The sequence below is a fragment of the Kribbella sp. CA-245084 genome, assembly GCF_050942355.1.
Classification (GTDB): domain Bacteria; phylum Actinomycetota; class Actinomycetes; order Propionibacteriales; family Kribbellaceae; genus Kribbella.
On the sequence record NZ_CP192053.1, the window covers coordinates 5,482,197 to 5,937,541 of the forward strand.

A 455,345-nucleotide genomic window follows, 5' to 3' on the forward strand; every position below is an offset into this window, starting at 1 on the left:
TGCCCGAAAGGGCAGTTTGGTTATGAGTGGTTATGAATCCAGGCCGGTGAGTGCGCGGAGCGCGAGCCGGTACGAGTCCAGGCCGAAGCCGGCGATGGTCCCGGTCGCCACACCGGCGACGACGCTGGTGTGCCGGAACTCCTCGCGGGCGGCGGGGTTGGTGAGGTGGATCTCGATCAGCGGAGCCGTCCGCTGCGCGATCGCGTCGCGCAGGGCGTACGAGTAGTGCGTGAACGCGGCCGGGTTGAGGACGACGGGAGTCCGGTCGTCGGCCGCCTCGTGCAGCCAGCCGACCAGCTCGGCCTCGTCGTCGGTCTGCCGCACCTCGACCTCGAAGCCGAGCTCGGCGCCGGTCTTCTCGCACACCCCGACCAGCTCGGCGAACGTCGTCGTACCGTACTTCTCCGGCTCGCGGGACCCCAGGCGTCCGAGGTTCGGTCCGTTCAGCACCAGCACTCGCCTGCTCGCATCCGTCACAGCAGTCACCCTATCGGCAGGCCGTCGTAGGCCGTTTCCGCTTCGGTCACCGCGTCCAGGTAGCGGTCGGCGGCGCGCTGGCCGGCGGTGATGACCTCCCAGTTGCGGCGGGACAGGACTCGCTGGACGGCGACCGCCTGGGCCGCCAGGAGGTCGCCCGTGAGATCGCCTCCGAGGGCTTCGGCGAGAGCGCGCTCGTCGTCGTCCATGAACTGGTGGAGCCGCGTCGCGAGAGCGGGCGTGGTGAAGACGAGCTTGTAGTAGGCGAGGACCTGCGGGTGGTCGTTCAGCCCGGTGACCGGATCGCGGGCAGTGAGCCCGGCGAGGAAGTGCTCGCGGAGCGCCTGGACCGGTGGGACCTCCGCGGCCGCGACGACCCGGGCGGACTCGTGCCGGTGGTCGGCGATCCGGTGCAGGACGAGGTCCTGCTTGGTCGGGAAGTACTTGAACAGGGTCGGCTTGGAGACGTTCGCCGCTTCGGCGATGTCGGTCACCGACACCTCGTCGAAGCCACGCTTCAGGAACAGCGCGATGGCCGCCTCGGACAGGGCGTCGTACGTCTGCTGCTTCTTGCGCTCGCGAAGTCCGGTCACGGTCAACATGTTAACCTAGGCAAAAGATTGACCGAGTTAATCTTTTGCCTGGAGGGGTGGATGCGGGATCTGGCTTCGGAGCGCGAGTACGCCGAGCGGTGCTGGGAGGCCTTGCGGCGGATGGTGGCCGGCGCGCGGGAGAACGTGGCGGTCGGCGAGCACACCTGGGGCGACCGGTACACGGCCGAGCGGCTGGGGTTCTACCTCAAGACGCTCGCGCGGGACATGGGCGAGGAGGGCGACAACCCGCCGTTCTTCGGCGTGATCGCCTACGAGACTGGCGGCTCGGTCGCCGGCGAGCACCGCGGCCACGGCGGGCCCGGCTCGGTCGCCGGCGAGCACCGGGGGCAGGCGTACTACCTCGGGCGGCGGCATGTCTCGGACGCGATCGGCCGGCCGCCGATGGTGATCGACTGGCGTGCGCCGGTGTCGGCCGCGTTCTACCAGGCGTCCGCGGTCGAGCCGCGTGGGATCGAGACCCGCCGCCGGTTCGGCTGGTCCGGTCAGACGCTGACGAGCTTCGAGGACGAGCGCCTGTTGACCGGCCCGCCGTCCGGCGGAAGTGACTTGGTACGCCGTGAGATCGAGCGCGCCCGGGTCGGCCCGATGCGGGACATCGTCGCGACGATCCAGCCGGAGCAGGACACGCTGGTACGGACCGACCTCGACGTCTCGGTCTGCGTACAAGGCGCACCCGGGACCGGCAAGACAGCGGTCGGCCTGCATAGAGCGGCGTACCTCCTCTACGCGCATCGGTCCCGGCTCACGCGGAACGGCGTACTCGTGCTCGGTCCGAACCGGGCGTTCCTGCACTACATCTCCGCCGTACTCCCGACGCTGGGCGAGGTCGACGTCGAGCAGACCACGATCGAGCAACTGCTGGACCGCGAGGTCCGCGCGACGGACACGCACGCTGCCGCGACGGCAAAGCACGACGTGCGGATGGCCGAGGTACTGCGGAAGGCGGTGTACGCGCGGATCGGTCGCCCGTCGCAGGCGGTCGTGGTGAGCGACGAGTCGTACAAGTGGCGCGTCAACCAGCACGAGTTCGCGGAGATGGTGGTGGAGGCCGAGGCGGATGCGACGACGTACCTGACCGGTCGTGAGCGGGTGATCGCGCGGATCGTCGCGGCATTGCAACGACAGGCGGAGGCTCGCGGGCGGAACTGCAACGGCGTCTGGCTGCGCCGGATGGCTCGGGCCGTGACGCCGGACGTCGAGGCGGTGTGGCCACAGCTGAAGGCGGACGAGGTGCTCGCCGAGGTGCTGAGCGATCCCTCAAGTGCTGCGGACGGGATCCTGAACGCGGCCGAGCTCGACGCCATCAGGTGGCCGAGGCCGCGGAAGGCGAAGAGCGCGAGGTGGACGGCGGCGGACGCAGTACTGCTCGACGAGGTGAGTGCGTTGCTCGAGCGCGTGCCGACGTACGGCCATGTGATTGTGGATGAGGCGCAGGACCTCTCCCCCATGCAGTGCCGGGCGATCGCGCGGCGCAGCGAGCACAGTTCGCTGACCGTGCTCGGCGACCTGGCTCAAGGTACGACGGCCTGGGCCGCGACCGACTGGCCGACGCAGCTCGGCCATCTCGGAAAGCCGACGGCGGAGATTGTTGCCCTGAGCACCGGTTATCGCGTGCCCGCCGCCGTCGTCGAGCTGGCGAACCGTCTACTGGCGTCCCTCGACGTCGACGTCCCGCCAACCACATCCTTCCGCTCCGACGGCGAGCTGACCATCACCCGCGTCGACGACCTTCCGGCGGCGTGTGTTCAGAGCGTGCAGCAGGCGCTCACCCGGGAAGGCTCAGTCGGCGTGATCGCCGCCGACCACGAACTACCGGCACTGGCCGATGCATTGAAGACGGCCGGCATCGAGATCGTCGCAGCGGACGGCGACGGCCGAGTGGCGGTCGTACCGGCGAGCTTGGCCAAGGGCCTCGAGTACGACCACGTGATCGCCGTCGAGCCCGCCGACATCGTCACCGACGAGCCCCGCGGCCTGAACCGGCTCTACGTGATCCTTACGAGAGCTGTCTCCCGCCTCGACGTGCTCCACAACCTGCCGCTGCCATCGGAGCTGAGCTATGCACTCCACGGGGCGCCGGGGCCGCCCATGCGTTGGGCGTACGGCGTACCAGGGGCCAGTTCGCCGCGGCGGATCGGCTTGTCGGTGAAGGCTGACGCGTAGATGGCTGCGGCGAGTTCGAGCGTGTTGCGTGCCTCGGCGAGGGTGACCGGGGTTGGCGTGCCCGCCGCCTTGGCGTCCAGGATCGCGGCCAGCTGGGCAGTGTGGCCGCTCGGTACGTCGGGGAGGTCGGCGGACCAGGCGTCTGCGATCTCCTCGTGGCCAGGCGCCGGCGTAACGGTCCAGTCGGGGTTCTTGTAGCCGTATAAGTGTTCCAGCTCGACGGTCGCGTTGGCGCAATCGAAGCGGAGCTGCGACGTCTGACGCGCGGAAACGAGCGAGTTGACGACCGAGGCGACGGCGCCGTTCTCGAAAGTCACCAGCGCCAGCGAGACATCCTCGGTCTGCGTCGGGCGAGCCTGCCGGGCCGCGAGCGCGGTCACCTTCTCCCACGGGCCGAGGATCGACAGCAGCAGGTCGTACTGATGGATGCCGTGCCCCATGGTCGGCCCGCCGCCCTCGACGTCGAACGTGCCGCGCCACGGCACATCGAAGTACGCGTCGTCGCGGTACCAGACGGTGTTGCACAGGGCAACCAACGGTCGGCCGAGTACGCCGTCCTCAAGGAGCTGCCGCAGCCGGACGGCACCGGATCCGAACCGATGCTGGAAGACGCATGCGACCTGCGCCGAGGACTTGTCCTCCGCCGCCACCAGCTTGTCGAACTCGTCCAGCGAGAGGGTCGGCGGCTTCTCCATGTACACGTCGATGTCCGCTGCCAGGCATTCCACGGCGAGCGGGACGTGCGAGTTCGGCGGAGTACAAAGATGGACGAGGTCGACACGGTCCGCCGCGAGCAGGTCGGTCAGGCTTGGGTACGTCGCCGGGATGTTCCATTTGTCGGCGAATTCCTTGGCCCGACCCAGGTCGACGTCGACCGCCGCGACCAGCTCGGCCCGCTCCGCGAGCGCGGTGACCGCCCGGGCGTGCGAGGCGGCGATCCCGCCTGTACCGACGATCGCGATCCGCTGCTTACTCATATGGAAAGCCCTTTCCGAGGGGCTTCCATCCTCCCACAACGCGCCGGGGTCGACACAGGATCCGGTGGGTCGGCACAGGCAATAACCTGTGCCGACCCCCGACAACTTGTGTAAGGGTCGGGCTAGCTGATCTCGCCGTACGCCGCGATCAGCAGGCTGGGGTCGGGCGCCTCGAGGATGGTGGGTCTGGCCAGCGCGTCGAGGATGACGAAGCGGAGGCGGTCGGCCCGGGTCTTCTTGTCGAGCTTCATCGCGTCCTGCAGGTGCGGCCAGGCGTCGGCGCGGTACGTGACCGGGAGGCCGAGAGATTCCAGTACGGCGCGGTGCCGGTCGGCGGTCGCATCGTCGAGGCGGCCGGCGGCGCGGGCCAGCTCGGCGACGAACACCATGCCGATGCTGATCGCGGCACCGTGACGCCACTTGTACCGCTCGACGCGCTCGATCGCGTGGCCGAGCGTGTGCCCGTAGTTCAGCGCCTCGCGACCGATCTGGCCGCCGACGGTCGTGGTCCGCTCGCGCAGATCCGCGCCGACCGTGTCGGCCTTCACCTGGATCGAGCGGGCGATCAGCTCCTCGGTCGCGCCGTACGACGGACTCGTCGCGGCGGCCGGGTCCTTCTCGACGAGGTCGAGGATCACGGGGTCGGCGATGAACCCGCACTTCACGACCTCGGCGAGACCGCTGACGTAGTCGTTCTGCGGCAGGCTCTCGAGGGCGGCCAGGTCGCACAGCACGCCGGCCGGCTCCCAGAAGGCACCGACCAGGTTCTTGCCTTCGGCGGTGTTGATGCCGGTCTTGCCGCCGACGGCAGCATCGACCATGCCGAGCAGAGTGGTCGGGATGTGCACGACCTTCACGCCGCGCAGCCAGGTCGCGGCGACGAAGCCGGCGAGGTCGGTCGTCGTACCGCCGCCGACGCTGACGATCGCGTCCGAGCGGGTGAAGCCGGCCTGGCCGAGCACGGACCAGCAGTACGCCAGCACCTCGGCGGTCTTGGCCTCCTCCGCGTCCGGGATCTCGATCGCGTGCGCGGTGAACCCGGAGGCGGTGAGGTCGTCGCGGATCGCGTCGCCGGTCTCGCAGAGCGCCCGCGGGTGCACGACAGCAACCCGCTGCACGCCCTCCCCCAGCAGCCCCGGCAACTCGGCCAGCAGATTGTTGCCGATGACAACGTCGTACGGCGCCGCCGCGGCGACGCGAATCCGCGTCGGGGCGTCGGTCATGCGAGGTGCTCCAGGATTTCGTCGGCGATCTCGTCGGGGGTCTTGTTGTCCGTGGTCACGGTCAGCTTGGCGACCTCGGCGTACAAGGGCCGACGGGCTTCCATCAGGTTGCGGAGTTGGGTGCGGACGTTGCCGAGCAGCAGCGGCCGGGCAACGCTCAGGCCGACGCGCTTGGATGCCTCACCGAGGCTGACGTCGAGGAAGACGACCGTGTGGCCGGCCAGGTCGGCGCGGGTCGCCGGGTCCAGGATCGCGCCGCCGCCGAGCGACAGCACCTCGCCGTCGCCCTTCAGCGCCTCGACGATCGCGGCCCGCTCCAGCTTGCGGAAGTGCGGTTCGCCCTCGTCGACGAAGATCTCGGAGATCGGCTTGCCCGCGCCGGCCTCGATATCGGTGTCGGTGTCGCGGTGCGTGGCCTTCAACCGCTCGGCCAGCAGCGCCGCGATCGTGGACTTACCCGATCCCGGCGGCCCGACCAGGACGACGACCGGGCTCACTCCCACTCCCGCGGGGTGATCGTGGTCGGCAGGTTCGCCAGGTACGACTGGTGGTTCCGCGCGGTCTCCGCGACCGAGTCGCCGCCGAACTTCTCCAGCGAGACCTCGGCCAGCACCAGCGCGACCATCGCTTCGGCGACGATGCCGGCAGCCGGTACGGCGCAGACATCCGACCGCTGGTGGTGCGCGGACGCAGCCTCGCCGGTCGACGTGTCGATCGTCCGCAATGCCCGCGGCACGGTCGCGATCGGCTTCATCGCGGCGCGGACCCGGAGCGTCTCGCCGGTGCTCATCCCGCCTTCGGTGCCACCCGAGCGCCCACTCGTCCGCCGGATCGCACCATCGGAGGCGACGATCTCGTCGTGCGCCTTCGAACCCGGCGTCCGCGCGAGCTCGAACCCGTCACCGAGCTCGACGCCCTTGATCGCCTGGATGCCCATCAGCGCACCGGCCAGCTTGGAATCGAGCCGCCGGTCCCAGTGCACGTAGCTGCCGAGGCCCGGCGGAAGTCCGTCGACGACGACCTCGACCACGCCGCCGAGCGTGTCTCCGGCCTTCTGCGCGGCGTCGATCTCCGCGACCATCTGCTTGCTCGCGTCCGGGTCGAGGCAGCGCACCGGATCAGCGTCCAGCTTCGCGACATCGCCGTACGCCGGGATCACGCCGTACGGCGCCTTGACCGTGCCGAGCTCGACGACGTGGCTGACGATCGTCACGCCGTACGACTGCCGGAGGAACCGGGCCGCGACCTCGCCCAGGGCGACCCGGGCGGCGGTCTCGCGGGCGCTGGCACGCTCGAGCACTGGGCGGGCCTCGTCGAACCCGTACTTCTGCATGCCGGCCAGGTCGGCGTGACCGGGCCGCGGGCGGGTCAGCGGCGCGTTCCGCGCGAGGCCGGCGAGCGTCTCCGCGTCGACCGGATCCGCGCTCATCACCTGCTCCCACTTCGGCCACTCGGTGTTGCCGACCTGGATGGCGCACGGGCTCCCGAGGGTTAGCCCGTGCCGGAAACCACCGAGGAACGTCACCTCGTCCCGCTCGAACTTCATCCGGGCACCCCGGCCGTAGCCGAGCCGCCGACGGGCCAGGGCATCGGCCACATCATCAGTGGTGACCTCAACCCCCGCGGGAAGACCTTCAAGTACGGCGACGAGCGCTTGTCCGTGCGACTCGCCGGCGGTAAGCCAGCGCAGCATGCCCGGATTCTTTCACGCCTGACTCGATCCCCGGACGGCGGTCTCAGAGTCAGCACCAGGTCAGCGGCAGGTTTGGGTGTCTTGGGTCAGGCCGTCGCGGACGGAGAGGACTACGTCGAGGGTTTTGATGATCGGGGACTCGTTGCAGGTGGTGGAGGCGTTGGCTGCTTGACCGCCGGCGATCGCGGCGCCGGTGAGGGCGGTGGTGGCGAGCGCCGCCACGGCCAGGCGCCCGGCGGTACGACGGAATGCGGGGGTCATCGCCTGCTCCCTTGAACGGTCGATTCCTTATACCAACGACCGTAGAAGTTGGAAGCGCCGGGTGAACTGGGCCTGGAACCCGTCTTGGGGTAGCGCTGACACCACCCCGGATAGGGTCCTGGCATGAGTCGGCAGGCTGAGGAGACGTGGCGGGCGCGGGTGCGTGGGTGCTTGCTGGGCGGCGCGATCGGGGACGCGCTGGGCGGACCGGTGGAGTTCGAGGACGGGCGGTCGATCGTCGCGAAGCACCCGGACGGCGTACGGACGTTCCTTCCGGGAGGCGACGGCTGGCCTGCCGGAACGATCACCGACGACACCCAGATGACGCTGTTCACGGTCGAGGGGCTGATCCGGGCCGGCGTACGGACGGATCGCGGGATCGGGTTCACGGTCGGGGTCGTGCACCACGCGTACGACCGGTGGCTGGACACGCAGAACCTGCCCGGACCGATCGGCGAGCAGGACGGGTGGCTGGCCAGCGAGCAGTGGCTGTATGCGCGTCGCGCGCCCGGCAACACCTGCCTCAACGCGCTGACCGAGGCCCGCAAGGGCGAGCCCCAGATCCCGCAGTACGGCGGCGAGGCGGTGAACGACTCGAAGGGATGCGGCGGGGTGATGCGGGTCGCGCCGTTCGGGCTGCTGCCGGAGTACTTCCCGACAGACTGGATCTTCGACTCGGCCGCGACGGCCGCCGGGTACACGCACGGTCACCCGACCGGCAAGCTCGCGTCCGGCGCGCTCGCCGCGATCATCCACGAGCTCTGCAACGGTGCCAACCTGGACGACGCGCTCTCCCGCGCAACCGAGCTCCTCAAACAGCACGACGGCCACGAGGAGACGAGTACTGCGCTCACATTCGCGCGACACCTGGCTGCGACAGCTCCCGCGGGACCCGTCACGGTCGAGCGACTCGGCGGCGGGTGGATCGCCGAGGAGGCGCTCGCCATCGCGGTCTTCGCAGCACTCGCCTACCCGGAGCCTGACCAGTTCCTCGACGCGCTCACGCTCGCCGTCACCCACTCCGGCGACAGCGATTCCACCGGCGCGATCTGCGGCAACATCCTGGGCGCCCTCCACGGCGAGACGGCTCTCCCCGCAGAGCTCGTCTTCACCGTCGAGGGCCGCCCGGTCATCCTCCAACTCGCCGACGACTTCGCCCTGGAGTTCGCCCAGGGCAAGCGTCTGCACGGCGACTACGGTCCACACACCACCTGGACCACGCGCTACCCGGGCTGGTGACTAGGCAGGCTCGATCGAGAGCTTGTGGTGGAACACGTTGCGCGGGTCCCACTTCGACTTGATCTGCTGCAGCCGCGGGTAGTTGCCCAGGTAGTACAGGTCGTGCCACGGCACACCGGATTTGTTGTACGCCGGATCGGCCAGGTCGGTGTCCGGGTAGTTGATGTACGAGCCGGCGTTGGTCGCGTTCGGCACCGGTGCGCCGCCCGTCTCGCGGTAGATGTCGCCGTACACCTTGCGCGCCCAGGCGAGGTGCATCGCGTCGTCGGCGGCGGACTCCCAGGACGCAGTGAGCACCATCTTGCAGACCACGTCCCGCTGCGCGGCCGCGGTGGCGTTCGAAGGGACCGTGTTCACCTTGCCGCCGTACGGGACGAGCAGAATCGACGACTCCGGCCCGTTGTAGTCCTGGTCGGTGAGCCCGTTGTACATCGCGACGATCTGCGCGTCGGTGTAACCCTTCTTCAGGTACGCCGCCTTGTACTTGCCGCGGCTCGGCGTCGCCGTCTCGCCGATCGAGCGCTCCATCGTCAGGTGCAGGAACGGGCCGACACCCATGTCGATCGTCTGCGGCTTGGCCTGCACGCCGGTCGTGATCGCGGCGTTGAACGCGTTCATGAGCTGTTCCGAATTCGGCGCGGCGGCGTCGAGCTGGGTCGAGAGCAGGAACTGTCCGGCCTTCTTCTGGGTGATCACGAACGGCGCGTAGAGCGTCGCGTACGGCGAGTCCGGCGTGTTGTGCTGCTCGAAGAACGTGAACCAGTTCCGCATCGTGCGGACGAAGTCGGCCTGGGTGGTCTTCGACCAGTCGTACACCAGCACCGTCGAGCGGAGCGCGGCCGGTGCCTTGGGCAACGATTGCTCCGGCGTCCGGCCGGTCGAGCCGCTGCTGCGGAGCAGGTACCGGACCACGACGCCGAAGTTCCCGCCGCCGCCACCGGTGTGCGCCCACCACAGGTCGCGGTGCTCGTTCTCACGGGTCGCGACCACGGTGCGGGCCCGGCCGCGGGCGTCGACGACCACGACCTCCATGCCGTACAGGTGGTCGACGACCGAGCCGTACTTGCGCGAGAGCGGACCGTACCCGCCACCGGCGAAGTGGCCGCCGACACCGACGCCGAGACAGCCGCCGGCCGGCACGGTCAGGCCCCAGCCGAAGAACAGCTCCTTGTAGAGGTTCTCGAGGATCGCGCCGGAGCCGACCGAGAAGGCCCGGTACTGCGGATCCCAGGCGATGTCGTTGTTCGTCGACATGTCCAGCACGACCTCGATGTCGCTGCTGTCCACGAAATCCTCGAAGCAGTGCCCACCACCGCGGACCGCGATCCGCTTGCCGCTGCGGACCGCCTCCTGTACGGCGTCGACCGCGTCCTGCGGCGACCGGATCACCCGGATGTAGTCGGGTGTGCCGACGAAGCGCCGGTTCTGCCCGCGGGTGACGAGATCCAGATAGCGAGCGTCACCCGGACCGATCTTGGCACCGATAGGCGCCGACGGGGCGGCAGACGCAGTACCTGGAACGGCGAGAGCCGCACCCGCGACTGCAGTCCCGGCCAGAAGACCACGACGACTGACTGGCATTGAGATTCCCTCCCGAGTTCGAATGCTTCGACCCTAGGAAGGCGGGCAGTGCCCGCACATCAACCATCTGGTGGAGTGCGGGGATCCCCTATCCGGCGTACAACCGCTCTAGCGGCGCACCGAGCAGTACGCCGGCCAACGCGCCGACCAGCATGAACGGCCCGAACGGGACCATCTGCTTGCGCGTCATCACCCGCGCGGCGATCAGCACGATGCCGACGAGCGCGCCGAGGAAGAACCCGCCGTACAAACCGGATGCGAACTGCCCCCAGCCCAGCCAGCCGAGCGCCAGTCCGAGCAGCCCGGACAGGCGTACGTCGCCGAACCCGACGCCGCGCGGGAACGCGAACCACAGCACGTAGAACACCGCGAACCCGATCGCCCCGGCGATCACTGCCCGGCGCAACGATCCCCAGTCCCCCGTCGCGACCGCGGCCGCCAGCAAGCCGGCCGCGACGACGACGTACGTCGGCCAGATGATCACCGAGGGCAGGAACCGCGTCCGCGCGTCGATGTACCCGAGCACCGCCCCGGCCACCGCGAGCGCCAGCCACGCGGGCAGCACGGCATCCAGCCCGAGCATCCAGCCCAGCAGTCCCCCGGCCACCGCCGCGAGCCCGCCACACCAGTAGGCCGCTCGCCGGCCGGCCACCGATGCATACAGGACCTTGGTCTCGCCCTCTTCCAGCACCGGCTCGGGGATGTTGCGCATCAGCCAGGGGCCGAGGACAGCCGCAGCCGAACCGCAGAGGACCACACCGATCCCCGCGGCGAGCACTGCGTTGTCAGCCGGCACGATCCAGGAGCCTAGACGATCCTGTGACCCGACTTCGCGAGCCCTGTGGACAAGAGTGTGGGAGTGTGATCGAAAGGTCATCTCGGGAAGGACTGACGATGAACGCCGTGGACAAGGGCCGGGTCAAAGACGCGCTGCTACGGCAGGTCGAGGCCGAACTGCAGGCGGCCCGGGGCGACGTGGCCCGGAAGGATTCGGCCGCGATGCTCGACCAGGACTCGTCGTTCTCGGTCGACGACCAGTCGCAAGCCTCCGAGGCCGGCGATCTCGGTCGGCTGCTCGAGGGCCGGGAGCAGCGGCAGGCGGGCATCCGCGCCCAGATCGAGAAGCTCGACTTCGGGCCGCGGAGCGAGGTCGGGCTGGGCGCGATCATCGGATTCGACGGCGATCGGTACGTCGTGGGCGTGGTCGCGGCCGCATTCGACTGCGACGGCGCGACGTACGAAGGGATCGCGGCCGACGCCCCGATCTACGCGGCTCTCGAGGGCCTGCACGCCGGCGACACGTTCAGCTTCGCCGGCCACGACCACCGGCTCGACTTCGTCAGCTGAGGCGGGACCGGCGCACCAGCACGCGGGCAATCACAGCCGCACCGACGCCGATCAGGAGTAGGCCGCCGAAGAGCACGCCGACCGTGCTCCAGAAGCCGTCATTCGTCGTGACGACCTCGACCCGCTGGTACTCCGCGTCCGTCGCGGCCGGCGCGAACGTGAAGTCGTCGGTGATCCGGCCCGGCTCGCTGTACGTCGCCGTGTATGCCGTCAAGAAGGTGGCCGGCGTCGTCAGCGCATCGTCCTCGACCCGGCCGGCGAACAGCAGTTCAGGCTTCACCGACGCATCCGGCAGCTTCGTCGCGTCGACCCGGTGCTCGGCCGCGACGTACACCGTGACCGTCTGGGAGGTCGTCGCGCCTTTGCTCAGGCGCATCGGGTAGACGATCCGCTCTGATGCGAATGTGAGTCGCAGCGGCGGCGTTGCCCCGCTCAGGCTCTCACCGTCCCGCTTCGGCGCGAGCTTCACGGCCACGATCTCCCACTTCTCCGTCAGGTACGGCGTGAGGTTCGCGGCCAGCGTCGCCGGTACGACGTATCCGTTTGTGCGCAGCCAGTCCGTGACCGCAGTACCGGTCGAGCCGGTGAGCCGCGCGACCGCGAACGGGCCGAGGACCATTTGCTGGCGGACGTTGACCCCGGAACCGGGCGCCGCCTCGCCGGCCAGGTCGCGGTTGCCCATGATCCCGAGGTCGCGGAACGGCCAGTACGTCTTCTTGTAGACGATCTTCGGCCGCGTCAGCTGGTCGAGCCGGTAGAACAGCTGGTCGTCGCCGAGCTCGACCTTCGCAGCGGCCGGGACCGGCATGATCCAGGCAGCCTTCTTCGAGATGCCGTTGATCGCCATCGAGAGCGTGATCTTCTCGGTGCCGCCGTCGTGCTGGACCAAGGCGTTCTCGCCGTACGCGCGGGCTCGCGACTGCGCGTCCGGCAGGTAGCCACCACATGCGCACGCCCAGGCAGGCGTCACCCCGGCCGCAATGAACCCGACTGCCAGCACACCCGCCACAACCCGCCAAAGCTTCACTGGCGGAACACTAGCTAGGCAAGGGTGTACGGGGTGTGGAAGAAGTTGGACGGGTCGTATTTCTTCTTCGCCGCCTGCAGCTTGGCCGTGCTGCCGCCGTAGTACGAACTGACTGCTCGGCCGGCCTCGAGATAGTTGACGTAGGCACCGGCTGAGGCCACACGGACAGCGCGATGGCCGTTGGCGATGAAGGTTTTCGCGGTCGTGCCCTGCGCGGACGAGTACCACTGGATCACGCCCAGCGCGCTGCGCCACGGCCACGATGCGCCGCCGGCCGGCTGCTTCGAGGCCTGTCCACCGAGCGGGTCGAGGATCGCCGACGCCGGCGTCTTGGCCCGCGCCCCCGCCTTCACCGCACCGAGCAGCGCGGTGATCGTCGCCGCATCCATCGCACCCTTCAGTACGTCGGAACCCGCCAGGAAGCCCTGCCGCGGACTCGTCGTCCCGCCCCCGAGATACTTCACCGCCTCCATATGCGACTTGACGCTGATGGTCCGCGCCGAGGCCTTCGCGCCGACGAACGACTCCAGCTGCGCGGCCGCCGCGTTCGCGTTGCCGGTGGTGGAGACGCCGAGCACATGGATCGACAGCGTTCCGTTGCTCTGGGCATCGATATGCAGATTGCCCCAGGCCGTAGTCGGCGCGGCCTGGGCGAACTTCTGCCAGCCGCGAACGACGGCCGCCGCCTGCGACTCGGGCCAGGTCAGCCGGAAGAACCCGAGATTGGTCGCCGGGATCGTGGAGAACCGGAACGACGTGACCACGCCGAGGTTGCCGCCACCGCTGCCGCGCAGTGCCCAGAACAGGTCCGGCTCGACGGTCGCGCTGACGTTGTGCGACTTCCCGTCCGCAGTGAAGACGCCCATCGACACAACCCGGTCACACGTCAGCCCGTACGTACGCGTGTGGATCCCCATCCCGCCGCCGAGCGTGAGGCCGGCGACGCCGACGGTCGGACAGGTGCCGGTCGGCAGCGAGCGCCCGTACCGGTCGAGGAACGCGTGGACGTCGTACAGCCGGGCTCCGGCGCCGACGGTGAGGATGCCGTTCGAGTAGCTCATGGTTTTCAGAGCGCCGACGTCGACTTGCATGCCGTTGGCGATCGTGGATGCACCGACGTACGAGTGGCCGCCGCTCTTCGGCACGAGCACGAGCTTGTTGTCGCGGGCGAAGTTGATCGCCTTCTGTACGTCGGCGGGGTTCGCGGCCTTCACGACGGCGGTCGGGCGGACGCTGTCCCAGCGCGGGTTGAACAGCTGGTGCGCGGCGGCGTAGCCGGACGTCGAGGGCAGGTAGACCTTGCCGGCCAGCGAGCGGGAGAAGGTGTTCCAGTTCGGCGCGGTCGAAGTCAGCGTCGGGGCCGACGTACTCGGGTTGCTGCTCGGCGTCGTGGTCGTCGGCACAGCCGTGCTGCTGGGAGCCGTCGTGGTCGGAGCAGAGGTGCTTGGTGCGGACGCCGTGGGTGTGTCGGACGGGCTCGTCGTACCGCCCGCGTTGTCCTTGGAGTCCCCGCATCCGGTCAGTCCGACGACGGCTGCGGCGCTGCCGGCCTTCAGTACGGTACGGCGGTCAAGCAGGCTCACGATCCCCCAACTCCTCACGCGCGGCCGACCTCATGGCCGCCAGAGGAGCCGGCGACCTACCCGTCATCATCTCCACCTGGAGGGTCGCCTGATGCACGAGTAGATCAAGTCCGTTCAACAGCTCTGTACCGATCCGGTGCGCCGCGATCGCGAGCTTGGTCGGCCAGGGGTGGTACGCCACGTCGAACACCACCGGCGCCACCGACGCGAAGTGCTCGGCCCACGGATCGACCGCGCCACCAGGCAGGGTCGACACGCACAAGTCGAAGCCGCCGATCTGCTCCACCTGCGAGAAGTCCGCCACCGACGTCCGGAGTCCGAGCTCCGCGGCCAGATCCAGCAGCCGCTCGGCCTTCGAAATCTCCCGGACGACGACGGTCACCTCGTTGACCTTCATGCCGCGCAGCGCCGCCAAGGTGGATGCGGCCGTCGCACCGCCACCGACCACGACGGCGGTCTCGGCTGCGGTGATGCCCTGCTCGGCGAACGCGTTGATCAGCCCAGGTACGTCGGTGTTGTGGGCGGACCGCGATCCGTCAGTCTCGAACAGCATCGTGTTCGCGGCGCCGATCAGCTCCGCGACCGGATCGACCGTGTCGACGAGTTCGAGTGCGATGCGCTTCAACGGCATCGTCAGCGACAGCCCACGGACGTCGTCACCGAGCGATGCCACGAACGCGGGCAGTTCGTCCTCGAGCACCTCGAACGCGTCGTACCGCCAGTCCAGTCCGAGCTCGGCGTACGCGGCCCGATGCATCGCCGGTGACAGCGAATGCGCGATCGGCGAACCGAGCACAGCGCATCGGGTCAACTCAGCACTTCCCCGTGTGCGCCTGGCACCAGGTCTGGAGCTTCTTCACGTTGACCTGGTGTTCCGCATACGTGTTGGCGAACGCGGTCTCGCCGGTGTCCAGGTTGACCAGCGTGAAGTACTTCCAGTCGCCCGGCGTCGGGTTCAGCGCGGCGCTGAGCTCCAGCCGGGTCGGCGAGTTGATCGGCGACGGCGGCAGACCCTTGTGGTTGTAGGTGTTGTACGGCGAGGGGTTCTTGCGCTGCTCGGGCGTCGTGTAGACGCCGCCGTCCTTACCGACCACGTAGTGGACCGTCGAGTCCATGCCCAGGTACATCCCGGCCGCCAGCCGGTTGTAGATCACCCGCGCGACCTTGCCGTAGTCGGCCTGTTTGTTGGTCTCCGCGCCGATGATGCTGGCCACGATCACCGCCTGGTACGGATCCAGCTTCTTGTGCTGCGCGGTCTGCACCAGGTTCAGCTCTTTGGCGATCGACGCGTACTTCGCGGTCATCAGCTTGAGCATCACGGTCGCGTTCGCGTTCTTCGGCACGTCATACGTCGCCGGGTAGAGGAAGCCCTCGGGATTGCCCTTCGCGTACGCCGGCAGGCCGAGCGATGCCGGGTGGTTGATCGCGGTCGCGGCCGAGCCGGCCGGCAGCTTGAGCTTGTTCTGCAGGATGACCGCGACGTCGCCCTTGGTCTCCCCGGACGGGACGCTGACCCGCATCACCTTGATCGACTCGGCCGTGTTCAGCATCAGCGCCAGAGCGGCCTTGGCCGACATGTGCTTGTGCAGCGTGTAGGTCGCAGCCTGGATCTGCAGCGACCGTGTGTCGTCACGGGCCGCGCGCTCGAACGCGCGGGCACTCTTGACGACCTCCTTCTTCTCCAACGTGTCGGCGATCGAAGAGGTCGACTGACCCTTGGAGATCTCGACCTGCACGGTCCCGGTGCCCTGGCCGGTGTAGTCCGGCGCGGAGAACACGCCCTCCAGCGCGTCCTTGCCCTTGCCGAAGCCGACCACGGCGCCGGCCACGATCGCACCGACGACGATCAGCGAGACCAGACCGGCGAAGCAGCCGAACGCCCGGCGGCTGCGGGCCCGGCGCCGGTTCGCGCGACGCTCGACGCGGGTCTCTGCCCGCAGACCGAGGCCGCTACCGAGATCGTCGGCCTGCTCCTCGCCCTCGTTCAGCTCTTGATCCACCGATGGTCCGTTCACAGGGGCCTCCCGGGCGGGTTGCCGGTCTCGCGCTCGAGGTCGAGCGCATGTTGCAGAATCACGACCGCCGCGGCCTGATCGACCACGGCGCGCCGCTTGGAGCCCTTCTTTCCCCGCTCCCGCAGCATCCGTTCGGCGGTGACGGTGGTGAACCGCTCGTCCACCAGCCGCATCGTCGTCCCCTCACGCATCTTGTCCAGCACCTGCGCCGCCGTCTCCCGGATCTTCACCGCGGCCGGTCCCTCGCCCCCGGACAGGGAGCGCGGCAGCCCGACCACGATCTCGAACGCCTCCAGTTCGGCGGCGAGTGCGGCGATCCTATCCAGATCCCCGGGCCCACGCCGGACGGTTTCCACAGGCGTGGCCAGGATTCCGTGCGGATCGCTGCTCGCGACGCCGATCCGGGCATCCCCGATATCGAGCGCGATCCGCACGCCGGTTCTCATCTACGTGGTCTCATCTGTGGTAGTCCTCGATCAGCCTGTGACGAGGTGGCCGACGGTGTGCTCGACCGCCGCCAGCGCCTCGTCGGCACCGGCCGGATCCGTGCCGCCACCCTGCGCGACATCGTCCTTGCCGCCGCCGCGACCGCCGAGCTTCTCGGCCGCGACCCGGACCAGGTCACCGGCCTTGAGCCGCCACTCGCGGGCCATGTCGTTGAGCGCGATCACGATGCCGGGCTTGCCGTCGTTCACGCTCAGTACGGCGATCACGGCCGGCTTCTCGTTCGACATCCGGCCGCGAATGTCCAGCGCCAGCTTGCGCAGGTCGCCGCCGTTCACGCCGTCGGGCGCACGGTGTCCGACGTACTGGACGCCGAACACGTCCTTCGGGTCCTTGGCCAGCTCGGCCGCGGCCTCGAGGACCTGGGCGGCGCGGACGCGCTCGAGCTCCTTCTCCGCGGCGCGCAGCCGCTCGGCCAGGTCGGCGACCTTCGCGGGAAGCTCCTCCGGCCGGGTCTTCAGGTTCTCGCTGAGCAGGCGGACCAGCGCGCGCTCGCGGCCGAGGTAGTGCAGCGCCTCCAGGCCGACGAACGCCTCGATCCGCCGTACGCCGGCGCCCACCGACGACTCGCCTGTGACGGTCACCGCGCCGACCTGCGACGAGTGCTTCACGTGCGTGCCACCGCAGAGCTCACGCGACCAGGGCCCGCCGATCTCGACCACTCGGACCTGCTCGTCGTACGTCTCACCGAACAGCGCCAGCGCGCCCCACTCCCGCGCCTCCGGCAGCGTCATGTACTGCGCCGACACCGGGAGGTCCTGCCGTACGGCGAGGTTCGCGACCTCTTCGATCTCCGAACGGGTCGCCGGGTCCAGCGCCGACGACCAGGCGAAGTCGAGCCGCAGGTAACCGGGCTTGTTGTACGAACCGCTCTGCAACGCGTTCGGGCCGAGCACCTGGCGCAGCGCGGCGTGCACGACGTGCGTGCCGGAGTGCGCCTGGCAGGCCGAGACCCGCCACTCGTGGTCGACAGCCGCGTGCACGTTCTCGCCGGGACGCAGTACGCCCTCGAGGACCTCGACGCGGTGCACGATCAGGCCCTTGACCGGGCGCTGGACGTCGAGAACCTTCAGCTTCAGGCCGTCCCCGAGGATCAGGCCCTCGTCGGCGATCTGGCCGCCGGACTCCGCGTAGAACGGGGTCTTCTCCAGCACGACCTCGACCGTCTCGCCCTGCTCGGCGAACGGCGCGACCGCGCCCTCACGGAGCAGACCGCGCACCTGCGAGTCGCTGGAGAGCTCCTGGTACCCGGTGAACTCGGTGGCACCCTTCTCCCGCAGCTCGCGGTAGCCGGAGGTGTCGGCGTGACCGGCCTTCTTCGCGCGGGCGTCCGCCTTGGCGCGCTCGCGCTGCTCCTTCATCAAGGAGCGGAAGCCCTCGGTGTCGACGTTCAGGCCCTGCTCGGCGGCCATCTCGACGGTCAGGTCGATCGGGAAGCCGTACGTGTCGTGCAGCTGGAACGCCTTCGCGCCCTCGAGCTGGTGTGCCCCGCTCGCCTTGGTGTCCTTCACCGCGACGTCGAAGATCGTCGTACCGGCCGTGAGAGTACGGCGGAACGCCTCCTCCTCGGCATACGCGACCTGGCTGATCCGGCCGAAGTCGGCCTCCAGCTCCGGGTACGACTTCTTCATCTGCTCGAGGCTCGTCGGCAGCAGCTCGACCAGGCTCGGGTCCTCGTAGCCCAGCAGCCGCATCGAACGGATCGCCCGGCGGAGCAGGCGACGCAGTACGTAACCGCCCTGCTCGTTGCCCGGGGTGACGCCGTCGCCGATCAGCATCAGCGCGCTGCGGACGTGGTCGGCGACCACGCGGAACCGGACGTCGTCGACGTGCTCCACGCCGTACTTGCGGCCGCTGAGCTCGGACGCCTTCTCGATCACCGGGAAGATCTCGTCGATCTCGTACATGTTGTCGACGCCCTGCAGCAGGTACGCGACCCGCTCCAGGCCGAGACCGGTGTCGATGTTCTTCTTCGGCAGCTCGCCGAGGATCTCGTAGCCGTCCTTGCCGCCGCCCTCGCCGCGGATGTTCTGCATGAAGACCAGGTTCCAGAACTCCAGGTAGCGGTCGCCCGCCTCCCAGTCCCGGTCCGCGCCGAACTCCGGGCCGCGGTCGATCAGGATCTCCGAGCACGGGCCGCACGGACCCGGGATGCCCATCGACCAGAAGTTGTCCTTCATCCCGAGCCGGACGATCCGGTCGTCGGGCAGGCCGGCGATCCGCTTCCAGAGGTCGATCGCCTCGTCGTCGTCGTAGTACACCGATGCGTACAGAACCGACTCGTCGAAGCCGTAGCCGCCTTCGTTCTGGGGCTTGGTGACCAGCTCCCAGGCGTACTCGATGGCCTTCTCCTTGAAGTAGTCGCCGAAGGAGAAGTTGCCGTTCATCTGGAAGAACGTGCCGTGCCGCGTGGTCTTGCCGACTTCCTCGATGTCGAGGGTCCGGACACACTTCTGCACGCTGGTGGCCCGGTCGTACGGCGGGGTCTGCTGGCCGACGAAGTACGGGACGAACTGCGCCATGCCGGCGACGTTGAACAACAGGTTCGGGTCCGGCGACGGGAGCGGGGCACTCGGCACCACGGTGTGGCCCCGGTCCTCGAAGTACTGCAGGAACCGTCGCCTGATCTCACTGGTTTCCATGGGTGTTACCGGTAGTCCTCACGATCGTTTGTGGTCTCGATGCCCAGCGCGTCACGCAGCTCGGTCTCCCGCTCGGCCATGCCCTCGCGGACCTGGTCGCCGAAGTGCCGGACCGCGGCGGACAGCTTCGCCGCGGACTCCTGGACACTGTCCGGAGCGAGGAGCTGTGCACGTTTCTTCAGCCGGGTGACGGCGTACACGCCGACGGCGATCCCGACGATCAGCCAGATGATCCGCTTCACCGTTTCCGCGCCTTCCGCTCGGCCTTCATCTCTTCCTTCACCCGGCGGCTCACGTCCTTGCGCTGCTGGTCGCCGAGCGCGCGGCGGACGCCGTACGTGAAGGCGGCTGCCTTCACCAGCGGGCCGCCGGCGGTGGCCGAGAACAGCGACATCAGCGCGGCCGCGTTGGTGGTCACCGTGGTGGCGTTGTCGGTGATCGTGTCCACCTTCGCCAGTTGGGCGTTCGTGGTCGCCACGGTCGTGGTCACCTCACCGAGCAGCGGGATGCTGGAATCGGAGACGCCCTTGACCATGATCCGGGTCTCGTCGAACACCTTGCCCAGCTTCAGGATCGGATAAGCCAGCAGGCCTACCAGGATGAGCAGCGCGCAGGCGGCTATCAGCCCCGCGACTTCACCGACGCTCATGGAAACGATCCACCTTCCCGTAGCGAGCCCGTTGTGCCCTTATGGAGGCACGACCCTATCGCGCGGCCATACCGCACTCCGCTCCAGGACACCATCCCTCACATCACAGTCGCCAACCAAACCGGCTCACGGGGTCGGTGGCGTCTCCGTGGGGGTCGTCTCGGCCGGGGTCGGCGTGGCCGGGGGCGAGGGGGTCGCTGCGGGCGTTTGGCTCGGTGTCGTTGGGCTTGCGGTCGGCGTCGGGGTGGTCGGGGTCGTTGGCGTCGTCGGGCTTGTTGGCGTTGACGGCGTCGTTGCGGTTGGGCTGGTTGGGATCGGGCTGGTTGGCTTGGTCGGTGGTGACGTCGGCTGGGTGGTGGTCGGCGTTGTGGTCGTCGGTTCCTGGGTGGCGGATCGCGTCGGTTCCGGTCCTACCCAAGGCGGTGCTGGCTCGCTCGGAGTAGCAGACGGGCTCAACGGCACCAACGGCTTGCCGACAGGGAGCTTCGGTCTCGTAGTGGACCTCGACGTACCTTGCGATCGCTCGACGCTCGGGGTGGAGACGCTCGGGGCGGACGACGGCGCTGCCTGGGTCGTCGCCGTCTCGTGCGACCGGAACGGGATCAGGAACAGGGCGCCTGCCACCAGAGCCAGCGCTGCTGCTCCGACACCCAACTTCAGGAGCGGAGTACGTCGACGGATGTGCCGCGGACTGGACTGCCTCACAAAACGCAAAACCTTTCGCCCCCAGGCCGAAAAGCAGCCTACCGATTCGAACGCTTCAATCGAAGCTCACCGTGAGTGCCTGAACGGCCCCGTCGGGTGCCCATCGCAGCTCCATCGAACCGGTCCCACCGCCCGACCAGCGGAAACGCGCCAATTCGTCGCCGTCGTCGATCAGCGTCATGGTCTCCGACGGCGGGTTTTCCCGGTACGCCGCAGCAATCGCCGTCCGACCTTCGAACGGTCCAACCGGCACCCGTACGAAACTCATGACCCCGTCCTCCGCAAAACGCAGGCCAAACCCGTCCCAGCCACCGGTCAGGCGCCTCCAGCGGCTCAGAGGCCTGGACACGTACGGCACTCCTGCGACCACCTGCAGTCGACCACCGGAGCCAGCCAGCCACCACCTCAAATCCCTCTTCTTTTCGTCTTCCTTTGTTTTTCTCTTGTCTTTGTGTGAGGACGATTCAGAAGTCCGGGTTTGGCTTGCACCGCCAAGTCGTGCTCGGGCTCGAAGCCGGCCCCGACACCAACCAGATCCGGTGTCGGATTCGTCGAGTCGTGGGTTCTGGCGATCTTTTGCAGCCGCTGTCCACGACTCGGCGTACCGGCCCGGGGCCCTTCTCCACGACTCGGCGAACCAGCCAACCGGGTGGCCGCCGGCGGACGACCAAAGGCTCGCACTTGGTCCTCGATCGCGATGGGTCGATGTCTGCTTCGACACGCCAAGCGGGCGCTGTCAAACTCGCGGTCGATCACCGAGGTCGGCCGCCCCTCAGTATCCTTCTTCTTCTCTCAGCTTTTCCGGTCCCGCAGGATCTTGCGGATGGCGGCCACTCGATCGGCGTACGCCGCTTCGCCGCCGCGGCGGGTGGGGGTGTAGTAGTCGGTGCCGTCGATCACGTCCGGGGCGTACTGCTGCGGTACGACGCCGCGCGGATCGTTGTGGGAGTACTCGTACGACGAGCCGTGGCCGATCTTCTTCGCGCCGGCGTAGTGCGCGTCCCGCAGGTGCGGCGGGACCGGCCCGACCTTGCCCGCCTTCACGTCGGCGATCGCCGCGTCGACGGCCACGATCACCGCGTTGGACTTCGGCGCGAGCGCGAGTGCGACGACTGCCTGCGCGAGGTTGATCCGCGCCTCCGGCATACCGATCAGCTGCACCGCCTCGGCCGCGGCGACTGCGACGCCGAGCGCGGTCGGGTCGCCCATGCCGATGTCCTCGCTCGCGGAGATCACCAAGCGTCGGGCGATGAAGCGGGGGTCCTCCCCCGCCTCGATCATCCGGGCCAGGTAGTGCATCGAGGCGTCGACGTCCGAACCGCGGATCGACTTGATCAACGCCGACGCGACGTCGTAGTGCTGGTCGCCGGCCCGGTCGTACCGCACCGCGGCTCGGTCAACCGCGGTCTCCAGCGTCACCAGATCGATGAGCGCCCGGGCCGGCACCTCAGCGCGGTCGTCGGGGCGGGCGCTGCTGATCTGGGCCGACGTACCGCCGGCCGTCTCGCCCTCGTCGGCTGATTCGGACGGGTGGTCGGTGGCTTGCTCGTACTTGACGGCCTGCTCGTGCTTGGCGCGGGCTCCGCCGGCTGCGGCTTCCAAGTACGTGAGTGCGCGGCGGGCGTCTCCGCCGGCCATCCTGAGCAGGTGGTCCCGGGCGTCCTGCGCCAGCTCGAAGTCGCCGTTCAGGCCCCGCTCGTCGGAAAGCGCCCGATCCAGGAGCAGCGAGATGTCGTCGTCGGTCAGGGACTCCAGCGTGAGCAGGAGACTGCGCGACAGCAGCGGGGAGATTACGGAGAAGAACGGGTTCTCGGTCGTCGCGGCAACCAGCGTGACCCAGCGGTTCTCAACGCCGGGCAGCAGCGCGTCCTGCTGTGCCTTCGTGAAGCGGTGCACCTCGTCGATGAACAAGACAGTCTCGACCGTCCCGGTCCCGCGGGACAGGTCGCGGCGGGCGCCGTCGATCACCTGCCGCACGTCCTTCACCCCGGCCGTGACCGCGGACAGCTCCACGAACTTCCGGTCGGTCTGGTGTGACACCACTGCCGCGATCGTGGTCTTGCCCGTCCCCGGTGGGCCCCACAGCAACAGCGACATCGGCTGGTCACCCTCCACCAGCCGTCGCAGCGGCGAGCCGGGCGCGAGCAGATGCTGCTGCCCCACCAACTCGTCCAGACTCCGCGGCCGCATCCGCACCGCCAACGGAGCCGCCGTGTGATCCGCATCCGCCAAACTGCCGCCCCCACGGGCCGGCGCGGGAACACCCGGGAGATCGAACAAACCTTCACTCACGCCCTGAGCCTATCCACCCCCGCCGACACCCCAGTCACACCAGCCCTCCGAGTGGCTCGGGTCAGCGGGATTGGCCGGGGCGAGGGGTCTGGTTCCGGAGGGCTCGGGTGTCGCGGCGGGTAGCCGGAGCAGGGGTGTCGAGGCCGTCGGCGAGGCCCGTGCGGACGGAGCGGAGCTGCGCCTGCGCGGGATCGAGTCGGGTGGCGACGGCGTTGCTGTGGTCCATCCAGGCATCGCTGGTGCCCTTCGCGTACACCGCCAACGCGGGCACCTTCATCGCCAGCTCCGCCCACATCGGAGCGCCCGTGAGACCGACGGCCATGGTGTAGGCGAAGAACGCCGAGGTCATCCGCGCCTGCCGGAGAAGAACCTCGCGACGGCTGGTCGGCGCCTCCTGACGCCGGGCGAGGTTCATCCGGTCGTCCATCAACTGCTGCCCCTGCCGGACCAGGTCGTCGGCAGCCTCCCGAAGCGGTCCGCTCACCCGGACGTGCGCTCCTTCGGCGACCACGTCCCGCAGGACGCTCGCCCGGGCGAACCGGGTCAGCGACCGGGCCAGCCATTCGTCGTCGCGGGACGGGACGTCCGCGCGTCCGCCGTACGCGTCGTCGAACTGTTTCCGGAGATCCGCGATGCTGCTGACCGGAAGCGTCCGGCCCTCGATCGCGGCCTGGTTGACCGCCTGCGCGGAGGCCTCCTCGAGGCTCACCCCCCATTCGTTGTCCGGGTCGACAGACATCTCGACCGCCTTCGCGAGGATCTGCTCAGCGTCCGTTCCGTGCGGATCCAGGCGTACGTCGTCCACGTCCAGCCTGCGCCACCAGTGCGCGAGCCGATCCGCCGTACGCCGTGGCTTGTCCGTCGCAGCTGCCGGGAAAGACCGCTCGTACCGGTCGAGGGCCAGCAGGGCCTCGGCGGCGAACAGGTCCACCACCTGTTGCGCGGCGGCGAGCTCATCGCGGCTCGGCTCGCGGAGCTCGGCCCGCGGAGTCATTGCCGACCGTCCAGCTCCGCCTGCACTCGCTCGACGGCTTCTGCCCGGCGCCGGAGACTGTCGAACCGCTCGGCCTTCTCCGGGTCGGCCGGCTGGTAGTCGACGTCCTCCGCCGCCTCGACCGGGACGTACCACCAGCGGCCCGCGTACCAGGTCGGACCGACCTCCGTCCCGGCGAGCATCGGCGTCGCCTCCCCGGAGTCGAGCAACTCACGCATGCGCTCTTGCGAAAGGTTGTCGTCCGTCATCCGACGACTGTAGGACGGCGAGGGGCGAACACGAGCTGGTAAGTGCCGCTCCGCCGGAGCAGCACGATGGTCGGGACCTGCAGCGCGACGATGGTGAGCACCGTGATCACCGGGTCGGTCGCCGGCACGACGGAGATCGGCAGCGTGTACGAGAGGATGACGCGGACGACCGCGTCGACGATCGACGCGATCCCCCAGAACACGGTGATCCACTTCCAGGCGTGCCGGAACCGCGCGTTCGTCTCCCAGAGCTCGTCCATCAGCGCGGCCCGCCGGGCGAACATCGCGCGGGTGACGATGTAGGTCAGCGGCTTCGGGTGCCGCAGCGACCACAAGGTGATACCGGCGAACGGCAGGCTGATCCACGCGTTGCGGACGAGCAGGAGGCGTGCGTCGCCACCGATCACTGCGACGACCGTGCTTGCCACCATGCTCACCACGACCGCCATCCCGACCAGGTCCGTACGGCGCTCACGGACCAGCGAGACGGCGGAGCTGATCAGACCGGGGATGACGCCGGCGAGCAGCGCGATCAGGTCGCTCACACCGAGCGCCTTCACGCCGTAGTACAGGGCGAGCGGGACGGCGATGTCGACGACGAGGAGCCAACGACCTTTGCGCGTACGGGGCATGACCCGAGAATCAGGCACGCGACCGTCGGCCGGCATCGAGCCGACGGCTGTGCGTGCCTAGACCAAAGTCTTAGTCCTTCTTGTCCGACTTCTCGTCGGCCGAATCGTCGGCGGCCTCGCGCAGTTCCTCGGGCAGGTCCTCGTCGTCGTCCGAATCGTCGTCCGCGTCGCGGAGTTCCTCCGGGAGGTCGTCCTCGTCGAACTCCTCGGCGAGGATCTCCTCGGGCTCGGCGGCCGACTCGGGCTTGATCGCGTTGCGGAGCCGGCCGAGGATGCGGTCCGCCTCGGTGCCGAACGGGTTGTCGTTGACCAGGTACGTCCAGGTCGCGGTCGGCCGCGGGATCCCGCTGGCCTCCTCGTCGAGCCCGTCGGACGTGATCTCCGCCGTACCGAACGTGTCGGCCGCGTCCTTCCAGGCGTCCTCGATCAGCGTGTCGAACGACGCGATCGCCGACTTGTTGAACTCGTCGATCGGCTTCAGGTGCACGATGCCGCCGGCCAGCGAGCGCAGGTGGATGCCTTCGCGCAGGTCGGCCAGGTACGCCAAGTGGTCGGTCCACCGCCGGTCCAGATGACCGAGCGCGATCCGGCGCGCGGCGGCCTTCACCACGTCCTCGCCGACCTCGTCGACCAGCTCGTCGTACCGCTCCTTGGCCCGCTCGGCGAGCTCGGTCGCGGCCAGGTCGTCGGTCAGCACCTTCTCGCGGGTCTCGAGCAGGATCGCCCGCTGCTGACCGGTCAGCCGGTTGTACTGCCAGGTGGTCCGGTGCAGCTCGGCGTTCGCACCGTCGGCTACGCGCTGCGCGTGCTCGAGTACGCCGATCGACTTGCGGTCGGTCAGCCGCCCGGTGTCGTCCGGGTGCGGGCGCAGGCCCGACGAGACGGAGTACCGCGTGACGAGCTCGTCCGCGAGCGACGCGAAGAACAGCGTCCCGCCCGGGTCGCCCTGACGCCCGGCGCGACCACGCAGCTGGTCGTCGAGCCGTCGTGACGCGTGCAGACCGGTGCCGATGACGTACAGGCCACCGAGCTCGATGGCCTTCTCCTTGTCATGCGTCTCGTCGCGTCCACCCAGCCGGATGTCGGTACCGCGGCCGGCCATCTGCGTCGACACCGTCACGGTCCCCGGCACACCCGCCTCGGCGATGATCGCCGCCTCTTCGGCGTCGTTCTTCGCGTTCAGTACGACGTGCTCGATCTCGGCCGCTTCGAGCTTGTCGCTGAGCTGCTCGGACTCCTCGACGCTGTGCGTGCCGATCAGGATCGGCCGGCCGGACTCGTGGACGACGCCGATGTGCTTGACCAGCGCCTCGTTCTTCTGCTCGACCGTCAGGTACAACCGGTCGGGGTCGTCCTTGCGGACGTTCGGCGTGTTCGGCGGTACGACGGCGACATCGACCTCGTAGAACTCCTGCAGCGACTCCCCGACGACGACCGCCGTACCGGTCATGCCGCACAGCGTCTTGTACCGCTTGACCAGCGCCTGGACGGTGATGCTGTCCAGCACCTCACCGGAGTCGCTGACGGGGACGGCCTCCTTGGCCTCGACCGCAGCCTGCAGACCGTCGGGCCAGCGCTGCAGCTTCGCGACGCGGCCGCGGTTGTTGTTGATCAGGCTGACCCTGCCGTCGCGAACCAGGTAGTCGACGTCGCGGCGCAGCAGCACCTCGGCGTGCAGTGCGACATTGATCTGGGTCAGCCGGTCCAGGTTCTCGTCCGCGTACAGGTTGAACTCCGCCGCGGGCTCCGCTTCCTCGGTCACCTCATCGGTCGCCTCATCGGTCTCCGAGTCAGCGGTCGCTGCGTCGTCGGTCGCCGACTCATCAGTCACCGAGTCGTCGGCCGCTGGCTCATCGGTCGCCGGCTCATCGACCGCCGCGACCTCAGCCGCCTCCGCCTCCGCCTCTGCCGCCGCCTCTGCCGCCGCTGCCTCGGCTGCCGCGCCGAGGGCATTCTCGACCTTGTCGGTGCCGCGGTCGGTCAGCGCGACGGTCCGGCCGTCGCCGTCGATCTCGTAGTCCACGCCCGCGCGCAGCGTCCGGACCAGCTGGACCACGTCGTCGTCCAGCGCCTCGGACCGGGTCGCACCGGCGAGCACCATCGGCACGCGGGCCTCGTCGATCAGCACCGAGTCGGCCTCGTCGACGAGCGCCACGTCCGCGTCGACCGTGACCCGGTCGTCGACCTTCGTGACGAGCCGATCCCGCAGTACGTCGAACCCGATCTCGTTGACCGGTACGTAGCAGACCTCCGCCTGGTACGCCTCGCGGCGCTCCTCCGGCGTGGACACCTGGCCGACGTGCGACACGGTCACACCGAGCAGCTCGTACACCGGGCCCATCCACTCGGCGTCGCGCTTGGCCAGGTAGTCGTTCACGGCCAGCACGTGCACCTTGCGGCCGCCGATCGCGTACCCGGCGGCGGCGATCGCACCGGCCAGCGTCTTGCCCTCACCGGTCGCCATCTCGACGACGCGGCCCTGCAGCATCGCCAGCGCGCCGACGACCTGGCCGTCGAACGCGCGCTCGCCGAGCGCCCGCTGGCCCGCCTCCCGGGCCAGCGCGAGGAACTCGATCTGCTCGTCCTCGTGCAGGCCACCGGTGGTCCGCAGCTCCGTGGCCGCCTCGGTGAGCTCTTCGTCGGTCAGGGACTGGACCGACTCCTCCGCCTCGCCGACCAGCTGGGTGAGCCGTTCGTACGGGCCGAGATCGATCGAGCCGGGGCGCTGCAGCAGCCGGCGGAAGCGAGAAGCGATTTTCAGGGCCATGATGCAGGCAACGTACAGCGTGAGCCGGTCGTTCCGCTCGTTAGGGCACGGCGGCTCGTCCCGCGCCGTCGCGAGCAGGTGCTCGGCGGAGTGCCTCGGTGCGCTGGAGACGAGGTGGCGATGCGGAGCATCGTGGGCTCGGCTCCAGCGCAGCGAGGTGCCCGCCGAGTGCCGCGCAGCAGGCGCGGGACGAGCCGCCGTGCCCTAAGTCAGGGTGTCCACTCGTAGGGTGTCGTGGTTGTTACGGCATGGAGACCCAGCTTCTGCAGGATGGGGCGGGAGTCCTCGGTGGCGTCGACGCGGAGGAACTCGTAGCCGCGGTCCTTCGCCAGCCGGGCGCGGTGGACGAGCAGCGCGCTGTAGAGCCCCTGGCGCCGCCACTCCGGGAGCGTTCCGCCGCCCCAGAGGCTGGCGAATCCGGTGCCGGGGTGGAACCGGATCCACGCGGCCGACACGGCCGGGCCCTGCTTCAGCACGTCCTCGACCAGGAAGACAGACAGCCGGTCCGGGAACATCCGCGCCTCGCCCTGCAACTGCTCCACGATGCGCGCCAGCCCGTTGCCCCAGAGCGTGTCGGTCAGTACGGCGATCCGCTGGAAGTCATCTGGTCCGTCGGCCTCCCGCAACCGCACCTTCGACGGCAGCGCCGACGGCCTCTCGAGGATCCGATCCACCTCGCCGAGGATCAGCGTCTCCGGGTCCTCCTTGGTGAAGCCCGCTTTGACCAGCCGCTCCCCCAGATCGGCCGGCTCGTCGTACGCGTAGGTCTTCCACTCGAACGGCAGCCCGCGCTCCCGGAAGAAGGCCAGCTCCTGCTCGATCACGGCGTCCGGGTCGTCGCCCAGCCCGCGCGGCGTCTCGACGAAACCGGCTCCCTCGGGACCCTCGACGTACGAGCGATGCACCAGGCCCTCATGCTCCTGCTTCCACCCGGGGATCGTGTCGGCGTCCGGTAAGCGGATCCGGCGGTGGAACACGTCGAGCAGTTCGTCTGGCGTCATACCCCGCAGTCAACCAACCGGTCGTATGGCGCGTCCAACGAGTAAGTCCTGAAGGGGGGACATCATGAAACTTCACCACATCACCCCCAAGGCGATCCTCACCGCAGTCGCAGTGCTGACAGTCCCCACCGTGGCATTCGCCGCGCCGGCCGTCAGCGGATCGTCCACCGCCCCCCACAAGACCTCCGTCACGACCGCCTCCGCGTCTTGCCCACGCGGTTGGGGTTCGCTGCCCGAGGTCCACACGAACCAGGTGCGGCCGCCGTTGCCGAACGCAGCGACGTCCGTCACCAACGTCCGCACCGGACGCCACGCCTGCTATGACCGGCTCGTCATCGACCTGGCCAACGGGGCGACGGGGTACGACGTGCGGTACGTCAGCAGCGTCCGGCAAGACGGTTCCGGCTTCCTCGTCCCGCTCCGCGGTGGCGCGAGGCTGCAGCTCGTCGTCCACGCGCCGGCGTACGACATCAACACCGGAAAGCCGACGTACCTGCCGAAGAACGGCAAGGAGCTGACGAACGTGGCCGGGTACAGCACGTTCCGGCAGGTTGCGTTCGCGGGCAGCTTCGAGGGGCAGAGCACGCTCGGGCTGGGGGTCCGCGCCCGGCTCCCGTTCCGCGTGTTCACGCTGACGGGGCCGGGCACGGGCGCCCGGTTGGTGGTGGACGTCGCCCACCACTGGTAGTTGCAATGAAACTAGTTACAGCACCCTGTTGAGCAGGTCGTAGAACGTGTTCGCGAGGACGAGCTCGTAGGGGTCGGTGAGCAGCGGTGCGAGTTCCGCCATATCGGACGGCGTCCAGTTCCAGGCGCCGATACCGCCCGAGATGAACAGCGGGCTCGCACCGTCCCAGCCGGCGATGCGCTGGTCGAGCGCGGCCTTGTACTCGGCCGCGTTCCCCGGCGCGCCCCAGTTCCCGGTGATCGGCAGACCGCCTTGGCGGACGGCAAGCGTGTCGCCGTCCCAGGTCTGCATGATCCCCTTCAGCGGCGTGTAATCGGCGTACCCCTTGGCGATCGCCTCGGGGAGCAGCACCCACTTGTCGTCCTGCCTGCCGCTGTACGCGTACACCACGTCCAGGCCGGTGCGACGCATGAAGTCGCCGCTCATCTTCAGGTACTGCGTGATCTCGTTCGCCTTCCACGACACCGGGTAGGTGTAGCCGCCGCCGGACGGGCCGCAGACGAGGAGATCGTTGGCGGTGGCAGTGCGCTGGTAGTGGCTGTAGATGTTCGGACCGGCCTCGGCGAGCAACGGGCTGATGGTCCAGTTGGTCGGGACTTCGCCACGCTTCGGGTCGTCCCAGATGTCGCGCAGCCGGCGCTGGCAGTACTGGATGTTGTCGCCTTCGCCGAACGTCAGCGTCAGATAGACCTTGTTCTTCGGCGTGCTGATCCGCCGTACCGGCCTGGGCTTGGGAGAGATCGGCGCGGCCGTGCCGGCGTGGACCGTGCCGTTCATGTAGAAGTCGGCAGCGACCACTGGCGAACCACCCTGGCTCGCGAGGTCGACGCCGTCCCACTCGCCGGAGACGTCGTTCGCGAACCAGCCCATGTACGGCGCGAGCGTCGGCCACTTGGCGTAGTGCTCGATGAGTAGGTCGCCCGTCTCGCCGCCCGGCGGTAGCCAGCTCACCAGGGCCTTGGTGGCTACCACGTAGTCGCGGAAGTACGGGAACGGCTCGACGCGGGTCGGTGCCGTGTCGGTCGCGGTGACGAGGTACTGGTTCCACATCGTCACCGTGACGACCAGGGACGTCGTACCTGCCGGCGGCTCGAAGCCGTAGATGAAGTAGCCGCCGCCGTCGCTGAACCGGTTGGCCTCGCCGCCGATGCTCGAGTTGGCGCCGTCGAAGAGGTACTGCGCCTCCTCCGGGGTGTCCGGCTTGAAATGCGCGATCTCAGTGCCGTTCGCCTTCACCCAGACCTCGGAGACCGACGGACCCCAGCCGTCATTGGTGAACGAGTCCTGGAACAGGACGAACACCTTCTCCTTGCCGAGCTTCGCGGAGACGTCGAGATCGAAGTTGCCGCGGTTCGACGAGTCGCGGATCTGCCTTGTTTCACGGGCGATCTCGAGCCACTGCACGTCCTCGACATTCACCACGCGGGTCGGCGGCAGACCAGCGAGCAGTTGCTTGGTGACGCGCGGGAACAGGTTGTCGAGCTGCCACCGGTACGTCTTCACGCGGTCGTCGTCGAACATCCCGCGCAGGTCCTTCACGATCTTCAGGCCGTACGCCTTCGCCTGATCGGCATCCGCGACGACGGCGTTCTCCAGACCGGCCAGCGTCGTGGCGACGTTGAGCGAGTCGGGTACGGCGGGGTCGTAGACGATCGAGCCGCGCACACGATTGCGGTACTTCGCGACCAGGTCCAGCGGGTTCTTGTACAGCTTGGTCGGTAGGTGCAGGTCGGTCAGCCATTTGGCATCCGGCACGCTCTGCGTCCCGGTGTCGTAGATGAAGTACAACTCCGGCTCGGTACGGTTGACGATGCCTTGCAACGTTGTCAGCAGGGTCTGGTCTCCCCCGCTGAGTTTGCTGACGTCGCCGTAATCCAGGTGTTTCGGGCGGTTGAACACCGGCAGCAGCCGGGCGGGGCTGCCGGACGTCGATGAAACCGCAGCCTGCGCTGTAGATGTGAGCCCCGGAACGAACCCGAGACCCCCCACCGTCACCGCACCGCTGCCCGCCAGGAACGCTCGTCTCGAAACCATCGTGACCACTCCCTGAGGTTGACATCGATGTCAAATCAGGCCGGACAGTAGCAACGCTGGAACGGTGTGTACATAGCTCGTTACAACGTTGGCCAAAGAATCTGGAATCGTTTCCGAGGCGAGGGTGATTCGGAGAGAACTGGGAGCTCGATCCCACGCGTGCTACGCAGCCACTCCTCGTCGCTCCGCTCCTCGTCCGCGGCCGCTCCGCGCGCTCCCGCCCGCCCCCGGCTCATCGCCGTGCATCCCTTCCGGCTACCGCCGGACCTTGCGGCTACCGCCGCGGGCGACGGCGTACTCGCGCGGACGCACTTCCCCGGTGTGAGCTGCCCGGGTTCCCGTGCATCTCTGGCAGGGCCGGCCCTCTCCCCGGCGCGGCCGGGCCTTCGGCGGTGCGGTCGGGCCTTCGGCGGTGCGGTCGCTGCGGCGGTGCGGTCGCTGCGGCGCACAGATCTTGCGCCGGCTGGGCGGTGCGCCGAGACACGCTGGTCCGGCGTCCGCGTGCGGACGAACCGTCGGGCCACAGCCCGCCCAGTGGGCCGGGAACGCGGCCAGCAAGGTCGTGCGGCCCGAATCGCGACGGCGCCGGTGACTGTCGGCTGCCTCCAGGTCAACGCGAGAACGTCCGCGACAGTTGTGGTCGCGCTTGCAGATGACCTGCTTGTCTCGTTCCGCTCTGGATCTTGGTTGTTGGGGGGTGTGACGGTTTCCGTGAGGAGGTCATGGTGATGGGGCTGAGTTGTCTTCTGGACGTTCCGTATGCGACGCATGGTGGGGTTGAGCTTTGTTTAGATGTGCTGGGGACGTGGCCCTCGGAGCCGGTGCCTGTTGTGGTGCGGGTTGATGGGTGTCCGGGGTGGGGGCCTGGGGATCGAGGGGCGGCGATGTTGCCGTTTGTGGGGCCGGCTATGGCTCGGGCTGGGTTTCTGGCTGTTGGGATTTCGGTGCGGCACAGTGGGCAGGCGGTGTTTCCGGCGCAGTTGGAGGACGTTCAGGCTGCGGTGAGCTGGCTACGGCGCAACCCGCTCGGGCTACCGGTCGATGTCGAGCACATTGGCGTGTGGGGGCAGTCAGCCGGTGGGCACCTGGCGGCTATGGCGGGGCTCAGCAGCTCGGCGGATGCCGGCGTACAGGCGGTTGTGACGATCAGTGGACCGAGCGATCTCACGCGCGGCGGTGGTGAGATGCGCATCGACAAGCCGTCCCCGGTGACCGCGTTGGTCGGCGGCGATACGAGTCAGTTGTGGGCGGCCAGCCCGGTTGCGCACGTGCGGACCGGCGCCCCGCCGTACCTGATCATTCATGGGACTTCAGACGAGACGGTCCCCTACGAGCAAGCCGAGCTGCTTCATCGCACACTGCTTGCCGCAGACGCAGACAGTCGTCTGATCCCGATCCGCGGCGGCCACCACAACCTCCTCGACGATCCGGACGCGCCGTACGACGGACAAATCTGGTACGACGTCGCAACTGAGTCCGCGCAGTTCTTCCGCCGTCACCTGGCTGTCGGATCGGCCTCGAGCCGTTCGTAGGCGCCCACAACGGCGACTGGGGCGGCTACTGGGGCAAGCAGGCCCCGACCTGCTCGAGCACCGCGCAGCCGTGTACCGCGAGCCATCGCGGATGGTCTTCGGAGCAACCATGTACCGGACCCACTCGGCGATCGTGGCCGCGAGCCCGCCGGCATCCGAGTCGTACGACGAATGGGTGACCCGCATGATGAACCTGCCGGCGACCATCGTGTCGAGCACGCTCCAAGGACCACTCAACTGGCCGGACGCAACCATCGCCACCGGTGACGCCGCCAAGATCATCGCCCGCCTCAAGCAGGACTCCGACGTACCCCTCCGCTCCCACGGCAGCCTGTCCCTCAACCGCTCCCTGCTCAAGGCAGGCCTGGTAGACCGCATCCAGGTCACCCTCTTCCCCGTCATCTGCGGCCAACCCGGAGCCGACCCCATCTTCCAAGGCGCCGCCGACTTCGACCTAGAACTCCTCGAAACCCAAACCTTCGACAACCACACCCAGCAACTCACCTACCGCCCGACGCTGCATGCATAACGGCGGTTGCGTCGTCTGGCCGCTAACCACGCAATCAACCCGCCGTAGCGAGAAGGCTTTTCGCGACGCCGACTGCGAGTTCAGCAGCGCGAGGGTGGAACCTCTTCCAGAAGACTGCGTAGACCTGCTCAACTGCATCCGCAATCGGCTCGTCCAAGGGGATCCGTCCGCATTTGTCCTGCAACCATTCACACAAAACCGGTACCAGCCGCGCGTCCTCCACGCCTGAAGCCTGGTCGGAGTAGGCCGCGATCAAGCCGATAATGACCGCCCAGGTCGCCGTCGGCTCGGGACGACCAGCGCTCATCTCGGTCATTCGGCGATACGCGGCGATAAGGTAACCCTCCGCCTGATCCGCCGGGATGAAGAAGGACGCGAGCACGATCGCGCCGACCTCCCGCCGGGTCGAACCGACGACTCGAGCGAGTTCCCGGACGTGATCGCACTGACCGAAAAGATCCGCGCGGAGACTGTCAGGCCAATCTCTCATCGTCGGTGAACGTCCATGATCCACAGCGGTTCGAGCGCCGGCCTCGTCCTTGATACGCATCTCGACCAGGTCGAGTGCGACCTTCGCCTCGATGCCTTCCCAATATGCGTTCTGCACCTCAGCCAGCAACCTGGGCGACGCCGGGTCGGTCCACACCTGTCTGGCCAGCCCCGATCGCTTCGCTGTAATGCTGCTCCCCCCGGTGTGGGCGAGGACAGACAGGCGATTCCGCCACTCCTCTACAACAGGGGCCTGTGGACCGCGACCCATCACCTCATGGGCACCGATGGCGAACTGGAGCAACGCCCGACTGGTCGATGCAGGTGACTGGCTCCGCCAGGACAGCGCTGCCTGCAATTGATCGCTGTTCCACAGCTCACTCTGCGCACCAAGCCCGAGGGATGCCCAACTCCTGGCAATGCCGGTCCACAGTGTCTTACGGGTTGCCGACCTGTCCGAGATGGGGAGCCAGAACCACAGAAAGTGCCGGAGATGGCTCTCAATCCGAGCACACGCCAGCCACACACCCGGGTCCATGCTGTCGCCGTCGCACGCCCGCCGGATGGCATCCACCATTGCTTGCCAGTTCGGCGTATCGCCCTGCGCGAACCAACTCGACTGCTGCCGCGACTCGTAGTCGCCCACATCGTCCAGCCAGGAGGCGATTTCTTCGAGCGGCGAGTCCGCTGCGGGAGTTCGAAGTCCGGCCGCCATATCAGCGATCGAATCGAGGATCTGCGCGACCTCCTCGTGCTCCTTGTAATACAGCGGGCGAACGCCGTACGACGCGGTCAAGGCGCGTTGCTCCCACCAGTCACGCGTCGTACCGACTTGTTGGAGTGTCGCGTAGTGCATCGGTCGGGCGATCGGCAATTTGCGTCGCACGGTCGCCGCCGCATCGCGCAGCGCGACATCGTTCCACGACACACCGACAGACAGGACGACGTAGTCCTCGAAGAGCCTTGACAAGATTGCGCGGTACGGCGAATCCGCGCTGAGCGCCGCGTCATAGGTCGACCTGGAGAGGACAACCGGCTCGCCGACGACCCCGTCGAACGGGATCGCCCCGTGGAGTCGGAGGACGTTGACCTGGTTCTTGGGCGGCTGGAACAGCTGTCCAAGCGGCCACGCCGAGAGTTCGGTCCGCTCGATCACCCGTACGCCGAATTCGGACGGCAGATTCGCCCGCAGCACATCGATGAGGTCGTCTGTGTAGTTCAGCGACACGATCAGACTGACGCCGCCAGAGACGAGCCGCGTAATCGCCTTCGCGAGCGGGGTCGCCGCCGCTGTGTCACCCGGAATGAAGGGGACGGCCTTCCGAATCCCGTCGGTATAGCCGGTCGGACCCAGGGTGATCCGAAGCGCCTCTGCCGATTCCATCGGCCACTGGTTGGACACCTCGTTCAGCTCTGTCCTGTTGACGTGCACGTCGCCGGCTTTCGCGACGTCGCCGAGCAGATCTGTCCAGCCGGGTCGATGGTTGAGCGATTGGTCAACCCCCGCCCCTACCAGAAGCACCAGTCGAGCTGCCTGCGAATCCGTCTCCGCGGCCGTAGCGACCTCGCTCAGTGAGCGTCGACCATGCGGTGTTACCTGCCAGGCCGGTACTCCCGGCATCAGTGCGCCCCAGCATTCGGGGCGAGCCGCTCTCCGCCGCGGAAGGCGTCAGACAATGCAACCGCTGCCGCTTCTATCGCCGCCGTCACGTCGCCCTCCGGTTTCCACCCATACCTCCGCAGCGTCGACGGGTCCATTGCGTAGGACCTGTCTTCGACGATCCGGTCGGCGACATAGACGAGTTTCGGCGGAAGCCCGAGAACTGATGCGACCAGATCGATCACCTGAAGAACGGAGAGCTGAGCACCCGAGGTGGCCTGATAGACACCGGCTGGGAGGTCACCTCGTGCGGCGAGCATCAACGCTGCACAGAGATCCTCGACCGCCATCCACTCGCGGAGCTGCTCGCCCGTCCCGAAGACTGGAACGGGCTCCGCGTTCAAGAGGCTCGCCACGGCCACCGGGATGAGCTTCTGCGCCCGCTGGCGACCTCCGACCAGGTTGCACGAACGCAGGATCACAAGATCGAGATCGTAGGTGTCCCGGTAACACGTGAGGATCGTCTCTGCACAGGTCTTGGACGCTGCGTACGGCTGTGTGGGGCGTGCCGGCTCGGTCTCCCTCAGGGGTGCAAACGATTCACCGAGGACCTCGTCGGACGACATGTAAACGAGCCTGGATTGCGGGTTCTGTCTCAGCCATTCGGCCGCATCGATAGCGATGGCGATGTTGGTCTCAAAGGCGCGCCTCGGATCGACAAGAGCCTCATCGACGTTGGTTTCGCCGGCGAGAATGATGGCGACATCGATGTCGTCAGAGCCGTCAGGGAGACTCGCAAGGCTGTCCGTCTGTGAGGTCTCGAGCCGCGCCTGGGAGGCGTCGAGATGGGATGTGTCGATGGGGCGCTTGTCCGTCAGGATCAGTGGTGAGGTGGTGTTCGCCACGAGCATCGGAATCAGACTGGACCCGACGAAGCCGGCGGCGCCGTGGACAAGGATGGCCGACAAACTGGCTGCCTCTTTCTCTGAACGCAGACGAAGAACCTCATCATCGCTTCGACAGCGACCGAGGACAAGGGTCGCAGCGCGAGCTAGCCCACTGCGCGGGCCTCGTCGCAGATCAGGTGCGGCGGCGGAATCTGGAGCGGAATTTGTTGTCGTATTCGAGTTGGATGTAGCCCGAGGAATGGACGCCGACGGCGAAGATCGCGACGAGTACGAAGACGATGCCGGCGGGCAGGGAGATGTGCCAGAAGGCGGCTGCGATGCCGACGAAGGCGGAGCCTTGGGCGATTGCCTTTGCGACGGCGACGAGGCGGGATCTGGTTACGCGGTGGCGGAACGCCTCTTGCCGGTTCAGGACGAGGAGTGCGGCCAGTAGCGGGATCGAGACGGCGAAGGCGATGACGCAGATCTTCGCTGAGAGGTTGAGCGGGGACGAGGTCAGGAACGGCTGCACCACGACGAGTCCGGCCGCGGCCAGTCCGCCGTAGATGAGGTTGGACTGGCGGATCCACTCCTCTTGGGCGGCCGGGTCGGCTGCGGCCTCTTCGACTTCCTGCTGGATGCGTTCGGCTTCCGCCTCGGCGTCCGCGCGATGGTTCTCCGCCTCGTCCATCGGCCATCCTCCCGTGGGTCGCTGCCGTCGTCGGAATTGGGTGGTCAGGCGGACGACAGCGAGCCATAGTAAGCGCTCGACGACGACGGAGGTCCGCGTGAGGTACTACTACGCCGAGCACCAGGCGGCGTACCAGCGGCTGGTGCAGCGGGGTCTGACGCAGTGGAGCGACCTCTTCGGGGAGACCGACGAGTACGACGTCTTCCCGAACCGGCCGTTCCTCGAGCACGCGCTGACCCAGCTCGACCTTCCGCCCGAGCCCGACGTACTGGAGTACGGCTGCGGGACCGGACCGGCGGCGTGCTTCCTTGCGGCGCGAGGTTTCCGCGTCGACGCAATCGACCTCATCCCCGAGGCGATCACGCTGGCCCGGGGATTCGCCCGGCAGCGCGGCGTGGACGTCAACTTCAGTGTGCAGGACGTGTGCGCAATGGGGGCCGGCAGCAAGCAGTACGACGTGGTACTCGACAGCTACTGCCTCCAGTCCATCGTCACGGACACCGACCGCGCCAACCTGCTCGCCGCCGTACGCGATCGCCTCAAGAGCACCGGGTACTACGTCCTCTCCACCGCGATGTACGACCCGGACCGCGTCTACGAAGGCGACTTCCGGTACGACGCCAGCAGCGGCATCTGCTACGAGGCTGCTGACCCGGCGGACGACGCGATCCAGGTCGACGGCACCTGGTACCTCCCACACCGCCGCCACCTACAGCCCGCCGCCCTACGCGCCGAGCTGGAAACCGCCGGCCTCCACGTCCTCTCCCAAGCTGGCGGCGACGTCATCTGCGTCAGGTATCACGCAGCCTGAGCAGCAGAGTGCCGACGAGCATCGCCCCGAGCGACCACAGGGCGAGCACCCACAGGCTGGCGCTCATCGGCGCGATCTGCTCGAGCAGTCGGCGCAGGTGTGGGTTGGCAACCAGTTGGGTCAGGATCGGCGGTAGGTACAGCAGTCCGAGTACGGCGCCGACCGCGACGGCGGAGTCCCGCAGTACGGCAGCCAGACCGAGGCTCAGGATCGCAATCAGCACCAGGTACACAACCGCCCGCGGTCCGACGACCAGCAAGGAGACGCTCGCGACCACGGCTGAGAGGACCAGTGCCTTGGCAGCCATCAGCGTCGCGCGGTTTGGCATGGCCGTCAGCGTGATGCGGATGAGTCCGTTGCTGTACTCGCCAGTGACGGTCAGCACGGCCACGACCGCAACCGGCGCCTGACCGACGTACACACCGCTGAGACCCAGATGGTTCGCCGCCACAGTGGTGATCGCAGCTAACACCAGCAGCCACGCAGTACCCGGTGTGGTGCGTAGCTTCGTCCACTCCGCGCGTACAGCCCTCATACGTCCCTCCTGCGCAGCAGAACAGCAGCCACGGTCAGAGTGAGCAGGGTGTAGCCGCACAGCACGCCAAGACCTGCCCATGGCGGCAGCGGGTAGTAGCCAGTGGCTGGGGTGTAGACGCTGTCGACCTGTGGATAGCGAACGAGGGTCTGCTGCACAGCAAACGCAGCGGCCGGAGTCACCCGCGTCACCCACTGCGCGATGGACGGCGGCACGAACGGCGTCAGCGCGATGAGGTACGGCAACACGGTCGCCGCGACGACAGTGGTGACCGCAGTGGCGCTCCGGCGCAGGATGACGCCGACGCCGAGAGCAAGGACCGCAGTGACTGCCAGTACGGCGGCAGTACCGACCGCGACGCGCAATAGGACACCCGGTGATGCTGGGAACAGGTAGACACCCATACTGCGAATCAGCCGCAGCCAAAGGGGTAGTGCCAGGACCGTGGCGACCAGACTGGTGGCGAACGTGACACCAGCGAGCACAGCGGCCTTGGCCAAGAGCACCCGGCTGCGGCGCGGGCCGGCGCTGAGCGTCGTGCGAAGCAGCCCATAGCGGTACTCCGTGGTGATGCTCAGCGTGGCGATGACGACGATCACGATCAGCGCCGGGAAGGTCCCGAAGAGCACGTCGCTCGCGGCGATCCCGAACGGTACGTCGCTGCGCGTCGCCGGCGCGAGGTCACCGGCTCCTGTCACCCTGAAACCCTTCGATGACGGGACGAACGCGCCCGACAACTCCGCGGCGCCGACCTGACTGCCCACCCAGCTCGCCGCAGGCCAGGAACCGTTCAGCTGCGGGCTGCCGAACTCCGCTGTCGCCACATCACCCGCTGTGCCAAGTCCGCTGACCTGAGGTGGACAGGCCACAAACAGCCCGGCCTGAACGGTCGCGCTCAGCCCAGGCAGTCGCACCGTGTCGACAAGGGTCCAATGAGCGCCATCCGTTGAGGCCTCGCCGGTCAGTGTGTCGCCAGAGCGCGTGAGCCGCAGCCAGCGCGCCGTAGCCGGCGGACCCGCTCGGTCGTACAGGTAGTCGTGCTGCATCCGTACGCCGTGCCCGCCGGTGACCATGATCGCTGCGTAGCGTGCACCTGGCTCCGGACCGGCGGTAACGATCAGCCCTGCCTTCGCCCACACGCCTGCACGCAGGGAGGTCAGTTTGCCGACCTCGACGGTGATCCGGCCGTCACCAGTCAGCGCCCGGTGGACGAAGTAGTACGCGTCGCTGACCGGCGTACCGTCCGGACCGATCGGGATCGGTGACGTCTGGTCGGGCGGACCGCCACCCAGCCCGGTCACGGGGAAGAGCAGGATCAGCAGAGCCGCCACCGCGGTACCGCGCACCCAACCAGGGACGGAGCGGAACTTCGCCCACTCTGCGCGCAGGTATCTGGTCACGAGACTGCCCGGTACTCGACCGCGTCCCCGGTGAGCGCGAGGTATGCCTCCTCGAGCGTTGCCCGGTGAGGGGTGAGCTCTGAGAACGGCAGTCCGGCCGCAGTGAGTACTGCGACGATCTGCTCGGCAAGAAGGCCTTCTACGGCGAGCACTCCGGTCTCCGTGTGCAACACCTGACCACCCGCAGTCGACAGTGCTGCCGCGGTCGGTTGAGGCATGCTCGTCCGAAGCAGTACGCGATCTCCTGACAGTGCCGCGATCAGCTCGGCGACACTGCTGTCAGCGAGCACCCGGCCGCGGCCAACGACGACCACGTCGTCGGCCATGTCCTGCAGCTCGCTCATCAGGTGGCTGGAGACCAGTACGGCGCGCCCCTGCCCGGCCAGTGCACGCAGGAAGCCGCGCAGCCACACGATGCCTTCCGGGTCCATCCCGTTGAACGGCTCGTCGAGCATGATCGCCGGCGGATCACCTAGCAGTGCAGCCGCGATCCCGAGCCGTTGCCGCATGCCCAGCGAGTAGCCGCCGGCCGGGCGACGGCTTGCCCCAGCCAGGCCCACCAGCTCAATCACCTCGTCTATGCGGCCGGCACTGATGCCCTGCGACTGCGCGAGCCAAAGCAGGTGGTTGCGGCCGGTCCGGGCCGGGTGCAGAGCCGATGCGTCGAGCAACGTCCCCAGCGCTCGCAGTGGACTGCGCAACGACGGGTAGGGCCGTCCTCCGACCAGAGCGTGGCCCGCGTCGGCGGTGTGCAGCCCCAGGACGATCCGCATCGTGGTGGACTTGCCGGCACCATTCGGCCCGATGAAACCGGTCACCCGCCCGGGGCGGGCCATGAACGTCATCCCGTCCAGCGCAGGGGTCGCGCCGTACCGCTTCCGCAGCTCGACGACCTCAATCGTGGCATCAGTCATGGCATGGTTTTGTACGCCGACGCAGGTGACATCCCGGTGCGCCCGGCTGTCACCTGGTTGTCACTGCCGGCCTGGCATCGTGGCCGCCGTACCCGAGAGGAGTTGTGACCATGAGGGTGCTGGTGGTTGAGGATCACCGGACGCTGAACGCGCTGATCGCCGACGGCCTACGCCGTGAGGCCATGGCGGTGGACACTGCGCTCGACGGTCATGGTGCGCTGGAGCGGGTGGACCTGACCCGGTACGACGTGGTGGTGCTGGATCGGGACGTGCCGGGTGTCCACGGCGATGAGGTGTGTCGCCGGATCGTGGCTGGTGGAGCAGGCACGCGCGTGCTGATGCTCACCGCAGCCGGGACAGTGCGTGACCGGGTCGAGGGGCTCGGGCTGGGTGCTGACGACTATTTGCCCAAGCCGTTCGACTTCGCCGAGTTGGTCGCGCGCGTCCGGGCTCTGGGTCGCCGGTCCACTCAGGCGCTTCCCCCGATACTGGACAACGGCGACCTGACGCTGGATCCCGGTCGCCGGGTCGCACTGCGCTCGGGGCGGCGGCTGGACCTCAGTCCGAAGGAGTTCGCTGTGCTCGAACACCTGCTGGCCGCGGGCGGGCGGGTCGTCTCCGCGGAGGAGCTGCTCGAGCAGGTGTGGGATGAGGCAACCGATCCGTTCACGACGACGGTGAAGACCACGATCGGGCGGTTGCGCGCCAAACTCGGCGTACCGCCCGCCATCCACACGGTCCGCGAAGGCGGCTACCGGATCGGTCCGCAGTGAGCCGCCCGCCGGAGCTCCCCAGGCTGCGTACTCGGCTGACGCTGCTGAACGCCGGACTCGCCTTCGCCTGCAGCATCGTGATCCTGGCGGTGGTCGACCTCGGGCTATTCAGTGGCAGCAACACCAGCAGCAACACCGACAGCAACCTGGCCGAGGTACTGCGCTACTCCGCCACGGCACTCGTCGTACTGGCCGCTGCCTCGATCGCCCTCGGCTGGTTGATCGCGGGCCGCGCACTGCGCCCGCTGCACGCGATCAGCCGCTCCGCCCGGACCATGTCCGCCGAGGACCTGAACAGCCGGCTGCGCGTGCCCGCCGGCTATCAGGAGTTCACCGAGCTGGCCGACACCCTCGACGACATGCGACAGCGATTGCACGATTCGTTCACCGCACAACGCCAGTTCATCGCGAACGCCTCCCACGAACTGCGTACGCCGCTCACCGTCCAACGAACGCTGCTCCAACTCACCCTCACCGACCCGAACGCCACCACCGAGACGCTCCGCGAGGCCTGCCAAGAACTACTGGACATAGGCCGTCAACAGGAACAACTGATCAACGCACTCCTCACGCTGGCCAACGGCTCGCAACACATCGATTGCCGGGAACCCTTCGACCTCGCCGCTCTCACCAAAACCGTTGCCTCAGGCCACCAATCGGAAGCCGCACAACACGGCATCGAGCTACGCACCGACCTGACGACCGCCGTGATCACCGGCGACGCGTCCTTGACCGCCGCCCTGCTGACAAACCTGATCACCAACGCCATCCGCCACAACCTCCCCGCCGGCACAGTCGACATCACCACGACACCCTCCGGCCGCCTAAGCATCACCAACACCGGCCCCCCGATTCCCCCCACCGAACTCCCCCGCCTCACCCAGCCCTTCCAACGCCTGAACCCCAACCGCACAACCCAAACCGAAGGCCACGGCCTAGGGCTGGCCATCGTCACAGCCATCGCCCAAGCCCACCGAGCTCCCCTGACCATTACCTCCAACCCCACCGGCGGCCTCCACATCACCGTCGACTTCTCCAGCGAGGTCGAAGCGCGTTCGCAGGCCCGCGCTCTACAGTGATTGGAACGGCGAGAGAGGGGCTGGTCGTGAGTACGCGGGAATGGGTGCCGGTTGAGCAGCGGTGGTTCGGGCTGGATCGGCGGACGTTCAAGGCCGGGTTCTCGGCGCTCGCGATCGCGCTGCTGCTGATCTACGGGTGGCAGGGATTGAACGCGGCGATTCCGTGGCACAACGAGATTCGGGCCGGGCAGGTGCTCGACCTGGGCGACGGTGCGACTGCGGTGCCGCCGGTCGGGTGGCAACTGGAGCAGGGGACGCTCGTCGGCGGCGCGGGGGCGAGCGCGACCAGCCTGCAGGTGCTGCTCGTACAGGGCGGCGCGACGATCGAGTTGATCGGTACGGCGTACGACGGCAGCGCGGCCGCATTCCTCGACCAAGTGCACCGATCGCAAGGCAGTCCGCCGGGCGTCACGGCAGCGCGCGGCTCGATCACCACCGACTCGGGGCTGGTCGGCGTGGTCGAGAGTGGGAGCGGGCCGAGCGGTGACGGGGTCGACGTGGCGTTCAAGATGGGTACGGGCGATGCCGTCGACACCGCCCCGGCGCTTCTCGTCAGGGTCCGTACGGCGTCCGGGCAGTTCGAGCACTATGAGGACCAGGTCGGCGCGCTGTTGCGCAGCGTCACCCCCGGAGCGGCGCGATGACCGCCGTACCGCAGGAGAAGGCCGCGCAGCTCGACGCGATCGAGGAGTCCGGCTGGGGCCAGCCGTACCGGTTCCTGCAGCCGCACAACGTCGCGTTCTGGGTCTATGTGGTCGGTGTCGGCGCCGGTGCGATCACCATGCTGCGAGTCTTCGGTCCCGGAGCCCAGTTCTACACGCCTGCGCTTGCGGGAGGCGTCGTACTGTTCGGCCTCTACCTCATCCCCTGGCTGCTCCTCCTGCGCCACCACAACCGCTTCACAGCTCAGCCCGCGTCGCTGCTGGCAACCGGATTCGTCTGGGGCGGCGTCGCCGCAACTTTCTGGATCGCGCTTCCGGCGAACGCTGCGCTGCTGGCGATCTGGGCAAAGATCGGCGGTACGTCGTTCGCGCAGGCCTGGGGCGCCGGCCTGACCGCCCCGATCAACGAGGAATTCGGCAAGGCAATCGGCCTCATCCTGCTCATCGGCCTGGCGCCGCGACTCGTCCGCAGCGCGTACGACGGCTTCATCATCGGCGCGTTCATCGGCCTGGGCTTCCAGGTCTTCGAGGACATCCTGTACGTGTACAACGGCGCCACCCAGCAGTACGGCGTCGACCAGCTCGGCTCGTCGCTCCGCGTCTTCATCGTCCGCGGCGCCGCCGGCATCGTCTCGCACGCCCTGTTCAGCGCGATCTTCTGCGCCGGCCTGATGTGGGTGCTGGGCCGCACCCGCGGCGAACGCAACGTCGTACGCGGCGTCCTGACGATGCTGATGGCGATGTTCTTCCACTTCGCCTGGGACGACGTGGGCGGCCTCAGCAACGGCGGCGCGTTGGCCGGCATCCTCCCGTTCCTGATCGCAGCTGTGGAACTGACCGCCCTCTTCTACGTACTCCGCCACGCCGCGAAACACGAACGCACCTGGATCCGAGAACTCCTCACCCCCGAACTGGCCACCGGCGCCGTCGACCCACCCCTCCTGGACGCCGTCAGCGGCCTGCACAAGGATCGCAAGAAGTACCGCAAACACCTCCACAGCCGCCGCAAGGCCAACCACCGCCTAGAAGCCGCCAGCGACCTGGCCCAAGAAATCGCCCGAGCCAACGGCGCCGAGTCACCGGGCGTGGTCCACACCCGCGCTGAGCTACTACGCCTCTACAACAAGCCCTGACAGCTTCACCAGGCTCGACGCAGGACCTCGCTGGCTTCAGCGAGAGACAGGCCGGCACGTCGGGCGGTGCGGGCGAAAGTGACCGCGGCTGCTTGGGTTTCTTTGTCGTCAACCTGGCTGCGAGAGGCGAGGACGAAGGTGCCGTTGCGGCCGCGGGTTTCGACCAGGTGGTCGGCTTCGAGTTCCTTGTAGGCGCGAGCGACCGTGTTCACTGCCAGTCCGAGGTCCAGCGACAGTTGGCGGACCGTTGGCAGTCGGGTGCCGCGGGCAAGCTCGCCCGCGCGGATCAGCGCCTCGATCTGTGCCCGCACCTGCTCGTACGGCGGTGCGATGCCGACCGGGTCGACAGTGATGTCCATCCGGTCAGCATGCCGCACGCATCAGGCGAAGTCCTCGGCGGTATAAGCCTTCTGCTCGACCAGCACGAGCCAGTTGCCCGAGTTGTCCCGCAGTACCGCCTCCACGCCGTACGGCCGATCCGCCGGCTCCTGGATGTACTCGACGCCGCGCCCGGTCAACTCAGCAAACGTCTTCCGGCAGTCGTCCGTCGCCAGCCCGACCCCATGCATCGAGCCCTTGGCCATGATCCGTTGGATCCACCCCGCGGACTCCTCGTCGAGAGGCGGCCCGGGCAGCATCAGCGCCAGCTCGAGCTCGGGATGGTCGGCCTGATGCACAGTGCACCAGCGGAAGTCCTCGCTGAGCGTGATGTCCTCACCGAGCTTGAAGCCGAGCTTCTCGGTGTAGAACGCCTTCGCCTCGTCGATGTCGTTGACGTAGACCGTCACCAGGCTCACGTTCGTGATCACAGTTCCTCCTCAAAGGTCGTGAGTACGACGCTAAGCCCCGGACTCCCCCGCCGGCTTCTCCGGAATTGCGGAGTTCAGTCCGAGCATGAACACGAAGCACCCAGGGATCCGCGCCCCGGTCTGCGTCCGCTGGTACGCCGTCGGCGTCATCCCCACCAGCTCCGTGAACCGCTGCGAGAACGAGCCCAGGCTGCTGTACCCGACGAGCCCGCACACCTCGGTCACCGTCAGGTTCGTCGCCCGCAGCAGATCGGTCGCCCGCTCGATCCGCCGCCCGGTCACGTACTGCATCGGCGTCTCGCCGTACTCCGCCGCGAAACAGCGCAGGAAGTGGTACTTCGATACGCCCGCCGCGGTCGCCAGCGCCGCGAGATCGAGCGGCTCGGCATAGTTGCGATCGGCAACATCCCGCGCCCGCCGCAGATGCGGCAGCAGCTCGACCGGTACGACTGTCACCTCAATGAGCCTAGGTACTTTCGGCCGGTACCGAAAGACTGGCGGCCCACAGGTAAACGCAAAACACTGACAGGTATGAGAGTCGGACAAGGTGGTAACGGACCGGGACCGCTCACACCGGACGGCAGCGCGGTCGAACTCTACGAAATCACGCAGGTGCACGGCGAGGACGAGCTGATCGACGCCGCGATCGACCCGGGCAGCAGCATTCTCGAGCTCGGCTGCGGGACCGGGCGGATCACCCGGCCGCTGCTCGCGCTCGGGCACCAGGTGCTCGCCGTCGACGAGTCGGCGGACATGGTCGCCAGAGTCACCGGAACCGAGACGATCTGCTCGACGATCGGCGATCTGAGGCTGGACAGGCAGTTCGATCTCGTGCTGATGATGTCGTTCCTGATCAACGTCGCCGACGACGCGGAGCGCCTGCGCCTGCTACAAACCTGCGCCCACCACGTCCGCCCCGGCGGCTCCGTGATCCTGCAGCAACAGACTCCGGGCATGCTGCGCGGGCCGGCCGTGATGGTCAACGAGCAACGCAGGATGGAGATCTCCGACGTCGAGGAACTCCCCGGCAACCGTCAGGCGGCGACCCTGACCTACACCATCGACGGTAAGACCTGGGCGCAGCGAATCCTCACCCAGAACCTCTCCGAGGACGACCTCGCGGCCCAGCTCGCCGAAGTCGGCCTGCAGCGCACCGGCTACCTCACCCCGGACAAGACCTGGGTGCGCGCACAACCCGTCTGACGCGCGGCAACCTCGCACGGCCCTGCGGACCCTGCAAGGTATGACCATGACTTCGAGCCGGCCGGAGAAGCCTCCGACCGCGCGCGACGGGGACCTGTGGGACGCCTTGCGCCGCCAGGAACCCGAGGCGCTCGGCGAGCTCTTCAGCCGGTATGCCGCCGCCGTGCACGCGTACGCCGTGCGCCACACGGGCTCCTATGCGTACGCCGATGACGCCGTGCAGGCGGCCTTCGTGACCGCCTGGAAGCACTTCGGACGTTCGGAGCTGGCGGCTTGGCGGCCGGTCCGGCCGCCAAGCCTGATGGTCAGCCCAGGCCGCTGCCGTTCTTGGCGAGGGTGTCGAACTGGGTGCGGGTCAGGTGGCTCGTGTCGCCCTTCAGCTTGGACGGGCGGGTGCAGATGACGCCGGCCGGGATCGAGCCGGTCAGGTACTGCAAGGCGCTCTTGAAGGAGTCGCAGCGACGCTGGTCCTCGGCGCCGGCTGGATAGCCGATGGCTGCGTTGACACGGCCCATGTCGAGGTTGTCGGCGTACGGATTGATGTTGCGGGCAACGGTCCAGTACCAGCGGGCGATCGGAGCGCTCCACTGCAGCGACAGCGCGAGGTCCGGGTTGCCGAGCAGGTCGATGCCGAGGTACTGACCGGCCGGCCCGTAGTTGAAGTCGCCGGTCAGCTGGATGTACCCGCGGCCGCCGTACACCCGGGTGTCGCCGATCTCGCGAATGTTGTACTCCAGCCGCGACTCGTGCACCAGCGTGGCCAGGAACGCGGCCTTGCGGTACGGCGTGTTGATGTTCGCGTCCCGCATCGCCTGATTGAGCGACGGGAGACCGGTCTGCACGATCGACGGGTTCGCGATCCGGCTGCCGAACATCGCCTGTACGTCGGCCAGCGTGATGTCACCCGTCTCAGGCGGCGGCCCGTCACCACACACCGGTACGCCAGGCAGCTGGTCCTCGGGGATCGCGACGTACACGACGGTCACATAGCCGCCGAGCGCGGGCACATGCGCCCACCACGAGCTGGTCCCGTCGGAGTTGCTGACGAGGTCGCCCTGCTTCTGGCAGTCGACGTCGATCGACGTCGGTCCGCTGAGCGTGCCGACGACGGCGGACGAGAGGTAGGCATCGGCGCGGACGTTGACGCCACTGCCGTAGGTCTGGAAGACGGTCGCGTACGCCGGGGAGGCGGCGACCAGTGCGCCTGCGGTGATCCCGAGGCAGGTGAGAACAGCGGTCAGAAGACGACGCATGAGCACTCCTGGGGCGAGGAGGGGGCGGAAGCCGTGAAAACCTGACAAGCATTCTCGCGACGTCGTCAGTTTCCTCCAAAGTGCGGGAGTGCTCAACCCCTGCTGGTCGATGGGCTCCGCGGGGGCTGACGTCGCGGGGTTGTCGGTGTTGTCCGTAGCGCGCATGGTGGTTCGAGGGGAGCGATCGTCGCAGGGGGTTTGTAGCCGATGAGTCACGCAAGCGCGCGGGCGGGTGGAGAGCCGGCGACGGGCGGTCAGTCCACCGATCCGCAGGTGCTGATGCGGAGCCGGCAGTACCGCGGCCTGCTGGTCGTGTCGGCACTGATCGGCGTGGTCGTGTCGATCGCCTCGTGGGGCTTCCTGGAGGCCACCCACTGGCTGCAACAGGCGCTGTACTTCCACCTTCCGAAGGCTCTCGGCTTCGACTCGGCTCCGTGGTGGTGGCCACTGCCCGTACTCGCCGTGGCCGGACTGGTGATCGCCTTCGCCATCGTGAGACTGCCCGGTCATGGTGGCCACGAACCGTCCGAGGGACTGAAGACCGGCGCACCGACCACTCCTGTCGAGCTGCCCGGCGTCATACTGGCCGCCATCGCCACCGTCGGTCTGGGACTGGTCCTCGGACCGGAGGCGCCCTTGATCGCCCTGGGAGGTGGAGTTGCGTTGCTCCTGGTGGACCGGGCGCGGCAGCCGGTCCCCGACCAGGCCAAGCTCGTCCTCGCTGCGGCGGGCGGGTTCGCCGCGCTGGCGACGATCTTCGGCTCGCCGGTCATCGGCGCGGTGATCATCATCGAGGCTGCGGGCATCGGTGGACCGATGCTGCCGCTCATCCTGCTGCCGGGTCTGCTCGCCTCCGGCATCGGCTCTCTGGTCTTCGTCGGGATCGGCAATCTGACCGGCCTGAGTACCAACGCGTACGCACTTCCGCCACTGGCGCTCCCGGCCTACCCGACCCCGCAACTGCTCGACTTCCTCTGGACTGTCCCGCTGGCCCTGGTGGCAGCAGGTGGCGTCTTCGCGGTCATGACGCTGGGGCGGAGTACGCGCTCGCTGGTCGCACGGCGCCCGTTCTTGCTGATTCCCCTCGCCGCACTGGTGGTCGGTCTGGTGGCCATCGCCTTCGCCCAGATCAGCGGGCAAACAGCCGACGCCGTGCTGTTCTCGGGTCAAGATGAGATGTCCGCAACCGTGCAGGGGGCCGAGACCGTCTCGCTGGGCACGATCGCGCTGCTCTTGGTGGCCAAAGCCTTGGCGTGGGGTGTGTCGCTCGGCGCTGCTCGTGGCGGTCCGACTTTCCCCGCCATCTTCCTCGGGCTGGCCGGCGGCCTGCTGGCATCGCATCTCCCCGGGTTCGCGGAGACCCCGGCCGTCGGAGTCTTGATCGGAGCCTCCGTCGTCGCAGTACTGCGACTACCGCTCTCCGCGATCGTGCTCGCTCTACTGATCACCCAGGCCGGCGCCGGGGTCGCGCCGCTCGTCATCGTGTCAGTGGTCGTGGCTTACATCGGCACGCTGGTTCTCTCCGCACGCGGCACGGTGAGCCGCGGGCCGTGAAGCCGCTCGCCGCAGTCACCGGCTGCCGCACTCGGTGACCGCGGTGCGGCAGCTCAGCCGCGGCCTACTCCGCCTTCTTCTCCTCGGGCTTGGCGTCGACGCCGGCCTCCTTGCGCTGCTCCGGCGTGATCGGCGCCGGCGCGGCGGTCAGCGGGTCGAACCCGCCGCCGGACTTCGGGAACGCGATCACGTCGCGGATCGACTCGGTACCGGCCAGCAGCGCGGTGATCCGGTCCCAGCCGAACGCGATCCCGCCGTGCGGCGGCGCGCCGAACTTGAACGCATCCAGGAGGAACCCGAACTTCTCCGAGGCCTCCTCGTCGCTCAGCCCCATCACCTTGAACACGCGCTTCTGCACGTCCTCGCGGTGGATACGGATCGAGCCACCACCGATCTCGTTGCCGTTGCACACGATGTCGTACGCATACGCCAGCGCCGATCCCGGATCGGTGTCGAACGTGTCCATCGAGTCCGGCTTCGGCGACGTAAAGGCATGGTGTACGGCGGTCCACGCGCCGGACCCGACCGCGACATCACCGGCGGCCGTCGCGTCGTCGGCCGGCTCGAACAGCGGCGCGTCGACGACCCACACGAACGACCAGGTCGACTCGTCGATCAGCCCGCCACGACGGCCGATCTCCAGCCGGGCCGCACCGAGCAGCGCCCGCGACGACTTGACCGGGCCCGCAGCGAAGAAGATGCAGTCGCCCGGCTTCGCGCCGACGTGATCGGCGATGCCCGCGCGCTCTTCCTCGGAGAGGTTCTTCGCGACCGGCCCGGCCAGTTCGCCGTCCTGGCCCACGAGGACGTACGCCAGCCCGCGAGCGCCGCGCTGCTTGGCCCACTCCTGCCACGCGTCCAGCTGCTTGCGCGGCTGGTCGGCACCACCGGGCATCACGACGGCGCCGACGTACGGCGCCTGGAAGACCCGGAACGGCGTGTTCTTGAAGTACTCCGTGCACTCGACCAGCTCGAGGCCCATCCGCAGATCCGGCTTGTCGGAGCCGAAGCGCGCCATCGCCTCGCCGTACGTCATCCGCGGGATCGGGGTCTGCACGTCGTACCCGACGAGCTTCCAGAGCGCGGTCAGGACCTCCTCGGACAGCGCGATGATGTCGTCCTGGTCGACGAAGCTCATCTCGATGTCGAGCTGGGTGAACTCCGGCTGCCGGTCGGCGCGGAAGTCCTCGTCGCGGTAGCAGCGCGCGATCTGGAAGTACCGCTCCATACCGGCCACCATCAGCAACTGCTTGAACAGCTGAGGCGACTGCGGCAACGCGTACCAGCTGCCGGGCTGCAGCCGGGCCGGCACCAGGAAGTCGCGTGCGCCTTCCGGCGTCGACTTGGTCAGCGTCGGCGTCTCGATCTCGACGAAGTCGTGGTCGGCCAGCACGGTCCGAGCAGCCTGGTTCACCTTGCTACGCAGGCGGATCGCCGCGCCGGGGCCCTGACGACGCAGGTCGAGGTACCGGTACTTGAGGCGGATCTCCTCGTTCACCGGGGTCGCGTGGTGCTCCTCGACCGGGAACGGCAGCGGAGCGGCCTCGTTGAGCACCTCGACCTCGGTGGCGATGATCTCGATCTCGCCGGTCGGCAGGTTCGGGTTCGCGTTGCCCTCCGGGCGCGGCGAGACCTCGCCGACGATCTTCAGGCAGTACTCCGAACGCAGGCCGTGGGCGGCGTCCTCGTCCCGGATGACGACCTGGACGGTGCCGGACGAGTCGCGCAGGTCGATGAACGCCACGCCGCCGTGATCGCGCCGCCGCGCCACCCAGCCCGCCAGGATCACGGTCTCGCCGGCGTCGGATGCGCGCAGCGAACCTGCGGAACGGTTACGGATCACGAGTTCTCCTCTTGCGTTTCGATACTTGGACGTAAGTCTTCGACCGGCGGGGCCCAGGTGGCCGCATCCGCGGGCACCTGCTCGCCGCTGCGGATGTCCTTCACCTCGGGCCCGTTCTCGGTGCTGAACCAGACGAACGGGATCCCCCGCCGATCCGCGAACCGGATCTGCTTGCCGAACTTCGCCGCCGCCGGCGCGACCTCGACCGGAATCCCGCGGCTCCGCAGCTGGATCGCAGTACGCATCGCGTCCGCTCGGTCGTCTTCAGAGTTCAAGGCAATCACCACGGCGGTCGGCGTACTCCGATTCGCCTTCAGCAATCCCTTGCTGATCAGCCGGTGCACCAGCCGCGACACCCCGATCGAGATACCAACGCCTGGGTACGTCGTCTTGCCGTCCGACGCGAGCGAGTCGTACCGTCCGCCGGAGCAGATCGACCCGTACCCCTCGTCACCGATCAACTGCGTCTCGTAGACCGTGCCGGTGTAGTAGTCCAGCCCGCGCGCGATCTTCAGATCCGCGACCAGCAGACCGGGCGCGTGCTCGTTCGCAGCCGTCATGATCTGCGACAGCCGCTCGAGCCCTTCGTCGAGGATCTCGTGCTGTACGCCGAGCGCCCGCACCTGATCCGCGAACGACGCATCGGTGCTTGAGATCTCGGCGAGGCGCAGTACCTGCTTGGCAGTCTCCGCGGACAGGCCGGCCGCGGTCAGCAGGTCGGTCACCTTGTCCGGGCCGATCTTGTCCAGCTTGTCGACGATCCGGAGTGCGCCGGTGATGTCCTCGATGCCGAGGCCGCGGTAGAAACCCTCGGGAATCTGACGAGTGTTCACCTGGATCCGGAACGCCGGGATCGGCAGCTTGCGGAACGCGTCCGCGATCACCAGCGGCAGCTCGACCTCGTAGTGGAACGGCAGCTCACCGCTGTCGATGATGTCGATATCCGCCTGCGTGAACTCGCGGTACCGGCCCTCCTGCGGACGCTCGCCGCGCCACACCTTCTGGATCTGGTAGCGCCGGAACGGGAACGTCAGCTTGCCGCTGTTCTCCAGCACGTAGCGCGCGAACGGCACAGTCAGGTCGAAGTGCAGGCCGAGCGCCGCGTCCTCGTCGGCACCGGCGGCAAGCCGTCGGACGCCGTAGATCTCCTTGTCGGCGTCCTCGCCCTGGTTGGACAGGCGCTCGACCGGCTCGACCGCACGGGTCTCGATCGAGGCGAAACCGTGCAGTTCGAACGTCTCCCGGATCGTGTCGAGAAACTGCAGCTCGACGATCCGATCAGTTGGCAAAAATTCGGGGAACCCGCTAAGTGGGCTGATTTTACTCATTTGGCCTTGCTCATAAGTTCTGTATCTCCAGGTCCTGCAAGTAGGGGTTGGTCGCCTTCTCCCGGCCGATCGTTGTCTGGCCACCATGACCCGGCAGGACGACGATCTCGTCGTGCATCGGCAGGATCTTGGTGGCCAACGTATGCAGCATCGCCGGATGATCGCCGCCAGGCAGATCCGTCCGGCCGATCGACCCGGCGAACAACACGTCACCGGAGAACAGCACCGCGGGCACGTCTTCCGGCCCGTCGTACGGCGTCGTGAACGTGACCGACCCGCGGGTGTGGCCCGGGGTGTGGTCGACGGTGAACTTGAGGCCCGCCAATTCCAGGGACAGCCCGTCCTTCAGCTCGGCGACGTCGTCCGGCTCGGCGAACTCGTGATTGCCGCCGAGCAGCATCCGGGCCGCCTCCGGGCTGATTCCGGCCATCGGGTCGGCGAGCAGGTGCCGGTCGTCGGGGTGGATCCAGGCGGTCGCGTCGTACGTCCCGCAGACCGGGAGTACCGAGAACATGTGGTCGATGTGACCGTGCGTAAGCAGCACGGCGACCGGCTTGAGCTTGTTCTCCCGAACGACCTGCTCGACGCCGTCGGTCGCGTCCATGCCCGGGTCGACAACGATGCATTCCGCGCCCTGGCCGGTGGCGACGACGTAGCAATTCGTACCCCACGCACCCGCGGGGAACCCGGCGATGAGCACGACGCACCTTCCTGAAACGGTTTCCGGACTCACCAAGGTTACCCGGGCGGATCGCCGTACTTCGCACCGGATTGTGACGCAACACCGTTGCGCGTGAGCTGGGAGTTTGTGATTGTTCAGGGATAAGCGTCGAGAAGGCAGCTCGACGCGCCCAGGCGGGGCCCTGTCCGCGCGGTTGGACCGGGGACTGACCAGAATGGGCACGAGCGCAGTGCATACCGCCGGAAGGGGCGAGTTGTGGCCGGAGAGAACTGGGGCCGGGTAGCCGAGGACGGAACGGTCTTCGTACGGACGAAGGACGGTGAACGGGCAGTCGGCCAGTGGCCGGACGCCAACCCTGAGGAAGCGCTCGCCTTCTACACCCGCCGGTACGACGCGCTCGCGTTCGAGGTCGAACTGCTGGAGCAGCGGGTCCAGGCGGGCACAGTGTCACCGGACGACGCCCGGGCCGCGGTGAAGAAGGTCACCGGCTCGATCGAGGAGGCCCAGGCGGTCGGCGACCTCGACGGCCTGCGCGCCCGGCTCGACGCGCTCACCCCGCTCGTCGCGCAGCAGCGTGAACGCCGCAAGGCCGAACGCGCCGCGAAGGTCGAGGAAGCGCGGTCCGCCAAGACCAAGATCGCCACCGAGGCCGAGACGATCGCCGCCGGCACCGACTGGCGCCACGGCGTCACCCGCCTGCGCGAACTGCTGGACGAGTGGAAGGCCCTCCCCCGCCTCGACAAGTCGTCGGACGACGAGTTGTGGCACCGCTTCTCTTCCGCGCGTACGACGTACACGCGGCATCGCAAGCAGCACTTCGCCGAGCTGTCCTCCAAGCGTGAAGAGGCCGCGGTCGTCAAGGAGCGGCTGGCTGCCGAAGCGGAGTCGCTCGCGTCGTCGACCGACTGGGGTCCGACGTCCGGCCGGTTCCGCGACCTGATGCGGCAGTGGAAGGCGGCCGGCCCCGCGCCGCGCGAGGTCGACGACAAGCTGTGGGCGCGCTTCCGGGCCGCGCAGGACCTGTTCTTCGGCGCGCGGGACGCCGTACAGGCCGAAGAGAACGCCGAGCAGGTCGAGAACCTCGCGGCCAAGGAAGCACTGCTCGTCGAGATCGAGACGATCGTGCCCGTCTCGGACGCGCGTACTGCCCGCGACCAGCTCCGCGACTACCTGGATCGCTGGGACCAGATCGGCAAGATCCCCCGCGACTCCATGCGCACGATCGACGGCCGCCTGCGAGCAGTCGAGCAGGCCGTGAAGTCGGCCGAGGACGAAGTCTGGAACCGCAGCAACCCCGAGGCCCGCGCCCGCGCCGAGGCAACCGTCAAGCAACTCCAATCCTTGATCGCCGACCTCGAAAAGCAAGCCGCCAAGTTCGAGTCCCAAGGCAACACCCGCAAAGCCACCGAGGCCCGAGAAGCCATCGCCGCCCGCCGAGAATGGCTAACCCAAGCCCAAAACGCCCTAACCGACTTCAGCTAGTTCGTCTCCCCCACCCGGCGCACCGACACTGCATCTCTGGCGACAAGCTGAGGGCCAGTGCGCCCGTTCAAGCGGGCCCAGGCGCGGCCTGTGGACAACTTTGAGCATGGGGGCGATTAATCCGGCATTCTGCTGGGATGTTTGAGTACGACCAGCCGTATTACTTTGCTGGCCTGCCGTTCACGGCTCGGCAGGTGCCGCGCAAGCTTGCGTGGTTGTTGGCGCGAGGCGAGATTCGTCAGTTTCTCAAAGGCGTCTATGTCGACGTCCGGATGTCCGACTCACCCGCGCTACGAGCTGACGCGCTGCGCCTGGTCGTGCCGGCGGATGCCGTGGTGTGCGGGCGGGCGGCCGCCTGGCTCCACGGCATCGGAACAACCGCGCTCGGATCCGAGGACCTGGTGCAAGCCCAGTGGACTCGCGACGTTCCCGACGCGGACGTGGTCGAGCTCGACGGCTTGAGGGTCACCAGCCCCGCATCCACTGCGCTCGCACTCGCGATGGCACTGCCGCGGCCGTTCGCGCTCTCCGCCGTCGACGCGATCCTCCGCTCTGGCAAGGCAGATCTGTGGGCGCTCCGCGCTGCGTCGGCCGCCTACGAAGGCCGCCGCGGGTACGGCCAGAGCCAGGACATCCTCCGCCACGCAGACCGGCGTGCCGAGTCCCCCGCGGAATCCTGGCTCCGTCTCCGACTGCTCGACGCCGGCTTTGGCCGGCCCGACCTACAGATCGGCGTCGACGGGCCGAACCGCGTCTACCGGCTCGACGTCGGCTACCCGGATCGTCCGATCGACGGCCGCAAGCTCGGCCTGGAGTACGACAGCGACCAGTGGCACTCGTCGATCAGACAGCAGTCACGCGACGAGACCCGGCGTACCGAGCTGGATGCGTTGGGGTGGCACATCATCTCGGTGCGACGCACCGACTTGTGGGGTTCGTATCCGGCGCTGGAGCTCGCAGTCGGATCATTCCTGTGTCAGCAGCCTCGCCTACCGCGCCGCTGGTGAGACACTCCAGCCAGTTACCTGGGCCCAGCGTTCGGCAGACATCATGAGGACCTCGGTGGCGGGCGCTTTGATCTGCCCGTAGTCGAAGAGGTCCGGGACTGACTGAGCGAGCCGCTGCTTGAACGCGCCCCAGGCCCGGCGGGCGGTGTCGTCGGCGCGCAGATAGTCGCGGAAGAGCAAGGCGTAGCGCGTGTTAGGCCCATCGATCAGACGAAAGTGGACGTTCGTCGAACGCTCGCCGACTGGCGGCGCGAAGACAAGTTTCTCGCAGCGATGGCCGTTCGAGATCTCAACACGGTTCCACTCCTCCGGCCGGCAGCGGAAGCCGGCTCTCTCCATGAGGTCAACCAGCTCAGGCGAGAGCTCGGCGACCCGGATCTGCGCATCGATGCAGTCCTTCGCGGCCAGGCCGGGCACCGAAGTCGAGCCGACGTGGTCAACGAACACGGCCCTATCCCCCACCGCCGCACGCAGCCGGCCGGCGAGGTGCGTGAACTCTGCAGGCCAATCGGGGTTGTAGTCGACAACAGCAACAGCCGAACGCAGCTCATCGGGGAAAGGCATCCCACGATCATCGCAAGCGCCCGGTTCGCCGTACCGAGGGGCTGGTACGGCGGACCGGGCGGACGGGGGACGTCAGTCGCTGTAGGTCATCTTGCGCCTCACTACTAGCAGGAGTCCGAGCACAAGTACGCCGGACGCCGCGACGACCGGGACGAGGTACTCGGAGTGGGAACGTGGCGCCTTGACTGCTGCCGTTGTGTCGTAGCCTCCTGCCATGCCGGACTCGTTGTAGGTGCTGCCGGGAAGCTTGTCGGAGTAGCGCTGGGAGACGAGCTTCTGGTACGCCGTGACCCCGATCGGCTTGGTGCCGATCGACTTCACTGCGGACGGGTTGAGCGGCCGGATCTGGCCGGCGGACAGCGCGTACCAGGCGCCGATCTGGGGCTCCGTGAAGAGCAGAGCGCCGCCGGCGGCAGTCGCCATGCGGGCCTCTGTGTTGCCGGAGGCCACATTCACCGGCTGCCAGACGCCGCTCGAATCCGGAGCGGTGAAGACGGTCAACGCCTGACCGCCCTTACTGGCAGCGGTTGCGGCGTACCAGAAGGTGGCGACCGGCGCGGACGCGTCGCGAACGAAGGCCGGATTGAGTGCATAGACGGCGTGGCTGTCCGAGCCGATGCTCGCCGCAGCCTTCCCAGCAGGCCCCGGGATCTTCGCAAGCAGGTTGACAGCGGAAGACGAGTGAGCAGCGTTAGTTGCCTTGGACAACTCGCTCGGGGCGACCGGCTGAGGTGCGGCGGCACCCGCAGGGGCGGCGAAGGCGAGCCCGAAACCGAGACCGGCAGCGAGGACGGCGGCACAGCGAAGCAGGCGACGCATGTCAGGCTCCGATCCGGTACAGGGAGTGCGTCCAGGTGAACTGCGAGTTGGACCGGTACCAGCTGTACGTCGAGTAGTTGTAGCGCGGGTCGTCCGGCCACGGGTTGTAGTACTCGAGCGTCGAGTCGGAGGCGTCGTACCCGATGATGTCCATCATGTGACCGCCGCCCGAGGTCCAGCCGATCCGCGTCATCACCGGCCGGCCGGCGGCGATCTCGGTGACGAGCGAGTTGAAGCTGAGGGTGCCGGAGATGTAGCTGCCGGCGCTGATCCCGATCGTGCGGAACGCCTGCTGGTCGTTGGCCAGGCTCGCCTGGTTGTTAGGACAGGTGGCATTCGCATTGTTGCCGAAGGCCATGTTGCAGAACTGGTTCTGCGAGTACGAGCGGCCATAGAACGCGGCGATGCTGTTGCCGCTCGCGGCCCAGCACCAGTTCGACTTCTGCTGTGCCTGGCCGGTCACATTCAGGTAGTAGCTGCCGGGCGCGGCCGAGGCGGGCGGCGCGAGCGGGGCCAGCGTGGCGAGCCCGAGGATCGTAGCCAAGAGCAACGACCAGGAGCGGCTGGGGCGGAGCCTGCGCATGAGTCCTCCTTCGAAGGGAGAGGGGCGGAGACCATCCTTGGGACGCCGGTACGGCGCGGCAAGAACCCGGAGCCCGCCGTACGACGGGTTGTGAACGGCAACGAGCCGTGAACAGCGGGTGATGAGCCGGTGTCAGACGGTGCTGTGAATGTTTACACTGCCCCAAAGGAGCGTGGGCCCATGGTCAAATCGGTCGAAGCGTCGATCCCGGCGGTGTCCCCGGAGGCGTCGTTCGCGGACGCCCTGCGGCACGCGATCTCCCGCCGTGGGCTCGCCCTCAACCGGATCCGGACCCACCTGGCCGACCGCGGGCTGCATGTCGGCGTCGCGACGCTCAGCACCTGGCAGAGCGGCCGGCGGATCCCGCGCGAGGACTCGCTGGCCGTCATCACCGCGCTCGAGGAGCTCCTGCAGGTGCCGACCGGATGGTTGACCGTCCGGATCCCGCCGGCCCGCGAGCCGGGCACCTCGCCCCAGCCGTACGCCGTTGTCGACTACGCCGAGGCACTCAGCCTGTTGCTCGACCGACTCCGCCGGGACGCCCACGGGCGGCTGCGCAACGTGACGGTGCTCGAGGAGGTGCAGATCGGCGCCGATCGGAGTGCTCTTCGGCGGCGCGTGATCCAGAGCGTGGTCGCCGTACAGCCGGTCGATCGGCTGATCATCGCGCACCAGGGCGAGACGGGCTGCGACGCGGAGCAGTTCACGCTCCGCGCAGTGAGCGGCTGCCGGACCGGCCGGATTGCCCGCTCCCCCGAGTGCGGCGCGCTCCTCGGGGAGTTGCTGCTCGACCGGGTGCTTGCCGTCGGAGAGACCGCCGTCGTCCACTACGACGTCGAGGACCGGAGCGGGCTGCCGACGACGGACTTCCAGCGCTTCAGCGAGTGGGGCGGGGTGCACTGCGTGCTGGAGGTCCAGTTCGACCGGGCAGCGCTGCCGGTCCGCGTCTACGAGCTGCGCCGCCGCCACACCTCGGGCCCGAACCTGGTCCACCGCGAGCTGATGCTCACCCCCGACGGCCGCGTCCACGTGATCGAGCCGTCCGCGGAACCCGGCACCGTCGGTATCGCCTGGGAGTGGGATTAGGAGCAAGCCTGTTCTGCAGCTCGACAGGAGGTGTGTGTCCCGCAGGTGCGTCCGTAGGCGTGATGGCGGGTTGGATGGCCGGTCAGTGGACGTATACGTCCTGTCGAGATGCAGAAATCCCTAGCTGCGGAAGCCCGCGTGCACGTGGTCGTGGTGGGTTTGGTCGGAGAAGTACGCCGTACCTGAGAGCTGGTACGGGCCGCCGACGTTGTATGAGCCAGCGGACTCGGCGGCGTGCATGTACGACGTGATGAGCGAGCGCGAGGTACTCGGTGACACCACCGCGTGGCCGTTGATCTGCCAGGTGTCGAACGCGCGGCCGCGGGGGTGGTCGCTGGGGCGATTGGTGCCGAAGACATCGAGCGGGTGGCCGGAGCGGATCACGCTGACGCCGATCCGGTAGGTCTTCGCGAGCTCGAGCATCGCGTTCAGCACGCTGTCATGGACCTGGCCCGACTTGATGTCCGCGGCAGAGGCCGGGGGCAACGAGATCTGCTTGTTCGCCAGCACCTGTCGCGCCGCGGACGACAGACTCGCGGCCGGGGCACCAGGCTGGGCCGGGTGAGTCGCCGTCACCCGCCAGGTGCCTTGCGACGACTTGCTCAGCCGTACGTCGACCGTCGTACCGCCGCTGATCACCCGGTTCTCCCGGATCGAGTACACCAGCGTCGGCACCAGCACGCTGGCCGAGGAGCTCAGGATCCCGCCGTACTGCGCGTCGATCACGTCGATCGCGGCCGGCGTATCGGTCGGCTGCAGCAGCTTCATCACCGCCGCCACCGCCAGCCGCTTCACCTGAGGCTGGATCTCCCCCGGCCCGGGCACCCAAGCCTGCACGGAAGGCAGCACGACTGTAGGCGCAGGTGTCGTCGGCGCGCTGGACGGCGTCGGACTAGCACTCGGAGTCGAGCTCGGAGTAGGGCTCGACGGCGGACTCTGAGCCGACGAATCACTGCACCCCGCCAGCAACCCAACACCCGCAACCAAGAACGCCCGCCGCCCGAGACCACTCATAGACGCAGTGTCCCCGGCCCCACAAACCGAGCTACTGCGTCACCCGATACACATCGAAGACGCCCTCGACTGAGCGAACCGCCTTCAGGACGTGGCCGAGGTGGGTCGGGTCGCCCATTTCGAAGGTGAAGCGGGACTTGGCGATGCGGTCGCGAGTCGTCGTCAGCGCTGCGGACAGGATGTTCACGTGGTAGTCCGACAGCACGCGGGTGATGTCTGACAGCAACCTCGCCCGGTCCAGCGCCTCGACCTGGATGGCGACCAGGAAGACGGACTGGGCGGTCGGGGCCCACTCGACCTCGACGATCCGCTCAGGCTGGGTCTTCAGGTTTTCCACGTTGGCGCAGTCGGCCCGGTGCACCGAGACGCCCGCCCCGCGCGTGACCCAGCCGATGATCTCGTCGCCCGGCACCGGCGTACAGCACCGGGCCAGCTTCGACAGCACGTCGGTCGCGCCCTTGACGATGACGCCGGCATCGCCGCGAGCAGTGCGCTTGCGGCGCTCACGCGTGGCCGGCAGGTGGACGCCCTCGGCCAGGTCCTCGGCCGCGCCCTCCTCACCACCGTACGTCTCGATCAGACGCCGTACGACGGCCTGCGCGCTGACGTGCTGCTCGCCGACGGCGGCGTACAGGCCGGTGACGTCCGGATACCGCAGGGAGTTGGCGACGGCGGTCAGGGTCTCGTGCGACAGCAGGCGCTGCAGCGGCAGGCCCTCCTTGCGGAGCTGCTTCGCGATCGCGTCCTTGCCGTGCTCGATCGCCTCGTCGCGGCGCTCCTTGGAGAACCAGTGCTTGATCTTGTTCCGCGCGCGGGGGCTCTTGACGAACGTCAGCCAGTCGCGCGACGGACCCGCACCCTGCGCCTTCGACGTGAAGACCTCGACCACGTCACCGTTCTCGAGCGTGCTCTCCAGCGGCACGAGTCGGCCGTTGACGCGAGCGCCGATACAGCGGTGCCCGACCTCGGTGTGGATCGCGTACGCGAAGTCGACCGGCGACGACCCGGTCGGCAGCGACATCACATCGCCGCGCGGGGTGAAGACGTAGACCTCGGAGTTGTTGATCTCGAACCGCAGCGAGTCGAGGAACTCCGACGGGTCGGAGGTCTCCCGCTGCCAGTCGACGAGCTGCCGCACCCAGGGCATGTCGTTCGGACCGCCGACGTCGGTGGTCGGCGTGGCCGGCGCGACCGAGCCCGGGTCCTCCTTGTACTTCCAGTGCGCGGCAATGCCGTACTCCGCGCGGCGGTGCATCGAGAACGACCGGATCTGCAGCTCCACCGGCTTGCCCTGCGGGCCGATCACGGTGGTGTGCAGCGACTGGTACATGTTGAACTTCGGCATCGCGATGTAGTCCTTGAACCGGCCGGGGACCGGGTTCCACCGCGCGTGCAGTATGCCGAGAGCCGCGTAACAGTCGCGGACCGACTCGACCAGGACCCGGATGCCGACCAGGTCGTAGATGTCACCGAACTCGCGGCCGCGGACGATCATCTTCTGGTAGATCGAGTAGTAGTGCTTCGGCCTGCCGGTGACGGTCGCCTTCACCTTGGCGGCACGCAGGTCCTCGTGGACCTGGTCGATCACGGACGCCAGATACTCATCGCGGGACGGCGCGCGCTCCGCGACCAGCCGCACGATCTCGTCGTACACCTTCGGGTGCAGGGTCGAGAACGCGAGGTCCTCGAGCTCCCACTTGATCGTGTTCATACCGAGCCGGTGGGCCAGCGGGGCGTAGATCTCCAGCGTCTCGCGGGCGATCCGCTCCTGCTTCTCCTGCCGCAGGAACCCGAGCGTGCGCATGTTGTGCAGCCGGTCGGCGAGCTTGATCACCAGGACGCGGATGTCCTTCGACATCGCGACGACCATCTTGCGGATCGTCTCGGCCTGCGCGGACTCGCCGTACTTGACCTTGTCCAGCTTGGTCACGCCGTCGACGAGCATCGCGATCTCTTCGCCGAAGTCGCGGGTCAGGTCCTCGACCGTGTACGGCGTGTCCTCGACGGTGTCGTGCAGTACGGCGGCGCACAGCGTCGGCGCGGTCATACCGAGCTCGGCGAGGATCGTGGCGACCGCGAGCGGATGCGTGATGTAGGCGTCGCCGCTCTTGCGCAACTGGCCGGTGTGGTACTTCTCCGCGGTCCGGTACGCGCGCTCGATCAGCCCGAGGTCAGCCTTGGGGTGCGTCGCGCGGACGACCCGGAACAGCGGCTCGAGCATCGGCGCCCGGTTCGGGTGCCGGGTGCCGCCGAGGCGGGCGAGCCGGGCACGGACCCGGGCCGGCGCGATCCGCGGCGGCTGAGCAGCTTGGGCAGGCGGTTGGGACGCAGGCGTCGGCGAGACCGGGCGCACCGGTGACGGCGCGCGCGGTGGCTCCTGCGGTACGGCGTTCGGCACCGCAGATGTCATCGCCGGGTCTTCGCCCACGTTTGTGTCCCTCCGCCGACAGACCCCCAGTCTAGAGGCCGTTGACCAACGAGGCAGACCCGCCTGTGGACAACACGCCGGGTTATCCCCCGACTGCGGAGAGTTTGCCCGAAATCAGACCGTCAGCAAGGAGCTCAACTGCTCGCCTTCGAGGCGCTTGCGGCCCGGAAGGAACGAGAGCTCGAGCAGGACCGCAGTACCGGCGACCTCGGCCTCGCAGCGGCGGATCAGCCGCAGACAGGCCTCGACGGTGCCGCCGGTGGCGAGGACGTCGTCGATGACCAGGACCCGGTCACCCGGAGTGAACGCGTCCTGGTGCACCTCGATGGTCGCCTCGCCGTACTCCAGCGCGTACGACTCCTCGTACGTCGCCGCCGGCAGCTTGCCCTTCTTACGCACCGGCACGAACCCGGCGCCGAGGGCGAGCGCGACCGGGGCGGCCAGGATGAACCCGCGCGCCTCGATCCCGACCACCTTGTCGACCACCGGGTTCCCGTCATCGTCCGTCCCGGCCGCCGCCAGCGCCTCCACGACCTGCGCGAAGCCGGTGTGGTCGGCCAGCAGCGGGGTGATGTCCTTGAACACCACCCCCGGCTGCGGGTAGTCCGGAATATCGCGAATGCCGTCGGCGAGAACCTGCTCGAGCGACCGCATCACTTACCGCGCTTCGACCGCGGCTTGCGCGTCGGCTGCGGACGCCCGGCCGCCGTCGCCTTCATCGGCCGGGTCGACGGCGTCGGCGCCGTACCGGTGGCCCGATCCGCCTTCCGCGGCGTGTCTTGTACGGCCCTGTCCTGTCCAGCACTGCGCGCGGCGGCGCCGGCACCCGCCGTGGCAACCGCGACCGGAGCCGCCGTAGCCGCAGCGGCAGCGGCCGTCTGGGCCTTCTTCGCCGTGACGCGCTTGTTCAGCGCCTTCATGCCCGGCTCGCGCTCCTTGAAGACTGCGAGCAGCGACGGGGCGATGAAGATCGACGAGTACGCACCGACGGCGATACCGACGAACAGCGCGAGCGACAGGTCCTTCAGCGGGCCGGTGCCGAGCACGACCGTGCCGACGACCAGGATCGCGCCGACCGGGAGCAGTGCGGTGATCGTGGTGTTGATCGACCGGACCACCGTCTGGTTGACCGCGAGGTTGGTCGCGTCGGAGTACGTCATCCGGTTCGAACCGGTGATGCCCCGGGTGTTCTCGCGGATCTTGTCGAACACCACGACGGTGTCGTACAGCGAGTATCCGAGGATCGTCAGTACGCCGATCACCGTCGCTGGTGTCACGTCGAATCCGACCAGTGCGTACACACCGACGGTGATCGTGACGTCGTGGATCAGGGCGATGATTGCGGCCATGGAGGCCTTGGCTTCTCGGAAGTACAGCCAGATCACCGCGAACACCGCGACCAGGAAGACGATCAGCGCCAGGATCGCCTTGTCGGCGATCTGCTTACCCCAGGACGCGCCGATCTGCTGCGAGGTCACCTGGTCGGCGGGAATGCCGGCTTCCTTGGCGATCGCGGCCCGGACGTTGCCGACGTCGGCCTGCGCCAGCGGCTTGGTCTGGACGCGGACCTTGTTGTTGTTGATCGTGGTGACAACCGGGTCGCCGAGTCCCTTGGCGTTGGTCGCCTTCACCGCGGCGGTGAAGTCGTCCACTGTGCTGTCGGTGACCTTGACGGCCGCGTCGTACTCGACGCCGCCGCGGAACTCGATGCCGAGCGCCAGGCCGCGGGCGAACAGGCCGGCCAGCGAGATGATGACCAGGATCGCCGAGAGGCTGAACCAGAACCTGCGGTGGCCGATGAAGTCGTAGGAGACGTCACCGCGGTGCAGCTTGGCACCGATCTGTCCGAGCTTCGACATCAGACCTGCCCTCCCAGCGGCTTGCGCGTCGACGGCGTCTTCCGCGGCCGGGCTGTCGTTTTGGTCTGTCCGGGTAGTCGTTCGACGCCGAGATGCTCCGGATCCAGGCCGGACAGCTTGTGCCCGTGGCCGAAGAAGTCGGTCCGGGCCAGCAGCGTGACCATCGGCTTGGTGAACATGAAGACCACGAACAGGTCGATCAGCGTGGTCAGGCCGAGTGTGAACGCGAACCCGCGGACGCTGCCGATCGCCAGCACGTACAGCACGATCGCGGCGAGCAGCGAGATCGAGTCGGCCGCGATGATCGTGTGCTTGGCACGGGCCCAGCCGGTCTCCACCGAGGAGCGCAGGCTGCGTCCTTCACGCACTTCGTCCCGGAGTCGTTCGAAGTAGATGATGAACGAGTCCGCGGTGATACCGACCGCGACGATCAGACCCGCGATACCTGCCAGCGTCAGGGTGAAGCCGATCGCCTTGCCCAGCAGGATCACCAGCGTCCCGGTCAGTACGCCGGCGACCGCCAGCGACGCCACCACGACGATGCCGAGGCCGCGGTAGTACAGGAAGCAGAAGAGCACGACGAGGGCGAGGCCGATGAGGCCGGCCCAGATGCCCGCGGAGAGCTGGTCGCCACCGAGCTGCGGCGACACGGTCTCGACCGAGGAGATGTCGAACTTGACCGGCAGCGAGCCGTACTTCAGCACGTTCGCCAGGTCGCGGGCCTCAGCCTCGGTGAAGGTACCGGTGATCTGCGCCTGGCCGCCCGGGATCGGGTTGTCCACGCTCGGCGTCGAGATGGTCTTGCCGTCCAGCACGATCGCGAACAGGTTCTGGCCCTGGCCCCGCTGGGAGATGTTCTGGGTGGCCTTCAGGAACTTGTCGCCGCCGGCCGAGGTGAACTTCAGGTTGACCTGCCACTGCAGACCGTTCTGCGGGATGCCGGCGCTGGCGTCCGACAGGTCGGTGCCGGCCAGGATCGCCGGACCGAGCAGATACCTGTTCTGGTTCTGGTCGCAGGAGAAGAGCGCCTTCTTCGGGTCGTCGAGCTGCTTGTCGCTGCACTTGAAGGTGGCGAACGCCGCCTGCGTGGCCGCGTCCGGCGTGTAGTTCAGCGGGTCGCCCGCTGCGGTGGCCGGCGTCGACGGGGTCGCGGCCGGGGTGCTCGGCTTCGGCGTCGTACTGGCCTTCGGGGTCGGCGTCGGCGTCGCGTCGGCCAGCGCGCTGGTCCAGGCGCGGCCCTTCGGCGTACTGCTGGTGGTCGGCTTGACCGTGGTGCTCGGCTTCACGGTCGTGCTCGCCTTGGGCGTCGTACTCGGCTTGGGCGTCGTACTCGGCTTCGGCGTGGCGCCCGGAGTCGGCGTCGCCGTCGGGGTCGGCGCGACGGGGGCCTGCGAGCCCAGCACGATCCGGAAGTACAGCAGGGCGGTCTGGCCGACCTGCGACACCAGCGATTCCTTCGTGGCGCCCGGGACGGCCACGTTGATGTGGTTCGACCCGGAGGTGGTGATGTCGGCCTCGGCCACACCGGCGCCGTTGACGCGCTGGCCGATGATGTTCTTCGCCTCGTTCAACTGGTCGGCAGTCACCTTGCCCTTACCGTCGAACGTGCTGGCGGTCAGCGTGATGGTGGTGCCACCGCGCAGGTCCAGTCCGAGCTTGGGCTTCCAGGTCTGGGTCAGCGCCATGATGCCGAACAGCAGGACCACGACCACCACCAAGGCGATCAGGTTCCGCCCGGGGCGGGATGTCGACGAACTCGTTGCCACGTCAGATTCAACCTTCGTACTTCTGGGCGCGCCGCACCGTCAGGTGGACGCCGAACGCCGCGCCGCAGGCTGGTGGGACGGAATTCAGTTCTCGGTGTGCGTCGGCGGCAGCTTCGGGGCGTCCTGCACCTTGCCGTCGGCCTTGTCACGGCCCGTGTCCGGAACGTCGACCTTCGACTCGTCGGTCGAGACCGTGTCGGTGGAGTCGGTGGCCTCGTCCGCGGCGTCGGTGGCCTCGGCGGCGTCCTCGTCCGGGACGACCCGGCCGATTGCGCCCTTGACGACCTGAACCAGAACGCCCTCGGAGATCTCCAGCGTCACGTACTCGTCGTCGGTCTCCTCGACGATGCCGACCAGGCCGCTGGTGGTGATCACCTTGCTACCCGGGGCGAGCGCGGCGACGGTGTCAGCCTGGCGCTGGCGCTGCTTCTTCTGCGTGCGGCTCATGAACCAGATCATTCCGACGATCAGGATCAGCGGCAGCAGCAGCGTGATGCCGCCACCCCCGGAGGAGGCCATCGGTACGGCGAGGAGTTGCATCGGGTCTCAGAATCCTTTGTCGATCGGAAATACGGGCGTCCGGCACGCTCTGCTCGAAAGCGCGCAGGTCGCAGCGGAATAACCTGGAGGTCAGGCCACCGGGGAGTCTAACCCTGAGCGGCAAGAAGTACCTCATGACACCGGGTCACGTTTGCGTTACTCGGTACTGCAGTAACTACGCTCCGGCGCCCGCGGACGTTCCCCGACGTCCGCTGTTCAGTTGGGGTCGGTCTCCTTAGTCCTCATCGGTGTCGAAGAGCGTGTCGGCGAACGTCGCGCCCTTCGGGACCTTCAGCCCGATATGCCGCCAGGCCGCGGGCGTAGCGACCCGACCGCGCGGCGTACGGGCCAGATAGCCCGACCGGACCAGGAATGGTTCGGCCACTTCCTCCACGGTCTCACGTTCTTCGCCGACCGCAACCGCCAGCGTGGAAAGACCGACCGGTCCGCCCCCGAAACGGCGGCACAAGGCGTCCAGAACGGACCTGTCGAGCCGGTCGAGGCCCATTTTGTCCACCTCGTACAGCTCCAGGGCCGACTTGGCGAGCGCGAGCGTGATGATGCCGTCCGCCCGCACCTCTGCGAAGTCGCGGACGCGGCGGAGCAGCCGGTTCGCGATACGCGGCGTACCGCGAGAGCGCGAGGCAATCTCCGCCGCGCCCTCCGGAGTGATGTCGACCTCGAGCAGGGCGGCCGAGCGGTTGACGATCTTCTCCAGCTCGGCGGACTCGTAGAACTCCAGGTGACCGGTGAACCCGAACCGGTCACGCAGCGGCCCCGGCAGCAGACCGGCCCGCGTGGTCGCCCCGACCAGCGTGAACGGCGGGATCTCGAGCGGGATCGCGGTCGCACCGGGCCCCTTGCCGACGATCACGTCGACGCGGAAATCCTCCATCGCCATGTACAGCAGCTCTTCGGCCGGCCGCGACATCCGGTGGATCTCGTCGAGGAACAGTACTTCGCCCTCGCTCAACCCGGAGAGGATCGCGGCGAGGTCGCCGGCGTGCTGGATCGCCGGACCGCTGGTGATCCGTAGCGGCGTGGACAGCTCGCTGGCGATGATCATCGCCAGCGTGGTCTTCCCGAGGCCGGGCGGGCCCGACAGCAGCACGTGGTCGGGCGCCCGATTGCGCCCACGGGCAGCGTGCAGCACCAGCTCGAGCTGCTCGCTGACCCGGCGCTGACCGCCGAACTCGGCCAGCGTGCGCGGCCGGAGCGCGGACTCGATCTTGCGTTCCTCGAGGTCCACTGCGTCGGCTGACACCAGCGGCCGGACGTTGTCTTCCATCGCCTAGGTCCTCTAGGCCTTCGAGAGCACGCGCAACGCGGCGCGCAGCAGGTCGGGAACGGCTGGGCTGGGGCTGTCGGCAGCGAGTGGCGACACTGCGGTGACCGCGTCCTCGGCGTCGCGAGCCGAGTAGCCAAGACCGACCAGACCGGCCGCCACCTGCTCGCGCCACGCCTCCTGCGTCTGGAGAGGCCGGCCGGTCACCGTCTTCGACGGCGCACCGATCTTGTCCTTCAGCTCCAGCACGATCCGCTGGGCGCCCTTCTTCCCGATGCCCGGCACCTTCACCAGTACGACGAGGTCCTCGGTCGCGACGGCCTGTCGCAGCTGGTCGGGGCTGAGCACCGCGAGCGCCGCCTGCGCCAGCCTCGGGCCGACCCCGGACGCGGTCTGGAGCAGCTCGAACAGGTTCTTCGCGTCGTCGTCGGCGAACCCGTACAACGTCAGTGAGTCCTCGCGAACCACCATCGATGTGGAGATCCGGGCCTCTTGTCCCGGCCGCAAGCCAGCCAGGGTGCCCGGGTCGCAGTACACCTGCAGGCCCACTCCCCCGACCTCGACCACGGCGCTGTCCACGCCGATGGCCGCCACCGGTCCACGCACAAAGGCGATCATCGCCCACCTCCCGTTTCCGTGCTCACCGCTTGCCCTGCTGGGCCGCCACCGCGGCCCGCAATCTTGCCATCTGCAGACGGGACTGCGCCTGCGCCTGCGCCTCGAGGTTGGACCGGCTGGACGCCGCCTCCTGCAGCTTGCTGGCCACGCCACCACGCCAGACCTGACAGATCGCCAACGCCAGCGCATCCGCAGCGTCGGCGGGCGTCGGACGCTCGCTCAGCTTGAGGATCCGGGTGACCATCGTGGTCACCTGCTCCTTGTCCGCCCGGCCCGATCCGGTGACCGCGGCCTTCACCTCACTCGGCGTGTGCAGCGCGACCGGCAGCCCGCGACGAGCCGCGACGACCATCGCGACTCCGGAGGCCTGCGCCGTCCCCATCACGGTCCGAACGTTGTGCTGCGCAAACACCCGCTCGACCGCGACCGCGTCCGGCTGGTACTTGGCGATCCACTCATCCAGCTCCGCCTCGATCTGGACGAGTCGCTTGGACACGTCGAGGTCGGTCGGCGTCCGGATCACTCCGACGGCGACCAGTGCAGGCGGCTTCCCCGGCGTACCCTCGACGACGCCGAGGCCGCACCGGGTCAGTCCCGGGTCGACGCCGAGCACCCGCATGGACCACCTCCGAACGTTTGTTCGATAACCCTAGACGGCGGTCTCGCGACTGACGAAATCGACGCGCCGAACTCAGAAGTAGTCGAGCATGTACGGCGTCGGTCCGCTGAAGACCGCATCCAGGCCCGCGTCCGTTGTGGGCGCTCCCCCGGCGACCAGTCCGGCTCCGCGAAGGGCCGCGAGCGGCGTACCGGCGTACAGCGCAGCTAGTCCACGTGGGCCGCATCGGAGAGCGTCGTTCGGGCTGTCCGTGGGCGTGAGGCTGCCGGATCCGTCGGCGACTGACAGGTGCCAGTCGCCTGTGTTCGCGGGCAGGTCGGGGTCGTCGATCCGCAGGTCAGCCTCGAGTACGACGCCTTCCGGGAAGCCTCGCGTCGCGATGGCGGCCGGAGCGTCGGTGAGCCGGAGCATCCAGCGGTTGATCCGCGTATCGCCGTCCGCCTCGTGCTCGGCGAGCAGATGGATCGGGTCGAACGGCGGGCAGTACGCCTTTACCGACTTCGCGATCGACGCGCCCGAGCCGACGGTCGCCCACAGGGCGCGAGCGGTCTCCTCGGAGCCGGCCATGAGCTCGTCGACAGCCAGGTCGCCGTCGGACCAGTTGTAGACCACGAAGCCGTCGTCGGCGACGTACGCGAAGTTGTTCTCGTCCTCCAGCCAGGACTCGATCTCAGTACGCGGCCAGATCAGCGGACCGCTCGAACGCCTCGCCGCGTGGTTCTTCCCGGCGAGCTGGAGGAATAGGTCCGCATCAGCACGACCCGCCTTCCGCACCGCCGTACCCTTGCCGCCCAGCGTCCGCAGATCAGCGGCCTGGAACGAGAACTTGTACCTATTACCCGCGAACTCGTAGCCCAGGTGCCGGTAGAGAACAGTCGTCGCGGGATACAGCGCCGTCAGCGGGTACCCCCTGTCGACGCACCGCTGCAGCACCGCACGCATCATCAGGCTGCCCACACCACGACCGCGGTACTCCGGTGCGACGACTACGCCGGCCACTCCGCCCATCGGGACCCGGCGCCCGCCCCACCACTGCTCGAACGGCCAGATCCGCGCCGCAGCAACAAGCTGGTCCCCGTCGACGACGCCGAGGAACCGCCCGTGCATGAAGGTGAGCGCATTCTTCTTCCACTCGTCCCGGTCCCCACCAGGCCCGAACGACCGAATCCGCACCTCCCACACCGCATCGAGCTGTTCCTCGACAACGTCCACCACCCGCAACTCGGTCACGCGCCGACCCTACGTCCCACGAGCCGACCGACGCGGCCCATTTCCTACCTGTTGCCGACGTTCTCGCTCGCCACCCGGTCGGCCGACGTCTTCTTGTCGGTGACCCACAGATGGATGACTCCCTCGACAACCACCGTGCCGTCGTCCCGAGTCGCCTTCACCCGCACCGGCACATCGGACCCCGAGGTCCAGCTGTCCGGATCGGTCTCAGCCGAACAGACCAGATCGGACGTCGCCTTGGCGAGGTACGAAACCTCCATCCCCTTGGGCAACCACCGCTTCCCCACCGGCACCGTAGCCTCCGCCAACGCCCCCATCGCCGCCTCCAACCCGTTGCACACAGCAATCGCATGCACGGTCCCAATGTGGTTCAGAACCGCCCGCCGCTTAGGCAACCGCAACGAGGCAAAGTCACACCCAACCTGCAAGAACCGAGGCCGCACCGACCGGAAGTACGGCGCCTTCCAGGTAAACCCCCAAGAAAACACCCGCTCCCCACCCGGCACCCCACGCAACCGCTCCCACAACCCCAACACCTGACTCGCCATACCCGCATGTTACCCGTGAGTCACATATCCCGTGAAGAGGTTGTGACACCGTCCAAACGACACCGCTTCGCGGCGGCCGTCTTTTACCCGCCTCCGGCGGTGCGCGTACCGCCGCGCGCGACAGCGGCCCGGCGTACAACCGCCCGCGACGGCAACCCTGCACGACCGAGCACCTGCACGCCCCGCAGTCCCAGCGGGCTACTCGCCTACTACTCGATCATTCACGTCCCCTGCTCGGAGTTTCACCGCGTGCTCGCACCCGGCGGAGCACTGATGCTCGCCTTTCAGATCGGCGACGAGCACAACCATCGAACCGAGTTCCTGGGCACGCCAATCTCCGTCGATTCGTACCGACAACAACCAGACGAAGTCGCGGCTCTGCTGCACGACGCAGGCTTCGAGCCATGGGCGACAGCAACACGTGAACGTGAGGGCGCCAAGACGACAACGCACGGCTACCTCTTGGCCCGCAAACCCCAGCCCATCAGACCAGGTACCACCGACGTCCGGTGAGTTTGTCCTCGACCGCTCGGGCCGGTCAGTTCAACAGCGCAGCTTTGAACGTCTCACGCTGGTCTGACAGCCAGGTCTGTAGGCGGTCCCAGCGGGCCCAGCCGCCGCGTTCGTCCAGGGCCTGGAGGTAGGCGGGATCGCCGTCGGCGACGCGGCCGGCGACGAAGGTTCGGCAGACCTCCGTGGCCTGTTCGATGACGCTTGGCAATTCGGCGCGGTCCAACGGTGAGAGGCCGTAGCTGTCGGCAAGGATCCGCAGCCGCGCGGGCGCAACCAGCCCGGTGGGGTAATAGCCGGCCGCGGACGTGGGATCGACCATGGGCACCCAGTAGCGGGCGGTCATGGCGACGTCCCAGAGCGGACGACCCGGAGCCGCCAGGTCGAAATCGATCAGCGCAGCTGCACGTCCGTCACGGAAGACGACGTTCTCCATACACACGTCGTTGTGGCACAGCATCGTTCCACCCTCAGGGTCGGCAAAGTCCCGAGGCCATCTGGCCTGGGCGTCGACCGCGACGCCCGAGCTGGCGTCATGCAGTCGCCGCAGCAAGCTCCCGACCGATTCCAGCGCGGTCGTCGTCATCGCCCAGTCCGGGTACGGCAACAGAGGCACATCGCCGGGCACGAAGCTCAACTGCTCGCGCCCATCCGCAGTAAGGCCGACGGGTGTCGGCGCCCCATCGAAGCCCTGCCCCTTCAGCGCAAGCAGATAGGCATGCAAGGCACGCGCGTTGCTTGGAGCGGGCCGTTCCACCAGCTCCCCGCGCCGCAAGACCGCCCCCACATTCGCCATCCCGCCAACCAACACCCCGTCCTCACCCGTCATGCCAATCACGCTACCGCCCGGTCGACCCCACACCCGGCCGCTCTCCACATCCGGCGCGACCAAAGGACACCACTTCGTGGCGGCTGCTCGGGTCGCCGCGTCGCTGCGGTTGCTTGGTTGCCGCGTCGCTGCGGTTGCTTGGGTTGCCGCGTCGCGGCGGTTGCTCGGTTGCCCGCGTCGCCGCGGATGTTCAGCTGCCCGCGTCGCCGCGGTCGCCTGGCTGGCCGTCTCCGACGGCGCGTGTCTCAGACGCCGCAGCGTGTGCTTCGTCGCGCCGTGGGCGCCTCGGCGTACCAACCGCCCGCGACCACCCTCCAGACGCCGGTCACTACCGACCGCCGCCGTTCGCTGAGAGATCTAGATCCTCCCGCGGTAGAGCCGATTCTCGTCAACGACGAGACGACCTCCGTGGAAGTCGCGGCTAGGGAACCGGGAACTCGTGTGGCGGGCCTTCGCCGGTGGCGCCGTCGACTGCCTCGCGCAGCAGATCAGCGTGGCCGGTGTGGCGGGCGTACTCCTCGATGAGGTCGCTGATGAGCCGCCGCAGACTCATGCCGCCTTCGGGGGCGTAGTCGAGACCCGACTCGGCGAGGAGGCCGGCGAGCGTGTCGCGAGAGCGGTGTACCGCCCGCACCCACAGGTCGCGGAGTGCGTCGGGATCGTCGTCCTTGGCCGACTCCCAAGCCCAGGTCTCCCACCTGGACTCGTGGTCGATGCCGCGGAACTCGGGCAGCAGTTCCACGCCAGCCAGGTCGCTCTGGAACTTCATCTCCTCACACAGCGCCAGGTGCTTAAGAAGTCCGCCGAGCGTGATTGCAGACCGGCCCAGGCGCAACTGCAGGCCATTCGAGTCCACGTCCCAGCACTTCCAGGCCAACGTACGACGATTGCGCTCCAGAGTGAGGAGGGCGGTCTGGAGTTCATCACCCTGCATGAAGATGCCGAGATCCCATTCCGGAGGACGTCCGGGCGTGAACCCAGGCGCGCTCGTCAACACCGAGGTCCGAGCGGTATTCGTATCCATGCTGTCAGCGTAAAACCGCATCCGGACGATCTACTTCCGGAATTCCAACCAACCGCTCCATTGCCAACAGGTGGTGGTGTGCTCCGCCGAGTAGGAGTTGGCTCGTCGACAGTCGCGCACCGCCTGCCAGCAAGACAGCCGCGAAGGCGGTCACCGTCTCAGGCGAAGGACGTGCGCTCGCGCGAGCGCGTGGCTGGGAGACGAAAGTCGCGCGCCGCCTTCCGGAGTTCGCCGATGACGCGCGAGCCGCCGGAGATCGTCACTAGTCCAGCCGCCGGGAACCGGTCTCGCCGGGCGAGCGGTGGTGTCCTCCGCCGGGGACGAGTCGGATCGCCGAGAGTCGTACGCCGCCGCAGGCGGCCAACAAGACAGCCGCCGCGAAGCGGTGACCTTTCTGGGCGGGCGGTTGGTGTACTCCGCCGGGGACCAGCCGGATCGCCAAAGTCACACGCCGCCGGAGCCGGCCAATAGGCAGCGGCCGCGAAGCGGTGTCCCTTCCGGGCGAGCGGTTGGTGCGCTCCACCACGGACCAGTCCGATCGCCGAGAGCCGCACGCCGCCGGAGGCGGCCAACAAAACAGCCGCCGCGAAGCGGTGTCGTTTCTGGGGTGAGGGTGGTGTGCTCGGCCGGGACGAGTTGGATCGTCGGCGGAGCGCGCCGCCGGAAGCGGCCAAAATGACAGTCGCCGCGGAGCGGTGTCCTTTCGACCGGTGGTTGTGGGATTTAGACGATTCAATTTGGGGTGGCTAGACTGCGTGGGACGGTGGCCGCGGGTGGATGGGGGATGATGGGGACGCCCAGCATCAAGGAGGTTGCGCGGAGGGCTGGGGTTTCGGTGGGGACTGTCAGCAACTTCTTGAATCGGCCGGGGATTGTGGCTCCGGATACTCGGCAGCGGGTGCAGGAGAGCATCGACGCGCTGGGGTTCGTGCGGAACGAGGCGGCGCGGCATCTGCGGGCCGGGAAGAGTCGCACGGTGGGGCTTGTGGTGCTTGATGTTGCCAACCCGTTCTTCACCGATCTGGCCGAAGGCGCCGAGGCGTTGGCGTACGAGCACGACACCCTGGTCATGCTCTGCAACAGCAAAACCGACCCGGTGCGCGAGGGGCATCACCTCGATCAGCTCGAGCAGCAGCGGGTGATGGGAATCCTCATCACCCCCTTCGACAGCAGCGATCCGCAGCTGACGGCGCTCGTTGAACGCGGTACGCCGGTGGTCCTCGTCGACCGCGCCGCCGACCGCGGGCTGTGCTCCGTGTCGGTCGACGATCACCTCGGCGGACGTCTCGCCGGGAACCATCTGATCGAGGCCGGACATCGCCGGATCGCCTTTATCGGTGGGCCGTTCACGATGCAACAGGTGTCCGACCGGAAGGCCGGCATCACCGCGATCGTTGCCGAGTCCAACGATGTCGACCTGCAGTACTACGAGGTCGACGTGATGGGCGTGGTCGAGGGGCGCGCGATCGGCGAACGCATCGCCGCGATGCCCGTCCGCTCCCGCCCCACCGCGGCCTTCCTCGCGAACGACCTGCTCGCACTGGGATTCCTGCAGGCGATGGCCGCTGCCGGACTGCGGGTGCCGCGCGACATGGCGATCGTCGGGTACGACGACATCGATTTCGCGCGCGCCGCCGCCGTACCGCTGTCGTCGGTGCGCCAGCCGGCCGAACTGCTCGGCCGATCCGCGATGGAACTGCTGCAGGAGGAGGTCGCGGCGTCGGATCGGCATCGTCACCGCCAGGTCATCTTCCAGCCGGACCTGATCGTCCGCGAGTCGAGCGACTTCAAACGCCGTCGCTGATGTCCGCCAGAAAGTACGAGAATCCGCTCGCGTCACCAGCCGATCTTGAAGGGTTCAAGCTCGAGGGCGACGGCGCGATGTCCTTCCCGCTCGGGCGACTTCGGCTGGAGAGCACGCAGGACGACGCGAACATCGTGCTCTGGTGTCCGGAGGAGTTTCCGCCGGACATCACCGTGGAGTGGGACTTCTGGCCGATCCGCGAGCCCGGCCTGTGCATCCTGTTCTTCCACGCGAAGGGCCGGCACGGCGAGGACCTGTTCGACCTCCAGCCGCGCACCGGTCCGTACGACCAGTACCACCACGGCGACCTCGACACGTACCACGTCTCGTACTTCCGCCGCCGTTGGCCGGCCGAGCGCGCCTTCCACACCTGCAATCTGCGCAAAAGCTACGGCTTCCACCTGGTCGCGCAGGGCGCAGACCCGATCCCGGGCGTGCCGGACGCCGACGGCCCGTACCGCCTGAAGCTCGCCGTACACCAGGGCCTGATCACGTTCGCGATCAACGATCTGGTGAGTTTCAGCTGGCACGACGAGGATCCGTTGCGAGGCGGAAAGCTCGGCTTCCGGCAGATGGCGCCGATGATCGGCGAGTACGCCAACCTGCGAATCTCGCACTCCTGACCAGTCCCTGACCAGGTCCCGCCCAGTCCCTGACCAGTCTCCGACAAACGCTTTCCGAAGCGTTGACGTTGAGACGATTCAACTATATGGTCACATCACTTTTCGCCCGAAGCAGCCCGAAGCATCTAGGCAGGCACCATGGCTGGCTGGTCCATCAAGCTGTACAACGCAACAGACGAGGTCGTCTGGGCGATCAAACTGAACGCCCTGTGGATCCTCTTCACCCTGCTCGGCGGTATCGCGCTGGGTATCGGCCCGGCCACGCTCGCGGCATATTCCCTGGCTAGACGCAGGTCTTCCGGTGAATCGTTTCACGCCTTGCCTGCCTTCCGTACCGCGTTCCGCCAGGAGTTCCGCCGCGGCACGCTCGTCGTACTCCCACTCGTCGCGCTCGCCGTCGTACTGATCGGCAACTACCTGTACTTCGCCGCGCTCGGCACCGCACTCCCCCGGCTGGCGAGTCTCGCGGCGCTGGTCGCGCTCGGGCTGATCGCCGCCTACGCGCTGCCGATGGCCGTGCACTACGACCTCGGCATCCGCACGTTGTTGCCCAAGGCATCGTTGGTCGCGCTCGCGCGGCCGGCGTCGTCGCTGGTCCTGCTGTTCGTCGCGCTCTCCATCGCCTACCTGTCGGCCAAGTTCCCGGTGCTCGGGATCGTGCTGGCCGGTGGCGCCTGGATCCAGCTCGACACCTGGCTCTGCCTGCGCTTCTTCGCCGAGAACGAAGCGCGCCTGCATCTGAAAGGGAACCGATGAACATCTTCTCCAAACGGCGCATCGCCGTAGCCGCCGTCACGGTGACGGCACTGCTCGCCAACGCGGCCTGTTCCGGCGGTGGCGACGACAGCGGAGGCCAGGCCTCGAGCAACGAACTGACGGTGATGGCGCCGCTGTTCGGTACGGCGCCGGACGCGAGCGGCGAGCTCCAGCAGGCGGTCGAGAAACTGATCGGCAAGAAGCTCAAGATCACCTGGGTGCCGAACGCGGAGTACGGCGACAAGTCGAACGTCACGCTCGCGTCGGACAAGATCCCGGACGTGATGGTGGCGAACGAGAAGAGCCCGTCGTTCGTGAAGGCCGCCGAGGCCGGCGCGTTCTGGGACCTGACCGGCAAGCTCGACAAGTACCCGAACCTCAAGCCGGCCGACGAGCAGACCGCGAAGAACACGCAGACCAACGGCAAGACGTACGGCATCTACCGGGTCCGGCCGCTGCTCCGGTCCGGGATCGTGATCCGCAAGGACTGGCTCGCGAAGCTCGGTCTCAAGGAGCCGCAGACCGTCGAGGACCTCTACAACGTCGCGAAGGCGTTCACCGAGCGCGACCCGGACGGCGACGGCAAGAAGGACACGTACGGCCTGATCATCCCGAAGTGGCCCGGTAACTACGCGAGCGCCAGCCCGTACGACGTGGTCGAGACCTGGTTCGGCGCCCCGAACGGATGGGGTGAGCGCGACGGGAAGCTTGTCCCCGGCTTCGACACCCCGGAGTTCCTCGCCGCCAACGAATGGCTGCGCAAGTGGGTCAAGGAAGGCCTGATCAACCCGGACTTCGCCACCCTGGACAGCGCGAACTGGAACGACCCGTTCGTGCAGGGCAAGGGCGGCATGATCATCGACGTCAACGTGCGGGCGACTCAGCTGCTCGACCTGTTCAAGGAGAAGAATCCGAAGGACTTCGACAAGGTCACGCTGGTCGGCAACCTGAAGGGCCCGGACGGCGAGAAGCACTCGTACCCGTTCACGGGCTACAACATGGTGATCGCGATCTCCAAGCAGCACATCCGCACCGAGGATCAGCTCGACGAGGTGCTGAAGACGCTGGACAAGCTCGAGTCCAAGGAGGGCTCGATCCTGCTGACCAACGGCATCGAGGGCCGCAACTTCAAGGCCGACGGGCAGTACGCCGTACCGATCAACCAGGACGACCCGAAGGTCAAGGCGATCCAGAACGACGTCGACAAGGGCTTCATCCAGCTCGGCACGCGCGCGTCGGTCGGACTCGGCGCCTACGCACTCCGGCCAGACGACGAGGCCAGCCGGAAGATGCGGGAGAAGTTCGACGTACTGATGAACGAGGACCTGAAGACCGCCGTCTTCAACCCGGCGCTCAGCATCATCGCGCCGACCTCGGTCGCGAAGGGCCAGACGCTCGACACGATCATCCCGGACGCCCGGATCAAGTACCTGTCCGGCGCGATCACCGAGGACCAGCTGAAGGCGCAGATCCAGCGCTGGTACGACGGCGGCGGCACGCAGATCGCCAAGGAGGTCAACGACCTCGCCAAGGCCGGCGGCTGATACCGGGGGGATGGAAATGGCTACTGATCTGGTGCCGGAGGTGGTGCAGCCTGCCGCGGGATCCTCGCGGCAGGCGCCCGCCCCGAAGCGCAAGCGTCGTACCCGGGCCCAGCCGTTGTGGCGGGACCTGCTCCGCTACCGCTGGCTGTACCTGTTGCTGCTGCCCGGCCTGGCGTACTTCGTCGTGTTCAAGTACCTGCCGATGTACGGCCTGACGATCGCGTTCAAGGACTACGTGCCCTTCCTCGGGTACTCCGGTAGCGAGTGGGTCGGGCTGAAGCACTTCCACGAGCTGTTCACCGGGCCGGACTTCGGCCGGTTGATGTTCAACACTCTGCTGCTCGCATTGTTGACAATCCTCTTCGTCTTCCCGGCGCCGATCATCGTCGCACTGCTGCTGAACGAGCTGCGGGTCAACGTGCTGAAGCGGTCGGTGCAGTCGCTTGTCTACATTCCACACTTCCTATCGTGGACAATCGTCGCTTCGCTGACCTACCTGCTCTTCTCGGTGGACTTCGGCGTGATCGCGAACTGGATCCACAGCATCCTGGGCGGGCAGAAGACCGACTATGTGGCGCAGGCCGAGTGGTTCCGGCCCCTGATCGTGCTGCAGCTGCTGTGGAAGCAGACCGGCTGGGGCACGATCATCTACCTGGCCGCGCTGGCGGGTGTGGACTCGCAGTTGTACGAGGCGGCGAGGGTGGACGGCGCCGGCCGGTGGCGGCAGTTCTGGCACATCACACTGCCGGCGATCCGGCCGACGATCGTGGTGATGGCGATCCTGACGTCCGGGCATTTGATGGACTCCGGGTTCGAGCAGATCTGGCTGATGACCACCTCGCTGAACCGTGATGTCGCGGACGTGTTCGACACGTTCGTGTACTACATCGGCATCACCCAGGGCGCATTCAGCTACGCGACGGCGGTCGGCCTGTTCAAGGGCGTGGTCGGCGTGATCCTGATCTTCGGCTCGAACTTCCTGGCCAAGCGCCTCGGCCAGCGCGGATTGTTCTGAGCGAATTGTTCTGGGAAGGGCAAGCGATGAAACAAAGAGTCCGGTACTACGACTCGGTCGGCAGCCGCGTCTTCGATGTGCTGAATGTGCTTTTCCTGAGCGGTTTGGCGATCGTCACGGTGCTCCCGCTGCTGTACGTTCTCGCCGGATCGTTCGCAACCGAGTCGGAGATCAGTTCACGGCCGTTCTTCCTGTGGCCGAAGCGATTCGTGACCGACACGTACCAGTACATCTTCTCGACCGACACGTTCGTACGGGCGTTGCTGACCACGATCGGCGTGACCGCGGTCGGCACCGTCGTACAACTCCTGCTCACGCTGACGATGGCGTACCCGTTGGCGAAGCGGTTCCTGCCCGGGCGCGCGCTCGTGCTGAACCTGGTGATCTTCACGCTGGTGTTCAGCGGCGGCATGATCCCGACGTACCTCGTGGTGCGCGATCTCGGGCTGCTCGACAGTTACTGGGCGCTGATCCTGCCGCTGGCGATCAACCCGTTCTACCTGATCGTCGTGAAGAGCTTCTTCCAGGAACTGCCGGAGGCGCTCGAGGAGGCGGCCCGGATCGACGGGTGCAACGAGCTGAACGTGTTCCTGCGCATCGTGCTGCCGTTGTCGAAACCGATCATCGCGACGTTCTCGCTGTTCTACGCGGTCGGGATCTGGAACGACTACATGTCGCCGTTGCTCTACATCGACGACAACAAGAAATGGACGCTGCAGATGATCGTCCGCCAACTCACCGCGGCCAACGCGGACTCGGCGAACGTGCTGCAGCAATTGGAGACAGTGACGTTTCCGGAACAGGGTCTGAAGTTCGCGGTCGTGGTGGTCGCGACGCTGCCGATCCTCTTCTTCTACCCCTTCCTGCAGAAGCATTTCGCCAAGGGCGTCCTGATCGGATCGGTGAAAGAATGACCACGCTCCAATGGCTCGAAACCCCTTGCAAACAAGGCACTTCCTGGGGAGTCCCGTGGCCCCGCGGTACGGTTGCCGAGGGCACCGAGTTCGCGCTGGCCGACGGTACTCCGGTGCAGAGCTGGACGACCGCGACCTGGCCGGACGGTTCGGTCAAGTGGTCCGCTCACGCGATCGGTCCGGCCGAGCGGCCGGAGGCGTCGTACGAGCTGGTCGCCGGTGAGTCCGCAGAGCCGAGCCGGCCGAGTCAGCCGGTGCAGGTCGAGCGGGTCGACGGCGAGGTCCGCGTGTCGACGGGCGAGGTCATGTGGGTGCTGAAGCCGCCCGGGTTGATTGCCTCGATCAACTACAGCGGGCAGGAGATCGTGCGGGACGTCCGCCTGATCAGCCTGCGCCAGGACGCCCCGGATGATGATCTGAACCATTGTCGACAACAGACGACGGCGATTGTTGACAATCTCATTGTCGAGCAGGACGGTCCCGTGCGGGCGGTCGTCAGGCTGGACGGCAAGCACGGCGATTGGCTGCCGTTCTCGTTGCGGCTGTATTTCTACGCGGGCGCCAAAGACGTACGGATCGTGCACAGCTTCATCTGGGACGGTGACTCGGACCGTGACTTCCTGGCCGGCCTCGGGCTCGCCGCGGACGTGGTGATGCGCGACGAGCCGCACAACCGGCACATCCGATTGGCTGGTCCGTCAGGCTTCCTGACCGAGGCGGTCCGCGGTCTGACCGGTCTGCGTCGTGATCCAGGTGAAGAGGTCAGGCAAGCGGAAGTAGGCGGTCGCGCCATCCAAGAGATCCCTAACCCGGAGGTGGCCGACCGCCTGCACCTCATCCCGCAGTGGAACGACTACACCCTCGACCAGACCAGCGCCGACGGCTTCACCCTGCGCAAACGCACTGGCCCGGGACAGGGCTGGGTCACCATCCCGTCCGGGACCAGATCGCCCGGCTACGGGTACGTCGGCGGCGTCAGCGGCGGACTGGGATTCGGACTACGCGACTTCTGGAAGCTGCACCCGACGCGGCTCGACATCCGGAACGCCGCCACCGACCTCGCCACGGCCACGGTGTGGATGTGGTCGCCCAGCGCACCAGCGATGGACGTGCGGTACTGGCACGACGGCATGGACCAAGACACGTACGCCGAACAGCTCGAAGGCCTCGAGGTCACCTACGAGGACTACGAACCCGGCTTCGGCAACGCTCAGGGCATCGCCCGCACCCATGAGCTCAATCTGCGCGTCCACGAGACCACACCATCGGCAGACGAGCTAGCGGAACACGTCGCGCTCCTCAACTCCCCCGGCCTACTGACCGTCTCACCGGCACGGATGCTGGAGGCAGGCGTCTTCGGCACCTGGAGTCTGCCCACCGCCGACCACCAGGACATCGAAGCCCGGCTCAACTTCCTCTTCCAGTACTACGTCGGTCAGCGCGAGCAGCGCCGCTGGTACGGGTTCTGGGACTACGGCGATGTCATGCACACGTACGACCGCGACCGGCACACATGGCGGTACGACGTGGGCGGGTACGCGTGGGACAACTCGGAGCTGTCGCCGGATCTCTGGCTCTGGTACCAGTACCTGCGCACCGGGCGAGCGGACGTGTTCCGGTTCGCGGAGGCGATGACCCGGCACACCGGCGAGGTCGACGTACATCATCTGGGCCGCTGGAAGGGGCTCGGGTCGCGGCACAACGTGCAGCACTGGGGCTGCAGCTGCAAGCAGGTGCGGATCTCCAGCGCGATCTACCGGCGCTTCTACTACTACCTGACCGCCGACGAGCGGACCGGTGACCTACTGGACGAGCTGGCCACCATCGACGACGCGTTCCTCAGAGTCGATCCGCAGCGCAAGGTGCGGCCGGATGTCTACTCCCCCGACCCACATGCGCTCTCGATCGAGCTGGGCGTGGACTGGGGCGCGCTCGCTGCAGCGTGGCTGACGCGGTGGGAGAGGCACGGCGATGAGCGAGCCCGGGCGCGGCTGGTCGGGACAATGACTGATATCGCGGCGCTGCACTACGGGTTCCTGACCGGCAACGCACGGCTCGACCTGTCGACCGGGCGTTTCGACACCAGCCGGCGAGGAATCGCGGTCTCACACCTGTCCTCGCTGTTCGGGCTTCCCGAGATCTGTTCGGAGCTGATCGACCTGGACCTCGACGTACCCGGGTTCGAGAAGGCGTGGCTCGACTATTGCCGGCTGTACCTGCTGACGCCCGAGGAGCAGACCGCGGAGGTCGGACAGCCCCTGCAGGGCATCTCACTCGTGCAGGCTCACAGCAGGCTGGCGGCGTACGCCGCAGCGCGCACCGGCGACACTGAGCTGGCCCGGCTGGCGTGGCGGAAGTTCTTCGTGGACGAGGGCGATCAGCTCAACCGCAACGCCATGCAGCGTGAGGCGGAGTGGAAGACGACCGCGATCCACGGGGCGCTGATGCCGGTCGACGAGGCGGCGTTCATCAGCACGAACGGCGCCGCGCAGTACGCGCTCGCGGCCATGCAAAACCTCGCGCTGATCGCAGAACACCGCCCCTGACGCCGGGCCGTCATTCAGACCAGGCTCCGGTGCGATCGAAGGACTCGTGGGCAGCTACCGCCGAACTGCCGTCGGCCAGGTTGCCCACATAGTCGCCCCCGTCCGTGCGGTATCCGACCTGATCGACTGACTCCCTTCGGCACCATCCAGAAGAGCCGCTTCTCCCGCATGGATCTGGCGGTCCTCGGGCGTGCATCCTTGCCCACGGCCGAGACCCGCGACCTCATCCGCTCCACCTTGCAACACATGGCCGAGTACGCAGGCTTCGACCGAGCAGACCTGGCGACTTGGTGACGTGTTGCTGCCTTCCCGGGTGACTGGCGTGGGCTCGCGCCGGAAACGCCCGCGGGCGACCACAGCCAGCACGCCGCCGAAGGCGGCCAACAGAACAGCCGCCGCGAAGCGGTGTCCTTTGCAGGCGAACTAGCAACTTTTCTGGTCTGGTGTGCATCTGTCTGGTGTCTGTGTCGTCGTTGGGGGGAGAGCGGGATGCTGGGGAATCGGTCGGCTGTGGGGGCCATCGCGCTGATGGCGTTCGTCGCGGGATGCGGTGGGCCCAAGGCTGCGAGTGATGACTCGCTGGAGAGCACACCGACGCCTGCGCCGGCAGCCGCTCCAACAATCACACCGTCAGCAGTGCTGGAAAAGCCGACCATCCCCGTTCCCTCGACGCCGCCGGCGAGCAGTATTGCCGGCCTCTCGGCGGCCACGATCCTCACCAAGACGCAGGCCGCCGCGAAGGCTGCGACCAGCGTCCGGATGAAGGGTGCCGTGTCCGACGGCAAGGAGCGGATGGTCCTCGACGTGCGGGTCACCAAGAACGGTGGCCAGGGGTCGATCACCACGAGCGACGGCGGCATGTCGGTGATGGTGATCGGCAAGACGGCGTACCTGAAGATGAGCAACAAGTTCTGGCAGTCGCAGACCAAGTCCAAGGCCGAGGCGGCCGCCATCGTCGGGCTGATCGACGGCCGGTGGATCCGGACGACGATGAGCGACAAGGACCTCGGCAACTTCGCGCTGTTCGCCAGCAAGGCCGAGTTCTTCGACACGCTGTTCGAGCCCAGCGGCTCGCTCAAGAAGACCGCATCCAAGACCGTCGACGGCGTCCCGTCGGTCGGCCTCGGGGACGGTGACGGCACGCTCTGGGTCGACACCGCCACCGCGCGCCCGGTCCGGCTCGAGTCCGGCGCCGACGCGCTGAGCTTCAGCGAGTACAACAAGGTCACAACGCCGAAGGCCCCTCCGGCGAATCAGGTGATCGACGGAAAGGCCCTCGGAATGTGAACTCTGCCGACGACGGTCAGCCGACCTCGGCCATGATCTCGTCCGACACGTCGAAGTTCGCGTAGACGTTCTGTACGTCGTCGCTGTCCTCGAGGGCGTCGATCAGGCGGAAGATCTTGCCGGCGCCGTCGGCGTCGAGCTCGACCGTCATCGACGGGACGAACTGGACGTCGGCGGAGTCGTAGTCGATCCCCGCGTCCTGCAGCGCCGTCCGGGCCGCGACCAGGTCGGTGGCCTCGGTGACGACCTCCCAGGACTCGCCGAGGTCGTTGACCTCGTCGGCGCCGGCATCGAGCACGGCCTCCATCACGTCGTCCTCGGACAGCGACTTCCCGTCCTGCTCCTTGGCGACGACGATGACGCCCTTGCGGTTGAACAGGTACGCGACCGAGTTCGGGTCGGCGAGCGAGCCGCCGTTGCGCGTCATCGCCGTCCGGACGTCCGCGGCGGCCCGGTTCCGGTTGTCGGTCAGACACTCGACCAGCATCGCCACGCCGTTCGGGCCGTAGCCCTCGTACATGATCGTCTGGTACTCCGCGCCGCCCGCTTCCGCACCGGATCCGCGCTTGACGGCGCGGTCGATGTTGTCGTTCGGGACCGAGGTCTTCTTCGCCTTCTGGATGGCGTCGTACAGGGTCGGGTTCCCGCCGGGGTCACCGCCGCCCATCCGGGCGGCCACCTCGATGTTCTTGATCAGCTTCGCGAAGAGCTTGCCGCGCCTCGCGTCGATGACGGCCTTCTTGTGCTTCGTGGTGGCCCACTTGGAGTGGCCTGACATGGCGAAACCAACCCTTCTACCTACAACAACGACTCAGTGGGCCCGGACCAGCTCGGCGAAGTAGCCGTGCAGCCGCGCGTCCCCGGTCATCTCCGGATGGAACGACGTGGCGAGCAGCCGGCCGTGGCGGACCGCGACGATCCTACCTGTGGCAGGGCCCGACCTCACCGTCGAGAGTACCTCTACGTCCGGTCCGACCCGCTCCACCCACGGTGCCCGGATGAACACGGCGTGGTACGGCGCGTCAAAAGCGGCAAACTCGAGATCAGCCTCGAACGAGTCGACCTGCCGGCCGAACGCGTTCCGGCGTACCGTCACATCGAGCCCGCCGAGCGTCTCCTGGTCGGCAGTCCCGCCGGTGATCTGGTCGGCCAGCATGATCATCCCGGCGCAGGTGCCGAACACCGGCATCCCATCCGCGATCCGCTTCTGCAACGGCTCGAACAGCTCGAACGTCCGCGCCAGCTTGTACATAGTGGTCGACTCGCCGCCGGGCAGCACCAGCGCGTCGACCTGCTCCAACTCGGACGGACGCCGTACCGGCCGCGCCTCGACACCGACCTCGGTCAGCATCGCCAGGTGCTCGCGGACATTGCCCTGCAGGGCGAACACGCCGATCACCGTCATAGCGTCACCCTCCGTTGCCAGTTGAGAGTGACCTCGATCCGGCCCTCGTCGAAGACCGCGGGCAGGTCGTTGCGGTGCAGCAGCTCGAGTACGTCCTCCAGCAGCGGCTCGCCGGGCGCCACGTTGGCGGTGTCGGGGTGCCAGAGCTTCAGCTCCAGCATGCCGAAGTCGACCGCGTGCCAGACGTCGGTGTCGGTGAAGAACACCAGGCCCTGCGGGCCGTCCGCGGCCTCCAGCACCTCCCGGGCTTCGTGGTGGTCCGACGTGTACCGGACCACCACCACGCCCAGCGCTCCGAGCTCCGCGAGTACGCCGTCCAGCCTGTCCGGGTCGGTGCTCTCCGGCCAGGTCGCGGCGTCGGCGTTGAGGTCCATCACCGCCTCACCGATCAGCAGCGGGACCAAGTCGGCCGGATCCATCGACGGTGCGTCCTCGCGGACCGCCTCCGTCAGGGCAGCCGTGATGGCGGCGTGGTCGGCGTACCCGGACCGCACCAGGACGCGGGCGAGGCCACGCAGCTCCCGGGCGGTCCGTTCGTCCACCGACTGCAAGTTGCTTGTCACTGCTCAAGGGTAGTTCAGGCGCTACTTCACGCCTCCGGCAGTGACCGAGACCTGCAGCTGACGCTGGAAGATGATGTAGACGACCAGCACCGGCGCCACTGTGATGACCACGGCCGCGAACAGTGCACCGAAGTCCACCGCGTAACCGGCCTGCGACGCGAATGACGCCATGCCCTGCGAGAGCACGTAGTTCTTCGAGTCGGTATTCAGCGCCACGGGGAGCAGGAACTGGTTCCACAACCCGAGGAAGTTGAAGATGGCGACCGACGCCATCCCCGGCCTCGCCATCGGCAGCATCACCGAGAAGAACGTCCGCCACTCGCCGGCGCCGTCGATCTGGGCCGCCTCGTACACCTCTCCCGGCAGCGCCTTGAAGAAGCTGTGCAGGAAGAAGACGGTGAACGGCAGCGCGAACGCGACGTAGGTGATGATCAGCCCTGGCAGGGTGTTGAGCAGGCCGAAGTTCTTCAGCGTGAAGAACAGCGGCACGATCGCCAGGAAGACCGGGAACGTGAGTCCGGCCAGCATCGAGTAGTAGATCAGCCGGTTACCGGGGAACGTGAACCTGGCCAGTACGTACGCACACATGGCGCCGAGGATCATCACCAGCACCAGTGCGCAGCCAACGACGATCACGGTGTTCGCGAAGTAGCGACCGATGCCGGCCGTCGTCCAGGCGTTGGAGTAGTTCTCGAACCGCAGCTTGTGCGGCAGCGTCAGCGGGTTGCCCAGCACCTCCTGCGTCGACTTGAACGAGGACAGCAGCGTCCACAGCAGCGGGAGGATCACCAGCAGCGACCACAGGATGAGCGCGATGTGGGCGGTCACGGCGACGCCCTTGCCCTCACGGGTCCCGTGGCCGGGTGCGCGGGAATCGGCGACCAGGTCGGCCCGGTCGGCGGTTGTGGTTGTCATCGGCGTACCTTCCGCTCACGTCCGCCGGTCAGGGCGTTCACAACGAAGACCAGGAGCGCGAACAGCATCGTCACCGCGGCCAGGACCACGCCCATCGCGGTCGAGTACCCGAACTGCCCCTTGGTGAAGGCAGTGGTGAACAGTTGCTGGGGCATGACCAGGGTCGAGTTCTGCGGACCGCCGCCGGGGTTCAGCGCCTGCATGTAGACGAAGGCGTCGAGGGCGGCGATACCGAGGTAGATGTAGGCCGTCTGCACGTTGTCCCGGATCAGCGGCACCGTGATGGACAGCGCCGTACGGAACCGGCCGGCGCCGTCGATGCGGGCCGCCTCGAACACCTCGGGGTCGATCCCCCGGATGGCGGCGATGAACAGCACCATGTAGAAGCCGACGAAGCCCCAGATCATCACGAACATCGAAGCCGGCATCGCGGTCCGCGCATCACCGAGCCAGGCGTAGTTCTCGAACTGGTGCAGCCCGATCTTCGACAGTACGGCGTCCAGGATGCCCGAGCCCGGCGTGAACACCTGGGCCCAGATCAGGCCGATCACGATCGCGGGGATCACGTACGGGAAGAACGAGACGATCCGGTAGTAGCCGGAGTTGCGCAGTCCGCGCACGGTCCCGGTGCCCGAGCCGCCGATCGTCACCAGCGTGGCCAACGTCAGCGCCAGCACGATCGTCACGATCGGCACGACGATCGCGAGCTCGATGTTGTTGCGGACGGCCTTCAGGAAGATGTCGTCGTGGAACAGCTTGACGTAGTTGTCGAAGCCGATGAAGTTCTGCCCGGCGCTGAAACCGGACCAGTCGGTCAGCGAGTAGTACAGCGCCTGCACGAACGGCGAGACCACGAAGACCACGAACACCGCCAGCGGCAGGCCGAGGAACACGACCATGAAGCTGACGCGGTCGAAAGTCAGCGGCCGGCGGCGCCGGGTGGCGGACCGCTTGGGTCCGCCTCCCGGCACAGCCTCTTGCGTCGTGGTCACTTGGTGACCGGGATCTTCTTGACGGAGCTGTCGTTGCGCACCTTGTCGGTGATCTGCTGCAGGCCCTTGGTCAGGCCTGCCGCGTCCAGCTGGCCGGACAGGAACGAGTTCCAGACCACCAGCTGGTCGGTGTTCATGCCGTACAGGCCGAACACCTGGTAGTCGAAGACGTTCGTGCCGGCGGCGTCCAGCATCGCGGTCTGCGACTGCAGCGCGGTCGAACCGAAACCGTCGGCGGGCACCAGGCCCTTGACGATCGTCGGCGCGAGCCGGGTCTTGGCGAAGTTGGTCGCCGCGTCCTTGGACAGCATGGCCCGCAGCAGCTCCTTGCCGCCGGCAACGTTCTTGCCCTTGGACGGGACGATGAACGGCTCACCGGCCGCGGAGCGCAGCGACTCGTACGGGAGCTTCGGGCTCTCGGTCAGGGTCGGCTCCGGGACGCCCTTCATGTCGAAGCCCGACTTGGTGGCCTTCTTCATCTCGTTCTCGATCCACGAGCCCGAGGGGTAGAGGACGGCCTGCTGGTCGTTGCTCCACTTCGCCTGCGCCGCGGTGAACTGGGTACCGGCGCCGCCGGGCACGAAGTACCCGTTCTTGACCATGGTCTCCATGGCCTTGAAGATGCCCTGGAACTGCGGCATCGACCAGCAGTTCTCCTTCAGGTTCTCCAGCGCCAGCCGGACCTCGTCGCCACCCTCCTTGATGGCGCCGTCGACGGCCATCGTGTGGTAGTAGGTGGCGGCTTCCTTGCCCCAGACGAACAGGTACTTGCCCTTGGCCTTGGCCTTGGCGCCGAGGTCGAGCAGCCCGTCGTACGTCTTCGGCGGCTCCCAGCCGTTCGCCTTGAACAGGCTGTCGGAGTACCAGATGCCGTAGAGCGTCAGCACGTAGTTCATCGCGACGAACTTGCCGTCGAAGGTACCGGGGTTCTTGGCGCCCGGGTACAGGGTGTCGGCGATCTTCGTGCCCTCGTAGTTGTTGGCCTCGAAGACGTCGTCGAGCGTCGACAGCTGGTCCAGGATCGTGTTGAAGCCGATCTGGTTCGCGCCGGAGTTGTCGATCAGGTCCGGCGGGTTGCCGCCGACGAAGCGCGGCTGCAGCTGCTGGGCGATCTGGGTGGACGGGGAGACCTTGAACGTCGAGCCCGCCTGCTTCTTCTGCGCGATGTCGGCCGCGAACTGCACGTAGTCGTAGCCGTACCCGCCGTTGAAGATCACCGCGTCGACGCTGGACTTGTCCGCCATACCGAACGGGTTGTCCGTGCTCTTGGCCCCGCCCTGCTGGGAGCTGTTGTTGTCGCTGCCACTGCCCGCGCAACTGGCGAGCACGCCACTGAGGGGAAGCACCGCGGCCGCCGCCAGGCTCCCCCGCAGGAGACTCCGTCGTCCGATCTTGCTGGTCTCGCTCATTTGGTCCTGCCTCTTCTCGCTAGATTCCCGACGGTGCTGATCACACCTGCCCCTTGTGGTGAACATCCCCCCGGCCCGTAGCCGGCCAGCGCTCGTCGCTGCTCGCTGCCCACGGTCCAGCCGCACGATAATGGCGGCAGGGCGCACTCCGACGCACTACCGCCCGAAGTGATTACGCATTGTCTTTGCCAAAGTCGTTCGGCGTCAAGCCTCCCGACGGCGAGTCCCAGACCCGGCAAACGACGGCCGGCCACCCCAGAACCCCTTGTGCAGCACACGTCCCCACGCTTGCCGTCCTTCACCGGGACCGCGACCGACGCGCCGGATCCGATCCCATTTCGTGACCTCGGAACTTGTCCTTACATTGTGTGCCGCGGGCAACTGAACCACCCGGTTATCCGGTTCACCGGCGAGGTTTCGCGCGCTTGGTGGGGATGGCCGTGAGGGGATCTTCCGGCCACGGATGGCGGGGGTAGCGGGCGCGCAAGTCGGCTCGGACCTGGGGATATCCCTGTTTCCAGAACGATGCGAGATCGCTCGTGATCGCGACCGGGCGCCGTGCGGGCGACAGCAGATGCAGGACGACCGGGACCCGACCGTCCGCGACGGCCGGGGTGGCAGTCCAGCCGAACACCTCCTGCAGCTTTACCGCGAGGACCGGCGGCTCCGCCCCGTCGTACGTGAGTCGCACCTCGGAGCCCGACGGGACCTGGAGCCGCTCCGGCGCGAGTTCGCCGAACCGGGTTGCCGCTGGCCATGGCAGCAGTCGCCGGAGCGCCGAGGCCACGTCGATGTGGGCAAGATCGCGCGAACCGCGCACCGAGGCGAGCTCGGAACCGAGCCACTCGTCGAGGTCGGCAAGCAGCGCCGCGTCGTCGACCGCAGGCCACGGAGCGCCGAGGTGAGCGTGGCAGAACGCGAGCCGCTCCCGCAGGGCGAGTGCGGGCTCCGACCAGCGCAGTACGGACAGACCGCTGCGCCGGATGCCGTCGCGCACGGCCGCTTGGACGAGCAGTGGGTCGGGCTTCGTCAGCGGTACGTCGTTGAGCACGATCGCACCGAATGCCTCGACGCGTCGCGTCACGATCCGGCCGTCGTCCCAGTGGATCTGGTCGGTCGTCGAGACGAGGTCGCCGGCGATGTCCCGCGCGGTCTGCTCGTCGATCGGCGCCGCGGAGCGAATCCTGGCGTCGGCGCGACCGGGTGCCCGGTCGGCAACCGCGATCGCCAGCCAGGGAGTGGTCCGCAACGGCGATTGCGGATCCAGCGCAGCACCCGTACCACCGGACATCTGGTACGTCGCGGAGTCGGCCCTCCGGAGTCTCGCAATCCGATCCGGATAGGCCAGTCCCACCACGATCCCGACAGCAAGATCATCGCGTACTGCTGGCGTCGCCTGACCAGGCTCGTCCCGGCCGAGGCGCTTCGTTTCTTCTCGCCAGCGGGCCGTGGCGCCGCGGTCCTGGCCGCGGCGGAGGGCTCGCCAGCGGGCCGGCAGATCATCGCCGAAGTCGCGGCCGGAGTCGTCGGAGAGCATCGCGACGACCTCGCGGGCCCGGTCGGCGCCGACCCGCGGCGTACCATCGAGCAGCGCGCGAGCCAGCCGGGGATGCGCCCCGATCGCCTCCATCCGCCGTCCCCGCGCGGTGATCCGGCCGCCGTCGTCAACGGCATCGAGGCGGCGCAGCAATTCGGTCGCGGCGGTCATCGCCGGCGCGGGCGGTGCATCGAGCAAGGTCAGACCATCGCCGGCCGGCGCACCCCAGACCGCGAGGTCGAGGGCGAACGAGGCCAGATCGGCGATCGCGATCTCCGGCGCCGGATGGTCGTCGAGATGCGTGTGGTCGGTGGCAGACCAGCACCGATAGACCCGGCCGGGCGCCTCCCGCCCGGCGCGACCCGCTCGCTGGTCGGCCGACGATTTCGAAACCCGGCAGGTGACCAACGCACCGAGGCCACGGGACTGATCGGTCCGCGGCTCGCGGGCAAGACCCGAGTCGACCACGACCCTGACGCCGGGCACCGTCAGCGAACTCTCCGCGACCGACGTCGTGACCACGATCCGTCGAGTGTCCGCCGCCGCCAACGCACGATCCTGTTCAGCTCTCGACTGGCGACCGAACAACGGCAGGACATTCAACCCGGCCAACCGGCGGGTCACCCCGTTGATCTCGGCCTCCCCCGGGACGAACACGAGGATGTCGCCGTCGTTCTCGGTCAGCGCACGCCGTACGACGTCCGCGACGTGATCCAGCAACCGCGGGTCGACCCGCCCACCGGGAAGCAGCGGTACGGCGACCGGCGGCGGGACCCACTCGACCGCCACGTCGTACAGCGCAGCGGACGCGGTGACGACCGGCGCCTGGCCCAATGCACGACTCAGCCGGATCGTGTCCGGCGTGGCCGAGGTCGCGACGATCGCCAGGTCCTCCCGGAGATTCGCCCGGATGTCGACGCAGAACGCGAGCAGCAGATCGCCATCGAGGTGCCGCTCGTGGCACTCGTCGATCACGATCGCAGCAACCCCAGGCAGCTCCGGGTTCTGCTGCAGACGCCGTACCAGGAGCCCTGTCGTCACGACCTCGACCCGGAGCCCCTTGCCGCCGCTGCGTTCACCACGCATCGCGTAGCCGACCCGCTGCCCGAGCGGTTCGCCGACCAGCATCGCCAGCCGGGTCGCAGCCGCGCGGGTCGCCATCCTGCGCGGCTCGGCGACGATGATCGTGCCCTCGAGCGCATCAGCCAGCGCAAGCGGCAACAGCGAGGTCTTCCCCGATCCCGGCGGCGCGACCAGCACCGCCGTACCGCGCGAACGCACTGCATCCACCACAGCGGGCAGAACCGCCCGCACCGGCAGATCCGCTCCGGGCACGGACGGTTCAGGCAACAACACACCCCGACGCTAACCGACCGGGGTGATCACTCTTACCAGCCGCGCTCGGCGAGGCGGTGCGGCTGGGGGATCTCGTCGACGTTGATGCCGACCATGGCCTCGCCGAGGCCGCGGGAGACCTTGGCGATGACGTCGGGGTCGTCGTGGAACGTGGTGGCCTTGACGATCGCCTCGGCGCGCTGGGCCGGGTTGCCGGACTTGAAGATGCCGGAGCCGACGAACACGCCCTCGGCGCCGAGCTGCATCATCATCGCGGCGTCGGCCGGGGTGGCGATACCGCCGGCGGTGAACAGCACGACGGGGAGCTTGCCGAGCGCGGCGACCTCCTTGACCAGCTCGTACGGCGCCTGCAGCTCCTTTGCCGCGACGTACAGCTCGTCCTCGGGGAGGTTCTGCAGCTTGCGGATCTCCTGGCGGATCTGGCGCATGTGCGTGGTCGCGTTGGACACGTCACCGGTGCCGGCCTCGCCCTTGGAGCGGATCATCGCCGCGCCCTCGGTGATCCGGCGCAGCGCCTCGCCCAGGTTGGTCGCGCCACATACGAAGGGAACGGTGAAGTTCCACTTGTCGATGTGGTTCGCGTAGTCGGCCGGGGTCAGCACCTCGGACTCGTCGATGTAGTCCACGCCGAGGCTCTGCAGCACCTGCGCCTCGACGAAGTGACCGATCCGGGCCTTGGCCATCACCGGGATCGAGACCGCGCCGATGATCGAGTCGATCATGTCCGGGTCGCTCATCCGGGACACGCCGCCCTGCGCACGGATGTCGGCCGGGACCCGCTCGAGCGCCATCACCGCGACCGCACCGGCGTCCTCGGCGATCTTGGCCTGCTCGGCGGTGACGACGTCCATGATCACGCCGCCCTTGAGCATCTCTGCCATACCGCGCTTCACCTTGGCGGTACCGGTCTGGTTCTCCTGGGTCACAGCTTCCTCCTGGTCGTGGGGCTCCACTCCAGATTAGGAGGCGTCGGGCGTCTATCCTCAGTCCACCTTGGATCAAGTGGACTGAGTCAGCGCATCGCCGAGCCGAGCAACGACCAGCCTCAGCGTCGCCGGCGGAGCCGTGAACGGGATCCGGATGTGGCGCCGGTCGGTGCCGTCCGGCGTGAACAGGTCGCCTGAGCCGAGCAGGAGGTTCTGTTCGCGTGCTGCGTCCAGCACTCTGCGAGCTCTGGTCTCGGTCAGCTCCAGCCACAGCGTCATACCGCCGGTCGGCGTGGGCCAGGCCACACCGTCCAGCGCCTTCAGTCCAGTTTCCAGTGCGGCCAGGTTGGCGCGGAGACGGGTACGGCGGCGGCCGATCACCTTGTCGAGCTTCGGGACGATCGCCCGGGCCAGGAGGTCGTCGAGCGCACTCGGCGAGGCCACGCTGAGCTGTGCGGCCGTGTTGATGCGCCGTCGCAACTGCTTCCCGGTCCGGACCCACCCGACCCGCAGTCCACCCCACACCGTCTTCGAGAGCGACCCCACACTCACAGTCCGGGGATAGCGGCTCAGTGGCTCGGCCTGCTGCCCAGTGGCCAGCCACAGCGGCCGCATGGTCTCGTCACTGATCAGCGCAGCGCCGTACCGGCGTGCTATCTCCACGACAGCCTGGCGACGGTCGGCCGGGAGGCTCAGCCCGGTCGGGTTGTGGTTGTCGGCCTGCAGGTAGATGACCTTCGGACGGTGGCGCCGGCAGAGGTGGGCGAGCTGATCGGTGTCCCAGACGCCAGCAGGCCAGCCAGCTACATCCAGGCGGTGCTTCCGGAGCAGATCGAAGGCAGCCGGGTACGTCGGGCTCTCGGTGATCGCCACGCCCGGCCCCAGGTCCAGTCCGGCCAATGCGGCGTTCAGTCCGGCCGCTGCGCCCACCGTGAGCGTGAGCTGCTCCGGCTCTGTCGGCACACCCTCGATGGTCAGCCGCTCCGCCAGCGCTGCTCTGAGCTCAATCGATCCACCTGGCGGCGGCCCATCGCCACCCATCGCCTGCGGTAAGCCGTCCTCGACGATCTGGGCGGCCGCCTCGGCTACGTCATGGGGCGCGGCGGTGGTCGCGAACCGCAGATCCAGTACGGGCTGGTCCCCCGCCGTCACCGTCGACGCCGGCGCCACCGGGTCCAGCAACCGGTCCAGCGGCCGCACCACGGTCCCGGACCCACGCTTGGTCTCCAGTACGCCGTCCCGCCGCAGGTTCTCCAATGCGCGTACGACGGTCACGCGGCTCACCCCGAGCCGCTCCGCGAGCACCCGCTCCGAGGGCAGTCGCGAGCCGATGGACAGGTCGCCGCGCTCGATCCGCCGCAGTACCAGGCCCTCGACCTGCTCAGTCTTCGTCCCGTCGGCCGTTTCCAGATCCCCCGTCCGCCACATAAGTCCACTATCCCATCACTGGCCTCATCGCTCTTTGAGCACCCATCAACCATTCCCAGCCGCTCGAGATGGTCGGTGGGTGCTCAAAGTCCGCGAATGTCGGCGCGGGGTGTGAGGATTCGGGTATGGACGAACGGTGGGCGATCGCGCCTGAGGACGGTGGCGGGGCGACGCTTGTCGCGCTGCATCCGGACGGGCAGCCCGCCGGCGAGATCCGGCACGAGCCCGACCTGGTGGCGGCCGTTGCGTCGCGGCCGCAGGTCACTCGCTGGGTGTGGCGATCGTCGGCCGAGATCTATCGACGCCTGCTCGCCGCCGGGGTCCGGGTCGAGCGGTGCTACGACGTCGAGAACTCCGAAGGCCTACTGCTCGGCCACGAGGGCCGCCTCGGCGAGCCACGATCCGCGGCCGCGGCCTGGGCGCGGCTGAGCGGCGCGCCTGTCCCACCGGATCCGCCGATGCGCGCGGTCGTGCCGGGTGAGCAGTCGTCGCTGTTCGAGATCCCTGCCGAGCCGCTCGCGTTCCAGGCCTTGCTCAGGGTGTACGCCGACCAGCTCCGGCGGCACGACCTCGCGGAGCACCCGGACCGGATGCGGTTGCTCACGGCATCGGAATCGTCCGCGATGCTGATCGCCGCCGAGATGGATCGCGCCGGTCTCCCGTGGAGTGCACAGGCACACCGCGACGTCCTGAGCGAGCTGCTCGGCGAACGCTTCGGCGGGACGGGCGAGCCACGCCGGCTGACCGAGCTCACGGACGACATCTCGGCCGCGTTCGGCCATCGGGTCCGGCCCGAACTGCCGGCCGACGTACTGAAGGCGTTCAAGCAGGCCGGGCACCAACTGAAGTCGACCCGGCGGTGGGAGCTGGAGACGATCGACCATCCGGCCGTGGCGCCACTGGTCGAGTACAAGAAGCTGTACAGGATCTACACCGCCAACGGCTGGTCCTGGTTGAACGACTGGGTCCACGACGGTCGCTTCCGTCCCGGTTTCGTCCCCGGCGGCACGGTCTCCGGTCGCTGGATCACCAACGGGGGCGGCGGTCTGCAGATCCCGAAGGTCATCCGCCGCGCGGTTGTCGCCGACCCCGGCTGGCGTCTCGTCGTCGCCGACGCTTCCCAACTCGAACCGCGCGTCCTCGCCGCCATCTCCCGCGACCGCGCGCTGATGGAGGTCTCCAGCGATTCTGGTGACCTCTACAAAGCCGTGTCGGATCAGGCGTTCTCGGGCGATCGGGGCCAAGCGAAGCTCGCCGTGCTCGGAGCGATCTACGGCCAGACCTCCGGGGACGGCCTGAAGAACCTCGCCATGCTCCGCAAGCGATTCCCCCAAGCCGTGGCGTACGTCGACGACGCGGCCCGCGCCGGCGAAGAGGGCCGCCTGGTCCGCACGTACCTGGGCCGCACCTGCCCGCCCACCGGCCACCCGCTCGACGACGCCCTTCTCGAAGGCCCGCCCGCGGACGTCCCCGCGACCGACCCACGCCACGCCAGGGCGCGCGGTCGCTTCACCCGAAACTTCGTCGTACAAGGCAGTGCGGCCGACTGGGCCCTCCTGCTGCTCGCCGCGCTCCGCCAAGCCCTGACGCCGTTGAAGGCCGAGCTTGTGTTCTTCCAGCACGACGAGGTCATCGTCCACTGCCCTGCCGACGAGGCCGAGCAGGTCGCCGACGCGATCCAGCAGGCCAGCAATCTGGCCGGCACCCTCACCTTCGGCCCCACCCCCACCAAGTTCGCGTTCACCACGGCGACCGTGGAAATCTACGCGGACGCCAAATGAATCAAACGATCTATTGCCCCGCCCGGTCGATAACTTCTCCGCATTCCAACCGATGGGAGAGCGTCATGGCGAAGTTCGGTAAGAAGGTCCCCGAGGGCACGACCAGCGGCCGCAAGGCCGAGAAGGCGACCAAGGCCGGCCATCTCGGCGACGACAACAAGGTGTACGTCAACCGCAAGCCGGTCGCCGACTACTCGAACCGCACCCGCAAGCAGCCCAACGAGAACGGCGTCTGATCACAGCGTCGCAGGTAATCCGTAAAGTTTGTGGTTCGTGGTTTCGAAGGCGGTAATTTCGGCTATCCGGCGGTCCTCGATGCGGAAGATGTCGAGTGCGAACAGCTGAGAGGACGTCATCCGCGGGGGTAAGAGATAGGCCGCGAGGGTGGGTTGGCGGTTGATCGTGGTCGGCAGGAAACGCCACTGACCGCGATACTCCGGCGTGAGGTTCGGAATCAGTGAGCGCACCGCATCCTCGCGGCCTTCGAACCAGAACGGGTACGGCGGCATCGTGATCCGGATGTCTTCGTGCATGAGAGCAGCGAGCGCGTCGGGGTCGGCAGCCTCCCACGCGTCCATGTACTTCCGCAGCAGTTCTCGCTCGTCCGCCGACGCAGCAGGAGCCGACCACTCCGATCGGTGCGGCGGCAGCTGATCGCGCAGAACCGGCCGAGCCCGTTGCAGCGCCGAGTTGACCGCGGCAACCGACAACTCCACTGCCTCCGCCGTCTCACGAGCCGGCCAGCCCAGCACGTCACGGAAGATCAGTACGGCGCGTTGCCGCGCAGGCAGCTGCTGGATCGCGATCAGGAACGCCAACTCGATCGTCTCCCGCCGGATCGCGACGGCCTCCGGCTCCTCCGCACGATCCAGCAGTACGTCGGGAAACGGCTGCAACCACGGCACGTCCTCCCGCGCCGGAAGGGCTGTCGACGGAAACGAGGCCGGCTCGAGCTGGTACGGGAGAACGCGGCGCGGACGCCGTACGTCGATGCACGCGTTGGTCGCGATCCGGTACAGCCACGCCCGCACCGAGGACCGGCCCTCGAAATCATCGAGCCCGCGCCACGCCCGCAGGAACGTCTCCTGCACCAGGTCCTCGGCCTCGTCGTACGACCCGAGCATCCGGTAGCAGTGCACGCGCAGCTCGTGCTGATATCGCTCGACGTCCTCCTCGAAGCTGCTCATTTCCCGTCCTCGAGCTCGATCGTGGTCGGCATCGGCGCGTGACCGGCCAGCCGGAACCAGGTCACCAGCCGCCGCTGCCGCAGGTCCCGCGTCGACACTACGACGTCGTTGTGGAACCGGCGGGCCAACTGCACCCGGCGCATCGCGAGGGTCAGCTCCCCCGCCCACGGCTCGATATCGGTGCCGGTGGCATGGATCGCGCGGGTCAAGGCGGACTCGGCCTGCTCGCGCACCTCCAGTACGTCGAGCGACGCCGCGCGAGCCCGATGCGCCGCGTCGAGCAACAGCAACGCGGACGCGGGATCGAGGATGTCGCTGCCGGCCAACTCCGCGACCAGCGCGGACCGCCGCGCCAACTCGGTCTCCAGCGACGCCCGCGCGAGATCCACCCGGTGGTGCAGCCGGTCGAGCCGCCCGGCCGTCCAGCTCGCGTAAGCGCCGAACAGGAGCAGCAGCGCGCCGACCGCGAGCAGCACCCAGGAGATCTCCACGCGCATATTCGATCATCGATTACGGAGCGCTGACGGTCCGGCCGGATCCGGTAGTCGCCGCCGTTGCCGCCATTAGCGTCGGAGTCATGGCTGATATCGGCGTGATCGGCGGTTCCGGGTTCTACTCGTTCCTGACCGACGCGGAAACCATCGAGCTCGACACCCCGTACGGCGCGCCCAGTGAGCCGCCCGTGGTCGGGGACCTCGACGGCCGTCAGGTCGCGTTCATCCCCCGGCACGGCGCCGACCACCGGTTCCCGCCGCATCGCGTGAACTACCGCGCGAACCTCTGGGCCTTGCGCGAACTCGGCGTCCGGCAGGTCCTCGGCCCGTGCGCAGTCGGCTCGCTGAAACCCGAGCTCACCCCCGGCACGTTCGTCGTCCCGGACCAGTACGTCGACCGCACCTGGGGTCGGGACCACACCGTGTACGACGAAGCGCCGGTCGTGCACACCGCCGCCGCCGACCCGTACTGCCCGGTCGGCCGCGCCACGGTGATTGCCGCCGGCAACGTCGTACCCGATGGCACGATGGTGGTGATCAACGGCCCGCGGTTCTCGACCCGGGCCGAGTCGCAATGGCACGCGGCACAGGGCTGGTCGGTCGTCGGCATGACCGGCGCGCCGGAGGCCGCGATCGCGCGAGAGCTGGCCCTCTGCTACACGTCGATCGCCGTCGTCACCGACCATGACGCGGGCGTCGAGACCGGTGGCGGTGTCACGCAGGCCGAGGTCTTCGAGGCGTTCAAGCACAGCATCGAGCGGCTGCAAGACCTGCTCAAGGACGTGATCAGCCAGCTCCCGAAGCCCGACGCGGACTGCAGCTGCCGGCACGCCCTCGACGGTACGGCGGCGGCCCGATGAGAGTCCTGCTCACCGGCGGCGCCGGCTTCATCGGGCAGCATGTCCACCACCAACTCGTTGCCGAGGGCCACGAGGTAACGATCCTGGACTCGTTCCGCCCGGACGTCCACGCCCAGAAACCCACGCCCCGCCCAGGCCTGATCGTCGGCGACATCCGCGACGCCGACTGCGTCGCCCAGGCCCTCGAAGGCATCGACACGGTCATCCACCTCGCCGCCAAGGTCGGCCTCGGCGTCCACCTCGACGACATCGACGACTACGTCTCCACCAACAGCCTGGGTACGGCGATCCTCCTCAAGGCCCTCGCCCACGCCAAGGTCCGCCACCTCGTCTACGCCAGCTCGATGGTCGTGTACGGCGAAGGCCGCTACGACTGCGACGAGCACGGTCAGGTCGCGCCGGGACCACGCCGTACCGAGGACCTCGACGCCGGCCGCTTCGAGCCACCGTGCCCGTACTGCGGCGCTCAGCTCCACCCCGGTCTCGTCACCGAGGACGCCGTGCTCGATCCCCGAAATGCCTACGCGACGACCAAGCTCAGCGGAGAGCACCTCGCCGCCACCTGGGCCCGTGAGACGGACGGCCGCGTTACCGCGCTCCGCTTCCACAACGTCTACGGCCCTGGCATGCCCCGCAACACGCCGTACGCCGGAGTCGCCGCGATCTTCCGCTCTGTCCTCGAGCGCGGTGAAGCACCGCGGGTCTTCGAGGACGGCCGGCAGCGCCGTGACTTCGTGCAGGTCCGCGACATCGCGACCGCCGTCACCATGTCGGCCGCCGCACTCCCCCACCAGCCGGCGTTCACGGCGTACAACGTCGGCAGCGGGACCGTCCGCACGATCGGCGATCTGGCGACGGAGCTCGCCCACCTCTACGACGGTCCGAGCCCGGTCGTCACCGGCCAGTACCGGCTGGGCGACGTCCGCCACATCACCGCATCATCGGACCGGCTGAAGCACGACCTTGGATGGAAGCCCGCCTACGACCTGGCCGAGGGTCTCAGGGATCTAGTTGTGAGCGGCAACCGGCGGTAGGTCGATCTGGAACGCGCACCCGCCGTCGACGTTGGTGACGCCAATCTTGCCGTCATGCGATTCGACGACACCACGGGCGATCGCGAGACCGAGCCCGCCACCACTCGCATGAGTGGCGTCGCCGGCGGGCTCGGGCGTCCGCTGCTCGTCGCCACGCCAGCCGATGTCGAAGACTCGTTCCAGGTCGTCGGTCGGGATCCCGCCACACGCATCGGTCACGGCCAGGCGCACGCGGCCATCCGTCTCCCGGTCCACCGACACGGTGACCGTGCCACCGGGCGCGGTGTGCCGGATCGCGTTGCCGACCAGGTTCGTCACCGCGCGCGTCAGCTCGTCCGGATCACCTTGGACTGCGAGGCGATCGTCATCCCGAGGGGTCGACAACGCCAGCCGAACGCCCTCCGCCCTCGCGTGCTCGTTGTTCTCCCCCGCGACATCCTCGGCCAGCTCCCGCAGACTGACCGCGGACCGCCGCCGCGGCAACGGAGCCGCCGACAACCGCGACAGCTCGAACAGGTCGTCCACGAGCCCGGTCATCCGATCGACGGTCGACCGCATCTGCCGCAGCGCACCCGGAACGTCGTCGATCACGCCGTCCTCGAGCCCCTCCGACACAGCCCGCAACCCGGCCAGCGGGGTCCGCAGGTCGTGCGACATGAACGCCACCAGCTCCCGCCGGCTCGCCTCCAACGCCCGCTCCCGCTCATGCGACGCGGCCAGCTTCTTCCGCGTCATCTCCAGCTCCTTCGTCAGGTCAGCCAGCTCGGCAGGTACGGCGCCGGCCAGATCCTCAGCCGGCTCGTACGACGTACCGAGCTGCCGCAACCGCCGCCCGACATCCCGCGACCCCGTGCTGATCCAGTGCCCAAGCAGGACCGTCATCGCCAGCCCGAGCAGCGCCGCGAACGCCAACGTCCAGAGCACAACCCACGAGTCGTGCTCGGAGATGAACATCGCCCGCACGCTCTGCAGTACTGCGGCCAGCGCCGCCGCCATCGGCGCGAGACCCGCGACGATCATCGTCACCCGCAACGACCGCCGGCGGAACTGCCACAGAATCGCCGCACCGACGGCCGCGACCACCAGCGTCCACAACGTGGTGAGCGCGAGGATCGTGAACATGTCCTTGTTCATGCTGCGTCGCCCGCAAACAGGTACCCGGTCCGCGGCACGGTCAGCACGAGCTTCGGATCCGACGGATCGGCCTCGATCTTCTCGCGCAACCGCCGTACGTGCACGGTGACGGTCGACGAATCGCCGAAGTCCCAGCCCCACACCCGCCGCAGCAGCTCAGCCTTGGTGTACGCCTTGCCCGCGTGCGAGACGAGATACGCGAGCAGGTCGAACTCGCGGTGGGTCAGCGACAGCTCCTCGTCGTTCAGGTACGCACGTCGTGCCGCGGTGTCGACCATGACCGGCCCGGCGCTCAGCTTGGTCGGCGTCAGGTCGAGCCCGGCCAGCCGCTCCTCGCGCCGAACCATCGCCTGCACGCGCAGCGTCAGCTCGCGCGGGCTGAACGGCTTGACCACATAGTCGTCCGCGCCGACCTCGAGCCCGACCAGCCGGTCCTCCTCCTCGCCACGCGCGGACAGCATGATCACCGCGGCGCCGTCGTCGGCCGCGCGCATCCGGCGGAGTACCTCGAGGCCGGACAATCCGGGCAGCATCACGTCCAGTACGACGACGGACGGTTTCCACTGCTGCCAGACCTCGACCGCCGACACGCCGTCCGCGACCACACGGGCGTCGTACCCCGCCTTGGTCAGGTAAGCGGAGACGACGTTGGACACGGTCGGGTCGTCGTCGACCACGAGAACACGAGTAGCCACGCTCAGAGCGTAGATCGTCCGGTCGGCGCGACGCCGCATCAGTGCCGGAACGCAGTACGACGTAAGCGATCCGTAGCCGCGTTCTGCCGCCACGGGCGCGCGTTGGTCCTTACCGTCGAAGAATGTCCGTCGATCTCGTCCTGCCGTGCCTGAACGAGGCGGCCGCCCTGCCCTGGATCCTCGAACGGCTCCCGGGCGACGTCCGCGCCATCGTCGTCGACAACGGCTCCACCGACGGCTCTCCCGAGGTCGCCGCCCGGCTAGGCGCCACCGTCGTGCACTGCGAGATCAAGGGGTACGGCGCCGCATGCCACGCCGGCCTGGAAGCGGCCGAGGCCGACGTCGTCGCGGTGATGGACGCGGACGCGTCGCTCGATCCACAACAGCTGAGCCGGGTGACTGCGCCCGTCCTTGCCGATCGCGCCGACCTCGTCGTCGGTCGCCGGCGCCCGGTGACACGGGGCACCTGGGCGTGGCATCTCCGCCTGGCCAACTTCGAGCTGTCCCGCCGCATCAGGCGCCGTACGGGCGCCGCTCTGCACGATCTCGGTCCGATGCGGGCGGGTCGTCGTACGGCGCTGCTCGAGCTCGGGCTGACGGATCGACGGTCCGGGTACCCGCTGGAAACGGTCGTGCGTGCGGCCGATGCGGGCTGGCGGATCGCCGAGGTGGACGTGGATTACCTGCCGCGCTCGGGCCGCTCGAAGGTGACGGGGACTCCGTTGGGTGCGGCCCGCGCCGTACTCGACATGTCGAAGGTCCTCGCGCGGTGAAGGGGACGCTGATCGTCATCGCGAAGGAGCCGGTGCCGGGGCGGGTGAAGACACGGCTGCAGAGCGAGTTCACCGCGCAGGAAGCCGCAGCGTTGGCTCGGGCGTCGCTGGTGGACACGCTGGGCGCAGTACTGGCGGCTCGTGCGTCGCGGCGGGTTCTCGCGCTGGAGGGCGAGCCGGGGCCGTGGCTGCCGGCCGGGTTCACGGTTGTCGGGCAGCGTGGCGACGGGCTGGACGAGCGGCTCGCGGCGGCCTTCGAGGATGCGTACGACGGCTCGCCGATGCTGCTCGTCGGGATGGATACGCCGCAGCTGCGGCCTGAGCTGCTCGACTTCCAATGGCCCGGGTACGACGCTGTGCTCGGGCTGACCGAGGACGGCGGGTATTGGTGCCTCGGGCTACGAACGCCGGACCCCCGCGCGCTGGTCGGCGTACCGATGTCGACCGATCACACCGGACGCGATCAACTGCAACGGCTGCAGGATCTCGGCCTGCGGGTGCGGTTGCTGCCGACCTTGCGCGACATGGACACCCCACGCGACGCGGCGTACCTCGCGGCCGAGTTCCCGTCGCTGCGGGTGTCGCGGCTGTATCGACGGCTGCAACACGCGGCGCATCCGGGATTGCTCTTCGAGCAAGCCCTCGGCGGTACTGCGCGTGTTGTTGCTACTGGCATCGACGGACGGACCGTGCCGGCGCTGTCCGAGCTCGATCGCTGGACGGCGCCCGCCGATGAGGTCGACCGGCTCGCGCTGAGCCGCTGCGAAGGTCCCGTGCTCGACATCGGCTGCGGCCCCGGACGGATCGTCACCGCGCTCGCCGAACGCGGGATCCCCGCGTTGGGTGTCGATGTCTCGCCGCGCGCGGTGTCGCTCACGACGTCGCGCGGGGCGGCCGCGCTTCATCGTCCGGTGCAGGACCGGCTGCCGGGCGAGGGCCGTTGGGGCAGCGTGCTGCTGATGGACGGGAACATCGGGATCGGCGGCGACCCCGTCGACCTGCTCCGCCGCTGCGCCGAACTCGTCCGCCCCGACGGCCTCGTCCTGGTCGAGGTCGACCCGAACGACGACCTCGACGACACCGCCCCGATCGTCCTCCGCAGCTCCACCGGCCGCCGCTCCACCCCGTTGCCCTGGGCAAGAGTCGGCACCCGCGCAGTACTCCGCTACGCCCGCCACGCCAACCTCCACCCGACCGAGGACTGGCGCGCCGGCCACCGAGCCTTCCTGGCCCTCCGCCGAACCCCGGTCCCCCAGCACACTCGGACAGCCTGATGCGCCTGGCAGTGGGAGTTGTTGCGGTTGGGGTTGCTGTCGGCGTGGTGGCGGCGGCGCGAGCCGGGTGGTGGCCGAATGTGGCGCTGGCGGTGGGGACCGTACTGGTGGCCGCTCTTGTCTGGCGGTTCGGGCGGGGGTTGGGTGTTGCCGCCGTCGTCATCGTGGCCGGGTTGTGTCAGGTTCCGGGGCTGATGCAGGCGCCGATCACGAGTACGGATGCCTATCGGTACGTGTGGGACGGGCGGGTGCAGTTGTCGGGGCATTCGCCGTACTCGCGGGTGCCGTTGGACGACTCGCTGGCGCAACTGCGGGATCCGATCCTGTTCCCGGGGCTGTCACCGACCGAGAAAACAGGGGTGACATCAGAGACCCCTCAGGATCCCGTCGACGACCCACGCACGCGGATCAATCGGCCGTTGGTGCCGACGATCTATCCGCCGGTCGCACAGGCCTATTTCACCGTGGTCGCGCTGTTCACACCATGGTCCGCCGGCACGCTCGGGCTGCAGATAGCGGCCGCATTACTCGCGATTGCACTCACCTGGCTACTCGCCGTGCAAAACCCACGCTGGGCGGCCTTGTGGGGTTGGTCACCGATCGTCGCTCTGGAGGCGAGCAACGCCGCACATGTCGACGTACTCGCCGCCCTGCTGATCACCGCCGCCGTCATCATCACTGCCAAACGCCCGAAGCTGGCCGCGGTCTTCCTCGGCGCGGCCGGTAGCGTCAAGCTCCTTCCCCTACTCCTACTGCCGGCCTTCCGCACCCGGCGACCGCTCGTTGCCCTCGGCACCTTCATCGCGTCGTACGTCCCGCACCTCCTTGCCGTCGGCACCTTGGTGCTCGGCTTCCTGCCCGGTTACCTCAACCAGGAAGGGTTCGACGACGGCAGCTCCAGATCGGCGATTCTTGCGCTCCTGCTACCTCCTGAGGCCCGCCAGCTCGTCGCCGCGCTCCTCGCGCTCGCCCTCGCCGTACTCGCCTTCTACCGCACCAAACGCGACCCGCTGGCCCTCACCTGCTGCTGGCTGTACGGCGCCGCGCTGCTGATCGCCACACCGACGTACCCGTGGTACGGCCTCCCGTTGATCGCGCTCGCCGCCCTCGCCCACCGCCCCGAATGGATCGCCGTACCGATCGCGTCGTACCTCGCCTACGCGAGCTTCGGGCACGACACCAGGCAGGGCCTGATCTACCTCGCGGCCGCTGTCATCGTTGTCAGCGCGATCACGATCCGTCGCCGCTTCGTTGCGGAATCAGGTTTGACTGCGGCCCGGTCGCCTGCCAACACTGGCGAGCGTGACGAAACGCATCGCCCTCGCGACCTCGGCCGAGCACGCTGAGTTGCACCCGAACGACCTCCCGCTCGTCGAAGCCCTCCGCATCGCGGGCCTCGACCCGGTGGCCGAGGTCTGGACCGACCCGTCCGTCGACTGGTCGGCGTACGACGGGGTCCTGCTCCGCTCCGTCTGGGACTACCACCTGCGGTACGACGAGTTCACCGAATGGCTCGCGCTGCTCGACAAGGCCGGCGTACCGCTGCTCAACGACTCCGGTCTGGTCCGCTGGAACGGCGACAAGCGGTACCTACTCGAGCTCCGCGAGCGTGGCGTCGCGATCGTGCCGTCCCAGATCGCAGCCGGCGCATGCCTGCGCGAGGTCGTAAGCGGGCTCGACGGGCAGGAGATCGTGGTCAAGCCGACCGTCGGCGCGACCGCCCTGCACACCGTCCGCGGTGTCGCGGGCTCCGCCGAGTTCGACCAGGTGCTGACCGAGCTGCCTGAGCTCGTGTACCTCGTGCAGCCGTTCCAGCCTGAGATCGTCGCCGACGGCGAGTGGTCGCTGATCTTCATCGACGGCGAGTTCACCCACGCGGTGATCAAGCGCGCCGCCGCGGGCGACTTCCGGGTCCAGGACGACTTCGGCGGCACCGTGACGCCGACCGAGCCGACTCCCGCCGTACTCGACGGCGCCCTGGCCGCTCTGCAGGCGGCCGGACGCACACCGGCGTACGCCCGGGTCGACGGCGTGGTCGTCAACGGCCGCTTCCTCCTGATGGAACTCGAGCTGATCGAGCCGGAGCTGTTCTTCCCGCAGCACCCGGACACGGCGCACAAGCTCGCCGCAGCAGTCGCCGCGCGCGTCTAGGACGCAGCCGACTCCGGATGGCCCCGGCGGCGCCCGTACAGCAGGGTCTCGCCCGCGGCCGTTCCGGTGAACTTCGTCCGCCGCGCCCACTCACGGCACTCCTCCAGCACCGGGCACGACTTCAGGCACAGCTCACGAGCCTTGCGCTGCTCCCAGCGGGACGCGTCCTCGTCGTACGACGGCGCCTGCCCGATACATGCGGCCCGGCTCATCCAGCGGTCGGCGGGATCCACGATCACGGTCAGCGTCGGCCTCATGACACCGACCGTAGAGCGCCCGCGACCACCGCCAGGCTATGTCTCGAAATATGATCGGGTTACTGGACTTTTAAGGTCTGAGGTATGCCGACACTCGATGACATCCGCCAGGCCGCCCGGGAGCTCGAGGGACGGATCCACCGCACGCCGATGCTGACCTCCGGGGCGCTGAACGAGCGCTTCGGCGCCGACCTCGTACTCAAAGCCGAGCTGTTCCAGAAGACCGGCAGCTTCAAGGTCCGCGGCCTGCTGACCAAGCTGCTCCGGCTCAGCGCCGCAGAGCGCGAGCGCGGCGTGATCACGGTCTCGGCCGGGAACGCCGCCGGTGCGCTCGCCTGGGCCGCGCGCGACGCCGGCGTACCGGCGACAGTCGTGATGGCGAAGACCGCCGTACAGGCGAAGATCGACGCGGCCCGCGGGTACGGCGCGACGGTCGAGCTCGTCGAGGGTGACCTGATGGCGCAGTACGAGCGGATCAAGGACGAGCGGCAGCTGACCGGCGTACATCCGTTCGACGACGAGGACGTGATCACCGGACACGGGAGCCTCGGGCTGGAACTGCTGGCGGACCGGCCCGACCTCGCCACCGTCCTGGTGCCGGTGGGTGGCGGCGGGCTGATCTCGGGCGTCGCGACGGCGCTCAAGCTGGTGAAGCCGGAGATCCGCGTGATCGGGATCGAGCCTCAGCAGGCTGATGTGGTGAGCCGCAGCCTCGAGGCCGGCGAGCCGCAGAAGCTCGCCACGGCCCGGTCGATCGCCGACGGCCTGGCCGCGCCCGTCTGCGGCACCCGCAACTTCCCGCTCATCCAGCAGTACGTCGACCAGGTCGTCCGCGTGAGCGAGGACGCGCTTCTCGAGGCGACCCGTCTGGTGATGTCTCGCACCAAGCTCGCCCTCGAGCCGGCGGCGGCCGCGCCGTTCGCGGCGTTGCTGGAAGGCAGCATCCAGCTCGACGAGGTGACCGCCGCAGTGATCAGCGGCGGCAACCTCGACGTCTCGAAACTGATGCTCTAGGCCGGGTCCAGCGCGGCGGCGAGCCTGGTCTGAGAACGCGACCGTACGCCGTCACTCGGATCGTCGACCAGGTCGCCCCGGCGTACCGGATCCTTCTCCGGCAGCAGGATGTCGCGGGCGACCACCAGCATCAGCCACAACGTTCCGGCCATCCGCAGGATCACGGAGAACCAGTAGATCCGGTCCGGGACCTGCGGATCCCCGGGCGCCAGGAACTGGGCGAGATGCATCCACACCAGCATCCAGTAGAAGCACTCACAGGCCTGCCAGATCAACCAGTCCCGCAGGCGCGGACGGGCCAGCGCCACCAGCGGGAGCAGCCACAGGACGTACTGCGGTGAGTAGACCTTGTTGATCAGCAGGAACGCCGCGACGACCAGGAACGCCAACTGCGCGAACCGTGGCGGTCTCGGCGCCATCAATCCGAGGATCGCGATCGACAGGCACAGGCCGGCGAAGATCACGATGTTCAGCTGGTTGACGTCCGCGACCTCGTGGTTGGCGAGCTTGAGGACGTACCAGATCGAGCCGTAGTCGCTCTCGCGCTGATCGTTGAACTGCCAGAACGACAGCCATTCGTTCTTGGCGAGCAGGTAGATCGGCGCGTTGACCAGACCCCAGGCGACGCCGGCCGCGATCGCCGCCTGGAACCACGGCCACAGCTTGCGGCCGCGGAGGCAGACGATCAGCAACGGCCCGAGCAGCAGGAACGGATAGAACTTCGCCGCTGTCCCGAGCCCGAGCAAGATGCCGAACCAGACCGGTTTTCCGCGCGACCAGGCGAGCATCGCGCCCGCTGTGAGCGCGACCGCGAACAAGTCCCAGTTGATCGTCGACGTCAACGCGAGCACGGGCGCCGCAGCGACGTACAGGGCGTCCAGTGGCTGCCCTCGCGCCGCGCCGGGACGGGTTTCGACCCCGCGGGCCGTCGCGACCGTGCAACCGACCATGACCAGCGCACAGAGGAACAGCATCACCAGGTTGACCACGAAGAACACGCCGGCCGTGTCGCGCTTCTGCTCGGCGGTAATGTCCTTCTTCGGGTCGCCGGTGAACAGCCAGGTGATCCGGGCCGCGACCTCCATGAACCCGCCGGTCAGCACCGGGTACTCGAGCACCGGGTAGTTGCCGGTATCGAGGAACGGCCGGTTGCCCTCGGCGAAACCGCGCTCCTGGTACAGGAAGCCGATGTCGGAGTAGCACAGCGCCTTGAACGGGCGCCAGCTCTGCCGGTCCCAGCCGGCCTCCATACACGGCGCCTTCTGCAGTACGCCGAGCCCGAAGGTGATCGTGCACACCGCGAGCGCGATCCGCAGCGGCGTCCACCACGAGGAACCGAGCCGGGCGAACCGCCCGGACGGCCCACCGAGCCCAACGGTCAGGCCGGCGACGGCCGGATCATGCTCCGACGGCGCCTGCGCGAGCTCGCGTTGTGGTCCGGTCACGGTGGGCATCATCTCCTATCGGCTCACCTTGCGACCACCAGAGGTTACCCACCCGTCTCCAGCGGGGCGCGCAGGGTCCCCGCGCGCCGTCGGCTGCGGGTGCTACTCGGTCATGAAGTCGCGCAGAACCTTCGCGCCTTCGTCGGCCGGCGGCAGCCAGATGGTGCCCTCGACGGCGTCCGCGATCACGCGGTCGGTGACGAAGACCGTGCCGTTGTACGCCCGCATCCGGCGCCGTACGTCCTGGCGGTCGACCCGGCCGTAGACCACGACGGCGTGCTTGATCCGGGCCGCCGTGAGCAGTGGCAGGTCGGCGATCAGGTCCTCGCTGCCCAGAACCGACTGCCAGTCCTCCATCAGGACATGCGTCACGCTGTCCAGGTCCGGCAAGGTCAACGGACGCCGGAGGATCTCAGCACCGTCGAGGTCCTGGAACCACGCCTTCGCCGCCTTGGAGCCGATCGGCCCCAGAACCAGCCGGGGTACGACGTCCTCCTGGACAGGCGGTGCACCGACCAGCTCGGCGTACAGGTCTCGCAGATGACCGGCCTGGGCCTCCCAGGACATCTCGGCCCGCAACCCCGGATCCGCGGCGCGTTCGCGGTACAGCTCGGGGTCCTTCAGGACGGTCCTGACGGCGACGGCCAGCGCGTCCGGGTTCTCGGCCTCGAAGACCTCGCCGATACCGGTCTTGCCGACGAACTCCTCGAGCGTCGGCATGTCGCTGGTCACCACGGGCAGGCCGGCGAAGGTGTACTCGAAGACCTTGTTCGGCAGGGCCATCTCGTGGCTCGGGTAGCGCAGGATCGGGATCAGCCCGACGTCCGCGGTCCGGAGGAAGTGGCTGACGTCGTTCGGCGCGACCGGGTCGAGGTAGTGCACCCGGTCCTCGATCTGCAGGGACTTGCCGAGCGCCCGCAGCTCGTCGACGGGTCGCGTCCGCGCGTGCGGCACGCACACGACCGCCAGGTGTACGCCGGGCAGCAGCGGCAAAGCCTCCATCGCGGTCTCGACCCCACGGGCCCGGGTGACCCCGCCGCTGTAGACCAGCAGCGGCACGTCGGCCGGGAGCCCGATCGTGGCGCGGATGTCGGTGATCCCGCTGTCGCGCTCGCACAGCTCCGGGCTGTTGATCACCACGGTCGGCTCGCGGTCCAGCTTGTGCCGTGTGTGCAGCGTCCGGGCGATCGCCGGGCTGACCGTGACCACGCGGTCGACGGTCCGGATGTACTCGGCCTCGTGCTGCGCCCAGGCCGCGATCATCCGCGGCGTGCGGCCGCCGTACTGCGACAGGCCGGGGACGTACTCGTGGGCGTCGTACACGACCTTCAGGCTGCGGCCGCGGAGGGCCGCCCGGCCCGCGGCGCGCGACCCGACCGCGATGACGTGCATGTCATGGGCGTGCAGAGCGTCCGGGCGCAGCTGGTCGATCAGGTCGGCGAAGATCGCCTCGTAGTCGTCGGCCTCGGGAATGGTCGAGCGCCACCTGACCAGCGCACTCCGGCGAGGCAGCCAGGTGTCCCACCACTGCCAGAGGTTCGTCGCCATCCCGGCCTCGGTCTCGCCGAACCAGGAGCGGACCGACACGGCTGCCTGGGACAGGCGCAGCCGCCGGTGCCTGAGCGATCGACTCGCCGCGCCGCCGAACCGGGCGGCCAGACCGACCTGTCCCGCCTCGCGACGCACGGTGGCTCGTCCGCGCTCCGCCTTCAGGTCCGCGAGCCGCGCGGCGACCCGGGCCTCCTCGGTGCCCTCGGGCCGGATGTCGAACAACCGGCGGCCGCGGCGGAGCCGGCGCCGGCGGTTGCGCTCGTCCCGCAGGATGAAGTGGCCGGGCACCCGGATCATCACCACCCCGGACTGGATGGTGTCGATAGCCAGCCGGCCGGACGCGGATACTCCGAGCAACGTGACCTGGTAGCCGGCCTTGCCCAGGGCGACGGCCTCTTTGAGGACCCGGGTGTCGTTGGTGATGTCGTTCGCGACGATCATCACAATGCGAGGGACGTGCACACACTCTCCTGAGCGTTCGTGAGCGCAGGCGGGCAGGGTGCGGGAGCTCACAGCGGTGATTGCACGGTTCAACGACAGGAAGGCCCGGTCGTTAGCCCGTATTCACTCCTTCTTTGACGCCGATTGCCCCAATGAAGTTGCGACGGCAGCAAATTAACGGTACAGACCTCAGTCTCGCCACTGTCAAGCGTTCAATTCACTCCGTCGGCTCGAGCTGGGCCAGCCACGTTGTGAGAATGCTCTCCAGTTGAGCCCGCTGAGTGGCCGTCAGCGGTTCGAGCAGGCGCTTCTCGTTCGCCATGTGTGCGGCGAAGGCCTTGTCGATCAGCCGGCGCCCGGCCGGGGTCAGGCGGACCACGCGACCGCGCCCGTCGTCGTCGCTGCGCCGGCGCCGGACCAGGCCGGCTGCCTCGAGCCGATCGACGCGCTTGGTCACCGCGCCGGTCGTCACCATCGTGTGCAGCGCGATCTCCCCCGGCGCCCGCTCGTACGGCGAACCCGCGCGCCGCAGCGCCGCGAGTACGTCGAACTCCCCCTCCGACAGCCCGTACTTCGCGTACAGCTGCGTCAGCTCACCGGTGAGCTGATTCGCGATCCGGTGCAGCCGGCCGATCACACCCTGCGGACTGGTGTCGACATCCGGCCGCTCCGCCTGCCACTCCGCCTGGATCCTGGCCACGTGATCGGTCACACGTCCACTATATCTTCCTGGGAAGCTATAGTGTTTTCCATGGAAGATACCTTCCGCTGGACCCTGGTCACGGCGATCGCCCCCATCGCGTGGGGCACGAACTACTTCGTCACGCACGAGTACCTGCCGACCGGACATCCCTTGTACGGCGCGGTGTTCCGCGCCCTGCCCGCCGGAATCCTCCTGCTCTGCGTCGCCAGGCGTCTCCCCCGCGGCGTCTGGTGGTGGCGATCGCTGCTGCTCGGGGTCTGCAACATGGGCGCGTTCTTCGCGCTGATCTACCTCGCGTCCCAACTGCTTCCGGTCAGCCTCGCCTCGACGATCATGTCCGCCTCGCCGCTCACGATGACGCTCTTCGCCTGGGCGCTACTCGCCGAACGGCCGACCGTTCCGGTCCTCACCGGCGCCGCGGCCGGAATCGCCGGCGTCTGCCTCCTGCTCGGCACCGGAACCACCGCCGTGAACCTGCGCGGTGTCGCAGCTTCGGTCGCGGCCCTCACCATGTCGTCCTTCGGCTACATCCTGGCCAAGAAGTGGGGCCGCGCCGACGGCCCGATCGCGACCACCTCCTGGCAACTGATCGCCGGCGGCCTGGTCCTGATCCCGTTCGCAGTCCTCTTCGAGGGCCCACCACCCCACCTCGACCTGCCCGCCATCGCCGGCTTCGCGTACGTCGGCCTGGTGGCGACCGCCCTCGCATTCACGGCCTGGTTCGCAGGCCTGCGACATCTCAGCGCGGCAACCGTCGGCCTGATCGGCCTCCTCAACCCAGTGACCGGCGTACTGCTCGGCGTCCTGGTGTCAGGCGACGTACTCACGCTTCGCCAACTGCTCGGTCTGGCCCTCGTCCTCTTCGGCATCACACTGAGCCGTCCACGTGTCCGAGTCGTCGGCGCGCGTCGTCCGCCTGGGTTAGTGTCGAAGCGCTTCGATCTAGGGTAGAACTGTTCCACCTACCTGAAGGGGAGCAGCATGGTCACGATCGCGGACGTTGCCCGGCATGCCGGGGTGGCGGCCAGCACGGTGTCCTATGTGCTCAGCGGGAAGCGGACGATCTCGACCGACACCCGGGAGCGGGTGCAGCGCAGCGTCCACGCGCTCGGCTACCGGCCGAACGCGAGCGCCCGCGCGCTGGCCAGTCAGCGATCCAACGTGCTAGCGCTGGTGATCCCGCTGCGGACCGGCATGCATGTCCCGGTGATGATGCAGTTCGCGACAGCGGTCGTGACCACGGCCCGCCGGTTCGATCACGACGTACTGCTGCTGACCGCCGACGAGGGACCGGACGGGCTGGAGCGGGTCGCGCAGAGCTCGCTGGTGGACGCGCTCGTCGTGATGGACGTCGAGCTGCACGACGAGCGGGTGCCGGTGCTGCGCGAGCTGCCGATGCCGTCGGTGTTGATCGGATACCCCGACGACGCCGACGGCCTGACCTGCATCGACCTGGACTTCGTTGCCGCCGGCGCGCATTGTGTCGACCACCTGGCCGACCTCGGCCACACATCGCTCGCCCTCCTGGGTACGCCGTCCGCCGTCTACGAACGCCAGACCGGATTCGCCCAGCGGACGCTGACCGGATTCGTCGAGGCGGCCGAACGCCGTGGCGTGCTCGGGGTCGAAACGCCGTGTGAGCACACCTTCGACGCGATCCTGCACACGGTCGAGCAACTCCTCAGCGACCACCCTGACATCACCGGACTGGTCGTCCAGAACGAGCCGATCATCGGCCCGCTGCTCGATGTCCTGCGCCGCCTCGGCCGCCGCGTCCCGGAGGACATGTCGCTGGTCGCGATCTGCGCGGACGACGTCGCCGAGCGGCAGGTCCCGCAGCTGTCGGCGGTCAGCATTCCGGCGGAACGGATCGGCGACCAGGCGGTCGAGTCGCTGATCACGAAGCTAGAGGGCGGCGATGTGCCCGGCCTGACCCTGGTCCCGCCGACGCTGACCGCCCGCGGCAGCACCTGCCCTCACGTCGACCTCACCACGGCATAACCGCCGGCCGGAACCGGCAGCTCGCCGACTACCAGCCGGCCTGCATCCGGTACGGAGAACTCTGCGTCTCCGTGGTTGAACACAAAGGTCCAGGTGGTGTCACCGGACCGTCGTCGTACGATCTCGACCGGCGACGCCGACAGCTCGAACACCTGTGCCGCGGCGGCATCGTCCAGCTCGGTCGACACGTACCACGCCGTACCCGCTCCGACCTGCCGGCGGGTGATCGCCGGCTTCCCGTCCAGCACTCCCCCGGCGTACCGATCGACGACCTCGGCCGACACCGCGTGGACATGCTCGCTCCACAAGCGTCCACGGCCACCGGAAGACAGGACGACCTCGCTGTCGTCCGGCAGCGGATGGAACTCCTCGACGCGCACGCCGAGCAGCTCAGTGAACGCACCGGGAGACCGAATCCTCAGGTCAGGATCGACAATCCCGCTGAAGTACCCGACAACCAACTGCCCGCCGCTCTCCACATAAGCGGTGAGCGCGGCCGCGGCCTCATCCGAGATCAGATACAGCGATGGCACGACCACGAGCCGGTACGACGACAGATCGGCGGCCGGCGCCGCGAAGTCGACCGTGATGCCCGCGTGCCAGAACCGCCGGTGAGCCGACCGGACCGCCGCCAGGTAGTCCAGCGACGACGACGGCAGGTGGGTGCCTTGCATCGCCCACCAGCATTCGACGTCCCAAAGGATTGCGACGTCGGCCTCAACGTTGCTCTCGGCAACCTCAGCCAGTTGCGGCAGTTCCGATCCGAGCTTGGCGATCTCCCTGAACATCCGGCTGTCCGGGCCTGCGTGCGGCACCATCGCCGAGTGGAACATCTCCGCACCACCCCGCGACGCCCGCCACTGGAAGAACAGCGCGCCCTGCGAACCGCGCGCGATATGCGACAGGCTGTGGCGCGCCATCCGCCCCGGCTCCTTCGTGTGCAGCCGGTGGCCTTCGTTGAGCGTGCCGGCCGACTGCTCCATCAGCAGCCACGGCTTCCCGCCGGCCCACCCGCGCGCCAGGTCCGCCCCGAAGGCCGTCTGCTCCTCGGCACCGACGTCTGACCGATCCGGGTAGTGGTCGATGGCAACCACATCGACCTCGGCGGCCCACTGCGCATGGTTCACCGGGACCCAGCCGCCGAACACGAAGTTCGTTGTGACCGGCAACGCCGACAGCTTCCGCAGCTCGGTCTTCTGCTCCAGATACGCCGCCAGCAATTCGTCCGACCAGAAGCGCCGGAAGTCCAGGTACTGCGTGGGATTGACGAGGTACTGCGTCTTCCGCGGCGGCTCGATGTCCGCCCACTCGGCGTACCCCTGGCTCCAGAACGCCGTCGTCCACGCCTCATTCAACCGCTCGAGCGTGCCGTACCGCGTCTGCAACCACTCGCGGAACCGCTCAGCCGCCAACGAGCAATAGCAGGTGGTCCCGTACTCGTTGTGCACATGCCACATCGCCAGCGCCGGATGATCGTGGTACCGCTCGGCCAACGCCCGAGCGATCCCGCGCGCGGCCTCCCGGTACGCCGGCGCGCACGCGCAGTACGTATCCCGACTGCCATGCGTGAGCCGTACGCCGTCCGCCGTCACCGGCAGCGCCTCGGGGTGCAGCCGACTGAACCACGGCGGCGGTGATGCCGTAGGAGTAGCCAGATCGACTCGGACGCCGCCTGCATGTAGCAGGTCCAGCACGCGGTCGAGCCAGCCGAACTCGTACTGCCCCGGCGCAGGCTCGAGCGACGACCACGAGAACACCCCGACGGTCACCAGGTTCACCCCGGCCCGCTGCATCAGCCCGACGTCTTCCTTCCAGACATCCGGATCCCACTGCTCGGGGTTGTAGTCACCGCCGTACCAAAGAGTCACAGGCTCAGCCTTTCACGGCGCCGATGATGACGCCCTTGGTGAAGTGGCGTTGGATGAACGGGTAGACGAGGAGGACCGGGACGATCGCGATCACGACGATTGCCATCTTGATGGCCAGGCCGGGGGCCGGCTGCAGGCCGAGGCCGGTTCCGGTCGCTATGCCGCCGGCGCCGGTCGGCAAGGGCTGCTGCTGCACGATGTAGGTCCGTAGCACCATCTGCAACGGCCACTTGTTGTTGTCGTTGATGTAGAGCAGCGCGTTGAAGAACGCGTTCCAGTAGCCGACGGCGTAGAACAGGCCGACAACCGCGACCACGGCCTTCGACAGCGGAAGCACGATCCGGCGGAGGATCGCGAACTCGCCCGCGCCGTCGATCCGCGCGCTGTCGATCAGCTCGCCCGGAATGCCCATGAAGAACGAGCGCATGACGATCAGGTTGAACGCCGAGATCGCGGTCGGCAGGATCAGCGACGCGTAATGGTCGATCAGCCCGAGCGAGTTCACCAGCAGATAGCTCGGAATGATGCCCGGCCCGAACAGGAACGTCAGTAGTACGACGAACAGCAGCGGCCGATGGAACACCGACCCCGGCCGCGACAGCCCGTACGCCGCGAGCACGGTGATGCCGAGGCTGAACGCCGTCCCGACGGCGGTGATCATCACGCTGATGAACAACGCGCGAGTGACCACGCCGCCCGACAACAGTTGCACGTACGCCGCCACGGTCAGCTCGCGTGGTACGACGACCAGCCCGCCGGCGCGGGTCACCGCTTCCGTGCTGGACAGACTTGTCACCACCACGACGTACAGCGGGAACGCCACCGCCAGAGCGATCAGCGTCAGTACGACCGGCTTGCTCAGCCGACCGATCGCGGTCGGTTCCTCTTCCCAGACAGCCCTTGCGGTCATGAGCGCGAATACACCCCCTGCTCGCCCACCAGGTGAGCGAATCGGTTGGCCACCAGGACCAGGACGAGGCCGATCACACCTTTGAAGAGACCGGCTGCGGCGCCGTACCCGAAGTCGCCGACGAGCAGGCCCTGGTAGTACACGTACGTGTCGAGCACCTCGGCGGCGCCTCCGCCGACGGCGCTGCGTTGCAGGATGAACTGCTCGAAGCCGACCGTCAGCGCGTCGCCGAGGCGCAGGATCAGGAGCAGGACGATCACCGGACGCAGGCCGGGCAACGTGATGTGCCAGAGTCTGCGCCAGCGGTTGGCTCCGTCGGCCGCTGCGGCTTCGTAGAGGGCGGGGTTGATGGTGGAGAGGGCGGCGAGGAAGACGATCATTCCCCAGCCGGCGTCCTTCCAGACCGACTGCGCGGTGACGAGCAGGATGAAGGTGTCCGGCTTGGTCATCAGGTCGACCGCCGAGTGTCCGTGATCCCGCAGAGTCTGCGCGAGCAGGCCGGCGCCGCCGATCATCTGCTGGAACAACGACACGACCAGCACCCAGGAGAAGAAGTGCGGCAGGTACACCACGCCCTGGATGACGTTGCGCAGCTTGGCCGACAGGACGCTGTTCAGGAGCAGGGCCAGTCCGATCGGGATCGGGAAGAAGAACACCAACTGGACCGCGGTGATGGACAGGGTGTTCGCCACCGCCCGCCAGAACGCCGGCTCGGAGAACATCCGGCTGAAGTTGGCGAACCCGATGAACTCACTCCCCCGGATCCCGGCGTACGGCGAGTAGTCCTGGAAAGCGATCACGTTGCCGAGCGTCGGAAAGTAGTGGAACACCCCGAGCAACACGATCACCGGCATGACCATCACCAACAACGGCCAATCCCGCCGCAACCGATGCCGGAACCGCATCCCACCCGCCCGCGCCCCCGCGCGTTCCTCGCTCCTCCTCTTTTCCGCCCGCCGTGCCGCCGCAGGCGGCGCGGCGGGCGTGCTTTCCCTGCCCCTACCGACCGTTGTCACTGAGGACCTTGGCGTAGAAGTCGCGGCCTTCGTTGCCGCCGTTGGTCTGCCACTGTTTGACGGCCGTCTTCAGCTCACTGACCGGCTTCCGGCCGCGGAAGATGTCCTGCAGCGCGTCGTCGAAAGGCTGGTTCAGCGCAGCCATCTTGGCCGGCTGCTCGACCCGGATCCCGTCGAACAGATTCGTCTCCCGGACCTTCGCCGCCGCGTTCTGCCACGCGCTCATCGCCGGCACATACCCCGGGTACTCGCTCTCGGTGATCGCGGTCGGACGCCCTCCCAGGAACACGTACGTCTGCGAAACCTCCTTCTGCCCCAGCGCGGTCAGCTTCGGCGCCCCGGACGACTGCTTCACGTAGTGCTTGCCCTCGACCCCGTACGTGTAGAGCTGGTACTCCTCGGTCCCGAACGGCGCCGACGTGTAGTTGAGGACCCCGAGCAGCTCCTTGATCCGCGCCTCGCCGAGCCCCTTCTTCACGAACGTGAAGATGCCGGCCGGATCACCGGTCCAGACGATCGGAGTACCGCCGTCATGCGCGAACGGCATCACGGCCTGCGGGTTGAACTTCGGGTTGATCGGCAGCTGCCGCTGCAGCGACTCGTGCCAACCGCCGAGCCCGTTCTGCCGGATGAGCACCTTGCCGCCCTCGAACAGCGCGTTCTGGTCCGCAGCCGCGTTGGCGACGACCTCCGGGTGCACATAGCCCGACTGGAACAGCTTCCGGACGAACGCGACCCCTGCCTCGAACTCGGGCGTCTCGATCTTGTTCACCAGCTTCCCGCTGGAATCCTTCCGCCAGCTCCCCGGCGCACCGAACGCGCGGATCACCTCGTCGGACACCCCGCCGAACGCCCACCGGCCCGCCTTCGCGTCCGTCAGCTGCTTGCCCAACGCGAGCAGGTCGTCAGCATTCTTCGGCGGCTGCGCACCGAACTGGTCGAAGATGTCCTTGCGGTAGAACAGCGCCCACGGGAACCCCTCCGACGGGAACGGCACAGCCTTCAGCTGCGAGTTCCACACGCCGTACGCCCAGGCCCGCGTCGGCAGGTTCGCCAGCATCGGGTACGCCGACACCTTGTCGCCGGCCAGATGCGGCGTCAGGTCCTCGAACAGCTTGTCCGCGGCCTGACCGAACCTGGTCAGGCTGGAGATGTTCCAGCCGGGGATGCACAGCAGCTCCGGAACGTTGCCCGCAGCAAGGATCGGACCGAGCTTGTCGCCGTAGTCGTTGCCGTTCAGGATGTTGAACCGGACGGGGGCGCCGATCCGTTCGTTGTTCGCGTCGTAGTACGTGTTGTTGCCGAGCCCGGGCGGCAACGGGCTCCACAGCGGCGTCATCGCCGACACTTCCTTGCCGCTGGCGACGGCCTTGTCCGGCATCGCCCGCTTGAGCTCGCTCGGATAGTGCGTGAAGCCCGGCGACGCGCCGTTCTCGCCGGGCAGGTCCGGCTTGACCGACTCGTACGGCGTGAACTTCGGCAGCAGCCCGGCCAGCTTGTCCTCGGTCTCGGCCCGGCCGGCCGTGGTCGATCCGGAGCTCCCGTTCGAGCAGCCGGTCAGCGAGACCCCGCCGGCGGCAGCGGCCGCACCCGCGCCGAGCAGGGAGATGAACGTCCGGCGGCTGGCTCCGCCACGCACTGGTCCGGTCACGGTTGATCCCCTAGAATTAGTTGGGCTAGTAGCCAAACAAATTAACCCAGAGACGACCGCGCGACAAGGTGTAAGACTGACGCAGGACTCGATCGAGGGACGGACGTTGAGCACACAGACCGCGGACCACACTCATATCCGCGCGACCAACCTGGCCGCGGTGCTGGGCTACCTGCGCCGCGAGGCCCCCTGCTCGCGGGCCGCGATCGCCACCGGGACCGGTCTCAACAAGGCGACCGTGACCAGCATCGTCGGGGATCTGCTCGAGCGCCGCCTGGTCCGCGAGACCCAGCAGACCCAGAACCACGTCGGCCGTCCGGCGACGCTGCTCGTGCTCGACGGATCGGCGTACGCGACGATCGGGCTCGAGGTGAGCGCCCGCGGCCTGACCGCGCTCGGCTGCGACACGGCCGGCGAGCAGGTACTGCGTTGGCATCGCGCCGGGCCGGGCGTGGACGCCGGGCCTGCGAAGACGATCGCGTCGCTCGCCAACCTGGCCCGCCGGGCAGTGACCGCCGTGCAGTCGTCCGGCCGACAGGTGCTCGGGATCACCGTGGGCGTTCCGGGCCTCGTGAATCGCGACGGCGCCGTAGTACTGGCCGCCGGCCTGGGCTGGCGGGATGTGCCGATGCGGGCCGAGCTCGTAGCGGCGATCGGACGACCGGACATCCCGGTGATGGTCGACAACGACGCATCGCTGGGCGTGCTGGCCGAGCATCTCTACGGCCCGCACGCCGGGACCGCGAACCTGATCCGGCTCACCGGGGACACCGGCGTCGGGGCAGGCATCATCGCCGACGGCAAGCCGCTCGAAGGTCACCTCGGGTACGTCGGGGAGATCGGCCACCTGCGCCTGGTCCCGGACGGGCCGCGCTGCGGATGCGGTCGACGCGGCTGTCTCGAGGCGCTGGCGAGCCTGCCGTCGATCCTGGCCCGGACGGAGGTGACCGACAGCGATCCGCAGCTCCAGCTCGAGGAACTGATCCGCCGTGCCGACGCCCAGGAGACCGCGGTGACCCAGGTCCTCGCTGAAGCCGGCGCCTACCTGGGTCAGGGCATCGCGGCGCTCGTCAACATCCTCAACCCCGAGGTCGTCCTGCTCGGCGGCGCCTACGCCCTGCTCGCCGACCACCTCACTCCCGCTCTCGACAAGGCCCTCCGTGAGGCGACCATCGCCCCCGACGCCGGCGGCTGCACGGTCCTCGCGTCGACGCTCCCCGACACCGCCACTCCCCTGGGCGCGACCGCCCAGGCCCTCACTCCCCTCACCCGAGGCCACCTGCCCGCCCGGTAGCGGTAAGCGCCTACCTGGGTGCCGGATGAGGTCTTGACCGTCGGCGCTCGGGATGCAACCCTCTGTTCACGCCCGATCTGTCGAAGCGCTTCGATCAATCGTCGTCGATGACCGTTCGAAGCGCTTCGACACACAGCCCGTGGAGTCGATCGCCGATGAGTACTCCAGCTCCCCTCCTCCGTCCAGCTCCGGCCCCGTTCCGCGATCCGGCCCGGCCGACCGGCGAGCGGGTCGACGATCTCCTCGCCCGGCTCACCCCGGACGAGAAGGTCGCGCTGCTGCACCAGTACCAGCCGCCCGTCCCGCGGCTCGGCCTGGACTCGTTCCGCACCGGCACCGAGGCGCTGCACGGCGTCGCCTGGCTCGGCCCGGCCACCGTCTTCCCGCAGGCGATCGGCCTCGCCACGAGCTGGAGCCCGGACCTGGTCCGAGCCGTCGGCGCCGCGGTGGGCGACGAGGTCCGCGTCTTCCACCAGAAGGACCCTGCCGGCGTCGGCCTCAACGTCTGGGCGCCCGTGGTCAACCCGCTCCGCGACCCGCGCTGGGGCCGGAACGAGGAGGGGTACGCCGAGGATCCCTGGCTGACCGGCGTCGTCGCGACCGCGTACGGACACGGGCTGGCCGGCGACGATCCGTCGTACCTCAGGACCGCCCCGACCCTGAAGCATTTCCTTGCCTACAACAACGAAACCGATCGCTGCACGACCTCGAGCAACCTGCCGCCGCGGGTCCTGCACGAGTACGAACTGCCGGCGTTCCGCGCGCCGATCGAGGCCGGCGCAGCGGTCGCGGTGATGCCGTCGTACAACCTGGTGAACGGACGGCCCGCCCACCTGAGCCCGCTGATCAACGACGTACTCCGCACCTGGACCACCGACGACGTGCTGGTCGTCAGCGACGCGTACGCGCCCGCCAACCTGTTCGGTCTGCAGCATTTCGCGTCCGACGGCCCGACCGCGTACGCCGCCGCGGTCAAGGCCGGCGTGGACAGCTTCACGCAGGACGACACCGACTCCGCCCCGACGATCGACCGACTCCACGAGGCGCTCGACCGCGGTCTGCTCACGTGGGCGGACATCGACACCGCAGTACGGCGGGTGCTCGCGATCCGGCTCCGGCTCGGTGAGTTCGACCCGCCCGAACTCGATCCGTACCGCGGTCTCGAGCCCGATCTGGTCAACTGTCCCGCCCACCGCGAGCTGGCCCAGGACGCCGCACGCCAGGCGATCGTGCTGCTCAAGCACGAGTGCCAGGTCCTGCCCCTCGCCGAGTCCATCAAGCGGATCGCCGTCATCGGACCGCTCGCCGGCGCCGTCAGGGAGGACTGGTACGCCGGAACGCTGCCGTACCAGATCACCGCGCTGGACGGCATCGTCGAGCGACTCGGCCGCGTCGAGTCCGGCGCCGGGGTCGAGTACTGCGAAGGCGTCGACCGGATCACGCTCCGGATCGCCGACTCCTCGTCGTATCTGACGGTCGGGCCAGACGCCGTAGTGCGAGCCGACCGGGAGCCGGGCGAGTTCGACCTGTTCGACTGGGGCGGGGACGCGTTCGCGCTGCGGTCGGTACGGAACGGGCAGCACCTGAGTGTGAGCGACGACGGGCAGCTCGTCGCCGATCAGCCCGGTCCGAACGGCTGGGAGGTCAAGCAGACGTTCAGGTTCGTGCAACTGGCCGGCACCGTGCTGATCCAGCACCTGCACAGCGACCGGTACCTCCACGTCGACGCGGAAGGTGCGATCAGCGTGGCCGACCAGGCGACGCCGTTCGCGCTCGACGTCGTCGTCGACGGTGCCGCGCAGGCGGCCGCCATCGCCGCCCGCGCCGACGTCGCGATCGTTGTCGCTGGCAACCACCCGTTGGTGAACGGCCGTGAGACCGAGGATCGCGACAGCCTCGACCTCCCGGCGGCCCAGGATCGGCTGATCCGCCATGTCCACGCCGCGAACGCGCGCACGGTGCTCGTGCTCAGTAGCAGCTATCCGTTCGCGATCGGCTGGGCACAGCAGCACCTGCCGGCGATCCTCTGGTCCGCACACGGCGGGCAGGAGTACGGTCGCGCGCTGGCCGACGTACTGTTCGGCGACCACGACCCGGCCGGACGACTGACCCAGACCTGGTACGACTCCGCGGCGGACCTCCCCGACCTGCTCGACTACGACATCATCACCACCGACGCGACCTACCTCTATTACCGCGGCACACCGCTCTACCCCTTCGGCCACGGCCTGAGCTACACGACCTTCAGGTACGCCGATCTGCAGCTGAGTGCGCCGTCGATCGGATCCGACGGCGAGGTCCGAGTCACGTTCACAGTCACCAATACCGGAGATCGGCCGGGCACCGAGGTGGCACAGCTGTACACCCGCCAGCAGCGTTCACGAGTCAAGCAACCGCTGCGACAGCTCCGTGGGTTCCGCAGGTTGTCGCTAGCACCGGGAGAAAGTGCCGAAGTCGAGCTGACCGTCGCCGCGACCGACCTCGGATTCTGGGACGTGACGCGAGACCGTCATTGCATCGAGTCCGCGCGCCACAGCGTCATGGTCGGCCGGTCCAGCACCGACCTTCGACTGACCACGGCCCTCGACGTCCGAGGCGAACGCATCCCGCCGCGAACGCTCGGACTCGCCGCGGCCAGCTTCGACGAGTACTGCGGAATCACCCTGTCCGACGAGACGACCGTCTCGCTGGAACCCCAAGCCTGGTTGGCGTTTCACGACGTCCAGCTGAACTCCGAAACAGCCGTCGCCATCACAGCCGCCAACCGCGGAACCGAACCCGCGACGATCGAGCTGCGCCTGGACGACCCGTTGCACGGTGAGCTCATCGGCACAGTCCACCTCCCAAGCCAGCTCATGCCGATCACCACACAGCTCGTCCCGGCGACCGGCGTACGCACGCTCTACGCGGTCTTCTCCGCGGCGGACGTCGTACTCGAGAGCTTGACGGTGTAGCGCTCACACACACCCTCGACCACGTGCGACTCGACCTCACCGTCGCGCAAGGTCAGCTCGATCACGGCTGCCACTCCCCCGTCAGCGTCGGGCAGCTCGACCACGGTCGTCTGCCCCTCGCTCGGTGCGAACCAGCGCAGCTCGACCCCGTCGGCCCAGTCGTACTCCGGCCGATCGTCGACCGCCCCGATCGGAATCACGGCGCCCTCACGCACGAACAACGGCACGCTGTCGAAGGCATGGGTCTGCTGCACCCAGCCCGGACCCGACAGCACCTCGCCGGTCAGCAACGACGTCCATCGTCCACGCGGCAGGTAGAACGAGACCTCTCCGTCGAAGTTCATCACCGGCGCGACCAGCAGATCGGAACCGAGCATGTACTGGCGATCCAGGTACGCGACTGCCGGGTCGTCAGGGAACTCCAACACCATCGGCCGCATCATCGGCACCCCGTCCTGATGTGCCTCGGCCGCGGCCGTCATCAGGTACGGCATCAACGAGAGCTTCAGCTTCGTGAACTTCCGCAGTACGGCGACCGCCTCGTCGTCGAACGCCCACGGCACCCGGTACGACGACGAGCCGTGCAACCGCGAATGCGACGAGAGCAGCCCGAACGCCACCCAGCGCTTGAAGATGGCGGGATCAGGCAGGCCCTCGAATCCGCCGATGTCATGACTCCAGTACCCGAACCCCGACGCGGCCAGCGAGAGCCCGCCGCGCAACGACTCCGCCATCGCCTCGAACGTCGACTCGCAGTCGCCGCCCCAGTGCACCGGGAACTGCTGCCCGCCGGCCGTCGCAGAGCGGGCGAACAGCACCGCATCGCCCTCGCCCCGGTTCTCCTCGAGCAGTCCGAACACGGCCGCGTTGTAGAGCTGCGCGTAGTAGTTGTGCATCCGCTCCGGATCGGATCCGTCGTGCCAAACGACGTCGGTCGGGATGCGCTCGCCGAAGTCGGTCTTGAAGCAGTCGACGCCCAGATCGATCAGGGCCTGCAGCTTCGAGCGGTACCACGCCGTCGCGTCCGGGTTGGTGAAGTCGACGATCGCCATCCCGGCCTGCCACATGTCCCACTGCCAGACCGAGCCGTCCGGTCGCTTGAGCAGATAACCGAGCCGACTGCCCTCCTCGAACAGCACCGACCGCTGCGCGATGTACGGGTTGATCCACAGGCTGACGCGCAGACCGCGATCCTTCAGCCGGCGGACCATGCCGGCCGGATCCGGGAACGCGATCGGGTCCCACAGGAAGTCGCACCAGTGGAACTGCCGCATCCAGAAGCAGTCGAAATGGAACACGCTCAGCGGAAGGTCCCGCTCAGCCATGCCGTCGACGAACCCGCTCGTCGTCTCCTCGGTGTAGTCCGTGGTGAACGACGTCGACAGCCACAACCCCATCGACCACGCCGGCACGCGAGCGGGCCGCCCGGTCAGGGCGGTGTAGCGGCGCAGGACGTCCTTCGGGGTCGGACCCGCGAAAACGTAGTACCCGAGCTCCTGGCCTTCGACGCTGAACTGGTTGCGGGACGTGACCTCCGAGCCGACCTCGAACGACACACGGGCCGGGCTGTCGACGAGTACGCCGTACCCCTTGCTGCTCAGGTAGAACGGCACGTTCTTGTACGCCTGCTCGCTCGACGTACCGCCGTCGGCGTTCCAGCTGTCGACGAGCTGACCGTTCTTCACGAACGCGCCGAAGCGCTCGCCCAGGCCGTAGATCGTCTCGCCGACGCCGAGCGCCAGCTGTTCGTGGACATAATGCTTGCCGTCGGCATCGGTAATCAGGCCGACGCTGCGCGCAGCCGAGTTCGTCAGCGGCTTGCCGTCCTGCTCGAAGCGCACATCCCACGGACCCTCGAGCGCGATCACCACGCTCAGCTCCCCGGACGTCAACCGCGCCTCGGCGGCACCGACGTCCACCTTCACCGGATGGTCCTCATCGGCGTTCAAGCGGTACGTCGGTCGCGCGGGCAGGCCACCGAGATGGTGCCCGATCCGCACGCCGATCACCCCTCGCGACGGCGAGGAGAACGTCACCGTGAACATCGGCTGGTTGAGCGTGTCACCGCGCCGCTCGATCCGCTTGGCCGGCGCGAACACGGTCAGCTCGCGCTCCCCCACCTGCACGCTCTCGACCTCGGCCGGCCGCAACCGCGTCAATCCTTCGCGGAGCTGCCAGTACCCGTCGCTGAACTTCATCGTGGCCAGCCTCTCCCGAAAGGGTTGTCGAAGCGCTTCGACAACGCTAGGCGGGTCGACTTCATCGCGTCAAGTTTGTCCACCTCTCAGCGGATTCTCAGCGGGCCTCAGTGACACTGAGTGGATGCGAGTGCTGATGGTCGAGGACGAGTTGCGGTTGGCCGACACGGTCCACCGCGGTCTGACCGACTCCGGGTTCGTCGTGGAGATGGTGCACGACGGCGAGAACGCGGTGTGGGCCGCGACCGAACACAGCTACGACGTGATCGTGCTGGACATCATGCTGCCGAAGCTCAACGGGTACCGCGTGCTCGAGATGCTGCGGGCGCGCGGGATCTGGACGCCGGTGCTGATGCTGACCGCCAAGGACGGCGAGTACGACCAGACCGACGCGTTCGACCTCGGTGCGGACGACTATCTGACCAAGCCGTTCAGCTTCCTGGTCCTGATCGCGCGGCTGCGGGCGTTGATCCGGCGCGGCGGACCGGAGCGGCCCGTCGTGCTGACCGCCGGCGACCTCTCGCTGGATGTGGCCCGGCGGCGGGTGGAGCGGGACGGGCGGGAGATCACGCTCACGCCCCGCGAGTACGGCCTGCTCGAGTTCCTGATGCGGCATCGCGGCGACACCGTCAGCAAGGCCGAGATCCTGGCATCGGTCTGGGACCCGGCCTTCGACGGCGACCCGAACGTGGTCGAGGTCTACGTGCGGTACCTGCGGAAGAAGATCGACACCCCGTTCGCCCGGCACGCGATCGAGACCATCCGAGGCATGGGATACCGACTCAATCCTGAGGGCGGATAGCACCACCTGCGAAACTGGCGGGGTGAGCACGGTCGTGCGGCGTCGGGTCGACGGGTGGTACCGGACCGCGGGTGGTTTGCGACAGGCGAGCGTTCGGAGTCGCTCGACGGCTGCGGCCGTGATCGTGGTCGCCGTCGCGATGATGCTCGGCGCTGCCGCCTTGCTCCTGCTTCTGCAGCGAGCCCTGATCACCGAGGTCTCCGACGCGGCTGAGGGCCGGGTCGGAGACGTAGCCGGCCAGGTCAGCTCAGAGGGTACGGCGGGCCTCGCGCGCGACCTGGTCGAGACGACCCGCGCGACCCAGCTCGTCCAGGTCCTGGACCCGGCCGGACGCGTCATCGCCGCCTCGTCGAGCCGGGTCGGCAACACGCCGTTGAGCGATCTCCGTCCGCCGGCCGGGGCGCTGATGCGGGCCGAGGTCGGCGAGATGCCGCTGATCGACGACGATCACAACTACCTGGTCGTTGCGCAAGGAGCGTCGTACGACGGGCAGACGTACACAGTCGTGGTCGCGTCATCGGTGGAGACGCAGCGACAGACGGTCACCACGGTTGCGAAGTACCTGATCATCGGGTTCCCGGCGCTGCTGATCGTGGTCGGCGTGGCCGGGTGGCTGATGGTCGGGCAGGCGCTGCGCCCGGTGGAGCGGATCCGGTCCAGGGTGCAGGGCATCGGCACGCGGGACCTGACCGAGCGGGTCCCGGTGCCGGAGACGCGGGACGAGATCGCGCGGCTCGCGGTGACGATGAACGAGATGCTCGACCGGCTCGAGACCGGTCAGGCGACGCAGCGAGCGTTCGTGGCGGACGCGAGTCATGAACTGCGGTCGCCGTTGGCCACGCTGACCGCGGCACTGGAGGTCATCGAGGCAGACACCACCGGGCAGGCGTGGCACGAGCTGCGTGCGGTGATGGGGACCGAGACCGACCGGATGCGGCAGCTCGTCGAGGACCTGCTGCTGCTCGCCAAGGCCGACGACACCGGGATCCGGATGCGGCAGACGGACGTGGACCTCGACGATCTGGTCGCGGCCGAGATCCAGCGGTTGCGAAGCTCGATGCCCGAGCTGAAGGTGACCGGTGACGTCAGTCCGGTCCGGGTGGTCGGCGACCCGGCCCGGTTGGGTCAGGTACTGCGGAACCTCGTCGACAACGCTGCCCGCGCCGCGCATACCAGCGTCCACCTGAGCACGGCCGAGAAGGACGGGTCGGCGATCATCACGGTCGAGGACGACGGCGACGGGATCCCCGAGGCGGATCGCCAGCGGGTGTTCGAACGGTTCGTCCGGCTCGACACCAGCCGCTCCCGTGCGAGCGGCGGCTCCGGGCTAGGTCTGTCCATCGCCCGCGAGATCACCCGCGCCCACAACGGCACGATCACGCTGACCTCGTCGAGCGCCGGAGGTACGACGGCCATCGTCACGCTACCGAACATCGAGTGAGGGGTGGTGCGGGCCGCCCGGCAGGACGAAGCTGGGGGTGGAAGGAGGTGGGTGTGGTGAAAGCGGCAGCAGGCGACCAGGTTGTGGTCGAGACCAGCCATCTGATGGCACACCGGCGCGAGGGGAAGATCGTCGAGGTACACGATCCGGACGGGGCACCGCCGTACCTCGTGCACTGGAGCGACACCGACACCGAGTCGCTGTTCTTCCCGGGGCCGGATGCGCACATAGTCCATAGGACGTAGAACAATCCGGTTGCCGGCCGGGCGGGCCGTCCAGCAGGATCGCCGGCATGACCCAGTCAGCTGCCCGCCCAGTCGTCCTCGTCACCGGCGTCGGCCGTACCGTCGGCATCGGCGCCGGTATCGCCCGTCAGCTGGCCGCCTCGGGCTGGGATATCGCGTTCAGCTACTGGACGGCGTACGACGACCGCATGCAGTGGGGTGTGCAGTCCGGGGCGACGGACGAGATCGTCAAGGAGCTGAGCGATCTCGGCGCCGCCGTGGCGCCGATCGAGGCGGACCTCGTCGATCCGGCCGCCCCCGAGCGGATCTTCGCGGCCGCCGAGGAGCAGCTCGGCCAGGTCGCTGCGCTGGTGATGTGCCACTGCGAGTCCGTCGACTCAAGCATCCTCGACACGACCATCGAGAGCTTCGACCGGCACTTCGCGGTCAACGCCCGTGCGACCTGGCTGCTGATCCGCGAGTTCGCCCAGCGCTTCACCGGAGCCCACGGCACCGGCCGCATCGTGGCACTGACCAGCGACCACACCGTCCACAATCTCCCGTACGGCGCCAGCAAGGGAGCGCTCGACCGCATCACGCTCGCGGCGGCGCAGGAACTGTCCGAGCTCGGCGTGACCGCGAACGTCGTCAACCCCGGCCCGATCGACACCGGCTGGATGACCGACGAGGTCCGCGACGCCTGCCTCCAGCAAACCCCGCTCGGCCGACTGGGCATGCCGCAGGACACCGCTCACCTGGTCGACTTCCTCTGCTCCCCGCAAGGTCAATGGATCAACGGCCAACTACTGAAGAGCAACGGCGGGTCCGCTTAGTCCCAGGTCAGGGGGAGGCAGGCGACGCGGGTGCCTGTGGTGCCGTGGATGACGATGGAGCGGTCCCCGGGTTTCGGAGCGAAGGGGACGACGGTTGACGCCGTACCTGCGCCGCTCGGGCTGACCGTGAAGTCGAGCCAGATCTCGCGCTCGCGGTCCATTCGGACTGGCTTGCGGCCCGCGATCACGTCGATGTTGTAGTGCGGTCCGGCGGCAGCGCCATCGCCTGCCACACAAGGGCCGGTGTGCAGGTGCGCGCCGAAGGTGCCGCGGGCATGCCCGGCGCCGGTGACATGAAGCCGAACGGTGGTCCGTGCGCCGTGCGACACCATCACGACGACAGCGCGGGCACCACGGAACGGTCCGTCCGGCTCGAGCTGCCGCAGCGGTCCGTTGCTTGACGCAACCTTCGACTCCGGAGCGACCGGGATCGCGATCTCGCCACGCGGTACGCCGGGTGGCCGGTTCTGCGCCGCAGCCACCGGCCCGGCGATCACGCCGAGCACTCCCAGCAGCCCGACCGCGGCGAGGACGCCGCGCACTCTTCCCGTCATGTCTCCCTCTCCCGGAACGACTGCTCCGGGCGGGGAGCGAACATGTCGTGAGGCTATCAAGCGCTCGCGGTCCGGATCGTCGCGGCTGCGGCCCGTAGGTTCGCGAGCGTCGTCCGCACGGCCCGCCGAGCCGTGCGTTCGGGTCGATGCAGGGCGTCGATGTGCCGCCGTACGTGCACGCCCCGCATCGGCACGAGCACGACCCCCGGATGTGACCGGGCCGTCCACCGCGGGATCAGCGCCAAACCGGCGCCTGCGGCAACCAACTCCGCGACCACGGTGAACTCGTTGACGCGATGGACCAACTCGAGCCGCTGGTTCGCCGCCGCCCCGATCGCCTCGATCGTCGCCATCAACGGAAACCCGTCGTGCACCGTGATCCACGGCTCGCCTGCCACGTCCCGCGGCGCCAGCGAGGGCTTCGACGCCAACCGATGGCCAACAGGTACAGCGACATCCAACGGCTCGTGCAGCAACGGGGTGGCCGCAACCGTCCGCGGCCAGGCGGCGGCATGATCCATCCGATGCGCAAGCACCACGTCGTACTCGCGGGTCAACGGAGGGAACTCGTCCTGCGCGACATCCTCGTCGTGCAAGCTGACCCGCGGCCCGTCCCCCACCAGCAACAGCGACGGGAAGAACGCAGCGGCCGCGCTGTGGAACGCGGACACCGACACGACCGCATCCGGCTGCTCAGCGAAGTCGTCCACGACCTGCCGGGCTCGCGCCAGCGCCGACTCCACGTCGGCCGCCGCCGCTGCCAACGCACGCCCGGCCGGGGTGAGCACCACTCTCCGGCCGTCGCGCTCGGTCAACGGGACCCGGATTGATCGCTGCAACAGCCTGAGCTGCTGCGAGATCGCGGACGGGGTCACCAGCATCGCCTCGGCCGCAGCAGTCACGCTCCCCAGCTCGCCGACTTCCCGAAGCACTCGCAACTGTCGTTCGTCCATATCAATACTGTAGGCGTGCTACAAGATTGCTTAAGAAGGTGGTACTTGGCTTCAACGTCGTCAGCGGTCACCGTTGGAGTCGTGCCCGCCTCCCGCCGTACCGATCTCCTGCTCCTGCTGGTCGCCGTCGTCTGGGGTTCGAGCTACCTCGCCGCCAAGACCGCAACCGCGTCCACGCCGGTGCTGACCGTGCTCTTCGTCCGGTATGCCATCTCCGCCGTCGCATTGCTGCTCTTCGTACGACGCATCAGCCGCAACGAGCTCAGGATCGGCGGAGTCCTCGGCCTCACGCAGGCTGCGGTACTGATCCTCGAGACGTACGGCGTGACACACACCAGCGCCGCCAACGCCGGGCTGATCATCAGCCTGACGCTGGTCCTGACCCCGACGCTTGATCGTCGCCGGCTCCCGCCACGGTTCTACCTCGCGGCGGCCATCTGCGTTGGAGCCGTCGGCCTGCTGATGTCCAGCCACGGACTGCACGTCCCCGGCGTGGGCGACCTCCTCATGCTCGCGGCCGCTGTCGTCCGAGCCTGCCATGTCGCACTGGTCGGTCGCCTTGCCACCGACCTCAGGCCGTTGCAACTGACGACAGTCCAGACCCTCGTCGGCACCGCACTCTTCGCGGTGCCCGCCGTACGTCACCTGCCCGCGATCCCTGCCATGGGCTGGCTCCAGATGGCCTATCTCGCCTTGTTCTGCAGCGTTTTCGCGTTCCTCGTGCAGACCTGGGCGGTCCAGCGCACGTCAGCCAGTCGAGCCAGCCTTCTGCTCGGCACCGAGCCGATCTGGGCGGTAGCCATCGGAATCGGACTCGGCTCCGAGCAGCTGACGATCACGGCCGCGCTCGGCGCCGTACTCCTCCTGGCCGGCACCACCTGGGGCCAGGCAATCGAACGCAATGCACGGCTAGGAGCGGGTCCACTTCTGGTCGTCGGATCCGTTGCAGGGGGCAACGATGACCGCAGCGCCGTTGCCGGTTCCGTTGGCCGTGAGGCAGCCAGCAGCTGAGCTGACCGTCTGGTCGGCGTTCAGTTGCCAGGCCTGGTCCGCGGCGCCGGTGCAGTTCTCGATGGTGGCTGCGGAGGAGCCGGCGGTGAGGCACTTGTCGGCGTACACAGTCAGCTGACCGCTGGCAGTCTGGTTCCAGGACTGGTTGCCACCGTTGTTGCAGTCCCACAGGTCGAGCGCCGTACCCGGGCTGGTCGAGAAGCCCGGTACGTCGACGCACCGGCCACTCGCGACACCCCGAAGGGGCTCACCCGGCGGGGCGGGCGGCAGGGTGTTCGTCGGCTCCTTCTTCAGCAGACCCCAACCCCACCACAGCTGGTCCCGGCCGCTCTGGCTGTTGACCTGGAGATCGCTCGGACCGACCTGCGTGGTCATCGAGTACGAGTCGCCGGTGCGCAGGCCGGGCCAGTAGACGATGCCCATCTTCTGCTCGTGGGCGACCTGCGTCAGCGCGCCGAGGTACGCCGTGTAGACGTTGCCCTCGTGGTTGCCGTAGTTCAGGCCGATCGTCATCGGCGAGCCGGCCTCGTCGATGATCGTGCGCCAGCCGTACGAACCGATCCGCGGCCGGAGGTTCGCCAGCCAGGCGGCCTCGGTGGTGTCCGACGCCCAGAAGCCGTAGAAGTGCAACGACAGCAGCGTGCCCTTCAGCTCAGGCGCGGCGCCGACCCCCGTCACGTTGTCGTTGTAGCCGGTGCCCGAGATGACGATCCGTCCGCGCGGTACGTCGCTGTGCCGGGCGATCCACGCCGACGTCAGCGAGACCCACTCGGTCAGCGAATACCCGAACGGCTCGTTCATCGGCTCGAAGTACACGTGCGGGTTGCGGCTGTACGCCTTCACGACGGTGTCCCACATCGCGGCGTACTTCGTGGGGTCGTCGACCCGACCGTCCTTGGCGTTGTCGGCCTCCCAGTAGCTCAGGATGACCTTGTAGCCGTTCGCGACCGACGCGTCGATCGCGGCGCGGTACGAGTTCCACCACGGGGTGCCCACGCTCGAGGGATTGATCGGCAGGCGGATCGTATTCGCTTTGAGCTCCTTGCGGAACTCGCCGACGATCCCGGTCGCCTTGCGGTACGTCGTGCGGTAGTCGTCTGCCGTACTCAGGCCGGACGGGACTACCTCGTCGTGGGCGTAGTTGTCGCGCGGATCGGCCCAGTTCACGCCGCGGAAATCGTCGGTCCGCGGCGGACCGGCCTGAGCCGGCAGAGCCAGCCCAGAAGCCAGCCCGGAGGCCAGCGTGACAAGGGACAACAGGACGGTGGCGATACTGCGAGCGGTTGACCTCACCCGGTGATGTTTACGTGAACATAGCCATCCGTCAAGGGGTCAGCACGAGTTCCAGGCGCAGCCATTTCGCCAGGTCGCGGATCTCACGGTGCACGGCCGCGGTCAGCGTCTTCGAGAACGGCTCGTCCTCGTGGATCGCGTCGACCCGGAAGATCCCGGCCTTGCGGTCGGACATCGCGTCGACCTTCCCGACCAGGCGGTCGTTATGCAGGATCGGCAGCGCGAAGTATCCCCATCTGCGTTTCGCGACCGGTTTGTACATCTCCAGCTGGTAGTCGAAGTCGAAGATCTCGCCGAGCCGCTTCCGGTCGTACACCAGCCGGTCCAGCGGCGAGATGATTGCCGTCCGCCCGGTGAACGGCTGACCGAGCAGCGCTAGCCACTCTGCATCGATCCGCCACTCGCCGCGGACGCCGTCGACCACGGCCCGCTCCCCCGCCTCGCCGGCGTCGAGCGGCTCGCCCGGGCAGGCGGGTCCCTTGGCTCGCAGGATCCCCATCGAACGCAGCCGCTGCTCGTCGCGGATCCGGGCCGCCTTCTCCAGCGGAACCACCGGGTCGTCGGGGTAGATCCGGGACGCCAGGTCCCACAGCCGGTCGCGTCCGTCACGGCCAGCGATCGCCACCTCACCACGCTGGATCATGAACTCGAGCAGCTGCGACACGTTGCGGTTGTTGGTCCAGCCGCTCGACTTCCACGGCCGCACGCAGGTGTCCGGCAGCTCGCGCATCACCAGCGGACCGTCCTGGCGGAGCCGCTCGAGGATGTCGAGCCGGCAGCCCTCGTTCGACTTCACCCAGTCGCCGCGGTACTGCTGCCAGTCGAGCGGCTCGCCGTCCGACGGCCACGCCTCCATCTGGGCCCGGAACAACGCCAGCGTCTCCGGCATCCGCACGAACCCGCGCAACTCGAGCAACTGCTGCGTCGCCAGCGCATCCGCGAGCTCGGCAGCGTCGTACGACGAACCGAGCCGGCTCCACGCGACCAGGTCCGCGTTCGGCGCGACGTATGCCGTTTGGTCGAGCTGGATCACGTTCAGCCCGCGCACGATGTCGAAGAGATCGTCCGGCCGCTCACCCGTCAGCAGCTGTGCCCGCACCGCCAGCCGCCTGGCATCTCGTTTCGACAACTGATGAAGAACGGTCACGAAGAGAGACTAAGCGACGGATCGGACAGTATTGTGGGACGAAGGCCGAGCTAGGTGGGGACCTTCGGCTCGGGGGCAGGGGGATAGATCGTGGCGCTACGTGGTTGGACAGTTATGTCCGGTGTAGTTCTGCTGGCAGTCGCCGGTTGTACGAGCGCCGAGGGCTCGAGTGGGTCGAGCCCGGTGACCGAAACCCCCTCGATCGTTCTTCCCCGGACCACGGGTCCGGTCAAGCCCACGTCCGATTGCGCGCATTCCACCGAGCAACTCCCGCCGGAGGCCCAGGCGGACGGCGTCGCGCTCGCCGCGACCACCGATCCGACCCGCACGTCGTTACTGCTCAAGAACATCGGCGGGATGACGGCCATCATCATGCCGGACGCGGGCTTCACCAGCCGACTGATCGCCGCGCCGGCCGGGAACCCGACCGACCTGGCATCCCGGGCCGCACTGATCGCCGTCAACAACAGCGGCGGTCTCGCCGGGGTCCTGGACATCCCCGTGTTCATGCCCAAGAACCAGGTCATCGTCGTGCCGCCGCAGTGGGGGGTCTGCGTGCTCAGCGACAGCCTCAAGGAGTTCGCCTCGGCGCGGTACCTGCAGGACAAGTCGACCACCGCGCAGTACTTCCTGTCGAAGGCACTCGCGGACCAGGTGCTCGGCAAGAACAGCATCGCCAGGACGCAGCCGACACTGATCAGGTGCGCGAAGAGCACCGCGGACATCGTCAAGGGCAAGCCGACGCTGTCGGACATCGAGCAGTACGTCGAGATCCTTGCGCCCGGTTCACCGTGCCGGAACAGCTACCAGGCCCTGTTGCACAGCGACCGGGATGCGGCCGATCAGATGGCGACCGCAGTGCTCAGCGAACTCCAGGCAACCCCCAGGCTGAAGCCCAACAGCGACCTCCTCATCACCACCGCCCGAAGCTGACCGCAGCTGGACCCAGGGTCGGGTCCGGGTCCGATCAGGGAGAACTCCACTGCCGCTTGCCCCGCCGCGGCCGGAGACTGGAGTCCTACCGTTCGACCCTCGGAGGTCTTCAGCCATGATCGGCTTCATCATCGCCGGACTCGTCATCGGAGCGTTGGCCCGGCTCTTCACGCCCGGCAAGCAGAAGCTCGGCCTGCTCGCCACGTTGCTGCTCGGCCTGGCCGGCTCGGTGATCGGCGGCACGATCGCCGCGATCCTCGGCACCGGCAGCATCTTCGAGCTGAACGTGTTCGGCTTCATCATCGCGGTGATCTCGTCGGTGCTGCTGGTCGGCACGGCCGAGTCGCTGTCCGCCCGCCGCAAGAACTCATCCATCACCCGCTAAGCAGCACCGAGCTAGCCGACCTGACTGAGCTAGCCCGACCTGACCGAGCTAGCCGACCGAACCGAGCTAGCCGACCTGAGCGAGCGAGCCGTCCTAGCCGCCCTCGTTGATTGCCATCGCCGGGCGCGGCTCGCGGCCCGGCGGTTGGGGCGGCCGGGGCAGCAACGGGCGCCGCTTCTCCAGCGTGCGGACGACCGGCTTGTCGGCCCGGACCGTGATCTCCTCGCCGGCGTGCCGGAGGGTGATCTCGGCGTCCGGGCCGTTGTGCACGGTGTACTTCACCGCCACCGGATCGATCTCCACCTTCAACCGGACCCCGCGCCAGCGGATCGAGAAGCTCAGCCCGCCCAGCCCGATCGGCAGCGCCGGATCGAACGACAGGTAGCCGTCGCGGTCCCGCAACCCGCCGAAGCCGCAGACCAGCGCACTCCAGGCACCGCCGAGCGACGCCATGTGCAGACCGTCGCCGGTGTTGTGGTGGAGGTTGCGCATGTCGATCAGCGCGGCCTCGTACGCATAGTCGTACGCGAGGTCCAGATGCCCGACCTCGGCCGCCATCACCGCCTGCACGCACGCGGACAATGACGAGTCCCGCACCGTCAGCCGCTCGTAGTAGTCGAAGTTCCGCGCCTTCTCCTCGTCGGTGAACGCGTCACCGCACCAGAAGGTCGCCAGGATCAGGTCGGCCTGCTTGACCACCTGCGTGCGATACAGCTGGAAGTACGGCGCGTGCAGCAGCAGCGGATACTTGTCCTTGTAGGCGTCGAAGTCCCACACGGCATACCCGGTGAAGCCCTCGGACTGCGGGTGTACGCCGAGATCCTTGTCGTACGGCACATACACGGCAGCGGCCGCGTCACGCCACGCAGCCTCCTCCTCGGCGTCGATGCCGAGCTCGCGGGCCTTCGCCGGCAGCTTGACCGAGACCTCCGCCGCGAACCGCAGATTGCGCGCCGCCATCAGGTTCGTGAAAACGTTGTCGTCGGCAACGGCGCTGTACTCGTCCGGGCCGGTCACGCCGGGCAGGTGCCAACGCCCGTCGCGGTCGTGGTGTCCGAGCGACATCCACAGCCGAGCCGTCTCCGCAAGCAACTCCAGCCCGACCTCTTCGAGGAAGCCGTCGTCGGCGGTGGCGGTGTGGTAGCGCATGACCGCTTCGGCGATGTCAGCGTTGAGGTGGAACGCCGCCGTACCAGCGGGCCAGTAGCCGGAGCACTCCTGGCCGCGGATCGTCCGCCACGGGAACGCAGCGCCCTTGAAGCCCAGCACCTCCGCCCGCTCCTTGGCTAGCTCGAGGATCGAATGTCGCCAGCGCAACGCGTCGGCGGCCGCGTCGGGCATGGTGTAGGTCAGCACCGGCAGCACGAAGCCCTCGGTGTCCCAGAACGTGTGCCCGTCGTATCCCGCGCCGGTCAGCCCCTTGGACGGGATCGCGCGACGCTCGGCGCGCGCACCGGCCTGCAGCACGTGGAAGAGCGCGAACCGCACCGCCTGCTGCAACTCCGGATGCCCTTGCACCTCGACGTCGGCGCCGTCCCAGAAGTCGTCGAGGAAGTCGACCTGCTGCTTGGTCAAACCATCCCAGCCGGAGAACTGCGCACTCGCGATGGCTGCTGCGACCTGGTCCCGGATCGCTGTCTCCGAACGCAGACTGGACCAGCCGTACGCCAGGTACTTCACGACGCGCAGGCTCTCGCCCGGCTGCAGATGCGCGATCACCGTGGTCCGCGCCCAGTCCTCCCGCACATCCTGGTCCATCGCGTACCGGACGGTGGTATCCACCTCGTGCGACATCGCAGCCGCCATCAACTGCTGGCTGCGCGTGGTCCGGTGGATCAGTACGACGCCGTGCTCGCCGCCGTCGTGGCTGACCGGCTTCAGCGGATTGTCGAGCACTGCGGCGACACGGGGGTCGTCGGACAGCTTCGGCTGCGCCTCGTTGGCGACCAACTCGGACTGGATCACGAACCGGGCCGGCTGGTCGATTGGCTCGACGACGTACTCGATCGCGGCGACCGCGCGCTGCGTCAGCGACACCAGCCGGCGGCTGCGGACCTTGATCCGCTTGCCGCCCGGTGAGGTCCAGTCGACGTCGCGTTCGAGGATGCCGGTGCGGAAGTCGAGCGAGCGTTCGTGCTTGGTCAGGTACCCGTAGCGGATGTCGAACGGCGAGTCGTCGACCATCAGCCGGATCAGCTTGCCGTTGGTCACGTCGACGAGCGTCTGCCCGGACTCCGGGTAGCCGTAGCCGGCTTCGGCATACGGCAGGGGGCGCTGCTCGTAGAAGGAGTTCAGGTACGTGCCCGGGATCGCGTACGGCTCGCCTTCGTCGAGGTTGCCGCGCAGGCCGATATGGCCGTTCGACTGGGCGAACAGCGACTCCGACTGTGCCAGCTTGTCCAGCGCGAGCCGGGTCTCCCGCAGGCGCCAGGGCTCGATGGGGTGATGGCCTCGGTCGATCATTCGCCCGCCACCTCTCCTGACACGTCGGCTGCCAGCAGGTCTGCCAGGTCGCGGACCACGACGTCGGCGCCGTGCGCCTTGAGGTCGGCGGCCTGACCGACGCGGTCCACTCCGACCACGTAGCCGAAGTGGCCCGAGCGGCCAGCCGCCACTCCGGCCAGCGCGTCCTCGAACACGGCCGCCTCGGACGGGTCGACGCCGAAGCCCTTGGCCGCGGCGAGGAACGTGTCCGGCGCCGGCTTGCCCTTCAGGCCTTCGGTCCGGATCGTCACGCCGTCGACGATCTGCTCGACATACTTGGCGAGTCCGGTGACGTCCAGCACCTCGCGGGTGTTCGCGCTCGACGACACCACCGCGCGGCGGAGTCCCGCCTGCTCGGCGGCCTCGAGGTACCGCCGGGAGCCTTCGAACACGTGCACGCCCTCGGTCCGGATCCGGCGCTGGACGGCCTCGTTCTTCCGGTTGCCGAGTCCGTTCACCGTCATGGCGTCCGGCGGATCGTCGGTGGCGCCGTCGGGCAGCGTGATCCCGCGCGCGGTCAGGAAGTCCCGCACCCCGTTCGCGCGCGGCTTGCCGTCGACATACGCGTCGTACTCCGCCCGCGCGTCGAACGGCTGGAACGGTATCCCGTGCTGCGCCGAATAATCACGGAGGAACAGGTCGAACATCTCTTTCCACGCGGCGGCGTGGACGGCAGCGGTGTCGGTCAGCACACCATCCAGGTCGAACAGACAGGCCCGGATCCCCGCAGGTAGTCCCAGCATGGTCACCACACTAGGGGGTCAACCGGTCCGGCAAGCCAAAGGCTGGGAAACGGGAGTAGCCGAAGGTGGTGATCTCGACGATCTTGTGGTCGCTCACCCACAGCACGTCGAGCTTGAACGCCCGCCACACCGTGTCCCCCGGACGCATCAGGTACGACGCTGCCGCGGGCAACCGGTTTGCCGAGGTCGGCACCAACTTCCACTCGCCGTCGCGCTTCGGCCCCATGCCCCGCTCGAACAACGGCAGGCACGCGGCCAGGCCGTCGAACGTCAACTGGTCAGGCGGCATCGAGATCCGCAGGTCCTCGGCCGCGATCGCAATCGCCGCCGCTGCGTCACACCGCTGGTGTGCGTCGATGAAGCGATCCAGCACCTCGCGCTCCTCGGCCGTCGGGCGTGGCGCACTCCAGTCGGACCGTCGGGCCGGCAGGCGCTGCTGCATCGTCACGCGGGCGCGCTGAAGCGCACTGTTGGCCGCCGCCACGCTGGTCTCCAACAGGCCGGCAGTCTCCGACGCGGACCAACCGAGAACGTCACGCGCGATCAGTGCGGCACGCTGACGAGCAGGCAACGCCTGGAGCGCGATCAGGAAGGTCAGCTCGATCGTCTCCCGGTCCACCGCGACCGCGTCGGGCTGGTCGGCCGGCGGAGCGATCTCGTCGAGCAAGCGGTCCGGATACGGCTGGAGCCAGACCATGTCGCCGGGCGACGTACTGCGCCGGGTCTGTCGTCGGGTGACGTCCAGGCACACGTTGGTCGCGATCTTGTACAGCCACGCGCGGAAGTACGTGCGCCCGTCGTACTGATCCCGGCTGCGCCACGCCCGCAGCAGCGTCTCCTGCACGGCATCCTCGGCATCGTCGTACGACGCGAGCATGCGATAGCAGTGCACGTGGAGCTCGCGCCGGTGCCGCCCCGCGAGGTCGGCGAACGCGGCCTCGTCGCCCGCGAACGCCGCCTCTTCCAGCGTGGTCATGAGGTGTGTCCGACCTCCTGGACGGTCCAGTTGTTGCCGTCCGGGTCGTCGAAGGACAGGAAGCTGCCGTAGTCGGAGCGCTCGGGGTGCACACCGTCCTGTTTGCCCTGGGCGCCGAAGTGGAACGGCTCGCTGATCTCCACGCCACGCTCGACCAGCTCGGCCCGGGCCGCCTCGATGTCCTTCACCACCAGGTGGGTGCCCTGATAGCTGCCCGGCTTCGCCGAGGTCACCCCGGTCCCGATCGTGATCGAGCACGCCGACCCCGGCGGGGTCAGCTGCACGACCCGGAACGAGTCGCCGGCCCGGTGGTCGACGTCCTCGGCGAAGCCGAGCTGGTCGGTATAGAACTTCTTGGCCCGGTCAACGTCCGACACCGGGACGATCACGAGCTCGAGTTTCCAGTCCATCTGCGGCCTCCCGCGGTCACGGTCGGTCCAGTCTGACCGACATCAATGACCGTGTAACGACGGCCGCCGCGGAAACTCATCGGTCCATCGATCAGCTGACGGCAGATGCCTCGAAGATCTGCGCGAACCAGTCGAGCTGGGCCAGCTGCTGGTACGTCTGGCCGCCCTCGTGGTTGTTGTACTGGTAGACCTCGATGTCCTTCTGCTCGCTCCCGGTGGCGCCGTAGTGGTTGTACGCCGCGAACACCGTCGACGGCGGGCAGGTCGCGTCCATCAGCGCGACCGAGAACAGCGTGGGCGCCGTGGCCAGCCGGCCGAGGTTGACGCCGTCGAAGTAGCTCAGCGTCCGCAGTGCTGCGTCGACGTCCTGCCGGAACCCCTTCAGGTACCGGGTGATCTCGCCGTACGGGTCCTTGTCGGTGATCTGCAGCGCCCGCTCGAAGTGACACAGGAACGGTACGTCGGGTGCGCAGCCGAGCAGCTCGATCCCGGCGATCGGTGCGAGACCGGCCGCGGCGATCGAGATGCCACCGCCCTGGCTGCCGCCGGTGACGATCAGCTTGGCCGGGTCGACCAGCGGCGACGTCTTCACGGCGTCGAGCGCACGGACCGCGTCGATGAACACACGACGGTAGTAGTAGGTCTCGGGGTCGGTGATGCCCGCGGTCATGAAGCCCGGCGTGTGGTTGAGACCGGCGTACGGCGTGTCGTCCGGCGTCGCGTCGAAGCCGCCGGCGCCGTAGCTCTGGCCGCGGGTGTCCATCACGAAGTGGGCATAGCCCGCCTGCGCCCACAGCGTGGTCGCGTGCGGGAAGCCCCGTCCGCCGGAGTACCCGTGGTACTGCACGACGGTCGGCAGCGGGCCGGTGGCGCCTGCCGGTACGTGCAGCCAGCCCTTGACCGGCGTACCGCCGAAGCCGGCGTACGTGACGTCGTAGGTGTCGATCAGCGCGAGCTTGTTGTCGATCAGCGTGAACGAGGCGGACAGGTCGTCGGTGCGCGCCTTCTCGATGGAACGGCGCCAGAAATCAACCAGGTCGGCGGGTGCGGCCACGTCGGGCCGGTACTCGCGGAGCTTGTCGAGGGAAAGGTCGAACATGGCCATGAGCGAAAACCTACGCCCACCGGAGCCTTCTCGGTAAACGATCTCCGATAGCGGACAGGGTCATGAAGTATTGACGGAGTATTCCACTTGTGGTGTCCTCTCGGGTATTCCACTTGTGTCATACCGGTCGGAGGCGGTCATGAAGCTCGAGCACATCCTTCTCGGCGTGTTGCTGATGCGCCCCAGCACCGGGTACGACCTGAAGCGCTACATGGACGCCCGCGGGACGTTCCTGCGGCCCAACACCCAGATGAGCCAGGTGTACCGCTGCCTGTCGTCGATGGAGGAGCGCGGCTGGGTCTGGCACACGGTCGAGCCCCGGCCGGGCGCCCAGGACGCCAAGACCTACCGGGTCACCGACGAAGGGATCACGGTGTTCATGGACTGGCTCACCGCACCGTACTCCCCGACCACGATCTATACCCGGGATCCCGGGTTCTACGGGCGGCTCGCGTTCTGCGGGTTCCTCCAGCCCGACCAGGTGATCGAGCTGCTCGATCGGGAGATCCTCGCCCGGCAGCTGCAGATCAAGCGTTACCGCGACCGGGACCGCACCGTTCCCGAAGAGTCGGAGCTGCCGTTCGACGCGGAGCTCCAGGCCTACGTCGAGGAGCGGTCGCACGAGCTCGGTTCGCAGCTCATGGACCAGCACGTCGCCTGGTGCATCGACCTCCGCGAAGAGCTGCAGAGCCGCAACTCCCAGCGCCGCATCCGCGCGGTCGACTGACCGCAGGACTCACGTGTAGTTGCCCTTTCAGGAGCACAGCTATGCCCACTTCCAGACCGAACGTCCTCTGGATCAGCACGCACGACATCAATCCGCATCTCGGCTGCTACACCGGGATCTGGCCGGGCGCCGAGCAGGCTTGTACGCCGCGGCTCGACCAGTTGGCCGCCGACGGTCTCCGGTTCGACCGCGCGTTCTCGGCGGCTCCGGTCTGCGGTCCCTCGCGCAGCGCGATCATCACCGGCTGCTTCCCGCCCGCGATCGGCACCATGCACATGCGGACCCGCGCCACTCCCCCGCCGTCGGTCCACCTGCTGCCCGAGTACTTCCGCGCCGCGGGCTATTGGACCGGCAACACGGCCTTCACCGATTTCCAGGTCGACATCCCCGAGCCCATGTACGACGAGCTCGGCGATCACGCGCACTGGCGGCTGCGGGACGACCCGGACCAGCCGTTCTTCATGGCCTTCCACAGCCTGATCACGCACGAGTCGCAGATCCATCTTGACGACGACGAGTTCGCCCGAAAGACGCCTGATGCGCAGCGGGTCGAGAAGGCCGACGTACCGCCGTACCACCCGGACACCGAGGTGTACCGGACGTCGTGGCGGCGGTATCTCGAACTGATCAGCCAGATGGATCACTGGGCCGGCGGGATTCTCGACCAGCTCGAGGAGGACGGGCTCGCGGACAACACGATCGTGGTGTTCTGGAGCGACCACGGGCTGGGGATGCCGCGCGGCAAGCGGTGGGCGACAGAGCTCGGGTTCCGCGAGCCGCTGATCATCCGGTGGCCGGGGAAGATCGCCGCGGGGTCGACGTACGCCGAACCGGTCGCGCTGATGGATCTCGCGCCGACGATGCTCTCCCTGTGCGGCCTCGAGGTTCCCGGCCACATGCACGGCGAGGTCCTGTTCGAACGGCGCAGCGAGTACGTCGTCAGCGCCCGGGACCGGATGGGCGAAGCCGAAGACACGTCCCGCTCGATCCGCGACCGACGGTTCCGCTACACCCGGCACCTGCATCCGGATCGCTCGCCGATGGGACACACGGAGTACCCGGACAATCTGTGGACCTGGAAAGAATTGCGCCGGCTCTTCGCCCAGGAAGCCCAGCAGCAGCTGGCATTCGGCGAACCGCCGTCGATCCTCACCGACCTGCAACGCTCGATCGTTGCCGCCAGCAAGCGTGCACCCGAGGAGCTGTACGACGTCGAGGCCGATCCGCACGAGGAGTACAACCTCGCCGGGCTGCCGGAGTACGCCGATGTACAGCAACGCCTCTCCGACGCGCTGGACGACTGGCTGGCGAAGACCGGCGACCTCGGGCAACGACCTGAACAGGACCTGCTCGCCGAGTGGCGTCCCGACGGGGAACGCCCGCGCACCGCCGAGCCGGACATCCGGAACCGTGACGGCCTGGTGGCGATCACGTGTCCGACGGACGGCTCCCTCATCGGCTGGACGACTGACCCTCCGACGGCGGAGCGCCGTCGCTGGCAGCTCTACACCGCCCCGTTCACCCCATCCGCACCCATCTGGGTCAAGACCTGGCGGCTCGGCTTCCAGCCCAGCGCAGACATCCCGGTCGCACCACCCGCACGCTAAGGAGCCGATCATGCTCATCCGCCGCTGCAGCGCCCTGCTGGCCGCTGCCGCCCTCGTCGTCGGTGTCGGCGCCTGCTCGGGCGCGGGCGCCAGCTCATCCGCATCCAAGACGCTGACCATGGCAGCAGTCCTCGACAACAACTCCTTCGACCCCACACAGCTGAACATCGGCAACCAGATGCAGTACTGGTCGCCGGTCTTCGACACCCTGCTGACCCGCGACAAGGACAACAAGCTGCAGCCGTGGCTCGCGACGTCGTGGAAGTACGACGCCACGCGCACGACGCTGAACCTCAAGCTCAAGAGCGGCGTGAAGTTCAGCGACGGTACGCCGTTCGACGCGACCGTGGTGAAGGACAACCTGACCAATCTGGCCGCGGGAACCGGTCAGAACTCGTACATGAGCCGGTCGATCGCGACGTACCAGATCGTCAGCCCGACCGAGCTGAACCTGAAGCTGAAGTCGCCCGATCCCGGGCTGATCGACTACCTGGCGAGCGTCGGCGGCGTGATGGCCAGCCCGAAATCGCTGAAGGCCAAGGACGTCGCGACCACGCCGGTCGGCAGCGGACCGTACGAGCTGGACAAGACCGGGACCGTTGCCGGTAGCACCTACACGTACACGCGGAACCCGGGATACTGGAACACCGCCGCCTTCCCGTACGACAAGATCGTGATCAAGCCGATGACGGACCTGACCGCCCGGTTGAACGCGATCAAGTCCGGCCAGGTGAACGGGGCGCTCACCGACACCAACTCGCTCGCCGACGCCCAGCGCAGCGGACTCACCGCCAACACCACACCGGTGAACTGGAACGGCCTGTTGCTGATGGACCGCGACGGCAAGCTCGTCCCGGCGCTGAAGGATCTCCGCGTCCGTAAGGCGATCAACTACGCCTTCGACCGTGAGGCGATCCTGAAGAACGTCTCGCACGGGCAGGGCGCGCTGACTACGCAGATCTTCAACGCTGCGGGTGACGGGTACGACAAGGCGCTCGACAGCACATACAACTACGACCCGGCGAAGGCCAAGCAGCTGCTCGCCGAAGCGGGCTACGGCAGCGGGTTCTCGATCACGATGCCGGAGTCGCCTGGATTCGCACAGTACAACGCGATCATCGAGCAGCAGTTGGGTGCCATCGGCATCAAGGTCAAGTGGGTGAAGGTTCCGGCCAACGCGGTCATCACGGAGATCCTGTCCGGCAAGTATCCGGTCGCGTTCATGACCCTGGGCAGCCAGTCGGCGTGGCAGGACATCCAGAAGGCCGTCACCCGCAAGTCGCCGTGGAACCCGCTCAAGGCCGGCGACCCGCAGCTCGACAAGCTGCTGGCCACCGCCCAGAACGCGCCGGAAGCTCAGCTGCCGGCCGCGATGAAGGCAGTCAGCAAGTGGCTGGTCGACAACGCCTGGTTCGACCCGTGGTACCGCGAGAACAGCGTCTACCTGAGCGATGCGAAGACCGCCGTCGCCATGCAGGCCTACAACGTGGCGCCCGCCATCAGCTCGTTCGCCCCGAAGGAGTGACGGCATGTTTCGATTCATCGGACGCCGGCTGGTCGCATGCGTCGTACTGGTCGTGGTGATCGCCGGCATCACCTTCCTGCTCGCGTTCTCCGGCACGAGCAACGTCGCCCGCAACCTGCTCGGCGAGAACGCGACTCCGGACCAGCTGGCCGCCAAGAACGCTGAGCTCGGTCTGGACAAGCCTCTGCTCGCACAGCTCGGGACGTGGGCTTCGCACGCGCTGCACGGCGACCTGGGAATCTCCTGGTTCACCAACGAACCTGTAGCGCAGGCGATCGCCAACAGACTGCCAGTGACGTTGTCGATGGTCGTGCTGGCGGTGACGCTCACCGCTCTGATCAGTGTTGGGCTTGGTGTGGCCGCCGCCGTGCGTGGCGGCTGGCTGGACCGGGTTATCCAGGTGCTGAGCGTGGCCGGGTTCGCATTGCCGAACTTCTGGGTCGCACTGGTCCTCGTGGTGTTCTTCTCGGTCAGCCTCGGAGTGCTACCCGCGACCGGCTACGTGCGGCTCTCGGAGTCACCTGGCAGTTGGGCAGCAGCCCTCGTACTGCCGGTGGCGTCCCTGGTGATCGGGAGCACCGCGTCAGCCGCCCAACAGGTTCGTGGTGCAGTGATCGACGTACTGCATCAGGACTTCGTCCGCACCTTGCGAGCCCGTGGCATCAGTCCGCGGTCCGTACTGTTCCGGCACGCCCTGCGGAACGCCGCGAGTCCTGCGCTGACCGTGCTGTCACTGCAGTTCATCGCTCTGCTCGGTGGTGCGGTGGTGATCGAGAAGGTGTTCGCCATCCCAGGTCTCGGCACGCTGACGATCAACGCGGCGCTGCAGGGCGACGTACCGGTCCTGATGGGCGTGGTGGTCACGTTGGTCGTCCTGGTCGTCATCGTCAACCTGGTCATCGACGTCATCAGCGGCTGGGTCAACCCGAAGGTGCGTGTGCAATGACGGTCCGCAAGGTACTCCGCAACCCGCTGGCGATTGCTGCGCTGGTGGTCCTGCTGGTGATCGTGCTGGCAAGCATCTTCGCGCCACTGATCGCACCGCACAGTCCGACCGCGCTCCGGCTCGACAAGATCAACGCCGGTCCGGGTAGCGGCTACCTGCTCGGTGGTGACGGTGCCGGCCGCGACATCTTCAGTCGGCTGCTGCATGCCGGTCGCAACACCCTGACCGGCGCAGTGATCGCTCTAGCAGTTGCCCTGATGCTCGGAGTGATCTCCGGACTGCTCAGCGGGTACTACGGCGGCCTGCTCGACGGTGTGCTCGGCTGGGGCGCCAACCTGTTGATGGCGCTGCCGACGATGATCGTGCTGCTCGCACTGTTCCAGGCGCTCGGCTCGTCGATCTACCTGGCCATGGTCGCGTTCGGCGTGATGCTCTCCCCCGGATTCCATCGCCTCGTGCGCGGTCAGGTCATGGCGGTCAAGCACGAGTTGTACGTCGATGCCGCGCGCGTGTCCGGATTGAGCGATCCCCGGATCATCGGGCGTCACGTGCTGCTGGTCGTACGGGCTCCAATCGTCATCCAGGCGTCGGTCGTGGCCGGTATCGCCATCGTCGTACAGTCCGGGCTGGAGTTCCTCGGCCTGGGCGATCCGGGTACGCCGACGTGGGGCGGCATGCTGCAGGACGCGTTCACCAACATCTATACGTCACCGGTGGCCATCTGGTGGCCCGGTATGACGATCGCGCTGACCGTCGCGTCGCTGGTCCTGCTGGGCAATGCGATCCGCGACGTCATCCAGCGCACGGACCGGCCGCGCAAACCTCCGAAGGCGCCGAAGCTCGTGCCTGCGACCCCGGACACGAGCGAGCTGCCGCTGCTGCGCATCACGAATCTGTCGGTCGGCTACCCGACCAACGACGGCTATCGCGAGGTCGTACACGGCGTCGATCTCGACGTTCGGCACGGAGAGGTGATGGGGCTGGTCGGCGAGTCCGGGTCCGGCAAGACCCAGACCGCCTTCTCTGTACTCGGTCTGCTCTCACCCGGCGGCACGCTGCTCGGTCACAGCAGCATCGTCTTCGACGGCACCGAGCTGGCCCGGCTGTCCGAGTCGCAGCGACGAGCACCGCGGGGTAAGCGGATCGGCTACATCCCGCAGGAGCCGATGTCGAACCTCGACCCGTGCTTCCGAGTCGGCGAACAGCTTGTGGAACCGCTGCGCGTCGTATCCGGTCTGTCCAAGCAGGCCGCCGTGGCCGAGGCCCTGAGCCTGCTGGAGCGCGTCGGCATCCCGGATCCACGCCGTACCTTCGCCGCCTACCCGCATGAGATCTCCGGCGGTATGGCGCAGCGCGTGCTGATCGCCGGTGCGGTGTCCGGCAAACCTGACCTGCTGATCGCGGACGAGCCGACGACGGCGCTGGACGTGACGGTGCAGGCCGACGTACTCGATCTGCTGCGCGGTCTGCAGACGGAGTTCGGGATGGCGATGTTGCTGGTCACGCACAACTTCGGCGTGGTCGCTGACATCTGCGACCGGGTGGCCGTGATGCAGGACGGGCGGATCGTCGAGGTCAACGACGTACGGCCGTTGTTCGCGAGTCCACAGCACCCCTACACACAGACGCTGCTCGGCTCGACGCTCGAGGACAGCACCCCACGCACCCGACTCGAGGTGAACCATGCTTGAGGCCAAGAACGTCGTCGTCGAGTACGCCGGGCGCCGGCGCGCCAAGGCCTTCCGGGCACTGCACGACATCTCGTTCGACATCAAGCCGCACGAGACGCTCGGACTGGTCGGTGAGTCCGGTTCCGGCAAGACCACGATCGGACGGGCGGTCCTCGGCCTGGTGCCGGTCAGTTCCGGGTCGATCCGGTTCGACGGGCAGGAGCTGGTCGGGATGTCCCGCCGGGAGCGCCGCCGGCTGAGTGACGACATCCAGGTCGTGTTCCAGGACCCGTACAGCTCGCTCAACCCGTCCATGACCGTCGAGGACATCCTGGTCGAACCGCTGGTCGCACGTGGCTCGGTCGATCGCCGTACTGCGACCGAGCGGGTCCGCACGCTGCTCGACCAGGTCGGTCTGCCGCAGGACGCCGTACGCCGGTTGCCGCGCGAGTTCTCCGGCGGCCAGCGGCAACGCATCGCCATCGCCCGCGCTCTGGCGCTGAGGCCCAAGCTCATCGTCTGTGACGAACCCGTGTCCGCGCTGGACCTGTCCACCCAGGCGCGCGTGCTCGACCTGTTCATCTCTATCCAGGAGGAGACCGGAGTGGCCTACCTCTTCATCTCGCACGACCTCGCTGTCGTCCGGCACATCAGCCACCGTGTCGCGGTCCTGTACCGCGGTGACATCGTCGAGTACGGCGACGCCGGCGCCGTGACCGAGCAGCCCGAACACGCGTACACGAAACGCCTCCTGATGGCCGCACCGATCCCCGACCCGGACCGGCAAGCCGTGCGTCGGCAGGAACGGCGTGAGCTGCTGGCCAGTGAGGCGGTCGGATGAAGCGCGCCGTCATGGTCATGTACGACTCGCTCAACCGGCGGATGCTCCCGCCGTACGGCGCGGAGAACGTGCATGCACCGAACTTCAGCCGGCTGGCTGACCACACCGCTCTGTACGAGAACTGCTACGCCGGGAGCATGCCTTGCATGCCTGCACGCCGTGAGCTGCACACCGGGCGGTACAACTTCCTGCACCGGTCGTGGGGCCCGCTGGAACCGTTCGACGACTCGATGCCCGAGCTGTTGCGGCAGAGCGGAGTACACACGCATCTCGCGACCGATCACCAGCACTACTGGGAGGACGGCGGCGCGACGTACCACAACAGGTACTCGACGTACGAGTTCTTCCGCGGTCAGGAGGGTGATCGGTGGAAGGGGCAGGTCCGCGAGCCCGACGTACCGGAGACGTTGAACGGTGCGAACTTCCTGAGCCGGCAGGACTGGGTGAACCGGCAGTACATGCAGGACGAGTCGCAGCACAGCCAGACGTTGACGTTCGACGCCGGTGTCGAGTTCATCGAGACGAACCTTGCCGAGGACCAGTGGTTCGTGCAGATCGAGACGTTCGACCCGCACGAGCCGTTCTTCAGCTACGAGCAGTACCGGCGGTTGCTGGGGGTCGACACCGCGGCGCCGGTGTTCGACTGGCCGTCGTACCGGCGGGTGATCGAGACGCCGGAGGAGGTGGAGCGAGCACGCGGCGAGTACCTGTCGTTGCTGGCGATGTGTGACCGGTCGCTGGGCCGGGTGCTCGATCTCTTCGACCAGCACGGGTTGTGGGACGACACGATGCTGATCGTCTGCACCGACCACGGCTTCCTGCTCGGTGAACGCGGCTGGTGGGGCAAGAGCGTCCAGCCCTGGTTCGACGAGACGATCCACACCCCGCTGTTCGTCTGGGATCCTCGGGACCGTGCTGCCAGCGTACGGCGGGACGCCTTGGTGCAGACGATCGACATCGCGCCCACACTCCTGGACTACTTCACCGTCGACACTCCGCCCGACATGCAGGGCCTGCCACTGTCCGGTGGTCTTGAGCGAGAGGGTGCGCTGTTCGGCGCGCACGGCGGGCATGTCAACGTGACGGACGGCCGGTACGTCTACATGCGCGCCTGCGCCGATCCGTCGAACACACCGCTCCACGAGTACACCCTGATGCCCACCCACATGCGTGGGCGCTTCACTCCCGCGGAACTCCACAACGCCGAACTGGTCGACGGCTTCGCGTTCACCAAGGGCGTCCCAGTATTGCGAGTCCTGGGCCAACCGATGGGGAACCCCTGGTGGCATGGCTCGCTCCTGTTCGATCTGCAGACCGACCCGCAACAGCAGAACCCGCTCCGCGACGACGACCTGGAGTTGAGGTTGTGCAACCTGATGCTCGACCTCATGCATGCCAACGACGCCCCACCTGCGCAGTACGAACGTCTGGGACTACCGGCAGAGGGACCGGCGCTGACTGAGCATCTGCTGATCGGGCACCAGTGGGAGCAGGTGCAACAAGCGCTCCAGCCATCCGCACAGCGAGCCGATCTGAAGGAGGACTCACCGCTGCGAACGCTCACGGTGACCGAGCTCGTGGACAACCACCCCGACGTCCTCCCCGACCACATCCTCGCCGGGCTCGACGGGATGCGCCGCCTCAACCCGTCCGCTCCCCTGCTCGAGGTCTTCGCGGCACATCCGGGCGTGACCGGCCAGATGATGCTGGACATCGACGCGGCACTCTCCACCCGAAAGGTGCATTGATGGCACGCCCGAACATCGTCTTCGTCATGTCCGACGACCACGCCGCGCACGCGATCTCGGCGTACGGGAGCAAGGTCAACAGCACGCCGCACCTGGACCGGCTGGCCCAGGACGGGGTGCGGATGGACGCGACGTACTGCACGAACTCGATCTGCTCGCCGTCGCGGGCCTCGATCCTGACCGGCACCTACAGCCATGTGAACGGGGTGGCATCGATCTTCACCGAGATCGACTACCGGGTGCCGACGTTCACCGAGGTGATGAAGGACGCCGGCTACCAGACCGCGCTGTTCGGCAAGTGGCACCTCGGTGAGCGACCGGACTCCGCGCCGCGGCACTTCGACGCATGGCGCGTCTTCCCCGGACAGGGTGAGTACGTCGATCCGCTGATGCTGGGTCCGGACGGCGCCGAGACAGTGCCCGGGTACGCGACCGACATCGTCACCGACCAGAGCATCGACTGGATCCGGCAGCGGGATCCGGAGCGCCCGTTCCTGCTGCTGGTGCACCACAAGGCACCGCACCGGCCGTGGGTGCCGGACGAGAAGCACAAGCACCTCTACCCGGTCGGATCGATCCCGGAGCCGAGCACTCTGTTCGACGACCACAGCACCCGCAGCCAGGCCGTTCGCGGCGTACGCATGTCCGTTGCCGACGACCTGGGCGCGGACGAGCTCGGTGAGGACCTGCCGGACGAGCTGCGCGGTCCGGAGAACCGGGAGGCGCGGATGCGGTGGAAGTACCAGCGCTATCTGCGTGACTACCTGCAGTGCGTGCAGTCGATCGACGACAACGTTGGCCAGCTGCTCGACGTACTGGACGAGGAGGGGCTCAGCGAGAACACGGTTGTCGTCTACACGTCCGACCAGGGGTTCTTCCTCGGGGATCACGGGTGGTTCGACAAGCGGCTGATGTTCGACGAGTCGCTGCAGATGCCGATGATGATCCGCTGGCCGGCGGTGATCAAGGCCGGTGGCACCTGCGACGCGATGGTGACCAACGTGGACTTCGCGGCAACGTTCCTCGACATGGCCGGGCTGGAGATGCCCACCTCCCAGGGCCGGAGCTTCCTGCCGGTACTGCGCGGTGAGGAGGTCCCGGACTGGCCGGACGCGATCTACTACCGGTACTGGGAGCACGACGACCCGATCCACCATGCCCCGGCGCACTACGGCGTACGGACGAAGGAGTACAAGCTCATCCATTACTACGGCGCCGGTCTTGGCGTGCCGGGGTCGTCGGAGCGGCTGTTCGAGTCGGAGTGGGAGCTGTACGACCTGCAGAAAGACCCGGAGGAGTTGGTGAACGTCGCCGACGACCCGGCGTACGCCTCGGTCCGGGCGGAGCTGGCGAAGCAGCTTGCCGAGCTGCAGGCGCACTACGCGGACATGCCGTACGGCGGGCCGGACACACCGCGTCCAGAGTGGTCGTGGGCGGACGAGAAGTCGTTGCGCCAGGTCGCGGAGTACACCAAACGCCTCGGCCAGGAGGTCTGAAGGCCAGCCAGTGGCGGATGCGAGCTAGCCGGCTGCTGGTGTTCGGTAAGCGTCATGACACTTCAAGGCATGACAGTTCTGGTCGTCGGCCGGGGCGGCGGCATCGCCCGCGCGGTCACCCTGGCCGCACGGGACGCCGGCGCACAGGTCGTCGCCGCAGGCCGCAGCCAGCACAAGCTGAAGGCGGCGTACGACGGTGAGCCGGGCATCAACACCGAGTACGTCGACCTGACCGACGAGGCCTCGATCGCCGCGCTCGGCGAGCGGCTCGGGACCGTCGACCACATCGTCTCGACCGCGTCGGCCCGGGCCCGCGGGAAGATCGCGGACCTCGACCGGGACGCGGTCCGGGCGTCGTTCGACACGAAGGTGATCGGCCCGCTGATGCTCGCCAAGCACCTCGCGCCGCGGATCAACGAAGGCGGCTCGCTGACGATCTTCTCCGGTGTCGCGGCCGCGAAGATCGCCGTCGGCACGCTCGCGGTCGCGATCACCAACGGCGCGGCCGACGTACTCGCCCGCTCGCTCGCGCTGGAGCTGGCGCCGATCCGGGTGAACGCGATCTCCCCCGGCGTCATCGACACCGGAGCGTGGGACGGGCTCGGCGCGGGCAAGGACGACTACTTCCGCGACATCAGCGAGCGCAACCCGGCCCGGCGGATCGGTACGGCGGACGACGTCGCGCAGACCGTCCTGTTCGCGATGACCAGCACCTTCGTGACCGGTACGACGCTGCGCGTGGACGGCGGCGAACCGCTGACCTGACTAGGGCGCGGCGAGGCCGAAGCCCGGCTCCTCCGACAGGACGACGTACCCGTCTTCGAGCGTGTAGGCGCCGGGTCCCGGGACCCCTTCGACGATCGGGACGTTGCCGAGGCCGGCTGCGAGGTGAGCGGCGTACAGGGTCTTGAGCGGGACTCCCCAGGCGTGCGGTGAGGCTTCGGAGGCGAGTTGCGGCATCGTGCGACGCCAGGCGGTGAGGCCGTGGCCGATGACGTCCATGAGGGCTACGTCGATGAGGCCTTCGCGGGCCAGACGGAGGACGTGGTCCACGTCCGGGCCGTATTCGCCGTCGGCCACCTTGGGCCGGTTGGTCATGGTCTGTAGGCGTTCGCGGAGCGCCTGCAGGTCGGGTCGGCGTTCCTGGAACGGCTCCTCGATCCAGTACAGGTCGCAGTCCGCGACGCCGTCGAGGTACTCGAACAGGCCGTTGAGGTTGAACCCGTCGTTGCCGTCGACAAGAATCCCGGCGTCCGGGTACAGCTCGCGGGTCAGCCGGGTCACCTCGATGTCGCGCGCGAGGCCGGCCCGCGAATCCATCCAGCGGTGGCCGCGGCCGATCTTCAGCTTGAAGTCACGGAACCCGAACGCGTGGTCCTGCGCGAGGTTCGTCCGGATCGCCTCCAGCCCGTGGTCGAGGTCGTCGAAGTAGATGCCGCCGCTGTAGCAGCGCACCCGGGTCGAGCCGCGACCGCCGAGCATCGCATAGACAGGTACGTCGAGGACCCGGGCCGCGAGGTCGTGCAGCGGGTAGTCGAGGAACTCCGCCGCCGGATCGATCACGCCACGATCCGGGTCGATCAACTCGGCCAGGTTGCGACCGATCAGCGCGCGCGGGTCCGCGTCGTACAACGGCAGACCCCAGCCGACGGCGCCGCGATCGGTCTCCACGACGTACACCGTCTGCTTGCCCCCGCTCCCATGACTACCGAGAAACGAGTTCCGCCCGATCGTGCGCAGGTAGTCGTAGTGATGGTCGGCGGTCGTAACGGACCGGATGACATGGCTCGCGAGGGTCATCACTCAACGATAGAGGAGGTCTATTCAGAAGCTCTGAAGAGAAAGTGCAAGAGAGAAACGGAAAGACGAAGAGATAGAAGGGCAGTTGGGTGCACGGCTGGGTCCGGCGGTCCAGTGTCAGTCGGCAGGTGCTGTCCGGCCGACCAGGCTGTTGCCGGTGGAGCGTCTGAGGGGTTACCCCCGAGGTGGTCGGTTGCCCGCCTGCACGCCAGGGGTCAAGGGTCCATCCCTCGGGTTTGGCCCCTCAGATCTGCAACTCGACAGGAGGTGTGACGGTGTCGGGCTCGATCTCAGGCGTACGCGAGCAGCCGGGGCCGGCCGTCGGAGGCACACGTCCTGTCCAGATGCAGACCAACCAGCGCGATCACACAGACCTCGCAGATGCCCGACCGCCGCTGGTTCGCCGAGTCGTGGAGAAGAGCCCTAAGCCGGTACGCCGAGTCGTGGACAGTGGCTGCAAAATATCGCCAGAACCCACAACTCGACGAACCCGACACCGGATCCGGCTGGTGTCGGGGCAGGCTTGGTCTTCAAGCTCTTGCCAGAGAGCCACCGCGTTTGCGTGTAAGACGGGGCGGCACCCGCATCGAGCAGTGGTTGGATCGACCCGGGTCGATCCGCGGGCGGCCGGCTCATACCTGCCTCAGCACGAGTACGACTCCAAATCCCTCTTCGAGGGCTATTCAGAAGTCACCAGCCGAGTCGGCATAGCTCGAGGTGTGCGGTGGTTTTGATGACGGCGGTATTACTGCGTTTGAACGGAACGGTCGCGGATCTCTTCTTTTCTCTCTTCTTCTTTTTTCCTCACAGAGTTCAGCGATAGACGGCGAGGAACTTGCGGAAGGTTTCTGGGTTGCTGAGGACGTCGGTGTTGTCGGCGAGCTGGTCGATTGAGCCGATCAGCCCGCAGCGCGCTACCGCGTCGTCGGTCACGGTGGCCAGGCACGCGTGCACGAAGCGGCCGGCGTCGATCACCTGTGCGGGCCGGGTGAAGTACGGACGTGGTGCCGGGTCGATCTGCTCGGTGATGCCGAGCGCGTTGTGGCGGCGTGCGACCAGCTCGTACGCCGTGACGAGCGCCTGCTCGCGATCAGCGAAGCGCACGGCTGCTGTTGCGTCGGCGAGCGCTTGGGCCAGACCGTCGGCGTGCTCGAGGCGTGCGAACGCCGTACCCAGCCATTTCGTGTACGGCGCATAAGCCCGCGACTGCAGCAGCGCCAGGCGCATCACGTCACGCACCAGGCGAGCCGTGACGACCCGCGACCCGAGCTCGTCTCCCACCTCGTACGTGCGCTGGACGAACGCCTCCTCCTGCGCGATCCGCGACCACTGGCAGGCGAGCAGCCAACGCCAGATCTGGTCCGGGTACCAGGCGAGCGCATCACGTACTGCGGCCAACCGTCCGTCGTCGGCGTACACCTGACCAGCCACGACGCCTAGCAACTGCTGCTGCGGCGTGACCAACCAGTCGGCGATCCCGATGCCCTGCGATGCATCGAATCCGAGCTGTCCACGCAGCCAGTCGGCCAGCGTCGCGACCGTGACGTGGTGCACCGGCTCCTGAGTGTCCCAGCCGAAGCGGACCGCATGCCCGTCGTACTCGTTCGGCAGTCCGTCGTCGATGGCCTTCCGCACCCGCTCGACCTCACCCGCGTCCACGAGCACCACAACCCGCGGACCCCACCCGTGATCCGTCGAGCGCTCGGTGTCGTACCCGAGCACATCCGATCCCCAGCCCAGCAGCCCGGCCGCGTATCCGACCTCCCCGACCAGAGGTGCGATCACGTCCGCGTGAAACCCGACCCCGATGTCCGCCGCACTCCGGAAGCTCATGCCGCCTCCCCTCGACGCAGCACGGCCCACAAACCCCAGCCCGCATGAGCCATCACTGCAGACCAGTCCGATTGCGAGGCCTTCTCCAGCGCACCCAGCACGGTCTCGATCGGCACGTGATGCGGTGCGTCCTCACCGAGCGCGTTGGACCACACGACCACACCATCCGGGCTCAGCGTGCGCACAACCTCATCAGCAAACAGAGGTACGTCGGCCAGCACGACCGCCTGCGCTGATGAGTCGCCGGCTGGCAACTGCGACGCATCACCCAGCACGCGCCACGGAGCAGGTGAACGGCTCAGCATCGCCCAGGTCAGATCGAGGCTGACCACCTTCGGCCAGACGTCCTGGATGAGTGCTGAGAGCAGTCCGGTCCCGCAGCCGACCTCCAAGCACAGCCCGCCGGGCCACGGCCCGCCACGCTCCAGTGCGTCGGTCAGCGGGACGGAGCGGTAGCCGCCGCGGTCACCGTCCCAGACCGGAGCCAGCTCGGTGTAGCGGCGTACGACGTCCTCGGCCTGCTTGTGCGACCACGTTGTCGGGTCTTCGGCGAGCTCGCGTGAGGCTTGTTGACTGGCCGCTGCTTCCGGACGAACAGGCTTCCCGGGGTCCGGTGGTACGACCCGTGTCAGCTCCGTGATCTCACCCACTACGTCACCTTTCCAGTCTGAGGGCCCGTCTACAGTTACCCCGGTGAAGGCTTCGCATGTGGTGTGGGACTGGAACGGGACGCTACTCAATGACAATCACGCCGTACTAGCTGCGGTCAACGAGGTTTGTGCCGGCTTCGGTCGGCCGGAGCTCAGTTGGGGTGAGTGGCAGGCGGCGTACGCGCGGCCGATGCAGGTCTCGTACGAGCAGATCCTGCAGCGCACCCTCGACGAGGAGGAGTGGGCGCGGGTCGACAAGCTCTACCACGAGCGGTACGACGCGCTCCTGCACACGTGCGAGCTCGCCGGCGGCACCCTCGACGTACTGCGGCAGTGCACCGAGAGCGGGCGGACACAGTCGTTGCTGTCGATGTGGTTCCACGGGCGGTTGACTCCGACAGTCGAGCAGTACGGCCTCACGTCGTACTTCACCCGCATCGACGGGCTGGCCGGTGACGTCGGCGGTGGCTCGAAGGCCGACAGCCTCATCCGCCATCTCGAAGCGCAGCAGCTCGACCCGGCAACCGTCGTACTGATCGGCGATGTCGTGGACGACGGCCAGGCCGCCCAGGCAGCCGGCACCCAGTGCATCCTCGTCTCGACCGGCGCGATGACGCGCTCGGCGCTGGAGGCGACCGGCGCCCCGGTCACCGAGTCAATCACCGAGGCAATCCGTCACCTGGGCTGAATGAGCTGGTTTCTTCAGTGAAGAACGACCGGCTCCGTGGTGGTCAGTTCGATGATTGTGTACGAGCTTGGAGGCAGGTCGAGGGTGAGGTCGTCGGTCAGCTTGACCTCGTCGGTGCTGGGTGCGACGCGGTCCGGGTCGGGCCGGGTGTTTTGGGCTAGTGGGTCTTCGGTGTGTAGCTGGTGGAGGCGTACGACGTTGCTTGCGAGGCGGTGGCCCAGGTCGATGGAGAGGTGGGCGGGCTGGTTGCGGTCTCGGTTGATGATCGAGAGCCAGACGGTGGTGTCGCCGGGGTTGGTGGAGGCGCTGATGTCGAGGGACGGTAGCTTCGTCGGGGTGCGTTCCAGCGTCTCGCCGGGGACCGTGGGGCAGGTGGTGTCGCCGGCGAGGGAGAGCTTGCCGCTGTAGCGGCGTTGCATCCACAGTGGCCAATAGACGGTTTCGCGCACGACCTCGTCGTCGGTGACCACCAGCGCGCCGACAACGTTGATCGTCTGGGCGAAGTTCGCCAGAGTCACGCTGTCGGCCTGCCGCTGCATGACGTTCAGGAACGACGCGACGGCCAGCGCGTCGACGGTCCGGTAGCGGGTCTCGCCCGGACGCCACTTCGGACTCATCTCGAAGCGGGTCGCGTCGGCGCAGTTCCACTCGGTGAACGCGAGCTCCGGCTTCGGCGTACCCGGCTTCTCCCGGGCCACCAGCTCGACCAAGCCCTGGATCGCGACGATCGCGCCCTCGGTCCGATGAGGACCGCTGAGCACCCGCGCATAGTCGCCGCCGTCAGCGGTCGGATCGAACGGCCAGTAGGTGTGCAGCGTCAGGTAGTCGATGTGCTCCCAGGCCTCGCGAAGCAGAGCAAGGTTCCAGTCGACGGCCTGGGTCGGCTCGAAGCAGCCGATGGCAAGCACCTTGAGGTCCGGATCGAGCCGCCTGATCGCCTTGGCCCATTCGCGGCACCGTACGGCGTTCTCCTGCGGGCTGACCTGGCCGATCTCCCACGAGCCCCACTCCTCGTTCCCGATCTGCCAGTAGCGGACATCGAACGGCTCGTCGTACCCGTGGGATCGGCGCAGGTTCGCCCAGAGCGAGTCGCCGGTGCCGTTGCAGTACTCGATCCACGCGAGCGCCTCGCGCAACGAGCCCGTCCCGGTCGTCAGGTTGATCTGCGGTTCGGCCCCGATCCGCCGGCAGTACGCGACGAACTCCGCCGTACCGAAGCCGTTGCCGACGTCGTACCCGAAGTGCCAGTCGACGGTCCGTTCACGGTCCGGCCCGACCCCGCGTTCCCACTCGTACGACGTGCCCGTACAGCCGCCGGGCCATCGCACGACCGGCGCACCAAGCTCGGCGATCGCGTCGACCACGCTCCCGCGCAGACCGTCCTCGCCCGCGTCCGGGTGGTCCGGGTTGTGCAGCGCCTCGTCGGCCACCCAGCGGCGACGGGACAGGAACTGTCCGTAGATCTCCGGCCGGATCGTCCCGTTGACGGTCCCCCGCAGCTTGAACGTCGCTCGTGTACTCACTGACCAGAATCCCTTCGCCGACTTTTCTCTGACTTGAAGTTAAATAGCCAGGTACATGTGTGTCAATGGACCAGCGCCAGAACCGTGCTAGAACCGACGGCATGAAGGAGCTCCCGCGTTCTGCCCAGCTGAGCGACATCCGGCAGCAGAACTACTCGACGATCATGCGTGAGCTCATGCGCTCCGGCCCGACCGCCCGCACCGACCTGGCCTCGGCAATCGGGATGTCGACTGGCTCGGTCACCCGGCTGACCGCCGCACTCGTCCGGGCCGGGCTGGTCAAGGAAGCGGCCGAACCGACACAGCGCGGGACGGGCCGCCCGAAGGTACCGGTCGCGATCGACGAGTCGACGTACGGCGTTGTCGGCGTGCATTTCGGGCTGCACCGGGTCAACACCTGCCTCATCGATCTGCGCGGACAACTCGTTGCCGAGGTCCACGCGACCGAGCGCACCACCAGCTTCGACCGGCTGGTCCGCAGCGCGGCGCGTGCGGTGCGGAAGCTGATCGACGGGAGCGAGCTGACCGTCCTCGGCGTCGGCGCGAGCACCGGCGGCTGGGTGGACAGCTCGACCGGCCGGGTGCTGAGTCAGCCCATCCTCGACTGGAAGAACGCGCCGCTGGCCGCAGCGCTGAACAAGGCGATGGGCCTGCCGGTGCTGATCGACTCGCAGGTGCGGGCGCTCGCGCTGGCCGAGCATTGGTTCGGCGCTGCCACGGGGGTGGACAACTTCATCCACCTGTTCGTCGGCAACGTCATCGGCGCCGGGTTCGTCCTCAACGGCGTGCCGTACCGGGGGGCGCACGCGGCCGCGGGCGGGCTCGACCATCTGCCGATCGCCGACCGATCCGGCGAGGTTTGCACGTGTGGCAGCCGGCGCTGTTTCGCCATGATCGCGGGAGATCTCGAGGTTGCTCGCCGGGCGCGGGCGGCCGGCCTGATCGACGCCGATCAGGAGGTGTACGACGTCTTCGAGCTCGCTGTCAACGGCAACAGCAAGGCGCGTCGCCTGTTGCGGGAGCGTGCCGTCGTCGTCGGCGCCGCCGCGGCCACCTTGATCGAACTCCTCGATCCCGAGCTGGTGATTCTCGGCGGCGGGATCACCGCCCCGGTCGACGACGTCGCGACCATCCGCGACGCCGCCCAGGCGAAGCTCGCCGGCGACCTGGGTGTCGACGCCACCGCACGAATCCGCCCGAGCGCGTTCGGTCCCTATGCCCTGGGTATCGCCGCCGGAGCCATCATGCTCGACTCCGTCTACCGCTCCCCCGAGACGCTCGTCCCGGCCCTCACCGCGCACGCCGTTTAATACGTGAGCTCGATCAGGTTGGACGAGTGCGGCGGAAGCTCGGCCTCAACCTTCGGCCCCTTCCTGAGTGTCGTCGTGGTCGGCTGGACCGGCTGGGCCTGGTCGTTGTTGTACGCCGTGATGTCGTCGTCGGTCACCGTCGTCTGCCGCGCCGACCGCACCGCGGGACCGCCCGCCGGATCGACCGTGATCGGGACCGACCGGTCCAGACTCCGGTTCACGACGAGCAATTGAACACCGCTCGCCGTCCGGGTGGCGGCCGCCACGACGGCTGTGTAGTCCTGACCTGGCACCGTCGGGTTATCGATCGTCGTCACCTTCCGCGGCGCAGCTCCGATCATTGGCGCCGCCAACGTCATGGACATCGATCGTCCGGTGATCCCGAAGCCCGGTGGCGATCCGAGAATGTTGCCCCAGTCCCGCTTCCCCGGATCGGCGGCCGGTCCGCCGTTGAGGTTGGAGTTGATCGCGAGCCGTACGCCGTTCGTGAGCTGGCCGATCAGCATCGTCGTCTCGTAGACGTTGTGCATCTGCATCGCGGCGAAGTTGTTCGGCGTACTGACGCCGGTCGGGCCGTTCTGGCTGATCGTGCCGTACTCCGTGACCGCGAGCGTCGGACGCCGTCGCGGATCCGGGAAGTTCTTGGCGATGTGCTGACGCAACTCGGCCAGCTCCTGGGTCGGGGTGTCGCTGGCATTCATCAGCTGCTGGTAGAGCTCGGTCGAGTCGTAGGCGCCGTCCGCGTCACCGCCGGCCTGATCGGTGTAGGAGTGGATGCCGATGCAGTCGTACGGACGGTTGCCCATGGCATCGACGAACTCCGGCTTGCCCCAGCCCGAACAGACCGTGATCTTCGGATCGACCGCCTTCATCGCCTGCACGAAATCCAGTAACCCGTCCTGCCGACCAGTCGTGTACTCGATGCTGAGAGCCGCGCCCTTCGCCGGGATCGCGCCATGCGTGCCGTCTCCGAAGCTGACCGTCCCGTCGGTCGTTCCGACCTGGTAGACCTGATTGGTCGCGCCCGCAGTCGCCAGTGAGTTCACTCGCGTCCACTGCACGCCGTTCACCGTCAGCACCGGCTCCGCGAGCGGGGCGGACTCGGGTGTCGCATCGGACGGCAGCGCGATCGGGTTGTATCGCGTGCGGTACGTCTGGTCCGCAGCGCCCGTACTCGTCTTCCGGTTCACCAGATCGCAGCCGCTGAACAGGCCGTCGTCGTTCTGGTACGTCGCCGATGCCGCCGTCTGACGGCTCCAGCTGCCCTCGATGAACTGCTTCACCCGCAACTGAGGATCCTCGTCGCGCCAATACCGCTGCCCGTCGAGGAACGGTTCGTTGCCGTACTCCCACCTCGTGATGCTGTACGGCGCCGGGTGCCCGTTCGCGGCCCGTACTTCGGCCCAGTCGGTCCCGCCGTTCGGATTGGTCGCCGCTCCGTCGCTGGGTGAGTTCATGTACTCGACGTAGTCCGCAGCGTCCGATGCGGTCTGGTTGATCGACGGGACCATCACCATCGTCTTCGCGCCGATCTGCGCGGCCAGGGCCTCTTCCTCGTCCGGGCCGAACCCGTTCCGCGGTCCCGGCAGGTTGCCAAACCGCACGGCCGCGAACCCGCCGGACGTCTGGCATCCGCGCTGCGCAACCGGTCCGATCGCCTTCTTGAAGTCGAAGAAGTTCGCGACCGTGCCGCCCGGGTAGCGGATCAGCTTGAGCTTCGCGGCCGCGGCGGCGTCCGCGAACCCGGCCGCCGGACCGCGCGTCGCCGGGTCCCAGGCGCCGAGCTCGTCGTCGATCCACCGTGCGTTGGCACCGAAGATCTCCGGCTCGATCGTCGGCGCGGGTATCCCGTCGGCCATGATCAACGGCCCACGATCCACCCGGATCTCAACCCGCCCACCCGGCCGCGCATCAGCCGGCGCCTGCGTCAGCCCAGCCGCGACTAGTACGACGGCTGCCACCGCTACCCGTTTCCTCATCCTCATTGTCCTTTCAGGCCGGCTGGTTCGGCATCGAGGCACGGGCCGCGAGGACGTCGCCGTACGGGATCACGCCGACCGAATCGGCCCAGGTTTGCCAGCGTGTCGACAGGTCCTGCACGCGGTCGGGCTGAGCCGCTGCGAGGTCGTTGCTCTCGCTGCGGTCTGTTGCGAGGTCGTAGAGCTCCCACGGCCCGTCGTACTCGCGGACCAGCTTCCAGCGGCCCGACCGGACGGCCGCGTTGCCGATGTGCTCCCAGAACAGGTCGTGCTCGGTCGCGGGCCCGCCCCGGAGCAGGTCGAGCATGCTCACTCCCGGCAGGACAGGCATCGCCTCGCCGGCACGTTCTGCCAACGCGCGTACACCGGTTGCCTCGAGCAACGTTGGCGCGATGTCGGTGAGCTGGTTCGGAGCATCGATCACGGTGTCGCTCAGCTCGCCCGCAGGCCAGGACACGATCAGCGGGGTGGCGATTCCGCCTTCGTGCACCCAGCGCTTGTAGAGGCGGAACGGTGTGTTGGACAGGTTCGCCCACGCCTGCCCGTAGCTCGTATATGTGTCGGCAGTGCCCGGACGGATGTCGGGCGAGTTGCCCACTCGCATCGGCGTTCCGTCGGGAGCGCTCGGCGGAATGATCAGGTGATGCTTGCGGAACTGGTCCGCGCCCTCGGGGTCGCTGCGGAGCTCCTCGGCGCAGCCGCCGTTGTCGGACAGGAACACGACGATCGTGTTGTCGCGCTGCCCGGTGTCGTCGAGTGCGGTGAGGATCGTGCCGACCGCGCGGTCCATCGCGCGGACCTGAGCGGCGTACGCCTCCATCCGCTCGAGCTGCCACTTCTGCTCGGGCTCGTCCGACCACGCCGGTACGTCGGGGTCGCGGCGGTCGAGCGTCGCGTCCTCGGCGCAGATGCCGGCCTCGAGCTGACGCTGCCGGCGTTGTGTGCGCAGTACGTCCCAGCCCGCGTCGAACATCCCGCGCATCTCGGCCAGATCGGATTCCTTCGCATGCAGCGGCCAGTGCGGCGCGGTGAACGCGACGTACCCGAAGAACGGACGATCCTCGTGGGTCGTGTCGCGGATCGCCTGCGCCGCATGCGAGCCGATCTCGTCGGTGTAGTAGAAGTCCGGCCCGAGGTCGGACAGCGGTACGTGCGTCTCGCCGTCGTGCAGCGTGGTGGTCTGGAAGTAGCTGCCGGCGCCGCTGATCGTGCCCCAGAACCGCTCGAACCCGCGCCGGGTCGGCCAGCTGTCAGCCGGACGCTCCCGCTCGTTCGACAGGTGCCACTTGCCGGTCATGTGGGTCTGGTAGCCGGCGGCGCGGAAGGTTTCGGCCAGCGTCGAGGACCGGCTGGTGAGGCTGCCCGGGTAGCCACCGGGTCCGTCGTTGTTCACCAGTTCGGCGACGTCGGTCTGGTGCGGGTGCAGGCCGGTCAGCAGCGATGCCCTGGACGGGCTGCAGCGCGCCGTGTTGTAGAAGTTCGTCAGCCGCGCGCCATGCGCGGCGAGACCGTCGATGTTCGGGGTCCCGATCTCGCCGCCGTAGCAGCCGATATCGGAGTACCCCATGTCGTCGACCAGGATGATCAGCACGTTCGGTCGCATAGAAACCTCGCAGTCCAGTCGGTTTGTTTCGTCAGGCCCAGTGCGGCAGCGTCGCGAGCATCCCGCCGTCCACCGGAAGGGACACGCCCGTCACGGCTCGCGACTCGGAGCCGAGCAGGAACGCAACAACCTGCGCCACGTCCTCTGCGGTCACGTAGCGCAGCAGCGGATGGCCGGCCAGGCGCTCCTCGGTCTGACGGTGCTCGTTCCGCCGCACCGGGACGAAGCCAGGCAGTACGGCGTTGCACCGCACCCCGCGCGGACCCCACTCCACGGCAGCGGCCCGCACCAAGGCGTCCAGCGCCGCCTTCCCCATCGCGTACGCCGCCATACCGGGCACGGCTCGTTGCGCGTGCACGCTGGAGATGTGCACGAGTGATGCTTCAGAAGGTGCGGCCGCGACGACCGCCGTACTCCACGCCCACGCGGCTGTCACCTGTACGTCGAACACGGTGGTGAGCGCGGCCGGATCGAGGCTCTCCAACGAGCCGCGTTGTTCGGCGAGAGTCGCCGTCACCAGCCCGCCAACCTGTCCGTACTGCGATGCCGCGGCCAGCGCGTGCTCGACGGTCGCCTGGTCGCGGACATCGCCCACGACCCACTCGATGCCCTCGAGGCCGGCCGGGCGATCCACGAGGTCGACCCCGACCACCGCCCAACCGTGCTTCACCAGCGTCGTCACGACCGCCGAGCCGATACCACCAGCAGCCCCGGTGACCAGCGCGACCGGGCTCATCCCTTCAGACCCGAGGTCGCGACGCCGTCGACGATCTTGCGCTGGAACGTGACGAACAGGACGAGCGGCGGAACCAGCGCAAGGGTGCTCATGGCAAGCATCGGGCCCCACGACGAGTCGCCGGTCGAGTCGAGGAACTGACGCAGGCCGAGCGGCACGGTGAACAGCTGGACGTCGTTCAGGTAGATGAGCTGCTTGAAGAAGTCGTTGTACGTCCAGATGAACGTGAAGATGATCGTGGTCACCAGCGCCGGCCGCAGCAACGGGAAGACGATGTGCCGGTAGATCTTCCACGGCGAGCATCCGTCCAGCCGGGCCGCCTCGTCCAGCTCACGCGGAAGCGACCGGATGAACTGCACCATCAACAGCACGAAGAACGCGTCGACAGCGAAGAAGTGCGGCACGAACAACGGGTAGAACGTGTTCACCCAGCCGAGCTTGTTGAACAAGATGTACTGCGGCACCAGCGTGACGTGCGTCGGCAACATCAACGTCACGAGCATCGTCGCGTAGGCGATCCGGCGGCCGAAGAAGTTCAGTCGTGCGAACGCGAAGGCCGCGAGGCTGCACGAGATGACATTGCCGATGATCGCGAGTATCGAGATGAACAACGAGTTCTCGATGAAGATGCTGAACGCGGTCGAGATGCCCTTCCAGCCCTCGGCGTAGTTCGACGGCTCGAAGTGCCGCGGGATCAGTCCGGGCTGGGAGAAGATCTCGTCGGTCGGTTTGAAGGAGCTCGCCACCATCCACACCAGCGGATAGAGCATGACGAGCGTGACGACGATCAGCGCCAGGTGCGCGAACAGCCGCTTAATTCTCATAGTGCACCCAGAACTTCGCGAAGAAGAAGTTGACGGCCACGACGGCGCCTGCCAGCAGCACCAGCATCCACGCCATAGCCGCGGCGTAACCCATGTCGAAGTTCACGAATCCTTCTTGGTAGAGGTAGAGGGAGTAGAACAGCGTCGAGTCGGCCGGTCCGCCGGAGCCGTCGCTGATGATGAACGCCGGTGCGAACGCCTGGAACGACCGGATCAACTGCAGCGTGAGGTTGAAGAACAGGATCGGGCTCAGCAGCGGCATCGTGATGCTCCAGAACTGACGCGACTTGCTGGCTCCGTCGACCTGCGCCGCCTCGTAGAACTCCCGCGGTATCTGCCGGAGCCCGGCCAGGAAGATCACCATCGGCGCCCCGAACTGCCAGACCTCGAGCGCGATCAGCGTGCCGAGCGCGGTATGCGGCTCGGAGATCCACGACGGACCGTGGATGCCGACGAGCGCCAGGATCTGGTTGACCAGGCCGTCACCGTTGAACACCTTCCGCCACAGCACGGCGATCGCCACGCTGCCGCCGAACAGCGACGGCAGGTAGATCGCCGACCGGTAGAAATCGAGCCCCCGCAATCCACGGTTGAGTACGACGGCCACGGCAAGCGCGAAGCACAGGCTCAGCGGCGTACCGACGAACACGTAGATCGCGGTCACCTTCAGGGACTGCAGAAACAGCGGATCGTCGCCGAACATCCGCCCGAAGTTGCCCCACCCGATCCATTTCGGCGCGGTCAGCAGGTCGTACTTCGTGAACGCGAGGTACAGCGACATCAACATCGGCCCGGCGGTGAAGGCCAGGAACCCGATCAGCCAAGGCGCCAGGAACAACAGCGCCCAGCCGTTCTGGTACCGGGTCCGCCGCCCGCCCCGTAACGCCGGAAACGCAACAGCCACAACTCACTCCTCTCCGACTCGTATCAACTCGGCCCCATCCGGCGTACGCGGTGCGCAACCGATGCCGGGACCCGCAGGTCGTAACGTGCCGTCGACCACCGCCTCGGGAGGGTCCAGGAAGGTGAGGCGATCCGTCTCGCCCCAGGCGTATTCGAGCCACGTGCCGGCACCGCCCAGCGCAGCAAGCTGAGCTGCGTGCGCCGTACCGATCGGCCCGCTCGGGTTGTGGAACGTCAACTGCGTGTCTCCGATCGCCTCGGCGAACCGCGCGACAGCAGCCGGTCCGCCCGCGTGCTTCGGATCAACCAGCCAGTACGTCAACGCTCCGTCGGCACAGGCCGCCGCGGCGGCAGCCGGCTGCCAGATGTGCTCCCCCGCAGCCAGCGCCAACCCGCTCGCGGCAACCGCGTCGAGGGCCGCGCGATCGTCGACCCGCACCAGGTCCTCGACCCAGTAGAGATCCAGAGCAGCCAGGTCCCGCGCGACGACCGCAACTGACTGGGCGGGCACAAGGTGGTGGCAGTCGACCATCAGTCGTACGCCGTCGGGCAGCGCCTCGCGTACCTTCACCACCAGTTCCAGCCCGGCGTCGACCAGCTGCGTGCCCGACATGCCCCGGGCGTGATTGTCGAGGAACGGCGCGACCTTCACCGCCGAGAACCCGTTGCCTACGGCACACACCGCCTCGGCGACGATCGCCTGCGCGCCGTCCCCGCCGTACCGCCGATTGAGGTTCGCGTACAACCGCACCGGCTGCGGTTCGCTGAGACCGAGCGACTCCGCGACCGACCGGCCCTCGAGCCGCGCGACCAGATCCGCGAGCGCCGCTTCGTACCCGCCGAGCACCGTCGACCACAGGAACGTATCGGGCAACGGCAGCTCGGCCCGCACCTGATCCAGTGGAAGGCCGACGATCGACGACCCGATCGATCGCGCCGCCACGATCAGCTCGGCCACAGGTCCGCCGTCGGACAGCTCGCCGACACCTCGGATGCCGTCGGCAACCAGTTCGACCATCACCCAGGTACTCCGCGACGACGCACGGTGCGACCACACCCTGGCGGACTCGAGACACACGATGCCCGTCACCCGTACCTCAGCTCGAGCAGACCGGGGACGAACTCCGCCGGCGCCGCATAGATCCGATCGAGGATCACGCTCGCCGCGGAGACCGCCACACCGTCCGCGCCGAAGGCACTCAGCCGCACCACCGAGTCCACGTCCACCGGGCGCTTGTCCCGCAGGTACGCGCGCGCCCCGCGCTGGACCGACCGCAGGTACTCCGGGGCGTCGACCACGCCGCCGCTGACGACCACGACTTCCGGGTCGAGCATGTCGATCAAGGTCCCCGCGGCGACACCCACCAACTCCGCCCGCGCGACCAGCAGGCCGTCGGCCCGCAGGTCACCGTCCCGCGCCGCCTGGATGAGCTGCTCCAGCGTCCCGCGGGTTCCGATCAGCCCGTCCCGGCGAGCCTGCGCCAGTACGGCGAGGTCGCTGGCCGCCGCGTGCAGGCAATCCCGTCGGCCGCACGAACACGCCTCCGCCGCCGTGACCCCGACCGACAGATGATCGACCGTCCCGGCCGCGGCCCGGTACCCCGAGAAGACGCGCCCGCCCAGCACGAACCCGGCGCCGACGACGTTCCCGACGAACAGCCCGATCAGATCGTCCATCCCCTGGGCGCCGCCGAACCACCGCTCGGCCATCGCCAGCGAGCGGAAGCTCGAGTCGACCTCGGTCGGCAGGCCGAGACCGCCGCCGAGTGCGTCCCGCAGCGGTACGTCCCGCCACCGCAGTACCCGATGGTCACGGACCACGCCGGCTTGACGATCGACCCAGCCACCCGTGCTCGCGCCGACACCGAGGATCTTCCCTGGGTTCCGCGAGATCAGCTCCTGGATCCCCTGGACGGCCTGTTCGACGAGGGGCTCGAACGCACGCCGGCCCCGATGCGGCAGCCGCATCTCGGCCAGCAGCGTCCCGCGCAGATCGAGCAGGCAAACCGTCGTACGGCGCAAACCGAAGTGCACTCCGACGACGCGATGCGTACGGTCGTCCACCACCATCGGCATCCGCGGCCGGCCGAGAGCTCCGTGGCCCGTCTCCGCCGGCAGCTCACGCAGCAGCCCGGCCTCACACAGCAGGCTGGTCAGCTTCGTCATCGTGCCGGTGGTCATGCCGGTCAGCCCCGACAGCTCCGACCGCGCGACAGGACCGTGCCGCATCACCGCTCGGAGGATCGCCGAGTAGTTCTGCTGCCGGACGTCGAACGGCTGCGCGGACCGCATCCGCCCCCGGTCCGGCCGGATCTGCCAGGCCGTACCCTCGGTCACTTCAGCGCGGCCTTGGCGTCGGAGAAGAACTTGGTCACCGCCTGCGCCACCGAGCTCTTGCCGAAACCGACGACCTGGTTCACGTTCGGCAGCGAGGTCTGCAGCAGCTTGCTCGCACCGGGCGGGTACATCTGCAGCGCGGCCGGGCCCTTGGACGCGACCAGCGCGTAGTTGTCCAGCACCAGCTTGTTCAGCCCGGTCGCGGTCTTGGCGACCTCGGTCCGGATCGTCTCCGGGATCGGCACGCCGCGGGCCAGACCCATCGCGTTCGCAGCCCCCGTGTCGCTGGTCAGGAACTTCAGCATCGCGACCGCATCCTCGATGTTCTTCGACTTCGGCGAGATCGCGAACCAGCCGGCCGGGATGATGTTCGTCCCCGGTTGCGATCCGGGCCCGCCGGACGGGAACGTGCCGAGGCTCAGCGTCTCCTTGGTCAGACTCTGCATCGACGGCAGGCCCCGCGACGTCGCCGTACCGGTGTATGCCGCCTTGCCGATCGTCACCGGGTCGTTCTGGAACCCGGTCGCCGCGGCCGTCACGGCCATCGGTACGGCGGAACCGTTGCCGCGCAGGTCCTGCCAGAGCTGGAGCCAGGCGGCCATGTCGTCCTCGCCGAACCCGAGCGAGCCGCCGTCACCGAACAGCGCCTTGCCACGGCCGCGCATGAACGATTCGAGCGCGATCGGGTTGCCGCCGAGGTCCGCCGTACCGGCGAGCTTGTGGCCGCTCTTGTTCCAGACGTCGGCCATCGCGGTCTTGTACTGGTCGATGGTCCAGTCCGGACCGGGCGCGGTCAGGCCGAGGCCCTTCAGCTTCGTCGTGTTGACGATGATGGCCGGCTGGGTCGCGGCGCCGAGCAGCGCGAAGTAGTACTTGCCGTCCGCCTTGGTCGTCGTGGCCACGTAGTCCGGCATCTTGTCGAGGCCGAGGTCGTCCTTGTACTGGTCCAGCGGCGCGACCGCACCGCGCTTGATGTACTCCATCAGATACGGCAGGTGGATCTGGAACACGTCCGGAGGGTTGCCCCCGGCAACACGCGTGGCGAGCTTGTCGTAGTATCCGGAGAAACCGGAGTACTGCGGGTTGACCTTCGTGGCGCCCTCGCTCTTCTGGTACAGGTCCACGGCCTCGATCAGCTTCTTGTTCTGGTCGCCCTCGCCCCAGAACATGAAGTCCAGCGCGCCCTTCGAACCACCGCCGCCCGACGAGGAGCTGCTGCCGCCGAGGCCGCGGCCGCAGGACGAGAGCGCCGCGGTTCCTGCTGCCGCGGCTCCGAACTGCAGGAGCCGCCGCCGGGAGAACTGAGTATTCATGATCAGCCTTTCGATGCCTGTGTGGCGGAAATTCCCTTGCGGACCAGGGCTGCGGCCTGTGGCAGTACGTCGGAGACCTCGTTGGCGAGCAGCTCCGCCAGCTGTGCGACCGTCGCGGTTTCGGCGGCCGCGAGGTTGTGCTGCTCCCAGGGGTCGGCGGCCAGGTCGTACAGCTCGGCCTCGTCATGAGACCGGAAGATGTAGCGGTGGTCGGCAGTCCGGACGGACAGGTTCACGCTGTCTCGCGGGTACTGCCAGTCCTTCGCGTGGAACGGATCACCGCTCCCGCCGGGACGGCCGTCGTGCAGCATCGTCTCGGCTGTCACGTACTCACGGATCGGCGCCGCGGCGTCATTGCCGACCATCGCCGCGAACGACCGGCCGTCGTGCTCCTCATCCCAGGGCACACCGGCCAACTCGCTCAACGTCGGAACGATATCGTGCAGCGAGACGAAGTTCGCGTTCCGGCTCTGCCGGCCGTCGGGATGCCGGACGATCAGCGGGACCCGGAGGTCCTCCTCGTAGTGGAGGAAGTGGCCCTTCTCCATCAGCCGGTGTGCGCCCATCAGGTCGCCATGGTCGGAGGTGAACACGACCACCGTCCGGTCCCACTCGCCGGCGTCCTCGAGGTACTGGCGGATCCGGCCGAACTGCGTGTCGACGAGCGCGCACAGGCCTAGGTAATGGCTGGTGACTTCGATCCACTCCTGCTCGCTGAGGTTCTCGAAGTCGCGCGCGAAATGCGATTCGCGGACCTCGCGCGGCTTCGTCGCGGTACCAGTCGACCAGCTCTCCGGCAGGCGTACACGGTCCCGGTCGATGAGCCGGTCGTACGGGCTGGGGACGAGCATCGGGAAGTGCGGCGCGTTCATCGAGCAGACGGCCAGCCACGGCTTGTCCGACGGCCGCTGGTCGAGGCCGTCGAGGAACGTGTCGCACTGCCAGGTCTCCAGGAACGAGTCCAGCGGAACGCTCGACGTCGCGTACGGCTCCTTGCTCAGTGCAACAAGGTCGTTCGTCGTCAGGTTCTCGATGTGGTCCGGGTCGAACGTGTACCCACGCTCGCCCGCCCACGTGCGGTAGTCCTCGATGTAGCGCCCGCGATCCTGCCCCCGCGGTACGGCGGGAATCGCGCTGCTGTCGGCCCAGCCCATCTGCGCCGGCGTCGTGCCGGGCACGTGCCATTTGCCGTTGTAGTGCGTGTGATAGCCGGCCGTGGCGAACGCCTGCGCGACACCTGCGGAGCGCAGCCGTGGCTCGATCGGTCGCCAGTTCCCGAGTACGCCGTGGTGCCGCGGCATCAGGCCGGTCCAGAGACTCGTGCGCGCCGGGCAGCACAACGGGAACGGCGTGTAGCAGGCGTCGAAGACGGTCGACTCCCCCGCCAGCGCGTCGAGGTTCGGCGTCTGCGCAGCGGGGTTTCCGGTACAGCCCAGGGTGTTCCAGCTCTGCTCGTCAGCCATGACGACCAGCACGTTCAGACGGTTGCTCACACGCCCCACCTTGTCGGGTTCGGCTTTACTTCCAGCTGAAGTTAATTCGGCGAGGATCCGGTGTCAACCGGTTGAGCGGAATTAACTTCAGCCAGAAGGAAACCGGCTACTCACCGATCTTCTTGGAGCGCAGGATGATCTTGGTGTCGGCAGGTGCGTGGGTGCCGCCGGCGGGTTGCTGGGAGACGACGACCCAGTTGCGGCAAACCATCCCCTGGCCACCTACTACCAATACCCCGATCGCCTGCGGACCTAACTCTCCGTGTGCAGCCAGCAGCGGGTCCAGTGGCCGTCGGCGAACGTGGTTGTGGGCGGCGGCCGCTCGGAGCAGACCGGCATCGCGTGTGGGCAGCGGGCCGCGAACGGGCACCCCGCGAGCTCCTGCTCGCGGTCGACGGGCTCGTTCGACGTGTCGACGATGGGCAACGTACTGCGCTCGCCGACGCGGTCCGGATCCGGCGACGACTCCAGCAGGAGCTGCGTGTACGGGTGCCGCGGCCGCTGGGTCACCTCCTCGGCCGGCCCGCCCTCGACCATGCGAGCCGCGTAGATCACGTTGATCTCGTCCGCGAAGTACCGTGCGCTCGCGATGTCGTGCGTGATGTACAGCATCGCGAGCCCGTCCTGCGCGCACAGGTCCGCGAACAACCGCAGTACGTCGAGCCGGATCGACACGTCGAGCATCGACACCGGCTCGTCGCCGATGAGTACGACGGGATCCGCGGCCAGCGCACGGGCGATCGCGACTCGTTGCCGTTGGCCACCGGACAGCTCGTGCGGGTACTTGTCGATGTACTGCTCCCCCGGTGTCAGGTTCACCCGTTCGAGCAGCTCGATGATCCGGTCGGTCAGGTCGCCACTCGCCCCGAAGTTCCGGAGCGGCCGGCTGAGGATGTACCGCACGCGATGCAGTTGGTTCAGCGACGCGAACGGGTCTTGCATGATCAGCTGGACCTGGCCGAAGTGCGCCTGCCGATCGGCCCGCCGACGCAGGCTGACCTCCTTGCCGGCCAGGCGGATCGTCCCGGAGGACGGCTCGTCGCCGAGCGTCAGGATCCGGGCCAGCGTGCTCTTGCCCGAACCGCTCTCGCCGACCAGCGCGAGCACTTTGCCGGACTCCAGCTTCAGCGACGCCGAGTCGACCGCTGTGAACCATTGCCCACGGCGACGACCGTGCAGCGCCATTCGCTTCGTGACGTCAACGGCTTCCAGCATGTCGCACCTCCAGCCGATCATCCAGAAGCAGGCAGGCTGCCTGGGTACGGTCGCGTTCGATCAGCAACGGCAGCGTCTCCCGGCAGTCGTCGACGCGTTGCGGACATCGGGGTTCGAACGCGCAGCCGGTCGGCAGGCGCCTGAGATCGGGCGGCGTGCCACCGATCCCGCGCAGCTCTCGGCGCGGCCCGTGCAGTGAGGGGAACGAGTCCCGCAATCCCTGCGTGTACGGGTGTTGCGGGTCGCGGTAGATGTCGTTGGCCGATGCGATCTCGACCGCGCGTCCGGCGTACATCACCATGATCCGGTCGGCCAGCTCGACCAGCAGCGACAGGTCGTGCGTGACGAAGAGGACCGAGAAGCCGAAGGTCACCTGCAGTTCCTTGAGGTTGTCGAGGATCTGACGCTGCATCACCACATCGACTGCGGTGGTCGGTTCGTCCATCACGACGAGGTCCGGCTGGCAGGCGAGCGACAACGCGATCGCGGCGCGCTGCCGCATCCCGCCGGACAGCTCGTGCGGGTAGCTGCGCACGCGGTCGCGCGGAATCCCGACCAGTTCGAGCAGTCCGGCGGCCCGGTCCCAGGCCTCGGCACGTTTCACCGATCGGTGAGCCCGGATCGCGTCGGCGAACTGCGTGCCGACCCGCATGACCGGGTTCAGCGAGCTCATCGCGCTCTGGAAGACCACGGCCACCCGTTCCCAGCGCAGTTCACGCAACTGCTTCGGCGTACAGCCGACCAGTTCCACCGGCGTACCGTCGGCCGGCCGATAAGTGACGGTGCCACCGGCGATCTGCGCGGGCGGGCGTTGCAGCCGGGTGATCGCGGTCATCAGCGTGGTCTTCCCGCTGCCGCTCTCCCCCAGCACGCCGAAGATCTCGCCGCGTCCGACGTCGAACGACACCTTGTCGACCGCCCGCACCGTCCCGTACTCCACCACCAGGTCGCGTACCTCGAGCAACGTCATGCCGCCACCTCCGTACGGCGAACCTTCCGCCGCCCTGACCGCCCTGACCGCGTCGCCCTGGATCCGGCGCGGAGCGTACGACGGCGCGGATCGGACAACTCGTCGATGCCGAAGTTGACCAGACCGGCCGCCGTACCGACCAAGGCGATGCCCAGGCCCGGCGGGAGGAACCACCACCACGCCCCGCTCTGCAGCGCGCCTTGCGACTGCGCCCAGTACAGCATCGTGCCCCAGCTGACCGTGTTGGTGTTGCCGGCACCGATGAAGTCCAGTCCCGCCTCCGCCGCGATCGAACCGACGATCGCGAACAAGAAAGTCGACGCGATCACCGGCGCGAGATGCGGGACTACTTCCATGAACAGCACTCGCGACTGCTTGTCCCCGCTGTACCGCGCGGCGGCGACGAAATCGCGATTGCGCAGCGACAACGTCTGAGCTCGTTTGACCCGGGCACCGCCGGCCCAACTGGTCAGACCGATGATCAATGCGACCGCCGCCCAACCGCCTCGGCCGCGGGTGTAGCTGGCGATCAGGAGCAGCAACGGAAGCCCCGGGATGACCAGGAAGATGTTCACGAATCCGGTCAGCGCGGCACCGGTTCGACCAGTGTGATAGCCGCTGACCAGCCCGAACAGTACGGCGAGGAACGTCGAGATCGTCCCGCCGACCAGTCCGACGAAGACCGAGACGCGGGTCCCGGTGATGAACTGCGCGAAGACGTCGACGCCGGACGACGTCGTACCCAGCCAGTGATCACCGGACGGACCTGCGAGTGCAGGGCCGGCGTGCAGCTTGGTCGGTGACTGGCCGAGGACCGAGCTGACGAGCACTGGTCCGACCAGTGCGATCAGTAGCATCACGGCCAGGATCACCAGTCCGACGGTCACCTTCCGGTCACCGCCCATCAGTCGCTTCACGCCGCCTCCCGGGTGCGCGGGTCGATCAGCACGTAGAGCGAATCGACCACGAAGTTCGCCGCCAGCACGGTCAGCGAGATGATCAGGAACAGGCCCTGCATCAGCGGGTAGTCGACGTTGACGATCGCCTGGTTGAGCAGGCTGCCGAGGCCGGGATAGTTGAACACCATCTCGGTCAGCAGCGATCCGCCGACCACCATGCCGATCGATACCGCGAACCCGCTGATGCTGGGCAGTACGGCGTTGCGCGCGGCGTACGAGAAGACCACCCGGTGACCGGCCAGGCCCTTCGCCTGCGCGAGCAGCACGTAGTCCTCGTTCACCACCGAGGCCATCATGTTGCGCATGTGGATCATCCACCCGCTCACCGAGGTGAGCACGATGGTTGCGGCAGGCAACATCGCGTGCCGGACCGCGCTGTTCAGGAAGTCCGGCGTGAACCCCGGCACGACCCCGATGTCGGCGCCGCCGGACAGCGGGAACCAGCCGAGCGTGAATGCGAACACGTACACGAGGATCAGCGCGACCCAGAAGTACGGCAGCGAGTGCAGGAAGATCGACGCCAGGCTGCCGACCGAGTCGACCGCGCGGCCCGGCCGCCAGCCGGCCACGATGCCGAGGCTGGTGCCGAGCACGAACGCGATCACGGTCGCGCTGCCGACCAGCAGCAGCGTCCACAGGAACCCGGACTTCACCACCGACGAGACGGTCGCCGGGTAGAACGAGATCGACCGGCCGAAGTCCAGGTGGAGGATCCCGTTCAGATAGCTCACGTACTCGTGCCACCAGGATTGCCCGCGCGCGCCGCCGAACAGCCGGTGCACCAACTCCTCCTGCTGCTCCGACACCGGGCCCAGCTCGGACATCTTGAACAGGATCGCCGACGCCGGATCGCCCGGCATCAGCCGCGGCAGCACGAAGTTGATCGTCACAGCGGACCAGGCGGCCAACAGGTAGAACCCGATCCGCTGGACGAACGGCGTACCGAGAAGTCGCGTCATGCCGGCTTCAGGGACAGGAACAGCTTGGCCGCGAACACCCCGCTGATTGCACCCGGATCCGGCGTCGTGTAGGGATCATCGGCAGTGGGCCAGCCGGTCCAGTGCTCGGTGTTGTACATGTACGGCGTGCCTTTCACCGCGACCGGGATGACCGGGAGCTGGTTCAGCATGATCTGCTGCAACGGCTTCGAGCCTGCCAGTTGCGCATCCGGCGCGGCCTGCGCGAGCGCTCCCAGCGCGGACTCGGTGGCCGGATCGTCCCAGCCGACGACGTTGGTCTTCGACTTGGCCGACAGCATCTTGTTGTAGAAGGTGTACGGGTTCGTGCCGAACGTGAACGCGTCACCGTAGATCGCGTCGAAGTCGCGCTTGTCCTCGTCACCGGTGTACGCCGCCGACGGTACGCCGTTCACCGCGGCGTCGATGCCGAGCGCAGCGAGCTGTCCGGCGAGCTCCTGTGAGTACGCCATCCCGTCCGCGAACGCGCTGACGGTGAGGATCCGCAGCTTCAACTGCTTGCCGTCGGCACCGATCAGCTTGCCGCCCTGCTGCTTGTACCCGGCCTGTGCGAACTCGACCAGTGCAGCGGCCTTGTCCGGCTTCACCGGGTTGCGGTCGGCGGGCGCGATCCACGACGACCAGGTCCCCTGGTACAGACCGGTCGGACCCACCGGCGCGTAGACGCCCGGGTTGTACGCGTCGGTGACGGCCTTCCGGTCGATCGCCAGCGCGAGGCCCTTGCGGACGTGCACGTTGTCGAACGGCTTGCGCTTCAGGTTCAGCATCAGCGGCTTCATGCTCGCGTAGATCGGCCAGAGATGGTTCTGAGCCGGATCGCGCTGGACGAACTGGTTCTTCACGTCCGGGATTCCGGCGTACGCCAGGTCGATCTCGTGGCGGACGAGCTGCTGGGTGAGCAGGTTGGTGCTGCTGGTGGTCACGTAGGTGATCTGCGGGACCGGGACCTTCTGTTTCCAGTAGTCGTCGCGCGCCTTGAACGTGGCCTGCTGGCCGGTCACCTGGCCGAGCGAGTACGGGCCGCTGCCCATCGGCTTCAGGTTGGTGTCGGTGTCGGGATCCTTGGTCGCCCAGACCTTCTTCGGCACGATCACGGTCCGGCCCAGGTCCTGGATCGCGGCGTACGCCGGTTTGGTGAAGGTGAGGTGTACGCCGTCGGCGGTCTTGGTCACCTTGTCGACCGGCAGCGCGAGCAGCTGGTGCTGGTTCATGTAGTCGAAGGTGAAGATCACGTCGTCCGCGGTCAGCGCGCTGCCGTCGGACCACTTCGCCCGGTTGTCCAGGGCCAGGTCGATCGCCTTCCCACCGGTCGCCCAGGTGTACTTCGTGACCAGGCTCGGCATGAACTCGTTCTGGTGCGCGGTGTTGAAGTCGAACAGCTGCTCGTAGATCAGCCCGATCGTGCCGCGCAACGCGTTCACCGAGAACGGGTTGAAGTTCGGCTGCAACGTCGGCTGCGAATACGCCGCCACGGTCAACGGCGGCGTACTCCCGGACGCGCTGCTGCTGCCCCCTGAGCAAGCAGTCAGGCCGGCCAGCGCGGCCAGACCGGCCACGACCGCTGTCAATTTCATCCTGGGGCGCACGGGATCTCCCTTCGATCCACGGCCGGATCGGCCGGGGTGAGACGAGACTGCCAACGTTTGCAGCAAGAGTCAACGGTTTGCAGTGGAAAGCCGTCCAAGTGGTTACAATCAGGGTCAATGATCACGGCAATCGTTTGCGCTACGATGCCAGGACTTATCCACGATCCCGGGGAGTCCAGATGGCTGTCACGCTGGCGGAGGTGGCCGCGGCCTGCAACGTGTCGACGTCGACCGTGTCGCGCGCGCTCACCGATCCGGACAAGGTCAACGCCGAGACCAGGACCCGGATCGAGCGGGTCGCCCGGCAGCTCGGATACGCGCCGAGCCGGGCCGGCCGTTCGCTGGTCTCCGGGCGCACCGACACCATCGGCCTGGTCGTCCCGGACATCGCAAACCCGTTCTTCCCGCCGATCATCAAGTCGGTCCAGGCACGCGCCCGCGACAAGCGGTACTCCGTACTGATCGCCGACACCGACGAGCATGTCGCCGATGAGCTCGAGCTCGCACGCGGACTGAGCCGGCAGGTGGACGGGCTTGTCCTCGCGTCACCGCGGACCGACCCCGCCGAGCTGACCCGACTCGCCAAGCAGCTGCCGGTCGTCTTCGTGAACCGTGAGGTCGAGGGCGCCGGGAGCGTCGTGATCGACGAGTCCGAGGGCATGTCGGAGGCCGTCGAACACCTGGTCTCCCTCGGCCACACCCGCGTCTGCTACCTGGCCGGCCCGCGACGCTCGTGGTCCAACCAACAACGCCGAGACGCCCTCGCCGCTGCATGCGCCGAGCACGGTCTCGAGCTCCGCGAACTCGGCCCCTTCGAGCCGCAGATCCAAGCCGGCATGCGTGCGGCGGATCTCTTGCAGTCTGCCGAATCCGCTGCCGCCATCGCGTACGACGACCTGATCGCCCTAGGCGTGATGTCCCGCCTCACCGAACGCGGCATGCAGGTAGGCCGCGAAATCAGCGTCATCGGCATCGACGACAGCCCCCTCTCCACCGTCACCCACCCCATGCTGACGTCAATCCACGTCCCCGCCGCCGAACTGGGTTCAGCCGCCGTAGACCTCCTCCTAGACCAACTCCGCGAAGGTGAAGACTTCACCACACCAACAACAGTCCGCCTAGAAACCCGCCTAGTAATCCGAGGCTCCACCGGCGTAGCCCCAACCAACCTCCGCTGAAGAGAAAGACAAGAAAAGAAGAATTTAGAGCAGTGGCCGGCCTCGATGGTCAGCCGGCGGTTTGCCAGCACCGCTGACGAGGTAGTTCCGGAGGCGGAGAAGTGGTGGCGTGCGGTACGGGTGAGACGGGGTGGCCCCCGCGTCGAGCAGCTGGTCGATCGACCGGGTAGATCCGCCGCAGCCGATCACCGAAGCCAGCCACCACTCCAAAAGAGCTTGAAGGCCAAGCCTGCCCCGACGCCAGCCGGATCCGGTGTCGGGTTCGTCGAGTCGTGGGTTCTGGCGACATTTTCCAGCCACTGTCCACGACTCGACGTACCGGCTTAGGGCCCTTCTCCACGACTCGGCGAACCAGCGCCGGTCGGGCATCTGCGAGGTCTGTATGATCGCGCTGGTTGGTCTGCATCTGGACAGGACGTGTGCCTCCAACGGCCGGCCCCGGCTCCTCGCGTACGCCTGAGATCGAGCCCGACACCATCACACCTCCTGTCGAGTTGCAGATCTGAGGGGCCAAACCTCTTCTCCTTGGTTGATCTCTTTCTTGCAGGTGGCGCGCACCGCCCGGGTGGGGCGGTGCGCGGGTGTGGCTGTTAGCTCTTCTTGAGGACTAGGCCTGTGTTGGCGGATACGGTGATGTGGCCGGAGTAGTGGATGCCGTGGAGGTCGGTCCAGGTGCCGGGTGGGAGGGAGAGGTTGGCGGGCTGGGTTGAGGATGGGTTTACGACGGTCATGCCTTCGCGGTACAGGCGGGTCCAGAGGACGGGTCCTCGGCGTACGGGCGGAGTGATCGCGGTGCCGAGGTCGGCGGACATTTCCGGGATCTCGTTGAAGGCGGCGTAGTCCTTGCTGCCGGTGCTTTCCAGCATTGCGGGGGCCTCGCGGTAGAGGAGGTAGTTGGCGACTACCCACTGGCGCTGCTCGGGTGTGGCCTCGTTCCAGTACGCGGTTGGGAGTTTGTTCATCACCACGGACGGCTTGCAGCGGTGCCGGCGGAGGAGGTCGAACATCAGCTGCCACTCGTCGTCGGTGACGTTCTCGACGCGGTGCACGGTGAAGCCCTGCTCGTTCAGCCAGATGTCGGAGATGTCGATCATCTGGTCGAGGTCCGCGATGTACTCCGGCGACTTGTCCTGGAACTCGTCGTGCAGACTGCCGTTGAACGTCAGGTTGAACGCGACCGCGACCCCACGCGCGTGCGCATAGTCCCGCAGGTACCGCAGCCAGTCGAGCACGTCCGCCACCCACGCCGGGTCCTTCGGATCGGTCCCGAACTGCTGCACCCATTGACCGTTCGCGTCGTAGTGACCGCTGACCTTGAAGTCGTTCCGTACGCCGATGTTGTCAACGGCAATCACCTTGAACCCGGCGGCGATCGCCGGATCGATCAGCGTCGAGGTGTACCACTGCCGAACCGCCGGATTGCTGATGTCGATGGGCGTATAGACCTGGTTGTTGAACTCCCAAGCCGGCGTGGTCCGGTCCGGGGTGTACTCGATCCAGTCCGGATGGTTCGTCTTGAACCACTCCGGCGTGTACTCCCGCGCCGGCGCGTTCCGGAACGCAGTGACATAAGAACTGGCCAACACACCACTAGGTTGAGCCGACTGCAACGCAGCCCAAACGAAGCCGACGCGACCCGCATACACCGACGGATCAGGCACCTGCCGATCAAACACCTGTGCCTGCAGTACGCCGTGATCGCGCGTCACGGGCAACGGGACATCGGCCTGGGGAGCCGGGCAACCGCCCCCGGGCCAGCTGGGTTCACTCGCCTGGGCGGTCGGCGTGAGCAGGCCCAGGCCGACCGCGACGACGAGCGCGGCCGAGGACATTCGGCGGAGTCTCATGGACGGGTTCCTCTCAGAGGTTCGACAGCACGCTGCCGGAATTCGGCGGCATCGACAGTTGGCCGGAGACCGTGGCGCCATGCAGATCGGTCCAGGTCCCGGCGGGAAGAGTGACCACGGCCGTCGCCGTGGACGATCGGTTCACCAGCGTCATTCCGTGCTGGTACAGGCGGGTGTAGGCGCCGGACGCATCGAGCACCGGCGCGGCGGACGGCGTCCCGATGTTCGTGTGCAACTGCGGGCAATCGACGAACACGTGATACTCACCCACGCCGCAGAGCGCCATCATGCTCTTCTGCTCGCGGTACAGCAGGTAGTTCGCGACCGCCCAGTCGATCTGCGCCTGGGTCGCGGTCGCGAGCGTCTCTTCAGTCGTCTCGTTGATTGCCAGGTGCAACGTCTGCCCGGCGATCTGACGCGTGAAGTTGTACTTGTTGTCCCAAGCCGAGTCGTTGTAGTTCTCCGGCCGATGAACCGTGAGCCCCTGCTCATCGACGTACACATCAACCAGCCCCACCGCCGAGAGCATGTCGGGAACCTTCACCGAGGCGCTCCAGGTGATGTTGGCAGCCATCCCGATCCCGGCCGCGTGCAGCCGCCCGGACAGATACGACAGCCAATCGAGCACCGCCTCGGCCCAGACATCGTCGACCCGGTCACCGCTGTACTGCGGGACCCACTGCGTACCGTCGTAGTGCCCGGCGTTCCCGTACCCGTTGAAGGTCAGGACGTTGTCGAAGGCAATGATCGGGTACCCGGCGTCGATCTTCGGCTGCACGAACGAGTTCCAGTAGAACGTCCGCACGTCCGGGTTCTGGAAGTCGATCGGCACATACGTCGTGTTGCCGAATTCCCACGCCACCGTCGTACCGTCGGCCTTGTACGCGATCCAGTCCGGGTGGTTCGCCTGGTACCACGCCAGCGTGTGGGTCTGGTCGAAATCGCGGAACGCCGGCATGTACGCCGACGGCACCGCGCCGGCCGGCTGCGCCAAACTCGACGCACCCCAGACGAACGAAACCAGACCGGCGTACACCGACCGGTCCGGGACCTGGTTGTCGAACACCTGGCCGCGGGCGATCGCGTCGGCCGGCGGATCCGGAAGGGTGAGGGACGGCGCGGCGTGGGCCGACGTCGTCGTACCTGCGAGCAGGGCGGCGGCTGCCGTCCCGACAAACAGACTTCTACGCGTGATTCCGTGCGTGATCCTGGGGGCGTCACTCATGGGCGGGCTCCTCTGCGACGGACGGGCTGCGCTGGACGATACGGACTGCAAACGTTTGTCGCAATAGCAGAGAATCTTGCTATGGTGTCGGTCATGGCAGAGAGCCCCGTGACGGCCCGGTTGCAGTCGGGCGACCCGATCCGCTGGTCGACGATCGGCGACAGCATCGCCCAGGGCGCGCACTGGACCGGCGCCGAGCGCGACTACGTGCAGCTGCTCGAGGAGCGGATCCGCTACGAGCTCACGCGGTACGGCGACTCGTTCGTCCGCTGGGCAGTCTCCGGAGCGACCACCGAGGACACGCTCGGCCGGCTACCCGCCGCGCTCGACCTCTCCCCCGACCTGGTGCTGATCGGCGTCGGCACCAACGACGCGAAGGCAGGGCGTGACGGTCTGGAGAAGTTCGAGCGGCGCTACGACACGCTGCTGACCACGATCCGTGACACCGGCGCGCTCGTGATCGCGCAGACGCCGACCGCCGTACTGCGGACCTGCCGGTACAACCTCGGCGACCACCTGCCGGCGTACGCCGCAACGATCCGTGCCGTGGCCAAGCGGCGAGACGTGACGCTCGTCGACCATTTCGCGCGCTGGACCACGGCCGGTGACGGCTGGGCGCCGGCCGAGTGGATGGCCGACCCGATCCACCCCGGCGGCCGAGGTCACCGGGTGATGGCGCGGACCTTGTTCGAGAGCCTTGGACTGTACGCGGCCGACAGCGCCTGCTGCCGACTGCTCGACTGAAGGAGCGCCCGATGTCCTCGATCCGCCGGTACGCCGTCTGTGGGCTGTCCGCCCGCGGGCTGGCGAGCTTCGTCCTTCCGATCCTCGGGCTGACCGATCGCACCGCCGACGGCGGGTTCGGGTACGGCAGCGACGAGGACGATCTCTCCGAGTACGCCGAGGTGGTCGCGATCATCGACACCGACGCCGCACGGGTCGCCGAGTTCAACCAGGCCCTGGAACGGCTCGGACGTACTCCGATCCCGTTCTTCGCGCAGACGCAGTACGACGAACTGCTCGCGACGGGCGCTCCGGACGCGGTGATCGTCACCTCGCCCGATCACACCCACGCGGAGTACATCCTCGGCGCACTACGGCACGACGTGGACGTGATCACGGAGAAGCCGATGGTCAGCACCGCTGCGGCCGCCCGGGCCGTACTGGCGGCCGAGCGCGAGTCGGACGGAACCGTGCAGGTCACCCACAACTTCAGGTATCCGGCGGCGCATCGTGAGGTGAAACGGCTGATCCAGGCCGGCACGATCGGGCGCGTCACCCGGGTGGTGATGGACTACCACGTCGACCTCCGCCACGGGGCCAGCTATTTCCTCCGCTGGAACCGGCAGCGCGAGCTCTCCGGCGGACTACAGGTGCACAAGTCGTCGCACCACTTCGACCTGCTGAATTGGTGGATCGGCTCCGCGCCCGAGGAGATCTTCGGGTACGGCGCCCTCAACTACTACGGCCCGTCGAGCCCTCATCGCCCGGACGGCGGACTGCGCTCCAAGGACCCGTACTTTCTCGCCCAAGAGGCAGCCGGAGTGTTTCCCATCGAAGACGGAGCCCGCGAAGGTCTCTTCGGACTCCACTATCCCGGTCAGTATCCGGCGTCTCGACCGCTCTATCTGTACGACACCGAGATCGACATCGAGGACACGTACAGCGCCGTCGCGCGCTACCCCGGCGGAACCTCGATGACCTATTCGGTGGACTTCTCGAGCACCTGGGAGGGGTACCGCGTCAGCATTGGTGGCACCCACGGATCTATCGAACTGCTGCACGGCCGGACCGTGGACGGCGCCGCGCTGCCGACCTCCGACCAGGTCACCGTCTCCGAGCTCTTCGGCCCGACGCGGGTCCTCGAGGTGGTCGCGGAGACAGGCGGCCACGGCGGCGCGGACCCACTGATGCGGCGCGACCTGTTCGCCGGCCCGAGCCCCGAGTCGCTCGAATTGGGGCTGATGGCAACAAGCACGGAAGCGGCGTACGCCGTTGCCATGGGCGACGGTCTCGTCCAGTCGATCGCCACGCATCAACCGGTCGACCTCCCTGCCCTGCTCGGCCTTGCCCGGGTCCGTTGAGCGGACCCGGGCAACGACGTGTCAGGCCGGGAGCAGGTCGAGGGAGTCGCCGGCGGAGTCGGCGTCGAGATACAGGGTGGCGTTCGCCGTACGTCGGAGGATCGTCGACGGGCAGCTCGCGTCGATCGGCAGCGTCAGCGTGTTGCGTACTGCGGCCGCCTTGCGCTTCTCCGGTGCGACTACCTGAACGTGCCGCGCGCTGAGCAGGGCCGGGACCGTCAGCGAGATCGCGGTCGGCGGCACGGCGTCGACGTCCGGGAAGTGACCCTCGCCGACCTGCTGATGCAGCGATTCCGGGGTCAGCGAGATCTGCCGGACCCAGCGCGCATCGTCGAAGTCGGCCTGTCCGGGTTCGTTGAAGGCGAGGTGACCGTTCTCGCCGATCCCCATGCAGGTCAGGTCGATCGGTGCCTCCCGCAACAGTGCCTCGTACCGCGCGCACTCGGCCTCGACATCGGACGCCTCGCCGTCGATGTACTCGACCCGGGCCGGGCCGAACGGCGCCGCGATCCGCTCGCGGATCCAACGCCGGAACGACGCCGGATGGTTCGCGTCGATGCCGACGTACTCGTCCATGTGGAAGACGGTGACCTTCGACCACGGGACGTCGTACCCGGCGAGGGCGGTGACGAAGGCGAGCTGCGAGTTGCCGGTGGCGATCACGACGCGCGCTGCGCCGCGCTCGGCGACCGCACGAGTGAGCACCTCGGCGGTGCCGGCGGCGGCCGCGGCGGCCATGTCCGCGGTGGCGGCGAAGACTTCGAGACGGAGGTCTTCGATCTGGGTCCGGGTGTCGAGCACGGTGCACTCCTCGGGACGGGTTGACTACAAACGTTTGCAGCAAACTAGCATGTCTTGCTGCTGAGCCCAAGATGTAGTTGTGTCGTCCCAGCACCGGAGCCGAGGAGGAAGCCCGAGCATGAGCGAGGTCCTGGAAGGTCACACCGCCGATGGCCGCGGCGTACGAGTGCGGTACTCGACCGACGGGATCTTGGAGATCACCGACCTCCCGTCCGCGCCGGACGTGCTGCTGATCCCCGGGCTGGTCGACATCCAACTCAACGGGTACGGCGGCCTGGACGTCAACGACCCTTCACGCCCGGCGAGCGAACTGTCCGACCTGGTCCGCGCCCTGTGGCGGCAGGGCGTCACAACGGTCTACCCCACAATCATCTCCGCAAACGACGCCACCACAACCGCCCTGGTCACCCGCGCGACGGCAGCCCGAGCATCCGACCCGGTCGTGGCGTACGGCGTACCCGGGCTGCATCTGGAGGGTCCGTACATCTCGAGCGCCGAAGGCGCCCGGGGTGCGCACGACCCGGCCGTCATCCGGGACCCGGACCCGGACGAGTTCGACCGTTGGCAGAAAGCCGCCGCCGGCGCGATCGCGATCCTGACGCTCGCCCCGGAGCGCTCCGGCGCCCTGGACTTTACCCGCAACCTCGCGACCGGACAGTCGGGAGGCGCGCTCCGCGCGAGTGCGGCGGGGAGCGCGATGGGGCGTGGTGTGATTGTGTCGGTTGGGCACTCGCTGGCGACTGCTGACGACATCCACGCGTTTGCGGCTGCGGGTGGGCGGCTCTCGACGCACCTCGGGAACGGGTTGCCTGCGCAGATCGACCGGCACGGAAACCCGATCTGGGCGCAGTTGAACGAGGATGCGCTGATCGCCGGACTGATTGCCGACGGCCATCATCTTCCCGCCGACACTTTCGCCGCCCTCGTTCGCGCCAAGGGCCCCGCCCGCTGCGTCCTCACCAGCGACGCCGCCGCCCTCGCCGGATGCGCGCCCGGCGACTACAAGACGGCGGTCGGCGGCGCTGTCACCGTCGGCCCCGACGGCAGCCTCCGCCTGCAAGGCACGCCGTACCTGGCAGGCAGCGGCGCCTCCCTCCTCGACTGCCTCCGCTGGTCCACCGGCCCCGGCGGTCTCCCCCTCGCCACCGCCGTCACGATGGCCACCACCACCCCCGCCAACCTCCTCGGCCTGACCGACCGCGGCCGCCTGGAAGTCGGCGGCCGAGCCGACCTCATCCAACTGACCCGCACCCCCGAAGGCGGTCTCGGCGACCTCGTCACGGTCGTCGTCAACGGCATCACGCAGACCGAAGTTTGATCAGACTCCACATATGCTTGCCTGTGGCAACAGTCAGGTGTTCAATCTTGCCGTCTGCAAGTACTTGCAAAGCGGGGTTCAGTGCTTGCCGGTGAACTGGTCTTCCCGTATAAGAAACGGGATGACAGCGATCCGGCTCGACGGGGTGTCCAAGGTGTTCGAGGGTGAACACCTGGCCGTGGACGAGCTGTCCCTCGACATCGCCGACGGCGAGTTCATGGTGCTGCTCGGGCCGTCGGGGTGCGGGAAGACGACGCTGCTGCGGATGATCGCCGGGCTCGAGCGGGTGACGGCCGGCGAGGTCTGGTTCGGCCGGACCAACGGAACCCGCTTGCCGCCGAAGGATCGCCAGGTCGCGATGGTCTTCCAGACCGGCGCGCTCTACCCCAACCGGACCGTCCGCGAGAACATCATGTTCCCGCTCCAGATCGCCGGGCACGGCGACGACCACGCGAGCTCGACCGCTGCCGGTCTGGCGCAGATCCTCAGCATCGAGTCGGTGCTCGACCGGATGCCGCGGACGCTCTCCGGCGGGCAGCGTCAGCGCGTCGCGATCGGGCGGGCGCTCGTACGCCGGCCGAACGTGTTCCTGCTGGACGAGCCGCTGTCGAACCTCGACGCCACGATGCGGACCGAGTTGCGCCAGGAGATCGGCGCGATGACACGGGACCTGAACGTCACCACCCTGTACGTGACCCACGACCAGGTCGAGGCGCTCACGCTGGCTGACCGGATCGCGGTCATGCGCGACGGCCGGATCGAGGACGTGGGCACCCCGGCGCAGGTCTACAACGACCCCGCGACCGCATTCGTCGCCGGCTTCCTCGGCGCCCCGAGGATCAACCTGCTGTCCGCGACCGTCCGCGTCACCGCACACCATCGGGTCGCGCTCGACTTCGGCGCCCAGTCCATCGCCCTGCCCCCGCCCGACCGCCGCTCACTGATCCTGCGCCACCACGACGGCGCCCAGGTCATCGTCGGCGCCCGCTCGAACGCCTTCCGCATCATCACGGACGAGGACGTCGCGAACCAGCTTTCCGGGACGCTGCGCGCGTTCGAGTTCCACGGGCAGCAATCCATCGCGTTCGTCGAATGCGGGATCGAGGCAGTCAACCCCGACCAAGTCGGCCAGGCGAGACCGATGCACGCCGTTCCCCATCAGGACGCGCCCGCGTCGGTGCTGACCAGGGTCCTCTCCCGGGTCCGGACCGCTCGCACAGCCGCCCCGGCCGACCTTGTACCTCCCACTCACCGCCGGGCCGACCTGGTCATCGAACTCCCCGCCGAAGCCGACCTGAAACGCGGCTCGCGCATCCACCTCGCCCTCGACACCACCCGAATCCACGTCTTCGACCAAACCGGCCGCCGCGTAGACCGCATCACCCGTTAGCAGCTAGTGCAATGTGTAGCCGCCGTCGATTACGACGACTGAGCCAGTCATGAAGCTGGAGGCGTCTGAGGCGAGGAAGACGACGGTTGGGGCGATCTCCTCGGGTGCGGCGTAGCGCTGCATCGGGGCGTCGTCGATCCAGCGGGCCTTGAATTGCGGCTCGTCGACGGGGGCCATTTCTGTCTTCACGTAGCCGGGCGCGACCGCATTTACCCGGATGTTCAACGGCGCCCACTCGGCGGCGAGCGACTTGGTCAGTTGATGGACCGCGGCCTTCGATGCGTTGTACGCCGGTTGCCACTGCGGACGGTTCACGATCTGCGCGGAGATCGAGCCGATGTTGACGATCGTGCCGCCGCCGACCGTGGTGAAGTGGCGCGCGGCCGTCTGGCTGAGCTTCCACAGGCCGTCGACGTTCGTCGAGAACACCTCATCCCACTCCTCGTCCGGGATGTCGAGGGACGGCCGATGCACGCAGGCGCCGGCGTTGTTCACCAGGATGTCCAGACGACCGGTCGCCTCCAGCGCAGCGTCGACCGCAGCCCGGCCGGACTCACGATCGTTCACGTCGAGACCGACGCCGATCACCGTCCGCCCGGTCGCCTCCGCCAGCCGCGCGGCTGCCTCCTTGGACGCCGCGACATCGCGCGCCCCGATCACCACATCCGCCCCGGCCTCGGCCAATCCGGTGGCGAACGCGAGCCCGAGGCCGCGATAACCACCAGTCACCAACGCCGTCCGCCCGGCCAACGAGAACTTGTCAAGAATACTCATCGGGCCATTCTCCCTGGTACGCGGTGGACGCGAGCTGAACAAAGGACTGCACGAGCGGGTTGGTCTCCCCCTTCTTCCAGCACGTCACGACCCGGCTCGGCGGCAGATCGAGAATCGGTACGACGGTGAGCTCGCCAGGCGGGTTGTGGCCGAGCGGGCTCAGCCCGACCGTGCCGTTCCACAGCACGGCCTGCAGACATTCCTGGACCGACCGCACGACCGGCCCCTCCCGATGCTGACCGCCGTTCCAGTACGACTGCCAGATCGGGTCGGTATCCGCCGGGAACTGGAACCACCGTCGATCCGCCAAGTCCGCAAGCTTCAACTCACCGCGCTGAGCCAACGAATCATCGGCCCGCAGTACGGCGCCGACCGGATCCGCCCGCAACTCGTGCACGGTCAATCCCGTCTCGTCGAACGGCGCGCGGGTCAGCGCCACGTCGACGAGACCGGCCCGAAGGCCGCACGTCGGATCGGTCAGATCAGCTTCGCGAATGCGGACCTCGAGACCGGGATGCTGCCGCCGGTACGCCGCCGCCAACCGCGTCGCGCCCGGATCGGTGCTGTCCCCCAGCATGCCGATCGTGAAGGTGACCGCGCCGCGTACCCGCGCCGGCACCTGATCAGCCTGCTCCAGCAAAGTCTTTGCCTCCTCCAGCAGTACGACGCCTGCCGGCGTGAGCGCGACCCCCGCCGCGGAGCGGTCGAACAGCGTGGCGCCGAGCTCTCGCTCCAACTGCTTGATCGCCCGGCTCAGCGGCGGCTGACTCATCTGCAGCCGCACCGCTGCCCGGCCGAAGTGGAGTTCCTCGGCCACGGCGACGAAGTACCGCAGGGTGCGCAGCTCCATGACCAGCGACGATACCCGCACGGTATCGGTGCGACCGGATCGGTCTTGGACGCCGCGACGGCGCACGCGGTGGGATCGGACCATGACCGACGTACTGCTACCCGACCCCGCCGTCCGCGTTGCCGACGCCCTGGAGCTCGCGCCCGACCTGCTCGTGATCCCGAACCAGCAGGTCGACCTCGTGCCGAACATCGGCATCATCGGCGGCACCGATGCCGTCTTGGTCGTCGACACGGGCATCGGCACCGCCAACGCCTCGGAGGTGTTGGCCTTGGCGACCGAGGTGGCACGCGGCCGGCGGTTGTACCTCACCACGACCCACTTCCACCCCGAGCACGCGTTCGGCGCACAGGTCTTCGCGGGGCACGCGACGTACCTGGTCAACCGTGCGCAGGCGGACGACCTGGAGGCCAAGGGCACCGGCTATCTGGAGATGTTCCGCGGCTTCGGCGGCTCGATCGCCGAGCGGCTCGAGGACGTCGAGATCCCCACGCCCGATGAGGTGTACGGCGACGCGCACGACCTCGATCTCGGCGGGCGGATCGTCGAACTGCGCGCCACCGGCCGCGGGCACACGAAGGGTGATCAGGTCATCCAGGTACCGGACGCCGGCGTGCTGTTCACCGGCGACCTCGCCGAGACGGGTCAGTTCGCGATCTTCCCGTGGTTCCCGCCGTACGACGTGGATGTCTCCGGCGTCGGCTGGTTGTCCGTGATGGATCGACTGACCACGACCGCGCCGAAGATCGTCGTACCTGGCCATGGTGAGCTCGGCGGCCCGGAGATCCTCACCACCGTCGCCACCTACCTCCGCGAACTCCGCGACGAAACCTGGCGCCGACGGGACTCCGCCATGAGCGAGTCCGACGTCCGCACCGAGGTCAAGGCCCTCCTCATCGATCGTCACCCCGAATGGTCCGGCCAGAACTGGATCGACCACGGCATCAACTGCCTGTGCACCGAGTAGCTCAATACCGCGCCATGTCCTCGAGCGAACGGAGGTCATCACCGCGGCTCGTCGTGGTGACGGTGCCGGCGGTGATTTCGTCGACCTCGTGCCAGGGCAGGTACCAGACGCCGCCCAGTCGCGCGTGGACCAGCCGCCTCAGCAACTCTGGGCCGACATGGCGCTCGTAACCGAACAGCCGGGTGGAACGGTTTTCCACCACGATCAGGCCGTCGACCCGCAGCGCCCGCTGCATCGACACCAGCAACGGCCCGTCCTGCACCAGCCGCACATCCGCGACGCCGCCGAGCTCGTTGCCGTCAGCATCGATCACGCGGTGGCCTAGCAGCTCATTCAGTCGCATCGCCGGCTCCGGGGATCTTGTCGATGACGTGATGCTCGATCCAGTTGTCGTAGTAGTCCAGGTCGAGGCCGTCGGTCGAGATCGTCAGCGCCGAGTCGACCTCGGCGATCCGCCCCGCCGGGATCTCCACCCGGCCGGAGATCAGCGCCGCCACCACCGGCGGGTCGGCGTCGAGGTCGAGCTCGACGTCGTCGACCTTGCCGACCAGGTGACCGTCGGCCTGATCGATCAGCTGCCGGTCGAGCAGATGCAGCTGTGCGTGAAGGACTCGTCCTGACATGATCAAGCTCCTGCCTTGGTGATGATCATCAGCGGTATCGCGGCCACCGACGCGATCGTCAGCAACGCCAGATAGAACAGCCCGAAGGCGTTACGTACAGGACCGTTCGTCTCCCGGCCGACATAGTCCGGATCGTTCGCGACGATCAGGATCGGCAGGTACGTCAACGGCAACGCCATCGCGGCGAACACCACGGAGTACTCCGTCACCTTCACCGGATCGACCGCCGTCAACAGGGTCAGCACCGCCAGCACCAGGCACACGATGATGACCACGTGGAAACGCGAGGCCTCCCGCGGCCGGACGAACTTCCCCCACTGCCAGCCGCGGTACTGCGCGATCGTGTACCCGCACGACAGCGCGGTCTCGAGCGCCGCGCCGAAGGTCGCCGCGAACATCCCGATCAGCACGACCGCCAACCCGATCTTGCCGAAGGCAACGACCACCGGCAGCGCGACCTGCCCCAGCGTCCCGACCTGGATCCCGGCCGGCAGGAACAGCACCGCCGCACACCCCATGATCGACAGCGACAGCAACCCGCCGAGCGGGAACCCGATGAACACGTTGGTCCGCTCGGTCCCCAGATCGCGGCGCGTCCACTTCTCCTCAACCCCTCCGGAGGAGAAGAAGAACACCTCGTACGGCGTCATCGCGGCGCCGAACAACGCGATCCCGTAGTACGCGTACGTCGCCCAATCCTCGTGCCCGATCGGATGCAGCTGTGTTGCCTGGTGCAACAACTGGCCCCAGTCCGGACCGAGCTTGAACAGCGCGACCGCGAACACGATCAGCAGCAACCCGAGCAGCCCGAAGACCTGCTCGAGCCGGGAGAACTTGACCCGCCAGATCACCAGCCACACCGCGAGCGCTGCCAGCGGCATCCACAACAGGTAGCTGACTCCGCTCGCCAGCTCGAACGCGAGCGCCACCCCGCCGATCTCGGCGATCAACGTCAGCAGCGTCACCAGGAACGACGCAACCAGGGCGAGCAGACCCGTCCGCGGTCCGAGCCGTTCGCGGATCAGGTCGAACACCGGCCGCCCGGACATCGCGACGACCCGGCCGCACATCTCGGCGTACAGGCAGATCCCGATCACGCCGACGAGGACGATCCAGGCCAGGTGCATCCCGAATCGCGCGCCCACCAAGGCGTTGGTGACCAGATCGCCGATGTCGACGAACCCGCCGATCGCGGTCAGGATCCCGAGCGTGACACCGAGGAGCTTCTTCACTTCGCCAGCTCCCCGACCTGATCGAGGTCCTTGCCGGACAGCTGAAGTGCCGGGAGCTGCCGTTCGGCCGCGGCCAGGTCGTTGTTCCCGAGCGCGATCCGGACCGCCGTGACCGCGGACACCGCGTCGTCGAGCGTCGAGTTGACCTGTTCGTACAACCTCGCCGACTGCTCGGTCGACGGCTGCTGTGTCGAGAACGAGTCTGCCGTCGTCCCGAGACTCTTCTCGGCGTCGTCGACCATCCGGCGGGCCGGCTGCACCCAGAGCCGGTGCGCCTGCAACTGCTCGACGACCAGGCGGGTCGTGTTCACCTCCGAGGCCGCGGTACGCGCAGTCTGTGCTGCGTTGTCCCGGAGCTTCTGATCGGCGTCACCACACCCGGCCAGAAGTACGGCCGCCAGCACTCCGACTGCCATCCACCGCAGCACGCGTCACCATCCGAGGTCCGATAGTCGTACGACGTACCGGTACCCCAGGCCACACCTGGTTCAGGCCGTGCGATGCGGGAGCTGCGTCAGAGCGAGCACGTGATCGGCCGGAGTACCCTGCAGCGCGACCAGTTCGAGTTTGCGATCGCTGCGGCGAAGTGCGGCGGCGAGCACCCGGATGCCTGCGCTGGCGAGGTGTGTCACCCGCGACAGGTCGACGGTGAGCGGGCGGGTTGCGTGGCGCGCCACGTCACGCAGGATGCGGTCGAACCCGCGCGCGGTGGCGATGTCGATCGGGCCGCCGACCAGGAGCCTCCCGCCGGTGACCGCCGCGGAGAACTCGGCTCGCTCGATTGCGGGCTGTGCCTCCCCCACGAGCATGCTCGGCGCCTTGGTCAGCGCCGTACGCACGGTCGCCGTCGTACCGTCCGGGGTCCGCTCGACGGTCAGGTCGTCAACCGTCGCACCCGCCAGCGCGAGCCCGTGCCCGCGGTCGGTAGCCGGTTCCGAGTCCTTCCACCGGCCGCGATCCTGCACCGAGATCTCCAGCTCCCCGCTCGGCGTGAGCTCGGCCGTCAGAGTGAGTTGACCGGGCGCGCAGTCGTAGTACGCGTGCTCGACCACGTTCGCCATCAGCTCGATGACCGCGCTCTCCACTCCGATCACCACGACCGGTTCCGGCTCCAGAGCGCGCAGCCAAGCAGAGAAGTCGTCGCGGAACCGCGCCGCCGTCGCCGAGACAGCCGGACCGCTCTGCGTCAGCGCCATGACCGGGGTACGCCGGTGCGCGGCGAGCACCGCGATGTCGTCGGAGTGACCGGCGACCAATTCCAGTACCTGCTCGGTGACGCGCTCACCGGAGTACTGCGATCCGGCGACGGCGGCCGCAGCGGCTGCGCTCAGCAGCTGGGCGGTCGCCTGGTCCGGGGTGCTCTGCGGGCGTTCGATGATCCCGTCCGTGTACAACAACAGCACGTCGTCCAGCTCGAGGTGGTCATGACCGAGTTGGTAGCCGCCGGGCGCACCGAGCGGGGTGCCGCCGGACGGTTCGACGTACCGGGCCTTGCCGTCCGTCGACGCGATCAGTGGCGGCGGGTGACCGGCAGTGCAGTAGGTCAGGTCCCCGGTAGCCGGATCGAGTATGGCGGCACACACCGTGGCGGCCTCTGCGCCAGGCACCCTGCTCGCGAACTTCTCCAGGCGGCTGATCGCGGACGCCGGATCCGCGCCGCCCAGCAGCGCCATCGACAGCGCGGCGCACAGCCGATCCGTCACCCACGATGCCCGGGCTCCATGCCCGACGACGTCGCCGACCGTCAACGCGACCCGGTCGTCGTCGAGAACCACGGTGTCGAACCAGTCGCCACCCGCGGTTGCGCCGGTCTCTGCCAATAGGTAGCGAGCGGACAGCTCGACTCCGGGCAACACCGGCAATCGAGTCGGGGGCGGCGCCTCCCTCAACCTGCTCGCCGTCCGCCGGGCCTGCTCGTTCATCCCGACCTCCTCCGAGAACGACCTCGGGCTGAGACCTCCCTGTGCCCAATCCGGGCCGATCAACGCACCGGCGGCGCAATTGGCGTCTCGCGTCGCCTCGTGACTGGTGGGGCTGAGGTGCATCATGGAGAGGTGGATGAGTTCGAACCTCAGCCCTCCCTGCGCGACCCGGACCAAGTCGCCGCGACCTTCGCCCGGCTTGCCCTGGACATGCACGACGCAGGCGGTGTGGAGGAGACGGTTGAGGCGGTGGTGGAGTTCGCTCTGCAAGCCGTCGACTGTCAGTACGCCGGAGTCGCGCTCTACGCCAAGGGCGGACAGCCGGAGGTTCCGGCTGTCACCGATTCGACCGTGGCCGAGATCTACCGGTTCCAGATGGACGGCGAAGCCGGGCCGCTAGTCGAGTGCATGCGCAGCCAGGCGAGTGTTCTGGTGCCCGACACCACGTCCGAGCTGCGCTGGCCGGAGTGGGCCAAGAAGGTCCTCGAGCTGGGAGTCCGGAGCGTTCTCGACGTACCGCTGCGGACCGCCGCCGGCACCGTCGGCGTACTGGGCCTCTACAGCGTCGAGCCGGATGCCTTCGGACCGGACGCGGAGGCGATCGCCCACATCCTTGCGCGGCACGCCTCCGTCGCCGTCGCGACCGCCCGCCGCGAGCAGAACCTCAACCTCGCGGTCGACGCCCGCAAGCTCGTCGGCCAGGCGATGGGCATCCTGATGGAGCGCTACGGCCTCGACGGCGACCGGGCCTTCCTGGTCCTCAAGCGCTACTCCCAGCAGACCAACACCAAGCTCCACGACGTCGCCCGCGAACTCATCGACACCCGAAGTCTCCCTCGATCCTGACCACAGGCGCGTCTAGGCTCGGGGCATGACGAGATACGGTCCGGCAGAGGCAGCTGAGCGGTCCGGGTTCAGCATCGACACGTTGCGCTACTACGAACGCGAGGGCATCCTGCCGCCGGTGGCGCGCAACTCAGGCGGCCGACGGCAGTACTCCGACGACGACCTCGCAATGCTCGACTTCCTCCGCTGCCTACGCGACACCGGCATGCCCATCGAGCGCCTACGCCGCTACGGCGAACTAGCCCGCTCCGACCAAACCATGCCCGAACGCCTCGCCCTGATCGAAGAACACGCCAAGGTAGTCGAAACCCGAATCGCCGAACTGCAGTCCCAACGCACCCGCCTCAAGGAAAAAGCAGCCTGGTACCGCGAGCAACTCGACAAGTAATCCGCGGCGCAGAGATCAAGAGAAATACTCGTGGCGCCCGCTGGCGCTGGGCTGGTATCGGCAGCTGGTGCCGGTGAGCCTGTAAGAAAGAAGATAAAAGAAGAGCAAAGAAAGAACAGATTTGGGGTAGTGGTCGGCTTCGGTGACCGCCCGCAAGCTTGCTGAGCTGCGAAGCGTGTCAGGAAAGACCTTGGCCCTCCGTGGCGGAGGAATCGGAGCTGCGACGCAACGTCCCCCGCCGACTGTGGGGTCGTGCCGACCGGCGCAGGAACGACCCGACCAGCACCGCAGTCTGGTCTGCCGTAGTTGCGTGAAGGGGCCGGTGTTCGCGACGGCTGCGCGCTGCCCTGCGCGACGTTGTCCTGTGGCCACGGCGAGCGCGGAACTCCTGATGCGATCAAGCGGCCGTCGCCGAGACCGTCGACCTCGACCGCAAGCCCTGACCGCGACAGCCGGGTTGCGCGTCCGTTCGGCTTGTAAATAAGGGGTTCCGCGGCTTGGCCGATTTGGCGTGTTGATCTCGAACAGGTAGAATCGAACACATGTTCGATACGGATCTGGAGACGCTGTCGACGGCCGACCTGCTCGAGTCGGCCGCCGAGCACCGCGCGATCGCCAACCGCGCCGACGCGCGGCTGCTGCAGCACGCCCAGATCTACGCCGACCGCTTCCATCCCTCCACCTGCGGCATCCGGCCCGGCCGCCGATCCGCCGACGGCCGCGAACGCGCCGTGGTGCTGGGCGGTGACGGCTGCCCGCCGATCGCCGAGTTCGCCATCGCCGAGTTCGGCCTCATCCTCGGCATCTCCCCGATGGTCGCACGCCAGTTCCTCGGCGAGGCACTGGCCCTGCAGCACCGGTTCCCGTTCACCTGGGCCCGCGTCCAGTCCGGCGACGCGACCCCTGGAAGGCCCGCCAACTCGCCACGCTGTGCCTGAAACTGTCCGAACAAGCCGCCCGGTCTGTCGACCGGCGCGTCGCATCGTTGATCGACTCCATCACGCCGTACCGCCTCGACAGGATCATCCGCGCCGCCAAGGCACACGCCGATCCCGACCTGGCCCGCGACGAAGCGGCCGAAGCAGCCGACGAGCGGGGCGTATTCGTCGGCCGCAGCGACCACCACGGCAACAAGACCATCTACGCCAAAGCCCCCGCCGCCGCGATCATCCGCCACGACGCAACCATCGCGGCCATCGCCGAAGCGCTCAAAACTTTCGGCGACACCCGCCGCCTCCAGCACCGCCGCGCCGACGCCCTCGGCATCATCGCCGACCCCCGCTTCACCCAACAACTCCTCACCCAAGCCCACAACCACCCCACCCCGACCACCACCCGGGCACAGGCACCGGCACCGGCACCGGCTCCGACGCCGTCGGCCAACACCGCCGCCTCCGCAGAAACCTCGCGCCCAGCCTCAAGCCCTGGCAGGCGTTCGGCGAAGGCGAGCTCCGAAGCCGCGGCTGGCCCGCACCCCGCAGCAGCAGACCCGCAAACAGGCGTCGCCACGCGACCTGTAGATGCAGGCGCGGTGACCGGCGTCCGCCCGCGGCTGGCGGCTGGAGGCGGCGACGCGTTCGGCCTGCTCGACCGGTCGAACGACGCACCACCTACGTGCGCAGACCCCGATCTTGGCACCAACCCGGTGCGCCCCGAGAGCCCGTCGCACGAACGCCCGGATGCCGGTGACGCCCACCCGGCCAGTTCCCTCCCTGATGCCCTCGCCGGTCCCATGGCTGAACCCGTCGAGTTGCGCGAGCCGCCATTGGCCGAAGGCGAGGGGCCCTACGATCCTGATCCGCCAAGTGACCCGTTCGACAGCCGAGCACCGGGATACGTTCCCGGTCCACGCAGCCAACCCGACGACGGCATACCCATGGACACCGCCGCCCAACGGGCCCTCGACGCACGCCTCGCGCAGATCAAACGCGACGCCTACACGAACTCCATCAACGCGGCGGACTCCGGGAGTGCGGGTGGGCAAGTGCGTCCTGGGCAGACCGAGGTCTTCGTGCACCTCACCGACCTGACCCTCGCCACCCGGACCGGTGTGCTCCGCGCCGAAGGCATCGGCCCGCTGCTGGCCGAGCAACTCACCGAACTCGTGGGCCACGGGCCGTACACAGTGAAGCCCGTCATCGACCTCAACGATGCCGTGAGCGTGGACGCCTACGAAATCCCCACCCGGATCCGCGAACGGGTGCGGCTCACCTACCCGGTCGAGCTCTTCCCCTATGGCACCCGCGAGACTCACGGCGCCATCGACCTCGACCACATCCAGCCCTACGACCCGCACGGCCCCGCCGGCCAGACCAGCACCACCAACCTCGCACCGCTCAGCCGATTCGCCCACCGGGTGAAGACCCACGCCCACGGCTGGAACGTCGACCGGGTCGACCACAAGACCCTGGAATGGACCACGCCGCACGGGTTCACGTTCCGGGTCGACCCCACCGGGACCCACCGCGTCTCCAACCCCACACCAGACAGCTGATCCAGGGCTAGCGGGAAGACCCGCCGGAGAACCTTCGGGGCTGACCACTCATGCCGGCCACAACTCCAAATCCCTCTTCGAGGGTTATTCAGATGTCACCAGCCGAGTCGGTAGAGCTCGAGGCGGTCGGTGGTTTTGATGACGGCGGGCAGTTCGATGAGTCTCCCCGATATCCGGTGGCGATTACTTTCCAGTTCTTGGGGTTGCCGATGGCGCGTTCGACGGCTGATCGTCGGGTGGAGAGGTGGTCCTTGCTGCGTTTGTACGGGACGGTGGCTGTGGTGCCGATGTAGGCGGCGTCGGCGTACCACGTGAAGCTGTCCAGCACTGGTTCCCAGCCGCATTCGGTGATCGCACGCCGGTCGTGGCTGGAGTAGTTGTGTTTACTGTCCGCGCGGTTTCCGGTTGGCACCAGGGCCCGTCGACGAGCACCTCGCGGTTGGCGAACACGCTGGACGGCTCCGATTCATGCAGGCACAGCACCTGGCCGAGCAGCGGCATGATCGAGCGGTAGATCCGCGACACCGTCGACTGGCTGATTCCGTACAGGTCCGCCAGCATCGTCTGACGCACGTTCTGTCGAAAATGCATCAACACCAGCACCACCTGCCGAAACAAGCCGAGCGCCAGCGGACGACCAAAGGCTCTCCCTTCGCCCTCGATGACCTGGAAAACTCGACCGACCAACTCGGTGATCTCGTCGCGACCGAGTCCGAGTGCAGAGTGATACCGCATCGAGGCGGGCGCAGCGAAACTCGCGGCCGATCACTGAAGACGGCCGCCACTCTGCATCTCTTCTTTCTCTTTCTTTTTCCTTAACCTCTTCCATGCAGGCTCATCCAAGACTTCTGAATAGCCCTCTCTATTTCCCTTATCTTCTTTCTTCCCTTGTCCTTGCTCTTTCCCTTGCGCCGATCCTCTGGGTGGGCTTGACCTGGTGTGCGCTCCAGGTTGGATCGTCGTTGGCATGAACTCTCTTACTTCTCCGTTGGTGCTCGGCGCGATGATGTTCGGGACGGCGGTTGACGAGGACACGTCGTTCGCGCTGCTCGACCGGTTCGTCGAGTGCGGTGGCGTCTGGATCGACACTGCGGATTGCTATGCGTTCTGGGCCAGTGACGACGGGCGCGGCGGTGCCAGCGAGCGCGTACTCGGTCGGTGGCTGGCCGCGCGGCCCGGCGTACGTGACCGGATCCGTATCGCCACCAAGGTCGGCGCGGAGCCGCTGTGGGCCGGTTCGTGGCCGGATCAGCGTGCGGGCCTGGGCCGGCGGGCGATCCACGAGGCGTTCGCCGGCAGCCTCGAGCGACTCGGCATCGATCAGGTCGACCTGCTGTGGATCCACCAGGAGGACCGCCGTACGCCGATCGAGGAAACCGTCGACGCCATTGCCGAACTCAACCAATCCGGCCAGGTACGACGCGTCGGCGCGTCGAACCACCCGGCCTGGCGCATCGAACGCGCTCGCGCCCATGCCGCGTCCAAGGGCCTCCTGCCGATCGACGCACTCCAGCTGAGCGCCACCTATCTCCAGGTCCGCCCTGGCACGCTGCCGGAGGCGACGGCGCACCCGTTCGGCCAGCTCAGCCAGGAACAGCTGGACCACGCACGCGAGCACCGGATCGACGTCTGGGCCTACACGCCGCTCCTGTCCGGCGCGTACGACAACCCGGCCAAGCAGATCCCCGAGGCCTACGACCACCTCGGCAGCACTCGTCGCCTCGCCGCACTCGACGACGTCACCCAGCAAACCGGCGCAACCCGCAGCCAGGTCGTCCTCGCCTGGCTGGTTGCCCAAGGCATCCGCCCGATGCTCGGCGGCAGCAAACTCCACCAACTCGAAGCGGCCCTGGACGGTGTCGCCCTGACCCTCACCGACGACCAGCTCAAGCAGCTCGACGTCCGCTAGCGGTTCGTGCGCAGGCTCTGGGCGAGATCGTCCAGAGCCGGGAGCGCGTCGATGATCGTCTGCGCCGAGGCCTTCGGGAGCTGGTCGAGGCAGGCGCCCAGGGCCTCGGTGCGGAGCAGCTTGACGCGTTCGTGCAGCTGCCGGCCGGCGTCGGTGGCTTCGACGCGGACCGCGCGCAGGTCGTCCGGGTTCGGGTCGCGCTGGATCAGCCCGAGCTCGGTCAGCCGGCCCACCACCCGCGACAGCATGGTCGGATTGAGACCCTCGAGCTGGGCCAGTTCGGTCAGCCCGAGCGGGCCACGGAACGTGATCAGGCCGAGGACGGACGCCTGGGTCGGCGTCAGGCCCTCGTCGGTCGCCGTGGCGTTGAGCTCCCGCGCCAGCTTGGAGATCACGCCACGAAGCTTGCTCAACGTCTCGGTGTCAGTCATGTCACCCCTTTATTGCCTGCCAGCAAGCAATGTAGTCTGTTCATCGATGGAACCGTCGAGTTCACCCTCAGTCGTCACCGAGCCTTCCGCGGATGAGCCACTGGCCCACCGGCGGCTCGTCTTCGGCATCGTCGCGATCGCCCTGCTGATGGCATCGATCGATCAGACCATAGTGGCGACGGCGCTGAATGCAATCCGCAGCGACCTGAATGCCGAGTTGACCTGGAGCGGCTGGACGATCACCGTCTACGCGCTCGGCCAGATCATCGTGATGCCGCTGGCCGGCCGGCTCGGCGACCAGTTCGGGCGGAAGAAGATCTTCCTCGGCGCGGCGGCGCTGTTCACGGTCGCCTCGCTGTGCTGCAGTCTCGCGGACAACATCTACCTGCTGGTGATCTTCCGCGCGTTCCAGGCGATCGGCGGCGGCGCGTTCATGCCGACCGCGACCGGCATCGTCGCCGAACAGTTCGGCCGCGACCGGGACCGGGCGATCGGGATGTTCACCTCGATCTTCCCGATCGGCGGCATCATCGGCCCGATCATCGGCGGCATCATCGTCACGTACTGGTCCTGGCGCGAGATCTTCGTGGTGAACATCCCGATCGGCCTGTTGCTGATCGTCCTGGGCCTGCGGTTCATCCCGAGCAGCCCGCCGAAGGCCGCCTCGCGGATCGACGGGACCGGCGCGGCGCTGCTGGCGCTGACGATGCTGTTCGGTATGTACGGGATCAGTTCGCTCGGCAGCGCCGGCGCGGAGCCCACCGATCCACTGTTCATCGTGTCGATGGTGATTGCGCTGGCACTCGGCTTCCTGTTCGTCCGGCACGCGAACCGGCACGCGGCGCCGTTCATACCGGTCAGCCTCTTACGCGGACGCGGCTTCGGCGCCATGAACACGATCAACTTCCTCTTCGGCGCAGCCATGCTCGGCTTCGGCGCGCTCGTCCCCCTGTACGCCGAATCGCGGTACGGCATCCAGCCGCTCCAGGCCGGAACGTTGCTCACAGCAAGAGCGGTCGGGATGATCTGCGTCGCGGGGCTAGCGGTGTTCGCGCTCCGCCGTACCGGCTATCGAGCTCCGATGGTGGGCGGGTTCGTGCTGGTCGCGGGCGGGATGACGCTGATGTCGGTCGCCCCGCACGGCCTCACGCCGTACGCCTGGCTGGCCATGGCCGCGGGCATCACCGGTATCGGCATGGGCCTGTCCATCCCCGCATCCAACAACGCCAGCCTGCAACTCGCGCCCGACCAGATCTCCGCGATCGCCGGCCTCCGCGGCATGTTCCGTCAGTCCGGCGGCATCGTCGCCGTCTCCATCACCACCACGATCCTCAACCACGCCACCGACGCCGGCACCAGCCAAGCTCACAGCTTCGTTGTCTTCGCCGCCATCCTGCTCCTGATGATCCCCATCACCTTCCTGGTCCCCGACCACCGCGGGACCTGGTAACCCCGACTAGCCGGCGATGGGGAGGGTTCGGCGGTAGCCGTCGTGGATGAGGGTCGGGGTCATGCCGACCGACTCGTAGAGGTGCAGGGCCGGGGTCGGGTTGTTGGTGTCGACGGTCAGGATGGTGCCGGTGCGGCCCGCGGATGCGTCGAGGGCGAAGGCGTCGTGGAGCAGGAACTTCGCCAGACCACGTCCGCGGAAGGACTCGAGCACGCCGAGCATGCCGATGTAGCCACAGTTGTCGCTGTCGGCGAAATCGTCGCCACAGATCCGGATCGCGACCGGCCGCCGGTTGACCTCGAGCAGAGTCAGCTGGGACCAGCCGAAGGTCGACCGCTTGTCGAGTGCCTGGACCCACTCGTCGTGCGGCCGCGGGACGAAGCCGAACTGGCCGCGGAAGCTGTCGATGATGACCTCATGAGCTGCCCACCGAGTGGCCCCGTCGAACGCGCCGCGCCGCAGTACGACATCCGCCGGCAGTCTCGCGGCGGCGACCGGTGCCCTGTGATCGATACGCATCCGGTGGTACGTCGTGCCTGGAGCGAAGTCGTTGTCGGCCAACAGCGCGCCGAGCGAGGCGTCTGCGCGGTACACAAACGAATCCAGCGTGACCTCGGTGTGGCCGCCCTCGCGTGCCATCTCCTCGGCACGGTCCATCGTTTGCTCCAGCAGCCAGGCGGCAACGGCCGGATCCTGCGATGCAACCTCGACCTCGACCACCTGACGATCGCCCTTGCCGAACGCCGTGCCGTACCCGGCCGGTCGCCCGTCCCCGGCCAGCACCAGCCAGCCGTCGGTCCTCCGGTCGAACCCCGGCTCAACCAGCCCGTCGGCAATATCCTCCAGTCTGCAGTCGGCGAACCCGACCATGGCCGTGTTGTACGCCGAGACCAGCTGGAAGATCAGCGCTGCATCATCAGGCACCGGCCGCCGCACTGTGTGGCCGGCCGGCAATTGTGCCAATGAACGATGTTTCAAAGACTTCACGATGCCCCCCTTGGACACTTATCAGATGCGGTCCGCGGGGGCGAAGTTATCGATCTGAGGACATCCGTGACGAAGCATCTGTTTCAATCACTCGCTCTGTCATCTGGCGAAGTCCACGATCAGGCGGGTCAGTTCGGCGGGCTGGTCCTCCGAGATGAAGGTGTAGGAGTCGGGGACGCTGACGAGGTTTGCATTGGGCAACGTCTTGGCCAGGCGTTCGAAGAGTTGGGGTTTGAAGATGCGGTCGTCGGCGGCCTGGACGAGCAGGACCGGCCTGTCGAATTCGGTCAGCGTGTCGGCAGCCGCGAGGGTGTAGCTGTTGGCGACGCTCGCGATGAATCGCTTGGCGTCTCGGCGGATCTCGGCGCTGGCGCGGATCGGCTGCAGGTAGGAGTCGAGGATCGCGGCCGGGATACCGCGCTTGGCCAGCCAGCCGAAGGTGTTGGGCAGCCGGCGTACGGCGTTGTACTGGAGCAGGCGGCTGCCGATCCACATCGAGCCGGGGAGGCGGGCCAGCTTGGGGAGCTTGTCGAACGGGGATGGGAAGAAGTCCTCGAAGGCGTCGCACGGCGTGAGCACCACGCGGCCGATCCGCTCGGGATGGTTGGCCATCAAGATCTGGGTAAGGGCGCCGCCGGTGTCGTTGGCGACGATGGTGACGTCGGTGAGGTCGAGCTCCGTCAGGAAGTCCGCGATCAGCTTCGCGACCCCGGGCGGCGTGAGGTCGGCGTCAGGTGCCATCGGCAACTGGTGTGCACCGAGCGGCCAGTTCGGCGCGATGCAGCGGAAGCCGGCCTTGGCGACCTCAGGCACGACCTTCCGCCAGAGGTTCGCGTTGACCAGCAGGCCGTGGACAAACACGACGGCCGGTCCGGTGCCGGTTTCCGTGTAGGTCACACCAACGGCGGTCTTCACACCGACACCTCAACGCTTCCGGACAACGCATCGAGAGCCGTACGACGTCCTGTCTCGACTGCTGCTTTGAGTGGATCAGGTCGCCGCTCCGTACGTCCGATGCTCACGCTTCCGACCGGCGGGCGGACTTGAATGGTGGCCGGATGCGATGTCAGCAAGCGCTCCTCCTCGGCCCGGATCTCGACCCGGTGCAACCACGGCTCGAGGGCTCCCGGGGCATGGCGAGTGAACCAGCGCGTCATCAATATCCGTTCACCGCGCGATGGCGGCGACTGCTTCTCGTCCAGACGACGCGTGCGGAAGGCAACGATATGCGGGGCGCCTTGCGCAAGCGCCGTACGCACTGGTGTGCCTTCACTCACCCCGGCATCGACGTACGGCGTGCCGTCGATCTCTACCGGCGGACCGGCGAGAAGGGGCATCGCGGCCGAAGCACGAAGGGCTGTCTGCAGGCTTGCCTGGTCGTGGATGTGCGGATGCAGGTCGACCGGCCGACCGGTCATCGCGTCGGTCGCGATCGGATGGATGCCGACCGGGTTGTCGAGGACCTCCTGGAACCCCATCGGCATGATCTCGGTGTAGACCTTCTGCACGAGATAGCTGGTGTCGACCACCGGCTGGCGGCGCAGGATCCGCCTCGGGTTGATGGTCGTGCCCATGATCGTCCGGTCCCACCAGGCATGCTTCGTACTGTCCGCGCGACCACACAGCAGCCAGGCCGCATTCAGCGCTCCGGCGGAGCTGCCGTAGACGGCATCGAACAACGGCAACAGTCCGAGCTGCTCGACCGCGACCGTCATACCGCTGGAGTACGCACCGCGCGAGCTTCCGCCCTCGATCAGCAGCACGAGGCGCGCATCATCCCGGCGACGCCCCGGCATACTCCCCTGCTTCCGGCGATCGCGCAGCAACTGGATCACAGACTCGGTCACCAGTCCTTTATACGGGTCTGGCAAGCCGCGTTCACCTTCAGCTTCGGCTGAGCGTCCTTATAGTGAACGTCATGTTCACGCTCGATCAGATCGACGAGATCCACGACACGCACGGCAAGGCGACAACGCTCCCGGCGTACCTCAATGCTCTGAGGGAGATCGGCGTACAGGAATCCGTGTCGTTCGTGACGGACGGCCATACCGAGCATCGCGGCGCAGACGGGTACGTCGTGTCGACGCCGCCGGCTCACGAGAAGTTCGCCATTGCCGAGGTGAGCGATCGGGCGATGCTCGCCGAAGCCCTCGAGGAGAAGGACTACGTGAAGATGTCCAAGGCTCTCGCCGACAGCGGCATCGAGAAGTGGATCTTCGACACCCGCGCCCTGACGATCGCCTACCTCGACAGGGCCGGCAACAGCCTCCTCGAAGAGGACGTCAGCGGGCGCCAGCCCGGGTGAGTCGGTGGTAGACGTCGTTCCAGTGCAGCTCACGCTGGAACTCGCGCACGGTGGTCGACGCGTCGATGACGGCCAGCTCGACGGAGAGCAGGTCGGCGAAGTCCTCGTACACCTCGCGATCGAGAGCCGTCGTCAGCACGGTGTGGTGGGGTCCGCCCGCCGTCAACCAGGATTCGGCAGACGTTGCCAGCGACGGCTCGGGCTTCCACACCGCACACGCGACCGGCAACTGCGGGAGCGCCTCATCCGGCTCGACGACGTGTACGACGTTCGCCGTCAACCGGAACCGATCGCCCAGATCGGCGATCCCGACCACGACACCTGCTCCGGGATCAGCCGTGAAGCGCAAGCGAACGGGATCTTCGCGACCGCCGATGGACAGCGGATGAATCTCGAGCGACGGGCGCGCCGACGTGAGCGACGGACACACCTCGAGCATGTGCGCGCCGAGGATCTTCTCCTCCCCCGGCACCAGGTGGTACGTGTAGTCCTCCATGAAGGACGTGCCGCCCGGCAGCCCTTCTGCCATCGCCTTGCTCGCGCGCAGCAGCACCGACGTCTTCCAGTCGCCCTCGCCGCCGAATCCGTACCCGTCGGCCATCAACCGCTGCACAGCCAGGCCGGGCAGCTGACGGAGCCCGCCCAGATCCTCGAAGTTCGAGGTGAACGCCCCGAACCCGCCCTCGGTCAGGAACGACCGCAGGCCGAGCTCGATCCGGGCGCCGTACCGCAGGGATTCGTGCCGGTCACCGCCGGGCAGCAACTCGGGCGCGACGGCGTAGGTGTCGGCGTACTCCTGCACCAGCGGGTCGACCTCGCTGTCGGCCACACCGTCGACCGCCGCGACGAGGTCGTTGACGCTGTAGGTGTTGACCGATACGCCGAACCTCAGCTGCGCCTCGACCTTGTCCCCCTCGGTGACGGCGACGTCGCGCATGTTGTCACCGAACCGGGCGAGCTTGAGGGACCGCAGTTCCGCGACGCCGAGCGCCGCGCGGGCCCAGTGCCCGACCCGCTCCTGGACGTCCCGCGACTCGACGTGGCCGGCAAGGGTCTTGCGCGGTACGTGAAGCCGGGACTGGATGTAGCCGAACTCCCGGTCGCCGTGGGCGGCCTGGTTGAGGTTCATGAAGTCCATGTCGATCGTTGCCCACGGCAACGCAACGTTCGCCTGCGTGTGCAGGTGCAGCAACGGCTTGCGGAGCGCGTCGAGTCCGGCGATCCACATCTTCGCGGGCGAGAACGTGTGCATCCAGGCGACCACGCCGACACACTCCGGCGCACTGTTCGCCTCGAGCATCTGGCGGTGGATCGCGCCGGCGTCGAGCAGCACCGGCTTCCAGACGATCTCCACCGGCAGGTTGGCGCCGGCGAGCCGCTTGGCGACGGCCTGCGACTGGTCGGCGACCTGCTCGAGAGTGCCCGGACCGTACAGGCCCTGGCTGCCGGTGAGGAACCAGACCTCTCGCGGCGTGCTGTTCACAGACATGTGGTCCTTCCGGCGATCATCGTTGTCCGTAGACGTTCTGGTAGCGATCGAAGAGGCGGTCGATGTAGGTCTGCTCGATCGGGATCGGCTCACCGAGCTGGCGGGCGAGGTGCACCGTGCGGGCGACGTCCTCGCACATGACCGCCGCCTTGACCGCGGCCTTGGCGGTCGGCCCGATCGTGAACACGCCGTGGTTCTGCATCAGCACCGCGGGCGAGCGCGAGTCGCGCAGCGTGTCGACGATGCCGCGGCCGATCGAGTCGTCGCCGATGATCGCGAACGGTCCGACCGGGATCGGGCCGCCGAACTCGTCGGCGCACATAGTGGTGACGCACGGGATGGCCTCCCCGCGCGCGGCCCAGGCAACGGCGTACGGCGAATGGGTGTGAACCACACCGCCGACGTGCGGCATCTCCCGGTAGACGTACGCCTGCGCCTCGGTGTCCGAGGACGGCGCGTGCTCACCGTCGACAACGCGGCCCTCAAGATCGCAGACGACCATGTTGGCCGGCGTCAGCTCGTCGTACGCGACGCCGCTCGGTTTGATCACCATCAGGTCGTGGCCGGGCACCCGCGCGGAGACATTGCCCGCCGTCCAGACCACCAGCCCGTACGCCGGAAGATGCGCGTGCAGCTGAGCGACCTCGGACCGTAGCCGGGTCAGGGTCTCGGCGACATCCGCGATCACGCTCATCAGGCCTCCAGGGCAGCGCGCCGGATCGACTTGAGCTTGCGCATCAGCTTGCTGTTCCGCCCGAAGTACTCGTGCAGCTCGAGGTACAGATCGAACAGCTGGTCATAGGCTTTGGCCCGCTCCTCGTCGGGGAGGTGGACGCCGCGTCTGACCTTGCCCATGTTCTTGGCGGCGGCCGGTACGTCGGGATAGGCGCCGGCCGCGACGGCGGCGTGGATCGCCGACCCGAGCGCCGGCCCTTGTTCGGAGTCGATGATCGAGAGCGGAAGCCGGGTGACGTCGGCGTAGATCTGCATCAGCAGCGCGTTCTTCGCCAGCCCGCCGGCGATGATCAGCTCCTTCACCGGTACGCCGCTGTCGCCGAAGGTCTCAGTGATCACCCGCGTGCCGAATGCCGTTGCCTCGAGCAACGCTCGGTAGCAGTCCTCGGGACGCGTCGCCAGCGTCTCACCGACGATCAGGCCCGAGAGCTCATGATCGACGAGCACCGACCTGTTGCCGCTATGCCAGTCCAGCGCGACCAGCCCGTGCTCGCCCACGGCCTGCCCGGCGGCGAGCCTGGTGAGGTGTTCGTGCAACGACTCCCCGGCCGCGGCCGCAGCCTCGTGGTAGGACGGCGGTACGGCGTTGTCGACGAACCAGCCGAAGATGTCGCCGACACCGCTCTGGCCGGCCTCGTAGCCCCAGCTTCCCGCGATGATGCCGCCGTCGACGACACCGCACATGCCGGGAACCTCGCGCAGCGCATCAGCGCTCATGACGTGACAGGTCGACGTACCCATGATGGCGACCATCTGCCCAGCCTCGACGGCCTGAGCTGCCGGCGCTGTCACGTGGGCGTCGACGTTCCCGACGGCGACCGCGATACCTGCCGGCAGCCCCGTCCACTCCGACGCCTCGGCAGTCAGCGTGCCGGCCGCGGATCCGAGCTGACCGATCGGGTGCTCCAGCTTGTCGGCGACGAATGTCCCGAAGCCAGGCGCGAGGCCTTCGAGGAAGTCCGCTGACGGGTAGTGGCCGTCCTGCAGGATGCCCTTGTATCCGGCGGTGCACGCGTTGCGGACGTAGCGGCCGCACAGCTGCCAGACGATCCAGTCGGCCGCCTCGACCCAGCGCTCCATCCGGTCGTAGAGCTCGCGGTCCTCCTCGAACAGCTGCAACGCCTTCGCGAACTCCCACTCCGACGAGATCAGCCCGCCGTACCGCGGCAGCCAGCTCTCGCCCCGCTCGCGCGCCAGCTCGTTGATGCGATCGGCCTGCGGCTGGGCGGCGTGGTGCTTCCAGAGCTTGATGTAGGAGTGCGGACGGTCCGCGAGTCCGTCGACCTCGTTCAGCGGCGTGCCGTCGGCCAGGCAGGGCACCATCGTGCACGCGGTGAAGTCGGTGGCGATGCCGATCACGTGCGTCGGGTCGATCCCGGCTGCGGCGACGGCTTCGGGTACGGCGGTCCGCAGTACCTCGCGGTAGTCGTCGGGAACCTGTAGCGCCCACTCTGGCGGCAGCCGCCGGCCGGTCGCAGGCAGCTGTTCGTCGATCACGGCGTGCGCGTACTCGTGCACGCCGGCACCGAGCTCGGCCCCGTCGGAGACGCGGACGACAACGGCGCGACCGGACAGCGTCCCGAAGTCCACTCCGATAACGAACTGTTCGGCAGGGCTCATGAGATGAAATTGTGAGCGTTAACATTCTGCGCTGTCAAGGCTGGCAGAGCGCTAACTGAGCCGCGGTGCGGCCGTCGAGTCGCGGACGACCAGACCCGGACGGATCAGCTGGGTGGCGGGAGCGAGATCCCCCTCCAGCGCCCGCAGGGTCAGCTCCACCGCGCGGCGGCCGAGCAGCGAGAACTCCTGGTCGACCGTCGTCAGAGCCGGCCAGAGGTACGGCGCCTCGGGCATGTTGTCGAATCCGACGACGCTGATCTCGCCCGGCACGTCGCGACCCTTCGCGTGCAGAGCGGACATGAGCCCGATCGCCATACTGTCGTTGGCCGCGAAGACGGCCGTCACGTCCGGTTCCTCAGCGATCCGCAGACCTGCTTCGTACCCGCTCTTCGGCGACCAGTCGCCGGCGAGCTCCGGCCCGGGCAGGACACGACGCTCCTCGTGCGCACGCTGCCAGCCCGCACGACGCTGACCCGCCTCGACCCATTCCTGTGGCCCGGCGACATGGGCGACGTGATGGTGACCGAGATCAAGCAAATGCTCCACCGCCAGCCGGGCACCTGCCTCTTGGTCGATCCCTACCGCCATCGGCTGTCCTGCGCTCACGCCTTGAACGACGACGATGGGGACGCCCGCATCGAGCGATCTGACCTGCTCGAGCGCCTCCCGATGCGCAACGGCCACGACGATCGCTTCGACCGCCTCGTCGAGCAGGCGACCGACAGCCTCCCGGAGCGACTGCGACGAGAAGTCCTCGACTGCGACAAGTGAGACGTCGTACCCCGCCTTGTGGCCGGCGTCCTGAACCGACACGGCGATCATGCCCGGCCCGTGCAGAACGAGGTGCGCCGAGATCATCCCGATGCGACGCGACCTGTTCGTCACCAGTAGCCGAGCCGCGTTGTTGCGCCGGTAGCCGAGCTCTGCGATCGCCGCCTCCACGCGGGCGCGGGTGTCGGCGCGAACCAGGTCCGATCCGTTCAGCACGCGGGACACGGTCTGATGCGAGACGCCGGCCGCGGCCGCCACATCGGTCATGCTCGGAGCTCGTCCGACGCCCTCGCTCGCTCTCGCCATGCAGAGATAGTAAGGATCCGGCTCAGCTTCGAGGCACTGTTGAGCCGCGGATCACCAGCCGTGGCGCCTGATGATGTACGCCGTCTCCGAGCGCGTCTCCGTCCAGTGCGGCGAAGACACGTTGGGCAGCCGCACGGCCGAGCAGCTCCAGATTGGGGTCGATGCTCGTCAGCTCCGGGCGGGAGTGCTCGACCATCGGCTCCCAGTTGTCGAAGCCGATCACCGCCACGTCATCCGGTACGACGCGGCCCCGGTCCCGTACGGCGTCCAGCGCGCCGCGGGCGATCTGGTCGGATCCGCAGACGATCGCATCGATGTCGGGATGACGGTCCAGCAGGACCGCGCTCGCGTCCCGTCCCCATCGCTCGGACCAGTCGGCGTACATGCTGTCGCCGACCAGCTTCAGGCCGGCGGCGTCGAGGCCCTCCCCCACGCCCACCCCACGGTCGAGCGCGGCGGCGTACCCAGGATCTCCTGATACGTGGGCGATCTTGCGCCGGCCGCAGGCGACCAGATGCTCGACAGCGATCCGGCCGGCAGCGACGTTGTCGGGGACGAGGGACAGGTCGCCGGGATCGTCGGATGGCGCGTAGACGTAGACGACCGGGACCGGGATGTCGTGCCCGAGTGTGGATCGCGGATCCGTCCGGCTGCCGACGACGATCAGGCCGTCGACGCGACGGCTGAGCAGAGCCTGCAGATGGTGCTGTTCGCGGATCGTGTCCTCACGGGCGTCGCACAGGAAGACGCTGACCCGGCCGGCCCCGAAGGCATCCTCGGCGCCCATCAGGATCGGGATCACGAAGCGTCCCTGCAGGTCGCTGGTCAGCAAACCGACGGTGCCCGTCCGGCCGGCGAGCAGCCCCTGCGCCATCCGGTTCGGGACGAACGAGAGTTGCTCGGCGGCAGCCTCAACCCGGGCCCGGGTGCGGGCCGCCACCTGGCTACGACCGTTGAGCGCCTTCGAAGCGGTCGCGACAGAAACGCCCGCCAGCCGCGCAACGTCGCTGAGGGTGACCACCCTCGTGTCGCCGTTCCGGCCCGTGCCCACCATGCGCCCTCTTCTCATCGGTCCCGAGATCTTGACCCCCACTCGACCCACCCTTACCTTACCGTCAAACAGAAAACCTTTTCGGTCTGTTTCGGGGTGTGGCGCTTTCTGCGCGACGTGGTGGGAGAAAGCGTTTTCAGTGAACAAGCAGAGGAGTGGGAAATGATCGCGTTCCAGCGCGGCAGCCGGCTGCGGGCCCTGTTGACGATCGGTGTGAGTACTGCGGTGCTGGCGCTGGCCGCGTGCGGTGGGGGTGGGAGTAGCCCGGAGTCAGCGGTGAGCGTCGGGGCCGAAGGCACCGACGACGGAAGCACCCTGACTCTGTGGACCCGAGCCCCCCTCGAGAAGCAGGCGAAACTCCTGGTGGCGGCGTACAACAAGAGCCACAAGAACCAGGTGGCGCTCACCGTGGTGCCGAACGACGACTACGTCGCCAAGGTGGGTGCCGCGGCCGGCTCGAGCGGCCTGCCGGACCTCTTCGCCGCCGACATCGTCTACGTGCCCAACTGGGTCAAGCAGGGGCTCTTCCGCGACATCAGTTCGAATGTCGACCAACTGAGCTTCAAGGACCAGATCAACCAGGGCCACATGAAGGCCGGGACGATGGACGGCAAGAAGTACGTGCTTCCGTTCGTGCTCGACCTGTCGATGCTGTTCTGGAACAAGGCCCTCTTCAAAGAGGCCGGGCTCGACCCGGAGAAGGCGCCGGCCACTCTCGAGGAGTACGCCGCCGACGCCAAGAAGATCCAGGCCCTCGGCAAGAAGGACGTGTACGGCACGGCCACCGGCCTCAACTGCGGCGGCTGCCTGGTGTTCACGTGGTTCCCGAGCGTCTGGGCCGCGGGCGATCAGGTGATGAACGCCGAAGGGAACCAGGCCAACTTCACCAACGACACCAGCAAGAAGATCTTCCAGACCTGGCGTGATCTCTGGACTTCAGGCGCCGTACTGCCCTCGTCGAAGGACGAGACCGGCGCGACCTGGACCGCAGGGTTCACCGAGGGCAAGGTCGGGCTGATGTTCTACCCGGCGACGCTGCTCTCGTCGACCACCAAGTTCGACGCCGGCGTCGCCGGTATTCCCGGACCTGGCGGCGGTTCGTCCACCTTCGTCGGCGGTGACGGTATCGGCGTCTCGAAGGACTCCAAGAAGGCCGCCCAGGCGTGGAACTTCCTCAACTGGATGATGAGCGAGGACGCCCAGGTCGAGGTCCTTGCCAAGGACAACGACGTCGTCTCGCGGACCGACCTGGCCAACAACAAGTACGCCGCGAAGGATCCGCGGCTCGTCACCATCAACCAGGTCGCCGGCAAGGGTCAGACCCCGGTCGCGCTGAACTTCCAGCAGGCCTACAACGCCGCCAACAGCCCCTGGCTCACCTTGGTCCGTAACCAGGTCTTCGGCGATGCCGGCAAGTTGGAACCCGACAACCAGCAGATCACCACCGTCCTGTCGTCGCAGTGAGGTTCGCTGCCGATGACTTTGTTCGTGACCACAGGCCGCGCCCGGCGGCTGACGAAGACGGTGTCTTCTTCGTCGAGTCGCCGGCGCGCCGTCAAGGGCTGGCTCTACGCCGCCCCGACCACGATCTTCGTCGTGGTGCTGTTCCTGATCCCGTTGTTCCTGGTCGTCCGGATGTCGGTCTCCCGATGGCCGCTGCTCAGCGGAAACCAGGGATTCAACGCTCCGGACAATTACACGAAGGTCATCCACAACCGGTTCTTCGCCGACTCGATCGTCTTCACGCTGAAGTACACCGTGCTGGCCACCGTGCTGCTGATCGGGCTCGGCCTCGGGCTGGCCCTGCTCGTGCAGGAATCCAGTCGCTGGAAGAACTTGCTCCGGGCATCCTTCCTGGTTCCCAGCGCCCTGGGCCTGGCCTCCGCGTCCTTGCTGTTCTACGTGCTGTACTCGCCCCTCGCCGGCCCGCTGCGCGGCCTCGGTGTGTCCTTCCTCGGTACGCCGAACGCCGCGCTCTTCTCGACCACGTTCCTGATCGTTTGGCGATTCGCGGGCTTCTACATGTTGCTGATGCTCGTCGGCCTGCAGGGCATTCCGGGTGACGTGTACGAAGCCGCGCGGGTCGACGGCGCGTCCCGGTGGCAGGTCTTCCGCCGGATCACTCTCCCGCTGCTCCGTCCGACGCTCGCGCTGACCACGATCCTGTGCGTCACCGGGTCGCTGCTGGCCTTCGAGCAGTTCTACATCCTCACGAAGGGCGGGCCGGACAACAGCACGATCACCGTGGTGCAACTGATCTACATCGTGGCCTTCCAAGGACAGAACGACCTCGGCGTCGCCGCCGCGCTCTCCGTGATCGTCCTGGTCGCGCTCGTGCTGATCAACGTCCTGCAACTCCGCGCCTTCCGAACCGACGAGAGGTGAGCATGAGGTTCGTACTGCGAACGCCGTACTGGATCTTCACCGGTGGGTTGGCGATCATCTTCCTCTTCCCGCTGGTGTGGACGGCCGTGTCGTCGGTGTCGCCGCACGCCGGCACGAGTCAGGCATCCGGCTGGGGCTTCGGCAACTACGCGACGCTGTCGTCGTACCAGGCGGGGATCTGGCGGTACCTGGCGAACTCGACGTTCGTCTCGCTGACCACTGTCGTGCTCACGCTGCTGATCTCGCTGCTTGGCGGGTACGCCTTCGCCAGGTTCTCGTTCCCGGGCAAGAACTTGCTGTTCCTGACCACGCTCGCGATCCTGATGGTGCCGTACGCGACGCTGCTGATCCCGCTCTACGTGCTACTCAACCAGCTCGGCCTGCAGAACTCGCTGCTCGGGGTCGCACTGGTCCTCACGATGTTCCAGTTGCCCTTCGCAACCTTCATGATGCGGATCTCGTTCGAGGCGATCCCGCGGGAGTTCGACGAGGCCGCCATGGTCGACGGCTGCTCGACCTGGACGGCGCTGTGGCGGGTCCTCCTGCCCGCGGTGAAGCCCGGGCTGATCACCGTCGGGCTGTTCGCCTTCCTCGCCGCGTGGAACGACTTCATGGCGCCGCTGATCCTGATCAACGACTCGAACAAGCTGACCCTGCCGCTGGCCGTGTCCAACCTGCGGGTCCAGGTCCAGGGCGTCGTCGACTACGGGGCCACCGAGGCGGGCGTCGTCGTACTGGCGCTGCCGTGCCTCGTGCTTTTCCTTCTCCTTCAACGCCACTACGTCCGCGGATTCATGTCGGGCGCATTCAAGGGATGACACACGGGATGAAACTCACTGACAGCCACGGATTCGTACCGGTCGCGCCGAGCTCGGGCCGGTTTCGTCCGCTGGGATCGGACGAGGTACGGATCACCGGCGGTTTCTGGGCCGAGCGGCAGCGCGTCAACGCGGCCGGCACCTTGCCCCACATCAAGCACTGGCTGGAGCGCGAGGGCTGGCTGCCGAACTTCGATCTCGCCGCCCGGGGCACGTTGCCGGCGGGACGGCGCGGACGGGAGTTCTCCGACTCCGAGGTGTACAAGTTCCTCGAGGCTCTTTCCTGGGAGATCGGGCGCACGGGCGACCAGGAGCTGGAAGAAGTCTTCCGGTCGATCGTGACGCGGGTCGCGGCAGCGCAGGAGCCGGACGGCTACCTCAACACGAACGCCGGACGTCCCGGCCAGCCGGCCCGCTGGTCCGACCTCGAGTGGGGGCACGAGCTCTATTGCCTGGGGCACCTTTTCCAGGCCGCGGTCGCGCGTGCGCGAACCCGTCCGGATAGCGATGACGGCCTGCTCACCATCGCCACGCGCGCCGCCGACCTCGTCTGCGACGCCTTCGGGTCCGAGGGGATCCAGAGCGTCTGCGGGCACGCCGTGATCGAGACCGGCTTGGCAGAGCTCGCGCGAGTCACCGGCGAGCCTCGGTACCTGGAGCAGGCCAGGCTCTTCATCGAGCGACGCGGCCTGGGGACGCTGCGGCAGATCGAATGGGGCCAGCAGTATTTCCAAGACGACATGCCGATTCGTACGGCGACGGTGTCGCGCGGCCACGCCGTACGGGCGAACTATCTCGCCGCCGGAGCGGTCGACGTCGCCGTCGACACCGGCGACGCGGAGCTGCTCTCGGCGCTGGCGACGCAGTGGCGGAACACCGTTGCCCGACGCACCTACATCACCGGCGGCCAGGGCTCGCATCACCAGGACGAGGCGTTCGGCGAGGACTGGGTACTCCCGCCGGATCGCGCCTACTCGGAAACCTGCGCCAGCGTCGCGTCGGTGATGTTCAGCTGGCGGCTGGCGCTGGCCCTCGGCGACGCGAGCTACAGCGATCTCGTCGAACGGACGCTCTTCAACGTCGTCGCCACCTCACCATCGACCTCGGGTACGACGTTCTATTACGCCAACACCCTGCACCAGCGCACTCCTGGTACGCCGGCTGCCGACGACGTGGTGTCGCCCCGCGCCGAGTCCTCGCTGCGAGCGCCCTGGTTCGAGGTCTCCTGCTGTCCCCCGAATGTCGCGCGAACCCTGGCCAGCCTCGACGCGTTCATCGCAACCGCCGACGGCGACGGCATTCAGATCCATCAGTACGCCGCCAGCAGTATTCGCACTCGTCTGACAAGCGGACAAGTTGTCGCTCTCGATGTCGAGACCGACTACCCACGCTCCGGGTCGGTTCGCATGACGACACCGATTGCGTTGGACGCTCCGATCACGGTGTCCCTGCGTATACCGGCCTGGGCCGATGGCGCCGAACTGCGGGTTCGCTCGGGGGGCGAGCTCGTGAGCTCGGACGTCGTGCAGCCAGGGTGGGCCGCCGTACGCCGTGCCTTCCTGGCCGGCGACAGCGTCGAACTGGACCTGCCTGTCGAACCTCGTGTCGTACACCCCGACGGCCGCATCGACTCCGTCCGCGGATGTGTCGCGATCGAGCGCGGGCCGGAGGTCTTCTGTCTCGAGTCCGTGGACCTCGCCGCAGCCAGCGGCGGCACCGTTGGCGACGTCGCGGACATCCGACTCGACACCTCGACACCGGTCATCGCTAAAGACGGTGTTCCCGTCGTACGTGTCCTCGTCGTGCACGACGACGATCGTCCTTGGCCTTATGCCGATCCCGATCCCGAAGTGCGCGTCGGCGAGGCAGTCGAAGTACCCCTCATCCCCTACCACGACTGGGCCGAACGTGGCCCCTCCACCATGCGCGTCTGGCTGCCTGTGGAGTGACACAATCGGCTAGGCGATTGCCTGCCAGGTCCACCGGCCTGCGAGAAGGGTTGCGTGGACCTGGAAGGCGCGGAGGTCTGTCGGGGTCGCGAGGGTCGGGTCGGTGTCGAGTACGACGAGATCCGCCGGAGCGCCGGCAGTCGGCGTACGGCCGCCGTGGGTAGAGGCGTCGAGGGCTGCGGTGATGGGGATCTCCTGCTCTGGATGCCACGGTGCTCGGCCGTCGTCGGACCGGTGGACGGCAGCGGCGATGGACAGCCAGGGGTCGAGCGGCGCGACCGGCGCGTCCGAGCCGAGCCGTAGGTCTGCGCCAGCGGCAAGGAGCCCGCCGAAAGCGAAGGCTCGTTCCGTCCGCCCGGCCCAGTGCCGGTCTGCCACGTCCCGGTCGTCGAGCGCGTGCACCGGCTGGACGCTGGCCGCCACTCCAAGCTCACGGAACCGCGGAAAGTCCGCGGGCGAGATCAGCTGCGCGTGCTCGATCGTCCCGCCGCAGCCGACCTTCTCGAAGGCGTCGAGGACCAGGCCGTTGGCGTGGTCGCCGATCGCGTGGATCGCACTCGAGATGCCATGATCCAGAGCCTTCTGCATCAGCGGCACCAGCACCTCGGGCGGTACGACGAGCAGTCCGTGGGCGTCCTTGTCGACGCCGGGGTACGGGTCGTGGCAGTAGGCGGTCCGGGTGTTCAGCGATCCGTCCGTCAGCACTTTCAGCGGGCCCATGGTGACCAGGCCACCGGTGCCCGGTACGACGTCACCGGTCCGCAGGCCTTGGGAGATCGCCCAGTCGAGGTTCTCCGGGTAGACGCAGCACTCCACCCGGAAGTACGCGACCCCTTCGTCGTACCGGGACTTCCAGACGGCCGGGTTGCGGGCGTTCTCCAACTCGACCACGCCGACGATCCCGCGGGTGGCCGCCGTACGCGCCGCCTCCTTGACCAGGCCCTCCGCCGGAGCGGAAGACTGCATCAGCCCCATGACCGGCGCGAATTCGGTCTCGCGAACCACTCCGCTCGGCCGGTCGGCCGCACCGAGCTTGCGGAGCGCTGCACTGTTCAGCCAGCCACAGTGCAGGTCTCCGCTGGCCAGTGCAACCGGTACGTCGCCAGACACCTCGTCCAGCATCGATTTGAGCGGCTGGTCCGGCCAGAGCCCGTCGCGAAACCCGTACCCGAGCAGCGCGACCCCGGCGGGCGGCGGGTTGGTCGCGAGCCGCTCCCGGACCCGGTCCGCGACTTCACGGGCAGACGTCGTACCGGACAGGTCGAGGTGCTGGCGCGACAGTGCCCACTGCTGGAAGTGCACGTGGTGGTCCCACAGCCCGTTCATGACGTATCGGCCGTCGAGGTCGACGACCTCATCCGCACCGGACGTCGTGCCGGCCGGGTGGATCGCGGAAATGGTCCCGTCGGTGATCAGTACGTCGACCGGCTCGGCGGGCGAGCCGTCCCGGACCAGACGGGCGCGGCGGAGCAGGAGGTCAGCGGAAGTCATGGCCCACACTCTGCGGGTCGGGGACCCGGAAGTGCTCGGCGACCGGCACGACTCTGGCGTCGTGAGATTGTCGTGAACCACGAAGCCGGTCCGGACCGCAACACGGATACTCGGGGCGTCGAGCAACCGAAAGGATCATCCATGTACGTCGACCCGGACTACGCCGAGCCGAACCTCGACGAGATCGCCCGGCTGATCGCTGCGCACCCTTTCGCCACCTTGGTGACCGATGAACCAGAACTGCGGATCGCGCACGTCCCGGTCCAGGTACGGGACACCGACGATGGGCTGCAACTCGTCGCGCACGTGGCCGGCCTCGACCCGTTCGCCGACTCGATCCGGCAGGGCGCGCGAATCCTCGTCAGCGTGGTCGGCCCCTCGGTGTACGTCAGCCCGGCGTGGTACGCGAGCCGCGGTCTGCCGACGTACAACTTCGTGGCGATCGAGGTCCGCGGTACGGCCGTCCCGTTGAACGATCCGGACGCCGTACGCGCTCACCTGATGCGGCTGGTGCAGGACCACGAGCAGGCGCTCAACCCGGGCGATCCGAAGGCACGGTGGCGCGTCGACGAGTGGGCCCGCGACCGCACCACCGAACTGCTCCCGGAGCTGCAGGCCTTCACGCTGCGAGCCGACCAAGTCACCGCGAAGGTCAAGCTGGGCCAGAACCGCACCGAAGCCGACCGGCTCGGGACGATGGCCGCACTGCACGACTCGCCGCGTACGGACCACCAGACGGTCGAGTGCCTCATGCGCGCGCGGTACGACGACCACGGAGGTAAGGCATGACGTACGACGTTGCTGTGGTGGGTGCCGGAGCGATGGGATCGGCGGCGGCTCGGGCGCTGGCGGCAGCCGGACGTGAGGTCGTCGTGCTGGAGCAGTACACACTCGGACACCACCGCGGTGGATCACACGGCGGCACCCGGCTGTTCCGGCCGGCTGCCGACAACGCCGAGGTCGCACAGCTCACCGAGCGGGCCAGACCGCTGTGGCGCGAGCTGGAGGCCGACTCCGGCGAGACGCTGTTGGAAATCACCGGCGGCATCGACCACGGAGTCGACGATGCGGCAGTCGGAGCGTTCCGGTCGTTGCATGCGACAACAGGTGAGGTCCTGTCCGCAGCAGCTGCCGCGGAGCGCTGGCCGGGCTTCCGCTTCGAGACACCAGTGCTGTACCAACCCGGCTCCGGACGCCTGTACGCCGATCGCACGGTCCACGCCCTGCAGACACTCGCGACCGGACTGGGGGCGGAGTTCCGGGTGCAGTCGCCGGTGAAAGGGCTGCGCGTCCACGACGACCTGGTCGAGCTCGACGTACCGGGTGGCGCAGTACAGGCAAGGCATGTGGTGGTGACGGCTGGAGCGTGGGCACCGAAGCTACTGGGCGGCGTGGTGCCCTTGCCGGACTTCACGGTGACGCAGGAGCAGCCACGCTTCTTCGCTCCCGTTGCAGACGACCTGGAGTGGCCGAGCTTCGTGCACGGAGATCATGGAGCCTACGGGCTGTTCGAAGCCGGATCCGGAATCAAGGTCGGACTGCACGCCACCGGCCCGGTGGTCGATCCGGACAACCGGGACTTCGCAGTCGAGCCGGAGCGCGACGCCGAGCTGCTGCAGTACGTCGAGCACTGGTTCCCCGGGTTGGACACCAGCAGGTCGACGGCGATCAGCTGCCTGTACGACAACACGCCGTCCGACAACTTCGTCATCGACCGGGCCGGACCGGTCACGGTCGCGGTCGGCTTCTGCGGTCAGGGCTTCAAGTTCGTTCCGCTGGTCGGTGCCTTCGTCCGCGACCTGGTGACCGGGGACGCCGAGATCCCGAACAGGTTCCGGCTGGCGAGCCACCTGCCCTAGTGGAACAGCCGGTGCTGGAGGTTCAGGGCGAAGCGCTCCTCCGGGTCGGTCAGATCGATCTCGCCGACCTCCTCCACCCGCATCAGGCGGTAGCGGAAGGTGTTCGGATGGACCTGGACGGTTGCCGCCGCCTTGGTCACGTCACCCAGCGCGCTGAGCCAGGCCGCCAGCGTCTCGACCAGATGCGCACCGCGGAGCCGGTCGTAGGCCAGCAGCCGTTCGTAGGCACCGGACGGACCGCGGTCGGCGGCATCGAGCTGAGCCCTGAGCTCGACGAACAGTGAGTCGACGAGCAGGTCCTCTGCCAGGGCTACCCGGCGTGATCCGTCCAGGTGCCGCAGCGTCCTGGCCGCCAGCTCGGCGTCCTCCCGGGACCGCCGCAGGTCCTCGACCGTGTCCGCGACGCGTCCCAGCCCGGCGAACACCGGCGTACGCGTGCCGGCCACCTCGTTGAACTGGTTGCAGGCAGCAAGCACCGCCGCTTCGTCGTGGTGGATCAACGAAGTGATGGCGTACACGCGATGGCCCACACTGGCGGCCACCGTGGGGACACCGGCTCCCTGCAGGTGCATGGTGAGTGCAGCGCAGACGCGGTTGCGCCAGCCCAGACGGGTCAGGTAGCCGGCCAGGTCACCGGCCGGTCCGGGGAGGTCGGCACCGGAGGTCTCCACGCAGATCACCAAGGCCGGCAGGGCGATCCCGAGCGAGGCCGCTGCCTCACGGGCGTCTGTCCGGCCGTCCAGTACGGCGGCGATCCGCTCCTCGAGCTGAGACGTCTCCTCCTGATCAGTCGCCTGCCTCATGTGATGCTCTGCCACCTGAGCAGCGGCCGTGAACAGCCGTTCCTGGTCTGCCGTCGGCGGTGCCTGCATGACGGCCCAGATCGTGCCGAGCAGGTGAGCGCCGTCCCGCACCGCGATCGCCATGCGCGGCATCACTTCGCCACCGTCCGGCGTCCGCCCGGCGGGAAGGTACATCGGGAGTCGTGACGACAGTACGGCGTCCATCGACGTCTCCACGTAGTCGTACGGGCGCATCCGCTGCAGGATCGAGTCGATCCGGACGACGTCCGCCTCCTCCTGACGGGCCGAGAACGCGAGCACATGGGTGTTCCGGTCCTCGATGGTGACCGGAGCGTCGATCAGCTCGCAGATCACCTCCACGAGCGCGTAGAGATCGCCGTCCGGCACCTCGTCCAGAGCCTGTACGCCGGTCAGCGGGCGTGGGAGTCCAGGCAGCATCCCCGTGATCACAGTGGTCGCGTGCTGCCAGTCGACTCCGTCGGCGAGTTGCAGAAGCGGCAGCTCGGACCGTAGGGCCTCCGGGTCCGGTGTCACCGCTCGACCGACCACCACTGCCGCAGCGCGCGCCCGCGTCGCCTCCCGCAGCAGCGCCGGTACGCCGCCTGCAGGCACGCCGATCGCCAGTACGACGCTGTCCTCCGGGCAGGTCAGCTCCGGGCCGTCCACAATCACCACAGCGCGGATCGGGCGAGCCTTGGCCGCCGGGTTGAGCGGGGTGGCGACGGCAGGTGTCAAGGCGGTGGTCAGCAGCCCATCGACCATCGGCGGCCCTTCGGTAGTCGTGCGGCAGCCCTAATGTCCGGGCCGCATTTTCGTGGCGCACACCGAACTCTGGGGCGGCCGTCGGTGGTGGTATGACCCACAACATACCGGCCTTTCCGGCGAGGTGAACGATGGCGGGACTCTCCAGCGCGGTCAGCGAGACGGCAGTCAGCCGTCCGGCCGACACTGCCCGCACGCGCTCGCCGGGCCGGCTGGCCTGGGGCCGGTTCCGCCGGGACAGGCTGGCCGTCGCGGCCGGCGCGTACGTCGTACTGGTGCTGCTCGCTGCTGCTCTGGCGCCGCTGATCTGCCGGGCCATCGGCGTCGACACCCAGCGGCACATCGAGTTGCTCAGCCTCAGCAACCTCGGCTTCCCCGACGGCCGGCTGGGCGGGGCGAGCTGGGCGCACCCGCTCGGGATCGAGCCCAAGACCGGGCGCGACCTGCTCGCGCTGCTGCTGATCGGCTCCCGCACCTCGCTCGTCATCGCCTTCGGCGCCACCCTGGTGTCAGTTGCCCTCGGCATCGTCTTCGGGCTGTGGGCCGGGTACTTCGGCGGCTGGGTGGACACCGTCATCTCCCGGTCGGCCGAGGTGCTGATGGCGTTCCCGGTGCTGTTGTTCTCGATCGCGCTGCTGGCCGTGCTGGGCAACCTGGACCGGATCGGGCCGCTGTCCGGCAACGGCCTGCGGATGGCGATCCTGATCTTCGTCATCGGGTTCTTCAGCTTCCCCTACACCGCCCGGCTGATGCGGTCGCAGGTGCTGTCGCTGCGCACCCGCGAGTTCGTTGCCGCCGCCAAGGTGATGGGCGCGACCCACCGGCGGATCCTCGTCCGGGAGCTGCTGCCGAACCTGACCGGCCCGGTCATCGTCGTGACCAGCCTGTCCGTCCCGACCACCATCCTGGCCGAGGCCGGGCTGTCGTTCCTCGGCGTCGGAATCACCCCGCCCGCGACGTCCTGGGGCCAGTTGCTCGGCGCTGCGTCCAGGACCTTCGTCGTCGACCCGGCCTACATGCTCTTCCCCGGAGTGTCGATGGTCGCGACCGTGCTCGCGTTCAACCTGCTCGGCGACGGCATCCGCGACGCCTTCGACCCCAAGTCCCGCTCCTGACCCATCCCTGAAGGGCAGAACCATGACGAAACGTATCCGGGTCGCACTGCTGGGCGGTGTACTCGCCGCGGTCACGCTGGCCGCGTGCTCGTCCAACGGAGACAACAGCAAGAGCAGCGCACCAGAGGGCTACAACGCTGCCCTGCAAGGCGTCGTGAACCCGTCACAGCAGCCGGGCGGCACGCTCCGCGTCGGTACGTCGGCCTCGTGCGACAACTTCGACCCGGGCACGACGTACGGCGGAAGCTGCTGGTTCTTGCAGCGTCTCCTGAGCCGGAACCTGGTGTCGTTCGGCCGGACCGGTCAAGGCGCCGCGTCAGGGAACGGGAACGCACTGCAGCCGGATCTGGCCGAGTCGCTGGGACAGACCAACGCAGACAAGACCGTCTGGACGTACAAGCTCCGCGACGGCCTCAAGTTCGCCAACGGCGCTCCGTTGACCAGTGCGGACGTGAAGTACGGCTTCGAGCGCATGTACGCGACCGACGTGATCACCGGCGGTCCTCAGGGCTACTACCTGTGTCTGCTCGACAAGTGCGACAAGGCGGGGACTCCGGCGTACAAGGGGCCGTACAAGGACCCGAGTGGTGGTCTGACCTCGATTGCGACGCCCGACGCGAAGACTGTGGTGTTCACGCTGACCAAGCCGTTCGGCGACTGGGACTACCTGATGGCGTTGCCGGCCGCCGCGCCGGTGCCGCAGAAGAGCGACAAGGGCAGTCAGTACGGCGCCGGCACCAACCTGGTCTCCTCCGGGCCGTACGTGCTGAAGACCGTCAAACCCAAGCAGAGCGTAGTGATGACCCGTAACGCCAACTGGGACCGGGCGACGGACCCGATTCGCAGCGCGCTGCCGGACACCATCAACGTGACGGTCCTGAGCAACGCCGACGACCTCGACACCAGGCTCAAGACCGGCGCTCTGGACGTGTCGCTCGACGGTGGCGTCCAGACGACGTTCCAGTCACAGATCCTGAAGGACCAGACGCTCAAGGCACACGCCGACAACCCGGTGCTGAAGAGCCTCTCGATGCTGATCCTCTACCCGTCCGATGCAGTGCTGACCAACGTGCACTGCCGGCGGGCGGTCGCCTACGCCCTCGACAAGCGCGACCTCGTGATCCAGTTCGGCGGAACCAACGGCGCCGACTTCGCAACCACGCTGATGCCACCGGGCCTGCCCGGCCACGACGACAAGGCCAACGCCTACCCGTCCGGCCAGGACTGGACCGGTGACCTGGACAAGGCGAAGTCCGAGCTCTCGGAGTGCGGCAAGCCGGACGGCTTCACTACGTCGATGGCCTTCTCCAACTACGGCACCGATCCGGCCGTGTTCGCCAGCGTGCAGAACGCGCTCAAGCGGGTCGGTATCGCCGTCACCCCGAAGCAGCTCGACGCGTCGACGTACTACAACACCCTCAGTACGCCGGCCGCCGTGAAGGGTCAGCGGATCGGCATCGGCCTGATGGGGTGGATCCCGGACTACCCGAGCGGCAACGGCTTCCTCACCCTCCTGGTCGACCCGGCCCGCTACAGCGGTACGACGTCGTCCACCAACTTCGTCGGACTCAACGACCCAACGATCAACGCACTGATCGAGAAGGCCGCCACAGCGTCGAGCGACAAGCTCCCGGACATCTACCGGGACATGGACAAGGCAACGATGGAGACGGCGTACTACCTCCCGCTCACCTACGCGAAGGCCACGCTGTACCGCTCGAGCACCTTGACGAACGTCGACCTGACCGGAGACCTGAGCAACTACGACCTGGCCAACGTCGGGGTCAAGGCCCAGTGATCAGATACACGGCGAACCGGATCCTGGGAGCGCTCGGCGTCCTGCTGGTCGTCAGCGTGGTGACCTTCGCGATCTTCCAGCTCCTCCCCCGGGTCACCAAGGTCGACATGGCGTTCTACTACACCGGCCGGAACACCAGTGCGGCGCAGGCGACCGCGGTGGCCGAGCGGTTCGGGTTCGACAAGCCGGTGTGGACGCAGTACTGGACCTGGCTGAGCGGGATCTTCACCGGCCGCGAGCTGGGCGACGGCGTGTCGACGGTGCACTGCGCAGCGCCTTGTCTGGGCTGGTCGTTCCGCCAGAACCGCTCTGTCACCGAGATGCTCGTGCAGGCGTTCCCGGTCACCGCGTCGATCGTGCTTGGCGCCGCCGTACTGTGGCTGGTCGGCGGCGTCGCGGCAGGTGTCCTCGCGGCCGCTCGGCGCGGGTCGTTCTTCGACCGCGGCTCGACGGTGATCTCGCTGCTCGGAGTGTCCGTGCCGGAGTTCTTCAGCGGCATGCTGGTGATCTACGCGTTGACCGCCGGCCCGGGCTGGCTGCGCTGGTACTCCGGCGGCATCACCTACGTCCCGCTCACGGACAACCCGCTGCGCTGGGCGGGGAACCTGCTTCCGGTCTGGATCTGCCTGGCGTTCCTGATCGCCGCCGTCTACACCCGATGGACCCGGGCGGCGATGCTCGAAACGATGTCCGAGGACTTCATCACCACAGCGCGGGCCAAGGGGCTCAGCCGCGGGAAGGTGGTCGGACGCCACGGCCTGCGAGCCGTCCTCCCGTCGGTCGTGACGCTGGCCGGCCTGGATCTCGGCGCCCTCCTCGGCGGCGTGATCATCGTCGAGTCGCTGTTCAGCTTCCCCGGCCTCGGGCGGCTCGCGTACGACGGGATCACCACCAAGGACCTGCCGGTGATCATGGGGACGACGTTGTTCGCCGCGGTACTGATCGTCGTCGCCAACGTCGTCGTCGACGCCTGCTACGCGATCCTGGATCCGAGGGTGCGCCATGTCAGCTGATGCGTTGTTACGGGTGGAGGACCTGCGCGTGCACTTCCCGACGCCGGACGGTCTGGTCCGCAGCGTCGACGGGTTGACGTTCGACGTCCGGCCGGGCGAGATCCTCGGGGTCGTCGGCGAGTCCGGATCGGGGAAGTCCGTGGCCGGCAAGGCGATCCTCGGCCTGCACGAGCAGGCCCGGACCAGCGGCGAGATCTGGTACGGCGACCAGCAGCTCGTCGGCGCCGGCGAGGCGGAGCTGCGCAAGCTCCGCGGCGCGAAGATCGCGATGATCTTCCAGGACCCGTTGTCCTCACTGCATCCGTACTTCACCATCGGCGACCAGCTGTCCGAGGCGTACCGCGTGCATCACCGGGTCGGCTCCAAAGCGGCGCGGGCCCGCGCGGTCGAGCTGCTCGCCCGGGTCGGGATCCCGGCGGCGGCTCGTTCGTACGGCGCGTACCCGCACGAGTTCTCGGGTGGGATGCGGCAGCGGGCGATGATCGCGATGGCGCTGATCTGCAACCCGGGGCTGCTGATCGCGGACGAGCCGACGACGGCGCTCGACGTCACCGTGCAGGCCCAGATCCTGCAGCTGATCCGCGAGTTGAGCGAGGAGTTCGGGTCGGCCGTCGTGCTGATCACGCACGACCTCGGCGTCGTCGCGGAGACGTGCGACCGGGTGCTGGTGATGTACGCCGGTCGTTGCATCGAGCAAGCACCCGTACAGGGGTTGTTCGAGCGGCCGATGACGCCGTACACCTGGGGGCTGCTCGGATCGATCCCGTCGCTCGACGAGACCCGCGGGCACCTCGAGCCGATCACCGGACAGCCGCCGTCGCTGATCGACCTGCCGCCAGGCTGCTCGTTCGCGTCCCGGTGTGCTTTCGCGGACCGGGTCCCGGACGATCTCTGCACCAAGGAACTTCCGGAGCTGCGGGCAGCTGGATCCGCGGATCACCTCGCCCGGTGTCACCTGTCGGTGCAGGACCGCCAGCACATCTGGCACACACAGATTGCGCCGGCCCTATGAGCCTTCTCGAAGTGAACGACCTGCGGAAGACGTTCGTACGCGGGCATGGCCGCAGGCGGCGGGTGGTGGACGCGGTCGCCGGAGTGAGCTTCGCGGTACGGACCGGCGAGACCCTCGGGCTCGTGGGTGAGTCCGGGTGCGGGAAGTCGACCACGGCTGGGATGGTGGTGCGGCTCGTCGAACCGACGTCGGGTTCGGTCCGGTTCGACGGCACGGAGCTGGCCGGGATGCCCGAGCGTCGATTGCGACTGTTGCGGCGGGACCTGCAGATGGTGTTCCAGGATCCGCAGTCGTCGCTGAACCCGCGGCAGACCGTCGGCACCATCCTGAGCGCGCCGTTCCAGATCCAGGGCGTCGAGCCGGACGGCGGGGTCCTCCCCGAAGTACGGCGGCTGATGGATCGCGTCGGCCTGAATCCCGAGCACTACAACAGGTATCCGCACCAGTTCTCCGGTGGCCAGCGGCAACGGATCGGCATCGCGCGGGCGATCGCGCTGCGGCCGAAACTGGTGGTCTGCGACGAGCCGGTGTCCGCGCTCGACGTGTCCGTGCAGGCCCAGGTGCTCAACCTGCTCGCCGGCCTGCAGGAGGAGTTCGGGATGGCGTACCTGTTCGTCGCCCACGACCTCGCCGTCGTACGGCACCTGAGCGAACGCATCGTGGTGATGTACCTCGGCCGGGTCGTCGAGCAGGCCGATCGCGAAGAGCTGTACCGCGCGCCGGCCCATCCGTACACCAAGGCTCTGATGGCCGCGGTCCCGAGGCCTAAGGTGCCGGAGGAACGCAAGAAGGTCCTGCTCACCGGAGACGTCGGAGCGAGCGGTCCGGTCGGCGGCTGCCCGTTCCGTCCCCGTTGTCCCCGGTATGCAGCCGAGCTCAACGAAGCCGAGCGAGCACAGTGTGCCGACGAGGCTCCGGAGCTCGTCCCCCTCAGTCCGCGGCAGTCGGCCGCATGTCACTTCGTCTAGGAGGTTCCCAGTGATCGCCTCGCAACTGACCGAGTCAGAGGCCGCAGACCGCAGTGCGCAGCTGACAGTCCACTCGTACGACGTCACGCTCGACCTGACCGACGGCCAGGGCGGACCGGCCGCGACGACGTTCCGCTCCCGGACCGTGATCGAGTTCTCTGCCGAAACGTCAGAGACATTCGTCGATGTCCAGCCGGCGGCGCTGGACTCCGTCGTACTGAACGGCACCGAACTCGACCGCACCGTGCGCGACGGACGTGTCGCGCTACCCGGGCTGGCCGCTCGCAACGTGCTGGTCGTGGACGGCGAGTTCGAGCTGGCCGACGAGCAGCAAGGGCTGGAGCGGATCGTCGATCCGGCCGACGGCGAGGTGTACTTCGCCTCGCTGATGTTCATGGCCGCGGCCCAGCGGGTGTTCGCGTGTTTCGACCAGCCCGATCTGAAGGCGCCGTACACCTTCCACATCAGCGCGCCGAGCGGGTGGGAGGTGATCTCCAACGGATCGGTCGCCGCGGTCGAGCCCGCCCCGGGCGGTGCGGTCACGCGGCACTTCACCGAGACGGCACCGATCCCGGCGTACATCACGGCCGTGCTCGCGGGGCCTTATCACCGCGTGACCGACACCGTCGACGGGCCGGGCGGACCGGTCGAGCTCGGGCTGGTCTGCGTGCGGTCCGCGGCGCCGTACCTGGATGCCGAGCGGGTGTTCCGGTGGACCAAGGCGGGCTTCGACATCTTCCACCGGATGTTCGCGTACCCGTATCCGTTCGGGAAGTACGACCAGATCTTCGGGACCGACGCCGGGATCGGCGGGATGGAGAACGCCGGCGCGGTGACGCTGACCGGCGGGATGATCTTCCGCTCGCCGGTGACCGGGCTCGACCACGAGGCATCGGCGTACACGATCCTGCACGAGCTGTCGCACATGTGGTTCGGCGACCTCGTCACCACCGCGTGGTGGCAGGACACCTGGCTGAACGAGGCCTTCGCGACGTACGCCGGTTATCTCGCGGCCGTCGAGGGCACCGAGTTCACCGAGGGGTGGACGACGTTCGCGCAGAACGACAAGGCGCTCGCGCTGGCCGCGGACCAGCTGCCGTCGACGCATCCGATCTCGGCTGACGTACCCGATCTGCGGACGGCGTTGTCGAACTTCGACGACATCACCTATCAGAAGGGCGCGGCCGTGCTGCGGCAGCTGGTCGCGTACGTCGGCGAGGACGCGTTCACCCAAGCGCTGCGGACGTACTTCGCGAAGCATGCCTTCGGCAACACCACGTTGGCCGATCTCCTGCTGGCGCTGGAACGGGCCTCGGGTCGTGACCTCGACACGTGGGCCGAGCAGTGGCTGCAGTCCGCACAGGTCAACACGTTGTGGCCTGTGTTCACGGTGGACGAGGACTCGCGGATCGCGAGCTTCGCGGTGGAGCAGAGCGCCGAACCCGAGCATCCGGTGCTGCGGGATCATCGGCTGACGATCGGGCTCTACTCCGGTGACTCCGAGCTGGTGCGGACCCATCAGGTGACCATCGATATCGGCGGGGCGGTGACCGATGTGCCAGAGCTGGTCGGGCTGCCTGCGCCGTCCGTCGTACTCGTCAACGACGCGGATCTCACTTATGCAAAGGTGCGGTTCGATCCCCAGTCCGGCGCAGTGATCAGGCGCCGGGCCGCGGACCTGGCCGACCCGTTGGCCCGCGCGGTCGCGTGGACGGCGCTGTGGGACATGACGCGCGACGGTGAGCTGACGGCGTCGTCGTACGTCGAGGTCGCGCTGGCCGCCGCGGTCCGCGAGGAGCAGATTGCGATCCTGTCCGGGCTGCTGCAGAACCTCGAGTACGCCGTCTCGCACTACCTGCCTAGCGATCACCCAGCACAACAGGACCTCGCCAGCGCGGCCTGGTCGGCCCTCAACTCGCGGACGCCCGGCGGCGACGCCCAGCGGCTCTGGCTGCGCACCTTCGCCCGCCAGGCCGGCGGATCCACGCACGCCGGCGACCTGCAAGCCCTGTATGCCGGTACGCCGATGCCTGGCGTCGAGCTCGACTTCGAGACGCGCTGGCGCCTCGTCCGCGGCCTCGCGCCGTACGGGCTGATCGATCTCGATGCAATCGGCACCGAATTGGACCGCGACCCGAACGTCACGGCCGAGCAGTATGCCGCAACCGCCCGGGCGCTGCTCCCCGATCCGGCCGGCAAGGACGCCGCCTGGGCCTTGGTCACCACGCCCGGCGGCGCGCAGGGCTCGCTCAAGCACGCTACCGCCCGAGGCTTCTGGCACCCGGCCCAGGCCGAGCTCCTCCGTCCGTACCTGAGCACCTACTACGACTCGCTGACGGCTCTGTGGGCCTCCGACGACGGCGGCGAACAGGCGTGGGTCTCCACCAAGAGCCTGGCCCCGACGATCGTCGACGAGTCCCTGGTCCGGCTGGCCGAGGCGTGGCTCGAGGGTCCCGATCACCCCGCGATGCTTCGCCGTACCGTCGAGGAGACGCGCCATGAGATCGCAGAATCGCTCCGGATCCGTGATGCGGGCTGATCGCCTGGCCGCGCTGGTCGAGGCGGCCGTACCCGACCCTGATGGACCTGGCGTCGTCGTCGGCCTCGTTGACGCGGACGGCTCGCTGGAGACCGCTGCGCGCGGGATGGCGGTGCTCGAGCACGAGGTGCCGATCAGCGACCGTACGGTGTTCCATCTGGCGTCCGTGTCGAAACAGTTCACGGCCGAAGCGGTTCGGTCGCTCGTGGGTGCGGACGAGCAGATCGGCGATTACCTGCCCTGGGTGCCGTTCCCACACCTCACCATCGAGCAGTTGGTCCAGCACAGGAGCGGACTGCGGGACCAGTGGCAGCTGGTGGAGGCGGCTGGGTGGCGGATGGAGGACGTGATCACCACGGCCGATCTGGTCGAGCTGATCCGCCGGCAGACCACGCTGCAGTCCATCCCGGGGACGACGTACGAGTACAGCAACACCAACTACACATTGCTCGGGCTGCTCGTCGAGACGGTGGCCGGGGAGAGCCTGGACAGCTATTGCCGCAAGCAACTGTTCGAGCCGCTGGGGATGGCGGACACCGCGTTCGTCGCCAGCCATCGGGCCGTCGTACGGCGGCGGGCGTCGTCGTACGCGAGGACGGCGACAGGGTACGAGCGGATCGCGCTGTCCTACGCGACCGTCGGGGCGACCAGCCTGCATTCGACCGTGACGGACCTGGCCCGGTGGGCGGCCTCGGTGTCGTCACGCGAGTCGTGGCGGGGTACGACGTACACCGGGAGCGACTCGTACGGCTGGGGTGTGCACATCGGGGAGCACGCGGGTGAGTTGAAGCTGTGGCACGCGGGAGCGGACGCCGGGTTCCGTACGCATCTGGCCATGGTTCCGGGCGTCGGGTCGGCGGTTGTCCTCGGCAACTTCGCGGAACTGGACCCGGACGCGCTGGCCTCACAGGTGCTCGACCTGCTCGAATCGCCATCATCCGACGGACGGTTCGTCGGCACGTACTACTCGGACGAGCTGATGGCGACGGTACGGGTCGTGCCGGACGAGCAGGGCCTCGCGTTCGAGCGGCCTCGGTACGGACGGCGACGGATGACGCCGGTCGGTGAGCGGGCGTTCACGGTCCCGGGCGACGAGGCCGAGGTCACGCTGAGGTTCGATCAGACCGGGGCGGAGCTCGGGTACTCGACGCCGGAGGCCCGGGACCTGGTCTTCCGCCGCTCGGACGGCTGATCCGGCGGGAACAGGCGCAACTGCAGGTCGAGCGCGAACCGTGCCTCCGGGTCCTCGAGGTCGAAGCCGCCGATCTCGCTGATGCGGCGGAGCCGGTAGCGGAACGTGTTCTGGTGGACGTGGGTCTCCTCCGAGGCGACAGCCACGTCCCCGTTCGCGTCGAGCCAGGCCCGCAGCGTGTCGACCATGGTCGCGTTGCGGGCTTCGTCGTACGCGCGCAACCGCGCCAAGGGGCCGGACGGCCCGCGGCCGCGCAGGGCAGCAAGCTGCCGCGCCTCCATCAGCAGCGCCTCGGTGTCGACCGCACCGGCGAGCGCGACGCACCGGCCGTCGTCGGCCTCCTGCAGCACCCGAACCGCACGATCCGCATCCGCTCGGGACAACCGCAGTCCGGCCGCCGAGGTGGCGACCCGGCCGATCCCGATCCAGAGCGAGTCCCCACCGCGATGCTGATGCACGAACGCCTTGCACGTCTGCTCCAGGAGCGCAGTCGCCTCGTCCGCGCGACGGGCCGGCACGATCGCAGCGATCTGATCGTTGACGATGGCAACGACCGTGCCGGGGATCGCCCCGGTCAACTCGACCCGCAGTGCACTCGCGGTCCGCTCCCGCTCGCGGACGCGGCGGGCCAGGGTGCCGCTCGGCGTACCGACCAGCTCCGCGCCGCCGGGCTGCGCTACCGCTGCCGCGAGCACGATGCACGGCGTACCGGACAGGCCCAGCCGGGTCAGGGTGGTGGGGTCGCCGCCGAGCGCGGCCGCCACCAGCTCGGATGTCGTGCGCTGCTCGGGATCCGTGCCGAAGAGCCGGAGCATCTGGACGGCGACCGCCTGCGATCCCTCCAGCAGGAGCTGTTCCTGTTCAGGCGTCGACGGTCCCTTCAGCACCGCCCAGATCGTGCCGAGGAACTCGTCGCCGGCCCGGATCGCCACCGCCAGCCGCGGCAGGGTCGGTCGCTCGTCGTCGAGCTGGACGGCGTCCAGATAGACCGGCACCGGCGAACGGCGGATCGCCCGATGCGCGCCGCGGGCCTCGTCGGCGCGCAGGTACGGCTCGATGGTCCGGCGGCCGAGGATGCAGTCGATCCGGATGAAGTCGGCCTCCTCCTGCCGGTCGGAGAACGCCAGCACCGCCGCGTTGCGGTCCTCGATCGTGACGGGTGCGCCGATCAGCGTGCAGATCGCGTTCGCCAGCCGGAACAGCCCTTCACCGCGCTGCGGTACGACGGGCGCCCGGCGTACTGTCTCGCGGACCGCGGACTGGAGCAGGGTGGACAGCTGTTGCCAGGTCGTCCCGGCCGACAGCGAGAGCAGGACCAGTCCGGCCTCGGCCGCTTCGTGCACGATCCGCGGGTTGTCCCGGACCACCGCCGCGGGAACGATCACCGCGGCGGCCGGCGCCTCCAGAGCTGCCCGGAGGAGCTGGTCCGGCCAGGCGCCGTCCCGCCCGCCCGTGCCGAGCAGGATCGCGCCGCGCGGGACCGGGGCGGAGTCGGACGGGTCGAAGAACACCACCTCGCGGGCCGGATCGGCCAGATCCGGGTCGCCGGTGACGAGCTCGAGCACGGTCGTCCCGAGATGCTCCAGGATCTGGGCCAGTCCGGCCGGACGCGCCTGCCCGGCTGACAACGCGAGGGTCGGTCGGGAACGCAGCGGCATACAAGGAATGAAACCTTGTCGATCCGCACCCACGCAATGGATTCCGCTGGCTTGGGTGGGTTGGCGCGTCTCCTGTTCTGCCCTTTGGCCCGCCTACGCCGAGGTGAGGCGGATGAGGGCTGTGGTGGCGACGCCGGCGGTGACGGCCGGGAGGATCGGCAACCTCAAGAGATTGAGAGTGCCGGCGACTGCTACTCCGATCAGCTCGGTCCAGTCGATGTCGCGGCCCAGGTCGGTGACGATCAGGCCGGCGAGCAGCGCCGGTGCGGTCAGTCGGGTGATATCGACCAGGGCCGGCGGGAGGTCGCGCTTCCCGAAGATCAGCGGGCCTGCTGCTTTCATCAGCCAGTTAGCGGCGCTGACGGCCAGTATCGACAGCCACAGCTTCATCGGGCCTCCTTCGTCGCAAGCCGATCAGGGTCGCCGCAGCGGCGCCGAGCAAGGCGTAGCTGGGGCCGGTGACGAACAACAGCCCGGCGGAGATCATCGCGCCGAGCACACAGGCCAGGACCGCGCGCCGGGAACGACGTACTTCGTCGATCAGCAAGATGACGAAGAACGCCGGGAACGCCACGTCGAGACCGAGCCTGTGCATCAGCTCCGGGGATGGAGCAGCCAGTACGCCGGCGGCCGTGCCCGCGGTCCAGCAGATCCATTGCGGGACGCTGACTCCGATCAGCCGCCAGACGTCGTACCGATCGTCCTCCTCGTGTGCGGCCACGAACGACGCGTCGACGATCGCCTGTGCCTGCAGCACACGTGCGAGCCTGCCACCGCGCAGGCTTGGCGCGATCGCGACGCTCATCACCATGTACCGCACGTTGATCACCATGGCCGCGACGATCGCCGCCAGCACGGTTGCTCCGGACAGCGAACTCAGCAACGTGAACTGCGCCGATCCGCTGAACGCGAACGCGGAGAACGCCACCGTCTCTACGCTTCCCCAGCCGCGTGCTCGTGCTTCGGCCCCGAAGTTGAGCGCCAGTACTCCGGTCGCGAGCGCCGGTCCGACGCCGAGACGGAGTCCGCGCACGAACGACTGGCGATCGGGCGACTTCATGCTGTCGTCCCGCCGCGGGCCCGCTCGTAGTGCCGTCGAGCGCGAGCCCGATTGCCGCAGTCGCCCGAGCTGCACCACCGGCGCGAGCCGTTCTTACTCCGGTCCAAGAAGAGCCAGCCGCAGCCCTCATCTCCGCACTGACGCAGCCGGCCAAGGTCCTCGTCCTCGAACAACCGCCAGACCGCCAGCCGGACGGCGCCGACCGCATCATCGGCTCGCCATCCGAACGGATCCACCTCGACCGAGGCTGACCGGACAACGCCCACGATGAGCCCGTGCAACGCGTCGATCGCGGCGCACGTGGGCTGTCCTCCGACCGCGAGGGGCGCCAGCACGTCGTACGCAACCTCCCGCGCAGCGACCAGGTCGTCGCGCAACTGCGGCGTCACCGCCGCGTCCGAGCTCACACCGGCGGCAAGCAACCAGCTCTCCACATTCGGCAACTCCGCGAAGCGATCAACGGTCCGCCCGGCATCGAGACGCCAGGCAACGGTGTTCACGAGATCCAGCCCGAGATGCCCACCGATCAACTCCGGCCGATACGCCATCCCGAACCACCTCCGGACCCGACTCTAACAGGCTATGTGGTTTTTGCCCATTAGAGCAGGTAGCGGTCTTGTGGACCGACGATGCGTAGCCAGCGGGCAGCGTGGGGCTCGAGCTGCAGCGACAGCGTGCCGTTCTCGGCGAGGTCGGTGGTCTCGTCGCGCAGCAGATCGACGGCGCGGAGCCCGACGCCCGAGCCGGCGACCGCGAGTGTTACCTCGGTCGCCTCGGCCGAGAAGTTGTGAGCGGCAACGATCGCGCCGCCTTCGTACTCCGATCGGTGCGCGACGACAGCCGGGGCGTTGTGCTCGAGAATCGTGCACTCTCCCCACGACAGCTCCGGGCACTCCCGATACCGCCGGATGAGCAGCTTGATCCAGTTGAGCAGGGAGTCCGGATCCCGGCGTTGAGCGGCCACATTGATGTGTTGAGGGCCGAACTCCCCTTCGGTGACCGGCGCCCTGAGCTGCGACGGATCGGCTGTCGAGAAGCCGCCGTTCGGGCCGGACGTCCACTGCATCGGCGTACGAACAGCGCCCCGGCCCTCGATGGCGAGGTTCTCGCCCATGCCGATCTCCTCGCCGTAGAACAGCACCGGCGTACCGGGTAGTGAGAACAGCAGGCTGTAGACCATCTTGAGCCGCGCCTGGTCGTTGCCGAGCATCGGCGGCAGGCGCCGGCGCAGACCACGCCCGTAGAGCTGCATGTCCTTATCCGGTCCGAACGCGTCGAACACCTCTTGGCGCTCGCTCTCGGACAGCTTGTCCAACGTCAGCTCGTCGTGGTTGCGCACGAACATCCCCCACTGGCTCTCCTCGGCAGTCGGCGGGCGTTGCCGCAGCGCTTTCACCAACTCGGCCGGATCGTTGCGCGCCAGGGACAGGTAGAGCCGCTGCATCCCGATGAAGTCGAAGCACATCGTCAGCTCGTCGCCGTCCTCGTCACCGAAGAAGCGGCGCGTCTCGGCGTACGGCAGGTTGACCTCGCCGATCAGCATCGACCGCCCGTAGCGCCGGTCCAGCGACGCTCGCAGATCGCGCAGGTAGTCGTGCGGATCCGGCAGGTTGCCGGCATCCTCGGCACCGGACGTGTCGAGCAGGAACGGTACGGCGTCCACGCGGAAACCGGACAGCCCGAGCTGCGACCAGAAGCCGATCACCCGCTCGATCTCCTCACGCACCTCGGCGTTCGCGATGTCGAGATCCGGCTGGTACTTGTAGAAGCGGTGCAGGTAGTACTGCTCCGCCTCCTCGTCGTACTGCCACAGGCTCGTCTCCTGATCAGGGAAGACGATGCCCTCGTGCTGGTTCGCCGGCGGCTCGTCCCGCCAGACGTACCAACCGCGGTACGGCGATTGCCGCGAGGCGCGGGCGCTGCGGAACCACGGGTGCTGGTTCGAGGTGTGGTTGACGACCAGGTCCGCGATCACCCGGATCCCGCGATCCTCGGCCAGCGTGATCAGCTCGACCAGATCACCGTGCGTACCCAACTGCGGATCGACGCCGTAGAAGTCGGTGATGTCGTACCCGTCGTCGCGATCCGGACTCGGATAGAACGGCATCAGCCACACACACGTCACGCCCAGGTCGGCCAGATGATCGATCCGTTGGGCGACCCCACGCAAATCCCCCGAGCCGTCACCGTCGGTGTCGAAGAACGTCTCGACATCGAGGCAGTAGATCACCGCGTTCTTCCACCACACATCCGCCGTCTCTGTCAGTCGCATACCTTCCCGTGCCCAGCGTGTAACGTCTGGCGGCCTCTGTGACACAGACCTCCGGAGACCGAAGCCTGCGGGAGGCATGATGACCGAGCGGACACCATTGTTTTGCGACGCGGACCTGGCGGCGCGGATCGAGCGCGCCGAGAGCGAGCTCATCGAAGCCACTGCCCTCGCCGCTCATCGTCGGCTCGACGACGGGCGGGGGTTCGTGATCCCGATAGCCGGTGGCCTCGCGAGCTTCGCGGACGACGACTCGCCGTTCAACAAGGTCGTCGGGCTCGGCTTCGGCGGTGTGCCGACCGACGATGTACTCGACGAGATCGAGCATGCGTACGCCGCCGTCGGCGCGCCCGTGCAGGTCGAACTGCCGCACCTCGCCGACCCCGAGATCGGCATCGTCCTCAGCCGGCGTGGCTATCGGTTGGAGTCGTTCGAGAACGTGCTCGGCATCGCCATCGCCGACAAGTACGACGTCACGCTGCCCGACGGGATCGAGATCCGGCCGAGCGGTGACGACGAGCTCGACCTCTGGCTGAACCTGATGGCCGACGCGGTCGCCGTACCGGACACCCAGGGAGTTCCGTGGCGCGAGGAGTTCCCGCGCGACACCTACATCGAGGCCGAACGCGACGCCGCGGCAGCCGACATCACGCGCTACGTCGCCGTACGGAACGGCGAGATCGCCGGCGGGGCAGGACTTCGAACAACCAAAGGCATCGCCCAGTTCGCAGGCGCCGCCACCCTCCCCGCCCACCGCCGCCACGGCATCCAGTCCGCGCTTCTCTTCACCCGCCTGTCCGACGCCGCCACCGCAGGCTGCGACGTCGGCGTCATCACCACCCAACCGGCATCGAAGTCCCAGCAAAACGCCCAACGCAGCGGCTTCGATCTCCTCTACACCCGCGCCGTCCTCGTGAAGGACTGAATACGTCAATCCAGGATGCGATCCAGCGTCCTGTTCCCTTTAGCAGGTGGTTTGCCAGCGGGTGATGGCTTGTTCTACGTGGGTTGAGACCAGGCCCGGGAGGTCGATGTCCGCGCCCAGTAACCACTGCAGCTCGATGCCGTCGAGGACCGCGACCAGGATCCGGATCTCGGCCTCGATCTGCTGGTCGGTCATCGCCCCGGCGTCGCCGTCCTCAATGGCTTCGCGCAGCTTGCAGGTCCACAGCTGGAGACCGTTCGAGTACCGCTGCTGGATGAACTCGCGAGCCGGATGCCCCGGATTGGTCGCCTCCGCCGCGATCGTAATGAACAGCTCGAGCAGTCCGCGATGGTGGACGTGGAACTCCATCAGGTCGCGCATCTGCCGGAAGTACGCCAGGCCGCGCGCGCTCTCGGGCAGCGTCGACCGCCCGGTCTGCACCGTCCAGTCCTCGAGTACGGCGGCGAGCAGGCCCTCCTTGCTGCCGAAGTACTGGATCAGGGTCGCGGGTGAGGCGCCGACCCGCTCGGCGATGGCGCGCAGCGAGCCACCGACGTACCCGAACTCGCCGAAGACCTCCGACGCGCTCCGGACGATGCGCTCACGCCGCTCGATCCCCCTGCGGTACGGGCCGCGGATCACCGGTGCTGTCTCGCCTGCCACAGGTCCCACCCCGATCGCCTCGTCGAACTCTTGACGAAACCTTACCAGGCGTTTACGTTTGCCGAAATCTGAACGACTGATCTGGTTTCACTCTGGTGAGGAGCCACGAATGCGGTCAACTCTCGGAGTCGGTTTCCTGGGTTCAGGCCCGGTCACGCAGGCGATTCACCTGCCGACCCTGGCCCGGCTCGCCGACCAATTCACCGTCCGCCACCTCAACGACATCGACGCCGGCGTGGCCGAGACCGTCGCGGCGCGGGCCGGTGCGGCGTACTCGACCTCGCTCGAGACGCTCCTCGACGATCCGCTCGTCGACGTCGTCGCGATCTGCAGTCCGCACGCTTTCCATGCAGAGCAAGCGATCGCGGCATGCCGGGCCGGCAAGAAGGCAGTGCTCTGCGAGAAGCCGATGGCAATGTCGGGCGACGAGGCCGCGACGATCGCAGCGGTTTCGGCGGAGACCGGCGTACCTGTCCTAGTAGGCGCGATGCACACCTTCGATCCGGGGTGGCGGGCCGCGGTTGCGCAGTGGGGTGAGCTCCCCACAGCCAGCCATACGATCCGGTCGTCGATCGTCCTCCCGCCGAACGCACGCTTCGAGGATCTGGCGACCGAGGTGCTCACGCGGCCGGACTTCCCTTCGCTGGATCTGTCCGACGTGCAGGTCCGCGCGGCGATGGTCCACGCCGGTGTGATGGGTCTGGCGGTTCACGATCTGCCGCTGGTCCGCAGCTTCTTGTCTCGGTACGACGATCTCAACGTTCTGAGCGCGTCTCTCCTGACACCGTTCGGCTACCGGATCCTAATGGTTGCTGATAGCAAGGTTGTGGAGTTGCACGCGGTCGTCTCGCAGACCTGGCAGCCGAGCTGGGTGCTCGAGGCGTACGCCGATGATCAGGTCCTGCACACCGAGTTCACACCGTCTTATGTGCACGCCGGATCGGCGGTCAGCACACTCACGACCGCGGAGTCGGCGCAGGTGTTCGGTCCGAGTTCGTCCAACGGCTACGAGGCGGAGTGGCTGGAACTCGCGGCCGTCGTACGCGGGGAGGTCGCGCCGCCCGACCTGGACGGGTTGGTCGACGACCTGCGGTTCACAGTCGCCGTTGCCGACGCCGCCGCCGAAGCCGTCCGCTCAGCCGACCGGACGGAGGCCGCCGCGTGAGCGCCGCACAGTCCGCCGTAGCGACACTGCCGCTGTCGTTTCCGGATCCCGGGGACGTCAGCATCGTTGATGGGGCGGGCGACTGGCCCGCCGGCGTTCGGCAGGCGCTCGGCTCGGGTGCCACCGCGGTTGTCCTCGTACATCCGCGGCCGGCCGAGTTCGCCGATCTCCTGACAGCGCGGGTGATCGTCGATTCGCCGTGGGCGTCCAACCCGGTGATCGACAACGCCGCGGCGGCGTTCCGAGTTGCCGACGGCAACCACATCGAGTGCCGGGTAGTCGCCGAGCCAGGCACCGACCTCGGCGACGCTCTCCTTCACCAACTGACTCTGATCCGCGCGCTCTTCAATCCAATCAGGACAGCAACCATCAGCTACCTGTCCGACCACGCGCTGTACGCCGAAGGCTCAACCGACGACGTCCGCGTGGACTTCAGCATCATCTGCACGTCCGCCGTACCCACCTCAGCCACCGTTCGCCTCCTCACCTCCGACGGAAGCGTCGAGCTGACGATTCCGACCGGCGACACGGCACAGCCCGCCCGGCTCATCACAGTCGGCCCCCACGGCGCAGTACTGGCGCCGACCATCTACGAGACCGGCCATCGCGCGACGCTGCGGCGACTGCACGACACCGCTCCGGCCGATCGACTCACCGACCTGAATCAGCTGTACGACGACGTACAGGTGGCGTCGGCCGCTCTGGCGGTCGCGGAAGGAGCGCAGTCATGAATCAAGGAAAGTTCACCCGCCGCGGGTTCCTGGGACTCGCCGGGGTGGCAGCTCTCAGCGCGTGCAATGTCTCCGGCAACAGCGGCTCGAGCAAGGCCGGCGACGCGTCCGGCGAGCTGAAGTTCTGGGACATGCCGTGGGGCGCCCCGGCGTACAACACGCTCGGCAAGCAGATCATCGGCGGGTACGCACCCGCGCAGGGCTTCGGCAAGGCGTCGTACCAGATCATCCAGTGGAACGGCTTCTACCAGACGTTCTCGTCGGCGATCGCCTCGAAGACCGGGCCGGCGGTCAGCTCCGGCGCCGGGTTCCAGGCGTTCCAGTTCGCCGAGCAGGGCGCGATCGCGTACGCCGACAACCTCATCGACGCGATGAAGAAGGACGGCACGTACGACGACTTCCTGCCCGGCGTGATGGACACGATGAAGACCGACAAGGGGTACGTCGCCGTACCGTGGCAGACCGACGTCCGTCCGCTCTGGTACAACAAGGCCCTGCTCGATCAGGCCGGCGCGAAGGTGCCGACGACCTGGGATGAGCTGCTCACGGCCGGGCAGGCACTGAAGAAGATCGGCGTCTCCGGCTTCGCGACCGGCTCAGGGTCGGACAACAATCTCGGCGCGCACACGATGGTCGCGATGATGGTCAACAACGGCGGCGGACTGTTCGACCCGGACGGCAAGCCGGACTGCGTGACGGACGCGAACATCGAGGCGATGACGTTCGTGAAGCAGCTCGCGGGCGAGGGAATCATCGACAAAGGCGCGGTCTCGTACACGATCGAGAACCTGCGGACCCAGTGGGACAGCGGGAAGGCCGGCCTCGGGATCCACTCCCCCGGGCTCGCGGCCCAGGCGACCAAGACCGGCAAGAACCTGTTCGTCGCGAGTCCTCTGAAGAGCCCGAGCGGCACGATCGCGGGCCTGTACTTCGTCAACAATCTGATGATGTATACGAATACACCGTCGCAGGAGGCTTCTGAGGCTTTCCTGAAGTTCTACTTCGGCCAGCTCCACAAGTACTGGGAGACCGCGGTCGGCGTGGCCGTCCCGGTGCTGAAGTCGATCGCGAGCGCGGACTACTACACCAAGGACCCGAACCAGGTCGCGATCGTCGAGAAATGGATCCCGGTCTGCAAGACGTACGCCGCGAAGAAGACCGCCTCGTTCGCAGCACTCGCGGCCGTTGACGGCGGCCAGGCCCTCGCCCAGTTCGCGCAGACCATGTTGCAAGGCCAGACCGATCCGAAGACGGCCCTCACCACGCTGCAGCGTGGTCTCGAGGGAGTCGTCAAACGATGACGACGGAGACCATCCCGCGCGCCTCGACTGCAGCGGCGGCGGGTCACGGGTTCCGGCTGAGCCGTACTGCGGTCACGATGATCCTGCTGGTCGCGCCGTGCGTCGTACTCCTGCTGCTGATCAACGCCTACCCGCTGGTCGTCGCCGCGTCCCAGTCGGTCCGCGACGGCACGCTGATCGTCACCGGCAATTTCGTTGGGCTCGGCAACTATGCGGACGTGCTGACCAGCCCGCGGTTCTGGAGCGCTGCGCGGTTCACGCTGGTCTTCACTGTCGTCGGTGTCTTCGGCAGCTGGCTGGTCGGCTTGGGTCTGGCACTCCTGCTGCGCACGAAGATCCCCGGCGGGACCGTGTTCAAGGTGCTGCTGATGCTGCCCTGGGTGGTACCGATCGTCGTGTCCTCGACGGCCTGGAACTGGCTCGTCAGCACACCGACCAGCCCGATCCCTTCGCTCGCCGCGCATCTTGGTCTCGGCGAGGTGCACTTCCTTGCCGATCCGACGCTGGCCGCGATCACCGTCTGCGTCTTCAAGGTGTGGGTCAGCTTCCCGTTCATGATGCTGATGACGTCGGCCGCCTTGGCCGCGGTCGACACCACCGTGTACGAAGCGGCCGGTATCGACGGTGCGAGCCGACGGCAACAATTCGTCCACATCACGCTGCCGCTGATCTCGCGGTCGACGTACATCAGCTGGATCTTGATGACGATCTTCTGCGTGAACGACTTCCCCACCATCTACCTGCTGACCGGTGGCGGACCGGTCGACGCGACGTCCTCGCTGGTCGTGCTGGCCTACCGCACGGTCTTCCAGGATCTGCAGACCGGCACCGGTGTCGCGATCGCGTTCCTGATGACGCTCGTCCTGGTGATCGTCTCGACCGCGCTCTACCGCCAGATCCGGAAGGTGGACATCGCATGAGCAGTGCAACGGCTCTTCAGTCGCGCGACCCCAGAGCGCGCGGGCAGTGGTGGCGCTTCGCTGTCCTGCTTGTCATCACTCTGGTCGTGCTCGTGCCAGTGTTCGCGACCTTGCTGCTGTCGATCCGCCCGAGCGGGTCGAGCGGCCTCCTGACGCTCGAGAACTTCCGCAACGTCTTCGCGAACACCGACGTACGGATCTGGCTCGGCAACAGCCTCGGCGTCACCCTCGCCACCGTCGTGGTCTCGGTCATCGTGGCGGCGCCGGCCGGCTACGTCCTGTCCCGTGGGCGCAGCAGGGCGGTCTCGGGTCTCTCGCTGCTGCTGTTCGTGATCCAGTCGCTGCCGGTCATCACGGCGATCATCCCGCTCTTCGTGCTGTTCGCGCGCCTCGGGCTGACCGACAACCTGATCGGCCTCGTGATCGTGTACGTCGGCAGCACAATGTCCGTGGCAACCTGGATGATGGCGGCGTACTTCGACTCGATCCCGCACGCCCTCGAGGAAGCCGCGTGGGTCGACGGCTGCTCGGTCTTCGGCTCGTTCGTCAAGATCGTGCTCCGCAACTCGCTGCCGGGCATCCTGTCCACCGCGATCTTCGCGTTCCTGCTCGCCTGGAACGACTACTTGGTCGCGCTCGTCTTCCTGCGCACCAGCTCGATCTTCACACTTCCGATCGGCCTGCAGACCTTCTTCCAGCAGAACGCGGTCGACTGGGGTTCGGTGATGGCGCTGTCCGTGGTGATGCTGTTGCCACCAGCAATCATCTTCGCGGTCCTGAACAGGTACTTCAGCATCGGCGGCATCGGCGGCGCACTCGCCGGCCGCTGAGAAAGGAACCTATGGAACTCTTCGACGGAAAGACGCTCAACGGCTGGTACGCCGTACCCCGCACCTACGACACGATGTGGCCCGGAGGCCCGGCGATCCGCGACCTGGTCCCGGATCTGGCGGCCGACTACGAAGAACAAGCCGCCAAGCATCCCGCTCACTGGGAGGTGGTCGACGGCGCGATCGAAGGCTTCCAGGACCCAGCCTTCCCCGGCTATGGCGGCTACTTGGTGACCGAGCAATCCTTCGGTGACTTCGAACTCGTGCTGGAGCTGAAACCCGATTGGCCGGCCGACACCGGCGTGATGGTACGACGCCGTCCGGACAACTGGGCCGGTTTCCAGGTGCTCGTCGACCACCGCAAGTCAGGCTCGATCGGCGGCTTCTTCGGCAACGGCACCGGCGGCTTCCACGCCGTACCGTACGTCCTCGACGCCGAACTCGATGCCAACGGCAACCCAACGGGCCTCCGCATCGAGGACCCCGCCACGACGTCCGAGCCGATGACCCCCGACAAGCCGGCCCTGCTCACCCGACGCGGGGACCCGCAGGAGTTCCTGGCCCGCTGGCGTTTCGGCGACTGGAACAGCCTCCGCATTCGCTGCGTCGGCGCTAAACCGACGATCACCACCTGGGTCAACGACGTGTTCGTCGCGGAGATCGACCTCGCCACGATGCAGCATCCGCAGTACGACGCCGACGCCGTCGCCCGCGACCTGGGTCCCGCCGGACACATCGCTCTGGAAGTCCACGACAACGACCCACGCTTCGGCGACGCCCGCTGGGGCCGCGGCGCCCGCTGCCGCTGGCGCAACCTCGCGCTCACCCCACTCTCTTCCCAAGGAGATTCCGAATGACAAAGTTCCGTGTCGGTCTCAACCCGCTCCCGTGGGTGCTCACCCCCGCAGGGTTCGACCACAGTGTGCCCGTGCTGAAGCGCGCGTTCGCCGAGATCGCGACGACACCGTTCCGCGGTATCCACGCGGATCCGCCACCCGGTCTGGGCGCGGCCGCGTATCGCTCGCTGCTGGCGGAGCACGGGCTGGAGCCGGCGCCGGGCTACTTCTCCGTCGACCTCACTGCCGACAACATCCGCGAGGCTGCCAAACAGCATGCGGCGGTCCAGGCTGAGCTCGGCAACACCGAAGTGTTCCTCGCCACCGGCCTGACCCCCGACCGCATTGCCCACCCTGCCATCGGATACGGCGAGACCGATCTCCCCAAGGTCATCGACTACATCGGCGCCGCCGCCGAGGCGATCACGGCCGAAGGTGTCACGCCGGCCCTGCATCCGCACGTCGGCAGCCCGATCGAGATCGAGCCGGAGATCCGCGCGGTGCTCGAGGCCGTGCCGTCGTCGATCCTGTCGTTCGGCCCCGACACCGGCCACCTCGCCTGGGCCGGGATGACCCCGGCGGTAGTGGTGACGCAGTACGCCGATCGCATCGCCGCCGTACACCTGAAGGACGTCCACCTCGACCAGGCCCAGGCCGCCAAGGGCGCCGACGCGAACTACTTCGACGCGACCGTCCACAAGCACACCGTCTGGACCGAACCCGGCCGCGGCGACGTCGACCTGCTCGCCGCCATCGCCACCCTCCCCGACACCTACAACGGCTGGCTCATCGTCGAGGTCGACGTACCCGAGGCCGACACCAACCTCGCCTCGACCGAACTCTCCGCCCGCTGGATCACCAACCACCTCGGCCCCAACACGTTCTGACCGACGGGCAGCCTGCCCGACACCCGCGCCACAGCCTCGGTTGAGATCAGCTGTCCTTGAAGATCTGTTCGAGGACGCCGAACGCCTCGGCGAGGAGGTGATCGGGGATCGAGAGCGGCGGCAGGAACCGGAGCACGTTGCCCCAGGTGCCGCAGACGAGCACCACGAGGCCCTGCGCGTGAGCGGCGGCGGCGACCCGCTGGGTGAGGGCCGCGTCGGGCTCGGTCGTGCCGGGCTCGACGAGCTCGATCGCCATCATCGCGCCGCGGCCCCGGACATCGCCGATCCGCGCATCGGCAGCTTGCAGCGCGGTGAGCCGCTCCGTCAGCATCGCCCCGATCTGGCGCGCCCGATCGACCAGTCCGTCGGCCTCGATGCTCTCGAACACAGCCAGAGCAGCTGCGCACGCGAGCGGGTTACCGCCGTACGTCCCACCGAGGCCACCAGCGTGCGGGGCGTTCATCATCTCGGCGCGCCCGGTCACCGCGGCAAGCGGCAAGCCGCCCGCGATGCCCTTGGCCGTCACGATCAGGTCCGGTACGACGCCCTCGTCCTCGCACGCGAACAGGTCGCCGGTCCGGGCGAAACCCGTCTGTACCTCGTCGGCGACGAACACGACACCGTTGTCGGTACACCATGCGGCCAGCGCCGGCAGGAACCCCGGAGCCGGTACGACGAATCCGCCCTCGCCCTGGATCGGCTCGATCACGACGGCGGCGAGGTTGGCGGCGCCGACCTGCTTCTCGATCACCTCGATCGCGCGGCGCGCAGCGGTCACACCGTCGAGGCCGCCGTCGCGGAACGGGTACGACATCGGCGCGCGGTACACCTCGGGCGCGAACGGACCGAAGCCGCTCTTGTACGGCATGCTCTTCGCTGTCAGCGCCATCGTCAGGTTGGTGCGGCCGTGGTAGCCGTGGTCGAACGCGACGACTGCTTGCTTACCGGTGTGCGAACGGGCGATCTTGATCGCGTTCTCGACCGCCTCGGCGCCGGAGTTGAACAGTGCCGTGCGCTTGTCGTGATCGCCGGGCGTGAGTCGGTTCAGTGCCTCGGCCACCTCGATGTACCCGTCGTACGGCGTGATCATGAAGCAGGTGTGTGTAAAGGCCGACGCTTGTGCGGCGACTGCCTCCGCGACCCGCGGGTTGCTGTTGCCGACCGTGGTGACGGCGATGCCCGATCCGAGGTCGATGAGTGAGTTGCCGTCGATGTCCACGACCACACCACCACCGGCGGCTGCGACGTACACCGGAAGCATCGTCCCGACTGCGCTGCTGACCGCGCCGTCCTTCCGAGCTGCGAGGCTCCGCGACAACGGGCCGGGGATCTCGGTCACCAGACGGCGCTCCTGGGGAAGCTGCGGTCCGCCGACTGCGGGCTGTGTGGCGGTAACGGTCATCAGAGCGCTCCAAATTTGGGTGCAGACACACCCGACGGTAGGAGGTCGCACCTGTTCGTGGCCATGTCGTCTTCGCACAATCGAAACCTGAACCTTGTGCGAGAATGACACCGTGGTGATGGTGGCGGATCTGTTGGCCGTTCCGGAGCTGGCGCTGGCTCCGGTGCACCTGTCCCCTGCGGGCGCCGAGGTCCGTTGGGTGGCGACGAGCGAGCTCGTCGACCCGACGCCGTACCTCGAGGGCGGCGAGGTGCTGCTGACAACGGGGCTCGAGACCGCCGAGTGGGCCGAGGAGTGGCAGGAGTACGTCGAGCGCCTGGTCGGTGCCGGTGTTGCTGCTCTCGGGCTCGGGGTCGGGCTGACGCACGAGCGGACACCGGAATCGCTCAGGCAGGCCTGCGAGGATCTCGGATTCAACCTCTTCGAGGTGCCACGACGTACGACCTTCGTGGCCATCTCCCGGACCGCCGCCGCGATGATCGAAGCCGCCCGCGGGAGTCTTGCCCGCCGCGCGCTGGACGCACAACGAGTCCTGACCCAGGCCGCGCTCGAGGTCGCCGACGAGGCCACGCTCGTACGGCGGCTTGCCGGCCTCGTCGACGGCGCCGCCACGATCGTCACGCGAGACGGCGAGCCGATCGACGGCCCGTTCGGCAGCCGGACCGAGGACCTGGTGCTCGACGACGTCCGGAGCGCCGTCGAACGGATCCAGGCGCAGGGCCTGCGTGCGGCCGCGAGCTCGTCGTCGGTGACCGGCTCCACCATCGTCCGGCCGCTCGGGGTGCGATCCCGTCCCGAAGCCTGGCTGGCGGTCTTCGTTCCCGGACTGAGCAGCGATGCCGACCGCCTGGCCATCGCGACAGCCGGATCACTGCTCAGCCTGAGCCTGGAGCGACGCCACGAGCGACGCGCGACCGACCGCCAACTCCGTTCGCGCGCTGTCGAGTTGTTGCTCGCCGGCGACGTCCGTACTGCCCGCATCGTTCTGGAGGCAACGGCCGTCACCGGCTCCGGCCCGAAACTGCCGAACGAGGTCCGACTGCTGCGGGCGCGGGGCACCCGGGAGGAGACCGCCGATGCGCTCGCGCTGCTGGAGGACCGGCGCGTTCTCGCCACCATCCTCGACGGCGAGCTCCTTGCAGTCCTCCGAGCCCGGGCGGACGACGTACCTGACCAGTTGGCAAGCCTCGGACTGCAGGTCGGCGTCGGCCGCGCGATGCCGCTCGAGCAGAGCACCATCAGCTACGACGCAGCGGGCCACGCCCTCGCCGCCACCGGCCGTACGACGCCGGTCCGCACCTGGGACGACCTCGTCGATACCGGCGTCATCGCCCTCCTCGGCACTGAGAGAGCCACCGCCTTCGCAAGCTCGTACCTAGCCCCACTGGCCGGCGACCCCACCCTCCTCGAAACCCTCGCCACCTTCCTCCGCCACCACGGCTCCCGCGGCGACACCGCCACCGAACTAGGCGTCCACCGCAACACCATCCGCAACAGAATCACCCACATAGAGACCCTCCTCCACACCTCCTTCGACGACCCCCAATCCCGCGTCAACGCCTGGGTAGCCCTCCAAATGCCTTATAAATAAGCCTATTTGAGCTCACGGGCTCTACGGGGCGCTACCCGATCGGTCGGCCGGAGAGGTCGGCGAGGTTGTTGAAGAAGGCGCGGTAGAGGGGTTCGTCGGCCATTGGGATCTCGACTGTGGCGTAGGTGACGACGCCGCCCATCAGCCGTGCGTAGATCGGTTCGTCCGGGTATACGGCGTACGAGAAATGCAGCATGTACATGCCGCGCTTGCGCGCCTGTGCTCGCACCCGCACCCAACTCAGCGGAGTTCGGTACGACTTGGTGACGTTGGCTTGATCGAACAGTTCGAAGACCCCGTCGTGGACGCGGATCTGCACCTTGTCGTGCTCGAAGACCATTGACTCGGTCATTTGAGCCCCGAATGGGCCAGGCCCTCGACGAACTGGCGCTGGGCGATCACGAAGACGATCAGGACGGGCAGGACCGTCATCGTGGCGGCTGCCAATTGGGTGTTCCACATCTCGCCTCCGTAGGCGTCGGTGAAGCGGGTGAGTGCCTGCGGCAACGTGAACAGCTCTGGTGAGGTCAGATAGACGGTCGGTTCGAGGTAGAGGTTCCACGAGGCGAGGAAGGTCAGGATCGCGACCGCGGACAGCGCCGGCCGGGCCAGCGGCAGGCAGATCCGCCACCAGATCCCGGGGCGGCCGAGACCGTCCAGCCGGCCCGCTTCTTCGAGCTCGGCAGGCAGGGCGATGAAGAACTGGCGCATGATGAAGGTCGCGAGAACGCAAGGTGCGGCCAGCGAGGTCACCAGGATCAACGGCCAGTGGGTGTTGATCATCCCGGCCCGCTTGAACATCTGGAACAGCGGGACGATCGTCACCTCGCTCGGCACGAGCAGCCCGGTCAGCACGACCAGGAACAGCGCATTGGCACCCGGGAAGCGGATCCGCGCGAACGCGTACCCAGCCAGACTCGACACCACCAAGGTGATCAGCGTGACCAGGACGGCGATGTAGAGGCTGTTCACGTACTGCCGCGCGAACGGCTGGAACGTGAACGCCTCGCCGTACGCCGCCAGCGTCGGGTGTGCGGTCAGCAACGACGGCGGTGACTTGAAGATCTCCGGCAACGGCTTCACCGACGCCGCGATCATCCACACCGTCGGCACCACGAACGGAATCGCGAGTACGCCGAGCGCTGTCACCAGGAGCACCCGTCGCGCCATCGGCCTACTGCTCATGGAACACCCACTTCCGGCGCAGCTGCCATTGCAGCAAGGTCAGCACCATCACGAAGCTCAGCAACATCAACGCCAGCGTCGAGCCGTACCCGATGTTGTTGAACTCGAACGCCTGCTGGAACACGTAGTACACGAGCACCGTCGTACTCAGCTCCGGACCGCCCTTGGTCAGTACGGCGATCTGCGCGAACGACTGCAGCGCCCCGACGACGGTGATGATTGCCGTCAGCAACACCGTCGGCGAGATCAGCGGCAGCGTGATTCGGGTGAAGATCGACCGGCTGCGTGCGCCGTCGATCCGGGCCGCCTCGTAGAGCTCCGACGGCACGCCCTGCAGCGCGGACAAGAACAGCACCATGTTGACACCGACGCTGCGGACCACCTGGCTGATGATCACCGACAGCATCGCGGTGTTGCCGTGCTGCAGCCAGTTCGGTCCGTCGATCCCGATCGCGTCGAGAACGCCGTTGATACCGCCGTTGTCCTGCAGCAGGAAGCCCCAGACCAGGGTCCAGGCCACCACCGACACCACAACCGGCGAGAAGAACAGTGTGCGGAAGAACGTCGCGCCGCGGAACCGGCGATTCAGCATGACGGCGATCAGCAGCCCGAGCGTGATGTTCAGGACCACCACGCCGCCGGAGAACAGAACCGTTGCCAGCAGCACCTTCGGCAGCTGCGGATCCTTCGCCAGCTCGGCATAGTTGCCGCCGCCGACGAATATCTGCTTGCCGGTGAAGATGTTCCATTTGTGCAGGCTGTACCAGATCGCCAGCCCGACCGGGATCAGGACGAACAGCATGACCCCGATCAGCTGCGGCGCGATGAACAGGTACCCGGTCAGGACATCTCGGCGGCGGGTGGTCCAGAACTTCATCACTTCGCCAGGATCGGCTGAATCGCAGTACACACCGAGTTCAGGACGGCCGGGATGTCGGCGTCGGGCTTCCACAGCGCGTCCAGCGCGGTCTTGCCCTTCTGCGCGATCTCGGCCGGGCTGGTGTGGTTGGGCAGGGTGACCGCGTTCGGCAGTTGGTCGATCACCGCTTCCTGCAGCTGCGCGGCGGACAGGACCTTGTTGTTGGCGGCAAGCTTCGCGCCGGTGAGCAACGACTTCCGCGGCGGCGGGAAGAACTGCGCGAGCTTCTCCGTGTTGACCGGATTCGTCAAGTAGGCAAGGAAGTCCGTGGCCTGGGCCTGGTGTTTGCTCGCAGCAAGGACACCGACGCCCGCCTGTCCGAGTACGGCGTACTTGCCTGCCGGACCGGCCGGCAGCGGGTACAGCCCGAACTTGAAGGAGCCGGTGAGCAGCGAGGCGCGGGAGACCTGAGCGACGGTGAAGGCAGCGTCGCCAGCGAAGAAGTCGGCCTTCGTACCGGGGCCGGGCATGGCCTTGGTCTTGAAGGCAGCGTCGTGCAGGAACGTGAAGGCCTTCTGCATCTCCGGGCTGTTGAACGTGCAGGTCTTGCCGTCCGCGGACCACGCCGAAGCGCCGAAGCCGGTCCACACCGTGGCCAGCGTGTTCCAGGCGGTGTAGTCGAAGTCCCGAATGACGAAGCCGGCTTTGCCCGTCTTCGCGTGTACTGCGGAGCCTGCGGCCGCGACCTGGTCCCAGGTCAGCGTCTTGGGATCGATCTTCTGCCCGGCCTTCGCCAGGAGGTCGGTGTTGACGTACAAGGCGTACGGCGAGTTCGAGAACGGGTACGCGTACAGCGTGCCGTCCTTGCTGAACTCCTTGGTCGCGCTGTCCTCGAGGTCGTCGTACTTCCAGCCGTCGGTCGCCTTGAGCTTGTCGGTCAGTCCGACCAGCGCGTCGGAGGCGATCAGGTCCTTGGACAGGTCACCCATCCAGGCCAGGTCGGGAGCGTTGCCGCCGGCGATCTGCGTGGTCAGGGTGGTGTTGTAGTCGGCGAACGGCAGGCTCTCGAACGTAATGGACGAGATCTCAGGGTGCTCGGCCCGGTAGGCCGCGCCGATCGCGTTGAACAGCTTGAGCTGGTCCTCGTTCGAGGTCCAGACCGTCATCCGCAGCTTGACGTCCGTCGCGCTCGCCGAGCCCGAGCCCGTCCCGGTGCTCGAGGCACCGCAGGCGGCCGTGACCGCCGCCGCTGTCGTCAGCGCCAGGGCGCCGAGCAGCTTCCTTCTACTGATCATGATGTCGTCCTTCGCTAGTAGCCGGCGATCTCCGGCCAGTGCAGCTCGACGCCGGCCTCGGTCAACCTGCTCTGGAGCCGGTCGACCGCGACGTCGTCGGCCGCGATCTGCTGGGGGCTGAGGCCGCGCTCGAGGCAGAACGCCACGAGTTCGCCGGCCGATTCGCCGATGTTCCACTCGACCGGATGGAGCCGGTAGGCGCCGTTGGTGATGTGGGTCGTGCCAATGTTCTTGGCGGCCGGCACCAGGTTCTGGGTGGCCACCGGTACCAGCGCGCCGAGTGGGATCTCGAACGGCGCGCACTCGACATCGATGTAGTTGTCCCCGCCGGTCGAGGGATGCAGGTCGATCCGGTACATCCCGACTCCGACCGAGCCCTCGAACCGGGCCGGTCCGTCATATCCACGAGCCTTGATCGACACGTCCTGCTCGCGCACTGTGGTCAGTGCCTTGATTCGTCGCGACTCCCGGATGTACGGCGCCTGCGCGAACCCGTCGGCGGTACCGACGAGATCCCCGCGGAGTCGCAGGCCGGGCCAACCGCGGCCGCCGTCCGGGCGGGGCGCCTCGGTCTGCAGCCAGTACACATAGGCGCGCGACTGCGCCTTCGCGGCCTGCAGGTGCGCCGACCGGTCGTCGGTGTCGATGATCGAGCCGCCGACGTAGTCCAGCTGCGGCCAGTTCGCCAGCACGATGTCGCTGTCGTAGAAGCCGTCGGCGAAGCTCTGCCGGGCAGCGATCCGCCGGAACTGCCACAGATCGTTGTCGCCGGCATCGAACCGCGGATCACCGGTGACGTCGCTCGCCGGGTTCACGTTCATGGTCCGCTCTTCCGGCGCGAGCGTCCGTGGGTTCGGCGCGGTGAACGACAGCATCGGCGCGCCCCAGAACGGCAGCTCGAACGAACGCCAGAAGTCGTAGTCGTCCGGCCGCGCGATCGTGTGATCACCGGCCACGTGGTCGAAGACGAAGCACCAGGCGATCGACTGCACGTTCGCCGGGTCCGCCACCTCGGCGGCGCTCGGCTCGCCGGTATCGGCCCGCGCTTCGGCGCCCACGACGTACTCCGTGCCGGTCAGCGGCAGCAGATCGCCGGTCTCGGTCCCGTCCAGGACGAACTCAGCGTTGATCACGGTCTCGGCCCCGGTCCGCGGGTCCGCGACGGTGACCGAACGTACGACGTTGTCACTCACGTCGGCCGCGACGGGAACCGCGGGCTGCAGGACGGTCAGCCGCCCGGTCGACCGGTACGGCGCCAGCAGTCCGGAGATCACGGCCTCGGCGACCCGCGGCTCGTGGCACAACCGGCTGACCCGCCCGCGGCCCGGATTCAGCTCGCGGTCAGCTCGAGCCGTATCCGAGAGCGGGTAGTGGTCGCGGTAGTAGCGCCGGATGCCCTCCCGCAGCGCACGGTACCGAGCGGTGACTCCGAACTGCTCCACCCAGATGTGCTCGTCGGGCGGAACGGCCTGTGAGGTGAGCTGTCCACCGAGCCAGGCGTACTCCTCGGTCATCACCACCCGGCGCCCGCGCTGCAGCAGCGCGAGCGCCGCCGCAACCGAACCGAGCCCGCCCCCGATGATCGCGACCTCGGTTGTGATCGTGGTCCGGCCGTTCATACGATCGTGTCCCCCGGCTCGACCTCTGCGACCAGTAGCCGGCGCGTCTCGAGCGCGGCCCACTCATCCGGATCGGTGCCGATCAGCAGCTGCAGCAGGTCGAGAGCCTCGGCCGCCAACTGCTCCCGCGGTATGTGGAAGCCCGCCAGCGTCCGGCCCTCGATGCGATGACCGCGCACCTCGCCGAGCGCCGCGACCGACACCTCATCGGGTACGGCGACTCCCGCGCCAGCCATCGCGTGGACGACGTCCTCGATCAGAAACGCGTCCTCCGCGATGATCAGCGTGGCGCCCGTTGCACGCGCCAGCCGGGGCAGGTCGGCGATCCGCTCCTCACCGACCAGCAGGAACGCCAACCGGCCCTCCGCCGAAGCAGCCTCCACCGCAGTACGCCGATCGCGAGCCGTCGGCGTGTCCCGGCCGCGATGAACGTAGAGCGCCTGCTGGTGACCCGCATTCGCAGCCTGGTCGATCAGCCCGGTAGTCGGCGTGGTGTAGTCGATAGCGACGTACGGCACCGCGGCGGCGGTCTCGTCCCGGCGCCCGACTGCGACGAACGGGAACTGCTCGGCGACCAGTCGCTCCAGCTCGGACGCGACCATCTGCTGACCGAGCAGGACGCAGCCGTCGGTCAGCCGGAGGCGGGTCTTGCGGTGGAAGAGACTGCGCGTGCCGTTCTCGACCGGAGACGAGGTGAAGAAGAGGAGATCCCAGCCGATCCGCTCGGCCGCGCGCTCGAGCCCGTTCAGCAGCGGGCCGTAGAAGTCCATGCTCTCGGGCGACAGCGCGGCCTCGTAGGTGAAGATGCCGATGATCTGGTTGTCCAGCCCTGCCAGCCGGCGCGCCGCGGGGTCGGCGACGTACGTGAGCTGCTCGATGGCCTGCTTGACCCGCGCCCGGGTCGCCTCGGGGATCCGCACGTTGGTGCCGTCGCGGTCGTTCAGCACCACCGACACGGTGGTCTGGCTGACGCCCGCGATCTCGGCGATCTCGCGCTGGGTGACCCGGCGAGGTTTCGGTGCCATCGGCTCCTCCGTCATTCTGATAATGCCTATCTTCAGCTCGTTGGCCGTGACCTTAGTACAGCGGATCCCGTTTGCGCAATGACCTCTTGACGAGCGGTCGCCGCTCTGACAGCGTTCCGCTCACTAGATTGCAGATACGCATTATCAGCATCGGAGGCAGATCGTGGCAGAGCAGCCCCTCAGCCGGCGCGGGTTCCTTGGCGCGGCCCTCGCGGCCGGCGTCGTCCTCGTCGCGGAATCGGTCCCGGTCACGGCGTACGCCGCGGCCGGCGACGTCACGCTGACCGCCGGCGGGATCAGCTTGCTGGCAAGCGTCGGCGGGCGGCTCGCGATCCGCGACGCCGCCGGCGTCACACGGTCGGCCGGGTCGAAGTTCCAGGTCAAGGACAGCGTGACCGGGATCCACAACTCGATCGGCGGTACGCCGACGCTGAGCGCCCTCGCCGACGGCACACCGGCGATCCGGATGGACTACACCTTCGACGCCGCGGCCGGGTCGACCACGGTGACCGGCTGGTTCAGCGTCGGTACGTCGCACGCCCGGCTGGAGTGGCACGTGACCGGCGCGGCGACGCTGGTCCCGGACGGGTTTCTGTTCAGCCGGGCGATTCAGGCTCCGACGGCGGCGGACGACTACATCGCGATCACCCAATGGGTCCGCGACTCGGGTGGGGGCATTCCCTTCGAGGACACGCTCGGGGTCGCGCATACGTCGACGTGGGGCAGCTTGCACGGGTTGTTCCTGCTGGACCGGTCGAAGCAGGCGTGGACCAACGCGACGTGGATCCACTCCCCCGGCGTGGTGGATCCGGCCGGCGGCTGGAACAGCGCAGCGGACTTCTTCTTCTCCGAGACGCGTCCGTCGGCGACAGCCACGATTGGTCGCGGCCGGGAACTGGGCCTCGATCTCACCACCAACCGTGACTTCAACCTCTTCGACGTCGCCGGTGAGGCCATGGAGCTCACCGCCTTGGTGGCCAATGGCGGTGCGGCCCGGTCGGTCTCACTCGAGCTGACAATGCGCACCTTCGACGGCGCCGTACTGGCTGAGTCCACCGTGAGCGGGAGCGTCGCGGCGGCTTCGACCTGGCAGTACACGTTCAGCGTGCCGGCTCCGGCGAGTGGGATCGCGCTGGCCGAGGTCGTGGTGCGATCGGGTGACGATTCCGCGTTCGCGCGGACCAACCTCGCGGTGCTGCCGTCGTACGACTATCAGGCCGGCGCGGACAGCATGTTCGGGATCGCGAACTACCCGTGGCTGCTGCGGCCGAGCGCGGACGCCGTACTCGATCTGTGGCAGCGGGTCGGCATCAACCTGGTCCGGATCGCGTACGACGGCGGGCCGGGGCTGCCGCCGTCCGCGTTCGATGCGCGCGGCATGCGGCACAACATCGAACTGCAGCCGACGCTGGGCATCCCCGACGACGCGGCGACCGCGTGGGCAGCAGACAAGTTGGCGGTCGCGGCCGGCGCCGGGGCGGGGTACTTCGAGGTCGGCAACGAACTGAACCGGCCGTTCAACACGGGGACGGCCGCGCAGGCGTACTTCGACCAGGTCATGCGACCGGTCTTCGATCGGCGGGCCGTCACCGGCGACACCGTCAAGCTGATGAACAACGGGCTGGCCGGGATGGACAAGCCGTGGGTGGAGAACTTCATCGCGGCGGGCGGCTGGGACCTGATCGACGCGTTCGCCTATCACCCTGGGCGCGGCAACTTCACGCCCGACTATGTGCCGCCGGGCGATGTCTGGGACACGGGGGCCGCGGGCACCTACTGGAACTTCTACGGTGGCCTGAAGCAACTAAAGGTGCTGATGGCCGAGCACGGCCAGAAGGAGATCTGGCTGACCGAGGCCTACGCGCCGACCAAGCCGAACAGCTGGTGGCACGACACCTACCGGCACGCCGCGGAGAACGTGCTGCTCACGCTGGGGCTGGCCAAGGCTGAGGGCGTGCGGTGCGTTTGCTGGTACCAGTTCCACGACAGCGTGCTCGGGATGCCGCAGGTCGCGGACCCTGACAACGTCGAGTACCACTACGGGCTGATGAACCGGGATCTGAGCCCGAAGCCCTCGCTGCTTGCCTATGCGAACGCCGCATGGGTGCTCGACCAGGCGACGTTCCGCGGCTGGTTGACGTTCGCCGATCCTCGCACCTTCGGCTTGTGGTTCGACACGCCCGACGGACCGGCCGTCATGCTCTGGAACCGGGCCGACGGCTACATCCTGAACACCGCCGGCACACGCGACGACTGGCACTTCCCGGCGCCCGAGATGTGGGTCGACCCGTGGCCGACCAAGACCCCGCTGACGGTTGCGGCCGGTGCCACCGTACGGGAAGTGGATGCGATCGGGCAGGCCCGATCGCTGCCGGTCGCCGAGGGGAAGGCCACGCTGACGCTCGACGGGGCGCCGCGGATCTACTACGGGCTGATCCCGCATCCATCCGGCCTGGGGACGTTCACCCTGGCCGGCTGCCGCCCCGGCCGTCGCTTGGACAGATGACCCGCGCACGCTCAACAGGAACCTTCTCGATCCGGGTCCAGCCCTTCCAGCCGCGGTCCTCCATGATGGCGAGCAGCTGGGCAGCCTCCGGTGCGGACTCGAGCATGACGGCGTCCAGCAGCTCGACGAGCCCATCGTCGAAGGGCTCGTCACCCAGCTGCCCGGCTTCGAACGCGCGGAGGTACAGGCGTTCCAGGATGTCGGCGATCTCGACGAGCAAAGCATCGTCGCCCTGATTGTCGACTGCCTGGCTCACCAGGCTGTAGAGCTTCTGCGCGTCCGGATCGCCCAGCTGCTCGTGCTTCGCGGCGATCACGGCGTCGATGACGTCCGGCACCTGGGCGGCGATCATGATCCAGGCGTCGCGTTCCATCTCGATGTAGCGCTCGCTGATGCCGTGATCGCGCAGCCGGTCGAGATAGCCCACAACACTCTCCGGGAGCGCGAGATGGTCGCCGGCCGCGAGTCTGACGAGTCGCCGACGGCTGTCCTGCAACCGCCGGATCTCCGCCCGCAGCTCCTTGTCGATCTCCTGTACGCCGTCCTCGAACGCGTCCGGCTCCGCGTCGAGCAGCTCGTGTACCCGGGCCAGCGGTACGCCGGCATCGGCCAGCGTGTGGATCCGGATCAGCCGTACGACGGCGGCCGAGCCGTACGACCGGTACCCGGAGCGGTCCCGTCCGGGCTCCGGCAGCAGCCCGATCTTGTGGTAGTGCCGTACGGCCCGCACCGTCACACCGGCGTACGCCGCCAGCTGGCTGATGGTGAGCATGAACCCAAGCCTGCCTCAGGCGGACTTGCGGCGATAGGCGGCGATCGCCAGCGCGTACGCCACGACCAGCACACCGACGCACCACGCCAGCGCCGTCCAGATGTCGTTGCCGACCGGCTGCTCGGCGAACAGCGCGCGGATCGTGTCGACGATCGACGTCACCGGCTGGTTTTCGGCGAACCACCGCACCGGTCCCGGCATCGTCTCGGTGGGCACGAACGCCGAACTCACGAACGGCAGGAAGATCAGCGGGTAGGCGAAGGCGCCCGCGCTCTCGACCGATCCCGCGGTGAGCCCGGGGATCACAGCGAGCCAGGTCAACGCGAGCGTCGACAGCAGCAGGATGCCGGTCACCGCGAGCCAGGCCAGTACGCCGGCACTCGAGCGGAAGCCCATCAGCAGCGCGACGCCGACGACGATCACGAGCGCGATCAGGTTGGCGACCATCGACGTCACGACATGCGCCCAGAGCAGGCCCGACCGGGCGATCGGCATCGACTGGAAGCGTTCCAGGATCCCGCTCTTGAGGTCCATGAACAGGCGGAACGCGGTGTACGAGATGCCGGACGCGATCGTGATCAGCAGGATGCCGGGCAGCATGAAGTTGATGTACTTCGTACCGGTCGAGATCGCCCCGCCGAACACGTACACGAACATCAGCATCAGCGCGACAGGCGTGAGCACGGTCGTGATGATCGTGTCCAGGCTGCGGGTGATGTGCCGCAACGTCCGGACCGTCAGGGCGAGGGTGTCGCTGAAGAAGTACGTGTTCATCGCCGGTCTCCAATGATGGCCAGGAAGATCTCCTCGAGCGTCGGCTGCTTCTCGACGTACTCGACCTGGGCGGGCGGGAAGAGCTGCTTGAGTTCGGCGAGCGTGCCGTTCGCGATGATCCGGCCCTCGTGCAGGATCGCGATCCGGTCGGCGAGCTGCTCGGCCTCGTCGAGGTACTGCGTAGTGAGCAGCACCGTCGTACCGGAGCCGGCGAGTTCCTTGACCATCTGCCACACCTCGATCCGGGCCTCCGGGTCGAGGCCCGCGGTCGGCTCGTCGAGGAAGATCACCGGCGAGCTCCCGATCAGGCTCATCGCGATGTCGAGGCGACGGCGCATACCTCCGGAGTACGTCGACACCCTGCGCGCCGCCGCCTCCGTCAACGAGAAGCGGGTCAGCAGGTCGTCCGCGATCGCGCCGGGATTGTCGAGGTGTCGCAGCTTCGCGACCAGGACGAGGTTCTCCCGGCCGCTGAGGATCTCGTCGACGGCTGCGAACTGTCCGGTCAGGCTGATGGACCTCCGCACGTCCGCGGCTTGCGTCGCGACGTCGAAGCCGCCGACCACAGCCTGTCCGGCGTCGGCCTTCAGTAGCGTCGCGAGGATCCTGATCGTCGTGGTCTTACCCGCGCCGTTCGACCCGAGCAACGCGAAGATGCTGCCCGGTGCCACGTCGAAATCCACCCCCCGCAGCACCTCCTGTTTCCCGTAGGACTTCTGCAGTCCGTGCACCCGAATCGCCGAATCAGCACTCATGCCGATCAGGATGAAGGGTTGACCCAGCGTCAAGGTCAAGCCTCATACCCGATCAAGCGTTCGCGACAATGGATCAAGCGTGTGAGGGGGGCTTCGACGGTAAATCCCATATGTCAGGACTTGAGCACCTCGAACACCTTTACTACTTGAGGAATCAGCGACTTTGGTGAAGATTTCGACTAGGCGTTCCGACAGGCCGCACCCAGCCGCCAGTTGACGTCTGTCTCCCCTAGGATGACAAGAGATTTCCTCTCCCGACATGAAGGCTGCGCCAATGGCCCCATCAGACGACCCGGATTACGATCCGGGTTTCGACACCTCCCAGCCGACCATCGCCCGCGTCTACGACTCTCTTCTCGGTGGCAAGGACAACTTCGCTGCCGACCGCGAGGGCGCCGCACTGTACTTGAAGTACGTGCCGGACGCAGGACGCTGTGCGATCGAGAACCGCGCGGCTCTCGTCAAGGGGGTGCACTACCTCGTCCGTACGGCGGGGATCGACCAGTTCCTCGACATCGGTAGTGGTCTACCGACGCAGAAGAACACCCATCAGGCGGCGCAGGAAATCAACCCTGCCGCCAAGGTCGCCTACGTCGACAACGACCCGATCGTCCTCGCGCACGGCCGCGCCCTGCTGGCGACGAACGACAGCACGATCGTCGTCACCGCCGATCTGCGGCAGCCGCAGTCGATCCTCGAGAACGAGGAGATCAAGAATCACCTCGACTTCTCGCGTCCGATCGCGCTGATGGTCGTCGGCGTGCACATGCACTTCCACGACGACGAGAAGCCCGATGAGTGGGTTCGGACGATCATGGACGCGCTCGCCCCGGGCAGTTACCTGCTCATCACCGACTTCGTCGACACCGGCGAGCCGCTCCAGAAGTCGATCGAACGGGCCGGCCTCGAGAGCCTCGGCAACGGCTGGATCCGGACCCCGGAGCGCATCGAGCAGCACTTCCTCGGCATGCCGCTGGTCCCGCCCGGCCTGGACTTCCTGGCCCGTTGGTTCCCGGAGGACCCGGACGCCGAGGTCCCGGCCGCGGATGAACTCGCCGCGTACCAACGGATCCTGATGGCAGGTATCGCGAAGAAGAGCTGATCGGCAACGGCGCGCAGCCCACGGGCTGCGCGCCATGCCCCGCCGGTCAGCACCGGCAAAGCCCACTCATTGCCTCGGTGGTGCCGTCGATTTCCGGACGATCAGCTCGATGGGCTCCTGGAGGACTTCGCGGATCTCTTCGTCGCGTGGCCTGGTCAGCAGTAGCTTCACGGCTCGGGCGCCCAGGCCGGTCAGAGACATCCGGACGGTCGTGAGTGGTGGGTCGATGAAGGCCGCGATGGAGAGGTCGTGGATCGAGATCACGGACATGTCTTTCGGGACGTGTACTCCGGCTTCGCGCGCGGCGTACAGCGCGCCGACCGCCGAGGCGACGTTGGCGACCAGTACGGCGGTGTGTCGTCGCTCCGCCGAGAGAATCTGCCGCATGCCGGCGGCACCGCCGTCCGCGGTGTAGTCGCCGTGGGCAACGAAACCGGGATCGAGGCCGGCCGCGTGCATGGCCGCGATGTACCCGAGCCGGCGTCGTTCGGCCGTGTCGCTGTCTGAGGGTCCGCTCAAGAAGGCCACCTTGGTGTGACCGAGCTCCAGCAGGTGGGACACCGCAACTTCGGTGGCGCGTTCGTCGTCGAGCACGACATACCGGCGCTTGCCCGGCCCGGTGCGGTTGACGCAGAGCCAAGGCGGGCCAAGACGATCGAGGTGTTCCTCGCGGGTGCCGCTGATGCCACCGCCCGCCAGCAGGAGACCGTCGACCCGGCCGTTGCCGAGCTGCTTCACATAGTGGGCGAAGCTCTCCTCGCCGAGTTCCATCGACGCGGTGAGTAGCGCCGAATCGGCCTTCGTCGCCGCGGTCTCGGCGCCCTTGATGATCTGACCGTACGCCGGGTTCTCGAAGTCTGGCACGAGGAGCGCGATGGTCTTGGTGCGGGCCGTGCGAAGACTCCGCGCCGCGGCGTTGGGCTGGTACCCCAGCTCGGCGACCACCGCGAGAACCCGCTCGCGGGTGCTCGGCTTGATCCGCAGACGCGGATCGTCGTTCAGAATCCGCGAGACAACCGCGCGATCGACACCGGCCCGGGACGCCACATCCGAGATCGTCGGCCCTCGCCGCGACCCTCCGGTGCGGACCTCGTCAGCCATCAGCATTTCCCCCTCTCGACGAGTGCGCAGTATCGCAGCTCAGCGACCGCGCGACCCGGAAACCCGATGGCGGGCACCCTCTTGACTGCGCGGTCCGCACCGCCTACCGTCCCATTAAATCGATTGACCACACACTTTGCAACAAAATATGCGCTGGTCAATCGATTGACCACAGCTCCCAACCAAGAGTCCAATCGAAGGAGACTCGCGATGCCAATCGCCTTTGGGACGCGGACGCGTGTGCTGGCCGCCGCGACGACCGCTGCAACGTTGATCGCGCTGGCCGGCTGCTCGAACGCCGATTCGGGGTCGCCGGCCGCCTCCGGCCCACAGAAAGTCGTGCTGATGAACTGGGGGGCGCTCGAGGGCTCGCCCCTCGAGCCCGTGCTCAAGCAGTTCACCGCCGACACCGGGATTCAGGTGGAGTACCAGTTCGCCGCCTCCGGCAGCGACTACTGGCCCAAGACGCGGGCGGTCCTGGGATCGAACAACCCGCCCGACCTCATGCGCATCGACGACGACTTCCTGCCGTACTACGCCTCCACCGGCAAGCTGCAGGATCTGCGCGACGACATCTCGTCCGCCGGGATGAAGGCCGGCGACTACTACGACGCGGTCTACAAGAGCACCGTCCAGGACGACGGATCCATCCCCGCCTGGAGCCTGGGAATCCAGCCGCGGGTGATTTTCTACAACAAGAAGATGTTCAAGGAGGCCGGCGTTCCGGCTCCGCCGACGACCTGGTCCGGTAAGGGCTGGACGTGGGACGACTTCGTCAAAGCCGCACAGAAGCTGACGATCAAGGACAAGCGCTGGGGCGCCGACGTCGTCGACGACTCGGCATTCGAAACGCTGTACTCCGTCAACAACGGCGGCGAAGGTCGTTGGACCAAGGACGGCAAAGGCTTCGCGCTGGCCGATCCGCCCGGTCAGGAAGCTGTCCAGTGGGTGGCGGACCTGACCTGCAAGTACGGCGTACAACCGGCCTGGTCGGAGCTGTCGCAGAACGGGCGCGGCGCCGAGATGTTCGCCGCCGGCCAGATCGGCATGATCGAGCGCGCGTCCAGCTTCGTCGACTATTTCCGGACCAATGCCAAGGGATTCGACTGGGACGTCGCTCCGGTGCCGGCCGGCCCCGCCGACCAGATCACCCAGGGCAACCAGCTCGTCTTCGCGATCCCCAAGGCCGCGGCCAACAAGGATGCAGCCTGGAAACTGCTGCAGTACCTGACCACTGCCAAGGGCGCCGACCAGTTCGCCAAGGCAGGAGCGTTCGTCCCGGGCCTCAAGTCGTCCGCCCAGCTGGCCGGGAAGCCTGCGGCCGGCAAACCGCCGGCGAACATCTCCCTCGTTCTCGGTGCTGCCGACCACTCGTTCCGGTCCGGACGGGTCGAGAACATCGAGGAGGCCATCGGCATCTACCGGCCCGCGCTCGACCCGGTGAAGAACTGCCAGGCCAAGGCGTCCGACGTCCTGCCGAAGGTGAAGCCCGACGTCCTCTCGACGATCAATCCGTAAGGAGACCGATGACGACCGTCGAGTCGGCTCGACCAGCCGTGGATCGACGCCCCGAAGTCAGCCGGAGGAGGATCGGCCGCCCCCGCCGATCCTTGATCGGTTACCTGTTCGTCGCCCCGTTGATGATCGGGCTGGGCGTCTTCCATCTCTACCCGATGCTGCTGACGATCTACGCGTCCTTCACCAAGTGGGACGGGTTGACGCCGAAACGCTGGGTCGGCCTGGACAACTACACCAAGCTGATCACGCGGGATGCGTTGTTCCACCAGGTCGTGCGCAACACGTTCCTGTTCATGCTCGGCGCGATTCCGCTGACGGTGGTGCTGTCCCTCGTCCTCGCCGCATTGCTCAGCTCGACCCGCCGATCGATGGTGGCCTACCGGCTGGCGTTCTTCGTGCCGTACGTCGCGAACTCGGCCGCCGTGGCCGTGGTGTGGTTCCGGCTGTACTCCGGCCGGGACGGCGTACTCAACACCGTCCTCGGTGCGGTCGGGATCCACGGACCGGACTGGCTGGTCACGTCGCCGTGGGCGCTGGTCGCGGTCGTCATCGCCAGCGTCTGGCAGAGCCTCGGGTATCCGATGATCGTCCTGATCGCCGGCATCCAGTCGATCTCGGAGTCGGTGAACGAGGCAGCCGCCATCGACGGCGCCGGTCGCTTCCGGCGCTTCCGGTACATCACGCTGCCGCTGCTGACCCCGTCGCTGTTCTTCGTCACCATCAGCCAGTTCGTGATCAGCTTCCAGGTCTTCGGCATCGTGTACGTGATGACGCACGGCGGACCCGAACACGACACCGACATGTACCTGACCCGCTTGTTCAACGTCGCCTTCGGGTCGGGCCAGCTCGGCTATGCCTCGGCGATGTCCTGGCTGCTGTTCCTCATCATCGGAGCCCTCACCGTCGTCCAGTGGCGGCTGCAGAAAGTCTGGGTGTTCTACGAATGACTTCGGCCAACGATCCCGGGACCGCGACCCGCCTCCTCGCGAACCCCCGCTTCACCCGAACCATGTACTACGCGATGCTGACCGTCCTCGCGCTGGGATTCCTGTTCCCGCTGCTCTGGATGATCGGTACGTCGTTCAAGTCCGGGCCGGACACGGTCACCCATCCGTCCTCGATCATCCCGGCCCACCCGACGCTGGCCAACTACGCCGACGCGTTCCACATCCTGCCGCGCTATCTGTGGAACAGCATCGAACTCGCCTTCCTCAACGTGGTCTTCCTCCTCGCGGTCGCATCACTCGCCGGATTCGCGTTCGCCCGCCTGGACTTCCCCGGCCGCGACCTGCTCTTCCTGGTCGTGCTCGGATCCGCCCTGGTCCCCGGCATCGTGTACCTGATCCCGCAGTACGCCGTGTTCCGCGGCTGGGGCTGGGTGGACACCCACTATCCGTTGTGGGTGCCGCGCGCCTTCACACCCGTGTTCGGCACGTTCCTGATGAGACAGTTCTTCCTCGGAATCCCCAAGGAGCTCGAGGAAGCGGCCCGCATCGACGGCGCGGGCGTCTTCACGATCTTCTCGCAGATCATGCTGCCGCTCGGGACGCCTGCGCTGGCCACGGTCGCGCTGTTCACGTTCGTCGACTCCTGGAACGATCTGCTCGGCCCGTTGATCTTCGTGAACTCGCAACGGCTCCAGACGGTCCCTGTGGCCCTTGCCCTGTTCCGCGGTCTGGAGTTCAGCAACACCGCTGCCTTGATGGCCGCCGCGACGATCACGATCGTCCCGGTGTTCGCTGTCTTCATCCTTGCCCAGCGCTACTTCGTCGCCGGGATCACACTCTCCGGAATGAAGGGATAGTCAATGTCGACCATCACCAAGATCGAGACCTTCATCGGCGGCAGACTCTGTGTTGTCCGGGTGACGACCGACGACGGGCTCGTCGGCTACGGCCAGACCGCTCCGTCAGAGCCAGAGATCACCGAACAGGTGCTGCACCGATTGGTGGCCCGGCACTTCCTCGGACGCGACCCGTGGGAGCTGGCCGCGCTCGTCGACGAAACGATGCGCGCCGAATACAAGTACCTCGGCGGCTTCCTGTTCCGTGCGATCAGCGGCATCGACACGGCGATCTGGGATCTCCAAGGCCGCGCCACCGGACAGCCCGTGTACAAGCTCCTCGGCGGTGCAGTGCAGGACCGCGTGCCCGTCTACGCCTCGAGCATGAGCCGCGAACTCCCGGTCGACGAGGAAGTCAGCCGGATCGCGGAGGCGGTCGAGAAGTACGGACTGCGGTGCGCGAAGGTCAAAGTCGGAATCAGGAACGGTCGCGACGCCGAACTCTGGGAGGGGCGGACCGCGGCCCTGGTACCGGCCATGCGGAAGCGATTCGGCGCCGACTTCTGGCTCAGCGCCGACGCCAACGGCGCGTACTCCCCCGGCGGCGCCGTCCAGGTCGGACGCAAGCTCGAGGAGTACGGCGTCTTCCACCTCGAGGAGCCGAATCCCTGCTGGGAGCTCGACAACATGAAGTACGTCGCCGACCACCTCGATCTCCCGATCGGCGCCGGCGAACAGGAATGGTCCCTGGAGATCATCCGGCGCATGATCGCCGAGCGACTGGTGGACGTTATCCAGCCGGACGTCTGCTACGTCGGCGGCATGACCCGTGCCCGGCAGGTCGCGCAACTGGCCGACCTCAACGGCATTCCGTGCACCCCGCACAGCTCCGGGCACTCGCTGATCAAGATCTTCACCGCACACCTCGTGATGGCTTCGCCGGCCTGCACGCAGTTCCAGGAATGGAGCGTCGAGTCATCCGGCGCGTCCGAGGTCTACAGCCCGATCCCACCGGTCAAGGACGGGTACATCACGCTGGACGACACACCAGGATGGGGAGTCGAGATCCTTCCCTCGTTCCTGGAGAGGGCCACACGCCAAGTGACGGGGCTCGAGTGAGCGAGTTCGACGGGCCGCGGCCGTTGTGGGGAGAAGCGACGAACCACGCCCTGCGCGCCTTCCCGATCACCGGTCGACAGATGCCCGAGCTCTTCATCCACTGCATCGTCGAGATCAAACGCGCCGCGGCGCTCACCAACGCCGAGCTCGGGCTCGTGGACGCCGATCGGGCCGGCGCGATCGTGGCAGCCTGCGACGAAGTCCTGGCCGGCAAGCACGCCGACCAGTTCCCCGTCGACGTCTACCAGACCGGCTCCGCGACCTCCAGCAACATGAACGTCAACGAGGTCATCGCCTCGATCGCGACCGCCGCATCCGGGATGGAGGTACTGCCGCACGAGCACGTCAACCGGGGCCAGTCGTCGAACGACGTCGTACCGTCGGCCATGCGGATCGCGTTCCTCCGGGCGCAGCGCAACCAACTGCTTCCAGCGCTGCACGAGCTGTCGAAGTCGTTGATGGTCAAGGCCGACGAGTTCTGGCCGGTGCTGAAGATCGCCCGCACACACTTGCAGGACGCCACACCGATGCGCCTCGGTCAGGAGTTCTGGGGCTGGGCAGGCCAGGTCGACGCAGCTGCGACCCGCATCGAGCGCGCCTCGGAAGAGCTGTGCGTCGTACCCCTCGGTGGAACTGCGGTCGGCACCGGAGTCGGAGCGGCACGCGGATTTGCCTCGCGCACCTGCGAGCACCTTTCCGATCGCCTGGGCCTCCCGCTCACTGAGGCGACCAACCACTTCTGGGCCCAGAGCACGCTCGACACCACGATGGCCGCACATACGGCCATCCGGACCGCGGCCCTCTCGTTGAACAAGGTTGCCTGCGACATCCGTCTCCTCGCCACGGGACCCCGCGCCGGACTCGGCGAACTACAGGTTCCGGACGTCCGGGTGTCGAGCAGCATCATGCCCGGCAAGGTGCCGCCGTCGGTGATCGAAGCGGTCACAATGGCCGCGGCCCGGGTCGTCGGCAACGACGCGGTGATCACCTTCGCCCAATCCGGCAGCATCCTGCAGCTCAACGTCATGATGCCGGCCGCCATCGAAGCCTTCCTCGAATCGGTCGACCTGCTCTCCTCTGCTACCGACAACTTCACCCAGCAATGCGTGCGCGGGATCACAGCCACCGAAGTCGGCCCCGAAAACGTACGGTCCAGCGTGATGCTGACCACCGCCCTGACGCCCCACATCGGCCACCACGCAGCCGCCCAGATCACCCAGGAAGCCCTGACCACCGGAGAACCGGTCGACGTCGTCGCCGCCCGACACGGCATCCCCCGAGACCAATTCTGGCAATGGTGCGACCCCAAAACGATGACAGGCGCCGACGACCAACGCCCATGGGGCCACGATTAGGTGTCCGCGGAGGGTGCGGGTGTCATTATGTGCGCATGGATGCAGTTGGTGGTGGGGGTTCGGTCCGTGAGCAGCCGGATGAGGAGCAGGTTGCGTTGACGGTTGAGGTGTTCCGGATGCTGGCTGATCCGACCCGAGTCCGTGTGCTCTGGGCCTTGCTCGACACCGAGTTGCCGGTCAACGAGCTCGCCACACAGGTTGGCAAGGCTCAGGCCTCGGTCTCGCAGCATCTCGCCAAGCTGCGGATGGCGCGATTGGTGCGGACGCGGCGGCAAGGTTCGCAAGTGTTCTACCGGGTCGAGAACGAGCACGTCCGGCAACTCGTCGAGGACGCGATCTATCACGCCGAGCATGTCGGTCCCGGCGTCCCCGCGCACCACCGCGGTGACGGCGTCGCCGACCTCACCCGCGATACGAACTAGAGCGGCGTACGGCGACGACCTTGGGTTCGGAGTACGACTCGACCGCACTGGTGATGCCTTCGCGGCCGATGCCGGAGCTCTTGAAGCCTCCGAACGGCATCGCGTCGATGCGGAAGTCGGAGCTGGAGTTGATCAGCACCGCACCGACACGCAGGCGGTCGGCGATGTCGAGGGCCTGATCGATGTCCCGCGTGAACACGCCGGCTTGCAGGCCGGTGTCCGCAGCGTTCGCGGCCGCGACAGCCGAGGTGGTGTCTTCCCAGGGTTCGAGGACCACGACCGGTCCGAAGATCTCGTGCCGCCAGAGGTCCGAGTCGTGCGGGACATCGGTCAGCACCGCAGGAGTGACGAACGCCGCGACCCTCCCGCCGCCACAACGCAGTACTGCGCCAGCAGCGACTGCGTCCGCGACAACCGTTGTGACTGAGGCCGCCGCTTGCTCCGTGATCATCGGTCCCAGGTCGGTGGCCGGATCCCACTTCGAGCCGACCTTCAGACTCGCTGTCAGCTCGACGACGCGCGCCGTCACCTCGTCGTACAGGGGTGCGGCGATCAGCGCGCGCTGGACGGACAGACAGTTCTGGCCGGCCACACCGAAAGCGCCATCCACGATGGCGGCCGCCACCTCCGAGGGATCCGCGTCCGCGCAGGCGATCAGCGCGTTGTTCCCGCCGAGCTCCATCAGCAGTTTGCGCGCACGACCTTGCCCGGCGATCTTGTCCGCCGTACGGCGTCCGCCGGTGAAGGAGATGACGTCGACCCGATCATCCGTCACCAACGCCTGCGCTGCGTCGAGACCGGTCAGCACCGCCAGATGCGATCCCGGTACCCCGGCCTCGAGCAGGATGCCGACGAGCGCGTACGCCGACAGCGGGGTCAGCTCGGCCGGCTTCAGTACGACGGCGTTGCCGGCGAGCAGTGCGGGACCGAGCTTGTGCGCGACCAGGTTCAACGGGTCATTGAACGGGGTGATGGCGCCGACGATGCCGACGGGCTCACGGGTGTACCAGCCGACCCAGCCCGCGCCACGCTCGCTGTTCTCGAATGGCACCGTCCGGCCCTCGAGGGTCGATGCGGCCTCGGCGGACAACCGCAGGGTTTCCGCAGTACGCCGTACCTCGGAGTGTGCTTCGCGGATGGTCTTGGACGACTCCGCAGCGATCGTGTTCGCGAGCTGGGTGGACCGTTCGCGTACCAACTCGGCAGCGACGGCCAAAGCCTCGCGACGAGCCCAGAGCGGCCAATCCGCGCGGGCATGTTCGCGGACCAGGTAGGTGACGGCCCGGTCGGCCTCGGCTGCCCCGGCGGCCGACACGACCCCGACAATCCGTCCGGTCTCGGGGTCATTCACCTCCAAGGTCCACGGTCCTGGAGTCCACCGACCTTCCAGATAGGCGCCACCAGCGGGTTCGAACGAGCGGGCTTCGGAGAAGGCCGCCGTCACGATTCGTTGTCCTCGGCAAGGAGTTGCCGGCTCTCGCTCCAGCGATGACAGCGGACCTCGTGCCCCGGTGACACCTCAGTCGGCTGCGGTGCCTCCTGACGGCATTGATCCGTCGCCAACGGGCAGCGGGTATTGAACCGGCAACCGGCCGGCGGATGCACGGGCGACGGCGGCTCTCCCTGCGCGACCACGCGGTCATCGCCTTTGCGGTGCGTCGCGGCGGCGAGCAGCGCCAGCGTGTACGGATGCCGCGCGTCGGTGAACACCGCCTCGCGATCCGCCGTCTCGACCACCTGACCGAGGTACATCACCGCGACCCGATCGCTGGTCAGCCGGACAACGCGCAGATCGTGCGAGATCAGCACCATCGTCAACTCGCGTTCACGGCGCAGTTGCCCGATCAGGTTCAGCACCTTCGCCTGTACAGAGGCGTCCAGCGCGGACGTCGGCTCGTCGCAGACCAGGACGGTCGGCTCGAGGAGGAGCGCCCGTGCGATCACGACGCGCTGCAGTTGACCACCGGAGCAGTCACTCGGATAGCGATCCAGGTACTCCGGTTCGAGCCCGACCTCACGCAGTACCTGAACGGCCCGCGCCTCCCGCTCCTCGCCGTCGCCGATCTGGTGCTGCGCGAGTACGGCGACCAGGCTGTGCCGGATCGTCATCCGCGGATCCATCACCGAGTGCGGATCCTGGAAGACGATCTGCGCCTTGCGCCGGAACGCCTTGTCGTCCTTGCGTTTCAGCCTGGTGACCTGCACTCCGGCGACGTCGACGCGCCCCGAGTCAGGAGCCTGCAAGCCGAGCATGATTCGCGCGAGCGTGCTCTTCCCGGATCCGGACTCGCCGACGATCCCCAGCGACTGACCGCCCGCGAGGCTCAGCGTGACGTCGTCGACCGAGTGGACGAACTCGCGACGGCCGAAGCCGCGGCGGCGCAGCGGAAAGTGCTTCACGACATTCTCGAGCTTGACTGTGTCGGTCATGCTCCCTCCTTGTCCGCAGCAGTGACCCAGCATCGAGACGCGTGCTCCGCCGGAGATCGTCCGATCGACAGCAGGACGGGCTCCGACTCGTCGCAGACCTCCTCCAGGTGAGCCTCCTGGCAGAGACCGCAGCGAGGACGGAAGCGGCAACCATGGTCGAGTTCGCGTGCGGTGTCGCTGCCGCCCGGGATGACGTACAGCTGTCCGCTGGCGTCGGGCTGCAACGTCGAGCACTCCATCAGCGCCTTCGTGTACGGGTGCTCGGGCTGGGTCAGGATCTCGTCCGCAGTCCCGATCTCGACGATGCGTCCGGCGTACATCACCGCGATGCGGTCGGCGATCGAGGAGACGACCTGAAGGTCGTGCGAGATGAACAGCACGCTCATCCCGAGCTCTTTCTTCTTCTGCTCGATCAGTTGCAGGATCTGCGCCTCGACGGTGACATCGAGGGCCGTGGTCGGCTCGTCGGCAATCAGCAGCGGGGGCGACGCCGCGAGCGCGGTCGCGATCATCACGCGCTGCGCGAGTCCGCCGGACAGTTGGTGCGGGTACGCCTGGGCGCGACGCTCCGGCTCGTCGATTCCCACGTCCGCCAGGAGTTCGAGGACTCGCCGGCGAGCGTCCCGGCGACTCATCCCCAGATGCCGCACCAGCGGCTCGGCGACCTGGCCCCCGACAGTGGCGGTGGGATCAAGCATCCGCCGGGGCTGCTGGAACAGCATCCCGATCCGGCCGCCGTGCAGCTTGTCGACGTCCCGTCCGCGCAGCGAGCGCAGGTCGGTGCCGTCCAGCGTCATCGTCTCGACCGACATGGACAGGTTGGCGGGGAGCATCTGCATCACGGACAGGGCGGTCAGGCTCTTACCGGATCCCGACTCCCCCACGACGGCAAGTACTTCGCCGGGCTCCACCCGCAGGCTCACGTCGTCCAGCAGCTTCCTGGACGCCGCCTTGGTAGTGACGGTCAGACTGTCGATCTCAAGCAGGGCTTCCATCGTCGAGCGCTCCTCACAGGCGTCGCCGCGTGGCGTCGTTCAGGTCGAACTCGTGACCGGGGAGGCGTCGCTCTCGTGCCCCGGGTGGGCAGGCGTGGCCAGGTCTTCGAGCGCGATGTCGAAGTGGTCGTCGATCGTGTCCAGCAGCGCCCGGCGGTCACCGGCTTTCAGCTGCCGCAGTAGCGCGGTGTGCTGGGAGACCAGGTCGGATCGCGTTGCGTACGTGTCGATCAGGAGGTTGAGCCCCAGCCGCATCTGCCCCATCAGCGCTTGGTAGATCTGCGTCAGCCGAGGACTCTCGGCCGCGGCGACGATCACCTCATGGAATCGCAGATCGGTCGCGGCGACCGTCACGATGTCGCGGTCGGCGAGGGCAAGCTCCATCTCGCCGATCACCTGCTCGAGACTCGCGATCGTCGCCGCGGAGATGCCTCGCTCGGCGATCCGCAACATGGCTCCTCGCTCGAGTGCAGAGCGGGCGAAGTAGAGGTCCAGTACGTCGTCGGCCGACAGGACGGGCACGAAGATGCCGCGATGCGGGCTGCTGACCAGAAGTCCTTCCTGGACCAGGCGCTGCATCCCCTCGCGGACCGGACCGCGGCTGGTGGAGAACCGGGCGGCCAGCTCGACCTCGTTCATCTGGGTGCCCGGCGGGATCCGCCCGCTGATGATCGCGTCCCGGATCTCCGCGGTGACGACAGCTGCCAGTGTCGGCTTCTGTACCCGGGCCGGCCGCTTCCGCACCTCTGAGTTCTTGGTCATTCCGTCCTCTCTCCGCCCTCTCGGCCCCGCGGCCGGCCGGGTCACGACCGGCTCCCTCGACGCGCGTTGATGCCCTGACCGATCATCGTCACACTCAACGCCGTCACGAAGATCGCCAACCCTGGATAGATGACCAGGTGCGGCGCCTGACTCAGGTAGGGCTGGGCCGCCGCGAGCATGGATCCCCAGTCCGCGGCCGGCGGCTGTACGCCGAGGCCGAGGTACGACAATGCGCCGACCGTGATCAGCTTGTGCCCGAACCGCAGTGCCGCGTGGGCCATCAGCGGGTTCAGCGAGTTCGGCAGCAGGTGCCGCAGCACGATGAACCGGCGCGAACAGCCCAGCGCCCGGGCGGCCTCGATGAAGCCCCGTGCGTCGACCTCCATCGCGACGCCGCGTGCCAGCTTCGCGAACGGCGTCCAGCCGCCCACCGCCAGCGCGAGGATCAGCGTCGTCTTGCTCGCCCCCAGGATCGACACGACGAACATCGCCACGATCATCTCAGGAAAGGCCAGCAGTACGTCGCAGACGCGCATCACGAACTCGTCGAACGCCCCGCGGACACGAGCGCACAGGATGCCCAGCAGTGTCCCGGAGACCGCACAGATCGCGAGCGTGATGCCCGCGATCGTGACCGAGAACCGTCCGCCGTACATGAGCCGGCTGAGCAGGTCGCGGCCGAGCTGGTCAGTACCGAGCAGGTGCTCGCTGCTGCTGCCCGCGAGTCGCTGGGTCAGGTCCTGGTGCGTCGGATCCGCCGGTGCGATCAGCGGAGTCAGCAGCAGTACGACGACGATCAGCCCGAGGACCGTACCGCCGACGACGAGCGGCCACGGCTGACGGAGCAGGGTCCGCGCGGACCGCTTCCGCCGGACGGTCGAGCCGACTGCGGCGAGCGCGATGGTCTTGGGGCCGTCAAGAACCGACATGGCTCCCCCTCACGGTCGGGTTGATCACGGTGTAGAGGACGTCGGTGACGGTCGCCAGCAGCACGGTGATCGTGACGATGGTGACCATCGAGGCCTGGATCATCGGGATGTCCCCGTTGTGTACGGCGTTGAACACCAGCCGCCCCATCCCGGGGATCCCGAAGATGACCTCGACGACGACGGACCCGCCGAGCAATCCGCCCAGCCACACCGAGAACAGCGTGAGCACCGGGATGAGCGCGTTGCGAATTCCGTGCTTCAGGATGGTGCGGTAGTAGCCGAGCCCGCGGGCCCGCGCTCCGACGATGTACGGCGCATCGAGCACCTCGGCCATCGACGCCCGCGTGATCTGGGTGAAGTAGCTGATCGGCCGGAGCGCGAGCGTCACGCACGGCAGGATCATCCAGGCCGGTCCGCCCCAGCCCGCGGACGGCAGCGCACCGAGCTTCACCGCGAACACCAGGATCAGCAACGGCGCAAGCCAGTACTCCGGCACCGCCACGAACCCCTGCGTGATCGTCGTGATCGCCGTGTCGATCGGGCCGCCCCGGCGCATCGCCGCGATGATCCCCGACGGAAGCGCCACCAGAACAGCCAGACCGAGCGCGCCGACGGCAAGGACCAATGTCACCGTCGCCGCTGCCCCGATCTGAGGCATCACCGCTGCCTGACTGGTGAACGAGTACCCGAAGTCGCCGTGGAACGCCGACCCCAGCCAATCGGCGTACTGCACGAGCACCGGACGATCCAGCCCGTACTGCGTTCGCAGCGAAGCCAACTGCGCCGGGTCGATGTCCATCGCGTTCACCCGGCCGCGCAGGATCTTGCGGGTCGGGTCGCCCGGTGTCAGGTAGGGAATCAGGAACACCAGGAACGAGACCGCCAGCAGCGCGGCGACCAGCACCGTCAATCGTCTGAGCAGGAAGCGCATCCGGACACCTCCTCTACTTCACGAGATCCAGGAAGCGGAAATACGCGCCGACCGGGGGCAGGAACCACGGCGGACCGACATGCCCCGGGACCGCGTGGAACCGTAGGTCGCCCCAAGGGTTGGCACTGGACCCACCGCCGAGCTCCTGCGCGATGAGCTTGCCCATATGCGTGGCCATCTGTACGCCGTGACCGCTGTAACCGACCGAGTAGAAGACACCGTCCCGACGGCCCGCGTGCACCATCTGGTCCAGCGACATGTCGACCAGACCGCCCCAGCAGTAGTCGATTCCGACGCCTTGCAGACTGGGGAAGACGTCGGTGATCGCGCGCCGCAGGATGTCTCCGGACCGCAGATCCGAACCCGGACTGGACATCGCGAACCGGGCCCGGCCGCCGAACAGCAGGCGGTTGTCCGGCGTGATCCGGAAGTAGAACACGAGGTTCTTGCTGTCCGAGGCCACCCGCCGACGCGGCATGAGCTCGTCGAGCGTGGCGCGATCGAGCGGCTCGGTCACAACGATGAAGCTGCCGATCGGCACGATCCGGCGGCGCAGCCACGGCAGCAGCGCACCGGAGTACCCGCTGGTGCCGACCACGACATCGTCGGCGAGCAGGGATCCCTGCGAAGTGACGACCCGGTGCCGCCGCTCCCCGACTCGCTCGAGCGACACGACTTCACAGTCCTCGTGCAGCGAAGCGCCGTGCTGCGAGGCCGCCATCGCGAGGCCGCTGCAGAGCTTGCCGACATGAACGCCCGCGGCGATCGGATCGACCATCGCGCCGTGGTAGAAGTCGGAGCCGATCTCCTCGCGGATCCGGCCGCGCGGTACGAGCGTCATCTCATGGCCCGCGTGCTTGGCCAGCAGCTCGGCCGACCGCTCGAACTCTTCGTAGTGCGCCGGCTTGCAGGCGAGATTGAGCTTGCCGACCCGCTCGAAGTCGCAATCGATGCCCTCGGCATCGACCAGCTCCTCGATCGTGTCGATCGCGTCGTTGTACGCCGTGAACATCCGCGTCGCACGCTCCAGGCCGTACCGTTTGACCGCCTTCGTGAAACCGATCGCCAACCCGGTCGTCGCCATCCCGCCGTTGCGTCCGGACGCTCCCCAGCCCATCGTGTGGGCCTCGAGCACTGCGACGCTCGCTCCCTGGCGGGCCAGGTGCACCGCGGTGGACAGGCCGGTCAGCCCGCCACCGACGACGGCGACATCCACGGACGCCGGCAGCTCCTGATGCCGGAAGTCGCCGGCCGGCTTGGCCGTGTCTAGCCAGTACGAGGTCAGCTTCACGGCGTCACAACCCCAGCAGGCCAGGTACGCCGGTCAGGTCGGGTGTCTCGGCGTACTCGTAGTACGGCGTCGACGGGTCGTAGCCGCGGTTCACGTAGACCTTGTGCTTGATCCCCAGCTCGTGCGCCGGAATCACGTCGTACCAGATGTGTGACGAGACGTGCAGGATCTCCTCTCGGTCGACGTCGAGCTGGTCGAGCATGTACTCGAAAGCCTGGAACCGCGGCTTGTACGCACCCGCCTGCTCGGCGGTGAAGACCCGGTGGAAGTCGACGCCGAGCTTCGCGACGTTCCCGGCCAGGATGCTGTCGACCGCGTTGGACAGAATCACCAGCGGGTACTGCGACGCCAGCTTCTGCAGCGGTTCCGGGACATCCGCGTGCGGACCCCACGTCCCGAGCGCCGCGATGATGGCGTCGACGTCGGACGGCTTGAACTGGATCCGCCACCGGTTGCAGGCCCGCTGCCACGAATCGCGCAGTACCAGCGGATAGAGCTTGAACTCCCCGAGCACCTCGTCGATCCGGTACGCGCGGAAGTCCTTGAGGAACCGCTCGGTCCGCTCCGGCGGGATCACGTCCGCGATCAGCGGCCGGACGGCGTCGTTCATCTGGAAGTTGGTCAGCGTTCCGTAGCAGTCGAAGGTGATGTACTTCGGCTTGAACCCGAGGAGATCCATGCTGATGCCTTTCAGTCGGTCAGGGAAAGCTGCGGGGTCAGGGCATACCGGCCGAGCGGATCGTCGACGAAGTTCTGTACCCCGGAGCGCCGCGCCGCGATCGTCTTGTCCGAGACCAGGTAGACGGTGACCGCGTTCTCCTCCAGTTGCTTGGCGAGATCGGCGTAGATCGCGTACCGCGCCGCGGGGTCCTTCTCGGCACCGGCCTGCGCCACCTTCGCGTCGAAGGCAGGATCGCAGTAGTGACTGATGTTGAAGGTGCCCTTGCAGGTGTAGTCGGCCTCGAAGAAGCCGGCCGGGTCGGCGATGTCGGTCAGATGGTTCCGGGACAGCAGGGCCAGGTCGTAGCTGCCGTTGAGCAGCGACGGCTCCAGGCCGGCGTAGTCGGTCATCGTGACCTTCACCGTGATGCCGATCTGCTTCAGCTGCTCCTGGACCACCGCCGCGAGATCGGCGAACTCGGGCCGCTCGGTGTAGGCCCGCAGTGACAGGCTGAGCTTGCCGGGGCCGTAGCCGGCCTTCTGCAACAGGGCTTTCGCCGCGTCGACGTTCTTCGCGGACGGCTGCACACCCTTCGGCGCCCAAGGCTCGCTCGACGCGAACGGCCCGAAAGCGGGCGTGACAGTGCCCGAGTAGATCGTCTTCGCGATCGCATCGAGGTCGACCGTCATCTGGATGGCCTTGCGGACATCCGGGTCGGTGAACGGCGCCTTGGCGTCGTTCATGTACAGGCCCGTCGTCCGCGGCGTGTTCGCGTCGGAGACGACGATGCTCTTGTCTCCTTGCAGTTCCTGGATGCTCGCGGCGGGCAGACCGAGCGCGACCTGAGACTCACCGGTGCGGACCTGGGTGGCCCGGGCGTTGCCGTCCGGAAGGAACTTGGCCTCGGCCTTCGCCAACGTGGCCTTCGTGCCCCAGTACCCGTCATTGCGTGCGAGCGACATCGACTGCTGCGGCTTCTGCGCCGTAATCGTGAACGGTCCGGTGCAGTGCTTCACCACATCGATCGACCGTCCGGCGTACGCCGCTTTGGACAGGATGCCGGTGTTGACACTCGCGACGCGGTACGGCAGCAGCGCGCTCGGCGTCGGGGTGGTGATGCGGACCGTCGTCGCGTTCAGCGCCTGGACCGTGCTGATCACCTTCGGGGTGAATGCCCGGGGAGGGGTCGCGGACTTCAGCAACTTGTTCAGCGCGAACGCGACGCCGGCCGCGTCGAGCGCCGTACCGTCCTGGAACTTCACTCCCTCGCGGAGCGTGAAGTCCCAAGCGGTCGGGCTGGTCTGGGTCCACTTCGTGGCCAGCAGGGGCTGCAGTTGGCCGGAGTCGAAGTCGTACTTGAGCAGGGTCTCCAGACAGCCGACCTGGCTGAGCACGAAAGCGTCGTCGGTTTCGAGCGCGTAGCCGGCCTTGGGCGTGAACTGGAGTGCGATGGTCAGGCTGCGGTCCGCGATGTTCGCGGAACCGCCGGAGCTGCCGGAGCTCGCGAAGCTGCCGCAGGCCGTGACCGTGAGAAGAGCGGCGAGCGAGAGCGCGGCGCCGTGCAGGGGACGAATCGATCGCATGCGTCACCACCTGGTCGGTAGGGAGCCGTCGAACCGGCTCGGTGCGTTAGAGCACGGTAGGAGCGGGGTTTTGCGATTGTCAACAACTCGCACAGAATCGACGCACTGTTGACTTAGCGTCACAACCGCTACTCGATCACTCACCGTCGCTAATCCCTTGATTTACAGGCGTTTCAGCGCATCGTTGGTCGGACAAATGACGACCGGATGACGGCAATGTTTCGTGGATTGAGGGTTGTCAACAATCTGTCCCTGAGTCATGATCTGGGAATGACGACCCACAGCGAGACAGATCCTGAGGGCGTGATCATCCGGGAACTGACGACCGCCGACATCCCCGCCGCACAGGCGGTCATGATGCGGTCGGTCGTCGAGGACTTCGGGGAGTCCCACAGCCCGGTGGTGCATGCCGACATCGACGACCTGGCCGGCTGGTACCTCGAGCCGGAGGGCCCCTTCATGCTCGTCGCCGAGGACACCGCGACCGGCGAACTGATCGCCACCTGCGGGATCCGCGGCGGTGCGCTCAAGGAAGGCCTCAGTCCGGAACACCTGGTCGAGCGGTACCGCGACGGACGGACCGGGCAACTGGTCCGCGTGTACGTCCTGCGCGAGCACCGCCGCCGGCACATCGCCCGGGCGATGGTCCGGGCCACCCTGGACCGCACCCGGCAGGAACGCCACTACGAAACCGTTGCCCTGCACACCTATCCGCACTCCCCCGGTGCGCTGGCCTTCTGGCAGTCACTCGGCTGCGAGCTGGTCGAGGACGACGTGAACGGCATGACCCGAGCAGTCTTCTTCGAACTCCCCCTGGAAAGGACACCGCTGTGAAGCGACGCGACATCTTCATCTTCGTCCCCCAGCCCGGTAAGGCCGCCGAAGCCAAGGAGTACCTCGGCGACTGGCTGCGCTCGCTCGGCGAGCACCCCGGCTACCTCGGCGGTTCCGTCCTCGAGGAGGTAGCCGGCGAGCTCATCCCGGACACCCTCGTGATGCTGCTCGAGTTCGAGTCGACCGAGGCGGCGCGGGCGCTCTGGCCGAAGATCGAGACCACGATCAACCCGCTGTACCCCGACGACAAGAGCGACTCGTCCCCGGACCAGGGCACCGCGTTCTTCGACGGCACCAAGGACACGATCAAGGGCGGCGGCGACTCACCGCTGCGCTTCACCCGTGGCAACGGACTGCTCGCCCGGATGTTGCACATCCACGCCGCGGTCGCCGACGAGTTCAGCACCCGTGCCCTGACCGGCGCCCACTAGCCGTGAGTACGCCGCCTGCCCTGTGGCATCCACAGGCACATATGCCGACAACGCTCAAGGATCGCCTCGTCCTCGCCTCCGGCGACGGCGCGTGGCTCACGACCGAGGACGGTCAACGCCTCCTCGATCTGCCCGCAGGTCTGTGGCACGCGAACATCGGCCACGGCCGCGAGCGGATGGCGCAGGCGGCGGCCCGGCAGATGACGACGCTCGAGACGTACCACCTGTTCGGCGTCCACGCGAACCGGCCGGCGCTCGACCTTGCCGAACGCTTGCGCGGACTCGTTCCGCTGGCGGATGCGTCGATCATCTTCACCTCCGGTGGATCCGACTCCATCGAGGTCGCGTGCAAGCTGGCGCGGCGCTACTGGCAGCACCTGGGGCGGACGGACAAGACCGTGGTCCTCAGTCGCGACGGTGGCTATCACGGTCTGCACGCCTTCGGTACGTCGATAGCCGGCCTGGACTTCAACCGCGCCGGCTACGGCACCGACTCGCTCGTACCGGAAACGGCGCGGATCCCGTTGATGGATCTTGCCGAAACCCGAGCTGTGATCGAGCAGCTCGGCGCGGACCGGATCGCGGCGCTGGTCGCGGAGCCGGTGGTCGGGACCGGCGGCGTCCATCCGCCCTCGGATGGATATCTGACCGGGCTGCAGTCGCTCTGTCGGGAGTTCGACATTCTGTTGGTCGCGGACGAGGTCGTGACCGGCTTCGGGCGGACCGGCGAGTGGTTCGCGAGCGATCGCTGGGGCATCACGCCCGACCTGATTACGATGGCGAAGGGCCTGACGTCGGGGTACCTCCCGCTCGGGGCGGTCGCCGTGGCCGGGCGGGTCGCCGCGCCGTTCATGTCCGGGGACGACGCACCGATCTTCCGGCACGGCATCACGTACTCCGGACACGCCACCGCGTGTGCGGTCGCTCAGGAGAACCTCGACGTACTGGAAGAGGAAGAGCTGATCGCGCGGGTCCGGACGCTCGAACCTGTTCTGGCTGAAGCGTTCGGCGCCCTGGCCGAATCGCCGTCGGTCCAGGAGGTGCGGTCGGTCGGGTTGATGGCGGGCGTCCAGCTGCTGCCCGGCGTACCGGCGGACGAGGTGATCCGCGGCTGCCGGGAGCGCGGCGTACTGACCCGTCTGCTCGCCGGCAACACCCTGCATGTGTGCCCGCCCTTCGTCATCAGCCCGGCCGAGCTTCGGTTCGCTGCGGACGTGATGGCGACCGCGCTCGAAACAGTCACGGAGGTCGTATGACGACGCTTTCCTGGGGAACGGACGCGCTGGCGTCGGTGCCCGACGGATTCCTGACCACGGAGTCGACGTTCGAGGTGTTCGATCCATCGACCGAGCAGCCGATCGCCGCGGTTGCGGACTGCGGTCCTACCGAGGCGCTCGCGGCGCTCGACGCTGCGGCCGCTGCGGCACCGACGTGGGCCGCATCGACGTTGCGCGAGCGCGCTGATGTGCTGCACCGGCTCTTCGACGCACTGCATGCCAACAGTGAACGGCTGGCGCAACTCCTCACGCTCGAAGTCGGCAAGACCATCCGGGAAGCACGCGGGGAAGTCGCCTACGCGGCCGATTACGTGCGCTGGTACGCCGAGGAGGCGGTCCGGCCGCATGGCCGCAGTACGGTGTCACCCGACGGGCGGAACCACATCGTGACGGTTGCCGAACCGGTCGGACCGTGTCTGCTGATCACGCCCTGGAACGTCCCGCTGGCGATGGCGGCGCGGAAGGTTGCGCCGGCCGTGGCGGCCGGGTGTACCGCCGTACTGAAGCCGGCTGAGTTGACGCCGTTGACGTCGCTGGTGTTCGGCGAACTGCTGCTCGAGGCCGGCGCTCCCCCGGGCGTACTGACTGTTGTGACCACGCGGAGACCGGCCGAGGTCAGCAGCGCGCTGCTCGCAGATCCTCGGCTTCGCAAAGTGTCTTTCACCGGTTCCACGGAGGTCGGGCGACTGCTCCTGGAGCAGGCTGGGCGCCGGGTCCTCAGGACGTCGATGGAGCTCGGCGGCAACGCCCCCTTCCTGGTCTTCGACGACGCCGACCTCGACCTGGCGATCCGCGAGGCGATGATCGCCAAGCTGCGGTTGGGCGGCCAGTCGTGTGTCGCGGCCAACCGCTTCCTTGTTGCCGACGGCATCGCTGACGCGTTCGTTGCCGGCTTGGGCGCGCAGCTGGCGGCCCTCGTCGTCGGACCACCCGGCGATGAGGGCACCGACCTGGGTCCTTCGGTAGACCATCGTGCTGTTGCCAAGGTCAACCGCTTGGTGAACGATGCCGTCGGCAAGGGTGCCGTCGTGGTGGCGCGGGCGCCGATCCCCGACGGCCCGGGACATTGGGTCGCGCCGACGCTGCTCGATCAGGTGCCCGCGGACGCGGACATCTTGCACGAAGAGGTGTTCGGTCCCGTGGCTGCGATCCGGCGGTTCTCGTCGGAGGACGAAGCTGTTGCCTTGAGCAATGACACCGAGCACGGGCTGGCGGCGTACCTGATCACTCGCGACTCCGAGCGCTCCCGTCGAGTGGCCTCGCGGCTGCAGAGCGGGATGGTCGGGATCAATCGCGGGCTGGTGTCGGACGTCGCGGCGCCGTTCGGCGGGGTGAAGCAGTCCGGGATCGGTCGCGAGGGCGGACCGGAGGGACTGCAGGAGTACCTGCAGTTCAAGTACCTGTCGTCACCGGGGTTCTGATGGCCGGCTTCAGTCTTGCCCTCATCCCCGGCGACGGCATCGGCGTCGAGGTGATGGAGTCCGCCCGGCAGGTCCTCGGGGTCGTCCAGTCGACGTACGACGTCACGTTCACGACGACCGAGCTGGATTGGTCGTGCGAGCGTTACCACCGGACCGGCGCGATGATGCCGACCGACGGTCTCGACGTACTCGGGCGGCACGACGCGATCCTGCTCGGAGCCGTCGGCTGGCCCGGCGTACCGGACCACGTATCCCTGTGGGGGTTGCTGATCCCGATCCGCCGGGCGTTCACGCAGTACGTGAACCTGCGGCCGATGCGGATCTTCGACGGCGTCCCGGCGCCGGTGCGTCCGGAGATTGCCGCGGGCACCGACTTCGTCGTCGTCCGGGAGAACTCCGAGGGCGAGTACAGCGAAGTCGGCGGGCGGATCGGTCAAGGTGCTTCCGAGGTCGCGTTGCAGGAAAGCACGTTCTCGCGGACCGGCGTCCAGCGGATCGCGGAGTACGCGATGCGGCTCGCGGAGCGCCGGGGCGGCCGGGTCCATTCCGCGACGAAGTCGAACGGCATCATCCACACGATGACGCTGTGGGACGAGGTCGTCGACGAGGTCGCCGCCCGGCATCCCGACGTGACGGTACGGCGCGAGCATGTCGACGCGATGGCCGCCCGGATGGTGATGCGGCCGACCGACTTCGACGTCGTTGTCGCATCGAACCTGTTCGGCGACATCCTGTCGGACCTGGCCGCGGCGGTCTGCGGCAGCATCGGCATCGCGCCGTCGGCCAACCTGGCGCCGGACGGTCCCGGTCCGTCGATGTTCGAGCCGGTGCACGGTTCCGCGCCGGACATCGCCGGCCAGGGCATCGCGAACCCGATCGGGATGCTGTGGTCCGTCGTACTGATGCTCGAACATCTTCGGCTGCCCGCGCCCGCGGCGGCGCTGATGGCTGCGATCGAGTCATCGCTGCGTGATCCCGCGACCCGCACGGCGGATCTCGGCGGTACGGCGTCGACGGGCGAGGTCACGGAGTACATCAAGGCGAGGGTGTCGGAGGAGAGCGGATGACAGCCGAGGTTGCCGTTGTCGGGCTGGGTGCCATCGGATCGATGGCGCTGTGGCGGCTCGCCGAGCGCGGGGTCCGGGTGCACGGGTACGAGCAGTTCGGTCTTGCGCACGACCAGGGCGCATCGGCCGGTGAGACCCGGCGGTTCTCCGTGCAGAGTCAGGGCGATCCTCGGTTCACACCGTTGGCGGTCGAGGCGCTCGAGCTGTGGCGGGAGCTTTCGGACGGCGAACTGTTCCGGCAGACGGGCGGGGTGATCATCGGGCCGGAAGGTACGCCGGCCATCGCGTCGGCGCTCGCCTCCGCACGGGAGTACGGGTTGCCGTACGAGTCGCTGGCGGCCGACGAATTGCGATCGCGGTTCCGGCAGCACGTCGTACGGGATCACGACGTCGGTGTCACCGATCCTCTGGCTGGATACCTCCGGCCAGAAGCGAGCGTGGCTGCAGCTGTTGGGCGAGCTCGTGCGCTCGGCGCTGAGGTGAGCCTTGAGACCGAGATCGTGGCGGTGGAGTCACGGCCGGATGGGGTCGCGGTTGTCACTCGCGGCGGCTCGAAGACGTACGAACGTGTGATCCTTGCTCCGGGGGCCTGGGCTGGAGGGCTTGTGCCTGGGGCAGCGGGGATGGTTGTGCCGCGCAGGCTGGTGCAGGGGTGGTACCCGGCGAAGAATCCCGCGGACTACCGGCCGGAGGTCTTCGGCGTGTTCGAGCGGGTCGGCGACATCTCGGCGTACGGCTTTCCGTCGCTGGACGGCGCGACGGTGAAGGTCGGCGTGAAGTTCGGGACGCATCCTGTCGTCGACGACCTCCGAAGAGTTGATCGAGTCGTGGATCAGCGTCATCTGGGCCGATTGGCCGAGGCGATCCACGACTTCTTTCCCGGCCTCCGACCCGAGCCGGCGATTGTGCGGACAGGCATCGAGGGCTACAGCCCCGACGGCCGGCCGCTTCTCGGACCCACCTCGGCGGATCACCGGATCGTTGTGGCCTGCGGCTTCTCCGGATCGGGCTTCAAGTTCGCGCCGGTCATGGGTGACATCGCGGCCGACTTCGCGACCACCGGTTCGACCGGACGCAAGGTTTCATTCCTCGCGGCCGAGCGTCAGCCGGCCGCAGGTCGCGTCAAGTAGAGCGGCCTCCGGCCATTGCTCTGACGGAGACGCGCACGTTAGCATATGCGTATGCACGCAGATATGCAGCCGCGTAGGTCGACGCCGGACGACGATCAGGTCGTCTTGGCCGTCGAGGTCTTCCGGATGTTGTCCGACCCGACCCGGGTGCGGCTGCTCTGGGCATTGCTGGACGGCGAAACCCCGGTCGGCCGGCTGGCCGAAGCAGTCGGCAAGTCGCCCGCCGGGGTCTCCCAGCACCTGGCCAAGCTGCGGATGGTGCGGCTGGTCAGCACCCGCAGGCAGGGCAACCAGATCTTCTACCGGATCGAGAATTCGCATGTCGGACAACTCGTCGAGGATGCGATCTACCACGCAGAACACTCGACCGGAGGCTTCCCCGAGCACCACCAACCTGCCGTCGCGTCGAGCCAGATCGAGCCGGCCGCCGGCACCTGACAGATCAGAGGACAAGAGCCGATGAGTACGACAGAGCACGAGCACAAACACCCGCACGGGGAGCACGGGCATGGACACGGTCACGGCCATGGGCACGGCCATGACCATCGCAGCGGGATCCTCGGCAAGATCAAGGAGATCTTCGTCCCGCACAGCCACGACAGTGCGGACAAGATCGACTCCGCACTGGAGGCCAGCAAGGAAGGCATGCGCTGCCTCAAGATCAGCTTCGCCGGCCTGATCCTGACCGCCCTGATCCAGACCGTCATCGTGATCTACACGAACTCGGTCGCGCTGCTCGGCGACACCCTGCACAACTACGCCGACGCACTCACCGCCATCCCGCTGGCCATCGCGTTCATCGTCGGTCGGCGGCTCGCGACCCGCGCGTACACCTACGGCTTCGGTCGCGCCGAGGACCTGGCCGGCATCATCGTCGTCGTGCTCATCGCGGCCTCGTCGGCGTACGCCGGGTATGAGGCGATCAAGCGCTTCATCCATCCGTCCGACGTCAAGCACATCGGCGTTCTCATCGTGGCCGGAGTGGTCGGTTTCATCGGCAACGAGATCGTCGCCCAGTACCGCATCCGCACCGGCCGCCGGATCGGCTCGGCCGCCCTGATCGCCGACGGTCTCCACGCGCGCACCGACGGCTTCACCAGCCTCGCCGTCGTCCTCAGCGCAATCGGCGCCTGGCTCGGCTTCAGCCTGGCCGACCCGATCATCGGTCTGCTCATCACCATCGCCATCCTGTTCGTCCTTCGCGACGCGGCGCGCGAGGTCTACCGCCGCCTCATGGACGCCGTCGACCCCGCCCTGGTCGACCAGACCGAACAGGTCATCCGCGAGACCCCCGGCGTACTGGACGTGACCGACGTCCGCCTCCGCTGGCTGGGCCACTCCCTGCGGGCCGAAGCCAGCATCACCGTCGACTCGGCCACGTCCTTGGTAGACGCCCATCACCTGAGTCACGAGGTAGAACACCAGCTTGTTCACGGCGTACGCCGCCTGACCTCAGCCACCATTCACTCTGAGCCTCTCGCCGCTGACTCCGCACCCGCACACGATCTCGTCTCGCACCACCAGTGATCAGCGCGGCGGCTGAGCCACCCGGCTCAGCCGCCGGCCGGCCGTAGGAGTGACGGCAACTACGATCCTTAGTACGATTGGGCATCGTAGACAGCTGGTCCGCCGCGGTGGGGTCTGACGGCAGATCGGCTCGTGGGGCCGACCGGTGTGTGCGGTTCGTTCGGGGGTGTGGAGATAGTGCGGGGATTCGGCGATCTCGAAGCGGTGATCATGGATCGCCTCTGGGAGTGGGATCACGCGGCGACGGTGCGCGAGATGCTCGACGATCTCGCGCCCGAACGACGCCTTGCCTACACCACGGTGATGACCGTGATGGACAACCTGTACCGGAAGGGCTGGCTGACCCGTCAGCCGGACGGCAAGGCCTACCGGTACCAGCCGGTGTCCTCCCGTCAGGAGTACAGCGCCGAGTTGATGCGACAGGTTCTGACGGGTAGCGGCGACCAGGTTGCTACCCTGCTGCGCTTCGTGGATCACATGACCGACGAAGAGGCCACCGCAGTACGGCGAGCTCTCCGGGGCCGGCGCACGGACGGGCGGGACTCATGAACATCTCGACCCACGTGCTCCTGCTGACGGGATACGCGACGACCGTGGCGACCTGCGCTCCACACCTGCTGTCCAAGTCGAGACTGTCGGAGCGGTCACCGGGCCTTGCCTTGGTGTTGTGGCACACGACGGTCGGATCCGCGGGGTTCGCGATCTCCCTGGCCGCAGTGAAGCTGGTGTCAGCTGTGCGGTTCCTGCCGGTCAACCGGTCCGGTGTGCACGGTCATGTCCTCTCGGTCGTCGATACGCTCGTGATGGTGCTGACAGGTCTCTTCGTTGCCTATTACCTGTCCGCACGGCTCACGTATGCGGCGATTGCACTGCTCCGCGCGCAGCGGACTTTGCGCCGGCGTCACCTGGACCTGGTGTCCGTGCTCGGCCGCCACGACCCCGAACTCGACGCATTCGTGATCCCCGCGGCGGCGGCAGCGGCGTACTGCGTGGCCGGCACCAAGAAGGTGGTCATCACCGACCACGCGGTCGAGCTCCTCGAGCCGCGTCAGCTCGATGCCGTCCTTGCCCACGAACGCGCCCACCTCGCCGGCCGTCATCACCTTCCTGTCGGCTGGGCGACTCTGCTCGTCGAGGCGTTCCCCCGCGTCGCAGTACTCAAGCGATTGCGCGAGGCAACGTCGAACCTGGTCGAGTTGCTCGCCGACGACCGGGCACGCCGCATGGTCGACGGCAGCAGTCTCGCCACAGCGATAGGACTGCTCGCCCACGCAGCGCCGCGCGGCAGTCTCGCCGCGACGGGCGGTCAGGCTCTGGCACGCGTGGAGCGGCTTCTCGACCCACCGCCACGCCGCAGGACCTCAGCGCTCATCGCGATCGCCGCGTTGACGCCGCTGCTCATCGGCGTACCGCTGGCCCTGGCGAGCTACCCGGCCGACGTCCTCTTCTGACGGCGCCGCAACGCCTTCCGAACCGCTTCGGCTTCTTCGGCCGACATGTCGTCCATGAACCGCAGCAAGGTGGTGGCGCTGTCGCCGCTGTGATCGAGGACCTCACGCATCAGCTCCGCGCTGTACTCCTGACGGGACGACACCGGCACGTAGCGGTACGCGCGCCCGTCGAGCTCACGGGTCAGCCAACCCTTCCGGTACAGGTTGTCCATCACCGTCATCACGGTGGTGTAGGCGAGATCCCGATCCTTGTTCAGGTCGTTGAGCACCTCGCGGACCGAGGCCGGTTTCGCCCAGGTCCACAACCGATCCATGACCGCTGCCTCGAGATCACCGAAATCACGCACCCGCCGGGCCTTCCTGGTTGCCGCAGTATCGAAATACTAGCGGCCCTTCGCTCGCAAAGGACGAGCAGTAACCAGGTAGCCCGTACCAAGCCATCGCGAATGCCCGGTACCTACGGTGACGTCCAGATCGCCGCGCCAGCGAGTGGTCCACCGGCGAATCACTTTGTCGAACGGGGGCAGGAGGGGCGTGACGTCGAAGTACACCAGCTCGACCGGCCGCAGCCCGGCACTGCGCATGCAGCGACGCAGCCTCCGGGCAGACAGAGCGTGGATTCCTGTCCTGCGAGCGGCGTGTCGTCTCCCGACCGGAATCCCCAGCAAGCGCTCGATCTGCCCGACCGCTCGAACCACCGGCCAATGCACGAACCATTGAAAGACCCGATAGGGGCTTAAGGGGTTGAGCATCGTCACCACGACCAGTCCATCCCGATCAACGACACGGGCGATCTCTCGCAGGGCACGATCGACGTCGACGTACTCCAACACTCCCAGCGCGGCGACAACGCCGAACTCCTCGTCATCGAACGGCATGTCCTCGACATCGCCGACAGTCGGTCGAACATCGCCGACCCCAGCAACCTGTTCGGCAACAGCATCCACCATGGCCGGGGAACGATCGGCGGCCGTGATCCGGAAATCGCCCCGCCGCGTCTGGAGCAGATGCGCCACCAGCGGTCCCGGCCCGCAGCCCACATCGAGCAGGCTTCCACCGGCGCAATCGTCCAGGACGCGATCCACGACATGCAACCGCGACTTGAAGAAACGGGCCGAGGGCCCCCAACCTTGGCCCGACGCGACATAGCCCGCAACGTCGGCCGGCCCATCGAACTGCGACCCCGCCCGATCTCGCCGATCCTCGCGGCTCGACCCCACCCGCCGTACAACATCCACAATCGACATGCCACTCCCCCCAGCCCGCCCCTCACGAGCTACTATCTTGGATAGTAGTCATCTACTAGCCGAGATAGTAGTCAACGCTTCGCGGGCATACAAGGAGCGCCCGCAGTTGCACACTCACGGCGTCACCGCGAACCGTGTGCAAGGCCCAAGAGGTATGTCATTCCCTCAAGAGACCCGCATACAGCGAGGTTCTCGGGGAACCGGAGAGCATCCAGCTATCTCGATTCGAGGAACTGAGTTGATCGCCTGTGAAAACCAGCCGTCCGGTTGGTTCGCGTTGGTGCAGCATCACGACGAGCACGGCGTCGAGATCACCGAATGGATCGATGCCACACAGATCATCGGGTAGTCGGCTCACCGTTCGCTGAGCTCTGTGTAGGTCAGGCCTGTCACCGTCGTTTGATGTGGTGTGAGCAGGTCCTCGTGCTCGATCGTGCAGGTAACCGTGAAGACCGGCGACGCACCCGACTCGTCTATCTCATCGATCACGCCGCGCGTGCCGGCGGGAATCTTCCCCTGCCAGAACCCACCGAGGTCAGCCGCGGCCGCCACCTCGTCACCACGCTGGAAACTCATCGCTGCTCCCCTCACAAGTGGACCTCGCCGGTGCCATCGCGAACGCCCCCGAAGCAGTCGATGACCACACCCTCAGGTACCCATCGACATCTCGACCGAGTCAGGTCCGGCCAGGCGGATTGTCTGTAGGGGCGGTCATGTCTCACAAGCCGAGATCTTGGGTTACAAGGTTCGATCGGGGGAACCAGTCGCGACAGGTTGCCAGCCGACTCGAGGCTGCTGGCCGACCGAGGTCGCGCGTGTTCAGCAGAGCAGCACGCGCGACCGCTCCGGGGTCAACCCTCCGGATGCTGAGTGACGGCGATGAGTCGCTCGGCCAGCGTTCGCAGTTTGACGTTGCCGTTCTGCGACAACCTGGTGAGGAAGGCAAAAGCGCGCTCATCGCTGAGTTTGTATCGCTCCATGACGATGCCGACGGCGGTACCGATCAGGTCTCGGGTTCGGACGGCCTCCCGCAGATTCCCGATCTCCTGCGCATAGTCGATGGCGATGGCGGCCTGGTGCCTGAACAGGTCTCCCAACGCGCCGAGATCGCTGAACGCCCCTGCCGTCCGGGAGTAGAGGTTCAGGGCGCCGCGTGATTTCGGAGCGTCGTACAGGAGGATGCCCGCCTGCGCCGCCAATCCGGCTGAGACCGCTGTCGCGGCATAGCGCGGGAAACGTTCATCGCCGTCCAGGTACGGCGCCAGGATGTGTACCGAGTCCGCCGCGGCCTGGTAACAGGGGCCTTCGCGCAGTTCGTACTGGGCCGCGTCGACGCCCCACAGCAGGTCGTCCGTCGGCGCCACGGTCTCCAGCCGTCCGTCGACATGCAGGATCGTGATGCTCGCATAGTCCGTCTCCGGGAGCACTTCCACGGCCGCCGCCGTGATTCGCGCCAGAGTGTGGTCGAGGTCGCCCGCAGTCAGCGCCCTCGACATCCACTCCGCCTGATCCAGGAGCCGACGACTATCCATCCGCGCCCGGTACCCCTCCGCACAGCCTCCAAGCGGGCGGTGGCGGCGCCTGACAGGACGTCAAGACGAACTGCGTACTCTCACCGGCCTATTCAGGAACCGAGTCTGCCTTCACCGCGCCCCGTTGACCGAGTGGCCGAGGTTCGCCCTTCGTGGTGTCCCGCGCGGTTTGCTCCTCGGACTCCGCATTGATCTCCGCCCCCAGCAGTACGGCGTACGCGGTCAGCCACAGCCACAACATGAGGACCACCACGGCAGCCAGACTGCCGTACGTCTTGGCGTAGTTGCCGAAGGTCGCGACATAGACCGAGAACCCGATCGAGGCGAGGAGCCAGATGATGGTCGCGACCCCCGCCCCGACCGATATCCAACGTATCCGCGGCGCGTCCCGATCGGGGCCGAGTCGATAGACGACCGCAAGCGCCACGGTGATCAGGACGATCGCCAGGCCCAGCCGAATGACGTCCAGACCGATCCGCAACGGTGCCGACAAGTCGCTGCCGATCGCCGCACCGAGGCCAAAGAGCGCCATTGCAAGCAGGACGAACACGATCGCCCCCAAGGTCATCAACAACGCAAGCCCCTTGCGGCGAACGAACCCGCGCGTCTCCTCCTCGTCGTACGCGAGGTTCACCGCGGTCAATAGATTGCCAACGCCGCCGGACGCGCTCCACAACGCGACCACCACGGCCACGGCAAGACCGATCCCCAAGCCCTGCCGTGGCGCCGACGTCAGGGCGTCGATCTGCTGAAGCACCAGATCGCGTCCTGACGCCGGCATGGCAGCTGCCAGATCTTCGACCTGGTTGCGGATCTGGCCAGGATCCGCAACCAGCCCGTACGCGAGCACCGCGGCAACGACGGCCGGAAAGAGGGACAGGAATCCGAAGAACGCGACCCCGGCCGCGAGCAGCGGAACCTGGTCGGCCTTCGCTTCCGACCAGGCCCGCCGGACGACCTGCCACCAGCCGGCAGCGGGAATCTCGGTCGGCTTGTCGGCGTCCATTCCCGGTACGTCGTGCCGCTGGCCGGCCATCAGCTGGAAGAACCCGCCCGGCGTACGCCGTCCGCGGAGTCCTTCGTCTGGTGCGCGACCTGCTCGGCAGCCGACCGACTCTCGTCGGCAACGTCGGTGGCGGCCTGCGACGCGGAGTCCTTGAGCTGCTCGGTCGCCTCCTGGACCGGTTCTCGAAGGTTCTCCTTCAGCTCCTGAGCCATTTGTGCGGCCTGTTCCTTCACCGGCTCGGCTGCATCCAACGCCCTGTCCTTGGTCTCCTGGGCCAGCTCGCGTTCCCGCGTCGATGCCGGCAGCGCCGCGGCGACGACCCACCCCGCCGCGAAGGCGATCGCTCCGGCTGCGAGCGGCGTACCGCGGGTTCGTGCACGAGCGAGGTCCGGCGCCGAACCGACGGCCTCACCGACCTGACCACCCGCGTCGCGGACCGAGGACATCGCCGAGCCAGCCGAATCGGCGACCGACTCCGACGAGCCCATCACCCGCTCCTTCAGCCGGTGAACACCGCCGCGCGCCCGCTCGACCCGCCGACCGACCACGCGGCCGGGACTGACTTTCTCCGTCAGGGCGTCGACGTCGCGACCCACGTTGCGCCTGGTCTGCTCGATGTTCCGTTTCAGGTCTTCCGGGTCTTCAGCCATTTCACGTCCTCCTTCAGAGATTCGACTGTCTGCTCGGGTTTCGGCTCGACGTCTTGCAGTTCCTTGCGTCCCGTCATCGCCAGCACGGCCGCGACGACTCCCCACAGCACTGCGACGATGAGTGCCGCCCAGATGAGGTCCATGACCTTGTCCAGCGCCCACATCACCGTGAACGACAGGAACAGGGCGACCATCCAGCCTGCGACGGCCGCGCCGCCGAGCATGCCCGCACCCTTTCCGGCCTTCTTGGCTTCGGCCTGCAGTTCGGCCTTGGCCAGCGCCAGCTCCTGGCGGGTCAACTGGCCGAGGTCAGTCGTGAGCTGAGAGACCAACTGCCCCACCGATTCATCCATCGACACGCGCTCCGGACGCCCATCCGGAGGCGATCCACCGACGGACATCTCAGCGCTCCGATCCGGACGCGAACGTCGGGCTCACCGGAGCCCCAGGATCCGGGTCGGGTAGCACCGGCGGCGGCTCGAGAGGTGTCGCGACGGTCGACGTGCTCGCCGGCGGAGGCGGGACGAGATAGTCCTCGTCGGACGCCTCCAGGGCTGCCGTCGTACGGCGATCGGCCGTGTGACTGCCCGGCGTACCGGCAGCTAACGCACGAGTGAGCCGGCCGGCGAGGATCCCCGCAGTCGCCGCCACGATCAGGAATGTGCCTGGGCGCCGACGCGCAAACCCACGAACCTCTTCCAGCAGGTCGCTCGGTTCGCGCTTCTGCAGGAAGTCCGCAGCTTGTTCGCTGAAGTCGGCTCCCTGCCGCACCAACTGAGTTCCCCAACCGGACTGACCGTGCTCAGCCATTCCTCGCAGCTCGTTGCTCACCGAGCGCAGACTGTCCGCGGCCCGCTCCTGCTGCTGCCCGACTTGTTCGGTCAACTGGTCCCGCGTCTGACCGGCCAGCCGCCGGGTCTGCTCGCGGACATCCGAACCGACGTCGAAAGCCTTGTCCTTAACGGTTTCCGCGACCTGACGGGCCGCGTCGGTCGACGTCTGCTTGAGGTGGCCCGCTTCCTCGCGGACCTGTTCTGCTGTTCCTTCCGAACCAGGGCTTTGCGTACCGGACTGACTACCGGTGTCGACGTGATGATTCGTCATCGGATCCATCTGACGGCTCCTCTACAAGAGACCGAGGGACGCCGCTGAGGTGAGGAACGCAAGTGGCCGAAGGCGCCATCGATACCCCGCAACAGCGAACGTCGCGGAGTGGCACACTTCCGTACCACTGCCAAATCAACCTGCCGGTACCCGGACACAAACCTGCGAGACGTGCACCGTTTGGTGGGTCGGGGCTGCTGGTACAGGTGGCGCATGGACAGGCCGAGGATCGTCATCGTGGGAGCCGGGTTCGCCGGCTTCCATGCCGCACGCCGACTGCGAAAGATTGCCAAGGGCCGCGCCGAGATTATCCTGGTGAACCCCACCGACTACTTCCTCTATGTTCCGCTCCTGCCGGAGGTGGCGACCGGGATCATCGAGCCCCGGCGCGTGACGGTGTCGCTCGCCGACACGCTGCCCGGCGTACGACTCGTCCTGGGTGAAGTTGACGGTCTCGACCTCGACAACCGGACAGTGCGGTACGCCGATCCGTCCGGCGGGCGCGGTGAGCTGTCGTACGACCGGCTTCTGATCGCGGCCGGCAGTGTCAACAAGCTCCTGCCCATCCCGGGAATCGCCGAGCATGCACACGGTTTCCGCGGGATTCCCGAGGCGATGTTCCTCCGCGACCACCTCACCGAGCAGCTCGAACTGGCCGACGCCACCGACGACCAGGCGGTACGCGACGCCCTGTGCACCTTCGTGGTCGTCGGAGCCGGATACACCGGCACGGAGGTCGCCGCGCACGGCGTCCTCTACACGGAGCTGTTGAGGAAGCGTCACCCCAGGCTCAGTGATCAGTCCATCCGGTGGCTGCTTCTCGACGTCGCCGACCGGGTTCTGCCAGAGCTCGACGAACGCCTTTCGCATACGGCCGACAAGGTACTGCGGGAGCGCGGCGTCGACGTCCGGATGGGCCTGTCGGTCGAGGAGGCCACGCGTGACGGCGTACGTCTCACCGACAAGAAGACCTTCGTACCGACGCAGTCACTCATCTGGTGCGTCGGCGTGCGGCCCGATCCTGTCGTGGAAGGGCTCGGCCTGAAGACCGACAAGGGCCGCTTGGTTGTCGATGAGTACCTCAGAGTGCCCGGTCGCCCGGAGGTCTTCGCGTGCGGGGACGCGGCCGCCGTACCGGATCTCACCAGGCCCGGCGAGGTCACGCCGATGACGGCACAGCATGCCGAACGACAAGGCAAACAGGCCGCCGCCAACATCGCGGCGAGCTTCGGAACGGGCACCCAACAGCCCTACCGGCATGAGGATCTGGGCTTCGTCGTCGACCTCGGCGGCGCCCAAGCAGCCGCCAACCCGCTCCACGTCCCGCTGGCCGGCCTGCCCGCAAAAGTCGTCACCCGCGGCTACCACCTGCTGTCGATGCCCGGGAACCGCATCCGCACCGCCACCGACTGGCTGTACGACGCCATCCTGCGCCGCCAGACCACACACCTCGGCGTCATCCCAGCCAGCGACGTACCCCTCGAAACCGCAGCCCCAGAACGGCCGCACAACTAACCACTACAGCGCCACAAGCTGACATGTTCACCTTCTTCTTCTGGTCGGTGGTGCCGCTCAACGCGCGCATGAGACCCGTCCGGTCGGGCACCGGACGGGCTCGGCGAGGAGGGGCTATGAAGGCGTTGACGTGGCAGGGCAAGCGGAAGGTCGAGTACGGCGATGTGCCGGATCCGCGCATCGAGCAACCGACCGATGCCATCGTGAAGGTCACGTCGACAGGGATCTGCGGGTCCGACCTGCATCTGTACGAGGTGATGGGCCCCTTCCTGGACGCCGGTGACGTACTGGGCCACGAGGTGATCGGCCTCGTCGAGGAGGTCGGGTCCGAGGTGACCGGGCTGAGCGCCGGCGACCGCGTCGTCGTCCCGTTCCAGATCGCCTGCGGCTCGTGTTTCATGTGTGACCAAGGCCTGCAGACCCAATGCGAGACCACCCAGGTCCGAGATCAGGGCATGGGCGCCGCACTGTTCGGCTACACCAGGCTCTACGGGCAAGTCCCAGGCGGACAAGCGGAGTACCTCCGGGTCCCGCAGGCGCAGTACGGCCCGATCAAGGTCCCGCACGGCCCCCCGGACGACCGGTTCGTCTACCTGTCCGACGTACTCCCGACCGCCTGGCAAGCAGTCGAGTACGCCGCCATCCCGCCTGACGGCACAGTCGTCGTACTCGGCCTTGGCCCGATCGGCGACATGGCCAGCCGGGTCGCGCTGCACCGTGGGCATCGGGTCATCGGCGTCGACCTGGTCGCGGAGCGGCTCGAGCGGGCGAGGGTCAACGGGGTCGAGACGCTCGAGTACGGCGACGACGTAGCCGACGCGATCCGGAATCTGACCGACGGCCGCGGACCCGCCTCGGTGATCGATGCCGTGGGCATGGAGGCACACGGATCCCCGACCGCAAAACTCGCCCAACAGGCCGCCGGCCTACTGCCCGACCTGATCCAACGCACAGTGATGCAAAAGGCCGGCGTCGACCGGATGGCCGCGCTCTTGCTGGCGATCGACGTGGTTCGGCGCGGCGGGACGATCTCGCTGATCGGCGTGTACGGCGGGATGGCCGACCCGCTCCCGATGCTGACCCTCTTCGACAAGCAGATCCAGCTCAGGATGGGCCAGGCCAACGTCCGCCACTGGAGCGACGACATCCTGCCCCTGCTCGGCGACGACGATCCCCTCGACGTCGACACGTTCGCCACTCACCACCTGAAACTGTCCGAAGGCCCCGGCGCCTACGACCTGTTCCAGCACAAGCGTGACGGCGCAGTTAAGATCCTTCTGACCCCCTAACTAGCATCGTTTCGGGAAGAGGGCCGTGGCGGGGTTCTTCGACGAGATCAACGGCCATTGGGTGGCCGACGCGCAGCGGGTGATGAGCACAGGACTCCTCCCCGCCGGTTGGATCTGCGTGCGATGCGGTGCCCACTTCCCGGACCGGCACGACCCGTACCGGACCCGATGCCCGGCCACCATGCGACCACACGGTCACGAGTTGTTCACCGATCCCCGCGACGGAATGCTCTACTGCCGACGATGCCCACTCGTCGCCTACGACCTCGCCGACGTCGCCACCGAACCCCAGTGCCCAATGCCCCTGCACTAGTGGACGATCGCGCCTCTCCTGAGCTGACGTTTGGCGTGCGGGCACAGTCACGTCAGAGCTGCTTCGGTGGCGCGGAGGGGGCAGTGCGGTCAGTAGGGCGGGTCGGGTCTGCTCCCCCGCGCCACATCACATCATCGAGAGGACGCTGGATATGGCTGCGGACGTTGTCGACCTGATCATGCAGGACCACCGGGAGGTCGAGCGCCTCTTCGACGAACTGAAGGACAACCCGGAGAAGCGTCCGACGTTGCTGCCGGTGCTGACGACACTGCTGACCGCGCACAGCCGAGCTGAAGAGGCCGAGGTCTATCCCGTGGCCGCTGCCGAGGCTGGCGAGAAGGAAGAGGTCTCCCACAGCCAGCAGGAGCACATCGAGGCCGACCAGTTGCTCGCCAAGCTAGCCGCGACCGATCCGGCGTCGTCCGGCTTCGACAAAGTCCTGCAAAACCTCATCGACGCGGTCTCGCACCACGTCGAAGAGGAGGAGACGAAAGTCCTCCCGGGTATGCGCGACAATCTGTCCGCGGAACGGCGTACCGAGCTCGCCGACGCGTTCGCAGCCAGCCGCGCACAGCACCTCGGTGAGCAGCCAGGCGACATGACCCGCGATCAGCTGGCCCAGCAAGCATCCAACGCAGATATCTCTGGTACGTCGGGTCTGTCCAAGGACGAACTGAAGAAGAAGGTCGAAAGCGAAGGCGAACTGTGAGGGTGGCTGACCACGACGTACGGTTCGGGGTCAGCACAGACGAGGGTGATGGGGACGAGTGGCCCGCCCTGCGGGAGAAGATGCTCGCCGCGGACATCCTGGTCATTGCGACACCGATCTGGATGGGACAGCCGGCGAGCGTGTGCAAGCTGGTGCTCGAGCGACTCGACGCCGAGCTGTCGGAGAAGGACGAGCAGGGCCGCCCGCTGGTCTACGGCAAGGTCGCGGTGGTCGGTGTCGTCGGCAACGAAGACGGCGCACACCACGTCACCGCCGAGGTTTTCCAGGCGCTCAACGACGTCGGCTTCACGATTCCGGCCGGCGGGGCGACGTACTGGGTCGGCGAGGCCATGGGATCGACCGACTACAACGAGGCCGGCCCGAAACCCGACACCACCGGCGCCACGACCAAGACCGCAGCCGCGAACGCCGCTCATCTGGCCCAGCTACTTCGCGACAAGCAATACCCGAAGGCCTAACGTGCCCGGCAAACTCGTCGCCACCGTCCTCGGTACGCCGGATCCGCCGGCCCTGGCCGCCTTCTATCGCGACCTGCTCGGCTGGGAGATCACCAGCAGCGAACCGCACTGGGCCCGCCTCCGGCACCCCGATGACGACCGTCCCGGTCTCAGCTTCCAGCTGGAACGAGACCATGCATGGCCCGTCTGGCCGCAGCACCCCGGAACCCAGCAGATGCAGGCGCACCTCGACGTACAGGTCGACGACCTCGAGGCCGAAACAGCCCGGGCTGTGACCCTCGGCGCCACTGTCGAGGGTCATCAGCCCCAGCCCGACGGCGTACGAGTCATCCGCGACCCGCACGGCCACCTGATCTGCCTTTTCCTGCAAGGCTTCTGATCGCGGGATCAGGCTGCGGCGGGCTCCACTTCTAGCTTGGTGTGCAGGTCGTCGAGGATCCGGCGCAATATCCGGGAGACCTGCATCTGGCTGACGCCGATGTCGTTGCCGATCTCCGACTGCGTCCAGCCTTCGATGAAGCGCAGTTGAAGGATCCGGCGGTCACGCTCACCGAGGCCGGCGAGCACAGGCTCGAGCATCTCCACCGTTTCCAGCTGATCGATACTCGCGTCATCGTCGTCGGCGACCACGTCGGCCAGCGTCAGTTCGGCGTCGGCCTCGGCGGGACGGTCCAGCGACAACACGTTGAAACAGCCCCTCGCCGCCAGCGCCTGCTCGACCTCGGAAACCTCTACGTCGAGATGGGCTGCGATCTCGGCCGGGGTCGGTTCGCGGTTCAGCTCGTGCTCCAGTTCGGGGAGCTTGGCCGCGATCGTTCCCTGCATCTCCTGCAGCCGGCGCGGGATCCGCACCGTCCAGGCACAGTCCCGGAAATAGCGCTTCACCTCACCCCGGATGGTCGGGATGGCGAACCCGATGAACGGCGTGTCCGCATCCAACCGGTAGTGATGGGCTGCCTTGACCAGCCCCAGGTACGCGACCTGCTCCAGGTCGTCCGCCTCGGCGCCTCGCCCGCGGAAACGGCGCGCGATGCCCTGTGCAATTTCCAGGTTGAGCTCGACGACCTGTTCGAGCAGCTCCTGCCGCTCTGACTCCGAAGTACTGGCAGCTCGACGCTCCATGAGCTCTCGAGTGGCCGCTTCGCGCTCGGCCCGATCGGCCGAAGTGGAACCACGGGAAGATACCCGCTCCGTACTAGCGATGCTGGTAACCATTTGGTATGACCTCGCGACTGTCTCGTCACGGCGTGGCACTTCGCTGAACCACGGTCATGCCTACGCACCAAACCTACCCCAATTCTGCGGTGTTATGCACGCACCCCTTACTCGTTTCCGGTCCAGTCCGTCACAGGTCGTGACATCGAACATTTAGTTGCCTGAATCAACGGCCCTTCATTAGAACTCCTCACAGCTCGAGATCCTCTGGAGCACTAAGGTTCAGCGGGTGCGTAGGACTGTGGTGGGTTTTGCTGCGTTCGGTCTGTTCTGGGGCGCTTGGGGTGCTACCTTGCCAGCGGTCCGCGCAGGAGCTGGCGTGAACGACGGCCAACTCGGCGTTGCGCTGCTGATGGTCGGTGTCGGCGCGCTCGTCTCCATGCGCTTCACCGGCTATCTGGTCGACAGGTACGGCGGCCGCGCGCTCCCCGTGGTGACGGTGCTCTTCGCGGCATGCGGTGTGCTCCCCGCACTCGCCGGCTCGACCCTCACCCTGTGTGCAGCATTATTGTTGCTTGGAGCAACATCAGGAGCTATGGACGTGGCCATCAACGCCAGCGGCTCACACGCCGAAGCCGCCAGCGGCCGTCCGGTGATGAACCTCGCTCACGGCCTGTTCTCCGTCGCCGTCGTGCTATCCAGCCTCACCGCTGCTGCTCTTCGCACAACCGGCGCTGGCGCGCTTCCCATTCTTGGCGGCTGTGGTGTGCTGATCGCGGGCGCAGCTCTCTCCCTGATGCCGGGCTCCGCAACCGCACAACGGGAAGTGCGGGACGACTCTGGCCTCGCCGAGCCGGCTGCCACGCGCCGGGTGGAACCTGTGTTGCTGATGTTTGGCGGCCTGTGCGCGCTCGCCTATCTTGTCGAGAACGCCTGGCAGAGCTGGAGCGCCATACATCTCGACACCTCTCTGGGAGCCCCCGCTGGACTCGCATCGAGCGCTCCGGCAGTCTTCGCCGCCGCGGCCGCCACTGGCCGGCTCACCGGAAACGCACTGCTGAAGAGTCTCCGGCCGGTACATCTGCTGGTATTCGGCGGGCTTGTCGCCGCTGTGGGCTCACTCGCCGCAGCGACTGCGACTCACCCATGGGCAGCACTCGCCGGAATCGCCATCGCTGGCGCAGGTACGTCGGTCTGCGCGCCGACGATCATCGGTATGGTCGGCACCTGGGCCGGACCGGTGCGCCGCGCCGGCGCCATCTCCACCGTCACCACGATCGCCTACCTAGGCTTCCTCATCGGACCAGCGGCCGTCGGAGCGGCATCCTCGACCTGGTCCCTCCGAATCGCCCTGGGAGCGGTCGCCGCACTGGCGCTCATCGTTGCCGCCCTTGCCCCGTTCGCGATACGAGTCGCTGGACGCAGGTGAGGTTCCAAGAATCCGTGCCCGCGCGAGGCGGCTCGTAGCCACCGCGTCAGGCGCTATCCGACGGGCTTTACATGGACTTGTCGGTGCCCTTCTCAGACAGCGTGTCCACGTCACTTGCGGGCCGGGACAGCTGTGCTGCTTCGGTGGCGGCCCAGGTGGCGAGGAGGTTGAGGTTGTCGGCCGAGGGGCTGGCGGGTTCGGCGGTGTATGCGGTGAGCACGAGTCCTGGTGCGGCGACGAGTTCCATGGAGTCGTAGGCCAGTTCGAGGTACCCGACGACGGGGTGGTTGAACTTCTTGATGCCGCCTTTGTGGGAGCGCACGTCGTGAGCTCCCCACCGGGTGCGGAACGCTTCGCTGCGGGTGGCGAGTTCGCCGATCAGCTCGGTGAGGGCCGGGTCATGTGGGTAGCGGCCGGCTTCGGTCCGCAGCAGGGCGACGGCGACGGACAAGGCACCGTCGTGGTCGGGGTAGTAGTCGGCGGCGCGGGGGTCGAGGAAGTCGAATCGGGCGATGTTGCCGCGGTGCGCGGGCTCGTCCAGGACTGGGGAGTACAGGGCACGGCCTAGGGCGTTGCCGGCCACGATGTCCAGCCGGCCGGTGCGTACGAACGCGGCCGTGCCGACCATCGAGTCCAGGATCCGCTGCACGCTGACCGGGACCTTCGGCGCGGTACGTCGCGGAGGCGTGCGTACCGGCTTGGCCGCCCGGGCGAGGTTGAACAGGTGCTGACGCTCAATGTCGCTCAGCTGCAGGGCGCGTGCGACGGCGTCGAGCACGTCCTCCGAGACCCCGGCGATATGGCCCTTCTCCAGCCGCGTGTACCACTCCGGACTGACCCCGGCCAGTACGGCGACCTCCTCGCGGCGCAGCCCCGGCACGCGACGCCGACCGCCGCCGGGTAGCCCCACCTGCTCGGGGGTCAGCTTCGCGCGCCGGGTGGCCAGGAAGTCCCGGATCTCTTCTCGGTTGTCCACGCCACCCACGCTACGGCCCGCTGGCCGACGCGAGGGGGGTTGAGTTTATGCCCTCCATAACGCGACCTGTCTCGCCCGCGTGAGCTGCGGTGTGCTGGTCTACGTGAACAACCCATCCATCTCAACGTCCACCGGATCAGCGACCATTTCGGTGCTCGATTTCACGGCGAGCCGCGACCGGCACGCCGCTTCGGCGCTGGCCGCGGCCGTGCTGGGGTTCTTCGTGGTGACCCTGGACGCGGTGGTGGTGAACGTGGCGTTGCCGACGATCCGGACCGACCTGGGCGGCGGCGTGGCGGGACTGCAATGGGTGGTCGACGGGTACACGCTGATGTTCGCCGCGCTGCTGTTGACCGCCGGGTCCCTTTCGGACCGCCTGGGTGCCAGCCGGGCCTTCAGCGTCGGTCTGGCAGTGTTCGTGCTGGCCTCTGCCGCCTGCGGGTTCGCGCCGTCGCTGGGGTCGCTGATCGCCGCCCGGTTCGTGCAGGGCGCGGCCGCGGCGGCGGTCATGCCCGCGTCGATGGCCCTGCTACGCGAGGCCTACCCTGAGGCCCGGGCTCGCGGCCGGGCGGTCGCGGTGTGGGCGATGGGCGGCGCGGTCGCCTCGTCCTGCGGGCCGGTGCTGGGCGGAGCGCTGACCCAGGTGGACTGGCGGCTGATCTTCTGTCTCAACGTCCCCGTGGGCGTGGTCGCGCTGGTGCTGCTGGCCCGCGCCCGTACGTCGCTACCCCGGGCGGTGCCGTTCGACGTACTCGGCCAGGTCACCGGAGCGGTCGCGATGGTCGCGCTGACCTTCGGGGTGATCGAGGCGGGAGCCCGCGGCTTCGACGACCCGGTCGTGATGATGGCGCTGGCGGTGGCGGTCCTGGCCATGGTCGGGTTCGTTATCGCGCAGCGGAGCGTGGCACACCCGATGGTGCCGGCGGACCTGTTTCGCTCCCGGACTGTGGTGATCACCGTGGCCAGCGGGTTCGCGTTCATGGTCGGGTACTACGGACTGCCGTTCGTGGTCAGCCTGTTCCTGCAGCAGGACCGGGGCCTGACCGCTCTGCACACGGGGACCGTGTTCCTGCCGATGATGCTGATCGGGCTGGTCCTGACCCCGTTCTCCGCGCGCCTGGCCGAGCGGCTCAGCCGCAAGACCCTGATTGTGGCCGGGCTGACGCTCATGACCATCGGGCTCGCCGCCGTCGCCATGCTGCCTGCCTCCGCGCCGCTGTGGGCGTTCGCCACGCTAATGGTTCTGGTCGGCCTCGGCGGACCGACCGTGTCCCCGCCCGCGACCGCAGTACTGCTCGATGCCGTGCCGCACGACCAGGCCGGGGTCGCCTCCGGGGTGTTCAACACCAGTCGCCAAGTCGGCGGCGCACTGGCCGTCGCTGTGTTCGGCGGGCTGCTGGCGCAACCAGGAGCATTCGTGCAAGGCGCCCATACGAGCCTGTGGATCGCGGCCGGCGTACTGGCCCTGACCGCGATCCTCGCCCTGTTCCTCCCCACCACGATGGAGACCCCATGAACGACCCCAAGACACCAGGCTGGAACGGCGGGCAGAACGCCTTCGGGGATTTTGCGCCCGGGCTGGTGCACTACACGGACAAGGTCCTTTTCGATGAGGTTTGGGAGCGCCAGGGTCTGTCCAAGCGCGACCGCAGCCTGATCACGATCTCCGCGCTGACCGCGCTCGGGAAGATCGACCAACTGCAGTTCCATCTCGCCTTCGCCCGGCGCAACGGCGTCACCGACGAGGAGCTGAAGGAGGCCCTCCTGCAACTCGCGTTCTACTCCGGTTGGCCCAACGGCATGGGCGCGACCACTGTGCTCAAGAACATCATCGATAGCGAACAAGGATCAGACATGCACGCGACTGACTTCGATCAGATCTTCCCGCTCGGCGAGAAGAACGACGCCTACGCGCAGTACTTCTTCGGCCAGAGCTACCTCGCCCCTCTTGCGTCGGGAAGCGTTCCCGTCAGCAATGTCTCCTTCGAGCCAGGCTGCCGCAACAACTGGCACATCCACCGCGGCGGCGGGGGCGGAGGCGACCAGATCCTGCTGTGTACGGCGGGCAGCGGCTGGTACCAGGCGGAGGGCGAGGACCCCGTCAGCATGGAGCCCGGCACTGTGGTCCGCGTCCCGGCCGGCACGAAGCACTGGCACGGCGCAAAGGCGGACTCGTGGTTCTCCCACATCGCCTTCATCACCCCAGGCGAGGGCGTCAGCAACGAATGGCTCGAGCCAGTCACCGACGAGGAGTACGGCAAGCTGCCGAAGTACGGAGAGAAGGCATGACCATCCTGACCGAGACCTACACCCTGTCCAACGGGGTCGAGATCCCCCAAGCTGGGACTCGGCACCTGGTTCATCGATGACGACGCTGCGGCTGAGGCTGTGCGCGCGGCGATCGAGATCGGGTACCGGAACATCGACACCGCGCAGGCCTACGGCAACGAGCGCAGCGTCGGCGAGGGAGTCCGCACCAGCGGTGTTCCCCGCGAGGAGCTCTTCGTATCCACGAAGCTCGCCGCCGAGATAAAGGACCACGACCAGGCGGCCGCCGCGATCGACGAGTCGATCGAGAAGCTCGGCATCGGCTACCTCGACCTGATGCTCATCCACGCCCCGCAGCCGTGGAACGACTTCCGCGGCGGCGAGTACGCCGAGGGCAACCTTGCCGCATGGCGGGCGCTCGAGAAGGCGCACCAGGCAGGAAAGATCCGCTCGATCGGCGTCTCGAACTTCCTGCCGGCCGATCTGGACAACATCCTTCAGAACGGCACCACCGCGCCGCATGTCAACCAGATCCTGGTGCACGCCGGAAACACGCCCACGGAGCTGATCACCTACTGCCAGAACAAGAACATCCTGGTAGAGGCCTACTCCCCCATCGCCCACGGCGAGATTCTGAAGAACCCCGCGGTCGCGACGGTCGCCGACAGGTACGGCGTGTCGGTCCCGCAGCTGTGCATCCGGTACACGCTGCAGCTCGGCACGGTGCCGCTGCCGAAGACCCGCGAACCCCGATCACCTGCGTTCCAACGCGGAGGTCGACTTCGTCATCTCCGACGAGGACATGGACGCCCTGCGGAACCTGGACGAACAGGACTACGGCGACTCCAGCGCGTTCCCCGTCTACAGCGGCAAATAGCGGCTACCAGCCTGGCCCGGCGATTTCGGACCGGACTTCGTCAGCTCCTCGGAGACTTGCCAGATGCGCTCGGCCTCCTCGGTGCTGTTCAACGGTGAGTACAGCCGTTGTTCGGCGGGTGGGCCGCCGAGGTTTCCGGGGCCGCTGGGGCCGTACAGGGCGCCGGGCTTGGCGCTGGGGTCGGTCGCGGCCATGAGGGCCGGAAGCTTGGCGGTTTCGACGGTGCCGACCAGGATGCCGCGGGCCGAGAGTGCACGGATCAGGCGGACCTGGGGCGTGTCCTTGGTGCGACCGAGTTCGGGCCGCGCGGCCAGCAGGCTGGTCGGGGCCACTCCGGGATGGGAGAGGTTGCTGGTGATCCCCCATCCGTGTGCCTTGCTGCGGCGGTCCAGCTCGAGGCCGAACAGCCCGAGCGCGATCTTGGACTGGCTGTAGGCGCGCATGCCGTCGTACGAACGTTCCCAGTTCAAGTCGTCCCAGTTGATGCTGCCTCGACGGGCCGCGATGCTGATCTGTGAGGTCACGCGGGCGCGGCCTGCGCGCAGGAGCGGAAGGATCTGTCCGACGAGGGCGAAATGACCCAGGTAGTTGGTGCCGAACTGCAGCTCGAATCCGTCGGCAGTGACCTGCCGGCTCGGCGGCGTCATCACGCCCGCGTTGTTGATCAGGATGTGGATCGGATGCCCGTCCTTGCGCAGGCTCTCGCCCAGGGCTGCGACCGACTCGAGTGATGCCAAGTCGAGGCTGCGCAGCGAGACGTTCGCGGCGGGCACGGACTGTCTGATCTGCGCGATCGCGGCCTCGCCCTTGCGTGGGTTGCGGACGGGGATGATCACCTCAGCGTCGGCCGCAGCTAACCGCGTGGCGATTCCCAGCCCCATTCCGTCGCTCGCACCGGTGACGACGGCGCGCTTGCCGGACAGATCTGGGACGCTGATGTCGATCGGCGTACGTCGCATTGGTCCTACTCCTCGCGGTCTCGGGTATCGCATCGATCGTCGGCCGGATGCGATCTGGTAACCACGGCCTCCCGATCCCAGGCTCGCCATGGGGGGATCGGGAGGCCGTGGATACCGCGGCAGGTAGGCGGTAGAAACGAAGCAGGACTCGAGAAGGAGAAGCGTGATCGACCGCACCGGGCTGGCAGAGTTCCTTCGCCGTCGCCGCGAGCTGCTGCAGCCCGAGGACGTCGGCCTGCCGCGCGGACAACGCCGCCGTACGAGCGGACTCCGTCGGGAGGAAGTCGCCGTGCTGTGCCACATGTCGACCGACTACTACTCCCGGCTCGAACGCGAGCGCGGCCCCCAGCCGTCCGAGCAGATGATCGCGTCCATTGCGCAGGGACTCCATCTCTCACTGGACGAACGCGATCACCTGTTCCGGCTGGCCGGGCACAACCCACCGGCCCGCGGTGTGACCAGCGAACACATCAGCCCCGGCCTGCTACGCATCCTCGATCGCCTCGACGACACCCCCGCGGAGATCGTCACCGAACTCGGCGAGACCCTGCGACAGACCACGCTGGGCGTCGCGCTCACCGGCGACACGACGCAGTACGACGGCCCGGCCCGCAGCATCGGGTACCGATGGTTCACCGACCCCACCACCCGGCAGCTCTACGATCCGCAGGACCATCCGTTCCTGACCCGCATGTTCGCCAGCGGACTGCGCCAGATCGCCACACTGCGAGGCCCCGACTCCCGCGCCGCTGCCTTCGCACGACTCCTCCAGGATCAGAGCGAGGAATTCCGCCAAGTCTGGGACACCCACGAGATCGGCATCCACCCGAACGACGTCAAACGCTTCGTACACCCCGAAGTCGGCAACCTCGAACTGACCTGCCAATCCCTCCTCGACCCGGACCAGTCACACCGCCTACTCGTCTACACCGCCATCCCCGGCACCGAAAGCCACGAAAAACTACAACTCCTGTCCGTCATCGGAGCACAGGCAATCCGCTGACCCACGCGTGCGATGCGGTGCTCACTGCATGATTCTGTGTCCGGGCAGTTTGCGGGTGTCGATGAGCTGGAGAGCGACGTCGCGCAGCTTCGTGTTGGTGTCTTGGGAGTAACGTCGCAGTACGGCGAACGCCTGGTCGCCGTTCAGCTGGTAGCGCTCCATCAGGATGCCCATCGCCTGGCCGACAAGCTTGCGAGCATCGACCGCCTGGGCCAGGTTGTGTTCGTGCCGCGCGCTCGCCACAGCGACCGAGGCGTGCCTGGCGAGGATGTGCGCAATGGCCTCCTCGTCCGGGCCGAACGCGTCCGGGTGAATGCTGTAGAGACCGAGCACACCGACCGTGCCGGCCGCCGTGGTGAGCGGCACATCCAGAACGCTGCGCACACCGAGTTCGCGCACCTTGGCGGCCCATTCCGGCCAGCGGTCATCCGCGGCGGTATCGCCAACCAGGACCGTCAAGTGCTCGTGCATGGACACCGTCAGTGGGCCCTTCCCGCCATCGATCTGCAGTGCGTAGATCTCGGCCACGATCGGGTCCGTGACCGCGGGAATCTCCAGCCGCTGACCAGCCACGATCAGCGCGACGCCGGCATGAGAGCAATCCAGCGCCTGCAGTGCGAAGTCCACAACCGCTTGAACGGTCTCGTCCACACCATCGGAGTCGTGCAGGTCGATCGAAAGCTGCGCGAACTGCTCAGCCGCTCCACTGCCGGTCATATCGAGTAGGGACATGCCTGGCTCCTCCGGGTTCGGTGAACCCGGGAGCCATGACTTGGCCGACGCGATCCATGGCGTCATAGTCCCCCCGCGGCGCTCGAACCGCACCTCGTGCGACCGAGTTGAGACCTTCCGACGATCGACTGACACGTTCGGTAACCACCCGCAGCCAAGTTTGTGAACAACAACCGACCCAGGAATGCGGTCCAGCATCGCGTGGACGGTCGCCGGGTCGCGGATCGCGGTCAGGAAGTCAGCGTGGTTGTCTGGTCCCAGCGCCGACGGTGAGTTCGTGGTCCAGGCGTCGTACCAGGTCTCCGGGGCGGCGCAGATCACTCGCTCGGCGGGCTTTTCCGACTGTGCGAAGAACCACCAGTGCCACCACGCCGCCGCAAACTCGGCGCCGCATCGCTCGAGCGCCTCCACCACCGGTACGCCGTCCATCACGACCAGCTTCGACACACGGTCGGGATGGTCGCGTCGACGAGCCGCGGCGCCACGGCGTACCAGGTCGTATGCGTCCGCGGATGACCATGCAACAGGACCGCCGCCGGCCCCGAGCCACCGTGCCGCACCCGGATCCGGGTACCCGCCACGTCGAACTCCTCGAGCACGAAGTCTTCGAACATGTTGCTATCCGCAAGCAACCGTCAATCGACCGGTACCCGGACACATTCACCCCCGATTCGAGGTGTAGGCAGCGGGGAACCGGGGCGGTATGACTGTGAAGCTGAACGAGAAGGCGTTCGAGAAGATCCACGAACTCCTCGACGGCGAACACTCGTAGGACCGTGGAGGCACACGTGAAGATCGGATATTTCCTCTCCTGCGAGGAGTACACGCCGGCCGAGCTGATCGAGCAGGCCCGGATGGCCGAGGATGCCGGGTTCGACGGGTTGTGGATCAGCGACCACTTCCATCCGTGGAACGACGAGCAGGGCCAGAGCGCGTTCGTCTGGTCCGCGATCGGCGCGATCTCGCAAGTCTGCGAGTTGCCGGTGACGACGGCGGTCACCTGCCCGACCGTGCGGATCCACCCGGCCGTCATCGCGCAGGCGGCCGCGACCAGCGCCGTACTGCTGAACGGGCGGTTCAGACTCGGCGTCGGGACCGGCGAGGCGTTGAACGAGCACGTCCTCGGGTCGGTCTGGCCGACGATCGACGTACGGCTGGAGATGCTCGAGGAAGCGGTCGAGATCATGCGCCGGCTGTGGACCGAGGACGGGTTCGTCAGCCACCACGGCAAGCACTACACCGTCGACACCGCCCGGATCTACACCCGGCCGCAGCAGCCGCTGCCGATCTACATGTCCGGATTCGGGCCCGAGGCAACCGACGTCGCGGCGCGGATCGCGGACGGCTACCTCACCACCTCGCCCGACCGCGATCTGCTGCAACGCTTCCGCGACAACGGCGGCGGCACCAAGCCGACCCAGGCCGGCTTCAAGGTCAGCTACGCACCGACCGAGGCCGAAGGAGTCGAACACGCCCACCGGATCTGGGGCAACTCCGGCCTGCCCGGCGAACTCGCCCAGGTGCTCCCCTCACCCCGCCACTTCGAACAGGCCAGCACGCTCGTCACGAAGGAGTCCACCGCAAAGTCCGTTGCCTGCGGCCCGAAAGCGGACGTCCACGTCGAGGCGTTCACGCCGTACGTCGAAGCCGGCTTCGACGAGGTGTACGTCGCCAACATGGGCCCGCACACCGTCGACATGATGAACCTCTACCGCACCGAGATCCTCCCCGAACTCCGTCTGCGTAAGGACCACTCCCATATCTGACCAGGAAGCCTGAACCACGACCGCCGCGGGGCCGGCCTAGACCGAGCCGAAGCGTTCGGTGTGGATTCGGCGGTAGGGGACGCCGAGGGCGGCGAGGTCGTGGCTGACCGAGGTGACCATGGGGGCCGGGCCGCAGAGGAAGTAGTGCAGGCGATGGGGGCGGCGTGGCAGGTTGCGGGTGAGGAGGTTGCGGCCGATGCGGCCGGTCTCGCCGGTCCAGTCCTGGCCGGGGGCGCTGACCGCCTCGATCACCTTCAGGTTCAGTCGCGTCCGAACCTGCGCGATCTCCGGCCTCAGCATGAGGTCCTGCTCGGTGCGGGCCGAGGTGATCAGGAGGAAGCGTCGCTGATCTTCGCGATCCGCGAGGGTGCGCAGCATGCTCAGCAACGGCGTGACACCGACGCCGGCGCTGATGAACACGAAGCCGGGCGCGGCCTCCAGTCCGTCGATCGTGAACCCGCCGTACGGGCCGTCGAGGAAGACGCGGCGGCCGGGCCGGAGGGCGCCGAGCAACTCGGTGAAGTCGCCGAGGGCCTTGATCGTGAACTCCATCTGCTCCGGATGCTCAGCAGTGGAAGCGATGCTGAACGGGTGCTCCTCGAACACGAACGGCGTGGAGCCGATCTTCAGCCAGACGAACTGTCCGGCCCCGAACGGCAGCCCGGGATGACCATCGGCTCGGATCACCAGCGTCACACCGTCACCGGGCACGGCACGCACCGACACCACGACGTAGGCGAACCTGCGCGACCGTATTGGCAGCCAGATCCAGCGGCGCGCAGCCAGCCCGACGACCAACAGGCCGGAGACGACGAACCAGGCTGCCACCACCACGTGCGCGACGAGATGCCGGAGCCACCAGACATGCAGCCAGGCGAAGACCAGGACGACCGCGACCAGCCCGTTGTGCACGAGTCGCCAACCTTCGTACCGGGGCTGGCGGGACGGCCGACGCAACGCGAGTACGACGACCAGCCCGAGGGCGACCGTCGACGTGACCGCCGCCCGGGCCGCCCAGGTCGTGTGCACGAGATCGAGGATCGACAACCCTCGCGGATCGACGAACAGGACCGCGAACAGGTGCACCAGCACGAGTACGACGGCGATCAACGCGACCAGCCGATGGACGGCGAGCACCGTCTCGATCCCGAAGCTCGCGATCAGCAAGGGCAGCCGGGCCGGCAGCACGACCGCCACCACCAGCGAGGAGAACCCGACCAGACCGGTGCTCAGCATCACGGCCGCGCCGGCTCCGCTGTCAGGTGGTCCGAGCACAGCCCAGGCGAGGAACAGTGGCACCAGGAGCACCGCCAGGTACCAGAGGAACCAGGCGAGCCGCGACAGCGGGCCGTGTACACGCGCTAGGACTCGGTGGCGGGGCATCGCGACTTGCTTCCAGGACCAGTGGCAATCCTTCCGACCCTCGAAACGTACGTCGCGCCGCGGGCCGGCGGAACAACACCGCGCAAGGATGACAGGACTGTCATCCGCAGGTATACAGCCTGGAGAACGCTCAACTCTTCCGTCCGGAACCGGGCCGTTTCACAATGTCTGTGGGTCACGGATCGGAGGGGTCCCGAGCCGGCAGCTGTGGGGGTACAGGCGCCGGCAAGTCCGCGGCCCTGGGGTGAGGCCGGACGGCCTGAAGGGGGTTCGATGACCAGGATTCTCGTTGTCGACGACGAACCCGACCTGCTCGGGTTCGTCCGGAGTGCGCTGGAAGCCGAGGGTTTCCACGTGATCACGGCCACGGACGGGACCGAGGGGCTCCGGCTCGCCCTGACCACCAGCCCGGATCTGGTAATCCTGGATCTCCTGATGCCGGGACTCGACGGCCAGGCGGTCCTCACGGCGTTGCTGACGCACGACCGGTCCACCCGGATCCTGGTGCTGTCCGCGACCGAGGACCGGCAGGTGCGGGTGGCGTGCCTCGAGCAGGGCGCGGTCGACTTCCTGTCGAAGCCGTTCGTGGTCCGCGAGCTGATCGCCCGGGTGCGGTCCCGGCTGCTCGCACCGGCATCCGCGATGACCGCCTGGTTGCCGGAGGTACTGCGAGTCGGCGAGATCGTGCTGGACACCAGGACCCGCCGGCTGCAGGTCGGCGAGCGGACCGCTGAGCTGCCGCAGCGCGAGTTCCTGCTGCTCCAGCACCTGATGCGCAACCCGGACGCCGTCTGCTCCCGGCAGGAGCTGCTGTCCGAGGTCTGGGGCTACGACTTCGACCCGTCGACGAACCTGGTCGACGTGTGCATCGGCCGGCTCCGATCCAAACTCCGCAGCGACGTCATCAGGACCGTGCGCAATGTCGGCTATCAGCTACAAACCGCCTGAACAGGCGGCGCTCGCCGGACCGCTGGTTCAGCCCCGGCACCGGGCGCGCGTCAGCCGCGGGCGACTCGTCGACGGGCTGCTGACGGCGTTCATGCTCGCGATGCTCAGCCTGATGATCGCCATGCCCGGCGAAGAGACGATTCCGTACCACTTCCTGTTCCTCAGTCTCACCATCGTGTACGGCTTCCGGGTGTGGCCGCTGTGGCCGACGATTGTGGTGACCGTGGCGGTGACGGGCGCCACTGGATGGGTGCTCGCCGCCCACGCCTTGGATGGGATCATCGACAAGGCCGAGCTCGCCGAGGTGCCGTTGATGCCGGCGCTATTCGTCGCGATGGTGTGGCACGCCCAGCGCCGCGCCGCCGCACTACGCCAGGTCGAGCGGATGGCCGAGCAGCGCCGCGCCAGCCTCGAGCGTGAGCGCGGTTTCTTCCGGGACACCTCGCACGCGATCCGGACCCCGATCACGATCGCTCGCGGACACCTCGAGCTGGCCGGTACGGCGCCGTCGACCGGCGTCACCCGACCGCACGTCGAGGTCGCGCTCCACCAACTGGACCGGATGTCGGCGCTCTCCGACCGCTTGCTGGCGCTAGCCAGGCTGGACGCGGGCGAGGAGCTCGATCGCCGGCCCACCGACCTGGCCGCGCTGGTCGCCGAGATGGGCGTGAACTGGACGGCGAACACCGAACGGAAGTGGCAGGTGGTCTGCGGAACGACCGGACAGGTCCACGCGGATCCGGACTGGCTCGAACTGGCCGTCGACGCCCTGGTCGAGAACGCCGTGCACTTCACGGCCTTCGGCGACACGATCCGGCTCGGCTGTACGTCGTCGCCCGCGAGCATCACGATCACCGTCGACGACACCGGCCCGGGAATCGACCCCGACGACCTGCGGTTCGTGTTCGAGCGGTTCTGGCACCGGCGGCCGGAAGACGGGCCGATGGGCAGCGGTCTCGGCCTGCCGATGGCACGCGCCGTCGCCGAAGCTCACGGCGGCACGCTGACAGCCGCGTCCGGACCGACCGGAGGTGCACGGTTGGTGCTGAGCATTCCCCGCGGCAGGTGACCGTCAGCGAACGACGACATGTTCGACCTGCGCCTGGCCGAGCAGCACTGTGACCTTCGACCCGCGCCTGACCCAGTTACCCGGGTTCTCGAACACCAGGTAGTAGGTCTCACCGGCGGTGAACTTGCCGGTGTGGGAGTGGCTCATCAGCAGATCACGTACGACGAGACCACTCCCCTCGTCGATCACGGCCGGTGGGGTCGCCGCATCATGCAGACTGTTCGCCCGGTTCGGATCGAGCACCTGGTACCTGAGGTCGATCAGACCGCCGCCACCGGTCACGGCGACCTGGGTGATCCGCACTCCGCTGCGCTCGGCGAGGCCGTCGGCGTTCACCGCTGTACGTCCCCAGGCGACCTGTGCCACCGGTGCCGGCGCAGCTGCGGACTGGTCTCTACGCGCGGAGTAAAAGAGCCAGGCCGTCAGTGCGCAGGCAACCAGCGCGACGCCGGTCACGACGCCGACAACCCTTCTGGTGCGAGGTTTCATGGCTGGATGAAGACCAGCATGCCGCTACCGATCGGCGACGTACCGGTCTGGGGTCCGCTGGTCAGGTGGAGCTGCCGGTTGAACAGCGGGAAGCCGTGGGTGCTGGGTGGAGCTCCCGCCGGCACGGTGACGATCGTGTCCTCGGTCGCGCCGGCCGGGATGGTTTCCGTGCTCGCGGCGAACGGATTCGTCAGCAGCCTGGCGCTCCGGGCAACGACCTGCTGATGCATGCCGAGCAGCATCATCGAGGTGTTGTCGTAGCCGGCATTGAGGTACCGCAACAAGACCCGCTGACCCGCGGCTCCCGCAATCGCCGGGACGTCGGGGTACGACTTCCCGTTGATCAGCCAGTACGTCGCCCGGTAGCTGTGCAGGTCGAACGTCTCCGGCGCCGCATTGAAGGCAGGATCGACAGCTGTCAGCACGAGAACCGCCTCGACGTCGTACGCCGTTGTCGCCGACGCATACGCCTGGTTGGCGGTCGTCGTACGGACCAGCAGCGCACCGGACAAGCCCATTCCCTCCTGCCGCCCGGCGTCACCGCCGCTCTGGTACAGGTAGGTGCCCGGCTGGGCGGTAAACGTCCGGCTGACCGAAGCGCCAGGCGCCGCATCCGTCGGTCCCGGATCGAAGGTGACTCCGGGAATCTCGAAGGACACCACATGCCCGGCGGGTAAGGCGTTCCGGACCGTGATCGTGACCAGGTCGCCCGCTGTGGCTGTCAGTTGCGGTCCCGGCAAGGTCGCGCTCGCCGTCGTACAGTCGCCCGGCGTCGTCGGCGTACCGAAACCCCAGATGGGAACGATGCCACCACCGGGGAGGCCAGCCGTCCCGGGGACGGCGCACAGCTCAATCGCGACCGTGGCGGCAGTGGCCGAGCCGACCACGCAGGTCAGGCCGAACACGGCCAGCACGAGCACCAGCAGGGCCCGCGCCCCGCGGTGAACGGATGTACGCATCGCAGCTCTCCTCTGCCGGTCGGTCATGGCGCGTCGTACACGATCTTCATCAGGTCGCCCCAGGTCGAGAAGGTCGCCGGAGCGGGTGCGGTGAACCGCTGGGTGTGGACGAGCACCCGGACCTGGCCCGCGTACGAGCCGGTGCCGATGTACGCGCTCGCCGAACCTGGCAGCGTCCAGCTGGAGCTGACGTTCGTGGAGCCGACGGCCTGCGGCTGGGCAGGAGGTGCCGGCAAGGTCGTCCAGCCGGCCGCGGTCGCCGTACTGCATCCGGCGGCACCGGCGACCGTCCAGTTGCAGACCTTCACGGTCTGCAGGGGCAGGTTGGTGGTCAGCGAAGCGCACGTCGTCGCGGTCGTCGAGGCACAGTTGCTGCCCTCGTAGATCGCCTTGAGGTTGCTGCTGCCGGCTGGCACACCGCCGAACGTGCCGTACCAGTCGGTTGCCAGTGCGCTGATGGTCGCCCCGCTGGCATGGGTCGCCGCAGCGGTTGTTAGCTGGCCGCGGGCAACCGTCCAGGTGGTGGTGCCTTGGCCGCCGGTCACCTGCAGGACTTCGTTGTCGATGCGGACGAAGTACGAGCCGGTGGTGGGGAATCCGGCGGCCGAGGCGACCGTGATGGAGGTCTGGCCAGCTGTGGTCGCAGTGGGACGAGTCGTCGTCTTCGGGTTGACCTGGTAGTAGTTGCCGTCGGCCACACCGAGCGCCGTGACGGCACCGGACTTGAGCGTGCCGCCGATCAGCGAGGTCGCCGTGGGCGAGCCGAAGCATCCACCCGCTGGGTCGACTCGCAGCAGCGTGCCCATGCCACCGAAGCCCTGGTCGTAGTTCGTGAACTCGTTCAGTGCGTGGCTGTGCAAGGGGAAGTACCACTCGCCACAGGCGTTCTGTGATGCGGTGCCGACCGGCAGGGTGCCCTTGTAGCCCAGGTACGGCGAACCGCTGTACCAGGTGTTGCCGTCCTTGAAGAACAGGTTGCGATAGTTGGGCTGCGCTACCGGGAGTGGATTCGCGGTAGGACTCCAGTTGTCGGCGTCGTCCCAGCGCAGCAAGAAGTCCTCGGTCTGGCCGGATCCGATCGTCTCGCCGAAGTGCTCGGTCGAGGCGACCAGGCGACCGTCCTGGGCGATCTGGCGGGTGTGGTTGCCGTGTGGGTGGAACGGGTGGTTGACCGCACCGACATTGATCATCCGGATCAGGGCCGGGCGGTTGTCCGCCGGCGTGTTCGGCTGGAGCCGGACCAGCGAGCCGTACGGCTGGTTCGGCAGCAGCGCGGATCCGTTGTCCTGGATCGTGTCGGGGAACTCGCGGCCGTTGATCGCGAAGTAGCGGTTCCGCAAGGCGTTCACGTCGTACGTGCCGCCGACCTCGACGGCGTGGTGCAGGTCGGAGTCGATGTCGCTGAGCAGCAGCAGGTACTCACGGGCGGGGGCGAACTGGGTGCTCGCATCGCCGTACGCGAAGTTGTCTCCAAGTGTCGGCCGCACGATCAGCGCACCGGCCAGACCCATCTCGATCTGCTTCGCCGTGTCGGTGCCGCTCTCGTACAAGTAGGTTCCGGGCTGACCGGCGGTGAAGGTGTACGTGACGTCGCCACCCGCCGCCGCCTCGGTCGTCAGCAGGCCGGCACTCCCGCCGGTCGGCGCGACGATGCCGTCCTGGCCCGGGAAGAGGATAGAGGTTGCCTCAGGCAAATTGTTGTGCAGATGGACGACGATCGTCTGCCCCTGGGTCGCACACAGCACGGGCCCGGGGCTCTGGAAGTGCCCGCCGGCCGGCGAGTAGCTCCACATGAAGACGCTGTTGCCGTCAGGGGTGTCAATGGTTCCGGCGGACGCGACCAGGTCGAACGTCCGCGTGGTGCCGGCGACGGTGCCCGCCGTACAGATCATGCCGGTCGGCGGGACCGCCTCGGACTGGGCGCTCGCGTGCAGCGACGCCATCGGTAGCAAGGCACTCGCCACCAGAGCCACACCCGCCAAGGACCGGCGGAACGTGCTGCGTGTCATCGTCGCCTCCTGGTCAGACATAGGTCTGGCTCACGACGGTCTGTGCGGGCAACAGGCTCTGGTACACCCGTACCTCGGTCATCATTCCGCTCGGGCCGGCTGCGCCCGGGCTGGACAACCTGCGCCAGTCCCGGTTCTTGAAGTAATAGACGTTGTAGTTGCCGCGCCCGTCGGTTCCGGACGGCCGGGCCGCCGAGTACGCCGGTGCGTCGAACAGCACGTCCCGCGCCTCGCCGGGGCCGACGTACAACGTGTTCGTCCAGTACGAGGTGTCCGTACTGCCGTTCCGCAGCAGCGACGCGTCCTGACCGATCACGTGCATCGGGATGCCCGGAAGCTGCATCGCATGCTGCTGATAACCCAGGTTCGCCAACCGCAGCAGCGCCCGGTCGCCGGAGTTCACCTGGACCAGTGCGGAGTTCGGCAGGCTGTAGTCGGGCGCATCGTCGTAGTTCGGGTTCGGCGTCGCGATCCGCAGACCCGCCGGCAGGGCCGGGTCGTCGTTCGGCAGCGTGGTCTGCGGGTAACAGCGGCCGTTCATCACGAACCACTGCGGGTCGTAGTCGGTCGCGATCGACTCCTGGATGTCGCGGTCGCCGTCGTGGAAGTCCTTCCAGTACTCGTTCAGCAGGATCGCGAAGTGCCGGTGGTACCCGGTCGATCCGTCCCCGTCGTTGTACGCGAACTTCGAGAACCCGGCGATCGTCGTACCGTCCTGCGTCGGGCGGACGAAGACGATCCCGGTCATGCCCATCTGGACGTGCTCGACGTCCTCGAAGTGGCAGTGGTACATGTACGTGCCCTCGCGGTGCGGGCGATAGAAGTACGTCAACTGCTTCCCGATCGGCACGGCAACCGAGACCTCGGGTACGCCGTCGTTCAGTGGGGACGGGATGTCGAAGCCGTGCCAGTGCACGGTATGCGAGTCGACCAGGTCGGGTCGCTGGACCAGCCCGAGGTTGGTCAGCGTGATCTTGATGTCGTCGCCCTGCTTGACGTCCAGGGTCGGCGCGCTCGTCCGGGCGTGGCCCTTGTACTGCGAGACGAGCTGGTCGACCGTGGCCGTCGTACTGACCGGGATGAACCCGAAGATGTACAGCGGGTCGTCCTCCCGACCCGGGACGGTGACGTATCCGTCCGTGGCGGCCAGCGCGAGCGTGGTCGTCGCCGCGGCGGCGGCGCCGGTCCCGCGGACCAGACCGGCGCCGAGGCCGCCCACGGCGAGGGCGCCGAGAGCGCCCAGGCCGGTGGCCTTCAGGAAGTCCCGGCGTCCGACGCCGGTCGGGTCCGAGTTCATCACGTCCTCCTGCCGAGGCTGGTTGGTGCTCGTGTTGATGCTCATGGCAACGGCACCGGGATGCCGGGCAGTTCGTCCGCTCCCAGGTCCCACGGCGTGAGCAGCCGGAGCGTGCGGATCTGCGGACGGTACTGACCGTCGTAGTCGCCCAGGCCGCCGATGGCCGGCGTTCCGCTCGGGGCCTGGACCCCACCGCCGGTGCACGCGGCGAGCGCGGTGAGCGGCGTCGGGAAGGCCGTGTTCGAGCAGCGGACGCCGCGGTCCACAACCGGGCTGGCGGCCTGCAGGTGGTAGTTGCCCGTCAGACCGACCGGCGGATCGGCGCCGGTGATCGTGACTGCGGCCGTCTGCGGATCGAGCCGCGAGCCGGACACCGTCAGCTCCAGCGTGAACGGGGTGACGAACGCCGGATCGGAGCCGACGATGTTGCCCTGTCCCGCCGGCACCGCGTGCTGTACGCCGTTCGGGCCGAGGATCTGGCCGTTGGTGAGATCGGAGTACCGCGGGATGAACGTGTCGGCGTTGTTCGTCGTACCGTGCACCTCGAAGTCGATCACGCCCTGGTTCACCAGCGCTGCACCCGGTCCGAAGTTGTCCAGGGTGAACGCGGTGTTGTTCCAGAAGATGTCGTTGAACTGCGCCACCGGGCGGGAGAAGTCCGGCCGGGTCGCCGCCGTCGGGTACTGCGCGATGTACCGGGCGTCGGTCTGCCACAGCGGATCGTTGCCCTCGGACGCGAGTCCGGCCGCGTGCGGTACGCCGATAGCGGAGTTCTCCGACGACGCCGTGGACACGTTGTTCGCGACGGTGTTGTTGACGATCCGCACGTTCGAGGAATCGTCGAGCATGATCGCGCCGCCGATGTCCGCCGACCCGTTGTCGACGAGCTGGTTGTCGCGGACGTTGATCACGGCATTGAGCGCGTCGAGCACGAACAGGCCGCCGCCGTCGTCACCGGAGTAGTTGCTCTGGATCAGGTTCTTGTCCAGCGACACCGCGCCGGTCCCGTCGCCGAGCGACCCGCCGCCGACCGGCAACTCGGACTCGATCGCGACGCCGGCGCCGGAGTCGACCGAGTCGTTGTAGTAGATCTGGTTGTCGTGGATGTTCCCGTTCGGGCTCAGCCCGATGTGGGAGACGCCGGCGCCGTAGTTGACGCTGAAGTTCGAGCAGACGATGTTGCCCGTGACCTCGTAGTTGTTCGAGCCGTAGAAGATGCCGAGACCACCGGCCTGGGTCAGGCCGCCGTTGCCGAGCAGCCGGTTGTTCGCGACCTTGTCGTTGAAGTTGTGGCTGGCGTGGTCGTACGGCTGCCCGATCCCGATGCCACCGGCAACGACGCCGGCGTTGTTCTCGAGCACGTTGTTGGTCAGCTGCTCGTTGTTGATCGCGGCCTGCAACTGGATGCCGCCGGCACCCTCCCCGGAGCCGCCGGTCATCAGCGCGACGCCGTCGATCCGCGAACGGTTGAACTCGATCTGGTTGACGGCCGTCGTCGTGCCGGTGAGGTCGTATGCCGTTGCCGTCTGGGCGACCACTGTCACGTCCGCGCCTCGCAGTACCGGATGCGTCGGGTCGACGTACGGAGCGTGGGCCGCAACGGTGGCGTCGTACGCGGTCGCGTTCTGCTGGAAGTACCGGCCGTCGATCACTGAACCGAGGACGTGGAACCGCGGGTCCTCCGGGTCACGCGCCTGGGCTTCATGTGCGCCGATGATGCCGCCCGGACCGACGCCCTGGATCTTCAGCGGCTTCCAGACCACGACGTTCTCGTTGTAGGTGCCGGGCTTCAGCACCAGCAGGCTCCGGGCCGGCGCGGCGTCGATCGCGGCCTGCAACTGGTGGCCGGTCAGCGTCGGAGCAGCAACGTTGACGACGTTCGGGTTGTAGTTGAAGCCGGCGGACGATCCGGTCACGTGCACCGTGATGCCGTTCACCGTCGGTACGCCGCCGTTGGCGTCGGACGTGATCAGGGTCAGATGCTTCGGTCCTGGCCTGAAGCCGACGCCGAACGCGGGGATCCGGATCTGCACCCGATCAGGTACGCCTGTGGTCCCCGACGTACCTGGGGTCCAGCTGACGATGCCGCCGTTGGCGCGGGTCAGTGTGACGGACGTACCGGTCCGGTCGTCGGTCAGCGTCGCTCGTACGCCGGTCGGGCCGGTGGCAGTCCCCTGCGCACCGATGAAGTCGGCCTGGATCGTCATCGCCTGTCCGGCCGTCCGGACCGGGGTGTCAACCTGCAGCAGCTCAGGTCGCGCCGGTACTGCGGGATCCTCGCAACCGGTGCCCGAGATCGGGTCCAGCGGCAGGTCGAGCTGTGTGGTCAGACCCGGCCAGGCCTCGGCCGGAGTCGTTGCCGTGAGCAAGTTCGGGTTGTAGCCCGGGTTCGGAGCGGTCTTGGAACCGGGGTCGTCCACCTTGACCAGGTACATGCCCGGGCAGGGTCCCTGCGGGATCGGGCAGTTCAGGGTCTCCGTCGACGGGACCAGTGCTTCGAACGAACCGTCGGGGCTGGTCGTGACCGTGGTGAGTAGTCGCCAGTTGTTGGCGTCGTACGGCAGGTTGACGTTGCCGCCCGGACCGGCGGTGTCGACGCGTGCGTAGATCCCGACCGGGATGTTGGGGATCGGCCGCGGCTCGCCGTACCAGGGCGAGTTCGGGTCGCGCTCGAAGTAGATGTCGTTGAACACCTGGCCGACCAGCCGGCCGGGCTCGGGGACGTCACCCGTGCGGGTGTCGGCCGGGTCCACGCCGTTGGGGTCGGTGCGGAAGTTCGTCATCAGGTTGAAGTCGGCGTTGGCGTTCTGGCTGTTCTGGAGCACGACCAACCGCTTGTCGCACAGTGGCGCATGGGCGTCCACGACGTTGAAGTAGTTGCTGCGTGGGGTCAGCGTGGACTTGTCGATGACGTGGTCGTCACCGGTACACGGTGGCGGTGGGATGGCCGGGATGAAGTGGTTGCCCAGATCAACGTTCACGTCCTCCTCGCGCACGGGGCGGTAGAGACAGCCGCTGCCGTCGCCGGGAAGTGATCCCTTGGCGTGGCTGATGCGTTGCGCAGCGCCGACCGGGTTGCACAGACGCGCGTCGGTGGTGTCGGTCGGCATCACCACGTGGGTGATGTAGGTGCCGGCGGTCAGTGCGACCGGCTGCGTGTTGCCGGTGCAGGTGCCGTCGTCGGCCGTCAGGTCGTAGCCGTTCGGGCAGTAGTCCGCGAACGCGTAACCGCCGTCGAACGCGCCGTCCTTGGTCTGCTCACCGGTGATCGGGACCTCGAGACAGTTCGGCCCGATGGTCGGGTTCAGCCCGCTGAGGTTCGCACCGGTCGCGTCCCGGACCGCACAGCCCGGTCCGTACGTCGCGGGGTCGGTCGGCGGCGTACCGCTGGGCTGGACCCAGTGGTCGGTCACGTACTTGTTCACGATCACGTCGTCAGTGGTGTTCGGCAGGCCGTCCGGACCGGGCGTCTCCAGGTAGACGGGGACGTCAGGGATGGCCGGCTCGTAGTCCTCGTGCGCCTGCATCTTGGCGTCGAACTCGTTGCGAGTCGTCGAGAAGTAGGTGATGCCAACGATCTGCCCCGGGGTACCGGCCGGATAGTCCGTCTTGCCCCAGTCGACCGTAGCGCGGTGGCCTTCGGTCAGCAGCTGGTTCGTGAGCAGCGCGCCGCCGAGATCGGTCGGCACCGGCGTCACAGTGTTCGGGTCGAACTCGTCGTGCTGGGCGGCACCACTGACCCCGAAGCGCGCGAACCCTTGCTCGTTGACGATCCAGCGGCCGAGCGGACCACCTTCTGCGGTTGGGTACTGGTAGTAGCCACTCGGATCCGTGAACGTGGCTTCTTTGATCGAGCCGTCGCGCCAGCGCTGGTCCATATCGGTGTTCGCGATGCCGGGCTCGCCGGGATCCCTCAGCTGGTTGCCGTTCAGGTCCTTGTACACATGACCGTCGAGCCATCCGAACCAGCGGGACACGCCAACGCCTTGCTCGTCCGGATGGACCGGATCCGGATCCGTCACGGCGACCGTGCCGCCCGCCGTCACGTCGACCGGCAGGATGCGCATGATGTAGCTCAGTTGCTCGTCCCAGATCGACAGGTTGTAGCTCCCGGCCGGGACGTTCTGGATGTCGAAGTTGCCATTGGCATCGCCCTGGCCGATGAACACGGTCTGGTCGGTGTTGCTGTCGCTCAGCGCGACGAACGGGTTCTCGACCGGCTCGCCGAGGGTCAACTGATCGAACGGAGGCCAGCCCTGCCAGTTGCGCGCCGTACCGGTGATCTCGCCGGTGCCCGTGGTCGTGAACGGCCGCGGCGCGCAGACGAAGCCGAACCAGTACGCGGTACGGGCGTTCGGCGGCTCCCACAACTGCTCGCCGGGAGCACCGGTGCCATCGGCACCTTCCTCGGTCGGCGCCTGCAGCTGCAGCCCGCCGTCGATCGTGGTCGTCTGGTACCAGCGGCTGTCCGGGTTGCTGTTGCACGGGCGGTCCGGCGGGTGCACGTCGATGAAGTACGTCGCCGGCCCGAGGTTGTCGATCTGGTTGAAGCCGTCCCCATTGGTCAGACACAGACCACCGCACAATGGGTTGTTGTTGTAGTCGACGGTGACCGCGCTGTGCGTCTGCTCCTCGAGGCCGACCTGGAAGCCGGTCAAGCCGCCTTCCTCGGTATCGGGCGCGCCGTTCGTCCAAGCGGTGTCGTCGAACACGAAGACCCGGATCTTGCCCAGCGGTAGCGGGTGCTCGTCGCTCTGCACCGTCAGGTCGACGCGGGCGGTCAACGAGCCGTCAGCGGCGGCGTCGGCCGGCAGATTGATGTACTTGCCCCACATCTTGTGGTCGAGCGATCGGACTGAGATCAGGTACCTGCCGGCCGGCAGCGTGACCGTGTTCCGGGTCTGATCGCCCTCACGAAGGATCGGGCTGTTGCTTTCGGTGTTCAGCGCCTTCGGGTCGCTCGGCAGCTTGGTGTTGTCCAGGTTGACCACGTAGTTGAAGTTCGCCAGCGGCAGGCCGGTCGGGAAGTCACGCGCGTCGATCGTGACTGCGCAACCGGCCGCCGGGCAGGCCGTGGCCGCTTGTGCCTTCGGCGCCGATCGGGTCATCGCGACCCCGGCCAGACTGGCCGCGATCAAGGCGAGGACCGCGATCCGCGCCGCCGCTCCCCTGGTACGACGTACCCACCGGAACGATCGACCCGAACGGTTGGTCGTTGCTGCAGACATCAGAACCACCCTCCCCGGCGGCACGACCCGAGTAGGCCGCCGCCTGGCGCCTGGACATCTGTGGGTGATCATGCTGCGTTGCGAGCCAGGCGGCGGGTCGCATGACGGCTCTGTCATCCGCAGGTCATCCGGCGGTCATCCGGCTGCACTGGTCCAGATGACGATCCGGTCATCAGATGACGGTCGGGTCATGAATGGGACCGCTGGTCGACAGTGCTTCCTATCGTCGAACTGCCGGTGCGGTGTCCCGAGCTGATACAGGGCCGGCGGGGAGGGGGAGCCCGTGTGGCGCCGCTGTGTGCTGCTGCTCGCCGGCGTGCTCCTGCTCTGTGCGGTGCCGTCAGTCGCGAACGCCCATACCGAGCTGGTGCGGTCGGACCCGGCCGACGGCGCCGTACTCGCGGAGTCTCCCGGTCTGGCTCGGCTGTGGTTCAGCGGTGACATCGCCGCATCCCGCAGTACGGCGCGATTGATCGACGAGCATGGTGTCACGGTGCCGGATGTCCGTCCGGTCAACGAATCCGGCGATCCGCGAGCGATCGCGGTCGAGCTCCCGAACCTGCGGACCGGCTCGTACGGGTTGTTGTGGGAGGTCGTGTCGGCTCGCGACGGTCATACGACGAGTGGCACCGTCACCTTCTCCATCGGGCATGCAGGAGCCTTGGTGGTTCCCGGCTCCGGCGGCTCGGGCGCGCTCGCTGTGCGGTGGATCTGGTTGCTTGCGCTGGCTGGCATTGTGGGTCCGCTGGCATTTGTGGTGTTCGTACTTCGGGCAGCGTCGGACCCCGTCACGCTGCCGGCTCGCCGCCGACTGCTCATCGCTTCGCTGGGTGCGGCGGTTGTCGCCATCGCAGTGCATCATTCAGGAATCCGGTTGCTCACCCTCGTGGTGTTGTGTGCGCTGATCGGGCTCGTCCTGGCGGAGCGGGTCCTGGCAGTGGTTGTCGTGGTGCCTGTCGGCGTACTCATGTGGCTCGAGGCACTCAGCAGTCACGCCGCAGCCGTGCCGTCCGGACGTTCCCTCGCGCTCTTTGCTGCCGCAATTCATGCGTTTGCGGGACTGTTGTGGCTGGGAGCGGTGCCTGCGCTGCTCGTGGCGTTCTGGCGAGGTCCTCGCAGGGAGCTCGCGAGAACACTCCGCGGACCGTTCTCGGTCATGGCGGCCGCAAGTGTCCTGCTCGTCCTGACGACCGGGCTGTACGGGGCCGGTCTCGAGGTCGCGACGCCGGGTTCGCTCGTCGCCACGTCGTACGGACGGCTGCTGTTGATCAAGACGACTCTCCTCGCAGGCATGGGTCTGCTCGGTCTGCTCAACGCCTGGCGTCTGCGCCGGCGATCGGTTCCGCGCCGCACCATTGCTGCCGAGAGCGCAATCGGCGCCATGCTGCTCGTCGCGGTCGCCGCGCTCGTAGGGCTGGCGCCACCGTTGACCGCGTCCGCGGCGGTTGCGGCACCGGTGACGCGGAGCGGGTTCGTGCAGGACCTCGTGGTGACGGTTTCAGCTACCCCGAACCAGCCTGGGGTCAACTGGTTCACGGTCGTGGCGGACAGCACCCGACGACCGGCGCCCGCGGCGCTCGACAACGTCGCCCTGCGCATCGGCGACCAGACTGTCGGGCTCGAGCACCTCACCGGCACCAGGTACTTCGCCACGTACAGGGTCCAGTCTGCGGGGCCGGTTCGGATGATCGCGGTGTTGCATCGCGGTGCGCGGCAGTACGACGTACCGATCGAGTGGCAGGTGTCGTCGCCGGCTGCTCGCACGGCGCCCGGGCGGCGGTTGGCGCCGTACGTCGACGGCGCGGCGCTGTTCCTGCTCGAGCTCGGGGTCGTGGTTGGTGCCTGGCGGATGGTTCGGGGTCCTGGAGGTAGACGATGAAGTCTCTTGCGCTCACGGTAGTCGCGTCACTCGCGCTGTCCGGATCGGCGTTCGCCGCGCCAGTGCCGGATCCGTTCGTCGACGTCATCGTCGTGATGAAGTCCCAGGCGGCACCGACTGTGAGCACGCCGGATCGGCGCGAACGGCTTCGCCAACTGGAGAAGGCATTGCGGGATCATGCCGACGCGACGCAGCGCGGTGCCCGCGACCTTCTCGCCGTACGCCGGAAGCAGGGTCTCGTCACGTCGCTCGTGCCGCTGTGGATCACGAACGCGATCGGCGCGCGGATGCGCGCGAGCGTGGCCGCTGAGCTGGCTCGCCGGCCTGACGTTCGCGAGGTCCGGCCGAGTACGACCGTCCAGGCCCCGGCGACGGTCGTTGCCGGAGGCGTCGAGCCGAACGTGGCCCAGGTGAACGCACCGGCATTGTGGGATCTCGGCTACCGGGGCCAGGGCATGGTGGTGGCATCGATGGACACCGGCGTCGACATCAGCCACCCGGAACTGGCCGCACGCTGGCGTGGTGGCAGCAACAGCTGGTACGACCCCAACGGGCAGCATCCGACGTCACCCATCGACTTCGTCGGCCACGGCACGCAGACGACCGGGGTGATGGTCGGGGGCGACGGCGGCGGTACGTCGATCGGCGTCGCACCGGATGCCCGCTGGATCGCGGTGAAGATCTTCAACGACCGCGGTCAGGCCTCGTCGACGGCGATCCACCTCGGATACCAGTGGCTGCTCGACCCGGACGGCAATCCGGCGACGGCCGACGCGCCGAACGTCGTGAACAACTCGTGGACGATGAGCGCGGGCAGCTGCAGCCTGGAGTTCCAGCCCGACCTGCGCAACCTCCGTACCGCCGGCATCCTCCCGGTCTTTGCCGCCGGCAACTACGGGCCGACAGCCGGTACGTCGGCCAGCCCCGCGGACAATCCGGAGGCCCTCGCCGTCGGCTCGGTCGACGGCACCGGGCTGATCGACCCGTACAGCAGCCGCGGACCGTCGAGCTGCACGCAGAATACGTATCCACAACTGGTTGCCCCCGGCATCGGCATCCGCACGACCGATCTGTACGGCGGCTACCTGAACGTCTCCGGAACGTCACTGGCCGCACCACACGTCGCCGGAGCGTTGGCTCTGCTCCTGCAGGCCTCCCCCGGTCTGTCCGCCGACCGGCAGCAGAACGCGCTACAAGCGGGTGCGGTGGATCTCGGCCCGGCTGGGGCTGACAACGACTACGGAGCGGGCCGGCTCGACGTGCTCGCGTCGTACAACTGGCTCCGCAGCACACCGGACTTCGGTGTTGCCATCACGCCCTCAGCGGTGAGCATCCAGCCCGGCGGCACCGCGACCTACTCCGTGAGTGTCTCCAGCAGCGGTGGTTTCGCCGGTGACGTAGCGCTCTCGGTCAGCGGCGTGCCGGCGGGAGCGTCGGCGACCCTCACACCGGCCGTCGTGACCGGAGGCACCGGCACCGCGGTGCTGACTGTCACCGGTGCGTTGAGCAGCGCCTCGCTCGTCATCACAGGAACGAGCGGCTCGGTCAGTCACACCGCGACAGCGTCGCTGACCGTCGTGCCGCCTCCGGACTACGGCATCACCGCGACCCCGGCTACCCGAAGCGTCAACGCCGGCACATCAACCACCTACACCGTTGTAGTCAGCCCGGCCAACGGCTTCACCGGCGACGTGACGCTCACGGCCACTGGGGTTCCGAGCAGCGTCGGCACCGCTAGCTTCAGCCCAGCTCTCGTACACGGCAGCGGCACGTCGCAGCTGGCGATCACGACCTCGCCGACAGCGCCATCCGGCAGTTATCCGATCACGGTTACCGGCACGAGTGGCACGCTGACTCACTCCGTCACGGTCACTCTGGTCGTCAATCAACGCGACTTCGCCGTCACGATGAGCCCCGCCACCGTGACGGTCACCCGATCCCAGACCGCGACCTACACCTCCACGGTCTCGTCGATCGGCGGCTTCAACGGCTCCGTCACCCTGAAGGTCTCCGGCCTGCCGTCGAACAGCACGGCGACGTGGACAGGCAACCCCGTCGCGTCGGCCGGAACTGCAACCCTGAAGGTGAAGACGACTTCGAGCACCACCCGCGGCACATTCACGCTGAAGCTCACCGCCACCAGCGGACCCCTGACCCACCAGACGACGGCAACCTTCGTCGTACGCTAACCGCGGCCGTTCAGGACCCCGATGCCCAGTCGTTCCAGCCGGCCTTGGCCCCAGCCCGCAAACACCGGCGGCATCCGGAAAGGACGCACCGGGCGCTAAGCCCGGGGGCGTGCGGGGCCTTCATCTGCGGGAGTTACTTCAGTTCGGTGGAGGTTTTGCCTAGTAGGCGGCGGGCCACGATCAGTTGTTGCGGTTTTGTGTTCATCGCAGCTCGACCCTGATCATCGCTTGTCAACGCCCCACGGAGCAGGCCATCAGCGTCTGCCCGAGGGGGTGGCGCGCGTGGGTATCCAGGGCGATGCCCTGCGATTGGAGGCGATGTTCCACCCACAATCCTGTCTGAGCACATACGCCCAGCGCGCGGGGGTAGGTGCTCAGCCACTGGAAACTCCGCCGGCTGCGCATAGCGGCTAGGCCGATTGGCACCAGCGGCCTGCACCAAAACGCGGCGCGAAGAGCGCGCCTGTTAGCCTCGTTGCATGGTGACGCTCAAGGATATAGCGGAGCGTGCGGGCGTCTCGGTGTCGCTCGTTTCGGGTGTGATCAATGACAGCCCGTACGTCCGAATGACCGAGGCCACGAAGCAGAAGGTCCTCGACATCATCGAGGAAAGCGGCTACGTCCCCAACCACTCGGCCAGGAGCCTCAAGTTCTCCCGGACGGACGTCCTCGCCGTCATCATCCCGCACATCAGCGATCCGATCTTCGAAGGCCTTCTCGCCGGGGTTTACGCCGGCGCCGAGAAGTACGGCTATGTGGTCATGCTCGGCGACGCCAGAGAGCTCGTCTCCGGCAGCAAGCTGCTCGAACGCATCATGGGTCAGGGTCAGGTGGACGGCACCCTGATCCGGCATTCGGCGACCTTGAGCAACGAAGTGATCGGCCAACTCGCCAAACGCCGGGTGCCGGTGGTCCTGATGGACGTCTCCGATACCAAGGACCTTCCGTGGGTCGGGCTCGACGAACGGAACGGCACCGCCCGTGCGGCCCGTCATCTGCTGTCGCTCGGGCACCAGCGGATCGGGTTCCTCGGCGGCGAGCGCGAATACCCCGGAACGCAGCGCCGCATCGAGGGCGTACGAGGAGAACTCGGCAAGGCCGGACTGCACCTGACGGACAAGGACATCTGGTTCAGCCATCAAGAGCCGGCCGCTGGTTACGCCACGATGCGACGGCTGCTCGAGTCGGGCGACGTACCGACCGGCTTGGTCGTCAACAACGTCACCACGGCTACCGGCGTTCTGGCGGCCGTCGCCGACGCCGGCCTGCGGGTGCCCGACGACCTGTCGCTCGTCGCCTATCTCGACTATCCGGCTGCCGCCCTGGTCCGCCCGGCGATCACAACAGTGGATCAGCCGCTCTTCGACCTCGGGTACCAGAGCGTCGAGTTGTTCGAGCGGCTCCGCCGCGGGGAGCACTGTGACTCCTACACAATCAAGTCTCCGGCGCCGCGATTGATCAAGCGGAGCACGACCCGAAAGGTCGGCCCGACGCTGGTGCGCCGTCGGGCTTGACCGGTGGTGCCGGGACATCGCCGGCGCCGTCCCGGCACCACGCTTCGCGATCAGACCGGGTAGCCGAAGGCCTGCAGATCGACGATCCCGATCCGTAGGCCACCGGCGTTCACATCCGCCGGATCAGGGTCGTTGAACAGCACGTAGCGCCCGTCAGGTGAGAAAATCGGGTGATTGTGGCGTGGATGATTCACGCCGCGATTGGTATCGGGCACGACGGTCGTGATCGGTATCTGACCGGTCGTGTCGATCACCTGGATGCACATCGCAGAGCCTGTCAGGCTGGTGTCGACGACGACGAACCTCCCGTTGCGCGAGACGTCGCAATGCTCGAACCGGCCGGTCGCGATGAGTTCGGGCTCAGAACCGTCGAGGAATCCTCGCCAGACGCCGCGAGGGTTCTCGTAGTTGACGACCACAACCGTGGCGGCGTTCCACGAGGCCCGCTCGTGGGACAGTCGCAGCACCTGCCCGCTGGCCAGAATCTGCGGTACGACGTTCGCTCCGGCCGGCGCGTGGATCGGATGATGAGCCCAGACCCGCTCCTTGTGCAGAGTGCTGTCGCCCTCTCGGGAGAAGACGATCCAGTCCTCGTCGAACGGGCAGAAGTGCACATGGTTGTGCAGCGTCTCCCGTTCCACCAGCACCTCCCGCTCACCGGTGGCGATGTTGACCTTCACGACCTTCGAGATCTGGTCGCCCGGGATCTCGGGCGACGCGGGGGGTCCGTAGAGCTCGCTCAGCGCGATGTGCGTCCCCGCGGCGTTGATCGACGCGGTGGTGTCGGCGATGGTCGCGCCGACGGGCACCTGGTAGACCTCCGCCCATGTCGAACTCCCAGTGGCGAGGTGCTCGTTCAGGTCGTAGACCCAGATTCGCGGGCGAGTGCTGTCGAGCGCGGCCTGGGTCGGGCTTTCGGCGTTGAGCAGGAGGCCCGTTGTCCTGCTCACGTCCAGGTATCCGCCGACCATCGCGCGATCAGGAGCGCGGTCGGGAACCCGGAACGACGTCTGCGTGACCGTGTCGTAGACATGAAGGTAGTTCGGTCCCCCGAGGGTGAGCGACTTTCGGTAGACGAAGTACCGGCAGCCTCGGAAGTACCCGTTCTGATGCATGTAGGTGACATAGGCCGTTGTGTCATAGCCCGTGATCCACTGCACGTCCGTGCTCAACGGCGCGCGAGGGCCGGGGAGGGCACCCAACGGTCCTGCCGTGGCCGGCAAACCGTCGAGCGTCCCGAATGCGCCTACCAACGCCGCACCGGCACCGCCGATCAGCAGCTTCCGTCGACTGATTCCTGTCATACCGTCAACCCCTTCGAGCATTGTCGGTCCCTGTTATCGTGGAACTGAATCCCTTTGATGCATCCTTACATCAGCGACATCCGTAGGCAAGGGTCCGGCTCGGTGGAGCCGCGACGGTCAGGCCGTTGCAGCGGGCAGCCGGCGTACCCTGACGCGCGCACCGGAGACCGCGGACCGGTGCATGGCCTCGACGAACGCCACGGCTGCCGCAGCCGGCTCCGGCGGGCTGACGTTCGGCCCATTGCCCAGTACGAGCTCGAGAAAGGCGCGCGCAGGAGCCTCGGCGGGATACGGGGGCTGCAGATGGTCTCGGCCTGTCGTGACGTGGGAGCCGTCCTCGCGCTGCAGGTGCGCCGTCCCGAACAGGATGTCCTGATCGACGATCCCGCGTTCGCCGATGTACCTAAGCCGTTGTGTGACGGCCAGCTGCGAGGAGAGGGTTCCGGTGCTCGACGCGACCCCGATCGCACCGCCTTCGAGGCGGAAAGCAACGGCGTCGAGTAGGTCGACCTCGAGCCCTCGCGAGTCGACGAAGGCGGCCACCGAATCGGCCTGCTCGCCGGTAATCGAAGCGAGCATGGCGATGGCGTGGCTCAACTGCGTGTGCCCCTGACCACCGCCGTTGCTCGCCGAGTACGTCGCGGAGGCGTCATACCGCGCCGCCGTGAAGAGCGCACCTGCCCGCGAGGAGAACTCGATGGAGACCTGCGCGAGCGGCCCGATCTGCGTTCGCACCCAATGTCGCACCACCGCAACGCTCGGCGAATGTTGCGAGGTGAACCCGACCGACAGGTGCAGGTCCTGTTCCGCTGCCAGCTGCACCAGTGCGAAGGCGTCGTCGGTGTTCGTGGCGAGCGGCTTCTCGACAAGGACGTGCCTCCCGGAACGCAGGATCGCTTCGGCGATCGGGCGATGCGTTGCGTGCGGGGTGGCGACGATCGCGCAGTCGAAGTTGCCATCCGCAACCAGCGTTCCGATGTCGGCAACCACTCGCGCCCCACGACGTCGGGCGAGTGCTCCGGCCGCGGCGAGGTCCGGGTCGCACACCGCCACGAGCTGCGCTCCGGGGTGTGCGTCGACGGCAGGTGCGTGGAAACGTGTCGTCCAGGATCCCGCACCCACCAGGGCGACCCCTACGGTCATCTCAGGACCGCGCTCGCGCATCGATCAGTCGTTGCAGGGTGCCACCCATGACCAGGCCGATTTCTCGCTCGCTCAGGAATCGGAGCCGTTCGTGCACGACCTCGATCGCCTGCCGCAGGCTCACGTGTTGTGTGCACACTGGAAAGTCCGAACCCCAGACGAGGCGCTCCGGTCCGAACGCGACAGCGAGCCTCGTCAGCAGTGGTCCGGCCTGATCGAACGGGTAGTCCCACGACCGGTCGGTCAGGTAATGGAAGCCAGAGATCTTGAGGAAGACATTGGGAAGCGCCGCCAGCGCGAGCAACCGTTCCTGCTGACCGGCGTCCGAACGATGTCCACTCGGCACCAGTCCTTGGTGGTGGAGCAGGATCGGCAGCCCGGCAACGATGGCCGCCAGCTCGGCGAGACTCTGATGCCACCCGGGCGGCAGATGCAGACTCGCGATCAGGCCGAGCTCCCCCGCGCGCTCGAAGAACGCAAGGCCATTCGCCGACAGAAGCCAGCCGTCGTCCTCTCCTTGCACGTAGTGGGTGAAGCCAACCGGGGCGAGCTCGTCGACAACCGCTTCGAGGCGGTCGACGGCTCCCACGCGATGGTGGTGTTCCGGCGACCAGAACGAATCAACGTCAGCGAAGAACGCGAACCGTTCCGGGTGATCGTTGACAGCCGCCGCGACGTACACATTGTTGTGGGTGTTGTCAGTGCGTGGATCGTCCCGGCCCAGCCCTGCGGCAACCAAGACCGCACGATCTATCGCGTGCGTGTCCATGATGTACAGCAGTGCGTCGATGTTGCCCCGGTTCGGGTCGGGATGTTTGCTGTCATAGGGCCAGCGGGCCCAGGCGTGACAATGCGCATCCACGATCACGAGAACCCCACCGAAGCGGGCTCGATGCCGACGCCGGGCGTTGTTCCCGGCGCCGGCCTGGTCACTCCCCCCGTGCCGAGCCCGACCACGATCTCGGCGAGTGCGCCGGGGCCGGCCGCGCCAAGCAGATGCAGCGCCCACGGTTGTGTGGCGGCGGCGTGCGGAGCGAATCGAAGTCCGTGGTCCTGAGCCACAGCGCCGAGAGTCGCAGCGATGCGCAGACCTCCGCACCAAGTCACATCAATCTGCAGGACGTCGGCGCAGCGCCCGTCGATCAAGCGTAGGCCGTCGCGGAGGCCGAAGACGTGTTCGCCGCCTGCGATCCGTACCGGAGACGTCCGGCGGCGCAGTTCGGCGTACCCCTCGAGATCGTTGGGAGGCAAGGGTTCCTCGATCCAGACGAGCCCGAACCCGGCGGCCGCCTGAGCGAACTCCGCTGCGTAGGGAACGTCCCACGACATGAAGCAGTCGACAGCTATGCCCACACCGTCCGGAAGACGCTCGCGGAGCGTCGCGAGGTCGTTCAGATTGGCTCGGAAGCCGTCCTGGCCGTCGGCAGGCCCGAACCGCGCCGGCCGCTTGACGAGCTCGGCGGCCCGCAGAGTCGACTCCTCGATGCCGTCGAGGGCCTCGACTCCTGCCGCGGTGAGATAGAACGGCAAAGGGGTGCTGCTGCCGCCGAGGAGCCTGACGAGTGGGACTCCGGCACTGCGGGCGTTGAGATCCCACAGCGCCAACTCACAGGCGCTGACTCCCATCGAGGCGATGCCTCCAGCCGCGTACGGCAAGGTCGCCCGGCGGAGTTCCTCCGTGCGCCGAATGACTTCGAGCGCATTGTTCCCGACCAGCAGGGTGCTGAGGTGCTGCTCGATGAGCGCGGCCGTGACCGCACCGCCCCGGCTCTGTCCGATGCCGAAAACGTCAGGCTGGTCGGTCTCGATCCAGACCCAGACCAGGTCGGCTCCCGGTCCGCGCCACGAACTGCGTCGCTCGGCATAAGGGGCGAACCACGACATCGGGCTCGATACCCGTTGCTCGTCCAACCATGTCATCGTCGAGAAGGGCGCGGTCCGAACGGATACGCGCGTGACCGTTGCTGATTCGGTCATGCGACGTGCCTCCTACTATCCGATATCGCTGTGGCCAACTCGGACGCGCCGTCTCCGGCGAGGGCCACGAACCGCTCCCCCATCAGTCGGTATCCCGCGGCGTCGGGATTCAGCCGATCGTGGAGGTGATGACTATCCGACTCACCCAACAGCCGACGGCCATCCAGATAGTGAAGGCGGTCGTCATCGCCACATCGGCGGCCGAGGACCTCGGTGACCGCGTCCCGTACCGCTCCGAGGGTCAGTCGATTGGCGCCGTCGCTTCGAGGCCGCGCTCTCAGCAGACCCTTCGCATCCGGATCGGCCTCAGTAGGACCGACAGTGTTCTCGTGGATGGGGCACGAGATGGGGCTGATGACAACAACCGGCGTGCGTGGATGCCCTTCTCTGACTGTGTCGAGAAATCCGTGCAGGGCCGGGACGAAGGTACGCCGGCTCATCGCGTCACCGTTGACGATGTTGATGCCGACTTTGATCGTGATGAGCTCAGCCGGCAGGTCGCGGATCGTGCGCGCAGTGAAAGGGTCGAGCATCGCGTTGCCGCCGAAGCCCAGATTGGTCAGGTCGAAATCGAGCCCTCGAGCGGCGATCGCTGGCCAGGTGCCGAGCGGGCCGTCCGCATCACCGCAGTGGCTGATCGAACTGCCGTGATGCACCCAGCGGACACGACCGGACGACTGCGCAGGCACCACCGGAGCGGATGCGCTGAACGCGCGCATCTCGACCCACGCAGTATGAGGCAGCCAAACCTGCACACTTCGCGATCGCGTCGAGTTGCCGCCGAGTGAGAGGGATACTCGGGACGGGCCACCGCGAACCTCCTGCTGCCGGCCGCTGTCCAGCCAGATGACCGTGCCGCCGAGAACGGTGACGGAGTGGACCGCCACACCGGCGACCACGGCGGCGAAGATCGGCGGTCTCGCCGTCAGGTTCAGGCCGGCGGCCAGCGGACGGGTGAGGTGCACGTCGAACTCGATCAGTTCAGCCGCTGTCTCGAACTCGAGCCGAACTCCGGACGCCTGCTGCGACATGTTCGTGATGCCTTGGTCCGGAAACTGACCGTAAGCCCAGGCAGGGAGCCGGCATGCCTGGAACCCACCGGCGGTCGCTCGCGTGACCACAGCTCCACGAACGGAGTTCCGCATCAGATCCAGCGACACTTCCTGAAGAACAGCATCCATTGCAGACCTCCCTGTCAGCTGAAATCGACCAGGACTTTGCCCGGCGGACCGTCACCGCTTGCGAGCGTCGTGAAGAGCTTCGGTGCCCGTACCGGGCTGACAAGCTCGGAGATCAGCTTGCCCAGCAACTGCGGGTTCTCCTCTGCCCAGCGAGCTGTGCTCGAGAACTCGTCAGTCGAATAGCAGAAGGCTCCGATGATCGACCTGTCCGCCGTGGACACCGCGAAGGCATCCAGCTCGAGTCGGGGTGCGGCCATGCCGACCAGAACGCATCGACCGCCGACAGCGGTCGCCGAGACCGCAGTGCGCACGGTGACGCCCGATCCGACGGCGTCGATGACTACGTCGGAGCCGGCCGTGCCGGTCACCGCATGCATCGCGGCTGCAATGTCGTCGGCAGCGGGATCCAGAACTCGAAACCCGAGCTCGGTCAGCAGCGAACGTCGAGCGGGCACCGGCTCACTGACCGTCACGGTAGCCGCTCCGAGCCGGTGTGACGCCAGCGCCGCCGCCTGTCCGATCGGGCCGCCACCGAGGACCAGCACGTGGTCGCCGTCGGAGACCTCACCCCGCCTAGCCGCATGGAACCCAACGGCCAACGGCTCGACCAGAGCGCCGTGCAACTGCTCGCCGTGGAAGGGTACGAGGTTGTCCGCCGGTGCTGCGAAGTAGTCCGCAAAGGCGCTGGAGATTGCCGGATCGACACCGATCACCTTGCGCGTAGCGCAGATGTTGGTCCTCCCCTGCCGGCAGCGTGGACACGACCCGCAGGCGAGCGTGGGATTGAGGACCACCACGTCTCCCACCGACAGGCCGGCCGCTTCGGCACAGAGCGAGGCGATCACGCCGACAGTCTCGTGGCCCATCACCTGACCCGGGATGCGCCGTCCGGTCTCTCCCGTGAAGCCGTGCACATCCGATCCGCAGATCCCCGTGGCGAGCACTCGGACCAAGACCTCCTCCGGTCCCGGTTCCGGCACCGGCCGATCGCTCAGCACCATCCGGTCAAACTCCTCGAGCACCAGCGCCCGCATCCCCGGGCCGGAGGAAATCACCATCTCGGTCAACGTCGCCTCACTTCATCTCTTGTCCAGATTCCTCTGGATGTAAGGTTACATCACTGATCAGCAGAGAGGAGCGCCCGATGACCGGCCAAGAACGGCCAAACGAGCAGCGAGGTCCCATCAGCCGCCGTCTGTTACTCGGCGGAGCAGCTGGATTGACGGTCGCTGTTCTTGCCCCCACACCCGCGTCAGCCGCGGCGCCCGTCCGCACTGCGAGCAGGCGCCGACTTGCTGTTACGTGGTTCGGCGACTTCACCCAGCGTTGGTTCCTCACCTACCCGCATGCGAACGGCTTCCTCGCGGGCGGGGAGTACGTCACGATCGCCCACCTCGAGCCCGCCGAGCAGCTCGTCGAGGTCTGGGCGCACGCGGTCGACGGTACGAACTCGACGCTCCTGTTCAGCGTGTCGGCCGACCCGGCGGCGCCGCAGAGCCGTCACCGCTTCATCTATTGGGACGTCCATCTCGAGAGCGGTATCGCGACCTTTGTCCACCTCGACAAGGTGTACAAGGTTGATGCCGGTGCTGCACTCACCAGAGGTGTGCCTGCAACGTCCGAGCTCATCTATCCGGGCACGGGGACGAACCTCCCCGGGCTTACGAGCATCCACCCGGATGGCGGAAAGGTCGCATTCGCCCACGTCACGGGGCCGGCGGTGCCCGGCGTACCTGGGGAGTACTACAGCAAGATCGTCGAGGTCGACCTCGGTACAAGCGTCGCGACCACGCTCGCCACGACTCCGTTCATCACCGATCACGCCCACTACGTGCTGTACGACCCGGACTGGGTCATCTTCGCGCATCAGGGCGGCAGCACCACCGACGAGGTCTGGGGCCGCCACCCCGTACTCGCCCCGACCGGGACGCAGGTCTTCGACCGCTCAAGGCCCGACGGAACAACCTTGCATGCCGATCGCGGGCGGTCGCTATCTGCACACGGACGTGAGCCGCGACGGCACTCTCGCGGTGTGCGACGCTCGCGACGGCGACGCATACTGGCTCGAGCTCGTTGAGATGTCCGGCGCCAACGCACCCGCCGTGATCGCGACAGGGATCACGCAGGGAGCCGCGCATCCGCGCCACCTGCACCCGGTCTTTTCCCCGACCGGCGACCACGTGTTCTTCATCGACTCCGATCCGGTCGCCGGTGGTATCCGCGTCGGCAAGGTGCAGCTCTGATGTGGCCGGATCCTTAGCTTTCAGTCGAGCAGGCTCGGGCCGATTCGCTTCGTTGTGCTTCGCGTGATCAGTCCCGGGGCCGGGCTGGTGATCGTGTACGACTCGCACGGCTCGCCACGGCGCAGCCGCTCGAACAACTCGACGCCCTGATATCCGAGTTCGAACAGGGGCTGGTCCACCGCGGTGATCGCTGGGCGAACTAGAGCGGCAGCTCGATAGTCGAGATAGGCAACGATCGACAGATCCTCCGGAACGCGCAGGCCCGCATCGGCGATGGCCGCCAGCGCTCCGGTCGCGCTGGTCACGTTGTTGATGATCACTCCGGTCGGCAGGTCACCCGATGCGAGGAAGCGCGTCATAGTGGCGTACGCGGCCCTGGGCTCCTGGCTTCCGTAGTAGATGCATTTCTCGTCGAGAGGCAGTCCAACCTTGTCGAGTTCCTGCCTCACACCCTCGAGGCGGCGTAGCGTTCCCGGGTAGTTGCGCTCGCCGCCGAGGAAGCCGATCCGGTGATGGCCGAGCGACAGCAGGTGCCGCGCGGCCAGGGCAGTGCCGCTCCGCTCGTCGAGCCCGATCCACGGCAGGTCCTTGTTGTCTGACACATCCATCAGAACGACCGGTGCCCGGCGCTTGGCGAGTTGACTCAGCACCTCGCCGCTCAGGGTCGACGAGTGCCTGATCAGTGTGCCGTCGACTTGGCCATGGCCGATGATGCGATCGAGCAATTTGCTGCCGGAAACCAGCTGCACCGCGTCCCCCAGCATGACGATGTAGCCGTGCTTCTCGGCACCGGCGTACACCCCGTCGAGAAGTCCTTCGAAGATCGGGTCGCTGATGTGCGGGATGATGACGGCAAGGACGTTGGTCCGCGCGTACCTGAGGCTTCGGGCCGAGTGATTCGGAACATATCCGTGTTCCTCGATGAGACCGAGGACGCGTTGTCTCGTTGTGTCACTCATCCGCACATAGGGACTGTCGTTGATCACAGCCGACACGAGCGACACCGAGACACCTGCGCGCTCGGCGATTTCCTTCAGTGTCACCATGCGACGTCTCACGGCGCCAGGACGTCGATCGCGGCCCGGCAGCCCTGTCGCAGCAGGGACGCGGCGATCGAGTGGTCCTCCAGCGGTACAGGGTTGGGTTCGGACCACAGGCCCGCCCAGGCGAGGCCGGCAACTGAGCAGTCGTCTGGACACAGACGGAACGCGGGAATCTCGACAGGCTCCTCGGCTGTATGGATGAGCTTCAGTGAGCTCAGCGGGCTCAGCTCTCTCATGAGTGCGCCGAGGTCGTCGGCGCGAAGTGGCCCCGGTCGTTCCGCCGCCGCGGGAACTGTGTAGTCGATCGACACCCGCCATTCGCCTGGTCGGTAGGTAGGCCGCACCTCGGCAGACAACCGCATATCCGCGCGAACGCCGAAGTCGTGTGAGATCGCAGGGCGGTCTCCAGCGAACCGCCAGTCCGACCATGGCGCGCCATCGGCATGGAACACGAAGCGCTGCGACCCCCGGTGTTCCGCGAGGTTCACCCGCTGCATCAGTTGACCGGCGATGCGCGCTCGTCGCGATGTGTCGACGACGTGAGTGGCTCGGATGGTCAGATAACCGTTTCTGCTGGCAACCTGAATCCCTTCGATGCGGCCGTCATGGTGGAGGGCGCGAACCGGCCAGACGTGGAAGAGGACGTCGACGCCCGCCTCGGCGAGCAGGTTGTCGAAGACCAGCGCCGCGTACATCGGATCGAAGACCCCGTCGAACCACGCCGAGCCTCGGTACAGACCATCCAGGATCAGGCGGGCCGCGCGTGAGTCAACGGCGAGAGCGACCAGGTCCACGAACATCGCTCGGGCCCGGACAACCTCACGGCCCAATGTCCCGGTGGGATCCACCACGAGAACACGCGAGCCTTCGCCGGCGGCGTGCAGGGCGGCCGCGATGCCGGCGAGACCACCGCCTGCCACTACGACCTCGTACCCGGCCACGTTGAGATACAGGTCCGTCACGCCGCGAGGCCCTTCGTTGCCTGCAACCGATCGCGAAGGATACGACCGTACCGGCGAACGTAAGCGCGTTCGTCCTGCTCGTACCGCGCGCGAATCGGTGAGCCGTCGATTCCGATCAGGTCGAGAAGGTACGAGGCGGTGAGTTCGACGCCCCATCTCATCGAACTGCCCGCGGTGTGGGTGGGTCCGGCCTCGCCCGACCCCTGCACGGTGAAGTCTTCTCCGGTCTGCGGATCCCGGATCATGGTTGCGATCGCTCCGTCGATGTCGTTGTGCTGTCTTTCGGTCAGCTCGTCGGCAACCGCGATGAGGTAGTGGAGCAGGTACAAGACTGCTGGACTGCTCCGCTCGCTCGCGAGCCGCCTGATGGCAGGGTCTGCCACGGCAGCTTCGCCAAGCATTCGCAGTACGATCAGAGCGGCGATCCACCGCGGCTCTGCCATCCCGAGCTCGGGTCCCGGCCTATCTTCATCCCCGCGTACGACGATCTCGACGAGGTGCGGGACGGCCGAACGGTCGCCCAGTAGACCGAGGCACAGCGCCGCGGCGCTTCGGGATGTCGTTTCTGGATCGTTGAGAAATCCGCGCAGCCTGCCGATGCCTGCATCGCCGTACTGCAACAACCACCAGCTGGCGATCGACTCGTCGGGTGTGCCGAGCAGATCCACGAGTACGCCGACCTCGGGCGGCGCCGTCGCCGACCGCAAAGAGCCCGCGAAGGTCCACGGGCGAGCGATATGTTCCAGCTCGTCGCGATCCAGCACACCGCGATCGACAAGCCGTTCCTGCAGCTTGCTGACATCGAGCCGGCGAGGTGGGACCCCCTCGGCGACCGCGTGCGCGGCGGCGACGCCGGCCACCTCACCGAGCTTGTGCATGTCGCGTTGCATCCTGAAGGCGGCCCCGCTGTCCTGGTCCTGAGAGAGTGCGCGGCAACCGACCAGCAGACCCTCGATTCCCCGCGGCAGCAGACATCGGTACGGGATGCCGCAGCCGAACCGGAGCATGCGCAGCCCGAGAATCGCGATCCAGATCTGCGTTGTGTCGCTCTCGTTGGCGAGGTCCCGGGCATGCGTGTCGTGGTGCGAGACGCAGCGCATGACGACGTCAGGGAAGTGGCGGTCGGCCACCAGGTCCGCTTGCGTGAGCACGTAGTCGCCGACGATCCGACGGCCCTCCCGGATGCCGATGCGCGGTCCAAGGGTCAGGTAATGCGTGTCGGTCGGGTTGCGCCCGCGCCAGGCGGTCCGGCGACCGAGACGGTACGCCCGCGAGATATCGCCCGGGTCCGTCGGGTCGACCCACCCGGAATCGAAGTTCGAGAAACTCAGGTAGCCCTTGTCGTCCACGAATCGTGGGACGAGCGAGAACGTGTTCGTCGCACCGTCCCAGGCGCGGCCGAGTTCGAACTGGGCCCCGGCCAGCGCTGCGACGTCACCGTCCCCCGTGCAGTCGACAGTCACCGAGGAGTCGATTCGAACGGTCTCTTCGTCGGTCTCGACGACGACGGCAATCACGCGCCCCGAGTCGAGCACCACATCGGCCACGACGGCCGAGGTCAGGATCGTGACCGAATGCCGCTCAAGGAGCGCGGAAACCACCTCGAGTTTCGACGCCGGATGATATCCGTGGGCCCGGTTGAGTATGCCGGGCACCGCGCGGGCCGCCCGGTCTATCTCCATTTGGAGCCCAGCCGGCGAGCCGAAATAGTAGAAATGCACGCCGGCCCGGATACCGACGCCTCCGATCGAGTCGTCGAGCTCGACGAGGACGACCTTTGCGCCTTCCTGAGCGGCCGCGATCGCCGCCGTCATACCCGAGGTGCCGCCGCCCACGACCGTGACATCTGTTCGCATCGTTCGCACGCTGATCTCCACTCCGGGGGTCTTCTGCCGACTCCGAGTCCTCACTCTAGGTACCGCGACACCCTTGATGCAACCTTACATCTTTGCTACCTTCGCCACGAGCGGAGGCGGAAGCGGCCTCCATCGAGACCATGGGCGGTGCGGTGAATGACTGTCGTGACGAATCGCCGCGAGCGGGCATCGGCCGGGCGGGAACGGGCAGATCCGGGCGGGCGATCGCTGAACCGGATGAGCTTTCGCTCGCGGTGGCGCAGGGACCGGATCCTGCTCCTGCTCGGCCTTCCAGGCGTCGGCGCCGTGCTTCTCTTCCACTACGTTCCGCTGCTGGGAAATATCATCGCTTTTCAGGATTACCAGCCATTCCTCGGAATCACCCGGAGCCCCTGGGTGGGAGTGAGTAATTTCACGATCGTGACCAGTGGCGATCCGGCATTCGTGAATGCGCTGGCGAACACGCTCATCATCACCCTGATCCAGGTGGTCTTCGTGTTTCCGGTGCCGATCGTCCTGGCGGTGGCGCTCAACTCGATGCTCGGCGAGCGGGTGAAACGCGTCGCACAGTCGATCCTCTACCTGCCGCACTTCCTGTCCTGGGTGATCGTCGTCGCGTTGTTCCAGCAGATGCTAGGGAGCACGGGCATGCTCAACACCCATCTGAGGTCGATCGGCGTCGGCACGTTCTCCATCATCGGCGTCCCCGAGCTGTTCAAGGTCCTGATCACGTCCCAGGTGATCTGGAAGGACACGGGATGGGGAACGATCATCTTCTTGGCGGCGCTCTCCCGGGTTGATCCGCTCCTCTACGAGGCGGCCGCGATCGACGGCGCGTCTGCCGTACGCCGGATGTGGCATGTCACGCTGCCTGCCATTCGCGGCGTCATCGTTCTGCTGCTGATCCTGCGGCTCGGCGACGCACTGACGGTGGGCTTCGAACAGATCATCCTTCAGCAGGCTTCCGTCGGCGTTCCTGCGAGCGACGTACTCGACACATACGTGTACAACAACGGGATCCTCGGCGGGAACTGGGGTCAGGCTGCTGCCGTCGGCCTGGTCAAGGGCCTGGTCGGTGTCGCCCTGGTGCTGGGCGCCAACCGGCTCGCCCACGTCTTCGGTGAAAGAGGCGTGTACTCCAAATGACGAACGTCATGCCCGTCTGGATGGGCAGACCGAATCCGTTAGCCGTCGCCGCCCGCGCGATCATCCTGGTCGTGGCCTGCGCTGCTGTCGTCGTGCCCTTCGTCGCCATCATCTCGACGAGCATCTCGACGCAGGAGGGCATCACCGACTCCGGCGGCTTCGTGCTGATTCCGTCGCACGTCTCCCTCGCCGCGTACCAGGCAGTGCTGGCCGGCGGTGTGGTCACCAAGGCGATGGCGGTGAGTATCGGTATCACCGTGGTCGGGACATCGCTCAGCCTGGCCGCCACCGTCGGACTGGCTTATTCGCTGAGCAGGCCGGGAAGCCTCGGGCACAAGCCGATGCTGCTCCTGACCCTGTTCACGTTGCTGTTCAACCCGGGCATGATCCCGATGTACCTGCTCGTCAAGCAGCTGGGGCTGCTCGACTCCTACGCGTCGCTGATCCTGCCGGTCCTGATCAACGCGTTCAACGTGATCGTGATGCGCTCGTTCTTCCTCGAGATTCCCCAGGAACTGGTCGAGAGCGCACGAATCGACGGCGCCGGGGAACTGCGGATCCTCGGGAATATTATGCTGCCGCTCGCGCGGGCCGTGATCGCGGTCATCGGCCTGTTCTACGCGGTCAGCTACTGGAACTCGTTCTTCTCCGCGTTGCTGTACATGAACTCGACCGACAAGTGGCCCATGCAGCTTGTCCTGCGAACGTTCATCGTGAACGAGACACCGATCGGCACCGACGTAGCGGCGACCGGCGCCGACGTGATGCCGCCTCAGCTGTCGATCCAGATGGCGATCCTGGTGCTCTCGATGTTCCCGATCCTCCTGCTCTATCCCTTCCTACAAAAGCACTTCGCCAAGGGGCTCATGATCGGCGCAGTCAAGGGTTGATGCGGTGCGACCGCCCCGTATCCGATGAAAGGACACTCATGACAACCACATTCGATCGCCGCCGGTTCCTGCGACTCGCGGGGGCGGCAGGGCTCGCCGGCGCCGGCTCGACCGCCCTCGGCAGCTGTTCGTCGAACTCGTCCGGGGCAGGGTCGGGCGGAAGCGTGTCGTCGGTCGCACTTCCGACGTACGCCGACAATCGAGTCGTCCCACCCAACCTGGCCGGTGACACTCGCCAGGGCGCCCTGTCGGGATACTTCCAGTACCCGGCGAAGCCCACAGTGCTCTACCCCGAGCCCGTGCTGCAGGCGGAGAAGGTGTCGGTGCTGACTTACAGCTTCGATCCGGTCGCTCCCCGGCTGAGCGAGAACGCTATCTGGCAACAGATCAATGCGCGCATCGGCGCCCAGGTCGACATTACCTACACACCGTTCGCCGACTATCCGAACCGCTTCGCGACGACGATCGCCGGCGGATCCATCCCGGACATCGTCACGGTGCGAGCACCACAGCAACAGATGCCGGCAATGCTCCGTGCGACCTTCAGCGATCTGACCGGGCATCTCGCCGGAGACGCGGTGAAAAAGTATCCGAACCTCGCCGGACTACCGACCCCCGCCTGGCAGGAGACGGTCTTCGGCAACGCGATCTGGGGCGTTCCCGTTCCCCGCTCACTGGTCGGCAACGTGCTCTATGTCAGAGGCGATCTGATCGAGAAGGCCGGCGGCACCACGACGCCGGCCAACTACGCCGAGTTCGTGGAGACCGCGGAGCTGCTAACCGACGAGCGTCACGCGCGGTGGGCCTCCGGTGACGTCATCGGGTTCTTCGCGTTCATCCTCGGAATGAACCGGGTTCCCGGCACCTGGATCGTCGAGGGCGAGACGTTCAAGAGCGCCTACGAGATGCCGGAGTACGAGCAGGCGCTGACGGACATGCGGGACCTGGTGAAGAGAGGGATCTTCCATCCCGACGCCGCCGCCTCGGCCAACACCCAGCGGAACGAGTGGTTCCTCCGCGGCACCAGCTCGATGGTGCTGGCCAGCTACGGCGGCTGGAGCAAGTTCGCCACCTGGGGGGCCGAGGTCGACGGTTTCGAACTCGCCGGGATGATCCCGCCGGGCCGCGACGGGGGCAAGGGCAGCCACCAGCGGAGCAAGCCGGTCGACGCGTTCGCCGCCATCGCCAAGCAGAAGGACGACAGCCGGGTCGAGCGGCTGTTGCACCTGCTCGACTGGCTGTGCGCCCCCTTCGGATCCCGCGAATACCTCGAACGCACGTACGGCGTCGCAGGACAGACCTACGCCCTCAAGGGAACCGACCCCATCCTCAACAACCAGGGATCGAACCAGGCACTCGTCCCGTTCGAATACCTCGCCAGCTCCCCCGTCGCGCTCTACCAACCCGGTGAGCCGGCCTCGGTGAAGGCGCGCTTCGACTACCAGACCGCCGCACTCAAGCTGATCACGCCGGATCCCACCTCGGGGCTGTACTCGGCGACCGACTCGTCGAAGGGCGCCACCCTGGCAAAGCCACTGTCGGACCTCTCGACCGAGATCTTCTTCGGCCGGCAGCCGGTCTCAGCCTGGAAGAACGCAGTCCGGACCTGGAAGAGCGGCGGAGGCGACGTAATCGCAGCGGAGTACACCGACGCGCAAGGCCAACGGTGAGATGTCAGCTCCGGCGGATCGGACTCGAGACATCGCTGAAGCCGATCCGGAGCTGGGACCAGACGGATCTCGAGGAGACCTCGTATGGTGTTCGCCCAGCGGCGCCGATCGTCGAGGCCACCGAGTCGCCGACCGCAGCGAGATCCTCGAGTGGGACCTGCATCTCGGCTTTGCCTACGGCGATTGCGCCTTCCCGAGATGGCCCAGATGGTTTCAGTTGAGCCTCTCTACCGAAGCGGCGAGGGTGTCGAGCACTCAAATCGTCGAGGCACAGATCACCCGAACCGCCCCGAGTTCGGTTGACTCGCGGGGTTTGGTGGTTCGGGCCGCGAGTGCGACCGACGCAGGCGACTAGCGGCGGCCGGGACCACGTCGTGGCCCTCGGCGACGCCCCGCAGCCATTCCCCGCGGCCGAGGAGCACGGTTGCCGGAAGGTAGGGCGATCAAAGCCATCGGGAAGACGAAGGTGAGCGAGAGGAATCCCCGTCCGCAGCGGGCCCCGAACCAGAACCAACACCGGCCACACGCACTAGGTAAAGCCACTGCCACCGCGCTCGACGGGGCCGGCCGCACCGCTCGCCAGATCGCCTACCAAACTCGGCATAGCCAAGGTCTCCCCGCCGATTCTGGACGGGGCCGCGCAGCTCGTCACCGTGGCTGAGTCGTGGGCTCCGACATCACCAATGTGGTGCGCGAGTGCGTGGCCACCGGCCGGTTCGGGGCGGCCGCGCACGGTCTACCTGGCGGCCGACCACTGCGTGGCGGCGTCGGAGTACATCAAGGACTCGTCGTTACCTCAACGGCGACCCTCGACGCCATGCACGGCACGGCTTTCGCACAGCGGTGCCGTGAGCGGATCGCCATCTCCTACCCGGCGGTCGACGGCCGCAGGGACGCCGACCATCGATCGTAGCTGTTGTACTCCCCTGCCCCCGCCGCACCCTCATGGTGCAGCAGATCGTTCACCAAGTCAGACGGCATCTCTTCGTCAGGCACCACTCCAGACTCTCAGTCTCCCTCGAGACCAGGAAGGCGACAGGTCAATTCCGCGGCACAGCACCTACGGGCACGAGGCCAGTAGCACCTCGCTGTGCGATCGGGAACTGCGCGTTCCATCAATCCTGGTGGAACTGGGACAGAGGTTCTCCGGGGAGGTCGCGATGGCCGTGCCACCGAACCGGCAACGCCCGGGTCTGATGGCGGAGTCTGGCGCCTGATGCCGACACAGCCACCACCGGCCGGCCGGCAACGCGCGGGCGTTGTGGAGGTCCGCGGGGACCGATTCGTACGCCACCGCAACGACCTCACCACAGCCGACGTCGAGACCTGGCCACCGGCCGGGTAGTTGCCTGGACCAGCTCGGGACAGATCATCGATCGATACCGAAAGGCTCGGCGGTCGGGACGGCTCCGTTGAGTCCACCCGTCGACAGCAGTCGACCGGGACCGGCCGCGGTGGCGGCGGCCGGTCCGGGGTCTGTCGTCTGGGATCGGTCTGGTGGCGAGCGCCTGGTCCGGGTGAGTACGGAAGAACCGCGTCACGTTCGCGACGGCGTTGCCCGTCTGTGCGGGCCCCTCATGTCCAGCTCCTCACCGCTCAGTGTTGCGGGTAGGCCGCGTCGACCTCCACCTCGACGAGCCACCCGGAGACGGGCAGGTTCTCGATTTCCAGTGCGAAGCGAGACGGCCGCGACTTGTTGATCACGAACGGCTTGGCGGGTGGCGCCGTACCGAGCGGAACCGGGACATAGGCACCGGTAGTGAGATCGGTGTTCGCGAAGTACTGCCGGTACGCGCGATTCCAGCCTGCGAAGTCGGCCGTCGCCGCACCGGCGGGATTCTGCAGGAAGACCCGCATCGTGTGGACGTCGGAGTAGGACAGTCCAACAGCCGCGAGGTTCTCCCCGATACGCCGGAGCACGTTGATGCCTTGGGCCTCGGTGATCGTCACCCCGGAGGGCAACGCAGCGCCGGGGAAGATCGCGGTGTCTACGTACGACGCCTCGGAGCCGGCCGGGGCGCCGGTGTTGAGAGCCGAAGGCCCGATCCCGCTCGTCTTGTAGACCGGCGTGTTCGCCCCGATCCCGACGCCGGTCGCGATCATCGGGTTCGACTGGCCGGCAGGCAACGCCGGCACGACGGTCCCCGGCTTCGGCGGCCTGGGCTTGTCCCACCAGCCGGCCGCAGTACCGGCACCCGCCGTGAACGACACCACCAACGCCACCGCCCCAGCGAGCAGACGTGTTCTCATCGGCTCGCCACCACCCGGTCGTGCAGCGCAGAAACCGTCGCCCTCGCCGAAGTGATCGCGCCGTGCTGCCAGGCGATGACGTGGGACAAATGGTCCCCGGCGAAGTAGATGTTGCCGGTGGCATCGAGCAGCCGGGCGTAGATCCCGTCGGTCTGGGACGGCCAGCTGACCCAGGACGCCTCGGAGTACTTGGTGCCCAGCCAGTTCACCGAGAACGCCGCCTTCACGTCCTTGGTGTACACGTCACCGTGCATCTCGGCGCCTTGCATCAGCGCGCGTTCCAGTCGCGCCGCCGGCGTCAGAGTGCCGTACGCGTTCGCGTTCGCACCGGTGTTGTAGTAGCCGATCACGGTCCCGCGCTCGCCGTGGAAGTTGTACGACGGGTACCAGGTGTTGACCGTGTCGAGGCTGCTGTTGGTGATGCCGCCGTAGATCTTGTGGTCTTCCTCCCACCAGCGGCGGCCGTACTCGATGCCGATCTTGCCGGCGTTCGTCGGTCGGGCGTACTTGAGTGCCTCGATGATCGGCGCCGGCAGGTTGGACGGCACCTTCGCGGCCAGGTGCGGCGGCAGGGTGCAGATGGCGTAGTCCGCGGTGAGCATCCGGGTCCGCGTCCCGTTCGTGTACGTGACCTCGACGCCGGAACCGGTGTTCTTCAGCCCGGTCACCTCCGCGCCGTACCGGATCTTGTCCTTGCCGATCGCGCGCTCGAACGCGTACGGGATCCGATCCATGCCGCCGACCGGCTGGAACATCATCATCGCCTGGTCCCAGCCGAACTCGAACGAGAAGTAGTTCCCGACGCCGCTGGCGAACACGTCGCTCAGCGCGTACGGCGCGGCCGTCGTACCGCCCTCCAACCCGGCACCCGGCTCGACCGTGTAGCCGCGGCGGCCGTCGGTCCCGGTGTAGGCGAAACCCGCCGCCTTGTTCCCGATCGAGCCGAAGCTGCCGAGGAAGCCGATCAGCGCTTCCTTGTCGGCCGCCGTCAGCCGGCCGTCGAGCGCACCCTGGTCGGCGGCCGTAGCGAGCAACTCGGCGACGTAGCCGTACACGTCCGCCTTGGCGGTGCGATGCCGGATCGCCTTGTTCGAGAGGGCAGTTGAGCCCTCGCGGTACAGGTACGCATCGGCGTTCTGGTTGACGAACGGCTCGATCGCGACGCCCAGCTCGCGGCAGTACTCGAGCGTCACGTGGTGCTGCGGCAGCCGCGCCGGCCCCGCATTCATGTACTGGCCGGGCGAGAACGTCGCACGCTGGGTATTGCCGGCCAGATCGGTCTCGACCGTTCCACCACGGACGGTCCAGTTGCGGCCGCCCGGACGATTACGGGCCTCCAGCAACGTGACCTTGTAACCGGCCTTCAGGAGCTCGTACGCCGAGGTCAGCCCGGCGATCCCGGCGCCGAGGATGACGACGTGCTTGGCACCGCGGCCGGTCAGGTCAGACTGTGACGGAGCGGCGTACGCGGGAGTCTCGGCGACACCCGTCAGGCCGAGCGCCGACATCGTGGAGTACAGGACCCCGGCCCCACCGGTGATCCCGACCTGCTGCAAGAACTGACGTCTGGTCTGCGCCATGCCTTCTCCTCACTGGGCAACTCACTGGGCATTTGAGATTGCTGACCAGAAAGCTAAGGAGACGGTGTTGTCGTGGCGTGTCAGGAGCGTAACGAGTTAACGCTCGTACCGACAGGTATGTTTCGGCTTAACGAACATGTCAGAGCAGCGCGCTCGACTGTCAGGCCAATCCGGTGGTTCGGCGGTCCAGGTCAGCCGCGCGGACCTGGTCAGCCGCGGCCGCCAACGCCGAGACCTGGCCGGCCAACGACGGGTACGTCGCTCTGAGCACGGAGCCGGCCTCGAGCAGCGGCGCAACGAGTTCGGCAGCGTCATTGTTGCCCAGGGCATCAGTCACTCTGGAGACAAGTGAAGAGCGTTCAATAGCGCCGTCCCTACCACCTGTGGCCTCGCCGTCGGGCAGCGCCGCGATCTGACCGGCCAGGCTGCGTAGCTCAGCGGCGTTGTCTCTTGCCCATCCTGCTACCGCGCGGTCGCCCGATCGCTGGTCGCGTGTGGCGCGCATCCGCTGATCACGCGTTGTGGTCCGGGCTCCGGAAAAGTCGCGTTGCATCCGCAGATAGCGTGATTCGGCGGCCTGCCGGCTGGACACTCCGAGGGCGGGAGCCAGGTCGGTCCAGGTCACACCCCGGTCGCGCGCAGCCGCGATCAAAGCTGGTTCCCACCGCGCAAGACAAGCCCGCAACCGGCGGACCTCGGTCAAGGCGACCAGAAGCCGATCGGCTCCGATCGCCACCTCGTCAACGGTCCCCTCGTGCCCGCCCGGAGACAATGCCGGGCCCGCCGCCTCGAGACGAGCGACGGCGCTCTCCAGCAGCATCAAGAGATCCCTCGCTGATGACGCGTCGGGCTGCGGCGGCACAGTCGTTGGCTGTTCTTCTCGGCGTTGCGGCACCAGTCCTCCAGGCCCGCGAGATTGTCAACGGAATCTTGGCAACACCTCTTGTCATCGTTTCGATGACATGCTATATCGGAAGTGGTGCTGAGCACCACACAGAACGCGAAACAGGTTCATCTGCAAGGACCCACAGGAGGTGCAGACCAAGATGTTGATCCGAACCGATCCGTTCCGTGAGCTGGACCGTCTGACCCAGCAATTCTTCGGGGGCACCAATAGTCGGGGCACCTGGTCGCGGCCGAATCCGATGCCGATGGACGCCTACCGCGACGGTGATCAGTACGTGGTCGCGTTCGACCTGCCAGGCATCGCGGCGGACGCGATCGACCTGGACGTCGAGCGCAACGTCCTGACAGTGAAGGCCGAACGGCGTCCACCGGAGGTCGGCGAAGACGTCGAGATGCAGGTGTCAGAGCGGCCGCTCGGCGTATTCTCCCGACAGGTGCTCCTCGGCGACACCCTGGACCCGGACCGGATCGAGGCTTCGTACGACGGCGGCGTGCTGACGCTCCGCATCCCGATCGCCGAACAGGCCAAGCCGCGCAAGATCGCCATCACGAACGCCGACGCAGAACACAAGCAGATCGACGCCTGACAGGCCGTCGTACTGGCGTGCTGGTACCTGCGGATCCGCCGGGATCCGCGAGCAGCACAGTGCGATCGGCGAGGCGCGCGATGAGTTGGTGAGTGCCGATGACCGAGACAACGATGACTCCAGGCGCAGTCGATCAGCTCGACACGTTCTGGGACGTCGTCTGTGACGACCCCGAGATGCTGCGTGCCGAGTTCGACGACCTGATCGCTACGTCCTGGGACGACTCACCGCCCTCACCGCCGACCCGGCCGCGACGACCGGAGCCCAAACCTGGGCCGTCGCGGCCACCGGCGCCGGCACCCAGTCGGTCCCTCACTCGCCGCCCGCTGCGAGACGCCGAGGCCAGGCAGCGTGGCCCTCCGAGGTGACCCGACTCAGTCGGCTATACGCGGACTCTGACGTGAAGGGGGTGATGCACCCAGACACGACCCACGCGAATGAACGAACGAGGGGCCGGCGATGTGGTCGCTTGCGACCCGCATCCAGCAGACCGCCACATCGCCCCGTCCCACTGACCCCTCCAGCATTCTCGGCTCGGCTGAAACCAACCGATTCACCTACCGGTTCCCGATCTGACCGCGACGCTCTCCGGGACGAGTCATGAAATCGCCGGGGCAAAGCGATCTCTACAAGGTTCTCGGAGTAGCCGCGGACGCCGATGCGCACCAGCTCGACCAAGCATTCCGAGCACTGGCCCGTCGCCACCATCCCGACGCGCAGCACCAGGAAATCGACCAGACAGGTGAGAACACCAGCGAGCCGCCGCTGCGCGATAATCAACATTTCCAGGAGATTCTGGCCGCCTACGCCGTACTCCGCGACCCCGTGGCTCGCACGGCCTACGACACGCGAAGGGCCACATGGCCCGCGTAACACGCTCTGCGCAGACCGAATCGGCCGCCGCGGCGACGGACCGGTCATCGACAGCATCGCGCAGTCCTGAGCCGCCCCTTCGGGTCGGCCCCATTCACTGGACACCAGCCACCCCTCGACGGGAGTCGCCATGAACTTCCATGCGGACGCGGCTGCCGATCTCCTGGCAACTGCCGCACTGCCAACCCTCGACGGCCATCCCAACACCGCATCGATCGAGATGGCAGGTGTACACGCGACGCTCGCCCTGGCCGAAGCCATCAACAATGCGTCCCAGACGCTTGCCATCGCCGTAGCGAGACTCGAGACCCACCGAGCCAACGAACACACGTCCGCGCACTCAGGGGCCTGATCACGCGAATCACGATCCCGACAGGTCGACGGTCTCGTTCTCGGCCGGGAACTCGTCGGGATCGCGGGCGATCGCCGCACGGGCCGCACCGAGCAGCCTGACGACCTTGCTGCTCGGGCCGGACCAGTACTCCGCGGTATCGGCGTGCACCTTGAGCAGAACCATGCCGGGCGACTTCGGCCCGTCGGGGAACCAGGCCTTCAAGGGCGTCGACCACAGTTCCTCGGCCTTCGCCGGGTCGATCACGATCTCGACGGTGCCCGCTATCGAGGTCCACTCGCTCTGCTTCGGGTTCGAGAAGGACACGTTGACCTGTGGATTCGCCCCGATCTCGCCGACCTTGTCCGATTCGGCGTACGCGAAGAACCAGAGGTCACCGTCGAACTCAACCTCCTGGACGGCCATCGGGCGCGCCACGTGCTGACCGTCCGGCGTCATCGTCGTCAACATACAGATCCTCGCCCGGTCAACGAGCTCCGCGACAGTCGTGGCCGAGTCCTTGCCTTCAGTCATGCGCCTTCGTCACCTTCCGTTTGTCGGTTTGCCGGCCAGATACCCGCCGCGGCCAGAAATTCACAGACGCCAGGATCGGCAGCCGTCACCTCTAACCGGCAACTAGCCGCCCAGCAACGTCGCTGAGCCACATCCACCAGGTGGTGCAGTACGTCGTGATCGGCCGCAGCGACAGTCGCCTCGACAGCCAGCACCACACCAGCAGTCGCCCTGTCGCAAGCGTCCAACAGCAACTCTTGCGCCATCGCCGAAGCCGCCTCGGAAAACGATCCGTCGATCACGACGCGCATCAGCCCGGCGCCGCTCTCCAACCTGACCTCCGTGGCCGGCGCGGTAGTTCGCTCCTGGGCGGAACCCCCAACCATCGTCATCTTCCAGACCTCCGTCAGACAGCAGCACACCGCTCGCTCACTGTCCGACGAGTCGAGCCAACCGGTACCCATCCGACGCCGCCGGACAAACGCCCGCGATTGCGCGTGCGTCAGCCGGATACGTCAGAGGCCGATGAGGAAGAGGGCGCCGGCGGCGAGTAGGCCGAGTTCGACGAGTAGGACGAAGAGGCGGTCGCTGATGCGGCCGACGATCTTCTTGCCGGTCCAGGCGCCGAGCAGGGTGGCGGGGGTGAGCGCAACGCCGTACAGCAGGACCTGGCGGGTGAGCAGATCGCCGGCGCCGTACGTCGCGATCTTGGTGAGGTGCATGGTCAGCGCGCTGACGGCTTCGGTGCCGACGTAGGCAGCTCGGGTGAGGCCGTAGGCCAGGAAGAACGGCGCGGTCAGCGGGCCGACGGATCCGAGCAGTGCTGAGCCGAGGCCAGACGCTGCGCCGACCGCGGCGAATACGGGATCAGTGGGTTTGCGCGGATGCGGCTTGAGATGTCGCCAAAGCACCACGCCGATCATGAACACACCGAGCAGTCGCTTCAAGGGGGTGAGTGGTGCGTGCGCGAGCAGAAATCCGCCGGCGACGGCGCAAGGCACCGCGCCGAGGGAGAACCAGCCGATCAGCGGCCAGCGGAGGTCGTGTCGATTCAGCCAGGCCCGGGAACCGTTGCTGGACAGTTGGGTCAGCGTCAGCATCGGCACCGCTACCCGCAGGCCGAACAGCGCTGTGAATACCGGCAGCAGCAGGACTCCACCGCCGAATCCGGCGACAGCTGACAACACGGCGAGACCGAACGCGGCCACAGAGGCGACCAGCAACGCGGGCAGGAAATCTGTCAGCATGTCTCAGGTATCCGCCGGACGCCCAGCGCCACAATCAACGCCATCCACAACAACAGGACGCCTCCTGCCGCGCCTGGCACCACCGACCACCACGTTGTCACTCGGCCCATTGTGTCCGCATGCATTCACAGCGTCGACACCGTCTGTCCGACCGTGCCACCTCGCGTCGAATACGAGCTCACCGACCCGACCCTTCTTGTCAGCAGACGGGCTGTGCCGAGCTATTCGAGCATCTCCTCGACGTCCACCGCCGCAAGCAGCGCCGGAGCAAGTCGAGTCGCGGCGCCCTTGCTGTAGTGATTGAGGGACGCGTGCGGGTTCCCCTCGTCGTCGACGACGTCCCATTCCTCCCAGATGGTCGTCGCACCGCGATCCAGCATCGCCAGCCAGGAGGGCGGCGTGCGCTGGAGGAGTACGTCGTAGGCGACACAGCCGCACCAGCTCCCACAGCGCGCCAGAGGCGCCGTGGTCGGCGGCTGCGCGGGCGAGCGTTCGGCGCCAGTTGGGTCGCCGTTCTGTTCGTGCAGCCGCGCCAGATCCTCGAGGGCGCCGTGGTCGACGGCCGGACGGTAGAGGTGAGCGGCGCGTTCAAACCGTCCACGGATTTCAGCTGCTGCTGCGAGTTCGATGAGGACGGCAGGGCCTGCGTTTGTGGAGGCGGCGTTCCAGAAGGTGCTTGGCGGGCAGTAGCGGGTTCGTTCGTAGCGACCGTGTTCTTCGACGTAGTCGGATAACCGCAGACCGGCGGGCTGCTCAGCCTCACCCGGTAGGGATCTATGGGCGGAGAAGACCCCTGTGGCACCGTTACAGCCCTCGGTCCGGTAGGCGATCGCGGCGTCGAACCACCGGTCACCGGTGGTCTTGTCCCAGACGTCGCGTGCAAGGCAGCCGGGTGCCCGCGGAGAACGGGATTGGTGGTTAGCCGTGTCTTCGGCTCTGCTTGTCGGTGGGGTTCAGTTCACCTCACCGCGACAAGTGAAGTGACGAGCCGGCGACGGCGAAGGGATCGCGGCCGCAGGTCAGGACTACTCGCCCACGAGAACGATTGCTCGCGTCTCGGGAACTCCCAGCATCAACAGGCTCGTGATCGTCGCCGCTCGGGCGCCGTTCGACAGGTCGCTGTCGCTGTCCGCGATGGCGAACACGACGCCATAGGCAATTTGACTCAGAATGCCTGCCGGCAGGTGCTGTGCGAATACGTCACTATCCTGGCCCCGTTCCACGAGATCGGCGAGGAGTTCGTCGAGTGGTCCGAGCAGGCTGTGGATCGCCTCGCCGTACTCGCCACGGCGCAGCGCCAACAGCACTCGGTACCGGTTTGCCACCGGCCAGACACGGGCGATGAACTCGACCCAAGTCGCGTCCGCTTCTGCGTCGGTGGCGTTGACTTCGGTGAGCACTGATCTCATCTCGGCGACGGCCCGTTCCGTGAGGGTGCGAATCAGGTCGAGGCGCGACGGGAAGTGGCCGTAGACCGTGCGCCGGACGACGCCGGCCGCCGAGGCGATGTCACCCATTCCGGCGTCGGGGTTCTCTCCCAATACATCGAGGGCGACATCGAGGATGCGATCGCGCGTCTCGTTCATCGAGCGCACACGGGAGGACTCGGTGGCCACGGCATCATCATTGCACATCTGTGTGCAACGAAGTAGATTGCACACTAGTGTGCAATGGAGATTTGCGCTGTGCTTCAACGTTCAGGAGAAGGCAATGACCGCACCGACGACGCCGGCCTCGACTCTCGTCCGCCCGTTCACCGTCTCGATCTCGGATGCGGAGATCGACGACTTGAGGCAGCGACTGGCCAGAACTCGATGGCCGGATCCGGAAACGGTGGGCGACTGGTCGCAAGGGGTTCGGGTGGAGAACGCCAGATCTCTGGTCGGCTACTGGGAGCACGGCTACGACTGGCGCCGCTTCGAGTCCGAGCTCAATCGCTTCCCCCAGTTCCTGACTGAGATCGATGGGTTGGACATCCACTTCATCCACGTCAGGTCAAAGAATCCCGACGCGATGCCGCTGATACTCACGCACGGATGGCCGGGCTCGATCGTCGAGTTCCTCAAGCTGATCGGTCCGCTGACCGATCCGGTTTCGTACGGCGGAAACGCCGCCGATTCATTCGATGTCGTCGTACCGTCGCTCCCCGGCTTCGGGTTCTCCCAGAAGCCCACGGAGACCGGGTGGGCCGTGTCGCGCATCGCCGGCGCGTGGGTGGAGCTGATGAAGCGTCTCGGCTACACGAGATGGGCCGCGCAGGGCGGCGACTGGGGCGCCGTCGTCACTACGGCCCTCGGGGCCATGCAGCCTGAGGGGCTTCTCGGAATTCATCTGAACACGCAGTACGCCTTTCCCGCACAGATCCCCGACACGTTGTCGCCCGAACAGCGCTATGCCGTGGAAACCCTCGCCCTCTACACCGGCAACCTTGGTGGGTCGAACCACCTGCACGGCGCGAAGCCAGAGACTGTCGGTTACGCCTTGGCAGACTCTCCCGCCGGTCAGGCAGCCTGGATCTACGAGAAGTTCCAGTCCAAGACCGACAATCACGGGCTCGCCGAGGACGCTCTCAGTACGGACGACATGCTCGACGCGATATCCCTCTATTGGTTCACCAACAGCGCAGCGTCGTCCGCCCGCATCTACTGGGAAAACAAGTCGGGCACCTTTGCTGGCCCGAAGCTGACGCTTCCGGTCGCGGTGACCGTCTTCCCGAAGGACATCCCCCGCCTGCCACGAAGCTGGATCGAAGACACCTACAGCAATCTGATCCACTACAGCGAGGCCGACAAAGGTGGGCACTTCGCGGCCCTGGAACAACCCGAGATCATGGTCGACGAAATCCGCACCAGCCTGCGCAGTCTCCGCTGACACCGCGGTGCAGGCCGGTCACTATCGCCGCGCCCGGTCCTCGGGTTCCAGTACGAACTTTCAGACGGACTGCGAGCACCACGACCAGCACTGACTCCGTGTGCAGATGGAACGCACGTGCCTGCGTGTCGGTCCGACCAGCTGCATCGATGCGAACTCACGTCGCCGTTCCCCGTTGCCATCACCAGGGTGTTCACCACCCGCAACAGCGATGTAGAGATCGTTCTTTTGCAGGACGATTCGCCGTACGCCATCATCGCTACTTACCCAACCGCACCCTGCTCGCGGACGCCCGCGATCAGGTTCGGGTCTTACAACTGCTCATCGCCGTGCAGGACGACACCGACCGTGCCCACGCATCATCGACTGCGCACGAATTCGGGGCCCGCGCAACACTTCGGCGTGTTATTGATGTCCCCGTTCGAGATCAGCCTGTTGTGGGGACTGACACCGTCAAGCGGGAGAAGGGCTCGATCCTCGGTGATCTCGCCGAGGACGGCGGGCCAGCGCCAGGATGGCCTACGCGGCCGTGACGTTGCTGGCGAACCGAGCTGGGCCCGTACAACCTGACTCACCGCGACGCCCTGCGCATCGGCAAGATCTGGGACCTCAGGTGATGACCGTGCGCCGCCCGGGCACCCACGCCGTACCGCAGCCAATAGAGGTGAAGCCTCAGGGCGTCCACTCTGTCGCGGAACTATCATGGACTCTGTGGGGCGCACGAGGCGTGAGGGGAAACAGATGGCAGGGCCAGTCGGGATTCGTGAGGTGGCCGCTCACGCGATGGTGTCGGTCGGTACCGTTTCGCACGTCCTCAACCGGCCCGAACTGGTCTCGACCGCCACGCTGAAGCGGGTGCTCGCCACGATGGACGAACTCGGCTTCGTGCGAAACAACCTCGCCCGGCAGCTCAAGATGGGCGGCGGTACGACGCTCGGCATGATCGTGCTGAACGTGGCCAACCCGTTCTTCGGAGGTCTGGCGCACGCCTGCGAGACCGCGGCGGAGGCCCTCGGGCACACGGTGATCTTCGGCAGCAGCGATCAGCTGGACGGACGCGAGGACCGCTACATCGACCTCTTCGAGGAGCAGCGCGTCCAGGGCATGATCATCGCGCCGCTGGGTGGGCAGACCGAGAGGATCGAACGCGTCATCCGGCGCGGGATGCCGGTCGTGCTCTTCGACATCCACGCCAACGAGGGCGACTTCTGCTCCGTGGCACTCGACGGCAACGCCGGCGGGTATCTCGCGCTCCGTCACCTGCTGGACGCCGGGCGCCGGCGGATCGCCTTCCTCGGCGGTCCGCTCCATCAGGTCGACGACCGGTGGAAAGGTGCCCTCCGCGCCGTCGCGGAGACCGACGGCGCGAGCCTCACCCACCTCGACACCGTCGACCAGACCATCGCCGACGGCAGAGCGATCGGCGACCAACTGGCCGCGCTGGCCGCCGACTCCCGGCCCGACGCGGTCTTCGCGGCGAACGACCTGCTGGCCCTCGGCCTGATGCAGTCGCTCGTAATCGCCGACGGCATCGACGTACCCCGCGACATCTCCATCGTCGGCTACGACGACATCGACTACGCGGCCTCCGCGATCGTGCCGCTGACCACCATCCGCCAGCCGAAGGAAGCGCTGGCCGAGGAAGCCGTCCGCCTGGTGCTCGACCACGCCGCGAACGCCGAAGCACACCGCCACGAGCACCTGCTGCTGCCCCCGGAACTCATAGTCAGGGCCAGTACGACGTCGGCCTGATTCACCAGGTTCGGCGGACGGTGCTGCAGCCGACTTCGCCGAGGTGGAACGCCAGCGGCACGTCGTCGTGCGCGGCTGCTGACGAGTCCAGGCGAACGCGGACGCCGACCTCGACCGACTCGATGGCCGTTCGCGTGGCCAGGGCCGAGATGTCGGCACTCACCCGGTTCCAGCCGGCGGGCCAGATCGTGCCGGCGCCCTCGGTCCTGCTGCCGTCAGCGCCGCGCACGACGAGGAACATCTCCAGTGGCCGCTGCGGATTCTCCAGACAGAGGTCGAGTATCGCGTAGACGAACGTCGCGTCCGACCGGTCGAGGCCTGAAGCAACAACTGGAACGCGTACCGACACCGTCGCACCCGCTTCGGCAGTGGCCCGTTCGCCACCACGGACGAGCGCCACCGGTCCGTGCGGCTGCTCATGGGGCACCGGCATGCAACGCAGACCATCCGGCAGCACCACCACGGTTTCGTTGCCGTCCATCCTGAGGTTGTTGTCGGCCAGTGCCCGCCGGAGCCAATCGCGCTCGCCGACAACATCCGGGGAAGGTGATGGCCGAAACGGCGGCTGCCAGGGTTGTTCGACCGAGTGGGCCGTACGACGCGTCGTCGTACGGACCAGCGCGGTGGCTACGGTGCGTTCGTGCCACCCTGGGCCGAGGACGTCGTCGTCCCGCCCAGCGAGGCGAAGTACCGCCTCCGAGCCAACCGGAACCGTGAGTTCGACAACCGTTTCCGGTCCGCTGACCCGGTACCGCAGCTCGACCGTCCCCCGCACCGTCCGCGACCTCAGTGAGAGCGAGTCAACGCCGTCGACGAACTGTGGTGCGACCTCGAACCGTGACCAGCCGGCGGCGATCGGCCGTACTCCGGCGAGCCACTGCCAAGCCCAGCCCGCGAACGGTCCACCGAGGCCGATGTGATCGAGCGACCCGGTACCGGTGTTCTGCGGATCGATCCACCAACACTCCCAGAATGTGCCGGGGCCGTGGTCGAGCATCGCCCCGATCCCCGGCTCGGCGGGCTGGTGAAGGGTGTCGAAGACAATCTGTGAGTGGCCGGCGCGCGCGAGTGCCCGGATCGTCGTACGCGTCGTGGCGAAGCCGGAAGTCAGACGATCGTTGTGAGCACGTACGTCGTCGGCGATCCGCCCGGCCGCACGCTCTGCCTCGGCGCCGGTGAGAGCGCCAGACTCCACCGCGACGGCGTGGGCCGCCTGGGTGCCGTTGCCGAACACGTCGCGTTCCTCGTCATAGAACGCCGCACGCTCCGCTTTGCGCAGTCCGTCAGCCTGGACACGTCGTTGCGCGGCGGCATCCGGACTGCCCGCCGCCTCTTCGAGAGTCGCGAGTGACTCCAAGCTGTCGACCGTCGCGGCCGTGTGGTGCAACGGCGGTGGAGTCTGCTCAAGGGCGAGCCAATCCGATCCGTAGCTGATCGGAGCGTTGCCGACGACGCCGTCCGCGGTGCGGAGGGTGAGCTGGTAGTCGGTCCAGCGCCGCAGTGCCGGGAGTGTCTCCCGCACGACCCGTTCGTCACCGTAATGCAGCCAATGACCGAGGAGTACCCGCTGCAGCGCGGCGCCCCAAACGGGGTCGGGGCTGATCCGGTCAACCCGGATGTCGGGCGAGATGGCCGGGATACTGCCGTCACCTTGCTGGCTCGTGCGCAGGTCAGCGAGCCATTTGGAGAAGAAGGTCTGGAGGTCCATGGCCGAGAACTCGAACTCGGTCACCGACGCGGTGTCCCCCGTCCACCCCGCCTGCTCGCGGGTCGGGCAGTCCTCCGGGATGCCGTGCACGTTGTTCAGCAACGTACGGCGTGCCGCCCGGACGAGGGCGTTGACCTGCGGGTCGTCGGTCTCGAGTTCGCTCACACTCGCCAGATCGGAGTGCACGCTCCAGGCCTCCACCGTCACGTCGGCCTCGGCTGGAACCCCGAAGATCTCGAAGTACCGGAATCCGTGGTACGCGAACCAAGGTTCGAGAACCTCGCGCACCCTCCCCTCGATGACGTACTCGACGGCCTGGCGTACCCGTCCGTGGTCGAACGGCATGGTGAGATTGGTGGTGTCGAGCCTGCCGCCCGCATCGAGGTGTTCGCCGTGCACGACTCGCACCACGGTGCCGGCGGGGACCGGAGACATCACTGTCAGCCGGGTGCGGCCCGCGATGTTCACCCCGACGTCGTACACCCGACTGGATGCGGACCGGCTGAGCTCCGTCACCTCGTGGAGAGCGACGCGGTGCAGCGGCGGTGAAGGATCTGGCGCGATCGAGGACGGGGGCGTCGCGAAGGAGGCCGGGTTTACCTCAGGCTCGAGTACGCGCAACGCTTCACTCGCACCGAAGACCGCAGGTTCACCGATCCGTTCGTGACGCTCGAGATAGAAGGGATCCTCCCGGGTGACCTGCGCGCCGGCAGCCTCCATCTCCGCGCCGGTACCCGCACGCATTATCGTGCCGTCGTCGGCACGTGCGACGAGTTCGGCCAGCAGACGCGGGTCCTCGCCGGAGCGCTCCCACTCCCCCAGCCCAAGCGCGAACTCGATGGCGTTCTCGCCGACGGCGAGTAGGTCGGTCACGTCATAACTGCGGTACAGTGCCCGGCTCAAGTCGGTACGTGACGGGTCGGAGGCATCCGCGTTGACGGCGACGCCATTGACGGATGCCCTCACCAGTCCCTGAGCAGTGACGTGAAGCCGGGCCCACTGCGTCGGCTGTTCGAGAAGTGCCCTCCGCCGCAGCACCGTCAGCGCGGGATGCGCGATCCAGTCCGCAGACCAGTCGTCGTAGTGCCACGGTCCTGTTTCGCAGCTCGCCGGATCGGCCCACCGGGACCATTCGCCGGCCTCATCGCGAACTCGAACAGTCCACAGGTACAGGGAATCCGCTGCGAGATCGATGCCGAGCACAACGAAAGGGACACGATCCTCGACCTCGCCAGTGTCGAAGGCGAACGCGGCGTCGTCGCGACGAGGATCCCATGTCCCCAGACTCAAACGCAGCCTGAACGCCGTCTGCTGCTGGCCGTTGCGTTCAAGCGGCACGATCCACGACAGACGGGGCCGGCGCTCGGAGGCGAGTGCGATGAATCGATCGTCCGCTCTGGCCGCGGACTCGCCGGGCGCTGCCTGCGGGGCAGCAGCCGAACGCCCGTCCGTGCGCAGCGCTATCGGTGTCGGACTCGTCACGGTGGGACCCTTCGCCGGTGGTCAGCCGCAGCCTGGGGGCAGGTGTCGCAGCCAGATCCATGGTCGGTTTCGCGGTCGTCGAGCGACCCGTGGCACCGACCCTTGACACCGTCACCCAACCCCACCATCATAGCCTGAAAGCTTTCATCTGAAAGGTTTCAACGCCCGATAGACGCGCTCAGACACAGTCGGAGCACCCGCTCATCGAGGACTGGGGTCGGCCTTCGTTCGGCATTCACAGCAAGGAAGGAAGGCTGACAATGACGTCACGTACAGCGCGCCTCCGCATCGTCGTTGCCGTCGCGGCAGCGACGCTCCCCCTGCTCGCGGCGTGCGGCGGGAACGCCGCATCCAGTTCAGGACAGGCTGGCCAGGTCGACGGAAGCTCCATCGTCCTGACCACCATCACCGCGCTCGAACCGCAGTTCAAGAAGTACGCCGAGGCTTACACCAAGCAGTTCCCCGACCGTAAGGTCGAGGTACGCAGTACGACGGACAAAGCCGACGAATACGCGCAGCAACTGGCGACTGCGCGTCTGAGCGGCGAACTGCCCGACGTCTTCTTCAACGTGGACTTCCTGGCCGACACGCTGGCGACCGACAACGTCACCCTGGACCTGGCGCCGGGGCTGAAGGAGGGCAAGCTCGGCGGCCTGACCGCAGATTCGTTCCTTCCGCAGTTCGTCGGCCAGTACCGGCCGCTCGCGAAGCCGGAGCAGATCACCGGACTGCCCGTGAGTGCCGACTCGGTGGGACTGTTTTACAACAAGTCCCTGTTCGACGAGCTCGGGATCAAGGAGTACCCGAAGGCCGACTGGACCTGGGAGGACATGCTGCGGGTCGGGAAGGAACTCCAGGCCAAAGGAGGCGGCAAGATCACCGGCCTGGCCGCTCCGCTCGGTGACGGCAGCGCGCAGATCGTCTACGGTCCGGTGATCAAGGCGTTCGGTGGCTCCGTCTACGACGCGAAGACCGGTAAGTCCGGTATCGGTCAGCCGGAGGCGATCAAGGCGTGGAAGCTCATGCTGAGCGCTTACGGAACCGCCTCCGGCGCGTACACCACGACGACGGACGACCCGAAGCTCAGCTTCAGCTCGGGCAAGGTCGGTATGGCCATCGCCTCACGTGGCGCGGTTCCGCAGGTCAAAACGACGCTCGTCAACGCGAAGTGGGACGTGCAGGTTCTCCCGACAATCAACGGCAAGTCGACCGCCGGTGGCGGATCGTACGGGCTGTCGATCTCACAGACCAGCAAGAACCAGGATGCCGCATGGGCGTTTCTGAGCTGGTTCTACGACACCAAGACCGGCATGAAGGTCGCCCAGGACGTCGGTGGCGTCATTCCGCCGACTGACGACGGCATCGACAACGGCACCTGGAAGGATGGTACGCCGCCCGACAACATCGCCATCTTCGGTGAGTCGGCGCGGACCGCGGTTCTGCTCACCGCAATGCCGGGGTCGACGTCGACCGTGATGTCGGACGCCACGAAGAAGGCGACCCAGGAGGTTCTGCTGAAGAATCGCTCGGTCGAGGAAGCTTTCGCGGAGGCGGAGAAGACCGTCAACGCCGCCATCGAGAAGCAAGCCAAGTAACTGATGGATGACCCGGGTCCGCCCCACCCGGGTCTACCTAGCATCGGAGAGCGTAGTGCCGACCTCAACTCTGGACACCCCATCGCCTCGGCAGGACGAGGAGAAGCGCACCCCAGACCGAAGCCACGGCTACCGACGTGGCCGACGCGTGGACGCGCTCACGGCCGCGGCGTTCTTGACCCCAGGGATGCTCGCCTTCGCGCTCTTCGTGATTCTCCCGGCCGTGGGCGGCCTGGTGCTGACCTTCTTCCAGTGGGACCTGTTCAGCACGCCGCGATGGGTCGGGCTCGAGAACATCATCCGGTTGTTCAGTGACGCCGAGATGTGGCAGGCGCTGGGGGTCACCGCCCTGTTCGTCCTGATGGGTGTCCTGCCGACGATCCTGATCGGCTTCGTTCTGGCCGTCCTGGTCAACACCAAGCTGCCCGGGATCGCGGCCATCCGCGTCCTCTACTTCGCGCCGATGATCGCCTCGGCCGCGGTCTCCTCACTGATCTGGGTCAATCTGTACAGCACGAACGGGCTGGTCAACCAGGCGCTGTCCTGGATCGGCGTCAACGGGCCGAACTGGCTGTCCGACCTGACCTGGGCCCGCCCCGCCCTGGTCATCATGATGATCTGGGGCGGTCTGCCGCTGGTCATCATCCTGTACCTCGCCGGCCTCCAGCGCGTGTCGGACGACATCTACGCCGCGGCTTCGCTCGACGGTGCGAGCAAGTGGCGCCAGGTCTGGTCGATGACTTGGCCGAACGTCTGGGGCACGACCATCCTGATCGCCGTACTGCAGGCCGTCAGCTTCGTCAGCGGTTCGTTCGAGGTCGCGCTGATCATGACCGACGGTGGGCCGCTCGGATCCACCCAGTCGATCGCGCTCTACTCGTACAAGGTTGCCTTCTCCCAGCGCGACATCGGCTACGCAAGCGCCCTGTCGTTGTTCCAACTCGTCCTGATGATCGCCATCGTGGTTCTCGTGCGCGGGATCGTGCGGTTCCGGAAGGAGCGCAGCTGATGCGAACGCCGCTGTCTCACAACGTTCTTCGGTACCTGGCGATCGTGCTCGCCGGCCTGGTGATGGCAACCCCGTTGCTGTTCATGGTGTCCGGCTCGCTCAAGTCCGCCGCGGAGATCAGCGCCTTCCCCCCGCCGCTGTTGCCGGCGACTCCGGTCTGGCAGAACTTCGTCGACGCCTGGAACTACCTGACCCCCCGGGTCATCCTCAACACCTTCGTCTTCAGCCTGGGCATCGTCGGGCTACAGCTCCTGCTCTCGCTGCCTGCCGCCTTCGCCCTGGCGAAAATCCCCTTCAAGTGGGCGGCAGCGGTGGTCGCGACGCTCGTCGTACCGCTGTTCATCCCGGGCAACCTCACGCTGATTCCGCTCTTCGTCGTCACGTACCAGCTGGGCTGGCTCAACACCTATGCCGGCCTCATCATCCCGATGGCGGCCCAGTGCGCGTTCGCGATCCTGATGTTCCGGGAGTTCTTCGCGGGTCTGCCGGTCGGTCTCATCGAGGCGGCCCGCATCGACGGGGCGAGCTGGGGGCGGGTCCTGACCGCGATCGCCCTTCCCCTGGCCAAGCCCGCGCTGGCCACTTTCTGCTCGATCAGCTTTCTGACGGCGTGGAACATGTACATCTGGCCGCAGGTCATCGCCCCGAACCCGGCCAACCGGGTGATCAACGTCGCGCTCGCGCCACTGGCGGGCGGTGAGAACTCGTTGATCTCCCCGTCGGTCGGGCTGGCCGGCGCGGTGATCGCCATGCTGCCGGTGCTGATCGTCTTCATCGTGTTCCAGAAGTGGTACCTCAAGGGCATCGTCGGAACGGGGCTGGAGTGAGCTTTCGGTCAGGACCTGAGGCTGGAACGGCCGTGATCACGCGACTGCGGGCCGAGTACGAGGACGAAGCATTCGGTATCGGCTCGGCGGCTCCACGTCTGTCGTGGGGCCTGGAGTCCGCGCCGGACGGATGGCGCTCGGATCGCTACGAGGTCTGGATCGAGAGAGCCGATCCGAGCGTGGAGTCCGTGGTCGTCGAATCCGGCGAACAACTCTTCGTGCCGTGGCCGTTCACGCCGCTGACCTCCCGTGAGCGGGTCCGGGTCAGGGTTCGCGTGGCAAGTGGTGACGCCTGGACCGAGGCCAGCGAGCCGCTCACCATCGAGGCCGGCCTGCTCGACCACCGGGAGTGGCAACAGGAACTCATCACCCCGTCGACCATCGGCGGACTGGCCGACGGCGCTCCGCTGCTGTTCGGCCGAGCCGACCTCACGGCGCAGCCGGTCTCGGCCCGGCTCTACCTCACCGCGCACGGGATCGTGGAGTTCTCCATCAACGGAGTGCGCGTCGGCGACGACATCTTCGCGCCGGGCTGGACGGCGTACGACAAGCGCCTGCGGTACCGCACCCACGACGTCACAGCCCTGCTGGGGCAGGGATCCAACCGCCTCCAAGCCATGCTGGGCAACGGTTGGTACCGCGGTCAGCTCGTGTGGCCGGGGAACCGGTCAAGCTACGGCGATCGCCTCGCCGTGCTCGCCCAGCTCGAGGTCACCTACGCCGATGGAACCCGGCAGATCCTCGGAACCGACGCCACCTGGGGAGCCGTTCACAGCAGCATCCTGTTCGACGACTTCTACGACGGCCAGGTCCGCGATCTGCGGATCACCGATTCGCCGGAGGGCAAGCGGGTCGACACGGTGGACGTCCTCGACGGCGGGTTCGAGCGACTCATCGCCCCGTCCGGTCCCCCGGTGCGCATCACCCAGACGCTGCCCGCCGTACGGCTGCTGGCCTCGCCGTCGGGCCGGACCCTCGTCGACTTCGGCCAGAACCTCGTGGGCTGGGTCCGGATTCGCGTGAGCGGCGAAGCCGGTACCGAGGTCACCGTGCGCCATGCCGAGGTTCTCGAGCACGGCGAGCTCGGCGTCCGCCCGCTCCGCAGTGCGAAGGCGACATGCGCCTATACGCTGACCGGCGACGCGGTGGAGATTCTTCAACCCACCTTCACCTTCAACGGATTCCGTTACGCCGAGATCGAGGGCGTCCCGAACCTGGAGCTCAACGACGTCGAGGCGCTGGTACTCGGTACCGATCTGCGCCGCACCGGCCGGTTCGAGTCGTCGGACGATCGCGTCGGCCGCCTGCACGAGAACGTGGTGTGGAGCATGCGCGGCAACTTTCTCGCGCTGCCGACGGACTGCCCGCAGCGCGACGAGCGTCTCGGATGGACCGGCGACATCCAGGTCTTCTCCCCCACCGCGACCTTCCTGTTCGACACCGCCGGATTCCTCGGCGAGTGGCTCGGTGACCTGTCCGCCGAGCAGAAGGCGGACGGCGGCGTTCCCTATGTGATCCCGGACGTCCTGCGCGAACCTGATCCCGCGGCCGCCGCCTGGAGCGACGCCGCCACGATCGTCCCTGACGCATTGCATCTCGCGTACGGCGACACCGGCGTCCTCGAGCGGCAGTACGCGTCCATGCGAGCCTGGGTCGAGAAGGTACGCGGAACGGTCGGCGAGGACCTGCTGTGGCCCACCGGCGCGCAGTTCGGCGACTGGCTCGATCCGACGGCACCGCCGGACGACGCGTCGAAGGCCCAGGCCGACCCGACCGTCGTCGCGACGGCGTACTTCGCCCGTTCAGCCGGCATCCTCGCGCGGTCGGCCACGGTGCTGGGGCGGCACGCCGATGCCGCGGAGTACGCGCGGCTGGAACAGGAAATCCGCGCGGCGTTCGTCGCGGCGTACGTCGATGAGGACGGCGTGGTGCGCAGCGACTGTCAGACCGTGTACGCACTGGCCATCGTGGACGACCTCTTCGCGACCGAGCGCCAGCGCGTCGGTGCGGGCGATCGGCTCGCGGAGCTCGTCCATGCCGCCGGATACCGGGTGAGTACCGGTTTCGTCGGCACGCCGGTCATCCTCGACGCGCTGTCGACCGCCGGCCGGCCCGAACTCGCCTACCGGATGCTGCTGGAGGAGTCATCCCCGTCCTGGCTGTACGCCGTCTCGATGGACGCGACAACGGTGTGGGAGCGCTGGGACTCGATGCTGCCGGACGGCTCGATCAATCCGGGCGAGATGACGTCGTTCAACCACTATGCCTACGGCGCGGTCGCCGACTGGCTGCACCGCCGCGTGGCCGGACTCGCACCGACCTCACCGGGGTACCGCACGATCGAGGTCCGTCCGCTCGTGACCGGCCACCTGACGAGCGCCTCGGCCAGACACCTGTCGCCGTACGGCGAGATCGCGGTCGGGTGGCGCTGCGAGGGCGACCGGTTCGAGCTGTCGCTGACGACGCCGTACGGCGTGAGCGCCGACGTGTGGTTGCCGGGTTCATCCACCTCGGTGGCAGTGGGCCGCGGCAACCACACGTTCAGCTCGGTCCTAAAGAACGTCTGAACCGATCCGCACCGACTTGCCCGACTTGTACCGGCGCTTGACCGCCACGCCGTTGCCGGTCACGGTGACCGTATCGCGCGTGACCTGCACCTCGAGCTGCCGTCCGCGCCAGTGGAGGTTGCGAACGCCGGCGTTGGACAGCGCCGACGGCAGATTCGGTGTGATGACGAGAGCCTCCGGCTCGGCTTCCACCCCGACGAAGGCGTACAGGAAGCTCGCCGGCGCCAGTCCGCTTTCGGGGAACGGGACGTCCGTTCCGACCGAGTGTGCTCCGCCCGGCGCGTCAACCGTTCCCTCGCCGCGGTACAGCGGTGCGCCGCCGCAGATATGGTCCGGTTCGTTCCACCGATCGAGGATCGCCGTCATCCGGGCCCATGCATCGTCGGCGGATCGATAGCGGGCGCGCGCCATCACGTCGAATCCCGAGGTATAGAGGATGGCTCCGCCGTCCTGTACCTCTTCTCCCCAGGGCGTCGTGAGGTGGGTCAGGAAGAACCAGTAGCTGTTGCGACGCGTCGTAGATCTCGGAGCGAAGACCCACTTCGAGTAGATGTCGGCGGGTCCTTCGAAGTACTCGCCAAGTGCGACCACGTACCTGTTCGACGCATCGGTCGCGGGCTGCCCGTCGGCGTACGCCCGAGCGCCGGGCACGCTCTTGGCCGTCGACCACCAGGCCAGTGTGCCGGTGACCTCGGAGACCTCCAGGTAGTACACGCCCGTCGGCTGCTTCGGCAGGTCGAGGTGCGCCACCCGGCCGTCGAACCAGTCGCTGAACTTCCGTTCCGCGATCTTGACCGGAGCCTCACCAGGCAGACCACGGTAGAGCGTCATGGTGAACGCGGCGCCGCGCTCGGCGTACGTGGCGAACCGCGCCGCGACGCTGACGAACTCGGCAGCCGCCGTGAAACTCTGCCCCAAGGTGTGGCCAGCGGTGACCTTCGGAGCCAGGCCGCCCTCTTCGATCTGGACGACCGCATCCTGCAGCTCGGTCCGGCCGTGATCCAGCCACTCGAAGATCCGCGCTGCCTGGTCCTGGGTGGGAAGGCCGAACGACGCGGCCTCCAGGTTGACGTAGGTCGAGCCGTAGTCGTGAGCAACATCGTCGGCGTCAATGGACTGCACGTACCGGCCGGCCGGCCCGTTCCAGAACAAGGAGTTGTAGCGCTGACGCGTCAGCTTGCGAAGGGTCCGCAGCTCGTCGGCTCTCGCCGCGCCTCCGACGTGCTCCTCGAGCTGGGCCATCGCCTCGAGCGCGCCGTAGAAGTAGGCGTTGAGGAAGGCGTCCTGGTACCCGAACGACGTGACGTCCCAGTAGTTGGAGGGCAGATAACCGTCCCGGCCGCTGTGGTCGGGGGAGTCGATCGTGACGATCCCGCTCTTGCCGCCGAGCGAGTCGAGGTAGAAGTTGATCGCCCGACGGACTCGCGGCAGCATCGTGGCGAGGAAGTTGGTATCACCCGTCCACGAGTAGTACCGCCAGGCGCCGAGGATGTACATCGCGTTGGAGCTGAAGTGCCGGGCGTCGAACAGCTTCGGATCGGGAAAAGGCCACTCGGCCTGATCCGACCAAGACCAGACATACCCGTCGGGTTCCAGCTGCGTGTTCAACAGCGAGTCTGCCTGTGCCCCCCGGCCCGCCGTGCCGGTCCAGTCCAGGATGCGCCCGTTCCAGTCGGCCCAGTCCATCGCGTGCCCGCTGAACCGGAAGCTGAACGCACGCTCCCAGTAGAAGGAGGACATCTGGGACGCCCTGCGCTGATCGGAGGCCGTGAACACCGGGAAGACCGCCGGCAGCGCGTCCGAGTGCGGTTGGACCTCCACCGCGAGCGATCGCGTGATGGTCTGCGCCGCGTCCGCGGTGCCGGAGTTGAGTGACATCACCATCGACTCGGCGGTCATCGTGCCGTCGAGGACCGGTTCGTTGCCCATGAACCGGAGGTCGTACGGGCCGCTGCCTCCGGCCGTGACGGCGTGCGATCCCGACACCGGGTTCGTCCAGGCATCCCGGCGCTTCAGTTGCTCCGACGGCATGTAGACGCCCTGGTCGCCGTAGAAGCGGTTGAACAGTACGCCGTCCGCTGCGGCGACGGAGTACCCGTCGCGGCGCCACGAGGTGGTCAGCGTCAGGCCGGGATCGGCCTGCGGGTCGTTCTTCCACTGAATGTCGTACGCCATCGCCAGGTTCCGGCCGGACAGATCCAGCTTCCACGACGCGATGCCGTCCACGTTGAAGCCCGCCACATCGATCGTCATGGTGCGATCCGCCTGCACCTGACGGTCCTGGTACGCCGAGCCACCCACGCCGACCGTTGTCGCGCCGAGTTGGCTCCACCAGCCGGGGGTTCCCGCGGTGTGGGAGATCTCGAGGTAGTAGGACCCGGCGGGCTGATCCGGGACATCGAGGTAGGCCCATCCGTTGTCCTTCAACGGATTCACCTCGCGCGTAGCGATCTCGGAGAGACCGGTCGCCGGGGTCCCCGCGAACAGCGTCATCCGCAGCGCCGCGTTGTTGCTGCTCCACGTGGGAAACTGACCGCCGACGCGGGTGAAGCGGTACATCGACGCGGTGAACGACTGGCCTATCGTGTGGCCGGCGTTGAGCGGGACGGGAGAGTTGGTTTGCGCCTGCTTGAGGTTATTTGTCGACGGCAACTGAATGCCCGCCAGACTCAGCGAGGTTCCGGCCGCCGTCCAGGTGACGTCCTTGTTGAACCCGGCGTCGAAGAAGTCGGTCGCGCCGAGGAACACCGAGCCGAACGACGTCGGCTGGTACTGGCCGGAGCCCGTCGAATCGCAGGCGAACCGGGTGAGCTTTCCATACGCGCCGGAAAGGCTGATGAACCCGTTCTCGAGCTCGTAGGTCTCGGCCGTTGTCGCCATCGCCTGGAGGGGTCGCGCCATCCCGCTCGCGGCCAGGAGTAGACCACTGCCCGCCCCCTGCAGGAAGAGGCGCCGACTCGGGCGGAAGCGTTTGTTGCCCATGGCCATAGGGGTCTCCAGTCGTTCGTTCGCGGAGTGATCGGTGGCGGGTCGCAATCCACAATGACCGCGTCGAAAGGGGCGCCGGAACGCCAATCACCGGGGGACTTGAAAGCTTTCAGGTAGGCTCACAGACGAGCCTTCCACTGTCAACGGTCCGAAGCCTGACTGTCCGGGTGCGGTCACCTGACCCGACGGCGCCAGGGCGAACAGACGGTGGGTGCGCTGAACGCCTCGACCCGGACCGGGCCGCGAAGACCGTAGGTGCAGCCTCGACCGAGAGGCTCCTCCGGATCGTTCCGTCGCCGCCTCCCCACGACGATGAAGTATCTAACGTACCGCAACGCCATGGTCACTCTCCGGGTTCAATTCCGTCCCGGGAAATGACGTGACGCCGAGGGTGACCTCCATGTCCTTCATAGTTAAAGGACCTACGATAGGATTTGCGAATGGCTTCGCTGAGGGCGTTGGAGTGCCTGGTAGCGGTCGCGGATTCCGGGTCCATCACCCAGGCCGCGCTGATGCTGCATTCATCGCAGCCTGCCGTGTCGCATCAGCTCGCTGCCCTGGAGCGGGAGACCCGGACCGCGCTGATTCGTCGGGAGCCCCGGGGCGTCAAGCTCACGCCGGCTGGTCGGGCTGCCGTCGCCGACGCGCGGCGAGCGATCGAGGCGGCCGCATCGGCTGTGCGCTCGGCACGTGCCGCCGGCGACGCGACCGGTGGATCGCTGCGCCTGGCCTGCGCACAGAGCTTGACAGTGCCCATGCTCGCCCCTGTCATCCGCGACTGGCACCGCCGCCACCCGCAGGTGGCGATCAGCCTGCGAGAGTCGGTTGTACCGGGCGAGCTCCTCGGACTCATCGACTCCGACGAAGTCGACATCCTGCTGGTGCCGGGTCCCGTCTCCGAGCGCTACACGACAACTCCCGTCACCGAGGAAGAGATCGTGCTGACGGCGCCAAGCAACCATCGCCTGGCCCAGCAGCCTTCAGTGACCTTGAGCGACCTCGACGGCGTTCAGCTTGTTCACTTCGCTGCGGACAACGGCCTGAGCGGCTGGCTCGACCGATCGCTGACGAGCGCCGGCGTTCGCCCCGAAACCGTGATGAGGACCTCGGTCACGGCAGCAGCACCCCAACTTGCCGCCGCTGGCCTGGGCGTCGCCGTCACGCCGATCAGCGCGGTCAGCGCCGGGCTGCCTGGAGCGGTTCGCTCCTTCTCACCACGCTGGATCAGGCAAATTGTCGCGGTGTCGCCCGGGGCACTGGATCCGCTCGCCGCCCGGTTCGTCGCCGGCCTGGGCACCCGCGGCGTCCGGGTGCCTCGCGACGTGAAAGCTCAACTCACCGCCGACGACGCGCCAGGTTCTCCCACGTAGGCGCGTAGTCAAGCACTAGCCGCCTCCGCGGCGCGGGCGAGGCATTCGACCCACTCCTGGTGGTAGCGATACAGCGCACCGGGATGCTTGCGCCCGAGCTCCTCGAGAAAGAAGGCGCCCTGCTGGGTTTCCTCGGTCAGCAGGTGACAGCCGTCGTCAGTCGGCGTGATCACCCAGCCGTGGTAGGCGCGCGAGCCGGTCTCATCGCCGTCGACCAGGGTCTCCCACGAGAGCCTACTGAAGGGCTCGCACTCCGTCACCTGCAGACTCATCGGAAACCCTACCGTGACACGGCTGTACCTGGTTCCGAGCGTCAGTTCCCGCTCACCGCTCAAGATCCTGACCTGGTCCTCGGGGGGAAAGTAGTCAGACCAGTTCTCGGCGTCGACGAGAAGGTCCCAGACCATCTCAGGCGGGGCTGACACGTCGATGTCGTTGAGGGCGTATATCGCCGACGTCTTCGGGTGGTACCGCTCAGGCCACTTCACCTTGTCATACATCAGCATCCGTTCCCTTTCTGACTGCCAGCGAGAAGTCGTAGTTCTTTTCGCCCCATCGACCCAGGCCCATGACCAGCAGGCCGATCTCCTCCAGGACGCGGGCCATCACCAGCGGACCGGCGTACACCGCTCGCAGCCCAAGGCTCTCGATGAAGGCCGTGACCTCGTCCTTCGCCGACCCGTCGTTGCCGGCGAAGAGCGCGTCCATCTGCTCGTTGCGAGACAACACGGCGCCGAAGATCGTGCTGAACGCCTTGAAAACAGGATTGGCATCCCCTGTCACCTCGGCGATCTCCTGCGCTACGGACGTCTCGGCCGCGACGTGCCGACCGCCGTAGTCGCTGAGGTCGAAGGTGTTGGAGATATCGATGATGATCTTGTCGTCCAAAGCTGTGCCGTACTGCCGACTCGGTCACCCAGAACCTTGGCCATGTTCCCGAGACCTCTGATGCTGATGCCAGCCATGATTGGTTTACCTCCTACATTCGTTGTAGTTGTCGTTCAGTGCTGAACAGCCACGGAGGCCCTGACGGCCTCAAGCCCGGCGGCCTGCGAGACGACCGGCGCGTAGCCGAGTTCGGCCGCTGCTTTGTCCGTCCGCAGGGTGCAGGTCTGCCCCAGGAACCACCGGGCCGGTACCGGAACCACTTGGGCTGCCGTCTCGGCATCGAGATCTGGAATCGGGCCTTCCACGCCGTAGATCTCGAACTGGGCTTCCAGGAACTCGCGCAGGACGACCGGGTGCTGGTCGGTCACGAAGTAGGCCTCGCCGGGCCGGCCGCGCTGCCATCCGAGCATCAGGCCTTCGACGACGTTGTCCACATACGTCACGTCGGTGGTGAACCGTCCGCCGTCGATCCACGCGAACTGGCCCGCCTTGACGGACGCCACCAGACCCTCGATGAGGATGCTCTCGGGCCCCCAGACGAACCTCGGGCGAATCGACACGGTCGTGAAGTCCGGGGTATTCACGTCGAGCACGATCTTCTCGGCCTCGGCCTTCACCGCCGAATACACAGCTGCCGAGTCAGGCCGTAGTGGTGCTGTCTCATCGACGTCGATGAGCGGATCGCCCGCAAGTAGCGCGGCTTCCGTCCCACAGTGGACGAACCGGGGAACCTTTGCGAAGCGGGCCGCGTCCACCGCCGCCTGGGTACCGCGAACAGACACCAGCTCCTGCCGTTCACGATCCGCGGAGATGTCGGTCTCGGCCGCAAGGTGGAACAAGACGTCGCTACCCACAACTGCATCGCGCCAAGTAGTTGCCTCATGCAACACACCTTGCACGGATTCGGCGCCGAGGCCGGCCACAACCTCAGCCGATGCCTCGCTTCGTACCAGCACCCGGACCGAGTGGCCCTCCGCTACGAGTCGGCGCACCAGCGCACGACCGATGAAACCCGAACCGCCTGTGACAAATGCGCGTGCCATGCCGCTCTCCTTCTTGAGTATTCTTCTGGGTGGAGCTGTGAAGTCAGGCGCGCGCCCAGCGGGGGAACGCGTGCCGCCTGCCGGCGATGGTCGTGATGGCCGTGGGGATCATGATCGCCACGGCCACCCAGGGAATTGAGCTGATCCCGAAGCCTGCGAGCAGAAGGCCGCCGACTATTCCTCCGGCCGCGATACTGAGATTGAAGACAGTCACCAGGATCGACTGCACACCGTCCGTCTCGGACGCACGCACGCCGGCCGTGACGAAGAGCGTCGCGGAGCCACCAAAGCCGAGGCCCCAGATCGCAACGCCCAGATAGAGAATTGCAGGGTTCACCTGCGCGAACCCGAGGACGAGAGCACCTGCGCCTACGACGACTGTGCTCAAAACGATCAGCCGGCGGTGGTGCGGGTCGACAAAGGTTCCGGTGGCCCAGATGCTGAGCAGCGCCGCAAGGCCGAAGACCAGCAGGACCCATTCGATCTGGCCGCCGACGCCCGCTGCCGCCGTCAGTGCACCGATGTACGTGTACAAGATGTTGTGGGCAACCATGAATCCCGCGACAACCCAGAGGATCGGAGCTATTCCCCGGGTCCGGAGGATAGTCGCGACGGGAACGTGTCCACCCGCCGGCTGGCCCGGGAGGTTGGGCAGGGAGAAAAGCACCCAGGCGATCAAGGCAAGGCTGGCCACTGCCGTGGCAAGGAAGGTCACCTCCCACCCGGCCGCGTCTCCCAGCAGAGTGCCCGCTGGAAGACCGAGCGCAAGCGCGACAGGAATGCCTGCCATCGCGATGGCGATCGCCTTACCCTGAAGGGTTTCGCCGACGATCCGGGCTGCGTAGCCGCCGATGTTCGACCAGATCAGTCCCGCTCCGACACCGGCAACCACGCGCGCGGTGAGGATCATCGCAAAGCTGTCGACCAGCCCCGCGACCGCGTTGGCCAGAGCGAAGGTGATGAGCGCCGAAACCAGGACGGTCCGCCGCCCCCAATTCTTCAGGGCGGCATTGAGCGGGATCGCGGTGAGCGCTGTCGCCAGTGCATACACCGTGATGGTCTGGCCGACGACGGATTCTGAGAGTCCGAGGCTTGTGGACATCTCCGGCAGCAGGCCCGCGGGGATCGTCTCGTTGATGATTCCCAGGAAGCCCGCCGCGAACAGCGCCAGGAGGCCGGCCAACGGGAGCCGCACCTTCTCGCTGACGAGGGTTTCTTCGTTCGTTGCTGACGACATGATTGCCTTCCGGTGACATCGTGGTGAGCCTTACAGTTCTGACTCAACGCGACCTACCTCGGCGGCAATACCAGGGCTGACCGTCGAAACGTTTGGGTTCGGCCTCCACCCATTCGATGGGTCCTCGATTCAACCGCCGGCGAGCAGCGGCAAGGTCAGGCGGAAGCACGCGCCCTGGCCGAGTGCTGTTTCGAGTTCGACGGCTCCGCCGTGGGCCTCGGTCAGGGAGCGGGCGATGGCCAGGCCGAGGCCGGCGTTGGTGCCGCCGGAGCGGTCTGGGGAGCGGTCTGCCCGGTAGAACCGATCGAAACCCGGCTCGCCTGATCGGTGGTCATGCCGGGATCCTGGCCGGCGATCTCGCGGACGGCCCGATCTCCCGAGGCGCCGACGCCGATGCGGACCGCGGCACCGGATGGAGTGTGGGCAGCGGTGTTGCCGACGAGGTTGGTGACGACCTGCCCCAGGCGCGCCTCGTCGCCGTACACGGTGCCGGTCCAGGCGGCCCGCCGCCGGGACCTGTGAGGTCGACCGGTCGCGAGGCGTCGAGTGCGCGTAGATCGTGGCGGGTGCCGTTGGCGAGCGTGCGCAGGTCCTCGAGCCGAGGCAGCTCCACCCACCGGCGTACGCGGTGATCGGACCTGGGTCGATGCGTTGCCCTGAGCATCGAAGGTGACGAAGTACAGGCTGCCGAACAGGTCAAGCCCGAGCGCGAGACGCTCAGCATCCACCCCGCCCGGGTGCTCCTCGGCGGCCTCGAGGTGATCGGCACTGGAGCCAGCGCCAGCAACTGTCCGACGGACTGCAGTTCGGAGTCCATCCGGTGTTGCAGAGCCCACATCGAGCTTGAAGTCGGGAGAACCAGAGCTTCCCTGGATTCCGAGATAGACGTCCTGCAGAGTCTCGGCAGCGTAGATCGCGCCAAGGTCCCCGCTGAGCATCAGGTCTGGATCATCGGTAGAGATGTCGTACGGCCGCCAAGCAACACGTTCCGTGACATGCGCCGGCCGTCGTCTACTTATCCACAGGCTGCGTTGCGCAACCTCATCGGCCGCGGGCTGACCCGCACCGCCGGCGCCTGGACCCTCGCCACCACTAACCCCTGAACCAGCCGACCGGCCCCACACCACACCCCCGGAGCGAACCACCAAGCGCCTCCGCTGCGCTCGAAGCCACCGCAGCGCACCGACGGATCACCTTGCGACGACTCTGCTTGAGCATCTCCGACCTCCCCCAGCAACGACAGCCCTCCTACGCCGCATGGCTACGACGCCAAGGCCCAGCCGCCACCGGCTCTACCCACCAACTTCGCGGACGCGGTCACGGTCATCACAACCTTCGCAGACCCACTAGTCAGCGGCGAGGCTCGCGGCAAGGACTGGGACCCAAACAACGCCACGTGGACCTGAACAACAGGTCACCCACGGACCGCCAGGAGGCCTTTCTTCGACAATCCGCCACCGGGTCGACCAACCAGCGACGCACCTCTTTGCGCACCTCAATCAGCGCGAGAGGATGGTTGCCGATGAGAACTTACGCGCAACGTGCAGCTGCAGAATCCGTTACCTGTAAGGGATCCCGAGCATCATTGAGCAACGCTGATCAACCTCAGGTGGAATGCAGCGGGTTCGGGGTTCGGGTCCCCTGGCGGCGCGCAACAGCCCAGGTCACCGAGGTGTCCTGGGCGTCTTCATGTCCTCCGCGACCCCTTTATGTCCCTCTTTGGGCCGAAGCGGCATCATGTCGCTTCACCGGGATCTCTCCGCCAGCGACGATCTGGCCTTCACCTGACTGTGACTGTGCGTCACATCACATCGCTTCGCATCGTTGCCGCACCTTGGGCTCCACCCGACCGTCTGGCGTTGAGCAGCCAACCACCACGTCGGCCACGACCGACTCGGATGGAAGACCGGGCAGGTCGGGCGAGCTCCAACGTTGCTGCACACCGGTCTCCGACGTGACTGTCAACTCCGACTGTCCTTAAGGGAAGGCTCGCTGATAACACCGGGAAGTGTCGGTGAGGCTGGCCAGGTGGAGTCCGTGACGATCGGATCCACTTCTGTCTTCGAAGCCGCGGTTGATGATTGCCAGATGAACATCCTCGTCGGCAGATCATTCCTCCTGCCCCGTCTGCTGCTCGGTCAACCGGGATCGACATCGATCCAGTGTCGTCGACACGCTGCTCAAGCGATTTACGGTTCCGGTAGGTAGCCGGCGTCGGCCAACGCGGCCCGCAGCTTACGGCGGGCGTCGAACATCATCTTGTAGATCGCGTTGCGTGTCGCACCGAGCTGATCGGCGAGCACGTCCGTGGACATCCCGTTCAGCGCCAGCGCGACGAAAACCATCCGTTGCTTCGCGGTCAGCTTCTCGTCGACGGCGCGGTGTACGGCGTTCATCAGATCCCAGCTTTCGGCATGCGACTCCGGTTCCATACCAAGCCGGGCCGGCAAGCGCTCCCAGTCTTCGTCGTCGAACGCGACATCGGCCCGCCGCCAGAAGTGGCGGTTGACCTTGGCCGCCACATCGAAGATCACGAACTTGTATGCCCAGGTGGTGAACTTGCAGTCGCCGCGGAATGTCTCGACCTTGCCGCAGATCGCCAGCAGGGCGTCCGCGGCAGCCTGATGCGCAATGTCGTCGAGCTCCGGGCCGACGAGTCGCAGCCTCGCCGCCCGCCGCCCGACCTCTGCTCTCGCGGCTCGCAGGAGAACCTTGTACAAGTCTTGGCTCGCAAGCTCACGCCGATCTCCATCGCTGCTCAGGTCGCGGACCCAGGCACGGTTCTCCCGGGCCACCTCCGGAGAGACGACCCGCACGTGCGACGAGGAGTCGGAACATGCGCTCTTCATGGATCCCCGGCGATCAACGCAACGTAGTGACCACAGGTCCGACACATCTGTGTCGACTGTGAAACAACAGCACGGACGATCTAGTCCATTCAGTACTTCACTGACCCAGCATCCAAGCGGCAACGTGTTAGGCATCGACTCGCCGCCTTTTCCGCGAAGACGCGTGATCCAGACCGCAGAAACTGAGTGAGTCAGGCGCCATCACGCTCACGTCAACCGGACTGCTAACGCAGTACTGCTCGCACGCGACATCGAGAGGCAACTCTACAAGTGGTCTGTATCGTCCTCTCATCACGTCGAAGCGGGTAGGGTCCGGCATCCGATGTGAGATCGCTTGGAGTTCGCATGCTGCAGTGTCATGGTCGCGGCGGCATGGCATTCGGTCCGTTTGGCTCACCAGGTCGTCACGATCATCAGGCCCCGGTGACAGCGAAGCCGACGCCTTCGCCGTGAGCCCAGCCGACACGGGATCATCGCGCAGCGATCGGCACAGATCCTCGCAACGCTGACGGATGACGCCGTACACACGGTTGCCCTTCTCCTCCTTCATCGGGAAGTACGACCGCATGACCTCCTTCAGCGGATCCTTCTTCGGCGCCTTCTCGAGCGTGCAGTCGGTCCCGAACCAGGCCGCCGCTGTGGCGACGGTCGGCTCCCACGACAGTGCGGTCATCTTGGCCTGTGCCTTGGTGAGACTCTGCCTGCTCATGGATTGCCTCCAGGATCGGGAGCCGGCCGGGTGGAACGGCTCCGGAGGTATGCGTTGGAGCGATCAAAGCGCGGCGACGACGAACTTCCGTCTCACTGTGAGATACGGGGCACCCTCGCGGACCTACCTCGGCTCAGGTTCGGCTAGCCCAACAGTGAGAGGGGCACGGACGGGAGATGGTCGTGACCGCGGAGAATGCCTGTCCGGAACTCGATCCGCAGATCGTGAGAGCGCAGCAGGTATCGCTCGTCGACGTCGACGCCTCGCGCCGTCGTCCGCGCCTACCGAGACTACGTACCGGCCCGGATCCCGCTGGTCCACTCGTCGCCCACGAACGTCAGGTGGCAAGCAAGGAACCCGTGGTTCGAGGCCGAGGTCGTCCGTCCTGCAGGCGCTTGTCGTGGACGCTGTCAACGACCGGACCGTCCCGGCGAACCTCGGGTCGCGCACCAAGGTGCGGACTGGAGCAGCCGCGCCGTAAGTCTCGGCCGCCGGCGTAATCGTCCGCGGTGACGCGGTATGGCGGTTAAGTCACGCCATGATCGACCGGAGCGCGTAGGGCAGGCGGCTCCAGTGCCGCCCGAATCAGATGTATTCGTCCGTCGTGATCTCGAAGACCCTGATCTTTCGGTAGATCGACGCCCGCGAGATCCCGAGCGACGTGGCCGCCACTTCCTTGCGGCCCTTGGTGGCGCGCAACGACTGCACGATGGCCCCGCGCTCGAGCCATTCCATCGGGGTAAGCCGGCGGCGAAGCCCGCGGCCGAAGCGAGCCGGCAGGTCCGAGATGCCGAGCTTGTTGAGATCGGTGGCCCGCAGCATCTCACCTAGCAGGTCATTGATCTCGGCCACGTTCCCCGGCCAGCGTTCGCGCTGCAGCCTGGCCATCAACTGCTCGGTGACCGCCACGGACCGCGTTCCGGGGCGCCGGGCGAGCAGCGCCATGACGATCGCCGGGAGATCCTCGAAACGCTCCCGCAGCGGCGGTATCAGCACGGTCGGAATGCCGGTGGCGCCCAGTTCGGCCCTGATCGGATCGCCCTCGGCGACACGGACGGTCAGCGCCAGCCAGCCGGCATCGGTAACCGCTCGCACCTCACCACACAGCCGGCCGAGTGCGTCGGCCGTCAGGCGCTCGCCGTGCTTGACCATGACCGGCGACCCCGCGCGGAGCGCTGCGGCCACGTCGGTGATCAGCCGGTCGAGATCGTCTGTGCCGGCATTCCGGGCCGCGTCACGAACGACGAGCATCTTGCCTGCGGCGTGCAGTTGCAGCGCCGCCTCCACCAAGGCTGCTTTGCCGACCCCGGGCTCGCCGATCACCGCGACCGGATCGCGTTGCGCGCAATGCCGGCCCACTCTCCGGGCCGCATCCAGTATGGCCGGAGTGCCGGCGGCGAATCGGGGGAGCATGCCTGCCACCGGTCGCCTCAGGGCGGGCGGACGGGACGTCGTACCGGACGGGAATGCCACTGCGCCGACAAGCTCGTTGCCGCGGCGCACCGCGCGCAGCTGGAGCAGCGTCTCTCTGCCGTCGGACATGGTCAGCGGTGTCTCCGCGGCGTCCGACCGCCCGAGGGCGTCCCGCACCATGGTCCACGTGTCACCGTGCTCGACCGCGCCGATCTCCCGCGCCAGCTCCGGCGTCGACATCCAGACGCTGTCGCTGATCGCGAGCACGCCGGATCCGGACCGCCGTGAGGCACCGAGATACTCGTCCAGCAGCAACCGCTCGCCCTGTCCGCCGAGTTCGACCAGCCGCGCCTCGATCACCGCCACCGCTTGACGCACCAGCGCCGCGAGGGCCGGGTTGGCGCGCGCAGCCCAGGTGGCAATATCCAGCACGCCGACGAATCGGTGGCTGAACGGATCACGGATCGGAACTCCGAAACAGGCGAAATCCTGCAGTCGCTCGGAGAAGTGCTCGTGTCCGCAGACCGCATACGCAGCCCGGGCCTCGAGGGCGCTGCCGATGCCGTTGGTCCCGACATGGTGCTCGGCATAGCTGAACCCCGGCGCAAGTAGGACCGAGTCGAACCGGCGCTCGAGCTCACCGACCCCAGAACGGCGGAGCAGCACCCGCCCTCGGCTGTCGGCCAGGACCGCCGCGACGGGGCTGCCGGCCACGTCCTGGGCCACCCCGTCGACGACGGAGCTCGCCGCCCTGGCCAGACGTGAGGCCAGGTTGACGTTCTCGACGTACGACGTGGTGACCTCTCTGGCGTCGACGCCGTCGTCGGACGAGCGACGCCACGAGGCGAGGATCTCCGCGCTAGGCCCCTCGATCTCCTCGATCCGCCCACCGGTCAGCAGCTGCTCCCTGGCCCGGAGCAGCATCGCGCCGGAATCGTCGGTCATCGCCGAGAACCTCCCCACCTCTCAAGGTGAGACGCGGAGCACACCAGATGGCCACTTTACTCCCAGGAAGACTCGATCTCCCCAGCTGCCGACCGGCAGAAAGGGCAACGATGACCATCGATCTCACCCCCGCGACCTCGCCATCCACCATGGCCGGTTCCGGGTTGGCGACGAGCCGCGGCACCCTGAACAGCACCGCCTATATCCAGTGCACAGCCGACGAGCCAGTCACGAGCATGCCCTCCCCGATGGGCGCAGTCCGGTGAACGACCACACTCACGACCACGGCTACTACCGCCGCCCGGGCGGGACCTGCAGTTACTGTGCGGACACGCATCCGACTGAGCCCGACCTACCAATGCAAGTCTTCGACCGCGCGACCGGCTCCTGGATCGTCGGATCCGCCCTGAGCGAGGCGGCGTGATGCGCCATCCCGGGTGCGGTCCTTCGTCCTGGCCTCCAGCGTATCGAGCGTGCTACGTGCTTCGCTGGATGGTCGAGGACGTGGCCTTCTCGCTACCGCAGATCGCCCTCGGCGAGTTCGCCGTGGCTTCGGTGTGGAAGGCCTCGCGCGGAGTCTGGACCGACGTCAGCGACACGATGTCCCGGCCGTAGAAGAAGGCGGTCAGCCAGATCGAGAAGACCCGTACCTTGCGATCCCAGGTGGGGATGGACAGCACGTGGTAGCCGCGGTGCATCACCCACGCCGGCAGGCCCTTGATGACCAGGCTGCGGTACTGGAAGATCCCCTTCCCCAGGCCGAGGGTCGCGATCGAGCCGAAGCTGCGGTGCAGGTAGTTCTTCGGCTCGCGCCCGCGTAGCGTCCGGATCAGGTTCTTCGCCAGCCGTTTGCCCTGTCGTACGGCGTTCTGCGCGTTCGGCACGGTGAACGCACCCGGCGTCGGTGAGGCGAGATCGGGTACGGCGGCGTCGTCCCCCGCGGCCCACGCGTCGGGCACGAACTTGTCGTCGGTACCGATCCGTAAGTCGGCGCGTACCTGGACCAGCCCACGCGGCGTGTGCGGCAGGTCGGTGTGGTTGCGGAGCAACCTGGTTGCGGCATTGCCCGCCGTCCACACGATCAGCTCCGAGTCGAACGCCGCGCCGTCGGACAAGACGACATGACCGTTCTCAGCCGAGCTCATCGTGGTGTTCAGATGCACTTGCGCTCCACGGCGTTCGAGCATTCGCACCACCCATCGGCCGGGCTGCTCGGTCACCTCCGGAAGGATCCGCCCGGACGCTTCGACCAGGTGGAAGGCGAGATCGTCGACCGACAGCACCGGGTAGTACTTGACCAGCGTCTTGGCCAGCGACATCAGCTCGGCGAATCCCTCCACCCCGGAGAACCCGCCGCCGACGAACGTGAACGTGAGCAGCCGGCGCCGGTCCGGCCCCGGTTCCAGACCGGATGCCTCGTCGAACGCGGTCAGCACCCGGTCCCGGATCGCGACCGCTTCCTCGACGTGCTTCATCCCGATCGCACGGTCCGCCACGCCCGGTACGTCGAACGTCCGGGTCACTGCGCCTGCGGTGACCACCAGGACGTCGTACGTCATGGTGAAGTCCGGCCCGTGCGCCGGCCGGATGACGACCGTCCGCGCGTCGTGCCCGATGTGGATGACCCTGCCCGGCACCAACTTGGTCCGGCGCAGGTTACGGCGCAGCGAGATCGCGGCGTGCCGCGCTTCGACCGAACCGGCCACGACCTCGGGCAGGAACGGCTGGTACGTCATGTACGGCCGTGGTTCGACCACGACCACCTCGACCTCGTCGCGCCGAAGCTTCTTCTCCAGCTTCCACGCCGTGTAGAACCCGGCGTACCCGCCACCGATGATCAAGATCCTGCGCATCGCCTCATGCCCCTTCCCGGCTCGCCCGTTCAGAACCGTCGAGCTCGGCCGCGCGGATCCGGTAGACCTGCATCGCAAGGCCGTAGTACTTGTCGGTCTCGCCGACCCACTCCATGCCCAGCCGCCGCGCCGTGGCGCAGGCGCGAAGGTTCTGCGGTCGGGCGACCGCGTACAACTCGTCGATCGTGCCGGTTGCGAATGCCCAATGCATCAAGGCGTGGCTCGCCTCGGTCGCAAACCCGCGGCCCCAGGCTGGCGGTGCGAGCTGCCAGCCGATCTCGAAGTCCTCCTCGAACGGCGGCAGCAAGCCGAGCTGCAGGCCGCCGACCACTTGCCCGTCTGTCTTGCTGACGATCGCCCAGCGCCCGGCCGGCGGGACAGCGTTCTCGGCGGCCGCGATCCATGCACGGAGCAGCAGGCGCATGGTCGTCTTGTTCGGCACCCGGCCCAGCTCGGGTGCCAGCCACCGCGCCACTTCGGTGGATCCAAAGATCTTCAGCGCGGCCTCCGCGTCGGCCTCTACCCAGTCCCGAATCGCGAGCCGCTCGCTTTCAGCGATCACTGCCATCTTTACCATCCTGTCGTCCAAGAGATTTCATGCCCCGGCCGTCGGCCAGGTAGCTGCTAAGAGGGGTCAGTCCGTCGGGTCGTACGCGACGTTCCAGACCTGGCCGGTCTGGGCCGTGGCCAGGTGATGCAGCAGGGTTGTGGCCTGGCGGCCCGAATCGGCGACACCGGCGTCCTTCTGACTGATGACGAATCGCCGGATCAAAGGGTCGTCGATCGCTTCCGGATCAATTCCGGCGAGCCAGGTCCGCAGTGCTTCGCCCGTCTTCTGTGCACGGAGGGCGTTGACCGTGACGCCGGTCCCGGTCAGCTCGGCCGCAAGGTACGCGGTGTGTGCCTCCAGCGCAGCGACGCAGGCCGCGTAGACGTTTCCACCGGGCCAAGAGTCCAGGTCGCCGACGACGCCGCAGACGTTGGCGATCCGTCCCCATCCCTGGCGCATCATCGCCGGAATCACCGCGCCGGAGAGGGCCACGACGCTCGCAACGTTGATGCTGAGGGCACGCAGTACGGCCACCGGGTCGAGATTGGCTACCGGGCCCATCGGTGCCACGGTGGCAGCGTTGTTGATCAGGATGTCGACGTCGCCGAAGACCTGCTCGACGCTCTGGACGAGACCAGGAATCGACCCGAGGTCAGACAGATCGGCAGTGAACCCGGACGCCTCGCCCCCGGCCGACCGGATGGCGTCCACCGTGGCGTCGGCGCGAGCTCTCGAGGTCGCGACCACCGCGACTGCCGCACCGGCGGCACCCAACTGCTGGGCGATCGCCCGGCCGACCGCGCGGCCCGCGCCTGTCACCAAAGCAACTCTGTCGACGAAGGCCCGTGCCGGGCTCAGACTTCCATCCATGTTAGTTGGAGTCCGGACAGCGGCTGACTCTTACTTTGCTGCCGCGCCGCGATCAGGATCAGATCTCGAGAAGCGGTAAGGCCGGGCCCTCGATCGGCACACAAGTAGGGACATCCGGGTCATTCCGGCCCGTACGGATCGAGGGAGACGGTCATGAGCGGATACTTCGAAGGTCGCAAGCTCATCGTGGTCGGTGGGAGCAGCGGCATGGGGCTGCAGACGGCACGTGATGTTGTCGGGCAAGGCGCCAACGCCGTCATCGTCGGGCGCCAGCAAGCCAAGGTCGACGAGACAGTCGCTGAGCTGGGCAAGAAGGGTGAGGCCTGGGGCATCACCGCGGACCTGGCGGATCGCAAGCAGGTCGAGGACGTACAGGCGCAGCTCGCCGCGGAGCACGCCGATGCGACGCTGCTGGTCAATGCGGCCGGTTTCTTCATCCCCAAGGGCTTCCTCGACTACAGCCAGGAGGACTACGACGCGTACCTGGAGCTGAGCCGGGCCACGTTCTTCCTCACCCAGACGGTGGTACGGGGGATGCAGGCCGCAGGCTCCGGCGGGGCGATCGTCAACATCGGCAGCATGTGGGCCCACCAGGCGATCGCGGCGACGCCGGCGACGGCGTACTCGATGGCGAAGGCCGGCCTGCACGCGCTGACCCACAACCTGGCGATGGAATTGGCGGCCGACGGCATTCGCGTCAACGCGGTGGCTCCGGCGGTAGTGGCCACTCCGTTGTACGAGGGATTCGTCCCCGCCGACAAACTCGAGGAGACGGTGAAGAGTTTCGACAGCTTCCACCCGCTGGGACGGGTCGGAACCGCGCAGGACATCGCGTCCTCGATCGTGTTCTTGCTCTCACCGGAGGCCAGCTGGATCACCGGAGCGATCCTGAACGTCGACGGCGGCGTCATGGCCGGCCGCAACTGACGGCCCGCCCCCGAGCGCGCGCTCGATCACATCCGGTTGTAATGAATGTGGAGTGTCCATGACGAGTTTTCGGACCGTGTCCGCCGGCGGGCTGGAGGTCTTCTACCGCGAGGCCGGTAAACCGGGAGCACCGAAACTCCTGCTGCTGGGCGGATTCCCGTCCTCGTCCCACCAGTTCCGGAACCTGATGCCGGCGCTTGCCGACAGGTTCCATCTGGTCGCGATCGACTACCCCGGCTCCGGGAACACCGAACTGCCCGATCCGGCCGACTGGGACTACACCTTCGACCATCTCGCCGAGATCGTCGATGAGACGTTGCTCGCCATCGACTTCACCGGACCGATGGGCCTGTACATGCAGGATCACGGCGGTCCGGTGGGTAACCGGCTGATCTCGCTGCATCCGGACTGGTTCCGATGGCAGATCATCCAGAACGCGAACATCTATGAGGAAGGGCTCACCGAGCTCTGGGATGGGCTGCGGAACGGTCTCTGGGCCGGCCGCAGCACCGAGCCGCCAGTCGACGTCCTGCTCGAACCGGAAACGGTGAAGGCCATCTACCTCACTGGCCATCCCGACAAGGCGAAGATCAGCCCGGACAACTGGAACCTCGACCTGCACTTCCTGACCCGGCCGCATGCGCGTCAGGCGCAACTGGAGCTGTTCCACGACTACCGGACGAACATCGCCATGTACCCGGCCTGGCAGGCGCGACTGCGCCGAGACCAGCCCAGAACGCTGATCTGCTGGGGCCAAGGTGACATCTTCTTCACCCCCGCCGGTGGAGAGGCCTATCTACGTGAGCTCCCCGACGCGAAACTGGTCCGCCTCGACTCCGGTCACTTCGCGTTGGAGGACTGCCTGCAACAGATCGCCGACGAGATCAGGACCTTCTACGACGAGGTCGTCAAGTCGTGATGCTGACGAAGCCGTGGCTGCGGCTGATGATTGAGGGCCAGCTGGGACGAATCGAAGTCTGCGGGGTGTTCGACGCCCGGACCGCGACCGCGGTCCGCGCTCACGCGAGCGGTTGTTCCGGTAGGTAGCCGGCTTCAACCAGAGCGGCCCGCAGCTTGCGCCGGGCATCGAACATCATCTTGTAGATCGCGTTGTGCGTCGATCCGAGCTGATCAGCGAGCACATCCGTCGGCATCCCGTTCAGCGCCAGCGCGACAAAGACCAGTCGCTGCTTCGCCGTCAGCGTCTCGTTGACGGCGCGATGCACGGCCGCCATCAGATCCCGGCTCTCGGCGTGCGCCTCTGGTCCGATGCCGAGTCGTGTTGGCAGACGCTCCCAGTCCTCGTCGTCGAACGCGACACCGGCCCGCTGCCAGAAGTGCCGGTTGACCTTGGCGGCCACGTCGAAGATCACGAACTTGTACGCCCAGGTGGTGAACCTGCAATCACCGCGGAACGTGCCGACCTTGCCGCAGATCGTCAGCAGAGCATCCGCGGCGGCCTGGTGCGCAATGTCGTCCAGCTCCGGGCCGGCGAGCCGCAGCCTGGAGGCGCGCCGCCCGACCTCTGACCTTGCGGCCCGCAGGAGAACCTCGTGCAGGCGACGGCTCGCGGCTTCGCGCTGATCTCCGTCGCCGCTCAGGTCGCGGACCCAGACGTCGTTCTCCCCCGCGACCTCTGCAGAGACGACCCGCACCTGCGTCAAGGACTCGGAACTCTCTCTCTTCACTGGGCTCTCCCGCAATCAACGCACCGTAGCGACCACAGCTCCGGCACGTTCGTGCTGACCGATGAAACGGTAACATGGACGATACCGTCCACTAATAGCAGCGTCCAATCATCACGATCACTAGATCTAAAAGGCATCGGCCGAACGATTCACTGTCACGGAACAGGTCTAGACAGTCCTATTCAGCGAGAGCGTCGTAGGCGAGTCGCAGGTCCCGGCCGGCCAATGGACCACCGGGCTGCTGCAGGGCGCTACCGGCCGACAAGCTCCCCAGGTCGACTGCGGCGTAGCCGATGTCGTCGACGAGGGCGCCGACGGCCGGCCCGGGAGACGAAAGTGGCTCGCGGGTGCCGTGGCATCCACGAGGATCCGTCCGTGCCACGGTGGCAACTCCTCGAACAGGGGGACGACCGCGGGCCACGGGATCGCGAAGACGACGAGATCCGCGGCGGCGACAGCGCTCGTCTGGAGCGCACCGACCCTGGGCCCGAGCTCCGCCACGAGGGGTTCGAGCGTCGCCGGGCCGCGGCTGTTGCACAGTACGACGTCCCGGCCTGACGCCGACGACATGCGCGGCCAGCGGCCGCCCCACCGCACCCGAGCCCACGATGCCGATCGTCGCTGCCATCGATGACCACCCTGTCCCTCGGGGATAGCGGACCGGACGAACCGCGAAACCTCGGAAGGTCGACCGGCCGGTCCGACACGAATATGCGTCGAGGTCGCCGGACGGCGATCTCGTGATTGCTCACAGCTGAACGGTGTCGCGAGCCTGCGGCGCCCTTACTCCCCACGAATCGAGACCCGCATGGACGAACTCGCAGGAATCCGTGACGAGATCAGGAACCACGCTTCGAACGCGTGGGCGAGGGAGCGCGGGTACGAGCCGATCTACTCGGCGTCGCCGAGGTCGAGGATCGTTGTCATCGGCCAGGCCCCCGGCAAGCAGGCTCAGGAGAGCCAGGTCCCGTGGAACGACCCGAGCGGCGTCAAGCTGCGGCAGTGGCTGGGGGTGACGGACGCGCAGTTCTACGACCCGGACACGATCGCCCTGCTGCCGATGGACTTCTACTATCCGGGCAGGGGCGCGCACGGTGATCTCCCGCCGCGGACGGACTTCGCGCCGTTGTGGCACCCGAGGATCCTGGCGTTGATGCCGGCCGTTCGGCTCACCGTTCTGATCGGGAGCTATGCCCAGAAACACTATCTGGGGATCAGCGCCAAGAAGAACCTGACCGAGACCGTCCGCGCCTGCCGGGACTACGTTCCGGACCGGATTCCGCTCGTTCACCCCTCGCCGCTGAACTTCCGGTGGCAGGCCAAGAACCCGTGGTTCGAGACGGACGTGATCCCCGCTCTGCAGGCGCTGGTCGCGGACGCTATTCGTAGCGGCCTTCGAACGTGACGCCGTCGCTCAGCCCGGTAAACCTGAGTCCGACGATCCGCGTGTCGTCGACCATCCATCGAAGCGCGTAACAGGCGCGATAGGACGGCGGCCAGAACGAGCAGAACCGGTCTTGGTCGTCGACGTACCACTCGCCTGCGCTGTCGCCGCCGCGTTCGGTGTAGGTCGTCTTCCCGTCGATCGTGAAGACCTGGGTCGCGCCGTCGGCGTACACCAACCGGCGGGCAGTCACCGCCTTCGGGATGTCGGCGGCCGCTACCGCCTCACCATCCTCGGCGCGAATCCCCTGCAGTACGTCATCCATCATGACCAACGCCTTCCTTGCTCGACTTGCCTTCGATTCCTTGGTGGCCGCTGAGGCTCGCGCGCTTACTGGTCACGTGGGGGTGATGGAGGTCGAAGGCGGGCGAATCTGATCGGATCCGGGACAGCTCCTCGAAGTTGTGCCGCGCCGGTGACGAACATGTGGTGCGCCCAGACCGTCACGGACAACCCCCCGATGCCGAGGGTGGCCGCGACCAGCCCCACGTAGCCGAAGATGACCGCACCCAGGATCGCGCCCAGACCCGACAGCCACAGGCCCAGGATCCAGAGATCTCCACCGACTCCCGGCGAACGGGTGGCCGCCGACAGCGGCGTCGCGAACAGCAGCGGCATGATCGTGCCGTGCACGGTGAAGAGCTGGTTGTAGACCCCCTCGTTCACAAGCTGCAGACCCGGCCCGGCCGGCCAGCTTCGTGGCCGGGTACGTCCCGGCCGCCGGCGTCTACACCTCGCCGAGAGCATCCCGCTCAGATGTAGTCACAGCAGCTCCGCAGATCGTCGCGACAAGTTAATGGACGATACAGTCCTTACAACTAACGCGGCAAGCGTCACAGAATAAGACCTGTTTGTAACGGTGATGATCCGCTAAGAGGACGATATAGTTCCTTTGCTTCGGACTCACGGTTCCCCAGAGGTGACGCAATGGCTGACCAGCAACTCCCCACACCGGTCGAGTGGCTCGACGCGCGCTTGGGCATCCTCAAATCGGGCGCGAAGAAGGACGGGTCCGGAGGGCTTCGCAAGGTCTACCCGGAGCACTGGTCGTACCTGCTCGGCGAGATCGCGCTCTACAGCTTCGTCATCCTGATCCTCACCGGGATCTTCCTGACGCTCTGGTTCAAGCCGTCGATGAGCGAGGTCGAGTACCAGGGCTCGTACAGCCTGCTCAAGGGTCTGCACATGTCGGAGGCCTACGCCTCCACACTGACCATCACCTTCGACGTCCGCGGCGGCCTACTGATCCGGCAGATCCACCACTGGGCCGCAGTGCTGTTCATCGCCTCGATGATGGTGCACCTGCTGCGCGTCTTCTTCACCGGCGCGTTCCGCAAGCCGCGTGAGCTGAATTGGCTGATCGGCTTCGGAACCCTGTTCCTGGGCATCGTCGAGGGTTTCATCGGCTACGGCCTGCCCGACGACCTGCTGTCCGGCACCGGTCTGCGGATCACCAACGGCATGATTCAGGCGTCACCGGTGATCGGCACCTACCTGAACTTCTTCATCTTCGGTGGCGAGTTCCCCGGTGACACGTTCGTCCCACGGTTCTTCACCGTGCACGTTCTGCTGCTGCCGGGTCTGCTGCTTGCACTGATTACCGTGCACCTCTTCTACATCGTCTACCACAAGCACACCCAGTGGGCCGGTCCGGGCCGCACCGAACGCAACGTGGTCGGGTTCCCGTTCTTCCCTGACTACGTCGCCAAGGCCGGCGGAAACTTCTTCGCGGTCTTCGGCGTCACGGTGCTGATGGGCGCGCTGATGCAGATCAACCCGGTCTGGCTGTACGGGCCGTACAACCCGGCAGAGGTGACCGCGGGTTCCCAGCCGGACTGGTACATGGGCTGGCTGGAAGGGTCGGTACGCCTCTTCCCCGGCTTCGAGTCGCACTTCTGGGGCATCACCCTGAGCTGGAACCTGATCATCCCCGCACTGATCATTCCACCCGCGTTCGTCACGCTGGTCGCGCTGTATCCGTTCATCGAGGGCTGGATCGTCGGCGACAAACGCGAACATCATCTACTGGACCGGCCACGCGACGTCCCGACCCGGACCGGTATCGGCGTCGCGTTCATCACCTTCTACAGCCTGCTGTGGATCGCGGGCGGTAACGACCTGGTCGCGACCCACTTCGGCGTCTCGCTCAACCACGTCACCTGGTTCCTTCGGTTCGCGGTCGTCGCCGGCCCGGCCATCGCGTTCTGGATCACCCGCCGCTGGGCGATCTCGCTGCAAGGCGCCGACCAAGCCCGGCTCCTGCACGGCCTGGAAACCGGCATCATCACGCGCTCCCCCGAAGGCGAGTACACCGAGAAGCACCAACCCATCTCCATCTACGAGGCGTACTCACTGACGGCCCGCGACCGGGTCATGCCGTACGAACTGGAGCCGGACACCGACGACAACGGCGTCCGCGCCCCGCGCCGGGCACTCAACAAGGCGCGCGCCACCCTGTCCCGGTTCTACGACTGACACGCACAGAGGGCGTGTCCACCGCCTCAGCGATGGACACGCCCTCAGGGTTTATGGACTCAGGCGGTGGTGCGGTGTGGGAGGACCCAGTTCGGGCGGGCGAAGTGGCAGGTGTAACCCGCCGGGTACGTGAGCAGGTAGTCCTGGTGCTCCGGTTCGGCCTCCCAGAACGGCGCTTCCGGCTCGATCGTGGTCACCGCCTTGCCGGGCCACAGCCCTGACGCATCAACGTCCGCGATCGTCTCGCGGGCGACCTTGTCCTGCTCGGGGGTGAGCGGGAAGATCGCCGAGCGATAGCTCGTACCGACGTCGTTGCCCTGCCTGTTCATGGTCGACGGGTCGTGGATCTGGAAGAAGAACGCCAAGATGTCACGGTAGGTCGTCTGCGACGGGTCGAAGACGATCTCGACCGCCTCCGCATGCCCGGGGTGATTCCGGTACGTCGGGTGGTCATTCTGCCCGCCGGTGTAGCCGACCCGCGTGTCGATCACGCCGGGCTGTCGGCGGATCAGGTCCTCCACACCCCAGAAGCACCCGCCCGCGAGGACCGCGGTCTCGGTGCCCGGAGTCCGGGTGACCTCTCCGGTGTCGTGAATTCCACTCGTCATGATGCGTTCTCCGGACTGGTGGCCTCGAACAGTGACCGGTACTCGCCGTACCCCTGTGCCTCGAGCTCTGCGACCGGGACGAAACGCAGCGAGGCGGAGTTCATGCAGTACCGCTGACCGCCTTCGGCGACCGGGCCGTCACCGAAGACATGGCCGAGATGGCTACCGGCGCCGGTGGACAGCGCCTCCGTACGGATCATCCCGTACGACTTGTCGGTCTCCGTACGGACGGCGTCCGCCGCGAGCGGCCTGGTGAAGCTCGGCCATCCGGTGCCGCTGTCGTACTTGTCGGTCGACGAGAACAAGGGCTGTCCGGAGACAACATCCACGTAGATCCCGGCCTCGTGGTTGTCCCAGTACTCGTTCCGGAACGCGGGCTCGGTCGCGCCGTCCTGAGTGACGCGGAGCTGGTTGGCGGTGAGGCGGCTCAGCGCCTCCGGAGTCTTCCTGTAGTCGTGAGACACGATTTCTCCCTCTCTGACGCCGCTGGCTGCGCCGTCACTATGCACAACACCGTGGGCTGCTGAATTGGTCCCGAGTTCCGCGGAACCCACTGTGACCGCGATCTCAGTCCGGAGGGAGTTCAGCTTCCTGCACAGCAGCAAGCAGCCCGTCCACATCCTCCGCGCAGGCTTCACAGGCAGCCAGGTGCGCAGCCACCCCCGGGTACCGCGCGGCAGCGTCGACGCCGGCCGCGAGCAACTCGGCGTACACGTGCATGACAGCCATCGCCTCATCGCACCCGACGTCACGCGGGTCCGTGGCCAAGAACCGCTCGAGCCTGTCCCGCGACGCGGTCATGACCTTTCACCCTCCGTCAGTCTGTGATCAGCAGCCCGTTCTGATAACCGTTGGTGGTCGTGCGGCTCGGAATCTTACGCCCCGCAGCGAACTCGGCCTGGGCGGTAAGACGTCGAGGGTGGCGTGCCGCCAACGCATGTGAACCAAAAGTGCGGTGCAAGCAAGAGCTGGATCCAGGGAGGTGCCGGATGAGGGCAATTGTCGTGACGGACGAGAGTGCAGGGACGGGTGGGATGACGCTGACCGAGCGTCCCGAGCCGTCACCGGCGATCAATGACGTGGTCGTCGAGATTCACGCCTCGGGCTACGTTCCGACCGAGGTCACGTGGTCGTCGACGTGGACCGATCGCAGCAACCGCGACCGGAAGCAGCCGATTTCCGGGCACGAGTTGGCCGGCGTGGTCACCGCGCTCGGCTACGGCACGACCGGACTGTCCGTCGGTCAACGGGTGTTCGGCCTCGCGGACTGGCACCGCGACGGAACCCTCGCGGAGTACGTGGCCATCGAGGCACGCAACCTCGCGCCACTCCCGGGCGACGTCGACTTCACGGTCGGCGCGAGCCTGCCGATCTCCGGACTGACCGCCTGGCAGGGGCTGTTCCAGCACGGCCGCCTCGAAGCGGGGCAGACCGTGCTGGCCCACGGCGCGGCCGGCGCCGTCGGGACGATGGTCACGCAGCTCGCGCGCGAGTTCGGTGCGTACGTCATCGGCACCGGTCGGGCCGCCGACCGGGAGAAGGCGCTCGACTACGGTGCCCACGCCTTCGTCGACCTCGACAACGACGCGCTCGAAGACATCGGCGGCGTCGACCTGGTGTTCGACGTCATCGGCGGCGACATCCAGAAACGCTCCGCGGCCCTGGTCCGCCCCGGCGGAATCCTGGTCACCGTCGTCGGACCACCTGAGTCACGCCCGGCGGACGGCCTGGCGATCGACTTCGTCGTCGAGGCCGACCGCGCCCAGCTCGTCGAGATCGTCCAACGCGTCCGCGACGGGCGGCTACGGACGAACATCGGCACCGTAGTACCCCTCGACGACGCCGTCGCCACCTTCAACTCCACCGAACGGACCAAGGGAAAGATCGTCATCGGAATTCGCTCCTGAAACCGCATCACAGCAGCGGGCCTCGCGCATCGAGTCAGCCGCGAGGCCCGGTGCGACGGGGAGGGCGGGGCCCGGAACTCCGGCCATGACCAGGACACCCGGTGACGGCCATCAGGCGTTCTTGCCCAGTTGGACACGCAGCAGCCACTGGTGTTTCTCCAACATCCCGACCACCTTGATCAGCACGTCCTGCGTCACCAGATCCGCCCCACCGATCGAACCCAGCCGCTCACGGATTCGCTCAGCCACCGCCGCGACCCGCCGACCGAGCTCCCAGACGACCGCGTGATCAGCCGAGGACTGCACCTCCACAGGTTCGACACGCGATCCGGCTGCCACTGCCGGGCTCTGCCCATCGGGTACGAATCCCAGCGTCACCGCTCGCTCAGCGACAACATCCGCGAGGTCGCGCCACTCCCCCACCAGCTCGTCGAGGAACAGATGCAGGCTGTGCGCAGCCGCCCCGACCACACTCCAGTGCAGCTGCTTGCCGATCAGCGACAGGTCGATCAGATCCTGCAGCACGACCTGTAACTCTGCACCGATGGCCGCCCGCTCGTTCGGATTGTCCAGCGGCGGCAACTGCACCGAGTTCGCAACAGATTCCATAGCCATACCCCACCTGTGTCATGGCCGGCACCGGACCTTTCCTCAACGCCCGCACCAATCGGCACATCACGTCCCGCGGTGCGCCACCAGCTGGTAGGAGTCAGCGACGAGCTGCTTCACCAGATCCTCGTCCACGCTGCCCCCGCCTTCGACCGTGATCCAGTGCTTCTTGTTCATGTGATAGCCGGGGGTGATTTCTGCGTACTGCTCACGCAGGGCCACGGCGTTGTCCGGATCGGCCTTCAGGACCAGGACGGGCCGTCCCGGCAGGTCCGTGATGAGCATGAAGACCTTGCCGCGCACCTTGTAGAGGTCCCAGTTCGGGTCGAGACGATGCTCCAGGTCAGCGCCGGGCAGGTGCATGGCGACGTCGTCTGCGAGCTTCTGTAGCTCTTGCGCGTCCAAGGTGATCAACTCCGTCATCGCTTCGAATGGCAGGCATTGTTCTTTGGTGGCGACCTCGGCGCGGATCTTTCGATCGGCCTGGCGGCGTAAGAACCCGGTCGAGTCGGACACCAACTATTCGCACTTTCCCTACCGGAGGCTGATTCGCTGTGTCACGACTGAAGACCCCCGCGCTGGACGATCTCCCGGCCGGCCCGCGGCAGATCCTTGACCAGGTTGGCGCGCAGCTCGGGTTCGTCCCGAACATGTTCAAGACCATCGCCTCGAACCCGACCGTCCTCGAGGTCGTCACGAGCCTGCAAGCCACGATGAGCCGGGTTCTGGACGCTCGGACCCGGCACAGCATCGCTCTGGCCGCGTCGCAAGCCAACGGCTGCGAGTACTGCCTGGCCATCCACACGTACACCTCGTCGGAATTCGGCGGCATGGCGAGCGACGACATCGATCTCGCCCGTGCCGGCAGCTCGGTTGATCCCAAGCGCGCCGCGGCGGCTCGCTTCGCTCAGCAGGTGGTCGACAGCCGCGGACAGGTCAGCGACACCGACCTCGCGGCCGTCCGGGACGCCGGGTACTCCGACCCCGAGATCCTGGCGATCGTCACGGTCGCGGTGCAGGCTCTGCTCACGAACTTCATCAACAACGTGAACCAGACCGACATCGACATCCCAGCCGTCAACTCGGTCGGCTGACGCGATGGGATCCGAGCTGTACGAGAAGTTCATGGCGCTGCACACCCGCGACGGGGGCCTCGTCCTCCCGAACGCCTGGGACGGGCTCTCGGCGTTGATGCTGGCCGACGCCGGTTTCGAGGCGATCGCGACGTCGTCGGTAGCGCTCGCCGCCACGCTGGGCAGGCCGGACGGCCGCCACGAAGTCACCCGTGCCGAGCATCTGGAACATGCGCGACTGCTCGGCCGGCTCACCGGGCTGCCCGTCAACGGCGACTTCGAGGACGGGTACGGCGACACGCCCGCGGACGTCGCGACGACGGTCGAAGCCGCCGTCGAGTACGGCCTGGCCGGTATCGGTATCGAGGACACGTCGGGCAATCCGGACCGCCCGATCCGCGACTTCGACGAAGCCGTCGACCGCGTACGCAGCGCGGTCGACGCGGCCAAAAGACGCATCGTCGTCACCGGCCGGACCGACAACTTCATCCAGGGCCGCCCGGATCTCGACGACACCATCCGGCGTCTGACGGCCTTCGCCGAGGTCGGCGCGGATGTGCTATACGCCCCGTACCCGCCTGACCTCGATGCGCTGAACGCGATCGTCACCGCGGTCGCGCCGACACCGGTCAATGTCCTCGTGTCGCCGGCGGACAACGTGCTGACGGTCGCTGAGCTGCAGAAGGCCGGCGTCAAACGAATCAGCTTGGGCCCGTGGCTCTACGTCCACGCGATGGGCGCACTCGAAGAGGCCACCAAGGCACTCGTCGCGGGCGATCTGGCCGCGGCCGCGACCGGCATCAGCTTCGAGCGCGTCGGCGAACTACTTGCCCACAGCAAGAACTAGACCACCATTGATTGCCGGAAGAAAGTAGACAGACATGGATCTCGACAAACTCATGGGCAAGCACCTCACCAGGTACTTCGACCCCAGCAGGACGATCCCGGCGGAAACTCTTCAGCAGCTGTTGAAGTTCCTGCGTTCGACGCCGACATCGACCAACATCCAGCCGAACCACTTCTATGTCCTCGCCACGGACGAAGGCAAGAAGCGGCTGGCGGACAACCTGGGCGAACGCTTCCAGGACAACGGCGAGAAGGTGATCAACTCCTCGCACACCATCATCGTCACCACCCGGGCGGATCTGCCCGAGAGCCACGTCGAGGCGGTGTTCAGCAAGGAGCGGGCCGACGGCCGGTTCCCGGACCCGGCGAAGCAGGAGCTGTGGGAGTCGATGACCCGCGACTTCCTGAACCTGCGCAACTACGGCTACAAGGACGTGAACCACTGGATGGAGAAACAGACCTACATGGTGGTGGGTCTGACCATGATGGCCGCCGCTGAGCTCGGTGTCGAAGCCACGCCGCTCGAGGGGTTCGACCCGACCAGTGTCGACAAGGCGTTCAAGATCCGCGAAAGCGGACATGCCACGACGGTGTTGCTGGCGCTCGGCTATCCCGACCCCACCAAGCAGTACAGCAATCCGATCTCGCGCTTCGACACGGACGAACTGTTCACCTTCGTCTGAACGCCGGCGGCATCGGTCAGAGCGGCACAGCTCGATGGAAGACCCTCCCGCGGTGATCGACCAGGTCCACCGAGACAGCAGGCTGCGGTTGGCGTTCTTGTCCGCGGTGGTTTCGCTCGCGGCCGCGTTCGCCGCGTCCTCCGCGCCGATCCCGCCGTTCAACCTGTACCGGGCCGAGGACGGCTGTCGAATCATGTCGGCCGACGGTCTCCCGCGATCGCAAGCCTCGGACTGCTCGCCCTTGGGTGTCTGGTGTTGCTGAACGTGCACGACATCGGCATCCTGCTGGCCGGCCGGGTCCTAATGGGCCTAGGCGCCGGGCTGGCCAGCAGCAACGTCACTGCGTACGTCGTCGACGCTGTGCCCAGCAGGCCGGCTTGGCTGGCCCCCGTCGCGTCTAGCCAGACAGTTACGCTCGGCCTCGCCGTCGGCGCCATCGCCTCCGGCGCCCTGGTGCAGTACGGTCCCTGACCGCGTCACCTCACCTACTTGGTTGCCGTGGGCTCCCTGTTTCTGTCTGCGGTACTGATCGTTGTCAGTCCGGAAACCGTCCCACGGACGCCGGGCGCTTGGCGATCACTACACCCGCGGCCGGACAACGCGTCGGCATGACAGTGGTACGGCGGACTCGCCCTCATCGCCACCCTCTTCACCATCGCCGCCGCCCGCAACCCCACTCGCGAAAGGACGAGCTGAGGATGAACGAAGAACGCAGGCCGGTCGCCGAGAAGGTGGTCGACAACACCGATCAGGGCCGCTTCGAGTTGTACCGGGACGACGAGTTGGTTGGTTGGCTCTATTACACCCACCTGAGACCTGATCGGTACGCCCTCCGGCACACCGAGGTCGGGCCGAGTCACCAGCACCAGGGCGTGGCGAGCGCGATGGTCCGGCAGGTACTCGACCAGATCCGCGTTCGTGGGGGCACGGTCACGGCAATCTGCCCTTTCGTGGCCGACTACCTTGCGCGAACCACGGCGTACGCCGATCTGCTCGACTCGCGGCACCCGGGCTACCCCGATCGCGCGAGTGCGGAGGCGGCTGAAAGGAAAGCCGGTAGATGAATTCTCAACGAAGTGCTGCGAGGTAGGTAAGAGCAGCTCGGGGCGCCGACACCGGGACTTGGATCTACCCACTGAGGTTCCACGAGGAGAACCATGAAACGCACTGTCCCCGCTGTCGCTGTCTCCGCTCTCGCACTGACGGTCGGACTCGTCAGCACGCCGGCGACCGCCACCGCTTCGCCCGCATCGGCATCGCTGTCGCAAGGCATGGTCTTCGTCCAGAACGACGACTCCGCGGGCAACCAGGTCGTGGCCTACCGTCGCTCGGCCGACGGCTCCCTGCACCAAGCCGGCACCTACTCGACGGGCGGTCGTGGCGGAACCCTGAACGGCGCGGTCGTCGATCGCCTCGCATCACAGGGATCGCTCACCTACGACAAGGCACATCGGACCCTGTACGCCGTGAACGCGGGCAGCAACACCGTGACGGTGTTCGGTGTGGCCGGCGACCGGCTGATCCGCCGGCAGGTCATCAACTCCGGCGGAACGTTCCCCGTCAGCGTCGCTGTTCACGGCGCAGAGGTTTATGTCCTGAACGCGCGCGCGGGTGGCGCGGTGCAGGGCTACCTCAGCATCCTCGGCCACCTGGTGCCGCTGCACAGCGAACGTCGCTCCCTCGGTCTGCCCGTCACGACAGGACCGCAAGAGTTCACGCACACTCCGGGCCAGGTCGTCGTGACACCGGACGGCTCCTCGGTGATCGTGACGACCAAGGCAGCCGGCAACAATCTGCTCGTGTTCGGCCGGTTGGGCTTGGCCCAGCTGGCGAAGACACCCGCGGTTGTCGATGATGCCGGCAACGTTCCGTTCGCCGCGGTGTTCGACCGCTTCGGACAGCTGGCTGTGGCCGAGGCCGGTTCGAATTCAGTCGCGACGTACGCGGTCGAGCGCGATCATCACCTGCGCCTCCTGAACAGGACTGCGACCGGCCAGATGGCGACCTGCTGGATCGTCGGTGCCGGGGGCAACTACTACCTGTCCAACGCGGGAAGCAACTCATTGGCCGGATATCACGCGGAGCGCGACGGCTCGCCCGTCAGCCTGGGCAACATCGCAACGGGCGAGGGCACCGTCGACGCTGCTGCCACACCGGACCAGCGCTACATCTACGTACAGACGGGGAAAGTGGGAGCTGTCGACGCGTTCCGGGTCGAGTCCGATGGAAACCTGACCAGGATCAGCAGCACCGTCGTCCCCAACGCAGCCGGCGCGGAAGGCATCGCCGCCAGCTGAGCACCTGACGACGCAGAAGCCCGAGTGGCAATCCACTCGGGCTTCTGCGGTAGTTGGACCTCGTTCGTCAGCGTGCGGCTGCGTCTCCAGGGTCGTGGGGAGGGTCACCTTGCAACCCTTCGACTGCACCCAGCAAGCTGCGCAGGTCGGTCTCCTCCACCTGGACCTCCTCAGGGTCGTCCAGCCACTGGTCGGGTGTTTCGGGCTCGACGTCGTCAGGCCGACTGTTGGCGATCAGCCCCAGGTCGGCCTCGACCTCGGCTGCCAGCTCATCCAGCACCGGCCCTCGCTCGTCGTCCGGCAACTGCCCATCAGTGTTCATCGACTCGCCCCTTCGGCATGGTTACGCCCGATCTGCCCGCTCGACGATCGCTCGCTAACCCCTGTGTCCGTAAGCCCGCATGTTCGCTGTCCACCTCGGCGAGTAGCACGCCGTCAATCGTCGCTCGCATTGTGATCCTTTCGGTCGGGTCCGTCTCGCTTGACGGGTTCCCGGGGCGTTTCGGGCTCGGGGTGACTGCGGCGTCGTCGACGGTTCCCAGCAAGTAGTGCGTGAGGGGCGAATGCTCGTTCGCGTGCTCCGTGGGCTGCGTCGGAAGCCCTCGCCCTTCCAACTCGTCCCAGGTCGAGTCGGCGATCCGCCACAGCCGGCGCGCGATCTGGCCAGCGAGGCCGGCATGCGGTGAGTTGGGGTGCGGTCTGGTCGCCGAACTCCACTGCACTTCGCCAGGGACCGCGCCACGTCCACGGCACGTCAGCGCTGTGCAGCTGCTCCAAGCTGGACACGACGTCGGTCTCGAACGATTCGTGCTCAGTCAGTAGCCGCTCAGCGTCCCGCCAGGTCTCGGCGGTGCTCAGATTGAGAAAGCGTGCATCCCCGTAGGCCCTGCCCTTGAGTACCCGCAGCGCCTGCTCGAACTTCTTGAGATTGTCCACGAGGACCGCGGTGTCGACATCGGAGGTCGCACTGGACGCCGGCAGCAAGACGTCGGCAACGGCTGCGGCATGCTGTGCGGCAACGGCCGTGAACTGGTCCAGAATGCGGCGTCTCGCGAACCCGTCGACGTCCGGATCCTGCGCACGCGCTGCCAGCTCCCTGAGGCTCGTGTGCTGAGCATGCACCAGTTGCTGCAGAGGGGCAGACGTAGAGCGCGGCCGGATCGCCGGGTTGGACGGATCGAGTACGACCAGGTACGTCGGATGGCCCTGAAGGAACCGCTCGACCGCCGGGCAGTAGTTCGTGATCCGGACCTCTTCGGCGATGAGGTCGTCGAGGACCGCCTGGATCAGGGCTGTACCGAGGCCTCGGCCTCGATGATCCGCTATGACCTCGGTATGCCCCAGGACGCGCTGTCCACCGAGGACACGGAAGTCGAGGGTTCCGGCGGTCGTGCCCTTCAGGAGCAGCTCGTACCGTCGCAACTCCTCGTTCTCGACCACACTCAGCTCACGCTTGGAGTCGTACATCAGGGTTCTCATCGCTGTACGGTCCTTCCGTGAGCCGTCGCGCCGATACTGCATTGTTCACTCGACCTCATCGACCTCCAACGGCTCGTCGTCGACAACATGCACCGCAGCCTCTTCGGCACTCGCGGCGCCGCCGTCGAGTGCCGGAGGATTGGAGTTGGTCCTCGTCGTCCACGCCGTAACTGCCGCAATATTCACGGCTGACCTCGCTCGTACGCCCTCCTGACTGCGGGCCGACTGCAGGCCGACTCCTGACGAGACTTGGTGTCGGTTGCGGCACGTGTGCTTACCCGCCCGCGGACGTTACTGCAAGGTAGACTTTCCCGATGGCGGAGAGCAGCTCTGAAATGCGGCACCGATCGTTGCTCGGCCTCGATAGGCTCTTCGCGTGTCCGAGACAGTGAACGAGCTCGATCGCCGCCTGACCGCTCGCGGCGCGGCCACACGAGCCCGGATTGTCGCCGCAGCCGACGAGCTGATGTCCCTCAAAGGCGCCGCAGCGACAACGCTGGACGAAGTGACGGCGGCAAGCGGGACCAGCAAGTCACAGTTGTACCGGCATTTCAGCGACAAATCCGCCTTGGTCCAGGCAGTGATCGCGCTGCGCGGCAGCCGGGTGCTCGAGCGCGAGGATCAGTACCTCCGAAGGGTCGACTCGTTCAGTGGCCTGGAGCGCTGGTGCCGGGCCATCCTTCAGCGTGTCACAGCACGCCGTGGAGCGCTGGGCTGCGAGCTGGGCTCACTCTCGACCGAGCTCTCCGACCAGGACGAAGCCGCCCGTATCGACCTGGACGCCCACCTGACAACCTGGATCTCGCTGCTGACCGCTGCCCTCGAGCGGATGAAGGCCAACGGGACCTTGTCCGACGACGCCGATGCCTCGACGCTGGCGACGGGCATCATGGCAGCGCTGCAGGGCGGATATGTTCTCGCCCAGGCGGCTCACGATCCCGGGCCGATGCGTATCGCCCTCGAGTTGGCGATGGACTCCGTCCGGGTGCACACGTCACCCGCAAAGTAGCATCCGCACTCTTGCCGTTCAGGCCGGTCGCGGCATACCGAAGAGATCGCCGTACTCCGGGTTCAGCTCGACGAATCGGCGTACGACCGTGCAGTAGCGTCTCTCAAGCTCGCGGCATCCGAGCTGACCTTCGGCGCGGTCGACAAAATGACAGGCCCGGCCGGTCTGGCGATGGGTTATCTGCAGAGCTCACCGCTCCCGCTCGAGTGAACCTTAAGGGTCCGCGCGCGGCAGGCCGTCGAGCGCGATCGGGACCGGGTCGAGCGGGCGCCCACGGATCACAAGGTCCGGCACACCGACCGTTCCGGACCGGCACCCGAAACCTGGGGTATGGACTACCTATTCGGCCCGGAGCTGTACGAGGAGTCGGGGAGTTGCTCGAGATCGACCAGGTTCTGCAGGCAACTCGAGATGTTCTCGGCGCCGATCGGTTGCGGTTCTGGAGGGCTCACGCTTACAGGGATCCGCGCCATACCTGCTCGGCACCGGCGTTCGCATCGGCGAGGCCCTCACCGCCCTCCGGCCCCAAGTCGATCTCGAAGCCGGCACCGTCAAAATCACCCACACCATCGCCCGCGTCAAAGGCGAAGGCCTCATCCGCAAAGCCACCAAGTCCAAGGCCGGCGAACGCCTCCTCCACCTATCCGACTGGACACTGGCCATGCTGCGCACCCGTCAGCCACCGCCCCGCCTCGAGGAGACCGTCTTCGCCGACACCCGCGGCGGCTTCCGCGACCCATCAACACCCGCCGCGCCCTCCGCACCGTTCTCTCCCACGTCGGCAGCACCGCCCGCCACCGCCTCCGACGGCCCCGCTAGCCGGCGCCGTCCCAGACTTTGCGGGCGCTTCCAGGAGTGCGGTGATTTCATGGTGGTGTGGAGCATGATCAGGAAGAGCTTCTCGAGGTGGGGAGCGCTTCGAGACGTGGGCGCCGGATCGCTGGGTGGGGCCTGATCCTGCTGGCGGTGCTGACCCTGATCGTTCTTCGCGCCTCGACGGGTCCGGCGCATACGCCGCCGACCACTACCCCGTCCGAGCTGAACAGCGTCATCCCCGACGGACCGGTGGCGAACCCGTGGCCGACAACTCCCGGCGCGTGTGGAGCAGACGTACCGCTGCCTATCGTGTCGAGTACGCCGTCGGCCGAGCGCACCGGGATCCAGGTGCTGCTCGGCGGGGACCGGCTACGGCTGGTCGACTTCGACAGCGGCCGGGCGACGACGTTGCCTGACGAAGTCGTCCGGCCGGGCGAGTACGCCGCCGTGTTGGCCGGCGATCCGATCACGGCGTACGCGACCACCGGCTCCTGCAACGAGGCGGTTCCGTATGCGATGCTGCGCGTCACGGTCGATCACCACGTCAGTGTCATCCGGCCACTCAGTCCTACCGAGTCTCCCCTGACCGATGGCAATCATGTGTGGATCGCATCCTTTGCCAGCGACATCGACAACCCCTACGGAACGATCGCTCCTCTGGCCGGCAGGCATCGGGTGCGGCTGCCGCTCGGCTTCTACGCGTCCGCCGTCGTGGGCGACACGGTCGTCGGTCTGATGCAGCCCGATCCGGGAATCTCACCGACGTGGCTCGCGCTCGTCGATGCACGCACCGGTCGGTTGCAGGCCAAGCTGGATCAACATGTGGCACCGCTCGCGACGGGTGCAGGCCAGGTCTTCTGGACCACCGGCTGCCACGACGACCCGTCATCGTGCATGCTGCATCGCCGGGTCATTGCCGGCGGCAAGACCACCGCATCCCCGCTCCCACGCCCCGCCTGCTGCGGCGTCGTCAGCCCCGACGGCAAGAGGCTCGCCTTCCTCCTCGACCACCCCACGCTCGACTCGGGCATCGAAGGCCACCCACTCCCGCCCCTCGACATCGCGACGCTGCATCTCGACACCGGCCGCCTGGAGATCGTCCCCGGCATCGAACTCCCCGCCAAATCGCAACCCGCCCTAGCCTTCGCCAAAGAAGGCTGGCTGGTCATAGCCCTGGACGCAGGATCCCGCACCCGCCTCCTGGCCTGGCACCCAGGCCTAGGCCAGGTCTACGAAACCGCAGCACTCCCAGGCGTCGTCCATCCTCCACCAACCCTCGTCATCACCAGCCATTGACGTACTCGACTCACGCTCCCGACGACTCGGATCGCCCTACCGGGTCGTAGTACATCAGGTTGACGGCGGCCATTCTGTTCGTGACATTCAGCTTTACGTCCTCGAGGACGCCAGACAGCACCCCCGAGACTCCGCACCGCGCCCGTCCGACCGCCCAGGTCGAACTCTTCCGCGAGTGACCGCGCAGGTGATGACGGCGGACGCCGAGTCCCCGCCGGGGGCTCAACCTCATCAAATGTGGTCGGCGAATCCGCCCACAGTCCAGCCGAGCGCGCCAGTTGCGCCCCCAGCCGTGTCCATCGCCTCGCCGAGGAGGACCTTCTGTTGTTCCGGATCTGCTTCACGATCCGCTCTCCACGAAGGGTCCGTGCGACGTCACGGAAGTCTTGGACAGTTGAATTGTTCTTCCAGCGGAACCGTCACGCAGTACTCGCCTGGCGCACGACCGTCGAGGACATCGGAGTCAACCTCGAACTCGGCTGCTCGTGCAGCTGTCATCCGCACCCGATCCGAGACGTGCGACCAGCTGGGCTGTCAGTTCCGGCTGAATACTGACCCTCTGGTTCCGGGGCAACTGGGTCAAGGTTCGACCGGCGTTGACACACCGGCCGTTCGTTCGGGTGTGAGCGATCCGAGCATCATTGAGCAACGCTGGTCATCCTAAGCTGGAAATCAGCGGGGATCGGGGGCGAGCTGGCTCTGACCTCGACAGAGGTCCAGGCCTTCTCTAGACCGGTCGCAGCAGAACATCAAGAGCCCTTACATATAAGGCTATTTGAGCTCCGATGAGGACTTCCCCAGAAGGCGACGGGCCACGATGAGCTGCTGGATCTGCTGGGTTCCCTCGAAGATGTCGAGGATTTTGCTGTCTCGGGACCATTTTTCTAGGAGTTCGTGTTCGGAGTAGCCGAGGGTGCCGGTTAGTTCTACGCAGCGGAGGGTTATTTCGTTGGCGGTGCGGCCGGCTTTGGCTTTGGCTATGGAGGCTTGGAGGGAGTTGGGTTGGGCGTTGTCGGCCATCCAGGCGGCCTGGAGGGTCAGGAGGTAGGCGGCTTCCCAGTCGGCCTCCATCGAAAGGTACGTCGCGGCGGCGGCCGGCTGTAGATGGATCGGGCGGTCGTAGTCGACTTGTACGCCGGCCCCGGACAGCAAGTCCCGGGTGAGTTCCAGGGACGCGCGGGCACAGCCGACGGCCATCGCCGCCACCAGCGGGCGGGTGTTGTCGAACGTCTGCATGACGCCGGCGAAACCCTTGTCGATGTCCGCCGTACCGAGCAGGTTCGAGCGCGGTACGCGGCAGTTCTCGAAGCGGATCGTCGCGGTGTCGGAGGCGCGGATGCCGAGCTTGTGTTCGAGGCGTTCGACCGTCATGCCGGGCGTGTCCTTGATGACCACGAACGACTTGATCGCGGCCCGGCCGAGCGTCTTGTCGAGCGTCGCCCATACGACCACGGCGTCGCAGCGGCCGCCGGCGGTGACGAAGATCTTCTCGCCGTTCAGCACGTAGTCGTCGCCGTCGAGCCGCGCGGTCGTCTGGATGTTCGCGGAGTCGGAGCCGCAGTCCGGCTCGGTGATCGCCATCGCGGCCCACACACCGTCGAACCGCTGCAGCTGCTCGTCGGATGCCACGGACGCGATCGCCGAGTTGCCGAGTCCCTGTCGCGGCATCGACAGCAGCAGCCCGACATCACCCCAGCACATCTCCATGATCGACAGCACCGACGACAGGTTCGACCCGTTGACAACGCCTTCTTCCCCAGCCGAAGTGCGTCGTACGCCGGAAGCGCCCGCGCCCGAACCGGTGCCTGAGGCCCCTAATCCGTCGACCATCGCGGCGAGCATGTCCAGCTCGACCGGGTACTCGTGCTCAGCCAGGTCGTACCGGCGCGAGTTCGGCCGCAGCATCTCCGCCGCGACCTGATGCGCCTGGTTGACGAAGGCCCGGAACTTGCGCGGAGTCTCGAGATTGATCATCAGACGAGCACCGCCCCTTCCATCACGCCGATCGCTCGTAGGTCGCGGTACCAGCGCTCCACCGGATGCTCCTTCACGAACCCGTGCCCGCCGAGCAGTTGTACGCCGTCCGTCCCGATCTGCATGCCCTTCTCGGTACACAACCGCCGCGCCAACGCCGCCTCCCGGGCGAACGAAAGCCCTTGCGTAGCACGCGATCCGGCCCGATACGTCACGAGCTTCATGCCTTCGAGCTCGATCCCGATGTTCGCCACCATGAATGCGACCGACTGCCGATGACTGATCGGCTCACCGAAGGCCTCCCGCGAATTCACGTACGGCGTGACGTAGTCGAGCACAGCCCGCGCCGTACCGAGGGCCAAGGCACACCACCCGAGCCGCGACAACCGCACGCACTCGGCGTAGTCGTCCGACGATCCGAGCGGGACGGCCGGCACATCGGTCAGGATCACCCGGCTCAGCGAAGCGGCCCGCAACCCCATCGACGGCTCAGCCTCGATCACGACGCCAGGGTGATCAGCCTCCACCACGAACAACCGCGGACCGGCGTCCGTCTGCGCGCCGATGACAAACAACTCCGCCTCCGCGCCTCGCGGTACCAGCGACTTCACGCCGTTCAGCAGCCCGCCCGTGAACCGCGTGCGCAACGAGAACGGATCGAACACCGGCCGCGGCTCGACCAACGCCAGCGCGGCGGCCGGGACAGATGAGCCGGTGAAGGAGGGCAGGTACGTCGCCTGCTGCGTCTCGTCGCCCCACAACGAGATCGCCGTGCTCACGGCCGACGGGGCCAGACACGCTAGCGCCTGGCCCATGTCGCCGTACGCGAGAGCCTCGGCGACGAGTACGCCGGTCATCGCAGACCGCTCGGTGACGATGCCGCCGAGCTCCTCCGGGACCTCGATCAGGCTCAAGCCCAGCTCGGCCGATGACTCCAGAACCTTGGCCTCCGTGGCACAGGCCGTGTCAGCCGCAGAAGCAGCAGACCGCAGTACGTCGGAGGCGAACGAGCGGACGACGTCGACCATCATCTGCTGGTCCTCGGTCGGCGTCAGGTCGAACCGCCCGGTCCCCTTCGCCGCGGGCAGCCGCGCAGGCCCCGAGAGCCCCGTCAGCTTCGTGGCGGCTGAGAACCGCCGGGAGAGCGCTCCCGCCGTCCGGAATCCGGTCTTGGTCGCCTCGAACACCGCCCGCTCGGCCGGCTTCCGCAGCCCGAACCGGTCGATCGCCCGCCACCGCGCCAGCTTGTTGAGCAGGGCTACACCGACCCCGATCGCGTCCCGGCGCCCGCGGGTCTTCTCCTGAAGGCTCATACGGCCAACTGTAAACCGAAGTTACAACCCAGGTCACGCTGTAGCCTGACGCAACCGGCCCGAAGGAGCCCTGAAGGAGCACAGCAGTGGCGGTCAGCATGTCCGACGTGGCCCGCCACGCAGGCGTGTCCCAGCGCACCGTCTCGAACGTGGTGAACAACTACGTCCACGTCTCCCCCGCGACCCGCGCCCGCGTCCAGGCCAGCCTCGACGCCCTCGGCTACCGCCCGAACACCGCGGCCCGCCGCCTGCGAACCGGCCGGACCGGCACCGTCACCCTGGCCGTCCCCACCTTCCGCGAGCGGTACTTCGCCGACCTCGCCGAAGCCGTCATCGCCGCCGCCCGCGACCGCGGTACGACGATCCTCGTCGAGACCACCGGCGGCCGCCACGACCTCGAGGTCGAACTGCTCCGCGGTGGCGGCGACGTCCTCACCGACGGCGTGATCATGAGCGCGGTCTCGCTCAGCCGCACCGACCAGCGCAGTACGCACCCGGTCGTCCTGGTCGGCGACCGTGAGCCCGGCAGCGCGATCGACCACGTCGGCATCAAGAACCGTGAGGCTGCGCAGGCTGCCGTCACGCATCTGCTCGACACCGGCAGGCAGCGGATCCTGCTACTCGGAGCCAACCACGGCCCGAGACGCTCGTACCAACTCCGCCGTCAGGGCTATCAGGCGGCGCTCAAGAAGCACGGGATCGACCTCGACCCCACCTTGATCGTCGACTGCGACTGGACCACCGCGGCCGCTGCCGAGGCGATCAGCCGGACCTTCGAGCAGCTGCGCCCCGACGGCATCTTCGCGATGAACGACTCCGCAGCGCTGGGAGCACTGCGCGCACTGCAGCGCAACCGCATCGACGTACCAGGCGAGGTGTCTGTCATCGGCTTCGACGACATCGTCGAGTCGAGCCTCTCGACACCGAGCCTCAGCACCATCGCTCCCCTGATGGACGACCTCGCGAGCACCGCGCTCGACCTGCTCGATGAGCAACTGGACGACGATCACGTCCCGCAGCACCGGATGGCCGGCTACGAACTCCGCGTCCGGGAGAGCACCACCCGCTAACACATCCGTCTGCAGACAAACCCTTGTGGGCAGGATTTGCTACGTAGTAAATTCCGGCAGCATGACGCGTACTGCCCTCGCCCCCAGGTTCACCGGCGCCGGAAAGATCGAGTTCGCGGACCACAAGTACCCGGACCCCGGACCCGGCCAACTCCTCCTCGCCGTCCAGGCCAACGCCCTCTGCGGCACCGACCGGCACCAGTACTACGACGGCTCTCAAGTCGTCCCCGGCCACGAAGCTGCGGGCACGGTGATCCAAATCGGCGAAGGCAGCAGCACGCCGGTCGGCACCCGCGGCGCAGTGTTCCTGATGGACTTCTGCGGCGAGTGCCGCAGCTGCAAGCTGAACGCGACCAACCAGTGCCTGGCCAAACGTGCCGACATGGGCTTCAGCCACGACGGCGGCTACGGCCCGTACGAGCTGGTGCACGAGTCGAACTTCTTCCCGATCACCGACGACATCGAGATCGGCAACGCGACAATGCTGCTCGACGTGATGGGCACCAGCAGCCACGCGATCGGGCGGGCGTCACTGGTCAGACCAGACGTCGAGAGCGTGTACATCGCAGGCGCCGGCCCGATCGGACTCGGTCTGACCGTGATGAGCAAGCTCAAGTACGGCGCCGACGTACCGGTCTATATCTCCGACTTCTCGCGCTGGCGGCTCGATTTTGCGGAGTCGTTCGGCGCGATCCCCCTGCTCGCGGACGATCTGAGCACGGCCGGCTCTCCTGACGTCGCGTTCGACTCGTCGGGCAAGGAGTCCGCGCGCCGGGCCGCACTCGACATCGTGAGCCAGCGCGGCGCACTCATCTGCGTCGGCCACGGCGAATCGCTCACCATGGACGTCTCCGACGACCTGATCTCGCCCGAACACGCCATCCTCGGCAGCGAGTACTTCCGGTACGACGAGATGCCGGGCAACCTCGCGCTGCTGTCGGAGCATCAGGACCTGATCTCCCGCGTGATCAGCCATCGCTTCCCGGTCGCGGACATCGGCGACGCGTTCAGCCTGTTCATGAGCGGTGAGAGCGGGAAGGTCGTCGTCACGCAGGAGGCAGCTTCATGAGGGTCGCGGTCGTCGGCGCCGGCGGGTGGGGCGAGCACCACGCCCGCATCTTCTCGCGACGCGACGACACCGAACTGTGCGGCATCTTCGGTCGTACGCCGGACCGCACGCGGGCGCGGGCCGAGAAGTACGGCACCACGCCGTACACCGATCTCGACGAGATGTTGCGGACCGAGCAGCCTGAGCTGGTCACGGTCTGCTTGCCGAACGAGGACCACTACGACATCACGCTGAAGCTGGTGCGTACCGGCGTACCGCTGCTGGTCGAGAAGCCGCTTGTGTTCGACCTCGCCGAGGCGGACAGCCTGCTCGCGGAGGCCGGCGACAACTTCTTCGCGATCAACTTCAACCACCGGTACGCCGAACCCGTGCAGCGCGCGAAGGCGCTCATCGAGGCCGGCGAGCTCGGCGACCTCGTCTTCGCGACCTGGCGATTCGGCGGCGAGGCGAACCGCGGCAACTCGCCGCACGCCAACCTGATCGAGACCCAGTGCCACGGCTTCGACATGCTCGAGCAACTGGTCGGACCAGTAGCCTCAGTATCCGCGCAGATGACCGACAAGACGTACGGCGCCCTCAGTACGGTCGCGCTCGCCCTCGAGTTCGAGAACCGCGCGGTCGGCACGATGCTCGGCACGTACGACTCGTCGTACGCCTACCCGGACACGCAGCGGATCGAGGTCAACGGCACCGCGGGCCGACTCGTCATTCACGACACCGTCCGTGCGCTCACGTTCCAGAAGGCGGGCGATCCGGTCGAGCAGCGCTGGCACTCGACGTACTTCGACGACGAGTCCCGCAACTTCGCCGGAACCTTCGACCGCCACGTCGACGCGCTGCTCACGGCGCTACGCAAGGGCGAGCAACCACCCGTCCATGCACGCGCCGGCCGCCGGGCCTTGCAGCTCGCGCACGCCGCGATCGAGTCCCATGAGGGCGGACGCCGGGTCAGCACGCCCTGACCCTCATACAGACGCCAGTACGATCCACTCCATGGACCGGACCAACGCACTCGTCGAGCGGATCTTCCGGAACGCCGGAGCCGCACTCGAGCTCTACTCCATCTACCTCGGCGAGCGCCTGGGCCTGTACCAGGCGCTCGCCGACAAAGGCCCCGCGACCTCGGTCGAGCTGGCCGAACGCACCGGCACCAACGAGCGCTATATCCGCGAGTGGCTCGAGCACCACGCCGCCAGCGGTCTCGTCGACGTCGACGACGTCAAGGCGGCTCCGACTGAACGGCGCTACACCTTGCCGGCGGAGCACATCCCAGTGCTGGCCGACGAGGACCACGTCGACTACCACGGCTACAAAGGCGTCGAGCTCGCGCGAGCGGCGCGGATGCTCCCGGATCTCGTCGAGGCGTACCGCACCGGTGACGCCCCACCGCACCAGCCGTGGGAGCCCGAGGGGCGCGCGGAGTTCAACCGCCCGACGTACCTGAACCGGCTGGGCAAGGAGTGGCTGCCCGCCATCCCCGAGGTCGACGAACGCCTCCGCGCCGACCCGCCGGCCCGGGTGGCCGACTTCGCCTGCGGCACCGGCTGGTCGTCCATCGCGATGGCCCAGTCCTACCCGCGGATCACCGTCCAAGGCGTGGATCTGGACGGGGACGCCATCGCGGCCGCCCAGGCGCACGCGCAGGAAACAGGACTCAGCGATCGGGTCACCTTCTCTGTCGCGGACGCATCCGAGACCTTGAGCGGCCGATTCGACCTGGTCACGATCCTCGAAGCGCTGCATGACATGTCGCAGCCCGTCGACGCGCTACGCACCGCCCGAAGCATGCTCGCCGATGGCGGTTCGGTCCTGGTCCTCGATGAGCTGGTCGAGGACGAGTTCACCGCACCGGCATCCGAGCTGGAGCAGTACCACTACGGCTGGAGCCTGATGTCCTGCCTCCCCGACGCGATGGGCGATCCGGACTCGGCCGCCACCGGCGCCCTGATGCGCCCGGATACGCTCCGCCGCTACGCCACCGAGGCCGGGTTCAGCCAGACGCAGGTGCTCCCGTTCCACACCGACCTGTTCCGCTTCTACCGACTCATCCCGTGATCGCGTCGGCCTTCGCCTGCAGATAGCGCTGCTCCGGCAAGCTCGTCGTACGGCGGGCTGCCGCCAGGTAATGCTCGTGCGCCTTGGTGAGCTCGCCGGCGCGCTCGTACAGATGGGCGCGGACGGCGTCGAGGCGATGGGTCTCGGTGATGTTCTTGTCGTCCTCGAGCGTCGCCAGCAGGTCGAGACCCGCCTGCGGACCCTCGACCTGCGAGAGCGCGATGGCGCGGTTGAGCGTCACCATCGGGTTCGGGGCGATCTTCTCCAGCACGACGTACAGCGAGAGAATCTGCCGCCAGTCGGTCTCGTCCGCGCTTGGCGCCTCAGCGTGGACGGCGGCGATCGCGGCCTGCAGCTGGTACGGCCCGAGTCCTCCCTGCTGCAGCGTGTGCAGGATCAGGTCGGCGCCCTCGGTGATCTGTGCGCGGTCCCACAGCGACCGGTCCTGCTCGTCGATCGGCACCAGACCGCCGTCCGCCGTCGTGCGCGCCGCCCGGCGCGAGTCGGTCAGCAACATCAACGCCAGCAGGCCTGCGGTCTCGCCGTCGTCCGGCAGCGCAGTACGCAACATCCGCGCCAACCGGATGGCCTCCGCAGTCAGCTCGACCCGCTGCAACTCCTCCCCCGAGCTCGCCGTGTAGCCCTCGTTGAAGATCAGGTACAGCACCTGCAGTACAACGCGCAGCCGCTCGGCTCGCTCGGACTCCGGCGGCATCGCGAACCGGCTCCCCGCCGCCTTGATGCTCTTCTTCGCCCGACTGATCCGCGGCGCCATCGTTGCCTCTGGCACCATAAAGGCCCGCGCGATCTCCGCCGTCGTCAGACCGCCGACCGCGCGCAGCGTCAATGCCACCTGCGACGCCGGCGTGACGGCCGGATGGCAGCACAGGAACAGCAACGTCAACGTGTCATCGGTATCCGGAGCCTCGTCGACATCGGCGCCCGGGGCAACCAACTCCTCCGGCCCGGCCATCGCGGCCAGGTTGTCCTCACGCCGCCGCCGCGCGCTCTCGCTCCGGAACGCGTCCGTCAACCGCCGCGTCGCAACGGTGATCAACCACCCACGAGGATTAGCCGGTACGCCGTCCACCGGCCACTGCGTCGCCGCCGCGAGCATAGCCTCCTGTACGGCGTCCTCACACAGATCGAACTGTCCGTGCCGCCGCGCCAAGAACCCCAGCACCTGCGGCGCCAACTCCCGCAGCAACCCGTCCACCACGGTCAGTCCTCCCCTCGATACGTCCACCCCGACCACCCGTCAGCACGGATCGCGATCACCGGACCACGCGGCGGATCCGCCTCGTACTGCGGGTACTTCGCCACCAGCAACTCGACCGCCGCCGCATCCGAGGCCACCACCCGCGCGACCCCGTCGACCCGGACCCACCACAGATGCGTCCAGTCCTCCTCGTACTCATCCACCAGTACCGCGACCCGCTTGTTCGCCGCGATGTTGCGCAGCCGCTTCAACGCGGTCGTCGACTTCGGCTTCTGATCAATCGCGATGAACAGCTCGTCCCCATGCACGACGTACGTCACCGGCACGAGGTGAGGCCGCAGGTCCGATCCGACGGTCGCGAGTCGTGCCACCCGCGCAGCCGCCACCCGAGCTCGACAGCCTGCCTCGTCGAGTCTCACCGTTGAAGGTGGCGCAGGGCTGCGGCGGGAAGCGAGCGGGTTACGGGGCCCAGGAGGGAGGCGTCGCGGAGGGCGGTGCGGGCGGCTAGGTGGCCGCAGGCGCCGTGGACGCCGCCGCCGGGGTGGATGGCGGAGCTGCCGAGGTAGAGGCCGGTGACGAAGGTGCGGGCGCTGCCGAGGCCGATCGTCGGGCGGAAGATGAGCTGCTGGTGCAACTGCATCGTGCCGCCGCCGAGGGCGCCGAAACCGAGCGCTGCGTTGGCCGACTCCAGCGCGGACGGGCGCTGCAGGTCGCGGGCGATGACCAGGTCGCCGAAGCCCGGCGCGAACCGCTCGATCGCGCGCTCCATCCGGCCGGCCAGCTTCTCCGCGGCCGCGTCGTCGGCGATCCCGCGCGGCAGGTGCGAGTACGCCCAGACCGCCTCGGTGCCCTCGGGCGACCGGGACGGATCCGACTTCGTCGTCTGTCCGATCAGCAGGAACGGCTGCGCCGGGATCCGCCCGGTGTCGAGATCCGCGGACACGTGGACAAGATCGTCAGCCGTCCCACCGAGATGTACGACGCCGGCCAGCCGCGCCTCCGCTGCCTTCCACGGGATCGGGCCGCTGAGGCGGAAGTTCAGCTTGACCGTCGGGTAGTCCCACTCGAACCGCTCGTCGAGATCACGTCGCAGCCCCGCCGGAATGAGTGCCTCCGGCAACAATCCGCCGTACAGCGCCGGCGCGGACGTGTCGGCGATGACGGCGCGTGCGACCGAGACGGTCTCGCCGGATGCCGTGTGTACGGCGGTCACGCGGCCGGCGGACACGTCGACGCGTGTCACCGGCGTACCCGGGATCAGCAGCGCGCCCGCACGCTCGGCCCGTCGTACCAGAGCGTCGGAGAACGCCGATGATCCGCCGATCGCAACCGGGTAACCGACGTCCTGCGCCAGCATCGCGAGCAGCCAGCCCATCGTGCCGCTGACGCTGCCCGACAACGGCGCGTCCGCGTGCAGCGCGTTCCCGGCGAGAATCGCCGGCCCCTGCCGCCCGTCGAACAGCTCCTGGCCCATCCGGTGCATCGGCATCGCCATGAACCGCGCGAACCGCAGCAACTCCCCCACCGAACCCAGCTTCCGCGCCAGCTTGACGCCCGGGCCGACCGGCGGCCAGGTGGTGAGGAGCGCTTTCAGCAACGGCTCGCGGAGCGACACGTACTGCTGATACAGCCGCAGCCACGCGTCACCATCGCCGGGGTGTTCGGCGCCGAGCGACTTGGCGGTGTCCTCGGGATCCGGGTGGATCGCCGCAGCGGCGCCGTCCTCGTCGAGCAGATGCACCAGCGGCAGCGGGGCATTGGCCCACTTCAGGCCGTACTTCTCCAGCTCCAGCGCCCGGATCACCGGCGACGCGACCCCGAGCGGGTAGTTCGAACTGAAACGATCACTGATCCAGCCGCCCTCCTCGGTCGACCGGACCGCACCGCCGAACGTGTCGGCGGCCTCCAGCACCAGCACGTCCCAGCCCGCGTCGGCAAGCGTGATCGCGCTCACGAGCCCGTTCGGCCCCGAACCGATCACTACGGCATCAACACTGCGCGGCAGCATGCTTCGAGACTAACTTGACCGGGACTGGATCTCCCGCAGGAGGGTGGTCACCTCGCGGGCGCGCCCGATCATGGCCGGGTCGACCATCCGGCCGTCGGGCAGGACGATCACGCCGCCGTCGGAGACGCCTGCCTTGTCAACCGCCTCCAACAAAGCCTCGGCCTCGGCCACCTGGATGGCAGTCGGCGTGAAGGCTTCGACGATCGTGGACAGCTGGCGCGGGTGGATCGCCGTACGACCGACGAAGCCGAGCATCCGCCCCTCCAGCGACGTACGCCGAAGCCCGTCGAAGTCGTCGACCCGCGGATAGACCGACATCATCGGCGCGCCCAGCCCGGCCGCCCGGGACGCAGACACCAGCCGACCGCGCGACCACGCCAAGCCGGCCGCGTCGTCGACGCCGAGTGCGCTGGACAGATCGGCCTCACCCAGCGCGACCGCGACCACCCGCGGATCGGCGGTCGCGATCTCGAACGCGCGCTCAACGCCCAGCGGCGACTCGATCAGCGCGGTGATCCTTGCCGACGGCACCTTCTCCAGCACGGCCCGGACATCGGCCGCGCTCTCGACCTTCGGCAGCCGGATCCGGACCGTGGGTACGGCGGAGATCGCGGCCAGGTCGTCGTCGATCCAAGGCGAGCCGAGCGCATTGACGCGGATTTCCACCGGGCCGCGCGCGTTCGCCGCGATCCAGGCGACCGCCCAGCCGCGCGCATCCGCCTTGGCGTCGACCGGTACGGCGTCCTCCAGGTCGAACACCACCAGATCGGGGCCCGCGGCAACAGCTTTCGCGAACCGGTCCGGCCGGTTGGCCGGAACATACAGTGCCGTCAGCACTTCTGAACACCCCCTCCAGGCGACTACTACACAACTCCGGCAGCTCGCAGCGCAGCGAGCTGGTCGGGGGTGACGCCGATGTCCGCGAGCACCTCGTCGGTGTTCGCGCCGTGCGGCCCGCCGGCCCAGCGGATCGACCCCGGCGACTCGGACAACCGGAACAGCACGTTCTGCATCTGCACCGGACCGCCGAGCTCGTCGTCGTCGACGCTGACGATCGTCCCGAGCGCGGCGTACTGCGGATCGCTCATGATCCCGCGGATATCGTGCACCGGGCCGACCGCGGCCTCGGCCTTCTCGAACTCGGCCATCACCTCGTCCAAGCCCCTCGAACCGATCCACGAACCGACTGCGTCGTCCAACTCGTCGGCATGCTCAGCCCGCTCCCGCCCGGTCGCGAACCAGGGCTGCGCGACCAGATCCGCGCGCCCGACCAGTGTCACCACGCGCTCGGCGATGCTCTGCGAGCTTGTCGACACGGCTACCCATCGACCGTCCGCAGTCTTGTACACGTTCCGCGGCGCGTTGTTCGACGACCGGTTCCCGAGCCGCGGCTGCACGTACCCGGTCTGCTGGTACGCCGTGATGCCGCCGCCGAGCATCATCAGGATCGGCTCGATGATCGCCATGTCGATCACCTGACCGGCCCCGGACCGATCCCGCTCGCGCAGCGCGACCAGGACGGCGTACGCCGTGGCGAGCGCGGTGATCCCGTCCGCGAGACCGAACGGCGGCAGCGTCGGCGGACCGTCCGGTTCACCGGTGACCGCAGCGAACCCGCTCATTGCCTCGGCCAACGATCCGAACCCGGGCCGCCGCGACCACGGCCCGACCTGCCCGAACGCCGTCACGCGAGCGATCACCAGCCGGGGGTTCGCCTCCAGCAAGACATCAGGCCCAAGCCCCCAACGCTCGAGCGTCCCCGGCCGGAAGTTCTCCACGAGGACATCATGAGAGCGCACCAACGAGAGGAACACGTCCCGCCCGCGCGACAGGTCGAGCGTCGCGAGCCGCTTGTTCCGCCCGAGCGTCTTGAACCACAGCCCGACACCGTCCTTCGAAGCACCGTGCGTCCGCGCTGCATCCGGCCGGGACGGATGCTCGATCTTCGTCACGTCGGCGCCGAAGTCACCGAGGAAGGTCGCCGCCAGCGGTCCCGCGAACAGCGTCGCCGCCTCGAGCACCTTCACCCCGTCAAGAGGAGCAGGTCTCATCCCGCACACCTGAAGCCGATGGTCTCCGAACGATCGAGACCACCGCCGGTCAGCACCAGCTTGAAGCTGACCTCGGGCGACTGCGGCCCGCCGTCGGCGTACCAATCGGAGCCCTTGGCAACATAATGCGAACCGCCCTTGAGAATGCAGAACCGGCTGCGACCGTCGCGGTGTTCGCTCTCGGTCAGATTCCACACCAGGGGCTCGCGGCGCACGAACCCGTCGACAGCCGCGGCAACCTGCCACTCGTCCTCGGTCGGCAGGCGGGCGCCACGCCACGCGGCGTACGCGCGCGCGTCCGGCAGGTCGACGTACGTCACCGGGTGGTCCTCGGTCCCGGGAACCGGAGCGCCCTCGACCCAGTGCTTCAGGAACCGGTTCGCGACCACGGGCCGGTAACCGGTCTCGTTCAGGAACTCGGAGTACTCCGCATTCGTCACCTCGGCGATCGCGACCGAGACACCGGACAGCGAGACCTCGCGCTTGACGGTCTGCATGTCGTGCAGGCGAGGCGGCAGCGGCTTCCACTCCTCGACGTACGGCGCTGTGTCGTACAGCCCGGTCTCGCGGCGCCGGTGCCGCACGATCAACGTCCGCTCCCCGGCCGGTACGGCGACCGTCGCGCCGATCGACGCGTCGCCGGAGACCGTCGGCACCGCGACCAGCTCAGCCGGCCGCATCGGGAACGCGGACTCGCTGTTGTGCGCCCGCGGCATCGTGCCCAGCCGGCGTGCAGTCGCCCGGCAGGAAGCGCCGGCGGTCGCGCCGACCCGGATGATGCCGGCCACACCGCGACCCGGCACGACCAGGTGGACGCCGTCGTCGTCGGAGGTGATCGGGACGCCCGACGTCACGTCGTACCAGTCGCCGACCTGATCCTCGGACCGCAGCACGATGCCGTCGAAGTCCTCCTCGTCGCGGTTGATCAGCGTCCAGAAGGTGATGTCGGCCAGATCGAACCGGGACCCGTAGACGCCGTGGTCGCGGGCCTTCTCCGGGATCTCCGGCGTCAGCTGGATCCAGTCGCCGCTGATCAGCACCGGCGCGAACGCGCGCTGGGCGGCGACCATCCGGCGCAGGGTCGCGCGGTCGCGGGCGTTCCAGCCGACCCAGGCCGAGAACACCGACTCCCAGACCAGCATGCCGACGCCGTTCACCCAGGCGGACTGCAGTTCATCGCTGTGATCACGGTTCCAGCGGCGGGTGTGATGCATCATGTGCCGGCGCTCGAACAAATGCGCACGCAGTACGCCCGGCGCGTCCGTGTCCGCGAACCACTGCGCCCAGGACAACGCGTGGTCCGAAATCCTTGCCATCGGCAACCGTGATTCGCCCTCGAAGGCGATCGCCGGGTTCGCCCGGCGGAGCGCGCGGGTGAAGGCCGGGTCGCCTTCCTTCAACGTGTCCAGGAAGACGCCGTCGACGTCGAAGTCCGTCACCAGGCCGGCGAACTCGTCCGCGTCGGAGCGGGCGGACCGCCGGGTGCCGACGTCCCACGGGTTGTAGTCGAAGAACACCTTCAGGCCGAGCCGGTGCAGGTCGTCGATCAGCGCCCGCAGCCCCGGCACGTCCCGGTAGAAGTCGAACTGGTTCCGGTCGTCGATCCCGATCACCGGGTACGCGTGCCAGAGCACGATCGCGTCGTGCCCGCCGAACTCGTCGAGCCCGTGCTGCACGAACTTCTCCGGCGTGAACTTCCCGGTCTCGACGTCGTACAGCAGGTCGTCCCAGAGCCAGACCAGCACCACCGAGTACGCCGTCTGGGTCCACTCGCGACCCGGCTCGTCGTAGTGCGAGCCGTCGTACCGAGTCCGCTCGATAGCGCCGAACCGCCACTCGGCCAGCTTGGCCCGCCAGCGGGGCAGATCGGACGAGTCCTCCGGGGCGCCGAGGATCTTGGCGTCGTCCAGGAAGGACAGATCGGTCCCGAGGCCCAAGTCGACCCTTGCGGGCAGATCGATGGGCCGCGGTTCGAGCGGATTCACAGGTACACCTCCGCATAACGCGCGTCGATTGCATCCCCGTGAGGCACCGAGGAGATTGCCCCCGCGGCTTGAACACTCAATGAAGCAGCAACGTTAGCGCGTCGGACCGCGTTCGTCAGGTCGCTTCCCGTGATCGAGTCGTTAGCTGACGCCGCAGGTAACACGGAGGCTAGCGCTGCGGCCAGCACCCCACAGAACGTATCGCCCGCAGCAGTCGTGTCCACCACCTCAACAGGTACCCCGGAAACCGCGATCTCATCCGCGTCCCGGGTCAGGATGACCGCACCTTCTCCACCCAGCGTGACGATCGCGGCCGGCACCTTCTTCAGCAACGCGGACCGGTCCGGACCACCGATCGCCTCGGCCTCGGTCTCGTTCACCACCAGCAGGTCGACCTCCGCGAGCAACTCGTCGGAGAGGTCCGCCGCCGGGGCCGCGTTGAGAATGAAGTACATCGATGCTTCGGCCGCCGCCCGGACGGTCGAGAACGGGATCTCCAATTGGGAAAGCACGATTTTCGCTTGTCCGATTGCGGCCAACGCATCAGCCGACAAGGTCAGCTCGCCGTTCGCGCCCGGAGCGACGACGATCGAGTTCTCGCCGCTCTCCTCGACCGTGATGATCGCCGTACCGGTCGGGGCATCGCTGGTCGTCGCCAGCGAGAGGTCTACACCGGAGCCGCCGAGCGCATCGCGCAGTAGCGCACCGCCGTCGTCCGCACCGACAGCGACGACCATTGCAGTCCGTGCACCGGCCCGCGCCGACGCGACCGCCTGGTTGGCCCCTTTGCCGCCCGGTCCGCGGCTCATGACGCCGGCCAGAACGGTTTCGCCCGGACGCGGGATCCGCTGCACCGGCAACACGAGATCCACGTTCGCGCTGCCTACTACTACAACCTCAGGCCGCACCCCGGGCCACCTCCACAGTCCTCGCCGCCAGTTCGTCGATCGCGATCTGGTTCATTCCCGGGAGGCTTGTGGTCACCCGGTTGTCCAGTGGTGTGGACCACTCTGCCGGAACCCCACGCGTCGCGCCAAACACAGCACCCACCGTCGCGCCGGCCGAGTCGGTGTCCCAGCCGCCCATCACCGCACGACCGATCGCGGTGGTGAAGTCCGGAGCGGTCAACGCGTACGCCGTGAGTGCGGTGTTGTTCACCGCGTGCACCCAATGCAGGTCGCCGTACTCCGCATGCAGCGCGTCCAGTGCGTCGTCGAGCTCCGCATCCGCGAGCGTCAGTCCGAACCGGACGGCACGGGCGATCGCACCTTGCCCGTTGACCACCTCGAGGCCGGCGACAGCGGCCTTGACCGGATCGTCGAGGATCAGGGCGGCCGCCGACATGGCGGCTACCCAGAGTGCGCCGTCGACTCCGGCGCCGGTGTGGCTCAGCCGGGCGTCGACGAGGGCCAGCCGAGCGGCCGCAGTACGGTCACCGGGGTTCGCCCAGCCGTACGCGTCGGTGCGGATCTGCGCGCCGATCCACTCGCGGAACGGGTTCCCGACGACGGCCGCGCGGGCGGGGTCGACACCTTCGAGAAGGTTGCGGTAGGCAACACGTTCCGCAGTGAACACGCGACCGGCCGGCAGGTCGTTCAGCCAGCTCAGCGCGACGTCCTCCGTGGTCAGGCCGCGCCCGTACCGCTCCATCATCAGCAGCGCGAGGATGGCGAAGTTGATGTCGTCGTCCTCGGGCATCCCGTCGATGACCTCGCGCAGGCTGTTCACCTTCGATCGCCGGTTCCACGGCCACCGCCGCTGCACGTCGTCCGGCACGCCGACAGCGGTGATGTACTGCGCCAGCGGCCACTGGCCCGAGCTGGCGAGGATCTCCCGGATGCCCTCGCGCGGGATCTTCTCCACCGGCTTGCCGAGCAGGTTTCCGGCGCACCGACCGAGCCAGGCGTTCACCGTCCGCGCCTCGAGGTCCACTGGCTCGCCGAGAGACGGCAGCTCAGGGATCTCCGGCTCGTGCCAGTCCGCAGTACGTGCGTCGAGAACGTCGAGCAACTCTCGGGCGAGTGCACGCAGCGCCGGTGGGGCGGGCTCGGCGGAGGCGCCCGACACGGGGGCGTCCGTCGTACCGCCTGCTGCCAGCCAGCGGGCCTGGACGTCGGTGACGTCGACACCCTCGGACCGCGCCTGGACCAGCTGGTGCGGGAGCAGGTCCTCCGGCTGGACCCAGGTCATTCTCATTGCGTCAAAGTCTCCAGTACTTCGTTGCGTCGCGCCCATCGACGCGCGTCGGCGGCCTGCAGGTCGACGGCCACCGAGGCCATCACCCGTCCCGGCTCGATCAGGTCGGTCTTGCTCGCTGCGGCGATGTCGGCGGCCCAGTCCGCGGGTACGCCGTCTCGCCCGCTCAAGGCCCCGGTGATCGCCCCGGCCATCGACGCGATCGAGTCCGCGTCGCGGCCGTAGTTCGTACCGCCGAGGACGGCCCGGCGTACATCTCCTTCGGACACCAGCACGAAACCGAGCGCGACCGGAAGCTCCTCGATCGCCTTCGTACGGCTCGGACGGCGGGCGTCCATGGACAGCTCGCGGTAGTTCGGGCCGACGGTGTCGTAGGGCTCGATCGCCTTGCGCAGCAGGGGAATCGCCTGCTCCCAGTCCGTCACGCCAATGGCTGCCTCGGCCACGGCCTCGACGGCCCTCCGAGTGCCGTCCTTGGCCAGGCCGAGCGCGGCCTCGACCGCGGACGCGGGGGTCGCGCCCGGGATCATCGCGGCGGCGACGGCGGCCGCGAACACGCCGGCCGCCTCCCGCCCGTAGCTCGACTGGTGTGCGCCGGCGACGTCGAGCGCCTCGGCGTACGCTCCCTCGGGATCGCCGGCGTTGGCGACGCCGACCGGTGCCATGTACATCGCCGCACCGCAGTTGACGATGTTGCCGACGCCCGCCTCCCGCGGATCGACATGCCCGTAGTGCAGCCTGGCGACCAACCACTTCTCGGCCAGGAACACGCGCTGCAGCAGCAACGCGTCCGCCTCGAGCTCGGGGACCCAGCGGGTCCCGTTGAGCATCTTCGGCACCAGCGACTCCGCGATCGCATACGCGTCGAGGTGAGCGCGGCGTTCGTCGTACACCTCGACCAGCGCGTGCGTCATCAAGGTGTCGTCGGTGATGTGCCCGTCGCCTTTGTGGTACGGCGCGATCGGACGCGCCGTCCGCCAGTCGTCGAACCACGGGCCGACGATGCCGGTCACCCAGCCGCCGTGCCGTTCCCGGATCGCCTCCGGGGTCCAGCCCTCGACGGCTCCACCGATCGCGTCACCGACCGCGGAACCGACGAGGGCACCTACCGACTTCTCTTCCAGCGTGCTGGTCTTCTCCGGCGTCACTGGTTGACCTGACCCCATCCATCGCTCAGTTTCTTGCCCAGGGCAGCCAGATCGGTCTTGTTCGCCAGGTACTCCTGCAGCGCCGGCGTGGCGATCTGGTCCTTCCACTTCGGGTAGTTCTCGACGCTCTGGAACGGCGCCTTGGTCAGTTCGGTGCCGCTGGCAAGCGTCTGCTGCCAGCCGTTCTTACCGCCGGTCGTCTTGAGGATCGCGTCCCGGGCCGCCTGCGTGGTCGGGATCAGCCAGTCGCCCTGACCGACCGCGGCCAGGTTCTCGGCCTTCATGAAGTAGTCAATGAACTTCGCCGACTGCTCGATGTGCTTGCCCTCGGCCGGCACCGACAGGGTCTGCGGGTTCGCGGCCTGCTTGGTGCTGGTGCCCTTCAGCGGCGGCAGCACCTCCCACTGGAAGGTCTTCGGCGCCTCCTCGAGGATCTGCTGCGCGACATAGTTGCCGGCCACAATCATCCCGTACTTGCCGGCGTAGAAGCCGGGCAGTACGTCGGACGCGCTCTGGGTCAGCGAGGTCGGGTCGATCGACTTGTCCGTGTAGGCCATGTCGTGGATCCGCTTCGGCACCTCGAGCTCGGCGTCGCCGATCGTTGCCTTGGCGTCCTTGCCGGTGCCGTCGAAGAACTTGCCGTCGAAGTTCATGCCGAGGTTCAGCACGGTCGCGGTCGGGCTCTTCAGACCCCAGCCGAGTCCGTACTTGCCCGCGGCGGTCAGCTTCTTCGCGTCGGCGGCCAGGTCGTCCCAGCTCAGCGAGTCACCCGTCGCGGTGATCCCGGCCTGCTTGAGCATCGCCGAGTTCGCGAGCACGACGTACGACTGCATCAGGGTCGGTGCGCCGTAGATCTTGCCGTCGCTCGAGACCGTGTCCCAGACGCCCTGCGAGACCGAGTCCTTGGTGCCCTGGCTCAGGTACGGCGAGAGGTCCGCGAGGTAGCCCTGGTTGATGAAGCCGGTGATGTCGGCGGACTCGTCGTGGATGATGTCCGGCGCGGTCCCGCCCTGGAACTGGGTCACCAGCTGGTCGTGCACGGAGTCCCAGCTGCCCTGGACGTACTCGACCTGGATGTTCGGATTGGCGGCGTTCCAGTCGGTGACGATCTTCTTGGTCGCGGCCACCGTCGTCTTCTGGAAGGCGAGACTCTGGAACTTCAGCGTCACCTTCTCGGTCGACGAACCCGAACTGTTGTCGTCGTTGCTGTTGCCCCCACAGGCGGCGAGCGACACCAGTGCGCCCACCGCCGCCAGAGCGGTCAGTGCTTTCTTCATTGCATCTCCTCAGGGGATTTCTAACCCTTGACTGCGCCGCTCAGCAGGCCGGAAGTCAACCGGCGCTGCAGGAAGGCGAAAAACACCAGGCTTGGGACAGTTGCGAGTACGGACGCGGCCGCCAACGGGCCGAACTGCACCTGGCCCTCGGCACCGACGAAGCGGGCGAGCACCAGCGGAAGTGTCTTGAGTTGCGGGTCCTGCAACAGGACCAGGGCGAAGAAGAACTCGTTCCACGCCGAGATGAAGGTGAACATCGCGGTCGCGATCAGGCCCGGCCGGAGCAGCGGCATCACGATCAAGACGATCGTCCGCACCCGGCTCGCGCCGTCGACCGACGCCGCCTCTTCCAGCTCGCGCGGCACGGCAGCGACGTACCCCTGCAGCATCCACAGCGCGAACGGGAGCGACCAGACCATGTAGACGATCACCACGCCGGGGATCGTGTTCGTCAGGTGCAGCGGGCGCAGGATCATGAACAGCGGGATCACGATCAGGATCACCGGGAATACCTGGCTGACCAGGATCCAGCCGTTCGTGAGCGGCCGCAGCCGGCTGCGGAAACGGGCCAGTGCGTACGAGACCGGCAGCGCGACGATCAGCACCAGGATCGTGCTGTAGACCGAGATCTGCAGGCTGTTGCCGAGACCGCGGACCAGGCCCTGTTCGTTCAGCGCGTCGGTGTAGTTGGAGAAGTCGACGTGCTTCGGCAGGATCGACGGGTTGATGCTCGCGAACTCCTGCGGCGACTTGAGCGAGCTGGTGATCAGCCAGAGCAGCGGGAAGCCGAGGAAGATCAGGTACGCCAGGACCGCGATGTACTGGAGCGCGCGGGTGGTGGGTCGGGTTCTCATGCTTCGCTCCTCAACCGGTTCCGCAGGTAGAAGAAGAGGAAGAGGATGATGATGACGACCATCACGTCACCCATCGCCGCGGCCATTCCGAAGTTGCCGTAGCGGAAGGCCTCGTTGTACGCGAACAGCATCGGCAGCATCGTCTTGCCGCCCGGCCCGCCGGCGGTCAGGACGTACACCAGGCCGAACGAGTTGAAGTTCCAGATCATGTCCAGGCTGGTGATCGCGACGATGACGGTCCGGAGCTGCGGGAGCGTGATGTTCCAGAACTGGCTCCACGCGCCGGCGCCGTCGACCGCGGCCGCTTCGTACAGGGTGCGGTCGATTCCTTGCAGGCCGGCGAGGAGCGTGACCGTGGTCATCGGCATACCGACCCAGATACCGACCACGATGACGGCCGGCAGCGCCGTACTGAAGTTGCCGAGGAAGTTGATCGGGTGGTCGGTGAGGTGCAGGTTCTGCAGGATCTCGTTGACCGGGCCGTTGGTCGGGTGTAGCAGGAGGCGCCACATGATCGCGACGACCACCGGGGGCATCGCCCACGGGATCAGCGCCAGGGTGCGGGCGACGCCGCGGAACTTGATGTCGGTGTTGAGGAGGAGCGCGAGGCCGAGCGCCGCGACGAACTGGAGGATCGTGACCGACAGGGTCCAGATCACGCCGATCCGGAACGAGTCCCAGAACAGGTTGTTGTGCAACAGCTTGCTGAAGTTGTCGAAGCCGACGAAGTTCGTCTCGACGTGCAGGCCGGCCCGCGCGTCGGTGAAGCCGAGCGCGATGCCGCGGATCAGCGGGTAGACGCTCAGGATCAGCACCGGCAGCAAGGCCGGCAGGAACAGGAAGATCGCTTCCCTGTTCTGCTTGGGCTTACCCGGCTTCTGGACCTGCGTCGGCGCGGTCAGGGTCGCCGTCACGGGGTGGACCTCCTGATACTCAACGACGGCTGTACGACGATGCGCCGCGGCGTCCGGTCGTTGTCCTCGATCCTTGCCAACAGCAACTCAGCCGCCCGCCGCCCCCGCTCGGCCGACCCCAGATTCACACTCGTCAACGTCGGAAAACACTGCTCGGCCAACTCACTGTCATCCATCCCCACCACCGCAACATCCCCCGGCACGTCCAACCCAACGGCAGCCAACTCATGCATCAGTCCGACCGCCAACAAATCGTTCGCACAGATCACCGCATCAAAGCCGCCGGCGGTCAGTAGGTCGGGGGCGGCGGCGCGGCCGGCGGCGAAGGTGAAGTCTGTTGCCTCGGCAAGTGCGATGGGCTCCAACCCGTGTGTCTTAAGGGCATCCGTGAAGCCTTTGGCTCGGGCGCCACCAGGGACGGTGTCTGCCGGTCCATTCAGGAAAGCGATGCGCCGGCGCCCTTGGGCGACCAGGTGTTCTACGGCGAGCAGCATGCCCTTGGGGGAATTGGCTCGGACGGTGTCTACGCCGGCTTTGGCGGGGACGTTACCGGCGACAACCACCGGCACCTCGCACTCGCGGATCGACTTGACCAGGTCTTCGTCGACGCGGATCGGGCTGATCAGCAGGCCGTCGGCGTACCCTCGCGCCATCCCCCGGACCAGCGCGACCTCGTCGACCACATCAGGCCCGGTCGTCGTCACCACCAGCCGATAGCCCGCAGCGGACACGACCTCCTCGACGGCTCGCATCATCGTCACGTAGACCGGGTTACCGACGTCCGCGACCGCCAGCGTCAACTGGAACGTCCGCCCGACCTTGAGCGACCGAGCCCGCGCATCCGGCACATACCCCAGCTCCTGCACCGCCCGCTGGACCCGCTCGACCATCTCCTCGGTGGCAGGCAACCCGTTCAGAACGCGCGACACCGACGCCACCGAGACCCCCGCCGCCCGGGCCACCCCAGCAATCGTCGGACGACTCACGCCGACCTCCTGTAATCGTTCTTGTAATCGTTTACAAGCCCGACATTAGGACGCGACTGGCCCGACGGTCAACCTCGGGGCCTGAACCAACCTGTGACTTATTCCTCGGTCTCGTCTGCGCCGGGGCGTTCGGCCCAGGGGGTTTCCTTGGCGGGGCGTACGACGATGAGTTTGTCGCCGGCGGCCAGGACCGAGACGTTGGAGTCGTAGTAGCGGTGGACCTTGCCGTCGCGGACGACCGAGACGACGCGGTCGGGGACGGCGGACGGAGGCTTTCCGACCTCGCGGCCGAGGACGGGGCGTTCGGCGACCTCGAGGCCCTCGCCGTACGTGAGGAGGTCTTCCATCACCTCGCCGAGGTTCGGGCTGACCGACGTCAGGCCGAGCAAGCGGCCGACGGCCTCCGACGACGTGACGACGGCGTCGGCGCCGCTCTGCCGGAGCAGCGGGACGTTGTCCTCCTCGCGGACCGCGACGACGACATGCGCGTTCGGGTTCAACTGCCGCACCGCCAGCGTGACCAGGACGGCCGAGTCGTCCCGGTCGGTCGTCACGATCACCTCGCGCGCGGTCATCACCTCGGCGCGACGCAGTACGGTCCGGTTGGTCGCGTCGCCGTGGAAGGCGGCCATCTGGTCGTTGCCCGCGTCACCGATCGCCTGCGCCCGCGGGTCGATCACCACGATGTTGTCGCGCTTGACCCCGTTGCTGATCAGCGTCTGTACGGCGGAGCGGCCCTTGGTGCCGTAGCCGACGACGATGGTGTGGTCCTTCATCCGTTTCCTCCAGCGCGTGTCGCGCATGATCCGGCGACCCTCGTTGGCCAGCACTTCCAGTGTCGTACCGACCAGAACCACCAGGAACGCGATCCGCAGCGGAGTCACGATGAAGGCGTTCACCAGCCGGGCAGTGGGCGTCACCGGTGTGATGTCGCCGTACCCGGTCGTGGTGAGCGTGACGGTTGCGTAGTAGATGCTGTCGATCAGCCCGACTTTGCCGTCGTAGCTGTCCCGGTACCCGTCACGGTCGACCACCACGATCAGCACCATCACGGTCAGCAGCCCCAGCGCGATCAGGATTCGGCTGAAGAGCTGAAAGAGCGGCGAGCGAGTGCTCGCGGGCAGGTTGACCAGCAGACCGTGGGGGTTCCGACCGGTGGGAAGGGGTGGCACGCGTACGACGATATTGCACCGCAGGCCGATCCACCGCATGCGACAGGCTCCGGTCGGACAGAGCGACACTCACCATCAGACTGTCGCCGTCCCGGACCACCCGCGAGCGCATCCGCAGCCGCTCCAAAGTCCGGAGCATCGCGTGGTTCTCCGGCTGCACCATGCACACGATACGGTCGGCGCCCAGCGCTCGCGCCTCCCCCACCACCTGGCGCAGCAACCGGAGTCCGAGCCCCTGTCCCTGCCAGCCGTCCTCGACCAGTACGGCGACCTCCATCGTCGTGCTGCCCAGCTCCTCCCACGGCGCCGCCGTCGCCATCCCGATCACGGCGCCGTCCACGTCCGCGACCACTGACACGCCACCGGCTGGTGCGGACAAGTGCCTCGCAGTACGGGCAGTCAGCTTCGGCATCGGCACGTGGTACCGCCGGGTGCGGCTCTCGTACGAGCACCGCTCGTGCATCGCGACCACAGCGTCAGCGTCCTCGACAGTCGCCGTCCGCAGCACAGGTACGCCGCTGCCGGGCCGAGGCCCTTCCACAGTGTCGAACCGCTCCGCCAGCCGCCCAGCGATCTCCACGAGGACGTCGGCCCGCGCCCACTCCGCCGGCGTGTACTCGTCGAAGCCCTGCAGGTTCCCCAGCTCCTCGTCGACGGACACCGGGTCGTCGATCAACCGCAGTACGGCGCGTAGATAGCGCGTCGGTGCATCACTCAGTACGTCGGCCTGGCACGGGCGGACCGTCGTACCGACGCAGCCGGCCTCGGCCGCGAGTGCAGTCAGGTCCTCGGCGCTCCAGCCGACACCGGTGGAGACCACCAGCTCGTCGACGGCGCCGGTCTCGGCGGTGAAGACCTCGAGGCTGAGGATGTTGATGTCGTCCGCACCACACCGTGCAGCGAGTTCGGCCAGTGCACCGGGCCGGTCGGCGAGTTCGGTCCTGATCTTCCAGAGCATGCGGACGCCCTCCCTCGTGGAAACGTGCTTCCACTGTCCGCCGCGCCTGTTGCCCCGCCGGGTCCGGGATGTTACGCCCGCGTCAACCTTTGCGTCGCACCTTCGGCAGGTGCGGTCTCGGCACGTGCGGTCTCGGCTTCCGCGCAGCGAGTACGACGGCAGGCTCGCGCTTGTCCAGGTCCGCGTGCCGCAGCAGCTCGGGGTACGTCGCCTGCGGCACCGGCGGGTACGTCGTGACGATCGCGTCGCCGGAGAACACGAAGAAGATCGCCTGACCGTCCTTGATCACCTTCAGCAAGGACCCGTCGCGCACGGTGAGGGCATGCTCGACCGCCTTACGGCGCGCGGACCGCTTCGCCCACGCGGCCTGCACAGCCTGCTGCGCAGGCTCACGCCCGTGCCGCACCGCCTCGACGATCAACGGCCCGTACCGCACGCCGTACTTGACGACGTTCTTGGCCAGCTTGCCCTGCCCCTTGCCACCCGCCATAACCCGAGGGTACTGACCGCGCCGGTCAGGCGGGTTTCAGTACCCATCATCACTCGACGATGCTCGACGTTTGGCGACCTCCCACGGAACAGCGACGGAACACGAGATCAGCGTCCAGGCACGCGCGAAGCCGTCTATGCGAAGCCGTCTAACACGAAGCCCAACTAGAACATGTCTTCCCTTAAGCGTGGAGATCGGAACAGTGTCGTGAACTGTGGGTATGCGTGGTGGCGGTGTCGTCGACGGGCGTCGGAGGCATTGAGAAAGTTGGTGTCGGTGTTAGAGCTCTGAGCCGCGCACGGACTTGGTCGCAGCGATTGCTGCTGCGAGCAGGCAGACCACGGCGCATCCGGCGAAGAAGGCGCCTGTTCCCCAGACGGCCGCGACTACGCCGGTGACCGGGTACAGGAGTGGGGTGAGGCCCACGGTGGAGAGGGAGGTCACCGAACTGATTCTGCCGAGGTAGTAAGGATCGGTTTTGCGTTGGAGTAGGGCGTTGCCGAGCGCCGACGCGACGCCGCTGGTCGTTCCGAGCGCAGCCGAACCGGCGATCAGCATGCCGGTGGTGGTCATCTGCCCCAAGGCGCCGACCAGAACGGCGGTCGCTAGCAGGGAGCACGCGAGTGCGACGCCTGCCCGCGGGATGCGGTTCAGAGCGGTGAGCAGAATCCCGGCGACGGCACCTCCAATGCTGAACGCGCTGAGCGTCCATCCGAGGGCGGCCGCGGCCCAGTGGCGTTCGGCGATCAGCAGGACCAGACCGATGCCTACCGGACCGCTGAAGCAGAGATCGCCCAGCCCAACGACCACAACCAGCCGAGTCAGTTGCCGGTTTCGTCGTAGGTGCTGCAGCCCATCCTTGAGGTCGGCGAGTGGTGAGGCTGTCGACGGCACGCTGGGTTGTATCCGGTGCAGGCGCACCGCAAGCAGAAGACCGACGGACAGGGTGAACAGCAAGCCGGCCAGACCGAACCCTGCGGCAACTCCTGCGGCAGTCAACACGATCGCGGCGATCATTGGACCAACCGCGTTGCTGAGCCGGACAGCCAGTATCCGCAGTCCTTGAACCCGGCCGAGTTGGCCCACATCGGTGAGCCGTCCGGCCAGCGCACCAACCGCGGGCATGAACAGTGCGTCGATCACGCCGAAGATCAGCGCGACGGCGAACAGCATCGACAGCCGAGTGGTCGCGAACTGCATCAGCGCGGCAGCGCCGAACACGATCAGGCAGCGGGCGAGATCGCTGCCGATCACCACTCGGCGCGGCCCGTACCGGTCGGCGATCACGCCGCCCACCAGCATCAGCACTGCTCGGGGAATGGCCCCCACGGCCAGCACTGCGCCGACCTGGGCGGGCCCGGCCATCCGGGTGACCGCCCAGGACAGGGTGAGAAAGAAGACGACGTCGCCGCTGACGGACGCGGTGTAGGCCGCCACCCAGCGCAGAACATTGCCGTCCCGGTAGGCGACGCTGGGAGCTGCACCGCTAAGCGTCATCGTCCGGCTCTGGCAGCGGAAACGCGTGCAACTGGACGGCTACCGGCGCGCCAGCGGCGTTGGCGCGGTCGCGGTACTTCTTGATCACCGCAGCCAGCTCGGACTTCGCCTCGTTGAGTTCCGCCGGCGTCAGTTGCAGCGTGTAGTTGCTGAACGTGGACGCCTCGTACCAGTCGTCCGGCTGCAGCGGCGCCGTGTAGGCGAGCCGTCGCAACTGTTCGCTGTACGCGAGCACCACCGCGTGCAGGTATGCCCTGCTGTCCTGTCGCTCGTCGGGACCGCCGTTTGCCGGATCGTGCACGGACGACCGATGCCGGGCCCGCCACCAGCGGTCGCGCCGGTTACCGCGCTCGAGGTCCTCCTCGATCAGACCTCCGTCTGCCAACCGCCGCAGGTGATAGCTCGCTGCACCCGAGTCGATCTCGTAATGCGCCGCAAGCTGCCGCGCTGTCGCAGGACCACGCTGCCGCAGATGCTCCAGCAAAGTCAGCCGCATCGGATGAGCCAGCACCCGCAAGGTAGCTGCATCCAAGACGATGTCGCCCGGCAACTCCTCATCGCTCATAGCTCCACCCTAACCCAGAAGAGTTCTTCGCGAAGACTTCTTCCTCATTGGGTGCGGCTTGGTGCCCTTCTCTCGGCAGCCCATCACCGACCCGGTAGAACATATGTTCGGATAGACGCTACTCTGGAACCATGCTTGGTCGTTTCACGGTTCGCCCGTCCGACGACGGATCCAAGAGGTTCGGCGTCTGGGACGGTGCGGTCAACGGGTGGCGTGCAACAGGGATCGATGAAGAGGAGAAGGCCTACGAGTTGGCCTCCGATTTGGACGTGCAGTACGACGCGCACGGGCCACGCCCAGCCGACGCCGTCCGCCACGTAGAGCCTGCCCAAGTGGTCCAGTGCGCCGCCTGGTCTACCGGCGAACTGGACGTCTGGATCCGCGACAACGGCGAATGGCTAGGTCGCGTCCGCGACAAGGATGGGCACGTCACCTGGATACCCGGCTCGAACCTCAGACCGTCCTGACCGTGCAGGGGTCTGATCGGGCGCATGCGACCAGTTCGTTGGTCGACGGGTCACCCGTTGCGGCGAACCGTCAGAGGCCAGATCAGGCTCCGCCGCGATCGCGTCGAACGAATCCTTGACTGGTTGGGGACCCTCCATCGCATGGCTGTGCTCAGTGGTCGTCGCTCACCGACGGCAGACCGTCATAGGGGCTGGGCACCAAGTCCCGCCACCTTCACCCGCAGCCCAACAGAACCTGCAAATTGCAGGAAGTGGCAACACTGAAGGGTGGCTGCGAGGCGGTCTAGACCATACGTTCGAAACGCGCCGTTTGGCCGGGCCCGACCAAACGTTGCGGTCGGTGTCACACACCGGGAGGGTTTAGCAGCTTCGGCGCACCCGCCATGTGCTGCCGCTTGTCTATTCGCGCTCCTGCTGCGAAGACACGCCAATCTCTGATTTCGGAAGAAGCTCTGGGGAGGTAATCCGTCATGCACTCGAAGACTCGCGTTGCACTATTGGCAGCGCCTGTATTGCTGGTATCACTCATCAGCGGCATCGGTCAGGCCGTTGCATCGCCAGCACCCGAACCAGCGACAATCGTCGTCCCGACACCCACGCCGGACACTGTGCAGGGGTTCTGGCACACCTACCGCGAGAACTACTTCACGACCGAGGACACGTGCAACACATTCGGCTACGGCGCCACTGGGAATCGGACAGGCACCGGCTACATTCCCGGGACTACCAACTGGGACTGTTGGCTGCGCGGAAGTGATGTGAAGTACTCGATCGACCTCTACTACGAAGGGTAGCCTCCGAGGATGCGTAGCCTCAGCGAACTGGTGCTGGCTCAAGGCCAAACAGTGTCCGCCGTGGGTTGGCTCGACGGGCCAACCGACGACCGCGTTCTCTGCGTTTCGCCCTCATGGCGCGACGATCGCCGGGTCAGAGTGCAGGGCGGATTCGTCTCCGTTTCGCCACCACCCGCTGAGGCTGACGCACTCAGGTCGGCGCCCCATGAGTTCGTGCGCGTCGACGGGACCTGGCAAGACGGGGCGGTGGCCGATGCTCGAATTGTGGAGCACCTGGCAACGAACCAGCCTGTGTCCGCGCGCTCGGCGGCAGTCGTTGTACAGCCGACACAGCAGCAGCAGAGAGTTTTGTCGGACCTGCTCAAGGCAGGCGTTGTCGTCTGGTATCGGGCTGTCCGGCGGGCAGACGGCACCCGGGTTCTGCGCGTGGGGACCGCCGACCCCTTGGCAACCGAATCTATGCTCACCGCCAAGGGGCTGAAAGGCGCCCACGTCGTTGAAGTCGCGTGGACTGCTGAGGATGTCGAGGCTGCCCGGGCCGACCTCAACCGTCACGCCGAGACGTGGCACATAGCAGCAACTGGTGGCGGCGGTGTCGCAGCCGACGCCGACCTACCTGGATTCTCCGCTGAAGTTCTCTACGTCGAATCCGACTTCGCGGCCTGGGCCGATGCCTTGCCACAAGGCCTGCTTGAGGCGACGGTACTGATCCAGCCCGAAAGGCGACAAGCCACTGGCACGAATGACGCCGAGAACTGAACCTGGCTTCGAAGATTCGGGACCTACTCGAACGCGAGCAACGGCACGTTGTACAGGGCGGGCTGCCGCGGGCGCGAGAAGGCAGGCGCAGTGACCTCGACGAGGTACAGCTCAGTGAGGAACTGGATCTTGGCGCCGAGCAGATGGCTGGTGTGGGCGGTGGCCGACTGCGCCTTCAGGCCAACTGACACGTGGATGTGCGGCAACACAATCCCAGACTCCTGGTCATACGCCAGCGAGCCGCCGCCGATCGCTTCCACGTTCTCGAGGTGTACGGCGCTCCACACCGGCGCGTCCGGATTCTCGAGCTTCTCGCACGTGCCAACCAACTGCACGTCGCGCATGCCGGCGATAAACATCGGGATGAAGCCCTGCCGCACGTCGTACTCCGCGCAGAACTCGGCCAGCGCCGGATAGAAGTCGTCACCGTGGTCGAAGTGGACGGCGAAGGTCCGGCCCATCGTCAGTTCAGCGGCGCGCAAGCTCAGCTCCTTGGACAGTGTCGATGTAGGCAACGTACCGAATCGCAGTGTTGAGCCCCTGCATCGACAGCAGGCGACTCCGCGGTTGGGCGATGTCCTCGACGCCCGCGACAGCGAGCTCTTCGCATCGGCGCTGGAACCACGGCCAGGGCACGTTCAGGTAGCAGGCGATCGCTCGGAGCCGCCGGTCGGAAGTTGGCTCCGCGACCAGCGACTGCGAGGAGACCTGGCGCGCGACATCCCGAAAGACCGACCGGCATGACGGTGGCGCACTCGCATCGACGTACCAGAGCCCGGAGCCGCCCAACCAGTTTGCGACGATCGCTTCCTCTCCCAGTACAAAACCTTCGACCGCCGCATGCTCGGGCTCCGAACTCAGCTCGACGGTGATCCCGAACGCTTCCATCAGCGCGACGGCGAGCAATAGCAACACCCGTTCATACATGGGCGACTCGCCAACATCCAGATCCGTGATGCAGAACCCTCGACGCATCCCCGGGAACCACCGCGACGTACGCCGCAGGTACTCGAACTTGTGGCGCCAGAACAGCCAAGATGCTGCCTCCTCACCACGCCTCTCCCGGGTCCAGAAGAACGGTTGCCCCGACACCCGATTGAGGTTCCGGGTGATGTGCCGAGCGCAGAACCGCGACCCAATCCACTGCCCTGCTACCGCATTCAGCGTCGGCACCTCGCTCATCGGCACATCCGACGTACGACGTCCCTCGTAGCGCGCTAGCCGATCCTGACTGCTCATCAACTGGGAGTCGTCGGCCAGGAGCGCGACGTCTGTGTTTGCGGCTGCCCAGATGATGCCGACCGTTAGGTCATCAAGGATCGCCGCCGAAGAGATCGGCTGCGGACCCTGACGGCGGCCGACCCGGTCGACGAACCTCCGCCCATCCGACACGTAGTACCGCTGCTCGCCATCAGCCACGATCACCAACGAACGACGGTCCGGGCGATTCAGCGGTGCGTCCTTGCCGGGGTCGACCATCAACCACCCCTCCCCCGGCAACTCCACCTCGCAGAAGTGAGCCGCCACATCCACACCTGAGTACGAGCGGCCTGCGGGAAGTCGCAGGGTGTCGACCTCGGCCGGCAGCCGCTGGCCGGGCAAGAGATCGAGAAGCGAGGCTGGCGCTGGTATCGGCCTCACACTCAGGCGTCGCTTGAAGAAGCCGAGATCCGCCGGCTCAGGCTTGTGCAGTACGCGCCCCAGAGCTTCTCGAACATCGGCGGATGGCCAGGTGTACCAACCGCACTCCCAATCCGAGATCGACTTGGCAGTAATGACCGTCGCCCGCCCGGTCAGGTGGTAAATCTCGGCACTGACCAGGTCCGCGAGCCGGCCCTGCGACATGTTGCCGCGCGCCTGCCGGAGAAGCTGATTCGGCTGCCGCTTCCGGTCAGCCATGGCCTTGCGCATTGGACGTCTGGCAATGCCTCCTCGTCATGACGCCAAGCATCGCTGCTACGACCAGGACAGCGTCACGACACAACAAGACATCTCCAGGACGTCTTGGTTGACCTCAAAATGTCTCGAAATGTCTTAGGTTAGATCCCGTGCCTAACGAACGACTGCGAGCCGCCATGGTCGAACAAGGCCTGACCCATCATGCACTCGCAGAGGAGCTGGGAGTCAACGTCAAGTCCGTCGAACGCTGGATCGGCGGCGAGATCGTTCCCTTCCCGCGGAACCGCCACCGCCTGGCGATTCGTCTGGGGCGCGATGAATCCTACCTATGGCCGGACACTCTGACCCGGGATCGAGCTGCGGCTCTGGCCGAGAGCGAGCTCGTCCGCATCTATCCGCACCGCGCGGACGTCACGGCGGACGACTGGCGACAGCTCTTCGAGTCCGGGAACGCCGAGATCGGCATCCTGGTCTACGCGGGTCTGTTCCTGGCTGAGGACAGCGGCTTGCAACGAATCCTCCGCAAGAAGGCCAAGTCAGGCGCGCGCATACGCATCCTGCTGGGCGATCCAGACGATGCACACGTCGCCGAGCGAGGTGAGGAGGAAGGCATCGGCCACGCGCTCGCCGCAAAGATCCGCAACGCACAGGTCCTGTACCGCGGCCTTGTGGATGCACCCGGCATCGATTTTCGACTGCACCGTACCGTGCTCTACAACTCGATCTTCCGCGCTGACGACCGACTGTTCGTGAACACCCACATCTACGGCCTGCCCGCAGCACAGGCGCCGGTGTGGCACCTTCGCAAGATCCCGGGCGGCGAACTCGCTCGGCACTACTTGGAGAGCTTCGAGCGGGTCTGGGATGCCGCAACACCGATGACGGAGTCATGATGGCGCGCCGAATCGACTATTACGATGATCCGGACGCGCCTGCCGCGAACAGCATGGTCCCGTCGGTCAACGTCGTCATCGAGAACGAGGCCGGCGAGATCCTGATGATCGAGCGCTCCGACAACGGCAACTGGGCGCTGCCCGGCGGTGCGATCGACCTCGGCGAGTCCATGTCGCAGGCCGGCGTACGCGAAACCAAAGAGGAGACCGGCATCGACTCCGAGATCCTGGACGTCCTCGGCATCTACACGGATCCCAAACACGTCATCCTGTACACCAGCAATGGCGAAGCCCGTCAGGAGTTCTCGATCCTCCTTCGCGGCCGCGCGACCGGCGGAGCGCCGACCCCCAGCGACGAGAGCACGCGCGTCCGATGGATATCACCGGCGGATCTCGACGATCTGCAGATGAATGCCACAATGCGCCGTCGCATTACTCATTATCTCGAGCCGAGCACAACGTTGTACTTCGACTAGCTCGTGGCCTGTCCCGCATAGAGTCGCCAAAATGCGTGACAGAATCGTCCGCAAGCGAACACTTGTTTCCAATGATCTTGCCACCCCAGCCGCCCTTGTGTGCATCAGGCGCGGCGGCGCACCATGTTGATGGGGAGGCTTTGGAGGCAAGGGGGAGGCTCCTAATGGATACATCCGTTGGCACTGCTGGCGGCCAGGCATCGAACGCCGGCCATCCAGACGAGGGTGTCATCGAGCACCGTGCCCGCCACATCAAGAAGTCGATCGTTGTTCAGGGCGACAACAACCCCGTGACGATCGGCCCGACCACGGTGAACATGACCTCGAACGGTCCGGTGATGGTCAATCCCGCGACCAAGATTCCTCCGCCCACCCGGCGGCCGGGGCCGATCGATCTGCGACAGGCCAAGTACCGACTGCTTGATCGAAGCAAGGAGCGTTCCTCCTGCAAAGCTGAGCAGCCGGGGATGATCGAGCTGTTCGGCGAATACGGAATTGGGAAATCTTCACTGCTCGCCGACCTGGGCTATTATTTACAAGAGCGTCATCCGGGGCGGTTCGCGGACGGCTTCGCCTATGTGGCTGCCCAGGACGTCGGCTTCGAGGATCTCCTGTTCCAGACGTGGGAAATCTTCTGGAATATCGATATGCCGTGGAAGGCTCAGCCGTCGTCCCAGACAATGCGACTTCAACTGCGCGACATCGATGCATTGCTCCTATTTGACGATCCCACGCTGAGCGAGACAGAACTTCGGACCCTGGCCACCGCTCTCACCAATTCAACAGTCGTATTAACCGTGGACCAAAGTATTATCGGCTCCTTTGCCAACAGGGTTTTCGTCGGCGATCTCGACGACGTACATCTGCTGCGCATCATCAAAGAGCAATGTAAGATCCTCCGCGTCGCCCGGTCGGCGTTGACACAGGAGTTGATGGCCGAAATTCTGGCTGAGTCTCACGGCAACCCGAGACGCTGCATCCGAGTAACATCCAGGGCGCTCGCATCGAAACGAGATCCGCAGCCTGAATACACCACTGCCGAACGGGAGGCTGTCTTGGAGGCAGTCCAGACATTTGACAATCCCGTCCCGTTGGACGCCCTCGCCCGGCTGACGAAGCTATCGACTGCCGGCACGATCGCAGAAGACTTGGCAATTCAGGCCGAGCTCGACTCGCACAGTCCGCGTTACACCCACCCCTGGCCGAAGACACTCATCTCGGCGGACGACGACCGCGCTCGACATTTCAGACTCTTCAAGTTTCTGATGTCCAAGGATTTCGGCGGGCGCCCCGACTTGCGCGATCTTGCCCTGGAGTTCTTCGAATGGTTCGAAACACGGACCACCGGCAAGATCCCCCGCCGGGTCCTGGCCGGCCTCCTCCCGACCGCCGGGCGCCTGGCGACAGAGCTCGCAACAGCCGGCTACGTCGATCGTTGGAGCCGTCTGTCCGATGCGGTCGCCGGAATCGGGCGCTCGATGCATGATGCCGAGATCGGCGCGTGGGCCGACCGCAATCTCGGGGCAATCGCCGTTTGCAGAGAGAACTGGGGATCGGCGCGGGAGCACCTGACCGCAGCCATCTCGCAGTATGAACTGGCTGGAAACCGCCTGGCAGTTGCGGAGTGCGGCGAGTTCTTGGAGATTGCAATCGCCGCCGCGAACTGGCCCGACGACGGAGACGGCTCCGCATCGACCGGAGGCGAAGATCCGCTGCTTCCGACAACGGGCGCGGCGGCATCTGATGCTGGTATCGATTTCGGCGCCGAGTACGAGTACGAAGACGATGCACGGGAACTAGATCGAACGGAAGCCGAACGCGAGTTGGTTCAAACTTAGGAGGTGTAACCATGGCGGACTCAGGTGGTCCGGCACGGAAGAGTTACAAAGCGGAGCACATCTCCAACAGCCAAGTACTGCAAGGAGATCACTCCTCGATCAATGTCCACGGACTGTCGCCCAACCAGAATGCCCAGTTAGGAGCGCTCTTCGGCGCACTGGACGATCAGATCGCCGACACCGCACTAACCGCGAGCGAGCGCACGGATGCCACGAAACAAGCTGGCGAACTGGAAGCAGCAGTCACCCAGCAGGGAACACCGGACGTGGGCCGTATGCGGAAAGTGTTGACCTGGTTCAACGACCATGTCCCCGCTCTGGCAGGTGCTGTACTCAGTATCGTCGTGAACCCGATTGTCGGACAGTTGGTTCGTGCAGGTGGTGATCTGTTGGTCCAGGAGTTCAAGGAGCATTTCGGCGAGGATCCAGGCAAGTAGTCAGGCACTCAACCGACGTTGGATGTTTCCTGCCGCCGTTCGAAGGAACGGACTCGACTTGACGATTGAGCTATGCACAACGTGGCCAACCGGATAACGCCCCAGGATCTCGCTCAGCCGTTCCTCGACGTTGACCTGGCAGCCGTCGACGTCGGCTGTCAGGTCGCAATAGGTCACCGCGTCCAGTAGATCTCGATCAGGTAGGGCGAACTCCCTCGCAAGCTCGACGATGCCTCGTTCCTCTGCTTCAACCAGGGCGCCGGTGTGATGGGCGACCAACCGACAGAGAGTCGAGTCGGCGTCTAGTACGTCGCGTAGGTAGCGAGCCCCGTCGAGCGGATGAAACCCCGTGGATCGCACCGCGGACGAGTAGCCGATGTCGTGTAGGAGGGCAGCGACCTCAACGCGCTCAGCCTGGTCACCGAGGATGCTCGCGAGGCTCCGCGCCTGGGCAGCTACGCCCTGCGTGTGGGCCCATCGCCGGGGCAGCTCGTCGGCGAGCAACCGACAAGCGAGCCCTCTTGCTTCTGCCGCAGTGATCATCCGTCCGACGGTACGACGACAGCACGGCATCGCGACAGTCTGGTCAGAATGCCGGAACGATCCTGGCCTCGTGACCACACGGCTTCGAAGCTGGTCAGGTACGAATCGAACATCTCACTGTCGTCCGACTGTCGGTAGTGGAAGACGGGTGACTGAGCAGCAGGGATCCCGTACGCGTGCTGGTTGACGAGCAGCTGGTCGTCCGAGCGATACATCGAGTTGTAGAGCACCGTGTCGTGGAGCCGGAGCTCGACTCCGTCCTGGATCAGAAGCGGTCGCAGGAGAGCGAGCGAGTTCCGGATCTTCGCGGCCATCGCTTCACCGATCTCGTCCTCGACGCCCCGCTCGACGACGTTCGTGCCCTCAGGAGCGCCGAGCGCGATCCTGATGCGGACGCTCCGGCTCTTCTCAGTCAGCAGACGCACGACGCGGGCGTCCTCCGCGAGGAAGAGCGCGCTGTACGCGAGGATGCCGATCTCCGACTTCGCCGCCTCGTAGAACGACAGCCAGTTGAGCGAGCTGATCGACGTACGTCGTGGGTAGACGCCGGCGATCTCGGTCGGGTGGATCTTCTCAGCCCCAGACGATCGTGGCCAGATCACGTCCTCGTCGACCCCGAGAAGGCGGGTCAATGCGTCGCGGGTCCGGCGGTGCGGGATCCGGCCATGCATCCAGTTCCGCACCGTCTTCGGATCGACCTCCAGCCTTGCCGACAGGTCCAGGTCGGTGAGGTTCGCGTCATACATCGCGCGCCGGAGCACTTCGTTCACTCAAACCCCTACTTACGGGTAGATGTCCGTATATGTCCGTCTAGACCGTAACACGAAATGTCCGTAAATGTCCGTAGACACGGTTCCGCTGTCCCCACGGCAGACGCGAGGCTTGAGGCACGCTCGACGCCGTCGTCGGGCCGTCACCAGAGCTGATGAAGGAGACGGGATTGATGCGCCGCGGGGAGCTTTACCGATATCGAGATCCATCGGGAGTGAGCGGCACGGGGGTCGTCGCCTTGGTGGTGGAGTTCCCGCCGAACGAGGACGGGCAGCAATGGGTCGCCGTCAAGTGGCTCGGGCGCAATCCGTCCTTGACGTTCTGGCCCGGCGTGGGTGACCTGCTGGAGGTTCATGGCCACTTGGGCGCCTCGGAGATCCGCTGGCTGGACCCTGACCCATTCGATCCCGACGGGGAGCCCACCGGCGCCAACATCCGCTTGCGCCCCATCTAAGAGACCGGCGAGGCCGACGCGTGATCCTTACATCCGCGTCGGTCGCGCCTTCCACTCCCGCGGCAGGCGGATTGTCTGTCGCGGGTTCGGGCCCTGTCGCCGCCTCCCCTGTCGGCGGCAGGGCCAACTCCCGACAAGACGACTCGAGTGAGGTGGTCAGGCATGCAATGGTGCGACCTGCAGGGCGGCGACAGGATTCATCATTTCGAGTACGGCGAAGGCCGCATCGACTACTCCGGTCCGTCGTGGATCTTGATCACCTGGGATGACCCATCCCTGCCCTACAAGCACCACCCGTCCGGGCTAGCGCAGTTCCTGACACGGATCGAGGCAACCCCGACGTAAACGACGCCTGTTCGTGTGCCTCGCGCAGCGCTCCAAGGTGCGCCGCCGGACTCAGTCCTACCGCTCGTCGAGGATCTCGTCCTTGAGGTCTGCGAACCATGCGATGACATCGGTCGCGCGGTACCGCAAGTGCCGGCCAACTTTCTTGCCCGGTGGTCCATAGCCGAGTGTTCGCCATCGATAGAGGGTTCGTTTTGGGACACCCAGGTACGCCGCGACTTGATCGACGTCCCACAGCGGATCCACGTCAAGACTCGCCATCGCCAGTCCCTGACGCCGCTTCACGTCGTTCGCGATCGACTTTCACAATCCGGCGAAGCTCCTGGACCGACCAACCAAGGATCTCCGCCGCCGCCTCTGAAGATCGGCAGGTGCGGGCAAGGTCCGCGATCTCGGCCGCTCGTACTGTCTCGGCGTCTGCGACTCGTTCGTCGTACCGCTCGATGGCGAGGGCTCTCGCCTCGACCGCGCGATCCAACGCAGCTTGAGCCTTGAGAGTCCGGGTCGTTGCGGCCTCGATCCTCGCCTGTCGTTCACGTGCACGCCGCAGCGCGGCGACTCGCTCGCTGGCTCCCATGCGCGAGCCACCTCACAGGACCGGGCCGTCGAGATCAGGAGTCATGAACACCGAGTCGAGCGGGCGTGCCGCGACTGGCTGGAGCACCGTGCGGTGGGCCTCAAGGTAGTTGTCGGTCGACTTGATCAGTTGCCGAGCTGTGTTGATGACCTGAGACCCGGTCGCCTTGATCACGCTCGCCGGCTCTTTCGGATCTGCCAGTCGTGCAAGGGCCGCAAGGGACTCGAAGGACGCAGCCTGCATGTTCAGTCCATGGTGTGCAAGCACAATGTGGGCGACCGACTCGACCTCGGCTTCCCGAATGCCCCGCTCCACGACTCCGACATCGTCGCCACGGCCAGCCGACGACTGCAGACGAACACGTCCAAGTTCGCTCACCAAGCGCGCCATAGCTGCGGACGGATCGCCTGTCGGACCCACCCCGACGGCCACGCCAGCCGCTGCGGCCTCACTCGACAATCCGTCCCACAATGCTTTGTTTGCAGCCTCGTCGGAGCATGTCGGCGGACGAGGCAGGTAGATCGGTGAGCCGGTCGTCGCGGTCACGTCGTACACAGAACCAACGTCGAAGCCGATGACCTGTTGCTCGACCATGCCGTCGACACCGTACCGCCGGCCGGCGGCCGCAAGAGCGACCGCCACCGCCGTCCGCGAACGGGTGGGTTTGAGGATCCTGATCGCCTGCCCGGCCCGCACGCGCCGCCCGAGCTTCTCCCACATCTGTGCACCCGCAACCCAACTCGCCTGCGGCATCTGCAAGTTGATCAACACGATGTTCCCGAACCCGTACGTCGGGAGCAACGCCGCCAGATCCAACCACCTGACCCAGTCGGATCCCGTCTCCAGCCTGAGAACCTCCGCGTCCAGCGCTCTGTGGAGATCCTCAACCTGCACCTGTCCCTTGCCCACAGCAACCTCCCGATGGATCGGTTGTGCAGATCAACGAACAGGGACAGCCAACTCCGGTCCTGGATGATCGATCCGGTACCTCAGGCTCGTGACATCACTGATCGCCCGCATCACGAAGCGCCCGGATGTCAGCCGCAGCCGTCCGCAGCGCATCCTCAAGCGCCAGCCGCCAACTCAAGTCCTCGATCGACACATCGATCCGATCGACCAACTGCGCCGCCTCATCAAGAAGCGCAACTGGATCGGCGTCAAGATTCCCCTCGTACCGGATGTACGGCATGATCTCCAGCAACTCACATAGCCGATACCGACTGAACGCCGTCATCGCCCAACGCCCCTCTGGCTCAGCAGCCTCAATCCGCTCGATGATCGCCTCGGCCCGAGTAACCAACTCGACCACACTCCGCCGAGCGCCATCGTCCTGCGTCACCTTCTCGCCCGCCATCGATGCCTCCGTTCAGTCGTGGAACCGCAGCCGGGAAAGTCCTCCCAGCCACGGCGACTCAACGAATCCCGCAGACAACTTTTTGCCGCCGATCTCGCGTGGCAACCCCCTCTCACCCGACACTCTCGGCCGGCGACACGTCGGGGTACACAGGTGCGATCCCCAACCGCCCAGGTGGCACGAACGCGCCCCAACGCAGATGGTGTAGATCTCCTCCAGCGTGGCGGGGCCTTGGACCAGAACTCTGGATATCGCCTCCGACCTGCAGTTTTGACCCTCATCGATGATCAGCAGTTGCCAGGGTTTCGCAGCCTCTCACGGAGCTGTGACGGAGCAGGAATTTGCCTACAGCAACAGTCTGATCGCTGCAGGCGGGGCACTGGATCCCGTGTCCCCGACAACCAAAGGGTCGCCCACGTTATCCACGACCTTCTCTGGCAGGGACTGCGGGCAGACAGTTCCGGATCCGGTGCGCCCGCCAGCAACCGCCGACAGCATTGGCCTGAGCGGGCGGATCGATCGTGAAACAACGGTTTCGCCTGAGAGGTCTGGGCGACCGACAGGGGCAGCGCCTGAGAGCAATCGCCTCGCTATGGCTCGGACTCTGTTCGCTCATCGAAGTAGTAGCGAGGCGCGGGAGCCGGACCCTCTAACCCCCGCTTTACCGGGCGATTCCTGTCGTCGTAGCGCACTATTAGTCGAAAGTTGCCGTTGACCTGCTAACTCTCTCTTGGAGAGTTAGCAGTTGTTGGCGACTGTGCTCGGTATGGTTCGTTCAATCCGGTGAGTAAAGCGGTGAGTTGCGGTGGGCACGAAGCGGCTTGGAGCAGAGATGATCAGGGCACGCTGCTCGATCCCACCGGGCTGATCAAGTCAGTCCTCCCCTCGCCGTTGTGACACCACCTCTTCCTTCACTCCCTCGCCGCTCGGCAAGGGAGCGGTCGACCTCTCGCGGTCTCAAGGCTCGCGGAGCTCACCTAACCCCCAGAGTTCGCGGTGCGTGGTTGGCCATGTGCGTGACCTTCGCACGTACGCATCGCCAGCCGCTCGCTTGGCGCCAGCGCGATGACCTCGTACTCGTACAGCGGCGACACCCGAGGAATCGAGCAACGAAGCTCATCCGGCTGCCCGCCCGGATCGGCGGATCTATCCTCCACTACACCGACGCGACATTGCGGTACCACTCCGGCACGTTCGATGGACCCACGCCGTACGCCACCACCTCGCCGACCGGCGCGCAATCGTTGCCTCGGTCAAACATCCACCGGCATCGCAGCGTTCTCCCCTCCCTCGCGGTCAGTGTGGCCCCGGCTCGTCGACCCGATCAAGCTCGCCCACGCCAATCGCGGGACCTGCACCGTCCGCAGACTTACACACCCGGGGATAGCCGGGTACGTGGTTCAGGGCTGGCCTCGGCGGCCACGAACCCGATCAGCTCGTCCCAGGTCATCGAGCGCTGATAAGCAGCCTTCTGCCCCGCTTTAGCTTGGGCTCACCTGTTGAACGGCCCTGGTCGTGATGCCGGGCCTTCGTCTCGGCCCGGCCGGGTTCGCTCGCTCTGGCTTGGCTCGTGGAGGTCGCGGAGCCGTTGCGCTTCACGCACTGCGTCCCGCATGCCTCCTTCGGTGAACTTTCCCGCGTTCACGTTGCGATCGCGTGGGTTGTAATGCGCCCAGTCAACATCGCCCTGGCTTTCGGCCGGGCTAGTTGTGCGATGTGAAATGACGATCTGCTCATCCGGTTCGTTGTTCACCTCTACAGTCCGCTCGTCCCTTTCCTGTGGCGGTCGGGATATCGACGGGAGGTCGATGTCTTCGTCCTGTGCTATGTCAGATGCCCACGGGCCGCGCCAGCGGGGCCGGCTCGGCCGCGCCTGCGGTAGCCGGAGATCCGGCATCGTAGCTGGATCGACTCGGGCCGCTGTCGGCTTCACCGTGATCGGATTCCTGTTGCCGACAACTGCCACGGACCTGTCGGAGATCTTGAGTGCGCCGCCCGGTTCATCGACGATCGCGATCGGGAAACGGTCAGGCATTTGGCGGACGGCTGAGGACTCAGTGAGAGCCCTGTTGATATCGTCCGCGAGGTTCGCCGTCCGGTAGTTCTTGTCGCGGTTTACGATCGCGGTGATCAGGGCATGGACGAGCGCTGGCTGATGGGCGAGTAGCTCTGCGGCGTCGATGTCGTTCTTCGCACAGTGATAGTGAAGCTTGGCGTCTATCTTTTTGCCGTCACCAACGATCCCTACGCCATCCCGGAAGATGGCAGGTCCGCTCATCCGGCCGGCGGCGTTCGCCAGGGGCTTGACCGGACCGGATTTTCCGAGTTGACCAAGATCGAGAACTCGAGGGCCTCTGAGGCAACCCGGACCAGATTTCAGCACGTCTTCGACTTGGTGGCGAAGTCGGAGTTCTCTGCGGCGGGCGAGGATCCTCTCGGGATCGGGCAGATCACTTCGGGCCTCTGACAGAGCGTCGAGCCACTGTTTGACGGCCTCGATCTCGAAGAGTTTCGCCAGGTTGATCTGAGGGCTTCTCAGATGCAGAACAAAGGCGATCATCACCCCGTTGTCGTTGCCGACTACGCCAATATCGGTTCGCACCATGAGTACGAAGCGATGGCGTGCGGCCGGCTCGGCTGCTCCTGTCGACGCCAATGCGGGTGATTCATCAGCCCACCAGATTCTTCCCGGTGCAGATGTCGACTCCCGGGGGTCCTGCGATTGACGAGCGAGGTGCCTGGGCGACGTCGTCTCCTGCTCAGAATCGCCTCGGAGCGCATGCGTATCGGCTGGGGTGATTGCCGGACCGAAAGCGTCTTGCAGGTCGAGCCGCAAAGAAGTCCGGGCTACACATGCTCGGATTTCGACGTCTACACCACGGTCTGCCGCCGAGATGGGGGGCTGGTGGTCGGGGGATGCCTGCGTGCTCTCGACGCTTGCCGACGTAGAAGACGACTCAGTGGCGGCTCTCGAAGGACGATCCACCCGCCAGGTCGACGAGATCTGCCTCTCGGAAGGTTCCCTGGCCGTATCGGAGGCCGAACAGGCAGCGTCCTGTCCTCGCAGCAAAGGTTGCAAAGACGACAGGGCAGCCCGTGCTCGGCCAACGATGTCCAACCGGCGGCGGACGAACTTGATGAGAGCGAATGCCACCAATCCGCAGGCAGCAAGGCCGACCAACCGAACAAGGAGCGGGGCTACCTCTACCAACCCATGGGTGATCGCTGTTCCCAACGCCTCAAGCCCGCGAACGGCCAACCTGACAAGGCAGATCACCACAATGAGCCCGCCGAAAACCTTGAGGAGCATCGCGACCACCTGCCATCCTCCTCTCAGTGTGGGCTGACCCGTATCGGATCGCAACGGCTCTTTACCCGACCGGGTGTTGCGCGCACCATGAGCAGATGAAGGTTCTGTGGGTGGTGTGGGCGATAACGAGCCTCACCTTGATCGGTCTCGCCGTGTTGTTCACGATCATTGGTCTGGCCGCGGCCGACCAAGTTGCAAGTACTGTTGGCGCTTTGACTGGCGTGACCGGGCTCGGATTGTCTGTGGTCGCTCGTGTTCGAAAGCGAGCCCCAGACGAGACCCCGCGCGCTGAGCCACCGACATCAAGCCGAACTCAGCCGGTGGGCCAGAGCGTCGATGACAGCCCCTCGGGACCTAAGAACAACGCAACAGTTATAGGCGGCGGGACCGCGGTTGTCGGCGACGGAGGCGTGGTCAATGTCAAGGTCCACAACAACATGGGACCTGGACGAGGACTGTCGAGCCTCTTCACCAGGAGACCATCAGGTTGATGGTCAGCCGACTGATGGCGGGCTCGGGCACATTCAGGCTGGCAGAGCTGCCAGACTTCCTGGCTCGCGGCTTCGTCCGAGAGCTGAGGTGGAGAGGCCGTCTCAGCGGTAGCTGATTGGGAGCGAACCGGAGGCGAGGGGCGTCAATCTGGTTCTAGCGCCGCCTCGGCTCGTTCGGCCTGAATCGGTCGTCCGGTCATAGATTGACTCCGGGCATCGAGGTCAACCTAGGCTGGCTCAGTGGCTCACCACAGGATCCGGTGGTTTCGTGGAGGACACAAGCGCGTGGACACCGGTCCCAGTCGGCTTCGGCTGCGAAGCGTCGCTCAGCCCGGGCAGCACCCGCCCACCCGCAGCCGCGGCAGGCAACTCCCGCCCGAGTTCGATCCGGGCCAGCCAGCAGCTGCGTCTCCTTGTCGAGCACCTGCCTGCGACGCTTGCTCTCCCCTGGAGGGGTTCGCTCGCAAGCCTGTCAGTCGGGAATCTGTCGCGGCGCCAACCCGCTGTGGGGAACCCAGAATCGGTTGGCGGCCGTCGCTTCGCCATACTCGTCGCGCACGGTCAGTGCTACTTCGTGCTCACCCTCCCCTCGGGCGGAGCGAGCCACAGGTCAGGCCCTCGCGGACGACTCGTCCGTCGATGGCCCAGGCGTGCGAGGCATCGCTCGGGGCTTCGCCGTTCGCCAACAAGCCGGTCTCCCAGAGTCGCATCGTCCCGGTTGCCGCAACTGTTGCGGCATTGAGCGGCCAGTGGACGCTGGCTGACAGGGCACGGTTGGGCACGTCGACCTCGACCGGTTCCGAGGTGACAGTGTGGAAGCCGTCCGAAAGCACCAAGTGGACCAAATGCCCTCCCGGTGGAACACGTCCAGCGGGATGACAGTCGCCCCGCCGGTGACTCTTAGCTCAAGCAAATTCCAGGTCTCGCCGTGGTCGCTCGACCGGCGCAAGTGGGTCTCGGTGGCATCACCCTCACTCACCGGCCAGGTGAACGCCAGCGTCTCTTTTTGAGCGTCCCACTCGTGCGGAAACTCGCAGGGGTCAGCCGGTCAATCGTGCAGAATCGAATGATCACTTCAACTGCTTGCCACAGGAGTTCGTCTGCTTGAACCAGATCTCACAGCAGAAGTCGACCGTCGTCGGCTCGCGACAGCGGCCATTCCACCCCGTAACATTTGACAGGATGGTGGCGTTCCAGGGGTGGCGAACGTACATGGGCGGGAACCGGAACACCTTGACGTACGCGGCCGATCGTGTCGGGCCGCGCTTCCAGAAATTCTGTGTCACGACGACTAGCGCACGGACACGCCACAAGGTGGGCCTGGCGGTCAGCGACAAGACCGGGACCAAAGGCCCAGACGAGAACGAACCTGTGTCCAGCGGACCGGAGGCGTCGGCGATCGGCGTCGAGTTGCACAAGTTGCGGGGGGACGACGGCGTACAGGAACTCGACCTCCCTCCCGTCAAAGAACCGCTGCTGCGAGGCATCAGGGACGAACCTCCCCCGCCGGTGTTCATCGCAGCGGCGACAACGTGCTGATCGCTCCGGAAGAGGGTTGAGCCATGACGTGTGACCGTACTGTGCCGAGCGAGCTCACCATCCACTTCGAACCGCGTGAGCCGGTGTCCGACCCGACGCTTGGCATCGCGGTGCCCCGTGGCGCACCTGCCAAGGCGGCTCATCGGCTGGTGACCTTGGGTGATTCGCTGACCGAGGGTTTCATGAGCGCCGCCGTGTTCAGGACAGATCAGTCCTGGCCGGCGATCACGGCGTACGAGCTCGGGCTGACTGCGACGGAGTTCCGCTTTCCTACCTACGAAACAGCGTCCGGGCCGGGCGGGCTGCCGTTGGACTTGGAGCGGCTGACGCGCGCGTTCCAGCGACGGTTCGGTGATCGACTCGACTTCTGGGAGTACGTGACGGCGGCCTTGTGGCTGCGCGACTACATGGACGGCGTTGAGGACTATTGGGAGCGCGGCCCGGGTTCCGGCCCGTCCTCGGTCCGGGCACCCTTCCACAACATGGCGGTGTACGGCTGGGATCTGCTCGACACCCAGATGCTGACCGCAGATCTCGTGGCCGCGCGTATCGGCACGCCTCGGGACGACCTGCTGAACCAGATCGTGCAGAACAGCGCGGACCGCGCCGCTTGGCCGGTACTGCAGGCGGCCCGGGACTCGGGACGGGCCCGCACTGTGCTGGACGCCGCTGCCACGCTCGGGACCTCGGACGGCATCGAGACCATGGTGGTCATGCTCGGCGCCAACAACTGCCTCGGATCAGTCGTTGGACTACAGCCCTGCTGGACCGCTGCGAACTACCTCGACCTCGAACCCGCAGCGCGGCTGGAGGCCAAGCGAGGATGCAACGTCTGGCGGCCCCAGCACTTCGAGGCCGAGTGGGCAACGCTCGTCGAACGACTCCGCGCTGTCGAAGCCCAACACGTCATCGTCGCGACCGTTCCCTCGGTAACCATCGCGCCGATCGCCCGCGGCGTGGTCGGCAAGATCGACCTCAAGTCGCGGTACTTCCCGTACTACACCAGGCCGTGGATCACCGACGAAGCCTTCGATCCGGCGAGAGACCCTCACATCACCGCGGACGAGGCTCGGGCCGTCGACTCCGCGATCGACTCGTACAACGAAACGATCGTGGCCAGCGTCGAGGCTGCGAGGCACGACGGACTGGACTGGTACGTGTTCGACCTCGCCGGCCTCCTGGACGGGCTGGCGACCCGCAGATACATCGAAAGTCCCTGGGCACGTCCCCCGTGGTGGAAGCCGTACGAACTACCCGAGGCACTGCACAACCTCGACCCCGTGCCGAGCACACGGTTCTTCCGAGCCGGACCGCACGGACGGACCGACGGTGGCCTCTTCTCGCTGGACGGAGTGCATCCCACCACGATCAGCTACGGGCTGATCGCCCAAGAAGTCATCAAGATCATGCAGCTCGCGGGCGTGCAGTTCCGCACCAGAGACGGGCAACCACGCAACGGCTCGGTCAGCGTAGATTTCGAGCGTCTACTCCAGTCCGATACCTTGATTTCCAACCCGCCTGCCGTCATCTCGCCGACGCTGAGCATGCTCGGCTGGCTGAACGAGCAACTCGACTGGGTGCAGCGGCTTCTACCGTTCATGCCAGCACCAAGCTGACAGCCGAGTGATGATCTGAGCCGCGACAGCCGACCAACAGCAATTACCCCCTTCAAGTCCGGCTCAGCCGAAGTATTCGGCCATCAAGGGACGCAGCCTCAGGCCTGTCAATGGCCTCGCCAAGCATCACCGTTCGGAGGGCCTCGCACAGTCAGGTTCGTCAGCCGACTGCGACCAACTGACAGCTAGGCTCTTACATGCGCGCCTCGAAGCCATCTGCCGCAGCGTCATCCCTGAAGGAGCGGGGCCGGTCAAGAGGTGCTGTGGCCGGCCCATTGTTCTTGTCCGCTGGGTCTGAGACACGCCGTGATGCGGCGTTGTGGTCAAGGCTCGGGCAGAGCCCGACCGCGTAGCGGCCGTAGGGCCTTGACGACGACGCCGTTCGGCGCATGCTGTGGGCAGTGGAGAAGGGTCTGCTGTTCCCCTTGGTGATCTGTGGGTCTGGGGCATTGCGCTCGTCATGGCCAGGGTGTCCCGGCTGGTGGCAGGCCCGGTCGAGGGCTGCTGTCATCCCTTCGCCGCGCGTAGTGGCCGGCATGATGGGGTTCGCGGTTGCTGGCCGGCGGGGTCAATCAGAGGCGCGACCACGCCACGGGGTGAGGATCTTGACCTGCACGACCCGCGCCGACCGGTTCGAGGCGAACGCGGCTCATGCCGCGTCCGCGTGTTTGTCCGTGTGCTTGTGCGGCTGCGCATCCAGGGCACGGACGTGGTGGTCGCGCAGGGCGTAGAAGACGTACTCGAGTTGGCGCCGGGCGGCCGCGACGATACCGATGTTGTGGCCGCAGCGGGCGGCGACCCGGCCGCGGAACTGCCCGACCCTGGTGGTGTCGGGCAGGATCTGCACCGACTCGGCCACGGCCCAGCGGACCAGCCGGGCACCTTGCTTGGTGATCCGGCCCCGATGCACATGGGCATCGGACTCGTGATCGAGCGGTGTCAGCCCGGCCCAGCAGGCCAGCTGCTCCGGTCGAGCGAACCGGTCGATGTCGCCGATCTCGGCGACCAGCACCGCGGCCAGGGTCGGACCGATTCCGGGAATCTGCTGCACCGCGGCATAGCCCGGGTGCAGCGCCAACCGGCCCCGCAATATGCCGGCGACATGGTCGATCTCGAAGTCCAGCCCGTCGATGATCCGGCGCAGCGAACCGATCCTGGCCGCGTACGGCGCCGCGAGCTGACAGGAGTCCCGCAGCCGGTCCAGCAGCGCGGTGCCGTCGATACCGAACAGGTCGCTCATCGACACGGTCACGCCACACTTGGCCAGCACCGCGCGGATCTCAGCCTTGCAGTGGCTGCGCAGCCCGACCAGCTTGGCGCGGTGGCGGACCAGCTCCCGCAACTCCCGGACCGCCGGTGGCGCGATCCATCCCTCAGGCAGGCGACCCATCCGGAGCAGATCGGCCAGATCGGCGGCGTCACGCTCGTCGTTCTTCACCCGCCGGTACTCAAACGCCTTCACCCCCAACGAGTGCGCCAGATGCACACTCGCGCCCTTGGTCCCGCAGCGCATCCACCGTCCAGTACCACCCGTAGGTGGCCTCCAGCACCACCTCCGGGCTCTGCCCGGCCCGGGCGATCACCGCGGCCAAACGGTCCGGGTCGTTGACGATCCGGATCCGCTCGAGCACCTCACCCTCGGCCGTCATCAGCACCAGCACCGACCGGCGCCGATGCAGATCCATCCTCACAAACTGCCGTCCCGCGTACGCTTCCATCAAGGGGCCTCCTTCGTCGTAAAACGCGAGCAACCCCAGCATCCGCCGGGGGAAACCCACGAGGAGCGGAGGCCCCGCTCCTTCATCGCGTCAGGGGCGGCACGGTGAATAGTCCGATGAGCGACGATCGGCTGTTCGACGACTCGCGTGACAGTGATTTCACAGCGTCGCGAGGGGTGCGTAGTGATGGACGAGCGCCTGGTCGCCAACTCCTGAATGGCCCAGGAAGCGTTCTGCCAGTACCTCCGCGGTGATACCGCCGAGGCCGGCGGCGATCAGACGCCAGTCGTGAACCGCGAGTCCGATGGAGCCTACGCCCCAGTTCAGGTACTTCGGCATGCCCTCGACGAGCAGGGGCTTCTGCTTCACCCGGCGACCGAGCTCGACAGCCGCGACCTTCATCTCCTCCCCTGAACAAGCTGGCAGTCTCACCATCGGTTCCAGGACCCACGGCTTGCAGAGCCTGGCGCTGCCGCGCCCTAAAGTCCTCGAACACGTCAGCATGCCTGAGATCGAGCATCCGTTGTGGGCTCGCTCGCCCGGCCGCCGGTAGTGCGAGCGTGACGATCCGCCGGAGCCGCGCGAGGTCCGGAGCCAAGACCTGGGCTGCGAACAGTTCCGCCTCGGAGACGAATGCGGTCTCGTCGCGATCAGTGCTGAACAGGGCACATAACGGCCGCCACTCGCCAACCACAGCCGCAACGAGCGACGTGCGAGTTCGCCACTCGCAAGACCTTCCCGGGATTCGCCACCAAGATCCCAGGCGTTGCGAGCGAAGGCCCCCGCCAATCGGGCGTCCATCGACAACCGACGCGGCGCAAACGCGACTACCCGTCGCGTGCCAGCGGAGCCAGTGAGATCAGCCCCCGCACGGTGTCCACAAAAATGCTCGGGATCGGGTGCGATGGTGATCCTGGTATCCGGCATTACCTCGTGGACCGAAGCCGCGAAGTCCGCAAGCACTTGCTCCTCGTCGAACGGGTCGTCGAGCAAGATGTCGTGGGCAAAGCACAGCGCCGCCTTGATCTCGCCATCGCCAACGCCGGCGCGCGGTAGCCGTTCGTTGCTGAGATGCTCGCCATCGATCAGCATCGAACGCCTTCTGTGCGCATGCGTCTCAGCAAGCTCCCTGCCGACCACCGAGGCGCGCAGAACGCCAGCGCCCAGATCGAGCGACTCCAGCCAACGCTCGATCGTGCCCGACTGCACTTGCTCCAGATAGGTGGCTAAGAACTCCTCGCACCGCAGTCGTGCGATGACCTCCTCGGTCGACAGGTCGAGCGCACGAGCCGAGACCAGACCGCGCTCCATCTCTCCCGAGAGGTCCTCGACGCTCATCGAGTAGAACCCCTCCAGCGCATGAACCACCGGTGTACCGCGACTCGTCACACGCACAGTATGAGCATGGTTCAGTCTCGCGTCAGTCCTCACTGGACTGGTAGTAGCGATCCGATACCGCCTGAAGATCAGCAGCACCTCGGCGAGACGACGATGAAGACACGATCGCGGCACATTGGTGACGCCGGACCCTCCTCGATCCCACCGGGCTGATCAGGTCCGTCGTCTCATCGCCGATACGACACCACCTGTCTTCGACTCTCTCGCAACCTACGAGGGAGTTGTCACGCTTTCTGTGGTCTCACACCTCGCTGAACATGCCGCTAACCCCAGAGCTCGCAGTGTAGTTGGCGATGTGCAGGTAGCCGACAGCGTTCGGATGCGCCTCGTTGTTGAACCAGGGAGTCGGGTCGACATCAGTGAAACGGGCTAGCCAGTTGGCCTCGTGGTCGACGAGTAGGGCGCCGGTTCTGCAGCGATTTCGCCGACAGCCTGACAATCTGCCGGGAGTTCAGCGCGCAAGTTCCGACCGGATGCCCGGCACACCGCATTGAGAGCGCATGAGCGATCTGCTGGCGGCGCTGCATCTCGACCAGGCAACCTGAGCCAGAGCAACATAAGGACGGTCCATGACCGATCTCGCTTGTAGCCAATCCTTCGATTGCTTCAATCGACTATTTGTTGTGAATTCGACGGGAGCCAAATAATCACATTCTGACATATCCCCATTTGGCCGCTCTAACCACCAGACCTCTTGACGCTGCTCGGTATCGGGTTCATGGTGCTGGTAGGGGATTCTGGAACGGTCCACAGTGATCGCGGTTATAGACCGTCGGCTAGGCGCTCCTCATTTGGTAGCAACCATCGTCGGCCGCCGAGCGGCTGAGATGGAGCGCCACGGACAGCGGTTCGGTGGAGCAGGTGGGGGCATGGCTTCAGGCAGTCAACACGGCCGGCAGGGCGATTCGGAACGGGGACCGCGTGATCGCCGTGGCCAGTTTCTGCGCGATCGTGGCATGCCCGACGATGACGAGTTCTACCACCCGGCTTCGCAGAATGATGACGAAGTCGGAGCCGTGACCGAAGATTCGGTACCTCAGCACGACGATTCTGAGTCCGAAACGGATGACAAGGGCTCCCTGGGCTGACAGGAGCGGAAATGCGTGGAACGGGAGACGAAGGCGCTAACGGCGTCGTGCTCGACGTAGAGGATTTGCCGCCACGCCCCTTTGGTGGAAAACCGATGCTGCGATTGCTGGAGTTGCTGGAGAGCCAGGCGCTGACCAGCGTACAAGAAAAACTGATCCGCGACGCTACATCAACGGAGGCAGAGAGCGCCGCGGTCGATCGCGCCAGAGACCTGGGCTTCCTTGGAGCCGCGCCGGACGCGATCGACTATGGGACCACGCACGACTATGCAGCTACACCGAGCAGTGCAGCGCCGGAGAGCGTCGCCAGCACGTACGCAGCGGTCGCGACAGATCTGGCTGGTCCGCCGACCGCGGTTGGACCGCAGTGGCGGTCGATCGGTCCGTGGACTGTGACCAACGGACAGACGTACGGCAGCAGCAGGGTCAATGTATCGGGGCGTATTTCCGCCCTCGCCGTCGATCCATCAAGTCCGGCGCATGTACTCGCCGGCGCTGCTAATGGCGGCGTGTGGGAGAGCGGAGACCGCGGCGCATCCTGGCGGCCGTGCACCGACTACCAGGCCACGCTCACTGTGGGTGCGTTGGCGTTCGATCCATCGACGCCGTCGATCGCGTACTGCGGAACGGGCGAGGGTGATTGGTGGTCTTTCCTCGGCAATGGCGTGTTGCGATCCACAAACGGCGGTTCCTCATGGACGGCCGTTTGTACGACGCCATTCGTGGGCCAGGGCTTCTATTCGCTGATCGTCGATCCGACAACCGGACAGGGACTCTATGCGGGCACGACGGAAGGCCTATACGTGTCCGCAGACAGTGGCACAACCTGGACTCAGCGACGTAGCAGCCAGACGTGGACGGTTGCCACCGGCGGAGGGCAATTGCTGGCAGCTTGTCGCGACGGGGTGTTCCAGTCGACCGATTCCGGCACCACCTGGACCACGGTAGCGCTCGCTGGAGCACCGGCCAGTTTTGACCGCTTGGCTGTAGCGATCGCGCCGTCGAACACTGCCGTGGCGTACGCGTGGGGAGCTGGCCCGCCGTACATCCCACAACCCGGAGGCGGCCAGATTCCGACCGCTTACTTGTGGCGCCGCGCCGGAGGCAACTGGACCGCCATCGGAACCCCACCAGGAGTCGCGACAGGACAGGCTTGGTACGACTGGTATGTCGCAGTCGCTCCCGACAGAGACACCCAGGTCTACTGCGGGGCCATCGAGCTACACCGTGGCGACTTGGCAGTCGGCGGCTGGACGTGGCGCGTACTGACCAACAAGGGAACGACGGGCGACTCCATCCACCCGGACCAGCACACCATCGGCTTCGAGCCCGGCACGCCGGACACCGTCTACGCAGGCAACGACGGCGGTCTGTTCAGATCGCCGGACCGTGGAATTACCTGGCGAAGCTGCAACAACGGTCTGGTGGTCAGTGAGTTCGAGTACTTGGCGCACGATTGGGGGTCGGCGCGCTGGCTGATCGGCGGCACACAGGACAATGGCACAAACCGCTGGACCGGCTCGTCCACCTGGGAACACGTCGAAGATGCCGACGGCGGCGACGTAGTGGTCAATCGACAGACGCCCGGCACCGTCGTCCTCAGCCGGCAATGGGGAGGACTTCGAAGGTCATTGTCGCGTGGCTCATTCAACACGTGGTCCTGGATCAATCCAGCCCGTCCGGCCGGGGAAGGGGTCGGACTCTTTTACCCACCGATCGAAGGCAGCGCCACGACCGGCGACACCATCGCAATCGGAATGCAAGCACTGTACGTCTCGCGCGACAGCGGTGGTGGCTGGACACGACTCGGCTTCCCCGGCGGCGGTGTTGCCTCGGCGATGTACATCCCGGACCCGGATACCGTAGTCGTGGGGCTGACCAACGGCGGCGTGCTCCGGACGACTTTCTCTACGGCGTGGTCACCACTCGCTGCCATCGCCACACCGCGACCGAGCGCCGCTGTCAGCGACCTCTATGCAGAGCCCGGTGCGACAGGTCGTCTGATCGCCACAAGTCGTGCAGCAGGCGGCGGTCGAGTATTCGTCTCGGACGACGGCGGCACAAACTGGACGGATCGCACCGCAGGGCTTCCCCCACTCCCCGTGAACGCCGTGGCCGTCGACACTCGGAATCACAACCGGATCTGGGTGGCGGCCGATCTGGGTGTCTACGAAAGCCGAGACGCCGGCACCACATGGTCGACCTTCTCAAACTCGTTGCCAAACGCATTCATCGGCGACCTGATATACCACCCGCACTCGCGCGTTCTTCGCGCCGGGACCCGCAACCGGGGCGTATGGGAGATCCCCGTCGACGGGTGGATGACCCAGCCTGTCTGCGGTACCCAATGGACCGGAACCCTCCAGGCGAACGAGACGCGGCGTTGGTTCACCTTCCGTTGGCCCGCAACCTGGCACGTCTTGTGGACCGTTATGCCCACCACGGTGGCCCTCGGTGCTCCCCAGATCACGTGGCAGACGCAGGTCGAGCGCGCCGACGCAGAGTTCGCAACGTACTGGATCACGGTCAGGAACCTGACCTCGAGCCCCGTCTCCTTTGAGGGACGCTACGCAATCCTCAGCCGATATTAGGAGCCGAGATGTGGACGAACGTTCAGTTCACCGGATCACTCAACCCCAATCAGACCCAGCGCTGGTTCACGTTCAACTGGCCGGCGACCTGGCATGTCGTCTGGTACATGATGCCGACGGCCGTGAGGCTTGGCGCCCCTGAGCTCGAGTGGGACGTCGCTGTCGAGCGAGGCGATGCGACCAGATGCACCTATTGGATCACGGTGAAGAACCTCGCCCCGGTTCCGATCACCTTCGAGGGCAGGTACGCCGTACTCAACTAGGAGCAGGCATTATGCGCGTCACAATCCGGATCGACGACGAAGCGGAACCAGGCAGCGAGGACCACGGAAGAGTTGTCGCTGCTGCCACCGACGGATCCGCGCCTCCCGAGGATCTCGCCGCACAGGCCGGGGAGATCGGGGCTATCTCAGCGGGACCAGCCCCCACGCTGCAGGAGTTGTCAATGACTCCGGGGGCACCCGCGATCACCCCTTCGGCAACGGATCGTCCGACCACCGAGTCGGCTGTCAGCGGCGCTGCGGGGAGCCTCTCTGCGGGCGCCGCACCTGAACTGCCAGACCACGTAGAACCCGAAAGCGCTACGTCATGAACGAACTTCTGCCGATTCTTGGCGGGCTGCTCCTCGGCGTCGTAGTCCAGCGGGCGCACTCTCTCCGTGCGCGCCTCCTCCTCGGCGGCATCATTGCCATCGCCGTCGGCGCCGTGGCCACGATCGTCAGCGGGGAATACCTCATCAGCTGGGGATTCCTCCTCGTCGACATACCACTGGTTGCTGTCTCCGCTGCGGCAGCGTACTTCGGAACACGGACGCTGTCGGTGCGAATTAGTGCCGCCCGGCGCGGACGGCCCGGCGAGTGACAACAACCGACAGGTCCGAATTGGGGAGGATAAGACTCCATGGCGCGAAAGGATCAGCACGACGCCGTGAGCATCCGGTGGCCCTTGAGTCGACGAGCAGCATTGGCCGGCAGCATTCTGCTGTTTCTTGTGCTGGTCGGTGGCCTTGCCTTGCTGCGCATCAGAGCTGACTGGCCGGATGCTCGGTGGGAGGGAGCCTTCGCACTCGCCGCCGTGCTGGTCAGCCTTGTCCCAATAGGGCTGCTTGTGCTGGGTCGGGTGGCGGAGTCGCAGGGTAGCGTCTCCTTCCGCGGACTCTCGGTGAACTTCGGCACTGCGGCCCAAGCCTCCGCCCTTGCCAGCTCAGTGATCTCGATACCGCGCAATGTGAGCGACGAAGGCACTGACATCAGTGACTCCGGACACAGCGAAGTCTTGTCGGTGCTCAGGGAAGCGTCGCGCGCAGAGGTTGTGGTGATTGACCTCGAGGATGGCCACGCCTGGTGGGACAGCCGCTTGCTCCTGCTCTGTGCCGGTGCCGACTTGCAGGGAAGGCCTGCCGCGGTGGTCTTCGTCGCAACGATTGACGATCAACACCGTCGCTTCGTCGGCTGGGCACAGACAGACGACATCCTGAAGCAGATTCTCAAGTCCGACAACGAGCTCACGTTCGCGTATGCCGTTGCCCGGACCGCCACCCGGCGGGCGGAACTTGTCTTTCCAGAACGCGGTGCGCCGGGGCAGCACCCCCCGATGTCGCCTGGTCTTGATGGGCCTTTGCCCTCCTATCCAGTGGTGCAGGCGAATCTGTTGTTCGAGCGGCGCGCCAACCTGATGCTGCCTCTGCCGCCGGCTGCGGCCTTTACGCGTGCCCTCGCGCGAGCCGTCCACGACCTCGAGGATGCCCGGCAGGTTGGGGACGTCACAGTCGTTCGATTGTCCGCGCTGCTGGCGCCGGTTCTCCATACCGACCGGATCGAGCAGACCGCACCGGACGACGCCTGGGTCAACGCCGTAGTGAACCTCGACCAGAACTACCTCGCCGTCACCGCCAACGGTATCTACCGGGGCTTGGCACCCCGGACAGATCTACTCAGAGCCCTGATCAAGGCAATACTTTCGGTCGTAGCTCAGCCCGGTGAGTTGCCAGACCGCAGCACAACGACTGCCATTCAGCGCCCTGGAGGCAAATTGAATGGGTCGATGTCAGGAGGCGACCGCCGGGATGGCGCGAGACGCCAAGGCAACCGAGTTCAGACGATCAACGCTGGCCCGCCTGCTGCTGAGAAATTGCAATAGTTCCCAACTGGGGGCTCAGTTGATCCGACCCCTTGGCCGACGAACGGAGGTCCTGGCATGGCGGTGGGACAAGCAACAACGAAGCAGACCTGGCTACTCGACGAAGTTGAGATCCGCGGGATAGTGGCGAAGCAAGGCGCAGTGGTGGGGACGGAGGTCGGAACCAGCGACGACTTCGACGTAGCGCCAAGCGACGGCTATCAGCACCTGGTGTCACTGATTCCTGGAAGCAACGGCGTGATGCATTGCGAGACCTACCCGCTGCCTCACGATCACACCAACCACGACGAGAGCTGGCCGCTGCCGCAGAAGGATTCGAGCACCGCATTCGACGTCCTCGACCCAGCCAGCGGTACCCGTCGGCCCCTCAGGATCGGCGATCACGTCCGCGTCGTAGGGCGTTGGACCATCGACCATCATCCCGAGAGCTGTGTGACAAGGCAACGGGGTTGGTTGAGGGTTGGCTGTGTCTGGCCCGAGTTCCATCCGTTCCGTTGGGATGACATCCGCCTCGTAGGCCCGCCACCTGCCAGTGGACAGGAAGTCGCGACATTGTCGCTGGCCGCTCCGCTCCACGAGGAGGTCTACCTCGGCGGCTGGAAATGGATGGCAAACGAACTCGCCGGGGTAGCGAGCAAGGTCTTCGTCTCAGACGACGGATCGAATTATCACAACACTGTCAGCGCGGCCCTCCATGTGGACGCACCGCCGCTACCGTCGGGGTGGACTCCATCGGCCCAACTGCTCGAGGTGGTCGAGACAGTGACGCGCAATGGAACCGGAGCCGCGCCCGACTCTGTTCGGAGCATTGCCAGGCACACAAGCAGCATTGACGTCACGGCGACAATCACCGCTCCGGGAAGGATTGATGTCGGCGGCGGCTTGATGCTCGGCGATGTGAACGACCCAGCAAATCGCCAGTCCGTATTCCAAAGCCGCTACGCCGTGGGATGGCGGCCTCGACTTGCCGCCGGGCCAGTGAGCGTCAGCATCTTACCTAGCGAAACGGCAGCCGACTTCGACTTGGTTGTCCACAACGTCGGCCCAGACACAGTCACCATCACCTCGGCCGCAACTCAGGGCAACGACGCGGCGATGTTCGCCATCACCTCGTCTGTGCCGATCCAGGTTCCCGGCTCAGGACAGGCAACCTTGCATGGGCGCTTCACCGCACCAACGAGCGGCCTACGGCGCACATCCATCGTGCTGCACAGTAACGATCCCGCCGGCGATCCGCTTCTCGTTGATGCAACAGGCAAGACAGGAGACACATCCGGAAGGCTACGGGTACGTACTGAGCCGGCCCGAATCGTTCTCGGGCGCGCTGTATCGCTGTCGATCCTCGCGGACGACACCGGAAGCGGTGTCCCGGTGGCAGGCCAGGCGCGTGTGCTCAACTACACCGCGACCGGCAAGCCAACTCCATTCCAGCAGCCCACCAACACTCCCATGACGGTGACGTTCTTCCGTCAGAAGGAGTTCGATCCTGAGCTCAAAAAATGGATCTTTGGCGACGTGCCCTCGGGGGTCGTTAACGCACCGGGCTACGATCAGGATCCAGATGCGGAAATTCCGTTCAGATTCAGCTAGCCCGAAACACCCTGGCTTGGATGCGATTCGAGTTTAGAAGTCAAGCAGAACAACACCCCGGTGCGATGCTTCGGACGCCGGCCGAATTATCTCGCCCTGGAGCGTCCTGCCCGGCATCCGTTGGCGCGTCGAGGTTCCGAGCGGTCATCGCGCCTATCGTGAGACCTGGCGGACGATTCGGATCTCCTCGCTTCGCCCCATGGCCTTGCTGTAGGAATTGCCGAGAGGAAAGCGGTAAGCCGTCACGGTCGTGTACGGGACCTCCAGTAGCTCCACGTCCTGGCCGATCTCGGCCGCCCGTGGCCTGCCGTTCGCCGCAATCCTGCGCGCCACAGCGCGAGGCCGTCATGGTTCAACACGCCGGCCCGTCCAACCGTGCGTACGATGCGCCGCCACACCTCCAGGTGAACGGCTTCCGCCACCGGCTCGCCCGTATCTTCTCATCGGCACGTCCGAATGCACGCAGCCTCTGTGGCAACGATCGGCAGCACCAAGCCGTCCCGTGAGAGTGCAAGTCCCCTCGGACACCACGCTAAAGCCAAGCAGAGCGGCGTTTGTAACTACTTCGGCCTACGGGGTCCCATGGTTGTAGTTCACGTGCACCTGCGGTCATGTCGCCTGGTTGGACCACTATGCGCCGGATGTCATCGACCACGACCCGCTCTGGTACCTCCAGGCCGCTGAGCTCCGCCCGCGACCACACGTCGCAGCTGCGTTTCCTCGAGCACATCACCGACGTGAAGGAAACCAAACATCAGCGCTGGCGGCGCAGGACTGCCGTCGATCCCTGGCAGCCACCTGTCGGCCCCACGCCAGAGGCCCGGAGACCGCCCGCACAGCAACTGACCCTCAGCCGCCGGCGCGGTCCTGGGTCCTCGTCAGCGCTTCGACCGCCTGCGTTGTATCAACTGGTGTGCCCGCCTGCTCCTCATTAGTGGGGAGGGGTCGCTATGCCGGTCGTGGATGTGCACTGTCACAACTTCAATGCGGACGACCTGCCGGTGCGGGGGTTTGTCCGGCACGTGGGATTGCACGATTCGCTGGTCAGTCCCGCAGTTGCGGCACTGATCGACACTATTGTGCAGAAGGGCGCGCCGGGGTACACCGACGAGAAGCCGCAGCTTGACGCACTGCTCGGGCGAAGCACATTCGGGGACGGTCTCGAGGGGCTGGAGCCGGTTCAGAAGGTGGTGGAACCGCTCGATCAGCTGCGGGCCGAGGTCGACGCAGAGCTGGCCGACCTGCTCCAGCGCAACCCCGCACTGGTCCGCTCCGCCGCGGAGGACCTGGCTGGGCAGGAGGTCGACCAGGGTGAAGGCCTGTTCGACATCACCCGCGCAGTACGGCGGGCCGTCACCTGGGCGAAGCTCTTCACGAAGTCGCGGCTCGGCCTGACCGGCGTACTCATGTCCACCTATCCGGACGTCGATCTGTTCACGCCGATGCTGGTCGATCTCGGTACGGCGCTCGGCGACAAGGCGAAGACCTCGGTCCGTGAACAGGTCATCCTGCAGGAGCAGATCAGCCGGCTCAGCATGCTCGGGAAGCTGCCCTGGCAGACGCGAGCGCGGATCCACCCGTTTGTCGGCTTCGACCCGCGCCATGAAGTCCGCGCACGGCAGGCGCACGACATCGACACCCCGCTGGCGGTCGTCAAGGACGCGATACGCCGGTTCGGGTTCGTCGGCGTGAAGGTGTACCCACCGATGGGGTTCCGGCCGCTGAAGAACGTGGCCGTCGGCGACGTGACCGCCGAGGAGGCGGCAACGCTCAACGAAGTACTCGACGAGTTCTACAAGTGGTGCGTGGAAGAGCATGTACCGATCACGGCGCACTGCAACAACTCGCAGTACGCCAGTGAGATCTATAAGAACGCCGGCCTGGCCGGGCCCGGTGGGTGGATCGACGTACTCGAGAAGTACGACAGCCTGCACCTCGACCTCGACCTCGGCCACTTCGGCGGCGCCCATGCGGTCGAGCAGCCGGACGCCTGGATCTGGCAGATCGCCAATGCGGCCGCGCGCTTCGACCATCTGTACGCCGACGTCGGCGACCACAAGACCCACGACCGCGCGTTGTCCGGCCCGTACCTGGACCGCCTGCACGACATGTTCAACCGTCCCGCAACAAAGGTGATGCGCGACCGCCTCATGTACGGGACCGACTGGTTCATGCTCGCGATCTATCCCGACTGGGACCGCTTCTTCACGACGTACCGCGACCTGTACCGCGACAAACTCGGCGCAGGCCCGACCAACGACTTCCTGGGCACCAACGCCCTGCATTTCCTGGGCTTCGGCGACCCCACCAACCAGAACAACCGGAGACTCTGGGAGTGGTACGCGAAGTACGCCGCCGACCACACCCCGGCCTGGCTGGCCAGCCCTGTGCCGGCAACGCCATGACGACAGGGAGGCCTGCCCGTGTGGGACGATGACGAGCTCATCGAGATCATCAACAGCTGCCGGGCTGTCGCCGACGAAGCCCTGGCCGCGATCCAGCAGGACGTCGCCGTTGTCCTGAACCTGGCCGCGTTCGAGACGGCGGCCGGTGTACAGCGGTCGCTCGGTCTGTTGTCGGCTGATCCGGCTGACCTCTGCGTCCGGGAGCTCCGGGCGCGCGACCTCCTCGACGCGTTCGCCGAGGCGCTCCGAGCGCGCGGCGTGGAGCTCGACAGTACGGCGGTCGGCAGCGACCGGGTCAATGTCGAGGGGATGGAGCACTTCCTCGAACGGGCCAAGACCTTCCGGTGCCGGATCGAGGTCGACGACAAGTTCAGTGGTTCCGGCTGTCTCGTCGGACCTGGGCTGGTACTCACGGCCTGGCACGTCGTACGGCGTGATGGTCCGGGGATCACCGAAAACCCGCAACCACGGCTCACCGTCACGCTGGCCGACGGCAACAAGCATGAGGCCGCTATACCGCCGTACTACGAGTCGCCGTGCGGTGACGAAGAGTGGAACAGCATCGCTCCGAGCCAGGACGCCGACGTACTGGACCGGCACGACGTCGCCCTGCTCACACTGCGAAGACCGGCCGCGCGGCATCTCGGGTTCGTGCGGATGCCGACGACCGCGCCACGGGCGACCTCGCGGGCGCAGCTCTGGCTGCTCGATTTCCCGGCCGGTGTGGACAAGGGGCTCGGGAACGGCAAGACCTGGAAGATTCCACACGTCACGGTTCGGCTGCGGCACGATGTGGCGACGGAGGGCGGCTCGTCCGGCGGCGCATGCTTCAACGAGCGCTTCGAGTTCTTCGGGTTGCACCAGGGCAAGTACCGCTCCGGCCGGGTCGACCGGTCCGGACGCTTCGTCCCGGCGTCGCTCTTCCTCGCCGACCTGGCCGTCCTCATCGCGAAGGACATCTCGCCGACCGAGCTCTGGCACCTCGACGGCCAGAGCGACCAGCTGGTCATCGGCCGCGACCTCTTCGTCCGAAGCATCGCCGAAGCGAGCAAGGAGACGACGCGCGTTCGCGGGATCCGGGTGAAGCGCACGACCCTGGTCGACGGCGACGAGACCGGACTCGGCTTCTCCTACCGGATCCTCGACGAGCTGCTGCACCGGCAGGGCGGTGAGCGGCTCGCTGTCCGGGTGCCGGTCGGCGACACGGTTCCGGACCTGATGGCCGATGTCCTGGAGCGGGTCGACGCGCTCGGACTTCCGGTGCCGGAGCCGCCGTCCCCCGGCGGCGTCGATCCGGTCCAGGCAGCTCCGGAAGCGGCCGCCCGCGACCGCGCCGCCCGACTCGCCGCCGCGGTGAACCAGGCAGCCGCGAAGCTTGGACGGACCGTCTGGTTCTTCTTCGAGGGGCCATCGGTACGGATGACGGACACGACCCGGCTATACCTCGAAGGGTTCGTCGCGGCCTGTCTGACCTTGCCGCGGATCCGCGTCGTCGTCGCCGGTCTCGAGACGGTGCAGCTCGCCGGGCTCGAGTTCGCGGGTCCGGAAGCGGCCATCGGCGAAGGCCCGACCGGTCTGGTCGTCGACTTCATTGGTGAGTTCATCCGCGGCGACGTGCTGGACTGCCTCGCCCGCGCGGCGACCGAGCTCACCGGCGAAGTCAACCGAGCAGTCCTCGAAAGCCAGGGGGATCTCGCGCTGCAAGGTCTTCGCGCG

Annotated in this window: 423 protein-coding genes and 2 pseudogenes (1 of these 425 only partly in view); 179 read left to right on the forward strand and 246 right to left on the reverse strand. The window is 67.2% G+C overall.

Annotated features, from left to right (window positions below; translation table 11 throughout):
* Positions 1-30: 30 nt before the first annotated feature.
* Entirely contained in the window at positions 31-477 is a 447-nt protein-coding gene (aroQ, locus tag ACQPYH_RS26150; RefSeq protein WP_432876348.1) for a type II 3-dehydroquinate dehydratase, read from the reverse strand.
* Between the two features lie 5 nt (positions 478-482).
* Entirely contained in the window at positions 483-1,070 is a 588-nt protein-coding gene (locus ACQPYH_RS26155; RefSeq protein WP_432876350.1) for a TetR/AcrR family transcriptional regulator, read from the reverse strand.
* Between the two features lie 60 nt (positions 1,071-1,130).
* Here ACQPYH_RS26155 and ACQPYH_RS26160 point away from each other — a divergent pair, with 60 nt between their 5' ends.
* Positions 1,131-3,254 (forward strand): HelD family protein, encoded by a 2,124-nt coding sequence (locus tag ACQPYH_RS26160; protein WP_432876352.1) that lies wholly within the window; start codon positions 1,131-1,133, stop codon positions 3,252-3,254.
* On the opposite strand, the gene ACQPYH_RS26165 is transcribed toward ACQPYH_RS26160, so the two are convergent.
* The 5 genes from ACQPYH_RS26165 to ACQPYH_RS26185 form a co-directional block, all read right to left on the reverse strand.
* Positions 3,149-4,231, reverse strand: a complete 1,083-nt coding sequence (locus tag ACQPYH_RS26165; protein WP_432876353.1) for a Gfo/Idh/MocA family protein — start codon at positions 4,229-4,231, stop codon at positions 3,149-3,151. The genes ACQPYH_RS26160 and ACQPYH_RS26165 overlap by 106 nt on opposite strands.
* 122 nt (positions 4,232-4,353) lie before the next feature.
* Positions 4,354-5,454, reverse strand: coding sequence for a 3-dehydroquinate synthase (aroB, locus tag ACQPYH_RS26170; protein ID WP_432876355.1), 1,101 nt, complete (start codon positions 5,452-5,454; stop codon positions 4,354-4,356).
* The gene (locus ACQPYH_RS26175; protein WP_432876357.1) at positions 5,451-5,951 is read right to left on the reverse strand and encodes a shikimate kinase; all 501 of its coding nucleotides are present in this window, start codon (positions 5,949-5,951) and stop codon (positions 5,451-5,453) included. The genes aroB and ACQPYH_RS26175 overlap by 4 nt, the downstream gene beginning before the upstream one ends.
* Complete coding sequence (gene aroC, locus ACQPYH_RS26180) at positions 5,948-7,147, reverse strand: chorismate synthase (protein WP_432876359.1); 1,200 nt, start codon at positions 7,145-7,147, stop codon at positions 5,948-5,950. The genes ACQPYH_RS26175 and aroC overlap by 4 nt, the downstream gene beginning before the upstream one ends.
* Positions 7,148-7,207: 60 nt before the next feature.
* Positions 7,208-7,408, reverse strand: coding sequence for a hypothetical protein (locus ACQPYH_RS26185; protein WP_432876361.1), 201 nt, complete (start codon positions 7,406-7,408; stop codon positions 7,208-7,210).
* A 123-nt stretch (positions 7,409-7,531) separates the two neighbouring features.
* Between ACQPYH_RS26185 and ACQPYH_RS26190 the strand changes: the two genes are divergently transcribed.
* A complete protein-coding gene (locus ACQPYH_RS26190; RefSeq protein WP_432876363.1) occupies positions 7,532-8,647 on the forward strand; it encodes an ADP-ribosylglycohydrolase family protein in 1,116 nt (371 codons plus the stop codon).
* On the opposite strand, the gene ACQPYH_RS26195 is transcribed toward ACQPYH_RS26190, so the two are convergent.
* Positions 8,648-10,228 (reverse strand): FAD-binding protein, encoded by a 1,581-nt coding sequence (locus ACQPYH_RS26195; RefSeq protein WP_432876365.1) that lies wholly within the window; start codon positions 10,226-10,228, stop codon positions 8,648-8,650. It lies immediately after the preceding gene.
* 88 nt (positions 10,229-10,316) lie between these two features.
* The gene (locus ACQPYH_RS26200; protein WP_432876367.1) at positions 10,317-11,024 is read right to left on the reverse strand and encodes a prepilin peptidase; all 708 of its coding nucleotides are present in this window, start codon (positions 11,022-11,024) and stop codon (positions 10,317-10,319) included.
* A gap of 98 nt (positions 11,025-11,122) precedes the next feature.
* On the opposite strand from ACQPYH_RS26200, the gene ACQPYH_RS26205 reads away from it, so the two are divergent.
* Entirely contained in the window at positions 11,123-11,575 is a 453-nt protein-coding gene (locus tag ACQPYH_RS26205) for a hypothetical protein (RefSeq protein WP_432876369.1), read from the forward strand.
* Here the strand turns inward: ACQPYH_RS26205 and ACQPYH_RS26210 are convergent.
* From ACQPYH_RS26210 to ACQPYH_RS26285, 16 genes are all read right to left on the reverse strand, one after another.
* Positions 11,568-12,602, reverse strand: a complete 1,035-nt coding sequence (locus tag ACQPYH_RS26210; protein ID WP_432876371.1) for a DUF2330 domain-containing protein — start codon at positions 12,600-12,602, stop codon at positions 11,568-11,570. The genes ACQPYH_RS26205 and ACQPYH_RS26210 overlap by 8 nt on opposite strands.
* 14 nt (positions 12,603-12,616) lie before the next feature.
* A complete protein-coding gene (locus ACQPYH_RS26215) occupies positions 12,617-14,185 on the reverse strand; it encodes an FAD-binding protein (RefSeq protein ID WP_432876373.1) in 1,569 nt (522 codons plus the stop codon).
* Positions 14,172-14,996, reverse strand: coding sequence for a shikimate dehydrogenase (locus tag ACQPYH_RS26220; RefSeq protein WP_432876375.1), 825 nt, complete (start codon positions 14,994-14,996; stop codon positions 14,172-14,174). Before ACQPYH_RS26220 ends, ACQPYH_RS26215 begins: the two co-directional genes overlap by 14 nt.
* Position 14,997: 1 nt before the next feature.
* On the reverse strand, positions 14,998-16,185 hold the full coding sequence (gene mltG, locus ACQPYH_RS26225; protein ID WP_432876377.1) for an endolytic transglycosylase MltG: 1,188 nt from the start codon (positions 16,183-16,185) through the stop codon (positions 14,998-15,000).
* Positions 16,186-16,196: 11 nt separating this feature from the next.
* Complete coding sequence (gene ruvX / locus ACQPYH_RS26230; RefSeq protein WP_432876378.1) at positions 16,197-16,646, reverse strand: Holliday junction resolvase RuvX; 450 nt, start codon at positions 16,644-16,646, stop codon at positions 16,197-16,199.
* Positions 16,647-16,676: 30 nt separating this feature from the next.
* Entirely contained in the window at positions 16,677-19,346 is a 2,670-nt protein-coding gene (gene alaS, locus ACQPYH_RS26235; protein ID WP_432876380.1) for an alanine--tRNA ligase, read from the reverse strand.
* Positions 19,347-19,351: 5 nt separating this feature from the next.
* Positions 19,352-19,588, reverse strand: coding sequence for a DUF6167 family protein (locus ACQPYH_RS26240; RefSeq protein ID WP_130449639.1), 237 nt, complete (start codon positions 19,586-19,588; stop codon positions 19,352-19,354).
* Positions 19,585-19,995, reverse strand: coding sequence for a DUF948 domain-containing protein (locus ACQPYH_RS26245; protein ID WP_130449641.1), 411 nt, complete (start codon positions 19,993-19,995; stop codon positions 19,585-19,587). Before ACQPYH_RS26245 ends, ACQPYH_RS26240 begins: the two co-directional genes overlap by 4 nt.
* Before the next feature lie 103 nt (positions 19,996-20,098).
* Positions 20,099-20,413, reverse strand: a complete 315-nt coding sequence (locus tag ACQPYH_RS26250) for a hypothetical protein (protein ID WP_432876383.1) — start codon at positions 20,411-20,413, stop codon at positions 20,099-20,101.
* Positions 20,414-20,755: 342 nt separating this feature from the next.
* Entirely contained in the window at positions 20,756-20,968 is a 213-nt protein-coding gene (locus tag ACQPYH_RS26255) for a hypothetical protein (protein ID WP_432876385.1), read from the reverse strand.
* Positions 20,969-21,492: 524 nt separating this feature from the next.
* Positions 21,493-22,992 (reverse strand): replication-associated recombination protein A, encoded by a 1,500-nt coding sequence (locus ACQPYH_RS26260; protein ID WP_432876386.1) that lies wholly within the window; start codon positions 22,990-22,992, stop codon positions 21,493-21,495.
* Positions 22,993-23,053: 61 nt separating this feature from the next.
* Positions 23,054-23,986 carry a hypothetical protein gene (locus ACQPYH_RS26265; RefSeq protein WP_432876388.1) on the reverse strand — a complete coding sequence of 311 codons (933 nt, stop codon included), beginning with the start codon at positions 23,984-23,986 and terminating at the stop codon, positions 23,054-23,056.
* Positions 23,983-24,234, reverse strand: coding sequence for a hypothetical protein (locus ACQPYH_RS26270; protein ID WP_432876390.1), 252 nt, complete (start codon positions 24,232-24,234; stop codon positions 23,983-23,985). Before ACQPYH_RS26270 ends, ACQPYH_RS26265 begins: the two co-directional genes overlap by 4 nt.
* On the reverse strand, positions 24,231-24,866 hold the full coding sequence (locus ACQPYH_RS26275) for a VC0807 family protein (RefSeq protein WP_432876392.1): 636 nt from the start codon (positions 24,864-24,866) through the stop codon (positions 24,231-24,233). The genes ACQPYH_RS26270 and ACQPYH_RS26275 overlap by 4 nt, the downstream gene beginning before the upstream one ends.
* A 70-nt stretch (positions 24,867-24,936) precedes the next feature.
* A complete protein-coding gene (locus ACQPYH_RS26280) occupies positions 24,937-27,633 on the reverse strand; it encodes an accessory Sec system translocase SecA2 (protein WP_432876393.1) in 2,697 nt (898 codons plus the stop codon).
* A gap of 209 nt (positions 27,634-27,842) precedes the next feature.
* Positions 27,843-28,634, reverse strand: a complete 792-nt coding sequence (locus tag ACQPYH_RS26285) for a GNAT family N-acetyltransferase (protein ID WP_432876395.1) — start codon at positions 28,632-28,634, stop codon at positions 27,843-27,845.
* 64 nt (positions 28,635-28,698) lie between these two features.
* On the opposite strand from ACQPYH_RS26285, the gene ACQPYH_RS26290 reads away from it, so the two are divergent.
* Positions 28,699-29,322, forward strand: coding sequence for an AMIN-like domain-containing (lipo)protein (locus tag ACQPYH_RS26290; protein ID WP_432876397.1), 624 nt, complete (start codon positions 28,699-28,701; stop codon positions 29,320-29,322).
* A 15-nt stretch (positions 29,323-29,337) separates the two neighbouring features.
* Here the strand turns inward: ACQPYH_RS26290 and ACQPYH_RS26295 are convergent, their stop codons facing one another.
* The gene (locus ACQPYH_RS26295; RefSeq protein WP_432876399.1) at positions 29,338-31,356 is read right to left on the reverse strand and encodes a GxGYxYP domain-containing protein; all 2,019 of its coding nucleotides are present in this window, start codon (positions 31,354-31,356) and stop codon (positions 29,338-29,340) included.
* 728 nt (positions 31,357-32,084) lie between these two features.
* Here ACQPYH_RS26295 and ACQPYH_RS26300 point away from each other — a divergent pair.
* Complete coding sequence (locus ACQPYH_RS26300) at positions 32,085-32,888, forward strand: alpha/beta hydrolase fold domain-containing protein (RefSeq protein ID WP_432894484.1); 804 nt, start codon at positions 32,085-32,087, stop codon at positions 32,886-32,888.
* 109 nt (positions 32,889-32,997) lie between these two features.
* A complete protein-coding gene (locus ACQPYH_RS26305) occupies positions 32,998-33,417 on the forward strand; it encodes a dihydrofolate reductase family protein (protein WP_432876401.1) in 420 nt (139 codons plus the stop codon).
* A gap of 34 nt (positions 33,418-33,451) precedes the next feature.
* Here ACQPYH_RS26305 and ACQPYH_RS26310 read toward each other — a convergent pair whose 3' ends face one another.
* The 3 genes from ACQPYH_RS26310 to ACQPYH_RS26320 all read right to left on the reverse strand — a co-directional run bounded on the left by ACQPYH_RS26310 (position 33,452) and on the right by ACQPYH_RS26320 (position 37,084).
* Positions 33,452-35,527 (reverse strand): SIR2 family protein, encoded by a 2,076-nt coding sequence (locus tag ACQPYH_RS26310; RefSeq protein ID WP_432876403.1) that lies wholly within the window; start codon positions 35,525-35,527, stop codon positions 33,452-33,454.
* Positions 35,527-36,417, reverse strand: coding sequence for an NAD-dependent epimerase/dehydratase family protein (locus ACQPYH_RS26315; protein ID WP_432876404.1), 891 nt, complete (start codon positions 36,415-36,417; stop codon positions 35,527-35,529). The genes ACQPYH_RS26310 and ACQPYH_RS26315 overlap by 1 nt, the downstream gene beginning before the upstream one ends.
* 169 nt (positions 36,418-36,586) lie before the next feature.
* Positions 36,587-37,084 (reverse strand): hypothetical protein, encoded by a 498-nt coding sequence (locus ACQPYH_RS26320; protein ID WP_432876406.1) that lies wholly within the window; start codon positions 37,082-37,084, stop codon positions 36,587-36,589.
* 97 nt (positions 37,085-37,181) lie between these two features.
* Between ACQPYH_RS26320 and ACQPYH_RS26325 the strand changes: the two genes are divergently transcribed.
* Complete coding sequence (locus ACQPYH_RS26325; RefSeq protein ID WP_432876408.1) at positions 37,182-37,895, forward strand: class I SAM-dependent methyltransferase; 714 nt, start codon at positions 37,182-37,184, stop codon at positions 37,893-37,895.
* On the opposite strand, the gene ACQPYH_RS26330 is transcribed toward ACQPYH_RS26325, so the two are convergent.
* From ACQPYH_RS26330 to ACQPYH_RS26340, 3 genes are read right to left on the reverse strand one after another with little or no spacing between them, the layout of a single operon-like run.
* Entirely contained in the window at positions 37,876-38,430 is a 555-nt protein-coding gene (locus ACQPYH_RS26330) for a hypothetical protein (RefSeq protein WP_432876410.1), read from the reverse strand. The genes ACQPYH_RS26325 and ACQPYH_RS26330 overlap by 20 nt on opposite strands.
* Complete coding sequence (locus ACQPYH_RS26335) at positions 38,427-39,830, reverse strand: ABC transporter permease subunit (RefSeq protein WP_432876412.1); 1,404 nt, start codon at positions 39,828-39,830, stop codon at positions 38,427-38,429. Before ACQPYH_RS26335 ends, ACQPYH_RS26330 begins: the two co-directional genes overlap by 4 nt.
* Entirely contained in the window at positions 39,827-40,744 is a 918-nt protein-coding gene (locus ACQPYH_RS26340; RefSeq protein ID WP_432876413.1) for an ATP-binding cassette domain-containing protein, read from the reverse strand. The genes ACQPYH_RS26335 and ACQPYH_RS26340 overlap by 4 nt, the downstream gene beginning before the upstream one ends.
* 110 nt (positions 40,745-40,854) lie before the next feature.
* Between ACQPYH_RS26340 and ACQPYH_RS26345 the strand changes: the two genes are divergently transcribed.
* The 4 genes from ACQPYH_RS26345 to ACQPYH_RS26360 are packed head-to-tail and all read left to right on the forward strand — an operon-like array spanning position 40,855 to position 44,391.
* Positions 40,855-41,517: a response regulator transcription factor gene (locus ACQPYH_RS26345; protein WP_432876415.1), complete on the forward strand. Its 663-nt coding sequence runs from the start codon at positions 40,855-40,857 to the stop codon at positions 41,515-41,517.
* Positions 41,514-42,596, forward strand: a complete 1,083-nt coding sequence (locus tag ACQPYH_RS26350) for a sensor histidine kinase (protein ID WP_432876417.1) — start codon at positions 41,514-41,516, stop codon at positions 42,594-42,596. Before ACQPYH_RS26345 ends, ACQPYH_RS26350 begins: the two co-directional genes overlap by 4 nt.
* A gap of 26 nt (positions 42,597-42,622) precedes the next feature.
* Positions 42,623-43,240, forward strand: coding sequence for a hypothetical protein (locus ACQPYH_RS26355; protein WP_432876419.1), 618 nt, complete (start codon positions 42,623-42,625; stop codon positions 43,238-43,240).
* The gene (locus ACQPYH_RS26360; protein WP_432876421.1) at positions 43,237-44,391 is read left to right on the forward strand and encodes a PrsW family glutamic-type intramembrane protease; all 1,155 of its coding nucleotides are present in this window, start codon (positions 43,237-43,239) and stop codon (positions 44,389-44,391) included. Before ACQPYH_RS26355 ends, ACQPYH_RS26360 begins: the two co-directional genes overlap by 4 nt.
* A gap of 5 nt (positions 44,392-44,396) precedes the next feature.
* Here the strand turns inward: ACQPYH_RS26360 and ACQPYH_RS26365 are convergent, their stop codons facing one another.
* Genes ACQPYH_RS26365 through ACQPYH_RS26375 form a run of 3 tightly spaced genes read right to left on the reverse strand, consistent with a single transcriptional unit; the run spans position 44,397 to position 45,656 of the window.
* On the reverse strand, positions 44,397-44,750 hold the full coding sequence (locus ACQPYH_RS26365; RefSeq protein ID WP_432876423.1) for a GntR family transcriptional regulator: 354 nt from the start codon (positions 44,748-44,750) through the stop codon (positions 44,397-44,399).
* A gap of 21 nt (positions 44,751-44,771) precedes the next feature.
* Positions 44,772-45,200, reverse strand: a complete 429-nt coding sequence (locus ACQPYH_RS26370) for a VOC family protein (protein WP_432876425.1) — start codon at positions 45,198-45,200, stop codon at positions 44,772-44,774.
* Positions 45,201-45,230: 30 nt separating this feature from the next.
* The gene (locus ACQPYH_RS26375) at positions 45,231-45,656 is read right to left on the reverse strand and encodes a helix-turn-helix transcriptional regulator (protein ID WP_432876427.1); all 426 of its coding nucleotides are present in this window, start codon (positions 45,654-45,656) and stop codon (positions 45,231-45,233) included.
* A 75-nt stretch (positions 45,657-45,731) separates the two neighbouring features.
* Here ACQPYH_RS26375 and ACQPYH_RS26380 point away from each other — a divergent pair, with 75 nt between their 5' ends.
* Together ACQPYH_RS26380 and ACQPYH_RS26385 are read left to right on the forward strand one after the other, a co-directional pair.
* Positions 45,732-46,403 carry a class I SAM-dependent methyltransferase gene (locus tag ACQPYH_RS26380; protein WP_432876429.1) on the forward strand — a complete coding sequence of 224 codons (672 nt, stop codon included), beginning with the start codon at positions 45,732-45,734 and terminating at the stop codon, positions 46,401-46,403.
* Positions 46,404-46,449: 46 nt separating this feature from the next.
* Entirely contained in the window at positions 46,450-46,806 is a 357-nt protein-coding gene (locus ACQPYH_RS26385; RefSeq protein ID WP_432894487.1) for an RNA polymerase sigma factor, read from the forward strand.
* Here the strand turns inward: ACQPYH_RS26385 and ACQPYH_RS26390 are convergent.
* Positions 46,709-47,656 (reverse strand): glycoside hydrolase family 19 protein, encoded by a 948-nt coding sequence (locus ACQPYH_RS26390; protein WP_432876431.1) that lies wholly within the window; start codon positions 47,654-47,656, stop codon positions 46,709-46,711. The genes ACQPYH_RS26385 and ACQPYH_RS26390 overlap by 98 nt on opposite strands.
* A 207-nt stretch (positions 47,657-47,863) precedes the next feature.
* Between ACQPYH_RS26390 and ACQPYH_RS26395 the strand changes: the two genes are divergently transcribed.
* Positions 47,864-49,210, forward strand: a complete 1,347-nt coding sequence (locus ACQPYH_RS26395) for a chloride channel protein (RefSeq protein WP_432876433.1) — start codon at positions 47,864-47,866, stop codon at positions 49,208-49,210.
* A gap of 64 nt (positions 49,211-49,274) precedes the next feature.
* Here the strand turns inward: ACQPYH_RS26395 and aspS are convergent, their stop codons facing one another.
* Genes aspS through ACQPYH_RS26410 form a run of 3 tightly spaced genes read right to left on the reverse strand, consistent with a single transcriptional unit; the run spans position 49,275 to position 53,081 of the window.
* Positions 49,275-51,053, reverse strand: coding sequence for an aspartate--tRNA ligase (gene aspS / locus ACQPYH_RS26400; protein WP_432876435.1), 1,779 nt, complete (start codon positions 51,051-51,053; stop codon positions 49,275-49,277).
* Entirely contained in the window at positions 51,050-52,381 is a 1,332-nt protein-coding gene (gene hisS / locus ACQPYH_RS26405; protein WP_432876437.1) for a histidine--tRNA ligase, read from the reverse strand. The genes aspS and hisS overlap by 4 nt, the downstream gene beginning before the upstream one ends.
* Before the next feature lie 10 nt (positions 52,382-52,391).
* Positions 52,392-53,081 (reverse strand): MBL fold metallo-hydrolase, encoded by a 690-nt coding sequence (locus tag ACQPYH_RS26410; protein WP_432876438.1) that lies wholly within the window; start codon positions 53,079-53,081, stop codon positions 52,392-52,394.
* A 237-nt stretch (positions 53,082-53,318) separates the two neighbouring features.
* On the opposite strand from ACQPYH_RS26410, the gene ACQPYH_RS26415 reads away from it, so the two are divergent.
* Together ACQPYH_RS26415 and ACQPYH_RS26420 are read left to right on the forward strand one after the other, a co-directional pair.
* Positions 53,319-54,545, forward strand: coding sequence for a DUF349 domain-containing protein (locus ACQPYH_RS26415; protein ID WP_432876440.1), 1,227 nt, complete (start codon positions 53,319-53,321; stop codon positions 54,543-54,545).
* 137 nt (positions 54,546-54,682) lie between these two features.
* Positions 54,683-55,552: a hypothetical protein gene (locus ACQPYH_RS26420; RefSeq protein ID WP_432876442.1), complete on the forward strand. Its 870-nt coding sequence runs from the start codon at positions 54,683-54,685 to the stop codon at positions 55,550-55,552.
* Here ACQPYH_RS26420 and ACQPYH_RS26425 read toward each other — a convergent pair.
* The 3 genes from ACQPYH_RS26425 to ACQPYH_RS26435 all read right to left on the reverse strand — a co-directional run bounded on the left by ACQPYH_RS26425 (position 55,535) and on the right by ACQPYH_RS26435 (position 57,518).
* Positions 55,535-56,116 (reverse strand): GrpB family protein, encoded by a 582-nt coding sequence (locus ACQPYH_RS26425; RefSeq protein ID WP_432876444.1) that lies wholly within the window; start codon positions 56,114-56,116, stop codon positions 55,535-55,537. The two genes, ACQPYH_RS26420 and ACQPYH_RS26425, sit on opposite strands and share 18 nt — an antisense overlap.
* A 72-nt stretch (positions 56,117-56,188) precedes the next feature.
* Positions 56,189-56,935: a hypothetical protein gene (locus tag ACQPYH_RS26430; RefSeq protein ID WP_432876446.1), complete on the reverse strand. Its 747-nt coding sequence runs from the start codon at positions 56,933-56,935 to the stop codon at positions 56,189-56,191.
* 1 nt (position 56,936) lies between these two features.
* Positions 56,937-57,518, reverse strand: a complete 582-nt coding sequence (locus ACQPYH_RS26435; protein ID WP_432876448.1) for a papain-like cysteine protease family protein — start codon at positions 57,516-57,518, stop codon at positions 56,937-56,939.
* A 180-nt stretch (positions 57,519-57,698) separates the two neighbouring features.
* On the opposite strand from ACQPYH_RS26435, the gene ACQPYH_RS26440 reads away from it, so the two are divergent.
* Positions 57,699-58,604: a hypothetical protein gene (locus tag ACQPYH_RS26440; RefSeq protein WP_432876449.1), complete on the forward strand. Its 906-nt coding sequence runs from the start codon at positions 57,699-57,701 to the stop codon at positions 58,602-58,604.
* A 120-nt stretch (positions 58,605-58,724) separates the two neighbouring features.
* On the opposite strand, the gene ACQPYH_RS26445 is transcribed toward ACQPYH_RS26440, so the two are convergent.
* The 13 genes from ACQPYH_RS26445 to ACQPYH_RS26505 form a co-directional block, all read right to left on the reverse strand.
* Positions 58,725-59,441, reverse strand: a complete 717-nt coding sequence (locus ACQPYH_RS26445) for a hypothetical protein (RefSeq protein ID WP_432876451.1) — start codon at positions 59,439-59,441, stop codon at positions 58,725-58,727.
* Between the two features lie 208 nt (positions 59,442-59,649).
* Positions 59,650-62,028, reverse strand: coding sequence for a RelA/SpoT family protein (locus ACQPYH_RS26450; protein WP_432876453.1), 2,379 nt, complete (start codon positions 62,026-62,028; stop codon positions 59,650-59,652).
* 132 nt (positions 62,029-62,160) lie between these two features.
* A complete protein-coding gene (locus tag ACQPYH_RS26455; RefSeq protein WP_432876455.1) occupies positions 62,161-62,700 on the reverse strand; it encodes an adenine phosphoribosyltransferase in 540 nt (179 codons plus the stop codon).
* Positions 62,700-63,905, reverse strand: a complete 1,206-nt coding sequence (gene secF / locus ACQPYH_RS26460) for a protein translocase subunit SecF (protein WP_432876457.1) — start codon at positions 63,903-63,905, stop codon at positions 62,700-62,702. The genes ACQPYH_RS26455 and secF overlap by 1 nt, the downstream gene beginning before the upstream one ends.
* Positions 63,905-65,671 carry a protein translocase subunit SecD gene (secD, locus tag ACQPYH_RS26465; protein ID WP_432876459.1) on the reverse strand — a complete coding sequence of 589 codons (1,767 nt, stop codon included), beginning with the start codon at positions 65,669-65,671 and terminating at the stop codon, positions 63,905-63,907. Before secD ends, secF begins: the two co-directional genes overlap by 1 nt.
* 84 nt (positions 65,672-65,755) lie before the next feature.
* Entirely contained in the window at positions 65,756-66,211 is a 456-nt protein-coding gene (yajC, locus tag ACQPYH_RS26470; RefSeq protein ID WP_432876461.1) for a preprotein translocase subunit YajC, read from the reverse strand.
* Between the two features lie 235 nt (positions 66,212-66,446).
* Positions 66,447-67,499: a Holliday junction branch migration DNA helicase RuvB gene (gene ruvB, locus ACQPYH_RS26475; RefSeq protein WP_432876463.1), complete on the reverse strand. Its 1,053-nt coding sequence runs from the start codon at positions 67,497-67,499 to the stop codon at positions 66,447-66,449.
* Between the two features lie 12 nt (positions 67,500-67,511).
* The gene (ruvA, locus tag ACQPYH_RS26480) at positions 67,512-68,114 is read right to left on the reverse strand and encodes a Holliday junction branch migration protein RuvA (RefSeq protein ID WP_396405293.1); all 603 of its coding nucleotides are present in this window, start codon (positions 68,112-68,114) and stop codon (positions 67,512-67,514) included.
* 22 nt (positions 68,115-68,136) lie between these two features.
* Positions 68,137-68,733: a crossover junction endodeoxyribonuclease RuvC gene (gene ruvC / locus ACQPYH_RS26485; protein ID WP_432876465.1), complete on the reverse strand. Its 597-nt coding sequence runs from the start codon at positions 68,731-68,733 to the stop codon at positions 68,137-68,139.
* Positions 68,734-68,805: 72 nt separating this feature from the next.
* The gene (locus ACQPYH_RS26490; RefSeq protein ID WP_432876467.1) at positions 68,806-69,963 is read right to left on the reverse strand and encodes a GNAT family N-acetyltransferase; all 1,158 of its coding nucleotides are present in this window, start codon (positions 69,961-69,963) and stop codon (positions 68,806-68,808) included.
* A gap of 44 nt (positions 69,964-70,007) precedes the next feature.
* Positions 70,008-70,511 (reverse strand): hotdog fold domain-containing protein, encoded by a 504-nt coding sequence (locus ACQPYH_RS26495; RefSeq protein ID WP_432876469.1) that lies wholly within the window; start codon positions 70,509-70,511, stop codon positions 70,008-70,010.
* Positions 70,512-71,049: 538 nt separating this feature from the next.
* The gene (locus tag ACQPYH_RS26500; protein WP_432876471.1) at positions 71,050-71,850 is read right to left on the reverse strand and encodes a phosphotransferase; all 801 of its coding nucleotides are present in this window, start codon (positions 71,848-71,850) and stop codon (positions 71,050-71,052) included.
* A 421-nt stretch (positions 71,851-72,271) separates the two neighbouring features.
* On the reverse strand, positions 72,272-72,874 hold the full coding sequence (locus ACQPYH_RS26505; protein WP_432876473.1) for a DUF664 domain-containing protein: 603 nt from the start codon (positions 72,872-72,874) through the stop codon (positions 72,272-72,274).
* 787 nt (positions 72,875-73,661) lie between these two features.
* Here ACQPYH_RS26505 and ACQPYH_RS26510 point away from each other — a divergent pair.
* The 8 genes from ACQPYH_RS26510 (at position 73,662) to ACQPYH_RS26545 (ending at position 83,363) form a co-directional block, all read left to right on the forward strand.
* Positions 73,662-74,678, forward strand: a complete 1,017-nt coding sequence (locus ACQPYH_RS26510) for a LacI family DNA-binding transcriptional regulator (protein ID WP_432894489.1) — start codon at positions 73,662-73,664, stop codon at positions 74,676-74,678.
* Positions 74,678-75,301, forward strand: a complete 624-nt coding sequence (locus tag ACQPYH_RS26515; RefSeq protein WP_432876475.1) for a DUF1961 family protein — start codon at positions 74,678-74,680, stop codon at positions 75,299-75,301. Before ACQPYH_RS26510 ends, ACQPYH_RS26515 begins: the two co-directional genes overlap by 1 nt.
* 138 nt (positions 75,302-75,439) lie before the next feature.
* Positions 75,440-76,057, forward strand: coding sequence for a YesL family protein (locus ACQPYH_RS26520; RefSeq protein WP_432876477.1), 618 nt, complete (start codon positions 75,440-75,442; stop codon positions 76,055-76,057).
* Positions 76,054-77,601, forward strand: a complete 1,548-nt coding sequence (locus ACQPYH_RS26525) for an extracellular solute-binding protein (RefSeq protein WP_432876479.1) — start codon at positions 76,054-76,056, stop codon at positions 77,599-77,601. The genes ACQPYH_RS26520 and ACQPYH_RS26525 overlap by 4 nt, the downstream gene beginning before the upstream one ends.
* Positions 77,602-77,617: 16 nt before the next feature.
* Positions 77,618-78,616 carry an ABC transporter permease gene (locus ACQPYH_RS26530; RefSeq protein ID WP_432876481.1) on the forward strand — a complete coding sequence of 333 codons (999 nt, stop codon included), beginning with the start codon at positions 77,618-77,620 and terminating at the stop codon, positions 78,614-78,616.
* Between the two features lie 26 nt (positions 78,617-78,642).
* A complete protein-coding gene (locus ACQPYH_RS26535) occupies positions 78,643-79,530 on the forward strand; it encodes a carbohydrate ABC transporter permease (protein WP_432876483.1) in 888 nt (295 codons plus the stop codon).
* On the forward strand, positions 79,527-82,076 hold the full coding sequence (locus ACQPYH_RS26540) for a Tat pathway signal sequence domain protein (protein WP_432876485.1): 2,550 nt from the start codon (positions 79,527-79,529) through the stop codon (positions 82,074-82,076). The genes ACQPYH_RS26535 and ACQPYH_RS26540 overlap by 4 nt, the downstream gene beginning before the upstream one ends.
* Before the next feature lie 489 nt (positions 82,077-82,565).
* On the forward strand, positions 82,566-83,363 hold the full coding sequence (locus ACQPYH_RS26545; protein ID WP_432876487.1) for a hypothetical protein: 798 nt from the start codon (positions 82,566-82,568) through the stop codon (positions 83,361-83,363).
* A 16-nt stretch (positions 83,364-83,379) separates the two neighbouring features.
* Here the strand turns inward: ACQPYH_RS26545 and ACQPYH_RS26550 are convergent, their stop codons facing one another.
* The 9 genes from ACQPYH_RS26550 to ACQPYH_RS26590 all read right to left on the reverse strand — a co-directional run bounded on the left by ACQPYH_RS26550 (position 83,380) and on the right by ACQPYH_RS26590 (position 93,894).
* Positions 83,380-84,141, reverse strand: coding sequence for a YebC/PmpR family DNA-binding transcriptional regulator (locus ACQPYH_RS26550; RefSeq protein ID WP_432876489.1), 762 nt, complete (start codon positions 84,139-84,141; stop codon positions 83,380-83,382).
* A gap of 33 nt (positions 84,142-84,174) precedes the next feature.
* Positions 84,175-84,768, reverse strand: coding sequence for a pyridoxal 5'-phosphate synthase glutaminase subunit PdxT (gene pdxT, locus ACQPYH_RS26555; RefSeq protein WP_432876491.1), 594 nt, complete (start codon positions 84,766-84,768; stop codon positions 84,175-84,177).
* Positions 84,765-85,331: a DUF6891 domain-containing protein gene (locus ACQPYH_RS26560; protein ID WP_432876493.1), complete on the reverse strand. Its 567-nt coding sequence runs from the start codon at positions 85,329-85,331 to the stop codon at positions 84,765-84,767. The genes pdxT and ACQPYH_RS26560 overlap by 4 nt, the downstream gene beginning before the upstream one ends.
* Before the next feature lie 21 nt (positions 85,332-85,352).
* Positions 85,353-86,246 (reverse strand): carbohydrate ABC transporter permease, encoded by an 894-nt coding sequence (locus tag ACQPYH_RS26565; RefSeq protein WP_432876495.1) that lies wholly within the window; start codon positions 86,244-86,246, stop codon positions 85,353-85,355.
* Positions 86,243-87,238 (reverse strand): carbohydrate ABC transporter permease, encoded by a 996-nt coding sequence (locus tag ACQPYH_RS26570; protein WP_432876497.1) that lies wholly within the window; start codon positions 87,236-87,238, stop codon positions 86,243-86,245. Before ACQPYH_RS26570 ends, ACQPYH_RS26565 begins: the two co-directional genes overlap by 4 nt.
* Positions 87,235-88,647: an N-acetylglucosamine/diacetylchitobiose ABC transporter substrate-binding protein gene (gene ngcE, locus ACQPYH_RS26575; protein ID WP_432876499.1), complete on the reverse strand. Its 1,413-nt coding sequence runs from the start codon at positions 88,645-88,647 to the stop codon at positions 87,235-87,237. Before ngcE ends, ACQPYH_RS26570 begins: the two co-directional genes overlap by 4 nt.
* 403 nt (positions 88,648-89,050) lie before the next feature.
* Positions 89,051-91,540, reverse strand: a complete 2,490-nt coding sequence (gene hrpB, locus ACQPYH_RS26580; RefSeq protein ID WP_432876501.1) for an ATP-dependent helicase HrpB — start codon at positions 91,538-91,540, stop codon at positions 89,051-89,053.
* A gap of 32 nt (positions 91,541-91,572) precedes the next feature.
* Positions 91,573-92,421: a pyridoxal 5'-phosphate synthase lyase subunit PdxS gene (gene pdxS / locus ACQPYH_RS26585; protein WP_242000954.1), complete on the reverse strand. Its 849-nt coding sequence runs from the start codon at positions 92,419-92,421 to the stop codon at positions 91,573-91,575.
* A gap of 117 nt (positions 92,422-92,538) precedes the next feature.
* Positions 92,539-93,894, reverse strand: a complete 1,356-nt coding sequence (locus ACQPYH_RS26590; RefSeq protein WP_432876503.1) for a PLP-dependent aminotransferase family protein — start codon at positions 93,892-93,894, stop codon at positions 92,539-92,541.
* A gap of 125 nt (positions 93,895-94,019) precedes the next feature.
* Here ACQPYH_RS26590 and ACQPYH_RS26595 point away from each other — a divergent pair, with 125 nt between their 5' ends.
* Both ACQPYH_RS26595 and ACQPYH_RS26600 read left to right on the forward strand, forming a co-directional pair.
* Positions 94,020-95,675 carry a bifunctional 3'-5' exonuclease/DNA polymerase gene (locus tag ACQPYH_RS26595; RefSeq protein ID WP_432876505.1) on the forward strand — a complete coding sequence of 552 codons (1,656 nt, stop codon included), beginning with the start codon at positions 94,020-94,022 and terminating at the stop codon, positions 95,673-95,675.
* 65 nt (positions 95,676-95,740) lie between these two features.
* Positions 95,741-95,911, forward strand: a complete 171-nt coding sequence (locus tag ACQPYH_RS26600) for a hypothetical protein (protein WP_432876507.1) — start codon at positions 95,741-95,743, stop codon at positions 95,909-95,911.
* Here ACQPYH_RS26600 and ACQPYH_RS26605 read toward each other — a convergent pair whose 3' ends face one another.
* Together ACQPYH_RS26605 and ACQPYH_RS26610 are read right to left on the reverse strand one after the other, a co-directional pair.
* On the reverse strand, positions 95,912-96,862 hold the full coding sequence (locus tag ACQPYH_RS26605) for an RNA polymerase subunit sigma-70 (RefSeq protein WP_432876509.1): 951 nt from the start codon (positions 96,860-96,862) through the stop codon (positions 95,912-95,914).
* Entirely contained in the window at positions 96,859-97,359 is a 501-nt protein-coding gene (locus tag ACQPYH_RS26610) for a hypothetical protein (RefSeq protein WP_432876511.1), read from the reverse strand. Before ACQPYH_RS26610 ends, ACQPYH_RS26605 begins: the two co-directional genes overlap by 4 nt.
* Before the next feature lie 80 nt (positions 97,360-97,439).
* Here ACQPYH_RS26610 and ACQPYH_RS26615 point away from each other — a divergent pair, with 80 nt between their 5' ends.
* Together ACQPYH_RS26615 and ACQPYH_RS26620 are read left to right on the forward strand one after the other, a co-directional pair.
* A complete protein-coding gene (locus ACQPYH_RS26615) occupies positions 97,440-98,216 on the forward strand; it encodes an S-methyl-5'-thioadenosine phosphorylase (RefSeq protein WP_432876513.1) in 777 nt (258 codons plus the stop codon).
* Positions 98,213-99,250: an NAD-dependent epimerase/dehydratase family protein gene (locus ACQPYH_RS26620; protein ID WP_432876515.1), complete on the forward strand. Its 1,038-nt coding sequence runs from the start codon at positions 98,213-98,215 to the stop codon at positions 99,248-99,250. The genes ACQPYH_RS26615 and ACQPYH_RS26620 overlap by 4 nt, the downstream gene beginning before the upstream one ends.
* Here the strand turns inward: ACQPYH_RS26620 and ACQPYH_RS26625 are convergent.
* Positions 99,224-100,384, reverse strand: a complete 1,161-nt coding sequence (locus ACQPYH_RS26625) for a sensor histidine kinase (RefSeq protein ID WP_432876517.1) — start codon at positions 100,382-100,384, stop codon at positions 99,224-99,226. The two genes, ACQPYH_RS26620 and ACQPYH_RS26625, sit on opposite strands and share 27 nt — an antisense overlap.
* Complete coding sequence (locus tag ACQPYH_RS26630; protein ID WP_130449781.1) at positions 100,381-101,079, reverse strand: response regulator transcription factor; 699 nt, start codon at positions 101,077-101,079, stop codon at positions 100,381-100,383. The genes ACQPYH_RS26625 and ACQPYH_RS26630 overlap by 4 nt, the downstream gene beginning before the upstream one ends.
* Before the next feature lie 122 nt (positions 101,080-101,201).
* Between ACQPYH_RS26630 and ACQPYH_RS26635 the strand changes: the two genes are divergently transcribed.
* The 4 genes from ACQPYH_RS26635 to ACQPYH_RS26650 are packed head-to-tail and all read left to right on the forward strand — an operon-like array spanning position 101,202 to position 105,277.
* Positions 101,202-101,852, forward strand: a complete 651-nt coding sequence (locus ACQPYH_RS26635) for a glycosyltransferase family 2 protein (RefSeq protein WP_432876519.1) — start codon at positions 101,202-101,204, stop codon at positions 101,850-101,852.
* Complete coding sequence (locus ACQPYH_RS26640) at positions 101,849-103,126, forward strand: DUF2064 domain-containing protein (protein WP_432876521.1); 1,278 nt, start codon at positions 101,849-101,851, stop codon at positions 103,124-103,126. Before ACQPYH_RS26635 ends, ACQPYH_RS26640 begins: the two co-directional genes overlap by 4 nt.
* On the forward strand, positions 103,126-104,472 hold the full coding sequence (locus ACQPYH_RS26645; RefSeq protein ID WP_432876523.1) for a glycosyltransferase 87 family protein: 1,347 nt from the start codon (positions 103,126-103,128) through the stop codon (positions 104,470-104,472). Before ACQPYH_RS26640 ends, ACQPYH_RS26645 begins: the two co-directional genes overlap by 1 nt.
* A complete protein-coding gene (locus ACQPYH_RS26650; protein WP_432876525.1) occupies positions 104,429-105,277 on the forward strand; it encodes an ATP-grasp domain-containing protein in 849 nt (282 codons plus the stop codon). The genes ACQPYH_RS26645 and ACQPYH_RS26650 overlap by 44 nt, the downstream gene beginning before the upstream one ends.
* Here ACQPYH_RS26650 and ACQPYH_RS26655 read toward each other — a convergent pair.
* Positions 105,274-105,534: a WhiB family transcriptional regulator gene (locus ACQPYH_RS26655; protein ID WP_432876527.1), complete on the reverse strand. Its 261-nt coding sequence runs from the start codon at positions 105,532-105,534 to the stop codon at positions 105,274-105,276. The two genes, ACQPYH_RS26650 and ACQPYH_RS26655, sit on opposite strands and share 4 nt — an antisense overlap.
* Before the next feature lie 84 nt (positions 105,535-105,618).
* Between ACQPYH_RS26655 and ACQPYH_RS26660 the strand changes: the two genes are divergently transcribed.
* The gene (locus ACQPYH_RS26660) at positions 105,619-106,548 is read left to right on the forward strand and encodes a threonine ammonia-lyase (RefSeq protein ID WP_432876529.1); all 930 of its coding nucleotides are present in this window, start codon (positions 105,619-105,621) and stop codon (positions 106,546-106,548) included.
* Here ACQPYH_RS26660 and ACQPYH_RS26665 read toward each other — a convergent pair.
* The 3 genes from ACQPYH_RS26665 to ACQPYH_RS26675 form a co-directional block, all read right to left on the reverse strand.
* The gene (locus ACQPYH_RS26665) at positions 106,545-108,002 is read right to left on the reverse strand and encodes a glycosyltransferase family 87 protein (RefSeq protein WP_432894492.1); all 1,458 of its coding nucleotides are present in this window, start codon (positions 108,000-108,002) and stop codon (positions 106,545-106,547) included. The two genes, ACQPYH_RS26660 and ACQPYH_RS26665, sit on opposite strands and share 4 nt — an antisense overlap.
* A gap of 93 nt (positions 108,003-108,095) precedes the next feature.
* On the reverse strand, positions 108,096-110,006 hold the full coding sequence (locus tag ACQPYH_RS26670; RefSeq protein WP_432876531.1) for a glycosyltransferase family 4 protein: 1,911 nt from the start codon (positions 110,004-110,006) through the stop codon (positions 108,096-108,098).
* A gap of 196 nt (positions 110,007-110,202) precedes the next feature.
* Entirely contained in the window at positions 110,203-110,697 is a 495-nt protein-coding gene (locus ACQPYH_RS26675; RefSeq protein WP_432876533.1) for a MarR family winged helix-turn-helix transcriptional regulator, read from the reverse strand.
* Positions 110,698-110,736: 39 nt separating this feature from the next.
* On the opposite strand from ACQPYH_RS26675, the gene ACQPYH_RS26680 reads away from it, so the two are divergent.
* Together ACQPYH_RS26680 and ACQPYH_RS26685 are read left to right on the forward strand one after the other, a co-directional pair.
* Positions 110,737-111,639 carry a DMT family transporter gene (locus ACQPYH_RS26680; protein WP_432876535.1) on the forward strand — a complete coding sequence of 301 codons (903 nt, stop codon included), beginning with the start codon at positions 110,737-110,739 and terminating at the stop codon, positions 111,637-111,639.
* Positions 111,640-111,669: 30 nt separating this feature from the next.
* Positions 111,670-112,689: a LacI family DNA-binding transcriptional regulator gene (locus ACQPYH_RS26685; RefSeq protein ID WP_432876537.1), complete on the forward strand. Its 1,020-nt coding sequence runs from the start codon at positions 111,670-111,672 to the stop codon at positions 112,687-112,689.
* On the opposite strand, the gene ACQPYH_RS26690 is transcribed toward ACQPYH_RS26685, so the two are convergent.
* From ACQPYH_RS26690 to ACQPYH_RS26705, 4 genes are all read right to left on the reverse strand, one after another.
* On the reverse strand, positions 112,665-114,557 hold the full coding sequence (locus ACQPYH_RS26690; protein ID WP_432876539.1) for a beta-galactosidase: 1,893 nt from the start codon (positions 114,555-114,557) through the stop codon (positions 112,665-112,667). The two genes, ACQPYH_RS26685 and ACQPYH_RS26690, sit on opposite strands and share 25 nt — an antisense overlap.
* A gap of 4 nt (positions 114,558-114,561) precedes the next feature.
* Positions 114,562-115,467 (reverse strand): carbohydrate ABC transporter permease, encoded by a 906-nt coding sequence (locus tag ACQPYH_RS26695; protein ID WP_130449807.1) that lies wholly within the window; start codon positions 115,465-115,467, stop codon positions 114,562-114,564.
* Positions 115,464-116,321 (reverse strand): ABC transporter permease, encoded by an 858-nt coding sequence (locus tag ACQPYH_RS26700; protein WP_432876541.1) that lies wholly within the window; start codon positions 116,319-116,321, stop codon positions 115,464-115,466. Before ACQPYH_RS26700 ends, ACQPYH_RS26695 begins: the two co-directional genes overlap by 4 nt.
* A gap of 145 nt (positions 116,322-116,466) precedes the next feature.
* Positions 116,467-118,134 (reverse strand): extracellular solute-binding protein, encoded by a 1,668-nt coding sequence (locus tag ACQPYH_RS26705; protein ID WP_432876543.1) that lies wholly within the window; start codon positions 118,132-118,134, stop codon positions 116,467-116,469.
* A 106-nt stretch (positions 118,135-118,240) separates the two neighbouring features.
* On the opposite strand from ACQPYH_RS26705, the gene ACQPYH_RS26710 reads away from it, so the two are divergent.
* Both ACQPYH_RS26710 and ACQPYH_RS26715 read left to right on the forward strand, forming a co-directional pair.
* A complete protein-coding gene (locus tag ACQPYH_RS26710) occupies positions 118,241-119,428 on the forward strand; it encodes an ROK family protein (protein ID WP_432876545.1) in 1,188 nt (395 codons plus the stop codon).
* A gap of 155 nt (positions 119,429-119,583) precedes the next feature.
* Complete coding sequence (locus tag ACQPYH_RS26715) at positions 119,584-122,382, forward strand: glycoside hydrolase family 3 C-terminal domain-containing protein (protein WP_432876547.1); 2,799 nt, start codon at positions 119,584-119,586, stop codon at positions 122,380-122,382.
* On the opposite strand, the gene yicI is transcribed toward ACQPYH_RS26715, so the two are convergent.
* Positions 122,331-124,580 (reverse strand): alpha-xylosidase, encoded by a 2,250-nt coding sequence (gene yicI / locus ACQPYH_RS26720; RefSeq protein ID WP_432876549.1) that lies wholly within the window; start codon positions 124,578-124,580, stop codon positions 122,331-122,333. The two genes, ACQPYH_RS26715 and yicI, sit on opposite strands and share 52 nt — an antisense overlap.
* A gap of 124 nt (positions 124,581-124,704) precedes the next feature.
* Here yicI and ACQPYH_RS26725 point away from each other — a divergent pair, with 124 nt between their 5' ends.
* From ACQPYH_RS26725 to ACQPYH_RS26740, 4 genes are all read left to right on the forward strand, one after another.
* Entirely contained in the window at positions 124,705-125,382 is a 678-nt protein-coding gene (locus tag ACQPYH_RS26725) for a response regulator transcription factor (RefSeq protein WP_432876551.1), read from the forward strand.
* Positions 125,383-125,998: 616 nt separating this feature from the next.
* Entirely contained in the window at positions 125,999-126,823 is an 825-nt protein-coding gene (locus tag ACQPYH_RS26730; RefSeq protein WP_432894495.1) for a sensor histidine kinase, read from the forward strand.
* 56 nt (positions 126,824-126,879) lie between these two features.
* Positions 126,880-127,068, forward strand: a complete 189-nt coding sequence (locus ACQPYH_RS26735) for a DUF1918 domain-containing protein (RefSeq protein ID WP_432876553.1) — start codon at positions 126,880-126,882, stop codon at positions 127,066-127,068.
* Between the two features lie 47 nt (positions 127,069-127,115).
* Positions 127,116-127,880, forward strand: coding sequence for an SDR family oxidoreductase (locus ACQPYH_RS26740; RefSeq protein ID WP_432876555.1), 765 nt, complete (start codon positions 127,116-127,118; stop codon positions 127,878-127,880).
* Here ACQPYH_RS26740 and ACQPYH_RS26745 read toward each other — a convergent pair.
* Together ACQPYH_RS26745 and ACQPYH_RS26750 are read right to left on the reverse strand one after the other, a co-directional pair.
* The gene (locus ACQPYH_RS26745) at positions 127,877-128,434 is read right to left on the reverse strand and encodes a hypothetical protein (RefSeq protein WP_432876557.1); all 558 of its coding nucleotides are present in this window, start codon (positions 128,432-128,434) and stop codon (positions 127,877-127,879) included. The two genes, ACQPYH_RS26740 and ACQPYH_RS26745, sit on opposite strands and share 4 nt — an antisense overlap.
* A 56-nt stretch (positions 128,435-128,490) precedes the next feature.
* The gene (locus ACQPYH_RS26750) at positions 128,491-129,387 is read right to left on the reverse strand and encodes a LysR family transcriptional regulator (protein WP_432876559.1); all 897 of its coding nucleotides are present in this window, start codon (positions 129,385-129,387) and stop codon (positions 128,491-128,493) included.
* A gap of 81 nt (positions 129,388-129,468) precedes the next feature.
* On the opposite strand from ACQPYH_RS26750, the gene ACQPYH_RS26755 reads away from it, so the two are divergent.
* Positions 129,469-130,398, forward strand: coding sequence for a DMT family transporter (locus ACQPYH_RS26755; protein ID WP_432876560.1), 930 nt, complete (start codon positions 129,469-129,471; stop codon positions 130,396-130,398).
* Here ACQPYH_RS26755 and ACQPYH_RS26760 read toward each other — a convergent pair.
* The gene (locus ACQPYH_RS26760) at positions 130,297-131,691 is read right to left on the reverse strand and encodes a ricin-type beta-trefoil lectin domain protein (RefSeq protein ID WP_432876562.1); all 1,395 of its coding nucleotides are present in this window, start codon (positions 131,689-131,691) and stop codon (positions 130,297-130,299) included. The two genes, ACQPYH_RS26755 and ACQPYH_RS26760, sit on opposite strands and share 102 nt — an antisense overlap.
* 31 nt (positions 131,692-131,722) lie before the next feature.
* Positions 131,723-132,838, reverse strand: a complete 1,116-nt coding sequence (locus tag ACQPYH_RS26765; RefSeq protein ID WP_432876564.1) for a DNA glycosylase AlkZ-like family protein — start codon at positions 132,836-132,838, stop codon at positions 131,723-131,725.
* Between the two features lie 114 nt (positions 132,839-132,952).
* Between ACQPYH_RS26765 and ACQPYH_RS26770 the strand changes: the two genes are divergently transcribed.
* Both ACQPYH_RS26770 and ACQPYH_RS26775 read left to right on the forward strand, forming a co-directional pair.
* On the forward strand, positions 132,953-133,771 hold the full coding sequence (locus ACQPYH_RS26770) for a hypothetical protein (RefSeq protein WP_432876565.1): 819 nt from the start codon (positions 132,953-132,955) through the stop codon (positions 133,769-133,771).
* A 115-nt stretch (positions 133,772-133,886) separates the two neighbouring features.
* Entirely contained in the window at positions 133,887-134,156 is a 270-nt protein-coding gene (locus ACQPYH_RS26775; protein WP_432876567.1) for a GlsB/YeaQ/YmgE family stress response membrane protein, read from the forward strand.
* Between the two features lie 93 nt (positions 134,157-134,249).
* Here the strand turns inward: ACQPYH_RS26775 and ACQPYH_RS26780 are convergent, their stop codons facing one another.
* The 5 genes from ACQPYH_RS26780 to ACQPYH_RS26800 form a co-directional block, all read right to left on the reverse strand.
* The gene (locus tag ACQPYH_RS26780; protein ID WP_432876569.1) at positions 134,250-136,619 is read right to left on the reverse strand and encodes a glycoside hydrolase family 65 protein; all 2,370 of its coding nucleotides are present in this window, start codon (positions 136,617-136,619) and stop codon (positions 134,250-134,252) included.
* Positions 136,616-137,383: a beta-phosphoglucomutase family hydrolase gene (locus tag ACQPYH_RS26785; protein ID WP_432876571.1), complete on the reverse strand. Its 768-nt coding sequence runs from the start codon at positions 137,381-137,383 to the stop codon at positions 136,616-136,618. Before ACQPYH_RS26785 ends, ACQPYH_RS26780 begins: the two co-directional genes overlap by 4 nt.
* Before the next feature lie 10 nt (positions 137,384-137,393).
* Positions 137,394-138,359 carry an RNA polymerase subunit sigma-70 gene (locus ACQPYH_RS26790; RefSeq protein ID WP_432876573.1) on the reverse strand — a complete coding sequence of 322 codons (966 nt, stop codon included), beginning with the start codon at positions 138,357-138,359 and terminating at the stop codon, positions 137,394-137,396.
* Positions 138,356-138,769, reverse strand: coding sequence for a glyoxalase superfamily protein (locus ACQPYH_RS26795; protein WP_432876575.1), 414 nt, complete (start codon positions 138,767-138,769; stop codon positions 138,356-138,358). Before ACQPYH_RS26795 ends, ACQPYH_RS26790 begins: the two co-directional genes overlap by 4 nt.
* 91 nt (positions 138,770-138,860) lie before the next feature.
* Positions 138,861-139,868 carry an acetylxylan esterase gene (locus tag ACQPYH_RS26800; RefSeq protein WP_432876576.1) on the reverse strand — a complete coding sequence of 336 codons (1,008 nt, stop codon included), beginning with the start codon at positions 139,866-139,868 and terminating at the stop codon, positions 138,861-138,863.
* Positions 139,869-140,013: 145 nt separating this feature from the next.
* On the opposite strand from ACQPYH_RS26800, the gene ACQPYH_RS26805 reads away from it, so the two are divergent.
* From ACQPYH_RS26805 to ACQPYH_RS26845, 9 genes are all read left to right on the forward strand, one after another.
* Positions 140,014-140,601, forward strand: coding sequence for a PadR family transcriptional regulator (locus ACQPYH_RS26805; RefSeq protein ID WP_432876578.1), 588 nt, complete (start codon positions 140,014-140,016; stop codon positions 140,599-140,601).
* 41 nt (positions 140,602-140,642) lie between these two features.
* The gene (locus ACQPYH_RS26810) at positions 140,643-142,208 is read left to right on the forward strand and encodes a sulfatase family protein (RefSeq protein ID WP_432876580.1); all 1,566 of its coding nucleotides are present in this window, start codon (positions 140,643-140,645) and stop codon (positions 142,206-142,208) included.
* Between the two features lie 10 nt (positions 142,209-142,218).
* Positions 142,219-143,733 (forward strand): ABC transporter substrate-binding protein, encoded by a 1,515-nt coding sequence (locus ACQPYH_RS26815; protein ID WP_432876582.1) that lies wholly within the window; start codon positions 142,219-142,221, stop codon positions 143,731-143,733.
* A 4-nt stretch (positions 143,734-143,737) separates the two neighbouring features.
* Complete coding sequence (locus ACQPYH_RS26820; protein ID WP_432876584.1) at positions 143,738-144,679, forward strand: ABC transporter permease; 942 nt, start codon at positions 143,738-143,740, stop codon at positions 144,677-144,679.
* Entirely contained in the window at positions 144,676-146,370 is a 1,695-nt protein-coding gene (locus ACQPYH_RS26825) for a dipeptide/oligopeptide/nickel ABC transporter permease/ATP-binding protein (protein ID WP_432876586.1), read from the forward strand. Before ACQPYH_RS26820 ends, ACQPYH_RS26825 begins: the two co-directional genes overlap by 4 nt.
* Positions 146,363-147,190: an ATP-binding cassette domain-containing protein gene (locus ACQPYH_RS26830; RefSeq protein ID WP_432876588.1), complete on the forward strand. Its 828-nt coding sequence runs from the start codon at positions 146,363-146,365 to the stop codon at positions 147,188-147,190. The genes ACQPYH_RS26825 and ACQPYH_RS26830 overlap by 8 nt, the downstream gene beginning before the upstream one ends.
* Positions 147,187-148,938 carry a sulfatase gene (locus tag ACQPYH_RS26835; RefSeq protein ID WP_432876590.1) on the forward strand — a complete coding sequence of 584 codons (1,752 nt, stop codon included), beginning with the start codon at positions 147,187-147,189 and terminating at the stop codon, positions 148,936-148,938. Before ACQPYH_RS26830 ends, ACQPYH_RS26835 begins: the two co-directional genes overlap by 4 nt.
* A complete protein-coding gene (locus tag ACQPYH_RS26840; protein WP_432876592.1) occupies positions 148,938-150,434 on the forward strand; it encodes a sulfatase family protein in 1,497 nt (498 codons plus the stop codon). The genes ACQPYH_RS26835 and ACQPYH_RS26840 overlap by 1 nt, the downstream gene beginning before the upstream one ends.
* 69 nt (positions 150,435-150,503) lie before the next feature.
* Positions 150,504-151,199 (forward strand): SDR family oxidoreductase, encoded by a 696-nt coding sequence (locus tag ACQPYH_RS26845; RefSeq protein WP_432876594.1) that lies wholly within the window; start codon positions 150,504-150,506, stop codon positions 151,197-151,199.
* On the opposite strand, the gene ACQPYH_RS26850 is transcribed toward ACQPYH_RS26845, so the two are convergent.
* From ACQPYH_RS26850 to ACQPYH_RS26860, 3 genes are all read right to left on the reverse strand, one after another.
* Positions 151,200-152,234, reverse strand: a complete 1,035-nt coding sequence (locus ACQPYH_RS26850) for an enolase C-terminal domain-like protein (protein WP_432876596.1) — start codon at positions 152,232-152,234, stop codon at positions 151,200-151,202.
* An 813-nt stretch (positions 152,235-153,047) separates the two neighbouring features.
* Positions 153,048-154,067: a DUF4037 domain-containing protein gene (locus tag ACQPYH_RS26855; RefSeq protein ID WP_432876598.1), complete on the reverse strand. Its 1,020-nt coding sequence runs from the start codon at positions 154,065-154,067 to the stop codon at positions 153,048-153,050.
* Positions 154,064-154,717, reverse strand: coding sequence for a class I SAM-dependent methyltransferase (locus ACQPYH_RS26860; protein WP_432876600.1), 654 nt, complete (start codon positions 154,715-154,717; stop codon positions 154,064-154,066). The genes ACQPYH_RS26855 and ACQPYH_RS26860 overlap by 4 nt, the downstream gene beginning before the upstream one ends.
* Before the next feature lie 43 nt (positions 154,718-154,760).
* On the opposite strand from ACQPYH_RS26860, the gene ACQPYH_RS26865 reads away from it, so the two are divergent.
* On the forward strand, positions 154,761-155,405 hold the full coding sequence (locus tag ACQPYH_RS26865) for an HAD family hydrolase (protein ID WP_432876602.1): 645 nt from the start codon (positions 154,761-154,763) through the stop codon (positions 155,403-155,405).
* A 14-nt stretch (positions 155,406-155,419) separates the two neighbouring features.
* Here the strand turns inward: ACQPYH_RS26865 and ACQPYH_RS26870 are convergent, their stop codons facing one another.
* Positions 155,420-156,928 carry an alpha-L-arabinofuranosidase C-terminal domain-containing protein gene (locus tag ACQPYH_RS26870; protein WP_432876604.1) on the reverse strand — a complete coding sequence of 503 codons (1,509 nt, stop codon included), beginning with the start codon at positions 156,926-156,928 and terminating at the stop codon, positions 155,420-155,422.
* A gap of 101 nt (positions 156,929-157,029) precedes the next feature.
* On the opposite strand from ACQPYH_RS26870, the gene ACQPYH_RS26875 reads away from it, so the two are divergent.
* A complete protein-coding gene (locus ACQPYH_RS26875) occupies positions 157,030-158,238 on the forward strand; it encodes an ROK family protein (protein ID WP_432876606.1) in 1,209 nt (402 codons plus the stop codon).
* Here the strand turns inward: ACQPYH_RS26875 and ACQPYH_RS26880 are convergent.
* The 14 genes from ACQPYH_RS26880 to ACQPYH_RS26945 all read right to left on the reverse strand — a co-directional run bounded on the left by ACQPYH_RS26880 (position 158,235) and on the right by ACQPYH_RS26945 (position 175,121).
* Positions 158,235-160,217, reverse strand: coding sequence for a hypothetical protein (locus tag ACQPYH_RS26880; RefSeq protein WP_432876608.1), 1,983 nt, complete (start codon positions 160,215-160,217; stop codon positions 158,235-158,237). The genes ACQPYH_RS26875 and ACQPYH_RS26880 overlap by 4 nt on opposite strands.
* A gap of 13 nt (positions 160,218-160,230) precedes the next feature.
* Complete coding sequence (locus tag ACQPYH_RS26885) at positions 160,231-161,820, reverse strand: arylsulfatase (protein ID WP_432876610.1); 1,590 nt, start codon at positions 161,818-161,820, stop codon at positions 160,231-160,233.
* A gap of 31 nt (positions 161,821-161,851) precedes the next feature.
* Positions 161,852-162,556, reverse strand: coding sequence for an SDR family NAD(P)-dependent oxidoreductase (locus ACQPYH_RS26890; protein WP_432876612.1), 705 nt, complete (start codon positions 162,554-162,556; stop codon positions 161,852-161,854).
* Entirely contained in the window at positions 162,553-163,380 is an 828-nt protein-coding gene (locus tag ACQPYH_RS26895) for a carbohydrate ABC transporter permease (RefSeq protein ID WP_432876614.1), read from the reverse strand. Before ACQPYH_RS26895 ends, ACQPYH_RS26890 begins: the two co-directional genes overlap by 4 nt.
* Complete coding sequence (locus tag ACQPYH_RS26900; RefSeq protein ID WP_396405193.1) at positions 163,370-164,284, reverse strand: carbohydrate ABC transporter permease; 915 nt, start codon at positions 164,282-164,284, stop codon at positions 163,370-163,372. Before ACQPYH_RS26900 ends, ACQPYH_RS26895 begins: the two co-directional genes overlap by 11 nt.
* A gap of 3 nt (positions 164,285-164,287) precedes the next feature.
* Positions 164,288-165,301, reverse strand: coding sequence for an enolase C-terminal domain-like protein (locus tag ACQPYH_RS26905; protein WP_432894498.1), 1,014 nt, complete (start codon positions 165,299-165,301; stop codon positions 164,288-164,290).
* A gap of 68 nt (positions 165,302-165,369) precedes the next feature.
* Positions 165,370-166,620, reverse strand: coding sequence for an ROK family protein (locus ACQPYH_RS26910; protein WP_432876616.1), 1,251 nt, complete (start codon positions 166,618-166,620; stop codon positions 165,370-165,372).
* Positions 166,617-167,933 (reverse strand): ABC transporter substrate-binding protein, encoded by a 1,317-nt coding sequence (locus ACQPYH_RS26915; protein ID WP_432876618.1) that lies wholly within the window; start codon positions 167,931-167,933, stop codon positions 166,617-166,619. Before ACQPYH_RS26915 ends, ACQPYH_RS26910 begins: the two co-directional genes overlap by 4 nt.
* 2 nt (positions 167,934-167,935) lie before the next feature.
* Positions 167,936-169,426, reverse strand: coding sequence for a sulfatase-like hydrolase/transferase (locus ACQPYH_RS26920; protein WP_432876620.1), 1,491 nt, complete (start codon positions 169,424-169,426; stop codon positions 167,936-167,938).
* Between the two features lie 252 nt (positions 169,427-169,678).
* Positions 169,679-170,641 carry an ABC transporter ATP-binding protein gene (locus tag ACQPYH_RS26925; RefSeq protein WP_432876622.1) on the reverse strand — a complete coding sequence of 321 codons (963 nt, stop codon included), beginning with the start codon at positions 170,639-170,641 and terminating at the stop codon, positions 169,679-169,681.
* Positions 170,625-171,611, reverse strand: coding sequence for an ABC transporter ATP-binding protein (locus ACQPYH_RS26930; protein WP_432876623.1), 987 nt, complete (start codon positions 171,609-171,611; stop codon positions 170,625-170,627). The genes ACQPYH_RS26925 and ACQPYH_RS26930 overlap by 17 nt, the downstream gene beginning before the upstream one ends.
* Positions 171,608-172,528, reverse strand: a complete 921-nt coding sequence (locus ACQPYH_RS26935) for an ABC transporter permease (RefSeq protein ID WP_432876625.1) — start codon at positions 172,526-172,528, stop codon at positions 171,608-171,610. Before ACQPYH_RS26935 ends, ACQPYH_RS26930 begins: the two co-directional genes overlap by 4 nt.
* The gene (locus ACQPYH_RS26940) at positions 172,525-173,529 is read right to left on the reverse strand and encodes an ABC transporter permease (protein ID WP_432876627.1); all 1,005 of its coding nucleotides are present in this window, start codon (positions 173,527-173,529) and stop codon (positions 172,525-172,527) included. The genes ACQPYH_RS26935 and ACQPYH_RS26940 overlap by 4 nt, the downstream gene beginning before the upstream one ends.
* Complete coding sequence (locus ACQPYH_RS26945; RefSeq protein ID WP_432876629.1) at positions 173,526-175,121, reverse strand: ABC transporter substrate-binding protein; 1,596 nt, start codon at positions 175,119-175,121, stop codon at positions 173,526-173,528. The genes ACQPYH_RS26940 and ACQPYH_RS26945 overlap by 4 nt, the downstream gene beginning before the upstream one ends.
* Positions 175,122-175,312: 191 nt before the next feature.
* Between ACQPYH_RS26945 and ACQPYH_RS26950 the strand changes: the two genes are divergently transcribed.
* On the forward strand, positions 175,313-176,311 hold the full coding sequence (locus ACQPYH_RS26950) for a LacI family DNA-binding transcriptional regulator (protein ID WP_432876631.1): 999 nt from the start codon (positions 175,313-175,315) through the stop codon (positions 176,309-176,311).
* 590 nt (positions 176,312-176,901) lie between these two features.
* Here the strand turns inward: ACQPYH_RS26950 and ACQPYH_RS26955 are convergent.
* Together ACQPYH_RS26955 and ACQPYH_RS26960 are read right to left on the reverse strand one after the other, a co-directional pair.
* Positions 176,902-178,158, reverse strand: a complete 1,257-nt coding sequence (locus ACQPYH_RS26955) for a putative glycoside hydrolase (protein WP_432876633.1) — start codon at positions 178,156-178,158, stop codon at positions 176,902-176,904.
* A gap of 13 nt (positions 178,159-178,171) precedes the next feature.
* Positions 178,172-179,383: a putative glycoside hydrolase gene (locus ACQPYH_RS26960; protein ID WP_432876635.1), complete on the reverse strand. Its 1,212-nt coding sequence runs from the start codon at positions 179,381-179,383 to the stop codon at positions 178,172-178,174.
* Between the two features lie 93 nt (positions 179,384-179,476).
* Here ACQPYH_RS26960 and ACQPYH_RS26965 point away from each other — a divergent pair, with 93 nt between their 5' ends.
* Together ACQPYH_RS26965 and ACQPYH_RS26970 are read left to right on the forward strand one after the other, a co-directional pair.
* Positions 179,477-180,127 (forward strand): SGNH/GDSL hydrolase family protein, encoded by a 651-nt coding sequence (locus ACQPYH_RS26965; RefSeq protein ID WP_432876636.1) that lies wholly within the window; start codon positions 179,477-179,479, stop codon positions 180,125-180,127.
* A gap of 11 nt (positions 180,128-180,138) precedes the next feature.
* A complete protein-coding gene (locus ACQPYH_RS26970; protein WP_432876638.1) occupies positions 180,139-181,467 on the forward strand; it encodes a Gfo/Idh/MocA family protein in 1,329 nt (442 codons plus the stop codon).
* A 21-nt stretch (positions 181,468-181,488) separates the two neighbouring features.
* Here ACQPYH_RS26970 and ACQPYH_RS26975 read toward each other — a convergent pair whose 3' ends face one another.
* On the reverse strand, positions 181,489-182,268 hold the full coding sequence (locus ACQPYH_RS26975) for a glucosamine-6-phosphate deaminase (RefSeq protein ID WP_432876640.1): 780 nt from the start codon (positions 182,266-182,268) through the stop codon (positions 181,489-181,491).
* Between the two features lie 118 nt (positions 182,269-182,386).
* Here ACQPYH_RS26975 and ACQPYH_RS26980 point away from each other — a divergent pair, with 118 nt between their 5' ends.
* Both ACQPYH_RS26980 and ACQPYH_RS26985 read left to right on the forward strand, forming a co-directional pair.
* Positions 182,387-183,586 carry an N-acetylglucosamine-6-phosphate deacetylase gene (locus ACQPYH_RS26980; RefSeq protein ID WP_432876642.1) on the forward strand — a complete coding sequence of 400 codons (1,200 nt, stop codon included), beginning with the start codon at positions 182,387-182,389 and terminating at the stop codon, positions 183,584-183,586.
* A 121-nt stretch (positions 183,587-183,707) separates the two neighbouring features.
* Positions 183,708-184,976, forward strand: a complete 1,269-nt coding sequence (locus ACQPYH_RS26985) for an ABC transporter ATP-binding protein (RefSeq protein WP_432876644.1) — start codon at positions 183,708-183,710, stop codon at positions 184,974-184,976.
* A 3-nt stretch (positions 184,977-184,979) separates the two neighbouring features.
* Here ACQPYH_RS26985 and ACQPYH_RS26990 read toward each other — a convergent pair whose 3' ends face one another.
* Entirely contained in the window at positions 184,980-185,750 is a 771-nt protein-coding gene (locus tag ACQPYH_RS26990; RefSeq protein ID WP_432876646.1) for an SDR family NAD(P)-dependent oxidoreductase, read from the reverse strand.
* Positions 185,737-186,600, reverse strand: coding sequence for a LysR family transcriptional regulator (locus ACQPYH_RS26995; RefSeq protein ID WP_432876648.1), 864 nt, complete (start codon positions 186,598-186,600; stop codon positions 185,737-185,739). The genes ACQPYH_RS26990 and ACQPYH_RS26995 overlap by 14 nt, the downstream gene beginning before the upstream one ends.
* 82 nt (positions 186,601-186,682) lie before the next feature.
* On the opposite strand from ACQPYH_RS26995, the gene ACQPYH_RS27000 reads away from it, so the two are divergent.
* Positions 186,683-187,567 carry an MBL fold metallo-hydrolase gene (locus ACQPYH_RS27000; RefSeq protein ID WP_432876650.1) on the forward strand — a complete coding sequence of 295 codons (885 nt, stop codon included), beginning with the start codon at positions 186,683-186,685 and terminating at the stop codon, positions 187,565-187,567.
* A gap of 1 nt (position 187,568) precedes the next feature.
* On the opposite strand, the gene ACQPYH_RS27005 is transcribed toward ACQPYH_RS27000, so the two are convergent.
* The 5 genes from ACQPYH_RS27005 to ACQPYH_RS27025 form a co-directional block, all read right to left on the reverse strand.
* Positions 187,569-187,910, reverse strand: a complete 342-nt coding sequence (locus ACQPYH_RS27005; RefSeq protein ID WP_432876652.1) for a hypothetical protein — start codon at positions 187,908-187,910, stop codon at positions 187,569-187,571.
* Entirely contained in the window at positions 187,897-188,190 is a 294-nt protein-coding gene (locus tag ACQPYH_RS27010) for a hypothetical protein (protein ID WP_432876654.1), read from the reverse strand. The genes ACQPYH_RS27005 and ACQPYH_RS27010 overlap by 14 nt, the downstream gene beginning before the upstream one ends.
* 2 nt (positions 188,191-188,192) lie before the next feature.
* Positions 188,193-189,422, reverse strand: a complete 1,230-nt coding sequence (locus ACQPYH_RS27015; protein WP_432876656.1) for an NRAMP family divalent metal transporter — start codon at positions 189,420-189,422, stop codon at positions 188,193-188,195.
* Entirely contained in the window at positions 189,419-189,838 is a 420-nt protein-coding gene (locus tag ACQPYH_RS27020) for a hypothetical protein (RefSeq protein WP_432876658.1), read from the reverse strand. The genes ACQPYH_RS27015 and ACQPYH_RS27020 overlap by 4 nt, the downstream gene beginning before the upstream one ends.
* 72 nt (positions 189,839-189,910) lie before the next feature.
* Positions 189,911-191,344, reverse strand: a complete 1,434-nt coding sequence (locus tag ACQPYH_RS27025; protein WP_432876660.1) for a SpoIIE family protein phosphatase — start codon at positions 191,342-191,344, stop codon at positions 189,911-189,913.
* A gap of 210 nt (positions 191,345-191,554) precedes the next feature.
* Here ACQPYH_RS27025 and ACQPYH_RS27030 point away from each other — a divergent pair, with 210 nt between their 5' ends.
* The 4 genes from ACQPYH_RS27030 (at position 191,555) to ACQPYH_RS27045 (ending at position 195,072) form a co-directional block, all read left to right on the forward strand.
* Complete coding sequence (locus tag ACQPYH_RS27030) at positions 191,555-192,190, forward strand: ANTAR domain-containing protein (protein WP_432894500.1); 636 nt, start codon at positions 191,555-191,557, stop codon at positions 192,188-192,190.
* A 25-nt stretch (positions 192,191-192,215) separates the two neighbouring features.
* Positions 192,216-192,578, forward strand: a complete 363-nt coding sequence (locus ACQPYH_RS27035; protein ID WP_432876662.1) for a MerR family transcriptional regulator — start codon at positions 192,216-192,218, stop codon at positions 192,576-192,578.
* 542 nt (positions 192,579-193,120) lie between these two features.
* Positions 193,121-193,516 carry a hypothetical protein gene (locus ACQPYH_RS27040; protein WP_432876664.1) on the forward strand — a complete coding sequence of 132 codons (396 nt, stop codon included), beginning with the start codon at positions 193,121-193,123 and terminating at the stop codon, positions 193,514-193,516.
* A 47-nt stretch (positions 193,517-193,563) separates the two neighbouring features.
* Entirely contained in the window at positions 193,564-195,072 is a 1,509-nt protein-coding gene (locus ACQPYH_RS27045) for a hypothetical protein (protein ID WP_432876666.1), read from the forward strand.
* Positions 195,073-195,255: 183 nt separating this feature from the next.
* Here the strand turns inward: ACQPYH_RS27045 and ACQPYH_RS27050 are convergent, their stop codons facing one another.
* Positions 195,256-195,807 carry a helix-turn-helix domain-containing protein gene (locus tag ACQPYH_RS27050; protein ID WP_432876668.1) on the reverse strand — a complete coding sequence of 184 codons (552 nt, stop codon included), beginning with the start codon at positions 195,805-195,807 and terminating at the stop codon, positions 195,256-195,258.
* Between the two features lie 232 nt (positions 195,808-196,039).
* Here ACQPYH_RS27050 and ACQPYH_RS27055 point away from each other — a divergent pair, with 232 nt between their 5' ends.
* Positions 196,040-196,981, forward strand: coding sequence for an aldo/keto reductase (locus ACQPYH_RS27055; RefSeq protein WP_432876670.1), 942 nt, complete (start codon positions 196,040-196,042; stop codon positions 196,979-196,981).
* On the opposite strand, the gene ACQPYH_RS27060 is transcribed toward ACQPYH_RS27055, so the two are convergent.
* The gene (locus tag ACQPYH_RS27060; protein WP_432876672.1) at positions 196,978-197,412 is read right to left on the reverse strand and encodes a MarR family winged helix-turn-helix transcriptional regulator; all 435 of its coding nucleotides are present in this window, start codon (positions 197,410-197,412) and stop codon (positions 196,978-196,980) included. The genes ACQPYH_RS27055 and ACQPYH_RS27060 overlap by 4 nt on opposite strands.
* A gap of 46 nt (positions 197,413-197,458) precedes the next feature.
* Between ACQPYH_RS27060 and ACQPYH_RS27065 the strand changes: the two genes are divergently transcribed.
* Entirely contained in the window at positions 197,459-198,862 is a 1,404-nt protein-coding gene (locus ACQPYH_RS27065) for an MFS transporter (RefSeq protein WP_432876674.1), read from the forward strand.
* Between the two features lie 6 nt (positions 198,863-198,868).
* Here the strand turns inward: ACQPYH_RS27065 and ACQPYH_RS27070 are convergent, their stop codons facing one another.
* The 3 genes from ACQPYH_RS27070 to ACQPYH_RS27080 form a co-directional block, all read right to left on the reverse strand.
* Positions 198,869-199,786 (reverse strand): GNAT family N-acetyltransferase, encoded by a 918-nt coding sequence (locus tag ACQPYH_RS27070; RefSeq protein WP_432876676.1) that lies wholly within the window; start codon positions 199,784-199,786, stop codon positions 198,869-198,871.
* 162 nt (positions 199,787-199,948) lie between these two features.
* Complete coding sequence (locus tag ACQPYH_RS27075; protein WP_432876678.1) at positions 199,949-200,764, reverse strand: alpha/beta fold hydrolase; 816 nt, start codon at positions 200,762-200,764, stop codon at positions 199,949-199,951.
* Complete coding sequence (locus ACQPYH_RS27080) at positions 200,761-201,696, reverse strand: patatin-like phospholipase family protein (RefSeq protein ID WP_432876680.1); 936 nt, start codon at positions 201,694-201,696, stop codon at positions 200,761-200,763. Before ACQPYH_RS27080 ends, ACQPYH_RS27075 begins: the two co-directional genes overlap by 4 nt.
* Positions 201,697-201,767: 71 nt before the next feature.
* Here ACQPYH_RS27080 and ACQPYH_RS27085 point away from each other — a divergent pair, with 71 nt between their 5' ends.
* A complete protein-coding gene (locus ACQPYH_RS27085) occupies positions 201,768-202,154 on the forward strand; it encodes a DUF1398 family protein (RefSeq protein WP_432876682.1) in 387 nt (128 codons plus the stop codon).
* On the opposite strand, the gene araA is transcribed toward ACQPYH_RS27085, so the two are convergent.
* From araA to ACQPYH_RS27110, 5 genes are read right to left on the reverse strand one after another with little or no spacing between them, the layout of a single operon-like run.
* Positions 202,132-203,643 (reverse strand): L-arabinose isomerase, encoded by a 1,512-nt coding sequence (araA, locus tag ACQPYH_RS27090; protein ID WP_432876684.1) that lies wholly within the window; start codon positions 203,641-203,643, stop codon positions 202,132-202,134. The genes ACQPYH_RS27085 and araA overlap by 23 nt on opposite strands.
* 16 nt (positions 203,644-203,659) lie before the next feature.
* A complete protein-coding gene (locus ACQPYH_RS27095; protein WP_432876686.1) occupies positions 203,660-204,337 on the reverse strand; it encodes an L-ribulose-5-phosphate 4-epimerase in 678 nt (225 codons plus the stop codon).
* On the reverse strand, positions 204,337-205,998 hold the full coding sequence (gene araB / locus ACQPYH_RS27100) for a ribulokinase (RefSeq protein ID WP_432876688.1): 1,662 nt from the start codon (positions 205,996-205,998) through the stop codon (positions 204,337-204,339). The genes ACQPYH_RS27095 and araB overlap by 1 nt, the downstream gene beginning before the upstream one ends.
* Before the next feature lie 51 nt (positions 205,999-206,049).
* On the reverse strand, positions 206,050-207,075 hold the full coding sequence (locus tag ACQPYH_RS27105) for a LacI family DNA-binding transcriptional regulator (RefSeq protein WP_432876690.1): 1,026 nt from the start codon (positions 207,073-207,075) through the stop codon (positions 206,050-206,052).
* A 22-nt stretch (positions 207,076-207,097) separates the two neighbouring features.
* Complete coding sequence (locus ACQPYH_RS27110; RefSeq protein WP_432876692.1) at positions 207,098-208,129, reverse strand: LacI family DNA-binding transcriptional regulator; 1,032 nt, start codon at positions 208,127-208,129, stop codon at positions 207,098-207,100.
* A 159-nt stretch (positions 208,130-208,288) separates the two neighbouring features.
* Between ACQPYH_RS27110 and ACQPYH_RS27115 the strand changes: the two genes are divergently transcribed.
* From ACQPYH_RS27115 to ACQPYH_RS27130, 4 genes are read left to right on the forward strand one after another with little or no spacing between them, the layout of a single operon-like run.
* Positions 208,289-209,590, forward strand: coding sequence for an ABC transporter substrate-binding protein (locus ACQPYH_RS27115; protein ID WP_432876694.1), 1,302 nt, complete (start codon positions 208,289-208,291; stop codon positions 209,588-209,590).
* 12 nt (positions 209,591-209,602) lie between these two features.
* The gene (locus ACQPYH_RS27120) at positions 209,603-210,511 is read left to right on the forward strand and encodes a carbohydrate ABC transporter permease (protein WP_432876696.1); all 909 of its coding nucleotides are present in this window, start codon (positions 209,603-209,605) and stop codon (positions 210,509-210,511) included.
* A gap of 2 nt (positions 210,512-210,513) precedes the next feature.
* Positions 210,514-211,329: a carbohydrate ABC transporter permease gene (locus ACQPYH_RS27125; protein WP_432876698.1), complete on the forward strand. Its 816-nt coding sequence runs from the start codon at positions 210,514-210,516 to the stop codon at positions 211,327-211,329.
* Positions 211,330-211,337: 8 nt separating this feature from the next.
* Positions 211,338-213,278 (forward strand): glycoside hydrolase family 127 protein, encoded by a 1,941-nt coding sequence (locus ACQPYH_RS27130; protein ID WP_432876700.1) that lies wholly within the window; start codon positions 211,338-211,340, stop codon positions 213,276-213,278.
* A gap of 9 nt (positions 213,279-213,287) precedes the next feature.
* Here ACQPYH_RS27130 and ACQPYH_RS27135 read toward each other — a convergent pair whose 3' ends face one another.
* Positions 213,288-214,769 carry an amidohydrolase gene (locus ACQPYH_RS27135; RefSeq protein ID WP_432876702.1) on the reverse strand — a complete coding sequence of 494 codons (1,482 nt, stop codon included), beginning with the start codon at positions 214,767-214,769 and terminating at the stop codon, positions 213,288-213,290.
* A 141-nt stretch (positions 214,770-214,910) separates the two neighbouring features.
* Between ACQPYH_RS27135 and ACQPYH_RS27140 the strand changes: the two genes are divergently transcribed.
* Together ACQPYH_RS27140 and ACQPYH_RS27145 are read left to right on the forward strand one after the other, a co-directional pair.
* Positions 214,911-215,558 carry an FMN-binding negative transcriptional regulator gene (locus ACQPYH_RS27140; RefSeq protein ID WP_432876704.1) on the forward strand — a complete coding sequence of 216 codons (648 nt, stop codon included), beginning with the start codon at positions 214,911-214,913 and terminating at the stop codon, positions 215,556-215,558.
* On the forward strand, positions 215,555-216,628 hold the full coding sequence (locus ACQPYH_RS27145; protein ID WP_432876706.1) for an FAD-dependent oxidoreductase: 1,074 nt from the start codon (positions 215,555-215,557) through the stop codon (positions 216,626-216,628). Before ACQPYH_RS27140 ends, ACQPYH_RS27145 begins: the two co-directional genes overlap by 4 nt.
* On the opposite strand, the gene ACQPYH_RS27150 is transcribed toward ACQPYH_RS27145, so the two are convergent.
* A complete protein-coding gene (locus tag ACQPYH_RS27150; RefSeq protein ID WP_432876708.1) occupies positions 216,625-218,193 on the reverse strand; it encodes a PucR family transcriptional regulator in 1,569 nt (522 codons plus the stop codon). The genes ACQPYH_RS27145 and ACQPYH_RS27150 overlap by 4 nt on opposite strands.
* Before the next feature lie 131 nt (positions 218,194-218,324).
* Here ACQPYH_RS27150 and ACQPYH_RS27155 point away from each other — a divergent pair, with 131 nt between their 5' ends.
* Genes ACQPYH_RS27155 through ACQPYH_RS27185 form a run of 7 tightly spaced genes read left to right on the forward strand, consistent with a single transcriptional unit; the run spans position 218,325 to position 227,830 of the window.
* Complete coding sequence (locus tag ACQPYH_RS27155; RefSeq protein ID WP_432876710.1) at positions 218,325-219,308, forward strand: ABC transporter permease; 984 nt, start codon at positions 218,325-218,327, stop codon at positions 219,306-219,308.
* 22 nt (positions 219,309-219,330) lie between these two features.
* Positions 219,331-221,106 (forward strand): ABC transporter substrate-binding protein, encoded by a 1,776-nt coding sequence (locus tag ACQPYH_RS27160; protein ID WP_432876712.1) that lies wholly within the window; start codon positions 219,331-219,333, stop codon positions 221,104-221,106.
* Positions 221,103-222,119, forward strand: coding sequence for an ABC transporter permease (locus ACQPYH_RS27165; protein WP_432876714.1), 1,017 nt, complete (start codon positions 221,103-221,105; stop codon positions 222,117-222,119). Before ACQPYH_RS27160 ends, ACQPYH_RS27165 begins: the two co-directional genes overlap by 4 nt.
* Positions 222,109-223,131 carry an ABC transporter ATP-binding protein gene (locus tag ACQPYH_RS27170; RefSeq protein WP_432876716.1) on the forward strand — a complete coding sequence of 341 codons (1,023 nt, stop codon included), beginning with the start codon at positions 222,109-222,111 and terminating at the stop codon, positions 223,129-223,131. The genes ACQPYH_RS27165 and ACQPYH_RS27170 overlap by 11 nt, the downstream gene beginning before the upstream one ends.
* A complete protein-coding gene (locus ACQPYH_RS27175; RefSeq protein ID WP_432876718.1) occupies positions 223,128-224,099 on the forward strand; it encodes an ABC transporter ATP-binding protein in 972 nt (323 codons plus the stop codon). The genes ACQPYH_RS27170 and ACQPYH_RS27175 overlap by 4 nt, the downstream gene beginning before the upstream one ends.
* A gap of 10 nt (positions 224,100-224,109) precedes the next feature.
* Positions 224,110-226,638, forward strand: coding sequence for an aminopeptidase N (pepN, locus tag ACQPYH_RS27180; protein ID WP_432876720.1), 2,529 nt, complete (start codon positions 224,110-224,112; stop codon positions 226,636-226,638).
* Positions 226,598-227,830, forward strand: a complete 1,233-nt coding sequence (locus ACQPYH_RS27185; protein WP_432876722.1) for a serine hydrolase domain-containing protein — start codon at positions 226,598-226,600, stop codon at positions 227,828-227,830. Before pepN ends, ACQPYH_RS27185 begins: the two co-directional genes overlap by 41 nt.
* On the opposite strand, the gene ACQPYH_RS27190 is transcribed toward ACQPYH_RS27185, so the two are convergent.
* The 5 genes from ACQPYH_RS27190 to ACQPYH_RS27210 form a co-directional block, all read right to left on the reverse strand.
* Positions 227,758-229,488 carry a PucR family transcriptional regulator gene (locus ACQPYH_RS27190; RefSeq protein WP_432876724.1) on the reverse strand — a complete coding sequence of 577 codons (1,731 nt, stop codon included), beginning with the start codon at positions 229,486-229,488 and terminating at the stop codon, positions 227,758-227,760. The two genes, ACQPYH_RS27185 and ACQPYH_RS27190, sit on opposite strands and share 73 nt — an antisense overlap.
* 93 nt (positions 229,489-229,581) lie before the next feature.
* Positions 229,582-229,878 (reverse strand): AzlD domain-containing protein, encoded by a 297-nt coding sequence (locus tag ACQPYH_RS27195; protein WP_432876726.1) that lies wholly within the window; start codon positions 229,876-229,878, stop codon positions 229,582-229,584.
* Complete coding sequence (locus ACQPYH_RS27200) at positions 229,838-230,548, reverse strand: AzlC family ABC transporter permease (RefSeq protein ID WP_432876728.1); 711 nt, start codon at positions 230,546-230,548, stop codon at positions 229,838-229,840. Before ACQPYH_RS27200 ends, ACQPYH_RS27195 begins: the two co-directional genes overlap by 41 nt.
* A complete protein-coding gene (locus ACQPYH_RS27205) occupies positions 230,545-231,096 on the reverse strand; it encodes a CGNR zinc finger domain-containing protein (RefSeq protein ID WP_432876730.1) in 552 nt (183 codons plus the stop codon). The genes ACQPYH_RS27200 and ACQPYH_RS27205 overlap by 4 nt, the downstream gene beginning before the upstream one ends.
* A 50-nt stretch (positions 231,097-231,146) precedes the next feature.
* Positions 231,147-232,820 (reverse strand): alpha-amylase family protein, encoded by a 1,674-nt coding sequence (locus ACQPYH_RS27210; protein ID WP_432876732.1) that lies wholly within the window; start codon positions 232,818-232,820, stop codon positions 231,147-231,149.
* A gap of 79 nt (positions 232,821-232,899) precedes the next feature.
* On the opposite strand from ACQPYH_RS27210, the gene ACQPYH_RS27215 reads away from it, so the two are divergent.
* On the forward strand, positions 232,900-233,742 hold the full coding sequence (locus tag ACQPYH_RS27215) for a GNAT family N-acetyltransferase (protein WP_432876733.1): 843 nt from the start codon (positions 232,900-232,902) through the stop codon (positions 233,740-233,742).
* A gap of 39 nt (positions 233,743-233,781) precedes the next feature.
* Here ACQPYH_RS27215 and ACQPYH_RS27220 read toward each other — a convergent pair whose 3' ends face one another.
* A complete protein-coding gene (locus tag ACQPYH_RS27220) occupies positions 233,782-234,405 on the reverse strand; it encodes a TetR/AcrR family transcriptional regulator (RefSeq protein ID WP_432876736.1) in 624 nt (207 codons plus the stop codon).
* A gap of 109 nt (positions 234,406-234,514) precedes the next feature.
* On the opposite strand from ACQPYH_RS27220, the gene ACQPYH_RS27225 reads away from it, so the two are divergent.
* Genes ACQPYH_RS27225 through ACQPYH_RS27255 form a run of 7 tightly spaced genes read left to right on the forward strand, consistent with a single transcriptional unit; the run spans position 234,515 to position 241,075 of the window.
* The gene (locus ACQPYH_RS27225; protein WP_432876738.1) at positions 234,515-235,570 is read left to right on the forward strand and encodes a Gfo/Idh/MocA family protein; all 1,056 of its coding nucleotides are present in this window, start codon (positions 234,515-234,517) and stop codon (positions 235,568-235,570) included.
* Positions 235,567-236,301, forward strand: a complete 735-nt coding sequence (locus ACQPYH_RS27230; protein WP_432876740.1) for a hypothetical protein — start codon at positions 235,567-235,569, stop codon at positions 236,299-236,301. Before ACQPYH_RS27225 ends, ACQPYH_RS27230 begins: the two co-directional genes overlap by 4 nt.
* Complete coding sequence (locus ACQPYH_RS27235; RefSeq protein WP_432876742.1) at positions 236,298-237,602, forward strand: ABC transporter substrate-binding protein; 1,305 nt, start codon at positions 236,298-236,300, stop codon at positions 237,600-237,602. The genes ACQPYH_RS27230 and ACQPYH_RS27235 overlap by 4 nt, the downstream gene beginning before the upstream one ends.
* Positions 237,599-238,522: a carbohydrate ABC transporter permease gene (locus tag ACQPYH_RS27240; RefSeq protein ID WP_432876744.1), complete on the forward strand. Its 924-nt coding sequence runs from the start codon at positions 237,599-237,601 to the stop codon at positions 238,520-238,522. The genes ACQPYH_RS27235 and ACQPYH_RS27240 overlap by 4 nt, the downstream gene beginning before the upstream one ends.
* Entirely contained in the window at positions 238,519-239,352 is an 834-nt protein-coding gene (locus tag ACQPYH_RS27245) for a carbohydrate ABC transporter permease (protein ID WP_432876746.1), read from the forward strand. The genes ACQPYH_RS27240 and ACQPYH_RS27245 overlap by 4 nt, the downstream gene beginning before the upstream one ends.
* 11 nt (positions 239,353-239,363) lie before the next feature.
* On the forward strand, positions 239,364-240,209 hold the full coding sequence (locus ACQPYH_RS27250) for a 3-keto-disaccharide hydrolase (RefSeq protein ID WP_432876748.1): 846 nt from the start codon (positions 239,364-239,366) through the stop codon (positions 240,207-240,209).
* Positions 240,206-241,075 carry a sugar phosphate isomerase/epimerase family protein gene (locus ACQPYH_RS27255; RefSeq protein WP_432876749.1) on the forward strand — a complete coding sequence of 290 codons (870 nt, stop codon included), beginning with the start codon at positions 240,206-240,208 and terminating at the stop codon, positions 241,073-241,075. The genes ACQPYH_RS27250 and ACQPYH_RS27255 overlap by 4 nt, the downstream gene beginning before the upstream one ends.
* A 46-nt stretch (positions 241,076-241,121) precedes the next feature.
* Here ACQPYH_RS27255 and gabT read toward each other — a convergent pair whose 3' ends face one another.
* Entirely contained in the window at positions 241,122-242,477 is a 1,356-nt protein-coding gene (gene gabT / locus ACQPYH_RS27260; protein ID WP_432876750.1) for a 4-aminobutyrate--2-oxoglutarate transaminase, read from the reverse strand.
* A gap of 121 nt (positions 242,478-242,598) precedes the next feature.
* Here gabT and ACQPYH_RS27265 point away from each other — a divergent pair, with 121 nt between their 5' ends.
* Positions 242,599-244,068, forward strand: a complete 1,470-nt coding sequence (locus ACQPYH_RS27265) for a PucR family transcriptional regulator (protein ID WP_432876751.1) — start codon at positions 242,599-242,601, stop codon at positions 244,066-244,068.
* 31 nt (positions 244,069-244,099) lie between these two features.
* On the opposite strand, the gene ACQPYH_RS27270 is transcribed toward ACQPYH_RS27265, so the two are convergent.
* From ACQPYH_RS27270 to ACQPYH_RS27295, 6 genes are read right to left on the reverse strand one after another with little or no spacing between them, the layout of a single operon-like run.
* Entirely contained in the window at positions 244,100-244,420 is a 321-nt protein-coding gene (locus ACQPYH_RS27270) for a hypothetical protein (protein WP_432876752.1), read from the reverse strand.
* On the reverse strand, positions 244,417-245,253 hold the full coding sequence (locus tag ACQPYH_RS27275) for a carbohydrate ABC transporter permease (protein WP_432876753.1): 837 nt from the start codon (positions 245,251-245,253) through the stop codon (positions 244,417-244,419). The genes ACQPYH_RS27270 and ACQPYH_RS27275 overlap by 4 nt, the downstream gene beginning before the upstream one ends.
* The gene (locus tag ACQPYH_RS27280) at positions 245,243-246,130 is read right to left on the reverse strand and encodes a carbohydrate ABC transporter permease (RefSeq protein WP_432894503.1); all 888 of its coding nucleotides are present in this window, start codon (positions 246,128-246,130) and stop codon (positions 245,243-245,245) included. Before ACQPYH_RS27280 ends, ACQPYH_RS27275 begins: the two co-directional genes overlap by 11 nt.
* Positions 246,130-247,407 carry an ABC transporter substrate-binding protein gene (locus ACQPYH_RS27285; RefSeq protein ID WP_432876754.1) on the reverse strand — a complete coding sequence of 426 codons (1,278 nt, stop codon included), beginning with the start codon at positions 247,405-247,407 and terminating at the stop codon, positions 246,130-246,132. Before ACQPYH_RS27285 ends, ACQPYH_RS27280 begins: the two co-directional genes overlap by 1 nt.
* Positions 247,408-247,421: 14 nt before the next feature.
* Positions 247,422-249,026 carry an FAD-dependent oxidoreductase gene (locus tag ACQPYH_RS27290; protein WP_432876755.1) on the reverse strand — a complete coding sequence of 535 codons (1,605 nt, stop codon included), beginning with the start codon at positions 249,024-249,026 and terminating at the stop codon, positions 247,422-247,424.
* Positions 249,023-250,051 carry a LacI family DNA-binding transcriptional regulator gene (locus ACQPYH_RS27295; protein ID WP_432876757.1) on the reverse strand — a complete coding sequence of 343 codons (1,029 nt, stop codon included), beginning with the start codon at positions 250,049-250,051 and terminating at the stop codon, positions 249,023-249,025. The genes ACQPYH_RS27290 and ACQPYH_RS27295 overlap by 4 nt, the downstream gene beginning before the upstream one ends.
* A gap of 163 nt (positions 250,052-250,214) precedes the next feature.
* On the opposite strand from ACQPYH_RS27295, the gene ACQPYH_RS27300 reads away from it, so the two are divergent.
* Positions 250,215-252,557, forward strand: a complete 2,343-nt coding sequence (locus ACQPYH_RS27300) for a hypothetical protein (RefSeq protein ID WP_432876759.1) — start codon at positions 250,215-250,217, stop codon at positions 252,555-252,557.
* Here the strand turns inward: ACQPYH_RS27300 and ACQPYH_RS27305 are convergent.
* Genes ACQPYH_RS27305 through ACQPYH_RS27315 form a run of 3 tightly spaced genes read right to left on the reverse strand, consistent with a single transcriptional unit; the run spans position 252,514 to position 254,858 of the window.
* Complete coding sequence (locus tag ACQPYH_RS27305; protein WP_432876761.1) at positions 252,514-253,329, reverse strand: MerR family transcriptional regulator; 816 nt, start codon at positions 253,327-253,329, stop codon at positions 252,514-252,516. The genes ACQPYH_RS27300 and ACQPYH_RS27305 overlap by 44 nt on opposite strands.
* Positions 253,330-253,344: 15 nt before the next feature.
* A complete protein-coding gene (locus tag ACQPYH_RS27310; protein WP_432876763.1) occupies positions 253,345-254,103 on the reverse strand; it encodes an ABC transporter permease in 759 nt (252 codons plus the stop codon).
* Positions 254,100-254,858, reverse strand: a complete 759-nt coding sequence (locus ACQPYH_RS27315; RefSeq protein ID WP_432876765.1) for an ABC transporter ATP-binding protein — start codon at positions 254,856-254,858, stop codon at positions 254,100-254,102. Before ACQPYH_RS27315 ends, ACQPYH_RS27310 begins: the two co-directional genes overlap by 4 nt.
* Positions 254,859-255,132: 274 nt before the next feature.
* Between ACQPYH_RS27315 and ACQPYH_RS27320 the strand changes: the two genes are divergently transcribed.
* Positions 255,133-255,960 carry an SAM-dependent methyltransferase gene (locus ACQPYH_RS27320; protein ID WP_432876767.1) on the forward strand — a complete coding sequence of 276 codons (828 nt, stop codon included), beginning with the start codon at positions 255,133-255,135 and terminating at the stop codon, positions 255,958-255,960.
* A gap of 66 nt (positions 255,961-256,026) precedes the next feature.
* On the opposite strand, the gene ACQPYH_RS27325 is transcribed toward ACQPYH_RS27320, so the two are convergent.
* On the reverse strand, positions 256,027-257,061 hold the full coding sequence (locus tag ACQPYH_RS27325) for a LacI family DNA-binding transcriptional regulator (RefSeq protein WP_432876769.1): 1,035 nt from the start codon (positions 257,059-257,061) through the stop codon (positions 256,027-256,029).
* A gap of 210 nt (positions 257,062-257,271) precedes the next feature.
* Here ACQPYH_RS27325 and ACQPYH_RS27330 point away from each other — a divergent pair, with 210 nt between their 5' ends.
* From ACQPYH_RS27330 to ACQPYH_RS27355, 6 genes are read left to right on the forward strand one after another with little or no spacing between them, the layout of a single operon-like run.
* Complete coding sequence (locus ACQPYH_RS27330) at positions 257,272-258,579, forward strand: ABC transporter substrate-binding protein (RefSeq protein WP_432876771.1); 1,308 nt, start codon at positions 257,272-257,274, stop codon at positions 258,577-258,579.
* Between the two features lie 8 nt (positions 258,580-258,587).
* A complete protein-coding gene (locus tag ACQPYH_RS27335; RefSeq protein ID WP_432876773.1) occupies positions 258,588-259,526 on the forward strand; it encodes a carbohydrate ABC transporter permease in 939 nt (312 codons plus the stop codon).
* A complete protein-coding gene (locus ACQPYH_RS27340; RefSeq protein WP_432876775.1) occupies positions 259,523-260,383 on the forward strand; it encodes a carbohydrate ABC transporter permease in 861 nt (286 codons plus the stop codon). Before ACQPYH_RS27335 ends, ACQPYH_RS27340 begins: the two co-directional genes overlap by 4 nt.
* A 3-nt stretch (positions 260,384-260,386) precedes the next feature.
* Positions 260,387-261,481, forward strand: coding sequence for a mandelate racemase/muconate lactonizing enzyme family protein (locus ACQPYH_RS27345; RefSeq protein ID WP_432876777.1), 1,095 nt, complete (start codon positions 260,387-260,389; stop codon positions 261,479-261,481).
* Complete coding sequence (locus tag ACQPYH_RS27350) at positions 261,478-262,836, forward strand: lyase family protein (protein ID WP_432876778.1); 1,359 nt, start codon at positions 261,478-261,480, stop codon at positions 262,834-262,836. Before ACQPYH_RS27345 ends, ACQPYH_RS27350 begins: the two co-directional genes overlap by 4 nt.
* A gap of 35 nt (positions 262,837-262,871) precedes the next feature.
* Positions 262,872-263,258: an ArsR/SmtB family transcription factor gene (locus ACQPYH_RS27355; protein WP_432876780.1), complete on the forward strand. Its 387-nt coding sequence runs from the start codon at positions 262,872-262,874 to the stop codon at positions 263,256-263,258.
* Here ACQPYH_RS27355 and ACQPYH_RS27360 read toward each other — a convergent pair.
* The 9 genes from ACQPYH_RS27360 to ACQPYH_RS27400 form a co-directional block, all read right to left on the reverse strand.
* Positions 263,239-264,609 (reverse strand): aldehyde dehydrogenase family protein, encoded by a 1,371-nt coding sequence (locus tag ACQPYH_RS27360; RefSeq protein WP_432876782.1) that lies wholly within the window; start codon positions 264,607-264,609, stop codon positions 263,239-263,241. The two genes, ACQPYH_RS27355 and ACQPYH_RS27360, sit on opposite strands and share 20 nt — an antisense overlap.
* An 89-nt stretch (positions 264,610-264,698) precedes the next feature.
* Positions 264,699-265,688 (reverse strand): oligopeptide/dipeptide ABC transporter ATP-binding protein, encoded by a 990-nt coding sequence (locus tag ACQPYH_RS27365; protein WP_432876784.1) that lies wholly within the window; start codon positions 265,686-265,688, stop codon positions 264,699-264,701.
* A complete protein-coding gene (locus ACQPYH_RS27370; RefSeq protein WP_432876786.1) occupies positions 265,685-266,683 on the reverse strand; it encodes an ABC transporter ATP-binding protein in 999 nt (332 codons plus the stop codon). Before ACQPYH_RS27370 ends, ACQPYH_RS27365 begins: the two co-directional genes overlap by 4 nt.
* Positions 266,684-266,722: 39 nt before the next feature.
* Positions 266,723-267,445 carry a GntR family transcriptional regulator gene (locus ACQPYH_RS27375; RefSeq protein WP_432876788.1) on the reverse strand — a complete coding sequence of 241 codons (723 nt, stop codon included), beginning with the start codon at positions 267,443-267,445 and terminating at the stop codon, positions 266,723-266,725.
* Positions 267,446-267,486: 41 nt separating this feature from the next.
* A complete protein-coding gene (locus ACQPYH_RS27380; protein WP_432876790.1) occupies positions 267,487-268,374 on the reverse strand; it encodes an ABC transporter permease in 888 nt (295 codons plus the stop codon).
* Positions 268,361-269,305, reverse strand: coding sequence for an ABC transporter permease (locus ACQPYH_RS27385; RefSeq protein WP_432876791.1), 945 nt, complete (start codon positions 269,303-269,305; stop codon positions 268,361-268,363). The genes ACQPYH_RS27380 and ACQPYH_RS27385 overlap by 14 nt, the downstream gene beginning before the upstream one ends.
* A gap of 13 nt (positions 269,306-269,318) precedes the next feature.
* Entirely contained in the window at positions 269,319-270,596 is a 1,278-nt protein-coding gene (locus ACQPYH_RS27390; RefSeq protein ID WP_432876794.1) for an NAD(P)/FAD-dependent oxidoreductase, read from the reverse strand.
* Between the two features lie 4 nt (positions 270,597-270,600).
* The gene (locus ACQPYH_RS27395) at positions 270,601-271,275 is read right to left on the reverse strand and encodes a haloacid dehalogenase type II (RefSeq protein WP_432876797.1); all 675 of its coding nucleotides are present in this window, start codon (positions 271,273-271,275) and stop codon (positions 270,601-270,603) included.
* Positions 271,276-271,286: 11 nt separating this feature from the next.
* Positions 271,287-272,840, reverse strand: coding sequence for an ABC transporter substrate-binding protein (locus ACQPYH_RS27400; protein ID WP_432876799.1), 1,554 nt, complete (start codon positions 272,838-272,840; stop codon positions 271,287-271,289).
* A gap of 270 nt (positions 272,841-273,110) precedes the next feature.
* Between ACQPYH_RS27400 and ACQPYH_RS27405 the strand changes: the two genes are divergently transcribed.
* From ACQPYH_RS27405 to ACQPYH_RS27450, 10 genes are all read left to right on the forward strand, one after another.
* The gene (locus ACQPYH_RS27405) at positions 273,111-273,674 is read left to right on the forward strand and encodes a GNAT family N-acetyltransferase (RefSeq protein WP_432876802.1); all 564 of its coding nucleotides are present in this window, start codon (positions 273,111-273,113) and stop codon (positions 273,672-273,674) included.
* Positions 273,671-274,105 (forward strand): hypothetical protein, encoded by a 435-nt coding sequence (locus ACQPYH_RS27410; protein ID WP_432876805.1) that lies wholly within the window; start codon positions 273,671-273,673, stop codon positions 274,103-274,105. Before ACQPYH_RS27405 ends, ACQPYH_RS27410 begins: the two co-directional genes overlap by 4 nt.
* Positions 274,106-274,146: 41 nt before the next feature.
* On the forward strand, positions 274,147-275,361 hold the full coding sequence (locus ACQPYH_RS27415; RefSeq protein WP_432876808.1) for an aspartate aminotransferase family protein: 1,215 nt from the start codon (positions 274,147-274,149) through the stop codon (positions 275,359-275,361).
* Positions 275,358-276,803: an NAD-dependent succinate-semialdehyde dehydrogenase gene (locus tag ACQPYH_RS27420; RefSeq protein WP_432876811.1), complete on the forward strand. Its 1,446-nt coding sequence runs from the start codon at positions 275,358-275,360 to the stop codon at positions 276,801-276,803. The genes ACQPYH_RS27415 and ACQPYH_RS27420 overlap by 4 nt, the downstream gene beginning before the upstream one ends.
* On the forward strand, positions 276,803-277,870 hold the full coding sequence (locus ACQPYH_RS27425) for a tartrate dehydrogenase (protein WP_432876814.1): 1,068 nt from the start codon (positions 276,803-276,805) through the stop codon (positions 277,868-277,870). Before ACQPYH_RS27420 ends, ACQPYH_RS27425 begins: the two co-directional genes overlap by 1 nt.
* Positions 277,867-279,000 (forward strand): N-methyl-L-tryptophan oxidase, encoded by a 1,134-nt coding sequence (solA, locus tag ACQPYH_RS27430; RefSeq protein WP_432876816.1) that lies wholly within the window; start codon positions 277,867-277,869, stop codon positions 278,998-279,000. The genes ACQPYH_RS27425 and solA overlap by 4 nt, the downstream gene beginning before the upstream one ends.
* A gap of 63 nt (positions 279,001-279,063) precedes the next feature.
* Positions 279,064-279,438, forward strand: coding sequence for an ArsR/SmtB family transcription factor (locus ACQPYH_RS27435; protein WP_432876819.1), 375 nt, complete (start codon positions 279,064-279,066; stop codon positions 279,436-279,438).
* 21 nt (positions 279,439-279,459) lie between these two features.
* Positions 279,460-280,527 (forward strand): cation diffusion facilitator family transporter, encoded by a 1,068-nt coding sequence (locus ACQPYH_RS27440; protein ID WP_432876822.1) that lies wholly within the window; start codon positions 279,460-279,462, stop codon positions 280,525-280,527.
* Between the two features lie 168 nt (positions 280,528-280,695).
* Positions 280,696-281,076 (forward strand): BlaI/MecI/CopY family transcriptional regulator, encoded by a 381-nt coding sequence (locus ACQPYH_RS27445; RefSeq protein WP_432876825.1) that lies wholly within the window; start codon positions 280,696-280,698, stop codon positions 281,074-281,076.
* Positions 281,073-281,978, forward strand: a complete 906-nt coding sequence (locus ACQPYH_RS27450; protein ID WP_432876828.1) for a M56 family metallopeptidase — start codon at positions 281,073-281,075, stop codon at positions 281,976-281,978. Before ACQPYH_RS27445 ends, ACQPYH_RS27450 begins: the two co-directional genes overlap by 4 nt.
* Here ACQPYH_RS27450 and ACQPYH_RS27455 read toward each other — a convergent pair.
* The 8 genes from ACQPYH_RS27455 to ACQPYH_RS27490 form a co-directional block, all read right to left on the reverse strand.
* The gene (locus ACQPYH_RS27455; RefSeq protein ID WP_432876830.1) at positions 281,954-282,325 is read right to left on the reverse strand and encodes a BlaI/MecI/CopY family transcriptional regulator; all 372 of its coding nucleotides are present in this window, start codon (positions 282,323-282,325) and stop codon (positions 281,954-281,956) included. The two genes, ACQPYH_RS27450 and ACQPYH_RS27455, sit on opposite strands and share 25 nt — an antisense overlap.
* A gap of 36 nt (positions 282,326-282,361) precedes the next feature.
* Positions 282,362-283,225: a class I SAM-dependent methyltransferase gene (locus ACQPYH_RS27460; protein WP_432876832.1), complete on the reverse strand. Its 864-nt coding sequence runs from the start codon at positions 283,223-283,225 to the stop codon at positions 282,362-282,364.
* Between the two features lie 354 nt (positions 283,226-283,579).
* Positions 283,580-283,801 (reverse strand): hypothetical protein, encoded by a 222-nt coding sequence (locus ACQPYH_RS27465; RefSeq protein WP_432876835.1) that lies wholly within the window; start codon positions 283,799-283,801, stop codon positions 283,580-283,582.
* A 275-nt stretch (positions 283,802-284,076) separates the two neighbouring features.
* A complete protein-coding gene (locus tag ACQPYH_RS27470; protein WP_432876838.1) occupies positions 284,077-284,757 on the reverse strand; it encodes a GAF and ANTAR domain-containing protein in 681 nt (226 codons plus the stop codon).
* 88 nt (positions 284,758-284,845) lie between these two features.
* Positions 284,846-285,793 carry a YihY/virulence factor BrkB family protein gene (locus ACQPYH_RS27475; RefSeq protein WP_432876841.1) on the reverse strand — a complete coding sequence of 316 codons (948 nt, stop codon included), beginning with the start codon at positions 285,791-285,793 and terminating at the stop codon, positions 284,846-284,848.
* Positions 285,793-286,413, reverse strand: a complete 621-nt coding sequence (locus ACQPYH_RS27480) for a DUF3618 domain-containing protein (protein WP_432876842.1) — start codon at positions 286,411-286,413, stop codon at positions 285,793-285,795. The genes ACQPYH_RS27475 and ACQPYH_RS27480 overlap by 1 nt, the downstream gene beginning before the upstream one ends.
* Positions 286,389-286,766, reverse strand: a complete 378-nt coding sequence (locus ACQPYH_RS27485; RefSeq protein WP_432876845.1) for a phage holin family protein — start codon at positions 286,764-286,766, stop codon at positions 286,389-286,391. The genes ACQPYH_RS27480 and ACQPYH_RS27485 overlap by 25 nt, the downstream gene beginning before the upstream one ends.
* A gap of 49 nt (positions 286,767-286,815) precedes the next feature.
* Complete coding sequence (locus tag ACQPYH_RS27490) at positions 286,816-287,526, reverse strand: hypothetical protein (RefSeq protein ID WP_432876847.1); 711 nt, start codon at positions 287,524-287,526, stop codon at positions 286,816-286,818.
* Between the two features lie 204 nt (positions 287,527-287,730).
* Here ACQPYH_RS27490 and ACQPYH_RS27495 point away from each other — a divergent pair, with 204 nt between their 5' ends.
* The 6 genes from ACQPYH_RS27495 (at position 287,731) to ACQPYH_RS27520 (ending at position 292,201) form a co-directional block, all read left to right on the forward strand.
* Positions 287,731-289,032, forward strand: coding sequence for an NAD(P)/FAD-dependent oxidoreductase (locus ACQPYH_RS27495; RefSeq protein WP_432876850.1), 1,302 nt, complete (start codon positions 287,731-287,733; stop codon positions 289,030-289,032).
* Positions 289,033-289,148: 116 nt separating this feature from the next.
* Complete coding sequence (locus ACQPYH_RS27500) at positions 289,149-290,321, forward strand: alcohol dehydrogenase catalytic domain-containing protein (protein ID WP_432876853.1); 1,173 nt, start codon at positions 289,149-289,151, stop codon at positions 290,319-290,321.
* A 25-nt stretch (positions 290,322-290,346) separates the two neighbouring features.
* Positions 290,347-290,634, forward strand: a complete 288-nt coding sequence (locus tag ACQPYH_RS27505) for a hypothetical protein (protein ID WP_432876855.1) — start codon at positions 290,347-290,349, stop codon at positions 290,632-290,634.
* Positions 290,635-290,785: 151 nt separating this feature from the next.
* Positions 290,786-291,343, forward strand: coding sequence for a hemerythrin domain-containing protein (locus tag ACQPYH_RS27510; RefSeq protein ID WP_432876857.1), 558 nt, complete (start codon positions 290,786-290,788; stop codon positions 291,341-291,343).
* Positions 291,340-291,822: a flavodoxin family protein gene (locus tag ACQPYH_RS27515; RefSeq protein ID WP_432876860.1), complete on the forward strand. Its 483-nt coding sequence runs from the start codon at positions 291,340-291,342 to the stop codon at positions 291,820-291,822. The genes ACQPYH_RS27510 and ACQPYH_RS27515 overlap by 4 nt, the downstream gene beginning before the upstream one ends.
* 1 nt (position 291,823) lies before the next feature.
* Positions 291,824-292,201, forward strand: a complete 378-nt coding sequence (locus ACQPYH_RS27520) for a VOC family protein (protein WP_432876863.1) — start codon at positions 291,824-291,826, stop codon at positions 292,199-292,201.
* 8 nt (positions 292,202-292,209) lie between these two features.
* Here the strand turns inward: ACQPYH_RS27520 and ACQPYH_RS27525 are convergent, their stop codons facing one another.
* Positions 292,210-292,944: a SigB/SigF/SigG family RNA polymerase sigma factor gene (locus ACQPYH_RS27525; protein ID WP_432876866.1), complete on the reverse strand. Its 735-nt coding sequence runs from the start codon at positions 292,942-292,944 to the stop codon at positions 292,210-292,212.
* Between the two features lie 412 nt (positions 292,945-293,356).
* Here ACQPYH_RS27525 and ACQPYH_RS27530 point away from each other — a divergent pair, with 412 nt between their 5' ends.
* Positions 293,357-294,406 (forward strand): MFS transporter, encoded by a 1,050-nt coding sequence (locus ACQPYH_RS27530; protein ID WP_432876868.1) that lies wholly within the window; start codon positions 293,357-293,359, stop codon positions 294,404-294,406.
* A gap of 67 nt (positions 294,407-294,473) precedes the next feature.
* Here the strand turns inward: ACQPYH_RS27530 and ACQPYH_RS27535 are convergent, their stop codons facing one another.
* On the reverse strand, positions 294,474-295,382 hold the full coding sequence (locus ACQPYH_RS27535) for a helix-turn-helix transcriptional regulator (protein WP_432876871.1): 909 nt from the start codon (positions 295,380-295,382) through the stop codon (positions 294,474-294,476).
* A 151-nt stretch (positions 295,383-295,533) separates the two neighbouring features.
* Between ACQPYH_RS27535 and ACQPYH_RS27540 the strand changes: the two genes are divergently transcribed.
* The 3 genes from ACQPYH_RS27540 (at position 295,534) to ACQPYH_RS27550 (ending at position 298,625) form a co-directional block, all read left to right on the forward strand.
* Positions 295,534-296,898, forward strand: a complete 1,365-nt coding sequence (locus tag ACQPYH_RS27540; protein WP_432876874.1) for an MFS transporter — start codon at positions 295,534-295,536, stop codon at positions 296,896-296,898.
* Complete coding sequence (locus ACQPYH_RS27545; RefSeq protein ID WP_432876876.1) at positions 296,895-297,671, forward strand: carboxymuconolactone decarboxylase family protein; 777 nt, start codon at positions 296,895-296,897, stop codon at positions 297,669-297,671. The genes ACQPYH_RS27540 and ACQPYH_RS27545 overlap by 4 nt, the downstream gene beginning before the upstream one ends.
* A gap of 99 nt (positions 297,672-297,770) precedes the next feature.
* Positions 297,771-298,625, forward strand: coding sequence for an aldo/keto reductase family protein (locus ACQPYH_RS27550; RefSeq protein WP_432876879.1), 855 nt, complete (start codon positions 297,771-297,773; stop codon positions 298,623-298,625).
* On the opposite strand, the gene ACQPYH_RS27555 is transcribed toward ACQPYH_RS27550, so the two are convergent.
* On the reverse strand, positions 298,512-299,486 hold the full coding sequence (locus ACQPYH_RS27555; RefSeq protein WP_432876882.1) for an SDR family oxidoreductase: 975 nt from the start codon (positions 299,484-299,486) through the stop codon (positions 298,512-298,514). The genes ACQPYH_RS27550 and ACQPYH_RS27555 overlap by 114 nt on opposite strands.
* Before the next feature lie 163 nt (positions 299,487-299,649).
* On the opposite strand from ACQPYH_RS27555, the gene ACQPYH_RS27560 reads away from it, so the two are divergent.
* Positions 299,650-300,489 (forward strand): helix-turn-helix transcriptional regulator, encoded by an 840-nt coding sequence (locus ACQPYH_RS27560; protein WP_432876884.1) that lies wholly within the window; start codon positions 299,650-299,652, stop codon positions 300,487-300,489.
* A 21-nt stretch (positions 300,490-300,510) separates the two neighbouring features.
* Here the strand turns inward: ACQPYH_RS27560 and ACQPYH_RS27565 are convergent, their stop codons facing one another.
* Positions 300,511-301,668 (reverse strand): ANTAR domain-containing protein, encoded by a 1,158-nt coding sequence (locus ACQPYH_RS27565; protein WP_432876887.1) that lies wholly within the window; start codon positions 301,666-301,668, stop codon positions 300,511-300,513.
* Positions 301,650-301,835, reverse strand: coding sequence for a hypothetical protein (locus ACQPYH_RS27570; protein WP_432876890.1), 186 nt, complete (start codon positions 301,833-301,835; stop codon positions 301,650-301,652). The genes ACQPYH_RS27565 and ACQPYH_RS27570 overlap by 19 nt, the downstream gene beginning before the upstream one ends.
* A 174-nt stretch (positions 301,836-302,009) precedes the next feature.
* Between ACQPYH_RS27570 and ACQPYH_RS27575 the strand changes: the two genes are divergently transcribed.
* The gene (locus ACQPYH_RS27575; protein WP_432876892.1) at positions 302,010-302,987 is read left to right on the forward strand and encodes a TIGR03557 family F420-dependent LLM class oxidoreductase; all 978 of its coding nucleotides are present in this window, start codon (positions 302,010-302,012) and stop codon (positions 302,985-302,987) included.
* Between the two features lie 36 nt (positions 302,988-303,023).
* Here ACQPYH_RS27575 and ACQPYH_RS27580 read toward each other — a convergent pair whose 3' ends face one another.
* On the reverse strand, positions 303,024-304,370 hold the full coding sequence (locus ACQPYH_RS27580) for a ferredoxin reductase family protein (protein WP_432876895.1): 1,347 nt from the start codon (positions 304,368-304,370) through the stop codon (positions 303,024-303,026).
* Between the two features lie 273 nt (positions 304,371-304,643).
* Between ACQPYH_RS27580 and ACQPYH_RS27585 the strand changes: the two genes are divergently transcribed.
* Positions 304,644-305,318 carry a response regulator transcription factor gene (locus tag ACQPYH_RS27585; protein ID WP_432876898.1) on the forward strand — a complete coding sequence of 225 codons (675 nt, stop codon included), beginning with the start codon at positions 304,644-304,646 and terminating at the stop codon, positions 305,316-305,318.
* Positions 305,290-306,387 (forward strand): sensor histidine kinase, encoded by a 1,098-nt coding sequence (locus tag ACQPYH_RS27590; protein ID WP_432876901.1) that lies wholly within the window; start codon positions 305,290-305,292, stop codon positions 306,385-306,387. Before ACQPYH_RS27585 ends, ACQPYH_RS27590 begins: the two co-directional genes overlap by 29 nt.
* Before the next feature lie 3 nt (positions 306,388-306,390).
* On the opposite strand, the gene ACQPYH_RS27595 is transcribed toward ACQPYH_RS27590, so the two are convergent.
* Genes ACQPYH_RS27595 through ACQPYH_RS27615 form a run of 5 tightly spaced genes read right to left on the reverse strand, consistent with a single transcriptional unit; the run spans position 306,391 to position 316,369 of the window.
* Complete coding sequence (locus ACQPYH_RS27595; protein ID WP_432876904.1) at positions 306,391-306,876, reverse strand: hypothetical protein; 486 nt, start codon at positions 306,874-306,876, stop codon at positions 306,391-306,393.
* Positions 306,873-307,835 carry a multicopper oxidase domain-containing protein gene (locus ACQPYH_RS27600; RefSeq protein ID WP_432876907.1) on the reverse strand — a complete coding sequence of 321 codons (963 nt, stop codon included), beginning with the start codon at positions 307,833-307,835 and terminating at the stop codon, positions 306,873-306,875. Before ACQPYH_RS27600 ends, ACQPYH_RS27595 begins: the two co-directional genes overlap by 4 nt.
* A 23-nt stretch (positions 307,836-307,858) precedes the next feature.
* On the reverse strand, positions 307,859-309,844 hold the full coding sequence (locus ACQPYH_RS27605) for a multicopper oxidase domain-containing protein (RefSeq protein WP_432876910.1): 1,986 nt from the start codon (positions 309,842-309,844) through the stop codon (positions 307,859-307,861).
* A 13-nt stretch (positions 309,845-309,857) separates the two neighbouring features.
* Positions 309,858-311,186 carry a multicopper oxidase domain-containing protein gene (locus tag ACQPYH_RS27610; protein WP_432876913.1) on the reverse strand — a complete coding sequence of 443 codons (1,329 nt, stop codon included), beginning with the start codon at positions 311,184-311,186 and terminating at the stop codon, positions 309,858-309,860.
* On the reverse strand, positions 311,183-316,369 hold the full coding sequence (locus ACQPYH_RS27615; RefSeq protein ID WP_432876916.1) for a hypothetical protein: 5,187 nt from the start codon (positions 316,367-316,369) through the stop codon (positions 311,183-311,185). Before ACQPYH_RS27615 ends, ACQPYH_RS27610 begins: the two co-directional genes overlap by 4 nt.
* 283 nt (positions 316,370-316,652) lie before the next feature.
* Here ACQPYH_RS27615 and ACQPYH_RS27620 point away from each other — a divergent pair, with 283 nt between their 5' ends.
* The 3 genes from ACQPYH_RS27620 to ACQPYH_RS27630 all read left to right on the forward strand — a co-directional run bounded on the left by ACQPYH_RS27620 (position 316,653) and on the right by ACQPYH_RS27630 (position 321,951).
* Positions 316,653-318,248 (forward strand): copper resistance protein CopC, encoded by a 1,596-nt coding sequence (locus ACQPYH_RS27620; protein WP_432876919.1) that lies wholly within the window; start codon positions 316,653-316,655, stop codon positions 318,246-318,248.
* Complete coding sequence (locus ACQPYH_RS27625) at positions 318,245-320,437, forward strand: S8 family serine peptidase (protein ID WP_432876921.1); 2,193 nt, start codon at positions 318,245-318,247, stop codon at positions 320,435-320,437. The genes ACQPYH_RS27620 and ACQPYH_RS27625 overlap by 4 nt, the downstream gene beginning before the upstream one ends.
* A gap of 479 nt (positions 320,438-320,916) precedes the next feature.
* Positions 320,917-321,951: a LacI family DNA-binding transcriptional regulator gene (locus ACQPYH_RS27630; protein ID WP_432876924.1), complete on the forward strand. Its 1,035-nt coding sequence runs from the start codon at positions 320,917-320,919 to the stop codon at positions 321,949-321,951.
* Positions 321,952-322,001: 50 nt separating this feature from the next.
* Here ACQPYH_RS27630 and ACQPYH_RS27635 read toward each other — a convergent pair whose 3' ends face one another.
* The 6 genes from ACQPYH_RS27635 to ACQPYH_RS27660 all read right to left on the reverse strand — a co-directional run bounded on the left by ACQPYH_RS27635 (position 322,002) and on the right by ACQPYH_RS27660 (position 328,614).
* Entirely contained in the window at positions 322,002-323,255 is a 1,254-nt protein-coding gene (locus ACQPYH_RS27635) for a hypothetical protein (protein ID WP_432876926.1), read from the reverse strand.
* 117 nt (positions 323,256-323,372) lie between these two features.
* Positions 323,373-324,398 carry a Gfo/Idh/MocA family protein gene (locus ACQPYH_RS27640; RefSeq protein ID WP_432876929.1) on the reverse strand — a complete coding sequence of 342 codons (1,026 nt, stop codon included), beginning with the start codon at positions 324,396-324,398 and terminating at the stop codon, positions 323,373-323,375.
* Position 324,399: 1 nt separating this feature from the next.
* Positions 324,400-325,266, reverse strand: a complete 867-nt coding sequence (locus tag ACQPYH_RS27645; protein ID WP_432876930.1) for an amidohydrolase family protein — start codon at positions 325,264-325,266, stop codon at positions 324,400-324,402.
* Positions 325,263-326,309, reverse strand: a complete 1,047-nt coding sequence (locus tag ACQPYH_RS27650) for an enolase C-terminal domain-like protein (RefSeq protein ID WP_432876933.1) — start codon at positions 326,307-326,309, stop codon at positions 325,263-325,265. Before ACQPYH_RS27650 ends, ACQPYH_RS27645 begins: the two co-directional genes overlap by 4 nt.
* A gap of 62 nt (positions 326,310-326,371) precedes the next feature.
* The gene (locus tag ACQPYH_RS27655) at positions 326,372-327,556 is read right to left on the reverse strand and encodes a GDSL-type esterase/lipase family protein (RefSeq protein WP_432876935.1); all 1,185 of its coding nucleotides are present in this window, start codon (positions 327,554-327,556) and stop codon (positions 326,372-326,374) included.
* A 14-nt stretch (positions 327,557-327,570) separates the two neighbouring features.
* Positions 327,571-328,614, reverse strand: a complete 1,044-nt coding sequence (locus ACQPYH_RS27660; protein ID WP_432876938.1) for a zinc-dependent alcohol dehydrogenase — start codon at positions 328,612-328,614, stop codon at positions 327,571-327,573.
* Positions 328,615-328,775: 161 nt separating this feature from the next.
* Here ACQPYH_RS27660 and ACQPYH_RS27665 point away from each other — a divergent pair, with 161 nt between their 5' ends.
* Together ACQPYH_RS27665 and ACQPYH_RS27670 are read left to right on the forward strand one after the other, a co-directional pair.
* Positions 328,776-329,633 carry a hypothetical protein gene (locus ACQPYH_RS27665; protein WP_432876940.1) on the forward strand — a complete coding sequence of 286 codons (858 nt, stop codon included), beginning with the start codon at positions 328,776-328,778 and terminating at the stop codon, positions 329,631-329,633.
* A gap of 25 nt (positions 329,634-329,658) precedes the next feature.
* Positions 329,659-329,799 carry a hypothetical protein gene (locus ACQPYH_RS27670; protein ID WP_432876945.1) on the forward strand — a complete coding sequence of 47 codons (141 nt, stop codon included), beginning with the start codon at positions 329,659-329,661 and terminating at the stop codon, positions 329,797-329,799.
* A gap of 20 nt (positions 329,800-329,819) precedes the next feature.
* On the opposite strand, the gene ACQPYH_RS27675 is transcribed toward ACQPYH_RS27670, so the two are convergent.
* From ACQPYH_RS27675 to ACQPYH_RS27685, 3 genes are read right to left on the reverse strand one after another with little or no spacing between them, the layout of a single operon-like run.
* Positions 329,820-330,845 carry a LacI family DNA-binding transcriptional regulator gene (locus ACQPYH_RS27675; RefSeq protein WP_432876947.1) on the reverse strand — a complete coding sequence of 342 codons (1,026 nt, stop codon included), beginning with the start codon at positions 330,843-330,845 and terminating at the stop codon, positions 329,820-329,822.
* Between the two features lie 8 nt (positions 330,846-330,853).
* Positions 330,854-331,804 carry an FAD-dependent oxidoreductase gene (locus ACQPYH_RS27680; protein WP_432876949.1) on the reverse strand — a complete coding sequence of 317 codons (951 nt, stop codon included), beginning with the start codon at positions 331,802-331,804 and terminating at the stop codon, positions 330,854-330,856.
* Positions 331,801-333,660, reverse strand: coding sequence for an FAD-dependent oxidoreductase (locus ACQPYH_RS27685; RefSeq protein ID WP_432876951.1), 1,860 nt, complete (start codon positions 333,658-333,660; stop codon positions 331,801-331,803). Before ACQPYH_RS27685 ends, ACQPYH_RS27680 begins: the two co-directional genes overlap by 4 nt.
* A gap of 420 nt (positions 333,661-334,080) precedes the next feature.
* On the opposite strand from ACQPYH_RS27685, the gene ACQPYH_RS27690 reads away from it, so the two are divergent.
* The 5 genes from ACQPYH_RS27690 (at position 334,081) to ACQPYH_RS27710 (ending at position 338,711) form a co-directional block, all read left to right on the forward strand.
* Positions 334,081-334,806, forward strand: a complete 726-nt coding sequence (locus tag ACQPYH_RS27690; protein WP_432876954.1) for an ABC transporter permease subunit — start codon at positions 334,081-334,083, stop codon at positions 334,804-334,806.
* Complete coding sequence (locus ACQPYH_RS27695; protein ID WP_432876955.1) at positions 334,803-335,696, forward strand: carbohydrate ABC transporter permease; 894 nt, start codon at positions 334,803-334,805, stop codon at positions 335,694-335,696. Before ACQPYH_RS27690 ends, ACQPYH_RS27695 begins: the two co-directional genes overlap by 4 nt.
* Positions 335,697-335,734: 38 nt before the next feature.
* A complete protein-coding gene (locus ACQPYH_RS27700; protein ID WP_432876957.1) occupies positions 335,735-337,366 on the forward strand; it encodes an extracellular solute-binding protein in 1,632 nt (543 codons plus the stop codon).
* A gap of 664 nt (positions 337,367-338,030) precedes the next feature.
* Positions 338,031-338,279 carry a hypothetical protein gene (locus ACQPYH_RS27705; protein ID WP_432876959.1) on the forward strand — a complete coding sequence of 83 codons (249 nt, stop codon included), beginning with the start codon at positions 338,031-338,033 and terminating at the stop codon, positions 338,277-338,279.
* A 303-nt stretch (positions 338,280-338,582) separates the two neighbouring features.
* Complete coding sequence (locus tag ACQPYH_RS27710) at positions 338,583-338,711, forward strand: hypothetical protein (RefSeq protein WP_432876961.1); 129 nt, start codon at positions 338,583-338,585, stop codon at positions 338,709-338,711.
* Between the two features lie 251 nt (positions 338,712-338,962).
* On the opposite strand, the gene ACQPYH_RS27715 is transcribed toward ACQPYH_RS27710, so the two are convergent.
* From ACQPYH_RS27715 to ACQPYH_RS27725, 3 genes are all read right to left on the reverse strand, one after another.
* The gene (locus ACQPYH_RS27715; RefSeq protein WP_432876964.1) at positions 338,963-339,616 is read right to left on the reverse strand and encodes a Rid family hydrolase; all 654 of its coding nucleotides are present in this window, start codon (positions 339,614-339,616) and stop codon (positions 338,963-338,965) included.
* On the reverse strand, positions 339,613-341,196 hold the full coding sequence (locus tag ACQPYH_RS27720; protein ID WP_432876967.1) for a flavin monoamine oxidase family protein: 1,584 nt from the start codon (positions 341,194-341,196) through the stop codon (positions 339,613-339,615). Before ACQPYH_RS27720 ends, ACQPYH_RS27715 begins: the two co-directional genes overlap by 4 nt.
* 160 nt (positions 341,197-341,356) lie before the next feature.
* The gene (locus ACQPYH_RS27725; protein WP_432876969.1) at positions 341,357-342,016 is read right to left on the reverse strand and encodes a hypothetical protein; all 660 of its coding nucleotides are present in this window, start codon (positions 342,014-342,016) and stop codon (positions 341,357-341,359) included.
* Between the two features lie 226 nt (positions 342,017-342,242).
* Between ACQPYH_RS27725 and ACQPYH_RS27730 the strand changes: the two genes are divergently transcribed.
* The 4 genes from ACQPYH_RS27730 (at position 342,243) to ACQPYH_RS27745 (ending at position 343,914) form a co-directional block, all read left to right on the forward strand.
* Positions 342,243-342,689, forward strand: coding sequence for an Hsp20/alpha crystallin family protein (locus tag ACQPYH_RS27730; RefSeq protein WP_432876972.1), 447 nt, complete (start codon positions 342,243-342,245; stop codon positions 342,687-342,689).
* 98 nt (positions 342,690-342,787) lie between these two features.
* Positions 342,788-343,057 (forward strand): hypothetical protein, encoded by a 270-nt coding sequence (locus ACQPYH_RS27735; RefSeq protein ID WP_432876975.1) that lies wholly within the window; start codon positions 342,788-342,790, stop codon positions 343,055-343,057.
* 232 nt (positions 343,058-343,289) lie between these two features.
* A complete protein-coding gene (locus ACQPYH_RS27740) occupies positions 343,290-343,562 on the forward strand; it encodes a J domain-containing protein (RefSeq protein WP_432876977.1) in 273 nt (90 codons plus the stop codon).
* Between the two features lie 130 nt (positions 343,563-343,692).
* On the forward strand, positions 343,693-343,914 hold the full coding sequence (locus ACQPYH_RS27745; RefSeq protein ID WP_432876980.1) for a hypothetical protein: 222 nt from the start codon (positions 343,693-343,695) through the stop codon (positions 343,912-343,914).
* A 9-nt stretch (positions 343,915-343,923) separates the two neighbouring features.
* On the opposite strand, the gene ACQPYH_RS27750 is transcribed toward ACQPYH_RS27745, so the two are convergent.
* The 5 genes from ACQPYH_RS27750 to ACQPYH_RS27770 form a co-directional block, all read right to left on the reverse strand.
* Positions 343,924-344,427, reverse strand: a complete 504-nt coding sequence (locus ACQPYH_RS27750; RefSeq protein ID WP_432876981.1) for a pyridoxamine 5'-phosphate oxidase family protein — start codon at positions 344,425-344,427, stop codon at positions 343,924-343,926.
* Complete coding sequence (locus tag ACQPYH_RS27755) at positions 344,424-344,798, reverse strand: hypothetical protein (protein WP_432876982.1); 375 nt, start codon at positions 344,796-344,798, stop codon at positions 344,424-344,426. The genes ACQPYH_RS27750 and ACQPYH_RS27755 overlap by 4 nt, the downstream gene beginning before the upstream one ends.
* Before the next feature lie 123 nt (positions 344,799-344,921).
* The gene (locus tag ACQPYH_RS27760; RefSeq protein WP_432876984.1) at positions 344,922-345,653 is read right to left on the reverse strand and encodes a sulfite exporter TauE/SafE family protein; all 732 of its coding nucleotides are present in this window, start codon (positions 345,651-345,653) and stop codon (positions 344,922-344,924) included.
* A 221-nt stretch (positions 345,654-345,874) separates the two neighbouring features.
* Positions 345,875-346,033: a hypothetical protein gene (locus ACQPYH_RS27765; protein ID WP_432876985.1), complete on the reverse strand. Its 159-nt coding sequence runs from the start codon at positions 346,031-346,033 to the stop codon at positions 345,875-345,877.
* A 645-nt stretch (positions 346,034-346,678) separates the two neighbouring features.
* The gene (locus tag ACQPYH_RS27770) at positions 346,679-347,269 is read right to left on the reverse strand and encodes a TetR/AcrR family transcriptional regulator (protein WP_432876987.1); all 591 of its coding nucleotides are present in this window, start codon (positions 347,267-347,269) and stop codon (positions 346,679-346,681) included.
* 94 nt (positions 347,270-347,363) lie between these two features.
* Between ACQPYH_RS27770 and ACQPYH_RS27775 the strand changes: the two genes are divergently transcribed.
* Both ACQPYH_RS27775 and ACQPYH_RS27780 read left to right on the forward strand, forming a co-directional pair.
* Positions 347,364-348,524, forward strand: coding sequence for an epoxide hydrolase family protein (locus ACQPYH_RS27775; RefSeq protein ID WP_432876990.1), 1,161 nt, complete (start codon positions 347,364-347,366; stop codon positions 348,522-348,524).
* Positions 348,525-349,265: 741 nt separating this feature from the next.
* Complete coding sequence (locus tag ACQPYH_RS27780; RefSeq protein ID WP_432876991.1) at positions 349,266-350,276, forward strand: LacI family DNA-binding transcriptional regulator; 1,011 nt, start codon at positions 349,266-349,268, stop codon at positions 350,274-350,276.
* Position 350,277: 1 nt separating this feature from the next.
* On the opposite strand, the gene ACQPYH_RS27785 is transcribed toward ACQPYH_RS27780, so the two are convergent.
* Positions 350,278-353,466 (reverse strand): family 78 glycoside hydrolase catalytic domain, encoded by a 3,189-nt coding sequence (locus ACQPYH_RS27785; protein WP_432876992.1) that lies wholly within the window; start codon positions 353,464-353,466, stop codon positions 350,278-350,280.
* A gap of 260 nt (positions 353,467-353,726) precedes the next feature.
* Here ACQPYH_RS27785 and ACQPYH_RS27790 point away from each other — a divergent pair, with 260 nt between their 5' ends.
* The 4 genes from ACQPYH_RS27790 to ACQPYH_RS27805 all read left to right on the forward strand — a co-directional run bounded on the left by ACQPYH_RS27790 (position 353,727) and on the right by ACQPYH_RS27805 (position 359,464).
* On the forward strand, positions 353,727-355,061 hold the full coding sequence (locus tag ACQPYH_RS27790; RefSeq protein ID WP_432876995.1) for an ABC transporter substrate-binding protein: 1,335 nt from the start codon (positions 353,727-353,729) through the stop codon (positions 355,059-355,061).
* Positions 355,062-355,209: 148 nt separating this feature from the next.
* Positions 355,210-356,070, forward strand: coding sequence for a carbohydrate ABC transporter permease (locus tag ACQPYH_RS27795; RefSeq protein ID WP_432876996.1), 861 nt, complete (start codon positions 355,210-355,212; stop codon positions 356,068-356,070).
* Positions 356,070-356,897 carry a carbohydrate ABC transporter permease gene (locus ACQPYH_RS27800; protein WP_432876998.1) on the forward strand — a complete coding sequence of 276 codons (828 nt, stop codon included), beginning with the start codon at positions 356,070-356,072 and terminating at the stop codon, positions 356,895-356,897. The genes ACQPYH_RS27795 and ACQPYH_RS27800 overlap by 1 nt, the downstream gene beginning before the upstream one ends.
* A 32-nt stretch (positions 356,898-356,929) precedes the next feature.
* Positions 356,930-359,464, forward strand: a complete 2,535-nt coding sequence (locus ACQPYH_RS27805; RefSeq protein ID WP_432877001.1) for a family 78 glycoside hydrolase catalytic domain — start codon at positions 356,930-356,932, stop codon at positions 359,462-359,464.
* Here the strand turns inward: ACQPYH_RS27805 and ACQPYH_RS27810 are convergent.
* Positions 359,450-362,452 carry an MGH1-like glycoside hydrolase domain-containing protein gene (locus tag ACQPYH_RS27810; protein ID WP_432877002.1) on the reverse strand — a complete coding sequence of 1,001 codons (3,003 nt, stop codon included), beginning with the start codon at positions 362,450-362,452 and terminating at the stop codon, positions 359,450-359,452. The genes ACQPYH_RS27805 and ACQPYH_RS27810 overlap by 15 nt on opposite strands.
* A 440-nt stretch (positions 362,453-362,892) precedes the next feature.
* Between ACQPYH_RS27810 and ACQPYH_RS27815 the strand changes: the two genes are divergently transcribed.
* Positions 362,893-363,822 carry a LysR family transcriptional regulator gene (locus ACQPYH_RS27815; RefSeq protein WP_432877005.1) on the forward strand — a complete coding sequence of 310 codons (930 nt, stop codon included), beginning with the start codon at positions 362,893-362,895 and terminating at the stop codon, positions 363,820-363,822.
* An 8-nt stretch (positions 363,823-363,830) separates the two neighbouring features.
* On the opposite strand, the gene ACQPYH_RS27820 is transcribed toward ACQPYH_RS27815, so the two are convergent.
* From ACQPYH_RS27820 to ACQPYH_RS27865, 10 genes are all read right to left on the reverse strand, one after another.
* The gene (locus tag ACQPYH_RS27820; RefSeq protein WP_432877008.1) at positions 363,831-364,322 is read right to left on the reverse strand and encodes an SRPBCC domain-containing protein; all 492 of its coding nucleotides are present in this window, start codon (positions 364,320-364,322) and stop codon (positions 363,831-363,833) included.
* A complete protein-coding gene (locus ACQPYH_RS27825) occupies positions 364,315-364,710 on the reverse strand; it encodes an NADPH-dependent F420 reductase (RefSeq protein WP_432877011.1) in 396 nt (131 codons plus the stop codon). Before ACQPYH_RS27825 ends, ACQPYH_RS27820 begins: the two co-directional genes overlap by 8 nt.
* A gap of 113 nt (positions 364,711-364,823) precedes the next feature.
* A complete protein-coding gene (locus ACQPYH_RS27830) occupies positions 364,824-365,753 on the reverse strand; it encodes an NAD-dependent epimerase/dehydratase family protein (protein ID WP_432877014.1) in 930 nt (309 codons plus the stop codon).
* A 43-nt stretch (positions 365,754-365,796) separates the two neighbouring features.
* Positions 365,797-366,936, reverse strand: coding sequence for an MFS transporter (locus ACQPYH_RS27835; protein WP_432877016.1), 1,140 nt, complete (start codon positions 366,934-366,936; stop codon positions 365,797-365,799).
* 183 nt (positions 366,937-367,119) lie between these two features.
* Complete coding sequence (locus tag ACQPYH_RS27840) at positions 367,120-367,638, reverse strand: ATP-binding protein (protein WP_432894506.1); 519 nt, start codon at positions 367,636-367,638, stop codon at positions 367,120-367,122.
* Between the two features lie 1,541 nt (positions 367,639-369,179).
* Entirely contained in the window at positions 369,180-369,839 is a 660-nt protein-coding gene (locus ACQPYH_RS27845; protein WP_432877018.1) for a sigma-70 family RNA polymerase sigma factor, read from the reverse strand.
* Positions 369,840-371,133: 1,294 nt separating this feature from the next.
* On the reverse strand, positions 371,134-372,906 hold the full coding sequence (locus ACQPYH_RS27850) for a sigma-54-dependent Fis family transcriptional regulator (RefSeq protein ID WP_432877020.1): 1,773 nt from the start codon (positions 372,904-372,906) through the stop codon (positions 371,134-371,136).
* A gap of 476 nt (positions 372,907-373,382) precedes the next feature.
* Complete coding sequence (locus ACQPYH_RS27855; RefSeq protein ID WP_432877023.1) at positions 373,383-374,759, reverse strand: NAD(P)/FAD-dependent oxidoreductase; 1,377 nt, start codon at positions 374,757-374,759, stop codon at positions 373,383-373,385.
* Between the two features lie 4 nt (positions 374,760-374,763).
* A complete protein-coding gene (locus ACQPYH_RS27860) occupies positions 374,764-375,327 on the reverse strand; it encodes a GNAT family N-acetyltransferase (RefSeq protein WP_432877025.1) in 564 nt (187 codons plus the stop codon).
* 66 nt (positions 375,328-375,393) lie between these two features.
* Positions 375,394-376,179: an SDR family NAD(P)-dependent oxidoreductase gene (locus ACQPYH_RS27865; RefSeq protein WP_432877028.1), complete on the reverse strand. Its 786-nt coding sequence runs from the start codon at positions 376,177-376,179 to the stop codon at positions 375,394-375,396.
* Between the two features lie 153 nt (positions 376,180-376,332).
* Between ACQPYH_RS27865 and ACQPYH_RS27870 the strand changes: the two genes are divergently transcribed.
* Positions 376,333-377,106 (forward strand): SDR family NAD(P)-dependent oxidoreductase, encoded by a 774-nt coding sequence (locus ACQPYH_RS27870; RefSeq protein WP_432877030.1) that lies wholly within the window; start codon positions 376,333-376,335, stop codon positions 377,104-377,106.
* Positions 377,107-377,164: 58 nt separating this feature from the next.
* The gene (locus ACQPYH_RS27875; protein ID WP_432877032.1) at positions 377,165-378,025 is read left to right on the forward strand and encodes an alpha/beta fold hydrolase; all 861 of its coding nucleotides are present in this window, start codon (positions 377,165-377,167) and stop codon (positions 378,023-378,025) included.
* Between the two features lie 100 nt (positions 378,026-378,125).
* On the opposite strand, the gene ACQPYH_RS27880 is transcribed toward ACQPYH_RS27875, so the two are convergent.
* From ACQPYH_RS27880 to ACQPYH_RS27890, 3 genes and pseudogenes are all read right to left on the reverse strand, one after another.
* On the reverse strand, positions 378,126-378,794 hold the full coding sequence (locus tag ACQPYH_RS27880) for a sigma-70 family RNA polymerase sigma factor (protein WP_432877035.1): 669 nt from the start codon (positions 378,792-378,794) through the stop codon (positions 378,126-378,128).
* A 178-nt stretch (positions 378,795-378,972) separates the two neighbouring features.
* The gene (locus ACQPYH_RS27885) at positions 378,973-379,176 is read right to left on the reverse strand and encodes a hypothetical protein (protein ID WP_432894686.1); all 204 of its coding nucleotides are present in this window, start codon (positions 379,174-379,176) and stop codon (positions 378,973-378,975) included.
* 23 nt (positions 379,177-379,199) lie between these two features.
* Positions 379,200-379,364: pseudogene (locus ACQPYH_RS27890) on the reverse strand (NAD(P)-binding domain-containing protein); the annotation flags it as partial.
* 238 nt (positions 379,365-379,602) lie between these two features.
* Here ACQPYH_RS27890 and ACQPYH_RS27895 point away from each other — a divergent pair.
* Complete coding sequence (locus ACQPYH_RS27895) at positions 379,603-380,199, forward strand: uracil-DNA glycosylase family protein (protein ID WP_432877037.1); 597 nt, start codon at positions 379,603-379,605, stop codon at positions 380,197-380,199.
* Here ACQPYH_RS27895 and ACQPYH_RS27900 read toward each other — a convergent pair.
* Both ACQPYH_RS27900 and ACQPYH_RS27905 read right to left on the reverse strand, forming a co-directional pair.
* The gene (locus ACQPYH_RS27900; RefSeq protein WP_432877039.1) at positions 380,174-380,506 is read right to left on the reverse strand and encodes a hypothetical protein; all 333 of its coding nucleotides are present in this window, start codon (positions 380,504-380,506) and stop codon (positions 380,174-380,176) included. The two genes, ACQPYH_RS27895 and ACQPYH_RS27900, sit on opposite strands and share 26 nt — an antisense overlap.
* Before the next feature lie 131 nt (positions 380,507-380,637).
* A pseudogene (locus ACQPYH_RS27905) lies at positions 380,638-380,835 on the reverse strand (cytochrome ubiquinol oxidase subunit I); the annotation flags it as partial.
* Between the two features lie 330 nt (positions 380,836-381,165).
* On the opposite strand from ACQPYH_RS27905, the gene qcrB reads away from it, so the two are divergent.
* On the forward strand, positions 381,166-382,713 hold the full coding sequence (gene qcrB / locus ACQPYH_RS27910) for a cytochrome bc1 complex cytochrome b subunit (RefSeq protein ID WP_432877041.1): 1,548 nt from the start codon (positions 381,166-381,168) through the stop codon (positions 382,711-382,713).
* Between the two features lie 59 nt (positions 382,714-382,772).
* On the opposite strand, the gene msrA is transcribed toward qcrB, so the two are convergent.
* The 3 genes from msrA to ACQPYH_RS27925 form a co-directional block, all read right to left on the reverse strand.
* Entirely contained in the window at positions 382,773-383,321 is a 549-nt protein-coding gene (gene msrA, locus ACQPYH_RS27915) for a peptide-methionine (S)-S-oxide reductase MsrA (RefSeq protein WP_432877044.1), read from the reverse strand.
* Positions 383,318-383,785, reverse strand: coding sequence for a peptide-methionine (R)-S-oxide reductase MsrB (gene msrB / locus ACQPYH_RS27920; protein ID WP_432877046.1), 468 nt, complete (start codon positions 383,783-383,785; stop codon positions 383,318-383,320). The genes msrA and msrB overlap by 4 nt, the downstream gene beginning before the upstream one ends.
* Before the next feature lie 103 nt (positions 383,786-383,888).
* The gene (locus tag ACQPYH_RS27925) at positions 383,889-384,122 is read right to left on the reverse strand and encodes a hypothetical protein (RefSeq protein ID WP_432877048.1); all 234 of its coding nucleotides are present in this window, start codon (positions 384,120-384,122) and stop codon (positions 383,889-383,891) included.
* A gap of 188 nt (positions 384,123-384,310) precedes the next feature.
* Here ACQPYH_RS27925 and ACQPYH_RS27930 point away from each other — a divergent pair, with 188 nt between their 5' ends.
* Entirely contained in the window at positions 384,311-385,228 is a 918-nt protein-coding gene (locus ACQPYH_RS27930; RefSeq protein ID WP_432877050.1) for an NADP-dependent oxidoreductase, read from the forward strand.
* Positions 385,229-385,339: 111 nt separating this feature from the next.
* Here ACQPYH_RS27930 and ACQPYH_RS27935 read toward each other — a convergent pair whose 3' ends face one another.
* A complete protein-coding gene (locus ACQPYH_RS27935; RefSeq protein WP_432877052.1) occupies positions 385,340-385,837 on the reverse strand; it encodes a Dps family protein in 498 nt (165 codons plus the stop codon).
* Positions 385,838-385,903: 66 nt separating this feature from the next.
* Positions 385,904-386,260, reverse strand: a complete 357-nt coding sequence (locus ACQPYH_RS27940) for an MmcQ/YjbR family DNA-binding protein (protein ID WP_432877055.1) — start codon at positions 386,258-386,260, stop codon at positions 385,904-385,906.
* A gap of 131 nt (positions 386,261-386,391) precedes the next feature.
* Here ACQPYH_RS27940 and ACQPYH_RS27945 point away from each other — a divergent pair, with 131 nt between their 5' ends.
* The 7 genes from ACQPYH_RS27945 (at position 386,392) to ACQPYH_RS27975 (ending at position 390,736) form a co-directional block, all read left to right on the forward strand.
* Positions 386,392-386,931: a carboxymuconolactone decarboxylase family protein gene (locus ACQPYH_RS27945; RefSeq protein ID WP_432877057.1), complete on the forward strand. Its 540-nt coding sequence runs from the start codon at positions 386,392-386,394 to the stop codon at positions 386,929-386,931.
* A gap of 4 nt (positions 386,932-386,935) precedes the next feature.
* The gene (locus ACQPYH_RS27950; RefSeq protein ID WP_432877059.1) at positions 386,936-387,757 is read left to right on the forward strand and encodes an isocitrate lyase/PEP mutase family protein; all 822 of its coding nucleotides are present in this window, start codon (positions 386,936-386,938) and stop codon (positions 387,755-387,757) included.
* Positions 387,758-387,791: 34 nt separating this feature from the next.
* Positions 387,792-388,439: a nitroreductase family protein gene (locus tag ACQPYH_RS27955; protein WP_432877062.1), complete on the forward strand. Its 648-nt coding sequence runs from the start codon at positions 387,792-387,794 to the stop codon at positions 388,437-388,439.
* 52 nt (positions 388,440-388,491) lie between these two features.
* Entirely contained in the window at positions 388,492-388,701 is a 210-nt protein-coding gene (locus tag ACQPYH_RS27960) for a hypothetical protein (protein ID WP_432877065.1), read from the forward strand.
* On the forward strand, positions 388,656-388,910 hold the full coding sequence (locus tag ACQPYH_RS27965) for a hypothetical protein (RefSeq protein ID WP_432894509.1): 255 nt from the start codon (positions 388,656-388,658) through the stop codon (positions 388,908-388,910). Before ACQPYH_RS27960 ends, ACQPYH_RS27965 begins: the two co-directional genes overlap by 46 nt.
* Positions 388,911-389,137: 227 nt before the next feature.
* On the forward strand, positions 389,138-389,503 hold the full coding sequence (locus ACQPYH_RS27970; RefSeq protein WP_432877067.1) for a GNAT family N-acetyltransferase: 366 nt from the start codon (positions 389,138-389,140) through the stop codon (positions 389,501-389,503).
* Positions 389,504-389,596: 93 nt separating this feature from the next.
* Positions 389,597-390,736: a lactonase family protein gene (locus tag ACQPYH_RS27975; RefSeq protein WP_432877070.1), complete on the forward strand. Its 1,140-nt coding sequence runs from the start codon at positions 389,597-389,599 to the stop codon at positions 390,734-390,736.
* A 67-nt stretch (positions 390,737-390,803) separates the two neighbouring features.
* Here the strand turns inward: ACQPYH_RS27975 and ACQPYH_RS27980 are convergent, their stop codons facing one another.
* The 3 genes from ACQPYH_RS27980 to ACQPYH_RS27990 form a co-directional block, all read right to left on the reverse strand.
* Entirely contained in the window at positions 390,804-391,058 is a 255-nt protein-coding gene (locus tag ACQPYH_RS27980; protein WP_432877072.1) for a hypothetical protein, read from the reverse strand.
* A 113-nt stretch (positions 391,059-391,171) separates the two neighbouring features.
* Positions 391,172-392,215 carry a GNAT family N-acetyltransferase gene (locus ACQPYH_RS27985; RefSeq protein WP_432877074.1) on the reverse strand — a complete coding sequence of 348 codons (1,044 nt, stop codon included), beginning with the start codon at positions 392,213-392,215 and terminating at the stop codon, positions 391,172-391,174.
* Positions 392,216-392,260: 45 nt separating this feature from the next.
* Positions 392,261-392,401 (reverse strand): DUF5709 domain-containing protein, encoded by a 141-nt coding sequence (locus tag ACQPYH_RS27990; protein WP_432877076.1) that lies wholly within the window; start codon positions 392,399-392,401, stop codon positions 392,261-392,263.
* A 190-nt stretch (positions 392,402-392,591) separates the two neighbouring features.
* Between ACQPYH_RS27990 and ACQPYH_RS27995 the strand changes: the two genes are divergently transcribed.
* Positions 392,592-393,224, forward strand: a complete 633-nt coding sequence (locus ACQPYH_RS27995; RefSeq protein ID WP_432877079.1) for a TetR/AcrR family transcriptional regulator — start codon at positions 392,592-392,594, stop codon at positions 393,222-393,224.
* Between the two features lie 454 nt (positions 393,225-393,678).
* Here ACQPYH_RS27995 and ACQPYH_RS28000 read toward each other — a convergent pair whose 3' ends face one another.
* Positions 393,679-393,864 carry a hypothetical protein gene (locus ACQPYH_RS28000; protein WP_432877082.1) on the reverse strand — a complete coding sequence of 62 codons (186 nt, stop codon included), beginning with the start codon at positions 393,862-393,864 and terminating at the stop codon, positions 393,679-393,681.
* Between the two features lie 236 nt (positions 393,865-394,100).
* Here ACQPYH_RS28000 and ACQPYH_RS28005 point away from each other — a divergent pair, with 236 nt between their 5' ends.
* The gene (locus ACQPYH_RS28005) at positions 394,101-395,336 is read left to right on the forward strand and encodes a hypothetical protein (protein ID WP_432877084.1); all 1,236 of its coding nucleotides are present in this window, start codon (positions 394,101-394,103) and stop codon (positions 395,334-395,336) included.
* A gap of 771 nt (positions 395,337-396,107) precedes the next feature.
* Here ACQPYH_RS28005 and ACQPYH_RS28010 read toward each other — a convergent pair.
* The gene (locus tag ACQPYH_RS28010; protein ID WP_432877086.1) at positions 396,108-397,310 is read right to left on the reverse strand and encodes an acyl-CoA dehydrogenase family protein; all 1,203 of its coding nucleotides are present in this window, start codon (positions 397,308-397,310) and stop codon (positions 396,108-396,110) included.
* Positions 397,310-398,623, reverse strand: coding sequence for an acyl-CoA dehydrogenase family protein (locus tag ACQPYH_RS28015; RefSeq protein ID WP_432877089.1), 1,314 nt, complete (start codon positions 398,621-398,623; stop codon positions 397,310-397,312). Before ACQPYH_RS28015 ends, ACQPYH_RS28010 begins: the two co-directional genes overlap by 1 nt.
* Before the next feature lie 86 nt (positions 398,624-398,709).
* On the opposite strand from ACQPYH_RS28015, the gene ACQPYH_RS28020 reads away from it, so the two are divergent.
* The 4 genes from ACQPYH_RS28020 (at position 398,710) to ACQPYH_RS28035 (ending at position 402,817) form a co-directional block, all read left to right on the forward strand.
* The gene (locus ACQPYH_RS28020; protein ID WP_432877092.1) at positions 398,710-399,693 is read left to right on the forward strand and encodes a LacI family DNA-binding transcriptional regulator; all 984 of its coding nucleotides are present in this window, start codon (positions 398,710-398,712) and stop codon (positions 399,691-399,693) included.
* A 61-nt stretch (positions 399,694-399,754) separates the two neighbouring features.
* Positions 399,755-400,762: an alcohol dehydrogenase catalytic domain-containing protein gene (locus tag ACQPYH_RS28025; RefSeq protein ID WP_432877093.1), complete on the forward strand. Its 1,008-nt coding sequence runs from the start codon at positions 399,755-399,757 to the stop codon at positions 400,760-400,762.
* Positions 400,759-401,724 carry a Gfo/Idh/MocA family protein gene (locus tag ACQPYH_RS28030; RefSeq protein ID WP_432877095.1) on the forward strand — a complete coding sequence of 322 codons (966 nt, stop codon included), beginning with the start codon at positions 400,759-400,761 and terminating at the stop codon, positions 401,722-401,724. Before ACQPYH_RS28025 ends, ACQPYH_RS28030 begins: the two co-directional genes overlap by 4 nt.
* A 31-nt stretch (positions 401,725-401,755) precedes the next feature.
* Positions 401,756-402,817: a class I SAM-dependent methyltransferase gene (locus ACQPYH_RS28035; protein WP_432877097.1), complete on the forward strand. Its 1,062-nt coding sequence runs from the start codon at positions 401,756-401,758 to the stop codon at positions 402,815-402,817.
* Here ACQPYH_RS28035 and ACQPYH_RS28040 read toward each other — a convergent pair.
* The 18 genes from ACQPYH_RS28040 to ACQPYH_RS28125 all read right to left on the reverse strand — a co-directional run bounded on the left by ACQPYH_RS28040 (position 402,807) and on the right by ACQPYH_RS28125 (position 422,137).
* Positions 402,807-404,063: an RNA polymerase sigma factor gene (locus tag ACQPYH_RS28040; RefSeq protein WP_432877100.1), complete on the reverse strand. Its 1,257-nt coding sequence runs from the start codon at positions 404,061-404,063 to the stop codon at positions 402,807-402,809. The genes ACQPYH_RS28035 and ACQPYH_RS28040 overlap by 11 nt on opposite strands.
* Positions 404,039-404,455, reverse strand: coding sequence for a TIGR03668 family PPOX class F420-dependent oxidoreductase (locus ACQPYH_RS28045; protein WP_432877103.1), 417 nt, complete (start codon positions 404,453-404,455; stop codon positions 404,039-404,041). Before ACQPYH_RS28045 ends, ACQPYH_RS28040 begins: the two co-directional genes overlap by 25 nt.
* Entirely contained in the window at positions 404,452-406,044 is a 1,593-nt protein-coding gene (locus ACQPYH_RS28050) for a phytoene desaturase family protein (RefSeq protein WP_432877105.1), read from the reverse strand. Before ACQPYH_RS28050 ends, ACQPYH_RS28045 begins: the two co-directional genes overlap by 4 nt.
* Positions 406,045-406,053: 9 nt before the next feature.
* Complete coding sequence (locus tag ACQPYH_RS28055; RefSeq protein ID WP_432877108.1) at positions 406,054-406,881, reverse strand: HpcH/HpaI aldolase/citrate lyase family protein; 828 nt, start codon at positions 406,879-406,881, stop codon at positions 406,054-406,056.
* 26 nt (positions 406,882-406,907) lie between these two features.
* A complete protein-coding gene (locus ACQPYH_RS28060; protein WP_432877111.1) occupies positions 406,908-408,095 on the reverse strand; it encodes a CaiB/BaiF CoA transferase family protein in 1,188 nt (395 codons plus the stop codon).
* Positions 408,092-410,080 (reverse strand): SUMF1/EgtB/PvdO family nonheme iron enzyme, encoded by a 1,989-nt coding sequence (locus tag ACQPYH_RS28065; RefSeq protein WP_432877114.1) that lies wholly within the window; start codon positions 410,078-410,080, stop codon positions 408,092-408,094. The genes ACQPYH_RS28060 and ACQPYH_RS28065 overlap by 4 nt, the downstream gene beginning before the upstream one ends.
* A complete protein-coding gene (locus tag ACQPYH_RS28070) occupies positions 410,077-410,988 on the reverse strand; it encodes a ribokinase (RefSeq protein ID WP_432877116.1) in 912 nt (303 codons plus the stop codon). The genes ACQPYH_RS28065 and ACQPYH_RS28070 overlap by 4 nt, the downstream gene beginning before the upstream one ends.
* Positions 410,978-412,276 (reverse strand): ADP-ribosylglycohydrolase family protein, encoded by a 1,299-nt coding sequence (locus tag ACQPYH_RS28075; protein ID WP_432877119.1) that lies wholly within the window; start codon positions 412,274-412,276, stop codon positions 410,978-410,980. The genes ACQPYH_RS28070 and ACQPYH_RS28075 overlap by 11 nt, the downstream gene beginning before the upstream one ends.
* Entirely contained in the window at positions 412,273-413,424 is a 1,152-nt protein-coding gene (locus ACQPYH_RS28080) for an ADP-ribosylglycohydrolase family protein (protein WP_432877121.1), read from the reverse strand. The genes ACQPYH_RS28075 and ACQPYH_RS28080 overlap by 4 nt, the downstream gene beginning before the upstream one ends.
* Entirely contained in the window at positions 413,421-414,701 is a 1,281-nt protein-coding gene (locus ACQPYH_RS28085) for an ABC transporter substrate-binding protein (RefSeq protein ID WP_432877124.1), read from the reverse strand. Before ACQPYH_RS28085 ends, ACQPYH_RS28080 begins: the two co-directional genes overlap by 4 nt.
* 20 nt (positions 414,702-414,721) lie before the next feature.
* Entirely contained in the window at positions 414,722-415,555 is an 834-nt protein-coding gene (locus tag ACQPYH_RS28090) for a carbohydrate ABC transporter permease (protein ID WP_432877126.1), read from the reverse strand.
* Positions 415,552-416,469 (reverse strand): carbohydrate ABC transporter permease, encoded by a 918-nt coding sequence (locus ACQPYH_RS28095; RefSeq protein WP_363873986.1) that lies wholly within the window; start codon positions 416,467-416,469, stop codon positions 415,552-415,554. Before ACQPYH_RS28095 ends, ACQPYH_RS28090 begins: the two co-directional genes overlap by 4 nt.
* Positions 416,466-417,455, reverse strand: coding sequence for a LacI family DNA-binding transcriptional regulator (locus ACQPYH_RS28100; RefSeq protein WP_432877129.1), 990 nt, complete (start codon positions 417,453-417,455; stop codon positions 416,466-416,468). Before ACQPYH_RS28100 ends, ACQPYH_RS28095 begins: the two co-directional genes overlap by 4 nt.
* Before the next feature lie 98 nt (positions 417,456-417,553).
* On the reverse strand, positions 417,554-418,504 hold the full coding sequence (locus ACQPYH_RS28105; protein ID WP_371403377.1) for a potassium channel family protein: 951 nt from the start codon (positions 418,502-418,504) through the stop codon (positions 417,554-417,556).
* Positions 418,476-419,585, reverse strand: a complete 1,110-nt coding sequence (locus ACQPYH_RS28110; protein ID WP_432877132.1) for a GNAT family N-acetyltransferase — start codon at positions 419,583-419,585, stop codon at positions 418,476-418,478. The genes ACQPYH_RS28105 and ACQPYH_RS28110 overlap by 29 nt, the downstream gene beginning before the upstream one ends.
* Before the next feature lie 82 nt (positions 419,586-419,667).
* A complete protein-coding gene (locus ACQPYH_RS28115) occupies positions 419,668-420,075 on the reverse strand; it encodes a hypothetical protein (protein ID WP_432877134.1) in 408 nt (135 codons plus the stop codon).
* 279 nt (positions 420,076-420,354) lie between these two features.
* Positions 420,355-421,572 (reverse strand): MFS transporter, encoded by a 1,218-nt coding sequence (locus tag ACQPYH_RS28120; RefSeq protein WP_432877137.1) that lies wholly within the window; start codon positions 421,570-421,572, stop codon positions 420,355-420,357.
* Positions 421,562-422,137 (reverse strand): helix-turn-helix domain-containing protein, encoded by a 576-nt coding sequence (locus ACQPYH_RS28125; protein ID WP_432877139.1) that lies wholly within the window; start codon positions 422,135-422,137, stop codon positions 421,562-421,564. The genes ACQPYH_RS28120 and ACQPYH_RS28125 overlap by 11 nt, the downstream gene beginning before the upstream one ends.
* A 131-nt stretch (positions 422,138-422,268) precedes the next feature.
* Here ACQPYH_RS28125 and ACQPYH_RS28130 point away from each other — a divergent pair, with 131 nt between their 5' ends.
* Both ACQPYH_RS28130 and ACQPYH_RS28135 read left to right on the forward strand, forming a co-directional pair.
* Positions 422,269-422,604: a hypothetical protein gene (locus tag ACQPYH_RS28130; RefSeq protein ID WP_432877141.1), complete on the forward strand. Its 336-nt coding sequence runs from the start codon at positions 422,269-422,271 to the stop codon at positions 422,602-422,604.
* An 803-nt stretch (positions 422,605-423,407) separates the two neighbouring features.
* Positions 423,408-424,157, forward strand: a complete 750-nt coding sequence (locus ACQPYH_RS28135; protein WP_432877144.1) for a hypothetical protein — start codon at positions 423,408-423,410, stop codon at positions 424,155-424,157.
* 23 nt (positions 424,158-424,180) lie between these two features.
* Here the strand turns inward: ACQPYH_RS28135 and ACQPYH_RS28140 are convergent, their stop codons facing one another.
* Together ACQPYH_RS28140 and ACQPYH_RS28145 are read right to left on the reverse strand one after the other, a co-directional pair.
* Positions 424,181-424,639, reverse strand: coding sequence for a PPC domain-containing DNA-binding protein (locus tag ACQPYH_RS28140; RefSeq protein WP_432877147.1), 459 nt, complete (start codon positions 424,637-424,639; stop codon positions 424,181-424,183).
* A complete protein-coding gene (locus ACQPYH_RS28145) occupies positions 424,626-426,056 on the reverse strand; it encodes a hypothetical protein (protein WP_432877150.1) in 1,431 nt (476 codons plus the stop codon). Before ACQPYH_RS28145 ends, ACQPYH_RS28140 begins: the two co-directional genes overlap by 14 nt.
* A gap of 149 nt (positions 426,057-426,205) precedes the next feature.
* On the opposite strand from ACQPYH_RS28145, the gene ACQPYH_RS28150 reads away from it, so the two are divergent.
* The 4 genes from ACQPYH_RS28150 to ACQPYH_RS28165 all read left to right on the forward strand — a co-directional run bounded on the left by ACQPYH_RS28150 (position 426,206) and on the right by ACQPYH_RS28165 (position 429,700).
* Positions 426,206-426,949, forward strand: coding sequence for a helix-turn-helix domain-containing protein (locus tag ACQPYH_RS28150; RefSeq protein ID WP_432877152.1), 744 nt, complete (start codon positions 426,206-426,208; stop codon positions 426,947-426,949).
* Complete coding sequence (locus ACQPYH_RS28155; RefSeq protein WP_432877155.1) at positions 426,949-427,425, forward strand: NUDIX hydrolase; 477 nt, start codon at positions 426,949-426,951, stop codon at positions 427,423-427,425. The genes ACQPYH_RS28150 and ACQPYH_RS28155 overlap by 1 nt, the downstream gene beginning before the upstream one ends.
* A gap of 164 nt (positions 427,426-427,589) precedes the next feature.
* Positions 427,590-429,263, forward strand: coding sequence for a hypothetical protein (locus ACQPYH_RS28160; protein WP_432877158.1), 1,674 nt, complete (start codon positions 427,590-427,592; stop codon positions 429,261-429,263).
* A gap of 11 nt (positions 429,264-429,274) precedes the next feature.
* On the forward strand, positions 429,275-429,700 hold the full coding sequence (locus ACQPYH_RS28165; RefSeq protein WP_432877161.1) for a hypothetical protein: 426 nt from the start codon (positions 429,275-429,277) through the stop codon (positions 429,698-429,700).
* Here ACQPYH_RS28165 and ACQPYH_RS28170 read toward each other — a convergent pair whose 3' ends face one another.
* Both ACQPYH_RS28170 and ACQPYH_RS28175 read right to left on the reverse strand, forming a co-directional pair.
* Positions 429,701-430,243, reverse strand: a complete 543-nt coding sequence (locus tag ACQPYH_RS28170; RefSeq protein WP_432877163.1) for an HD domain-containing protein — start codon at positions 430,241-430,243, stop codon at positions 429,701-429,703.
* Positions 430,240-431,013: a helix-turn-helix domain-containing protein gene (locus tag ACQPYH_RS28175; protein WP_432877166.1), complete on the reverse strand. Its 774-nt coding sequence runs from the start codon at positions 431,011-431,013 to the stop codon at positions 430,240-430,242. The genes ACQPYH_RS28170 and ACQPYH_RS28175 overlap by 4 nt, the downstream gene beginning before the upstream one ends.
* 215 nt (positions 431,014-431,228) lie before the next feature.
* On the opposite strand from ACQPYH_RS28175, the gene ACQPYH_RS28180 reads away from it, so the two are divergent.
* Together ACQPYH_RS28180 and ACQPYH_RS28185 are read left to right on the forward strand one after the other, a co-directional pair.
* Positions 431,229-431,468, forward strand: a complete 240-nt coding sequence (locus ACQPYH_RS28180; RefSeq protein WP_432877168.1) for a hypothetical protein — start codon at positions 431,229-431,231, stop codon at positions 431,466-431,468.
* 162 nt (positions 431,469-431,630) lie between these two features.
* Positions 431,631-431,813 (forward strand): hypothetical protein, encoded by a 183-nt coding sequence (locus ACQPYH_RS28185; RefSeq protein ID WP_432877170.1) that lies wholly within the window; start codon positions 431,631-431,633, stop codon positions 431,811-431,813.
* A gap of 57 nt (positions 431,814-431,870) precedes the next feature.
* On the opposite strand, the gene ACQPYH_RS28190 is transcribed toward ACQPYH_RS28185, so the two are convergent.
* The 4 genes from ACQPYH_RS28190 to ACQPYH_RS28205 all read right to left on the reverse strand — a co-directional run bounded on the left by ACQPYH_RS28190 (position 431,871) and on the right by ACQPYH_RS28205 (position 436,349).
* The gene (locus tag ACQPYH_RS28190) at positions 431,871-432,074 is read right to left on the reverse strand and encodes a helix-turn-helix transcriptional regulator (RefSeq protein WP_432877173.1); all 204 of its coding nucleotides are present in this window, start codon (positions 432,072-432,074) and stop codon (positions 431,871-431,873) included.
* A 328-nt stretch (positions 432,075-432,402) separates the two neighbouring features.
* Positions 432,403-433,299 (reverse strand): hypothetical protein, encoded by an 897-nt coding sequence (locus ACQPYH_RS28195; RefSeq protein ID WP_432877176.1) that lies wholly within the window; start codon positions 433,297-433,299, stop codon positions 432,403-432,405.
* A gap of 94 nt (positions 433,300-433,393) precedes the next feature.
* Complete coding sequence (locus ACQPYH_RS28200) at positions 433,394-433,744, reverse strand: hypothetical protein (protein ID WP_432877178.1); 351 nt, start codon at positions 433,742-433,744, stop codon at positions 433,394-433,396.
* 1,492 nt (positions 433,745-435,236) lie between these two features.
* Positions 435,237-436,349 (reverse strand): hypothetical protein, encoded by a 1,113-nt coding sequence (locus tag ACQPYH_RS28205; RefSeq protein WP_432877180.1) that lies wholly within the window; start codon positions 436,347-436,349, stop codon positions 435,237-435,239.
* A 2,378-nt stretch (positions 436,350-438,727) separates the two neighbouring features.
* Between ACQPYH_RS28205 and ACQPYH_RS28210 the strand changes: the two genes are divergently transcribed.
* Both ACQPYH_RS28210 and ACQPYH_RS28215 read left to right on the forward strand, forming a co-directional pair.
* Positions 438,728-439,084 (forward strand): hypothetical protein, encoded by a 357-nt coding sequence (locus ACQPYH_RS28210; protein WP_432877183.1) that lies wholly within the window; start codon positions 438,728-438,730, stop codon positions 439,082-439,084.
* Positions 439,085-439,107: 23 nt separating this feature from the next.
* Positions 439,108-440,700 carry a hypothetical protein gene (locus ACQPYH_RS28215; protein WP_432877184.1) on the forward strand — a complete coding sequence of 531 codons (1,593 nt, stop codon included), beginning with the start codon at positions 439,108-439,110 and terminating at the stop codon, positions 440,698-440,700.
* Between the two features lie 649 nt (positions 440,701-441,349).
* Here the strand turns inward: ACQPYH_RS28215 and ACQPYH_RS28220 are convergent.
* The 4 genes from ACQPYH_RS28220 to ACQPYH_RS28235 all read right to left on the reverse strand — a co-directional run bounded on the left by ACQPYH_RS28220 (position 441,350) and on the right by ACQPYH_RS28235 (position 444,859).
* Positions 441,350-442,213, reverse strand: a complete 864-nt coding sequence (locus ACQPYH_RS28220; protein WP_432877186.1) for an IS110 family transposase — start codon at positions 442,211-442,213, stop codon at positions 441,350-441,352.
* Complete coding sequence (locus ACQPYH_RS28225; RefSeq protein WP_432877189.1) at positions 442,149-442,385, reverse strand: hypothetical protein; 237 nt, start codon at positions 442,383-442,385, stop codon at positions 442,149-442,151. Before ACQPYH_RS28225 ends, ACQPYH_RS28220 begins: the two co-directional genes overlap by 65 nt.
* A 192-nt stretch (positions 442,386-442,577) precedes the next feature.
* Positions 442,578-443,756 (reverse strand): hypothetical protein, encoded by a 1,179-nt coding sequence (locus ACQPYH_RS28230; RefSeq protein WP_432877191.1) that lies wholly within the window; start codon positions 443,754-443,756, stop codon positions 442,578-442,580.
* 935 nt (positions 443,757-444,691) lie between these two features.
* Entirely contained in the window at positions 444,692-444,859 is a 168-nt protein-coding gene (locus tag ACQPYH_RS28235) for a hypothetical protein (RefSeq protein ID WP_432877193.1), read from the reverse strand.
* Between the two features lie 56 nt (positions 444,860-444,915).
* Here ACQPYH_RS28235 and ACQPYH_RS28240 point away from each other — a divergent pair, with 56 nt between their 5' ends.
* The 7 genes from ACQPYH_RS28240 to ACQPYH_RS28270 all read left to right on the forward strand — a co-directional run.
* Complete coding sequence (locus ACQPYH_RS28240) at positions 444,916-447,495, forward strand: hypothetical protein (protein WP_432877196.1); 2,580 nt, start codon at positions 444,916-444,918, stop codon at positions 447,493-447,495.
* An 8-nt stretch (positions 447,496-447,503) separates the two neighbouring features.
* Positions 447,504-447,758, forward strand: coding sequence for a hypothetical protein (locus ACQPYH_RS28245; protein ID WP_432877198.1), 255 nt, complete (start codon positions 447,504-447,506; stop codon positions 447,756-447,758).
* Positions 447,759-448,083: 325 nt separating this feature from the next.
* Entirely contained in the window at positions 448,084-448,356 is a 273-nt protein-coding gene (locus tag ACQPYH_RS28250) for a hypothetical protein (protein WP_432877201.1), read from the forward strand.
* Positions 448,357-448,395: 39 nt separating this feature from the next.
* A complete protein-coding gene (locus ACQPYH_RS28255; protein ID WP_432877204.1) occupies positions 448,396-449,634 on the forward strand; it encodes a hypothetical protein in 1,239 nt (412 codons plus the stop codon).
* A gap of 57 nt (positions 449,635-449,691) precedes the next feature.
* The gene (locus ACQPYH_RS28260) at positions 449,692-451,224 is read left to right on the forward strand and encodes a hypothetical protein (protein WP_432877206.1); all 1,533 of its coding nucleotides are present in this window, start codon (positions 449,692-449,694) and stop codon (positions 451,222-451,224) included.
* A 950-nt stretch (positions 451,225-452,174) separates the two neighbouring features.
* Positions 452,175-453,629 carry an amidohydrolase family protein gene (locus ACQPYH_RS28265; RefSeq protein ID WP_432877208.1) on the forward strand — a complete coding sequence of 485 codons (1,455 nt, stop codon included), beginning with the start codon at positions 452,175-452,177 and terminating at the stop codon, positions 453,627-453,629.
* Positions 453,630-453,647: 18 nt separating this feature from the next.
* Positions 453,648-455,345, forward strand: partial view of a trypsin-like serine peptidase gene (locus ACQPYH_RS28270; protein WP_432877210.1) — the 5' portion only. The gene runs 102 nt beyond the window's last position; only the first 1,698 of its 1,800 coding nucleotides appear in the window; the start codon lies at positions 453,648-453,650; the stop codon falls past the right edge of the window.

Excerpts from the sequence above, each read along its gene's own strand:
- ACQPYH_RS26680 (WP_432876535.1), top strand. The coding sequence starts at position 110,737 with ATGGAAGATACCTTCCGCTGGACCCTGGTCACGGCGATCGCCCCCATC.
- ACQPYH_RS26875 (WP_432876606.1), top strand. The coding sequence starts at position 157,030 with ATGAAGGAGCTCCCGCGTTCTGCCCAGCTGAGCGACATCCGGCAGCAG.
- ACQPYH_RS27340 (WP_432876775.1), top strand. The coding sequence starts at position 259,523 with ATGACTTCGGCCAACGATCCCGGGACCGCGACCCGCCTCCTCGCGAAC.
- ACQPYH_RS27115 (WP_432876694.1), top strand. The coding sequence starts at position 208,289 with ATGATCGCGTTCCAGCGCGGCAGCCGGCTGCGGGCCCTGTTGACGATC.
- hisS (WP_432876437.1), bottom strand. The coding sequence starts at position 52,381 with ATGAGTAAAATCAGCCCACTTAGCGGGTTCCCCGAATTTTTGCCAACT.
- ACQPYH_RS26290 (WP_432876397.1), top strand. The coding sequence starts at position 28,699 with ATGAAACTTCACCACATCACCCCCAAGGCGATCCTCACCGCAGTCGCA.
- ACQPYH_RS27590 (WP_432876901.1), top strand. The coding sequence starts at position 305,290 with ATGTCGGCTATCAGCTACAAACCGCCTGAACAGGCGGCGCTCGCCGGA.
- ACQPYH_RS26840 (WP_432876592.1), top strand. The coding sequence starts at position 148,938 with ATGGCACGCCCGAACATCGTCTTCGTCATGTCCGACGACCACGCCGCG.
- ACQPYH_RS27465 (WP_432876835.1), bottom strand. The coding sequence starts at position 283,801 with ATGAGTTTCCAGCGTGGTGACGAGGTGGCGGCCGCGGCTGACCTCGGT.
- ACQPYH_RS26515 (WP_432876475.1), top strand. The coding sequence starts at position 74,678 with ATGTCCGCCAGAAAGTACGAGAATCCGCTCGCGTCACCAGCCGATCTT.
- ACQPYH_RS26520 (WP_432876477.1), top strand. The coding sequence starts at position 75,440 with ATGGCTGGCTGGTCCATCAAGCTGTACAACGCAACAGACGAGGTCGTC.
- ACQPYH_RS26265 (WP_432876388.1), bottom strand. The coding sequence starts at position 23,986 with ATGACTCCGCGGGCCGAGCTCCGCGAGCCGAGCCGCGATGAGCTCGCC.
- ACQPYH_RS28135 (WP_432877144.1), top strand. The coding sequence starts at position 423,408 with ATGCGTAGCCTCAGCGAACTGGTGCTGGCTCAAGGCCAAACAGTGTCC.
- ACQPYH_RS26535 (WP_432876483.1), top strand. The coding sequence starts at position 78,643 with ATGAAACAAAGAGTCCGGTACTACGACTCGGTCGGCAGCCGCGTCTTC.
- ACQPYH_RS28170 (WP_432877163.1), bottom strand. The coding sequence starts at position 430,243 with ATGATCACTGCGGCAGAAGCAAGAGGGCTCGCTTGTCGGTTGCTCGCC.
- ACQPYH_RS26825 (WP_432876586.1), top strand. The coding sequence starts at position 144,676 with ATGACGGTCCGCAAGGTACTCCGCAACCCGCTGGCGATTGCTGCGCTG.
- ACQPYH_RS28240 (WP_432877196.1), top strand. The coding sequence starts at position 444,916 with ATGCGTGGAACGGGAGACGAAGGCGCTAACGGCGTCGTGCTCGACGTA.
- ACQPYH_RS27020 (WP_432876658.1), bottom strand. The coding sequence starts at position 189,838 with ATGGCAGTCGGAGTGCTGGCGGCCGTACTTCTGGCCGGGTGTGGTGAC.
- ACQPYH_RS28265 (WP_432877208.1), top strand. The coding sequence starts at position 452,175 with ATGCCGGTCGTGGATGTGCACTGTCACAACTTCAATGCGGACGACCTG.
- ACQPYH_RS27955 (WP_432877062.1), top strand. The coding sequence starts at position 387,792 with ATGGATCTCGACAAACTCATGGGCAAGCACCTCACCAGGTACTTCGAC.
- ACQPYH_RS28090 (WP_432877126.1), bottom strand. The coding sequence starts at position 415,555 with ATGAGAACCCGACCCACCACCCGCGCGCTCCAGTACATCGCGGTCCTG.
- ACQPYH_RS26495 (WP_432876469.1), bottom strand. The coding sequence starts at position 70,511 with ATGGCGAGTCAGGTGTTGGGGTTGTGGGAGCGGTTGCGTGGGGTGCCG.
- ACQPYH_RS26845 (WP_432876594.1), top strand. The coding sequence starts at position 150,504 with ATGACAGTTCTGGTCGTCGGCCGGGGCGGCGGCATCGCCCGCGCGGTC.
- ACQPYH_RS26995 (WP_432876648.1), bottom strand. The coding sequence starts at position 186,600 with ATGGAGCTGCGCACCCTGCGGTACTTCGTCGCCGTGGCCGAGGAACTC.
- ACQPYH_RS26725 (WP_432876551.1), top strand. The coding sequence starts at position 124,705 with ATGCGAGTGCTGATGGTCGAGGACGAGTTGCGGTTGGCCGACACGGTC.
- ACQPYH_RS27685 (WP_432876951.1), bottom strand. The coding sequence starts at position 333,660 with ATGCGAACAGATGTCACGGTCGTGGGCGGCGGCACCTCGGGTATGACG.
- ACQPYH_RS27345 (WP_432876777.1), top strand. The coding sequence starts at position 260,387 with ATGTCGACCATCACCAAGATCGAGACCTTCATCGGCGGCAGACTCTGT.
- ruvB (WP_432876463.1), bottom strand. The coding sequence starts at position 67,499 with ATGGAAGACAACGTCCGGCCGCTGGTGTCAGCCGACGCAGTGGACCTC.
- ACQPYH_RS26500 (WP_432876471.1), bottom strand. The coding sequence starts at position 71,850 with ATGACGGGTGAGGACGGGGTGTTGGTTGGCGGGATGGCGAATGTGGGG.
- ACQPYH_RS27050 (WP_432876668.1), bottom strand. The coding sequence starts at position 195,807 with ATGCGGTATCACTCTGCACTCGGACTCGGTCGCGACGAGATCACCGAG.
- ACQPYH_RS27555 (WP_432876882.1), bottom strand. The coding sequence starts at position 299,486 with ATGCGACGTACGCCGATCGACATCAGCGTCCCAGATCTGTCCGGCAAG.
- ACQPYH_RS27280 (WP_432894503.1), bottom strand. The coding sequence starts at position 246,130 with ATGAAGTTCTGGACCACCCGCCGCCGAGATGTCCTGACCGGGTACCTG.
- ACQPYH_RS27155 (WP_432876710.1), top strand. The coding sequence starts at position 218,325 with ATGGCGGGACTCTCCAGCGCGGTCAGCGAGACGGCAGTCAGCCGTCCG.
- ACQPYH_RS27625 (WP_432876921.1), top strand. The coding sequence starts at position 318,245 with ATGAAGTCTCTTGCGCTCACGGTAGTCGCGTCACTCGCGCTGTCCGGA.
- ACQPYH_RS28205 (WP_432877180.1), bottom strand. The coding sequence starts at position 436,349 with ATGGTGCGAACCGATATTGGCGTAGTCGGCAACGACAACGGGGTGATG.
- ACQPYH_RS27470 (WP_432876838.1), bottom strand. The coding sequence starts at position 284,757 with ATGGATAGTCGTCGGCTCCTGGATCAGGCGGAGTGGATGTCGAGGGCG.
- ACQPYH_RS27295 (WP_432876757.1), bottom strand. The coding sequence starts at position 250,051 with ATGGCACCGAAACCTCGCCGGGTCACCCAGCGCGAGATCGCCGAGATC.
- ACQPYH_RS27195 (WP_432876726.1), bottom strand. The coding sequence starts at position 229,878 with ATGAAGCTGTGGCTGTCGATACTGGCCGTCAGCGCCGCTAACTGGCTG.
- ACQPYH_RS27375 (WP_432876788.1), bottom strand. The coding sequence starts at position 267,445 with ATGACCAAGAACTCAGAGGTGCGGAAGCGGCCGGCCCGGGTACAGAAG.
- ACQPYH_RS27605 (WP_432876910.1), bottom strand. The coding sequence starts at position 309,844 with ATGACACGCAGCACGTTCCGCCGGTCCTTGGCGGGTGTGGCTCTGGTG.
- ACQPYH_RS27060 (WP_432876672.1), bottom strand. The coding sequence starts at position 197,412 with ATGACTGACACCGAGACGTTGAGCAAGCTTCGTGGCGTGATCTCCAAG.
- ACQPYH_RS26685 (WP_432876537.1), top strand. The coding sequence starts at position 111,670 with ATGGTCACGATCGCGGACGTTGCCCGGCATGCCGGGGTGGCGGCCAGC.
- ACQPYH_RS27270 (WP_432876752.1), bottom strand. The coding sequence starts at position 244,420 with ATGACCGAGTCAATGGTCTTCGAGCACGACAAGGTGCAGATCCGCGTC.
- ACQPYH_RS27545 (WP_432876876.1), top strand. The coding sequence starts at position 296,895 with ATGAACGACCCCAAGACACCAGGCTGGAACGGCGGGCAGAACGCCTTC.
- ACQPYH_RS27790 (WP_432876995.1), top strand. The coding sequence starts at position 353,727 with ATGACGTCACGTACAGCGCGCCTCCGCATCGTCGTTGCCGTCGCGGCA.
- ACQPYH_RS26785 (WP_432876571.1), bottom strand. The coding sequence starts at position 137,383 with ATGCTGGGACTACCTGCGGGGATCCGGGCCTGTCTGTTCGACCTGGAT.
- secF (WP_432876457.1), bottom strand. The coding sequence starts at position 63,905 with ATGTCGAAGCTCGGACAGATCGGTGCCAAGCTGCACCGCGGTGACGTC.
- ACQPYH_RS28255 (WP_432877204.1), top strand. The coding sequence starts at position 448,396 with ATGGCGCGAAAGGATCAGCACGACGCCGTGAGCATCCGGTGGCCCTTG.
- ACQPYH_RS27765 (WP_432876985.1), bottom strand. The coding sequence starts at position 346,033 with ATGCTGGATCGCGGTGCGACGACCATCTGGGAGGAATGGGACGTCGTC.
- ACQPYH_RS27740 (WP_432876977.1), top strand. The coding sequence starts at position 343,290 with ATGAAATCGCCGGGGCAAAGCGATCTCTACAAGGTTCTCGGAGTAGCC.
- ACQPYH_RS26895 (WP_432876614.1), bottom strand. The coding sequence starts at position 163,380 with ATGAGAATTAAGCGGCTGTTCGCGCACCTGGCGCTGATCGTCGTCACG.
- ACQPYH_RS27040 (WP_432876664.1), top strand. The coding sequence starts at position 193,121 with ATGTTCGATACGGATCTGGAGACGCTGTCGACGGCCGACCTGCTCGAG.
- ACQPYH_RS27185 (WP_432876722.1), top strand. The coding sequence starts at position 226,598 with ATGAGATCGCAGAATCGCTCCGGATCCGTGATGCGGGCTGATCGCCTG.
- ACQPYH_RS27440 (WP_432876822.1), top strand. The coding sequence starts at position 279,460 with ATGAGTACGACAGAGCACGAGCACAAACACCCGCACGGGGAGCACGGG.
- ACQPYH_RS27865 (WP_432877028.1), bottom strand. The coding sequence starts at position 376,179 with ATGGATGGAAGTCTGAGCCCGGCACGGGCCTTCGTCGACAGAGTTGCT.
- ACQPYH_RS27595 (WP_432876904.1), bottom strand. The coding sequence starts at position 306,876 with ATGAAACCTCGCACCAGAAGGGTTGTCGGCGTCGTGACCGGCGTCGCG.
- ACQPYH_RS26530 (WP_432876481.1), top strand. The coding sequence starts at position 77,618 with ATGGCTACTGATCTGGTGCCGGAGGTGGTGCAGCCTGCCGCGGGATCC.
- ACQPYH_RS27930 (WP_432877050.1), top strand. The coding sequence starts at position 384,311 with ATGAGGGCAATTGTCGTGACGGACGAGAGTGCAGGGACGGGTGGGATG.
- ACQPYH_RS28130 (WP_432877141.1), top strand. The coding sequence starts at position 422,269 with ATGCTTGGTCGTTTCACGGTTCGCCCGTCCGACGACGGATCCAAGAGG.
- ACQPYH_RS27760 (WP_432876984.1), bottom strand. The coding sequence starts at position 345,653 with ATGCTGACAGATTTCCTGCCCGCGTTGCTGGTCGCCTCTGTGGCCGCG.
- ACQPYH_RS28190 (WP_432877173.1), bottom strand. The coding sequence starts at position 432,074 with ATGGCGAGTCTTGACGTGGATCCGCTGTGGGACGTCGATCAAGTCGCG.
- ACQPYH_RS27585 (WP_432876898.1), top strand. The coding sequence starts at position 304,644 with ATGACCAGGATTCTCGTTGTCGACGACGAACCCGACCTGCTCGGGTTC.
- ACQPYH_RS27660 (WP_432876938.1), bottom strand. The coding sequence starts at position 328,614 with ATGGTGATTTCCTCCGGCCCGGGGATGCGGGCGCTGGTGCTCGAGGAG.
- pdxT (WP_432876491.1), bottom strand. The coding sequence starts at position 84,768 with ATGACGGTGATCGGCGTGTTCGCCCTGCAGGGCAATGTCCGCGAGCAC.
- ACQPYH_RS27055 (WP_432876670.1), top strand. The coding sequence starts at position 196,040 with ATGAACTCTCTTACTTCTCCGTTGGTGCTCGGCGCGATGATGTTCGGG.
- ACQPYH_RS27310 (WP_432876763.1), bottom strand. The coding sequence starts at position 254,103 with ATGAACACGTACTTCTTCAGCGACACCCTCGCCCTGACGGTCCGGACG.
- ACQPYH_RS28075 (WP_432877119.1), bottom strand. The coding sequence starts at position 412,276 with ATGAGAATGACCTGGGTCCAGCCGGAGGACCTGCTCCCGCACCAGCTG.
- ACQPYH_RS27405 (WP_432876802.1), top strand. The coding sequence starts at position 273,111 with ATGACGACCCACAGCGAGACAGATCCTGAGGGCGTGATCATCCGGGAA.
- ACQPYH_RS27950 (WP_432877059.1), top strand. The coding sequence starts at position 386,936 with ATGGGATCCGAGCTGTACGAGAAGTTCATGGCGCTGCACACCCGCGAC.
- ACQPYH_RS26450 (WP_432876453.1), bottom strand. The coding sequence starts at position 62,028 with ATGACATCTGCGGTGCCGAACGCCGTACCGCAGGAGCCACCGCGCGCG.
- ngcE (WP_432876499.1), bottom strand. The coding sequence starts at position 88,647 with ATGAGCGAGACCAGCAAGATCGGACGACGGAGTCTCCTGCGGGGGAGC.
- solA (WP_432876816.1), top strand. The coding sequence starts at position 277,867 with ATGACAGCCGAGGTTGCCGTTGTCGGGCTGGGTGCCATCGGATCGATG.
- ACQPYH_RS26715 (WP_432876547.1), top strand. The coding sequence starts at position 119,584 with ATGAGTACTCCAGCTCCCCTCCTCCGTCCAGCTCCGGCCCCGTTCCGC.
- ACQPYH_RS27425 (WP_432876814.1), top strand. The coding sequence starts at position 276,803 with ATGGCCGGCTTCAGTCTTGCCCTCATCCCCGGCGACGGCATCGGCGTC.
- ACQPYH_RS26730 (WP_432894495.1), top strand. The coding sequence starts at position 125,999 with ATGGTCGGGCAGGCGCTGCGCCCGGTGGAGCGGATCCGGTCCAGGGTG.
- ACQPYH_RS28155 (WP_432877155.1), top strand. The coding sequence starts at position 426,949 with ATGGCGCGCCGAATCGACTATTACGATGATCCGGACGCGCCTGCCGCG.
- ACQPYH_RS26380 (WP_432876429.1), top strand. The coding sequence starts at position 45,732 with ATGAGAGTCGGACAAGGTGGTAACGGACCGGGACCGCTCACACCGGAC.
- ACQPYH_RS26960 (WP_432876635.1), bottom strand. The coding sequence starts at position 179,383 with ATGAGTGACGCCCCCAGGATCACGCACGGAATCACGCGTAGAAGTCTG.
- ACQPYH_RS27130 (WP_432876700.1), top strand. The coding sequence starts at position 211,338 with ATGAAACTCACTGACAGCCACGGATTCGTACCGGTCGCGCCGAGCTCG.
- ACQPYH_RS26425 (WP_432876444.1), bottom strand. The coding sequence starts at position 56,116 with ATGCCTTTCCCCGATGAGCTGCGTTCGGCTGTTGCTGTTGTCGACTAC.
- ruvX (WP_432876378.1), bottom strand. The coding sequence starts at position 16,646 with ATGAGAACCGGCGTGCGGATCGCGCTCGATATCGGGGATGCCCGGATC.
- ACQPYH_RS27630 (WP_432876924.1), top strand. The coding sequence starts at position 320,917 with ATGGTGACGCTCAAGGATATAGCGGAGCGTGCGGGCGTCTCGGTGTCG.
- ACQPYH_RS26595 (WP_432876505.1), top strand. The coding sequence starts at position 94,020 with ATGGACGAACGGTGGGCGATCGCGCCTGAGGACGGTGGCGGGGCGACG.
- ACQPYH_RS27160 (WP_432876712.1), top strand. The coding sequence starts at position 219,331 with ATGACGAAACGTATCCGGGTCGCACTGCTGGGCGGTGTACTCGCCGCG.
- ACQPYH_RS27120 (WP_432876696.1), top strand. The coding sequence starts at position 209,603 with ATGACTTTGTTCGTGACCACAGGCCGCGCCCGGCGGCTGACGAAGACG.
- ACQPYH_RS26625 (WP_432876517.1), bottom strand. The coding sequence starts at position 100,384 with ATGAACAAGGACATGTTCACGATCCTCGCGCTCACCACGTTGTGGACG.
- ACQPYH_RS27570 (WP_432876890.1), bottom strand. The coding sequence starts at position 301,835 with ATGTTCGAAGACTTCGTGCTCGAGGAGTTCGACGTGGCGGGTACCCGG.
- ACQPYH_RS26805 (WP_432876578.1), top strand. The coding sequence starts at position 140,014 with ATGAAGCTCGAGCACATCCTTCTCGGCGTGTTGCTGATGCGCCCCAGC.
- ACQPYH_RS26390 (WP_432876431.1), bottom strand. The coding sequence starts at position 47,656 with ATGCGTCGTCTTCTGACCGCTGTTCTCACCTGCCTCGGGATCACCGCA.
- ACQPYH_RS28050 (WP_432877105.1), bottom strand. The coding sequence starts at position 406,044 with ATGCTGCCGCGCAGTGTTGATGCCGTAGTGATCGGTTCGGGGCCGAAC.
- ACQPYH_RS27450 (WP_432876828.1), top strand. The coding sequence starts at position 281,073 with ATGAACATCTCGACCCACGTGCTCCTGCTGACGGGATACGCGACGACC.
- ACQPYH_RS28105 (WP_371403377.1), bottom strand. The coding sequence starts at position 418,504 with ATGGTGCTGATCGTGGTGGTCGACCGTGACGGGTACCGGGACAGCTAC.
- ACQPYH_RS27970 (WP_432877067.1), top strand. The coding sequence starts at position 389,138 with ATGAACGAAGAACGCAGGCCGGTCGCCGAGAAGGTGGTCGACAACACC.
- ACQPYH_RS26205 (WP_432876369.1), top strand. The coding sequence starts at position 11,123 with ATGAACGCCGTGGACAAGGGCCGGGTCAAAGACGCGCTGCTACGGCAG.
- ACQPYH_RS26915 (WP_432876618.1), bottom strand. The coding sequence starts at position 167,933 with ATGAATACTCAGTTCTCCCGGCGGCGGCTCCTGCAGTTCGGAGCCGCG.
- ACQPYH_RS27290 (WP_432876755.1), bottom strand. The coding sequence starts at position 249,026 with ATGAACGGCCGGACCACGATCACAACCGAGGTCGCGATCATCGGGGGC.
- ACQPYH_RS27150 (WP_432876708.1), bottom strand. The coding sequence starts at position 218,193 with ATGGTCGATGGGCTGCTGACCACCGCCTTGACACCTGCCGTCGCCACC.
- ACQPYH_RS26345 (WP_432876415.1), top strand. The coding sequence starts at position 40,855 with ATGAGGGTGCTGGTGGTTGAGGATCACCGGACGCTGAACGCGCTGATC.
- ACQPYH_RS26455 (WP_432876455.1), bottom strand. The coding sequence starts at position 62,700 with ATGCGGTCGCTCGAGCAGGTTCTCGCCGACGGCATTCGCGATATTCCG.
- ACQPYH_RS26660 (WP_432876529.1), top strand. The coding sequence starts at position 105,619 with ATGCCGACACTCGATGACATCCGCCAGGCCGCCCGGGAGCTCGAGGGA.
- ACQPYH_RS26550 (WP_432876489.1), bottom strand. The coding sequence starts at position 84,141 with ATGTCAGGCCACTCCAAGTGGGCCACCACGAAGCACAAGAAGGCCGTC.
- ACQPYH_RS26565 (WP_432876495.1), bottom strand. The coding sequence starts at position 86,246 with ATGACAACCACAACCGCCGACCGGGCCGACCTGGTCGCCGATTCCCGC.
- ACQPYH_RS26645 (WP_432876523.1), top strand. The coding sequence starts at position 103,126 with ATGCGCCTGGCAGTGGGAGTTGTTGCGGTTGGGGTTGCTGTCGGCGTG.
- ACQPYH_RS26820 (WP_432876584.1), top strand. The coding sequence starts at position 143,738 with ATGTTTCGATTCATCGGACGCCGGCTGGTCGCATGCGTCGTACTGGTC.
- ACQPYH_RS27870 (WP_432877030.1), top strand. The coding sequence starts at position 376,333 with ATGAGCGGATACTTCGAAGGTCGCAAGCTCATCGTGGTCGGTGGGAGC.
- ACQPYH_RS26395 (WP_432876433.1), top strand. The coding sequence starts at position 47,864 with ATGAGTCACGCAAGCGCGCGGGCGGGTGGAGAGCCGGCGACGGGCGGT.
- ACQPYH_RS27485 (WP_432876845.1), bottom strand. The coding sequence starts at position 286,766 with ATGGATGAATCGGTGGGGCAGTTGGTCTCTCAGCTCACGACTGACCTC.
- aroB (WP_432876355.1), bottom strand. The coding sequence starts at position 5,454 with ATGACCGACGCCCCGACGCGGATTCGCGTCGCCGCGGCGGCGCCGTAC.
- ACQPYH_RS27125 (WP_432876698.1), top strand. The coding sequence starts at position 210,514 with ATGAGGTTCGTACTGCGAACGCCGTACTGGATCTTCACCGGTGGGTTG.
- ACQPYH_RS26770 (WP_432876565.1), top strand. The coding sequence starts at position 132,953 with ATGTCCGGTGTAGTTCTGCTGGCAGTCGCCGGTTGTACGAGCGCCGAG.
- ACQPYH_RS27635 (WP_432876926.1), bottom strand. The coding sequence starts at position 323,255 with ATGACAGGAATCAGTCGACGGAAGCTGCTGATCGGCGGTGCCGGTGCG.
- ACQPYH_RS26340 (WP_432876413.1), bottom strand. The coding sequence starts at position 40,744 with ATGACTGATGCCACGATTGAGGTCGTCGAGCTGCGGAAGCGGTACGGC.
- ACQPYH_RS26955 (WP_432876633.1), bottom strand. The coding sequence starts at position 178,158 with ATGAGACTCCGCCGAATGTCCTCGGCCGCGCTCGTCGTCGCGGTCGGC.
- ACQPYH_RS26610 (WP_432876511.1), bottom strand. The coding sequence starts at position 97,359 with ATGCGCGTGGAGATCTCCTGGGTGCTGCTCGCGGTCGGCGCGCTGCTG.
- ACQPYH_RS26835 (WP_432876590.1), top strand. The coding sequence starts at position 147,187 with ATGAAGCGCGCCGTCATGGTCATGTACGACTCGCTCAACCGGCGGATG.
- ACQPYH_RS27615 (WP_432876916.1), bottom strand. The coding sequence starts at position 316,369 with ATGTCTGCAGCAACGACCAACCGTTCGGGTCGATCGTTCCGGTGGGTA.
- pdxS (WP_242000954.1), bottom strand. The coding sequence starts at position 92,421 with ATGGCAGAGATGCTCAAGGGCGGCGTGATCATGGACGTCGTCACCGCC.
- ACQPYH_RS26800 (WP_432876576.1), bottom strand. The coding sequence starts at position 139,868 with ATGTTCGACCTTTCCCTCGACAAGCTCCGCGAGTACCGGCCCGACGTG.
- ACQPYH_RS27975 (WP_432877070.1), top strand. The coding sequence starts at position 389,597 with ATGAAACGCACTGTCCCCGCTGTCGCTGTCTCCGCTCTCGCACTGACG.
- ACQPYH_RS26365 (WP_432876423.1), bottom strand. The coding sequence starts at position 44,750 with ATGGACATCACTGTCGACCCGGTCGGCATCGCACCGCCGTACGAGCAG.
- ACQPYH_RS26880 (WP_432876608.1), bottom strand. The coding sequence starts at position 160,217 with ATGAGGAAACGGGTAGCGGTGGCAGCCGTCGTACTAGTCGCGGCTGGG.
- ACQPYH_RS27810 (WP_432877002.1), bottom strand. The coding sequence starts at position 362,452 with ATGGCCATGGGCAACAAACGCTTCCGCCCGAGTCGGCGCCTCTTCCTG.
- ACQPYH_RS26700 (WP_432876541.1), bottom strand. The coding sequence starts at position 116,321 with ATGCCGGTGATCGTGTTGCTCGGGGTGTTCCACTACTTTCCGACGCTC.
- ACQPYH_RS26160 (WP_432876352.1), top strand. The coding sequence starts at position 1,131 with ATGCGGGATCTGGCTTCGGAGCGCGAGTACGCCGAGCGGTGCTGGGAG.
- qcrB (WP_432877041.1), top strand. The coding sequence starts at position 381,166 with ATGGCTGACCAGCAACTCCCCACACCGGTCGAGTGGCTCGACGCGCGC.
- ACQPYH_RS26810 (WP_432876580.1), top strand. The coding sequence starts at position 140,643 with ATGCCCACTTCCAGACCGAACGTCCTCTGGATCAGCACGCACGACATC.
- ACQPYH_RS26885 (WP_432876610.1), bottom strand. The coding sequence starts at position 161,820 with ATGCGACCGAACGTGCTGATCATCCTGGTCGACGACATGGGGTACTCC.
- ACQPYH_RS26165 (WP_432876353.1), bottom strand. The coding sequence starts at position 4,231 with ATGAGTAAGCAGCGGATCGCGATCGTCGGTACAGGCGGGATCGCCGCC.
- ACQPYH_RS26605 (WP_432876509.1), bottom strand. The coding sequence starts at position 96,862 with ATGAGCAGCTTCGAGGAGGACGTCGAGCGATATCAGCACGAGCTGCGC.
- ACQPYH_RS26890 (WP_432876612.1), bottom strand. The coding sequence starts at position 162,556 with ATGAGCCCGGTCGCGCTGGTCACCGGGGCTGCTGGTGGTATCGGCTCG.
- ACQPYH_RS28010 (WP_432877086.1), bottom strand. The coding sequence starts at position 397,310 with ATGATCAATCTCGAGACTCCGCGCAAGTTCCGGGCCTTCGTCAACCAG.
- ACQPYH_RS28030 (WP_432877095.1), top strand. The coding sequence starts at position 400,759 with ATGAGGGTCGCGGTCGTCGGCGCCGGCGGGTGGGGCGAGCACCACGCC.
- ACQPYH_RS27460 (WP_432876832.1), bottom strand. The coding sequence starts at position 283,225 with ATGTCGATTGTGGATGTTGTACGGCGGGTGGGGTCGAGCCGCGAGGAT.
- aroC (WP_432876359.1), bottom strand. The coding sequence starts at position 7,147 with ATGCTGCGCTGGCTTACCGCCGGCGAGTCGCACGGACAAGCGCTCGTC.
- ACQPYH_RS28125 (WP_432877139.1), bottom strand. The coding sequence starts at position 422,137 with ATGAGCGATGAGGAGTTGCCGGGCGACATCGTCTTGGATGCAGCTACC.
- ACQPYH_RS27205 (WP_432876730.1), bottom strand. The coding sequence starts at position 231,096 with ATGGCGTATCGGCCGGAGTTGATCGGTGGGCATCTCGGGCTGGATCTC.
- ACQPYH_RS27210 (WP_432876732.1), bottom strand. The coding sequence starts at position 232,820 with ATGCGACTGACAGAGACGGCGGATGTGTGGTGGAAGAACGCGGTGATC.
- ACQPYH_RS27305 (WP_432876761.1), bottom strand. The coding sequence starts at position 253,329 with ATGCTCACCATCAGCCAGCTGGCGGCGTACGCCGGTGTGACGGTGCGG.
- ACQPYH_RS27845 (WP_432877018.1), bottom strand. The coding sequence starts at position 369,839 with ATGAAGAGCGCATGTTCCGACTCCTCGTCGCACGTGCGGGTCGTCTCT.
- ACQPYH_RS28230 (WP_432877191.1), bottom strand. The coding sequence starts at position 443,756 with ATGAGCGTCGAGGACCTCTCGGGAGAGATGGAGCGCGGTCTGGTCTCG.
- ACQPYH_RS27065 (WP_432876674.1), top strand. The coding sequence starts at position 197,459 with ATGGAACCGTCGAGTTCACCCTCAGTCGTCACCGAGCCTTCCGCGGAT.
- ACQPYH_RS26940 (WP_432876627.1), bottom strand. The coding sequence starts at position 173,529 with ATGACGCGACTTCTCGGTACGCCGTTCGTCCAGCGGATCGGGTTCTAC.
- ACQPYH_RS28145 (WP_432877150.1), bottom strand. The coding sequence starts at position 426,056 with ATGGCTGACCGGAAGCGGCAGCCGAATCAGCTTCTCCGGCAGGCGCGC.
- ACQPYH_RS27780 (WP_432876991.1), top strand. The coding sequence starts at position 349,266 with ATGGCAGGGCCAGTCGGGATTCGTGAGGTGGCCGCTCACGCGATGGTG.
- ACQPYH_RS26300 (WP_432894484.1), top strand. The coding sequence starts at position 32,085 with ATGGGGCTGAGTTGTCTTCTGGACGTTCCGTATGCGACGCATGGTGGG.
- ACQPYH_RS27700 (WP_432876957.1), top strand. The coding sequence starts at position 335,735 with ATGACAACCACATTCGATCGCCGCCGGTTCCTGCGACTCGCGGGGGCG.
- ACQPYH_RS28185 (WP_432877170.1), top strand. The coding sequence starts at position 431,631 with ATGCAATGGTGCGACCTGCAGGGCGGCGACAGGATTCATCATTTCGAG.
- ACQPYH_RS27380 (WP_432876790.1), bottom strand. The coding sequence starts at position 268,374 with ATGTCGGTTCTTGACGGCCCCAAGACCATCGCGCTCGCCGCAGTCGGC.
- ACQPYH_RS27815 (WP_432877005.1), top strand. The coding sequence starts at position 362,893 with ATGGCTTCGCTGAGGGCGTTGGAGTGCCTGGTAGCGGTCGCGGATTCC.
- ACQPYH_RS27875 (WP_432877032.1), top strand. The coding sequence starts at position 377,165 with ATGACGAGTTTTCGGACCGTGTCCGCCGGCGGGCTGGAGGTCTTCTAC.
- ACQPYH_RS27395 (WP_432876797.1), bottom strand. The coding sequence starts at position 271,275 with ATGGATCTCCTCGGGTTCAAGCCGAAGTACATCACCTTCGACTGCTAC.
- ACQPYH_RS27000 (WP_432876650.1), top strand. The coding sequence starts at position 186,683 with ATGACCGACGTACTGCTACCCGACCCCGCCGTCCGCGTTGCCGACGCC.
- ACQPYH_RS27855 (WP_432877023.1), bottom strand. The coding sequence starts at position 374,759 with ATGCGCAGGATCTTGATCATCGGTGGCGGGTACGCCGGGTTCTACACG.
- ACQPYH_RS26270 (WP_432876390.1), bottom strand. The coding sequence starts at position 24,234 with ATGACGGACGACAACCTTTCGCAAGAGCGCATGCGTGAGTTGCTCGAC.
- ACQPYH_RS26510 (WP_432894489.1), top strand. The coding sequence starts at position 73,662 with ATGGGGACGCCCAGCATCAAGGAGGTTGCGCGGAGGGCTGGGGTTTCG.
- ACQPYH_RS26305 (WP_432876401.1), top strand. The coding sequence starts at position 32,998 with ATGTACCGGACCCACTCGGCGATCGTGGCCGCGAGCCCGCCGGCATCC.
- ACQPYH_RS27600 (WP_432876907.1), bottom strand. The coding sequence starts at position 307,835 with ATGCGTACATCCGTTCACCGCGGGGCGCGGGCCCTGCTGGTGCTCGTG.
- ACQPYH_RS27745 (WP_432876980.1), top strand. The coding sequence starts at position 343,693 with ATGAACTTCCATGCGGACGCGGCTGCCGATCTCCTGGCAACTGCCGCA.
- ACQPYH_RS27225 (WP_432876738.1), top strand. The coding sequence starts at position 234,515 with ATGCGGTCAACTCTCGGAGTCGGTTTCCTGGGTTCAGGCCCGGTCACG.
- ACQPYH_RS27030 (WP_432894500.1), top strand. The coding sequence starts at position 191,555 with ATGCACGACGCAGGCGGTGTGGAGGAGACGGTTGAGGCGGTGGTGGAG.
- ACQPYH_RS26750 (WP_432876559.1), bottom strand. The coding sequence starts at position 129,387 with ATGGACGAACGACAGTTGCGAGTGCTTCGGGAAGTCGGCGAGCTGGGG.
- ACQPYH_RS26285 (WP_432876395.1), bottom strand. The coding sequence starts at position 28,634 with ATGACGCCAGACGAACTGCTCGACGTGTTCCACCGCCGGATCCGCTTA.
- ACQPYH_RS28200 (WP_432877178.1), bottom strand. The coding sequence starts at position 433,744 with ATGGCGGGCGAGAAGGTGACGCAGGACGATGGCGCTCGGCGGAGTGTG.
- ACQPYH_RS28025 (WP_432877093.1), top strand. The coding sequence starts at position 399,755 with ATGACGCGTACTGCCCTCGCCCCCAGGTTCACCGGCGCCGGAAAGATC.
- ACQPYH_RS26815 (WP_432876582.1), top strand. The coding sequence starts at position 142,219 with ATGCTCATCCGCCGCTGCAGCGCCCTGCTGGCCGCTGCCGCCCTCGTC.
- ACQPYH_RS26950 (WP_432876631.1), top strand. The coding sequence starts at position 175,313 with ATGGCTGTCACGCTGGCGGAGGTGGCCGCGGCCTGCAACGTGTCGACG.
- ACQPYH_RS27010 (WP_432876654.1), bottom strand. The coding sequence starts at position 188,190 with ATGTCAGGACGAGTCCTTCACGCACAGCTGCATCTGCTCGACCGGCAG.
- ACQPYH_RS28115 (WP_432877134.1), bottom strand. The coding sequence starts at position 420,075 with ATGGCGGGTGGCAAGGGGCAGGGCAAGCTGGCCAAGAACGTCGTCAAG.
- ACQPYH_RS27385 (WP_432876791.1), bottom strand. The coding sequence starts at position 269,305 with ATGCGCTTCCTGCTCAGACGATTGACGGTGCTGGTCGCCGCGCTGCTG.
- ACQPYH_RS27860 (WP_432877025.1), bottom strand. The coding sequence starts at position 375,327 with ATGGCAGTGATCGCTGAAAGCGAGCGGCTCGCGATTCGGGACTGGGTA.
- ACQPYH_RS27495 (WP_432876850.1), top strand. The coding sequence starts at position 287,731 with ATGGACAGGCCGAGGATCGTCATCGTGGGAGCCGGGTTCGCCGGCTTC.
- ACQPYH_RS26830 (WP_432876588.1), top strand. The coding sequence starts at position 146,363 with ATGCTTGAGGCCAAGAACGTCGTCGTCGAGTACGCCGGGCGCCGGCGC.
- yicI (WP_432876549.1), bottom strand. The coding sequence starts at position 124,580 with ATGAAGTTCAGCGACGGGTACTGGCAGCTCCGCGAAGGATTGACGCGG.
- ACQPYH_RS27490 (WP_432876847.1), bottom strand. The coding sequence starts at position 287,526 with ATGGATCCGATGACGAATCATCACGTCGACACCGGTAGTCAGTCCGGT.
- ACQPYH_RS27365 (WP_432876784.1), bottom strand. The coding sequence starts at position 265,688 with ATGACCGACACAGTCAAGCTCGAGAATGTCGTGAAGCACTTTCCGCTG.
- ACQPYH_RS27475 (WP_432876841.1), bottom strand. The coding sequence starts at position 285,793 with ATGGCCGGCCAGCGGCACGACGTACCGGGAATGGACGCCGACAAGCCG.
- ACQPYH_RS26925 (WP_432876622.1), bottom strand. The coding sequence starts at position 170,641 with ATGCTGGAAGCCGTTGACGTCACGAAGCGAATGGCGCTGCACGGTCGT.
- ACQPYH_RS26990 (WP_432876646.1), bottom strand. The coding sequence starts at position 185,750 with ATGAGTATTCTTGACAAGTTCTCGTTGGCCGGGCGGACGGCGTTGGTG.
- araA (WP_432876684.1), bottom strand. The coding sequence starts at position 203,643 with ATGTCTGTGAACAGCACGCCGCGAGAGGTCTGGTTCCTCACCGGCAGC.
- ACQPYH_RS26190 (WP_432876363.1), top strand. The coding sequence starts at position 7,532 with ATGAGTCGGCAGGCTGAGGAGACGTGGCGGGCGCGGGTGCGTGGGTGC.
- ACQPYH_RS27355 (WP_432876780.1), top strand. The coding sequence starts at position 262,872 with ATGGATGCAGTTGGTGGTGGGGGTTCGGTCCGTGAGCAGCCGGATGAG.
- ACQPYH_RS28210 (WP_432877183.1), top strand. The coding sequence starts at position 438,728 with ATGGTGGCGTTCCAGGGGTGGCGAACGTACATGGGCGGGAACCGGAAC.
- ACQPYH_RS27215 (WP_432876733.1), top strand. The coding sequence starts at position 232,900 with ATGACCGAGCGGACACCATTGTTTTGCGACGCGGACCTGGCGGCGCGG.
- ACQPYH_RS27095 (WP_432876686.1), bottom strand. The coding sequence starts at position 204,337 with ATGAGCGTGATCGCGGATGTCGCCGAGACCCTGACCCGGCTACGGTCC.
- yajC (WP_432876461.1), bottom strand. The coding sequence starts at position 66,211 with ATGCAACTCCTCGCCGTACCGATGGCCTCCTCCGGGGGTGGCGGCATC.
- ACQPYH_RS28260 (WP_432877206.1), top strand. The coding sequence starts at position 449,692 with ATGGCGGTGGGACAAGCAACAACGAAGCAGACCTGGCTACTCGACGAA.
- ACQPYH_RS27235 (WP_432876742.1), top strand. The coding sequence starts at position 236,298 with ATGAATCAAGGAAAGTTCACCCGCCGCGGGTTCCTGGGACTCGCCGGG.
- ACQPYH_RS27695 (WP_432876955.1), top strand. The coding sequence starts at position 334,803 with ATGACGAACGTCATGCCCGTCTGGATGGGCAGACCGAATCCGTTAGCC.
- ACQPYH_RS26790 (WP_432876573.1), bottom strand. The coding sequence starts at position 138,359 with ATGACCACGCTGGAAGAGGCGGCGTTCGCGGGCGACGAGGCCGCGTTC.
- ACQPYH_RS26970 (WP_432876638.1), top strand. The coding sequence starts at position 180,139 with ATGTCCTCGATCCGCCGGTACGCCGTCTGTGGGCTGTCCGCCCGCGGG.
- ACQPYH_RS26255 (WP_432876385.1), bottom strand. The coding sequence starts at position 20,968 with ATGAGTTTCGTACGGGTGCCGGTTGGACCGTTCGAAGGTCGGACGGCG.
- ACQPYH_RS27730 (WP_432876972.1), top strand. The coding sequence starts at position 342,243 with ATGTTGATCCGAACCGATCCGTTCCGTGAGCTGGACCGTCTGACCCAG.
- ACQPYH_RS26665 (WP_432894492.1), bottom strand. The coding sequence starts at position 108,002 with ATGCCCACCGTGACCGGACCACAACGCGAGCTCGCGCAGGCGCCGTCG.
- ACQPYH_RS26850 (WP_432876596.1), bottom strand. The coding sequence starts at position 152,234 with ATGACCCTCGCGAGCCATGTCATCCGGTCCGTTACGACCGCCGACCAT.
- ACQPYH_RS27710 (WP_432876961.1), top strand. The coding sequence starts at position 338,583 with ATGCCGACACAGCCACCACCGGCCGGCCGGCAACGCGCGGGCGTTGTG.
- ACQPYH_RS27240 (WP_432876744.1), top strand. The coding sequence starts at position 237,599 with ATGACGACGGAGACCATCCCGCGCGCCTCGACTGCAGCGGCGGCGGGT.
- ACQPYH_RS26440 (WP_432876449.1), top strand. The coding sequence starts at position 57,699 with ATGGTCAAATCGGTCGAAGCGTCGATCCCGGCGGTGTCCCCGGAGGCG.
- ACQPYH_RS27200 (WP_432876728.1), bottom strand. The coding sequence starts at position 230,548 with ATGAAGTCGCCCGATCGCCAGTCGTTCGTGCGCGGACTCCGTCTCGGC.
- ACQPYH_RS27820 (WP_432877008.1), bottom strand. The coding sequence starts at position 364,322 with ATGTATGACAAGGTGAAGTGGCCTGAGCGGTACCACCCGAAGACGTCG.
- ACQPYH_RS26275 (WP_432876392.1), bottom strand. The coding sequence starts at position 24,866 with ATGCCCCGTACGCGCAAAGGTCGTTGGCTCCTCGTCGTCGACATCGCC.
- ACQPYH_RS28110 (WP_432877132.1), bottom strand. The coding sequence starts at position 419,585 with ATGCTCTGGAAGATCAGGACCGAACTCGCCGACCGGCCCGGTGCACTG.
- ACQPYH_RS26525 (WP_432876479.1), top strand. The coding sequence starts at position 76,054 with ATGAACATCTTCTCCAAACGGCGCATCGCCGTAGCCGCCGTCACGGTG.
- ACQPYH_RS28015 (WP_432877089.1), bottom strand. The coding sequence starts at position 398,623 with ATGAGCCTTCAGGAGAAGACCCGCGGGCGCCGGGACGCGATCGGGGTC.
- ACQPYH_RS27580 (WP_432876895.1), bottom strand. The coding sequence starts at position 304,370 with ATGCCCCGCCACCGAGTCCTAGCGCGTGTACACGGCCCGCTGTCGCGG.
- gabT (WP_432876750.1), bottom strand. The coding sequence starts at position 242,477 with ATGACCGTTACCGCCACACAGCCCGCAGTCGGCGGACCGCAGCTTCCC.
- ACQPYH_RS26980 (WP_432876642.1), top strand. The coding sequence starts at position 182,387 with ATGAGCGAGGTCCTGGAAGGTCACACCGCCGATGGCCGCGGCGTACGA.
- ACQPYH_RS27925 (WP_432877048.1), bottom strand. The coding sequence starts at position 384,122 with ATGACCGCGTCGCGGGACAGGCTCGAGCGGTTCTTGGCCACGGACCCG.
- ACQPYH_RS27250 (WP_432876748.1), top strand. The coding sequence starts at position 239,364 with ATGGAACTCTTCGACGGAAAGACGCTCAACGGCTGGTACGCCGTACCC.
- ACQPYH_RS27850 (WP_432877020.1), bottom strand. The coding sequence starts at position 372,906 with ATGACCGACGATTCCGGCGCGATGCTGCTCCGGGCCAGGGAGCAGCTG.
- araB (WP_432876688.1), bottom strand. The coding sequence starts at position 205,998 with ATGAGCCCTGCCGAACAGTTCGTTATCGGAGTGGACTTCGGGACGCTG.
- ACQPYH_RS28220 (WP_432877186.1), bottom strand. The coding sequence starts at position 442,213 with ATGCGCTGCGGGACCAAGGGCGCGAGTGTGCATCTGGCGCACTCGTTG.
- ACQPYH_RS26745 (WP_432876557.1), bottom strand. The coding sequence starts at position 128,434 with ATGACGGGAAGAGTGCGCGGCGTCCTCGCCGCGGTCGGGCTGCTGGGA.
- ACQPYH_RS26310 (WP_432876403.1), bottom strand. The coding sequence starts at position 35,527 with ATGCCGGGAGTACCGGCCTGGCAGGTAACACCGCATGGTCGACGCTCA.
- ACQPYH_RS26740 (WP_432876555.1), top strand. The coding sequence starts at position 127,116 with ATGACCCAGTCAGCTGCCCGCCCAGTCGTCCTCGTCACCGGCGTCGGC.
- ACQPYH_RS28165 (WP_432877161.1), top strand. The coding sequence starts at position 429,275 with ATGGCGGACTCAGGTGGTCCGGCACGGAAGAGTTACAAAGCGGAGCAC.
- ACQPYH_RS27715 (WP_432876964.1), bottom strand. The coding sequence starts at position 339,616 with ATGAGAACACGTCTGCTCGCTGGGGCGGTGGCGTTGGTGGTGTCGTTC.
- ACQPYH_RS27525 (WP_432876866.1), bottom strand. The coding sequence starts at position 292,944 with ATGGAGCGTCGAGCTGCCAGTACTTCGGAGTCAGAGCGGCAGGAGCTG.
- ACQPYH_RS27420 (WP_432876811.1), top strand. The coding sequence starts at position 275,358 with ATGACGACGCTTTCCTGGGGAACGGACGCGCTGGCGTCGGTGCCCGAC.
- ACQPYH_RS27750 (WP_432876981.1), bottom strand. The coding sequence starts at position 344,427 with ATGACTGAAGGCAAGGACTCGGCCACGACTGTCGCGGAGCTCGTTGAC.
- ACQPYH_RS27725 (WP_432876969.1), bottom strand. The coding sequence starts at position 342,016 with ATGCTGCTGGAGAGCGCCGTCGCTCGTCTCGAGGCGGCGGGCCCGGCA.
- ACQPYH_RS26505 (WP_432876473.1), bottom strand. The coding sequence starts at position 72,874 with ATGGATACGAATACCGCTCGGACCTCGGTGTTGACGAGCGCGCCTGGG.
- ACQPYH_RS27900 (WP_432877039.1), bottom strand. The coding sequence starts at position 380,506 with ATGATGGATGACGTACTGCAGGGGATTCGCGCCGAGGATGGTGAGGCG.
- ACQPYH_RS26435 (WP_432876448.1), bottom strand. The coding sequence starts at position 57,518 with ATGCGCAGGCTCCGCCCCAGCCGCTCCTGGTCGTTGCTCTTGGCTACG.
- ACQPYH_RS27085 (WP_432876682.1), top strand. The coding sequence starts at position 201,768 with ATGTTCACGCTCGATCAGATCGACGAGATCCACGACACGCACGGCAAG.
- ACQPYH_RS26185 (WP_432876361.1), bottom strand. The coding sequence starts at position 7,408 with ATGACCCCCGCATTCCGTCGTACCGCCGGGCGCCTGGCCGTGGCGGCG.
- ACQPYH_RS28215 (WP_432877184.1), top strand. The coding sequence starts at position 439,108 with ATGACGTGTGACCGTACTGTGCCGAGCGAGCTCACCATCCACTTCGAA.
- ACQPYH_RS26330 (WP_432876410.1), bottom strand. The coding sequence starts at position 38,430 with ATGAGGGCTGTACGCGCGGAGTGGACGAAGCTACGCACCACACCGGGT.
- ACQPYH_RS27480 (WP_432876842.1), bottom strand. The coding sequence starts at position 286,413 with ATGGCTGAAGACCCGGAAGACCTGAAACGGAACATCGAGCAGACCAGG.
- ACQPYH_RS27755 (WP_432876982.1), bottom strand. The coding sequence starts at position 344,798 with ATGACGATGGTTGGGGGTTCCGCCCAGGAGCGAACTACCGCGCCGGCC.
- ACQPYH_RS27025 (WP_432876660.1), bottom strand. The coding sequence starts at position 191,344 with ATGAACGAGCAGGCCCGGCGGACGGCGAGCAGGTTGAGGGAGGCGCCG.
- ACQPYH_RS27935 (WP_432877052.1), bottom strand. The coding sequence starts at position 385,837 with ATGGAATCTGTTGCGAACTCGGTGCAGTTGCCGCCGCTGGACAATCCG.
- ACQPYH_RS27400 (WP_432876799.1), bottom strand. The coding sequence starts at position 272,840 with ATGCGATCGATTCGTCCCCTGCACGGCGCCGCGCTCTCGCTCGCCGCT.
- ACQPYH_RS27335 (WP_432876773.1), top strand. The coding sequence starts at position 258,588 with ATGACGACCGTCGAGTCGGCTCGACCAGCCGTGGATCGACGCCCCGAA.
- ACQPYH_RS26905 (WP_432894498.1), bottom strand. The coding sequence starts at position 165,301 with ATGGTCGAACTGGTTGCCGACGGCATCCGAGGTGTCGGCGAGCTGTCC.
- ACQPYH_RS27320 (WP_432876767.1), top strand. The coding sequence starts at position 255,133 with ATGGCCCCATCAGACGACCCGGATTACGATCCGGGTTTCGACACCTCC.
- ACQPYH_RS27830 (WP_432877014.1), bottom strand. The coding sequence starts at position 365,753 with ATGGCACGCGCATTTGTCACAGGCGGTTCGGGTTTCATCGGTCGTGCG.
- ACQPYH_RS27005 (WP_432876652.1), bottom strand. The coding sequence starts at position 187,910 with ATGCGACTGAATGAGCTGCTAGGCCACCGCGTGATCGATGCTGACGGC.
- ACQPYH_RS26775 (WP_432876567.1), top strand. The coding sequence starts at position 133,887 with ATGATCGGCTTCATCATCGCCGGACTCGTCATCGGAGCGTTGGCCCGG.
- ACQPYH_RS27435 (WP_432876819.1), top strand. The coding sequence starts at position 279,064 with ATGCAGCCGCGTAGGTCGACGCCGGACGACGATCAGGTCGTCTTGGCC.
- ACQPYH_RS27105 (WP_432876690.1), bottom strand. The coding sequence starts at position 207,075 with ATGGCGAGAGCGAGCGAGGGCGTCGGACGAGCTCCGAGCATGACCGAT.
- ACQPYH_RS27640 (WP_432876929.1), bottom strand. The coding sequence starts at position 324,398 with ATGACCGTAGGGGTCGCCCTGGTGGGTGCGGGATCCTGGACGACACGT.
- ACQPYH_RS26615 (WP_432876513.1), top strand. The coding sequence starts at position 97,440 with ATGGCTGATATCGGCGTGATCGGCGGTTCCGGGTTCTACTCGTTCCTG.
- ACQPYH_RS27895 (WP_432877037.1), top strand. The coding sequence starts at position 379,603 with ATGGACGAACTCGCAGGAATCCGTGACGAGATCAGGAACCACGCTTCG.
- ACQPYH_RS27655 (WP_432876935.1), bottom strand. The coding sequence starts at position 327,556 with ATGGATGCTGTTCTTCAGGAAGTGTCGCTGGATCTGATGCGGAACTCC.
- ACQPYH_RS26855 (WP_432876598.1), bottom strand. The coding sequence starts at position 154,067 with ATGAGCTTCCGGAGTGCGGCGGACATCGGGGTCGGGTTTCACGCGGAC.
- ACQPYH_RS26430 (WP_432876446.1), bottom strand. The coding sequence starts at position 56,935 with ATGCGTCGCCTGCTTCGCTGTGCCGCCGTCCTCGCTGCCGGTCTCGGT.
- ACQPYH_RS27735 (WP_432876975.1), top strand. The coding sequence starts at position 342,788 with ATGACCGAGACAACGATGACTCCAGGCGCAGTCGATCAGCTCGACACG.
- ACQPYH_RS26695 (WP_130449807.1), bottom strand. The coding sequence starts at position 115,467 with ATGACCGCAAGGGCTGTCTGGGAAGAGGAACCGACCGCGATCGGTCGG.
- ACQPYH_RS26930 (WP_432876623.1), bottom strand. The coding sequence starts at position 171,611 with ATGACGTTGCTCGAGGTACGCGACCTGGTGGTGGAGTACGGGACGGTG.
- ACQPYH_RS27370 (WP_432876786.1), bottom strand. The coding sequence starts at position 266,683 with ATGGAAGCCCTGCTTGAGATCGACAGTCTGACCGTCACTACCAAGGCG.
- ACQPYH_RS26540 (WP_432876485.1), top strand. The coding sequence starts at position 79,527 with ATGACCACGCTCCAATGGCTCGAAACCCCTTGCAAACAAGGCACTTCC.
- ACQPYH_RS27775 (WP_432876990.1), top strand. The coding sequence starts at position 347,364 with ATGACCGCACCGACGACGCCGGCCTCGACTCTCGTCCGCCCGTTCACC.
- ACQPYH_RS26385 (WP_432894487.1), top strand. The coding sequence starts at position 46,450 with ATGACTTCGAGCCGGCCGGAGAAGCCTCCGACCGCGCGCGACGGGGAC.
- ACQPYH_RS27325 (WP_432876769.1), bottom strand. The coding sequence starts at position 257,061 with ATGGCTGACGAGGTCCGCACCGGAGGGTCGCGGCGAGGGCCGACGATC.
- ACQPYH_RS27245 (WP_432876746.1), top strand. The coding sequence starts at position 238,519 with ATGAGCAGTGCAACGGCTCTTCAGTCGCGCGACCCCAGAGCGCGCGGG.
- ACQPYH_RS26965 (WP_432876636.1), top strand. The coding sequence starts at position 179,477 with ATGGCAGAGAGCCCCGTGACGGCCCGGTTGCAGTCGGGCGACCCGATC.
- ACQPYH_RS27275 (WP_432876753.1), bottom strand. The coding sequence starts at position 245,253 with ATGAGCAGTAGGCCGATGGCGCGACGGGTGCTCCTGGTGACAGCGCTC.
- ACQPYH_RS27035 (WP_432876662.1), top strand. The coding sequence starts at position 192,216 with ATGACGAGATACGGTCCGGCAGAGGCAGCTGAGCGGTCCGGGTTCAGC.
- ACQPYH_RS26780 (WP_432876569.1), bottom strand. The coding sequence starts at position 136,619 with ATGATCGACCGAGGCCATCACCCCATCGAGCCCTGGCGCCTGCGGGAG.
- alaS (WP_432876380.1), bottom strand. The coding sequence starts at position 19,346 with ATGGAAACCAGTGAGATCAGGCGACGGTTCCTGCAGTACTTCGAGGAC.
- ACQPYH_RS26545 (WP_432876487.1), top strand. The coding sequence starts at position 82,566 with ATGCTGGGGAATCGGTCGGCTGTGGGGGCCATCGCGCTGATGGCGTTC.
- ACQPYH_RS28245 (WP_432877198.1), top strand. The coding sequence starts at position 447,504 with ATGTGGACGAACGTTCAGTTCACCGGATCACTCAACCCCAATCAGACC.
- ACQPYH_RS28250 (WP_432877201.1), top strand. The coding sequence starts at position 448,084 with ATGAACGAACTTCTGCCGATTCTTGGCGGGCTGCTCCTCGGCGTCGTA.
- ACQPYH_RS26315 (WP_432876404.1), bottom strand. The coding sequence starts at position 36,417 with ATGCTCGTGGCGAACACCACCTCACCACTGATCCTGACGGACAAGCGC.
- ACQPYH_RS28160 (WP_432877158.1), top strand. The coding sequence starts at position 427,590 with ATGGATACATCCGTTGGCACTGCTGGCGGCCAGGCATCGAACGCCGGC.
- ACQPYH_RS28085 (WP_432877124.1), bottom strand. The coding sequence starts at position 414,701 with ATGAAGAAAGCACTGACCGCTCTGGCGGCGGTGGGCGCACTGGTGTCG.
- ACQPYH_RS27675 (WP_432876947.1), bottom strand. The coding sequence starts at position 330,845 with ATGGTGACACTGAAGGAAATCGCCGAGCGCGCAGGTGTCTCGGTGTCG.
- ACQPYH_RS27255 (WP_432876749.1), top strand. The coding sequence starts at position 240,206 with ATGACAAAGTTCCGTGTCGGTCTCAACCCGCTCCCGTGGGTGCTCACC.
- ACQPYH_RS26795 (WP_432876575.1), bottom strand. The coding sequence starts at position 138,769 with ATGGACTGGAAACTCGAGCTCGTGATCGTCCCGGTGTCGGACGTTGAC.
- ACQPYH_RS26295 (WP_432876399.1), bottom strand. The coding sequence starts at position 31,356 with ATGGTTTCGAGACGAGCGTTCCTGGCGGGCAGCGGTGCGGTGACGGTG.
- ACQPYH_RS27140 (WP_432876704.1), top strand. The coding sequence starts at position 214,911 with ATGTACGTCGACCCGGACTACGCCGAGCCGAACCTCGACGAGATCGCC.
- ACQPYH_RS26420 (WP_432876442.1), top strand. The coding sequence starts at position 54,683 with ATGTTTGAGTACGACCAGCCGTATTACTTTGCTGGCCTGCCGTTCACG.
- ACQPYH_RS27980 (WP_432877072.1), bottom strand. The coding sequence starts at position 391,058 with ATGAACACTGATGGGCAGTTGCCGGACGACGAGCGAGGGCCGGTGCTG.
- ACQPYH_RS27190 (WP_432876724.1), bottom strand. The coding sequence starts at position 229,488 with ATGCCGCTGCGTTCCCGACCGACCCTCGCGTTGTCAGCCGGGCAGGCG.
- ruvA (WP_396405293.1), bottom strand. The coding sequence starts at position 68,114 with ATGATCGCCTTTGTGCGTGGACCGGTGGCGGCCATCGGCGTGGACAGC.
- ACQPYH_RS26600 (WP_432876507.1), top strand. The coding sequence starts at position 95,741 with ATGGCGAAGTTCGGTAAGAAGGTCCCCGAGGGCACGACCAGCGGCCGC.
- ACQPYH_RS26655 (WP_432876527.1), bottom strand. The coding sequence starts at position 105,534 with ATGAGGCCGACGCTGACCGTGATCGTGGATCCCGCCGACCGCTGGATG.
- ACQPYH_RS26360 (WP_432876421.1), top strand. The coding sequence starts at position 43,237 with ATGACCGCCGTACCGCAGGAGAAGGCCGCGCAGCTCGACGCGATCGAG.
- ACQPYH_RS26945 (WP_432876629.1), bottom strand. The coding sequence starts at position 175,121 with ATGAAATTGACAGCGGTCGTGGCCGGTCTGGCCGCGCTGGCCGGCCTG.
- ACQPYH_RS26245 (WP_130449641.1), bottom strand. The coding sequence starts at position 19,995 with ATGAGCGTCGGTGAAGTCGCGGGGCTGATAGCCGCCTGCGCGCTGCTC.
- ACQPYH_RS26985 (WP_432876644.1), top strand. The coding sequence starts at position 183,708 with ATGACAGCGATCCGGCTCGACGGGGTGTCCAAGGTGTTCGAGGGTGAA.
- ACQPYH_RS28035 (WP_432877097.1), top strand. The coding sequence starts at position 401,756 with ATGGACCGGACCAACGCACTCGTCGAGCGGATCTTCCGGAACGCCGGA.
- ACQPYH_RS28120 (WP_432877137.1), bottom strand. The coding sequence starts at position 421,572 with ATGACGCTTAGCGGTGCAGCTCCCAGCGTCGCCTACCGGGACGGCAAT.
- ACQPYH_RS27720 (WP_432876967.1), bottom strand. The coding sequence starts at position 341,196 with ATGGCGCAGACCAGACGTCAGTTCTTGCAGCAGGTCGGGATCACCGGT.
- ruvC (WP_432876465.1), bottom strand. The coding sequence starts at position 68,733 with ATGCGGGTGCTCGGCGTCGACCCGGGACTGACCCGGTGCGGCCTCGGC.
- ACQPYH_RS26620 (WP_432876515.1), top strand. The coding sequence starts at position 98,213 with ATGAGAGTCCTGCTCACCGGCGGCGCCGGCTTCATCGGGCAGCATGTC.
- ACQPYH_RS27135 (WP_432876702.1), bottom strand. The coding sequence starts at position 214,769 with ATGACTTCCGCTGACCTCCTGCTCCGCCGCGCCCGTCTGGTCCGGGAC.
- ACQPYH_RS27510 (WP_432876857.1), top strand. The coding sequence starts at position 290,786 with ATGGCTGCGGACGTTGTCGACCTGATCATGCAGGACCACCGGGAGGTC.
- ACQPYH_RS27285 (WP_432876754.1), bottom strand. The coding sequence starts at position 247,407 with ATGATCAGTAGAAGGAAGCTGCTCGGCGCCCTGGCGCTGACGACAGCG.
- ACQPYH_RS26635 (WP_432876519.1), top strand. The coding sequence starts at position 101,202 with ATGTCCGTCGATCTCGTCCTGCCGTGCCTGAACGAGGCGGCCGCCCTG.
- ACQPYH_RS27170 (WP_432876716.1), top strand. The coding sequence starts at position 222,109 with ATGTCAGCTGATGCGTTGTTACGGGTGGAGGACCTGCGCGTGCACTTC.
- ACQPYH_RS27315 (WP_432876765.1), bottom strand. The coding sequence starts at position 254,858 with ATGAGTGCTGATTCGGCGATTCGGGTGCACGGACTGCAGAAGTCCTAC.
- ACQPYH_RS28225 (WP_432877189.1), bottom strand. The coding sequence starts at position 442,385 with ATGGATCTGCATCGGCGCCGGTCGGTGCTGGTGCTGATGACGGCCGAG.
- ACQPYH_RS27610 (WP_432876913.1), bottom strand. The coding sequence starts at position 311,186 with ATGAGCATCAACACGAGCACCAACCAGCCTCGGCAGGAGGACGTGATG.
- ACQPYH_RS26590 (WP_432876503.1), bottom strand. The coding sequence starts at position 93,894 with ATGTGGCGGACGGGGGATCTGGAAACGGCCGACGGGACGAAGACTGAG.
- ACQPYH_RS27500 (WP_432876853.1), top strand. The coding sequence starts at position 289,149 with ATGAAGGCGTTGACGTGGCAGGGCAAGCGGAAGGTCGAGTACGGCGAT.
- msrA (WP_432877044.1), bottom strand. The coding sequence starts at position 383,321 with ATGACGAGTGGAATTCACGACACCGGAGAGGTCACCCGGACTCCGGGC.
- ACQPYH_RS26320 (WP_432876406.1), bottom strand. The coding sequence starts at position 37,084 with ATGGACGAGGCGGAGAACCATCGCGCGGACGCCGAGGCGGAAGCCGAA.
- ACQPYH_RS27145 (WP_432876706.1), top strand. The coding sequence starts at position 215,555 with ATGACGTACGACGTTGCTGTGGTGGGTGCCGGAGCGATGGGATCGGCG.
- ACQPYH_RS26280 (WP_432876393.1), bottom strand. The coding sequence starts at position 27,633 with ATGGCCCTGAAAATCGCTTCTCGCTTCCGCCGGCTGCTGCAGCGCCCC.
- ACQPYH_RS27175 (WP_432876718.1), top strand. The coding sequence starts at position 223,128 with ATGAGCCTTCTCGAAGTGAACGACCTGCGGAAGACGTTCGTACGCGGG.
- ACQPYH_RS27940 (WP_432877055.1), bottom strand. The coding sequence starts at position 386,260 with ATGACGGAGTTGATCACCTTGGACGCGCAAGAGCTACAGAAGCTCGCA.
- ACQPYH_RS28060 (WP_432877111.1), bottom strand. The coding sequence starts at position 408,095 with ATGAGACCTGCTCCTCTTGACGGGGTGAAGGTGCTCGAGGCGGCGACG.
- ACQPYH_RS27800 (WP_432876998.1), top strand. The coding sequence starts at position 356,070 with ATGCGAACGCCGCTGTCTCACAACGTTCTTCGGTACCTGGCGATCGTG.
- ACQPYH_RS27330 (WP_432876771.1), top strand. The coding sequence starts at position 257,272 with ATGCCAATCGCCTTTGGGACGCGGACGCGTGTGCTGGCCGCCGCGACG.
- ACQPYH_RS27985 (WP_432877074.1), bottom strand. The coding sequence starts at position 392,215 with ATGAGAACCCTGATGTACGACTCCAAGCGTGAGCTGAGTGTGGTCGAG.
- ACQPYH_RS26195 (WP_432876365.1), bottom strand. The coding sequence starts at position 10,228 with ATGCCAGTCAGTCGTCGTGGTCTTCTGGCCGGGACTGCAGTCGCGGGT.
- ACQPYH_RS27415 (WP_432876808.1), top strand. The coding sequence starts at position 274,147 with ATGCCGACAACGCTCAAGGATCGCCTCGTCCTCGCCTCCGGCGACGGC.
- ACQPYH_RS27110 (WP_432876692.1), bottom strand. The coding sequence starts at position 208,129 with ATGGTGGGCACGGGCCGGAACGGCGACACGAGGGTGGTCACCCTCAGC.